General features: G+C 44.1%; 390 protein-coding genes, 7 pseudogenes and 3 riboswitches (1 of these 400 only partly in view). Of the genes and pseudogenes, 227 read left to right on the top strand and 170 right to left on the bottom strand.

Annotation, left to right across the window (positions count from 1 at the left end; all coding sequences use genetic code 11):
* Positions 1–299 precede the first annotated feature (299 nt).
* The 16 genes from IEW26_RS06095 (at position 300) to IEW26_RS30725 (ending at position 23,370) form a co-directional block, all read left to right on the top strand.
* A complete protein-coding gene (locus IEW26_RS06095; protein WP_188591710.1) occupies positions 300–1,301 on the top strand; it encodes a hypothetical protein in 1,002 nt (333 codons plus the stop codon).
* 19 nt (positions 1,302–1,320) lie between these two features.
* Complete coding sequence (locus IEW26_RS06100) at positions 1,321–1,848, top strand: SMI1/KNR4 family protein (protein ID WP_188591711.1); 528 nt, start codon at positions 1,321–1,323, stop codon at positions 1,846–1,848.
* Positions 1,849–2,318: 470 nt separating this feature from the next.
* Positions 2,319–3,491 carry an RCC1 domain-containing protein gene (locus tag IEW26_RS06105; RefSeq protein ID WP_188591712.1) on the top strand — a complete coding sequence of 391 codons (1,173 nt, stop codon included), beginning with the start codon at positions 2,319–2,321 and terminating at the stop codon, positions 3,489–3,491.
* A 591-nt stretch (positions 3,492–4,082) separates the two neighbouring features.
* Positions 4,083–4,523, top strand: a complete 441-nt coding sequence (locus tag IEW26_RS06110) for a hypothetical protein (RefSeq protein ID WP_188591713.1) — start codon at positions 4,083–4,085, stop codon at positions 4,521–4,523.
* Between the two features lie 231 nt (positions 4,524–4,754).
* The gene (locus IEW26_RS06115; protein ID WP_188591714.1) at positions 4,755–5,306 is read left to right on the top strand and encodes a hypothetical protein; all 552 of its coding nucleotides are present in this window, start codon (positions 4,755–4,757) and stop codon (positions 5,304–5,306) included.
* An 80-nt stretch (positions 5,307–5,386) separates the two neighbouring features.
* Positions 5,387–6,283 carry a DUF6744 family protein gene (locus IEW26_RS06120; protein ID WP_110896800.1) on the top strand — a complete coding sequence of 299 codons (897 nt, stop codon included), beginning with the start codon at positions 5,387–5,389 and terminating at the stop codon, positions 6,281–6,283.
* A gap of 93 nt (positions 6,284–6,376) precedes the next feature.
* Complete coding sequence (locus IEW26_RS06125) at positions 6,377–7,471, top strand: AAA family ATPase (RefSeq protein ID WP_188591715.1); 1,095 nt, start codon at positions 6,377–6,379, stop codon at positions 7,469–7,471.
* A 3-nt stretch (positions 7,472–7,474) separates the two neighbouring features.
* Entirely contained in the window at positions 7,475–8,842 is a 1,368-nt protein-coding gene (locus IEW26_RS06130) for a vWA domain-containing protein (protein ID WP_188591716.1), read from the top strand.
* 646 nt (positions 8,843–9,488) lie between these two features.
* Entirely contained in the window at positions 9,489–10,667 is a 1,179-nt protein-coding gene (locus tag IEW26_RS06135) for an IS110 family RNA-guided transposase (RefSeq protein WP_188591717.1), read from the top strand.
* Between the two features lie 367 nt (positions 10,668–11,034).
* Positions 11,035–11,376: a hypothetical protein gene (locus tag IEW26_RS06140; protein ID WP_188591718.1), complete on the top strand. Its 342-nt coding sequence runs from the start codon at positions 11,035–11,037 to the stop codon at positions 11,374–11,376.
* A gap of 1,045 nt (positions 11,377–12,421) precedes the next feature.
* A complete protein-coding gene (locus tag IEW26_RS06145; RefSeq protein WP_188591719.1) occupies positions 12,422–13,750 on the top strand; it encodes a hypothetical protein in 1,329 nt (442 codons plus the stop codon).
* A gap of 467 nt (positions 13,751–14,217) precedes the next feature.
* Positions 14,218–20,430, top strand: coding sequence for an RHS repeat-associated core domain-containing protein (locus tag IEW26_RS06150; protein ID WP_188591720.1), 6,213 nt, complete (start codon positions 14,218–14,220; stop codon positions 20,428–20,430).
* A gap of 12 nt (positions 20,431–20,442) precedes the next feature.
* Positions 20,443–20,970: a hypothetical protein gene (locus IEW26_RS06155; RefSeq protein ID WP_188591721.1), complete on the top strand. Its 528-nt coding sequence runs from the start codon at positions 20,443–20,445 to the stop codon at positions 20,968–20,970.
* A gap of 521 nt (positions 20,971–21,491) precedes the next feature.
* Complete coding sequence (locus IEW26_RS06160) at positions 21,492–22,931, top strand: XRE family transcriptional regulator (protein ID WP_229729700.1); 1,440 nt, start codon at positions 21,492–21,494, stop codon at positions 22,929–22,931.
* Positions 22,928–23,080 (top strand): hypothetical protein, encoded by a 153-nt coding sequence (locus tag IEW26_RS06165; protein WP_188591722.1) that lies wholly within the window; start codon positions 22,928–22,930, stop codon positions 23,078–23,080. The genes IEW26_RS06160 and IEW26_RS06165 overlap by 4 nt, the downstream gene beginning before the upstream one ends.
* A 131-nt stretch (positions 23,081–23,211) precedes the next feature.
* Positions 23,212–23,370, top strand: coding sequence for an aspartyl-phosphate phosphatase Spo0E family protein (locus tag IEW26_RS30725; RefSeq protein WP_188591723.1), 159 nt, complete (start codon positions 23,212–23,214; stop codon positions 23,368–23,370).
* 695 nt (positions 23,371–24,065) lie between these two features.
* Here the strand turns inward: IEW26_RS30725 and IEW26_RS06175 are convergent.
* Entirely contained in the window at positions 24,066–24,272 is a 207-nt protein-coding gene (locus tag IEW26_RS06175) for a hypothetical protein (protein WP_188591724.1), read from the bottom strand.
* Positions 24,273–24,389: 117 nt separating this feature from the next.
* On the opposite strand from IEW26_RS06175, the gene IEW26_RS06180 reads away from it, so the two are divergent.
* Entirely contained in the window at positions 24,390–25,046 is a 657-nt protein-coding gene (locus tag IEW26_RS06180) for a stalk domain-containing protein (RefSeq protein WP_188591725.1), read from the top strand.
* A 70-nt stretch (positions 25,047–25,116) separates the two neighbouring features.
* Here the strand turns inward: IEW26_RS06180 and IEW26_RS06185 are convergent, their stop codons facing one another.
* The gene (locus IEW26_RS06185) at positions 25,117–25,791 is read right to left on the bottom strand and encodes an SOS response-associated peptidase (RefSeq protein WP_188591726.1); all 675 of its coding nucleotides are present in this window, start codon (positions 25,789–25,791) and stop codon (positions 25,117–25,119) included.
* Positions 25,792–26,001: 210 nt separating this feature from the next.
* Here IEW26_RS06185 and IEW26_RS06190 point away from each other — a divergent pair, with 210 nt between their 5' ends.
* Positions 26,002–26,772: a bacterial surface protein gene (locus IEW26_RS06190; protein ID WP_229729701.1), complete on the top strand. Its 771-nt coding sequence runs from the start codon at positions 26,002–26,004 to the stop codon at positions 26,770–26,772.
* Between the two features lie 55 nt (positions 26,773–26,827).
* Here IEW26_RS06190 and IEW26_RS06195 read toward each other — a convergent pair whose 3' ends face one another.
* Together IEW26_RS06195 and IEW26_RS06200 are read right to left on the bottom strand one after the other, a co-directional pair.
* Positions 26,828–27,685: an ATP-dependent DNA ligase gene (locus IEW26_RS06195; protein ID WP_188591727.1), complete on the bottom strand. Its 858-nt coding sequence runs from the start codon at positions 27,683–27,685 to the stop codon at positions 26,828–26,830.
* Positions 27,686–27,764: 79 nt separating this feature from the next.
* On the bottom strand, positions 27,765–28,115 hold the full coding sequence (locus IEW26_RS06200; protein ID WP_188591728.1) for a hypothetical protein: 351 nt from the start codon (positions 28,113–28,115) through the stop codon (positions 27,765–27,767).
* Between the two features lie 703 nt (positions 28,116–28,818).
* Here IEW26_RS06200 and IEW26_RS06205 point away from each other — a divergent pair.
* Positions 28,819–29,070 carry a YolD-like family protein gene (locus IEW26_RS06205; protein WP_188591729.1) on the top strand — a complete coding sequence of 84 codons (252 nt, stop codon included), beginning with the start codon at positions 28,819–28,821 and terminating at the stop codon, positions 29,068–29,070.
* Between the two features lie 824 nt (positions 29,071–29,894).
* Here the strand turns inward: IEW26_RS06205 and IEW26_RS06210 are convergent.
* The gene (locus tag IEW26_RS06210; RefSeq protein ID WP_188591730.1) at positions 29,895–30,485 is read right to left on the bottom strand and encodes a LysE family translocator; all 591 of its coding nucleotides are present in this window, start codon (positions 30,483–30,485) and stop codon (positions 29,895–29,897) included.
* A 138-nt stretch (positions 30,486–30,623) separates the two neighbouring features.
* Here IEW26_RS06210 and IEW26_RS06215 point away from each other — a divergent pair, with 138 nt between their 5' ends.
* The 5 genes from IEW26_RS06215 to IEW26_RS06235 all read left to right on the top strand — a co-directional run bounded on the left by IEW26_RS06215 (position 30,624) and on the right by IEW26_RS06235 (position 36,048).
* Positions 30,624–31,547 carry a LysR family transcriptional regulator gene (locus IEW26_RS06215; RefSeq protein WP_188591731.1) on the top strand — a complete coding sequence of 308 codons (924 nt, stop codon included), beginning with the start codon at positions 30,624–30,626 and terminating at the stop codon, positions 31,545–31,547.
* Between the two features lie 377 nt (positions 31,548–31,924).
* Entirely contained in the window at positions 31,925–32,557 is a 633-nt protein-coding gene (locus tag IEW26_RS06220) for a copper amine oxidase N-terminal domain-containing protein (RefSeq protein WP_188591732.1), read from the top strand.
* A 673-nt stretch (positions 32,558–33,230) separates the two neighbouring features.
* Positions 33,231–33,842: a discoidin domain-containing protein gene (locus IEW26_RS06225; RefSeq protein ID WP_188591733.1), complete on the top strand. Its 612-nt coding sequence runs from the start codon at positions 33,231–33,233 to the stop codon at positions 33,840–33,842.
* 366 nt (positions 33,843–34,208) lie between these two features.
* The gene (locus IEW26_RS06230) at positions 34,209–34,553 is read left to right on the top strand and encodes a hypothetical protein (RefSeq protein WP_188591734.1); all 345 of its coding nucleotides are present in this window, start codon (positions 34,209–34,211) and stop codon (positions 34,551–34,553) included.
* 193 nt (positions 34,554–34,746) lie between these two features.
* Positions 34,747–36,048 carry an aldehyde dehydrogenase gene (locus IEW26_RS06235; RefSeq protein WP_188591735.1) on the top strand — a complete coding sequence of 434 codons (1,302 nt, stop codon included), beginning with the start codon at positions 34,747–34,749 and terminating at the stop codon, positions 36,046–36,048.
* A 147-nt stretch (positions 36,049–36,195) separates the two neighbouring features.
* Here IEW26_RS06235 and lexA read toward each other — a convergent pair whose 3' ends face one another.
* Positions 36,196–36,822, bottom strand: a complete 627-nt coding sequence (gene lexA, locus IEW26_RS06240; protein ID WP_090916776.1) for a transcriptional repressor LexA — start codon at positions 36,820–36,822, stop codon at positions 36,196–36,198.
* Between the two features lie 475 nt (positions 36,823–37,297).
* Between lexA and IEW26_RS06245 the strand changes: the two genes are divergently transcribed.
* The 7 genes from IEW26_RS06245 (at position 37,298) to IEW26_RS06275 (ending at position 43,594) form a co-directional block, all read left to right on the top strand.
* The gene (locus IEW26_RS06245) at positions 37,298–37,675 is read left to right on the top strand and encodes a LysM peptidoglycan-binding domain-containing protein (RefSeq protein ID WP_111271737.1); all 378 of its coding nucleotides are present in this window, start codon (positions 37,298–37,300) and stop codon (positions 37,673–37,675) included.
* A 96-nt stretch (positions 37,676–37,771) separates the two neighbouring features.
* Complete coding sequence (locus IEW26_RS06250; protein WP_110896779.1) at positions 37,772–37,981, top strand: DUF896 domain-containing protein; 210 nt, start codon at positions 37,772–37,774, stop codon at positions 37,979–37,981.
* 132 nt (positions 37,982–38,113) lie between these two features.
* Entirely contained in the window at positions 38,114–38,626 is a 513-nt protein-coding gene (locus tag IEW26_RS06255) for a vitamin K epoxide reductase family protein (RefSeq protein WP_145401804.1), read from the top strand.
* Between the two features lie 28 nt (positions 38,627–38,654).
* The gene (locus tag IEW26_RS06260; RefSeq protein WP_188591736.1) at positions 38,655–39,446 is read left to right on the top strand and encodes an HAD family hydrolase; all 792 of its coding nucleotides are present in this window, start codon (positions 38,655–38,657) and stop codon (positions 39,444–39,446) included.
* A 649-nt stretch (positions 39,447–40,095) separates the two neighbouring features.
* Positions 40,096–41,025, top strand: a complete 930-nt coding sequence (locus IEW26_RS06265; RefSeq protein ID WP_229729774.1) for an ABC transporter permease — start codon at positions 40,096–40,098, stop codon at positions 41,023–41,025.
* A 12-nt stretch (positions 41,026–41,037) separates the two neighbouring features.
* A complete protein-coding gene (locus IEW26_RS06270; RefSeq protein ID WP_111271733.1) occupies positions 41,038–41,910 on the top strand; it encodes a carbohydrate ABC transporter permease in 873 nt (290 codons plus the stop codon).
* Between the two features lie 40 nt (positions 41,911–41,950).
* Positions 41,951–43,594 (top strand): ABC transporter substrate-binding protein, encoded by a 1,644-nt coding sequence (locus IEW26_RS06275; RefSeq protein WP_373288435.1) that lies wholly within the window; start codon positions 41,951–41,953, stop codon positions 43,592–43,594.
* Positions 43,595–43,861: 267 nt separating this feature from the next.
* On the opposite strand, the gene IEW26_RS06280 is transcribed toward IEW26_RS06275, so the two are convergent.
* Entirely contained in the window at positions 43,862–44,362 is a 501-nt protein-coding gene (locus IEW26_RS06280) for a DUF4830 domain-containing protein (protein ID WP_229729703.1), read from the bottom strand.
* A 458-nt stretch (positions 44,363–44,820) separates the two neighbouring features.
* Between IEW26_RS06280 and IEW26_RS06285 the strand changes: the two genes are divergently transcribed.
* Entirely contained in the window at positions 44,821–45,495 is a 675-nt protein-coding gene (locus IEW26_RS06285) for a GntR family transcriptional regulator (RefSeq protein WP_145401806.1), read from the top strand.
* Positions 45,496–45,656: 161 nt separating this feature from the next.
* Here IEW26_RS06285 and mtnD read toward each other — a convergent pair whose 3' ends face one another.
* Entirely contained in the window at positions 45,657–46,202 is a 546-nt protein-coding gene (gene mtnD, locus IEW26_RS06290; RefSeq protein ID WP_188591738.1) for an acireductone dioxygenase, read from the bottom strand.
* A 178-nt stretch (positions 46,203–46,380) separates the two neighbouring features.
* On the opposite strand from mtnD, the gene metH reads away from it, so the two are divergent.
* From metH to IEW26_RS06420, 26 genes are all read left to right on the top strand, one after another.
* Positions 46,381–49,821: a methionine synthase gene (gene metH / locus IEW26_RS06295; RefSeq protein ID WP_188591739.1), complete on the top strand. Its 3,441-nt coding sequence runs from the start codon at positions 46,381–46,383 to the stop codon at positions 49,819–49,821.
* Positions 49,822–49,896: 75 nt separating this feature from the next.
* Positions 49,897–50,847: a ribonuclease Z gene (rnz, locus tag IEW26_RS06300; protein WP_188591740.1), complete on the top strand. Its 951-nt coding sequence runs from the start codon at positions 49,897–49,899 to the stop codon at positions 50,845–50,847.
* A gap of 394 nt (positions 50,848–51,241) precedes the next feature.
* Positions 51,242–52,051, top strand: a complete 810-nt coding sequence (gene nucF / locus IEW26_RS06305) for a 5' nucleotidase NucF (RefSeq protein ID WP_188591741.1) — start codon at positions 51,242–51,244, stop codon at positions 52,049–52,051.
* Positions 52,052–52,058: 7 nt separating this feature from the next.
* Positions 52,059–52,880 (top strand): Fpg/Nei family DNA glycosylase, encoded by an 822-nt coding sequence (locus IEW26_RS06310; RefSeq protein ID WP_188591742.1) that lies wholly within the window; start codon positions 52,059–52,061, stop codon positions 52,878–52,880.
* Entirely contained in the window at positions 52,774–53,718 is a 945-nt protein-coding gene (locus IEW26_RS06315; RefSeq protein ID WP_505845354.1) for a deoxyribonuclease IV, read from the top strand. Before IEW26_RS06310 ends, IEW26_RS06315 begins: the two co-directional genes overlap by 107 nt.
* Positions 53,719–53,737: 19 nt before the next feature.
* Positions 53,738–54,079 (top strand): cyclic-phosphate processing receiver domain-containing protein, encoded by a 342-nt coding sequence (locus IEW26_RS06320; protein ID WP_188591744.1) that lies wholly within the window; start codon positions 53,738–53,740, stop codon positions 54,077–54,079.
* Entirely contained in the window at positions 54,076–54,393 is a 318-nt protein-coding gene (locus IEW26_RS06325) for a thioredoxin family protein (protein WP_145401818.1), read from the top strand. Before IEW26_RS06320 ends, IEW26_RS06325 begins: the two co-directional genes overlap by 4 nt.
* Entirely contained in the window at positions 54,390–55,169 is a 780-nt protein-coding gene (locus IEW26_RS06330) for an ABC transporter ATP-binding protein (RefSeq protein ID WP_188591745.1), read from the top strand. Before IEW26_RS06325 ends, IEW26_RS06330 begins: the two co-directional genes overlap by 4 nt.
* A gap of 6 nt (positions 55,170–55,175) precedes the next feature.
* Positions 55,176–56,225 (top strand): 23S rRNA (cytidine(2498)-2'-O)-methyltransferase RlmM, encoded by a 1,050-nt coding sequence (locus IEW26_RS06335; RefSeq protein WP_188591746.1) that lies wholly within the window; start codon positions 55,176–55,178, stop codon positions 56,223–56,225.
* A 185-nt stretch (positions 56,226–56,410) separates the two neighbouring features.
* On the top strand, positions 56,411–57,895 hold the full coding sequence (locus IEW26_RS06340; protein ID WP_188591747.1) for a serine/threonine protein kinase: 1,485 nt from the start codon (positions 56,411–56,413) through the stop codon (positions 57,893–57,895).
* A gap of 26 nt (positions 57,896–57,921) precedes the next feature.
* A complete protein-coding gene (locus IEW26_RS06345; RefSeq protein WP_188591748.1) occupies positions 57,922–58,938 on the top strand; it encodes an SAF domain-containing protein in 1,017 nt (338 codons plus the stop codon).
* A 29-nt stretch (positions 58,939–58,967) separates the two neighbouring features.
* Positions 58,968–59,684, top strand: a complete 717-nt coding sequence (locus tag IEW26_RS06350; RefSeq protein WP_188591749.1) for a hypothetical protein — start codon at positions 58,968–58,970, stop codon at positions 59,682–59,684.
* Entirely contained in the window at positions 59,681–60,511 is an 831-nt protein-coding gene (locus IEW26_RS06355) for a CpaE/TadZ family protein (protein WP_188591750.1), read from the top strand. Before IEW26_RS06350 ends, IEW26_RS06355 begins: the two co-directional genes overlap by 4 nt.
* 7 nt (positions 60,512–60,518) lie before the next feature.
* Positions 60,519–62,339 carry a P-loop NTPase family protein gene (locus tag IEW26_RS06360; protein WP_188591751.1) on the top strand — a complete coding sequence of 607 codons (1,821 nt, stop codon included), beginning with the start codon at positions 60,519–60,521 and terminating at the stop codon, positions 62,337–62,339.
* A complete protein-coding gene (locus IEW26_RS06365) occupies positions 62,336–64,402 on the top strand; it encodes a hypothetical protein (protein ID WP_188591752.1) in 2,067 nt (688 codons plus the stop codon). The genes IEW26_RS06360 and IEW26_RS06365 overlap by 4 nt, the downstream gene beginning before the upstream one ends.
* 74 nt (positions 64,403–64,476) lie before the next feature.
* Positions 64,477–64,962, top strand: coding sequence for an ABC transporter permease (locus IEW26_RS06370; protein ID WP_111271715.1), 486 nt, complete (start codon positions 64,477–64,479; stop codon positions 64,960–64,962).
* A 16-nt stretch (positions 64,963–64,978) separates the two neighbouring features.
* Positions 64,979–65,380 carry a hypothetical protein gene (locus IEW26_RS06375; protein ID WP_188591753.1) on the top strand — a complete coding sequence of 134 codons (402 nt, stop codon included), beginning with the start codon at positions 64,979–64,981 and terminating at the stop codon, positions 65,378–65,380.
* The gene (locus tag IEW26_RS06380) at positions 65,373–65,927 is read left to right on the top strand and encodes a hypothetical protein (protein WP_188591754.1); all 555 of its coding nucleotides are present in this window, start codon (positions 65,373–65,375) and stop codon (positions 65,925–65,927) included. The genes IEW26_RS06375 and IEW26_RS06380 overlap by 8 nt, the downstream gene beginning before the upstream one ends.
* On the top strand, positions 65,914–66,936 hold the full coding sequence (locus IEW26_RS06385; RefSeq protein ID WP_188591755.1) for a hypothetical protein: 1,023 nt from the start codon (positions 65,914–65,916) through the stop codon (positions 66,934–66,936). Before IEW26_RS06380 ends, IEW26_RS06385 begins: the two co-directional genes overlap by 14 nt.
* A 52-nt stretch (positions 66,937–66,988) precedes the next feature.
* Positions 66,989–68,542 carry an ABC-F family ATP-binding cassette domain-containing protein gene (locus tag IEW26_RS06390; protein WP_188591756.1) on the top strand — a complete coding sequence of 518 codons (1,554 nt, stop codon included), beginning with the start codon at positions 66,989–66,991 and terminating at the stop codon, positions 68,540–68,542.
* A gap of 45 nt (positions 68,543–68,587) precedes the next feature.
* Positions 68,588–68,697: riboswitch (TPP riboswitch) on the top strand.
* A gap of 226 nt (positions 68,698–68,923) precedes the next feature.
* Positions 68,924–69,667, top strand: coding sequence for a thiamine phosphate synthase (locus IEW26_RS06395; protein ID WP_188591757.1), 744 nt, complete (start codon positions 68,924–68,926; stop codon positions 69,665–69,667).
* Between the two features lie 27 nt (positions 69,668–69,694).
* A complete protein-coding gene (thiO, locus tag IEW26_RS06400) occupies positions 69,695–70,972 on the top strand; it encodes a glycine oxidase ThiO (protein ID WP_188591758.1) in 1,278 nt (425 codons plus the stop codon).
* The gene (gene thiS, locus IEW26_RS06405) at positions 70,969–71,172 is read left to right on the top strand and encodes a sulfur carrier protein ThiS (RefSeq protein WP_111271708.1); all 204 of its coding nucleotides are present in this window, start codon (positions 70,969–70,971) and stop codon (positions 71,170–71,172) included. Before thiO ends, thiS begins: the two co-directional genes overlap by 4 nt.
* Positions 71,173–71,223: 51 nt before the next feature.
* Positions 71,224–71,991: a thiazole synthase gene (locus tag IEW26_RS06410; RefSeq protein ID WP_188591759.1), complete on the top strand. Its 768-nt coding sequence runs from the start codon at positions 71,224–71,226 to the stop codon at positions 71,989–71,991.
* Complete coding sequence (locus IEW26_RS06415; protein WP_188591760.1) at positions 71,988–73,037, top strand: ThiF family adenylyltransferase; 1,050 nt, start codon at positions 71,988–71,990, stop codon at positions 73,035–73,037. Before IEW26_RS06410 ends, IEW26_RS06415 begins: the two co-directional genes overlap by 4 nt.
* 145 nt (positions 73,038–73,182) lie before the next feature.
* On the top strand, positions 73,183–73,878 hold the full coding sequence (locus tag IEW26_RS06420; protein ID WP_188591761.1) for a winged helix-turn-helix transcriptional regulator: 696 nt from the start codon (positions 73,183–73,185) through the stop codon (positions 73,876–73,878).
* 218 nt (positions 73,879–74,096) lie between these two features.
* Here the strand turns inward: IEW26_RS06420 and IEW26_RS06425 are convergent, their stop codons facing one another.
* Together IEW26_RS06425 and IEW26_RS06430 are read right to left on the bottom strand one after the other, a co-directional pair.
* Positions 74,097–74,597 (bottom strand): C40 family peptidase, encoded by a 501-nt coding sequence (locus IEW26_RS06425; protein ID WP_145401853.1) that lies wholly within the window; start codon positions 74,595–74,597, stop codon positions 74,097–74,099.
* A gap of 303 nt (positions 74,598–74,900) precedes the next feature.
* The gene (locus IEW26_RS06430) at positions 74,901–75,542 is read right to left on the bottom strand and encodes a thiamine diphosphokinase (RefSeq protein ID WP_111271703.1); all 642 of its coding nucleotides are present in this window, start codon (positions 75,540–75,542) and stop codon (positions 74,901–74,903) included.
* A 189-nt stretch (positions 75,543–75,731) separates the two neighbouring features.
* Here IEW26_RS06430 and IEW26_RS06435 point away from each other — a divergent pair, with 189 nt between their 5' ends.
* Positions 75,732–76,427 carry a trimeric intracellular cation channel family protein gene (locus IEW26_RS06435; RefSeq protein WP_188591762.1) on the top strand — a complete coding sequence of 232 codons (696 nt, stop codon included), beginning with the start codon at positions 75,732–75,734 and terminating at the stop codon, positions 76,425–76,427.
* Between the two features lies 1 nt (position 76,428).
* On the top strand, positions 76,429–76,896 hold the full coding sequence (locus IEW26_RS06440; protein ID WP_188591763.1) for a low molecular weight protein-tyrosine-phosphatase: 468 nt from the start codon (positions 76,429–76,431) through the stop codon (positions 76,894–76,896).
* Positions 76,897–77,083: 187 nt separating this feature from the next.
* Here the strand turns inward: IEW26_RS06440 and IEW26_RS06445 are convergent, their stop codons facing one another.
* Positions 77,084–77,815, bottom strand: coding sequence for an alpha/beta hydrolase (locus IEW26_RS06445; RefSeq protein WP_111271700.1), 732 nt, complete (start codon positions 77,813–77,815; stop codon positions 77,084–77,086).
* Positions 77,816–78,069: 254 nt separating this feature from the next.
* Between IEW26_RS06445 and pdhA the strand changes: the two genes are divergently transcribed.
* The 9 genes from pdhA to IEW26_RS06490 all read left to right on the top strand — a co-directional run bounded on the left by pdhA (position 78,070) and on the right by IEW26_RS06490 (position 90,186).
* On the top strand, positions 78,070–79,137 hold the full coding sequence (gene pdhA, locus IEW26_RS06450) for a pyruvate dehydrogenase (acetyl-transferring) E1 component subunit alpha (protein ID WP_145401862.1): 1,068 nt from the start codon (positions 78,070–78,072) through the stop codon (positions 79,135–79,137).
* A gap of 105 nt (positions 79,138–79,242) precedes the next feature.
* On the top strand, positions 79,243–80,220 hold the full coding sequence (locus tag IEW26_RS06455; RefSeq protein ID WP_111271698.1) for an alpha-ketoacid dehydrogenase subunit beta: 978 nt from the start codon (positions 79,243–79,245) through the stop codon (positions 80,218–80,220).
* 176 nt (positions 80,221–80,396) lie between these two features.
* Positions 80,397–81,719 (top strand): dihydrolipoamide acetyltransferase family protein, encoded by a 1,323-nt coding sequence (locus IEW26_RS06460; RefSeq protein ID WP_145401864.1) that lies wholly within the window; start codon positions 80,397–80,399, stop codon positions 81,717–81,719.
* Positions 81,720–81,722: 3 nt separating this feature from the next.
* Positions 81,723–83,138, top strand: coding sequence for a dihydrolipoyl dehydrogenase (gene lpdA, locus IEW26_RS06465; protein ID WP_111271696.1), 1,416 nt, complete (start codon positions 81,723–81,725; stop codon positions 83,136–83,138).
* Between the two features lie 268 nt (positions 83,139–83,406).
* Positions 83,407–84,201: a thymidylate synthase gene (gene thyA, locus IEW26_RS06470; protein WP_145401866.1), complete on the top strand. Its 795-nt coding sequence runs from the start codon at positions 83,407–83,409 to the stop codon at positions 84,199–84,201.
* 148 nt (positions 84,202–84,349) lie between these two features.
* Complete coding sequence (locus IEW26_RS06475; protein ID WP_145401868.1) at positions 84,350–84,844, top strand: dihydrofolate reductase; 495 nt, start codon at positions 84,350–84,352, stop codon at positions 84,842–84,844.
* 606 nt (positions 84,845–85,450) lie between these two features.
* Positions 85,451–86,938: a glutamate synthase subunit beta gene (locus IEW26_RS06480; RefSeq protein ID WP_145401870.1), complete on the top strand. Its 1,488-nt coding sequence runs from the start codon at positions 85,451–85,453 to the stop codon at positions 86,936–86,938.
* A 320-nt stretch (positions 86,939–87,258) separates the two neighbouring features.
* Positions 87,259–87,750 (top strand): ferric iron uptake transcriptional regulator, encoded by a 492-nt coding sequence (gene fur, locus IEW26_RS06485; RefSeq protein WP_276311054.1) that lies wholly within the window; start codon positions 87,259–87,261, stop codon positions 87,748–87,750.
* Between the two features lie 126 nt (positions 87,751–87,876).
* Positions 87,877–90,186: a type IA DNA topoisomerase gene (locus IEW26_RS06490; RefSeq protein WP_188591764.1), complete on the top strand. Its 2,310-nt coding sequence runs from the start codon at positions 87,877–87,879 to the stop codon at positions 90,184–90,186.
* Between the two features lie 130 nt (positions 90,187–90,316).
* On the opposite strand, the gene IEW26_RS06495 is transcribed toward IEW26_RS06490, so the two are convergent.
* Together IEW26_RS06495 and IEW26_RS06500 are read right to left on the bottom strand one after the other, a co-directional pair.
* Positions 90,317–91,081 (bottom strand): HAD family hydrolase, encoded by a 765-nt coding sequence (locus IEW26_RS06495; protein ID WP_145401873.1) that lies wholly within the window; start codon positions 91,079–91,081, stop codon positions 90,317–90,319.
* Positions 91,082–91,125: 44 nt separating this feature from the next.
* Positions 91,126–92,046, bottom strand: a complete 921-nt coding sequence (locus IEW26_RS06500; protein WP_145401874.1) for an ArsR/SmtB family transcription factor — start codon at positions 92,044–92,046, stop codon at positions 91,126–91,128.
* Between the two features lie 212 nt (positions 92,047–92,258).
* Between IEW26_RS06500 and IEW26_RS06505 the strand changes: the two genes are divergently transcribed.
* The 5 genes from IEW26_RS06505 to IEW26_RS06525 all read left to right on the top strand — a co-directional run bounded on the left by IEW26_RS06505 (position 92,259) and on the right by IEW26_RS06525 (position 97,824).
* Positions 92,259–93,449, top strand: a complete 1,191-nt coding sequence (locus IEW26_RS06505; protein WP_188591765.1) for an MFS transporter — start codon at positions 92,259–92,261, stop codon at positions 93,447–93,449.
* A gap of 83 nt (positions 93,450–93,532) precedes the next feature.
* A complete protein-coding gene (locus IEW26_RS06510) occupies positions 93,533–94,258 on the top strand; it encodes a phosphonate ABC transporter ATP-binding protein (RefSeq protein ID WP_145401876.1) in 726 nt (241 codons plus the stop codon).
* Positions 94,259–94,311: 53 nt separating this feature from the next.
* Complete coding sequence (locus IEW26_RS06515) at positions 94,312–95,604, top strand: hypothetical protein (protein ID WP_188591766.1); 1,293 nt, start codon at positions 94,312–94,314, stop codon at positions 95,602–95,604.
* Entirely contained in the window at positions 95,597–96,295 is a 699-nt protein-coding gene (locus IEW26_RS06520; protein WP_090916668.1) for a response regulator transcription factor, read from the top strand. The genes IEW26_RS06515 and IEW26_RS06520 overlap by 8 nt, the downstream gene beginning before the upstream one ends.
* Positions 96,292–97,824 (top strand): sensor histidine kinase, encoded by a 1,533-nt coding sequence (locus tag IEW26_RS06525; RefSeq protein ID WP_229729704.1) that lies wholly within the window; start codon positions 96,292–96,294, stop codon positions 97,822–97,824. Before IEW26_RS06520 ends, IEW26_RS06525 begins: the two co-directional genes overlap by 4 nt.
* 137 nt (positions 97,825–97,961) lie before the next feature.
* Here IEW26_RS06525 and IEW26_RS06530 read toward each other — a convergent pair whose 3' ends face one another.
* Positions 97,962–99,188, bottom strand: a complete 1,227-nt coding sequence (locus tag IEW26_RS06530) for a glucose-1-phosphate adenylyltransferase (RefSeq protein ID WP_145401878.1) — start codon at positions 99,186–99,188, stop codon at positions 97,962–97,964.
* A gap of 196 nt (positions 99,189–99,384) precedes the next feature.
* Here IEW26_RS06530 and glgB point away from each other — a divergent pair, with 196 nt between their 5' ends.
* A complete protein-coding gene (glgB, locus tag IEW26_RS06535) occupies positions 99,385–101,424 on the top strand; it encodes a 1,4-alpha-glucan branching protein GlgB (protein WP_188591767.1) in 2,040 nt (679 codons plus the stop codon).
* Positions 101,421–102,851, top strand: a complete 1,431-nt coding sequence (glgA, locus tag IEW26_RS06540) for a glycogen synthase GlgA (protein ID WP_188591768.1) — start codon at positions 101,421–101,423, stop codon at positions 102,849–102,851. Before glgB ends, glgA begins: the two co-directional genes overlap by 4 nt.
* Positions 102,852–103,081: 230 nt before the next feature.
* Here glgA and IEW26_RS06545 read toward each other — a convergent pair whose 3' ends face one another.
* The gene (locus tag IEW26_RS06545; RefSeq protein WP_188591769.1) at positions 103,082–104,257 is read right to left on the bottom strand and encodes a M20 family metallopeptidase; all 1,176 of its coding nucleotides are present in this window, start codon (positions 104,255–104,257) and stop codon (positions 103,082–103,084) included.
* 200 nt (positions 104,258–104,457) lie between these two features.
* Between IEW26_RS06545 and IEW26_RS06550 the strand changes: the two genes are divergently transcribed.
* The 3 genes from IEW26_RS06550 (at position 104,458) to IEW26_RS06560 (ending at position 107,726) form a co-directional block, all read left to right on the top strand.
* Positions 104,458–105,921: an ABC transporter substrate-binding protein/permease gene (locus tag IEW26_RS06550; RefSeq protein WP_145401882.1), complete on the top strand. Its 1,464-nt coding sequence runs from the start codon at positions 104,458–104,460 to the stop codon at positions 105,919–105,921.
* Positions 105,908–106,630, top strand: a complete 723-nt coding sequence (locus tag IEW26_RS06555; protein ID WP_188591770.1) for an amino acid ABC transporter ATP-binding protein — start codon at positions 105,908–105,910, stop codon at positions 106,628–106,630. The genes IEW26_RS06550 and IEW26_RS06555 overlap by 14 nt, the downstream gene beginning before the upstream one ends.
* A 228-nt stretch (positions 106,631–106,858) precedes the next feature.
* A riboswitch (cyclic di-AMP (ydaO/yuaA leader) is annotated at positions 106,859–107,052 on the top strand.
* Between the two features lie 2 nt (positions 107,053–107,054).
* On the top strand, positions 107,055–107,726 hold the full coding sequence (locus IEW26_RS06560; protein ID WP_145401884.1) for a 3D domain-containing protein: 672 nt from the start codon (positions 107,055–107,057) through the stop codon (positions 107,724–107,726).
* 152 nt (positions 107,727–107,878) lie between these two features.
* Here IEW26_RS06560 and IEW26_RS06565 read toward each other — a convergent pair whose 3' ends face one another.
* On the bottom strand, positions 107,879–108,691 hold the full coding sequence (locus tag IEW26_RS06565) for a polysaccharide deacetylase family protein (protein WP_188591771.1): 813 nt from the start codon (positions 108,689–108,691) through the stop codon (positions 107,879–107,881).
* Between the two features lie 155 nt (positions 108,692–108,846).
* Here IEW26_RS06565 and lpdD point away from each other — a divergent pair, with 155 nt between their 5' ends.
* The 5 genes from lpdD to IEW26_RS06590 all read left to right on the top strand — a co-directional run bounded on the left by lpdD (position 108,847) and on the right by IEW26_RS06590 (position 111,834).
* On the top strand, positions 108,847–109,224 hold the full coding sequence (gene lpdD, locus IEW26_RS06570; protein WP_188591772.1) for a prenylated flavin chaperone LpdD: 378 nt from the start codon (positions 108,847–108,849) through the stop codon (positions 109,222–109,224).
* A gap of 149 nt (positions 109,225–109,373) precedes the next feature.
* Entirely contained in the window at positions 109,374–110,045 is a 672-nt protein-coding gene (locus tag IEW26_RS06575) for a PspA/IM30 family protein (RefSeq protein WP_111271969.1), read from the top strand.
* A 96-nt stretch (positions 110,046–110,141) separates the two neighbouring features.
* Entirely contained in the window at positions 110,142–110,543 is a 402-nt protein-coding gene (locus IEW26_RS06580) for a DUF350 domain-containing protein (protein ID WP_145401887.1), read from the top strand.
* 23 nt (positions 110,544–110,566) lie between these two features.
* Positions 110,567–111,073, top strand: coding sequence for a DUF4178 domain-containing protein (locus IEW26_RS06585; RefSeq protein ID WP_188591773.1), 507 nt, complete (start codon positions 110,567–110,569; stop codon positions 111,071–111,073).
* A gap of 11 nt (positions 111,074–111,084) precedes the next feature.
* Positions 111,085–111,834, top strand: coding sequence for a DUF4247 domain-containing protein (locus IEW26_RS06590; protein WP_145401889.1), 750 nt, complete (start codon positions 111,085–111,087; stop codon positions 111,832–111,834).
* A 114-nt stretch (positions 111,835–111,948) separates the two neighbouring features.
* Here the strand turns inward: IEW26_RS06590 and hlpB are convergent, their stop codons facing one another.
* Positions 111,949–112,239 (bottom strand): HNH nuclease-like protein HlpB, encoded by a 291-nt coding sequence (hlpB, locus tag IEW26_RS06595; RefSeq protein ID WP_145403646.1) that lies wholly within the window; start codon positions 112,237–112,239, stop codon positions 111,949–111,951.
* Between the two features lie 183 nt (positions 112,240–112,422).
* Here hlpB and IEW26_RS06600 point away from each other — a divergent pair, with 183 nt between their 5' ends.
* Both IEW26_RS06600 and mobB read left to right on the top strand, forming a co-directional pair.
* Complete coding sequence (locus IEW26_RS06600) at positions 112,423–113,691, top strand: molybdopterin molybdotransferase MoeA (RefSeq protein WP_188592365.1); 1,269 nt, start codon at positions 112,423–112,425, stop codon at positions 113,689–113,691.
* 6 nt (positions 113,692–113,697) lie between these two features.
* A complete protein-coding gene (gene mobB, locus IEW26_RS06605) occupies positions 113,698–114,312 on the top strand; it encodes a molybdopterin-guanine dinucleotide biosynthesis protein B (protein WP_188591774.1) in 615 nt (204 codons plus the stop codon).
* 513 nt (positions 114,313–114,825) lie between these two features.
* Here the strand turns inward: mobB and xerS are convergent.
* Positions 114,826–115,917: a tyrosine recombinase XerS gene (xerS, locus tag IEW26_RS06610; protein WP_268237023.1), complete on the bottom strand. Its 1,092-nt coding sequence runs from the start codon at positions 115,915–115,917 to the stop codon at positions 114,826–114,828.
* Between the two features lie 291 nt (positions 115,918–116,208).
* Here xerS and IEW26_RS06615 point away from each other — a divergent pair, with 291 nt between their 5' ends.
* From IEW26_RS06615 to IEW26_RS06625, 3 genes are all read left to right on the top strand, one after another.
* Positions 116,209–116,697, top strand: a complete 489-nt coding sequence (locus tag IEW26_RS06615; RefSeq protein WP_188591776.1) for a GNAT family N-acetyltransferase — start codon at positions 116,209–116,211, stop codon at positions 116,695–116,697.
* A 59-nt stretch (positions 116,698–116,756) separates the two neighbouring features.
* Complete coding sequence (locus tag IEW26_RS06620; RefSeq protein WP_188591777.1) at positions 116,757–117,530, top strand: SDR family NAD(P)-dependent oxidoreductase; 774 nt, start codon at positions 116,757–116,759, stop codon at positions 117,528–117,530.
* 205 nt (positions 117,531–117,735) lie between these two features.
* On the top strand, positions 117,736–118,020 hold the full coding sequence (locus IEW26_RS06625; protein ID WP_188591778.1) for a hypothetical protein: 285 nt from the start codon (positions 117,736–117,738) through the stop codon (positions 118,018–118,020).
* Positions 118,021–118,226: 206 nt separating this feature from the next.
* Here IEW26_RS06625 and IEW26_RS06630 read toward each other — a convergent pair whose 3' ends face one another.
* On the bottom strand, positions 118,227–119,447 hold the full coding sequence (locus IEW26_RS06630) for a DUF418 domain-containing protein (protein WP_188591779.1): 1,221 nt from the start codon (positions 119,445–119,447) through the stop codon (positions 118,227–118,229).
* Between the two features lie 279 nt (positions 119,448–119,726).
* Here IEW26_RS06630 and yrkP point away from each other — a divergent pair, with 279 nt between their 5' ends.
* The 4 genes from yrkP to IEW26_RS06650 are packed head-to-tail and all read left to right on the top strand — an operon-like array spanning position 119,727 to position 122,489.
* Positions 119,727–120,422, top strand: coding sequence for a two-component response regulator YrkP (gene yrkP / locus IEW26_RS06635; RefSeq protein ID WP_188591780.1), 696 nt, complete (start codon positions 119,727–119,729; stop codon positions 120,420–120,422).
* On the top strand, positions 120,409–121,737 hold the full coding sequence (locus IEW26_RS06640) for a histidine kinase dimerization/phospho-acceptor domain-containing protein (RefSeq protein WP_188591781.1): 1,329 nt from the start codon (positions 120,409–120,411) through the stop codon (positions 121,735–121,737). Before yrkP ends, IEW26_RS06640 begins: the two co-directional genes overlap by 14 nt.
* Positions 121,738–121,762: 25 nt before the next feature.
* Complete coding sequence (gene psiE / locus IEW26_RS06645; RefSeq protein WP_188591782.1) at positions 121,763–122,182, top strand: phosphate-starvation-inducible protein PsiE; 420 nt, start codon at positions 121,763–121,765, stop codon at positions 122,180–122,182.
* 28 nt (positions 122,183–122,210) lie between these two features.
* Positions 122,211–122,489: a barstar family protein gene (locus IEW26_RS06650; protein ID WP_188591783.1), complete on the top strand. Its 279-nt coding sequence runs from the start codon at positions 122,211–122,213 to the stop codon at positions 122,487–122,489.
* A gap of 385 nt (positions 122,490–122,874) precedes the next feature.
* Here IEW26_RS06650 and IEW26_RS06655 read toward each other — a convergent pair whose 3' ends face one another.
* Both IEW26_RS06655 and IEW26_RS06660 read right to left on the bottom strand, forming a co-directional pair.
* Positions 122,875–123,516: a LysE family translocator gene (locus IEW26_RS06655; RefSeq protein WP_188592366.1), complete on the bottom strand. Its 642-nt coding sequence runs from the start codon at positions 123,514–123,516 to the stop codon at positions 122,875–122,877.
* Positions 123,517–123,688: 172 nt separating this feature from the next.
* Complete coding sequence (locus tag IEW26_RS06660) at positions 123,689–124,435, bottom strand: YqcI/YcgG family protein (RefSeq protein WP_188591784.1); 747 nt, start codon at positions 124,433–124,435, stop codon at positions 123,689–123,691.
* 408 nt (positions 124,436–124,843) lie between these two features.
* Here IEW26_RS06660 and IEW26_RS06665 point away from each other — a divergent pair, with 408 nt between their 5' ends.
* The gene (locus tag IEW26_RS06665) at positions 124,844–126,286 is read left to right on the top strand and encodes an amino acid permease (RefSeq protein ID WP_188591785.1); all 1,443 of its coding nucleotides are present in this window, start codon (positions 124,844–124,846) and stop codon (positions 126,284–126,286) included.
* Positions 126,287–126,402: 116 nt separating this feature from the next.
* On the opposite strand, the gene IEW26_RS06670 is transcribed toward IEW26_RS06665, so the two are convergent.
* On the bottom strand, positions 126,403–126,996 hold the full coding sequence (locus IEW26_RS06670; protein ID WP_188591786.1) for a TetR/AcrR family transcriptional regulator: 594 nt from the start codon (positions 126,994–126,996) through the stop codon (positions 126,403–126,405).
* A 198-nt stretch (positions 126,997–127,194) separates the two neighbouring features.
* On the opposite strand from IEW26_RS06670, the gene IEW26_RS06675 reads away from it, so the two are divergent.
* The 3 genes from IEW26_RS06675 to IEW26_RS06685 are packed head-to-tail and all read left to right on the top strand — an operon-like array spanning position 127,195 to position 129,225.
* Positions 127,195–127,854 carry an SDR family NAD(P)-dependent oxidoreductase gene (locus IEW26_RS06675; RefSeq protein WP_188591787.1) on the top strand — a complete coding sequence of 220 codons (660 nt, stop codon included), beginning with the start codon at positions 127,195–127,197 and terminating at the stop codon, positions 127,852–127,854.
* Between the two features lie 39 nt (positions 127,855–127,893).
* A complete protein-coding gene (locus IEW26_RS06680; protein WP_145401904.1) occupies positions 127,894–128,538 on the top strand; it encodes an NAD(P)H-binding protein in 645 nt (214 codons plus the stop codon).
* A 54-nt stretch (positions 128,539–128,592) separates the two neighbouring features.
* Positions 128,593–129,225 carry a DsbA family oxidoreductase gene (locus IEW26_RS06685; RefSeq protein ID WP_145401905.1) on the top strand — a complete coding sequence of 211 codons (633 nt, stop codon included), beginning with the start codon at positions 128,593–128,595 and terminating at the stop codon, positions 129,223–129,225.
* 135 nt (positions 129,226–129,360) lie between these two features.
* Here IEW26_RS06685 and IEW26_RS06690 read toward each other — a convergent pair whose 3' ends face one another.
* The 3 genes from IEW26_RS06690 to IEW26_RS06700 all read right to left on the bottom strand — a co-directional run bounded on the left by IEW26_RS06690 (position 129,361) and on the right by IEW26_RS06700 (position 132,989).
* Positions 129,361–130,869, bottom strand: a complete 1,509-nt coding sequence (locus IEW26_RS06690) for an amidase (protein WP_188591788.1) — start codon at positions 130,867–130,869, stop codon at positions 129,361–129,363.
* A 250-nt stretch (positions 130,870–131,119) separates the two neighbouring features.
* A complete protein-coding gene (locus IEW26_RS06695) occupies positions 131,120–132,100 on the bottom strand; it encodes a DMT family transporter (RefSeq protein ID WP_145401907.1) in 981 nt (326 codons plus the stop codon).
* Positions 132,101–132,244: 144 nt separating this feature from the next.
* Positions 132,245–132,402, bottom strand: a riboswitch (FMN riboswitch).
* 83 nt (positions 132,403–132,485) lie between these two features.
* Positions 132,486–132,989, bottom strand: a complete 504-nt coding sequence (locus IEW26_RS06700; RefSeq protein WP_188592367.1) for a DinB family protein — start codon at positions 132,987–132,989, stop codon at positions 132,486–132,488.
* A gap of 159 nt (positions 132,990–133,148) precedes the next feature.
* On the opposite strand from IEW26_RS06700, the gene IEW26_RS06705 reads away from it, so the two are divergent.
* The 9 genes from IEW26_RS06705 to IEW26_RS06745 all read left to right on the top strand — a co-directional run bounded on the left by IEW26_RS06705 (position 133,149) and on the right by IEW26_RS06745 (position 145,481).
* Positions 133,149–133,733: a CGNR zinc finger domain-containing protein gene (locus IEW26_RS06705; protein WP_145401909.1), complete on the top strand. Its 585-nt coding sequence runs from the start codon at positions 133,149–133,151 to the stop codon at positions 133,731–133,733.
* A gap of 213 nt (positions 133,734–133,946) precedes the next feature.
* Positions 133,947–135,320: an amidohydrolase family protein gene (locus tag IEW26_RS06710; RefSeq protein WP_111271949.1), complete on the top strand. Its 1,374-nt coding sequence runs from the start codon at positions 133,947–133,949 to the stop codon at positions 135,318–135,320.
* Between the two features lie 323 nt (positions 135,321–135,643).
* Positions 135,644–136,483 carry a BglG family transcription antiterminator LicT gene (gene licT / locus IEW26_RS06715; RefSeq protein ID WP_145401911.1) on the top strand — a complete coding sequence of 280 codons (840 nt, stop codon included), beginning with the start codon at positions 135,644–135,646 and terminating at the stop codon, positions 136,481–136,483.
* 146 nt (positions 136,484–136,629) lie between these two features.
* The gene (locus IEW26_RS06720) at positions 136,630–138,495 is read left to right on the top strand and encodes a beta-glucoside-specific PTS transporter subunit IIABC (protein ID WP_145401912.1); all 1,866 of its coding nucleotides are present in this window, start codon (positions 136,630–136,632) and stop codon (positions 138,493–138,495) included.
* Positions 138,496–138,519: 24 nt separating this feature from the next.
* Positions 138,520–139,974 carry a glycoside hydrolase family 1 protein gene (locus tag IEW26_RS06725; protein ID WP_188591789.1) on the top strand — a complete coding sequence of 485 codons (1,455 nt, stop codon included), beginning with the start codon at positions 138,520–138,522 and terminating at the stop codon, positions 139,972–139,974.
* A 520-nt stretch (positions 139,975–140,494) separates the two neighbouring features.
* Positions 140,495–141,904, top strand: coding sequence for a branched-chain amino acid transporter BcaP (bcaP, locus tag IEW26_RS06730; RefSeq protein WP_188591790.1), 1,410 nt, complete (start codon positions 140,495–140,497; stop codon positions 141,902–141,904).
* Positions 141,905–142,102: 198 nt separating this feature from the next.
* The gene (locus IEW26_RS06735) at positions 142,103–143,194 is read left to right on the top strand and encodes a hypothetical protein (RefSeq protein ID WP_188591791.1); all 1,092 of its coding nucleotides are present in this window, start codon (positions 142,103–142,105) and stop codon (positions 143,192–143,194) included.
* Between the two features lie 34 nt (positions 143,195–143,228).
* A complete protein-coding gene (locus IEW26_RS06740; RefSeq protein WP_188591792.1) occupies positions 143,229–144,155 on the top strand; it encodes a tyrosine-type recombinase/integrase in 927 nt (308 codons plus the stop codon).
* 66 nt (positions 144,156–144,221) lie between these two features.
* On the top strand, positions 144,222–145,481 hold the full coding sequence (locus IEW26_RS06745; RefSeq protein ID WP_188591793.1) for a chromate transporter: 1,260 nt from the start codon (positions 144,222–144,224) through the stop codon (positions 145,479–145,481).
* Between the two features lie 245 nt (positions 145,482–145,726).
* Here IEW26_RS06745 and IEW26_RS06750 read toward each other — a convergent pair whose 3' ends face one another.
* The gene (locus tag IEW26_RS06750; RefSeq protein ID WP_111273308.1) at positions 145,727–146,656 is read right to left on the bottom strand and encodes an L-lactate dehydrogenase; all 930 of its coding nucleotides are present in this window, start codon (positions 146,654–146,656) and stop codon (positions 145,727–145,729) included.
* 342 nt (positions 146,657–146,998) lie between these two features.
* On the opposite strand from IEW26_RS06750, the gene IEW26_RS06755 reads away from it, so the two are divergent.
* From IEW26_RS06755 to IEW26_RS06855, 23 genes and pseudogenes are all read left to right on the top strand, one after another.
* Positions 146,999–148,279, top strand: coding sequence for a WD40/YVTN/BNR-like repeat-containing protein (locus IEW26_RS06755; RefSeq protein WP_188591794.1), 1,281 nt, complete (start codon positions 146,999–147,001; stop codon positions 148,277–148,279).
* A 205-nt stretch (positions 148,280–148,484) separates the two neighbouring features.
* Positions 148,485–148,694: a hypothetical protein gene (locus IEW26_RS06760; RefSeq protein WP_188591795.1), complete on the top strand. Its 210-nt coding sequence runs from the start codon at positions 148,485–148,487 to the stop codon at positions 148,692–148,694.
* Between the two features lie 674 nt (positions 148,695–149,368).
* The gene (locus tag IEW26_RS06765) at positions 149,369–149,962 is read left to right on the top strand and encodes a histidine phosphatase family protein (RefSeq protein ID WP_188591796.1); all 594 of its coding nucleotides are present in this window, start codon (positions 149,369–149,371) and stop codon (positions 149,960–149,962) included.
* A gap of 33 nt (positions 149,963–149,995) precedes the next feature.
* Positions 149,996–150,781 carry a phosphotransferase family protein gene (locus IEW26_RS06770; protein ID WP_188591797.1) on the top strand — a complete coding sequence of 262 codons (786 nt, stop codon included), beginning with the start codon at positions 149,996–149,998 and terminating at the stop codon, positions 150,779–150,781.
* A 43-nt stretch (positions 150,782–150,824) separates the two neighbouring features.
* Positions 150,825–151,022: an HAD hydrolase family protein gene (locus tag IEW26_RS30270; protein WP_229729705.1), complete on the top strand. Its 198-nt coding sequence runs from the start codon at positions 150,825–150,827 to the stop codon at positions 151,020–151,022.
* Positions 151,019–151,237 carry an HAD hydrolase family protein gene (locus IEW26_RS30275; RefSeq protein ID WP_229729706.1) on the top strand — a complete coding sequence of 73 codons (219 nt, stop codon included), beginning with the start codon at positions 151,019–151,021 and terminating at the stop codon, positions 151,235–151,237. Before IEW26_RS30270 ends, IEW26_RS30275 begins: the two co-directional genes overlap by 4 nt.
* 12 nt (positions 151,238–151,249) lie before the next feature.
* The gene (locus IEW26_RS30280) at positions 151,250–151,429 is read left to right on the top strand and encodes a hypothetical protein (RefSeq protein WP_229729707.1); all 180 of its coding nucleotides are present in this window, start codon (positions 151,250–151,252) and stop codon (positions 151,427–151,429) included.
* A gap of 30 nt (positions 151,430–151,459) precedes the next feature.
* Entirely contained in the window at positions 151,460–151,783 is a 324-nt protein-coding gene (locus IEW26_RS30565; RefSeq protein WP_188592368.1) for a GNAT family N-acetyltransferase, read from the top strand.
* 26 nt (positions 151,784–151,809) lie between these two features.
* A complete protein-coding gene (locus IEW26_RS06785) occupies positions 151,810–152,922 on the top strand; it encodes a CHAP domain-containing protein (RefSeq protein WP_229729709.1) in 1,113 nt (370 codons plus the stop codon).
* A gap of 64 nt (positions 152,923–152,986) precedes the next feature.
* Positions 152,987–153,544, top strand: coding sequence for a GNAT family N-acetyltransferase (locus IEW26_RS06790; RefSeq protein WP_188591798.1), 558 nt, complete (start codon positions 152,987–152,989; stop codon positions 153,542–153,544).
* 18 nt (positions 153,545–153,562) lie between these two features.
* The gene (locus IEW26_RS06795) at positions 153,563–154,225 is read left to right on the top strand and encodes a hypothetical protein (protein WP_188591799.1); all 663 of its coding nucleotides are present in this window, start codon (positions 153,563–153,565) and stop codon (positions 154,223–154,225) included.
* 12 nt (positions 154,226–154,237) lie between these two features.
* Positions 154,238–154,480: a P-loop NTPase family protein gene (locus IEW26_RS06800; RefSeq protein WP_229729710.1), complete on the top strand. Its 243-nt coding sequence runs from the start codon at positions 154,238–154,240 to the stop codon at positions 154,478–154,480.
* Positions 154,481–154,514: 34 nt separating this feature from the next.
* Positions 154,515–155,069: a GNAT family N-acetyltransferase gene (locus IEW26_RS06805; protein WP_188591800.1), complete on the top strand. Its 555-nt coding sequence runs from the start codon at positions 154,515–154,517 to the stop codon at positions 155,067–155,069.
* Positions 155,066–155,677, top strand: a complete 612-nt coding sequence (locus IEW26_RS06810; RefSeq protein WP_188591801.1) for a cysteine peptidase family C39 domain-containing protein — start codon at positions 155,066–155,068, stop codon at positions 155,675–155,677. The genes IEW26_RS06805 and IEW26_RS06810 overlap by 4 nt, the downstream gene beginning before the upstream one ends.
* 143 nt (positions 155,678–155,820) lie before the next feature.
* Positions 155,821–156,219 (top strand): DUF2500 domain-containing protein, encoded by a 399-nt coding sequence (locus IEW26_RS06815; RefSeq protein ID WP_188591802.1) that lies wholly within the window; start codon positions 155,821–155,823, stop codon positions 156,217–156,219.
* Between the two features lie 124 nt (positions 156,220–156,343).
* Positions 156,344–157,093: an SDR family NAD(P)-dependent oxidoreductase gene (locus IEW26_RS06820; protein ID WP_188591803.1), complete on the top strand. Its 750-nt coding sequence runs from the start codon at positions 156,344–156,346 to the stop codon at positions 157,091–157,093.
* 206 nt (positions 157,094–157,299) lie between these two features.
* Complete coding sequence (locus tag IEW26_RS06825; RefSeq protein WP_188591804.1) at positions 157,300–159,000, top strand: hypothetical protein; 1,701 nt, start codon at positions 157,300–157,302, stop codon at positions 158,998–159,000.
* 179 nt (positions 159,001–159,179) lie between these two features.
* Positions 159,180–159,602 carry a cell wall hydrolase gene (locus tag IEW26_RS06830; RefSeq protein ID WP_145401967.1) on the top strand — a complete coding sequence of 141 codons (423 nt, stop codon included), beginning with the start codon at positions 159,180–159,182 and terminating at the stop codon, positions 159,600–159,602.
* A gap of 36 nt (positions 159,603–159,638) precedes the next feature.
* A complete protein-coding gene (gerQ, locus tag IEW26_RS06835) occupies positions 159,639–160,154 on the top strand; it encodes a spore coat protein GerQ (RefSeq protein WP_111273325.1) in 516 nt (171 codons plus the stop codon).
* Positions 160,155–160,436: 282 nt separating this feature from the next.
* The gene (locus IEW26_RS06840) at positions 160,437–161,963 is read left to right on the top strand and encodes a sigma-70 family RNA polymerase sigma factor (protein ID WP_188591805.1); all 1,527 of its coding nucleotides are present in this window, start codon (positions 160,437–160,439) and stop codon (positions 161,961–161,963) included.
* A gap of 328 nt (positions 161,964–162,291) precedes the next feature.
* Entirely contained in the window at positions 162,292–163,608 is a 1,317-nt protein-coding gene (locus IEW26_RS06845) for a hemolysin family protein (protein WP_111273327.1), read from the top strand.
* A 505-nt stretch (positions 163,609–164,113) separates the two neighbouring features.
* Positions 164,114–165,577: pseudogene (locus IEW26_RS06850) on the top strand (Msr family ABC-F type ribosomal protection protein).
* Between the two features lie 192 nt (positions 165,578–165,769).
* Positions 165,770–166,300, top strand: a complete 531-nt coding sequence (locus IEW26_RS06855; RefSeq protein WP_229729711.1) for a hypothetical protein — start codon at positions 165,770–165,772, stop codon at positions 166,298–166,300.
* A gap of 1 nt (position 166,301) precedes the next feature.
* Here the strand turns inward: IEW26_RS06855 and IEW26_RS06860 are convergent, their stop codons facing one another.
* The 4 genes from IEW26_RS06860 to IEW26_RS06875 form a co-directional block, all read right to left on the bottom strand.
* Positions 166,302–167,243, bottom strand: coding sequence for a DUF4367 domain-containing protein (locus IEW26_RS06860; RefSeq protein ID WP_188591807.1), 942 nt, complete (start codon positions 167,241–167,243; stop codon positions 166,302–166,304).
* Positions 167,218–167,808 carry an RNA polymerase sigma factor gene (locus IEW26_RS06865; RefSeq protein ID WP_145401972.1) on the bottom strand — a complete coding sequence of 197 codons (591 nt, stop codon included), beginning with the start codon at positions 167,806–167,808 and terminating at the stop codon, positions 167,218–167,220. Before IEW26_RS06865 ends, IEW26_RS06860 begins: the two co-directional genes overlap by 26 nt.
* 262 nt (positions 167,809–168,070) lie before the next feature.
* The gene (locus IEW26_RS06870) at positions 168,071–169,303 is read right to left on the bottom strand and encodes an aminopeptidase (RefSeq protein ID WP_188591808.1); all 1,233 of its coding nucleotides are present in this window, start codon (positions 169,301–169,303) and stop codon (positions 168,071–168,073) included.
* A gap of 86 nt (positions 169,304–169,389) precedes the next feature.
* On the bottom strand, positions 169,390–170,622 hold the full coding sequence (locus tag IEW26_RS06875) for an aminopeptidase (protein ID WP_188591809.1): 1,233 nt from the start codon (positions 170,620–170,622) through the stop codon (positions 169,390–169,392).
* Between the two features lie 268 nt (positions 170,623–170,890).
* Here IEW26_RS06875 and IEW26_RS06880 point away from each other — a divergent pair, with 268 nt between their 5' ends.
* The 23 genes from IEW26_RS06880 (at position 170,891) to IEW26_RS06990 (ending at position 201,617) form a co-directional block, all read left to right on the top strand.
* A complete protein-coding gene (locus IEW26_RS06880; RefSeq protein WP_188591810.1) occupies positions 170,891–171,157 on the top strand; it encodes a hypothetical protein in 267 nt (88 codons plus the stop codon).
* Between the two features lie 178 nt (positions 171,158–171,335).
* Positions 171,336–172,145: an MBL fold metallo-hydrolase gene (locus tag IEW26_RS06885; RefSeq protein ID WP_188591811.1), complete on the top strand. Its 810-nt coding sequence runs from the start codon at positions 171,336–171,338 to the stop codon at positions 172,143–172,145.
* A gap of 227 nt (positions 172,146–172,372) precedes the next feature.
* Positions 172,373–173,383 (top strand): aldose 1-epimerase, encoded by a 1,011-nt coding sequence (locus IEW26_RS06890; RefSeq protein ID WP_188591812.1) that lies wholly within the window; start codon positions 172,373–172,375, stop codon positions 173,381–173,383.
* A 177-nt stretch (positions 173,384–173,560) separates the two neighbouring features.
* Positions 173,561–174,949 (top strand): class II fumarate hydratase, encoded by a 1,389-nt coding sequence (gene fumC, locus IEW26_RS06895; RefSeq protein WP_111273343.1) that lies wholly within the window; start codon positions 173,561–173,563, stop codon positions 174,947–174,949.
* Between the two features lie 177 nt (positions 174,950–175,126).
* Complete coding sequence (locus IEW26_RS06900; protein WP_188591813.1) at positions 175,127–177,922, top strand: CHASE3 domain-containing protein; 2,796 nt, start codon at positions 175,127–175,129, stop codon at positions 177,920–177,922.
* A gap of 292 nt (positions 177,923–178,214) precedes the next feature.
* Positions 178,215–179,828 (top strand): PucR family transcriptional regulator, encoded by a 1,614-nt coding sequence (locus IEW26_RS06905; protein WP_188591814.1) that lies wholly within the window; start codon positions 178,215–178,217, stop codon positions 179,826–179,828.
* Between the two features lie 313 nt (positions 179,829–180,141).
* A complete protein-coding gene (gene uraD, locus IEW26_RS06910; protein ID WP_188591815.1) occupies positions 180,142–180,747 on the top strand; it encodes a 2-oxo-4-hydroxy-4-carboxy-5-ureidoimidazoline decarboxylase in 606 nt (201 codons plus the stop codon).
* Positions 180,747–181,124 (top strand): hydroxyisourate hydrolase, encoded by a 378-nt coding sequence (gene uraH, locus IEW26_RS06915; protein ID WP_188591816.1) that lies wholly within the window; start codon positions 180,747–180,749, stop codon positions 181,122–181,124. Before uraD ends, uraH begins: the two co-directional genes overlap by 1 nt.
* 122 nt (positions 181,125–181,246) lie before the next feature.
* Positions 181,247–182,563 carry a Zn-dependent hydrolase gene (locus tag IEW26_RS06920; RefSeq protein ID WP_188591817.1) on the top strand — a complete coding sequence of 439 codons (1,317 nt, stop codon included), beginning with the start codon at positions 181,247–181,249 and terminating at the stop codon, positions 182,561–182,563.
* A gap of 6 nt (positions 182,564–182,569) precedes the next feature.
* On the top strand, positions 182,570–183,817 hold the full coding sequence (locus IEW26_RS06925; RefSeq protein ID WP_188591818.1) for a pyridoxal-phosphate-dependent aminotransferase family protein: 1,248 nt from the start codon (positions 182,570–182,572) through the stop codon (positions 183,815–183,817).
* Positions 183,811–185,406: a gamma-glutamyltransferase gene (ggt, locus tag IEW26_RS06930; RefSeq protein ID WP_188591819.1), complete on the top strand. Its 1,596-nt coding sequence runs from the start codon at positions 183,811–183,813 to the stop codon at positions 185,404–185,406. The genes IEW26_RS06925 and ggt overlap by 7 nt, the downstream gene beginning before the upstream one ends.
* Before the next feature lie 103 nt (positions 185,407–185,509).
* On the top strand, positions 185,510–186,835 hold the full coding sequence (locus tag IEW26_RS06935) for a 5'-deoxyadenosine deaminase (RefSeq protein WP_188591820.1): 1,326 nt from the start codon (positions 185,510–185,512) through the stop codon (positions 186,833–186,835).
* Between the two features lie 91 nt (positions 186,836–186,926).
* Positions 186,927–188,063 carry an XdhC family protein gene (locus IEW26_RS06940; RefSeq protein WP_188591821.1) on the top strand — a complete coding sequence of 379 codons (1,137 nt, stop codon included), beginning with the start codon at positions 186,927–186,929 and terminating at the stop codon, positions 188,061–188,063.
* A complete protein-coding gene (locus tag IEW26_RS06945; protein ID WP_188591822.1) occupies positions 188,029–188,679 on the top strand; it encodes a nucleotidyltransferase family protein in 651 nt (216 codons plus the stop codon). The genes IEW26_RS06940 and IEW26_RS06945 overlap by 35 nt, the downstream gene beginning before the upstream one ends.
* 68 nt (positions 188,680–188,747) lie before the next feature.
* Complete coding sequence (locus IEW26_RS06950; protein ID WP_188591823.1) at positions 188,748–189,683, top strand: FAD binding domain-containing protein; 936 nt, start codon at positions 188,748–188,750, stop codon at positions 189,681–189,683.
* 55 nt (positions 189,684–189,738) lie between these two features.
* A complete protein-coding gene (gene pucD, locus IEW26_RS06955) occupies positions 189,739–192,057 on the top strand; it encodes a xanthine dehydrogenase subunit D (protein ID WP_188591824.1) in 2,319 nt (772 codons plus the stop codon).
* Entirely contained in the window at positions 192,054–192,596 is a 543-nt protein-coding gene (locus tag IEW26_RS06960; RefSeq protein ID WP_188591825.1) for a (2Fe-2S)-binding protein, read from the top strand. The genes pucD and IEW26_RS06960 overlap by 4 nt, the downstream gene beginning before the upstream one ends.
* 422 nt (positions 192,597–193,018) lie before the next feature.
* Complete coding sequence (locus tag IEW26_RS06965; protein ID WP_188592370.1) at positions 193,019–195,310, top strand: glycosyl hydrolase; 2,292 nt, start codon at positions 193,019–193,021, stop codon at positions 195,308–195,310.
* A gap of 709 nt (positions 195,311–196,019) precedes the next feature.
* Complete coding sequence (gene glpX, locus IEW26_RS06970; RefSeq protein WP_188591826.1) at positions 196,020–197,102, top strand: class II fructose-bisphosphatase; 1,083 nt, start codon at positions 196,020–196,022, stop codon at positions 197,100–197,102.
* A 228-nt stretch (positions 197,103–197,330) separates the two neighbouring features.
* On the top strand, positions 197,331–198,350 hold the full coding sequence (locus IEW26_RS06975) for a LacI family DNA-binding transcriptional regulator (protein WP_145401989.1): 1,020 nt from the start codon (positions 197,331–197,333) through the stop codon (positions 198,348–198,350).
* Between the two features lie 44 nt (positions 198,351–198,394).
* On the top strand, positions 198,395–199,567 hold the full coding sequence (locus IEW26_RS06980) for a Gfo/Idh/MocA family protein (RefSeq protein ID WP_188591827.1): 1,173 nt from the start codon (positions 198,395–198,397) through the stop codon (positions 199,565–199,567).
* 51 nt (positions 199,568–199,618) lie between these two features.
* Positions 199,619–200,344 carry a ThuA domain-containing protein gene (locus IEW26_RS06985; RefSeq protein WP_145403655.1) on the top strand — a complete coding sequence of 242 codons (726 nt, stop codon included), beginning with the start codon at positions 199,619–199,621 and terminating at the stop codon, positions 200,342–200,344.
* A 166-nt stretch (positions 200,345–200,510) separates the two neighbouring features.
* Complete coding sequence (locus tag IEW26_RS06990; protein WP_111271688.1) at positions 200,511–201,617, top strand: Gfo/Idh/MocA family protein; 1,107 nt, start codon at positions 200,511–200,513, stop codon at positions 201,615–201,617.
* Between the two features lie 240 nt (positions 201,618–201,857).
* On the opposite strand, the gene IEW26_RS06995 is transcribed toward IEW26_RS06990, so the two are convergent.
* Positions 201,858–202,676: an SPL family radical SAM protein gene (locus tag IEW26_RS06995; RefSeq protein ID WP_188591828.1), complete on the bottom strand. Its 819-nt coding sequence runs from the start codon at positions 202,674–202,676 to the stop codon at positions 201,858–201,860.
* Positions 202,673–203,260 (bottom strand): bifunctional transcriptional activator/DNA repair enzyme AdaA, encoded by a 588-nt coding sequence (locus IEW26_RS07000; RefSeq protein ID WP_188591829.1) that lies wholly within the window; start codon positions 203,258–203,260, stop codon positions 202,673–202,675. Before IEW26_RS07000 ends, IEW26_RS06995 begins: the two co-directional genes overlap by 4 nt.
* Before the next feature lie 334 nt (positions 203,261–203,594).
* Here IEW26_RS07000 and IEW26_RS07005 point away from each other — a divergent pair, with 334 nt between their 5' ends.
* Genes IEW26_RS07005 through IEW26_RS07015 form a run of 3 tightly spaced genes read left to right on the top strand, consistent with a single transcriptional unit; the run spans position 203,595 to position 206,257 of the window.
* The gene (locus IEW26_RS07005) at positions 203,595–204,575 is read left to right on the top strand and encodes a Gfo/Idh/MocA family protein (RefSeq protein ID WP_188591830.1); all 981 of its coding nucleotides are present in this window, start codon (positions 203,595–203,597) and stop codon (positions 204,573–204,575) included.
* 25 nt (positions 204,576–204,600) lie between these two features.
* On the top strand, positions 204,601–205,341 hold the full coding sequence (locus tag IEW26_RS07010; protein ID WP_188591831.1) for a class I SAM-dependent methyltransferase: 741 nt from the start codon (positions 204,601–204,603) through the stop codon (positions 205,339–205,341).
* A 22-nt stretch (positions 205,342–205,363) separates the two neighbouring features.
* Entirely contained in the window at positions 205,364–206,257 is an 894-nt protein-coding gene (locus tag IEW26_RS07015; protein ID WP_188591832.1) for an NAD-dependent epimerase/dehydratase family protein, read from the top strand.
* A 95-nt stretch (positions 206,258–206,352) separates the two neighbouring features.
* Here IEW26_RS07015 and IEW26_RS07020 read toward each other — a convergent pair whose 3' ends face one another.
* Positions 206,353–207,366, bottom strand: a complete 1,014-nt coding sequence (locus IEW26_RS07020) for a LacI family DNA-binding transcriptional regulator (protein WP_188591833.1) — start codon at positions 207,364–207,366, stop codon at positions 206,353–206,355.
* 395 nt (positions 207,367–207,761) lie between these two features.
* Here IEW26_RS07020 and IEW26_RS07025 point away from each other — a divergent pair, with 395 nt between their 5' ends.
* The 4 genes from IEW26_RS07025 (at position 207,762) to IEW26_RS07040 (ending at position 212,349) form a co-directional block, all read left to right on the top strand.
* Positions 207,762–209,552 (top strand): L-fucose isomerase, encoded by a 1,791-nt coding sequence (locus tag IEW26_RS07025; protein ID WP_373288453.1) that lies wholly within the window; start codon positions 207,762–207,764, stop codon positions 209,550–209,552.
* Between the two features lie 24 nt (positions 209,553–209,576).
* Positions 209,577–211,082 (top strand): rhamnulokinase, encoded by a 1,506-nt coding sequence (locus IEW26_RS07030; protein WP_188591835.1) that lies wholly within the window; start codon positions 209,577–209,579, stop codon positions 211,080–211,082.
* Positions 211,083–211,142: 60 nt separating this feature from the next.
* Positions 211,143–211,805 carry a class II aldolase/adducin family protein gene (locus IEW26_RS07035; RefSeq protein WP_188591836.1) on the top strand — a complete coding sequence of 221 codons (663 nt, stop codon included), beginning with the start codon at positions 211,143–211,145 and terminating at the stop codon, positions 211,803–211,805.
* A gap of 187 nt (positions 211,806–211,992) precedes the next feature.
* The gene (locus IEW26_RS07040; RefSeq protein ID WP_145402000.1) at positions 211,993–212,349 is read left to right on the top strand and encodes a hypothetical protein; all 357 of its coding nucleotides are present in this window, start codon (positions 211,993–211,995) and stop codon (positions 212,347–212,349) included.
* 246 nt (positions 212,350–212,595) lie between these two features.
* Here the strand turns inward: IEW26_RS07040 and IEW26_RS07045 are convergent, their stop codons facing one another.
* Positions 212,596–213,222 carry an FMN-dependent NADH-azoreductase gene (locus IEW26_RS07045; RefSeq protein WP_188591837.1) on the bottom strand — a complete coding sequence of 209 codons (627 nt, stop codon included), beginning with the start codon at positions 213,220–213,222 and terminating at the stop codon, positions 212,596–212,598.
* A 272-nt stretch (positions 213,223–213,494) separates the two neighbouring features.
* On the opposite strand from IEW26_RS07045, the gene deoR reads away from it, so the two are divergent.
* The 6 genes from deoR to IEW26_RS07075 all read left to right on the top strand — a co-directional run bounded on the left by deoR (position 213,495) and on the right by IEW26_RS07075 (position 220,325).
* A complete protein-coding gene (gene deoR / locus IEW26_RS07050; RefSeq protein WP_188591838.1) occupies positions 213,495–214,433 on the top strand; it encodes a DNA-binding transcriptional repressor DeoR in 939 nt (312 codons plus the stop codon).
* Between the two features lie 275 nt (positions 214,434–214,708).
* Positions 214,709–215,356 carry a deoxyribose-phosphate aldolase gene (deoC, locus tag IEW26_RS07055; protein WP_188592371.1) on the top strand — a complete coding sequence of 216 codons (648 nt, stop codon included), beginning with the start codon at positions 214,709–214,711 and terminating at the stop codon, positions 215,354–215,356.
* Positions 215,357–215,620: 264 nt separating this feature from the next.
* The gene (locus IEW26_RS07060) at positions 215,621–216,811 is read left to right on the top strand and encodes a NupC/NupG family nucleoside CNT transporter (protein WP_145402002.1); all 1,191 of its coding nucleotides are present in this window, start codon (positions 215,621–215,623) and stop codon (positions 216,809–216,811) included.
* A gap of 29 nt (positions 216,812–216,840) precedes the next feature.
* Positions 216,841–218,019 carry a phosphopentomutase gene (gene deoB / locus IEW26_RS07065; protein WP_188591839.1) on the top strand — a complete coding sequence of 393 codons (1,179 nt, stop codon included), beginning with the start codon at positions 216,841–216,843 and terminating at the stop codon, positions 218,017–218,019.
* A gap of 177 nt (positions 218,020–218,196) precedes the next feature.
* Positions 218,197–218,904, top strand: coding sequence for a purine-nucleoside phosphorylase (deoD, locus tag IEW26_RS07070; RefSeq protein ID WP_188591840.1), 708 nt, complete (start codon positions 218,197–218,199; stop codon positions 218,902–218,904).
* Positions 218,905–219,023: 119 nt separating this feature from the next.
* Positions 219,024–220,325, top strand: coding sequence for a pyrimidine-nucleoside phosphorylase (locus tag IEW26_RS07075; RefSeq protein ID WP_145402005.1), 1,302 nt, complete (start codon positions 219,024–219,026; stop codon positions 220,323–220,325).
* A gap of 1,314 nt (positions 220,326–221,639) precedes the next feature.
* Here the strand turns inward: IEW26_RS07075 and IEW26_RS07080 are convergent.
* Positions 221,640–222,617 (bottom strand): TIGR03943 family putative permease subunit, encoded by a 978-nt coding sequence (locus tag IEW26_RS07080; protein WP_188591841.1) that lies wholly within the window; start codon positions 222,615–222,617, stop codon positions 221,640–221,642.
* Between the two features lie 249 nt (positions 222,618–222,866).
* On the bottom strand, positions 222,867–223,937 hold the full coding sequence (locus IEW26_RS07085) for a permease (RefSeq protein ID WP_188591842.1): 1,071 nt from the start codon (positions 223,935–223,937) through the stop codon (positions 222,867–222,869).
* A 274-nt stretch (positions 223,938–224,211) separates the two neighbouring features.
* Here IEW26_RS07085 and IEW26_RS07090 point away from each other — a divergent pair, with 274 nt between their 5' ends.
* The 7 genes from IEW26_RS07090 (at position 224,212) to IEW26_RS07120 (ending at position 230,410) form a co-directional block, all read left to right on the top strand.
* Complete coding sequence (locus IEW26_RS07090; protein WP_188591843.1) at positions 224,212–225,426, top strand: GTP-binding protein; 1,215 nt, start codon at positions 224,212–224,214, stop codon at positions 225,424–225,426.
* Between the two features lie 685 nt (positions 225,427–226,111).
* The gene (rpmG, locus tag IEW26_RS07095) at positions 226,112–226,261 is read left to right on the top strand and encodes a 50S ribosomal protein L33 (protein ID WP_036613813.1); all 150 of its coding nucleotides are present in this window, start codon (positions 226,112–226,114) and stop codon (positions 226,259–226,261) included.
* Between the two features lie 91 nt (positions 226,262–226,352).
* Entirely contained in the window at positions 226,353–227,060 is a 708-nt protein-coding gene (locus tag IEW26_RS07100; protein ID WP_188591844.1) for a metal ABC transporter ATP-binding protein, read from the top strand.
* Positions 227,006–227,884: a metal ABC transporter permease gene (locus tag IEW26_RS07105; RefSeq protein ID WP_188591845.1), complete on the top strand. Its 879-nt coding sequence runs from the start codon at positions 227,006–227,008 to the stop codon at positions 227,882–227,884. Before IEW26_RS07100 ends, IEW26_RS07105 begins: the two co-directional genes overlap by 55 nt.
* Positions 227,885–227,906: 22 nt before the next feature.
* Positions 227,907–229,007 (top strand): metal ABC transporter substrate-binding protein, encoded by a 1,101-nt coding sequence (locus tag IEW26_RS07110; RefSeq protein ID WP_188591846.1) that lies wholly within the window; start codon positions 227,907–227,909, stop codon positions 229,005–229,007.
* Between the two features lie 166 nt (positions 229,008–229,173).
* A complete protein-coding gene (locus tag IEW26_RS07115; RefSeq protein WP_188592372.1) occupies positions 229,174–229,665 on the top strand; it encodes a hypothetical protein in 492 nt (163 codons plus the stop codon).
* A 43-nt stretch (positions 229,666–229,708) separates the two neighbouring features.
* Positions 229,709–230,410, top strand: coding sequence for a M50 family metallopeptidase (locus tag IEW26_RS07120; RefSeq protein WP_188591847.1), 702 nt, complete (start codon positions 229,709–229,711; stop codon positions 230,408–230,410).
* A 107-nt stretch (positions 230,411–230,517) separates the two neighbouring features.
* On the opposite strand, the gene IEW26_RS07125 is transcribed toward IEW26_RS07120, so the two are convergent.
* The 5 genes from IEW26_RS07125 to IEW26_RS07145 form a co-directional block, all read right to left on the bottom strand.
* The gene (locus tag IEW26_RS07125) at positions 230,518–230,889 is read right to left on the bottom strand and encodes a DUF4363 family protein (protein WP_188591848.1); all 372 of its coding nucleotides are present in this window, start codon (positions 230,887–230,889) and stop codon (positions 230,518–230,520) included.
* Positions 230,886–231,662, bottom strand: a complete 777-nt coding sequence (locus IEW26_RS07130) for a DUF421 domain-containing protein (protein ID WP_229729712.1) — start codon at positions 231,660–231,662, stop codon at positions 230,886–230,888. The genes IEW26_RS07125 and IEW26_RS07130 overlap by 4 nt, the downstream gene beginning before the upstream one ends.
* A 134-nt stretch (positions 231,663–231,796) precedes the next feature.
* On the bottom strand, positions 231,797–232,678 hold the full coding sequence (locus tag IEW26_RS07135; RefSeq protein ID WP_188591849.1) for an SDR family oxidoreductase: 882 nt from the start codon (positions 232,676–232,678) through the stop codon (positions 231,797–231,799).
* The gene (uxuA, locus tag IEW26_RS07140; RefSeq protein ID WP_188591850.1) at positions 232,675–233,742 is read right to left on the bottom strand and encodes a mannonate dehydratase; all 1,068 of its coding nucleotides are present in this window, start codon (positions 233,740–233,742) and stop codon (positions 232,675–232,677) included. The genes IEW26_RS07135 and uxuA overlap by 4 nt, the downstream gene beginning before the upstream one ends.
* A gap of 68 nt (positions 233,743–233,810) precedes the next feature.
* Positions 233,811–234,485, bottom strand: a complete 675-nt coding sequence (locus tag IEW26_RS07145) for a GntR family transcriptional regulator (protein ID WP_229729782.1) — start codon at positions 234,483–234,485, stop codon at positions 233,811–233,813.
* Between the two features lie 527 nt (positions 234,486–235,012).
* Here IEW26_RS07145 and IEW26_RS07150 point away from each other — a divergent pair.
* A complete protein-coding gene (locus IEW26_RS07150) occupies positions 235,013–235,315 on the top strand; it encodes an ArsR/SmtB family transcription factor (protein ID WP_111270827.1) in 303 nt (100 codons plus the stop codon).
* 156 nt (positions 235,316–235,471) lie between these two features.
* On the top strand, positions 235,472–236,869 hold the full coding sequence (locus tag IEW26_RS07155; RefSeq protein WP_188591851.1) for an aldehyde dehydrogenase: 1,398 nt from the start codon (positions 235,472–235,474) through the stop codon (positions 236,867–236,869).
* Positions 236,870–236,948: 79 nt separating this feature from the next.
* Here the strand turns inward: IEW26_RS07155 and IEW26_RS07160 are convergent, their stop codons facing one another.
* Positions 236,949–237,860, bottom strand: a complete 912-nt coding sequence (locus IEW26_RS07160; protein ID WP_188591852.1) for a helix-turn-helix domain-containing protein — start codon at positions 237,858–237,860, stop codon at positions 236,949–236,951.
* A 212-nt stretch (positions 237,861–238,072) separates the two neighbouring features.
* On the opposite strand from IEW26_RS07160, the gene IEW26_RS07165 reads away from it, so the two are divergent.
* The 9 genes from IEW26_RS07165 (at position 238,073) to IEW26_RS07205 (ending at position 248,813) form a co-directional block, all read left to right on the top strand.
* Complete coding sequence (locus IEW26_RS07165) at positions 238,073–240,256, top strand: glycoside hydrolase family 52 protein (RefSeq protein ID WP_188591853.1); 2,184 nt, start codon at positions 238,073–238,075, stop codon at positions 240,254–240,256.
* Complete coding sequence (locus IEW26_RS07170) at positions 240,253–242,412, top strand: alpha-glucuronidase family glycosyl hydrolase (RefSeq protein WP_188591854.1); 2,160 nt, start codon at positions 240,253–240,255, stop codon at positions 242,410–242,412. The genes IEW26_RS07165 and IEW26_RS07170 overlap by 4 nt, the downstream gene beginning before the upstream one ends.
* 70 nt (positions 242,413–242,482) lie before the next feature.
* The gene (gene gutB, locus IEW26_RS07175; protein WP_188591855.1) at positions 242,483–243,559 is read left to right on the top strand and encodes a sorbitol/xylitol/iditol dehydrogenase GutB; all 1,077 of its coding nucleotides are present in this window, start codon (positions 242,483–242,485) and stop codon (positions 243,557–243,559) included.
* Positions 243,560–243,765: 206 nt separating this feature from the next.
* The gene (locus tag IEW26_RS07180) at positions 243,766–244,032 is read left to right on the top strand and encodes an HPr family phosphocarrier protein (protein ID WP_229729714.1); all 267 of its coding nucleotides are present in this window, start codon (positions 243,766–243,768) and stop codon (positions 244,030–244,032) included.
* 143 nt (positions 244,033–244,175) lie between these two features.
* Positions 244,176–244,427: a type B 50S ribosomal protein L31 gene (locus IEW26_RS07185; RefSeq protein ID WP_111270833.1), complete on the top strand. Its 252-nt coding sequence runs from the start codon at positions 244,176–244,178 to the stop codon at positions 244,425–244,427.
* A gap of 163 nt (positions 244,428–244,590) precedes the next feature.
* Complete coding sequence (locus IEW26_RS07190; RefSeq protein WP_188591856.1) at positions 244,591–244,899, top strand: Dabb family protein; 309 nt, start codon at positions 244,591–244,593, stop codon at positions 244,897–244,899.
* A 189-nt stretch (positions 244,900–245,088) separates the two neighbouring features.
* The gene (locus IEW26_RS07195) at positions 245,089–245,850 is read left to right on the top strand and encodes an SDR family NAD(P)-dependent oxidoreductase (RefSeq protein WP_188591857.1); all 762 of its coding nucleotides are present in this window, start codon (positions 245,089–245,091) and stop codon (positions 245,848–245,850) included.
* A 289-nt stretch (positions 245,851–246,139) separates the two neighbouring features.
* Positions 246,140–247,867 (top strand): ubiquinone-dependent pyruvate dehydrogenase, encoded by a 1,728-nt coding sequence (gene poxB / locus IEW26_RS07200; RefSeq protein ID WP_188591858.1) that lies wholly within the window; start codon positions 246,140–246,142, stop codon positions 247,865–247,867.
* Positions 247,868–248,057: 190 nt separating this feature from the next.
* Positions 248,058–248,813, top strand: coding sequence for an SDR family NAD(P)-dependent oxidoreductase (locus IEW26_RS07205; protein ID WP_188591859.1), 756 nt, complete (start codon positions 248,058–248,060; stop codon positions 248,811–248,813).
* A 188-nt stretch (positions 248,814–249,001) separates the two neighbouring features.
* Here the strand turns inward: IEW26_RS07205 and IEW26_RS30295 are convergent, their stop codons facing one another.
* Positions 249,002–249,181 (bottom strand): ribosomal protein L7/L12, encoded by a 180-nt coding sequence (locus IEW26_RS30295; RefSeq protein WP_229729715.1) that lies wholly within the window; start codon positions 249,179–249,181, stop codon positions 249,002–249,004.
* A gap of 215 nt (positions 249,182–249,396) precedes the next feature.
* Positions 249,397–250,557, bottom strand: coding sequence for a cytochrome P450 family protein (locus IEW26_RS07215; RefSeq protein ID WP_229729783.1), 1,161 nt, complete (start codon positions 250,555–250,557; stop codon positions 249,397–249,399).
* A gap of 282 nt (positions 250,558–250,839) precedes the next feature.
* On the opposite strand from IEW26_RS07215, the gene IEW26_RS07220 reads away from it, so the two are divergent.
* The 11 genes from IEW26_RS07220 (at position 250,840) to IEW26_RS07270 (ending at position 268,607) form a co-directional block, all read left to right on the top strand.
* Positions 250,840–251,817: an aldo/keto reductase gene (locus IEW26_RS07220; RefSeq protein WP_188591862.1), complete on the top strand. Its 978-nt coding sequence runs from the start codon at positions 250,840–250,842 to the stop codon at positions 251,815–251,817.
* 295 nt (positions 251,818–252,112) lie between these two features.
* Positions 252,113–253,213 carry an ATP-binding protein gene (locus IEW26_RS07225; RefSeq protein ID WP_188591863.1) on the top strand — a complete coding sequence of 367 codons (1,101 nt, stop codon included), beginning with the start codon at positions 252,113–252,115 and terminating at the stop codon, positions 253,211–253,213.
* Positions 253,201–255,639, top strand: coding sequence for a DUF5682 family protein (locus tag IEW26_RS07230; protein ID WP_188591864.1), 2,439 nt, complete (start codon positions 253,201–253,203; stop codon positions 255,637–255,639). The genes IEW26_RS07225 and IEW26_RS07230 overlap by 13 nt, the downstream gene beginning before the upstream one ends.
* Positions 255,624–256,826, top strand: coding sequence for a VWA domain-containing protein (locus IEW26_RS07235; protein ID WP_188591865.1), 1,203 nt, complete (start codon positions 255,624–255,626; stop codon positions 256,824–256,826). Before IEW26_RS07230 ends, IEW26_RS07235 begins: the two co-directional genes overlap by 16 nt.
* 66 nt (positions 256,827–256,892) lie before the next feature.
* Complete coding sequence (locus tag IEW26_RS07240; protein WP_188591866.1) at positions 256,893–260,453, top strand: DUF4132 domain-containing protein; 3,561 nt, start codon at positions 256,893–256,895, stop codon at positions 260,451–260,453.
* A gap of 4 nt (positions 260,454–260,457) precedes the next feature.
* Entirely contained in the window at positions 260,458–262,329 is a 1,872-nt protein-coding gene (locus tag IEW26_RS07245; protein ID WP_373288436.1) for a hypothetical protein, read from the top strand.
* A complete protein-coding gene (locus IEW26_RS07250) occupies positions 262,316–262,594 on the top strand; it encodes a hypothetical protein (protein ID WP_188591868.1) in 279 nt (92 codons plus the stop codon). The genes IEW26_RS07245 and IEW26_RS07250 overlap by 14 nt, the downstream gene beginning before the upstream one ends.
* 278 nt (positions 262,595–262,872) lie before the next feature.
* A complete protein-coding gene (locus IEW26_RS07255) occupies positions 262,873–265,380 on the top strand; it encodes a WG repeat-containing protein (RefSeq protein ID WP_188591869.1) in 2,508 nt (835 codons plus the stop codon).
* A gap of 252 nt (positions 265,381–265,632) precedes the next feature.
* Positions 265,633–266,073, top strand: a complete 441-nt coding sequence (locus tag IEW26_RS07260; protein WP_145403664.1) for an RDD family protein — start codon at positions 265,633–265,635, stop codon at positions 266,071–266,073.
* Between the two features lie 610 nt (positions 266,074–266,683).
* Complete coding sequence (locus tag IEW26_RS07265; protein WP_373288454.1) at positions 266,684–268,099, top strand: PepSY-associated TM helix domain-containing protein; 1,416 nt, start codon at positions 266,684–266,686, stop codon at positions 268,097–268,099.
* A 19-nt stretch (positions 268,100–268,118) separates the two neighbouring features.
* Positions 268,119–268,607 carry a FixH family protein gene (locus tag IEW26_RS07270; protein WP_188591870.1) on the top strand — a complete coding sequence of 163 codons (489 nt, stop codon included), beginning with the start codon at positions 268,119–268,121 and terminating at the stop codon, positions 268,605–268,607.
* Positions 268,608–268,778: 171 nt separating this feature from the next.
* Here the strand turns inward: IEW26_RS07270 and IEW26_RS07275 are convergent, their stop codons facing one another.
* On the bottom strand, positions 268,779–271,310 hold the full coding sequence (locus tag IEW26_RS07275; RefSeq protein WP_188591871.1) for a heavy metal translocating P-type ATPase: 2,532 nt from the start codon (positions 271,308–271,310) through the stop codon (positions 268,779–268,781).
* A gap of 278 nt (positions 271,311–271,588) precedes the next feature.
* Here IEW26_RS07275 and IEW26_RS07280 point away from each other — a divergent pair, with 278 nt between their 5' ends.
* From IEW26_RS07280 to IEW26_RS07290, 3 genes are read left to right on the top strand one after another with little or no spacing between them, the layout of a single operon-like run.
* A complete protein-coding gene (locus IEW26_RS07280; RefSeq protein WP_188591872.1) occupies positions 271,589–272,281 on the top strand; it encodes a metal ABC transporter ATP-binding protein in 693 nt (230 codons plus the stop codon).
* Entirely contained in the window at positions 272,278–273,081 is an 804-nt protein-coding gene (locus IEW26_RS07285) for a metal ABC transporter permease (protein ID WP_188591873.1), read from the top strand. Before IEW26_RS07280 ends, IEW26_RS07285 begins: the two co-directional genes overlap by 4 nt.
* A gap of 25 nt (positions 273,082–273,106) precedes the next feature.
* On the top strand, positions 273,107–273,949 hold the full coding sequence (locus IEW26_RS07290) for a TroA family protein (protein WP_188591874.1): 843 nt from the start codon (positions 273,107–273,109) through the stop codon (positions 273,947–273,949).
* 94 nt (positions 273,950–274,043) lie between these two features.
* On the opposite strand, the gene IEW26_RS07295 is transcribed toward IEW26_RS07290, so the two are convergent.
* The 20 genes from IEW26_RS07295 to IEW26_RS07390 all read right to left on the bottom strand — a co-directional run bounded on the left by IEW26_RS07295 (position 274,044) and on the right by IEW26_RS07390 (position 293,664).
* Positions 274,044–274,850, bottom strand: a complete 807-nt coding sequence (locus tag IEW26_RS07295) for an ABC transporter ATP-binding protein (RefSeq protein ID WP_188591875.1) — start codon at positions 274,848–274,850, stop codon at positions 274,044–274,046.
* Positions 274,847–275,671: an ABC transporter ATP-binding protein gene (locus IEW26_RS07300; RefSeq protein ID WP_188591876.1), complete on the bottom strand. Its 825-nt coding sequence runs from the start codon at positions 275,669–275,671 to the stop codon at positions 274,847–274,849. The genes IEW26_RS07295 and IEW26_RS07300 overlap by 4 nt, the downstream gene beginning before the upstream one ends.
* 4 nt (positions 275,672–275,675) lie before the next feature.
* Entirely contained in the window at positions 275,676–276,539 is an 864-nt protein-coding gene (gene nikC / locus IEW26_RS07305) for a nickel transporter permease (RefSeq protein WP_373288437.1), read from the bottom strand.
* Positions 276,536–277,477 carry a nickel ABC transporter permease gene (gene nikB / locus IEW26_RS07310; protein WP_188591877.1) on the bottom strand — a complete coding sequence of 314 codons (942 nt, stop codon included), beginning with the start codon at positions 277,475–277,477 and terminating at the stop codon, positions 276,536–276,538. Before nikB (IEW26_RS07310) ends, nikC (IEW26_RS07305) begins: the two co-directional genes overlap by 4 nt.
* Positions 277,477–279,024, bottom strand: a complete 1,548-nt coding sequence (gene nikA, locus IEW26_RS07315; RefSeq protein WP_188591878.1) for a nickel ABC transporter substrate-binding protein — start codon at positions 279,022–279,024, stop codon at positions 277,477–277,479. The genes nikB (IEW26_RS07310) and nikA (IEW26_RS07315) overlap by 1 nt, the downstream gene beginning before the upstream one ends.
* 169 nt (positions 279,025–279,193) lie before the next feature.
* On the bottom strand, positions 279,194–279,886 hold the full coding sequence (locus IEW26_RS07320) for a class I SAM-dependent methyltransferase (protein ID WP_188591879.1): 693 nt from the start codon (positions 279,884–279,886) through the stop codon (positions 279,194–279,196).
* 40 nt (positions 279,887–279,926) lie between these two features.
* The gene (locus IEW26_RS07325; protein WP_229729717.1) at positions 279,927–280,775 is read right to left on the bottom strand and encodes a DMT family transporter; all 849 of its coding nucleotides are present in this window, start codon (positions 280,773–280,775) and stop codon (positions 279,927–279,929) included.
* 34 nt (positions 280,776–280,809) lie between these two features.
* Positions 280,810–281,601, bottom strand: a complete 792-nt coding sequence (locus IEW26_RS07330) for an ABC transporter ATP-binding protein (protein WP_188592377.1) — start codon at positions 281,599–281,601, stop codon at positions 280,810–280,812.
* Positions 281,601–282,452 carry an ABC transporter ATP-binding protein gene (locus IEW26_RS07335; RefSeq protein WP_188591880.1) on the bottom strand — a complete coding sequence of 284 codons (852 nt, stop codon included), beginning with the start codon at positions 282,450–282,452 and terminating at the stop codon, positions 281,601–281,603. Before IEW26_RS07335 ends, IEW26_RS07330 begins: the two co-directional genes overlap by 1 nt.
* Positions 282,453–282,482: 30 nt before the next feature.
* Positions 282,483–283,340, bottom strand: coding sequence for a nickel transporter permease (gene nikC / locus IEW26_RS07340; RefSeq protein WP_188591881.1), 858 nt, complete (start codon positions 283,338–283,340; stop codon positions 282,483–282,485).
* Positions 283,337–284,281 carry a nickel ABC transporter permease gene (gene nikB, locus IEW26_RS07345; RefSeq protein WP_188591882.1) on the bottom strand — a complete coding sequence of 315 codons (945 nt, stop codon included), beginning with the start codon at positions 284,279–284,281 and terminating at the stop codon, positions 283,337–283,339. The genes nikC (IEW26_RS07340) and nikB (IEW26_RS07345) overlap by 4 nt, the downstream gene beginning before the upstream one ends.
* A gap of 1 nt (position 284,282) precedes the next feature.
* A complete protein-coding gene (gene nikA / locus IEW26_RS07350; protein WP_188591883.1) occupies positions 284,283–285,884 on the bottom strand; it encodes a nickel ABC transporter substrate-binding protein in 1,602 nt (533 codons plus the stop codon).
* Entirely contained in the window at positions 285,881–287,221 is a 1,341-nt protein-coding gene (locus IEW26_RS07355) for an opine metallophore biosynthesis dehydrogenase (protein ID WP_188591884.1), read from the bottom strand. Before IEW26_RS07355 ends, nikA (IEW26_RS07350) begins: the two co-directional genes overlap by 4 nt.
* Before the next feature lie 14 nt (positions 287,222–287,235).
* On the bottom strand, positions 287,236–288,042 hold the full coding sequence (locus IEW26_RS07360; RefSeq protein ID WP_188591885.1) for a nicotianamine synthase family protein: 807 nt from the start codon (positions 288,040–288,042) through the stop codon (positions 287,236–287,238).
* A 441-nt stretch (positions 288,043–288,483) separates the two neighbouring features.
* Positions 288,484–289,266, bottom strand: a complete 783-nt coding sequence (locus IEW26_RS07365) for an ABC transporter ATP-binding protein (protein WP_188591886.1) — start codon at positions 289,264–289,266, stop codon at positions 288,484–288,486.
* Positions 289,263–290,270 (bottom strand): FecCD family ABC transporter permease, encoded by a 1,008-nt coding sequence (locus tag IEW26_RS07370; RefSeq protein WP_188591887.1) that lies wholly within the window; start codon positions 290,268–290,270, stop codon positions 289,263–289,265. Before IEW26_RS07370 ends, IEW26_RS07365 begins: the two co-directional genes overlap by 4 nt.
* A gap of 6 nt (positions 290,271–290,276) precedes the next feature.
* Positions 290,277–291,257: an ABC transporter substrate-binding protein gene (locus IEW26_RS07375; protein ID WP_229729719.1), complete on the bottom strand. Its 981-nt coding sequence runs from the start codon at positions 291,255–291,257 to the stop codon at positions 290,277–290,279.
* Between the two features lie 154 nt (positions 291,258–291,411).
* Entirely contained in the window at positions 291,412–292,065 is a 654-nt protein-coding gene (locus IEW26_RS07380; RefSeq protein ID WP_188591889.1) for a response regulator, read from the bottom strand.
* A 2-nt stretch (positions 292,066–292,067) separates the two neighbouring features.
* Positions 292,068–292,904: a sensor histidine kinase gene (locus IEW26_RS07385; RefSeq protein ID WP_188591890.1), complete on the bottom strand. Its 837-nt coding sequence runs from the start codon at positions 292,902–292,904 to the stop codon at positions 292,068–292,070.
* Positions 292,905–292,935: 31 nt separating this feature from the next.
* Entirely contained in the window at positions 292,936–293,664 is a 729-nt protein-coding gene (locus tag IEW26_RS07390) for a response regulator transcription factor (protein ID WP_188591891.1), read from the bottom strand.
* A gap of 353 nt (positions 293,665–294,017) precedes the next feature.
* Between IEW26_RS07390 and IEW26_RS07395 the strand changes: the two genes are divergently transcribed.
* Positions 294,018–294,656: a LysE family translocator gene (locus IEW26_RS07395; RefSeq protein ID WP_188592378.1), complete on the top strand. Its 639-nt coding sequence runs from the start codon at positions 294,018–294,020 to the stop codon at positions 294,654–294,656.
* Positions 294,657–294,905: 249 nt separating this feature from the next.
* On the opposite strand, the gene IEW26_RS07400 is transcribed toward IEW26_RS07395, so the two are convergent.
* The 12 genes from IEW26_RS07400 to IEW26_RS07455 all read right to left on the bottom strand — a co-directional run bounded on the left by IEW26_RS07400 (position 294,906) and on the right by IEW26_RS07455 (position 306,444).
* Positions 294,906–295,352, bottom strand: a complete 447-nt coding sequence (locus IEW26_RS07400) for a protein-tyrosine phosphatase family protein (RefSeq protein WP_188591892.1) — start codon at positions 295,350–295,352, stop codon at positions 294,906–294,908.
* 1 nt (position 295,353) lies between these two features.
* Entirely contained in the window at positions 295,354–295,779 is a 426-nt protein-coding gene (gene arsC / locus IEW26_RS07405) for an arsenate reductase (thioredoxin) (protein ID WP_024634603.1), read from the bottom strand.
* Positions 295,780–295,781: 2 nt separating this feature from the next.
* Positions 295,782–297,218 (bottom strand): arsenic transporter, encoded by a 1,437-nt coding sequence (locus IEW26_RS07410; RefSeq protein WP_188591893.1) that lies wholly within the window; start codon positions 297,216–297,218, stop codon positions 295,782–295,784.
* A complete protein-coding gene (locus tag IEW26_RS07415) occupies positions 297,215–297,544 on the bottom strand; it encodes an ArsR/SmtB family transcription factor (RefSeq protein ID WP_188591894.1) in 330 nt (109 codons plus the stop codon). Before IEW26_RS07415 ends, IEW26_RS07410 begins: the two co-directional genes overlap by 4 nt.
* Positions 297,545–298,142: 598 nt before the next feature.
* Positions 298,143–299,009: a hypothetical protein gene (locus IEW26_RS07420; protein ID WP_188591895.1), complete on the bottom strand. Its 867-nt coding sequence runs from the start codon at positions 299,007–299,009 to the stop codon at positions 298,143–298,145.
* Position 299,010: 1 nt separating this feature from the next.
* Complete coding sequence (locus IEW26_RS07425; RefSeq protein ID WP_188591896.1) at positions 299,011–300,477, bottom strand: class I adenylate-forming enzyme family protein; 1,467 nt, start codon at positions 300,475–300,477, stop codon at positions 299,011–299,013.
* Positions 300,470–300,718: an acyl carrier protein gene (locus tag IEW26_RS07430; RefSeq protein WP_188591897.1), complete on the bottom strand. Its 249-nt coding sequence runs from the start codon at positions 300,716–300,718 to the stop codon at positions 300,470–300,472. Before IEW26_RS07430 ends, IEW26_RS07425 begins: the two co-directional genes overlap by 8 nt.
* Positions 300,719–300,813: 95 nt before the next feature.
* Positions 300,814–302,175: a collagen-like repeat preface domain-containing protein gene (locus tag IEW26_RS30570; protein ID WP_188591898.1), complete on the bottom strand. Its 1,362-nt coding sequence runs from the start codon at positions 302,173–302,175 to the stop codon at positions 300,814–300,816.
* 590 nt (positions 302,176–302,765) lie between these two features.
* Positions 302,766–304,082 carry a sensor histidine kinase gene (locus IEW26_RS07440; RefSeq protein WP_188591899.1) on the bottom strand — a complete coding sequence of 439 codons (1,317 nt, stop codon included), beginning with the start codon at positions 304,080–304,082 and terminating at the stop codon, positions 302,766–302,768.
* Positions 304,083–304,125: 43 nt separating this feature from the next.
* Positions 304,126–304,869, bottom strand: coding sequence for a LytR/AlgR family response regulator transcription factor (locus IEW26_RS07445; RefSeq protein ID WP_188591900.1), 744 nt, complete (start codon positions 304,867–304,869; stop codon positions 304,126–304,128).
* Positions 304,870–305,115: 246 nt separating this feature from the next.
* Positions 305,116–306,021 carry a trigger factor gene (locus IEW26_RS07450; RefSeq protein ID WP_229729721.1) on the bottom strand — a complete coding sequence of 302 codons (906 nt, stop codon included), beginning with the start codon at positions 306,019–306,021 and terminating at the stop codon, positions 305,116–305,118.
* A gap of 108 nt (positions 306,022–306,129) precedes the next feature.
* A complete protein-coding gene (locus IEW26_RS07455) occupies positions 306,130–306,444 on the bottom strand; it encodes a thioredoxin family protein (RefSeq protein ID WP_188591902.1) in 315 nt (104 codons plus the stop codon).
* A 397-nt stretch (positions 306,445–306,841) separates the two neighbouring features.
* Here IEW26_RS07455 and IEW26_RS07460 point away from each other — a divergent pair, with 397 nt between their 5' ends.
* The 6 genes from IEW26_RS07460 to IEW26_RS07485 all read left to right on the top strand — a co-directional run bounded on the left by IEW26_RS07460 (position 306,842) and on the right by IEW26_RS07485 (position 311,598).
* The gene (locus tag IEW26_RS07460; protein WP_229729722.1) at positions 306,842–307,927 is read left to right on the top strand and encodes a HAMP domain-containing sensor histidine kinase; all 1,086 of its coding nucleotides are present in this window, start codon (positions 306,842–306,844) and stop codon (positions 307,925–307,927) included.
* 102 nt (positions 307,928–308,029) lie between these two features.
* Complete coding sequence (locus IEW26_RS07465; RefSeq protein WP_188591904.1) at positions 308,030–308,524, top strand: DedA family protein; 495 nt, start codon at positions 308,030–308,032, stop codon at positions 308,522–308,524.
* 87 nt (positions 308,525–308,611) lie between these two features.
* Complete coding sequence (locus IEW26_RS07470) at positions 308,612–309,190, top strand: class I SAM-dependent methyltransferase (protein ID WP_229729723.1); 579 nt, start codon at positions 308,612–308,614, stop codon at positions 309,188–309,190.
* A gap of 40 nt (positions 309,191–309,230) precedes the next feature.
* Positions 309,231–309,926, top strand: coding sequence for a response regulator transcription factor (locus tag IEW26_RS07475; RefSeq protein ID WP_188591906.1), 696 nt, complete (start codon positions 309,231–309,233; stop codon positions 309,924–309,926).
* A complete protein-coding gene (locus IEW26_RS07480) occupies positions 309,910–310,998 on the top strand; it encodes a sensor histidine kinase (protein ID WP_373288438.1) in 1,089 nt (362 codons plus the stop codon). The genes IEW26_RS07475 and IEW26_RS07480 overlap by 17 nt, the downstream gene beginning before the upstream one ends.
* A 42-nt stretch (positions 310,999–311,040) precedes the next feature.
* A complete protein-coding gene (locus IEW26_RS07485) occupies positions 311,041–311,598 on the top strand; it encodes a class I SAM-dependent methyltransferase (protein WP_188591907.1) in 558 nt (185 codons plus the stop codon).
* Between the two features lie 130 nt (positions 311,599–311,728).
* Here IEW26_RS07485 and IEW26_RS07490 read toward each other — a convergent pair whose 3' ends face one another.
* From IEW26_RS07490 to IEW26_RS07510, 5 genes are all read right to left on the bottom strand, one after another.
* Positions 311,729–312,907: a trans-sulfuration enzyme family protein gene (locus IEW26_RS07490; protein WP_268237026.1), complete on the bottom strand. Its 1,179-nt coding sequence runs from the start codon at positions 312,905–312,907 to the stop codon at positions 311,729–311,731.
* Positions 312,908–312,939: 32 nt separating this feature from the next.
* Positions 312,940–314,622 (bottom strand): ABC transporter ATP-binding protein, encoded by a 1,683-nt coding sequence (locus IEW26_RS07495; protein WP_229729724.1) that lies wholly within the window; start codon positions 314,620–314,622, stop codon positions 312,940–312,942.
* 61 nt (positions 314,623–314,683) lie between these two features.
* Entirely contained in the window at positions 314,684–316,453 is a 1,770-nt protein-coding gene (locus IEW26_RS07500) for an ABC transporter ATP-binding protein (protein ID WP_188591909.1), read from the bottom strand.
* 38 nt (positions 316,454–316,491) lie between these two features.
* Positions 316,492–317,835 carry a TldD/PmbA family protein gene (locus IEW26_RS07505; protein ID WP_188591910.1) on the bottom strand — a complete coding sequence of 448 codons (1,344 nt, stop codon included), beginning with the start codon at positions 317,833–317,835 and terminating at the stop codon, positions 316,492–316,494.
* Between the two features lie 14 nt (positions 317,836–317,849).
* Positions 317,850–319,229: a TldD/PmbA family protein gene (locus tag IEW26_RS07510; protein ID WP_188591911.1), complete on the bottom strand. Its 1,380-nt coding sequence runs from the start codon at positions 319,227–319,229 to the stop codon at positions 317,850–317,852.
* A gap of 477 nt (positions 319,230–319,706) precedes the next feature.
* Here IEW26_RS07510 and mprF point away from each other — a divergent pair, with 477 nt between their 5' ends.
* Both mprF and IEW26_RS07520 read left to right on the top strand, forming a co-directional pair.
* Positions 319,707–322,283: a bifunctional lysylphosphatidylglycerol flippase/synthetase MprF gene (gene mprF / locus IEW26_RS07515; RefSeq protein WP_229729725.1), complete on the top strand. Its 2,577-nt coding sequence runs from the start codon at positions 319,707–319,709 to the stop codon at positions 322,281–322,283.
* Positions 322,284–322,364: 81 nt separating this feature from the next.
* A complete protein-coding gene (locus IEW26_RS07520) occupies positions 322,365–323,003 on the top strand; it encodes a phosphatase PAP2 family protein (protein ID WP_188591913.1) in 639 nt (212 codons plus the stop codon).
* 247 nt (positions 323,004–323,250) lie between these two features.
* Here IEW26_RS07520 and IEW26_RS30730 read toward each other — a convergent pair whose 3' ends face one another.
* From IEW26_RS30730 to IEW26_RS07540, 4 genes are all read right to left on the bottom strand, one after another.
* A complete protein-coding gene (locus IEW26_RS30730) occupies positions 323,251–323,898 on the bottom strand; it encodes a phosphoadenosine phosphosulfate reductase domain-containing protein (RefSeq protein ID WP_188591914.1) in 648 nt (215 codons plus the stop codon).
* Between the two features lie 1,694 nt (positions 323,899–325,592).
* Positions 325,593–326,042, bottom strand: coding sequence for an Abi-alpha family protein (locus IEW26_RS07530; RefSeq protein ID WP_188591915.1), 450 nt, complete (start codon positions 326,040–326,042; stop codon positions 325,593–325,595).
* A gap of 12 nt (positions 326,043–326,054) precedes the next feature.
* Complete coding sequence (locus tag IEW26_RS07535) at positions 326,055–326,357, bottom strand: hypothetical protein (protein WP_188591916.1); 303 nt, start codon at positions 326,355–326,357, stop codon at positions 326,055–326,057.
* Positions 326,358–326,479: 122 nt separating this feature from the next.
* Positions 326,480–326,617: a hypothetical protein gene (locus tag IEW26_RS07540; RefSeq protein ID WP_229729726.1), complete on the bottom strand. Its 138-nt coding sequence runs from the start codon at positions 326,615–326,617 to the stop codon at positions 326,480–326,482.
* 605 nt (positions 326,618–327,222) lie between these two features.
* Between IEW26_RS07540 and IEW26_RS07545 the strand changes: the two genes are divergently transcribed.
* Positions 327,223–328,410 (top strand): IS256 family transposase, encoded by a 1,188-nt coding sequence (locus IEW26_RS07545; RefSeq protein ID WP_188591918.1) that lies wholly within the window; start codon positions 327,223–327,225, stop codon positions 328,408–328,410.
* A 212-nt stretch (positions 328,411–328,622) separates the two neighbouring features.
* Here the strand turns inward: IEW26_RS07545 and IEW26_RS07550 are convergent, their stop codons facing one another.
* Both IEW26_RS07550 and IEW26_RS07555 read right to left on the bottom strand, forming a co-directional pair.
* Positions 328,623–329,219 (bottom strand): YdeI/OmpD-associated family protein, encoded by a 597-nt coding sequence (locus tag IEW26_RS07550; protein ID WP_229729727.1) that lies wholly within the window; start codon positions 329,217–329,219, stop codon positions 328,623–328,625.
* Complete coding sequence (locus IEW26_RS07555) at positions 329,156–330,136, bottom strand: alpha/beta fold hydrolase (RefSeq protein ID WP_188591919.1); 981 nt, start codon at positions 330,134–330,136, stop codon at positions 329,156–329,158. Before IEW26_RS07555 ends, IEW26_RS07550 begins: the two co-directional genes overlap by 64 nt.
* A gap of 99 nt (positions 330,137–330,235) precedes the next feature.
* Between IEW26_RS07555 and IEW26_RS07560 the strand changes: the two genes are divergently transcribed.
* Positions 330,236–331,147 (top strand): helix-turn-helix transcriptional regulator, encoded by a 912-nt coding sequence (locus IEW26_RS07560; RefSeq protein WP_188591920.1) that lies wholly within the window; start codon positions 330,236–330,238, stop codon positions 331,145–331,147.
* 357 nt (positions 331,148–331,504) lie between these two features.
* Here the strand turns inward: IEW26_RS07560 and IEW26_RS07565 are convergent.
* The 14 genes and pseudogenes from IEW26_RS07565 to IEW26_RS07630 all read right to left on the bottom strand — a co-directional run.
* Positions 331,505–331,773, bottom strand: a pseudogene (locus tag IEW26_RS07565) (dihydroxy-acid dehydratase); the annotation flags it as partial.
* 196 nt (positions 331,774–331,969) lie between these two features.
* Positions 331,970–332,434 (bottom strand): GNAT family N-acetyltransferase, encoded by a 465-nt coding sequence (locus tag IEW26_RS07570; RefSeq protein WP_188591921.1) that lies wholly within the window; start codon positions 332,432–332,434, stop codon positions 331,970–331,972.
* A 255-nt stretch (positions 332,435–332,689) separates the two neighbouring features.
* Positions 332,690–333,961: a diaminobutyrate--2-oxoglutarate transaminase gene (ectB, locus tag IEW26_RS07575; RefSeq protein WP_188591922.1), complete on the bottom strand. Its 1,272-nt coding sequence runs from the start codon at positions 333,959–333,961 to the stop codon at positions 332,690–332,692.
* A gap of 45 nt (positions 333,962–334,006) precedes the next feature.
* Positions 334,007–335,758, bottom strand: coding sequence for an ABC transporter ATP-binding protein (locus tag IEW26_RS07580; protein WP_188591923.1), 1,752 nt, complete (start codon positions 335,756–335,758; stop codon positions 334,007–334,009).
* Positions 335,755–337,500: an ABC transporter ATP-binding protein gene (locus IEW26_RS07585; protein WP_188591924.1), complete on the bottom strand. Its 1,746-nt coding sequence runs from the start codon at positions 337,498–337,500 to the stop codon at positions 335,755–335,757. Before IEW26_RS07585 ends, IEW26_RS07580 begins: the two co-directional genes overlap by 4 nt.
* Before the next feature lie 32 nt (positions 337,501–337,532).
* The gene (locus tag IEW26_RS07590; protein WP_188591925.1) at positions 337,533–342,854 is read right to left on the bottom strand and encodes a non-ribosomal peptide synthetase; all 5,322 of its coding nucleotides are present in this window, start codon (positions 342,852–342,854) and stop codon (positions 337,533–337,535) included.
* A gap of 43 nt (positions 342,855–342,897) precedes the next feature.
* Positions 342,898–346,824, bottom strand: a complete 3,927-nt coding sequence (locus IEW26_RS07595; protein ID WP_188591926.1) for a condensation domain-containing protein — start codon at positions 346,822–346,824, stop codon at positions 342,898–342,900.
* Between the two features lie 32 nt (positions 346,825–346,856).
* The gene (locus IEW26_RS07600; RefSeq protein WP_188591927.1) at positions 346,857–350,027 is read right to left on the bottom strand and encodes a non-ribosomal peptide synthetase; all 3,171 of its coding nucleotides are present in this window, start codon (positions 350,025–350,027) and stop codon (positions 346,857–346,859) included.
* A 42-nt stretch (positions 350,028–350,069) separates the two neighbouring features.
* The gene (locus IEW26_RS07605) at positions 350,070–352,580 is read right to left on the bottom strand and encodes a condensation domain-containing protein (protein WP_188591928.1); all 2,511 of its coding nucleotides are present in this window, start codon (positions 352,578–352,580) and stop codon (positions 350,070–350,072) included.
* Positions 352,580–353,836 (bottom strand): MupA/Atu3671 family FMN-dependent luciferase-like monooxygenase, encoded by a 1,257-nt coding sequence (locus tag IEW26_RS07610; protein ID WP_229729728.1) that lies wholly within the window; start codon positions 353,834–353,836, stop codon positions 352,580–352,582. The genes IEW26_RS07605 and IEW26_RS07610 overlap by 1 nt, the downstream gene beginning before the upstream one ends.
* Before the next feature lie 17 nt (positions 353,837–353,853).
* Entirely contained in the window at positions 353,854–358,494 is a 4,641-nt protein-coding gene (locus IEW26_RS07615; RefSeq protein WP_188591929.1) for a type I polyketide synthase, read from the bottom strand.
* On the bottom strand, positions 358,487–371,353 hold the full coding sequence (locus IEW26_RS07620; RefSeq protein WP_188591930.1) for a non-ribosomal peptide synthetase: 12,867 nt from the start codon (positions 371,351–371,353) through the stop codon (positions 358,487–358,489). Before IEW26_RS07620 ends, IEW26_RS07615 begins: the two co-directional genes overlap by 8 nt.
* Before the next feature lie 28 nt (positions 371,354–371,381).
* Positions 371,382–373,970 (bottom strand): non-ribosomal peptide synthetase, encoded by a 2,589-nt coding sequence (locus tag IEW26_RS07625; protein ID WP_188591931.1) that lies wholly within the window; start codon positions 373,968–373,970, stop codon positions 371,382–371,384.
* A gap of 460 nt (positions 373,971–374,430) precedes the next feature.
* A complete protein-coding gene (locus IEW26_RS07630; protein WP_188592383.1) occupies positions 374,431–375,129 on the bottom strand; it encodes a thioesterase II family protein in 699 nt (232 codons plus the stop codon).
* Between the two features lie 917 nt (positions 375,130–376,046).
* Here IEW26_RS07630 and IEW26_RS07640 point away from each other — a divergent pair.
* Together IEW26_RS07640 and IEW26_RS30305 are read left to right on the top strand one after the other, a co-directional pair.
* Positions 376,047–376,487, top strand: coding sequence for a GNAT family N-acetyltransferase (locus tag IEW26_RS07640; protein ID WP_188591933.1), 441 nt, complete (start codon positions 376,047–376,049; stop codon positions 376,485–376,487).
* Positions 376,484–377,149 (top strand): YczE/YyaS/YitT family protein, encoded by a 666-nt coding sequence (locus IEW26_RS30305; RefSeq protein WP_373288439.1) that lies wholly within the window; start codon positions 376,484–376,486, stop codon positions 377,147–377,149. The genes IEW26_RS07640 and IEW26_RS30305 overlap by 4 nt, the downstream gene beginning before the upstream one ends.
* A 290-nt stretch (positions 377,150–377,439) precedes the next feature.
* Here the strand turns inward: IEW26_RS30305 and IEW26_RS07650 are convergent.
* From IEW26_RS07650 to IEW26_RS07665, 4 genes and pseudogenes are all read right to left on the bottom strand, one after another.
* Positions 377,440–378,178, bottom strand: a pseudogene (locus IEW26_RS07650) (family 43 glycosylhydrolase); the annotation flags it as partial.
* Positions 378,179–378,203: 25 nt separating this feature from the next.
* Positions 378,204–379,007, bottom strand: a complete 804-nt coding sequence (locus IEW26_RS07655; protein WP_111270949.1) for a carbohydrate ABC transporter permease — start codon at positions 379,005–379,007, stop codon at positions 378,204–378,206.
* Between the two features lie 46 nt (positions 379,008–379,053).
* The gene (locus tag IEW26_RS07660) at positions 379,054–379,950 is read right to left on the bottom strand and encodes a carbohydrate ABC transporter permease (RefSeq protein ID WP_188591935.1); all 897 of its coding nucleotides are present in this window, start codon (positions 379,948–379,950) and stop codon (positions 379,054–379,056) included.
* Between the two features lie 84 nt (positions 379,951–380,034).
* Positions 380,035–381,372 (bottom strand): ABC transporter substrate-binding protein, encoded by a 1,338-nt coding sequence (locus IEW26_RS07665; RefSeq protein ID WP_188591936.1) that lies wholly within the window; start codon positions 381,370–381,372, stop codon positions 380,035–380,037.
* A 607-nt stretch (positions 381,373–381,979) separates the two neighbouring features.
* On the opposite strand from IEW26_RS07665, the gene IEW26_RS07675 reads away from it, so the two are divergent.
* Positions 381,980–383,161: a multidrug effflux MFS transporter gene (locus IEW26_RS07675; protein ID WP_188591937.1), complete on the top strand. Its 1,182-nt coding sequence runs from the start codon at positions 381,980–381,982 to the stop codon at positions 383,159–383,161.
* 270 nt (positions 383,162–383,431) lie between these two features.
* Here the strand turns inward: IEW26_RS07675 and IEW26_RS07680 are convergent, their stop codons facing one another.
* From IEW26_RS07680 to IEW26_RS07695, 5 genes and pseudogenes are all read right to left on the bottom strand, one after another.
* Positions 383,432–384,265: a class I SAM-dependent methyltransferase gene (locus tag IEW26_RS07680; RefSeq protein ID WP_229729729.1), complete on the bottom strand. Its 834-nt coding sequence runs from the start codon at positions 384,263–384,265 to the stop codon at positions 383,432–383,434.
* A 77-nt stretch (positions 384,266–384,342) separates the two neighbouring features.
* A complete protein-coding gene (locus tag IEW26_RS07685) occupies positions 384,343–384,480 on the bottom strand; it encodes a paeninodin family lasso peptide (protein WP_111270869.1) in 138 nt (45 codons plus the stop codon).
* Between the two features lie 185 nt (positions 384,481–384,665).
* Positions 384,666–385,631: a quinone oxidoreductase family protein gene (locus IEW26_RS07690; RefSeq protein WP_188591939.1), complete on the bottom strand. Its 966-nt coding sequence runs from the start codon at positions 385,629–385,631 to the stop codon at positions 384,666–384,668.
* Positions 385,632–385,649: 18 nt separating this feature from the next.
* Positions 385,650–385,838: pseudogene (locus IEW26_RS30735) on the bottom strand (amino acid kinase family protein); the annotation flags it as partial.
* A 134-nt stretch (positions 385,839–385,972) separates the two neighbouring features.
* Positions 385,973–386,641, bottom strand: coding sequence for a Type 1 glutamine amidotransferase-like domain-containing protein (locus tag IEW26_RS07695; protein ID WP_188591940.1), 669 nt, complete (start codon positions 386,639–386,641; stop codon positions 385,973–385,975).
* Positions 386,642–387,123: 482 nt separating this feature from the next.
* Between IEW26_RS07695 and IEW26_RS07700 the strand changes: the two genes are divergently transcribed.
* Entirely contained in the window at positions 387,124–387,753 is a 630-nt protein-coding gene (locus IEW26_RS07700) for a hypothetical protein (RefSeq protein ID WP_188591941.1), read from the top strand.
* A 74-nt stretch (positions 387,754–387,827) separates the two neighbouring features.
* Positions 387,828–387,965 (top strand): small, acid-soluble spore protein, H family, encoded by a 138-nt coding sequence (locus tag IEW26_RS07705; RefSeq protein ID WP_188591942.1) that lies wholly within the window; start codon positions 387,828–387,830, stop codon positions 387,963–387,965.
* A gap of 124 nt (positions 387,966–388,089) precedes the next feature.
* Here IEW26_RS07705 and IEW26_RS07710 read toward each other — a convergent pair whose 3' ends face one another.
* The 23 genes from IEW26_RS07710 to IEW26_RS07820 all read right to left on the bottom strand — a co-directional run bounded on the left by IEW26_RS07710 (position 388,090) and on the right by IEW26_RS07820 (position 409,058).
* The gene (locus IEW26_RS07710; RefSeq protein WP_229729730.1) at positions 388,090–388,368 is read right to left on the bottom strand and encodes a barstar family protein; all 279 of its coding nucleotides are present in this window, start codon (positions 388,366–388,368) and stop codon (positions 388,090–388,092) included.
* Positions 388,369–388,567: 199 nt separating this feature from the next.
* Complete coding sequence (locus IEW26_RS07715) at positions 388,568–389,461, bottom strand: polysaccharide deacetylase family protein (RefSeq protein WP_229729731.1); 894 nt, start codon at positions 389,459–389,461, stop codon at positions 388,568–388,570.
* Positions 389,462–389,726: 265 nt separating this feature from the next.
* On the bottom strand, positions 389,727–390,656 hold the full coding sequence (locus IEW26_RS07720; RefSeq protein WP_188591944.1) for a DUF3298 and DUF4163 domain-containing protein: 930 nt from the start codon (positions 390,654–390,656) through the stop codon (positions 389,727–389,729).
* A gap of 108 nt (positions 390,657–390,764) precedes the next feature.
* Positions 390,765–391,649: an anti-sigma-V factor RsiV gene (gene rsiV, locus IEW26_RS07725; protein WP_188591945.1), complete on the bottom strand. Its 885-nt coding sequence runs from the start codon at positions 391,647–391,649 to the stop codon at positions 390,765–390,767.
* Positions 391,649–392,161 (bottom strand): RNA polymerase sigma factor SigV, encoded by a 513-nt coding sequence (gene sigV / locus IEW26_RS07730; protein ID WP_188591946.1) that lies wholly within the window; start codon positions 392,159–392,161, stop codon positions 391,649–391,651. The genes rsiV and sigV overlap by 1 nt, the downstream gene beginning before the upstream one ends.
* A gap of 432 nt (positions 392,162–392,593) precedes the next feature.
* On the bottom strand, positions 392,594–392,914 hold the full coding sequence (locus tag IEW26_RS07735; protein ID WP_188591947.1) for a putative quinol monooxygenase: 321 nt from the start codon (positions 392,912–392,914) through the stop codon (positions 392,594–392,596).
* A gap of 172 nt (positions 392,915–393,086) precedes the next feature.
* Complete coding sequence (locus IEW26_RS07740; protein ID WP_373288455.1) at positions 393,087–393,410, bottom strand: winged helix-turn-helix transcriptional regulator; 324 nt, start codon at positions 393,408–393,410, stop codon at positions 393,087–393,089.
* A gap of 332 nt (positions 393,411–393,742) precedes the next feature.
* Complete coding sequence (locus IEW26_RS07745) at positions 393,743–394,741, bottom strand: glycoside hydrolase family 43 protein (RefSeq protein ID WP_188591949.1); 999 nt, start codon at positions 394,739–394,741, stop codon at positions 393,743–393,745.
* Positions 394,742–395,197: 456 nt separating this feature from the next.
* Entirely contained in the window at positions 395,198–396,595 is a 1,398-nt protein-coding gene (gene sufB, locus IEW26_RS07750; RefSeq protein WP_188591950.1) for a Fe-S cluster assembly protein SufB, read from the bottom strand.
* Between the two features lie 39 nt (positions 396,596–396,634).
* Complete coding sequence (sufD, locus tag IEW26_RS07755) at positions 396,635–397,939, bottom strand: Fe-S cluster assembly protein SufD (protein WP_188591951.1); 1,305 nt, start codon at positions 397,937–397,939, stop codon at positions 396,635–396,637.
* A 24-nt stretch (positions 397,940–397,963) separates the two neighbouring features.
* The gene (gene sufC, locus IEW26_RS07760; RefSeq protein WP_188591952.1) at positions 397,964–398,746 is read right to left on the bottom strand and encodes a Fe-S cluster assembly ATPase SufC; all 783 of its coding nucleotides are present in this window, start codon (positions 398,744–398,746) and stop codon (positions 397,964–397,966) included.
* Positions 398,747–398,868: 122 nt separating this feature from the next.
* Positions 398,869–399,108, bottom strand: coding sequence for a NifU family protein (locus IEW26_RS07765; RefSeq protein WP_188591953.1), 240 nt, complete (start codon positions 399,106–399,108; stop codon positions 398,869–398,871).
* Positions 399,109–399,180: 72 nt separating this feature from the next.
* Entirely contained in the window at positions 399,181–399,666 is a 486-nt protein-coding gene (locus tag IEW26_RS07770; protein ID WP_188591954.1) for a nitroreductase family protein, read from the bottom strand.
* A gap of 17 nt (positions 399,667–399,683) precedes the next feature.
* Entirely contained in the window at positions 399,684–400,253 is a 570-nt protein-coding gene (locus IEW26_RS07775; protein ID WP_229729788.1) for a nitroreductase family protein, read from the bottom strand.
* 11 nt (positions 400,254–400,264) lie between these two features.
* Entirely contained in the window at positions 400,265–400,765 is a 501-nt protein-coding gene (locus tag IEW26_RS07780; RefSeq protein WP_188591956.1) for a MarR family transcriptional regulator, read from the bottom strand.
* A gap of 249 nt (positions 400,766–401,014) precedes the next feature.
* Entirely contained in the window at positions 401,015–402,706 is a 1,692-nt protein-coding gene (gene ilvD / locus IEW26_RS07785) for a dihydroxy-acid dehydratase (RefSeq protein ID WP_188591957.1), read from the bottom strand.
* A gap of 18 nt (positions 402,707–402,724) precedes the next feature.
* On the bottom strand, positions 402,725–403,390 hold the full coding sequence (locus tag IEW26_RS07790) for a GntR family transcriptional regulator (RefSeq protein WP_188591958.1): 666 nt from the start codon (positions 403,388–403,390) through the stop codon (positions 402,725–402,727).
* 180 nt (positions 403,391–403,570) lie between these two features.
* Positions 403,571–404,329 carry an SDR family NAD(P)-dependent oxidoreductase gene (locus IEW26_RS07795; RefSeq protein WP_188591959.1) on the bottom strand — a complete coding sequence of 253 codons (759 nt, stop codon included), beginning with the start codon at positions 404,327–404,329 and terminating at the stop codon, positions 403,571–403,573.
* Between the two features lie 260 nt (positions 404,330–404,589).
* Positions 404,590–405,162 (bottom strand): TetR/AcrR family transcriptional regulator, encoded by a 573-nt coding sequence (locus IEW26_RS07800; RefSeq protein ID WP_188591960.1) that lies wholly within the window; start codon positions 405,160–405,162, stop codon positions 404,590–404,592.
* A 286-nt stretch (positions 405,163–405,448) separates the two neighbouring features.
* A complete protein-coding gene (locus IEW26_RS07805) occupies positions 405,449–405,616 on the bottom strand; it encodes a hypothetical protein (RefSeq protein ID WP_188591961.1) in 168 nt (55 codons plus the stop codon).
* Positions 405,617–405,798: 182 nt separating this feature from the next.
* Positions 405,799–406,503, bottom strand: coding sequence for an SDR family NAD(P)-dependent oxidoreductase (locus tag IEW26_RS07810; protein ID WP_188592385.1), 705 nt, complete (start codon positions 406,501–406,503; stop codon positions 405,799–405,801).
* A 367-nt stretch (positions 406,504–406,870) separates the two neighbouring features.
* A complete protein-coding gene (locus IEW26_RS07815) occupies positions 406,871–407,830 on the bottom strand; it encodes an L-threonine 3-dehydrogenase (protein WP_188591962.1) in 960 nt (319 codons plus the stop codon).
* Positions 407,831–407,867: 37 nt separating this feature from the next.
* Entirely contained in the window at positions 407,868–409,058 is a 1,191-nt protein-coding gene (locus IEW26_RS07820; protein ID WP_188591963.1) for a glycine C-acetyltransferase, read from the bottom strand.
* A 442-nt stretch (positions 409,059–409,500) separates the two neighbouring features.
* On the opposite strand from IEW26_RS07820, the gene IEW26_RS07825 reads away from it, so the two are divergent.
* The 5 genes from IEW26_RS07825 (at position 409,501) to IEW26_RS07845 (ending at position 412,532) form a co-directional block, all read left to right on the top strand.
* The gene (locus IEW26_RS07825) at positions 409,501–410,337 is read left to right on the top strand and encodes an alpha/beta fold hydrolase (RefSeq protein ID WP_188591964.1); all 837 of its coding nucleotides are present in this window, start codon (positions 409,501–409,503) and stop codon (positions 410,335–410,337) included.
* Between the two features lie 50 nt (positions 410,338–410,387).
* A complete protein-coding gene (locus IEW26_RS07830) occupies positions 410,388–410,849 on the top strand; it encodes a nuclear transport factor 2 family protein (protein ID WP_188591965.1) in 462 nt (153 codons plus the stop codon).
* Positions 410,846–411,427 carry a TetR/AcrR family transcriptional regulator gene (locus IEW26_RS07835; RefSeq protein WP_188591966.1) on the top strand — a complete coding sequence of 194 codons (582 nt, stop codon included), beginning with the start codon at positions 410,846–410,848 and terminating at the stop codon, positions 411,425–411,427. Before IEW26_RS07830 ends, IEW26_RS07835 begins: the two co-directional genes overlap by 4 nt.
* A gap of 101 nt (positions 411,428–411,528) precedes the next feature.
* On the top strand, positions 411,529–412,017 hold the full coding sequence (locus tag IEW26_RS07840) for a DinB family protein (protein ID WP_188591967.1): 489 nt from the start codon (positions 411,529–411,531) through the stop codon (positions 412,015–412,017).
* Between the two features lie 140 nt (positions 412,018–412,157).
* Complete coding sequence (locus IEW26_RS07845; RefSeq protein WP_188591968.1) at positions 412,158–412,532, top strand: collagen-like protein; 375 nt, start codon at positions 412,158–412,160, stop codon at positions 412,530–412,532.
* A 78-nt stretch (positions 412,533–412,610) separates the two neighbouring features.
* Here IEW26_RS07845 and IEW26_RS07850 read toward each other — a convergent pair whose 3' ends face one another.
* The 7 genes from IEW26_RS07850 to IEW26_RS07875 form a co-directional block, all read right to left on the bottom strand.
* A complete protein-coding gene (locus IEW26_RS07850) occupies positions 412,611–412,961 on the bottom strand; it encodes a DUF1048 domain-containing protein (protein WP_188591969.1) in 351 nt (116 codons plus the stop codon).
* Between the two features lie 12 nt (positions 412,962–412,973).
* Complete coding sequence (locus IEW26_RS07855) at positions 412,974–413,321, bottom strand: DUF1048 domain-containing protein (protein WP_188591970.1); 348 nt, start codon at positions 413,319–413,321, stop codon at positions 412,974–412,976.
* Positions 413,318–413,626: a PadR family transcriptional regulator gene (locus IEW26_RS07860; protein ID WP_308423455.1), complete on the bottom strand. Its 309-nt coding sequence runs from the start codon at positions 413,624–413,626 to the stop codon at positions 413,318–413,320. The genes IEW26_RS07855 and IEW26_RS07860 overlap by 4 nt, the downstream gene beginning before the upstream one ends.
* Positions 413,627–414,132: 506 nt before the next feature.
* Positions 414,133–414,399 (bottom strand): hypothetical protein, encoded by a 267-nt coding sequence (locus IEW26_RS30310; protein WP_229729732.1) that lies wholly within the window; start codon positions 414,397–414,399, stop codon positions 414,133–414,135.
* 124 nt (positions 414,400–414,523) lie between these two features.
* A complete protein-coding gene (locus tag IEW26_RS07865; protein WP_188591971.1) occupies positions 414,524–415,588 on the bottom strand; it encodes a Gfo/Idh/MocA family protein in 1,065 nt (354 codons plus the stop codon).
* Between the two features lie 55 nt (positions 415,589–415,643).
* A complete protein-coding gene (locus IEW26_RS07870) occupies positions 415,644–416,492 on the bottom strand; it encodes a sugar phosphate isomerase/epimerase family protein (RefSeq protein ID WP_188591972.1) in 849 nt (282 codons plus the stop codon).
* Positions 416,493–416,526: 34 nt separating this feature from the next.
* Positions 416,527–417,171: a carbohydrate-binding family 9-like protein gene (locus tag IEW26_RS07875; protein WP_145402120.1), complete on the bottom strand. Its 645-nt coding sequence runs from the start codon at positions 417,169–417,171 to the stop codon at positions 416,527–416,529.
* 210 nt (positions 417,172–417,381) lie between these two features.
* Here IEW26_RS07875 and IEW26_RS07880 point away from each other — a divergent pair, with 210 nt between their 5' ends.
* Positions 417,382–418,287: a helix-turn-helix domain-containing protein gene (locus tag IEW26_RS07880; RefSeq protein ID WP_111270901.1), complete on the top strand. Its 906-nt coding sequence runs from the start codon at positions 417,382–417,384 to the stop codon at positions 418,285–418,287.
* 62 nt (positions 418,288–418,349) lie between these two features.
* Here the strand turns inward: IEW26_RS07880 and IEW26_RS07885 are convergent, their stop codons facing one another.
* The 7 genes from IEW26_RS07885 to IEW26_RS07915 all read right to left on the bottom strand — a co-directional run bounded on the left by IEW26_RS07885 (position 418,350) and on the right by IEW26_RS07915 (position 430,048).
* On the bottom strand, positions 418,350–422,174 hold the full coding sequence (locus IEW26_RS07885) for a polysaccharide lyase family 8 super-sandwich domain-containing protein (RefSeq protein ID WP_188591973.1): 3,825 nt from the start codon (positions 422,172–422,174) through the stop codon (positions 418,350–418,352).
* 117 nt (positions 422,175–422,291) lie between these two features.
* Complete coding sequence (locus IEW26_RS07890; protein ID WP_229729733.1) at positions 422,292–423,461, bottom strand: glycoside hydrolase family 88 protein; 1,170 nt, start codon at positions 423,459–423,461, stop codon at positions 422,292–422,294.
* A gap of 5 nt (positions 423,462–423,466) precedes the next feature.
* Positions 423,467–424,300 carry a carbohydrate ABC transporter permease gene (locus IEW26_RS07895; RefSeq protein ID WP_145402123.1) on the bottom strand — a complete coding sequence of 278 codons (834 nt, stop codon included), beginning with the start codon at positions 424,298–424,300 and terminating at the stop codon, positions 423,467–423,469.
* Positions 424,285–425,187 (bottom strand): carbohydrate ABC transporter permease, encoded by a 903-nt coding sequence (locus tag IEW26_RS07900; RefSeq protein ID WP_229729734.1) that lies wholly within the window; start codon positions 425,185–425,187, stop codon positions 424,285–424,287. The genes IEW26_RS07895 and IEW26_RS07900 overlap by 16 nt, the downstream gene beginning before the upstream one ends.
* A 71-nt stretch (positions 425,188–425,258) precedes the next feature.
* Complete coding sequence (locus IEW26_RS07905) at positions 425,259–426,542, bottom strand: ABC transporter substrate-binding protein (RefSeq protein ID WP_188591974.1); 1,284 nt, start codon at positions 426,540–426,542, stop codon at positions 425,259–425,261.
* A 231-nt stretch (positions 426,543–426,773) separates the two neighbouring features.
* The gene (locus IEW26_RS07910) at positions 426,774–428,252 is read right to left on the bottom strand and encodes a helix-turn-helix domain-containing protein (protein WP_188591975.1); all 1,479 of its coding nucleotides are present in this window, start codon (positions 428,250–428,252) and stop codon (positions 426,774–426,776) included.
* Between the two features lie 35 nt (positions 428,253–428,287).
* Positions 428,288–430,048 (bottom strand): histidine kinase, encoded by a 1,761-nt coding sequence (locus IEW26_RS07915; protein ID WP_188591976.1) that lies wholly within the window; start codon positions 430,046–430,048, stop codon positions 428,288–428,290.
* Positions 430,049–430,696: 648 nt separating this feature from the next.
* On the opposite strand from IEW26_RS07915, the gene IEW26_RS07920 reads away from it, so the two are divergent.
* Positions 430,697–431,131, top strand: coding sequence for an Rrf2 family transcriptional regulator (locus IEW26_RS07920; protein WP_188591977.1), 435 nt, complete (start codon positions 430,697–430,699; stop codon positions 431,129–431,131).
* 52 nt (positions 431,132–431,183) lie between these two features.
* Here IEW26_RS07920 and IEW26_RS07925 read toward each other — a convergent pair whose 3' ends face one another.
* The 5 genes from IEW26_RS07925 to IEW26_RS07945 all read right to left on the bottom strand — a co-directional run bounded on the left by IEW26_RS07925 (position 431,184) and on the right by IEW26_RS07945 (position 436,409).
* Complete coding sequence (locus IEW26_RS07925) at positions 431,184–431,546, bottom strand: VOC family protein (protein WP_111270911.1); 363 nt, start codon at positions 431,544–431,546, stop codon at positions 431,184–431,186.
* 374 nt (positions 431,547–431,920) lie between these two features.
* Positions 431,921–432,958, bottom strand: a complete 1,038-nt coding sequence (locus tag IEW26_RS07930; RefSeq protein ID WP_188591978.1) for an NAD(P)/FAD-dependent oxidoreductase — start codon at positions 432,956–432,958, stop codon at positions 431,921–431,923.
* 162 nt (positions 432,959–433,120) lie between these two features.
* Positions 433,121–434,710 carry an AraC family transcriptional regulator gene (locus tag IEW26_RS07935; RefSeq protein ID WP_188591979.1) on the bottom strand — a complete coding sequence of 530 codons (1,590 nt, stop codon included), beginning with the start codon at positions 434,708–434,710 and terminating at the stop codon, positions 433,121–433,123.
* A gap of 154 nt (positions 434,711–434,864) precedes the next feature.
* Positions 434,865–435,869, bottom strand: a complete 1,005-nt coding sequence (locus IEW26_RS07940; RefSeq protein WP_188591980.1) for an ABC transporter substrate-binding protein — start codon at positions 435,867–435,869, stop codon at positions 434,865–434,867.
* Between the two features lie 282 nt (positions 435,870–436,151).
* Entirely contained in the window at positions 436,152–436,409 is a 258-nt protein-coding gene (locus tag IEW26_RS07945; protein WP_188591981.1) for a hypothetical protein, read from the bottom strand.
* A 228-nt stretch (positions 436,410–436,637) separates the two neighbouring features.
* Here IEW26_RS07945 and IEW26_RS07950 point away from each other — a divergent pair, with 228 nt between their 5' ends.
* Entirely contained in the window at positions 436,638–438,173 is a 1,536-nt protein-coding gene (locus tag IEW26_RS07950; protein WP_188591982.1) for a glycine betaine uptake BCCT transporter, read from the top strand.
* Positions 438,174–438,297: 124 nt separating this feature from the next.
* On the opposite strand, the gene IEW26_RS07955 is transcribed toward IEW26_RS07950, so the two are convergent.
* Positions 438,298–439,152 carry an NAD-dependent epimerase/dehydratase family protein gene (locus tag IEW26_RS07955; RefSeq protein WP_188591983.1) on the bottom strand — a complete coding sequence of 285 codons (855 nt, stop codon included), beginning with the start codon at positions 439,150–439,152 and terminating at the stop codon, positions 438,298–438,300.
* Between the two features lie 56 nt (positions 439,153–439,208).
* Positions 439,209–440,486 (bottom strand): MFS transporter, encoded by a 1,278-nt coding sequence (locus IEW26_RS07960; protein WP_188591984.1) that lies wholly within the window; start codon positions 440,484–440,486, stop codon positions 439,209–439,211.
* 126 nt (positions 440,487–440,612) lie between these two features.
* Here IEW26_RS07960 and pdxR point away from each other — a divergent pair, with 126 nt between their 5' ends.
* The gene (gene pdxR / locus IEW26_RS07965; RefSeq protein WP_188591985.1) at positions 440,613–442,004 is read left to right on the top strand and encodes a MocR-like pyridoxine biosynthesis transcription factor PdxR; all 1,392 of its coding nucleotides are present in this window, start codon (positions 440,613–440,615) and stop codon (positions 442,002–442,004) included.
* Positions 442,005–442,102: 98 nt separating this feature from the next.
* On the opposite strand, the gene IEW26_RS07970 is transcribed toward pdxR, so the two are convergent.
* From IEW26_RS07970 to IEW26_RS08015, 10 genes and pseudogenes are all read right to left on the bottom strand, one after another.
* Positions 442,103–442,528, bottom strand: coding sequence for an NUDIX hydrolase (locus IEW26_RS07970; protein WP_188591986.1), 426 nt, complete (start codon positions 442,526–442,528; stop codon positions 442,103–442,105).
* A 13-nt stretch (positions 442,529–442,541) separates the two neighbouring features.
* A complete protein-coding gene (locus tag IEW26_RS07975; protein ID WP_188591987.1) occupies positions 442,542–443,375 on the bottom strand; it encodes an EamA family transporter in 834 nt (277 codons plus the stop codon).
* Between the two features lie 53 nt (positions 443,376–443,428).
* Complete coding sequence (locus IEW26_RS07980; RefSeq protein ID WP_188592387.1) at positions 443,429–444,397, bottom strand: hypothetical protein; 969 nt, start codon at positions 444,395–444,397, stop codon at positions 443,429–443,431.
* Positions 444,398–444,696: 299 nt separating this feature from the next.
* Positions 444,697–445,224, bottom strand: a complete 528-nt coding sequence (locus tag IEW26_RS07985; RefSeq protein ID WP_188592388.1) for a DinB family protein — start codon at positions 445,222–445,224, stop codon at positions 444,697–444,699.
* Positions 445,225–445,266: 42 nt separating this feature from the next.
* Positions 445,267–445,950, bottom strand: coding sequence for a TetR/AcrR family transcriptional regulator (locus IEW26_RS07990; RefSeq protein WP_188591988.1), 684 nt, complete (start codon positions 445,948–445,950; stop codon positions 445,267–445,269).
* Positions 445,951–446,004: 54 nt separating this feature from the next.
* Positions 446,005–447,177, bottom strand: coding sequence for an FAD-dependent oxidoreductase (locus IEW26_RS07995; RefSeq protein WP_188591989.1), 1,173 nt, complete (start codon positions 447,175–447,177; stop codon positions 446,005–446,007).
* A gap of 263 nt (positions 447,178–447,440) precedes the next feature.
* A pseudogene (locus IEW26_RS08000) lies at positions 447,441–447,742 on the bottom strand (chromosome condensation regulator); the annotation flags it as partial.
* A 262-nt stretch (positions 447,743–448,004) separates the two neighbouring features.
* Positions 448,005–448,436 (bottom strand): universal stress protein, encoded by a 432-nt coding sequence (locus IEW26_RS08005; protein WP_188591990.1) that lies wholly within the window; start codon positions 448,434–448,436, stop codon positions 448,005–448,007.
* Positions 448,437–448,441: 5 nt separating this feature from the next.
* Positions 448,442–449,668, bottom strand: a complete 1,227-nt coding sequence (locus tag IEW26_RS08010; protein ID WP_188591991.1) for a CynX/NimT family MFS transporter — start codon at positions 449,666–449,668, stop codon at positions 448,442–448,444.
* Positions 449,669–449,882: 214 nt separating this feature from the next.
* Entirely contained in the window at positions 449,883–450,443 is a 561-nt protein-coding gene (locus IEW26_RS08015) for a helix-turn-helix domain-containing protein (protein ID WP_188591992.1), read from the bottom strand.
* A 192-nt stretch (positions 450,444–450,635) separates the two neighbouring features.
* On the opposite strand from IEW26_RS08015, the pseudogene IEW26_RS08020 reads away from it, so the two are divergent.
* Positions 450,636–451,465, top strand: a pseudogene (locus IEW26_RS08020) (NAD(P)-dependent oxidoreductase).
* A gap of 67 nt (positions 451,466–451,532) precedes the next feature.
* The gene (locus IEW26_RS08025; RefSeq protein WP_188591993.1) at positions 451,533–452,585 is read left to right on the top strand and encodes a MerR family transcriptional regulator; all 1,053 of its coding nucleotides are present in this window, start codon (positions 451,533–451,535) and stop codon (positions 452,583–452,585) included.
* A 119-nt stretch (positions 452,586–452,704) separates the two neighbouring features.
* On the opposite strand, the gene IEW26_RS08030 is transcribed toward IEW26_RS08025, so the two are convergent.
* Positions 452,705–454,138: an alpha/beta hydrolase family protein gene (locus tag IEW26_RS08030; RefSeq protein WP_188591994.1), complete on the bottom strand. Its 1,434-nt coding sequence runs from the start codon at positions 454,136–454,138 to the stop codon at positions 452,705–452,707.
* A 302-nt stretch (positions 454,139–454,440) separates the two neighbouring features.
* Between IEW26_RS08030 and IEW26_RS08035 the strand changes: the two are divergent.
* Together IEW26_RS08035 and IEW26_RS08040 are read left to right on the top strand one after the other, a co-directional pair.
* Positions 454,441–454,755, top strand: a pseudogene (locus IEW26_RS08035) (MBL fold metallo-hydrolase); the annotation flags it as partial.
* Between the two features lie 245 nt (positions 454,756–455,000).
* Entirely contained in the window at positions 455,001–456,356 is a 1,356-nt protein-coding gene (locus IEW26_RS08040) for a DJ-1/PfpI family protein (RefSeq protein ID WP_188591995.1), read from the top strand.
* Between the two features lie 169 nt (positions 456,357–456,525).
* On the opposite strand, the gene IEW26_RS08045 is transcribed toward IEW26_RS08040, so the two are convergent.
* The 3 genes from IEW26_RS08045 to IEW26_RS08055 form a co-directional block, all read right to left on the bottom strand.
* Positions 456,526–458,817 (bottom strand): PAS domain S-box protein, encoded by a 2,292-nt coding sequence (locus IEW26_RS08045; RefSeq protein WP_188591996.1) that lies wholly within the window; start codon positions 458,815–458,817, stop codon positions 456,526–456,528.
* Positions 458,818–459,084: 267 nt separating this feature from the next.
* A complete protein-coding gene (locus IEW26_RS08050; RefSeq protein WP_188591997.1) occupies positions 459,085–459,552 on the bottom strand; it encodes a DUF8821 family protein in 468 nt (155 codons plus the stop codon).
* A gap of 23 nt (positions 459,553–459,575) precedes the next feature.
* Positions 459,576–460,055 (bottom strand): GyrI-like domain-containing protein, encoded by a 480-nt coding sequence (locus IEW26_RS08055; protein WP_188591998.1) that lies wholly within the window; start codon positions 460,053–460,055, stop codon positions 459,576–459,578.
* Positions 460,056–460,192: 137 nt separating this feature from the next.
* Between IEW26_RS08055 and IEW26_RS08060 the strand changes: the two genes are divergently transcribed.
* On the top strand, positions 460,193–461,161 hold the full coding sequence (locus tag IEW26_RS08060; RefSeq protein ID WP_188591999.1) for a helix-turn-helix transcriptional regulator: 969 nt from the start codon (positions 460,193–460,195) through the stop codon (positions 461,159–461,161).
* A 38-nt stretch (positions 461,162–461,199) separates the two neighbouring features.
* Here the strand turns inward: IEW26_RS08060 and IEW26_RS08065 are convergent, their stop codons facing one another.
* A protein-coding gene (locus IEW26_RS08065; RefSeq protein WP_188592000.1) for a GNAT family N-acetyltransferase crosses the window boundary here: on the bottom strand, positions 461,200–461,373 show its 3' end. The gene runs 648 nt beyond the window's last position; the window shows 174 of its 822 coding nt (coding positions 649–822); its start codon lies off the right edge, out of view; the stop codon is at positions 461,200–461,202.

Below are 461,373 nucleotides of genomic sequence, written 5' to 3' on the forward strand. Positions count from 1 at the left end.
TTGCATGCTCATGAATGACGAACATCGGAAAGCCGTATGAGGGAAAACCTCACGTACGGTTTGATGAGGAGGGGCTGGGTTTTGCCCAGCCTTTTACTCTAGAATTTTTTAAAGTGTTCGTTGTGTCAAGGTTCTTTCAGATAAATTTGTATGTAAAAATTGACTTATTTACTATTCCTGAGTATGTTGATAGAATCTAATTATAGTAAATAATTCCAATGTTTACAGAGAGGAGGGTGGATAGGTTTTTAAATAGGAGTTATTTATAAAAATCATCTAACAAGGAGGATTCGATCGAAATGAGGTTTAAACATTGGATACTATCTTTAGTTTATGTTTTAATACTTAGCCTTTCTCTACAAACAACACTTTGGGCTACCTCTCCTGAATCAAATGTGAGTGAAGATCAAGATCAAGTAGTACAAATTGGTAATGAGGATCTTTTTTCTGAATTTGATTCTAGTAAGATTTTTGAATTGTATAATGATGTTGAAATTCTTGATAAAGAAACGTTATATTATTCTATTGATATTGACAATGCTAGTTCTCAGCTTATTTATTCAACTAAAGAACCAGAAGTTTATGATATTAAGGATATTATTCCACAAATTAAAAATGAATACAGTATTCAAAATAACAAACTTACGTATCGGATGGATATGTTTTACTTGGTAGCTGATATAGCTATAGATAAACCTAAATTTGTGTCCGCAGGTGCAGTAACAAATGTAAGCGGTTCCGGTACAAAACCTAAAAATTATACTGTTTCACTTAAAAATACAATCAGTAATACGCGATCTGGTGTCTATAGTAATGATAAAGAAAAAAATGTTACAGTGAAATTGAAAGAAGAATTTGTATTGGAGAGCCCAATATCGATCACAAAATATTGGAAAGGTGTAACTGTAGCAAAGGCCAACTTTGATGGGAGTTTAGTGATAACAGCAGCATCAGCATCGAGTGATGTGATGCTTTTGAATAAAAAAGGCATAAAATACCCTAGTGACTACAAAGACAGACAATCTGGTATTGTTATGTGGGAGCCACCTGCTAATCTTACTGCTAATGCAAGAACCCCTGGTTCGAAATACAGAGAAAATTTTATTGAATACTATGAAAGAAATTGGGGGGCACCAACTTATTTTAAGTGGACTGATGTACAAATCCATCATATGCGTCCTGTAAAATATAATGGTCAGGATTCCGTGTCTAATTTAATTCCATTGTGGAAACCTGGATCAAGTGAAAAAAATGGTATAAAAAATCACACTGAATTAAATAATTGGTGGAGAAATTATTGATAATTTGGAGGGCAGAATTTTGGAAACTGATATCATACAGATTATACGACTTCTAAGAAAAAATGCTTCCTCAGAGAATCCGTTTCAAAGTCTAATTCCTGGGAGTGAAAGTCAACTTCTTGAGTGCGAATGGAATAAGGGAGCGGATTCGGAAGAGATAAGTAAACTATATGAGAAAAACGATTGGTTATTCCCTGAGGATTATAAGATATTTCTTCGAGAACATAATGGGGGAATATTATTTCAACATGCTCATTATGGTGGAGGGACAGAATTGTTAAGTCTTGAGAAGATTAATATTATTTCAGGTGAATATGATAACATTCCAAAACATTGTTATCCAATCGCATGGACCGATCATATAATTGGTGCAATTTGTATTGATTCAGTTAAATTAAAAAATGGTGAAGATTCGTATTTATTTTTTCTTGATGCAATGGAGAACATGGAGAATGCGGTGTGGATACCTCTTGATTTTACGGAATGGCTACATCGTTTAGTGCTATGTCAGGGTCAGGAGTTCTGGAACTGGAACTGGAAAATCTGATGATTCAGTTAGTTAAAGATAAAAAGGTCGCTCTTTAAAGAGTGATCTTTTTATCTGGAAGTTTTTTTTATTAGGAAATAGCTGAAGATTGGGACACGTACCCAGTTCATATAGCTTAATACGAAGACGAGGTTTCTGAGTTGTTTTACATCATGCCAGAAGAATATGTCAATGATAAGAAAAAATAAGATTGCTTTACTACAGAAGTAGTCAAAACATAAGAACAATTTAAGTATCAAAACGAAGTTTTGTTAAATAATAAATATTTTTAACAGGCATATAAAACAATAGTTATCTTCCTTTAAGTTTATTAATATCAAATAAATCAATTGTTTTAAAACTATATCTTAAAGTCAAGATGGAGAAACATAATTCTTATAACATTGTATAAAAGGTATTTAAATTACTAAATATTGGTTTTATTATATAAATGATGAATAAATTTAAAATTATAGAAAGGTGTGAGTGTCATGTTAAGAAAGAGATTTTTACTAAGTGTACTGTCACTAGTGACAATGGTTGGATTAAGTTCGGGAATAGCTAGCGCTGCCCCTAATTCAAGTTATGATAATCTTCTTACAGCAGCCAACTATAACACTTATCTTGTTATGAAAGATGGTTCTTCTTTTTATGCAGTTGGACAAGGTGGAAGACTAGGAGTGAGTGCTGGAAATTATTCAGCTATTCCTTTAAAGGTTGATATATCTGATATATCCATGATAGATGGTGGTATGGGGACACACTCAGTTTTAGTAAAAAATGATGGGACACTACGGTCTTGGGGATATATAGCATATGGAGAAGGGGGCACTGGTAAAAGGCAAGAGAATTTGAAAGTACCAACTAAAAGTTCTCTAATAGATAACGTTAAAGAGGCAAGAGCAGCAGATGGTTTTACTATAGTTTTGAAAAATGATGGAACTGTGTGGTCGTATGGGAGGAATTCATACGGGCAACTAGGAATCGGAACTAAAGGAGAACCGATTGGTGTACCTACTAAAATTCAGGGATTGAGTCGTATTGTAGCGATTGATTCAAATGAACGTACTAGCGCTGCATTAGATGAGGATAATGTTTTGTGGGTTTGGGGACAAGGAGCAACTGGTTCTCTAGGACAGAATAGTGATGAAGATCAACCCTCACCAGTACCATATCCAATTGAAGATGTAAAAAGCTTTTCGGTTGGGCCGGAAAGATTATATGTTATAACTCATAGTGGTGAAGTTTATGGTTCAGGAAGAAACACACAAGGTCAACTCGGAGATGGTACAAAAATTAAGAGAAGCTATCCCGTATCTATTGATATCACCAATGTTGAACAAATAAGTGTAGGTAGCAATGCTACTTTGGCTCTGAAAAAGGACGGATCAGTGTGGGCTTGGGGAGTAAATAACAGTGGACAAGTAGGTAACGGAACCACAAACTTCTCTTATAATACTCCAGTTCAAGTCTTAGATAATTCCTATTCTCCACTAACTGATGTTGTTGCCATCGTAGCAAGAAGCAATCATTCACATGCTTTGAAAACAGATGGTTCTTTATGGTCTTGGGGTAGCAATGATAATGGAAAACTAGGCATTGATAAAAAAATTCAAAAGCAAATAGTTGCAACTAAATCGGATTTCCCGAATGCTTTTGATTAATCTTCCATAGATCGATCTCTGTTTTTGAAAATATATAAATATCCCAAATATCTATTAAAGGAAAACAAGGGGGATAACCGCTAGCTTAATATCCTTTAAAATAGCGATTGAATTTTAATCAATGATTAGTTATCTAACTCCACATATGAAAATAGTTAAAAGTTCTAAATCGAATATTTTTCTAATAGGACTGTACTAATTCGTATACGAATGATACAATGGATGTGTAATTTATTCCTTAGTCCTAAACTCCCATTCGCTGGAGACAAGGGTAATGCCCTACGCTATGATTCTGCACTTCACAGAGTTGATAACAGCAGGGTAACTTGTATCGAAAGAACAAGTTTAGTACACTACCTCAACCTACACCTTCGTGCTGATGACAGTTATGAAGAGAGGAAAAATGTAGGACAAAAGGCAAAGGCCAATGAAGTTCCACAGCTCCCTTTTGCTGGAGACAAGGAATGAAGAGTACCGAAAGGCTCTTGGAAAAGCATTGTTACTGAGTTTTAAAAGCCGATTTTTGCATGGATTCGTCCGTGCGGAGATCGGCTTTTTTGCGTTTCATTAAAAATTGAGAGGATGGTTAAGATGTTAAATCTGTTCAGAGGTAAAAATGCGAAAAGTGCGATTCATACAGCTGTAGGTGGGTTCCTTCATGAAGAGAAAAAGTGTCATAAAAATGCCGTGGACTTCCTTCAGATGATGGCCGGAGTAACCGTTTATGTCGCTGAAGAAATATGGGGAACCACTGAGACAGAAATGAAAATAAGTGATACCGTCCGTTTCGATATGGAAACTCAAAGTTTCTTTTACAAAACGGACGGAAATGAGATTAACGTGCAGGCCCTTAAAGGACAACCTTTTTGGCAAAGCGTGCAGCAAATAATGGTCTTTGGGCAAGACTTGCTGGATGACATTAAAGAACGGGAAGAAGGCCGCAAGCAGTTGGTATCTAATATTGCTGACCTGACACAACAAATGAATGAGAGTTCAATCGTTATGTCGAGAGTGAAAATGTTTCGTGTATAGTTTGAACAATACAGAAAGCCGATTTCATGCATGTACTCTCATGCGAAGAAATCGGCTTTTCAATTTAATAAGGAGAGTGATATGAAGTGAGAAATAATTGGAGAGTTTGTCCAGAGCGGGTATTTTATTCAATTGAACGTGTTTTTGATAACTACATGTTAGGCAGGATGAGTCGTTTGGAATATTGCCAGCGTGTAGGATATCTGTTACAGACAAGGGAGGTAAGGTAGGATGAAAACAGTGAAATTTACATATGACCCGCTGGCACTTGTACGGATTGTCCTTCAGCGGCATGTTGAAGAGAATATTCAAGGGAAGTTTTATAAAGCAAAGCAATTTGCATGTTATGAATACTTGTCTAAACTGTCGGATGAATCTTTGGAAAACTTGCTCAGGGAGTACACTAAACGACACAATCTTGAGTTCATTACGTTGGAAAATTGGAAGCAAGATGGTGAACTCATCTTCGAAATTATTTTTGAACAAGAAAATTACAAGAAGTTGGAAATTGACTTTAAGAAAAGAGGATTTGGGGCTACCGGTCTTGGTGTACTTGATGTCGGGAATAACATTTTCTACGATTGTGGATTTGTCCAGCACTGGAGTACGATTCAACATATCGTGGAAAAGTCTTATCCGAGTTATGCTAAAGCATTAGAAAAAATGTACATTTACGAAAGACTTGAAGAGTTTGATGGGGTTACTCGTGAGGAGTTGGAGCACTTTATTACAACCAACTTTGAACTTTATGGTGGAAGTAAGCCAGCCAAAGACTATCTCTAAGCAAGCATATAATGTCGATCCGAACACTTGAGCAACTTTCAAGTGTTCTTCTTTATTCAAAAAACGAGGAGGTTATTTCATTGAACTCAATTTTAAAAGATGCTGTTGTGGTTCCGGCTGGTCAAGGAGATGCAATTGGATTCTTAACCTGGAACTCGTTATCTAATATGCTAATCACCCCTGACGACTTGAAACAGAAACTCATTGATTCAGGGCTGGGAGAAGGGTGGATGCCGAACGCAATCCGTCTACCAGATGCTTTTAGAAGAGCGACCAGTGAAAAGTTTAAACGGGAGATGTCGCCAGGTGTGTATGAAAACTACATGTTTAGAGAGGTAGCATCGACGAGCGCTTTCGTTCAGCGTAATTTGGTTTGCGAAACAGTCGATACCAAAGGGAGAAGGTTGAACTACATCCCGGATGTAGGATCGCTAGTACTGGATCGGAAAACGGAGAAGGTAGATGCCAGTTACGTCTCTTCCATGGCGCAGCAACTCGTTAGTAATGCTGCCCTACAATTTGATATCTTCCGAAACAACTATGGGTCTACGACATTGCGAACTGTGATTACGAATGCTTTAAAGAGTATGTCACCAACCCCAGTAAGACCATCTGGAGGTGTCTATTTTGTTCCGGCACAATTTGATGGGAACTTGGATGCACTGATCCGCTTTATTGTTTCTCTTGAAAAAGGGGAAGCAGAGAAGGTTCCTGTCATGAACACGTTGGATATGAAAAACATGGTGACTCGTAAATTGATGGATCATCTCCGTTCAACGCTGGCTGCTTGTGAGAACGGGGTTGAGAATCAGCTCAAGAAGAATGATCTAAAAGCTATTCTTGAAGATGCGAAAAATGTGGTGAGCAACTTTAAAGACTACGAAAGTATTGTTACAGGGAATTTGCAAGAAATGGAGGCTTATGTTGCGCTCATCCGTAAGAGAGTTGCGGAAGCTTTGGCAAATATGGCCGACTGATTTTCACATATTCTTGATGAAACGGAGCTGACCCTATTCCTATTTAGGTTCAGCTCTTTTTGATTTCTAAAATAAGATATGGAGGAATTAAATATGAAAATTAAAAAAATTCAAAATGCGTTGTCACAACAATATGCAGAACGTGAAGAAGTTATTGAAGGGCTTATGGTAGCCATGATTGCTCGTCAACATGCCTTGTTGATAGGACCTCCCGGAACAGGAAAGAGCGCAATGGTAAGTGATCTGACCAAACGAATTACAGGAGCGAATTATTTTCAATGGCTGCTGACACGCTTCAGTACACCAGAGGAGTTATTTGGACCTGTATCCTTAAAGGAATTGGAGCAGGGTGTGTACAAGCGGAACACGTCTGGCAAATTACCAATGGCACATACATCCTTTCTCGATGAGATTTTTAAGGCGAATAGTGCCATTTTGAATGCACTTTTGACACTCATAAATGAACGGATATTTTACAATGATGGCGCGCCAGCACAAGTTCCGCTCATGTCACTCATTGGGAGCTCGAATGAGTACCCGGAAGAAGGGGAAGGATTGGAGGCATTGTTTGACCGATTTCTACTAAGGTTTGAGGTGGACTACATCGGCGAAGATCAATCTTTTGTATCTATGTTGAAAGGATCTCCACCAGTTCCTGCGGATATGAATATTGAAGAACTATTTCAACTTCAATTTTTTAGTGACACCGTAGTGATTCCTGATGAGGTTTTTGATGCCTTGAGCAAAATGAGGAGAGAACTCATGGATGAAGGGATTCGGCCTTCAGATCGGCGTTTTAAGCAGACTCTCTCCGTGATTCGTGCGAAGGCCGTACTCGCGGGAAGAGATAAGGCTATCTTGGACGACCTCATGATTCTAAAGAATAGTTTGTGGGAAAAACCAGAACAGCGCGATAAGGTCATGAAAATCGTGAGGAACTACGCTCAGGATGCAGTGAAGACACGTATTCAAGAAATAGAAGGTGAAACAACAGATATCATGAAAAATTTGGATCAGTCCAGTAATTCTACGGACGTTGCTGTTGAAAGTACGAAGAAACTGAAATCGTTGGTCAATGAGCTGAAAAAACTTCAAAAAGATAATCCAAACAGGCAAGAAATTGAGAGTGCAATTGCAACTGTCCAAAGCTCTCTGAGTGGTATTGCGTCACAAGTGTTAGGAGTGTAGCCGATGACTGTACCTATGAAATCGGTTTTAAACACAGATGCCTATGACCGTAGACGATTTGGACAGTTAATGGAAATGTCAGACAAGTTGAAGAAGATCGGAAAAGAGGGGAAGAACATCTTCCCCTTTATCCAGCCTTTAATGAGTGATCTATGGGCGGGTTTGTTCAAAATGAAGCCAGAGTTGCTTAATGATGTTCCTGAAGAACTTGGAATGAACCGCCAACTCATGGAAAGAGTCATTACCGATCAAGGATATCTGGATTTTCGTGAATTTACTCGCCTGGATGATTTGGCGGCAGCCATTGGAACAACAAAATACAGTGAGACCGTTCTTAGATGGGTGAAAGAGCAGGCCAAGCAGGATCAAGACTTGGCAGAAACTTTGCAGAAGCTCATTCAAGGGGATCAGGAAGCTTCTCAGCAAGCTACAGATGCTTTGTCCGCAGCGCTTAATCAGAATGGTTCTCAATTATCTCAAATGCTCGCTCAGGCTGCTGATGAAGTGATAGAGACTAAAGAAAATGTGAAATCTATGTTAGGTGGAATACAGGCAGGAAGTGGCGATAGTGAGCTGAAGAAGGTTCCATTAAAAGAACAATTATTTCTAGCTGAAAAGTTGAGTCATAATAAAAAGTTGAAGGAAATCGCCAAATGGGCAGGACGAATGAAAGTTATTGCCAATCGCAAACAGCGTTCTAAACACAAGGATGCGATTGATCGGAATGGAATCCGGCAAGGCAGTGACGTTGAGCAACTGCTGCCGATGGAACTAGGCAGTTACGCCAGCCCCATTAGCAAAATGGATTTCTTACACCGATATGCGGAAGGCCAAACCCTTCAGTATGATACCAAGGGAAAAGAACATCTCGGCAAAGGGCCCATTATCCTGTGTCTCGATCAATCCGGGAGTATGAAGGGTCAGGATACGATTTCCAAGGGATTTGCTTTAGCTCTTATGAGCATTGCCCGGAAACAGAGAAGGGATTTTGCGTGGATTCCGTTTTCCTCACATGCTTCTGATGCCATCATTTATGAACGAGGGAGAATTGAAGTGCAGGATATGATTCGGCTTGCTACCGTTTTTCTTGACGGAGGTACGAATTTTGTACAACCCTTAAACAAAGCAAGCGAAGTCATTAAACAAAGTCGATTTAATCAAGCGGACATTATTTTTGTCACTGATGGGGAAGCCCATGTAAATAACGACTTTTTAAAAGCATGGAGTAGCTTGAAGGAACAAAAAGGATTTTCTGTCTTGTCCTTATTATTGGGGAAAGAGTCCATTCGTGGAGTAGAGGGATTTTCTGACCGAATTGTTCGAGCTTCGTCATTTGAGGATCAATCTATACAGCAGGCTTTTGATATATGACTAAAGAACAGGGCGTGTACAATGCGTCCTGTATTCTTAATATGAGGAGGGTACAAGCATGAAGAGATCAAGTATTCAGAGAACTACAAAGAGCCTTTTAAATATGCGTGACCGTATTCGATTTGATTTGCCATTCCAACGCAACAGCGTGTGGAAGAATGATCGACGCTCATACTTGGTGGATTCCGTCATTAGAGATCGCTATATCCCAAACATTCTTGTTTGGTAATGGAGAAGGGCATATCTGGGTTACTGATGCTAGGCAACGTTGGGAGTCTATATTCTTTTTTCTAGATAACGATTATAAGTTGAGTAACGGGACAGCGGAGTCGATTGCCAGTAAACGACATAACTGTTTAAGGACACGAATATGGCTCCATTGAAGTCGCTATTATAGCGGCTTTTCGTATTATTAGGTCAGCCAGAAATTTTCTGGTTGGCCTATTTTTATGGGTGTTTTAAGATGGTGGTAGCCGGGAGAACGAGGGCGGCTTAGGGACAAAGAACCCGTACAAAAAACTGTTCTCTCACTACCTTCCAACGACCATGTTTGAGCTGGTTGAGGCTATGACCTCGTATCACAAGCGAAGCTATGGGTTTGGAAACCAGGTGGGAATGCCGGTAAATTTGAATGAGGGAGGTTTTTATGCAACCCGTTGTTGGAATTGATGTGGCGAAAGGATGTAGTGTTATTCAGGCCTTCAAAAAGCGTAACGAACCATATGGAAAGATGGAGACCCTTCAGCATGGTGAAGAAGGTTTCGAGCGGTTAGGGGAAGTGCTCAGCATACTGAAAGAGACAAGTGGTGTGGAGCCTGTCGTTGTCTTCGAGGCAACCGGACATTACCATCGAGGTTTGGCAGGATATCTGAAACGTAGCGGATGGATTCACTACATCATCAATCCTTTGCAAGCGAAACGATCCAAAGGCACACAACTTCGAAAAGTGAAAACCGATGCAGCAGATGCTTGGCATTTGGCCGAGATGTATTACCGTGGGGATGTTAAAGCGCATCGCGAGTGGGAAGAGTCCTACAGTGAGCTTCAGCACTTGACCAGGCAGCATGAGTTTGTGACCGCTATGTATGTGCAGGCGAAGCTAAACAGCAGAGCATTGCTTGAGCAGGTGTTTCCTGATTTCATCGGAGTCTTTTGCAACTTGTATGCGACAACGTCCCTAAAAGTGCTGCAAAGATGCTTGGAGAATAATACCGAGAATGTGGAAGGTCTAATTCAGGAATGTGTGGGTAGATCTCATTCGAAGCGATGGATTGCAGAAAAAACCGAACGATTGAGGGAACTTATGGGAGGGTGGAACAGACAAAGTAGAAGCCGATCTCAAACCGTAGCACTGGCCAGCATGGTCGTGTTGCTGCTGGAGTTTGACAACCAGTTAAGCCATTTGGAAAAACAGATGGAAGCACTGGCGATGGAACTGCCCGAAGTAGGTTTGGTTAAAAGTATCCCAGGCATAGGAGGCAAACTGGACGCTGCCATCGTGGCGGAACTCTGGAATGCAAGTCAATTCCAGGATGCGAAGCAGCTCGTCGCTTATGCAGGACTGGATCCAGGGATTTACAGCTCAGGGAAGTTTACATCGACAAGCAGTCGGATTACGAAGCGAGGCTCCAAGAGGCTTCGACGAGCGTTATATCTGGCCGTACAGTGCGGAATTCGAAAAGCAGCCAACCGCAGGTTAAAAGAGTATTACGACAAGAAAAGAAAAGAGGGCAAGCCTTACAAGGTGGTCGTGATCGCTTGTGCCAACAAGCTTCTCCATCACGTATACGCCATCTTGAAAAAGGGCGAGCCCTATACACATTAATACCTATAATTATCCAAATAACCTCCGCGCCAATGGAGGTTATTTGGGGTACAGAGAAAATTATATCAGTTTCTTGTAGTCCAGCCAAGACAATAAGGCTTGACAAACATTAGCTGGTTTTTTGTTTTATCGGTACAAGTTCTTGTCCCAAGCCAAGGACAAGAAAGAGTTCGTCTTCTGATTTCTGATCGCAATTTGAATTCCTTACGTACACCTTCACAGTGAACGAGTTTAGTGACTGTACATTTGAAGAAGTGGAAGAGATGTTCTATCGTGTGAATCAGTCCGTTCCCTTGACATCTATAGAGAAAACTAGAGTGAAGGTAAGTCCTGCTGTTAGAGAAAGGTACATGAGCTTGCGCAGCACATGTTCTTCGAGAAGATCGCTTTTACCAAAGCAGACCGAAATCGGTATGTGGATGAACAACTCATCTGGCAGTTCATTGCTTCAGCCTCTAACCAGGACATAGATTTCAGTGGGTCAAGTTTAAACAAGTTCATTTCAAACTTGGAAGAGGTTCCAACCCCGGTGACGAAGTTGATCGAGCAGAAGGTAGAGTTTATGGATGGTGCTTTTCATAATTGGGATCAAGCCAAACGCAAGGTTTTGAAAAAGGTTCATGTTGGTAGTCTTTTTCAAGTAGTGGACTATGCGATTCAGCTTGACTGGTCTGAGGATGATTTTGGAACATGGACAGAATCGTTTTAGATTGAGCGATATTCCGTTGATACAGCTTGCCTGAAAGGTGCAACCAGTTCATAGAAAAAAGGATTGGTTTGATGACAGAGGATATGAAACAAATCCCCTTATAGATAGGATAGTCTGAAACATAATTTGAATAATAAGAAGGCATATATGAATACGTTACAATCTTTGTACAAAAAATCTGGTTTTAATATTGTTAGTGATAATCTCATCGGCAAAACTAGTGGTTTTATGTATACCCCAAAAAGGTTTTTTTTAAAAATAACATTAATTGTATTTGAAGAGAGAAGTCTTGTCTGTGTTACCCAGTGATTAATCTATGTATGAGAACAAAGTGAAAATCACCCGTTCTTATGAAAAATAGTATAGTTTCATTTAATATGTGTGTTTATATTGAATGATTTACATATTACAAATAAAGGTATAACACATAAAATTTCTGATTTTATACAAGTAAACTAGGGGTAATTCGACATAAAAAGACGAAATAAAACAAAAAAAACCTATTTCTAATTTGTACAGAATCGCTGATAATGAAATAGCTATTTATATTAATCAAAAGAAATAAGGCTGAGGGGAGTTGGAATATTTCTTGGTATGAAGATGAAATCGAGTTGTAAATTTGCATCTATATTAAATGGAAAGAGAAAGCTAAGATTCAACGCGATTGTTAAAATTTAATTTTATATTAAACGATCTAAAATAATAGGGGGTTAACGAATAACTGAAGATAAGGTTCATCTTTATAAGGTGAACAAAAGCAATTCAAGCTAAATTTTTGGTCAGGAAATAAACTTGTGGTAACGAAACTTTTTTCCACAAGAGAAGATCCCTTCTAATTGATCAATAGGTTAACGGTTAAACAGGTGCTAATTAGACCAACAAATCTTTAGTCGGAGAGATTGCCTGTGTCAACCTCGCTAGTCTAGTCACTTGTTCCTACCAAATAATTTTTAATCTTTATTAAATACAAAGCTAATACTAGTTAATGTTGCGAAGTGCATAACTGATATCGTAAATCCTAAGAACTATAGGGAGTTGAAGTCAAGTGAAAAAACGAAGAAAACTATTAACAAAGGTTTTAATGATTGTAATCTTTTTTTGCTTGTTTGAACCTTTTCTTGTAATACCTTCGATAAACAAAGTTAGTTATGCAACTGCTTCTCAATATGGTTCGATTGAGATTGAAGGCATGTATACGGTTGTGGAAAGTGATGGTGTGACTATTCGTATAGTTAGTGATCCGGGAAGTAAGGGTTATATTGATTACACGAGAAATTACCAACAGTATCATTACATGTTAACGGACAACTCAATGACAGGTACAAAGCCAATTCGATTAATATCAGTAGACAAAATTTCTAATAAACAATTTGTCATACACTATACACGAAAAGATGGGTCTCTCACGTCAAGAACAGTATCATTCGACTATGTGTACGGGTACAACAGTAAATTTGTTTCATATTTAAACAGTTATGGAGAGATAATTGACACAGATGGGACGATTTACAAATGTCAGCTAGTTGGATATGGTGATTTATCTTTATTTAAAAACGGAAAACTCATACAAAGCTTAAATATTCTTACGGACAAAGAATTGACTTGGTTTTCCCAGCTTGTACAAAAAGATTTTTATATTAAAGGTAATCAGTTTATGGTGGATATATATTATGAAGGTGAAAATGAATCACATTATAATAGGTCTGCATCTATTGGTACATACACAGCACCAGTATTTACGAATCCACTTGTTATTATTCTTTCACAAACTCCCGATACATCTACAAATGGAAAAGTAACAGTTAAAGTATCGACAAATGATAATAGTGGAACAGTTATCTCTACGAAATTTGCCGTGGGTAATCAGCCTGTTAGTTATTTTGAAAGTGCAGGTACTGTTGTAACTGGAAATTCATTTATGGTTGAAACAAACAATACTTACACTGTCTATGTTGAAGACAACATCGGCAACAAAAAAATTCAAACAATTAATATTAGCAATATTGACGTAACTCCCCCTGCCGATGCAACGTTTTCAGCACGCCCTGATAAACCAATGAGTAGTAATCTTCGCGTTATTATCACATATCCGAACGATGCTAGGATACGTGAGTACTCACTAGATTACGTGACATGGATGGAGTACAACTCTAACACTTCTATCGTTATACCCGCTAATGCTAATGTATTTGCTCGTTCCAAAGACGCAGCTGGCAACGTTTCTAATGTGACAAGTTATAAAGTGAATAAATTCGTACTAATGCATTATGATTCAGCTGGAAGAATAGATTATATTCAACTTCATCCTTCAGGAGAAAAATATAAATACATCTATGATCGCAATGGAAATCTTTTGAGCATCCAGCGACAGTAATCTAGAAAGACTGAATGTGTTTCGAGCCTTTGTGATGATTAAATTAGGTTTTAAGACACGTCTGTAAGAATATTTAACGGTATTTGAGATACATCATTACTAGGTTCAAACTGGACGCAAGACTAGAACCAGCCTTGATGTTTAACTGACTGAATCCGAAAATGGAATATACGTATTCAGTACGTTCAACTAATGGTGAAGGAAATTCGTCTGTATCAAGCAACTCTGTTAAGAGAGAAGCGATTAAGAACTACAAAATGTATAGTTATAATTCTGATGATCGTCTGATGAAAGTTATCTTTCTCTATGGCAAGAAGATTGAATAAACGTGTTCTAACAACGTGGATTCGATAAAAAACAATCATATATTCTTAAAAAGTATACCTACCCTAAGTATATAAATGCAGGTTACCACACACTATTTGAACGGGGAGAACAAGTTGAAGAAATCTATAAGGAAAAAATTCATGTCTGTCCTGCTTATCGTGTCCGTATTGTCAGGACTTTTTGGAAACTGGATACCGGCAACTACGTATGCAGAAGAGCAAGGGGAACAAATCGAAGAGAACGTTCCCACAGGACAAGATTCTTCTCAATCAGAAGTTCTTCCTCTGATTTCTGAGCAGTTTGACAGAACAGAGAGCTTTATCCAAGATTACTTGGATCAGGGTTACACGTTGAATGAAGTCATTAGTGCTTTATATAAGGCTAGAGACGAACAGATTGGATTCGACGAAGCCTTGCAAGGCGTACGCCCACAGGAAGTTAATGAATCCGCTACGGTCACGAGTGACGTCTATTCGGACCCTGTAGTAGCCGAGGAAGCGCCAATCACTGGTGTGGAAGCTGACCAATCCAGCATTATGCAACGGTATGAAACGTTCGCGGTGGAAGAGGAACTGACTGCCCCGCCAGATACCGACCTTGAGAAAGAAAACGAACCGAAAGAAGATGAAGACAAAAACGCTGAGGGTGAGGAAAAAGAACAGGTTGATCCAGATGATCAATCAGAAGGTGAAAAAGAGCCTGAAGAAACAGCAACACCGACAGAAACTACAACGGATGATGAAAATGCACCTCAAACGAATCAGGATATAGGTCAAGAACCGACAGCACCTTCAAGCGAAATCACTTCTAACCTTGAAAGAAAGCAGGCTGCTGAAGCCAAGGAAACACCCTCATCACAAGGAAGTGCAGAAAGTCCATCTCCTACGTCGATGGAATCGAAGTCAGAACCGAAGAATATCTCGGAAAAAGTATCCAAACCTGTGTCTGAAAAGGGACTGGTTAAGGAGAAAAACGATGCTTCAACTACGAATGAAAAGCAATCCGATTCATCATCACCATCGAAGCAAAAATCAAAATCAGAAGTAAAACCACTTGCAGGACAAACGAGTATCCCAGATCCAGGGAAACATATCGCTGAAAAAGCACCAGTCTATAGTAAAAAGTCGTTTAACGAGGCTCCTTATACCGTGGGTGAAAACGGAGAGACCATTTCGACTATGAGTGGTGGTCTGATGTTGGATCATGTTGATGCGTCTTTGCCTGGCCGTGCAGGAATGTCCTTTTCATTGGAAAGGCAATATAACTCGAATTCAGCTCAGTTTTATGATCCGGCTGTGGGAACGAATACATATGAGTATCCGGTCTACAATTATTTTCTCACGTATCAGGCAGTCAAGAAAAAAATAATTATCAAATATAATGTCAAATACAAACTCAATAAGTGGGTTCAGGAAGACTACAATGGCGACGGTCTGAAAGATAATGACACGATCATTGTGGAAACACCCACTGTACTGCAAGGTACTTTTACAACTGAAGCTGAGGCTCGAAATGCGGCAAGTACACAAATTACATTTTGGAATCCCTCAGAAAGCCGCATAGAACAACAAACTCGTAGTGGAAGCCTTAGTAGTCTACCTTCGAGTATAAGCTATAATCAGGGTGGATTTAGCGGTACTCTAAACAAATCAGGCAGTGTTCAGGTTATTTCTGGACAATATCAGCCTGCACGCACAATTACTGCCCCAACACAGACGTGCACGAACTCAATTCCAGGAAAATATGACTCCAAAGGTGTCTGGGCCCAGACAGGTTCAGGTAGCCCATGTCCAGATACCAAAACAGCGACTGTTGAGGGCAAGACGATTACGCTTACCCGTTCCTCGGTGACGGCTACGAAAGCTTGCCCATCACCAGATAAATCGGTAGCGAACTATGTATGTACCAAAACATGGGAAGCACGTTATAACGGGTCCGTATCCATTCCAGAATCAGACACCCGAGTATATTCTCAATCTTATGTCGGAAGTGTCGTTAAGCCTGGGCAGTATTCTCAACAGCGTTATGATTCTTGGGTTGCAGGTAAGGCTCCATATCAGTATCGTTATGCTTATTCTGTGCGAGAGCAGCCTTGGGTAGAGCAGGAAGTAACAGAAGGTCCGGCTGAAGCGATCACGCTATACACGGATGGTACACCCGATTGGTCAGCAGTTAACGATTTGAAAAATAACGTAAATAGTAATGCTGGAATAGGGATCTCTACTTCAATGGATAGTAGTTACAACTATTACTTGGCCTCAAGTCCATCTGCAGAGATACGAGCTTATCAAGTAGGTAGTAACTTTGATGTCACCTACTACAACAAAACGGTTCCTGCCGCTGCAGACAAACGTTCACCACTTGGTAAAGGCTGGTCTTGGAAACTACCTTTTACCGAAACGGAGAATGGCAAGTCGTATATGAACATGGCAGATGGTGGCCGATATGAAATTGCAGGGAATACGCTTAAAGGGTATGAATGGGAAGGCATTACCGTGAATCCAGATACCTCGGTAACGGTAAATGGGGAAAGCTCATCATTAGTCATAACTGCTGCAGATGGCTTAACCAAGCAATATTTTTCTGCGGATGGACGTTTACTCCAGATTTCCGATGGGAAGAAAAATGATGTTCAATTTTTCTATGAAAATAATTCGTTGTATAACAGCAAATTGTTAACCCAAGTGAAGGATGCTATAGGTAATACAATTCGTATCAGCTATAGTTCTTCAGCTGTAACGATCGTGCAAGGAAACCGCACAGTCACGTATAACAAACAGACGAAAAATGGCATAGAACTACTCGATTCGGTCATCGATCCGCTGGGACGAAAAACAACGTATTCTTACAAACTGGCTGATGCCAAGTTTAACCTGCCTGGATTCAGCCCGGAACGTGCGGCACTTAATCCGTACGCTTTGCTGACATCTGTACAACATAACACGGGTGCCAAAACGTTCTATGAATATGAGAATGGAACAGTTAAGCGTTACATTGGTGAAGATTCGTTCAATGATGCCTATCGTGTACTTTCTCGTAAAGATCAGATTACGTATGAAAATGGATCAACAGAGGATTTCAACCGTCAGACTTACAGCTACACTTCAGATATAGGAGCATCATTTTCACAGGATACAACTTTTGCTGTCTTGGTGAGTAATGGATTAACCAACACACAATATAAGTACCGTAAAGATTTTATTAACAATGATACACCAGCCCAGTTCTATCTGGATGGGAGTGTAGTTAGTGCAGAGGGTAAAACTCAAACAACAACGAATACCTATGGTAAAACCGTTAAAGGGCGTAGTTATGCTGCACCAACACCAACTGTCACCACGGTAACGGATAACCAAACCAAGGACGTCTTAACAACTACGGTACAGTTGGATGACTACGGTAATATTACTTCGGTAACGGATGAAACTGGACGCACCACCACCAGTACGTATGATGATACCAGACACTGGTTAACGAGTGTTACCGACATGGTGGATGTAACCAACAAGAAATATACGGCTCTTACACGGGATAACCTGGGTAACATTAAGCAAATTGTGAACCGTAAAGACAGTGCCAGTGGTGAACTGTTGACACAGGCAGATTACACCTATGATTCTTATGGTAACTTGTTAACTCAACGGATATCGGATGGCAAAGAGGAACGAAATGCGACACTCGAATATGATGGTCGTTATCAGAACGCATTTCCAACTCGTCTAAGTACGTTAGTGACTGATGTGGACGGTCAAACAACACCTGTAAGTACATCGGCGGAATATGATATGTCCACAGGTGATTTAATTTCATCCACGGACGCAGAGCAGCGCACTACTAAATATCGCTTGGATGCGATTGGTCGTACTGTCGAAGTAACTCAAACGGACGGAACGACGCTTCGTGCAGATTACGATGATATAAACAATACAATCAAAGTGACGGATGAGCTTGGTCAACAGCGAATAAACAAATGGAATTCACTTGGTCAGGCGATAGAGAATGGTTATTACTCAGGGAACAGCTATATCGTGTCTCAACGTACTGGATATGATCCATACAGCCGGGTGTCTTGGACAGACGACGCACTGGGCAACCGTACTCGTAATCTATATGATAACTGGAGTCGTATAGTAATGACTACTGGAGCAGATGGTACGTCCACAGCCATGAAATATGATGACGTGACTCGCACAGCGACAAGTACCGATGCGGAAGGCTATATCCAGATTGTAACCCACGACAAGTGGGGCAAAGGTATCAAAACAGAAGAGAAAACACAATTGGAACAGGTAGTACGTACACTGGAGAAAACTAAATATGATAACATCAGCGGCAATACGTTGGAGCAAACAGACGGCAACGGCAACATCACTGCTTTCAATTACGATGTGATGGGGCTACTTCGCCAAGTGACTAGCCCTAACGGCGAACAGACACAATACAGCTATGATTTGACAGGTAACTTGATCAAGACAATTGATCCAGCGGGTAACATCAAAGAAAATATTTATGATCAGCTTAATCGCCGGATTCAGACGAAGGACAAGTCAGGTAATAGCACGAAGAGCTACTATACACCTGGCGGCAATCTGACAAAATATGTGGATCGCAATGGTAATACTTTCACATATGAGTATGACTTACGAGGTAACTTGATCCGTAAAGCGAGTTCCGACGAAACGATTAGCTTTGCAGTTGATGCTGTGGGTAAACGTACGAGCATGACAGACCGTACAGGTACGACGGGCTACCAATACGATCAAGCAACGGAACAATTGACACGACTGACATATCCAGATGGACTTGCAATCGAGTTCACCTATGATTTAAACGGTAACCGAACTGCGATGAAAGGGCCATTCTCCAACACGGTTTACTACACGTATGATACGATGAATCGAATGGTATCTGTGGGTACGTTGAAGGATGTACCGGATTCACAGTACACGTATTATCTCAATGGATTGCTCAAATCGTCACAGGCTCAAAATGGTGTGAATGATAGTAAAACGTATATCGGTCTGGATTTGGTTGGTCTCGAGCAAGTGCGAGATCAAGCTACGCTTGGTTTGTACAATTATAGTTATGATAACAATAAAAATATAACGAAGCGTGTACAGCAGGGTGTACAGGATGACTTTACGTATGATCAGCTTAATCGCATAGTCACGGCTAGTGGAAATAATGAGCAGTACAACTATGATAAACAAGGTAACCGCTTGACGATGCAGTCGGACAAGGAAGTTAACGCGGTCAACACCAAGTATCAGTACGATACCCAAGATCGTTTGACTCAAGTCACCACAGATACAGCAACGGTCGGATATCAGTACAATGGTGACAATCTGCTGGTTGAGCGTACTGAAAATGGTTTAACCACGCGTTACTACTATGATGATGGAGCTCAGATCATTGCAGAAGCCGAAGTGCGAAACGGCACGCCGGAATTCAAAGCCAACTATATTCGCGGAACTAAACTGGAAGCAATTGTTTATGCCGATGCTAGTAAGGCGTATGTACAAACGAACGGACACGGAGATATTACCGAGTTGAGGGATACCAATGGTGCGTTGTTAAACAAATATCAGTATGATGTCTGGGGCAATCTGGAGTCGAAAGAAGAAAAGGTCCATAATCCGTTCTTGTACTCTGGTGAATTATGGGATGATACTACTCATTTGCAGTATTTACGGGCGCGATGGTATGATCCAAATACGGGAAGGTTTAATAATGAGGACACCTTTGAGGGTGAGCTATACGATCCACTGAGTTTGAACTTGTATGCGTATGTGAAGAACAATCCACTAATTTATGTTGATCCGAGTGGTCATAGAGAAGAAATGAGTCCAGGTGGCGGTGGAGGAGGGGTTTCTCCGGTAAGCCGAATAACTTATAGTACACCTAAAACTACAAGATCATCAAGTAATTTAAAACTCGTAAAGCCACCGTCTGTTGACTCGCTTAAAGCTGAAGTAAGATCAATACAAGCTTCCAAAGTAAGTCAAACAGTAAAATCCACTACGGCTAATTCTAAGATTGTATATCCCAGTAAGCCCCATACTAATAAAACACCTGGTCACTGGGAGGCAATGACCGACAAAGCTACAAAATTAGCTCAAAGTAAGGATGTAGTTAAGGTATATCTTAATAAAGGCATGGGGAATGAGATAAAGGGCATCAGCCCGAATAGAAGACCTGATATAATGTCGGTTAGAAGAGATGGTAAAATAGATCAATATGAGGTTCCTAGTAAAACTGATAGAGTCTCTGATTTAATAAAACGGATGCAGGATAATCAAAGACTTATGGGGAATAGAGCAGGGGACATCTATATTTTGCCACCAAAAAAATAACGGAGGTAGTACATGGAGGAAAGATTAACAACTTCGATAGTTCTATACGGACAAATCGAACCAAATGATATCAAACAGTGGAATGATTTTTATCTTTTTTCAAAAGAGATCATTACGAGTTTAAATTTTAAGCCTAATTATATCGGAATTTCGGGTGATTCATTCCAAGATAGTAAGCTTAGGACTTTGGTTCGTACTGAAAAAAAACTATTAAAATCTTTCGAAAAAGAAGAATATATTGAAGCTCTTGAAGTATATGCATTACCGCAAGATTTTACAATTGCGGCTTTTGATTATAATGTCTATATAGCGAGAAGTAAACAAGTCGAATTTGATCATATTTTGGCAACTTTTACATCAGAGGTTTTTAAGGATCTGGATCAAGAGAGATTAGTGAAGTTACTCAAAAGATTTATCGTTTTTAAATCAGGAGAGATTTTTCAGTTGAGCAATTTGGAGAGCCCACAGATATATGCTTCAAAAGCTAATGCACTCACTGCTTTTAAAACCCTTAATATTCTGAAAGAAATAACCAAATAACTATGGATATTTAATGATTGAATTTGTGAGAAAAATAAAAGCCTTAGAGTTTAAAGACTCTAAGGCTTTTATCCTTGAAAGATTAATTGCAAAGTAAAGATTAAACATAATTGTAATAAGTATTTCTTAACATTAAAAGTAATAAAGTTACATACAAATTTTGAGGTACAGGTGGGGCTGAGACTCAAGAAGAGGAACATATGTATATATCAAAAATGATCAGCCTCTAATTATAATTTTAATCGGGAGTTCTTTTCTCTAAAATGCAGACGTAATGAGGCAAATTAGAGACTGCTAATGGTTATAGTAGACTTCCAGAAAGATCAGATAAGTCGATTACTTAAATCATTCCACTATACTACAATTACTGATTCAACTAATTTTAGATGAACTTCCTAAAGGGCCGGGGTAGTTTGGTTCCTTTTTTTGTTGTTCGTATAAAAGTTAGCTTATAATTCTGCGAAATTCAATTGTTTGTGTATTTTTGCAGGAAAGCATTGACCAATGGTAGAATAATCCATATGATTACCTATATAGATAATAAAGACATAAAAAATGGATTTTTATCAGTGGAGGTGAAATCATCCTTGGAAGTGATAACTCAAAAATCAATTCGGGAAGAGTTGTTAAATTACATAGAAGAAAATCAAATGCTTGTTTATCATTTTGCTGAAATATCGGGTATAAATTCTGGAACTCTGAGTCGCTTTATAAATGGTTCTCAGCTCATTCCGATCAAAGCTCTTGATAGAATGACATACACAATGGGACTTGAAGAGGGCACTTTTTATGATTTATATGTAGATGAGCTGCTGATTGATCCATCAACAGATTGGAGAAGGTTACGGCCGTTTCTAATTAGATGCTCACAGTTAAATAAGCTAACCTGTATTGAAAAAATTGTTGATCTTATGTTGGAGAAGTCTTACTATATTTCTTCGCTATTTGATTTTGCTGAATCTTTGTATGATGAAGGCAATACAGCAGCATCACTTCTTATCTATAAAAAAGTCTCAGAAGGAGAACGTTACCAACACGCCGAAAGATTGGCTGTGTGCCAGTATAGAATCTTTAAATTATCACTTGGGGATGATCAGCAACACAATTATGAGCTTGCTCTTGTATTTGAGCCTTTTGTCAAAAGGCTCAGTGAATTTGAACAGTTAGATGCATTGAAAGATCTTGTTAACTTGTATGTTTCTTTGCAGAAGTGGGAAAAGGCAAAACAACTAAGCACTGAAATGGGAAGAATAGCTAGAATACAATACGATTTAAAACATCAAAGAACGGGCAATAAGGTGAAATTAATTGCTCCCAAAAAAATGCTTTTTGGATATATTTTGTACTCACATTTGATATTAGGTACAGTTGCCGAAGAAGCTCAGGATTTTAATCAAGCTTTTTATCATTTAGATAAATACGAAGATCACAGTTGGATCGTTGAAACTGATGCTGCTGCAGAACATACTAAAAAACAATTTTTATTTTGGGCCACCGCTAATAGAATGCTTTATAGAATAATGACAGGGGATATCGATCTTATTGATAAGTATGTAGATTCTCTGGCTAGCAATGATAACGAAATACTTCTAGGTCTATTTAAAATTGTTAGAGCAGCGTTGAAATATTCCTGTAATATTGATCATATTTTAGAACGTTATCATGAAATGATTCACAATCAGGTAATCTCCCAAAAAGGGGTAGGAACATACACCTCACAAGTAATTAACGACAGATTTGTAGTTTTCTTGGCTGATTTAGCTGAATATTATATTAGATCTCTACGCCCAAGTATTGGTATAATCTTTGTGTTAGATAGTTTGGCAATATCTGCTAAACTAAATAATGATGCTTATTTGGTCAGATGCTTCTGCTTATTTGAGAAATTGAGGCATTTAGCAACAGAGGATCAACTTGATAAGTATAAAGCAATTTTAAAGGAGGTAGAATTAGTTATATGAAGAAGATGAAGATCATTTCTATGGCTGTGACATTAGCGATTTTGGTAATTGCTCCACTTAATCATGTATCAGCAGATAACAATGAAGTTATTCCAAAAAAAGATATTTCCATTATAAAAACGAGCTCACATGGTGCTGGCGGTTGGTAAAACAGAATAATAATGTAATAATGTTCAAAACCTCCTGAGATGGAGGTTTTTTAATTGTCTTTTTTGTATAAATTCACCAGTCTTAAATTTGAATAGAAAGAGATAGGATTAGCTATAGAGGTGATTGGGCGATGTCAACTAATCCTACAATTAAAGAAAAAATAGAACAAGAGAGGGATGTCTTAAATAAGTTAGTTTGCATCTACGGTATTGAACATCCTCTGGTTATAAAACAATCTGAACTGTTAGATGAATTAATAAATCAACACAATAAGACTAAGTCTACTTAGTGAATTGGGATATAAAACAATGGGAAGGTTCATGAATCACTACTCATGTATATCTGGAAGTTTATCTTTTGAATATACTATTAGCTTGGGGCTAGTTACATAGAATTTAATCCCTTACAACTTTCATTGGCCCACAAATTGAGCATAAGATGCTTTGATTCATTAGAAGCATTTAATTAAGTTAAGATTTTTTTCACAGTAAAATACCACTCTCGTGACTAGTAAAGAAATTCAAATACTAAGCCTGGCATCATGGAGGACAGTAAATGAAGAATCACACAATTTATTTTCCGTGGGACATACAGAAGCGAAGTGCAGAGTGCTATGTAAGAGCAATCATAAAAGAGTTTGAACTACCTTTGCCTTTAAAGATTAATTTAATCTTGCCTTCAAAAGAGTACATTTTAGAGTTAGAGCATTAAGTCTGTAAAGCGGATAGAATGTTCTAAGTAGAATTATTAAGTGTTTATATTTTGATTGGAGTATTTGTTGCTAGAAAGTTGTTTGTAACACTACTGCGTTTTGGGCAAGCGGGATGAAGCAATTTATGAGAAAACTAAGTCGCTCCTCTTGCAGATCTGGAAGCTCCAATGACTACGTTGAAAATGGAGAAGAGTTTGGGATGAGGGGAAAAAGTTTAGATATAGATGAAAAATGAAAAAGGCGTTCGCAATAAGATACGCCTTGTGACATACTTAGTTTATTTTAAAAGAACCGTTTATAACGGTAGAGCAACTGACGATATCATGTAATGGAATCCATTCTGTGGCTTTTTGGTGCTTTATTTTAACTCTTTCTCTATCAGCTGACATTTCAATTTTACCTATGTACTTTGAATTATCCTCAAAAACCAAACAAACTGAGTATCCCTTTTTCTCTGCAATAAGCAAGTCTTTAATCATTTCAACCTCCATCTTAAGAACTATTTATCTACCTGATTATATTACTTATTTACTATATAGGGAAGTTTTGAGATAATGTTGTAGTATGAAACTAAAATAGTTCTGAGGAGGAAAAAAATGAGATTTAAAAAAGCGGGATTACTATTAATGGCATTCTTGATGGTTGGTGGAACAGGAGCATATGCAGCAACAAAAAGTAAAACAGTTCAAGCAACAGTGAGTAATTTGAAATACGTTTTGAATGGTAGCAATTGGACACCTCAATCAAAAACGCAACCAGTAGTAATTAATGGACAGACTTACATACCAGTTAGTCTAGCAAAAGAAGCAACAAATACTAACATCACTGTAGATTCGAAATCGGGAAAAATGAGTTTTGGCGAAAAGCTTACGAAAACACCATTGGATAAGGAAAAAATGATATATCATACTGGGAATTATGCTGCACTAACAAGGGATGCTAAATATACCGAAGGTAAGAACAAAGAAGTATCATTGATAAATAATTTAGGTTTTATTGAGTATTTTCCAGATGGTAAGTATCAAACAATGATTCTTGATCTTAAATTATTCGATGGTTCTGGGAAAATCATTTTAAAAGATTTAGAAACAGGTAATCAAGTTCAAACTCTCTTTTTGGAAGAGGGGAAAATCGAGCAAGTAGAAGTTAATGTTACAAATATAACTGGAAAAGGCATTAGATTAACAATGGAAGCTGAAAATTATAGTAAAGGTACTGCTCTTGTAGTTCTTCCTACATCACACTATAAATAAGTATTACTGAAGAATCCTGGACCTTTAGTCAGGATTCTTTTCATTTAGAGTAGGAGGATTTTTTTTCTATTCAACCCACTTCTTCGATCAATCCCTCATTATTGTTTCGTACATTGCCAACTTCCTTCGGCACTTCATATACTCGCATCTCAGATGCCTGATATGGCTGGAGCAGTCTAAGTAAAGATTGAACATTTTTATTATCTTTACCGAGCCATTCGGCTTCATCATCGGGATGCAGAATCACTGGCATCCGATTATGGATATCTTCCATCAATTCATTAGGCTCCGTCGTGATAATTGTGCAAGTGCTCAACTTGTTTCCGTCCTGATCGGTCCAAGTGTCATACAGACCAGCTAGAGAAAAGATGCTATCATCCTTCATGAGTATTCGCATCGGCCGCTTGTTGGAACCTTCTTTCTTCCACTCATAAAATCCGTTTGTCGGAATGATACATCGTTTGGAACTGATCAGGCGTTTGAAGGCTGGCTTCTCAGCCAGTGTCTCAGCCCGAGCATTGATCATCTTGTTTCCGATCTTATCTTCCTTTGCCCAAGATGGGACAAGACCCCATCTGAGAGCACCCAAATTATTATTTCCATCTTTGCCAGCTATGATTGTCGGAATGTATTGCATAGGTGCTGCGTTGTAATTTGGTCTGTACTCAAATCCATCAGCTATAGAAGCCATGTACCGCTCGATGATTGCTTCCAAAGGATCTGTAATTGTAAATCTTCCGCACATGATAATGCCTCCTTTGAGACTCTATACTTTGTAATTTTACTCAAATTTTTAAGAATAGAAACGGGTAATTTGTGGAGATACGCATCCAATATAAAATAAAAATGCAATAAATTAGATGATATTTATAGATCAGCAAGTTTATGTTTAGACATATGTTCAGTGATGTATTACTTTAATATTCATTAGAGTTACTACCGAGGAGGAATAATAGTGAAACTTAGTTTTCGAACGAAGATAGGTGTATTATTTGGAGTTCTTATGTTTGCGATGGTTACGTTTTTAAATTCAAGTACATACGCAGCTACATTAGGTCAGAATCTTTATGCTCCTGAAGAAGGATGGAAACGTTATGATGATTCGAATGAACTTATCAAGTATGAAGGAGAATGGCTTAAATATAGTAATGGCGAGAACCTTAGCAATGGGTACGCTCATGCCACAGAATCGTTAGATGCTTCAGTCTCATTTGCCTTTAAGGGGACTCAGGTCAGGATTTTGTCAGATAATTTCACAAACAAAAGTAAAAAGATTGCTATAACCATTGATGGAACAACGGAGTACTTTAGTGAGAACAGCATGACTTATGGCCAAACATTGGTATATGAGAAAAATGGGTTATCAAACAATATTCACAATGTAGTTATTAAGTTAGATCAGGCAGATGGTTATTTGAGTCTGGATGGAATCGACATTAATGAAGATGGATACCTAGTGGATGGCCAGCCAACTCCAAAACCAGAAGAGCCTCAAGGAAACCGTGCTATACTAGTAGTTACAATGACTACCGGGTTAGAGAAGGAATTTGATCTGAGTATGAAAGAAGTAATTGACTTCATCGACTGGTATGAAGCAAAACAAGCGGGAAGTGGAAGAGCGTCCTATGCTATTGATAAGCATGACAATAACAAAGGACCATTTAAGAGTCGTAAGGACTACATCCTGTTTGATCGTGTCCTAACGTTTGAAGTTAGCGAATATTAATCTGTAAAGAAAAAAAAGGCTGTCGCTTAATTGCGAAGCCTTTTTTTCTTTCTACTCACACAATAAACTGTTCAAACACAGGAGTGCGCAGCAGACCTGATTTCGTCCAGCTCCGCATTTTCACCCGTGCTTGGATACGGGGCTGAAGGTAAACATGATTCTTGTCCTCTCCAGTTACGAGCTGCTTGCAAACACTGCGGAATGCCTGCTTATGATTTTGATTCGGCCCGTGCTCAATAACTCCAACTGGTCGTAACTTCCCGGAGGCATCCAGAACAGCAACTAGCCAACCAAACTCACTCTTTTTGTATCCCGTAATGAACACATTTGTACACGACCAGTTAATAACCTTGATACAGTCTTTAGACCGCCTGCAGACATAATGGCTGTCCTTGCGTTTACCGACTACTCCTTCCATACCTCTTGCTTCTATCTGTTCGTATAAGGCTTCTCCTGCGCCTTCGACATAATGTAAAATACCGAAACTGCTGGAAGGCAATACGAGGCTGTGAAGGATAACTTTACGCTCTATAAGCGGCAGCTTGCGCAAGTCGCGATCTTTGTAATGGAGGATGTCGAAAATAGCAAACGTGGCAGGCATAGTTTTGACCAGCTGCTGGACCTTTGTATGCTGCCGTGTACTGAAACGGCTCATGACACCCTCAAAGTCGTTTATCCCCGTCTCTGGATTGGTACAAGCGACCTCCCAATCTAAGATGATGTCTGAGTCGAAAGGTAGCTGAAGTTCCGGGTACTGAGTTGTGCAATCGTTGTTGTGACGTGTATATAATCGGACGTTACCGTCCTGTTGCGAATATATCAATCGGTGACCGTCTACCTTTGGCTCAAATAGATAATTTGAATGGGAGAAGGGACCCGGTGCTGTTTCAAGTAACATTGGACTGCTAAACATAAAAACACCTCAATCTAATTATAGCGTTTTGCCATAATAGATTGAGGAGGTAAGTTATGGGTTAATTGGAATACATCAATCAGTTCAAAAATGTTCGTTCAAACCATCCAACTGATTCTGTTAAAAGTCCAACTCCTGTTGCGAAAAAAACTAAAGCAAGAAAAAAACACATAACTATGGAATCACCTGCTCCATGCAGCTCACCATAATTTTCTCCGCAATCAGGACAAATTAAAGCTGAGCTTGATATTGATCGTCCACACGTTCTACAAGATATGGTCTTACTTACTTTAACACCTCTTAATTTCCTATAGATATTGATAAACATCTGGATTGCAGCTATGATTGCCACCAAAAAAAATATTAATACAAGTATTCCTAAAACAAATACACCGACGTAGTTACTTATTTTATTCATTTGTTCACTCATACGAATCATTTTTCCCTTCAATTAATGTAACTCTAGCGCACGATCATATAGATAATTCTCCAAAAGATTCACTACCTAATTCCATCCTGAAATTATCCGATAATTTTATGTATTTCAGATCTTCTCCCTTCAACGCCCTCAGACCAATGCTCACATCCTTTCATATACTCTATAGCTCTTTAGTAGCTAGAATTATTGTTCTAATAATTATAACACTTAGGATATTATATATGTGCATAGACCATGTGATTGGGGATTTTTGTTGTTGATAAAAGAACTAGTGTTTGCATAAAATAAAACAGAGGAGATTTTGTGCTATCGGATTTTCAACGCAAGGTACTCCGTATCTTATACAACTATAAAAGGCCGCCGACGTTTCTCTACAGTACATGAGCTGACGGTAAAGACGGGGAAATATAAAGCTGATGTCATGGCTGCACTGGACGTTCTCGTGTCTGCCAATTACATACAATGGGATGATAGGTCAGACACTGCGACCATGGTAATTCTGGAAGGTTGGGAGCGAGAAGAAGAAAAAACAAAGTCAAAGCTTCCACATGCTACAATCAACAATTGCTAGTAACATTAATTACTGGACTCAATACTGAGTAGTAATGAATTATGGTGATTAGATTTCGGGTAACGGTATTTAAGAAAGATCTTGCTTAATCCTTCCAGGACATCGGAAGGAATACATAACGAAATGAAGGTACAAGAAAGACTGGGTAAGCCTCTGTTGGACGAACAGGAGGTACAACTGATTGAGGAAGTCATTTTTCAATCTTATCAGCAATGTTGTTCTGTTACGCTGACGGTGTTTAATCCTTTTGATGATGAAAAGATCACGGGTGTAATCACATCAATTGACAGGCCAAACAGGACAGTCAAACTTGTAAGAAGGGCAGAAGATTACAGTTGGATTAAGATTGAAGAGATAATTGCAGCTACTTTATAATTAGGTCGAGCCCAAGAATTATTCCAGGGCTCGGTTTCTTTCTTTTATTATATTCTTTTAAGGATTTTAATCTTGTAAATTCGTAATATTTGAGCCAAATAACTGTAGAGTAGAAATCCCCCAATTCATCCCCCAAACGTCCCCCAACTTATGAAAACTTATGATCAAATTTGAATTCGCTATTCTGTATTTATCCCTAGAAATGCCCGTTTTTATTGAGTTATGCGAACATATGAAATCAACGTACATAAATAGAACACAAGTCCACCAATGGAAACGCGATCAATATATCACGTTGTACTAATCGAAAAAAACCTTGTAACTACGGGGTTTTGAGGAAATGAGCCGGGGGACGTTTTGAGGGAATTGCACTTCTATTGAGGTTGCGTCCCCCAAACGTCCCCCGGTTTTTGATTTTCTGATCCAATTATACCTTCGCTTTAAAGTTTACGTATCATTGATATTTGTAACCATTAATATCGCTATTTTAGCGGCTTTTTCTATTTATCGGTACAAGTTTTGTCCCATGGGATACAATGAATGTTGAATGTGACTCTGGGTCAAGGGAGGAGAAACATATGAACTATCTTACTTTTTGCTGATATCTGGGACAAAAACCTGTACCTATTACTATATTTGACAGGAACATGTTCCTATTCTCAAATAGGTGTATACTTAATCGTTTTTGCCCGTTAATTCATTAAGCTAACGGGCAGAGTAGTGATATAGAAGTACAGAAATTGCATATTGCCAAATGAGTCAAGTTATGGGGAGACGAGACCTTCGAGAAATCGGAGTAAGAAAACAAGCGAATCTTCTGAATCCTAATAGTTCGAAAATAAAAGAAAAATTGCTACAATAATCAATGATCCGCCCATCACCAAATTAAAAACCTTAATGCCGTTCTTCACTTTCATAAGAAATTGTAATTTCGATCCTAAAAGGGCCCAGGAGGCAAGTGAAAGATAACAAATGAGAAAATAAATACACACAAACACAAGAAGCATCGAATAGGAAGTATTCGAACCAAAGGCAGAAACGCCGGAAAGACATGCAATCCAAGCTTTGGGATTAAGCCACTGCATAAGAAAACCGTGACGAAAACGTGGCAGTTGTTCCTCTTTTAACTCGATTTCTGAACGTGAGACCATAATTTTGTAGCCAATATAACTCATGTATCCTGTCCCTATATATCTTAGCAATTCATAGAATATAGGGACTTGCGCCACGAGATTGGATACCCCTAAACCAACAGCAGTTAACAAGAATGTAAACCCGACTGTTGAACCGGATACGAAGGGTAATGAGTGCTTAAAACCATAGTTGACTCCAGAAGAAAGAATTGTTATGTTCACAGGGCCTGGAGAGATCGACATGGATAATGAAAAAAAGCACATTGCAATGAAAAGAGACATGATTGCATACTCCTTATATAGTTTATCTGGGATTACTATAGTTCATCATGATTAAAACCGTCCAATTTCAAGTTCTGATCGGACCCATCGGGAAAACGGAATGATTCATGCAAATACATCTGAGGAGGTCTAGGATAGTTGGAACTGTATCAATTGAAAACCTTTATAGAAATTGCCCGAACTGGCAATTTGACCGAAGCGGCAGCGCATCTTAACACAAGTCAGCCGGCTGCAAGTGCACACATCAAAGCCTTGGAGAAAGAAGTTGGTTTTCCTCTCTTTTATCGAACTTCCAAAGGAATGACTATTACAGAAAAAGGTTCAAAGATATTGTTGGAAGCACAGAAAATACTCACCTCCCTAGATGATTTCTATCTTAAAGCGAGTGATTTGAAGGCTGAATCAGACACCATTCGGATCGGGTTAAATACAAACGGGCAGCTTCTTCGAATAGAGAAATTGATTAGTTTTATTTCGAAATGCCTGCCGCAGGTAGAATTGCATTTTATCGATACTAAAAGTGAAGATTTCACCCAGGATTTGACCAGCGCGAAAATAAGCGCAGGTTTTTATTATGGGAATGTTGTACATCCGTCCGTATACTCCATCAAACTCCATTCCTACAAGATGGTTGTGGTCTATCCCAACAGTTGGGATGCACCACCGAAGAAGAGGTTGTCCCTGGAGTATTTTGCAGAAAAGCCGTGGATTTGGACAACACAAGGTTGCCCCTTTTATAAACAATCCATCGATTACTTCCTGAAACAGGATATGGTTCCGCAAAAAATCATGTATGTCGATGACGAATCTCTGATAGGGAAGTTGGTTCAAGGAGAAATTGGTTGTTCATTGCTGGCGGAGCCAATAGCTATGCGGTTTGCTAATGAAAACATGTTGCAGATCTGGGAAGGTATCGATCTCAATATTGATCTACATTTTGGTTATCTAAAGGATAAAAAGAGCGATGCTGTGTTCCTTGAAATAGGCTCAATAGTGGATAGGATATGGAACGCGGATGGTATCTCGATAGTAAACAGTAGCTATGGAATACACAAGAAATAAAGAAAATACTTATCCTGCTTGTAGTATTGATGTTAGACCAATGTAACGAATAGAGATATTGAGTCGGTTCTTCTGAAGCAGGGCATTCAAGTGGATTTTTATTTTGCGCAACATCTCTAAAATAGCTTCTGATAGCTTATTTTTGTTTTCGTTGTTTTATTGTTGAACGAACTTATGGCGGTTCTGAGGCTTTAAACTTGCTGGGTATTAATCAAGTTATCAGCATTCATTAAAACTACTATCAGATAGTATGTTGATGAATCTTCATATCTAATTGAATGAAAAGTAACTATAGGAATTGTTAATCTTATATTAAATTTTCAGATCTTGTATGATACGATGCGCAGGAAAATAGTACCAGTTGGAGGGTGTAAATCGTGAATAAAAAGTTTCTGGTTAGTTCTCTAGTATCTGTTTTGCTTTTATCAAGTACATCAAGTGTGTTCGCTCATCCAGGCAGAACCGATGCAAGTGGCGGTCATACGTGTTGGACCAATTGCGCCAAATGGGGACTGGAATACGGGGAATATCACTATCATAATGGAGGGAAGTCGTCATCTAGTTCCAGTTCTACTAAGTCTTCTAAGAGTTCTTCGTCAAAAAGCTCTAAATCATCTACATCAAAATCCACAAAACCTAAAGATTCTAAACCAAAGTATACGCAATCTAATCTAAAGGTTCTTATCAATGTTAAAAAAGTCGATTTTACGAATAAATCTTTACAGTATGAGGGGAATAATCTAGTCCCTCTACGTGATATTACTGAAGCATTGAAAGCAACGTTTGCTTACTATCCTGAAAGTGGGACAATCAGCATAACAAAAGATAAACACAAAGTTACATTGACCTTGGGAAGCAAAAAGGTATTCTATAATGGTAGCAGCAGCACGCTAAGCGTAGCTCCAAAAGTCATAAATGGCATTACATACATTCCAGTACAGGCTATCAAAGGCCTAGTAGCAACTATGGAATTTGATTCAAACAATAACACATTAAATATTACAATTTAGACTACTTCGTGGAGAGCATTTGCTCTCCATTGACATTGAATCAAGATATTGAATGGAATTGAGCTCCTGGATTATAAAGTTGCCATACCCAACGGCACAAACTCTGCGATGAATGCTTTTGGAAATCAAAGATTCCCAATCAGTGGAACTCAATAAATAATACATAGGAGCTGGATTGCTATAGTTTCAGTTACGCAAAGAGTAAGCAAAGTTAAACAGCCTAGAGGAGGCTACATACGGCCCAGAGACTTTAAAGAGATAGTGTTGAGTGATGGGATTGAGCTTGACCCAGAAGAAAACCTTCATGCAAGTTTAGTGGGTATGGCTGTTGATTATTTGACCAGATACTTGCCCGGGTCTTCTGCAGAGGAAGCCTTCGAGATATCTTTGAGCGGTTCGTTTCTGGTAGGAGATATGGTGAAGGTAAGGTTGGCATTGCTACGAGCGATTCTATCACTGGGCCATATACGTGCAAAGGAAGCTCTAATATGCTTGGAAAATTATTACGTGATCAAACAGCCTGGGTAGATGATGATGGGACCGGGTACATGTTTGCGGATGATGATGTTAATGGTGCTAGAAACTTGAAGTTTTTTTAAATGAATTCTAGCTACACCGACCTGGATTCAGAAGTCGCATCGTTGGGACACATCGGGCGCCAGCTGTTCAGAAGGTGAATGGAGTCTATTATCTACTCAGCTCGGAACTGACAGGATGGTCAACTAATCGGAATAATTACCAAACGGCCACCTCGCTCGCAGGTCCTTGGTCAGATCGAGTAGATGTCGCCCCGCCTGAAACCAATACCTACAATACCCAGACACAGAATATTATCAGGGCAGGTAATACTTTTATTTATGTCGGTGGACGATGGGCTCAAGGTAATCTTGCTGATTCACGCTATATCATGCTTCCAATGACCGTAAATAGCTCTGCAAAAACCATGTACATTCCAAATTACTACGATAGTTGGAGCTTGAATTCTTCTGACTGGTCTTGGAGCGATACGTCAAATAATAAAGCTTTATTTAAAGCCGTAACGGCATCAAGTTCACTTGAGAATTACGGATGGGGTAAAGCCAAAGTGGTTGACGGAAGAAGAAATTCAATCAATGGATTCATGGGTTATTTCAGTCAACTTGGTCAAAGCTCCAATCATACAGAATGGATAGAAATCAATCTTGGAGATGTCAAGACATTTTCCAAAGTTGTTCTTTATCCTCGCAATGACAGCGGACATGAAGGGGACGAATTCCCAATTGATTTCAAGTATACTAAAGCTTAAATCAAGTTAGGACGGCGTTTTGTGCCGTCCTTTTTTGTAATAACGTGAAAATCAGATCAATAGGGGGAGGGGAACTGCAGACGTGTTTAGCGCAAGAAGGCCACGGTTCATTTATAAAAGTATTTTTTATTGAACTTGCAAAATAAAAGCAAACCTTCTACCGTGAAGCCTAGTTTATATCATAGGCATACCAACGAGTAAAGGGTGAACGCGATGAACAATACATTTTGGAGGAAAATCTGGATCATTAGTTTCATTGCAGTTTTAACGATGGTGCTAATCATTTGTCTATTTGTTAATTTTGGTGAAGCACTCAACAAATCATATCAAATTCTAGGATAGTTCAATCTAGAGAGGCGGGTACTTATGCGACAAAAATGGATGTTTTCTACTTTAACTGCTGTGTTATTCAGTTTTACTTTAATGGGTGTTACATTCGATAGCACTTCAAAAATGCAAGCTTTCAGAGATGATATGAGCAGGCCTTACACGGATTTAATGGAACCATTGCCTGCAAGCTTGGTATATGACAGTGAGCATCCTGATGAAATCCATGTCAAAGATTGCGGTGTTTTTGTGAAAAGTAAAAAGTCTGATATCGACTATAGCGGCGGGATGGTGGTCGTGCATGATGTGCAGCAGGTGATGAAAGAAACAACTCTCATTGTGGCTTACGAAGCACAGTACATAAAACAAAGAGAGTGGAAATAAAAAAGAGGTCGTACAAGCGAGAAGGACGGGTGGCAGGGCTGCTGGTCCTTTCTTTATGCATTCAACAGGTGGGTTTTCAGAAATTTACATCAATTATGTTTCAAATATATGTTGATAGTTTCATATATAAAGAGTATACTGATTTTAAATTTGAAGCAATATAATTTTAAATAATTGATTTGGAGATGTTCATATGAATCAAGCGAAACAACTGGTTGATACACAGCGCATGTTTTTTAATACAGGAAAAACGAAACAAGTGCAGTACCGTATTCAGGCTTTGAAAGACTTGAGACAAGGGATTGAAAAGTACCAGCAACGCATTCTGAATGCTCTTCGAGCTGATCTGAATAAATCTGAAGCTGAAGGTTTCGGTTCCGAGATTCGCATTGTATTGGGGGAGCTGGATCATGCGCTGGAGCATTTGCGTGACTGGGCTGCGCCGCGTACAGTACCAACGAGCTCGGTTATGACGGATGCAGTTAGCACGATATACCCTGAACCATACGGAGTTGCGCTGATCATTGCCCCTTGGAATTATCCGTTTCAACTGGCGTTTGGACCTTTAATTGGCGCTATTGCTGCAGGGAACTGTGCAGTGATCAAACCTTCTGAGCTTACACCTGCAACGTCTCGTTTAATCTATGATCTTATACAGGAGGTATACCCTGAGGAGTATATTGCTGTTATGGAGGGCGAGGTTGAGACTAGCACAGCGCTGCTGAATGAGAAATTTGATTATATTTTCTTTACGGGCAGTACAGGCGTAGGTCGCATTGTAATGAAAGCTGCAGCTGAGCACTTGACTCCGGTAACGTTAGAGCTCGGGGGTAAAAGTCCGGCGATTGTGCATCATGACGCGGATTTGCAAACGGCAGCACAACGTCTTGTACGTGGTAAATTTTTGAATGCAGGACAAACCTGTGTAGCACCGGATTATTTGTTAGTTCATGAGCAGGTGTATGATCAATTGATGGAACAGATCCAGGCGGAGGTACACGATAAGTTTGGTGATGACGTGATGCAAAATGCCGATTTTCCGCATATCGTCAACACTCGTAACTTTGATCGTTTAGCTGCTTTTCTTGCGAATGGGAAAACAGTTCTGGGAGGCCGATCGAGCCGCGACCAACTTATGATTGAACCGACTGTTCTCACTGACATCGATTGGGATTCACCCGTAATGCAGGAAGAGATTTTTGGTCCTGTTTTGCCTGTCTTCACGTATAGTGACCTTAATCCGATGCTTGATGAAATTGTGCGTCGTCCGAAACCGCTGGCGTTGTATCTCTTCACGGAGGATGAGGCTTTGCAGGAGAAGGTATTGAATCAGGTTTCCTTTGGCGGGGGATGTATTAATGAGACTTTGTCCCATATGACCTCGCATTATCTTCCTTTTGGCGGCGTTGGCGAGAGCGGCATGGGTTCATATCACGGGCAGCAAAGCTTTGAAGTATTCTCCCATCACAAAAGCGTTCTTAAACGCAATAAATAATTTTATCTTGTCAAAAAATAGATGAGTTTTCTTCATTATACATGCGCATGTTTGTAACTTATGAAAGTGAATAAAAGAGGTTGTCCTGTAGTCAGGGCAACCTCTTTCATATAACGTGAAATATACCTAATATAGAAACTGATTGTATTAATGAATATCACGGAAAAGACCAATAACCTTGCCCAAAATGCTGACATGCTTCAAACGAAGCGGCTCAAGTGTAGCATTCTCCGGCTGCAGGCGGATGTGATCCTTCTCCTTATAGAACGTTTTCACTGTTGCTTCATCATCTTCAGTCATAGCTACGACAATGTCACCATTGTCCGCAGTTTGCTGTTGACGAACAATGACATAATCTCCATTCACGATTCCTGCTTCAATCATACTGTCCCCGACAACGGAAAGCATAAACACCTTCTGTTCGCCAACATAGTGAGTTGGAAGCGGGAAGTAATCCTCGATATTCTCGGTTGCTGTAATCGGAACCCCGGCTGTAACCTTACCTACAACTGGAATTCGTGCAACGCTGTGGGCAAATTGATGAGAATGCTCCGACTCCTCCTGGCTCAAAAGCTCGATCGCTCTTGGCTTGGTAGGGTCGCGTCTGATCAGTCCCTTCTTCTCCAAACGATCCAAATGACCATGAACCGTGGAGCTGGAAGCCAGTCCAACAGCTTCGCCAATTTCCCGTACGGAAGGAGGATACCCCTTCAACCGGACTTCATTTCGTATAAACTCCAGAATTGCCTGCTGCCTGCTGGATATCTTCGACATACCGTATCAACCCCATTTTAGTAACGTTTGGGAAAATTATAACATAGAACCTCCGTTCGTACAAACATAAGTTCTAAACAAATCGCATGTTTTCAGTGTTTTTTTCGAAATTAAGACATGATCTGATTAGAACATATGCCATTCCTTGAGATTATGAATTCTGATAGCTGTCGATTGTTTTGCCAATGCTCGGTATAAAAAATTGCTTTGCAGATGCTGAATATAAAATTGTTCTGCCAGGACTCAGTATGAATCCGTTCTCTCAAACTTAAATATTGAGTTATGTTATCAAACTTCAATAATAAGTTGCTTTATTAAGACTTACTAGTAGGAGAAGTTTTCGTTGGTCTGATAAAGGTCGTTAAATTATCGAAAAAAGAGCGAACAATTGTTCTAAAAAGGTGTTGAACAAAACAAATGTTCGTGTTATATTGATTCCATGAGATAGGAACAAACGTTTGGAGGCGGGATACACATGAGATATTCTACTTATCAAAGCATTTATGAACCGGTAAATTCAGCAGCTGTGAAGTCTAACATAGGGCAATTGAGAACATTTATGGCACGTTTCAAGCTTTCCTCAGGATTAATCAAACTAGCTATAGCTTCATTAATCATATTTATAGGTTGCAGCACTGTACTGACCGTTTTTGCCGGCAACGAAAATGATTTACTTCCAGGGGGAAAGATCGCTGTATCTCAAGGGGAAACACTGTGGAGCATCTCTTTGGAGCATAAGCCAGCAACAATGGACACCAGGGTATATATAGAAGCAATAAAAAAGGTGAATCAGCTGGAATCAACTACAATTCAGACTGGACAAGTTCTGATATTACCTCAGTTTGCTAAATAGAAATTCGTATCAACAGGCATTGCCGCGTACCAACTTGACAAGCAGCCCTTATCATGTCAAAGTTAATGTGACTTTGTATTTTTGGAGGGGACAAGCTTGGATATAGATAGTCTGGTAGCACGTATTAATGAATTGGCTCGCAAGCAGAAATCCACTGGACTGTCAGAGGAAGAACTTGTGGAACGTGCCAAGCTAAGAGAGATTTATTTGGGTAACATTCGTAACAATTTCAGACAGCAGCTGGATTCAATTGAAATTGTAGATGACGATAAGGGCAAAGGCCACCAAGGCAAACTCAAACATTAATTCCAGAAACCTAAACATATCTTAATGATATTTAGGTTTCTTCATGTTATTTGAGGCTGCTTACTATAAAGGGGGAATATCGGTTTGCGTGTTGTTATGTAAGCCGATACAAGACACATAAGGGGGATTTACATGTCACGGCGTTCGTTCGAGAGAACGGTTCGGAAGAATTCGAAGCAATTGAATCAGCAGCGTAAAAAAAATGGTCAGCCAATTACGGGAAATCCAGGTGAAGATATTTTCAAGGGTAGAAGCCTGTTATTCCCTATTTTTCTGATTGGTCTTGCCTTTTTGTATCTGTTCATGAGCACTTTTTTGGTGAAGGCGCCTATGACAACGTGGGATTGGGTAACGATGCTGCTTTATGTATTCCTTGCAGTTATTTTTATGCTTCGTCGTCCTTACATTAAAATCAGCAGTAACCGGATCATTACAACGAAGGGCAATCGTGAACGCTCCATCGGGGTTGATGATATTATCAAATTCAGATTTGAACCGGGCACTGTAGTGATTGAACATAACAGCCGTGGCAAGAGATGGGTCTTCACCAAGCTGTTAAACCGTTACGATACGGATGCAATGACAGAGCGATTGTTGAAATTTGCTAAAGCACACCAGATCACCGTAGAAACCATTGATAAGTAATTCATGTATAAAGGGGCAGATGAGCAGCATGGCATTGAAAGCGATTATGTTCGACCTGGATGATACTTTATTGTGGGACGAACGCAGTGTTCGAGAGGCTTTTCATGAAACTTGTTTAGTTGCAGCGAACGAGACCGGAGTTGACGCCGAAGCGCTCGAAGAGGCTGTTCGTAATGAAGCACGTGAGCTTTATGAGTCCTACGAGACATTTCCTTTTACCAAAATGATTGGAATTAATCCTTTTGAAGGTCTATGGGCTAATTTCACCGCTGGAGAGCAGCCGGAATTCCGCCAGCTGGAACAATTGGCTCCAATCTACCGTAAGGAGTCCTGGCGCCGTGGCTTGTTAAAGCTTGGTGTAGATCAGGAAGATCTTGCAGAGCGATTGGCTTCGCAATTTGGGGCTGAACGTCGATCCAGACCGCATGTTTATGAAGAAACAATGGATACTCTGCGTCATCTGCATGGAAAATATAAATTACTGCTTCTGACGAATGGATGTCCTGCGTTACAGCAGGAGAAGCTGGATGGTGTTCCTGAGTTATCTCCGTTCTTTGATGAGATTATCATCTCGGGAAGCTTTGGAAGAGGCAAACCCGATCCGTCCATTTTCCAACACGCTTTAAGTAAATTAGGTGTGAAGCCAGAAGAAAGCATGATGGTTGGAGATAAATTAACTACGGATATCCGTGGTGCGTTGTCTTCAGGTATTCGTGCAGTATGGATTAATCGCGAAAACAAAATCAACAATGAAACCTATTCCCCAGATCACGAAATTAAGCACTTATCTGAATTAGAAGAACTGATTGCTAATTTTTAAAGCTGTGATTAAATCTTCTATCTTATTTCTTTAAATTAAACATTGGTTATGACATGAATGATGTTTATCTCGTTCATGCATTAACCAATGTTTTTTTATTATCATCCAATTTTATGAGTGTCTTTTGCTTACTGTTAGAAGTGATTTGTATGATTTATCGAGAAAAAATATTGAAATTTAAAAGGCTCTGTTTTAAAATACAACTAACATACTAGTATGACTAGTATTTCAGAAGAGATTCGTTGACAATGTCGTTTTAAATATCTATCTCATCTGAACAGTACAGTGGCAGACAATCTGTGAATGGAAAAACAGAGTGCAACATGAATAGCAACAATGATTGCTGCTTTTTTACTTCAATGCGTTGTAAGCGCTTTATAACAATTGTTCTTGTTGGACTCATTCAAACATCAGCATGTTTCGCTTGCTTCAGAAGCATATGCAGATATGTTTGAGTGTACATAAAAGTTAAAGTTGATACCGCTTACAATTTATTTTGAGTGGGGGTGAAATGTACAACAGGCCCGTCCTCTGCGTACAGAGGTAAGGCAGAATGACGTCACAAGGTGCAGCACAGAATCTCGTTAATCAAGTTATGGATCGGAGTGAATGACACATGGAGTCAGAGACATCCAAGGCGACGTTACCAATGATATCTTCACGTAAAGAAAGCAGGCTGCAAACAGCGCTCATATTGATTCGTAAAGATTGGCAATTGTACTCACTGTTAGTTCTTCCCATCATTTATCTGATTATTTTCAAATACGGTCCGATGCTGGGCAATATTATTGCCTTCAGACGATTTGTCCCGGGAGGCAGTATATTTGGAGAGACCTGGGTAGGTTTACGTTATTTCAAAATGTTCATTGAGGACCCGACCTTCTGGCGAGTCTTTAGTAACACCCTGATGCTGGGCGGGCTTGCATTGTTATTCACGTTCCCCATGCCTATTATTTTTGCACTGCTGCTCAACGAGGTGAAGAGCAAACGCTTCAAAAAGTTTGTGCAAACGGCCTCGTACCTGCCACACTTCCTGTCCATCGTGATCGTGGCCGGTATGATTCTGCAATTGACAGCCGTGAATGGTTCAATTAACGGACTGGTTGCTTTTTTTACAGGGGATAACATTCCGTTTATGCAGCGAGCAGAGTGGTTCAGAACCATCTATATCTCATCGGAAATCTGGCAGGGCATGGGTTGGGGAGCCATATTGTATCTGGCGGCGCTGACCACCATTGATGATTCGTTGTATGAAGCCGCACGGATTGACGGAGCGAATCGCTGGAAGCAAACCATTCATGTCACCATTCCAGGCATTTTGCCAACGATTGTAACGCTGCTTATCCTGAACATGGGTAACTTTCTGGCAGTAGGCTTTGAGAAAATTCTGCTCCTGTACAATCCGCTGATCTATGAAACTTCCGATGTAATCTCGACTTATTTGTACCGTGTGGGTCTTGAATCCAGTAACTTCAGTTACGCTACAGCCATTGGTTTGTTTGAATCAGTGATTGGGCTGACTCTGGTGTTCACTGTAAACGCCATCTCACGTAAATTGACCGAGCGAAGCTTGTGGTAGAGGAGGAGCATCATGCAGGAATCGAGATCATACAAGGTGTTTAAGGTGTTTAATGTTACATTTTTGCTGTTTATCGTTTTTATTACGCTGTACCCGTTCCTGAACGTTGTTGCGCAATCCTTCAGCAGTGAAGCGTATATCAATTCAGGCAAGGTTAGTCTATTCCCACGTGGGTTCAATGTGGATACGTATAAAACCATTTCCAAGGACAGCATGTTCTGGATGAACTATAAAAACACGGTCGTTTATACGGTGGTAGGTACATTAATCTCCATGTTTATGACAACGATCTTTGCATACGCACTGTCCAAGAAGAGACTGATGGGACGTAAATTTCTAACGATGTTTGCCGTATTTACGATGTTCTTCAGCGGCGGGCTTATTCCAAACTACGTGCTGATTAATTCCCTTGGCTTCAATAACACCATGTGGGCCTTGGTGGTCCCGGGTGCAATAAGCATATATAACATGCTGATTATGAAATCTTTTTTTGAAAACATGCCTGAAGAATTAGAGGAGGCTGCTGCAATTGACGGTTTGAGCACTTACGGCATCTTGCTGCGTATCATTTTGCCTCTCAGTAAGGCGGTTATGGCTACGATGGTGCTGTTTTACGCGGTTGCACACTGGAACTCCTGGTTTCCGGCCTTCTTGTATCTGGACAAAAAAGAGCTCTTTCCGGTTACGATCTACTTGCGCAACATGATTGCCGGAGCAACGAGCGGGGCCACTGCCGGTGCAACCTCTGCGGATAACTTGACCCAGATTGCTGCCAATATCAAATCGGTAACCATGGTTTTGACCATCCTGCCGATTTTGACGATTTATCCGTTTGTACAGCGATATTTTGTAACCGGTATCATGCTGGGTTCTGTTAAGCAGTAACAACAGTAGACCTGGTTCAAAACAAAATAGATTAAAGGGGATGAATGGTTTGAGCAGAAAGCCACGAAAAATGCTTGGCAAGATGATTTTGGCAATGACAATGTCTGCAGTACTCGCTGCGTGCAGCAGCGGTGCTGGAACAGGGCCGGATGTGTCGGAGGTGTCAACAAAAGCCGCGATGGAGAGTTATAACGTCGGTGATACGTTCAAAGCAACGGAGCCGTTTAATCTGTCTATTTTGTACAGTGATCACCCGATCTACCCATACAAAAAAGACTGGATGTTATTTAAAAAAATTACAGAAATGACGGGTGTCACGCTGGAACCAACAATTGTGCCGATGAGTGATTATCCGCAAAAAAGATCCCTTCTGATCAGCTCGGGTGATGCACCGCTTGTTATTCCGAAGACTTACCCGGGGGAAGAGGCTGCTTTTGTATCCTCAGGAGCGATTCTTCCGATTAGCGACTACATTGATTTAATGCCTAACTTCAAAGATAAGGTGGAAAAGTGGAATCTGGAGCCTGATCTTGAAAGCCTTCGCCAAGAGGATGGCAAGTATTACGTGCTGCCGGGATTGCATGAGGCCGTATGGCCGGATTATACCTTGATTGTAAGAACGGATTTGTTTAAAGACAACAATATTGCTATTCCTACAACCTGGGATGAGCTATATACGGCCGCGAAAAAGTTAAAAGAAATCTATCCCGATTCTATTCCGTTCTCGGACAGCTTCAAGTTTAAAAGTACGCTCGGCATTGCAGCTACCGGTTTTGGCACGAAGGCTGGCTGGGGTTATGGAAATGGCTTGACGTACAAAGCAGATCAGGACGAATTCGTATACACGGCTACGACACCAGAGTACAAGGAACTGCTCACGTTTTTTAATAAGATGGTTGCAGAAGGGCTGCTCGATAAAGAAAGCTTCACACAAGACGATGACCAAGCCATTCAGAAGTTTGTATCGGGCAAATCATTTATGATTAACGGTAATTCCCAGACGCTGGTGCTGCATCGGAATGATATGAACAAAACGCTTGGTGAAGGCAAATTTTCGATTGCTAAAATTACCGTTCCGGGAGGACCCAAAGGACAGTTAATGTCTGGTTCAAGACTTGAAAACGGTGTGATGATCTCGGGTAAAATTAAAGATAACGACAATTTCAAAGCCATATTACAATTCATTGATTGGTTGTACTACAGTGATGAAGGACAGGAATTCGCCAAGTGGGGTGTAGAGAACGAGACCTTCACCAAAGAAGGTGGAAAACGCAAATTAGCAGATGACATCAACTACAACGGATTGAATCCAAAGGGCACCAGAGACCTTCGTATTGACTTCGGCTTCTCCGGCGGTGTGTTTGCTTACGGAGGCACAACAGAGCTGCTGCAATCCATGTTTAGCGAAGAGGAGCTTGTTTTCCAGAAAAGTATGAAAGAAACCAAAGAAGTGATCCCGGCCGAACCACCTATTCCGTATTCCTCCGAGGACCGTGAGCGTGTAACACTTCTCAGCACGCCGCTGAAAGACTACACAGAACAGAACACATTGAAGTTTATATTGGGTGAGCGGAAATTGTCTGAGTACGATACTTTTATCAAAGAGCTGGAGAGCCAGGGGCTGTCGAATTACGTGAAGCTGGCCAATGATACCTACAAGACATATAAAGAAAACAATAAATAACACAACTTTCACAGCATAAGTTAATATTAAATCCTTGTTTTATCATATCCCTATCAGGCTGAAGAAACTCAGAATGCTTATGAGGAGCGCGCAAAGCTTCTTTCTCCCGGTAAATGTATTCTCATGAAACGTTTGAGAACTGGATACCCGTTGTCAAGTCTTGGGACTAGTTTTGGTTTTTCAGCTTGGTATAAGTCAAAAAAGCGGCAGCCTAGGACGAGTTGTCCGAAACTGGCGCTTTTTTCATACATGTCCCATTTAGTTCAATTAGCTACCATATTTCATTATCCATTTTTCAGACCATTCTTTATAGCTCATTTTATTTATTTCCTCTAACGTTTGTCCTTCAAGTGAATAAGGAGCTCCCATCAGAACCGCATTTCCTTGAGCTGGCATAGAGGCTCCTCCAATGACGTTCCCTTCACAAAGAATGACATTGACTGTAGTCTCCGTATTATATTTTTTTTCAAGAGGATGATTTCTCACTGTAAACTGATAAATGGTAATTTCTTTTCCAAAATATCTATCAGGCTCAACAGATTGAACCCCCCAGCTTTGCTGATAAGGTATGTTTTCGGTGCTCGCACTAAGTTTGCTCTTTTCTAAGATATATTTCTCAACTTGACCTTGCCTAGAAGTTATTTGATAACCATACTGTTTAAGATATTGTTCAGCGTTTTTTTCGTCATCTGAAGCCCCATTTCCACATGCAGAAAGGACCAAAAACAAAAGCCCTATAAGAACACTTATTTTTGTAATACGCATCATTTCATCTCCTCCTATAAAGGTTGACGGCTCGAATCAATGCAGAGTTGCACTCACCTATAAATGTATTAAAATATACTTTCTTCATTTTTGGATTTCCTTGTTTTTTAAAAAAAATTATTTTTACATCTATGTTTTAGCTTTGTCCACTGGATTTTGCCATGCTGTCTTCCGCCAAACGAGCCAATCGTTATTGCGAAATAGCTTCCTATCTCGTCAAGCGAAGCCATGGATACAAACGCTGGGTGGAGTCTTTTTCCCAAAGTTTGATGCGGTTGTACACTTAAGTCACCGAGAGGTTATTCCCCTTCTGCACATCAAGGGTTTGTTTGGAGCTGAGCTGCAAAAGTTAAAAAACTTGAAATATTTATGCCAAACTGCCGTTTCGCTAAAGATATTTTAAGTGGAACGGCAGTTTGTGCTAATATGAAGGAATATGGCTGAGAGAAAGAGGTCAATTCATGTCACTTAATCAGAAAATGAGAGGCTCGACAAGGGCTTATTCCTATAATTTGGTCAAAGAACGAATTCTGCATCTGGAGCTGAAACCCGGCACCAAAATTTCAGAAAAAGAAATTGCAGATGAGCTGCAGGTCAGCCGGACTCCGGTCCGAGAGGCTTTTATGAAGCTGGCAGAGGAAGAGCTGCTGGATATTATCCCGCAGAGCGGCACGATTGTGTCACACATTAACCTGGAGCATGTCGAAGAAGGCCGCTTTATGCGCGAGAAAATGGAGAAGGAGATTGTCACCCTGGCATGTGCTTCATTCCCGGAAGAATACGTATTCAGACTGGAAACGAACATTGCGATGCAGGAAGTGTGCGTAGGCAAAAACAATTTTTATCGACTGTTTGAGCTGGACGAGGAGTTTCATCAAATCTTGTTTCAGGGAACCGGGAAGCTGAGAACCTGGAAGATGCTGCAGCAGCTGAACATGCCGTTTAATCGGCTTCGTTTGCTGCGGCTTGCAGAGGATTCGAACCTTGAAGTCGTTATATCTCAGCATAAAGAGATTTTGCGGCTGGTGACGGAGCGTAAGACGGAGCAAGCTGTTCAGGTGATGGAAGCGCATTTGCGGCTTGTTGTGGTTGAACAGGAGATGCTAAAGGCAAAATATCCTCATTATTTTATCTAGCGAACACATGATCTGGAGAACCAAATCAACCCCCCGTTCCTAAGAGCAGGGGGTGATTCATACATACAACTTTTAAATTTATATTCTATAATAAGGTGCAAAAATTCCGTGATACGGTATAAAAAAGATGCAATCATACCGCTAAGAAAGCCGAGGTTAGCTTAGGCGTTCTTGATAAACGTTGGATCAGGATATGGATCGGCGATCCAGCCGTCTTTTTCGATAAACAGGCGCACGGCAATAATTTGTTTGTTCTCCATCAATGTGAAGAAATGCGGTGTGTTCTCGGGAACAGAAATGACGTCTCCAGGAGACAATTCTACATTAAAGTAACCTGTGTCATCTGTCGCCTTAATCACAAAGATGCCTTTACCTGCGACAATTGCACGAATCTCATCTTCTGCATGGGTGTGGATTTCTTCAAATTTAGCGAGTTTTTCTTCGATGTCCGGTGTTTGCTCTGAAAGGGTGATGACATCCCAGATTTGATACCCGCGGCGTGCGGCCAAATCCTTGATCTCGTAATCGTAGGTTTCCAATACCTGCTGCTTCTGATCATCCGTTAAGCCGAAGTTATTCTGTAACTCCGTGCTTAATTTGGTAGCGTCCCATTTTTCATATAATACATCATATTTGTTCAAGAAATTTCGAACGTTTTCGTCTCCAGTGATGCGTTCGTTCGTATTTCGGATAACAATTTCAGCCATGATCTTTCCCTCTTTTCCACTTGGATTAATTGATATTATATCGGATTGCTTGACTTTTGTCGATTCACAATTGGCCTGTATTCCTGTGAATTCGCCGCCATTCGGGAGCAAAACCGATCTTTCACAATAAGTAAGTTTCTGTTAAACTAAGATTTAACGTTTTGCGGGGGTGAAGATATTGGATAAGCTTAGTCTACACGATGCATTAAAACAACGAATATTAATCCTCGACGGCGCAATGGGGACGATGATTCAACAGGTGGATCTGACCAGCGAAGATTTTGGCGGTGAAGATCTGGATGGATGTAATGAAATGCTGGTGCTGACACGCCCGGATTTAATCCAACGAATACATGAGGATTATCTGGAAGCCGGTGCCGATTTAATCGAGACCAATACATTTGGTGCGACTTCTGTCGTGCTTGCTGAATACGATATTCAAGATCGTGCACGCGAAATTAATCTGGAAGCAGCCCGAATTGCAAAAGCAGCCGTGGATCGTTTTTCCACACCGGAGTCACCACGTTATGTCGTCGGCGCAATGGGGCCAACAACCAAAACGTTGTCCGTGACGGGAGGCGTAACGTTCCAGGAACTGGTTGACAGCTATTTCGAGCAGGCTCTTGCTTTAATAGAGGGAGGCGTTGATGCGCTACTGCTTGAAACTTCGCAGGATACCCTCAATGTCAAGGCAGGAAGCATTGGCATACAGCAGGCTTTTGATCAAAGTGGCATCAAGCTGCCTCTGATGATCTCAGGAACGATTGAACCGATGGGCACGACCCTGGCAGGTCAGAACATTGAATCCTTTTATATATCCCTAGAACACCTTAACCCGATTTCGGTGGGACTAAACTGTGCGACAGGTCCGGAATTCATGCGTGACCATATTCGTTCCCTGTCTGGCATGGCGTCTGTAGCTGTGAGTTGTTATCCCAACGCAGGACTTCCTGATGAAAACGGGAACTATCACGAATCTCCAGATTCGCTTGCACAGAAAATCGGGGCTTTTGCCGAACAAGGCTGGCTGAACATTGCAGGCGGCTGCTGTGGAACAACCCCGGCTCATATTCGGGCTATGCGTGACACGCTTGCAAAGTACCCCCCAAGAGAATTGAACGGAACACATCCGCCCGCATTGTCCGGGATCGACCCGGTATATGTCGAGCAGGATAATCGCCCATATATGGTTGGAGAGCGTACCAACGTACTGGGATCACGCAAATTCAAGCGGTTGATTGTCGAAGGCAAGTACGAGGAAGCTTCAGAGATCGCTCGGGCTCAAGTGAAAAATGGAGCACATATCGTTGACGTCTGCGTGCAGGACCCTGACCGTGAGGAAACGGAAGATATGATCAAATTCCTTGAGCTTGTTGTCAAAAAGGTCAAGGTGCCGCTCATGATTGACACTACAGATGCGTCCGTTATTGATACGGCTCTTCAATATTCGCAAGGGAAGGCGATCATTAACTCCATTAACCTTGAGGATGGGGAAGAAAAATTTGAGCTGGTCACTCCGCTGCTTCATAAATACGGCGGTGCAGTGGTTGTCGGAACCATTGATGAGCGCGGTCAGGCGATCAGCCGTGAGGACAAGCTGGAAGTGGCGAAGCGTTCATATGACCTGCTGGTGAACAAGTACGGCTTGAAGCCGGAGGATATTATTTTTGATACACTGGTATTCCCGGTGGGCACAGGCGACGAGCAATACATCGGTTCTGCCAAAGAAACGATTGAAGGCATTCGGATTATTAAGGAAGCCATGCCGGAGTGTCACACGATTCTCGGTATCAGCAACATCTCCTTTGGTTTGCCTGAAGCGGGCCGTGAGGTGTTAAACTCCGTATTCCTGTACGAATGTACCAAGGCCGGACTGGACTATGCCATCGTAAATACTGAAAAGCTGGAGCGTTATGCATCCATTCCGGAAGAAGAGCGCAGGCTCTCGGAAGAGCTTTTATATAACACAAACGATGATACACTTGCTGCCTTCGTAGCGGCATTCCGCAACAAAAAGGTTGAGAAAAAAGAGAAAATTTCCAACCTATCGCTGGAAGAACGGCTTGCATCCTATGTGGTGGAAGGCAGCAAAGAAGGGCTGCTGCCCGATCTGGAGCAGGCTCTCGCCAAATATTCCGCGCTCGAAGTTATCAATGGTCCATTGATGCGGGGCATGGAGGAAGTCGGCCGTCTGTTCAACAACAATGAGTTAATTGTAGCAGAGGTGCTTCAAAGTGCAGAAGTGATGAAGGCTTCGGTAGCGTATCTGGAGCAATTTATGGAGAAAAATGAAACTTCCGTAAAAGGAAAGATCATTCTGGCTACCGTTAAAGGGGACGTACACGACATCGGCAAAAACCTGGTGGAGATCATCTTGTCCAACAACGGTTACCGGATCATTAATTTGGGTATAAAAGTACCACCAGAGCGTATTATCGAGGCTTATCGAGAAGAGAAGGTTGATGCCATCGGCCTGTCAGGGCTGCTTGTTAAATCGGCTCAACAGATGATTCTCACTGCTCAGGATTTGCGTACAGCTGGCATTGATGTGCCGATTATGGTAGGGGGAGCAGCGTTAACACGCAAGTTCACCAAAAACCGCATTCGTCCTGAATACAACGGTATGGTTGTGTATGCGAAGGATGCAATGGATGGTCTCGATCTGGCGAATAAGCTGATGAATCCTGTTACGCGAGAAGCGATGCAGGCCGAGATGGATGCGGAAAAAGAAGCCGATGCTTCCAGTGCAGGTGAAGTTCAGGCACTGCCTGAGCTTACACGGGTGGAGCGATCAGCGATCTCCGCTGATCATCCGGTGCTTGTACCGCCTGATCTGGAGCGGCATACACTTCGCAATTATCCGCTGTCCCACATCCTGCCGTATGTGAATATGCAGATGCTGCTGGGACATCATCTGGGGCTGCGCGGCTCGGTTGAGCAGCTTCTGGCTTCCGGCGATCCCAAGGCTACCGATCTGAAAGCGGTTGTGGATGGCATCATGCAGGAAGCGGTTAGAGACGGAATTATTCAGGCGCATGCCATGTATCGTTTCTTCCCGGCCCAGTCGAGCGGCAATAGCGTCATTATTTATGATCCGCAAGATACAAGCAACATCCTGCATACCTTTACGTTCCCGCGTCAAAAGGTAGAGCCTTTCCTGTGCTTGTCCGATTTCCTGAAGCCAGTTGAATCTGGTGAAATGGATTATGTTGGTTTCCTTGTTGTCACTGCGGGACATGGCGTACGCGAGCTGTCTACGGCTTGGAAGGATCAAGGGGATTATCTCCGTTCACACGCTCTGCAATCGGTAGCGCTTGAAGTAGCGGAAGGTTTGGCAGAACGCGTGCATCATATGATGAGGGATATATGGGGTTTCCCGGACCCTGCCGACATGACCATGAAGCAGCGTCATGGTGCGCGTTATCAGGGTATTCGTGTGTCCTTTGGATATCCAGCCTGCCCGGATCTGGAGGATCAGGGACCGCTGTTCAAGCTGATGCAGCCTGAAGATATTGGAGTAGAATTAACGGAAGGTTTCATGATGGAACCGGAAGCATCGGTGTCTGCGATGGTGTTCAGCCATCCTCAGGCCAAATATTTTAACGTCGAAAAAGCATAAAATCGTTAGTCGTCAAGCAAGCCCTCCGCATGGTCGGAGGTTTTTTGCTGGCAACAGAAAGAGGTGCGATCCAGAATGGAACTATATTTCCTGGGAACGAATGCTGGTGTACCTACGCTGCAACGGAATGTAACGTCTATTGGGCTCCGTATGTTGGATGAACGCAGAGCTTTGTGGTTATTCGACTGCGGGGAGGGAACACAGCATCAGATTTTAAGCTCACCGCTTAAATTAAGCAAATTGGAAAAGATTTTTATCACTCATCTGCATGGTGACCACGTGTTTGGATTGCCAGGTTTGCTCTCCAGCAGAGCATATCAAGGCGGAACAACTCCACTCACGGTATATGGACCGCCAGGGACAGAGCGTATGATCAAAACGACGATGGAACTTAGTCAGTCGCATCTGAACTATGATCTGAACATTGTTGAGCATACGGGCGGCATTGTCTTTGAAGATGACAGCTTTGTTGTAGAGGCCGCCTTGCTTGAGCATCGGATTGACAGTTACGGGTATCGCGTGACAGAGAAGGATCGTCCTGGCAGTCTTGATCCAGCAAAGCTGGCAGCATATGGCCTGAAGCCGGGTCCCTTGTTTGGAAGATTAAAGCGGGGGGAACCGATCTTATTGGATAGTGGAGAGACCGTGCGTCCCGAGGATGTGCTGGGAGCACCCAAACGCGGAATGGTGATCACCATACTGGGCGATACCCGTCCTTGCGCTAATGTTCAACCCTTGGCACTGAATGCTGATGTCCTCGTTCATGAAGCGACGTTTATGCATGATCTTGCGGATACTGCTCACGAGTACTACCATAGTACATCCATAGAAGCGGCGGAAGCGGCCCGAGCGGCTAATGTGGGTCAGCTTATCATGACTCATTTCAGCTCGCGCTACAAAGATGAAGAGCAGCTTCAACCGCTTTTGGAAGAGGCTAAATCTATTTTCCCGAACACAAGGCTTGCTGATGAGCATCAGCTTATTCCTGTTGTTCATCGTGAGCAGGACTCTTCACCTTCAGACTGAGGGTCGGACTTACAAGCAAGACATGTTGCATCATGCTTGAGCTGAACCGTATGTGATGATGCGCGAAATGCACGATTTCAAGAACCGGCGAATGAGACGGGACTGAGGGAGAATTGTTCCCGAGGTCCCTTTTGCAATCTGCTCAAAAAGCGTGTAGGATGGGCAATATGAGCAGGGAAATGATCTGAATTATTTTCCGGGAAAGCGCAGGAAATGACAAGCTTGTACAGCAGGCGCGCGCGACAAAACGTCTGAGTTCGATTTGGTTCGACTCGTTACGTGTCTCTGTTAACAAGATTCATTCTGTACGCCTCAATACATAGGATATAGGTTAGTTTTCATGCATTTTTTAATGGCATGAACGGTTAATGGATTGAAGAAAGGAAGTGCTCGTATGATCAAAGCTTATCTGATCGATCTGGATGGTACACTGTATCATGGCAGACATCGAATTGATGGAGCTGATCAGCTTATTCGCACACTACAGGAGCAAGGTGTGCCTTATTTGTTTGTGACTAACAATTCCTCGCGTACACCTCAAGGTGTGGCGGATCATCTAAACGGCATGGGTATTACCGCTGATGCTTCACAGGTGTGTACCTCCGCGGTGGCCGCAGCTGAATACGTTGCAGCAGAAGCTCCGGGAGCGAAGGTGGCATGTATTGGGGAGATTGGCCTGATTCAGGCGATCAAAGATGCTGGTTTGATCCTGACAGAGGATAACCCGGATTATGTAATTCAGGGAATCGACCGTGATTTTTCCTACCAGAAACTAACGAAGGCTCTCCGCTGGATTAATGGCGGAGCTCGGTTTATTATGACGAATCCGGATTTACAGCTTCCGGCTGATGACGGTCTTACGCCCGGTGCGGGTACAATTGGAGCAGCGATCGAGGCGGCAACGGGTGTACAACCCGTCGTTATCGGCAAACCTTCAAGTATCATTATGAGATCAGCTATTCGCCGTCTGAACCTGAGGGCTGACGAAACAGCGGTTATTGGTGACAATATGCGTACAGATATCGCTGCAGGTGTAGCGGCCGGCTGTGAGACACTGCTAGTGCTGACAGGTGTGACAACACGTGATAATATGGATGGTCATATTCAGGCGGCCAAGGCACGTCCTGATCATGTTTTTGAAGATTTGCATACACTGATTGCATGGCTGACCGAACAGGCAGACCCAGCTTCCAAGAAGGAGTAGATAAAGAATGCCAGAGTTGCCGGAAATGGAAAACTACCGGACTTTACTGTCCGAGCATATACTTGATAAACTGATTACCGGTGTCGTTGTGAATCGGGAGAAAACGATTAATACATCAGCGGATGTGTTCGTAAGTGAACTGACGGGTAACCGTATTATTTTTGTCGAGCGCAGGGCAAAACATCTGATTTTTCACCTCGCAAATGGCAAACGTCTGGTGCTTCACCTGATGCTGGGCGGCATGCTGTTCTGGGGCACGGAGGACGAGCGTCCTGACCGCACCACCCAGGTAGAGCTTCAATTTGGAGATCATATTCTGTTTTTCATCGGCTTGCGTCTCGGATATCTGCATCTGATGACTTCGAAAGAAACGGAAGCAGCGATGGCTGATCTGGGCCCAGAGCCGCTGGACCGGCGAATGAATCTGGAACGCTTCGCCTCCCTCCTCAAAGGACGCCGGGGGACACTCAAAACAACGCTGGTGAATCAGCATATCATTGCGGGCATTGGTAACTGTTATTCCGATGAGATTGCTTTTGCAGCGAGCCTCAGACCAAGCTCCAAAACACAGAATATCGCGAGCTCGCCCGAGTTGACGGAGCGTCTGTATCATGCGATGCAGTCCGTGCTGCGTGAAGCCGCATCCGAGGGTGGTTATATGGAGATGCCTTTGATGCAGGGAGATACCAAAACCGGTAAGTTTGACGAGCAGTGTCGGGTGTATGATCGGGAAGGCGAGGCTTGTCCGCGCTGCGGGGGAATCATTGAGCGTGTTGAAATTACGGGCAAAAAAGCATTTTTCTGTCCGAACTGTCAGCATGAGGCCTAAAACCGGCATCGGGGCACATGTCAGCACCAGAGGGGGATTTGTACAAGCGGCCAAACGGGCATATGAGATGGGAGCAACGGCTTTTCAGTATTTTCCGAAAAACCCGCGCAGTCTCAGCTTGAAACGCTTTGATCCGAAGGACGCTGCTCAGTGCCGGGATTGGTGTGAAGCGCATGGACTTGCATCCATTGCCCATTCACCTTATCCTACGAATCCGGCGCTTGGCATGACCCGTGGAGAGGCGGGATTTCATGCTGTAGTTGATTCTATACGTAATGATCTTGAAATCTCGGATGCGTGCGGCTCGGTGGGTACGGTTGTTCATTTTGGACATCTTCAGGCCAGAGACCCGCTGGAGGGATACCACAATCTGATTCAATGTCTGGATACTGTACTCGAACAGTGGCAGGGTGAGGCCAAGATTTTATTGGAAAATCAAGCGGGCGATCATGGGCCTATGGGAACAACGATGGAAGAGATGATACAGATTCGCAAGCTAAGCCGGTACCCGGAACATATTGCTTTTTGTTTCGACACATGTCATGCTTTTGCTTCAGGGATGTGGACTGCCGGAGATGAGGCGGCTTTACTGGATAAGGGCAGGCAGCTTGGGTACTGGGATGCACTGGCCGCTGTTCATTTTAATGATTCCAAATACGCCTCCGGCTTGAACAAAGACAGGCATGCGAGGATTGGTCAGGGAGAGATCGGTTATTCTTCCATGCAAAGTCTGCTGCAATCGCCGGAGATTCATCAATCCGTTGTTGTACTGGAGACAGAAGCGGGAGAAGACGGAACGCATCGTGAGGATATAAAGATCATGCGTTCCTGGTTATAAGTTGGGGAGGTGCGAGACGATGCATGTTTTTCTGGATGATTATCGTTCTTGTCCAAAAGGGTTTGTTCTGGCAACCAATGCCGAGGAATGTCTTATGCTCCTGAGAGAAGGCGATGTAGACATTCTTTCGCTGGATTATGAGCTTGGGCCGGATTCGATGAACGGTGGTGAAGTGGCTGCAGCGATTGTAAGAGAAGGGCTGTATCCAAGTCAAATCTATATACATACTTCAAGTATGTATGGAAAGCGTCAGATGTACGAGATGCTGTACAGCAACAAACCTGATTCGGTGGTTATTCATAACGGGCCGATGACAGGTGAAGTAATGCTGCGTGTAGCTGCAGAGGCTGAGAAGTTATGAAGCCGATCACATCGAAATTGTTAATGCGCGGTGTATGGGAAGGCGTGCCTCAGGCTGTTTTTATCTATACTCCGCTGTGTGGAACGTGCGCGGCGGCTCGCCGCATGCTGGAGGTTACAGAGCATATGCTTCCTGACAACATTTTATATGAGATGAACATTCATGACATTCCTGAACTTGTACAGCAATTCCAGATTTCAAGTGTACCTGCGCTGATGCTGTTTGATGGTGAAATGGATGTACCCTCGATGGTGTATCGCATGAATTCGGTAGAGCATCTGCTGAATGAAATTCGGAAGGTGGTAGTGAGATGAGTGTTGTCGCTATGGAGAAAATTTCGCTGCGCCGTGAAGAGCATCAGATTCTGGATGACGTTCATTTACGAATCGAACCAGGTGAACACTGGGTGATTCTGGGTCGTAATGGTTCAGGCAAAACTACGCTGTTGGAGATGATGAACGGTTATCTTTTCCCAAGTCAAGGTCGTATTGAAGTGCTCGGCAATGTTTATGGACAATGCGACGTCAGGGAGGTTCGCAAAGAGATCGGTTATATCAGTCAAACGCTGATTGAAAAGCTGACCTTGCGTGATCCGGTGTGGGAAGTTGTCGCTACAGGGGCTTATGCCTTTTTACGCTTTTACCAGACGATTCCTGATGAAGTGAAGAACAAAGCCATGCAGCTGCTGCACGACATGGGCTTTACCAAGCTGGCGAATCAGCCGCTGGGCACGTTATCCCAGGGAGAACGCAAAAAAGTCATGCTGGCACGTTCATTGATGGCTGAGCCCAAGCTGCTTATTATGGACGAGCCCTGTGCCGGTCTTGATCTGTATGAACGCGAGAAGATGCTGATCGAGATTGATCGTCTGCGCCAGCGAAATATGACGGTAGTATACGTTACTCACCATGTGGAGGAGATCGTACCTCTTTTCACACATGTGGCTCTGGTTCGTGACGGACGGATTGCGGCTGAGGGGCCGAAGCATGAGGTATTAACAGAAGAAACAATTAAGCATACGTATGATATTCCGGTGGATATACAGTGGCATGAAGGCCGGCCGTGGATACGCGTACGTTCTGGAGGGTAACACAAGTTGAGTACACAATCGTCATGGGGAGAAGGCGACTTTTCCCGTTTCATATGCACGGCCAATCATGGCTTTGCACCTTATGCTCAGGAGGAGCTGCGCCGAACATTCGGAGCAGTGAAGAGCACAGTGCTGGTACCAGGTGAGATTTTGCTTGCTGGTCTGCCTGCTGCAGAGGAAGAGGTTTCGGTCAGGCTGCTGCAGGAGTCTCCAACGTTTTTACGTCATATTCAGCCTGTGCAATTTCAGGAAAATACAGAAGATGCTGCGCAGTCGCTGGATAAACTGGTCGCCTTCATCTTGAATCATAAGGAATTGTCTGGTGCTAAGGTCGTTCTGCAAACGCGTAAAACAGAAGCTTCGTTCTGGCGCGAAAATGCGGCTTCCTTGAAACAAGCGCTGACAGAGAAGCTGGATGAACTCGGATGTGAGTGGGTTATTCGGGACGCCGAGTATGTTGTCTCGGTTTTTGCTGCCGATGACATGTTATATGCCGGTGTATCCAGACCTGAACAAAATCTGTCGGACTGGAGCGGCGGGGCCGTTCGTTTCCAGAAGGAAGAAGGACAGATTTCACGAGCCAAGTTCAAGCTGCTTGAAGCAGAGCAAACGTTTGGCATTGATTTTACTTCTTTTCACAAAGCACTGGATATCGGGGCAGCGCCAGGAGGCTGGACATCGTTCCTGCTGGAGCGCGGACTTGAAGTGACGGCTGTTGATCCTGCCAAAATGGATGCATCTCTGCTGGCTTCGCCCAAATTGACGTTTTTGAAAAAAAATGCAGGCGATGTCCGCTTCCGCGAAGGAGAATTCGACTTGCTTGTATGTGATATGAGCTGGAGTCCCAAGCTGATGAGCAGGCTCGTATCGGATTTGTTATACAGCCTGCAATCGGGTGGAACCGCTATTGTAACCGTAAAATTGCTGCATAAGAAACCGCTCGCGCTGATCAAGGAAGTCATTGATACGTTTGAGCGTTCACGCATGCAGATTCAGCGTTCGAAGCAGCTGTTTCATAACCGTGAGGAGATCACGCTCTATATGATTAAATATTAAATCATATATGTTTTGAAATTTCTGCTTTACAACGAATGATTCTGTATACTATAATGATACCAATATTAACCATAACGTTAGAAATTTTGAGGGAAAGCATCCCGAAGTGAACTTAACCAGCATGCTGGTTGGTTCGTTTCGGTGAAGCTTTCCCTTTTTTGTGCTGTGTGGAAGGAGGTAAACCTATGAGACATCCGGTCAGGCTGGAACGCGGAAGCCTGCTTGGAGGAAGATATCGTATCCTGTCGGTGCTGGCATCAGGCGGGATGAGCCACGTGTATGAGGCAGAGGATATGAAGCTGCCAGGGAAAATCTGGGCTGTGAAAGAAAGTATCACGCAGATGCCTTACGAGGGAAGTGTAGAAAGGGAGGCGTCACTGCTCACATCGCTGCGTCATCCGAGACTTCCGCAAATTGTTGATTTTTTCGCACCTGATGAAGAGGGGTATACGTACCTGGTGATGGAGTACATCGAGGGTTTGACGCTTAGCGATTACATCAAGCAGTGCAGGGGCCAAATCCCGATCCAGCAGTTCGCTGAATTTCTGCTTCAGCTGCTGGATGTACTGAGTTATCTGCATAATCTGAACCCGCCTGTCATCTACAGGGATATGAAGCCGTCCAACATTATGATTACACCAGAGCATGAGGTGCGTTTAATTGATTTTGGCATCGCTCGCAGCTACAAAAGGCAGCACACAGAGGACACAATCAAGCTGGGGACCGCAGGGTTTGCAGCGCCTGAACAATATGGTTCAGGTCAAACGGATGCTCGCTCTGATTTGTATGGTCTTGGCGCTTTAATGTTATATCTGATGACGAGCGGAGCTTATACCGAATGGATTCAAGGGGTCGAAAGCTCGATACGAAGTGATGTGCCTCGCACCTATATTCCTGTAGCCAGGCGGCTGCTAAGGTATAACGCCGAGGAACGCTTCCAAACGGCCGATGAGGTGAGGAAGGAGCTTCTGCGAATACCGGGAGCGGCGGTTCCCGCCTCTGCTTCCGAATCACAGCTGATGTTTAGTGGAGGGACCAGAGTTATAGCATTAACGGGAACCTCTGCCGGAGCAGGAGTGACACACACCGCGATAGCCATTAGCCATTTTCTGGAGCGGCAGAACTATAAAGTTGCTGTAATTGAGATGTCTCCACGTTCCCAATCGTTTGCTCGCATTCAGCAAGTCGTGCAAGGTGGTAAAGCTGTGGCGACAGGAAGGAAGTTTGCCGTGGACGGTGTGCATTATTGGAAGCAATCTGGCCGAGCGGATATTTTATCCCTGCTGGGTGGCAGCTACCAGTTTATTGTGATGGATCTCGGGAGCGGTCAGGATCAGAATCGGCTGGAAGAGTTTCTGCGTGCGGATCTGCCCATCGTTGTCGGGTCGGGTGCAGAATGGAAACAGGACGAGATTACTGCTTTTGTCCGCACGCATCACCGCTATCCCCAAGATAAATGGATATATTGTCTTCCGCTTGCAGCAGCAGATGCTGTGGAGCGTGTACGCAGAGATCTGGATACGTCCAGTGTTTACGGACTGCCGCTGCAGCTGGACCCATTTGACAAGGACTCACATACGGATAAGGTGTTTTCACATATTCTGGGGCATCTAATGGCAAAGCAGTCCAGAAAACGTTCATTTTTTTCACGAAGAAGACCAGTTGAATAGAGGAGATAACGAAAGGAGAGCCTCTTTTGTCCAAATTAAGAAAACAAAGTCGTGAGCGGATTTACGCAGGGCTGATTGGAGCTGGAGTGGTGGGGATGTTCTTTGCGGGATACGTGATATATGAGGTCAGAACTGCCGAGCATGTCAGGTCAGTGATTGAAGACCGTTACGCGTCAGCATACGAGGAAAAGCAGGCTGAATTGTTGCAGCAGTGGAATTCAGGAGCTCAGGGCTGGGTGACAATCAGGGATATTGAAGCTGGTGAGCCTGTCATGCCCGATGATCTGAAGCTGATTGCGATACCTGATGCGCAGGCCCCTCGAAATCTGTGGTCCAGTACAAAGAAGCTGCGGGGTCAGGTAGCCAAGATTGAGCTGAAAAAAGGAACAGCGATTACGACCGAAATGGTCTATGAAGATACGCCGGCTCCATCCGATTTAAGAAACCGCGAGCTGCAGGTGGTGTTGCTGCCTTCTTCTTTGGCTAAAGGGGATATGATCGATATACGGATTCAGTTTCCAACCGGACAGGATTACATTCTGTTATCCAAGAAAAAAGTGGAGCGGCTAAATGCAGCAACTTTATGGGTTACGATGACGGAAGAAGAGATTTTGTCACTGTCCAGCGCAATCGTAGATGCTTACTTACATAAAGCTTCAATCTATGCTCTGACGTATGTTGAACCACAGTTCCAGACAGCGGCTATTCCCACATATCCAGCCAATTCCGAAGTGTTAAAGCTGCTGGAGAGTGATCCAAACATTGTGCGGCATGCCGAACAGGAGTTAACCAGACAGGTGCGCAGCTCGCTCGAAAGCTCGTTAGCTGCTTCCATGTCTGCACCATCCAAAGGCATAGAACAGGATGTCGCCCAATCGTCGGTTACATATAACAAAAGACCGTCCGCACAAGAGTCATCATCGGCGGGAACCTTTTGGAACGATGGTTCAGGAAGTACATCGGATCAAGCGGGGAATGCATCGAATGTTCTCGATTCCTCGACACTTGATGAGCAGCAGCAGTTGTTAACGGGAAATGAATAGATTTTGAGACAAGAAGGGAGTGCTTTTTCATGCATATATGGATGCTGGCAGGTTTATGTGAGAAGCATGATTTAATGTTATACCTGTGCAAAATACTTGCTTCAACGGGTAAGCGTGTTCTGCTGGTCGATGGTACGCTGCAGCAAAAATATGGACACAGTGTTGGAGATCATCGTCACCAGTCACTGCGAATTGTGGAATTTGAGGGCTTTGATATTGCATGTCAATTTGTGACTTCAACGGCAGTAGAGCAGCATTTGCAGGTAAACGGCGACAGTATGGAAGGGTATGATTATGTATTATACGACCTGGAGACGTTACACTTTGCTTCGCGAAATCTGTGGCTTGCGGCAGAGGTGCGTGTCTGGGTAAGTGATTATGAAAGGTACAACCTGGAGCGCGGCAAAGCATGGCTGGAGCAGCTGCTCGCTGAACAGTCTCTTCCTCCAGAACTGACCTTCCACCGCATGCTGATCAACGGCGTGGACTGCAAGCTTGAAGCGCATTATCTGTGGGCTTATCTGGAGGGAAGTCCCTTCACATGGACCGGGGAATCGCTGATCCTTCCGTGGGACGAGCTGAGTGCAGCCGTTAAGCTGGAAAACGAGCATCATCACCGGGTAGAACTGGGGCATTTATCGCGAAACTACAAAAAAACGTTATGTCGTGTTGTGCAGCAATTCACTGGCTGGGAGCGCATGCACAGTCGCCGTGCAATGAAAGCTGCGGGGAGGATGAGGGCATGAGCACAATCTCCTTCTGGAGCCCTTTTCCTGCAACGGGCTGCTCCTCAAGTACTCTAATCGGTGCTTATGCGTTGGCACTCCAATATAGAACGAGAGTGCTGCTGGTGAATACAGGCCTGGCAGGCGAGGGTATCGAAGCAAGTTTGTTTAAAGACGAGAAACTTTCATCCGAAGTGTTATTTTCTTTTGAAGAGAACGGCCTGGATGCTGTAGAGCGATTGTTTATCAGCGGTAATCTGAGCAAACACAATTTAAGAGACTACACCAAGCCGCTTCTGAAGGATCGATTGGATCTGCTCACCGGAAGTCAGAACAGGGCCGAGCGTTCCGCCGGATTCAAAGGGGAAATGCTCAAAAAACTGCTGCATACGGCTAATCAATGTTACGATCTGATTCTTCTGGATGCGCCTTATGACCATGTCGATACACCGCTAATGCTAAGGGAAGCAGACTGTGTTGTTGCTGTGCTGAATCAGAATATGAGGAACCTGGAAACCTTCTTTGGACAGATTATGCCAGATCAGCTGCGTGAAAAGAAAGTGCATGTGCTCATTAATAAATATGACTCTCAATCTCGTGCAACTCTCTCTAATATTAAGCGTGGCTTCAAATATAAGGGGAGTTTGTCTGCGATCCCGTACACGACAAGCTGCCTGGATGCTATGAATCGCAGAGATGCGGCCAGATATCTGCAGCTTGAGATTCAGGGAGACAGCAAACATGCCCGTAAAGGGAGTTTTGCCGCTGGTCTGGGTGAATTTGCCCGCCTGATGATGGATGGTGCGGAGATGCGTACTGTACTGAAGAGGCTGGAAAGGGGAGCCTGAATATCCAATGCTCGTGAATTCGATAGGCATAACGATGATTGTTATGGCCGGTTTGTATTTTATCTGGTTTAAGTATCGCGCCGTACTTCGGGAACAAAATGAAGCATTACCTGAGCGAGAAGCTCTTACCATTGAATCATTAATTCATCAGGTTAAACATTCATTGCATGAAATAAGCCACAGTCAGCTTGCGGATGCGGGTTTACATGAAGAGGAGTATCGCCGCAGAGTAAATCAGCGTGCCGAGATGAGAAAGGCATTGAAGGGGTGTGTATCGGGAAGCATCAGTGACAAAACGTATGTTAAAAACCTGATCGCAGATCTGCTTACAAGAACGATTGGTCTGAACAAGTCTAACGCGGATGAAGTAATGATGTTTGCAGAGCCAGAACGTTTGACCGTACAGGATCGTTTTGAAATTGTCTTTTATTTATATCGTCAGCAATTTGGTACGGATGCACTTTCCAGAATGATTGACACGTATGATCTGGGTAAACTCAGGCTGGAAGCCAATTCTGAAGATGGTGGCAGCTATTATATCTCCGAGCAGGATATCCAGTATGTCTTTGAATGTGAGTATCGCGAGCTGGAATTCAGAGAAAAGGTCGAAATTATTGTGCAGCGTATCTATCAGAGCTATAAAGGATTCTCGGTTGTAGATGAGATTCGTGACCAACGGATTGACGGGGTAAGCGGAGGGGTAAACGGGATTCCAGATGTGCTTCCACATATGAATCATTACACTCCTGCTTCCTGGAATGACCTGCTGGAGCATGCTTTCGAGGATCAGCAGTATGAAGAACCGCTCAGCGGCGTGCAAAGTGTCTGGATATTTTATAAAGGAAAGTCGATTCATTTGTCCTTTTTAAGCTTTGGCAGCACCCGGGAATTGAAGCGTGTATGTCAGAATATATACAAATACAACTACCCTGGTCAACTGTCGGAGGCTAGTGGTTATAAAGTCAATGAAATGAAAGACGGCTCGCGTGTTGTTGTGGTTCGTCCGCCATTTGCCGAATCCTGGGCGTTCTTTGTACGAAAATTTGATATTCCTAATGCATCACTTGAACAGCTGATTACAGGTAACAACGCACAGTTACCAATCCAACTCCTTCAATATTTGATGAAAGGCAGCCGGATTACAGCGGTGACGGGTGCACAAGGGTCTGGTAAAACGACATTACTGATGGCTATGGTCAAGCACATCTATGCTTCATACACCCTCAGGGTACAGGAAATGGCGTTTGAGCTGCAATTAAGACGGATTTACAGCCGCCGTAACATTCTCAGCTTTCGTGAAACAGAGCATATATCTGGACAGCAGGGGCTAGATTTACAGAAAAAAACAGATGGTACGGTGAACATTCTAGGTGAGGTAGCAAGTGATGAGGTGGCTGCATGGATGATCCAGATGTCTCAAGTGGCATCCCTGTTTACCCTGTTTACGCATCATGCCAAAACATTTCGTGATCTGGTATTTTCACTCCGCAATTCATTGCTGAAAACAGGCATGTTCCAGCATGAACATATTGCAGAGGAACAGGTCGTCAGTGTGATTAATTTCGATGTTCACATGAAAAAGGATGCAGAAGGACGCAGATATATTGAACGAATCACCGAATGTATTCCACATGCTGGCCCTTCAGGAATGGCTCAAGAGAGGGATGGATTTGCATCTCGTAATGTTGTGGAGTATCGGGACGGGACATATGTGGCAAATGCAGCGCTTTCCCTTTCAAGCATAACGGAGATGCGGGAGCAGATGACGCTGCAGGATGCGGAACATTTCGCTCGATTCATCGGGCAGCATTGGGGGGAAGACCAATGAGTGTTAAGTGGCTCTTGCTGCTGGTATTAGGTGTCTGTGCAGTTGGCCTGGTAATTACCCAGATGATCCTGTATGTACTGCGGAGAAAAGGGGCACTGCCGATACATGCTGCTGCCCTTGTCCTTCCCATTCGAGGCAAGAGATATAAAGGCTGGGGTTCCCTCCTGCTGCAGGCATATCGGCTTGGCATCAAGATGCCTGGGATATCGACATATATTTTACAGGTCAGAAAAAGAATCTCCTATCGCTATGCCAGGGATGAACCTACGCTCAGACGTCTAACGATGAGTATTGTGCTTATCATTATAGGCGGGTATGGAAGTGTTAGTATTGTGCTGTTCTTGCTGCAGCCGGGACTTGCTTTTGTTATCCTTTCCATTCTCTGCGCCGTTGTTTTGAATAGTCTTGTGCTGGATTTGTGCCTGAGCCGGATGGAGAAGAAGCTGCTTGTACAGATGCTTGATCTGTTTGCAGATGTGAGACATCGATATCATCAGCATGGAATGGTTGAGGAAGCATTATATGAGGCCGCCGAGGCGGGAACAGGGGAAGTTGCTGAGCAAGTAAGGCTGATCTATGAAGCACTGACCTCTCCCGATCCCAATGAAGCGCTGGAGCGTTATTACGAGATTGCGCCCAATCGTTTTCTGAAAGGGTTTGCCGGTATTTCTTATATGGTTATGGAGTTTGGTGACAAGCACAAGGAGCAGGGATCCATTTATCTTCAAGGATTAAGTCATCTGACTCAGGAGATTCATCTGGAGATTTTGAGACGTGATCGACTCGACTATATGCTGCAAGGATTAAATGTAATCGCGCTTGCCCCTGTACTGTTTACAGGTCCGATTGAGCGATGGGCCAGGCTCAGTTTCCCTACAATGGATGAGTTTTATCGGAGCAAGCTTGGTTTTATCACGAAAATCTCCATCTATGTGATCATCATTGTTGCCTACCTGCTTCTGCAGCGGCTTCAGCAGTATGATGAAACTCGCTACCGTTCCGGGCAAAAGCATTCCAGACTGGATCGCTTCTTGTATAAGCAGCTCTTTTTACGAAGACTGGCTATGCTGTTCACCCCCAAGCCAGGCACTGCTTCATATCATCAGACAATCCGGCTCATGAGAGAGAGCAGTACCGAGTTGAAATACGAATGGCTGGCGGTACGCAGACTTATGTTATTTGTCAGCTGTCTGGCTCTGACTATAGGGTTTATACTTCTGCTGCATCAGGTTCAGCGTAATCACATCCTGTATGATCCCATCAGGGATGACCGGATGTTCGGTGCGATGTCTGAAGCAGATCTGAAGGTGGCTGAAGACAAGACAAGGCTTGACCGTTCGGTTATGGAGCACGTGGGGATGCAACGCGTAGTTTCGTATGAGGATATTTCCGAAGCAATGCAGCAGCTTGCACCGCTTGCAATGAATCACGATGCACAGGCAGAAGCAGCTATACGCATTCTGGAAAAGATCGAATCGTATAACAAGCAGTACATGCGCTGGTGGGAAGTGGTTTTGGCCATAAGCATTGCTCTATGCGGTTATCATCTGCCGATCTGGCTTATGTTGTTCCAGCGTAAGATGCGAAGCATGGATATGCGGCATGAAATCTATCAGTTTCAAACGGTGATTTCGATTTTGCGTGAGATGGATCGCATGTCTGTAGAGGAAATGCTTGAATGGCTGAATCGATTTGCTGTTATTTTCAAAAGGCCACTGCAAAAGTGTCTGTTACATTTCGAGCATGGTCCCGAAGACGCGCTTGAGCAATTAAAAGAGGAGGTGGGGTTGCCTGAGTTTCAGCGTTTAATTGATAAGCTGCAGCTTGCACTGGGTAAAATCTCTATCCGTGAAGCATTCGATGATCTGGAGAGCATGATGTCCTTTTATTTTGAACAGCGTAAACAGGAGTACAGCAAAATGATTGATATTAAAGCAGGCTGGGGAAGAACAATCGGTTTTGCACCGATGTATGCCTTGATTTTTCTGTATCTGGTCATTCCGCTGGTCGGTATGAGCTTTGTGCAGATGAACATGTACTATGAACAAATTCAGAAGCTGTAGCATACAGATCTGATTCGCGAAGCAGCTGGAGACGGGATATTAACCAATATAAATTACAGGAGGGTATTTCATTTATGAATAATGCATCAAGTGCTCTGAAGGTAGCCGCAGGAATCTTTTTGACCATCGCTTTGATTACGATTGTGGTGTTATTGTTTATATCAGCGCAGGAGGCTACCAAAACAGCGCAAAATAATTTTGCGGATATTCAAACAGAGCTGTCCCAAGCCGCATTTACGGTATATGACGGGACAACCATCAGCGGATCACAGGTGACAAACGCTCTGCGTAAATACGCGGACAAAGACCAGTTCGGAATTCAAGTGATTACAGGGAAAAATAGAGGTGGACAATGGTATGGCAATCAGCTCAACATCTCTCAGGACATTAACAACGCGGACTATGGCTCTGTCCTTGCACCAGATGAGAAGGTAGGCAGCATCAATCAGACGATGAGTGAAAAAGACAATCAATATGTTAATCCGAGTGGTAAGTTCAAGGCGATTATCATCAAGGACCGATCCAACGTTGTGAGAGGGCTGATTTTCCAGCAGTCTTGACTGGAGCTGATATAACATGTCACGTAATACACAGCATCTGATGCTGTTCTGTACGGCGGTTGTGCTTTTTGTGGCAGCCTGCCTGTACGGGCAGCGGAACATCGCTATCTTAATGGGTGCCCTGAATGAAAGAGCAGCAAGCGTTACAGAAATGGATGGCAGAATCCATACGACGCTGCATTCAAGTCAGCTGAATCGTTACACTGGAGCTGAAGTGCTGCATACTGTGCGGCAAATGACAGGCACCAGGGTCCAGGTGGAGGTAGATGGTCATGAATATGTCATTGATCCGCTTGCTGATTCGCCAGCCACAATTCCGGTCGAACTGGAAGGCAGTTACCTGCCTGTGTATAACCGAAGCGACGCCGGAGAACTGTTAAAGCTTTCTTTTCGGAAGGAGGTAGAAAGCAATGATTAATGCAGCGTCCAAATTATTGGCCGTACTGCTGGCCGTGCTGCTGCTTTATATTTATCCTGCAGCCGAGACGGCTCAACGTCAGGATGACATAGCACGGATGACTGCGTCCCAGAGTGTCACTCGTTTCGTTGATGCTGTGCGGACCAAAGGGTATATTTCTCCTCGAATGCTGGCAGAGTTTGAAGAGCAGTTAGCGGAGACGTGCAACAATTATGAACTCTCCATGGAGCATTTGCATAAAAAATATGTACCGCGTTATACGGACCCGATGAATCAGAGCAGTTTTACGGGGACCTATGAGGTCGTTCATGACGGCTATTATTTATCCCAGATCCGGGAAAGTCTCTTTCCGGTGTCAGGCACATTGACAATGGATGATCCGGGGCGCAGATATAAGCTAAGCGTGGGGGATTTTTTCTCTGTAAGCCTTAAAAGCACCAATCGTACACCGTCCATGCTTATTCGAGAATGGCTGCAAGGCGGTACAGCACAGGCGGCCGCGGTTTTTACTGCACATGGAGGCATGGTGCTGAATGAAGATTACTGAGCTTGGCATCGTGTTTGTATTGATTTTCTTCCCGTGCTTTTACATGCTCACACTTCATACGGATGATGCACAAAAGGCGAACCTGCTTGCAACCCGTTACCAAAAAGCACTTCAAACCGCAGTGATGGATGCAGGTGCAGTCATGCATCAGAACGAGAAACCGCATGCGGAGGCGGCTTATGATTCTGCCAAGTTTGTCAGAGCGGATAAGGAGCTGGCATTGTCCACCTTTACACAAACGATGGCTCTAAATATGGGGATTCAGGATGATATGCGGGCTATTCAGCATATGTTTGATTACATTCCAGCCATCGTTGTACTGGATTATGACGGTTATTACATTTTTGCCAAAGAAAACGAGATGACCGGGGATATGCAGCAGTCCTTCAGACAGGTGTGGAGCCCCAAAAGGCCTTATACATATACAGATTCGGATGGGAACAGCATTAATTTTACACTTGATCGTTATGTGTATGCATATGATGCTGGCACAGGTAAATGGATCGAGGGCTTCCAGCAAGAACTGGCTGGTAGCAGCACGATCGGACTGCTTCAGGATTCAACTGTATTTGAACAGGTACGGCGTACTCGAATCGTGACTCGTGTTCAGGATGAGCTTGCAGAGGTCATTAATCGGCATAATGAGTTTGCAAGAAAAAATGGTGTGTCCTATGTATTCACGATGCCACTAATTTCGCAGGAGGATTGGTACAATTCGATCAATGACATCGGTTTTATCGCTTTTATGCAGGGAATTGCATCCGGGGATCAGAAAATAAACAATTTTGCGATCGGCGGGAGCAGACTGGTCAAAAGAACGGCAGTTGTTGGCGGGCTCGATCCCGCAACAGGTATTAAATATCATTATCCTGCCAACTGCAATCCTGGCTTTCGCGCTCAAGAGGTGTTTACGACTGCGAGGCAGGCAGCGGCTCAAGGTTATTTTGAATACAATTGCTCTGCTCAATTTTCATTACTTTCAGAAAAGACAGAACCTGTGCTAAAATAAAGGTTCAAAAATTAACTGAAGTCATGTAAATAGATAGGAGCAGCCTCATCTTATGAGTTTATTGTCTGTAGAGAATGTCAGTCACAATTTTGGGGACCGTACATTATTTAAAAATGTTTCTTTTCGTCTGCTTGCAGGAGAGCGCGTCGGCCTGGTCGGGGCCAATGGTGCAGGCAAATCAACCCTTATGAATATCCTCACGGGAAAACTGCTGAAAGACAGCGGTAAAGTGGAATGGACGCCTAAAGTCCGTTATGGATATCTGGATCAGCATACAAAGCTGACTCCTGGCAGAACGATTCGTGATGTACTGAAGGATGCTTTTCTGCCACTGCTTGAGCTGGAAAAAGAGCTGATGCAGATCACCGATCAGATGGCTGATGCAAATCCGCACAGACTGGAGCAGCTGCTGGAGGAAATGGGTGAAATTCAGGAGCAGCTGGAGCAGGGCGATTTTTATCTGATTGATGTCAAAGTGGAAGAAATGGCAAACGGTTTGGGGTTAAATGCGATTGGTCTTGATCGGGACGTTGCTGCCCTGAGCGGTGGACAGCGCACTAAGGTGTTGCTTGCAAAGCTGCTGCTGGAGAAGCCAACTGCCTTATTGCTGGATGAGCCGACAAACTATCTTGATGTAGAGCACATTGAATGGCTGACGCGTTATTTGAAAGACTATCCGCACGCCTTTCTGTTGATATCACATGATACAGAATTTATGAATGAAGTTGTGAATGTGATTTACCATTTGGAATTTGCCAAACTCACACGCTACGCTGCCAATTATGAGAAGTTTCTGGAGATGGCGGATATGCAGAAGGCGCAGCATATTGACGCCTATGAAAAGCAGCAGGAATATATTAAAAAGCAGGAGGACTTTATTCAGCGGAATAAAGCTCGTGCATCCACCTCGGGACGCGCAAAAAGCCGGGAAAAGCAGCTTGGCAAAATTGAGCGGATTGATCGTCCGGACGAAGCGGCAAAACCAACTTTTAAATTCAAGGATGCCCGTGCAAGCAGCAAAACCGTGTTTGAAGGTGTTGATTTTGAAATTGGTTATACGTATCCGCTCCTGCCAAAGATGACGATGACCATCGAACGCGGAGAGAAGATTGCTATTGTGGGCTGTAACGGTGTCGGCAAATCAACACTGCTCAAGACAATTCTGGGTAAAATCCCGCCCATTAGCGGTAAAACCTTTCTCGGAGATTATCTGGAGACGGCATACTTTGAGCAGGAAGTACGTGCTGCAAATATCACGCCGATTGACGATGTGTGGAATGAGTTTTCTCATTTGACTCAAAATGAAGTGCGTGGACATCTCGCCCGCTGCGGCCTCAAAAATGAACATATTACACGTCCTTTGAACATGCTGAGCGGTGGGGAGCAGGCTAAGGTTCGTTTGTGCAAGCTGCTGATGCGTGAAAGCAATTGGGTGCTGTTTGATGAGCCAACGAACCATCTGGATGTTACTGCGAAGGCCGAGCTTCAGCGTGCGTTGAAGGAATACAAAGGAACCGTTTTGCTTGTATCCCACGAACCGGATTTTTACGAAGGCTGGGTCACCAAAACGTGGAATGTGGAAGAATGGTCTGAAAAAGCACGATGACAAAAAAATCCGACTGTGGTAATATAGGCTACAACTTCAACTTCATATGAACACTAGGGGGGCCGCACGATGCGGCTGAGATGGAAGAATGCGATTCCGGACCCTTTGCACCTGATCTGGATCATACCAGCGTAGGGAAGTGGCGCGTTTCAGCATAATGACAGTAAGTGATCCTTTTATGAACGAACAGGAACCTTACTATACAGTGATGCAGGCATGAGTTACCGCCGAACGGTTATGACTTAACTGTTTAACAGGTATTAGCTGCACGCTCGTTATTTAACTGGACCTTTGTTTATACGCAGCCACTCCTACGGGAGTGGCTTTTTTGTGTTATGCCATTTCCGTACTTTATGCTGAACCGATGAGAGGAAGGACAACGTGAACAAAACAAGGCTTGCGAAAACAGAACTTGCGGCAGAAAGAAATGAAATGAACAAACAGCTGAACGATCCCTCTCCAAAGCAAATGGACAAATGCAGCCCGATGTGCTGCCAAGATGACTCCTCCTTTGAACTGCATGTTGTGTCTACCAATAGGGGTGAGCAAACCACTGTACTGAACGTTGTCAAGCAGATATGGCCTTGGGTGGATTACATTCATATCCGGGAAAAACAGCTCTCGCTGCTGCAGCATTTCATCTGGGCCAGCCACATGACAGAGTCAGGGGTTCCATCCTCACGTATTGTCATCAACGGGGCCAATCCGTTTGTGCCCAGCGAATTTTGCCGGGGTGCACACTGGAGTCAGCAGATGCTGACGAAGGCGGAGGTGAGCATGAATACTGTGAATAAGGGGGAACGGATGCGCTTGGGAGTATCGGTGCACTCCTTACATGAGGCGCGTGCGGCAGCGGATTACGGTGCGGATTACCTGTTTTTCGGTCATGTGTATACAAGCCGCAGCAAACCTGATCTAACGCCCAGGGGGGTGGACGCGCTGGCTGAAGTATGCTCAGGCGTTGATATTCCTGTGATTGCCATTGGTGGTATCCAGGCATCCACCATCCAGGCGGTGCGGTTAGCTGGAGCCCGTGGTGCTGCAGTGATCTCAAGTGTATTTCAGCATGAGCACCCGGCTCATGCGATTCGTCTTATAAAACAGGCTGCAGAAAGAGTAATATGAATGTTTCAAAATCAAGGAGATGAGCACATGCAAAAGCGTGGAAGCGTTCCACCTGATCAAGGTTCTAATGATCCATCCAGATTGGATGCATGCTATGCCTCGGATGAAACATATGAATCCGATACTTCATATGAAACTGCCAATATCCCGCGATCCACAGCATCCTGCAAGCTCCATGCAGAAACCATTATTGTTGGCGGAGGTGTTATAGGCTGTGCTATTGCCTATGAATTGACACGAAGAGGACATGAAGTGCTTCTGATCGAGCAAAACGAGATTGCCAGTGGAAGCTCCTGTGCAGCTGCGGGAATGCTGGCTGCGGATAGTGAGGATTTTACTCATCCTGTTATTGCTCAGGCTGCTCTTGAAAGCAGGGCGTTGCTGCACAGTCAAAAGGATCAATTGTCTGCTCTATCGGGCATGGAGCTCGGATTGAGGCAGAGCGGATTCATCACACCCTTCAGATCATACAGTGAACTAAGTCGTTATAAGGAAAATCGAAGGTCTTCTTCATTGACGGAACAGATTTGGTGGGATAGAAATACGGTGCAGCGAGAAGCCGGCTGGCTCAATCGGGATACGTATGGTGCTTATTACCGATCATTGGAGAGTGAAATTCTGCCCGTGTCATTGACAAGAGCTTATGTGAGGTCAGCACACAGGATGGGTGCCGCGATATGGGAAGGCGTCAAGGATATTCAATTAATAGGGAATCAACTTGGTGTACAAGGGATTGCTACCCCGAAGGGAAATATCACTTGTAAACACGTAATTATAGCCGCTGGCTTGAATGGTGAAACGCTGCTGCAGCAGGCTCGTATTGACCTGCCTACAACTCCGGTCAAAGGAGAGATAGCCGCGATTCAATTTCCGGCGGACCAAACAGCTTACAAGCCGGATCGCACGCTTTATGCGGAGGATGTCTACATCGTTCCAAAAGCGAATGGAGATGTGTGGATCGGAGCTACGAGCTGGCCCGGGAAAAAAGATCACAGCGTATCAGCCTATAGTGTGCAACGATTGCTTGGTGCCGCAAGCAGCTGGGTTCCGGGCATCAAAGAAGCTCATTTCTTGCGGGCATGGGCAGGTGTGAGACCTTCAACCCCGGATGGTCTTCCGTATATAGGAGAATGCGAAAACATGCCTGGTTTGTTTACTGCCTACGGGCATTACCGCAACGGAATATTGCTCAGTGCGGTAACCGGACGCTGGATTGCAGACATGCTGGAGGGCAAAAGAGCTGAAGAGATTGGGATTGAAGCCTTATCACCTAATCGATTGAACAGAAAGGAAGTTGTGCGTTGAACATTATCGTGAACGGACAGAAGATGGAAATTGATGATGATTTGAATCGGGTGGACAAATTGCTGCAATCCTTTAACCTGCAAGTGAAAACGGTTGTTGTAGAGCTAAATCGTAACATTTTGACAAAGGATCATCATGAAACAACAGCGCTGAGAGAAGGTGATCGAATCGAAATTGTTCATTTTGTCGGTGGGGGCTAACTAAGATAGATCGCAGCATAGTTAATCATTTTAATTTGGGAGAGTGATGATATGCTTCATATCGGAAAATATGAATTTAATTCAAGACTGCTGCTGGGAACAGGCAAGTTCACGGATATGCAAGTTCAGAGCCAGGCTGTAGAAGCCTCGGGTACAGAGATATTGACCTTTGCGGTACGCCGTTTGGATCTGGAGGAGGCGGGTAAGCAGCATTTTCTGGACACGCTGGATTTAAGTAAATATACACTCCTGCCAAATACGGCAGGTGCCTCAACTGCAGAAGAGGCGGTGCGGATTGCGGAGCTTGCACGGGCGTCAGGACTTTGTGATATGATAAAAGTTGAAGTCATCGGAGACGGAGTAACGCTGCTTCCCGATCCGCTTGAAACGTACAAGGCTTGCAGCATTTTGCTGGAAAAAGGCTTCACGGTGCTGCCTTACATTTCGGACGATGTTATTTTAGCCAAACGATTGCAGCTGCTGGGAGTTCATGCAGTGATGCCGGGGGCTTCTCCGATCGGTGCGGGCCGAGGCATCATTAATCCGTATAATTTGGAAATCGTTATTGAGCAGGCTGTTGTGCCCGTCATTGTTGATGCAGGTTTGCGCTCACCCAAAGATGCTGCTTATGCCATGGAGCTGGGAGCGGACGGTGTACTGCTGAACACGGCGGTATCCGGATCTCATGATCCGGTCAGTATGGCCAAAGCGATGCGGCTCGGGGTGGAGGCAGGAAGGCTCGCGTATACAGCAGGCATGATTCCGGTGAAGCGTTATGCGGCAGCAAGCAGTCCGGCGGAAGGAATGGTTCATACATGACAGAACAGTTATACCAAGCGGAGCAGGTCGATCGTTATTCCAGACAGGAGCGATACGCACCGCTCGGCCCAGAGGGTCAGGCCAGATTAAAGGAAAGCAAGGTATTAATTATTGGAGCAGGCGCACTTGGAACAGGTATTGCCGAAACGCTGGTTCGCTCTGGTGTTGGGCAGATTACCATTGTCGATCGGGACTATGTGGAATGGAGCAACCTGCAGCGGCAGCAGCTCTATGTTGAGCAGGATGCAATAGAGCGCATGCCCAAAGCCATGGCGGCCGTCAAACGTTTAACTGCGATTAACTCTACCGTTCACATTAAAGCCAAGGTGATGGATGTACGCGTAGACGAACTGGAAGAGCTCATCGCGGATGCCGATCTGATTATGGATGCAACCGATAATTTTGATACAAGGTTACTCATTAATGATATGGCTCAGAAGCATCAGATTCCATGGATTTACGGGGGCTGTGTCGGCAGCTACGGGATTACGTATACGTTTTTGCCCGGGGAGACACCTTGTTTGAACTGCCTGCTGGGCGAAGTGCCTCTTGGCGGAGATACCTGTGATACGTCGGGAATCATTCCTCAAGCGGTGCAGATGGTAACGGCGAATCAGACAGCGGAAGCGATGAAGCTGCTTAGTGGCAACACAGCGGCTCTTAGACGAAAGCTGTTGTCTTTTGACGTGTGGCGCAACGAGTACATATCCATTAATGTGGATGGAGCGAAAAAGCTGGACTGTGCTTCATGCGGCCCATCTGCCACGTATCCGTTTCTTTCGGCATCCAATCTGGAGAAAACGGATGTACTTTGCGGCAGAGACACGGTGCAGATTCGTCCTGCGCGGCCCATGCGGCTTGATCTTCAGCAGACAGCTGATCGTCTGACTCGGCTTGAAGAAGGAAAAGTGGAGAGTAATCCTTTTCTCGTGTCATTGACAACAGGTAAGCATAGATTGGTCATTTTTCAGGATGGTCGTGTTCTTGTTCACGGTATAAAAGACACGGCTGAGGCGCGTACTTTGGTACATCGCTATTTTGGCTAAATAAATAAACTCAATGTACACTCCAATGTGATGAAGGTTTAAAGTCTGTTCCCGGTGGTGGGAATGGACTTTTTCTTTTTAAGGCATCCTAACGGTACAATGCTTGCCGGAGAGCGGCGGAAAACAGACGGGCCGGGTGAGATGTATGAAAACAGCGATTATGTTAGCTGGTACGGGTGAGGTAGCCCGACGCATAGAGCATATTTTGCAAGAAGAAGGTTATGAAGTGAGGCGGCTTGACTGGTCTGAATTAGAAAAGCCGCGAGAACCAGATGCTGCTCGGGAACAGTTAATCATTCTTGTGGATCGGGATACAGCGGATTTACAGAGAAGCGTGCAGGAAAGAATGATTTTGAAAAAATGGATTCAAGGAAACGTGCCCCCCATTCTTGTCATAATTCCCGAAGCTTCTCCGCAGCAAGTGATTGACTGGCTTGATTTTGGAGCAAACGACGTCATGGAGGAACCCCTGCATCCGAAGGTGATGTTAGCCAAAATACGCAGCTTGCTTCGGCTTTTTGCCACTTCTTCGTATGATGGGGAGGAAATCATCGTTGTGCAGGACCTCAAAATCAATCTTCGTTCACGCAGAGTGAGCCGTGCGGGACAGTACTTGAATCTGACTCCCAAAGAGTATGAATTATTGGAATATTTGGCGACACATCTGAATGAAGCTTGCACGCGTAGTGATATTTTACGTGAGGTGTGGGGGTATGACTTTGCGATGGATACGAATGTCGTAGACGTGTATATTAAACATCTCCGGGGCAAGGTTGATAAAGGGAGAGATGCAAAGCTGATCCAGACGGTACGGGGGGTTGGATATATGCTATACGGATAATGAAATAAGTAGATAATGGATCTCTTTATTATAAGGAGAGCATCCACCATTATCCAGTTTGAACGGAACAGCATATCGGGTAAATATATAATACAGAAACACTTGACTAAATGGGGACAGAAGTAATCTATTCCGTTATTTATTCAGTTAGATAAAGAAAAGACCGGATCAATATGACCCGGTCACGTATCATTATTCGATTGTAAGGTAAGGGCGTACTACAGTACGCGACGAGCTGTAATGTACGTTTTTTTCCAATTACCAGAGTTCAAATCCGACAGTGTTACGCCTGGAGAGCCATACGTATGAAGAATCTGTCCGTTGCCGGCGTAAACACCTACATGGGTAATGTTGGAACCAGTAGAGCGGCTGCCGCTAGAGAAAAAGACCAGGTCGCCTACACGAAGATTCGCTTTTGAGACATACGTGCCTTCCTTGGATTGTTTTACGGACGTGCGCGGAAGGTCTACACCATACTTTTTAAAAATATATTTCATGAATGAAGAGCAGTCAAAGTACTTGGTTGTTGTAGTCGAAGCACCAAATTTATATGGAGTTCCCATAAAGTTTTTTCCATAGTTCACAATTTGTTGTCCTGTCGATACAGATGCTGTTGCGGCTTGCGCCACAGGTGCATTTGTCATTAGTACAGCTCCAAAACCTAGTGTAGCGCACAACCCGACGGTTACGGCCTTTTGGATCAAGAAGTTTGTTTTCATGTTGTTATTACCTCCAAAATTCGTTTTCGTTAAGTTGCTAGAGCGAGTATAACAGGTTTGTAACAACCTAGAAATTGGATACATAAGCAAAAAGGTTGATAGATCAGTAGTTTTACTATGATTATTAAAATACGATTAAAAATGTCAAAAAATTAATCATTGACGAATGAGAAAATAGAACAAAATTAAAAATCCCCTTGATTATCAAGGGGATTTCGTTGTTTATTTATATTTTTATTTTCAAAATCAGGTTACAAAAAAGTAATAATTAAAGGGCGGCTCAATAAGCATTCGGGCAAAAAATCAGTCTTTGCTTTGGATAATCAACAGAAGACCACTGTCAATTGTCACTGTGCCAGAATCACTTAACAGCTTGTTGCTGATCCCCAAAGACTGTCCCATGCGGATGGTTGCTTGATCCAGCGGGTACATAAATCCTTCCAGACATATGCCGGTAACCTCGTGCGTTAAAGGAAGAAGTGACACATATGTATATCCACGTTTCTCTACAACAGCACTTGAGGTCGTCAGCGTCATATAGTTATGCTCATCCTGAAGTGCACATGCAATATGATGCTGCATAGCCCGTACCATTATATGAACATTCGCAAGTGTATGATCCATTCGTGTGCCTGTGGCTCCAAAGATGAGAATATCGGTAGGCTCCTGATCAAGAGCTGTTTCAAAAGCCATTTCTGTATCGGTAAGATCCTTGTGCACAGGATCGCATGCGATAAACTCTACACTATTACGGCTGACGATCTCCCGTTCTGCTTCGGAGATAGAATCAAAGTCACCTACAGCGATATGTGGTTTAATTCCATGTTCGATTAGGTACAGGGCTCCGCGGTCAGCTGCGATGACGATGTCATCAGCCTTGATTTCCTGAAGGAACTCTCTAGCGAGCAAACCGCCTGTAAAAATCACGATACGTTTATAATCCATTCTATTTTCATCCTTCCTTATTATATAGAGGAAAACCATTTACATTTATAGTAGGTTGCAATACAACAAATGATACAACTGTACACAAAACCAGTATAATCGACAAAATGTGGTTGCACAATTTCTACACTCGCGGATACAATGGGGAGAGCGACATGGAGATGACTTGAAAAGTGAGGTTTGAACAGGTTGGACTTACACATTTTTGAAGTATTCAGCATTATCGGTACAATCGCGTTTGCAATGTCTGGTGCATTTGTGGCAATGGAAGAGGAGTATGATATTTTGGGTGTGCTGGTGCTCGGGCTGGTGACAGCATTCGGAGGAGGTATTATCCGCAATGTGCTTATTGGTGTGCCAGTAACGACGTTATGGAGTCAGGGTACGCTTATTATGCTTGCGTTGGTATCGGTAGCTGTTGCTTTTGTACTGCCTCTCAAATGGATAGGTCATTGGAAACGCACAGAAGCATTATTTGATGCGATTGGACTGGCTGCCTTTGCGATCCAGGGAGGATTATACGCAGCTAATATGGGCCATCCGATCAGTGCAGTCATTGTAGCCGCTGTGATGACGGGCATCGGGGGAGGAATCATTCGTGATCTTCTTGCCGGACGAAAACCACTTGTGCTGCGTGATGAAATCTATGCCGTTTGGGCGATGACAGCCGGGTTTGCAATCGGTATGGGCTGGTTTACTACGAACGTTGGTCTTCTGATTTGTTTCGTGACGGTAGTCTTTTTCCGGATGTGCTCGGTGCATTATAAATGGAAGCTGCCGCGCCGCTCATTGGCTGCAGGCGAGAGTACTGTCGTAAAGTCGGAGAACCTGATCAAGCAGCATACACCGTCCCCAATTCAAGGGACTCTAAGCAAGGGGGATTAACATGATTAACGTTGTATTTGTATGTCTTGGTAACATTTGCAGATCACCTATGGCGGAAGCGGTTATGCGTCACAAGGTCATTCAGAAGGGCTTTGCGGATCAGATTCGAGTGGATTCGGCGGGAACAGGCAACTGGCATATCGGAAAACCTCCGCATGAAGGTACGCGAAAATTGCTTGATTCGGTTCAAATTTCATATGCGAATATGACAGCGAGACAATTTGCGAGTGAAGATTTTACTCAATTTGACTACATTATATGTATGGATAACGCGAATGCGGATAATGTGCGAAGCTTGCCGGGAGGAGAAGAGGCAGAGATCCTTAAATTTATGGACTTGCTTCCGAATGAAACGCTGAGAGAAGTACCGGACCCTTATTACACAGGCAACTTTGAAGAAGTGTACGAGCTGGTGAATGCTGGCTGTGATGTGTTGTTAAACAGAATTGAGCAAGAGCATTCGTTATAGATATTAAACATTGGTGAAATGGCAAAGAAGCAGGAAGGAAACGAGAATGATTCAGAAGCTCCTGCTTCTTTTTCAGGGCATTAATGTAAGCGGTAACAATATGGTGGAGGATCAAATCAAGTTTTTAAAAAAAGAAAAGCGGCTGAGCAGCCGCCTGACAAATAAATGGGGTAGAATCTTGCTTGTATTATTCTTGCAAAAAGTAGAGCAAAGCATCCGGCAGTTCCTTTTGCCAGAAGCCCCATTGGTGATTCCCGTCCTTCTCCTGATAGGAGACGTGAGCCCCGCGTTTTTCCAGCAAATCACGAGTATTCCGGTTCAGCTGTACAAAATCATACGTTCCAGTGTCGGCTTCGAAGGCCGTTTCCTGTAAACCGACAATCATCCAGATCGACAGCCATGACAGATCCTCAGCCGCAGCATAGATTTCCTGAGAAGCGGAGTAGAATGCGCCAGACATGCTGATTACGCGGGTAAACAGTTCTGGATACAACAGTGCCAAATGGAGTGAAACACTGCCGCCAAGCGAATCGCCAGCAAGAACACGCTCCTGCGGAGAACGTCTTACAGGATATTTCTCTTCCACATAGGGAATAATCTCTTCTGCAAAGCACTTGGTGTAGGCTGTGAATCGACTGCCGAAAGGAGCGTACTCCTGAGTTCTTACGGGTACGTGCACTTGAACCCCTACTATTATGAAAGGTTCGGCACCTTCATCGAGAATGATGCGGTTGGCTGTTGTGGCGATTCGTCCAAAGTTAAAAAATTCCTCGCCATCCTGGCAGTACACCACAGGGTAGCTAAGCAGTTCGTTGTAGCCTGGAGGAAGATAGATGCGAAGGGTCCGTTTCTCACCGAGGTAACGGCTTTCAATCTCTTCCTTAACAATTGTCCGTTTCAAATAGCGGGAATCCGTCATAAAACGTCACCTTTCCGGGTTATTTTTGCATTCGACCGCGCAATACGGTAAGATTAACCTGGTGCGGGGATGGGTCAAACACGCAATCATGTATTATGCTGTTATACCAATATTAGACCCCTGTTATACATACAATCCAAAAGGAAACATAAAAATATTACGGATTTCTTTGACGTATGCAGTGAAACAGGTGTATAATAATAATATAACAGCGGAACTTGATATTCAAATTTTTTGTTGAGGTGAAGAAAAAAATGAGCAAGGTTCCTTATGAAGTATACACGGAGGATGTAGAAGCTCTGTCCGTGCTGTCTCCTGACGGCGAAATTGTTAACAAAGACATGATGCCTAAGCTTTCCGACGATCAATTAAAAGAAATTATGTATCGCATGGTATTTACCCGTACTTGGGATGACCGTGCAGTAAACCTTGGCCGTCAAGGACGTCTTGGTTTCTATGCTCCAGTATCTGGTCAAGAAGCTACAATGGTAGGTAGTGAGTTTGCCCTTGAAAAAGAAGATTTTATCGCTCCAGGCTATCGCGACATTCCGCAACTCGTGTGGCACGGACTTCCTCTTTATCAAGCGTTCCTGTACTCCCGTGGACACCAGCACGGTGGACAAATTCCAGACGGCGTTAACGTATTGATGCCGCAAATCATCATTGGTGCACAAATTCTGCACGCAATGGGTATTGCTATGGGTTACAAATTGAAAAAACAAAAACAAGTAGTTATCACATACACAGGTGATGGCGGTTCTTCCGAAGGTGACTTCTATGAAGGCCTGAACTACGCTGGTGTATATAAACTGCCTGTAATCTTCTTTGTACAAAACAACGGTTATGCCATCACAACTCCTTTTGCTAAACAAACAGCAGCTCTGTCCATCGCTCACAAAGCGGTAGCAGCAGGTATCAAAGGTGTTAAAGTTGACGGTATGGACATCTTTGCTGTTATCAAAGCGGTTCAGGAAGCTGCTGAACGCGGACGTAATGGCGAAGGCGCAACGTTGATCGAAGCTGTTACTTATCGTTTCCGTCCACACTCCCTCTCTGATGATGCTTCCAAGTATCGTACGAAAGAAGAAGAGGCTGAGTGGAGCGTAAAAGATCCAATTGCACGTTTTGCTAAATATCTGGAGAAAAAAGGTCTGTGGACTGAAGAAGATACAGCACGTGTAAAAGAAGAAGCAAAAGCAAAAGTGAACGAAGAGATCAAAAAAGCGGAAAAAACCGAGAAAATGACTATTTCAGGCCTGATCGACAGCATGTTCGAACAAACGCCTAAGCACTTGGAAGAGCAAAAAGCTGATTTCCAATAAGTTTTTTCCGATAAAGCATAAACATCCGGCACCAGCACTGGTGTCTCGGTATACATGTATGAATTCAAATGTGAACTGTCAATGTTTAAGGAGGAAATGAAGCAAATGGCACAATTGAACATGAAAGAAGCAATTCGTGATGCGCTTCGCGTAGAGCTGAAACGTGATCCTAACGTTCTGCTCTTCGGTGAAGACGTAGGTAATGTAGGCGGCGTTTTCCGTGTAACGGAAGGTTTGCAAAAAGAGTTTGGTGAAGAGCGTGTATTTGATACACCGCTGGCTGAATCCGCAATCGGCGGTCTGGCTGTAGGTTTGGGTATTCAAGGCTTCCGTCCGGTAGCTGAGATTCAATTCGTAGGTTTTATCTTCGAAGCCCTTGACCAAATGGTGGTTCAAGCAGCTCGTATGCGTTTCCGCTCTGGCGGCAAATACAATTCTCCAATCGTATTCCGTACACCATTCGGTGGCGGCGTTAAAGCGGCAGAATTGCACACAGACTCTCTGGAAGGTTTGCTCACGCAAACTCCGGGTATCAAAGTGGTAGTTCCTTCGAATCCGTATGATGCAAAAGGTCTGATGATCGCTTCTATCCGTGATAACGATCCGGTATTCTTCATGGAGCACTTGAACCTGTACCATGCATTCCGTGCAGAAGTGCCTGAAGAAGACTACGTTGTTGAGCTTGGTAAAGCAAACGTTGTTCGTGAAGGTTCTGACGTTACGATCATTACTTACGGTATGATGGTTCATACTTCTGTAAAAGCTGCTGAAGAGCTTGAAAAACAAGGCATCAAAGTTGAGGTTATCGACCTTCGTACGATCAGCCCGATCGATATCGATACGGTAGTTGCTTCTGTTAAGAAAACAAACCGTGCAATTGTTGTACAAGAAGCTCAAAAGAGCGCGGGTGTTGCTGCTGAAGTCATTGCACAAATCAATGAAAAAGCAATCCTGCATCTGGAAGCACCGGTTCTGCGTGTAGCTGGTCCGGATACGGTATATCCATTTGCACAAATCGAAGATACATGGCTGCCTAACCCTGCGCGTATCGTTGCAGCGGTTAACAAAGTCATGAACTTCTAATTCAATCATCTGACATGCCGCAAGGCGCAGTATGGTGATTCACATCGCAGCTCAGGCTGCACTGTAAACAGCCATTAGCCCCTTGATTGACAGTTATTTGCACTCGCAGTAACAGTTGGTTTTTGGAGCTAAGGGTTGTTTTCAGGATTGAGCAAATAATCAAGGAGGTTTTTCAGTTGGCTAAATTTGAATATAAATTCCCTGAACTGGGCGAAGGCCTTCACGAAGGCGAAATCATCAAGATGCACATCAAAGTCGGGGACAAAGTAACTGACGACGATATCATCATGGAAGTACAGAACGACAAAGCGGTTGTTGAAGTTCCTTGTCCGGTTAACGGCACAGTAACTGAAGTTTTCGCTAAAGACGGTCAAATTTGCCACGTTGGTGAAGTTGTAGCGGTAATCGATGCAGAAGGCGAACTGCCTGAGCAAGACGATGCTCCTGCTGGCGACCAAGGTGCACAAGAGAAAGACGCAGCACAAGGCGGAGCTGATACTAGCGGTTCTTCTGCAGCAGCTTCCAGCTCCAATGCAGCGCAAGAAGGTGGCAGTAACAGTGTTCCTGCAGTACCTGCAAAAGACGTTCTGGCTACGCCAAGCGTTCGCAAATTTGCTCGTGAGCAAGGTGTAGACATCGCTCAGGTTAACGGAACTGGCAACAACGGTAAAGTAACCAAAGAAGATGTGGAATCCTTCAAAAACGGTGGCGGTTCTTCCGCAGCGGCATCTTCCGAAGCTCCGGCTCAAGAAGAGAAAAAATCCGCAGCACCTGCAGCTGCAGCAGCTGATCAACGTCTTGAAGAAGAGCGCGTACCATTCAAAGGTATCCGTAAAGCAATCTCCAATGCGATGGTTAAATCGGCTTACACTGCACCGCACGTTACAATCATGGACGAAGTGGATGTAACTGAGCTGGTTGCTTTCCGTACGCGCATGAAACCAATTGCAGAGAAAAAAGGTACAAAAGTTACTTACTTGCCATTCATCGTTAAAGCATTGGTTGCGGCTTCCCGTCAATTCCCTGCTTTGAACGCAATGATCGATGAAGAAGCAAATGAAATTGTATACAAAAAATACTACAACATCGGTATCGCTACAGATACAGACAACGGCTTGATCGTTCCTGTAATCAAAGATGCTGATCGCAAATCCATCTGGATGATCGCTGATTCCATCCGTGATCTGGCAGCTCGTGGACGCGAAGGCAAGTTGGGTCCTAATGAAATGAAAGGCAGCACAATCTCCATCACTAACATCGGTTCTGCTGGCGGTATGTTCTTCACTCCAATCATCAACTTCCCAGAAGTTGCAATCTTGGGCACAGGACGTATTAGCGAAAAAGCCGTTGTGAAAAACGGAGAAATCGTTGCAGCACCTGTAATGGCTCTGTCCTTGAGCTTCGACCACCGTATTATCGATGGCGCAACAGCACAAAACTTTATGAATTACATTAAACAGCTGCTCGCTAACCCTGAGCTGCTTGTTATGGAGGTGTAAGATATGGTAGTAGGCGACGCTTCTCTCAATATCGACACATTAGTAATTGGTGCGGGACCTGGCGGCTATGTAGCTGCCATCCGCGCTGCACAACTGGGCCAAAGCGTATTGATCGTAGACAAATCCGAGCTGGGCGGCGTATGTTTGAACCGCGGATGTATCCCATCTAAAGCTCTGATCTCTGCTGCACACCAATACGAGTCTGCACTTCACGGCGATGCTTTCGGTATCTCCGCTGAGAACGTAAAAGTAGACTTCGCGAAAACGCAAGAATTCAAAAACGGCGTTGTTAAGAAAATGACTGGCGGCGTAGCTGGTTTGCTTAAAGGCAACAAAGTTGAAGTTTTTAACGGTGAATGCATGTTCATCAACGAAAACGAAGCGCGTGTATTCAACGATCACGAATCCCCGCGTTACAAATTCAAAAATGCAATTATCGCAACAGGTTCCCGTCCAATCGAACTGAAACCTTTCCCGTTTGGCGGACGCATCTTGTCTTCGACAGAAGCATTGAACCTGCCTGAAGTACCAAAAAGCCTGATCGTTATCGGCGGCGGCTACATCGGTGCTGAGCTTGGTCAAATGTACTCCAAATTCGGTGCGAAAGTAACCATCATCGAAGGTCTGGATACTGTACTGCCAGGTTTCGATAAAGACATGACTAGCCTTGTTGCTAAAAACATGAAGAAAACAGGCATCGAAATCGTAACGGGTGCAAAAGCGGAAAGCGCTGAGCAAACAGATAAAGATGTTACTGTTAAATATTCTGTAAATGGTGAGTCCAAAGAAGTAACTGCAGATTACCTGCTCGTTACTGTAGGACGTCGTCCTAACACAGACGGAGAACTGGGTCTTGATATGATCGGTGTTGACGTTGACGAGCGTGGTTTCGTTAAAGTTGACCACCAAGGTCGCACAAGCATTCCTCATATCTTCGCAATTGGTGATATCGTATCTGGTCTGGCTCTGGCACACAAAGCTTCTTACGAAGGTAAAGTGGCTGCTGAAGCAATCGCTGGCCAACCGTCTGTAGTAGACTACAAATGTATGCCAGCTGTTGTGTTCACAGATCCTGAGTGCTCCAGCGTAGGTTACACGGAAAAAGAAGCAAAAGAAAAAGGCTACAAAGTAAAAGCAGGCAAATTCCCTTATGCGGGTAACGGCCGTGCGGTATCTTTGAACCATGCTGAAGGCTTCGTGAAAATCGTTGCTGACGAAGAAAGCGGCCTTGTACTGGGTTGCCAAATCGTTGGTCTGGAAGCTTCCAACCTGATTGCTGAGCTTGGTCTTGCAATCGAGATGGGTGCAACTTTGGAAGATCTGGCGCTTACTATTCACGCTCACCCAACTTTGGGCGAAATCGTAATGGAAGCAGCGGAACTGGTAATGGGTCACCCGATCCACATCATCTCCCGTTAAGATCATCTAAAGCTCGGATTCGTCCGGCATCATATGTACATCCGAAAGAGACGAATAGCGCTGATGCGCTGTTCGTCTTTTTTTTGTTAAGTGTGTATCGTGGTATTACGGTTTTACAGTGTTCTGGTACAAGTTTGATGAGGTTATAAGTCTCTTGCCATAGTGTGAAGGATTTATGGTACACTATTAAAATGATCAGACCTGAAATGTCTGTAGCCCATTTGGTTATTAGTGAGCAACATATATAGAGATGCGAGGAGATACCAACATGAAAAACTATCTCGATTTATTACAAGATATACTGGATAACGGCGTGCATAAAGGGGATCGTACTGGAACAGGCACGCAATCCGTGTTTGGCAGACAGCTCCGTTATGACTTGTCCGAAGGATTCCCGCTGGTGACGACCAAGCGAATTCACCTGAAATCGGTCATCCATGAGCTGCTGTGGTTCTTGAGTGGTGATACAAATATCGCTTATCTGAAGGAAAACGGTGTGAAGATCTGGGATGATTGGGCCGATGAGAACGGTGATCTTGGCCCGGTGTATGGCTCACAGTGGCGTACATGGGAAGCGCCCAATGGGGAAAAAATAGATCAGATAGCAGCTGTGGTGGATTCCATTAAAAATAATCCGGATTCCCGCCGTCATCTGGTAAGCGCATGGAATGTGGCCGAGATCAACAATATGAAATTGCCGCCTTGTCATTTTGCGTTTCAATTTTACGTAGCTGAGGGTAAGTTATCCTGTATGCTGACGATGCGATCTGTCGATACATTCCTTGGACTTCCCTTTAACATTGCCAGTTATGCGCTTCTGACACATATGATTGCTCAGCAGTGTGACCTTGAGGTTGGTGAGTTTATCTGGTCCGGCGGAGATGTGCATATCTATTCCAATCATGTGGAGCAGGTGAAAACCCAGCTGGAGCGAGAGCCCTTTGCCCTGCCTAAGCTGATTATCAAGCGGAAGCCGGATTCCATTTTTGACTACAAGTTTGAAGATTTCGAATTTGAGAACTATCAGCACCACCCGGGCATCAAAGCACCAATAGCGGTATAACAGGCGGCATTTTCCCCTAAAGAAAAGGGAATCGAAAAAATCTGGGTATAACCGCTGCTCTCCAGATTGTTCTGTCATGGGAGTGGATGGTGTAAAATCTTTAGTTCAACCTTTACTTATTTTCATTCAACGGAAGGAGGCACGTTTGTTGAGTATTGAACTTGTATGGGCTATGGGAGAGAACGGTGTTATCGGGCTTAACAATTCGCTTCCCTGGCGATTGCCGAAAGATATGGCGTTCTTCAAACAGCAGACGATTAACAAAACAATTATTATGGGGCGGAATACATGGGAGTCCTTTGGCGGCAAGCCGCTTCCCCAGCGTCGTAATATTGTTGTGACCCGGGATTTGAATTACAAAGCAGATCAAGCGGAGATCGTACATACGATTGAAGAGGGGCTTGCTGCTGCACGGGGCGAGCAGCTCTGTGTTATCGGTGGTTCTCAGGTGTATCGGGAGTTCTTACCGTTTGCCGACCGTCTGGTCGTGACCAAAATTCACGCACAATTTGAGGGCGATACCTTCTTTCCTGAAGTAGATTGGTCGGAATGGGAATTGAAGGAGCAGATTGAAGGCGAGCAGGATGAGAAAAACGTCTATCCCTTCACGTTTGAATTTTACGAGCGTAAACAACAGGTGTGAAGCGTATCGTGTGATTCGAGTGAGAATACAATAGAACAAGAGGCATCGACTTGCGAATTTTTCGTGAACGGTGCCTTTTTATTTTTCATGGATAGTTAAAATTGAAGCAGTATTATGATATGACATTAATATGACACCTGAACTGGATGTTTTTGCATAATATACATTTGGCCGGATTGAGTTTTGGTTAAAAAGTGTAAAAACAGTGTGAGTCAACATTGTAAAGCTTTAAATCATGACTCTAATTCGGTATCAGAGTTATTTTTTCCAAAACTATTGATTTTAATGGTAATTTATCTTACATTTATATAACATTATTAAGAATTATCTCTGAAACTATCGGTTATTACGAAGGGCATCTTGCGTTTTAAAACCAAATTTCTGCTATTGACCATATGTTGATTTGAACGCTATCATGAATAAAATACAAATAATTATGCGGATAATCCATTTAATATTCATTGCCATAAATGCTACTATAATTGAAATATCTTTGAGTAGATTTTGTGATACAATAGACAAAAACTCAGGTAAACGAGTAATCCATTTCATATAGAGCCATGCGAATGAAGGGATTAAGACAAGAACGGATGGGGGAAACGTAAGATGTCTACACCTACTGGATTTATGGAATACAAACGGCAGCTCCCTGCCGATCGAGAGCCAGCGGAGCGCATCAAGGATTGGGAAGAGTTTCATAAACATATGGCTGAGGAAGAACTCAGAACACAAGGTGCACGATGTATGGATTGCGGGACCCCGTATTGTCATACAGGTATAGATATGATTGGCGGGACGTCGGGATGCCCGGTTCATAACCTGATTCCAGAGTGGAACAATCTCGTCTATCGTGGTTTGTGGAAAGAAGCGCTTGAACGCCTTCACAAAACGAACAACTTCCCGGAATTTACAGGTCGTATCTGTCCAGCTCCTTGTGAAGGATCTTGTACAGTGGGACTCATTGGTCAGCCTGTAACCATTAAAACGATTGAAGAAGCGATTATCGAAAAAGGATTCGAAGAGGGCTGGGTAGTTCCACAGCCGCCGGAGAAACGCACAGGCAAGCGTGTAGCTGTGGTTGGTTCAGGTCCAGCGGGACTCGCAACAGCAGCTCAATTGAACAAAGCCGGACATTCGGTAACCGTATATGAACGTTCGGACCGTGTCGGCGGATTGCTGATGTACGGAATTCCAACGATGAAACTGGATAAAAAAGTGGTTCAGCGTCGCGTAGATTTGCTGGAAGCGGAAGGCATTCAGTTTATTACGAATACCGAGATCGGAAAAGATATTCCCGCTCAACAGCTTGTTGATGAATATGATGCAGTAGTTCTGTGTGGCGGAGCAACCAAACCACGTGAATTTAACATCGAAGGTTCTACTCTGAAGGGCGTACATTACGCCATGGACTTCTTGAATGGCAGCATCAAGAGTTATCTGGACTCCAACCTGGAAGATGGCAATTATATTTCAGCGAAGGATAAAGATGTGATTGTAATCGGTGGCGGGGACACAGGTTCTGACTGTGTTGCAACCTCGCTTCGTCATGGCTGCCGTACCATTACGCAATTTGGTACACACACGCAAGCACCAATGGAGCGTGACCGTATCAACAACCCTTGGCCGCAATTCCCTAACGTGTATACGCTTGACTATGCACAAGAAGAAGCAAAAGCTTTGTTTGGTCAAGACCCGCGTGAGTTCTCGATCATGACTACAAAATTTGTGGGTGATGATGAAGGCAATCTCAAAGAGCTGCACACCATTCAAATCGAGCGTATTGTTGATGAGACAGGCCGCAAAATCTACCAGCCAATCCCGGGCACAGAGCGTGTATTCCCTGCTCAGATGGCCATGATTGCGATTGGTTTCGATGGACCGGAACAAACGCTGGTTGAGCAGCTTGGACTGGAAACAGATCGTCGTACAAACGTTAAAGCACGTTATGGCAAATACAACACCAATGTGGACAAAGTATTTGCAGCGGGTGATATGCGCCGTGGTCAAAGTCTGGTCGTATGGGCAATCAATGAAGGTCGTGAAGCAGCTCGTGAAGTTGATAAATATTTGATGGGTGCAACGGTGCTTGCTTAATACTGCTGCATAAATGAGCTGTTATTATTACTGTTTATTAAGAAGTCAAAGCAAATAGCATATTGCATAAAAGATCAGCCCTCGCAGATGCGGGGGCTGTTTGTTGTTCATTGTATTACACCGCAATCGTTGCCGTATTTGTTGTGAAAGTGTGATTGAAAGCATTGCTTTTTACAAGATAAAGACTTATTATTAGATTATAATTATTATAAATAAGATAATGTGTAGTGTGAAACATGACCATGATAAAAATGTGAGTATATCTAAGAACATACGTTTAAGTAAATTAAGGCGAGAATTATTAACGGAGGTGCACCCGCATGGCAGGTAATCGGGACAAGTCCATTACAGAGCAAATTCATCAAATTAAAAATCAATTGGTTGATAAAGGTTACAAGCTAACACAGCAGCGTGAAGTGACAGTACGTGTGCTGCTTGAACATGAGAAGGATCATTTCAGCGCTGAGGAAGTATTTTTGCTGGTCAAGGAGAAGTTCCCGGAGATCGGGCTTGCAACCGTCTATCGAACACTGGAGCTGCTGAATGACCTTCAGGTTGTTGAGAAAATTAATTTTGGGGATGGAGCGGCTCGTTTCGACCTTCGCAGCACAGACGGATCTCATCATCATCACCATCTGATCTGTACCGAATGTGGAAGTGTAGAGGAAATTATGGAAGATGGCCTGCTCAAACTGGAGCAGCAGGTGCTGCGCCAGTATGGATTTGCGGTCACAGATCATCGGCTTGATTTTCAGGGAGTCTGCAAAGAATGCAGAGAAAAGCATAAGCTGGACGAGCAAGCGGCTGGATAATTCATTTCCGGTAGGTGCTCTTGAATCCAAAATCTGATATAATAAGTTTCAGAAGCAAGGGGCTTCCGTCGGCGGAAGGCCCCTTTTTGCCGTCATACAGGGCGGTGAAGGAGGAGAGATGGACGGATGAAGACACTGGTTATCGCGGAGAAACCCGACATGGGTCGAACCATTGCCGCCGTCATAGAACCAAAAGCCAAAAATAATCGAACATATCTGGAAGGTGAGCATTATATCATCACCTGGGCAATTGGACATTTGCTCGGATTGGCTGAACCGGATGCCTATGATTCGAAGTACAAGCGCTGGAACATTGCGGACCTGCCGATCATCCCGGAGCAATTCAAAATTGTGCCCAATCCACGGACAAAGGACCAGCTTAAAACGATCGGAGAACTCGCAAAGCGTGCTTCGTCAATAGTAAATGCTTGCGATGCCGGGCGGGAAGGGCAGTATATTTTTGCCCTCATTCAGCAGCAGTTGAAGCTGCGCCAGCCTGTCAAACGTTTGTGGATATCGGACTTGACGGCCGAAAGCATTCGGCGTGGATTTGATGGGCTTAAAGATGCATCTGAATTTGAAAATCTGACACATGCAGCGCGTGCGCGAAGTGAAGCGGACTGGCTGATTGGCATGAATGCCTCCAGGGCGTTCACGACAAGGCATAATGCTCTCTTGTCTGTAGGTCGTGTGCAGACACCTGTGCTCGCGCTGATCTACGATCGGGAGATCGAGATTGAGGCTTTTCAATCACAGACGTTCTATGAAGTAGCAGCCTGGTTTCGACAGGAGGGTGTCGAGTATCGGGGGGTACGTCAAGGCGACAAGCTTACGGATGCGGAAGCCGCAGAGGCTATAGCGGTCAGTGTGAAGGGCAAGACAGGGCACATCGCGAAATATGAAGCCAAACAAACGAAGGAGTATCCGTATCGGCTGTATGACCTTACTCTTTTGCAGCGGGAGGCGAATGCGAAGTATGGTTACGGGGCCAAAAAAACATTGGATATCGCGCAGGCGTTATATGAAAAACATAAAGTCATTTCGTATCCGCGTACCAATTCCAACTATGTGACGGAGCAGAACATTGAAGGCATGCACAAAACGCTGCAGCTGCTCAAAAATGGAACCTACAGCGAGCTGGCATTGGGTGCAAAGCCTGAGCTGGTGCACAAGAACAATAAAGGGGTATGTAATCCGACCAAGGTGGAGGATCACCATGCGATTCTGCCAACGTTGAAACGGCCAGGAACGCTGTCCAAGGATGAACAGAACATTTACGATCTCATTGTGCGACGTTTTTTGTCTCATTTCTATCCCCCAGCGGAGTACAAGCAGCATACCGTGCTGACGGTAGTTGAAAAGCATGAGTTCAAAACGTCTGTCAAAGAGCTGTTGTCGCTTGGCTGGAAAGTCGTACTGGGTTCCAATGATTCGGAGCAAGGGGCTTCGGGCAAGAAAAAAAGCAAAAAAAACAGCAATGAAGAAGAGGAAGCCGAGGAGTGGACGGACAAAGCGTTTGCCGTGCAGCCTGACTTGCCTGTTCATTGTACAAAGAGTGAGTTTAAAGAGAAAGCTACCCAGCCGCCCAAAAGTTATACGGAGGGAACGCTGCTCAAGGCGATGGAGAGTGCAGGCAAACAGATCGAGAATGAAGAGCTGCGGGATGCGATGAAAGACAGCGGTCTGGGTACCCCGGCGACACGTGCCGCAACGATTGAGCGACTCAAAAATGTAGGTTATATCACGATGCAGGGGAAAAAGATGCAGTTGACTCTGAAAGGACGGACAGCCATCGAGCTGATTCGTCGTGCAGGTGTAGATTTGCTGACTTCCCCTGAGATGACCGGGCAGTGGGAACGCCGATTGCACCAGATTTCCAAAGGTGAGGCAGGACAGGACAAGTTCATGGAAAACGTCAAAAAATTTACGTTGTCCATTATTGAGAAGGTACGTGTTCAGACTCCGGCTGCGGCCAATGCTTTTGGTGAAGATACACGTGGAGGCAAGGGCAGGGGGAAAGGAACTTTGGCTCGCAAGTCATCGGCAGCAAACAACTCCACGAATCGTGCCGGTTCCAGGAAAGCTTCCGCAGTCAATACAAGCTCAAGTACACAAACAGCTGTGCGAACAAGCGCTTCACCACAATCAGGTGTGAGAGAGGTTCTTGCTTCATGCCCTTCTCCCGGCTGCAGCGGGCAAATCATTGAGGGCAAGAAGGGGTATGGCTGTTCCCGTTTCAAAGAAGGCTGTAAATTTGTCATTTGGAAAGAGTATGCGGGTAAAAAGATTACAAGTAGTATGTTAAAGTCGTTAGTAGAGAAGGGCAGCACGCAGGTGCTTTCGTTCAAACGCAAGGACGGCAGCACGGTGAAGGCACGTATCATCTTGAAGAATGCTGCAACAGGTGAGTTGTCAGGGGAGAAGCAGGAAACCTAAGAAATCCTGAAAATCTGAAAATCCTGTCTGTATACACAATGAAAAAAGAAACCCGTGTTTCCGGTGAAATGTCCTCAGGCAAAGGATGCATTCGCCAGGAAGCAGGGTTTCTTGTCATTTGCAGAACCCATTAACCATGGGTTCTTTGCTTCTGCTGCTGTTGTATATTTTCATGAATCACTTTAGGGACCTCTTCCAACGCAGTGATTGTATACATGGAGACTTCGGGATTTGGCTGCAGCTCAACGATATTATACTGCCATTCATTGGGCTGTTTAATGTAGATGCTGTGGATTCCGGCATTCACGGCAGGCATAATGTCTGTGCGAAGCGAGTTGCCGATCATCCAGGTTGCACGCCGGTCGAATGTGCCGCTCGCGAGAATACCCTCAAGTGCTTCGATATTTTTGTGCTGACGAATATAAATGCGGTCATCAAAATAAATCGAAAGTTTCATCTGATCAATTTTGCGCTGCTGAATTACCGTTTCCCCGCCAGTGTACAGATAGAGCGAATGTCCAGCGGACTTCAGGTCTTCTAACGTTTCAACCATATGGGGGTAAGGTTCAACTTCCTGTGTGTATACACTCATGCCCAGCTTGCTCAGGTATGTTTCTTCTTTGGTTGAAGTAGGCCGCGCATACCTTTGGGAAAAGTAACGATACGTATCAATCAGAGACTGCGGAAAATGGTGGCTTGCGAACCCGACCTTGTTTACTCCAGTCACGTCTATTTCAAGCTGTTTCTCCCGAATCTGCTGTGTGGTCAGGGGATGACCATCAAACCATTGCATCATGTTCTCGAAGAACTCTCCCAGAACCAGATTAAAATATTTATTACAATACACAAGAGTATCATCGAGATCAAACAAAATATGTTGTTTAATTAAAGCCATAGTTACTCACTCCTTACAGCCGGCAAACTTCACTTTCTCATCATTCAGATGCGAATATAGGATTCCAGAAACATATTTAATTCAGATACGCCGTCCGGCCGAATGCTGTATTTTTCTTTACGATTGCTTCCGAGCAGATGGGTACGCAGCAAACCTGCAATACGAAGGGCCATGACCTGATCCTTCACGGGGTCTTCATCTTTGCCAAGCTCTTCACACATCTCCGCAAGCGACTTCGGTTCGTCCGATACATATCTTAACAGGCGAAGTCTTTCGGGATCTGCCAATGCATGCGTGAATCGAAGCAAACATGTTGGCGGCTCGTCCTCGCTCTCCTCGGGCGTATCTACAGGATATTGTATAATCATCATGCCTTCATAGAAGCAGTACATGTTAATTGGACGGTTATGCACGGTCGGGAACAGAATAACTTCGTTAAGTCCGGGCATCGGTTCGACAATTACGCCTGCTGTGGCGTATTCAATTAATAATTCGGGCCCCATCTTTTCAAGCAAAATACGTTTTTCTTCAGCGTCTTCTTCAAGCCATACACGATGATCCTCGCTTATATTCTGGCAGTAATGCTGATCCCATAGTCGCAATAATGGGACATAGCTGTTCCGAATACGCGTGGATTCTTCTATTGTAAGCTCAGGCATTAAAGGAGATATGCGTGCAAACAATTCTTCTGCTGAAAGCTCAGAGAGCATATTCAGAAAGTCCTGATTCTCCGAGGTTGTATTCTGATAAGCTGCCCATGCAAACAGAACATCGAAATCGTCAAAGGGCCACGTTGCGGCTGGTGCAAGTGCAGCTCTCACATTGGAGCTTAGCTTGCCTTCAACGTCCTGAATCCATTCAGGACCAATGTCCAGATGCTGAATCCATTTCTTAGTAACATAGACCAGAAAGCTGTTAAGCATCTCATATATCGGTGAGACATCAATTTTAACGTGATAAGCCATAATGATGCAGAATCCTCCCGTCACATCTAGATATACACAGCGACTTATGTACTATTATGGCTTGTTTTGCAGGGCGTTGTCCACTATAATGTTCAAGTTCGGGGGTATATTGCGACACAATCGTTAAAGTATACACCTATATAATGACAGACTAAAGATCGTCAGCGATGGCGATTTTTCTTTGTTTGCGCTTGCAGGAGGAATAAATTACTGTGACATCCCTATTCAGATCTAAAATATCACCATCCACATCAAACTATTTGATCCTGATTACTGTGATTGTTGCAGCAGGAGTCAGCCAAGGACTGTTGCTGCCTGTGTTATCTATTTTCTTGGAAGAGCGGGGCGTTTCGCCCGGTGTGAATGGACTAAATGCTGCAGCGCTTTATGTAGGCTCCTTTGCCATGACACTGGCTGCCGAGCGTCTCCTCGGGGTATTGGGATTTAAAAAGCTGATTGTTGTCGGTTTGATTTTGGTCATGCTGCCTTTACTGTTGTTTCCTTACTTTTCCGGACTGAAAATATGGTTTGTGCTTCGCCTGATTGTTGGCATTGGAGATAGTGCCCTGCATTATGCTGCCCAGCTATGGGTGCTGCTTGTTACGGCGCCTGAGAAGCGGGGGAAGTACATATCGCTATACGGTATGTCCTATGGACTGGGATTCAGTATCGGCCCGCTAGGAATTAAACTGCTCACGTTCGGTGATGCTGTTCCGTTTCTGGTGCTGTTTGCAGGCATGGCCGCAGTGCTTGTTCTGGTTATGGTGAAGCTGCCAGATACCCGGCCGGAAAAGGTGGAGCATGGCCATTTGCCGGAACGGCGTTTTCGCCGCAGCTTCGCCTGGGCATGGTATGCCTTGCTGCCGGCACTATTATACGGTTATATGGAGGCTGGCATGAACAGCAATTTCCCTGTGTATGGGCTCCGAATCGGATATGATGCAAACGAGATTGCTTCCCTGCTTCCTTTTATAGGGTTCGGAGGATTGTTTCTTCAGCTTCCGCTTGGCTTGTTAAGTGACCGATACGGTCGAAAACAGGTTCTGATGACAGCCGGTATAGGAGGAGGCATTGCGTTTATGCTGGTCCCTCTTGCCGGCACGCATTTTTGGTTAACGCTGATACTCATGCTCATTGCGGGAGGTCTTGTCGGTTCCTTTTTCTCTCTCGGTCTGGCGTATGCCGCAGATATTTTGCCGAAAGCCTTGCTGCCTGCAGCTAATGTAGTGGCCTCATTTCATTTTACGATCGGAAGCATCGTCGGCCCCAATCTGGGAGGGCAACTGATTCATTGGGTGTCCCCTGGCAGCATGTTTACGATGCTGGGCTGCTTTTATTTCATTTTTGGTATCACGGGTGTATTATTTCGGCGTAAACGTGAAGCGGAATTTGTGTTAAAATAGAAGCGGGTGTTCGCATGGAAATTGATGTCCATTTCCGAGTACACTAGTAGCAGGGAAAAACATGGACAAGAGGAGACATCGCGATGATCAGAGTGGAGAACTTGAGTAAATCCGTTGGAGTGGATCGTATTCCAATCCTGCGTGATATTCGTTTTGATATGCAGCAAGGAGAGATGATTGCGGTGGTCGGCTCCAGCGGGAGCGGCAAAAGCATGCTGCTAAAATGTTTGGCGATGAAGGAAAAGTGGGATTCCGGCAGCTTCACGGTCGATGGCATCGATATTTTGAAAGAGGGCTGGTCCGGTAAACAGAAAATCAGAAGAGAATGGGCATACTTGGAGCAGAACCCGCAGTTGTATCCGAGAAAAACGGCGCTGAAAAACGTACTTATTGGACGTTTTGGTCAGACTCCATTATGGAGGATGGCAACAGGCATGGTGCGTTCAGACGACTACATGGGGGCGATGGATCATCTCGAAGGCCTTGGTCTCCTGGACAAGGCTCATCAGACTGCCGAGAAGATGAGCGGCGGCGAGAAACAGCGTGTTGCCATTGCACGTGCTCTTGCACACGGAGCTAAGGTTGTTCTGGCGGATGAACCGGTCATCGGGCTTGATCCCCACACCGCTGACGCCGTACTGGAGACTTTGCGCAAATTATGTGAAGAGGAACGAGCAACCATAATTACCGTGCTTCCGATTGAACTCGCAGAGAAGCATGCTTCACGAATCTGGGGCATTGCGGAAGGCCGGATTGTGTTTGATATACGCGGACGCAGATTGACACAGCAGGAAAAAAATCAGATTTAACCGATATAATGAAAAGAGTGATGAGATTGCTTAATTCGCGTTGGGGGCGCTGCATGGCAGCAGGTTCAATGGCTGTTCTGCTTGGAGCGGTGCTGAGCGGCTGTACGGTAATTAGCGACCCCAAGCTTCTGATGAAGCCGCCGATGATGTCTACGGACAAAGAGAAGCTGTATAATATTGTGCAAAAGGAAACTCCGCCCGAAAGCAAGCTGATTCGTCCTAAGGACATGAGCAACACGAGCATGATTCGTGTCGAGGACCTGAATGGCGACGGTATTCGTGAGGCGAGTGTTTTCTATGAGACGCCGAATGAAAATGTGCGTATCCATGGCATGATTTTGGAGGAGCAGGGAGGCTCCTGGGTCAAAAAACTGACGTTTGATGTACCAGGTAACGAACTGGAATCGTTTAAGGTAATGGATATTACGAATGACGGGAATCCGGACATTGTGGTGGGCGTCAGCCTGCAGGATCAGAAAGCCTTGACGGCTTATTCTTATAAGGGAGGCGTTCTGGAGCAGGTACTGGGTGGTGTGCCATACAATCAGGTGATTATTGATGATATGCAGGGCGATGCGCTTGATCTAAGCGGGGACGGCAAAAGTGATTTTGTCGTTGTTTCGTTGAATGCTAGCGGATTCGCCACGATTGCTTTGTACCAGTATCAGGATGACAGCTTTAAGGAAATAGACAAGGTTGTTACGGACTATACGGTCAAGGAAGTATACAATGCGCTTGGCGGCGAGATTGCTGACGGAAAAATGGGCATCGTGCTGGATGCAGACCTCGATGATCGCAGTTCCTTCACACAAATTATGTATGTTCAGGACAACAAACTCGTCAGTGCTTTTAAATCACCGGATCAAACGTACAGAGATGACAAAATTTTAAGCGGTGATGTGAACAATGATGGTATTATTGAGTTTGGATTAAAAGAAACACCCAAGGGCTGGGAGCATTACGTGTTTGATTCACGCATGTGGTTCTATACGTTCTACCAGTGGGATGGCAAAGAGGGCAAGAAGTTTGTGTCGTTCCAGTTCCGGGATGATGCAGATCTGTTCCATCTTAACCTGAAGCCGGAATGGTACGGCAAGATCACTATTGACACCAAATCGGAGAAGGAAAAATATATCCGGTTCAAAATGATCAAAACGGATGAAACCGTAGCCGAGGTCAAATATTTTACATTTTCACAGTGGGATCTTGAAAAGGGGAAGAGCTGGAAGGAAATTACGCGAACGAAAGATCGGGTAATTGCATCACGTGTTGCACAAGCGGAGGCGGGCAAGGATGCATTAAGTAAAACTTCTCAGCTGAATAGAAAGGAAGAACTTAATGAGTAAAGTACTTATTCTTGAGGATGAAGAATCCATCCGTAGTTTTATTGTCATTAACTTGAAAAGAAACGGATTTGAAGTGCTGGAAGCCGGGGATGGGCATGAAGCTCTGCGCATTTTACAATCCGTTCCGGATATTGATCTTGCACTGCTGGATGTTATGGTGCCGGGAATTGACGGGTTTGAAGTATGCAGACGCATTCGTGAAACGAACGAACGGCTTGGCATTATTTTTCTGACGGCAAAGGTTCAGGAGCAGGACAAAGTCTATGCTCTGTCCGTCGGGGCAGATGATCACGTAAGCAAACCGTTCAGTCCGACCGAGCTGATTGCACGTATTCAATCCTTGCTGCGCCGGGTCAACGTACATCGCGAAACCGCCGCCAAGGTAACGTTCCAATCCGGACCGTTCTCTCTGGATTTAATCTCCAAACAGTTTAAAAAGAATAATGAAGCGATCGAGCTGACGCCTACAGAGTTCTCTTTAATACAGTTCTTCCTTGAAAAAGAAAATACGCCGCTGAGCCGGGATCTGCTGCTGGATCACGTATGGGGCAAAGAGTACATGGGTGATCCTAAAATTGTGGATGTTAACATCCGTCGTCTGCGTCAAAAAATCGAGAACAATCCTTCCGAGCCTGAATACCTGCAAACTGTATGGGGTCACGGGTACAAATGGAAGGGCCGGGATCAATGATAAAAAAAGGTATTACGCGGCAGATTGTGCTGCATTATTTTATTGTAGTATTTCTCGCACTTGTACTGGTTGAATTTGTGTTTATGCTGGCCGTGCAGCGGTTTTATTACGAGAGTATCTACAATACGATTAGCACCCACATCACCAACAACAGAGACTTTCTTGAGCCGATTGCCAGAGCGAGCAACGGAGAGGACGGCAATAACAATCTTTCCAGATTGCTCGTTCGTCTTGCGTTAGACAACACCGAGCTGGAGATTCTGGATCTGAACGGGCGGGTGTTAGCAAGTTCGACAGCATTTGAATCAGATCGGGCAGTGCTGCAGACAAGTGATATTATGCAGGCGCTGAACGGCGATATGGGACGCTGGATCGGCAGGCAGCCGAATACGGGTGAATCGGTCATGGCTGTGGCTAACAAATTCGATCTGGGCGGGGAGAACACGTACATTGTACGTTATCTGACCTCTCTGGAATCGGTCAACTCGAAGCTGCTCGTCATGGGGCTGCTGGCTATTGCGGTCGGTGTTGGCGTACTTGCCATCGTGTTAATTATAAGTATAGGTATGGCTAACTCGATTGTACGTCCAATCAACAGCATTACAGCGGTATCCGCACAGATGGCGAAAGGCCGGCTGGATGTGCGAGTCAAGGGGAATTACAAACACGAGCTCGGGGAACTGGCTTCAACGCTGAATTTCATGGCCCATGAAATTGTGCGCAGTAACCAGATCAAGGATGACTTTATTTCCTCCATATCACATGAACTGCGAACGCCTCTGACCAGTATCAAAGGATGGAGTGAGACACTCGACTCGGGCGGGTATGACCCGGAAGAGACACGCATCGGTATGGGAATCATCGCCAAGGAAACCGAGCGGCTGATTGGGCTTGTGGAGGAAATGCTTGATTTCTCCAAGCTGCAGCAAAATCAGATGAAGCTGGTTAAAGGGACAGTGAATATCCGTGAGGTTGTACAGGAGACTATGCTGAATGTGTGGGCCAAAGCCGAACAAAAGCAGGTTCATCTGAAGCTGGAGACGGATGAGACGCGTGCCTACAATGTGTATGGCGACGGGAATCGTCTGAAGCAGGTCTTTCTGAATATCGTCGACAATGCGATCAAGTTCTCGCATGAGAATTCCTGGATCTTTCTGTCTGTCAAAGAGGAGAAAGGGCAGATTGTTGCAGCTGTTCAGGATACGGGAATCGGCATTAGCGAGGAGCATTTAATCAAGGTAAGAGATCGCTTTTTCCAGGTCAACCATCAAAATGGTGGAACCGGGCTCGGGCTTGCCATCACACAAGAACTTGTGGAGCTTCATGAGGGTACCATTACGATGCAAAGCGAGCTTGGATCAGGAACAACGGTTACAGTAACCTTGCCTATGCTTAACGAGGAGAATTCGCTGGCGGAACAAAGTGTGATAATGACAGAGCCTGAAGTGAAGCCTGAATCGGGCAATACTTTTGCTCAGTCGGAGCATCAGCATTCAGCTCAAGACTCGTCTGATCAAGAGAAGAAATGATCATTGTGGGTTAATCTCACTTACCAGGATGATATAGAGAAAAACGAAAGGCGAGCCGTCATGGCTCGCCTTTTATCATATCGCATGTTCTTATGTTGTTATTCATGTCTAAATCCTTAAAATGCCAAGTCCATACATTATGAGGATAATCCACCTGTGCGGAGACGACCGCTTTTTTCGTAAACCTCTTTCAGTATACGTACCGGCTGTGTGCGAACAGCTGGTTTAGGTGCTATGACCTCATTTGGTCCAACGACCACAATTTCATCGGCTGTACCTTTAACAATGGCACCGTCTTTGATGATGGCTCCTTCACCGATAATGGCACGTTCAATATGAACGCCGCGGCCTACGCGTGCATTTGGCATAATAACACTGTCAAGCACTTCGGAGCCTTTGCCAACTTCTGCACCACAGAAAATGACGGAGCGCTCTGCTCGGCCTTCAATGGCACAAGAGTCGTGAACCATAGAGGAGATATGCTCCACTTGTGGTTGTCTTGTTTTGATTGCACTCGGTTTAGAGCGCCATTCGCGGGTAAACATCGGCCAGTCTTCTCGCTGAAGGCTCCAGTTCTCCTCGTTGTACAGCAGATCCATATGTGCATCCCAAAGACTTTTCACCGTGCCAACATCTTTCCAATACCCATCAAAGTTGTAAACGTAAAGAGAGTTTGTTTCATTTAACATCTGCGGGATGACATCCTTGCCAAAATCATGACTTGAGTTTGGATTCGCAGCATCTTCAAGCAAATGTCGTTTCAAATATTGCCAATTAAACATGTAAATACCCATAGAAGCGAGGTTGCTTTTTGGTTCCGCAGGTTTCTCGGCAAATTCAGTTACGCGCAGATTTTCATCTGCGGCCATAATACCAAAACGATGTGCTTCTTTCCACGGCACTTCCATAACGGAAATCGTCGCAGCAGCGTTGTTCGCCTGGTGTGCCTCAAGCATCTCGCGATAGTTCATATGATATATGTGATCACCCGACAAAATCAGCACATTTTCGGGATTTTGCTGGTCAATATAGTCCATATTTTTGAATATGGCATCCGCAGTTCCCAAGTATTCGTCATTTCCTGTATGATAAGATGGAAGCAAGGAGATTCCAGTCTTTTTTGAATCACCATGTGACCATGGCTCTCCTTGACCAATATGTTCGTGCAGCGAATCCGCCTGGTACTGCGTCAGAACTCCTACAGTGTCGATGCCTGAGTTAACGCAGTTACTGAGAGGAAAATCGATGATACGGTAGTGCCCGCCAAACGGTACAGCGGGTTTTGCAATTCTCGAGGTTAAAGGAGCTAATCGCTTTCCTTCTCCTCCCGCCAACAGCATAGCGATGCAATCTTTATTAAACATGATCGTTTCCCTCCCAAAATATTTGTGCATTGTAGTACATTAGTAAACGAAAGCAGGACTTGTGAAACTATTGTTATTGTAAAAATTCTGAAAAACTACATCATTTTTTTAAATAACGCATTTTTCTTTTCAACTTGGCTAAAATGGGGTAATGGTTAGCGTTATATCTATTTTCTGGAGAAAAGAAGGTGATCTCTTGGCTATTCAACCGCTGACACATCCGGATATTTCGCCGGAGCATATTTATTTATTTCATGAAGGCAATCTTCATCACAGTTATCGAATGTTGGGCGCGCAGCCTGAGACTCGCGATCACCGTCAAGGGTTCCGCTTTACCGTGTGGGCACCAAACGCCGTAGAAGTTGGACTGGCTATGGACCGTAATGGGTGGAAGGGTGAAATGGAACCATTATATAAGATACCCGAATCAGGATTTTGGAGTCGTTTTTTTCCGGGAATTGAAGAAGGTACTTTATACAAATTTCGCATTTTAACGGAAGACGGCACCGAAATGCTCAAAGCCGACCCTTATGCATTTCAGGCCGAGGTTCGCCCTCAAACGGCATCCGTTACAAGCTCGATCCAAGGCTATAAATGGAATGACGGTGCTTGGAGACGCAAGCAACGCATGATCTACAATAAGCCTTTACATATTTATGAAATGCATCTGGGTACCTGGAAGCGGAAGGACGACGGAAGTTTATACAGCTATCGTGAGATGGCAGACTTGCTCGTTCCTTATTTATTGGAGATGAATTACACTCATGTCGAAATGATGCCGCTCAGTGAACATCCGTATGATCTGTCCTGGGGATACCAAAACACCGGGTTTTACGCGCCAACCAGCCGTTATGGGCATCCAAAAGATCTGATGTATCTGGTGGATACTTTACATCAGGCGGGTATTGGCGTATTGCTTGATTGGGTACCTGCTCATTTTGCCAAGGATGCACATGGTCTGCGTTTGTTCGACGGAACACCGCTGTATGAATACGCAGATCCGATGTTAGCCGAGAAGCCGGGATGGGGCACACTCAGCTTTGATTATTCCAAACCGGAGGTTCGTTCATTTCTCATCTCCAATGCATTGTATTGGCTGGAAATGTATCATTTTGACGGACTTCGGGTAGATGCGGTAACAAGCATGCTGAGACTTGATTTTGAAAAGCAGCCCGGTCAGTATCGTACCAATGACGAAGGGGGCCTGGAAAACAAAGAAGCGGTAGCCTTTTTACAGCAATTAAATACTACGGTTTTTGAATATTTTCCCTATGCCTTAATGATGGCTGAAGAATCCAGTGCATGGCCGATGGTTACGATGCCGGTGGACAAAGGCGGTCTGGGCTTCAACTATAAGTGGAACATGGGCTGGATGAACGATACGCTGGACTACATGGAATCTGACTTTCATGAACGTGCTTCCAAACACCATTTGCTGACATTCCCGGTTGTATACTCCTTTTCTGAAAATTATGTGCTTCCTCTGTCTCATGACGAGGTGGTGCATGGTAAAAAGTCACTTCTGAACAAAATGCCAGGAAGTTATGAGCAGAAATTCGCGGGTATGCGCGCGTTTCTCGGTTATTTCATGACATTCCCGGGCAAAAAGCTGTTATTCATGGGCGGAGAGTTCGGCCAGTTCATCGAATGGAAAGATGAGGATCAACTGGACTGGTTTTTGCTCGATTATGACAGTCACCGCAGCCTGCACAGGTATGCACGGGAGCTGTCTAATCTGTACATCCGTGAAAAAGCTTTTTGGGAGCTTGATCATTCCTTTGACGGTTATGAATGGATCACTCCGGATGATCAGGGCCAAAGTGTCATTTCATACGTACGCAAAGGAAAAAAACCTGCGGATACACTCCTGGTGCTCATTAATTTCCAGCCTGTCAAAAGGGAGCGTTACCGGATTGGCGTCATGCGTCCCGGTATGTATACCGAAGTTCTGAACAGTGATCATATCGATTACGGTGGTTCAGGGATAACTAATAATATGCAGTTGCCTACGCAAAAGATTCCTTTTCACGGGCATGGACACAGTCTGGAACTGGATTTGCCGCCGCTCAGCGTTGTCATTTTAAAGAAGATGACACGTCGGAAAACGGAGCCCGGCGCTGAAGGTAGCGCTTCCGTGAAATCGAAAAAAAATACAGAAAAAAAAGAGAAAAAGACCAAAGTGAAAGCTATTCCGGAGGACAGCACGCTTAAGCCAAAAAGGGGGACAAAAGCATGAACATTTTATTTGCCGCAGCGGAAGCACATCCGTTTATTAAAACAGGAGGACTTGCCGATGTCATCGGTGCTCTGCCTCAGGCCTTGAAAAAAAATGGAGCAGATGTACGAGTGATCCTTCCGAAGTACAAAGGTATTCCTGACGAATACAAACAGGCGATGAAGCCTGTGCTTGTAACGGATGTTCCGCTGGGTTGGCGCAGACCCTATTGCGGGATTGAAATGCTGGAGCATGATGGAATTCCGGTCTACTTTGTAGATAATGAGTATTATTTTGCAAGGGACGGGGTTTATGGATATATGGATGATGGGGAGAGGTTTGCATTTTTTAACCGGGCTGTGCTGGAGGTGCTGCCGCAGCTAGGTTTCAAGCCAGATGTTCTGCACACGCATGACTGGCATGCGGGCATGATCCCACTGCTTTTGAAGGCACATTATGCCCACGATTCGTTCTATAGTGAGATGCGAACGGTGTTCACTATACATAATTTGCTGTATCAAGGCGTGTTTCCGCACGAATTGTTTACCGAGATACTGGAACTGGATGACCGTTATTTCACGATGGATGGAGCTGAATATTATGGCAATGTGAATTTTCTGAAAACTGGAATTGTGTTCTCGGATCATGTGACAACCGTAAGCCCCACTTACGCAAGAGAGGTGCAGACCTCACATTACGGATACGGGCTGGACGGACTGCTCAGCTCATTGGGAGACCGTTTTAGTGGCATAGTGAACGGGATTGATACGAAAAGTTATAATCCGGCAACCGATAATAAAATTGCTGTTAAATATAGAACCAGTCTGTCCAAAAAGGTTGAAAATAAAATCGAGCTGCAAAAGGAGCTGGGACTTCCCGTTCGCCCGGATGCTCCTCTGATGGTGATGGTGACAAGACTTGTGGATTCAAAGGGTCTGGACCTCGTATGTCGTGTCCTGGATGAACTGCTTTATTATGATGATATTCAATTTGCGGTGCTGGGCACTGGAGATGAAGCATATGAGCATTGGTTCCGGGAAGCGGCCAACCGATATCCTCTCAAAATGTCTGCGCAAATTACGTTTAACGATGGTTTGTCTCGCCGCTTCTACGCAGGAAGTGATATTTTCCTGATGCCATCAAAGTTTGAGCCATGTGGAATCAGCCAGCTGCTGGCACTGCGTTATGGCAGTGTACCGCTGGTAAGGGAAACTGGAGGGCTTAATGATACAGTGCAGGCCTATAATGAGTTTACAGGGGAAGGGAACGGCTTTTCCTTTACGAATTTCAATGCCCACGATATGATGAACACCATTCGCCGTGCAGAGGATTTCTATCGTCAGCCAGATCACTGGAAAAAAATTGTTAAAAATGCGATGGGTGGAGAGTACAGCTGGGATGTATCAGCAGAGGAATACATGGAAATTTACCGTCGTATTCAGGTTTAGATCATTTCGTAGGGCTTGCCTTGTTTATACTGAAAGAGCTTTAGTATTGCCGCAGTGTTGAAACTGCGGTTTTTCCATTTCACAGCATGTTTGGAGTGAGCTAGAAGGCTGTTTGATGAAGTCGGAATGGTGAAAATCGAAAAGAGTTAGCTTGAAATGAGAACAGCTGTGAATTAAATAATTCTTGTCTGTTCATTTCAAACTAACTCTAATCTTAGTGAGGTGGCTGCTTACCGAACGGCCTGCTCGAATTCTGCGCGAATAGCTTGCAGCAGCTCGGGTTGGTTGATAACGTCAAACGCAGTTCCGGCAAGTGCTTTGGCGCCAAGAATCATGCCATCCAGGGCACGCTCTTGCAAGGCGAGATCACGGAATTCAATCGAGTGCAGCGTATGCACTTCGTCCACCACTTTGATGTAAGGGTGGATGGCTGGACAACGCAGCGATACGTTGCCGATATCCATCGAGCCATGATCGTTTCCGCTAATAATCTCTTCCTCCGGAATGCCAAGCTCGATCAGATTATGGCTGAACGCGTTAGAAAAGATTTCATTGGTTACCATCTCATCATAAGACGTTTCGTAATTGGATGTTACGAGCCTGCAGCCTGTCTGGAGAGCGGCTCCTTGTGCAATTTGAATGACACGTTCGGTTAACACGTTTAATTCCTTGCGGGTAGCAGCGCGAACGTAAAACTGAGCGGAGGCATAATCCGGGATGATGTTTGCCGCTTGTCCGCCGCTGTTAATAATGCCATGAATGCGAACGCTGCTTTTGACCTGCTGACGGTACGCGTTTATTCCGTTAAAGGTTTGAATAACAGCATCCAGTGCATTGATACCTTCATGCGGGCTGGCAGCAGCGTGGGAAGCTTTTCCGTGAAACTCGAATTGCACCGCATCAATCGCAAGAGAGCTGCCTGATTTTTCATACGCATAGAACGGATGGGCCATCAGGGCTACATCACATGTATCGAATAAACCGGCTTCCGCCATTGGAACCTTCGCTCCACGTGTTTCCTCTGCAGGTGTACCAAAAACTTTAATTGTTCCGCCCAATTCGTCAAGAACAGCTTTCAAGCCGACAGCTGCACCGAGGCTCATCATGCAGATCAGATGGTGACCACAGGCATGGCCGATCTCAGGCAAGGCGTCGTACTCACAGAGCAGCGCAATCGTAGGGCCGGGTTTGCTAGCAGTGTAAGTTCCGATGAAGGCAGTCTCCAGCCCAAGGACCGGAGCTTGAACTTCAAATCCATGATAGGAAAGTTCTTCCTTCAGACGGGCAGAGGCTAAATATTCTTCATTTCCAAGTTCAGGATGTGCTCCAATATATGATGAAATGTCTTTGAAACGGGAAGCATATTGATCAATCACGTTAAATATTCGGTTTTTATCTGGTGTCATAGTTAAACTCCTTTGGTAAATGAAAATGATTTTGTAATCATAACATATTTGCAATGTTATTCTCAGAAACACATCAAAATTCAATCTCGAAAATGCATTGCATAATCATGCATTGTACTTTATAATGACTCAGTCATCAACACATTGACTGACGAATCAGTACGTAAAAGTAATTATAGCATTGTAAGGGGAGAACAAGGTTGAAATTAATAAGTCGTTATACCGTAATGCTGTTAACGTTTCTTCTTTTTCTGACGGCGGCTGCACCTGCGGCGCTGGCGAGTGGAACTACAGACAGCTCAGGCGGCAAGAAGCTGGTGCTCGGGACGAGTGCCGATTTTGCACCCTATGAATTTCACAAAGTAATTAATGGTAAAGATGAAATCGTGGGCTTTGATATTGCGATTGCCAAAGAAATAGCCAAGGATCTGGGAGCAGAGCTTGTCATCGAGGATATGGGCTTTGACGGACTCCTGCCTGCGCTGCAGAGCGGTCGTGTGGATCTTGTTGTCTCAGGCATGACACCAACGGATGAGCGTAAGCAGAGCATCGATTTCTCGGAACCATATTATAAATCAAAGCAGGTTGTACTGGTTCGTAGTGCGGACAAAGACAAGTACCCGGATATGAAGGCATTGGAGAATGTCAAAATCGGTGTGCAAAAAGGTTCTATTCAAGAAACGATTGGACAAGGCATTCCTGGCGCAAAGCTGACTTCGTTGGATAAAATCTCTGATATCGTGCTGCAGCTGCAGACGAAACGTGTGGATGCAGCCATTGTAGAGGATACCGTAGCTGCCGGATACCTCGATGACATGATTGTGCTTGCACCGGCTGTTCCGGACGAGGAGCAGGCTGAGGCTGCTGTCGGGATTCGTAAAGGTAATACGGAATTGTTAACTGCTGTAAACAAAACGTTAGACCGACTGAAAAGCGAAGACAAGATCAACCAGATGGTTACGGAAGCAAGTCTGCTGATGGCTGATAAAGTTAACAAGTCGCAGAACATTTTCCAATTATTCTGGCAGTATAAGGGCTTATACGCAACAGGTATCGGCTATACACTGCTATTATCCGCTCTGGGTGTATTTTTCGGGGTAATCATCGGTTTGATTATCTGCCTGTTCCGTCTTCACAATATGGCAATTTTACGCTGGATCGGAACAACGTATGTTGAAGTGATACGGGGTACACCAATGCTGGTTCAACTCATGATCATCTACTATGGGGTGTCTTTAACTTTTGGAATCAACTTCACAGCGCTTCAAGCTGGTATAATGACGCTGTCCATCAACAGTGGTGCGTATCTTGCTGAAATTTTCCGTGCCGGTATTCAAGGTGTGGATCGTGGTCAGCTGGAAGCAGCTCGTTCACTCGGAATGGGCAGAGGCGCAGCGATGCGTTATATTATTTTGCCACAAGCCTTCAAGGCTGTGTTGCCGGCGATTGGTAACGAGTTTGTGACCATTATTAAAGAGTCCTCCATTATCTCCGTTATTGGTATGGTGGATATTATGTATCAGGCAAGTGTAGTTAAAAATCTTACATTCCAGGGTCTGAATCCGTTTATTATTGCGGCAGCAATTTACTTTGTTATGACATTTATTTTGTCCAAGTTGCTCGGACGATTGGAAAGGAAGTTGGGTGCAAGTGATAGACGTTAGACAATTACACAAATCTTATGGAAAAAATGATGTCCTGAAGGGAATTGACGTATCCATCGCCAAAGGTGAGGTTGTTGTGGTAATCGGTCCTTCCGGTTCAGGGAAAAGTACGTTTCTGCGCTGTCTGAACCTGCTGGAGCAGCCAACCTCAGGTCAGATTGAATTCGAGGGTGTGTCGATTACTGACCCCAAGCATAATATCAACGCAACTCGTGAGAAGATGGGCATGGTGTTCCAGCATTTTAATCTGTTCCCACATAAAACGGTGCTGCAAAACATCACAATAGCTCCAATTAAGGTGAAGAAGCAATCGACGGAGGAAGCCAACAAAATTGCCGAGGATCTTCTAAAGACGGTCGGTTTGGCTGACAAAAAAGAGGTATATCCCAATCAGCTGTCTGGTGGACAAAAGCAGCGGATTGCGATTGCAAGAGCACTGGCCATGCAGCCGCATGTAATGCTGTTTGATGAGCCTACATCAGCTCTGGACCCTGAGATGGTTGGAGAGGTGCTGGAAGTTATGAAGCGACTGGCCGAAGGTGGCATGACGATGGTGATTGTTACACATGAGATGGGCTTTGCGCGTGAGGTGGGTGACCGCATCCTGTTCATGGACGGCGGAATTATTGTTGAAGAAGGCACACCTGATGAGGTGTTTGGCGCTCCCAAGCATCCACGGACCCGTGATTTTCTTGCAAAAGTTCTCTGATTGATTTTATACTTTAATGGAATCAAAGCGTTATCGACCTGATGTGTCGGTAACGCTTTTTTTAATTTTTGATCAAGAAATGTAACGTTTCTGTTACCTGGTGACTAATGGAAAATACCGGGGAAGAGCTATTAATTAGTAAATTTCTTATGAAAAGCAGACTGGATATGGCTGTTGAATCGCAAAATGGTAACATTTACTACAGCCCATGGTTACAAAATTGTGATATATTGAATGCGGCCGAAATTTCCGGAGAGGAAATGCGGGGGATGTAACAATGCAGTTGTCCTGTCATATGGATAGCACACTGCTAGGGGTGAATTAGGAATACATAATGCATCAGCATGTTTAGTACAGCCTATAGGGTGGGTTCCTCCATCCGAATCCGACAGCTAACTTCGCAGGCATAATGAGGAGGAAGACCATGTTTAACCACAAACGCATATCAAAAGCAGCCATCGCACTAATGACATCCGTTTTATTGATTCAAGCTGTTCCCGCTCACGCAGAATCTGTACATGTCGCCAAAGAGGGAGATACGTTCTTTACGTTATCGAAGCAATATGGCGTTTCCACAGACAAATTAATGAATGCCAATAAAAACATTTCACCATATAACATCTATGGCGGTTTGAAAATTACGATTCCAGGGCAGGAAAATAAAGCAGCAGCGGCACCAGCACAGATGAAAGCTCAAGAAAATACGGTTAAAGCTGCCAGCCTGGATGTGAATGCCGAGAATAAAGTTGTACAGGCCTGGGGTAAAACCTTTGATTATAGCAAAACCATCAATGTGAAGGCCACAGCATACTCTGCTGATGCTTCTGAAAATGGAGGATGGGGTGCTGTCGATTATTTCGGCAATCCGCTGGAGCTTGGAACCATTGCGGTAGATCCAAAGGTCATTCCTTTTGGCACGAAAGTGCTGGTAACGGGTCATTCACATCCGGGGCTGCCAAAGCAAGCCTTCGTAGCTACGGCACTGGATGCAGGGAGCGCGATTAAAGGCAATCGGATTGATATTTTCATTCCGGGCAGCAAGCAGTTTGTAAATTCATTTGGTTTTCAGGATGTTGAGCTTTACGTTTTAAAGTAGTTGCTTGATTAATGGACTTGATTCTGGATGTATTAATGATTAAAGCTAATAAAATTGAATAACAAACAGATACAGGGTGTTCTTAGGTGTTATCATGATGTGTGGTCATGTTAATGCCAAGGAACACCCTATTTATTTGCAGTGAGCTATATTTACTGCTTTTCCTTTGATAGCTTCAGCATTTCATCCAAAGTAACGAGATCATATCCTTGATTCCGCAGTTCCTCAATCACTTCAGGTAAAGCTTCAACGGTTCCTTTGAGATTGGACCCTGTGCCGCCTCCGGCATGCTGCAGTACGATGGAGCCAGGTTTGACCGCAGCAAGAATGTTATGTTTCACTTTCTCTTTCGGAAGACCCTTCCAATCCAGAGAATCAACATTCCAGTTGACGATGCTGTAACGCTGCTTTCGAGCCCAGCGAAGCTGTTCCTCATTAATATCTCCATATGGGGGGCGAATCATTTTTGGCGTGTATCCGGTCAGACGCTGGATGATGTCTCCAGTACGTAAAATTTGCCTGCGAAAAGCGGTCATGGATAACTTGCTGAATTCAGGATGATTATAGCTGTGATTGCCTATAACATGCCCTTCCTTCACCATACGTTTTACCAGATCCGGATGTTTCTCGGCCCGGCTGCCTACCACAAAAAATGTTGCGCGCACCTTGTATTTTTTTAATACATCCAGCACCTGACCGGTAAATCGCGGATCGGGAACGTCATCGAAAGTAAGCGCAACCTGCTTGGTGGAAGGGCCGTTTGTTTTGAAGGTGTCCGCATATTTCTGCCGCAGTTGTCCCAAGGTCAGCTGCTCTTCTCCGGTATCCGAAGTGGATGCAGGGGTATGTGACTGTTTTTCAGTGCCTTCTGTTGACACATAAGCATGAGCAGGAGAAAGCGGCAAAGCTCCTAAACACATAACCGTGATAAACATAAGCATAAGCATGATGAGGCGTAAACGCATATGTAACGGCCTCCTTTTTCAGAAATGACGTTCTCTATGGTATGCCCTGTGACAGGGGCTTTTATGCGTGTGTGAGAAGTCTCATTGCACAGTAGACGTCTAGAAAGTCATAATTCCACCATATATCACATATAGAGAAGGACAGGTGGAGTGGGATGAATACATATGATTTGAAATCCATTCGAGTAGAGGTTGTTGAAGCCGGAATAGACAAAGTATTTCTGGTTACTGGCGGGCAAGCTCATATCGGAGCTGTATCGACCTTTTATTTGGAGCAGGAGCGCATTAGCGGTACGACGGTGCACATCCCGGGCCATAAGGAGCAGGAGCTATGTGAGCGGCTTGCCCGAAAGGCAGCACTTCAATTAAAGGTTACCGTTACGGTAATTATGGGCATTCATTTTGACAGCATCACACGCATGCAAATCGACGAAATCGTGCACACTGCAGAAAAGCTTATGGACGAACAACTGAGCAGGGCGCCGGAGCAAACGCAGCTGTCCAAGGAATTGCAGAAAGAGCAGCCGATCTAACAAAAGAATATAAATAGGATGTAGAAATTGCTTCTGGTAACCAGGCTTTCATCTTGTTTTAATTTTTTTGTGCTAAAATTGAAACGAGTTACAGAATGCTGCGTATGTATCTATATATACGATGAACTATCACTAGGAGGAATAACCTAATGTCCATTTTCAAAAGATTACGTGACCTGACGATGTCCAATATTAACGCGATTATCGACAAAGCTGAAGATCCAATCAAGATGACCGATCAATATATCCGAGACATGCAAGAAGATCTGGAGGATGCCGAGAAGGCAGTAGCCGCTCAGATTGCCATTGAGAAAAAGTTCAAGCAGCTGTATGAAGAGCAGGAAGCTCTCGTAAAAAAACGTGAAGAGCAGGCCCACACAGCAGCTCGTGCACAGAATATGGATCTGGCGCGCCGGGCATTGGAAGAGAAAAAAGCAGCTGAAGAAAAAATGGTGGAGTACAAAGCCAGCTACGATCAGAACAAAGCTTCTGCTGACAATCTTCGGGGCAAACTGGATGAGATGCGTAAACAGCTGACACAAATGAAAAACAAACGCGAAACGCTGGTTGCCCGTTACAATGCGGCGAAGGCTCAAACCGAGATCAACAAAGCGCTGAACGGATTCAGCTCTGACACAGCAAGTGCTGGCATGAAACGTATGGAAGAGAAAATGATGCAAATGGAAGCTCAGGCGGAAGCCAGCAACGAGATGTCTTCCAAAGGCAAATCACTGGATGAAGAGTTCGAAAAGCTGGGCAAGGATGCCGCAGTTGAAGACGAACTTGCTGCTCTGATGAAGCAGTACGAGAATAAAAACTAAACACCTTGGCAGTCAGCAGGGTTAATCAGCGGAGGAGAACAAAGTTTCTCCTTCGCTTTTAAATGCGAATCATGTTGATAAGTGGAGGCTGTGTAAATGGATTTGAACATTTTGGCGATGCTGGTCTGGACTGCTTCAGGTTCGGTTTTGCTATTTTTGCTGATGTACGTGGATTCACTCTTTACGAAGTATAAAGATTTTGCCGAGGTGAAAGCCGGCAACATGGCTGTAACCACGCGTATGGTTATGAAGCTGTTCGCACAAGGGTACGTGCTTGCAACATCGATCTCAACGGCTGGACATCTTGGGGAAGCACTTCTTGTTTCTGTGGTTTCCTTTGTTATTCTGTTGATTCTGGAAAGTATTGTTCATTTCGTCATTCGCAGATGGGCTGCTTTGGATCTGGATACAGGGATACAGCAGGGCAAAACGGGATATGGACTTTTCTCAGGCGCTTTACATATCGTGGGCGCACTGATTATTGCAGCTTGTCTATAAGATAAGGAACAGGAGTAATTGGCATGAGTGTATGGAAACGCATTAAAGGAATACTAGCTAAACCTGAACCGCCTAAGGCAGAGAAAACGATGCTTCAGCTCGAACCTGGCGATATCTGTGAAGTGTCCCTCATTACGTACGAAGTTGTAGGCAGGGTGCAGAATCGGGCACGTAATGCCGTCGTGCTTACATTGCAGGATGGCAGTTCATTCCGGTATTTGCATGTGGAAGAGCGGGAAATCACTCGTTATGCTCTGTACATTCCTATTGACGGCAGGCTTGATGCTCCAGATGAAGTGCCGACCATTCTTGAGCTGGATGATCATGTGTATCATCTGGAGGAGGAGTATGGGGGAATGGTTCAAACGGTGGGCAGAACACCTTATGGTCAGGCTGGCGAACAGCTGGTATGGCAGTATCAATCGGATGATAACAAACTTCTTCGTGTGGAATGGCAAGACAGAAGGTTTAACCTGTATGAGGGTGAGTCCATTCTTCCTGCGGATATCAAAGTGATTCGTTCGAACTAGGAGAGGTTCCAATGAAAAAACGCTTGGCACATGGATTAAAACTAATGCTGGTCCTCAGCCTTGTGATGTCTCTGCTGTCTGCGTGCGGGGCAGCCCCTTCGGTTCAGGAGAACTACCCGCTTGAATCGGTCAGCGGCAGCGGCCAGTCCACATCTTATGTGTACCGTGCTGCCGATCGCACCGTGCCAGAGGTTGCTCAGGAGCTTTCCGATCAGCGGAAGCCGGATCAAATCTCTGCCGAGAGCACGGAGCGAATGTTCCTGGTATATTCCGATCAATATTACCACCTGCAGCAGGACCCCAAGAAACCGGAAGATACACTGGTTGAGGTGGATTCCAAGGAATATGTTCGGCAGAACTACAGCTCTTCCTTTTTACAAGGGTATCTGACAGCAACGCTAATCGGTAATCTGTTTGATACTTTCGGGGGGCGCGGGTCTGGCAACTATCGGGGTTATACAGAACGTGATACGTATAAACCGAGCGCCGGATCATACCGGGCACCTACGAGCAATGATAAAAAACTGGCTCCGCCACTCACCGTTGAACGCAAAGGTTCAATTACAAGACGTGGAAGTGACAAGGATACAAGCGTTGGTTCTGGCGGCGGTTTGTTTGACCGAAAGAAAGATCAGAGCAGAGGCAGCATCGATCGTAACAAAAGCAGCGGCGGCTTGGGTGGTTTGTTTGATTCTCCGAAAAAATCCTATAAAAAGCCAAAAACCCGCGTTGGCGGCGGCCGGATTATGAGGCGAAGATGACGGTCTGAGACCAGGCGGCTGAAGATGAGAACCAGCATAAAGCTAAGAGCAAAATAAGGAACAGTAACATGGTGAGCTGACAAAGGTGTCAGCAGGCATCGTGTTACTGTTTTTTTATGTTTTGCGGACGTGATGAGACTTCCGTACACGAGGTATCGTGGAAGCGGGTTGTTTACGTATCCAGCGCAGGTAGGGAACGATACGCTCATCTGACCGCAGTGCCTCCAGTGTGGTCAGACCGAGTGTGATCAAATCACGATTGGTGTATAACGAGTGAATCTGCTTATGACAAGGGATGCATAGATTGGCTGTAGGCAGAAATGTACCGCCCATCTCCTTCGGAGTCAGATGATGCACCGTTGTTTCGACGGGCTCTCTACCGCATAACTCACAATGATTGCTCATATTCATGGGACCCACCTCCTGTTAACGAATGCTATTATGTGCAGTAAGATCGTTTTTCATTTTGGCGTGGGATACAGTGAGGTATCGACTTGTCATCTACCCGTATTCGGGATACACTTTCTTAAATGAGATCACCACTTCAGGAGGTACTTTACAGTGAAACCAAGTTCGCATTCCTATGAGATGAGCACCGCAAAATTCCAGCGTACAGCTGTACAAGTACATGAGGCACAGGCCAGAATTGCTTCCCATGTTGCAACAGGCCGGATCGAATATGTTTCCCTTGCAGATGCGCACGGGCGCACGTTGGCCAATAGCATTACAGCACCACATGCATATCCTTTTTTCCGCAGATCAGGTATGGATGGTTTTGCGATTCAAAGCACAGATACTCTCCAGGCTGGAAGTGAGCATCAAGTGTGGTTCCGTGTAATTGACGAGATTCCGTGCGGATACACTTCTGAACATATCATTACACCCGGAACAGCAGCCAGAATCATGACAGGGGCACAAGTGCCGGAAGGTGCGGACGCCGTAGTGATGATGGAGATGACCGAAAGCAAACAGGAGCAAGGTGAGCACTGGATTGCTTTGAAACGTCAGATTCAGGCGGGAGCGAATATTACCCCGATCGGGCTGGAGGTTCAGGAGGGGCAGCTGCTGCTTGAAGCGGGCACGGTAATCGGGGCAGGTGAACAGTCTGTGCTGGCGACATTTGGGCTAGCCGATGTACCTGTGTTTGAGCGCCCGAAGGTGGCAATTTTTGCAACAGGAACCGAACTACTTGAAGTGCATGAGCCGCTGCAGCCCGGCCGGATACGGAACAGTAACAGTTATATGCTGCGTTCTCTTGTGGTTGAAGCGGGTGGAGAGCCAGTGATGTACGGAGCGATTGCCGATGATGTGAACACAGCAAGAGCCAAGCTGGAGGAAGCGATCCGCGACAATGATTTGGTTGTTACAACAGGTGGTGTGTCTGTAGGCGATTACGATATTATGGGGGAGCTTGTGCTAGAAGAGCAGATGCAGATGCTTTTTAATAAAGTCACCATGAGACCCGGAAGCGTGACCACGGCTGCCGTTTATAAGAACAAGCTATTATTTGCATTATCAGGTAATCCGGGGGCCTGTTTTGTCGGTTTTAATCTGTTTGTTCGACCGACTCTGCGTGCGATGCAGGCGGATGCTCAACCTTATCTGGAGGAATGGACGGCAATTCTGCAGGATGGCTACGATAAAGTCAACAATTTCACACGTTTTGTACGCGGACGTACGATCATTCGTGATGGCAAAGTCTACGCTGTGCCGGCTGCTGCTCGTGTAGATGAATCCAGCGTCATGATCACGATTAAAGATAGCGATTGTCTGATTGTTGTTCCACCTGAGAAAAAAGGCATTGCCGCAGGAGAACAAGTGACCATCCTCAGGCTTCCCGCCGGGCAAGCGAGGTAGCTGGTGATGATGAAGGAAAAGGGAATGGACGCTGCCTCACCTCACATCATTCAGGTTGTCGGGTACAAAAATACAGGCAAAACCACAATGACTGCTTCACTCATCGCCGGGCTTGCCACCAAAGGGTTGCGGGTTGCTGCCATCAAGCATGATGGCCATGATCATTTTGAGATGGATCAGGAGGGCACGGACTCGTATCAGTTTGGTAAAGCAGGTGCGGTTGCCGTGGCTGTAATGTCTTCCCATAGAACGGCGGTTGTGAAACAACAACATACCAGACTGGAGGACATGCTGAAGGAATTTTGTCAGTATGATTGGGTTGTAATCGAAGGGTTCAAGGATGTTGCCTATCCCAAGCTGGTAATGGTGAGGCATGCGAATGACCTGGCATTGGTCAACCAGCTTCAATCTGTCGTTGGCATTGTATTTTGGTCACCGGACTTATTGGAGGAAGCCGAAAGCAGAGGGGATAAGAGCTTCTCAAGCTTCCTGTTCAATGACAAGCAGACAATTGTGGAAGCTGTGGTTCAGCTGAACAGGCCGGCGGGTAAAGAGCCGGGTACAATGCAAACTTTTAATATAGTCGATGATAAACATATAGATAAAGATGATGGAGCTTAGAGTAGTGATTTGGGGCCATAGGGAGTTTTTTGTCCTAACGATTCCCAGTAACGCTATTTAAGCGATATTACATGGTTTATACTTCTAACGATCTCAGCAAACTCTATTTCGAGAATTTAAGGTGAAAATGGGCGTTTTTGCTTTGTTTTCAGTGAAATAAGCTTTCTTGAGATCGTTACAATTCCTAGCAGCACTATTTTGCTTAAATAAGCTTATCTCGAATCGTTAGGAGCATAATACGCAAGTGGGAAGCTTCACACTTCATGCCGAACGGGTTTTGGCAAGGAACGGGTTATGAAAAGTAATATGAAGTTGGACGTGCCAGATCCTGTGAGTAGATAAGCAATGATTTAAATGGATTGATCGAATCAAGCTAAATCTATACGTAACTATTATTATGTAAACCATAAAATTGACTGGATTGCATCATACGAAAAATTTAGGTATCAGTGTAAACAGTAAACCGAAAGAGTAGAATGACATGTTTACGTCCAAGCTCGGAAGAATAACGCATTACGCGTTATCTTCCAGACGACGTTCAATCGCTTCAGACATCGTTTTATCGGTCAGATGAGCATATATCTCGGTTGTTTCGGTGGAAGCATGTCCAAGCTGCTCTTTTGTTTTATAGATATCATTTTGCAAATAATAGTCTGTTGCGAAGGAATGACGTAATTTATGCACCGTCAGGTAAGGCTTGCCAAAACACTTGGCATATTTCATAATCATGGCCTGAATCGCGCGTTTGGTCATGCGGCTGCCTTCCGATTCTCCATTGCGTAGTGCGATAAAAAGTGCTTTTTCCCGTTTAGGGGTGCGGTAACGTGTCTGACGCAGGCTCATGTAGGTTGCGAGCTCATCTTTGGCTTGCTCCCTGAAATAAACGGGCGTTTTGAACGTTTCATCATTGTTACCTTTGCGGTAAACATAAAGCAGCTTGTTGCCCAGGTCCAGATCGTCCACATTCAGGTTGACCACTTCGGATACCCGCAGACCCGAGTTCAATATGAGGCTGGCAATGCAAGCATCGCGCTCCTTGTTCAGCTCATGTGAGTATAAGGCCTGTTTGTTCTTCTGCATATCTACCGCATACCCTTCCAGGATATAACCGATGAATTCAAGCAACTCGTCTTCTTCGAGAATTTTGCCTTTGAGTTTAGCAGCGGTGTCCTTCGGTTTATGCGTGCGCTTGATTTCGATTTTGGCCATAATGTTCCGTTTAAGCAGCGGATAGAATTCTTCATCCTCCGCAATCTGGCTTAAATAATGAAATAAGGAGCGGAGAGAGGACAGTTTACGTGAAACGGTAATTCTCGAATTCGTTCCCTCGCGTCTGGTGGTGAGATATAACCGATAGGCCGTAACGGAATCCATACGCAGCACCTCAAGTTCGGTTAAGGTCACGCTTTGATTCGAGTCAGCCTGAGACAAACCTTCTGCACGTAACCAGGTGAAAAAAGTATCATAGTCTCTTAAATATTCCAGCAGCGTGGACGGCGACAGATCGGGTAATTTATAGTCAATGAATTGCTGAACAAACCAGGGCATAGAAGGCAGCTTTTCATCCAGTTTGCGTCGGTCAATCTCTTTTTGCACGTTGGTCAAGTTCGGCACCTCCATGTGTACATGTTTTTTATCAAAAAAAATGAAAAACGTACTCCTCTATCAAGACTATTCGCTAAGAGGAAAATCTAAACCAGTCAAATGAGGCAAGCTCTATTTAGTGTACCATAATTTACATGAATCATCTGGCTTGATTTGCTTCGAGGTCACGAATGATCACTCTTTTATGCTTTGCGAATCAGGCTCTACAGCGTTAATGTTGGCCCATGGTTGCCCTTCAACTAATAAAGCTTTACAGTTGTAAATATGCAGATACAAGAGGAGGCGGACCTAATGAATATACGGATCGAGCTGGTTCCCCGTGAACGTAGTCAGGTCATTCGGCATCTCATGCAGTTTTATTTGTATGATTTTACGAAATATCTGAATATTGATGTAGATCAGGATGGTATTTTTCCAGAGTATCCGGGTTTGGACGCTTTTTGGACAGAGAAGGATCGCAAATTTCCTTTTCTGATTACAGGTGACGGAACACCGGCAGGGTTCGCCCTCGTAGAGAAATTAGATCCGGGAAGCAAGGATAACGATTATTATTTGACCGAGTTTTTTGTTATGCAAAAGTACAGACGGAGCGGGGTAGGGACCAGTGCAGCGTACGAGTTATTCAGACGTTTTCCGGGGAGATGGAAAGTCACACAAGTACGAAACAATGTGATTGCGCAGGCGTTCTGGCGTAAAATTATTGGAGATTATACCGGGGGACGTTTCCGCGAAAAGTTTCATCCCGAGCTTGGTAATCCCAGCCAGTATTTTCTGACCTGATACATATGAACCTGCGATGAAACGGTTATCGGACTATAGATAAAAGGAGCTTATAAACAATGAATGTACCGGCATTTCAACTTGATGGACAAACAGCACTGGTGACGGGTGCAGGTAGAGGCATTGGTAAAGCAATTGCCATCGGACTGGCGGAATCGGGAAGCGATGTGGTGCTTGTATCCCGTACAATGAAGGAAATTGAAGAAACAGCGGCATTCATTGCGGAGAGAACAGGGCGTAAAGCTCTGGCGCTAAGCGCTGACGTGACAAGCAAAGAGCAGCTGGAGGTCACATTTCAGAAGGCTATTTCCGAGATGGGGCGTATTCATATTCTTGTGAACAATGCGGGGATGAATATTCGCACGCCTGCGCTGGACGTGACAGAGGAGCAGTGGGAAACCATTATGCAAACGAATCTCAAATCGGCTTTTTTTGCTTCGCAGCTAGCGGGTCAGCATATGAAGGCTTATGGAGATGGCAAAATCATCAACATTTCATCGGTAGGAGGACATACCGCGCTTCGAACAGGCGTAGTATACGGCTCCACGAAAGCGGCGCTCATTCATATGACGAAGGTACTGGCGATGGAGTGGGGGAAATACGGTATTCGTGTGAATTCAGTTGGCCCTTGGTATTTCAGAACGCCGCTGACCGAGAAGCTGCTAGATGATGCCCAGTATTTGCAGGAGATTGTCAGCCGAACACCACTTGGCCGTGTGGGTGAGCTTCCAGAAGTGGTGGGGCCCGTTGTTTTTCTTGCTTCAGATGCAGCGGGGTATATTACAGGACAAACCTTATTGGTGGATGGCGGGATGTCGATTTATGGTTTTTAGGGTAGAGGAGCCGGAAAGGGTAACCTTATCAATCTATACCCCAAAAAGATAAATAAAAAATTGTGCCGCGTTGCTTATAATAGGTTAATAACATATGACAACGATGAGATGAGAGAAGTCAGAAACGATGGTGAGTTCAACGTAACTTTATTACATGATGCATGAATTCTGCATAGTTCACTATTTGATATGGAGGACGATCACAATGGAGCTGCGTAATTATGGAAATACCGGCATGAAAGTCAGTACACTTGGTTTTGGCGGATCCGAGATCCGTGATGCATCGAGAGCCGATGTCGAGCTGTTGTTAAATAAGGGCCGCTTCCACAGGAACAATATGATGCAATCCGAGCGCGCTGGAAGCAGGTTGCAGCCAAGGATTGGACAGGCCGGATCTGAACGGCTGGAGTGGTGCGAAACAAAGCAAACCGTATATGAACAAGCGGAAAATCCCTTTGGCAATAAGGCTAAGGGGATTTTTTTGTGTTAAAACGCCAACTAACATGTTAAGTTTAAACGTCTAAAATATTACTTATTTTCAACATATGAAAAATTCACAATAATATAGCAAAAAATAATATCCGTCATAAGGAGGGCCTTTCCACCTTCTCCACCAAAAATCAAATCCAATTCAGCGAACTATAAAGAGTAAGCCCCCTGAACAGAAGAGGGGGCGTGTTCGCACACTGTAACGACTTATTTGTGAATGGATGGAATGACATGAGGTCTGGAGGCGGCGGGGCTTGTTTTCATACCTCCGTAAGTTAATCTGCGCCAGATCCATTCCATCGGGCCGCTCTTATAACGATTAAGCCAGAACGTGCTGAAGGCGACCAGCAGGGCGTATACTGCAAAGCTAATGAACAGTACATGAATCGGCTGAACCTTCTCAGCAAGCCCAAAGCCATAACCCAGAAAAAGAATCGTACCGATAATCGAATGAAGTAAATAACAAGTTAATGACATCCGTCCTACTTGGCCAAAAATCATGAGTCCACGGCGTAGAAAGGGAGCATACAGGAAGAGCATGGCAAGTGTGCTCATGTAAAACATACTTCCAGTCAATCCACTGATTTGACCTACTACAGAGGAAAGCTCCATCATAAGTGTATTGTCAAAAGGAACAAGTGTGCCGAGCAGTGTGCTGCTCAGCGTAATGAGATAAGCGATGAAGCTAATAAGAAAAATTCGCTTCCAGGTCTGTTTTTTTTGCTCCATGTTCTGAAACCATTTCATTTTGACAAAATACATGCCCAGCAGAAACATAATGAACATAGAATAGACGGTGAAAAAAGAACTTGAAGCCATAAACGACATGTCAGCCCAGCGAGCACCGATGGATTGGATATAGGAAAGTTCGCTGCTATGACTGTTCAGCGAGAAATCTGCAAAATTCAGATCAGTGGGAGCGCTGCTACTGAACGCCTTGAGGATTAAACCAAGCACGGGGGCCAGACATTGAACAACAATGAATGTGATGATCCAGCGCAGCAATGTTTGTGCTGAACGGTTGTAGAAAACAAGCAGCAGCAAACCTGCAATCGCATAATAGCTCAATATGTCACCGACCCATACAAAAGTAATGTGCAACAGACCAAAACCTAACAGAATCATCAATCTGCGGATGAAAAGTCTGTTTGGATACGCTACCCTCTGTGCTGCTCGATCCATAAAAATCATAAATCCAACCCCGAACAGGAAAGAAAACAGCGTAATAAACTTACCTTCAACAAACCAGGAGACCAGATTATGTACCGGATCATCCGACGAAATCTCGAACCCTTTTACAGAATCGACGATAAGAAAATAGTTAACAATAATGATACCCAGCATGGCAAAGCCACGTACGATATCCAGAAAATGAAGGCGTTCCTGCAGACCCATGGGCTGTCCATGGCCGTCTTTCAATAAAGTCATATCCATACTTCCTTTCTATATTATTATGATTGAAACGTGTTGTTCGGATCTGCCAGAGGCATAAGCAAGACCCTTACAATGGTAAATATAAGAAAAAAATCTTAACCATTTATGAAGGCTCCATATTTTTCCCGGAACTTGTGACGGATCAGTGTCAATTTCTCCGTTTCATAAACTGTTAAGATTTACGATGTAACCTGTAATGAATACCTGTCGTATTGACGAAATATAGTAGGGCACACAATCAATTGCATCATCAAGAGCATGAGGTGAGAAAGTATGAGCCATAGAGTATTAGTCGTAGAGGATGATCTGGATATCGGGGATCTGCTGCAAGAATCGCTTAGAAGAGCAGGGTATGAGGTGTTAAGAGCAACAGATGGGGAAACAGCTCTGCAATTCGTGGACAGTTCACTAGGACTGGTTATTCTGGATATCATGATGCCTGGTATGTCGGGCATTGATACTTGCAAGCAGATTCGAAGGACGTCCAATGTGCCTATATTATTCCTGACAGCCAGATCAAGCGTATTGGACAAAACGGAAGGGCTTTTAGCTGGTGGAGACGACTATATGAGCAAACCGTTCTCGGAAGAGGAGCTGCATGCCAGGGTCATTGCACAGTTAAGAAGATATACCGTATATCAGGAAAAAACGGATCATGAGGAGACTTTTCATGTTGCGGGCAAATTGCGAGTGAGTGATCAGTTTAATGAGGTGTGGAAGGAGAGCGAGCAGCTCAGGCTGTCTGATCTGGAATATCGCATACTCAAATTGTTGATGAGCAAACGAAGCAAAATATTTTCCGCACAAAATATATACGAAAGCGTGTGGGGCCAGCCTTATTTTTATTGCTCCAATAACACAGTGATGGTTCATATTCGCAAGCTGCGCGCAAAAATTGAGGATGATCCGGCACAACCGGTTTATATATTAACAGAATGGGGAAGAGGCTACCGCTTTGGCACATCGTAAATTTACATTGAATCAAAAACTGGCTTTACTGATTGTGGTGGCTGCCTTCGCAAGTGGTATCGTTTTTCTGACCCTGCAAAAGATCAGTAATGACTTAATCGACAGTTACATGAACTCTGATGAGTATTATCAAGAGACATCTGCACGATATATTAAGCGGTTCAGCCAGTATGTTTCATTGAATGAGCTGGCTTCGACGGATCGGAAAGCTTTTGGCGAGTGGGTGCGCAAGGAAAACTACATTATGCTTACGATCTTTAAAGACCAATTGCTGCAATATGACTCCAATTACACGACTGCAGATGAAGCAGCATACGGAAAAGAGAAGGTCAATCAATATGTGCAGAATCACTCACATCCGGTTAAATTCAGTGATGGTGAAGGGAGAGTTATCATTGATGGCTTTTACTCTTCTCGCTACTATGACCTGGCCTTTACAGCAGAATTGATCGGGGCTACCCTTATCTTTTTAACAGTTGTTTTACTTGGCATTCGCCGCAGAGTTCGTTATTTGAGGCAAATCAATCAGGAGATTCACATGCTGGAGGGCGGAGAACTGGACTACCGGATGACGGTCAAAGGCCATGATGAAATCGCGCTGATTGCCGAAAGCATCGAAGAATTGCGCAAAGCTTTTCTGGACAAGCTTTTGGCGATTGAGAAGCTGCAAGCAGAGAGCAGAAGCCTGGTTACAGAAATGTCGCATGATATGCGTACACCGCTGACTTCGTTGATCATGTATCTGGAATTCGCCAAGCAAGAGGACGTTCCGATCGTAACAGATCAAGGACGTTATATTGCGAGTGCATATGGAAAAGCTTTGCAGCTAAAGACGTTATCGGATAATCTCTTTGATTATTTCCTGCTGGATAAAGAACATGCGGCCGATCTGGAAAGTGTTGCGGTCAAGGAAGTGATCTATGATCTGATCTCGGATCAGATGTCGATTCTTCACCAGGAGCAATTTCGAGTCTCTATTACGGGGGAACTGCCAGATACGTTTATTGATGTAAATATGGAGGAACTGGGTCGTGTCTTCGATAATATCATGTCCAATCTGTTGAAATATGCGGATCGGCAGGAAACGGTTAATATCACCTTTGGTTCTGATCGGGAAAAATTCGAGATTCATATCAGTAATACAATTAAAGCAACAGACAGCACCACTGAAAGCACCCGTCTTGGTGAACGAAGCATAGCTAGGATGATGTCGCGGATGCAGGGGCAATTCTATAGCTCACAGGACAATACGATCTATAAGACCGTGCTTCGTTTCTGGAATACCCGGATTCAGCTTGCTGAAAAGACACCATGAAAAAATGAATATAGGAGCAAAAATGATGAAGATTCCTTTCCAATTCCAGAAAGTGCCACAGCTGTTACAAGGTTTATTAAATTTATGTCTTTTCTTTCTCGCCATTGCTTTGAGCGTACTTCTAATCAGTGAGACGTGGTACATTGTGACCTTCGTATATAAGTCCTTGTTTAACAGAGCGGACAGTTATTATGAAATGTTGTCCGAATTGCTTGTATTTTTCTTATACTTCGAGTTCATCGCGTTAATTATCAAATACTTCAAGTCCGGTTTTCATTTTCCGCTCCGTTACTTTTTTTACATTGGCATTACAGCCGTCATTCGATTAATCATCGTTGATTATGATGATGCACTCAAAACATTTTGGTGGTCTATCGCCATCCTGGTCATGATTGCTGCGCTCTTTATTGCCAATCGGCGAAAAACGGTAGGAGAACATGACTAGAATTGAATAACATCAGAGGACAAACGCTATGAACAAGATTACTATTCAGGGTTGCGACATAACCACACGTGAAGAGCTGTACAACGTTTTTCATCGACAGCTTGGTCTGGAGAAATTGTATTTCGAAAATTTGGATACATTACGAGATGGGTTAATGTGGCATATTCCGGTGCCAATAACAGTAGAATGGACACATTATACCGTCTGCAGATATGCTCTTGGTGCTTATGCCGATCAAGTATTAAATGTGTTCTATGAAGTGCAGGAACAGTTGGAGGAGCTGTTTACTTTTCGACTGAAATTTTAGCATTAGAGTATACTGGAAAATAAGAAATCAACGAAAAGGCAAAGTCGATTTTAAAAGACTTGCCTTTTTTAATTGTATGCAGTTTTTTATACTATTTCAATATATGAAAAATTCACAATAAAAGAGCAGTCATCTCCCTTGCTTCTTCACACCAAAAAGAAACTAAAGCTCTCCATATATTCAGACAACTCGTATAAAGGAAGTCTCACACTCAAAGGCCAGAGTCAACCTCATTTATCCACCGCTGAGCTTAGCTTCATACGGAAGTAACCAAAGTAAAAGGACTGCTTCTTTCAAGATGAAAGAGCAGCCCCTCTAAATAAACGATGTACAAACGATGTGAGATTGGCAAAGGTTGAGACATAGGTGAGCGAAATGAGATGTTTTAAATATACTGCCAGACGGCCATGACAAACTTGTACAAAAAGTAAAAGGAAAAACCGATCAACAGTACACCTGCCAGGCTGGATACGAGCTGAATCATTCGCGAGCTCATCATTTTGCGAGTAACGGACACAATGGAGAGCAGTCCCAGATCATGCAGTAAAATGCCGCATAATATGCCGATTGCCGCGATCATAAAGCTGAGCTGACCCGTGGATTGATAGGAATCCGATAGAACTGTACCGAAAACAGAGATCCAAAAAATGAGATTACCCGGGGAGACAGCGACAAATAAACCGTTACGATAGGTTCGCCAAAAAGATGCATTGATTTTGCCGGTCTTATCCGCTGCACCGTTCAGAGGAAGATCGGAATGACGGATGGAGTCATAGCCCAGATAGGCCAGAACTCCTGCACCTGCAAGCCATAGCGGAATTTGTATGTATGGAAGCGATAGCAGGGAAGCAAAGCCAAAGTACATAGCCAGGATTAAGGCGGCATCCACGGTCATACCACCCAGACCAACAGCCCATCCATGTGTAAATCCATTTCTTAATCCCTGCTTGGTCATCTCAACGGTGATTGCTCCGACAGGCATGGCAACAGCCAAACCAATAAGAATGAATTTGATATAGATTTCCATAGTCATACCCTTTCCAATGAGATGAGCTGACGAAAAGAAAGCTTGTCCAGTAGTTAGACGACAATGACGGTTTACGTTGTTTGTAAAAAATACAAGCTCTCCTCATGCCAGTGGCTGGTATACAGCTTATTCGAGGGAGAGCTTGTTTAGAATACCTCGCTTACGAAGGATATTATTCTTTTTCCTGCTGTTGCAGGGATCGCAGAAATGGGCATTTAGTGGGAGCTGTATCATCGTCGCGAAGGAAATACTGTTTATACTCCAGATTTCCCTCGGCTCCGTATTGCTTTAACTCAGGATGCGCGGGAATAGTATCGTACGCAGCGAGACGAGCACGGATTCTAGGCCCGATTGCGGCAGCTCGCTGTGGCTGCTCATTCCACAAATCAAGTACCCAGCGTGGGGTCATAGCCAGCATGAAATATGGAAAATGTCTGCTTTGTCTCGCAGTATGTGCTGGTGTGCCACAGTATACAAAGTAACGTTCATCATTGTAACAAAATTCCCACAGCGGATTTTCCGGGTCCTCTGGAATGTCTTCTGGCCAAGGTGTGTTATCCATGCTTCGAATCTCGCTTAGCAGACTCCAGAACGACTTTTCATAAGTAAGAACATCCTCGGTATGCTCCTCTTGCTCGAAAAAGATGACCAGTGATGAGTAATCTCCGAATGAACGCGAGGAAGCTCCGTATTCCTGCACCACACGAGACAGCTGCTCAGCCGGAGTTGTTTTGCCGGATCGGTTTATAAATCCATAGCGTAGATGGCCTAATGCGTATGCCTGTGTAGCAGGAATGCATGGAAAACGGGCTTCCCGATCACTCATCTTCTTGGAGAAGAGATGGTGAGCATCTTTTTTCCAGAGATCAAGAGCTTCTCCGTTATGTTCAATGTCAGCAGAAGAAAACAACAGTTGCATCAACAGTCCTCCTTTTACTTACAGGATATCGGCCCGGAAGGAAATTGGTGACTGTCCACTGCATAGGGAGCTCTTTTTCAATTGGAGCAGCAAATATAACAAAAAAAGAGCCCGATTTTCGGGCTCTTGCTTTGGCATAACCAGTACAGTATGCAGAGATTTATTGGCGATGCTGATTTGAAAGCTGCCGAAAGACTGGCCTTGACCTTGAATCGAAATGTTAGGTGTGTTGTACGGCTGGTCGATGTATGAACTGTGTTGTGAAGAAGTATTTAGGTTCCTCCTATGTGTTTGAATTTACCTGTATATTATGATGTTAGATTTTTAGAAAAATTCAGTGAGATGTTTTGGTCTAAGAAGGGTACGCTACCTTTTAATGATTAAATAACATCGGAAAGGATTGACGAAATGTCACAGGGCTCAACCAATTCCACAGCAGAAAAGAAACTGAAATGGTGGCAGCTCAGTTTGTTAGGTGTAGCGGGGACGATAGGAACCGGATATTTTCTGGGCTCAAGTCTGGCGATTTCAATTGGCGGCCCAGCTGTACTAATCGCGTATGCTCTGGCCGCTGTAGGTACATATATCGTTTTCGATGCTCTGGCACGAATGACCTCCAAGCAACCAGAGCAAGGCTCGTTCCGCTCTTATGCGAAGAAGGCATTTGGCGCTTGGGCAGGTTTTGCCAGTGGCTGGGTCTACTGGTTTTCCGAATTGCTTATTATGGGGAGTCAGTTAACGGCGTTATCTATATTTTCACGTTTCTGGTTCCCGTCAGTGCCTTTGTGGATTTTCGCTGCAGGCTTCGGGCTGGTTGGATTATGTATTGTTTTCTTTGGAAACAAGGGTTTCGATCGGGTGGAAAATGTACTGGCTATCATCAAAATTGCCGCGATTATTATGTTTTTAGTTCTTGCCATCGCTTTGCTCGCCGGCTGGATTGGTGGTACAAAGTATGCTCATAAAGTGCCTATGGACATGGCTTCTATTTTTCCTAAAGGCGGTCTGGGATTGTGGTCCGCATTTCTGTTTGCGTTTTATGCTTATGGTGGAATCGAAGTGCTAGGTATTATGTCATATCGACTAGAGAAGCCGGAAGATGCACCAAAGGCGGGCAAAGTCATGCTTACTGCGCTGTCTATTGTATATATCGTATCCATCGGACTCGCACTTACGATGGTTCCATTAAGCGCGTTTAATCCTAAGGAAAGTCCATTTGTGCTTGCACTAAGCAGTGATCATCTCGCCTTTGTACCACATGTGTTCAATGGGGTATTGATTGTTGCCGGATTTTCCACAATGACAGCATCGCTCTATGCGGTAACGTCCATGATGATTACACTTGCACAGGAGAGTGATGCTCCACAGATATTTTCACGGAAATGGAAGGACAAATATCCCCTTTTTGCACTTTCTTTGATTGGATGCGGTTTGATCGGAACGATTATAATGTCACTTCTTTTACCAGGAAAAGTATACGAATATATAACTACTGCTGCGGGGTTAATGCTGATGTATAACTGGCTGTTCATCCTGCTTTCTTCAGCTCGCTTATTGGAATCACGAACGTTGGACGTACTCAAACGGTGGACAGGTCTTGTATTAATCAGCTCGGCTGTAATAGGAACACTGTTTCACAGCCTGAGTCGGCCCGGTTTTTTTATCAGCTTGCTATTGGTTTGTCTGATTGGCATAAGTGATTTCATTGTGCAGAAAATGCGAAAGAAAAAGGGAATGCCAGAGGGTACCTGTCAACAAGACATGAATAACCCGGTAGAGGACAATGCTCATGCACAAGGCACTCGCTTTCATATCACAGGGCTTCGAAAGCAAAAAAGCAAGATAAAGTGAAGCTTCTATACGGGCAGATATTATAATGTCTACGCGGAGAACAGAACAGGAGCCCTCATTCGAGGGCTCCTGTTCTGTTCTATCTCCCCGGCTATCGTTCATAAGCATGGATCACTTTAACCGTCGTTTGAAATACCTGCGGCTTTTAAGTGTCCATGAGTTAGAATTTTTCCGAATTGAGAAGCGAGTTCATTTGGAGTATACGAAAAATCATTTTTAACCCACCATATTACAATGCCCATAAAAGTAGATGCGATATATTGGAGCAATAAGTCCTTTGAAATCTTCAGGGGCGTATTATGCAAGCCATCTTCCACTGTATTTTTTATAATTTCTTCCATCTTTGATTGAAAACCATATATTCTATTCTCATCCAGTAACAGTGCTTTGTAAAAGGGAATATTGTCCTTAATTTTCTCAAGTATGGTTTGCATTAATTGTTCAAGCATAGTGCCGCTTATAGGAGATTTGCTGCTTGAACAAAGAGTGAGTGTATTATTTAATTCTTCTAATAATTCGTCCATAGATACATTTAACAAATCGGGTTTGTTCTGATAATGAAGGTAAAATGTATTTCGGTTTATCATCGCTTTATCAGCTATATCTTGAATCGTAATCCCTTCATATCCCTTTTCATTAAGAAGTTCTATAAACGCCTTTTTTATCGAATGTTTGGAGCGAAGGATACGCAAATCGGTTTTTTTGTTCATTATGACTCCATTCCCTTAACTTTTTTTGTTAGATATACGACATTTGGACTCAAACTGTATTTTATCTCTCAAAATCAAAATTATTAAACATTGATGGCTGACCTTTTATTAATCATAATAAACAAAAGATAAATATACAACACGTTGACCATTATTTATCTGGTTGATAATTAACTCTAACTAAAGGAGAGATTTTAAATGAAAACGATAGCGATTGTTGGAGCAGGAGCAGGTTTAGGAATGTCCATTGCAAAAAAATTCGGACAAAATGGCTTTCGCGTAGCGCTTATTGCTCGAAATGTAGAAAAGTTGAACCAACTGGTTATTGAATTAGAACAATTGGGAATCGAAGCTGCCTCATTTCAAGCGGACATATTGAATAAAGAACAAATTGAGAAGGCATTTGCTGCTGTTAAAGAGAAGTACGGATTTATTGATGTTCTTGAGTACAGTCCAACGCCGAGCTTTGACTCTGTAGCGCCAACATTAGATGTAACTGAAGAAAATGCGTTATACCAATTTCAATATAATGTTTTAGGTGCTTTATCGAGTGTTAAACAAGTACTTCCGGATATGTTGGATAAGCAAAGCGGTGCTCTGTTATTTACAACTGGAGGTGCTTCAGTCCACCCGGTTCCAAGGATGGGTAACGTCGGAATTGCAATCTCAGGACTTCGTAATTATATCTTTAATTTGAACAGCGAATTAGCAGACAAAGGAGTTTATGCAGGTCACCTTTCGATCGGAATCTGGATGCAGCCGAATTCAGGAGTTCAGGATAAAATCGCTGATATTTGGTACGACATGTACACTAAAAGAGATAGAGTAGAAGAGTTTGTAACTGAAGATAAAGTTTAAGTTCAATAATTTATGTTAAAGGAGATATAAGAAAAAAATATGAATATCACTATTTTTGGTGCAAGTGGTGCAATTGGACAGCTTGTAACACAACTAGCTTTAGATCACGGAGATTTCGTTACGGCATACGTTAGAAACCCCCAAAAAATCAGCCTCAAACATCCAAATTTGAGTCTTGTACAAGGGGAACTTTCAAATAGCTCAACCATCGAGAAGGCCGTTGCCGAATCCGATGTCGTAATCAGCACATTGGGGCCAGGATCCGATATGTCACGAAAGCTTAAAGGCACACCGATTGCTGACGGACACGAACTGATCATTAAGGCTATGAAGAAACATAACAAAAAAAGGTTCATTACACTTGCGACGCCAGCTTTGCAATCCGATGACGATAAGAAAAATGTGTCCACGATACTTCCAGGTGTTTTAGCCAAAGTGCTCCTTCCAAACGGATATGCAGAAATGAAGAAAATGGAAGGAATGATTAAGAAATCGAATCTTGATTGGACAGTCGTTCGAATTATTAATCCCAATGTTAAATACACAGGGCAGTCTTATGGCTATTCCTTCGGAGATCAATCGGCTAAAATGTCTGTTTCCAGAGAAAATGTTGCTAAATTCATGTACTCTGCTGCTCGTGACAAAAAAATGATTAAAAAAATGCCTATTATTTATAACAAATAATAGAGGCAAAAATGCAACTTTCAACTATTAGTGGTTAGTGAAGGAGGATTCAAAATGAAAATTGAAATATGGTCGGACTATGTTTGCCCATTTTGTTATATTGGGAAACGACGATTAGAGTCTGCACTGGAGCAATTCGGCCATCAGGATGAGGTGGTTATCGAATATAGAAGCTTTGAACTTAATCCGCAAGCATCCATGTACTCAGGCAAAAATATGCATCAAACACTTTCTGAAAAACATGGTATGAGCATTGAGCAAGCGAAAAAAGCAAATGCTGAACTGGGACAACAAGCGGCTATAATGGGTCTCGTGTATAATTTTGACCAAATGAAGCCCACCAATACGTTTGATGCTCATCGTTTAACCCAATATGCCAAATCTGTGGGTAAAGATCAGGAATTAGCAGAGAAGCTGTTCTATTCTTATTACACGGATGCCAAGCTAATTAGCGACCATGATACTTTAGCAGATATTGCAGAATCCGTTGGAATGAATAGGGACGAGTCAATGGCCGTTCTCCATGATTCCTCCAAATATGCTGGCGAAGTGCGTTCAGATGAAGCCGCCGCAAAACAATTAGGGATTACAGGAGCACCTTTCTTTGTCATTGATAGAAAATACGCGGTATCTGGCGCACAACCAACAGAAGTATTTCTAAAAGCTCTTAACCAAGCATCGCAATAAGCAATAAAGAATACATCATAATTATTATGTAAACTAATATGCGTTTTCTGAGCCTAAGAGCCGCCGAGCGAGTTTCAAAAGGAGAGGCCAAAAAGCCAGCAGAATCTGCTGGCTTGATCGGGATTTGTCCAAGTTTTAAGTATTGCTTGAGCCAGGAAACATCGGATTTCCCTTCATTCCAATCCACAGTTCCGATGTCTCCAGCTGTCGGGCCAGATGTAATAACCAGTCTTCACGGCCTTTGGTCGCCATAACTTGAACGCCCATCGGCAGCCCTTCTGCAGTTAAATGCAGTGGAAGACTTATGGCGGGCTGCCCTGTTAAATTCGCGAGCTGCGTGAACGGGGTGTAAGTAAGACTTGGCTCGAACATATCATAGATCAGCTCTTGCTGTGCTGTTTTGTCGAGATCACTGACAGCCATTAATTGCTGAATGCGCTCTGCATGAGGTGTTAGTTCTCCAACCCGTGGAGCGGCAAATGCATTAACAGGGGAGATGTAAAAGTCATACCGTTCAAACAGCGTGGACATCTGCGCAGCAGCTACGTCCCATTCTGCCAGGCTATGTACGAATTCGGCAGCAGACACTTTTTTACCTGCTTCGGCCAGTACCCAGGATTCTATCTCCATATCCTCGGCAGTAAGTGTACGGCCTATGCTATGTTCCATAGACGAGATCATTGCCGCCATCTCGCCGCTGTTCATCATATAATAGTTCTCCATCAGCCGCACGCCGTTGACTGGACTGAGCTTCTCTTCGACATGATGACCCTGAGCTTCAAGAAAACGAACAAGCTTCATTACAGCTTCTTTGGCATCTTCGCTGATAGGGGTGCCTACAGGAGAGTCCACTGTATAGGCGATTCGCCAAGTCCGTTGATGCGGATAATTCATATCCGCCAGATAACTTCCCGGGAATAATGGGGCATGAAATGCAGCCTCCGGCTGAAGGATCTGCAGCGTATCCAGCAGGGCGGCACTGTCTCGCACGGAGCGGGATAATGCAAAATCAATGGAAGCGCCTTGCCACTGTCTCCCCACACCCGGTCCAACCGGGGTACGTCCGCGTGTAGGCTTTAGTCCGAACAAACCGCTGAACGAAGCCGGAATGCGAATTGAACCTCCGCCATCGCTTGCACCGGCAAGAGGTACGATGCCTGAAGCAACAGCGGCAGCGGCCCCGCCGCTTGAGCCGCCTGGTGAATGATTCACATTCCACGGATTGCGCGAGGGTCCGTGCAGCCGAGGCTCTGTTATATTTTTCAACCCGAATTCCGGAGTGTTGGTATGACCAATAACAATAAAGCCGGCCTGCTGCAAACGAGTTACAAAGTTGGAGCTCCGCTTGGCGCGATGCTCGCTGAACAGATGTGAACCAGAGGTGAGAATCTCACCTTCCAGCGCTTGAGAGATGTCTTTTAACAGCAAGGGTACACCGGCAAAGGGCTGTTCCCCCGGCCGAACTGCACCGGCTTCCTGCCGGGCACGGGTCTCATATGTACGAATGACCGCATTCAGCTGCGGGTTAACTTCCTCCAGACGTGCGAAGGCGGCTTCGAGCATTTCCACGGGAGATACCTGCCGGGAGCGGATCAATTCAGCCAGCCCGATAGCATCGTAAGCAGTATATGTGAATGAAGACATGGGTTATCGTTCCTCTCTAATCCTTGATCATGTATTATACCAAGGTACACGAAATCTTCGTGTGCCATATCTCATCGTACCACCCCAAAGGACAAAAGACAAAACAAGCTGTAACGATAGAAAAAGCACGGCTCCCCTTGAAGGCGAAGCCGTGCTTTCGTTGAATTGTATTCTTTGCGTTTAGCCCTATGCGGCAAGATCTGCTTGAGAGATGTAAATCCGATTTTCGGTATCTCTGTTGTTGTGCAGGTTACTCCGTACGTAATTTTGGTGCAGCATCAGCAATCGGCACTGAACGTTCACGCTGTTTGGAGATGGCAAACAGGGCAATCCAGATCAGGATAAAGCCGATTAATTGTTCCCATGTTACCAGTGTACGGAAAGCAATCCAGTTCACAAGCACACCAGCCATAGGGAAACTAAGTTCTGCAAGTGTTGCAACAGACGCTTTGGTTGATGACAAGCCTTTGTAATATAGAAGCAGACTAAGCAAACCGGGCAACAAAGCCTGACCGAGAATATTCAGAATAACAGCAGTTTGTGCACCAGCACCGGCTGGTAGTGTCCACGGTGCGCCTTCATTCCAGGTCATAAAGATCAGGAGTGGAAGTGCAACGACAAAACGAAGGGCGGTCACTGTTTCATATCGAGCTTGCCCCAGCATCAGACGACCCATGACGGTTGAACCGCCCCATAACGCTGCCGCACCCAGAGAGAGCAGGCTGCCTGCATGAATCCAGTTATCCCAATTGCCCAATGGCAAGGTAAATCCGAATGTGAGTAGGTATGTTCCTGCAAGCGCAATAATGAACAGGCCGCCGAAATGACGCGGCAATGTTTCTTTCAATAACACTTTGGCGAGTACAATCGCAAAGAGTGGCTGCATTTTTTGCAATAACAATACGGTGTTGGGATCGTTATGAGTCAGAGCCAAAGTAAACAATACCGTTGCGAGTGCCGAGCCACCCCAGGAGATAAAAATAACAGCGATCCAGTGACGTGCGCGCAGCTGCTTCAGATCATCGCGGAATTTCCATAGTACCGGAAGTGCAACCAGACTCACGATAATGTGTTCTACGAGCACAATCTGTGTAGAGGTCATCGTTTCAAGCAAAAGGATACGGAATAACGGGTCTACACCCCAGAGAGCCGCCCCCAGTACGACAAGCCAAAAGCCGGTGTTGCTTCGTTCCTTGCGATAAAACGTTGATGCAGTTGATGTGTTTTCCATATTCAGGACTCCTTCGTCAGAACACGGAATCTTCAGTTGGCAAAATCGACAAAATCCCCCGTCTTGGCGTACGCCAAATAAACGGGGGATCATTCAAAGACAAGACGTCAGGGAAAAAGACTCCCGAAACAGGCCTGTCATTGTGTTGATCTTCTCTCATCCGGACTGTACCGTCGGCCTTGGAGTCTCACCAAGTCAGTCGCTGGAAGTCATCACAAGCACAAACAGCGAGTCGCGGGCTGGTTCTATCAAATAAGAACATCACCGCCGGTTGGGAATTGCACCCTACCCCGAAGATCCTATTCAATTCATTAGTATATTGAACAAGTTGTAACCTTATGAAGTTCATCTTATTCCTGAAAGCGCTAGCAGTTCAAGTGTTTTTTTAGAAAACAATACTCCAGCAGCCCTGTTGTCTGCGTAACTGCACAATTTGCCCTGCATGATAAGCATCGTGCAGAACCCACCGGGCAAGGGTGTGAGCCCAGTTTTGTTCGGAATCCATATAAGCTTCTTCGAGTTTAGCTTCCTGCAAGGTAGCAAGGGTATCGCGCAACTGCTCAGCCAGTTTAGTAGTTTGCTCCATCAGCTTGCTCCAACCGGCTTCGTTCAATGGATCACCGGAAATACCAAATGTAGCTACGTTTGAATCGGCAGCAGACACAGATGGAGTTTTATCCTGAAGACGATCCAAGATCCGTTGGTTGTAATAATACATATGATTCACCAGCTGCCATATGCTTAATCCTCCTGAAGGGGGAACCCAAGCTGCTTGCTCTGCGGTAAGGCCCTCAAGTGCCTTCGACAATGTAACAATCCAGTTGCATTGATCCCAGGTATCTTCTTTTTGAATAAGCAGCACATCTAATGCCGTTGTCGCTGACTTCATCTTTGGTTTCATTCCTCTCGTATGGACTCATTTCACTCTTATGTCTTGCTGGATGTAACTAGCTAACGAAGACTGAAATGGTTACAATAAATATACCACAATTCGAAGATTTGTAACCATCTTTTATGATTTTAGATAGTTACACAGGCGGAGGTATACATGGACAGATTATGGACCGATTTTGTGAACAGCGATTATCATGACTGGCGTGGTGGGGACCGATCAGAAGACAGGCTGGGGAAAGCAAGCTGGCAGCAGGATTTTTTGAATCGTTGGCAATTAGAAGCAACGGTACCCGCCTCGAGTGCGGAGGAATCGACGATGAGAAGTTTTAGAGATGAGTTACAGTCCCTGGCTATTCGCATGTCTGCTGGAGATCTGTTAACGGATAAGGATCAAACCTGGTTAAATGACTGTATGCAGGCAGGCGGGGTAACCAGAAAACTGATCTTACAAGAAAAAGGACTGGATGTTGTACTGGTTCCGATGCATGCTCATTGGCAGCAGGTAATCGCAGAAGTGGCCGCTGATTTTGCCATGACATTATTAAAGGGAGAAGGACAGCGCATTCGAAGCTGTGACAATCCGGATTGCCGCTGGATCTTCTATGATGATACCCGGAGCAGAACACAGAAATATTGTGATGACAAAATGTGCGGTAATCTCATGAAGGTTAGACGGTTTCGGGCTAAACGTAAACAGGCAACGAGTAAGGAACCTGGTGAGAAAAAAAATGAAATTTAACCTTTTAGTTTAACCTTGTACGATCAGTAAACAGCAACAGAGTAAAAGTGAGCTATACCAGAATTGATAAATATTAACACTTGATATATAATGGTTATATACTAGCGAAAATATAGTCATAAGCAAAAAGAAATGAAGCAATGTGAATCAGATCATTTCACAAGCCACTATGTCAGATCATTTTACAAACCAGTATGATGGGAGAGATGTCTCATGGGGACAGGTTATCTTTTGAAAAACGGTTGTGTATTATCGATGGATGCTCGTATTGGTCAGTATAACAGGGCGGATGTGCTTATTCAGGATTCTGTCATTGCAGCAATTCAGCCTGATCTGGAGGTATCAGGGCCCGAGGTTGAGGTGATTGATGCGTCAGACATGATCATTATGCCTGGACTGGTGGATACACATCGCCATATGTGGGAATCGCTTGTCAAGACAGCTGGAACGAACTGGTCACTGCCCGTGTATTTGCAGAATCTGTACTACGGCGCAATGGGAAGCAAGCTTCGACCGCAGGACAGCTACATTGCCAATTTGCTCGGATCGTTGGAAGCGCTTAACGCCGGTGTCACTACAGTACTGGATTGGAGCATGCCCTATTCGCCTGAACATACAGATGAATTGATTCGGGGACTGCAGGATTCAGGCATTCGGGCCGTTTTTGCTCATGGTGTACCGGGGGAGACCGAATATTGGAATCGGGAGAGCAAGCTCTCGTATCCAGAGAATGTCAGAGCGGTGAAAGAGCGTCATTTTTCCTCCAAAGATCAGCTGCTCACCTATGGTCTCGCCATCCGCGGCCCGGAATTCAGTCACTGGGATACCACGGTGCAGGATATTCGGCTTGCGGAAGAGCTGGATGCAATTTGTTCCATGCATGTCGGGTTTGGCAGCTGGGGGTCGGCAGATCGTTCGATCAGCCGAATGTATGAGGCAGGACTGCTCAGTCCGCGCATCAATGTGGTTCATGGCAACACAATGGGCATGGATGAATTTAAAATGCTTGCAGACAGTGGGGCCTCCTTGTCGGTTACCCCTGAAGTCGAGATGATGATGGGACATGGATATCCGGCTACAGGCTATTTTATCGAACATGGCGGTACACCAACCCTTGGGGTCGATGTGGTAACTTCGACAGGTGGCGATATGTTCTCACAGATGAAGTTTGCGCTGCAAGCAGAACGTTCCAGAACCAATGAGTCACTGCTGGCGCAGGGAGAAATGCCAGGGGAATTAAGTCTGCAAGCAAGTCAGGTGCTGCGCTTTGCAACTACGGCGGGTGCTCAGGCGTTAGGGCTGGAGCAGAAAACTGGTTCACTAACACCGGGCAAGGAAGCGGATTTGATCATGATTCGTACGACGGACCTGAACCTGTTCCCTGTGCATGATCCGATTGGTGCTGTTGTGCAATTTGCGAATCCGTCCAATGTGGATACGGTCTTTGTTGCTGGAAAACCGGTGAAGCGGGGTGGCAAGCTGCTGCATGTGGATCTGGATGCCATTCGTAGCAAAGCGATGCAGAGTAAGGAATATTTGTTGACGCAGTATCGGATGTCCGATGCGGACCGGGTTGTTTTTTCATAAAAGAACTGACATAAAATTAAGCAAAAGGGCCGTTTTTACAAAGCGGCTCTTTCTCATCTTATCTTTCTTCTCTGATCAATTATTCGTACATTGTTTTCACCACTTAATTGGGGGTGGAGCAAGCTATGTTGACAAATAGAACGCTTTCCACTAAGATAGCGATATAAGTTAATAATGAATATAATCAGGATTGTTACTGATCAGCAGGCAAGACCGATTGATAATGCAAACATGCAGAGCTATATTTTTTCATGTGTGCATAATTAATGGTCTTTTTTTTGTTGCTAAATTCTGTTAACGTTTCATTTTAAAAGGAGATTCCGATGAAGATCACACGAATTATTAACAATAACGTCGTCTGTGCGGTTAATGATAGGCGCCAGGAGATGATGCTTTTAGGCAGTGGCATTGGCTTTCAGAAGAAAAAGGGAGACGATGTGGACACCGTTAAAATTGAAAAGGAATTTTTTCTGAAGTCCAAAAACGTATCAGGCAAATTATATGCCCTGCTGGCGCAAATCCCAATGGAATATATTCGTGTGTCGGACAGCATTATTCAATACGCCAAGCAGTCCTTAAACAAGGAACTCAATGAAAATATATACCTGACGCTAACCGATCATATTAATTTTGCCGTGGCACGTTATAAGCAGGGCATGAACTTCAATAATGCTTTGTTGTCTGAAATTAAAGCGTTTTACTCCAATGAATTCCGTGTAGCTATGAAAGCTCGGGATATGATTAACGAGGAATTTAATATCACATTGCCCGAAGATGAGGCCGGATTCATTGCACTTCATATTGTTAATGCAGAGCTGGGATCTGAAATGGAAGAAACGATGAAGATTACGCAGTTTATTCATAAAGTCTTGAATATTATTCGATATCAGTTTAATATTCATTTTAATGAAAGCTCGCTTCATTATTCCAGACTTGTTACTCATTTGAAATTTTTCGCCTATCGCTTGTTTAATAATACGGTTGTGAAAAGTGGAGATAGTGATTTTCTTCATATCATTAAAGAGAAGTATTCGCAAGAATATCAATGCAGTCTCCGCATTGCACAGCTGATTCGAGTAGACTATGGAAAAGAGTTAACCGAAGATGAGTTGGTATATTTAACAGTTCATATCAAAAGGGTTATTGATGAAGAGAAGGATTGATTCATCAGCCCACTATAATGACTATACTAGGATTGTTACTGGTGAGGCAGGCAAGACCTAGAGTTCCATCGTGTATAGAGCTTATCTATATTCGATAGAATTCTAGGTCTTTTTTTATACCAAAAATATTTAAGGGGGAGCAGTACATGAAACATGAAAGCACAGCCGCCGAGATTTTAAAACTGGTCGGTGGAGAAAAAAACGTAGACAGTGTAACGCATTGTGCTACGAGACTGCGATTTAATCTGAAGGACGAGAAAGTCGCGAATGATGAAGCGTTAAAAAATGTACAAGGTGTTGTGGGTGTTGCCAGCAGTGGTGGGCAGTATCAGGTCATTATCGGTAACGAGGTAAATAATGTGTATAAAGCATTGACACAGCTGGGGAACTTCGCAAAAGATAATGATGCTCCGTCTGTGAAAAAAGGGAAACTAACGACGCTTCTGGACACCATCTCCGGAATCTTTACACCCATTCTGCCAGCCATGATTGGTTGTGCGATGATCAAAGCCGTTCTTCTAATTTTAAAAACGTTTGATCTCGTTGATCTGGAAGGACAATTCAATACGATTATGACCTTTATCGGTGATGCGGCGTATTACTTCTTGCCGATGCTGCTTGCCTGGAGTGCGGCCGTTAAGCTGAAAGCTAATGTGGGCTTTGCATTAACCATTGCTGGTGTTCTGTTGCATCCCACCTTTGCAGCTTTGATGACTGCTGGTAAGCCCGTTTCGTTTTTAGGGCTGCCTGTCACTCCGGCGACGTACACTTCGTCGGTTATCCCGATTATTTTAGCGGTATGGATCTTGTCGTATGTGGAACGCTTTGCCGAGAAATATTCTCCATCGGTTATTAAATCCATTCTTAAACCATTAATCGTGATTCTTGTGATGGCTCCACTTACGCTGATTGTACTCGGACCGATCGGTGCAATTGCGGGTAACTACCTTGCGTCAGCTGTTTCATTTGTCAATACACATGCAGGATGGTTAGTGTCCGGTATTATCGGCGGCGCATTCCCATTCCTGATTATGACGGGTATGCATTATAGTTTGGGACCTGTTGTGCTCACGGCCTATGCACAGACAAAGACGGATAGCATTGTTGGTCCAGGTATGCTTGTACACAATATATCTCAAGGTGCAGCTGCTCTGGCAGTCGCTTTACGAACTAAAAATAAAGCTTTTAAACAGGTCGCCTATTCTACCAGTGTAACTGCACTGCTCGGAATTACCGAGCCCGCTTTGTTTGGTGTCAATTTACGTTTGAAAAAACCACTGATTGCTGTTGTCATTGGTGGGATTGTAGCGGGTATATATGTCGGATTGTTCGGTGTAGCTCGATCGGCTTTAGGTATTGCAGGTATAGCTACGCTGCCAGCATTTATCACGGATCATCCATGGAACCTGGTTCATGCGGCAATTGGTTGTGTGATTGCATTTGTAGTTACATTCATCATTACTCTGATCCTGGGATTTGAAGATGTACCTGAGGATGGAAAGAATCAAAATACACAAGAAAAGTCTTCTTCAACGAATCGTGTGACGGTTGCCGACGTTTCGGAACACGTTCTTACTGCACCGTTAACAGGGAAAGTTTTAGAGTTATCCACGATAAAAGATGAAGCTTTTGCATCGGGGGCGATGGGAAAAGGAGTTGCCATTAAACCCGAGGTTGGAAAACTCGTTGCTCCTGCTGATGGAGTTGTATCTGCTGTATTTCCTACCTCTCATGCAATTGGAATCAGCACGAATCATGGTGCGGAGCTTCTCGTTCACATTGGCATGAATACGGTGAAGCTGAAAGGGGAGCATTTCAAGGTTCATGTCCAGGAAGGGGATGCCGTGAAAGCTGGAGATTTACTCATTGAATTCGATACGGATGCGATCGCGTCGAAAGGCTTTGATCTGACTACACCGATTATTGTAACGAATTCGGATGATTTTCTAGATGTAATCAGTACGGACAAAGCTTCGATTACGATTGGTGAAAGACTGATCAAGATTATTTAAAGATTAATTAAGGAGGAATGGTTCATGAATAATATTAAGGGTTTCCCGGATTCATTTATGTGGGGCGGTGCAACAGCGGCGAATCAATATGAGGGTGCCTGGAACCTTGATGGTAAAAAGGCTAGTACAGCTGATATGATGACAGGCGGAACCCATACGGTTCCCCGTCGCATTACCGTAACGACTGAAGAGGGAGTTCATTATCCTTCTCATGAAGCGGTAGATGGTTACCATCATTACAAGGAAGATATTCGTTTGTTTGCAGAGATGGGTTTCAAAAGCTTTCGGATGTCTATCGCATGGTCCAGAATTTTCCCTAACGGAGACGATGCAACCCCGAATGAAGCGGGGCTTCAATTCTACGACAATGTATTTAATGAGTTGAAAAAGTACAATATTGAACCGATTGTTACCATCTCCCATTATGAAGCACCATTTGCTTTAACGGATAAATTCAACGCTTGGGCTTCCAGAGAGATGATCGATTGTTACGTTCGGTATTGCGAAGCTATTTTCAATCGTTACAAAGATGTAGTGAAATATTGGATTACATTTAACGAGATCAATAGCCTGATTGTTCCAGCAGGTGCCTATCTGGCAGGAGCACTTCTCGTTGATAAAAGAGGCGGCGTATTTAACAATACAGCAGTAGACAGCACCCAGTTAAGATTTCAAGCGCTGCACCATCAATTTGTGGCGAGTGCCAAAGCTGTCAAGCTTGCACATGAGATCAATCCGGACTTCAAGCTTGGCTGTATGATCAATTACAGTCATGGCTACGGAAGCACGTGCAGACCGGAGGATATGTTACAAGCGCTAAGAATGGATCAAATCAACAACATGATGAGCAGCGACGTACAAGTCAGAGGAGAATATCCTGACTTTGCCAAGAGGTATTTTGAAGAGAAAAATATTCTCATTCAAATGGCCGATGACGATGAGCAGATTTTAAAACAAGGTTGTGTTGATTTCTATAGCTTCAGCTACTACAAATCTCATGTGGTGGGTACCCGACCAGAGGGCGATGAGACCCAAGGCAACGTTTTTGGCGGATTCAAAAATCCGTATTTGAAGGCGACGGACTGGGGCTGGCAGATTGATCCGGTTGGACTCCGGTATATTTTGAACCACGTATACGATCGGTATCGCATTCCGATGATGGTCGTAGAGAATGGTCTTGGAGCGGTAGATGTCGTTGAAGAGGATGGCACCGTTAACGATACGTACCGAATTGAATTTTTGCGCGCTCATATCGAACAAATGAAAGAAGCGGTTCGTGATGGGGTTAATCTGATCGGTTATACGGCATGGGGCTGTATTGATATTGTAAGTGCATCTACTGGCGAGATGGCTAAGCGCTACGGATTCATTTACGTAGATAAGGATAACGAAGGAAAAGGGACGTTGAAGAGAAGTAAAAAGAACAGTTTCTATTGGTATAAAAAGGTGATCGAGTCCAATGGAGAAGATCTGGGTTAGGATTAAATAACAACCGATGGAATGAAGCCGCTAATTTTAGCGGTTTTTTTTATATTCAAGCATATGTAAATCAACCATTGCAGATAGTAAGCCGGATGGACGTGTGGCCTTTAGACGGATTTTGGCGCGAAGTGACAGCGGAAAAAGACGAAAAAGTCCTCCATTTCTATAAGTGCAGATAACAATGGGTAGATAAACGTTTATCCGTTCAAAAATCCCTAAAAAAACTGCGCATAATATAAATTATACGCAGTTTTTATTTAAAGCGATTTTCATTCTAAGGCGCAGGCAACAGATCATGATAAATTTCGTGGAAAAAGGCCAAAATAAGCTGTTATCCAAAATAATTTTAATCATTCAACGCGATAACGTGTAGAATTCGATAGGTTTTTATAGATGACCGATAAGATAGAACAAATGAGTTTTTCGTAGAACAGATGAGATGAAACCATACCATGCTCCATCGTATTATGCGATAACACATAACACATTCCAGATTCATCATGAAAGGAACATGCCTATGCGCACAAATGAAAAATTCAGCTTATTATTCCGTAAAAAACCGATTGCCAGTGAAGGCAACGAGGGCGGTGCATTGAAGAGGGCCCTTGGACCTCTGGATTTGACAACGCTTGGAGTTGGAGCCATCATTGGCACAGGAATCTTTGTGCTGACAGGTGTGGCGGCAGCCAAGTACGCCGGACCCGGGCTGGTGTTATCCTTCCTGCTGGCTGGTATCATCTGTGCGTTTGCCGCCTTGTGTTATTCTGAATTTGCTTCTACAATTCCGGCATCGGGTAGTGCATATACGTACAGCTATACTGCATTTGGTGAAGTGATTGCGTGGATTTTGGGGTGGGACCTGATTCTGGAGTATGGTTTTGCCAGTGCGGCGGTAGCAAGTGGCTGGTCGGGATATTTTCAAACGTTATTGTCCGGGTTCGGACTGGAGCTGCCTCATGCTTTAACTAGTGCATTTAATCCGGAGAAGGGCACATATTTTGACATTACTGCGGCTGTAATTACTCTGATTATTACGTTTCTGCTCACTCGTGGCGTAAAGGAAGCCGCACGTGCGAACGGGATTATGGTAGGCATTAAAATTATTGTGGTGCTGATCTTCATTGGTGTCGGTGTGTTTTACGTGCAGCCAGCGAACTGGCATCCTTTCCTGCCATTTGGCTTTTCGGGGGTGACGGCTGGTGCCGCTACCGTATTTTTTGCTTATATCGGCTTTGACGCAGTTTCTACAGCAGCGGAAGAGGTGAAACGCCCACAACGGGATCTGCCGATCGGTATTATTGCGTCGCTTGCTGTGTGCACGATCCTGTATATCGTGGTGTCTCTTATCCTCACGGGCATTGTGCCGTTTAGCATGTTAAATGTAAGTGATCCGGTAGCCTTTGCTTTTGAATTTGTGAACTTGAATGGTTTGTCCTGGATCGTATCTCTTGGAGCAATTACAGGCATTACGACGGTATTGCTCGTCATGATGTATGGTCAGACACGTTTGCTCTACTCGATGTCTCGTGATGGTCTGTTATCTCCCGTATTCTCTAAAGTTAGCGGCAAAAGCCAGACTCCGGCGGTCGGAAGCTGGCTGGCAGGTATGATCGTAGCCTTGTTTTCCGGGTTTATCTCTCTCGGACATTTGGCTGAGCTCACGAATATCGGAACGTTATTTGCTTTTGCTGTCGTGAGTCTGGGCATTATCGTGCTGCGCAGAAATAACCCAGATCTCAAACGCGGCTTCCGGGTTCCGTTCGTACCGTTCATTCCCATTCTGAGCGCGATCGGTTGTGTATATTTGATGACCCGCCTTGCAGCATTAACCTGGATTACGTTTTTTGGCTGGCTGATTATCGGATTAATGATTTATTTTGCCTATGGACGTCACCATAGTCATCTGAATCCGCTTAGAAGAAAGTAATTTCTCGATAGTCAGTTATAGCTACTACTGTAATAGGTACTATTGTAAGATGCAATCTGCCCAATCCCTGTTTACTTTCGCTGGACGAAGGTGAGCGGGGATTTTTGTGTTCTGGATTGGGAGGGGTTGCGGCTGAGCCAAATATGAAATATATTTGGTGGGTATGATCTGCCACCAGAAGAAGAGAGGGGTTACTTTATGAATATACCATTACATAATAATATAAATGAGCACTCATCCCATTTTGCATTTGCACTCTCGGATTCATCCGTTCTCACCGAGGCGAAGCTAATCATATCGCATGGGGATCAAGCAGATGAATTGCTACTGGATATCGATCCGCGGTCACATCTCGAAGATGGTCGCAAGGTATCTGTCATTGCACAGCTATTTCAAAATCCGCTGCAGCGTGAGGAGGCCAGTGTTCTCTATGGACCTGAGCTGTCCTATGTACAATATGCAATCTCTCTAACAGACACTAGCAGCATAAGCATTGCGTCTATTCAGGGCGTAGACTACCCGATTACACTTGATCTCGGACCTTATATACCAGGAGATTATGAGGTTCGTATTGCGCTACACCGAAAAACACCTCGAATCGCTGAAGGTCCATTAGAACCCGAGCAGCTGGCGATGGTGAAATACGCACAAGTGAATACACTACATATCATGCTGTTTCCAGCAGAAGTTTCACAATTGGCTTCTTCATCTGCCGCAGTATGGACACGAAATCATCATGTGTTTGATTCCTATGGCAGAAGGGGTTTTATTCTTGCTGATCTGGAACGACTCCCTGGACGAGTAGAGGAGATGTTCGGGCCAGGTAATCATAATTTATTGGAACATTTTACTGAAGGACGGCTCGATCCATTGCTGGAAGAAGGACTTATGGCTATTGTATGGGGGATTACGCCATGGTGTTATTCGCTATACTGTCCACCAAACGAGCAGGCAGCTCAAGTGCTTGCGTGGGACAAGTTAGGGGAAGAGCCTGCAAGACAAGGGATATATTACATCGATCCCGAAGTGCAGCGTTTAAGTATTATTCCAGCGAATGAACTGGCTTTCTGGGCAAACTGTATTCGCAAAGAGTGGCCTGTCGTGGAGCTTTCGGGAGAAGGAGAGACGCTTCATCTGGATCTGTATGTGCAGATTGCCGAATCGGTGAATGGGCTGCATGAAAATCCGATTCCAACCTTTGTACTCACACGTAGCGAGGGTAAACCGGACATGATCATGCTTATGGCGAATGTTGTGATTGTGGAAGAGATTGATTTTCCAATGGCTTAAAGGTGCAGGAAATATCGATGGAGGTGACAAGCAGATGATGAACGACGAGATTCAGGAGCAGTACGCTGACGAACTGGAGGCATTTCATATCTGGATGAAGGATGCCGGTTATACTGGCCATACGGTTAAATCATACACAGGTGATGTGATGGAATTCCTCATTTCCATTCAAGGCAAATCGCTGGAGCAAGTGAAAAAGCTGCATGTGCTTTCGTATCTCTCCCGCGCACGGGAGCGTGGCGTGAGTGATGCTACCCGGAATCGTAAACATGCGGCAGTCAACTGCTTTTACAAGTCCCTCATCGAACTGGAAGTATTCACGAATAATCCGGCAGCGGGCATCAAAAAGTCCAAAACCGAGAAAAATCGGGCTCCCGTTTTCCTGGATGAAGGCGGATTGACTCGTTTTCTGGCTTCTGTAGAGGGCAAGTACCGTACACGTAATTTGGCAGTTTTTTTGCTAATGGGTTATATGGGGCTGCGGGTTGGCGAGGTGCATGCGCTGAACTGCAAAGATTATAATCCGGAGCGGCGTACGCTCGATGTATTTGGTAAGGGACGAAAATGGCGTTCCATCCCTGTGCCAGAAACTGTAGCAGACGTATTAACCCAGTCTCTTCAGGAACGGCTGAAGCCGTGGCGCGGCGAGAAGGAGGAGGCTCTGTTTATATCGCAAAAAGGAAAACGTCTGTCCATCCGCAGCATTCAGCTGATCTCCACAGAAACCTTCGAACGCTTCCAGCAGGAAGCGCCGGCTCACGAGCGACAAAGCTACTCCAGCCATAAGCTACGTCACTCGTTTGCGACGATGATGCTTCGGCGCGGGGCTGATTTGCGAACGGTACAGGAGCTGCTGGGACATGCTTCGATCCAGACAACAACGGTCTACACCCATGTCACCAGCCGGGAAAAAGAAGAGGCGATGGCTCTGCTTGAAGTTCAGCTTCCGGCAGTGAAATGAAAAGAAAGAGCGTAAAGTCAGCGACACAACAGCAGCATATTTATCTGCCAGGAGAGATGAACGAGCATGAATGAAAGAAAGCAGGCTGCAACTGTTCGAGATCGCGATGAACTTTCAACTCAATCTGAACTTCAACCTCAAGCGCAGCATGTTCAGCCAAACGGACTGCTGGCTGTATGGGAAGTGCTGATGGTTGCAACAAAATTAGGACTGACTTCATTCGGAGGCCCTACAGCACACCTGGGTTATTTTCACAACGAATATGTACGCAAACGAAAATGGATAGACGAGCACAGCTATGCTGATCTGGTTGGACTGTGTCAATTTCTTCCCGGGCCGGCGAGCAGCCAGGTGGGCATTGGTATTGGTGTCATGCGAGCCGGGCTGTTGGGTGGATTGGCGGCCTGGGTTGGCTTCACTCTTCCATCGGTGCTTGTCTTAATCGCATTTGCCTTACTGTTAAAAGAGGTTGATGTGAGCCACGCTGGCTGGATCAGCGGACTGAAAATGGTAGCTGTAGTGATTGTAGCTCACGCAATTCTGGGCATGGCCCAGAAGCTTACGCCGGATAAAGAGCGAATTACACTGGCCGTGCTTATCGCTGCCGCGGCGTTAGTGTGGACGGTGCCCTACAGCCAGGTCATGCTGATTGCGCTCGCAGGTTTGGCTGGATGGAGCATGTACCGAAAATCACCTGTTATTCCCGCTGCAACGATGAAAATCCCTATACGCCGCAGCTTTGCCGTAAGCTGCTTGGCCATATTTGCAGGTTTGCTCGTTGTGTTACCCGTCCTTCGCCAGACCTTTAACGTAGAGTGGATCGCTCTGTTTGATTCCATGTATCGTGCAGGCTCGATGGTATTTGGCGGGGGACATGTCGTGCTTCCTCTGCTGGAGCAGGAACTCGTGCCTCACGGCTTCGTGAGCAAAGACGACTTCCTTGCGGGTTATGGTGCAACGCAAGCGGTACCGGGGCCGTTATTTACGTTTGCTGCCTACCTCGGAGCTGTTTCCATGGGTGGAGGAGGGGCGATCATCGCCACAATTGCGATATTTTTACCCGCATTTTTGCTGATTATTGGAGCATTGCCTTTCTGGAGTGCGCTGCGCAGCAACTCTCACATGCAGGGTTCGCTTGCCGGGGTTAATGCAGGTGTCGTAGGTATTCTGCTTGCTGCACTCTATCAGCCTCTATGGACAACCGCTGTGCTGTCATCCGTTGACTTTGCACTGGCATGTATTCTGTTTGTGCTGCTTACCTTCTGGAAGTGCCCGCCTTGGGTTATTGTTGTACTGGGAATCGTTGGAGGCATGATCGTGCATTGAAAAAAATAGTGAACTTTTTGAAATAGACCGACGTAGTTTCCGTCATTATTGTTATGTAAACCAATTGTCGAGACTATTCAAAGATCAATTTTTAAAGTTGCATTAGATAAAAGTAATATTATACGTCAGCCTTTTGTTAAATCATGCGATACCATTGCTGGATATTCAAAAAAAGATCATGCAAAACTCTACTGCGGAGTGTTTGCATGATCTTTTTTATTGAATTCGTAAGGATGAACGCAAACTTATTCCAGTCCGGCAATTTGTTCCTTCAATTTGTTTGCAGAAGCCTGGAAGGCTGTTTTCTCTGTCTCATTTAATGGCAGCGGTAAAATTTCACGTACACCATGACGATCTACGACACAAGGCACACCCAGATACACATCGGAAACACCGTTGTAATCTTCAAGCAGTGTGGATACGTTCAGAACGGAGCCTTCATTGCCCAGAATTGCAGCTACAATCCGGTCGAGAGCCAGAGCGATAGCATAAGAAGTGGCTCCTTTTGCATTAATAATCTCGTAGGCTGCGTTTTTGGTGCTGTTAAAAATCTCTTGCTGGGTTTCTTCGTCAAGTTCCAGGTCTGTTCCCGCAACATTGGCGAGACTCCAGACAGGTACTTCGGAATCGCCGTGTTCACCGATAATATGAGCATGAATGCTGCGTGGATCAATGCCTTTATTTTTACCAATAAGATAACGGAACCGTGCGCTGTCCAGCAGTGTACCAGAGCCGATCACGCGAGAGGCCGGCCAGCCGCTTTGTTTCCAGGATGTATAGGATAAGATATCGACAGGGTTGGTCGCAATCAGCAGAATTCCGTGAGAGTTGACCTCCGTGATCCGGTCGATGATATCTTTGAAAATGCTTGCATTTTTTTTCAGCAGGTCAATTCGGGTTTCACCTGGTTTCTGAGAAGCACCCGCGGTAATGATGATGATGTCGGCATCTTTGCAGTCTGAATAGTCGCCAGCCCATACCTTAACCCCTCCGGTAAACGGCAGGCCGTGGTTCATATCCAGCATTTCGCCGGTAGCTTTATCATGATTCACATCCACGAATACGAGCTCGGACGAGCGTTGTCTGAGCATCAGCGTGTATCCCGTTGTTGTTCCTACTGCACCCATACCGATAATAACGACACGGCTAGGTTTCAATGCTGCATTGGTTGTCATGTTCTTATCCTCTCCTTTTAGGGTATACTACCATCCATATTAAGGGATTCAGTCGGATAAAGCGAGTTTTGTCTATAACTTTTTTCACATCATTTGGCAGCTGGTAAAAACAAATTCGAAGATTCAGTGAAAACAACCGTGTTAGATGAAGATAAGCTAATCACTTCGAGTAGAAGACAAAAATCAGCGAGGTTATACACGAATCGGCAGGTGCTAAGTTGGTGTGAGCCTTTATGTTGAGGTTTGTGGTAGAATAGGAGCAGTGGATTCTGATGAATCGTAAATACAACGCCATCACAGAGGCATGCGCGCCTGTCTGGTGGATAGAGAGGTGGAACCCACTTGCATTGGCAATGGAAAAAAATAGCGCAGACAGCTTTGCTGTCTATAGGAATGATCATTATGCTGGCTGGCTGCACCAAAACGGAACAGCCGCCTGCAGCGGAACCCCCGGATCAGCAGGAAGACGGTGGCAACATCGGGCAGACCCTTACGGTTGTCCCCCCCACCAACAATAATGCTGAAGCGACGGAGATGTCCAAATATCAAATTCAGACTCGTCTGACCGATTTTCAGTTAATTAATGATAACGGCGGCTTGGCCTGGGGTGTTACGCGGAATGCACTCAGGCTGTATTACACTCAGGATCAGGGAAAAACATGGACAAACATATCACCGTCTGAGAATGTGCAATTTCCGGCGAATCCGAAGTACGGTGAAAGTATTTATTTTGTAGATCGGATGCATGGCTGGATTGTTCGAGAGGGTATGGGGGGCACAGATACGATTGTGCTTCGAACGAATAACGGTGGTGTAACCTGGAGTCTTTCTTCCTTGTCCAAGACGGATAAAGTAACAGCCATATCCTTTGTCTCTCCTGAGAAGGGCTGGGTGCTAACCACGGTAGATACCGGGATTGGCAAACAGGATAAAATGCTATACTTTACGCATAATGGAGGCACAACGTGGGAACGAATGACCTCAAGCGACGAGAAGGACAAAACGACCACCGGGGAAATCTCGAGACGCGGTTATACGACCGGTATGACGTTCTCCGATGCCAAGCATGGCTTCTTGAGCGCGATTGAGTTTGGCACACCGAAGCTGTATGTTACGTCAGATGGCGGAGAGCAGTGGAGGACTGTTTCCTCCTTCTTTGATCGAAGTAAATTCAGTGGCTGTGGCAACTTCAATCTTAGCGCACCCCAGTTCTTCGGTCGTGAAGCGAAGTCGGCCTGGATGGCGATGTCCTGTGCTCGCGGGGAAAGCACGACATTCAGTGGTTTCTTCACCGCCGATGGGGGAGCAAGCTGGAAGCTGTACTCTTTCAGCCTGGACAAGCAGACAGGTATTAATCGCAATCTTCCTCCTGTATTTCTAAGTCCAACCGAAGGCTGGGCGATGCAGAAGGGCATCATGTATTACACCGTGGACACGGGAAAAACATGGAAGGCATATCCCGAGAGCAGCGTGCTGAAGAAGATTTTCGAAGACTACCCTGAAATCGTGAAGCTGCAGATGGCCTCGCCCAAGCTGGGCTGGATTCTGGTAGAGAATACAGATGCGAAGCGTTCGCTGCTGCTGCAAACGGTAGATGGGGGAGAGCACTGGAAGGTGCTGTAGCCCTGTGATTGCAGGGCTGCTGGCCTATGGTAAAGTGGTTAAGCAAGCACATGAAACGAAGAATGAGAAGTGAAGGATGGGGAGAATCTCAAAAGAGATTTTCCCTTTATTTTTAATTTATTTTTTCACTACATTGTGAATTAAATCACAAATAAAAAGCGTAGATGATGTTATATTTAACTCAACAAAAGAAGGAGTGATAACAATGAGAACCAACGAACAAACTCAACACACACAGGCGGATGATTTAACAAGATACATGCTGCACTTATGCTACACATGCGACGATGCCAATCGCTGCACAACCGAAGAAGCGGTGAGAGCTTGCATGGCTGCACATGCAGAGACAGATCAGCCGGAGCCGGCAGAAGGTGTAGACGTTACCCGAGGCTATATGGATATGATGTACGCGTAATTAAGAAAATGGACACGAGATCAGAATTACGAACAGCTGGAGCCACCGCACATTGTTTTAGCTCAAGAATAAGCAGCTACAATCACAAAAAACCGCCTAACAAACTGCCGTCAGCCTTCGACCAACGGCAGTTTGTTTATTTGTGTTGTGTTCTTGTATGCGGAATGAATAAGGCAATGAAGGCAAAGTTATAATGGTTCGGAGCTTGGGACGGGTATTTATATGAGAATGAGATAAGGCGGGCAAGGTCGCAAACTGGTGGCAAGCTTGGAGTAATATTGGAGTAATCTCTGAAGTAATATTGGAGCTATCTTGGAGCAATCTCAGCCCCATAATGTGACGTTTCATGCTAGTTAGCGCTAACGATTCCCACAGAGCTTATTTAGCCATTTTAGTGCCATTCAGAAATGTAACGATTCCCAGAAACGCTATTTAGCCGAATTTCGGCTGAAGAAGGAGGAAAAGGGGCTGAAATTCACAAATAACGTCACTACGAATCGTTAGAGTTTCAATGCATCATTTTCAAGCGAAATAAGGCTTCTCAGAATTGTTAGCCAAACATTATTGCAGTGCCCTCTACCTATTCATTGACGAACACTCCGAACCTGTGATAGCTTCAATTTAATTGGAAGATGAAGGAATGCTTGAACGATATTAAGAAATGAGGAATACATATGGCGACATTAGGGCTTATCCGGCATGGTGTAACGGACTGGAATGGGCAATATCGCGCGCAAGGACACACAGATATCCCACTCAACGCAGAAGGACGGAGACAGGCAGAACTGTTGTCCGAGCGAATTCGTTCTGAGCGGTGGCATTATATTTATACAAGCGATTTGTCGAGAGCAATGGAAACGTCGGTGATTATTGGTGAAGTCAATGGAATCGAAATACGTGTGGATGAGCGGCTTAGAGAGATGGACTGCGGACAAATCGAGGGTACAACGGAGCAGGAACGAGTGAATCAATGGGGGTATGGCTGGTCGAAGCTGGATCTGGGCATTGAACCACATGAAGCTGTTGTAAAAAGGGGCAGAGAATGTTTTGCCGATCTGGCTGAACGACATTCGGATCAAAATATTTTGATTGTAAGTCATGGGGCGCTGCTCGGCCTCACATTAAAACGACTTCTCGCTCATATAGACATTCGCGAGAATCTGTCGAACACATCTCTAACGTTACTTCACAGCGGTGAGCCTCGGTGGGATTGCTCATTGTATAATTGTACCAAACATCTCACCGGTTCTCCTTCCAGCTTCATATAAGAAGGTTATTATAGAAGGAGGTTTCTTGTTACGATGCAGCTGACAGATATTCCATCCGAAATGCGGGAGCTTATCGGGAACGTCAAGCAGATTACTATACCGCGTCAGGGACATACATCTTCTGTGACCATTCTTCATACATCGAGTCATAGTTATGTTATCAAAAAAACAGAGCACGAATTGTATAACGAATGGCTGGCCGATGAGTATAAAGCATTGAAACATCTTGAAGAAACGGCATTGCCTGTTTCGACAGCGCATTCATTTTTTGCAGATCAGAACGCCAGATGGCTGTTAATGGATTATATGGAAGGTGTTACATTAAGGCGATTTCTGATCGATAATTCGGACCAAAAGCAAAGAGATAAAGCAATAGCCAGCTTTGGTCGCTGTCTGAAACAGCTGCATGAATGTTCATGTCCAATGGATTGGCAGCATAAGCATACAGAGCACACCTGGCTTGATACAATGATATCGAAAGCAGAGTATAATCTAGCGAATTTTGCAGTAGATGGAAATGCGGGATTACTCACATATTTGAAAGAGAATAGACCCGGTTGGGTCGAGCCGACTTTAATTCATGGTGATTTTACGACGGATAATGTGCTTGTACGTGACGGGCAGATTACAGGTGTGATTGACTGGGCCGGAGCGGCCTATGGTGATCCGCGGTATGATGTTGCTTTGGCTATTCGGCCTAAAGCAAGTGCATTTGAGGAAGAGCGGGACAAAGATGTGTTTTATGATGCCTATGGTAAACGCAGATTAACCGATGAAGAATATCGCTACTTTGAGCAAGGAATCTATAATTTTTTTTAGAATAATTTTTAGAAATGTACAGAAGTATGATAGGAGAACGCCTATGGAATTCCCAATGATTGTTGTTGATCTGGATGGAACACTTTTGAAGGCTAACAAAGAGGTGTCTGAACGAAGCATAAAGGCGATTCTGGATTGTGCCAGCTGCGGGAGCAGATTTATATTTGCAACTGCGCGTCCACCAAGGGCGGTGAAAGCTTTTTTACCAGAAGAGTTGCTCAGGCTGGGTTTAACAAATTGATTACAGATGATGGACAGCTAACGCAGATTTCATCCCTTCTTGCTTCCAAGGAACATGCTGTTTCGGTGATATGTGATGCTATGGGGGTTCTGTTACAACATGTGATGGTGTTTGGGGATGATGCCAATGATATAGGGCTTTTTGATCGGTGTGGCTGGCCTGTGGCTATGGGAAATGCAATTGATACTGTACCTGTAATATCGGTAAAGGAGTAGGAGGTGCAGGAGTTGAGATATTTCGTAAGATCAGCCGTTGCAGAAGACATTTCGAAACTTTGTGCTGTTCGCAATAATGAACAATTATTGAGGTCGTACTTGAAACTGCAGGATAATAACGAAGTTATACTAGCTATTGCAGAATCAGAGGATGAGGATCGTGTCATTTTGGGTTTTGGAGTGCTCAAATAGCAGGGCAAGCAGGTCCCAAAGTTAAGTGATCTGTATGTAAAGGAAAAGTATCGAGGTCAGGGTGCTGGTTCAGCGTTAATCCGTTACAGGGAAGCGTTAGCAATACAACTGGGGTTCAGCGAAATATTTGTGAGTGTTGACCCCGTCGAGAATCCCAAAATGATCAAGCTTGTCTCGGCGCACGGCTACCATGCGATCTCAGAGTCGTATACCAAGCAGGCCATATATTACAATGAAGATGGTACAAGTTACGAGAAAACATACATACGAATCGATTTGAAAAAGCAACTGCTTCTGACCGAAAGTCGTGATAGGCTAGAGCAAGGTATAGCGATTGTAGAAGAGCTGTTCTGAGATTGACCTCGACGGGAGGAAGGTTTATGAGACTGGACATGAATCAATTCATAGGGACCAAACATCCAAGGCTGAACGCAGTGTACCGTGCAGTTCGTGAAATGTCTAACGAAGGATTTTCAGGCCAGGATGAAATATGGCGGCAGCTGGTAGATGTCTCTGGTTTCGCTTCCTTGCTAGCCGCCCGGAGAGGAGGGGATCATGAGCTTGCTGCGGTCACAGGACTGCTTCACGGTTATTACCTGTATCGAACAGGAATAAAGCACTTTCCGGGGCCAAACAGCGCAGATGCCGCAAGACAACTGCTTCGAGGAGTACAGTTATGGAGTGATGATGAATTGTTCACTATACTGCAGGCTATTTTCTATCAGGGGGTTTACAGGCAGGCTCAGGGACCGTATGAAAAAATGTTGAATGATGCTGTTTTGATGCAAAACGTATTTTCTCCTGTAACAAATAGATCAGAACAGTACATAACCCACATTGAACAAGGAAGATTGGATCAAGTCTTACAAGAGCTTGGAATGACAAATGAGATAAAGATCGAGAATGTTGGAATGAGCACAGAAACGGGGACGGGGGCAGTACAACATCATCAAGAACGAAGACGCCTGGAACTTGCAGATTACGCAGAAAGGTTAGCGAAACAAGGAATCATAGGAATCTCAGAGGATGAACACTTCAGGAAAATCTGCCGATATTGGCCGGATTCTAATATCTACACCGTACTCAAAGCTAATTGGTGTGCAGCTTTTGTGTACCACTGCTGTATGCAGGTTTGTATTCAATTGCCCATTCGATATCCGAATCAGTCGTATCGTTTGGCTGGAGTGGGGGCATGGCTGGACTGGTCTAGATTACCTGAGACAGGATTTTTTCATGAAGATCGACAAGATGGCTTTGAGCCGGAGCGCGGTGACCTGGTCGTATATGAAAAGCTTCTGACCGATGATTCACATGATCATATTGGCATTGTTTTGTCTTGTGAAGGCGAAGTTCTGATTGTTGCAGAAGGAAACGTTGATAACCTGAACTACTCTGGCATTGTGACCAGATCGAGAGCGCATTGTATTCTCGGGTATATTCGCATCAGCGATGATTACCAATATGATTTTCAAGGAGAGTATCATCCGATCTAACATTTGAAAATATCATAACCGCACTGTAACCCATATTGAGGAGCCAGGGATAGGAGAGATGAGCATGTTTAAACACAATCTAGATGATACAGGTACTGCATATCTTTCTTTATTTGCATCAAGTGACGCAGCTGCGTTATATCAATTAATAGATCGAAACAGGGAGCACCTTGGAGCCTGGCTCAGAATTCCCGAAATGACTTTAACGAAAGAGGATTCAAGAGGTTTTATTGAACGAACACGCCTTCGCTATGCGCGAGAGGAGGGGTATTGGTTAGGAATCTGGCTGCGCGGCGAGTTAGCCGGTTCGATTGGATATTGTGACATTGATTATATGAACAGAAAGGCAGAGATTGGTTACTGGCTGGGCAAGGAATATGAGGGAAACGGGCTAATTACGGCAGCGGTCAATGTTTTTATTCAACATGCCTTTGAGGGGCTTTCCTTAAACAAAGTCGAGATAGGTGCTGCTGCAGATAATTGGAGGAGTCGGGCAATACCTGAGAAGCTGGGCTTTCAACAGGAGGGTGAGCTGAGAGATTATGAGTTTTTAAACGGGAGGTTCCATCATAGAGTAATGTATGGTTTACGGCGTGAGGAATGGACGGAATCCATAAAATAACGAAGGTTGGGGGCCCATATGATCGATTGGCTGTGTCGCATCTTTTTGCATTATGCTCCAGAAATCAAGTTTTCCACCGAGGAGATACAAGCGTATGAGCAATTAGCTTTAAATGTAACGGATGAAGGGTTGATTGAATATGACCTGCCTTATGCTAAATTTCGATATTTGACTTATGTTTCTTTAAAAGGACTTTATGTATTTCACGGGTCAAATCACACCGGTATACGTATCTTTGAACCGAGAAAACAGACTTTATACAACGGCCAATGGACCAAGGCTGTTTTTGCTGCTTCTGATCCACACTGGCCGATGTTCTATGCTATTTTCAACCGCAGCAGACTGAAGGGGAACTTTCGTAACGGATGTATTCGTGGACAGAAGCAAAACTATCATTTCTATTCCCTGAATCAATCTACGATATCAAATGATCCATGGACAGAAGGAATGGTTTATTTCCTGCCACGACAATCATTCACTGCACCAAAACCAAGGGGGATCTCTTTTGATGAATGGCTCTGCCATGAGCCTGTTGCTCCTATCGCCAAGCTAAAGGTTTGCCCAGAGGACTGTTATTATTTTAACAAAATTGCAGTACATAATGACGGAGAGTCTTTGATAAAAACCTGGCTCTTATATAAAGCAAGAACAAGAACAACACCAACAGAAGGAGAACACTAGGAGGAAATTCAGATGAGTAAACAGCCTTTATTTGTAATCACCGGAGCAAGTGGTACGGGAAAAACAACGGTGTCATCGCATGTTCGCAAGCTGTTGCCTGAATTTGACGTATTTGATATGGATATCATCGACAACGTGGATTGGCAGATCGCCAAAGAGAACTGGCTGCGTGTGGCGTACAGCATATCGCTGAGTGGAAGAGGGACCGTTCTGTGTGGAACGATGGTGCCTGAAAATATTGCTTCCCCGGCTTGATCCGATGAACTTTGATGATGAATGGAGGTTGTGAATGTTACCTTTTCAAGTTAATGATGCGATTCAGTTAAAGCTAATAAAACCTCAAGATCGTGATGAGCTGTACTCCTTATTTGATCTGAACAGAGTGTTTCTGAGAGAATGGCTGCTATGGGTGGATAAACGACAATCTCCTGACGATCTGGATGCTGTAATTGAAGTATGGACACGTAATTACGAGGAGAACAATGGTTTCGATGCAGGCGTGTGGTTCAATCAGGAATTGGTTGGCATGATAGGTCTGCATTACATAGATTGGAGAAACAAAGCAACGAGCATCGGATATTTCCTGTCGGAATCCTCTCAAGGCAGGGGCATCGTCACAACAGCCATCGAAAAATTGATTACATATTTGTTTAATGACCTGAAGTTGAACAGAGTTATTATTCAATGTGCAGAGAACAATATCAGAAGCAGAGCGATTCCTGAGAAGCTCGGATTCGTCAACGAAGGCACTTCCAGACAGGCTCAGTGGCTGTATGATCATTATGAGAACATTGTGACGTACAGTTTATTGTCGAGTGAATGGCAGGAGTGTGTGTCTAAATGATATCCAATATTGTGCCATGGCTGGTCATCATCTGGTTCATTTTTCGATATTACAGTCTTCCGAAGAAAGACCGCATGTACAGTACAATCGTGCCAGCATCCTATTTGATTTCTTCACCGAACAGAACGGAGATACAAAAGAACGTTGAATGCGCTGCTTTTTCCAGTGCGTTTGTGCTGAGACATTTCGGCATGGAGTCGGAAGGGGATCAGCTGTATCCGACGTATCCTCGCAAGTTACTGGATGGGACCGTGTATCCGAAAGCGATTACTGTTTTTTTCAAAAGGTTAGGGTATTCGTGTACATATTTGCACGGTAATATCAACACGTTAAGACAGCACATCAGCCGCGGCGTTCCGGTCATTCTGTTTATACGAGTGCATGCGGACCGGCGTTCTCTGCACTTTGTGCCTGTTGTCGGATACGATGAAACACATTTCTATCTGGCAGAGTCACTTGATTTCAAGCGTAACTGCGAGGAGCCGCTGTATAACCGCAAGATTAGCGTCAGTGAACTGGAATCGCTGTGGAAACCATGGCTGCCTTTCAGCCGCCGCTCTTATATCGTGATTGAACCAAAGCTGAATTCCTTGGATAAATCGGCATAATCATTCCATAGTAGAGCCAAAGCTCCATACTTACCCTGCAAATATTTCATCAGGTTAACAAGTTCTGTGTTCGTCCGCATATACATTATTGAAGACGGGTCAAGACTCCGGCTGTCCGAAGTGTATGAACGGAGGGGAGAGACATGGGCATTGAATCATCCTGGATGTTTGATTTGTTTGGAACCGTCTTTCCGGTGGCATTTGTCCTGATTCTGGCGATTGTGCTGTTATCGATGGGCAAAGAAGTATGGAGGTGGGGACGCAACAATGCGGAACCGCTGCTGACCGTACACTCCCGCATTACCAGCAGACGGGTGAAGATGAGCCAGTCGCCGTCCGATGCTGCCAGCACGACTCCAGCGCGAACGCTGTACTATGTCACGTTTGAAGTGGAGAGCGGAGATCGTCTGGAATTCAAAGTGAACGGTGAAGAGTACGGCATGTGCGCAGAAGGAGATGAAGGGCGGCTGTCCTTCAAAGGAACCCGGTATATCGGATTTGAGCGGACGAATCGCCTGTATACCGAACGTTTGCGAGGTTAAACATGAAGCAGCTTACGCCCGAGTGGCGTGAGCTTTTTTTGGCGAACTGCAGGACAAGCGTTTCTTAATGCAGAAGCATGTTTGTATATTAGTATATAGAGAATGCAATAGAGGAGGATTTATGATGTCATTTACAGATCAGGTTGTTGTTGTCACGGGAGCTGCGCAGGGGATCGGGAGAAGTGTGGCAGAAGCCTACGCGCTTGCCGGGGCCAAAGTGGTACTGGCGGATGTTCAGGAAGCGGAGGGGGCAGCCGCAGCGGCTTCCATTCGCCATGAGGGCGGTGAAGCGATCTTTGTGCATTGCGATGTTCGCAAGGAGCAGGATATTCAGCAGCTGTTTGAGACCGCAATGAAGGAATTCAAGCAGATTGATGTACTCGTGAACAACGCGGGTGTCTCCAGATGGAAGTCTCCCTATGAGCTCACGGTGGATGAATGGGACGATGTGCTTAATATCAATGTCAGGAGCTGCTTTCTGGCAAGTCGGGAGGCGGCCCGGTATATGAAAAAAAATAAACATGGTGGGGCTATCGTCAATATGGCCTCTACTCGTGCAATGATGTCGGAGCCGGATAGCGAAGCATATGCCGCATCTAAAGGGGCAATTACTGCATTAACCCATGCGATGGCAGTCTCACTCGGGAAAGATCAAATTCGGGTCAATTGTATCAGTCCCGGCTGGATCGAGACCGGTGATGTGTCCAAGCTTACAGATGCGGACCATGCACAGCATCCATCTGGCCGGGTGGGCGTGCCTTCGGATATATCAAGGGCTTGTTTGTATTTGTCCGATCCGGCTAATACCTTTGTCACTGGGACTAATCTCGTAATTGACGGGGGCATGACTCGAAAAATGATATATGAGGACTAGAACCGGGACTCTCCCCCGTAATGGTCTACTCCAGGTTCCTCCGAAATGAAATAAGCCCAAGTTAAGCACTTGGGCTTATTTGTTTTTGATAAGTCGGTTGCTATAATGAATGTGATTTTACAACAGAACAGGAATGGAGGGAGTGTATGTTCGGGAAAACATCCCGGAAAGTATTTTGGCTGTTATTACTGATCGGAGGAATGATAATGATCGGGATCAAGGCACCTGCAGAGGCGGATGATGTAGATATACGGGCTGCCTGGGTATGGCAGGCACAGTCTGTGAAGAATGCAGGAGATGAACTTCTAGCCAATGCGGCTAAACATAAGATTAATCGGTTATATGTGAATGTGGACATGAATATATCGAAAGAGGTATATCAAACGTTTATCGCCAAAGCGGGTCGTGAAGGCATTGCTATTGAGGCACTTGGCGGTGATCCCTCCTGGGGTGTGGAGGGACGTGAGGGTCCTATGCTTCGCCTGGCTTCATGGGTTCATGACTATAATCAGGCCGTGGAGCCGGGAGAACGCTTTGATGCGCTGCATCTGGATGTGAAGCCCTACGTGCTGCCAGCCTGGAAGGAAGACGCAAAACCTCTGGTGCAATCCTGGATCAGCAACATGAAGCGGGTGCTGGAGCAAGCGAAGCAGGATGGTGGAATTGCTGTGCATGTCGATCTGCCTTTCTGGCTGGATTCCTACACGGTGAAGGGCAGTCGAACTGCTGAAGATGCAGATAACGAAGCACTGTCACACTGGTTTATTCAGAATGTAGATCAAGTCACTTTACTCGCTTACCGTGATAATGCACAAGGGAGCAACGGAATTATTCGTCTGATTGAGCAGGAGATGGAATGGGCGGACGCCAGCGGCACTCTTGTTACGGTAGGTGTAAATACCAAACCGATGCCTGGTGAAGAGTTTACGAGCTTTGCGGGTAAAGGCTCATCCCAACTCGAAGGGGCTTTGCAGGAGGTCGCTACGGCCTTCCGTGAGCATCAATCCTACGCCGGCTCAGCTGTTCATGATCTGACCTATTGGGGAGAACTGGAACCGGAGGAGCAGCCATTACCCGAGAAGCCTATAAATCCGCCTGTGAGTGCGCCCGAGATTCGCGGCACCTACATCTGGGAAGCCTCACAAGTCACGGATGATGGCGGAGATCATATTCTGGCGTTTGCCAAGCAGCAGAGGATCAATTGGTTATATGTGCGGCTTGATCTGGATCAGCCATACTCCAGTTATCGCAGTTTTGTGAAAAGAGCGAAAGCACAGGGCATAGAAGTTCATGCTATGGGGGGCCACCCGATCTGGGGCAAAAAGGAAAATCGTCCACGGATCAAACGGTTGATTGATTATGTGAAAAACTACAATGCAGAAGTCGAACCGGACGAGCGGTTCGTAGGTATACATCTGGATATCGAGCCGTACACGCTGCCTGAATGGGCGGAGAATCGGGATACATTGCTGACCGAATGGGCGTCGAACATTGCTTATTTCCAGGAAGAAACGAAGAAGGACAGCAGCCTGGAAACCAGTGCGGATCTCGCGGTATGGCTGGATACCTTCCCGCTCCCGGGTAACGATGTAACGGTGACCGAATTTATGATTGATACACTTGATCATGTATCTCTGATGGCTTTCCGCAACACGGCAGAAGGATCGAACGGGATCGCTGCGGTTGTAAGCCAGGAGATGGAGATTGCTGATCGTCTGGGGAAATCACTGCTCGTTTCCGTTGAAATGAAGCAGAATCATGAGGGTGAGCATATCTCGTTTTACGATCACGGGGCCAAGGAAATGGAAAATCAGCTGGACAAGCTGCCGGAGCTCCTGTCTGGATATAAGGCGTACAAAGGCAATCTGGTACATGCCTATGATTATTGGGTTGATGCAAAGCCTTAACAAGCACTGAAGCGGTTAATAAGCGCTTTAGATCAAGAAAGGAAAATGCCCTGGAACTTCACACTTGAGTGAGGTTCCGGGTTTTTTTATGGAAAAAAGCTGGAATTGTGTCACCGAATGGGCTCCTGCACAATACGATGTACGGTGATGAACAGCTGCTATAAGGGAGGGAACAGGTGATGGCAGTAATTAAGGCCAACACGGAAGACGTCAGGCTGCTAGCCAGATTGATGAGAGCTGAAGCCGAGGGAGACGGTGATCAAGGCATGCTGCTGGTCGGCAATGTTGGCGTGAACCGTGTACTGGCAGATTGTCTGGATTTTGGCGACATCCGCGATATTAATCGCATGGTCTTTCAGAATCCGGGTGGCTTTGAGTCTACGCAGAAGGGATACTTCTACCAGCGGGCGAGACAATCCGAGATTCGGCTTGCGCAACGCGTCATTAACGGGGAACGTTTCTGGCCGGCGAGTAATTCGTTATGGTTTTTCAGACCGGTTGGGGATTGCCCGGACACATGGTATAACCAAGCCAATACAGGACGTTTCAAAGCACATTGTTTCTTTAGTCCAACCGGAGAAGATTGTCCGAGCGTTTATTAATCCGTTACATTTTCATCATTCGAGGAGGAATCACTAATGATTAATCAGCCTTATCAACCCACTCAAACGATGGGTCAGCAAGCGAATGCTGTGCTCGGTGCACAAGCGAATTCCCAGGTTCAAGGCACTTCCTACAAGGTTGGCAACAACATGCCGTCAATGTCGCCTACACCAGGCATGGTATCCCCTAGCTCTACAAGTATGCCGCCGCTTGTGTCCAGCGGAAGCCCAATGACGCCTACAGGTACAGTTGTACCTACAACAGCTCCGCAGTTCGAGCAGTCATACATCGAGAACATCTTGCGTTTGAATCTCGGTAAATTCGGCACATTCTACATGACATACGAAGGCAACAAAGAATGGAATGCCCGCATTTTCCAAGGAATTATTGAAGCCGCTGGACGTGACCACATCATTATCAGTGATCCGAAAACCGGCAGAAGAATTATGCTGCTGATGGTTAACTTTGACTATGCTACTTTTGATGAGCCGCTGCTATATCAATATCCTGGTGTTATTGGCAACTACCCGCAGGCACCAAGCAGATTTTAATCGATTGAAATGTAATTAAACGTTATCTGATATAATGGGCCTGACGGCCAACACATACGGTAAGCCGGGCCGTTCTGAGTGCAGTGCAATCTGCATCAGGACGGCTTTTTCCATATTTATCGGATGCAAACCAGCATGTAATCCAGACAATATAAATAAAAGTAACCTGAACGAGAATGAATGGCACTTACATATGAAACACAGGCAAGAGGCGAGAGAAGCATAACAGGCCAGGCCGTAGTCAGGCAGCTGCGGAATTAGAGATGAAGGGAGTCTACGGTGTTGAAGCTATGGATTGATGGAGCATTGAAGGGAGAGGCGGAAGCCTGTGAGCAGCTGGTTGCACAATACCGCGGAATGGCGTTTGCCGTTGCATATCAGCTGCTGCAGGATATGCATGGAGCAGAAGATGTGGTACAGGAGGCATTTACCGAGGCGTTTGCCAATCTGTTCAAATTGGAAAAGCCTGAAGCTTTCCCAGGCTGGTTCAAAGTCATCGTAGAAAGGCAGTGTTACCGCTGGATGAGACGCAAGAGACACTCGGTTGTTCCCATGCAGGAATTAGACGATGTATGTTTAATGCAGGACCAGAAGCATGATCCAGAGACCTGGGCGCTGCAGAAGGAGCTGCAGCGGACGCTGCGCAGCTCCATAACCAAGCTGCCATCCACAATGCAGATTGTGGTAGACCTGTTTTATTTTCAAGGATATACGCTTCAAGAAATTTCGGAGTTCCTGGGAGTGAGCATATCCGCGTTGAAGAAAAGGCTGTTCGATGCGCGAGCAAAGTTGAAACGTTCCATACCCGTACGAAATCTGGCGATTACATTTAATGAGCTTTATGAAGGGGGAGAAGGCATGCTGCATATTATGAATGGAGATCACGCTGCCAACCGGCTGCGAGAAAGCGGCATTCAGGGAGATATTGTTGTATGGCGCGAACTGTACACGTATGGCCCCATATCCACTGATATGGCCGATCGAAAAGCGCGGCAGCATCGCGCAGTTGCACTGGAAGACGAGCTAGGCATACCACAGAGAGAGTATTTACAGATTGATAAGCTGGAACACAAGCTGCTTTCACTCAAGCCGGAACAAGAGATTGTATTGTGGTTTGAGCATGATTTGTACGATCAGACGATGCTGTCGTATTTGCTGCACTTTTTGAGTCATCAAAAATTTATGGAATTCAAAATCAACCTGTTATGTATTGATTCGTTCCCGCAGATCGAGCATTTCCGAGGTCTGGGACAGCTTACACCTGCTCAAATGCAGACGCTCTCCGGTACATGGCATGTCATTCAGGAGGAAGAGATGAAGGCGGGCCGAGCGTTCTGGGAAGCGTATTCGTCTTCTGACATTCGTGATCACGAGCAATACATGCAGCAGGGTTCACAGGATCTTCCTTTTGCCAGCGCTGCGTTCAAGGCGCACCTGTCCCGCTTGCCATCCGAAACCAATGGTCTGGGCATCATTGAGAAGACCACACTTGAAACGATAATGACAGGCATTCAGCGTCCCACTGCTTTATTTCGTGAAATGGGAGACAAGCTGCCTGTTCTCGGTATGGGTGATCTGGAATATTGGGCACATCTGAAGAGGATGTCGGAGGGACCTTATGCGCTCATTCGAATGACTGGTGCGGCACGTTTTCCAAAATATAATCAGCATGAACCGGCTTTTCATGATGCTGTGCTGTCTGTAACGGAGCTTGGCATTCAGGTATTGCATGGTGAAGTGGACTGGCGCACTTTGCGAGAGGATGAGTATTGGGTTGGTGGCATACATGTTGAAAAAGGAATATTCTAAAGCTTGAACGGAGCAGCAGGGGAAAACGGGGGTAGAAATTCCGTTCTCCTGTTTTTTGTTTAGCAAATGATAAAAAAACAGCGTAATCGCTGCTTTTGTAAACGAAATGTGCCGATTTGGCCTTTTAAGTGTCATAGGACACGGATTGACTGTGTAGTGTAGAATTATATAATAAAAGAAGCATATCCATGTTATTTGGGCACAAACGGCAGGAGGTGGAAGCATTGGGAAGTTGAAATTGCATATGAGCGGCAGAATGGCTAATATCCTACATTTTCGAAGGAGGTGGACCTATTTGCCGAAGAATAACGGCGAATAGGAAGAACATTTGAGTGACCCCTTACCGAGTATATTAAATTTGGTTTTAATTGGTTTACTGGTATTAATGAACGGTTTCTTTGTTTCGGCAGAATTTGCGATGGTGAAAGTGCGGGGCAGCCGGATTGAAGCATTGGTGGAAGCTGGCAACAAAAATGCGGTCTATGCTTCCAATATTGTACGTAATCTGGATGCTTATCTGTCTGCATGTCAGCTCGGCATTACTTTAGCTTCACTTGGACTCGGGTGGCTGGGAGAGCCAGCAATCGCACACCTGTTAGAGCCTTTATTTACGGCATTTGGACTGGGTCCGGTATATGTGCATGGCATTTCCATTGCGATCGCCTTTGTTATTATTACGATTCTGCATATTGTATTGGGTGAGCTTGCTCCCAAAACGATGGCAATTCGCAAGTCGGAGACGATTACACTGTGGTCCGCAGCACTGCTAACGTTCTTTTACAAACTAATGTTTCCCTTCATCTGGGCATTGAACGGCATGGCGAACGGATTGCTCAGACTGTTTCGGATGGCACCTGCTTCCGAACTGGATGATGCACATAGTGAAGATGAAATACGTATTCTTATGAAAGAAAGCAATAAGAGCGGTTTAATTGATAATACTGAATTAGCACTTGTTGATAATATATTTGATTTTACGGATACAACCGCACGTGAAATCATGATTCCGCGAACGGAAATGATCTGTCTCAATGCCAATCAGTCCATGTTGGAAAATATGGAGATTGCAAGTGAAAGCATGCGTACCCGTTATCCGGTGTATAACGGCGACAAGGATCATATTATCGGCTTTATTCATATTAAAGATCTGATGCGCTCGCAGCTCACCGATACGATCTCCGTGATTCGTCCAATTTTGGCTGTGCCAGATACAACATTAATCAGTGATCTGCTCAAGCGTATGCAGCGCAGCAAGACACAGATTGCAGTGCTGATCGACGAGTACGGAGGAACCTCCGGCATGGTTACACTTGAAGATATCATGGAAGAGATTGTTGGTGAAATTCAGGACGAATTTGACCAGGAGCGTCCAGCGATTGAGCAAGTGAATGAGATGGAATATTCCATTGATGGGTTAATGCTCATTGAAGAAGTCAGTGAACGGTTCGGCATCGAGATGGACCGGGCTGACTACGATACCATTGGCGGCTGGTTATACTCCAGAGTGGATGCTATTCCACCTGAGATTGGTCAATCGGTTGAATATGACGGGTATCTGTTTGTAATCCAGGAGACAGAGCAGAAGCGGATTTCACGTGTGAATGTGGTGAAGATGGAAATGCTGGTTGAAGAGGAGGGGGCGTAATGCCCTCTATTCATAAAGAAGGATCTATGGCAAAAAAGCCGCTAACGTTTAGCGGCTTTTTTGCTGCACCTCGATAAGTTCTCGTTCCGGGTTGACGCCCCGGAGAATCTCATGGTATTATTCAACTCAATAAAAGAGGAGGAGGGCTCATTTCTATGACTCATTCCATGCGTCTTCGATAAGCAGTCAAAAAAGCTGATTTTTCCACAATCGTGGGCTTTTTTTGATCTGCTTATTTTACGTATGGAGAGACATAGATCGCGATATGGGTAAGCTTATTTAGCTGTATTTATATTGACGTGTCCTTCTATACGTGAGTAATGCAGATTCAAGCCTGATGTGGGCCTGGATCTGCATTTTTTGTTTGTCGCCAACAAGTAAAATCCGGAAAGGAGCTAAGATTTATGAGGTATTTGCACTGGTATTTCTTTATATAATCCCCCTTCTTTAATCGCAGGTGATCCTGCGAGCATGAAAACTGCGATTTTAGAGGGAGGTAAATTAAATGAATGCATTGATTAAAGCAAATGAGATATTTGTGGAATATTCGGGCCGTGACATATTAGATATAGAACATCTGGAGCTTTATGAATATGACCGGATCGGCCTGGTTGGAGCCAATGGAGCGGGCAAGAGCACATTGTTAAAAGTACTGCTGGGTGATATGCCTGAATCCTGCGGGAGTATTGTAAGGAATGGCAGTTTTGCCTATATTCCGCAGCTGTAGCAGGGCGGGACTCAGGAAGAAGTGGATTATGCGTTAGCAGGCAAGCTTGGCGTAGACAAGGGCAGTGGAGAGCAGATGAGTGGCGGAGAGGAAACACGACTGAAAATTGCTCAGGCTTTGTCGAGGTCAGTACATGGCATTTTCGCAGATGAACCGACCAGTCATCTTGATTCAGAGGGGATCCATTTTCTGATCCGTCAGCTCTCTTTTTATACAGGGGCGCTGCTGGTCATCAGTCATGATCGGTATTTCCTGGATCAGGTAGTCGATAAAATCTGGGAGCTGAAGGATGGAAAAATTACCGAGTATTGGGGCGGATACTCTGATTATATGGCCCAGAAAAATGAAATTCAGAAAAAGCAGGAAGCTCAGTATCAGCAATATATGACTGAACGAGAGCGGTTGGAAAAAGCAATTGCGGATAAAAAGAATCAGGCTCGGAAAATGGATCAGAAAGAGAAAGGTGCTTCAAGGAAAAACAACTCCGATCAAGGCGGGCGGCTTGCCCATCAGAAGTCGATTGGGAGTAAACAGAAAAAGCTTCATCAAGCGGCCAGAAATATGGAACAGCGCATCGAAGCGCTGGGAACTATGCAAGCACCAGAGGCAATTCGCACGATTCACTTTCGGCAGAGTGATGCATTAGAGCTGCACAATCCGTTTCCGATCATCGGAAAAGAGATAAACAAAACATACGATGATAAAGTCATATTGGAGAACGCTTCTTTCCAATTCCGGCTCGGCGGGAAGATTGCCCTGACAGGCCCAAACGGTGCCGGGAAAACAACCCTTTTCAACATGATTTTGAACCGAGAAGACGGCATTACACTATCGCCCAAAGCGGAGATTGGTTATTTTGCACAACATGCATATACGTTTAATCACCATCATGCAGTTATGGAATTCATGCAGGAAAACTGCGACTATCAGGTGCCTGAAATTCGAGCTGTACTGGCATCTCTGGGATTTTCCCAGCATGATGTGCGCAAGTCTTTGGCGGCATTAAGTGGTGGAGAGATCATGAAATTGCAGCTGGCAAAAATACTGCTGGGGCGATACAATATTTTGCTTATGGATGAACCGGGTAATTTTCTTGATCTGCCAGCAATGGAAGCACTGGAGCATTTGATGAAAAGCTACGAGGGTACGATTATTTTCATCTCGCATGATGCCTGGTTAGTCGAAAATGTTGCTGATCAGGTATATGCTATAGAGCATAAAAAAATCATTCAAATCAGGTAACGTAGAATAGCTTACTTGGTTCTTCATACGGGTTGGAAACATTTAGGTTTCAGGGAACAATGTATTCCGAAAATATTAACAGGACGTGCCGATGTAGGATCGGTGCGTCCTGTTTTTTTTTTGAAACCAGTTCTTTGGTTAGTTCGTTTAATAGATTACATCAAAATTAAAAAAGCATGCAGAGGAGGAAAAATGATGACAACTGACCGTGTACGGAGTAAAGAAAGGAACCGATCACCTATTCTGAAAATAGCCATTGTGCTCGCATTATTAACCCCGGCCGTTCTGGTCTTGCCCGAAGTCCATTCGGCTACAGCGAGTCCCGTGAATAACGCGATGTCCGGTGCAAAAACGGCTCCGCCGCCGCTCGATTCTCGGGATCATTCCATTCAATCCAGAGCAGCCAACCCCGTACATATCTATCAAGCAGAGAGTACCTTAACCCGTGGAGAGGGGCTGCAGGCTATCATAAAAACAACAACAATGACATACAAGAACATGAAGACTCTTTCCGCCCAATATCGCTTAGAGCGCTGGACAGGAACAGCGTGGGTAACCTACAAAGCAAGCTCCTCCTCTCAGACCCAAACGAGTGTACTATATGCAGGTTCAGATTGGGATGTCCTTGCCGGCTATTATTATCGCGTGGTTAGTACCCATACGGCTTATGATGGAAAGGTGACAGATCAGGTTACACGTACTTCAAACAGTATTTTATTTTAATTTAATTCACTTTGGTGGGAGAGCTTTGCTCCAGAAAATCATTCGCAATCGCAATCATCTCTTCCCGGGTTATCGTTCCAAACAGACTCATACTGAGTGATCCTGTCATCCACTGAATGGAATTGTAGGGTTCTCCGACATATACTAGTGCTTCACTACCATCGATGAGCTTCACAATTTCACTTTCACGCAGCGACGTTTTCTCAATAGACTGCCCGGGCATTACATATTCATAATCGAACATCATCAGTTCTTCGTCTTCCGTTTTGCCTGTGACGGTATAGCGGATTCTCATCCGGTCAGATTCGTAGTAATCGTCTTCATTCACCGGATTCTCTGTATCCAGCATTAGCATATATTTTATTTTGTCAAAGCGGGCAGGAAGGACGTTGGGTACGATAAATTCTCCCATAAATCCGCCCCGAGCAACCTGTTCTGTCACCACAACAGGGCGAAACACATGTTTATCCAGCTCAAAGGCAGGGAACTGTCCTTCTTCCTCATGAATCGCGCTTAATTCCCTGTCGGGCGGTGGAGGTGTTTTGGCAGTAGAGGGGTCTGGAGCAAGCTGTACAGACTGATCTTCAACAATGATGGATTTCATGCCATTGCTCCAATTTTTAATAGATTGCACAATGGGGGATACGGCTTGTGTCCCGGAGGGCAGACTGAAGATAACAGCTCCAACCATCACGGAGGCAGCAACAATAGTTGACAATTTCAAGGTACGCATTCTCCGTTTCCGAGCGCCCAGTCTTTCGATCTCCTGCTGTACCTTTTGCCAGGATTGGTGCATGGATTCGTTACGCGAGACAGAAGGGGCGGAGACAGCCTGCTGGAAAGCTTCATCAAAAGCCTGCTCAAAAGCCGCATCAAAATATTCGTCCTCCAGGCCTGAATCCCATTGTTCTTCAAGCTTATTTTGCCTGCCTCTGTTCAACATTTCCACCCCATTCCTTATGTAATTTCTTCTTGATACTACCTCTGGCCCGGAATAAACGCTGCTTTACAATGTCTTCCGTAGTATTCAGCAATTCTGCAATCTCCCGATAAGAGAAACCTTCCTTCCAGCGAAGCTCCACCAGCACGCGGTATTCCGGCTTTAATTGTGAGAGATACATCTCGATGGATTCCTGCATCATCTGTGTCTCAACCATGCTTTCAACCGAAGCAGCGGTTTGATTCATCGTTTCTATATCTATAAAAACACTATCCGTGTCCAGTTGGTTACGGTTATTTTTATTTTTTCTTAAATAATTAATTGCGGTATTCCGGGTAACGACCTTGAGCCAGGCTTTAAGTTTGACCTCGTCCTCAAAGAGAGGTTTGTTTTTAATAATCTTGATAAAAGCTTCCTGAATAATATCCTCTGCTGCTGCTCGTTCCTTGATGATATATACGATCAGTCCATATACCATATTATAATATTCATAATACACTTCTTCCTGAAGTACAGGTCCTAATTGATGAAAATCTGAAGCAAGCAAAAGCTGGAGCCGATTGGCCATGATGTTCTCCTTTCTGGTCAACAGTCCACAAACATTGGTATCATTACATTTTACAACAGATTATGGAAACGTTACAATGTCCGTTAGACCTGATTCATGTCCTGAAAATAAGGAATTCTGGCCCTGTCTGAGGTTTGCTGAAAAATAAAAAACAGACGTTCCTGCAAACCACCTACTTGAGGTTAAAGATCCTCTAGTCAATAAGTGGCTGCAAAATCGTCTGTTGGAGTGTGGCTGCCAAGCGGCTTGCTCACATCTGGAATCAGAAAGCCCAATTTCCATTCAGGAAGATGGCCTCACGCTCACCATTCGCTGTGATGCCGTAGATGTCTGTCTCGGGAGAGCCCATCATGAAATCAACATGTGTAATGCTGGCGTTCATGCCGCGGGCTGCAAGCTGCTCGGGAGACATCGTTTTGCCTCCTTCGATATTGGAAGCGTAAGAGCTGCCGATCGCCAGATGACAGGATGCGTTCTCATCATACAGCGTGGTGTAGTACAGAATGCCGCTTTCGGAGATGGGGGAGTGGAATGGCACCAGAGCAACCTCGCCCAGATAATGGGAGCCTTCATCCATGGAGATCAGACGCTCCAGCGTTTCCAGACCTTCCTCTGCATGAAAATCAACAATCCGTCCCTTCTCGAACGTAAGCGTAAAGCGATCAATGATGCTGCCGCCATAACTCAGCGGTTTGGTGCTGGTCACTTTGCCATTTACACCGAATTTCGCCGGAGCCGTGTATACTTCCTCGGTTGGAATATTGGCTACAAACGGAGTACCCTTCTCGTTTACACTTCCTGCCTGAGCCCAAATATGACCTTCAGGAAGCTCCACCGTCAGATCGGTTCCTGGAGAGAGGTAATGCAGTGCTTTATATTTTTTGTTATTGAGCGCGACAGCCCGGGATTCCAGGTGCTCGATATGCTGGTCCCACGCAGCAATGGGATCTTCAACGTCAGCGCGCACAGCCGCAAATATCGCGTCCCACAGCTTGTTCATTTGCTCCTCTGCAGGCAGATCCGGGAACACTTTGGCGGCCCAGTCCGGTGAAGGGCAAGCGATGCCGGTCCAGCTCATTTTATCTGCCTGCAGGTACTGCCGATATGTACTCATCGCCTTACCAAAGGCACGCTGATGCGCCGATATTCTGGCAGGATCAATCCCCTTCAACAGGTCCGGGCTGGAGGATAGAATGGTCAGAAAAACGGCGTTGTTGGCCGCAAGCTCATCCATCTCGGCAGCGTGCCATTTGGGTGGTTCATTGAAGGATTCCTCAGGAGCGAGCTCGAACCTAAGGCGGTTAACGGTTTCGTCGGAATACTTCACAATGACTTGCTTTGCTCCGGCTTCATACCCTTTGCGCACGAGCAGCTGCACGAGCGGGGCCGCGTCAATCATGGCATTGATAACAAATACCTGGCCTGGCTGCACGTTTGCTCCAACTTTGACCGCCAGTTCGGCATAATTCTCCAGCTTCTGTTCAAAAGTTAACATGAAAATCCCTCCATCATTTTCAAGGTAGATTATCTGGACATAGGAAAAGAGAGGAGATGCCTCCTCTCTCTATAGACTAAGGCTGATTAGAAGGCCCAGTTTCCATTCACGAAGATAGGCTCTTCCGCACCTTCAGCGGTTACACCGTTGATGTTCATCTCGCCAGAACCAATCATGAAATCGACATGTGTCAGACTGGAGTTCATACCACGTTCAAGCAGCTCTTCCTTGGACATCGTTTTACCGCCCTCCAGACAGAAAGCATAGGCGTTACCAATGGCCAGGTGATTGGATGCATTTTCATCAAACAAGGTATTGTAGAACAAAATGTTGGTGTCCGAAATCGGGGATTTATGCGGAACCAGAGCAACCTCGCCAAGGTAGTGTGCGCCTTCATCCATTTCGACCAAGTTTTTCAGTGCGTCCAGACCTTGCTCAGCCGTATAATCGACAATACGTCCTTCCTTGAAGGTAAGGGAGAAGCCATCAATCAGGTTGCCACCGTAGCTCAGCGGCTTGGTGCTGCGAACCGTACCGTTTACACCCGTTTTCAGCGGAGCCGTAAAGACTTCCTCTGTCGGCATGTTAGCAATGAACACATGACCTTGCTCGTTCACACTGCCGCCAGATACCCAGATATGGCCTTCCGGAAGCTCAATGGTCAGGTCTGTACCCGGAGCGGTGTAGTGAAGCTTTTTGTATTTTTTGCTGTTCAGCAGATCGGCGCGGGAATCGAGGTTGTGCAGATGAGTTTTCCATTCAGCGACAGCATCCTGTTCACCAATGCGTACGGTTTTGAAAATAACGTCCCACAGGCGATCCACTTGCTGCGCTTCGGGCAGATCCGGGAATACTTTAGCAGCCCATTCAGGGGATGGAACAGCCACAATGGACCAGCTGAACTTGTCAGCCATCTGATAAGCGCGATATTTCTCCAGCGCTTTGCCGCGCACTTTCTGACTGGTCACGATGCGCTCTTGAGCAACACCGTTGAGCAGGTCAGGATTTTCAGCAATGACGTGCAGAATGGCTGCACCTTCTTCAACGAGCTCTGTCATTTCACCCGCAAACCATTTCGGCTCAATAGAGAATGCTTCATCCGGAGCCAGATCATAATGAAGACGTGTAACGGTCTCATCGCTCCAGTTGACTTTGACGAGCTTGGCACCCGTGTTATATGCGGCTTTGACAATGAGTCGTACAAAATGTGCTGCTGTAATCGGCGCGTTCACCACAAGGGTCTGTCCAGGGTGAACATTGACCCCGACCTTGACAGCCAGTTCAGCATATTGCTGCAATTTCGATTCAAAATTGTTCATGCTATTTTTTCCTCCAATGTGATATGAATATCGTAGCTGGCGGGCTTTTCAAAGTCCTCATTACCATAGTGTAAGGAGTCATTAAGGTCCTTCATTGAATAATGTATACGTTGCTACGATATATATTGTACAATTAACCAATAATAATTACCAAACAGCTTTGCCAGAAAGTTGGAGAAAAGTTGTAAATTCAAAGATTTCCCCGAATGCTTTACATGAGTGAGGCAGGGAATCGCTTCAAACGAGAGAGTAAAAGGAGAGTATGAGAGTGAGTATTGAAATTATTCGTGCTGCAATGCGCCGTGAGGACGAAAAAAGCTTTGTAGGGAATACTGTGTTCAAAACAGAAGGTGACAAGTCCGTATACGAAATTACGTTTATGAGCAAGAACGGCAAGGATTGGGACTACAGCCTGCACTTTACGGAGCAATCCGGTGATGAGGACGAGCTGCTGAAAATGGACGAGCTGCTTGAAAATGACGATGATCTGTTCAATCAATTGCTGGATGCAGCTCTGGATGCATACCCGGCTTAATAGGCCGGGCATGTTCTTGTTCTATTGTCCGATCTGCATGACTATACTAGACGGTGTACGCCTTAACAGGGCATGCGCCGTCTATTTTATTCTGATTGCGAATAGATGTGCCGGAACAGGGAAATCTACGAGATGAACATAAGACAGAGACAATTCGCCTGATGGGAGGTAACCGTGAATGGCATTTGACAATCTGATGACATCTGGAATGACCGGATTTGAGGAAGTGGCTTCTGATATTCTGAGTTTACGTACCCTTTTTGTGAATGTCGTGTTCATTGGAGAACCGGGAAGCAGGAGTTGGGTGCTTGTAGACACAGGCATGCCCAATTACACGGAACACATTGTTCATGTGGCATCCGAACGTTTCCAGCGCCCGCCATCGGCTATTATTTTAACGCATGGTCACTTTGATCATGTGGGGACTGTGGTTGAGCTGGAGCAGTTCTGGGGAGTTCCTGTATATGCGCACCCCTTGGAAATTCCGTATCTGACAGGTTTGAAAGATTACCCCCCGGCAGATCCCTCCGTTGGAGGAGGATTGATGGCGAGGTTATCTTTCACGTATCCGAACGAAGCGATTAATCTGGATGATCGAGTGTTAAGTTTGCCTTCGGATCACTCTGTACCTGGCCTGAGTGGCTGGCGCTGGGTGCATACGCCTGGTCATACCCCCGGGCATGTGTCTTTATTCCGCGAATCGGATCGCATGCTGATTGCTGGCGATGCCATCGTTACAGTGAAGCAGGAATCTCTCTGGAGTGTTCTGCTTCAGGACAAACAGCTGCACGGCCCGCCTGCTTATTTTACGACCGATTGGAATGCGGCGCATCAATCTGTTCACCATATCAGGCAGCTGGAGCCGAGTGTGGCCGTAACCGGACATGGGCATAAGTTAAGCGGGGAGATGCTGTATACATCGCTCCGTCAGCTGGATGACAATTTTGAAGAGGATACGGTGCCGAAGCATGGCAAGTATGTGGATTAATATGTCATTGCTCGGCTTAGGCGGTAGAGCGGGCAGCAGGCCAAGACAGCGCGGAATGAGCAGCTGTCTTTTTTGTTTTGCAAGCGGTTGAGATGAATTGATATCCATTTTGTCCATTGTTCAGGAATGTTTAATTTGTTCTCGATCTCAGATTGTTATTTTAGGTGCAGTCATGATATAGTCGAGCCGTATCATATAACCTTAGTATGCAGGAGGTACATATAACGATGACACAACAGAATACAGCATTTGAAGAACAATTCGGAGGCATTCCGGCGGTGTGGCTGCGATTTGGTGCATTTGAAGCGGCGGTCATTCCTAGTATTGGGGCCAACCTGGTTGCGTTCCGGGATACAGAAAAGGGATATCGCTATCTGCGCGAGCCGAATCAGGACGATATGAAGGAGTTTTTGGCGGCTCCTGCCGTGTACGGTATTCCGATTCTATCCCCGCCAAACCGTTATGAGGATGGTCGCTTCCCGTGGAATGGCAAAGTCTATCAGCTGCCGATTAATGAACCTGCTACCGGCAACCATCTGCACGGATTTTTGCATGATGTGGAGTGGAAGCTGGAGGGATATGGCTCCAATGATCAGGAGAGTTATGTCACGCTAAGCCAAAGCATCGGGGAAGGACATACATTTTACAAATATTTGCCGTTCACCTTCACTGTAACGCTTCGTTATTCCTTGAGCAGTCAGGGTCTGCAGCAGCAGTTGATTGTGAACAATACGGGTACCGAGTACATGCCGAATCTGTTTGCATTTCATACTGCGATTAAAGTGCCTTTTGCCCCGGACAGTCAGTCTTCGGATTATACGGCCAAAGTGACGATCGGTCAGCGTCGTGAATTAAATGAACGCTCTCTGCCGACAGGACAATTTCAACCGCTTACACCAGAAGAAGAGCAGCTGAAGGCGAACGGAGTAAGTCCGTTTTTTGCAGCAATGGACAATCACTACACAGCGGAGCCGCAAAATGGCCGTAACTACATGGAGCTAACAGATCACCGCACGGGGGACAAGCTGGTTTACGATGTGGGCACATCCTATAAACACTGGATGATCTGGAACAATAACGCTTGTCATGAGTTTTTCTGCCCTGAGCCGCAGATGAATCTGGTTAATGCACCAAACGTAGAAGGTGTTTCTGCGGAAGAGATCGGTCTTGTTGGCCTGCAGCCGGGGCAACTGTTCGAGCAGACAAGCCGTTTGTATCCGATAGCTGCTCGGAAATAGTTTTCATTGTTCTTCAATCGTTTCACAGGCTAAGCGGGCTGAAGGTTCAATTCGTTTTGCGCTACGCTTACAATTTTGTCGAAAAGGTGAAAACCTGCTCGTAAATCATGTATAATATGACGAGATACACAAGCTTTGTAGAGACCCAGACCAACTTTTTTGGAGGAGGACAAGCAAGTGGAATACCGCATTGAGAGAGATACGTTAGGCGAAATGAAAGTACCAGCCGACAGGCTGTGGGGCGCTCAAACGCAGCGCAGTAAGGAGAATTTTCCGATCGGGCGCGAGCATATGCCAATGGAAGTCGTGCGCGCTCTTGCTATTTTGAAAAAAAGTGCTGCGGCCAGCAACCATAAATTAGGCAAGTTATCAGCGGCAAAGGCAGACGCTATTGCTTATGCGGCAGACGAGATTATTGCAGGGCGCATCGACGATCATTTCCCGCTCGTTGTATGGCAGACGGGCAGTGGAACACAGTCTAACATGAATGTGAATGAAGTCATTGCAAACCTCGGTAATCAGCTGCTGGAACAGAAGGGAAGCGACGAGCGTCTTCACCCGAATGATGATGTAAACATGTCGCAGAGCTCTAACGATACGTTCCCGACAGCGCTCCACGTAGCGGGTGTTCTGGCTGTGGAGGATCAGCTTCTCCCGGCGATTGCAGTATTGAAAGCGACCTTTGCAGAAAAAGTGGAAGCGTTTAAGGATATCATCAAAATTGGACGTACACACCTTCAGGATGCGACACCGATTACGCTGGGTCAAGAGATCAGCGGCTGGGAAGCGATGCTGGGCAAAAGTGAGCGCATGATTCGTGAAAGCGTTCAATATATGAAGGAACTTGCGATTGGCGGAACTGCTGTCGGAACCGGAATTAATGCACATCCCGAATTCGGTGATCTCACAGCCAAAGAGATTGGCAAACATACAGGTAAAGATTTTGTATCCGCGCCCAACAAATTCCATGCACTGACAAGCCATGATGAAGTGGTGTACGCTCATGGTGCAGTCAAAGCACTTGCAGCCGATATGATGAAGATTGCCAACGACGTACGCTGGCTCGCAAGTGGACCGCGCAGTGGTCTTGGCGAGATTCGTATTCCAGAGAATGAGCCAGGCAGCTCCATTATGCCGGGGAAAGTGAATCCTACACAGAGCGAAGCGATTACAATGGTAGTGACGCAGGTAATGGGTAACGATGCAGCAATCGGATTTGCGGCAAGCCAGGGTAATTTTGAACTGAACGTGTTCAAGCCAGTTATCATTTATAATTTCCTGCAATCTGTACAGCTGCTTGCTGATTCGATCGTTGCGTTTAATGACAAATGCGCGGTAGGTATTGAGCCAAACCTGGATCAGATCAAGCATAACCTGGATAACTCACTCATGCTCGTTACGGCTCTGAATCCGTACATCGGTTACGAGAATGCAGCCAAAATCGCCAAGCTGGCGCATAAGGAAGGGTTATCTCTGAAGGCAGCTGCGTTACAAACGGGACTGCTTACAGAAGAGCAATTTGATCAATATGTAGACCCAGCCAAAATGATTGCACCAAAAGCCTGATTTTTTCATAAGAATCCACCAACATATCATTCCAAAGTACGACCTGCGAAAGTAGGTCGTTTTTCTTATGCCATCGTAATATTTATGCTTGTCAGATGGTATCCACGCATATAAAATACTTATGCAACTGAATTCATGTACTGATACAGCACTCGTCTAAATTTGGAGGGTTACGCGTTGTTTAAAACGAGAAGATTTACGATACGCTCCAAAATTGTATTGGGCTATCTTGTAGTTGTGCTTTTATTTGGTGTGGTACTTCTGGTACTTTCGGCCCAAATTAATGTGCTGCAAAAGGAAAATGATTTTATTAGTCACCATGATCTGGATGTACATAATCTGACAAATGCGATTGAAAAAAATGTGCTCGATATGGAAACCGGGCAGCGCGGATTTATGCTAACCGGGAATGAAACCTATCTCGATCCGTATACCCAGGGGCTGTCTGAATGGGACTCCAATTATAATCAGCTCATTGCACTTATCAGCGATAATCCGGCACAGCAGCAAAGTCTGCAAAATATTAAATCTCATATTAATCGCTGGATCGAGGTTGCCGGTGAACCATCGGTACAGCTCAAAAAAGAAGGAGATCAGGACAAGGTCATCGCTTTTTTCGGCTCCGATCCGGGTAAAATTGAAATCGATCTGCTTCGCTCCCAGCTTGCGGCCTTTCGCAATACCGAGACTATGCTGACGGAAGCAAGGGTGACCGATCTGGCGAACCGCAGCTCCACTTTGCTGACGGTCATGTACACGCTGTGGGGCCTGATTGCAGCAATGTCTATTGCCGCAGCTTTCATCGTCTCCGGTAACATTGTGAAAACGCTGCTGGAAGTGAAACAGACCATCAGTGATATTTCCAAAGGCGGAAATCTGAAGCAGCGTATACGTGTGCGGACAAGGGATGAGGTTGCTGATCTCGGTTATGAAACCAATAAACTGCTGGATGAAGTACAGGAGCAGAACCGTGTAAAGGATCAGATTACAGGCATTGCTACGCTTTTGCAAAATCCAACGACACTCGAAGGGTTATCGCGCTTGTTTCTGAGTGAGCTTGCCGCATTGCTGGAGGTCCCGTATGGTGTGTTGTATTACTGGAAAGGAAATCGTTTATTGCGTGTAGCTGCTTATGCAGGAGATGGTGAAAAGGAACGTTCACTTGGACAAATATCGCTTGCACCGGGTCAAGGCTTGGTAGGGCAATGTGCTGTGGAGAAGCGTGTACTGCGAATGAACGATCTGCCCCAAAATTACATTCGGATTTCTTCTGGCCTTGGCTTTGCATCGGCAAGTTCGCTAACGGTTGTGCCTGTGTTGTTTGAGGGCAAGACGATTGCTGTTCTTGAGCTTGCTTCAATGAAACCATTACAGGAGCGGGCGATGAAATTAATCGATGAATTAACAGTTATATTCGGTGTCTCCCTGCATTCTACGGCTACACGAATGGAGCTGCAGCACCTTTACGATGAATCTCAGGTTCTGAATGAAGAGTTACAGGCGCAATCCGAGAAGCTGCAGCTTCAAACGGAGGAAATGCAATCCCAGACCGAAGAACTGCAAATGCAGACGGAAGAGCTGTATATGTTAAATGAACGTTTGGAGGCTCAGAAGGGTGCTGCCGAGAGTTCAGCCAAAGAACTTGCGAATGTTGCGGATCAGTTGCGTACAAGCTCGGGCTACAAATCTGAATTTCTCGCAAACATGTCACATGAGCTTCGTACACCGCTGAACAGTATGCTGATTTTGTCTGAAATTTTGGCCGAGAACAAACATCAGCACTTGAGTAATGAAGAACAAAATTATGCTTCCGTCATTCACAGATCAGGCAAAGACCTGCTGCATCTCATCAATGATATTCTGGATCTCTCCAAGGTGGAGGCAGGCCAGATGGAGGTGGAGTTTAATAAAGTATATCTGGATACCTTGCCCGAAGTAATGAACCAGTATTTCCTGAAGACCGCCGAGCAGAAAAATCTGGATTTCCGCATTCAGCTGCAAAGTCCGCTCCCGGAATCCATCAAAACGGATGAGATGCGGCTGCATCAAATCCTTCGGAATCTGCTCTCTAATGCGTTCAAATTCACAAGTGAGGGTGAGGTGGCACTGACCATCTCTCAAATGACTCTGGATCATGCCGATCGGGCTGGTCAAGCGACAGAAGTCATCGCTTTTAGTGTGAGTGATACTGGCATTGGAATAGAGGATAGCAAGCTGCTCCAGGTGTTTGAAGCCTTTAAACAGGCCGACGGGGCAACAGCGCGTAAATATGGGGGCACGGGGCTAGGGTTGTCTATTTCGCAATCGCTCGCATCACTGCTGGGTGGTTCCATCTCGGCAGTAAGCCGTCCGGGACAGGGTAGTGTGTTTACACTGTTCCTCCCGTTGTACAGAGAGGGCTCGGATATACCCCATGAGCCTAATGCCAGATTGTTTGTGAGCGAAGCGGCAGGTAGTACAAGTGCTGCATCAGAAGATCAGACCTTGTCTTCACTGGCTTCCGCCTCTTCGACGACATCATTGTTCCAGACACCGGAGGAAAGCCCTGAAATTTGGCTCACACCGCTTGAGGAAGCGATGATAAGCGGGCGTAAAATTCTTGTCGTGGATGATGACATCCGCAACGTTTATGCGCTTGCCAATGCGCTGGAGCATTACGGTATGCATGTGATCTCCGCGCAGAATGGTACCGAATGTCTGGAGCTACTGGAGTATGGTGGACTGAAGCCTGATGTTATTTTGATGGACATTATGATGCCGGAGATGGATGGATATGAAACAACTCGCCAGATTCGGGAGCGGCTGGGCTTGACCGAGATTCCGATTATTGTGCTCACGGCCAAAGCGATGAAGGAAGATAGGGAAAAAAGCATCGCTGCTGGAGCGACGGACTATCTGAGCAAACCGCTCAATGTCAAAGATGTATTGTCCCGAATGAAATTATGGATGACTCACGAAAAAATGGAGATCTAGAGTAATCGGATGTATTTATCCATCTATTCTGTGGAGCGGCTTATTTCAAAAATGAGCATGCTTCAATCGATTTATTGAACCTATGCCATGGATCGCATGATAAATGCGGTTTGTAGGCCATAGGTTTTATTTTTTTCATGTCAGCTTCTTTTCGAAAAATGATGTTATAATACTTAACAACAAATTCAGTTTCGTTGTCTGATGCATATAATGAATGAATATGATAATGAAAAAGAGTCGATTTTTATTTAGATATTTACACTATATGTGAATTATATGGGAGGTGTTGTTCATGCAGCTGACCGTTAAAGAGGCTTTACAGGTATACCCGCTGTCTGAGGCCAAACTGGTGGCGGGCGGAGAAGGGACTTCGCGCATGATGAAATCCGTGAACGTCATGGACGCTCCTGATATTGCGGACTGGATCAAGTCGGGAGAGATGCTGTTCACAACCGCTTTTATTATGAAGGATAGCGAGACGGATGCACTGCATCTGATGCGGCGCCTGAATGATCGTGGGTGTGCGGGACTGGGCATTAAACTCGGGCGTTTCTGGCAGTCCATTCCCGACGGAATTATAGAAGAGGCGGATCGGCTTCGCCTGCCACTGCTGGAGCTTCCGTTCCAGTTCACTTTCTCTGATCAGATGAATGCTTTATTTAAGGTGGAGCATGAACGGAGTCACCGGTTGCTGCATGAAGTGGTACAGAAACAGAAAAAGCTCATGCAGTTTGCACTGCAGCAGCAGCACCACCGCAACGTGTTTGCGGAAATGTCGAGCATCCTGAATTATCCGATTGCAGTCATCGGCTCGCGCGGGCATGTGCTCTATGGCAATGAGGGAATGGGGGAGCAAGCGGTCACACAGGGCTGGCCCTGGAAATCGGTTATGCATCGCGTGAAATGGAATCAGGGCAGCTGTCACCGGGTACCGATCAGGCAAAGTGATGAGGAGTTTGGTTTTCTGCTGGTATATACGGACTCGGCCTTGTCTTTGCGAGCGGAGGAGGAGCTGTTTCAGCAGGCGGCAGATGTGCTTGCCTTTTACATGGATATGACCTATCGGGAGCATATAAATCCGACGGTTCAGGACGAGATGCGTACGCTGCTTACACAATATGTGGATCAGAAACTGACCATTCAGGAACTGATGACTTTGAGTGAAAATAAAGGCATGCATTTGTTCCAGGGCACGTATCAATGTGTGCTGACCACGCTGGAGCCGAACGTTTTTGCTGAGGGTAAACTGCTCAAGCAGATTCACCGGGAGCTGCAGTACAATCCGCTGATGCAATTTACGGCCTCCCACCATTTTCAGATGAATGAAGGCATTCTATCCATCTATACCTGTCCAACAGGACGGGATTATGGGGATGAGTTATCTGCTTTTCTCCTGAACCGATTCGGGGATGTGCTCACTGCACAGGAGGCAAAAGGAGCGCCGGGGCCCCGTTTCTGGATCAGTAAAATGAAACATGAACCCGTGTCGCTGCGTGAAGCGTATCATGAATGTCTGGATACACGTCAGCTTGCTCACCGGTTTGGAATGAAGGATCGCGCGCTGCAATTTGAAATGCTGGAGTTTGCATATGTATTTCAGCATGTACCTGAGCAGATTATGGAGAACTACTGCAATAAGGTGCTGGAGCCTTTACTAGCCAAAGACGGTGATCCCAATCAGGTGCTTATGAACACGCTGGAATCCTTTATCGAGAACGATGGACTGATTAATGAGGCAGCCAAACAGCTGTTTGTGCACCGCAACACCGTTACCTACCGTATGGAAAAGATCGGCAGCCTGCTGCAAATGGATTTCAAAAAAACGAATGATCTGCTCAAACTGAAGCTGGTGTTCACCTTCCGTAAATTCGTACGTGATAAAGCAACGGCCAGACCCCGCATCTGACAAATGAAGGCTTCAGAAATGATGGATTAAAAAATAATGATGTGAGATAGAAAACTGGATTAAAGTTTTCCGCCCATCAGGCCGTGTGAAGTATAACAACGTATCAACCACAGAATAAACCGCACCTTGTTATTTGAGGTGCGGTTTATTGACGTTGAAAGAGGAAAAGCACATGCTAACCCGTGCATGAATAACAATCCACATGTTTTATGTTATGTTATATAACAAATTTGCGTAAATAATGTTGCCGCGGAACGAGATGGCGCTTAATATAAGGAAAAATCATCGCTATAAAAAGACCGGGGGGGTTAACATGCACAATCTTCTTCATCTCGTTAACAGCTGGTCTGAATCACAATTTGTACAGACCTTTGGTTCTTTATTTGAAGATTCAGCCTGGATTGCAGAGCGCTCCGCTCCGCTGCGACCCTTCGATTCCTTCGAAGAGATGATGCAGACCATGATACAGCAAGTTCTAGGCTCGGAGTATGAAGAACAGCTGGAGCTGCTTCGCAAGCACCCCGACTTGGGGGCAAGGATCAGCATGAGCAGCAGTTCGGTACGGGAGCAGGCCGGTGCGGGTCTTGATTCGCTTACGCCGGAGCAATTTAAGGAAATGCAGCAGTTAAACAGCACATACACAAGCCGATATGGCTTTCCATTTATAGTTGCAGTGAAGGGGCATACAACCGAATCGATTCTTGATTTGATGAGACAGCGACAAGGGCGAGCCTCGCAGCAGGAGTTTGAGACGGCATTGAAGGAAGTGTTCAAGATAGCCGGGATACGTCTGCAGCAATGGCTCGAAGAACATGGGCAGGAAACTGAATCCGGGCAAAGTTCTTCTAAGTCGTTTTCTTCAATGAACGTATCGTATACAAACCGTGCCGAGAAGATCCCGGAAGAAGGTGATATCTGATGGAGCAGCATAACGGTCGCATTACGACTCATGTGCTGGATACGTCCAGAGGTGTGCCTGCTGCGGGGATCAGAATTGAATTGTATTTTATAGAACGCACAGGAGCAGAAGCAAGCAGCATCAAGTTGACAGAAATGCTGACCAATGCAGATGGACGACTGGATCAGCCTATGCTTGCGGATGGAAAACTTCAAACGGGTGAATATGAGCTGCTTTTTCACGTGCATCCGTACTTCGTACACAGTAACAAAAATGATCCGCCAAGCTGCTTGTGGACTGCGGTGCCGATCCGTTTTGCTGTATCCGATGCCACAAGTCACTACCATATCCCCCTCTTGATTGCTCCGGGAGGATACAGCACATATCGAGGAAGCTGATGAGGCTGATCAAGAACAAAATAAAGAACAACAAAATAAGAAATCACAGAATAACAGGAAATCTGAAATGAAGCAATAACAACTATGAGAAGGTATGTGTAAAGGGACGGAGGTAAGACGCTATGAATGAGTCCGGGCGATATGCCTCTTTCAATACAAACGATTTCCTCGCAAAAGTCATAAGCCTCCCGGATGTAGAGAAGGTAGAACTGCAAGCCATGTTAGATTGGCTGGCTGGTTATGGAGCGGACGAACAGGGCGGTGTAACGAGGTTGTTATATGACAGGGCGTGGTGTGATGCACAGCAGGCTCTCGCTGTTAAAATGCAGGAAAAGGGGCTTACGGCCGAGTTCGACCAGTCCGGCAATCTGTTTGGCACACTGCAGGCCGATCCTGACTCTTCCGCTGCGAGTGCACACGATCTGCCCATCGTTACTGGCTCACATATTGATTCCGTAGTACACGGTGGCAAATATGACGGGGCCTACGGCGTTGTGGCCGGAATACTGGCTCTGGAATATTTGAAGCAGCAGTTCGGAGCCCCTCGGCGTACGCTCCAGGTTGTTTCGCTTTGCGAGGAGGAGGGCAGCAGATTCCCCTTTGCCTATTGGGGCTCGCGCAGTATAACGGGCGCAGCTCATCTGCAGGATGTGCGTGAGCTTCAGGATGCTGGCGGGGTGAGGTTTGAAGACGCGATGACTCAGGCGGGTTTTGGACCTGGTAGCCATTATCGGGCAGCCGAGCGCAAGATTGGAGCGTTTATCGAGCTTCATATCGAGCAAGGACAGGTGCTGGAACGTCTGGGGCATTCCATCGGTATCGTATCAGCTATTGTAGGCCAGAAGAGGTTCAGTGTGACGGTTAGTGGAGAAGCCAACCATGCAGGCACAACACCGATGATCTGGCGGAGGGATGCACTTGCCGGGGCTGCCGACATGATCAGTGCAGTCAGACGAATTGCGCTGCAGGCAGGGCAGCCGCTTGTGGCAACGGTAGGACAGATTATCCCCGATCCGGGTGTAGGCAATGTAGTGGCAGGGCGAGCCGTGTTTTCGCTCGACATTCGGCATATCCAGCAGGAGAGCATAGAGCAATGCTGGAAGCAGATGCTGGAGGCTTTTACCACGATTGCAGAGGAGCATCAGCTTGAGCTGGATTGGGAAGAGCATCTGTCAGTTGCTCCTATAGCTATGAATGCCGGGATTATTCAGGACATTCAGGAAATCTGTATCCAGGAGCAGTTGTCCAGTCACACGATGGCAAGCGGTGCCGGTCATGATTCGCAGATTTTCCAGCCTGCATGTCCGACGGCGATGGTGTTTGTACCGAGCTCCAGCGGAATCAGTCATAATCCGCTTGAATTCACAACAGAGGAAGATTTGATGCGGGGCTTTCGGGTACTGGTCAGACTGCTCTACAAATACGGTTACGGGAGCTGAATGAACATGGCTGTCTATAAAGAGTTATCGCCGTCCTTGCGGACCATTATGACCCCGGGACCTGTTGAAGTTGACCCACGTGTATTACGAGCGATGTCCTTCCCTGTTCTCGGGCAGTTTGATCCCGAATTCACTTCACTTATGAATAACACGATGGCTATGCTTCGTGAGTTATATATGACGAGCAACGTATGGAGTTACCCGGTGGACGGTACGTCCCGCTCCGGCATTGAAGCCGTGCTGGTTAGTCTGATTCAGCCGGGAGACAAGGTGCTTGTGCCAGTCTACGGCAGATTCGGCCATTTGCTCGTGGAAATCTCAGAGCGATGTGGCGCTGAGGTTGTTTTTGTTGACACAGAGTGGGGGAAGGTCTTCGATCCGGAAGAAATCATCAAGGCCATTCATCTGCACAAGCCAAAGCTCGTTGCTGTGGTGCACGGTGAAACCTCAACGGGTCAGATGCAGTCTCTGGCTGACGTTGGCAAGGTGTGCCGGGAACTGGACATCCTGCTGGTGGTAGATGCCGTTGCAACCATTGGCGGTACGCCTGTAGAGACAGATGCATGGTATCTCGACGCCGTGATTGGTGGAACACAGAAATGTTTGTCCGTGCCGTCCGGCATGGCGCCGATCACCTACAACAATCGTGTAGAGCAGCAGCTGATGAGCCGCAAAACGATCGAACGTGGACTTCGGGACGCAGATGGTGCTCGAGCTGGAGAGCGAACGATTGCAAGCAATTATCTGGATCTGAGTCAACTGCAGGATTATTGGGGGCCAGCAAGGCTGAACCATCATACGGAAGCTACATCCATGCTTTATGGTCTATATGAAGGGCTGCGCATTGTGCTTCGGGAAGGACTGGAGGCGCGTTATCAGAGACATCGAATCAATGAACAGGCACTAATGGCAGGCATTGAGGGAATGGGACTGTCATTGTATGGTGATCTGTCCAGCAAGCTGCCGATGGTGACCTGTATTCACATTCCTCAAGGCATCGACGGGGAAAGCGTCAGAAATATGCTGCTGTATGATTTTGGTATCGAAATTGCAAGTTCATTCGGTCCGTTAAAAGGGAAAATCTGGCGCATTGGCACGATGGGGTTCAGCTGTCAGCGTAAAAATGTGCTTCATGTGCTGGGTGCTCTGGAAGCGGTGCTGCGGCGCCACGGTTGTAGTGTATCCTCGGGCGAAGCGGTGCAGGCGGCTCTGGACGTCTATGCAGGGAAAGGGAAGGAGGGAGTATTATGCTGAATCAGATGCCAATGGCAACAAGCTCCATGGTGACGACACCACATTATCTGGCAAGTGCTGTTGGAAGCTCTATACTGCAGCAGGGTGGCAATGCCTATGATGCTGCGGTAGCGGTAAGTGCAGCACTTGGTGTGGTCTATCCACATATGACCGGAATAGGCGGCGATGCATTTTTTCTGATTCATGATGGAGCGAGTGGCGAGATTACGGCGTACAACGGAAGCGGTCGCTCGGCGTCCTGCCTTCATGCAGATACATTCAAAAAGATGGGCATGAACGACATTCCTCGGCGCGGGGTACTTAGTGCGATTACCGTACCGGGGATGGTGGATGCATGGTGGGCGGTCTGGTCCCGTTACGGCAGACTGGCGTGGGAGCAGCTGCTTGAACCGGCCGTTCAGTATGCAGACCAAGGCTGCCCGGTATCGCGCGATCTGTCGTTATGGCTGGAGCAGGATGCGGAGCTGATTATGGGACATACGCCGCTGCGAACCGTATTTGCCCCGGAGGGTACTCTTTTGCAGGAAGGAGACCTGCTCATTCAGAAACAACTGGCAGCCTCCTTGCGACAGCTTCAATCGGGTGGACGGGAGGCGTTCTACACGGGGGAGCTGTGCAAACAGATAACTATGGCGATTCAGGAGGATGGAGGTATGCTCACGGCAGCGGATTTTGCGGCACATCAGGGCGAGTGGGTAAAGCCAATCAGCACGAATTATCGTGGTTATGAGGTTCATCAATTGCCGCCCAACACACAGGGCTTCTCCATGCTGATGATGTTAAATATGCTGGAGCATGTAGATATGGCTGCCTTAGCACGTACGTCCCCTGAGTTTTACCATCTGATGGCGGAAGTGGTGAAAAAGGCCTTTCGAGACCGGGATCGGTATCTGACAGATCCTGATTTCAGGGAGATTCCTCTGGAGCGTCTGTTATGCAAAAGCTATGCAGATGAATTATGGAGCGAAATCCAGTCTCATCCGACAACGGCTCAACCGTTTTTGTCCCAAGCCATGGGTCAGGATACGGCGTATGCAGCGGTGGTGGATGCCGAAGGCAATGCGGTTTCCTTTATTCAAAGCCTGTATTTTGATTTTGGCGCAGCTTATGTACCGGGAAATACAGGAGTTTTGATGCAGAACCGAGGTTCGTTTTTTTCACTGGACTCGAGGGAAGCCAACGTGCTGGAGCCAGGTAAACGTACTTTTCATACGCTTATGCCCGCTTTGGTCACACGTGACGGAAAGCCTTATATGCTCTTTGGCACGCAAGGCGGGGAAGGGCAGCCGCAGACGCAGTTATCTGTTCTCACAGGTGTAGTGGACTATGGCATGAGTATACAGGAGGCGATCAATCTGCCGCGCTGGCTGTATGGACGTACCTGGGGAGAACAAAGTGATACGCTGCGTGTAGAGAATCGATATCACGACGACGTGTGTGCTGCTCTCGCCAGCTGGGGACATAAAGTGGAAGCTAGAGCGCCGTGGGATGGAGTCATGGGGCACGCACAGGGCATCGTTATTCGAGAGGACGGTATGATCAGCGGTGCGGCTGACCCCAGGGGAGACGGCATGGCTATTGGTTTGTAGGTTTGTAGCTTTGTAGTCATTAGATGAAGGCGGGTCTTCCGACATCCCGTAGAGAGTGGACATAACCAAGTAGAGAAGACAGAACCGGATGGGGGAGATTGGCATGGGCACGATTTTGCTCAAGGGCGCACAGCTGGTCACGATGAATGCAGAGGAAGACGTATTTACGGGAGATCTGCTGATAGAAGATAACAAAATCAAAGAAATTGCAGTGGACATTGAAGAAAGTCAGGCGGATCAGGTGATAGATGCGAGGGGCAAGGTGCTGTTGCCCGGCTTTATCCAAACACATATTCATCTGTGTCAGACACTGTTTCGCGGACGTGCAGATGATATGGAGCTGATGGATTGGCTGCGCAAGCGTATCTGGCCGTTGGAAGCCGCACATGATGAGGAGTCTGTGTATTACTCGGCAATGCTTGGACTTGGTGAATTGATCTCCAGCGGCACGACAACGATTCTGGACATGGAAACGGTGCATCATACGGAATCTGCTTTTCAGGCCATGGCACAGAGCGGTATTCGGGTCATCTCCGGCAAGGTAATGATGGATCATGGAGATGAGGTGCCTGTACCTCTGCGTGAAAATACAGCGGAGTCGCTGCAGCAAAGCGTGGATCTGCTGGAGAAGTGGAACGGATTCGGCGGCGGACGCATTCAATATGCGTTCTGTCCGCGGTTTGTCGTTTCCTGCACGGAGGAATTGCTGGTGGAAGTGCGCGACCTTTCCAATAAATATCACGTCAAGGTCCACACCCATGCTTCAGAGAACAGGGGCGAGATTGAACTCGTTGAACATGAACGCGGCATGCGCAACATCGTTTATCTCGATCACATCGGGCTGGCTACACCCCGATTGGTGCTTGCGCATTGTGTGTGGCTGAGTGAGGAAGAGAAGGAAATTATCCGCAAGCGCGGAGTCAAGGTCACTCACTGTCCAGGCTCAAACATGAAGCTTTCTTCCGGGATTGCAGAGATTCCCGATCTGCTGAATCGGCAGATTGCCGTAGGTATTGGTGCAGACGGGGCTCCATGCAACAACAATCTGGATATGTTTCAGGAGATGCGAATGACGGCGCTGATTCAGAAGGTGCCGCATGGACCAACGGTGATGGATGCCAGAACGGTACTGCGCATGGCAACGATGGGTGGCGCAGAGGTACTGGGCATGTCCAAGGAGATCGGCAGTCTTGAAGCAGGCAAAAAGGCGGATATGATTCTGCTGGATCTCGATGATTTTCACACGTACCCTTCCTATGAAACAGATATATATTCCCGTGTCGTTTATTCGGCAACCCGAAGCTGTGTGGACACAGTCATTATTGATGGCAGCGTTGTGCTGAGCAACCGCAAAATACAAACGATCGACCGCAGTATTGTGCTAAGGGAGTCGGATAAAAGCATTGCACGTCTGATGAAGCGGATGTAACGACCGCACAAGACCTGTTTGAGATTAGTCTGTTTGATGTTGATTTGTTGGCTCGATCTTAAAAAGATGGCATGGAAAGGCGGCGGCTCAGATGGAGATGCATGATCTATGTGCAATTGCGATGCGGGAAGCACGAAGCGTGCTCGCCACAGCCATCAAGGTTGAGGGTCATGCTTACCGCAAGCAGGGAGTTTCGATGCTGCTGACCGAGGACGGCTGCATATATGGCAGTATCAGTCCGGGCTGTCTGGAAAGTGATCTTCAGGAGCGGGTAAGTGGTGTACTGGAGACGGGACAGCTGGAGCTGGTTGCCTACGATATGCGGCCAGAGGATGATCTCTCCTGGGGAGAAACAATTGGCTGCGGTGGCCTCGTCATTGTACTGCTGGAGCCGATCCGTGGAGAACTGCGAACGATGATGCAGCAGATGCAGTTATGTTTGGATACCGGCGCATCGGTTTCATTGATCAGGTCTTTCGATGAAGAATGGCGGGGAGTTACGTATGCATGCGCCAAGCTGGATTCCGGCCGAAGACCGCTCGTTCCGATGAAAAAGGATAAAAAGGATCGAAACGATAGAAAGGATAGAAAGGATAGAAAGGATGGAAAGGAACTCTCAAGTAAGCCTCTGATGACTCTACATTACCCAAAGGCTGTAATTGATGAGTGGAACCTTCCTCGAAAGTTAACATCGGTGTATGTACCTAAGCCGCGTTTGATCATCATAGGAGCGGGAAATGACGTTATGCCTGTTGTTAAGCTCTCCCTATTGGCCGGGTTCCGGGTGCTTGTAACAGATTGGCGGGAGTCTTTATGTACAGCTGAACGATTTCCTGAAGCAGAGCTGATATCAGGTTTTCCTCAGGAGGTCTGTGGTCAATTGAACATTCATGAGCAGGATTATATTCTTCTGATGAGTCACCAATTTCCACGGGAGCGTGAATGGCTGGCCCTTCTCGCGAATCGTTCTTATACCTATCTTGGCATTATGGGTTCACGTACCCGAACAGTGCGTTTGCTGGATGGCATGCCGCCTCTGAAGCATCTGCATAGCCCGGTTGGCTTGTCGATCGGAGCTGATGGGCCGGAAGAGATTGCGATAAGTATTGCTGCTGAGCTGATTGCGTGTCGACGTAAAATGCAGAAAGATGCCGGGATTGCCACGGCAATGATTGAAAAAGGGAGCGATGCTTATGCAAACGACAGGTATCGTTCTGGCAGCTGGTAACAGCAGCAGACTCGGACGGAATAAACTCTCGGTGACGATGCCGGATGGAATCGCGCTTGCGGCCTGGACACTGAAGGCCGCCCTGAGCTCAACTTTGGACCAGATTATCTGTGTTGTTAAACCTGGAGATCACCTCGAATGGCTGCCGGAAGAATGCCTGCGAACAGCCACGGGCAGGTATACTACTGCACCCGGACTGCGTATTGCAGTCTGCAATGATCATGCTGGCGGTATGGCTAATTCAATACGCTGCGGTATCTGGACAGCTATGGAGTACAGGCCGGAGGGGGTGCTGATGCTAATGGCGGATCAACCCCTAATTACGGCACGGCATATTAATGGTGTTCTGGACGCACTGGCTTCCCATCCAGATGCTGATTATGCGGCCGCGGCTGAAGATGCGGATGCGAAGCCGCCGGTTGCTTTTCGTTCCCACATGTTCGGCCCGCTGTTATCTCTCCAGGGTGACGAGGGTGCTCGCAAAATACTTCGCAAATCCATATACAGAGGCGTGAAGGTCCCCTTATCGCGGGAAAGCTTCTGGGATGCAGATACGGAGCCGCAGTTGCAGAAAATCCTGACTTATGCAGAAGGACAGCTGTGGAGAGAGGCTTGATGATGGATTTTGGCCATTGTTAACGTCGATTGCATATAAACAACCCATATAGAAAGGAGGGGGAAGCCATGGCAGCACCAGCATACGGATCAGGAGCGCAGCCTTTTGTATGGCAGCCGCATAGTTTGCAGGAACTGCAATCCATCAGAGAACAGCTTCAAGGGGCATGGTGTTATACCGCTGGAGCCACGTTGCTGCGTACCCAATGGGAGGCAGAATTGAAAGCTCTGTCTCAGCATCTGGTTAGCCTGAGCTGCATTCCCGAGATGAGCGGAATCACTGTACAAGGGGATTACATTGTAATTGGGGCTATGACCCGATTAAAAGCATGTGCAGCATCCCCCTTGGTACAGCAGCTTTCGATTCTGCACGAAGCGGTTCTGTCTATTGCCGCTCCTTCTGTACGAAACCTGGCAACCATTGGAGGGAATATCGCATCAGGGATCGGGGATACACTGCCTGCATTGCTCGTATATGACGCCGAGCTGCAATGGATGACATGCCATGGCATGGAGATTCAGCCTGTCACCGCATGGCTTCTTGACGGCGGTATTCGCGGACGAAGCGAAGAAGATGTACTAGTATCGGTTCATATTCCAAAGCATCAAGATCGAGAAGGCGGCTCGTTTCCTTCTCAAGCACACAGCAGCCCTGTGCCAGCTCGAAAGCGTGAGGTCGCCTTTTACCGCAAACTGGGGCGCAGGGAGGTATTCACGGCCTCGCTTGTGACGGTCGCTTTATTCGGAGAGATTAATCTGGAAAATGGACGCTGGGAACGAATTGCAATAGCGGCTGGCGGCGGCTCTGGCCTGGCGATGAGACTGACAGAATCGGAGCAGCTGCTTCGAACCGGATCAGCGGAGGCGGCCCAGGCCCCCATGCTTGCTGCTCAGGTCATGGCTGAATTTACAACCTACACCGATGCTTTTGCAACAGAAGACTACAGGAAGCAGGCGGCAGGCAATATGCTTGGAGCTGAGCTGTGGCAGGCATTCCAACCATAGGATTTTTCAATGGAATACCCTAATAACTATCGAGCAATGAAGGGAGAGATAGAGCATGCTGCTTAACCGAGAACAGAGTGGAAAACGTTGGCACCTGCGGCCGGATGGCCCTCCGAAGGTTACGGGGCAGCTGCAGTATCTGACCGATATGAGCTCACCTGATATGATTTATGGCAAAGTGCTGCGGAGTGCTTATCCGCATGCAAGGCTGCTGTCCATCGATACATCGGAAGCCGAAGCAATGGAAGGTGTGCACGCCGTCTTAACAGCCAAGGATGTGCCCGGGCTTAACCGTTTTGGCATCGCCACACCGGATCAGCCGGTGTTCTGTGAGGATCTCGTTCGGTATGTCGGTGATGCCATTGCCGCTGTTGCTGCCGATTCTCCCGAACGGGCCATGCTGGCTCTGGCTGCCATTCGGGTGCAATATGAAGAGCTTGAGCCGCTGGACAGCACGGATGCAGCACTTGCTCCCGGTGCGCCTGAGCTGCATCCGCACGGCCCGGGCAACGTTCTGCACCGAACGGAGGTTAAACGGGGGGATGCCGAGCAAGCTTTTGCCTCTTGTGCTTATGTTGTAACAGAGACCTATTATACGCCAAGACAGATGCATGCATATATGGAGACAGAGGGTGGTCTTTTTGTACCAGATGAAGCGGGGCGTTTGAATGTCTATGCGGCTACGCAGCATGGATATAAAGACCGCATGCAGCTGGCCCGGATTATCGGCTGTCCCGAGGAGCATATTCGGGTCATATCTTCCCCTATTGGAGGTTCATTTGGAGGTAAGGATGAACTGAATGTGCAGCCTTACGGGGCGCTGCTTGCTTTGAAATGCGGTCGTCCAGTCAAGATGCATAACTCCCGTAAGGAATCGGTAAGGGCCGGCTTGAAACGCCATCCGATGAAGATCGAGATGCAGACGGGCATAAGCCGGGAAGGCATTTTGCAGGCGCACCGTGTTCGGATTACAGCGGATACGGGAGCCTATGCTACCCTTGGAGCCCCTGTGCTGAATTTCTGTACCGAACACTGCATGGGGCCATATGTGATTCCGCACGTTGATGTAGAGGGAGTATCTGTTTATACCAATAACGGGTTATCAGGCGAATTTCGCGGTTTTGGCGGCAATCAGGCGATCTTTGCAATGGAAGGACAGATGGATCGGCTGGCACAGATGATAAATATGGACCCATGGGAATTTCGCAGACGTAATTTGCGGCAAAAGCATGATCCGGGGCCATTGAATCAGCAGATTCTGCCTACGGATGGACTTTCTCAAGTGTGGGAGGCGCTGGATCGCTCCGATCTATGGCAAAAGCATCTTCATCCCGAAGGGGAAACGTCACGTCCACCCTGGATAAAACGTGGGGTCGGGGCAGCCATCGCAATGCATGGTGCAGGGCTGGGGTATGGTATTCCAGATCCGGCGGGGGGACGTCTTTCCTTGAACGCAGAGGGTAAGATCGAAGTAGCGTTCAGCTATGAAGAATTCGGGCAGGGTCTCGTTGCTACGCTGGAGATCATGCTCTGTGACCTGTTTCAGTGCCACACCTCTGATCTGAGCATCGTCATTGGAGATACGGATCGTGTACCTCATAGCGGCTCCAGTACGGCTTCCCGTTCGACAACAATGGCCTGGATGGCTCTGCAACGGCTGCAGCATGGTTTCCGTTCGAAGGTGCTCGCTGTGGCCTCCGAGATTTCAGGTATTCCTGCCGATAATCTGATGACTGGACCCGGGGGGATATGGACGAAAGGGCAGGATTCATCATCTTTGTCTTCTTCCCGCTTGGTGGCTGCTTATGCGGAGCTTGTACAGCGTCGTGGTGAAGCGAAGGATTGGATATTTGATACGACCTTTCAATATCCGACCACACCCGATCATGTTGTAGGCGGTCACTACCTCTATACGTATGCCGCAGTAGCCGCGGAGGTGGAGGTCAATATGCTGACGGGAGAAACCAGACTTCTGGATACACGCCATATCGTGGCTGCGGGCCCGGTCATTAACCCGATGGGGTACGTAGGACAGATTGAAGGCGGAAGTGTGATGGCTCTTGGATTTACGCTGACCGAGGATGCTGTTATGCAGAACGGTCGCTATGTGACGTGCAATCTGGACACGTATTTAATTCCAACCATCAAGGACATTCACACAAATCTGGAAGTAGAAGCCATTGAGGATTTGCCTGAAGGTGATGCATTCGGACCGAGGGGTATTGGCGAGATTGGTTCTGTAGCGCTGGCTCCTGCGATTACTGGAGCGATCCATCAGGCTACAGGGGTGTGGGTTAGCCGCCTTCCTGTGCCGAGGGAAGAGTTGACCCGAGCCTTTAATGTTTTTTTGCCGGAAGGAGTGAGGCCATCATGAAAAACCTGCCACTTGAACAGGAATGGAGCGCCGTAGTGAATGGACATCCCAGACAGCTGTCTGTAGCTCCCGGAACCCGGCTTGTCGATATGTTGCGAAATGAATTACAGCTGACAGGCACGAAAGTGTCCTGTGAGGTTGGACGTTGCGGTGCATGTATGATTCTGCTGAATGGTGAGCCTGTGAATGCCTGTCTTGTCATGGCTTATCAGTGTGATGGCGGTGAAATTACAACGATCGAAGGGCTGGGCGGCGAGCAGGAGGGAGAGCTGCATCCCATTCAGCAAGCCTTTGTAGAAGAGGGAGGATTCCAGTGTGGTTACTGCACACCTGGCATGATTATCTCAACAAAAGCGCTGCTGGATGAGTGCCCGAGCCCTACTCAGGAGCAGATCGAAAACGGATTATGCGGCAACCTTTGCCGCTGCACCGGCTATGGTGGAATTATAAGAGCGGTGAACAAAGCAAGCGAGCGATATGGTGGAAAAGAGAAAAGCGGCACAACGGCAACAGAAACGGCAATAGAGTCTGCTAATTAATCAAAAAATCAGAAACAACGCAGTCCAGGCCGTCTCTATCTGCTTGTTGATTATGCAAATGTAAAATAACTACATTTTTCACCCTAGTAAATATATTATGGTAATATTATGAATAATAGAGAATATTCTGCGAATGGAGTGATAAAGCAAGCTCAAAACGCAGAAATTCTTTATTATTTTTTTGCGTTGGAGGCATAGGATGAGAAAAAGCGGACGATCATTGGTTAGAATAAATCGTTTTCGAAATCGGAATAACCATATATTTACAACTTTTCTCACTCGTGGTATGTTTACTTTGAAAGCGTCATCATGATCAGGTTTATGCACATTTCGCTCTCACATTTCAAAGGGAAAGGGAGATGGAAATGAAGATCGGAATGAATACGGGATGGAGGAAAAGGCTTCAGAGAACAGCTGTAGTAATGCTGACAGGTGCTATGCTGCTGAGTACTCTCTTGCTAGGTTTGCTTGCATTAGGAGTACCTGATACAGCTCATGCGGATGCACCGCTGTTGACCATTGAAGGCGAGGATGCAGAGTTAAGCCCCGAACTACAAGTGGTTACTGAGATTTATGGACAGCCCAAGCCCGGATATTCAGGAAGCGGGTTCGTCTGGATGCAGGGCTCGGGAACGATTACTTTAAACGTGACTGTGCCGGAAACAGGCATGTACAGCATCTCCACACGTTATATGCAGGAGCTTAGCATGGATGGTCGGCTGCAATATTTGGCGGTAAACGGAATGACCAAAGGCTCCTATATGCTTCCTTACACGACGACATGGTCGGATTATGATTTTGGTTTTCACAAATTGAACAAGGGTAACAACTCGATTCAGCTGAAGGCTGGCTGGGGCTACGCTTATTTTGATATGTTCACGGTGGATTATGCCGATCTTGATCCGCTGAATGTGCAGCCTGTACTGACCGACCCTCAGGCTACGCCGGAAACGCAAATATTAATGAACTACTTGACGGAGGTATACGGACACAACATTATTTCGGGACAACAGGAGATCTATGGAGGAGGGAATGACGGAAATGCTGAGCTGGAGTTCGAATGGATACATGATCTGACGGGCAAATATCCCGCAATTCGTGGATTCGACTTCCTGAATTATAATCCGCTCTACGGCTGGGAGGACGGAACCACCAATCGGATGATTGACTGGGTTAACAACCGTGGTGGTATTGCAACGGCATCCTGGCATATTACTGTACCACGCAACTTTAATACGTATCAGCTGGGCGATTTCGTAGATTGGAAGGAGGCGACCTATAAACCGACCGAAACGAATTTTGATACAGCCAAAGCGGTTATTCCCGGTACAAAGGAATATCAATATGTCATGATGACGATTGCCGATCTGGCGGAGCAGCTGCAGATTTTACAGGATAACGATGTGCCGGTCATCTTCCGTCCGTATCATGAAGCAGAAGGGAACGGAGGCTTGAACGGAGAAGGCGCATGGTTCTGGTGGGCTTCTGCTGGAGCGGATGTTTATAAAAAGTTATGGGATATGCTCTACACGGAGCTGACTGAAACCTACGATCTGCACAATCTGATCTGGACGTACAACAGCTACGTATACAGCACTTCGCCAGCATGGTACCCGGGAGATGATCAGGTGGATCTGGTCGGTTATGACAAATACAATACGATCTACAATCGGTATGACGGTTTATCCGGTGTACCGAATGAGGATGCGATATCTTCCATTTTCTATCAGCTGGTGAAGCTGACTAATGGCAAGAAGATGGTGGCCATGACAGAAAATGATACGGTTCCAAGTGTGAAGAATCTTACGGAGGAAAAAGCGGGCTGGCTCTATTTCTGTCCGTGGTACGGCGAACATCTGATGAGCGATGCGTTCAATTATCCGGCTACACTGAAGACGCTCTATCAGAGCGACTATGTGATTACCCTGGATGAGCTGCCAGATCTGAAGGTGAATCAGCCGAATCCGAGTGCATCTATCTCACCCGAGAGTGCAAGCTTTGATAAAGCAGCAGGGGCTGGTCAGGATATTACGATTACACTTACGTTGAACGGACATCAGCTCACGAACATTTCAAAGGGCGGTGTGCATCTTGTATCCGGCCAGGATTATACAGCATCGGGATCAACGGTAGTTTTTAACTCGTCTTACCTGTCCACTTTGCCTGTGGGCCAGTCAAGTCTGACTTTTCATTTTGATGGTGGGAAAGCTGCTGTTCTCAAATTGAATGTAACGGATAGTTCGGTGGTTGAACCAACGGACCCACAATTAACGATTCAGGCGTATAATGGCAATACAAGTGCCTCTACCAATGGTATTGCTCCCAAATTCAAGCTGATTAATTCCGGGGATACAGACATTCAGCTTAGCGATGTGAAGGTACGGTACTACTATACGATTGATGGTGAGGAAGCACAGACCTTATGGACGGATTGGTCGAGTATTGGAAGTGCCAATGTCACCAGTACATTTGTGAAGATGACACCACCGGCTGCCGGAGCTGACTTTTATGTGGAGCTGGGCTTCACCAGCAGTGCCGGAGTGTTGAAGCCTGGCGGGAGTGCAGAGATTCAGGCACGTTTCTCCAAAAATAACTGGTCCAATTACAATCAGGCAGATGACTATTCCTTTATGGCTTCAGGGAGTCAGTATACGGACCATAATAAGGTTACCGGATATGTAAACGATCAGTTAGTGTGGGGCATTGAACCTTAATGAACATGAAATAGATAGAAGACCAAGTCAGTGAAGCAGCTGATTTGGTCTTTTTTTAGCTGGATGAGATCGATGGATGAGATGTATTATAAAATTTGTAGAAAATTATGGTTTGATCATTCAAAAAAAATATAACGTAATTAATATTATGTAAACTCATATTTTTCGATATCCAATATAGACTGTATCTATGACATTAGCAAAGGCTAAAGTCCTGATTAATACTTTAAAATATATCTCTTTGCAGTCACTTGAATACCGCTGGATTACTCTCATAAGTGACTCGATACTTCCATTTTATTAGCACATATTGAAGCAGATGAGAATTCCCGAAAATCGTTTTCGATTTTGTCAAAATACGGGCAGACCAAGCTCTGATTATGAATGCAAAATGTGATGCTGCTTAGGTTAGAGGAAGTTCGTGCTTCACTGAAGAGAGAAGTGTTGCCATCCGAACAAAAGGCACAAAAATAGCCAGAAAAATTGGAAAAAATATTAATGTTTGAAGGGGGGGGAAAGGAACAAAATCAAGCTGCAATGAAATGTCTTGAACCCGAAAAAAAGTTAAATTAATAAATGTTAAAATAAGTAAAGTGAAGTGAAAAATACTGTCGCTGCGCTGATTATAGATTGATTTCATATGGATTTGCGATAGATTTCGGCTGCCCTTCACGTTATGCTGTGAAAAACCAGAAGGGAAGTGGCAGGCATGGAACGCGAACTGGCGTTGGAAATTGTACGAGTAACAGAATTGGCAGCATTAGCTTCAGCCCCGTGGATGGGAAGAGGCGACAAGAACAGTGCGGATGAGGCAGCTACTTTGGCCATGCGGGCCATGTTCGATTCCGTGTCTATTCGCGGAACCGTTGTCATTGGGGAAGGCGAGATGGATGAAGCTCCGATGCTGTACATCGGTGAGGAAGTAGGCAATGCGGAAGGGCCGGAGGTTGACGTGGCCGTTGATCCTCTGGAGGGCACAGAGATTGTAGCCAAAGGTCTGAATAACGCGTTGTCAGTCATTGCTGTGGCGGGAAAAGGCAATCTGCTGCATGCTCCGGATATGTATATGGAGAAGCTGGCTGTTGGCCCTGCACTTGTGGGCAAGGTCAGCATTGAAGACCCGGTTGAGGTGACGCTGGAAAAGGCTGCTGCCGCCCTGAACAAAAATATATCCGATCTGACAGTCATGATACTTGACCGTGTACGGCATGAGAGCACGATCAAGACACTGCGCAAAGTGGGTGTTCGGATCAAGTTTCTTAGTGATGGCGACGTTGCGGGAGCAATGGCTCCTGCTTTCCCCGAAGCGGGCATCGATCTGTATGTCGGATCAGGCGGAGCACCTGAAGGGGTGCTCGCAGCAGCAGCTTTATCCTGCCTGGGAGGCGAGATTCAAGGTCGTTTGATGCCTGCCAATGCAGATGAGTTCCAGCGCTGCCTGCAGATGGGGATCGACAATCCATACAAGGTGTTAACGATGGAGGACATGATCGGTACAGAGGATGTTATTTTTGCCGCTACGGGTGTAACACCGGGTGAGATCCTTGGTGGAGTGCGCTATCTTGCAGATGACCGGGCAGAGACGGATTCCATCGTTATGCGTGCCAAAACCAAAACCATTCGTTTTATTCGGTCCCAGCACTTTTTACCTAACAAGGAGGTCCTGCATAAAGTTCGCAAGCTTCAAGCTTCGGCCGAACCGTCGGATCGTGTGCGCAAGCTTAGCAAGGATAAGGAGCAGGCCGAATTTAATCAGTCCGCCAAGGAACCTAGCGCTGCAGCAAAGGCATAAAACTTTATCTTCATCTGTACAATAAAGTTTCATTTATAATAGAAGTCATTATGAACTGGGTCATAGACAAATCAAGAATGAGGAAAAAGGTTAATCCTGAATTCCTCATTCTTTTTTTGTTGTTTTTGCATTGACAACGGTTACATGCCATGAGAAAATGTACGCGCGTACATAAATTAAAATACTGCTGATTATAACTGCGCAATTCATCTGAAGGGGGTGAAGGACATGGCTTCTCGCAGAGAAGTGGCTGAGCTTGCAGGGGTATCCGAGGCAACGGTATCCAGGGTTCTCAACGGCGTTGGACCGATCAGGGAGGAGACTCGCCGCAGGGTGCTTGAAGCTTCCGAGCGTTTAGGTTATGTGCCCAGTGCACTTGCCCGCAGCTTTGCCAGAAGCAAAAGCGGTAATCTGGGTGTTGTGCTGCCCTATGTTCCTAAGGCACATCTGTTTTCGGCCTATTTTTTCTCGGAAATGTTAAGCGGCATTGGAAGCAAAGCGCGAGACAACGGTCTTGATCTGCTGGTCATGTTTCGAACACCGGGTGAGGTTATGAATTATACCGATCTGTTCCGAAGACAGAAGATTGATGCTTGTATCATTCTGGGTGCAAGGCATGATCATGATGAGCTGGCTGCGATCCAGCAGCTGGACCGGGAAGGACATCCGTTCTGCGTGATGAACCAGCATTTTGCAGGGGAGTCATTCTCAGAAGTGGATGCTGATCATATCGAGGGCAGCCGTCTTGCTGTACGTCATCTCACCGATCAGGGTTATCGCAGCATAGCTTTTCTGAACGGACCAGACAGCTACTCGAACAGTCAGGAACGGATGGAAGGTGTACGACTGGGTCTGCAGCAGGCTGGCATGGAGCTTGATCCGAGTCTGCTGCTTGAAGGCAATTACAGCAGACGGAGCGGGATCGAGGCAGCAGCAATCATTGCTGAACGCTTGCATGAGATTGATGCAGTCTTTGCAGCGAATGACCGGATGGCGATCGGAGTGATGCATGGCTTGCGTGAACGGGGGGTACGGGTCGAGGATTTCCCCGCCTTCGTTGGTTATGATGATTCCGATGCAGCCGAGATGGCCGTTCCGGCACTAAGCAGTGTACGAGTTCCCTTTTTCGAGATGGGCGAGATTGCAGTCTCCAAATTGATGCATCCTGCTGGAGCATTGCAGTCTCCAAGGACACTTCTGCCAACTGAATTGATTGTTCGAGCCTCATCCAGTCGAAACGTGATGTAGATATGAGATTGATTTTATATATTTTATCTGAGGAGGAAATGTTCATGTCAAAACGTCTTCGTGTAGGAATGGTTGGATACAAGTTTATGGGGAAGGCCCATAGCAATGCATATCGCAGTTTACCGATGTTTTTCCCCTCTGCTCCACTGCAGCCCGAAATGTCTGTCATCTGCGGGCGCAATGAGCAGGGCGTGCAGGCGGCGGCAAGTCAGTTTGGATGGTCCGAGAGTGTTACGGATTGGCGTGAACTGGTGAGACGGGATGATATTGACCTGATTGATATCAATGCTCCAAGTGATGCTCATAAAGAGATTGCGCTTGAGGCTGCTTGTCAAGGCAAGCATCTGTTCTGTGAGAAGCCGCTTGCGCTCTCGCTGGCTGACTCCCGTGAGATGCTGAAGGCCGCCGAAGAAGCGGGCATCACTCATATGGTCGGCTTCAACTATCGTTTCTCTCCAGCCGTGCAGCTGGCAAAGGATCTGATCGAGAGCGGACGTTTGGGCAAAATCTATCATTTCCGTGCGTTTTTCCTTCAGGACTGGATTCTGGACCCGAACTTCCCGCTCGTATGGCGTCTGCAAAAAGAAGTCGCTGGCTCTGGCTCACATGGTGATCTTGGAGCACATTTGATCGATCTGGCCCGTTTCCTCGTTGGCGAGTTCCAGGAGGTCATCGGCATGAGTGAAACGTTCATCAAAGAACGTCCGCTTGCGTCCGAGATGACAGGTCTAAGCGCAAAAGGCAGTTCAAGTGCAGATGCACCGAAAGGTGAAGTAACGGTGGATGATGCTACGCTATTCCTCGCAAGATTCGCGGGCGGAGCACTCGGCAGCTTCGAAGCGACACGATTTGCGGCGGGTCATCGCAGCACGAATTCTTTTGAGATTAACGGCAGCCTGGGCAGTGTGCGTTTTGATTTTGAACGGATGAACGAGCTGGAAGTGTATTTCACAACGGATGATGAGGATGTGCAGGGCTTCCGCCGCGTACTGGCTACCGATCCTGCGCATAAATATGCCGAAGCCTGGTGGCCTGCCGGTCACACAATCGGTTTTGAGCACACCTTTACACATGAGATGCTGGAGCTTGTTACGGCAATTTCCGAGGGTCGTCAGCCGTCGCCAAGCTTCCATGATGGAGTTGCGTGTCAAGCTGTACTGGAAGCGGTAGAACGCTCGGTCGCTGAGCGTCGCTGGGTTCCGCTTGAAGAGATGTAATAATGAACGACGCAAATCAAATTGAATGAAACGAAAGCGAGTGATCAAGCGATGAAGAAAGCATTGATTGTATGGGGCGGCTGGGATGGACATGAGCCGGAGCAGGTAGCAGCCATTTTTGAACGTATCCTGAAGGAAGAGCAGTTTGAGGTTGAGGTTTCCAACACGCTGGAGTCCTATGCGGATGCAGAGAAGCTTCGCGGTCTGGATCTCATTGTACCTCTATGGACGATGGGACAGATTGAGCAAGAGCTCGTCAATAACGTTTCAGCGGCTGTACAGAGCGGTGTAGGTCTTGCCGGGCTGCATGGCGGCATGTGTGATGCGTTTCGTACGAACGTAGACTGGCAGTTTATGACAGGTGGACAGTGGGTAGCTCATCCAGGGAATGACGGTGTGGAGTACATGGTCAATATCAAACGCGGCTCCAGCCCGCTCTTTGATCATATCGAGGATTTCCAGGTGAAAAGCGAGCAGTATTACCTGCATGTTGATCCCGCTGTGGAGGTACTGGCAACCACTCGCTTCCCGATCGTATCAGGGCCTCACGCAGCAAACGGACCAGTTGATATGCCTGTAGCCTGGACGAAGCGCTGGGGCGCAGGGCGTGTATTCTACAACTCGCTCGGACATCATGCGGATATCGTAGATATGAAGCCGGTAACCGAGATGATGCGCAGTGGTTTCCTCTGGACAGCAGCTGGCAAAGAGCTGGCGAAAAGCAGATCAACAGGTGCAGCTGAGGCTTACACAGGCATGGCTGACAATCAAACCTGAGGCTGACATTTTACCTGTAATCAGACCTTGGCAGGTTTGACGTTTGGAATATTTCTATCTCATATCTAGTTGAGTGTGTACGATGAACTAAAATCTGCCGACTTGAAAGATATTTATGCAGGATTTTACTACCCTATATTTGATCCACGGCGAAGGGAGCAAGAGTATGAAAACAATGAAAGTTGGTATTATCGGCTGTGGTAAAATCAGCGGCATCTACATGGAGAATTGTCACCGTTTCGAGGTGCTTGAGCTTGTGGCTGTAGCCGATCTGGACCGGAAGCGCGCAGAGGAGCAGGCCGCAGCCTACAACGTGCCCAATGTATATACTGTAGACGAAATGTTCGCTGACCCCGAGATTGAGCTGATTATCAACCTGACAATCCCTGCTGTCCATGCAGAGGTATGCATCCGTGCATTGGAATCGGGCAAGCACGTTTATGTTGAAAAGCCGCTTGCAGTGACTCGTGAGGAAGGGCAGGCAGTGCTGGAGACAGCTAAACGTAAAGGTCTTCTGGTGGGCTGTGCCCCTGAAACGTTCTTTGGTTCAGGTATTCAGACGGCACTTCAGCTCGTAGAGGATGGAATTATCGGCAAGCCGGTAGCGGCAACAGCCTTTATGATGAGCCGGGGACATGAATTCTGGCATCCGGATCCTGAATTTTATTACGCCAGTGGTGGCGGGCCTATGTTTGATATGGGGCCTTATTATCTGACTGCACTTGTGCAGCTGCTGGGACCGATCAAATCTATTGCCGGAATGACCGGGAAAGCGATGAATGAACGTATGATTACCAGTGAGAAAAAAAGGGGCCAGATCATACCCGTCGACATCCCGACGCATGTCACCGGTCTGCTGCAATTTGAGCAAGGAGCGATCGGTACGCTCATTACAAGCTTTGATGTGTTTGGTGGAAGTGCACTGCCTCCGATTGAGATTTACGGCACACATGGCACACTACAGGTGCCTGATCCGAACACCTTTGGCGGCCCGGTACGATACCGTTTGATGGGCGAGCACGAATGGACAGAAGCTCCGCTGCTCCCGGGATATCAGCAAAATACACGCGGCATCGGCGTCGCAGATATGGCTTATGCGGTGCAGAGTGGACGTGCACACCGGGCCAGCGGTGAGCTGGCCTATCATGTGCTCGAAGCGATGTGGGCGTTCCATGATTCTTCAGATGAGCAGACCTTCTACGCGATGAAGAGCACATGCGAGCGTCCAGCGGCTCTGCCTGTTAATCTTCCACTGTATACATTGGACAAATAATTTAAACGTATTAAGACTTGTGACGAATTGTTTGTATTAATGTAAGGCACCGTAAGGAATGTGAAGTAAAGTACAGGGAAGCTTTAAGTGAAGTGAAGTATAAAGTATATAGCCTGTTTTACCAACGAAGAAACAGCCTCTTTCCTGATGAACGGAAGGAGGCTGTTTTTTTGCTATTTCTGGTATGATCAAGAGTGGAAAGAGCTCTATGTTGATCTGTATGCAGAGTGCGCATCAATCTCATGGCTCAAATCCCGCCTGGCTAATATAAATTTCATGCTCGGCAAACTGCGTCCTCATCTGTTCTGCAACGCGTTTATACGCCCCGGGCTGAACCCATTGCTCCAGTCCAATCTCCTGGTAAAGCTGCTCCATTCCCAGTCTCCGCGTGCGCTTGCCTTCACTGCCATCTCCCATAAAATAATCATCAATGCAGACACGGTCAACGAGCGGTCTTAACGTAACAGCAAACTGATCACTGCTTGGCAGAACAGGTGCAATGGCCACCTGCGCTTGAATGCCGGCATCCCGCAATTGCTTGAGTGCATGCAATCGACCTGCAAGGGGCGGTGCGGCGGGTGTAAAGTGCTTGCGAATGTAATCTTGATCCGTCTCCACTGTCATGCTCACGCGCACCCGATCACCAAGCTGCTGGAGGAGATCGATATCACGGGTGACAAGTGGACTTCGAGTCTGTACCAGCACGAAATCGGGCGGGTGCAGCAGCATCGTTTCGAGCAAGGAACGGGTAATCCGTTCGCGAGCTTCGACGGGTTGATACGGGTCGGTGCTGGACGACATGAAAATGGTCACTTTACCTTTCTTACGGGCACGCTGCAGTTCCTTGGCGAGAATGCCGGCGGCTTCTTTTTTCACATCCACCCAGCTTCCCCAGTCTTCCTTGCGAAATAAGGAGACAGGCATCTGTCTGACGTAGCAGTAAGAGCATGCAAAGGAACAGCCAGTGTACGGATTCAAGGTGTGGGTGTAGCCGGACAGGAAGCCGCTGCCTTTGTTTAATAAAGTTTTGGGGAATTTATAGTTCAATTGAACGGTCATAAGCTGCTGCCTTGCTTTTCCCTGTAATGTGCAGGGGTGTAACCGATATGCTTGCGAAAAACGGAAACGAAATAAGCCGCGTTGGATATGCCTACCTGGCGTCCGATCTCGCTTACCGTTAAATGGGTTTGTTTCAGCAGTTCCTGAGCCTTGGTTACTCGTTTGGCTTGTATATATTGAACCGGGGTTTGTCCTGTAATGCGTTTGAACACCCGATGCAGGTGATATGGACTCCCGTGACTAACGGCAGCCAGCACATCCAGCGTTAACGCTTCGGTATAATGCTTGTCAATATAATCGGTAACTCCATAGATCCATTCCTGGTCTGGCACTCGTGCTCCAGTTGGCTTGCAGCGCTTGCACGGTCTGAACTGATGAGCCAAAGCTTGCTCTGCATAGGGAAAGATGAGCACGTTGTCGTATTTGGGCGGTCTCGACTTGCACGAGGGACGGCAGAAAATACCGGTCGTTTGCACCGCGTAAAAAAACGTACCATCGTACGTAGAATCGTTCTTGATTATTGCATTCCAATACTCCTCAGGAATGGTTTGTTTCAGGGAATGAAGCTGCTCTGTATGTTTCATGGAATCACCTCAGCTATAATTATACCCCTGACGATCAGAAAATCACGAGATTTCGAATCAAATCGCAAGATTTCAATATTAACCATATCTTTCTGGATTATCACAATGAACATATCTTTCTGAATTATTAAAGTTATCTCTTTTTCAAAATCATAATTAGCTCTTTTTTAAAATCACATTAATTTCTTTTTCATTAACGCAACGAGCTCTTTCTTCATTCCAATGGTATTATACGTTACAATAGAGAGACAGGTTGTGTAATAAGAATTACTCCAATGTTTTAACACATTTAATATCTAACAAATATCAGTCATAAGGAAAGAGGTAGATCGGTATGGTTCGATTCGGGGTCGTAGGTACGAATATGATTACGGAAAAGCTGCTAGAGTCAGCAGTACAGGTTCAAGGTTTCCAGCTTACAGCGGTATACTCGAGAACAGAGGAGAAAGCGAACGCGTTTGCGGATCGGTATGATGCAGCCCATCGCTTCACGGCTCTGGAGGAAATGGCGGCGAGCGATACGCTGGATGCAGTATATATTGCCACGCCAAATACACTGCATGCACAGCAGGCCGAATTGTTCCTGAGAAATGGCAAGCATGTATTGTGTGAGAAGCCGCTGGCGGCTAATCGTACTGAAGTGAGTCGTATGATTGAGACAGCACGGAAGCATGACGTTCTTTTGATGGAGGCCATGAAGTCAACGCTTGTTCCGGTGTTTAAAAGTGTGCAGCAGCATTTGCATAAAATCGGCCCTGTTCGCAAATACATAGCGGGTTATTCGCAATATTCCTCGCGTTATGACAAGTACAAGGAGGGCATCGTGCTTAACGCCTTCAAGCCTGAGCTGGCAAATGGAGCTTTGATGGACCTGGGCGTATATTGTTTATACCCGCTCATTACGTTGTTTGGTGCGCCAAAGCAGGTTCAATCACAAGCCACCATGCTGGAATCCGGTGTTGACGGGCAGGGCAGCGTGCTGCTGAATTATGACGGAATGGAAGCGGTGGTAACATACTCCAAAATCGCTAATTCGCATGCACCAAGCGAGATCATCGGAGAAAGAGGCAGTATCCTGATTGACAAGATCGGTGCGCCTGAACACGCTGAGATTCGTTATAATGACGGGACGGTCGAGCCATTGACCGTAGAGCAGCAAAATCCTGTGATGTATTATGAGATGGAGGAGTTTGTTAATCTGGTACAGCAAGGAAAGAAAGAATCTGCCATGAACACCTATGAACGATCTTACCAAACGATGCAGGTAATGGATCAAATCAGGCAGCAGATTGGTCTTGTTTTCCCTAACGATTAATGGACAGTGAGAGGATGACAGAGAGATGAGTAGAGATGAGCAGAGAAGTATGAACGATCAGCAGAGCAGAGAAGAGAGCAGCCTCGAACTGGCACAGATTGTGTTTATCGGAAGAACGTACGAAGAGTATATGAGCATGTTTCAATTGACAGAGCAGGAGCTTTCAGGCAAGCACATTCTCGATTGTCCCGGGGGTGCATGTTCCTTTAGCAGTCAGGCTCGGAAGCGCGGCGCACGTCCTGTGGCAGCCGATATCGTGTATCAGTTCGACACGAATGAGCTGAACGCCAAAGGGCTGCAGGACATTGAACATACGATGAAGCAGATGCAGGCTGCGCAGGGGGCATATGTCTGGGATCGGTTCGGTTCGATTCAGGGCTTGAAGGAAGAGCGGCTGCGTGCTATTACAGATTGTGTTGCGGACATGAGACAATATCCGGGCGGGTATACAGCAGCTGTATTGCCTGAACTTCCGTTTGCTGATGAACAGTTTGATTTAACCTTATCTGCGCATTTCCTGTTTACCTACGCGGATCGGCTGGATGTTGATTTTCATATGCAGACACTGCTGGAAATGCTGCGTGTAACCCGACATGAGGTGCGTGTTTTTCCGACCGTAGACTTGTCAGGCAAGCGTTATGAATATATGGATGAATTGAAGTCACTTTTGGAAAAAAGAGGATATATAGTATCCGAAGCCAAGACGTCATACGAATTCCAGCGGAATGCACATACCATGCTTCGTATTCAGAAGATGTCACACTAGATTAGCATTGGAGGGAAACCGGATGAAAAAGGTGCTTGTCCTTGGTGGTACGCGTTTTTTTGGCAAAAGATTGGTGGATCATCTGTTATGGGAAGGGAAATCGGAGATCACGGTCGCGACACGCGGCCAGACTGAAGTGGATTTTGGCGAGGAAGTGAAGCGAATTCGCATGGACCGGGAAGACCCCCAATCTGTCGCAGAGGCCGCGCAGTCTGATCAATGGGATGTTGTTTATGATAATATCTGTTATTCCCCGAATGAAGCGAAGGCTGCTTGTGAAGCATTTGCCGGACGTACGCAGCGATATGTGCTGACATCTACGCTGTCTGTATACGGGGAACCCAGACCAGGATTTGTGGAAACGGATTTTGATCCGTATACGTACCCGCTGCAGTATGGCGGCAAGGAGGATTTCAGTTATGGTGAGGGCAAACGGCTTGCAGAGGCTGTGTTCTTCCAAACGGCATCCTTCCCGGTAGCGGCGATGCGAATTCCAATTGTACTTGGAATAGACGATTACACAAGAAGACTTCATTTTCATATTAAACATGTGCAAAAAGGCAAACCGATCGGCATGCCAAATCCCGAAGCCGAGATTGGCTTCATTCATTCCACGGAAGCAGCTCGCTTTCTGGCCTGGCTTGGTCAGGTGTCGCTGACAGGTCCAGTGAATGCAGCATCCAAGGGCTCCATTACTCTCACAGCTATGATGCATCTTATCGAAACCGTGACGGGGATGCAGTCGCAGATTTTGAAGCAGACGGTGGACGAGGACATGTCACCCTTTGGAGTAGAGCAGTCCTGGACAATGGATACTTCAAAAGCGGAGCAGGCGGGGTATACGTTTGAAGCGCTCATGAACTGGTTCCCGGGTCTTGTGCGAGAGGTTGCGCTGGCTCTACAATCCGAGAAATAAAGTACGGAAGCAAGATGCAGGATGAACCAGAGAATTGCTCTCAGGGACATCCTGTTTTTCTTATGTATGCAGCGGGAAGATGGTTGCGGTAAACATCAGTCAGGGGCGGGAGTCGCAGCAGAAGCGCGTATTCGCATCTCCGAAGGTAAAATGATCGTCTGAGGGTCTGGAGGTAATTTTCCTTCGATACGATCAATCAGCATCTGCATCCCTTGATAACCGAATTCGTAGGCAGGCTGTGCAATGACCGTTAAGAAGGGATCAAAGGCCGACGCCAGATCAAGATCATCAAAGCATACGACGGAAATATCCTCCGGCACTCGAAGTCCGCGCTTGCGCAGCAAACGAATAACTCCAATCGCGAGCATGTTATTGGCTGCAAAGACAGCTGTAGGCTGCTGCGGGCGGGAAACCAGACGTTCCAACCCCTCATCATCACTGAAATCCCGATAGCTGGTACGAAGCACGAGCGAAGGATCGGGAGCAATTCCGGCTTCACGAAGCCCCTCTACATATCCCTCTTCACGTAATCTGGCTGTGGACACCTCGGATGAACCGTTCACCAGCGCGATGTGCTGATGTCCCAGCTTAATTAGATAACGCATAAGCTCCAGAGCGCCTTGACGGCTGTCTCCGGCAATGACATCGGAATGAATACTAGGTACTGTCCGATCCAGAAAAACAAATGGAATGTTTCGCGCCTGCAGCTGCTGCAAATGGGTAATAGAGCGATCACCTGCTGGAGCAAAGAGCACACCATCTACCCGTGTCGATAGAATAGCTTCCACATACTCCTTCTCTTTGTGATAGTCCTCGTCACTGTTGCCGAATAAAACACGGTATCCACGCAGATGTGCCGCATCTTCCGCTCCGCGTGCGAGCGTGGTATAGAAAGGGTTGGTAATGTCCGTAATAAGTAAAGAAAGCATCTGTGTTCGCTGAAGCACAAGACTCCGCGCATTGGAGTTAGGGATATACCCAAGCTCATCGATCACCTGCTGCACTCGCTCCCGCGTAGCTGTACTAATACGCCCGGTGCGATTAATCACTTTGGAGACGGTCATCGCGGAGACGTTGGCTTTTTTGGCAATATCATAAATAGTAATCACATGAAATCTGACCTTTCCGCAGTGTAGTCTTTTCATTTTATAGGATAATGTGGATTGACAGCAAGATATGCGCATGCTATGTTAGGGTTACCGATAACCCTAAACGGAATAAATGAATTAGACAGAAGAACCGCTCTCGTTCGTTTTCATGTATGTTCCCTTGTCCGACTAAGGTACAGCGAATGACATTAAATGATGAAGTCATGAGAGTGGTTTATTTTTTAACATAATGTAAACGCATTCAAAAAACGGAAGGTTATCGGCAGCCGCATTTTTCCGGTATGAAACAAGCAATTTTCCTCAAATCCGACCTCGACCTCGTATTCAGTCAGAATATTCTCAAATCCATATGCATTTATTGAAATGCACTAAAAGGAGGACGTTCTCGCATGACCATGACTCAACAGGATTACCGTTACAAACAGGATTTTCCTAAAATTGGTATTCGTCCCACGATAGATGGCAGACGCAAAGGGGTGCGCGAGTCACTGGAAGAACAAACGATGCGCATGGCTACGTCGGTAGCTGAGCTGATCTCAACAGAGCTTCGTTATCCAGATGGTTCTCCAGTACAATGTATCGTTGCCGAGAGCTGTATCGGAGGCGTTGCGGAAGCAGCGCAAGCAGCAGCCTTGTTCAGTCGTTCCAATGTAGGTGTAACGATTACGGTAACGCCATGCTGGTGTTATGGTACAGAAACGATGGATATGTCACCTTCAGTTCCTACGGCGATCTGGGGTTTTAACGGTACGGAGCGTCCAGGAGCTGTATATTTGGCGGCAGTGCTCTCTGCACACGCTCAGAAAGGTATTCCTGCGTTCGGCATCTATGGTGAAGAGGTGCAGGATGGGGGCGATTCTACGATTCCAGACGATGTGCGTGAGAAGCTGCTTCGTTTCAGTCGTGCAGGTCTTGCGGCGGCCATGATGAAGGGGCAAGCATATCTATCTATAGGCTCGGTGTCGATGGGGATTGCAGGCTCCATCGTGAATGATTCTTTTTTCCAGGAATATCTGGGCATGCGGAATGAATACGTGGATATGAGCGAATTGACGCGTCGGATGGAAGAGGGAATCTATGATCCTGAGGAATACAAGCTTGCACTCGCCTGGGTAAAGGAAAATTGCAGTGAGGGCCCGGATAACAACCCGGAGCATCTTCAAAGTGAACGGAAGCGCAAAGATGCCGAGTGGGAAACGGTGGTTAAAATGACTCAGATTGTACGTGATCTGATGGCAGGTAATCCTAAGCTCGCTGCTCTCGGGTTTGAAGAGGAAGCCATGGGACATCATGCGATTGTATCCGGGTTTCAGGGGCAGCGGCAGTGGACGGATCATGCACCCAATGGGGATTTTCTGGAGTCCATGCTGAACTCCTCCTTTGACTGGAACGGTAAACGTGCGCCATATCTGGTAGCTACGGAGAATGACAGTCTGAACGGTGTCTCTATGCTGTTTGGTTCTTTACTGACACATACCGCGCAGATCTTCGCCGATGTACGTACGTATTGGAGCCCTGAATCCGTGAAACGTGTGACAGGACATCAGCTGGAGGGGCAGGCCGCGGCAGGTATTTTGCATCTGATTAACTCAGGCTCTGCTGCGCTCGACGGTACGGGAGAGCAAACACGGGATGGCAAGCCTGTGCTCAAGCCTTTTTGGGAAATTACGGACGAGGAAGTGCAGAATTGTCTGAAAGCGACTTCATGGAGACCTGCTTCCGTTGAGTATTTTCGGGGCGGGGGCTATTCGGCGGACTTTCTCACCAAAGGCGGAATGCCGGTAACGATGACCCGCTTGAATCTGGTGAAAGGGTTAGGCCCAGTGCTGCAGCTGGCTCAAGGCTACACAGTGGACTTGCCTGAGCATGTGCATGACACATTGGATCAGCGGACTGATCCCACATGGCCATCCACCTGGTTTGCTCCGATACTGACGGGCTCAGGAGCCTTTACTTCAGTATACGAGGTGATGAACCAATGGGGGGCGAACCACGGTTCGATCTCGTATGGACACATCGGTGCGGACCTGATTACTCTCGCCTCCATATTACGTATTCCGGTCAATATGCACAATGTGCCTGAAGAAGACATTTTCCGTCCGCGTGCTTGGGGCATGTTTGGCACAAGTGAGCCGGAAAGTGCGGATTATCGCGCTTGTCATGTATTTGGCCCGCTGTATCGTTAAGACGCTGACCGAAGGGAGCATTCTATGGGAAATCAGGCTAACGCTGCGTATGTGCTTGCTGCCGATTTCGGCGCCGGAAGCGGACGGGTGGTTCGGGGAGCACTGGAGGGACGCAAGCTGACACTGCAAGAAGTTCATCGCTTTCCTAATGATCCTGTACAGCTTCGAACGGAATTATATTGGGACTTCCCGCTTTTATTTCATGAGCTGAAGCAGGGCATGATGAAAGGCACTGCCGGTTTATCCTCTGCCATACATTCTATTGCAGTTGATACGTGGGGCGTAGATTACGGACTGATCGATGGCAACGGCAGATTACTTGCTAATCCGCGTCATTACCGGGATGCACGCCATGGGGAATGGATGAAAGATGTGCTTTCTGTAGTGAGTGAGCAGGAGCTATATTCCATGTCCGGGGTACTGCCTCAACAGATTAATACGTTATTCCAGCTCTTTGGTGATTTTCGAGAACGGACAGCGGATGTCGATGCTGGCACGCGTTTGTTATTCATGCCGGACTTGTTCCACTACTATCTATCAGGTGAACAGGCTTGTGAGTATACGATTGCAAGCACAAGCGGTTTGCTTCATACCGGGGAAGCAAGATGGAATGAAGCATTGATGAGCCGTCTGGGTCTGCCGCATAGCTTGTTCCCGAAGCTTGTTCAGCCAGGCACCGTGCTTGGTGCATTAAACAGCGATCTGCTTCAAGAGCTGCGTAGTGGTCCGATGCACGTTGTTTCCGCAGGATCACATGATACAGCTTCAGCACTTGCAGCCATCCCTGCAACTGCATCTGAATATGCTTTTATCAGCTGCGGCACATGGTCTCTGATGGGCATTGAACGGGATGGCCCGGTGTTGAGTGATCTGAGCCGTAAGCTTGGATTTACTAATGAGGGAACGGTAAGCGGCAAGGTGAGGACGCTCAAAAACCGTTCAGGTCTCTGGCTGCTGCAGGAATGTAAACGCCAGTGGCAGCGGGAAAATCGGGTCTATTCCCATGAAGAGCTTATTCAGCTTGCTTCCCTGGCGCGTCCGCATCAATCATTTGTACCGCCTGGAGACGAGGTGTTCATGAGTCCTGGTGATATGCCGCAGCGAATTCGCCAGCACTGCCAAAGTACCAGCCAGAAGGTGCCTGATAGTGTCGGAGCGATCGTGCGCTGTATATTGGAAAGTCTCGCACTGGAGTTCAGGCAGACACTGGATGAACTTGAGCAGATTACAGGCAATAAACCTCCGGTTATTCACATGGTTGGAGGTGGGGTGAAGAATCGCTTGTTATGCCAGTTTACAGCGAATGCGGCTGGAGTCCCGGTAATCGCTGGGCCCGTTGAAGCATCTGCAGCAGGTAACTGCCTGATGCAGTATGTTGCACTTGGTGAACTAGACAGCTTGTCAGATGCACATGAAATTGCAGGGTGTTCTTTTGAACCTGACATCTACACGCCTGAGCAGCAGGATGGCTGGCAGGAGGCGTATGGGACGTATCAGCAATTAAATGGGTTGAAACAGGAGCAACCTTAATGCCATGAAACTGTAAGACAGAAGGAGTAAAAGAAACAGATAAAGGAGTGGTAGAGAAGCATGTCAGAACAACAGGTGCGAGAGGAATTGACCAAATACGCCCGTAAGGCGGTAGCTCAAGGACTGGTTGTTGGTCCAGGTGGGAACATTAGCGCGCGCTCAGATGGCACCATGCTCTTGTCACCGAGCGGCTTCGCGCTGGAGGAGCTGGAGCCGGATGAATGGATTGCCATTGATATAGAGACAGGAGAGACACGTGCAGGGGCCACACGTCCCTCTTCTGAAGTGCTGATGCATCTGTTCAGCTATCGTGTGAATCCCGATATTCAGGCCATTGTGCACACGCATCCCGCATATACGATTGCATTAAGTCTTGTCTATGACAGCCTGCCGCATTTGTTCCCTGACCAGTCAGCACTGGTTGGAGATATCGGATTTGTACCTTACGTATTGCCCACAACCAAGCTTCTGGCGGATGCCGTAGCTGCCAAAGTAACGGAGCACACAGCCCTTATCCTTGTCAATCACGGTCTGGTGACGACAGGCAAAAATCTGCGAGAAGCATATTACCGCACACAAGTGGTTGAAGAAAGTGCCAAGGTATATATGATTGCAAAGGCTGCGGGAGAACCCAAGGTTCTGACTGCCGAGCGATACAAAGAGATTCAGTCTCTTGAAAGTGAAGCCTACCGCGTGCAATTATTACAGCAGCTCAAGTCCTGATCAGTTCATTTCACCGTTCATATTGAGACATACTGAATGCGTACAAGCGATTGCAGTAGGAAATCCGGTTCGTCAGAATGTGACATGATCAAGTCAGGTTTTAACCTTTTTCTCGACAACTATTGCATAACCTGAAATACCGAGTATAATACTGGGTAAATAGAACGAAAAGGGGATGCAATAAACGATGAAAACATATGCTGAATTGAACTCACTTCTTGTTGACGATTATCTGGATCTCCTGAATATTGCAAAGCAGTTAGGTGATGAGGAGTGGAAGGACTCCATCCTGCAAGCCTTGAAGGAAGAAGTCGATTCCAACCATCACGTAGATTCCACCGAGGTGCGTCAGGATCTCTGGAATCAATTCGAGGATATTAATGAGCAGATGCACGATTTGTTGATGCAGCTGAAACATACAGATTCTCCTGAGGACAAGGAACAGATCATTGAACTGATCTGGGGGCTGAAAATAGATCGGCATGCGATCACTCGCAAGCTCGAAACGATGAGCCGTGCCAGCGCAGGAACGCCAAAACGATAACGTTTGTCTAAGCTAAACAACCCGCACCCGCCTTGAGTTTATACTCGAGGAAGTGGTGCGGGTTTTATTTGTTTTTTCAGCGGATTCGGACGTGTCTTGAGACCTACTGAAGTGCATCTTTTACCGCCTTTTCGCCCCCTGCTGCGTCACTTTCCCTTGACATGCCCCGGCACGCCTGCGGAAAACTTCCTGGCTTGGAACGAAAATTCAGCAAAATCTGCCGCCTTCAGAGTTTTCAGACAAGCCCTAAAACTGCTTGGCAAAACGCTGTGCTTCTTCGATTCCTTTTTGCTTGATTTCCTCTGCACGATCCTTGTACTGGTTATGACCTTCCACAAAAATGCCATCCAGCTTCGGCACGCCCAGAAATGACATGATAATGCTTAGATAACGATGCCCGGATTCCATCTCGGCTGCAGGACCCTCCGAGTAAACGCCACCTCGTGCCTGGATGTGCAGTGCCTTTTTGTCTGTGAGCAAACCGATGGGGCCCTGCTCTGTATAACGAAACGTTTTGCCTGCTACACAGATGGAATCAATGTAGGCTTTCAATACAGGCGGGAATGAGAAATTCCACAGCGGCGTAACAAATACGTATTTATCTGCACTCGCAAACTGGTCCGAAAGCTCGTTCAGACGCTGAACTTTGGCCTGCTCCTCAGAGGTCAGGTCTCCGCCAGCCTGAAGCTTGCCCCACCCGCTGAATACATCCGCATCAATATGTGGAATGTTGGAACGGTACAGATCGAGATGAATGATTTCGTCAGATGCATGGCTTTGCTTGTAAGCCTCAATGAAAGCTTTCCCGGCAGCCATACTGAAAGAGGTTTGATGATCATGCGGATGGGCAGTAATGTACAAGAGAGTTGACATCCATATTTCCTCGCTTTCCGAATATATGTTCATTGACTGGAGTAGTATGCTATGGGTAGCTTTATTTTATTCACTATGGTTAGGGATTACCCGCAGCATGAGAGTATTTTGGCAAAATATAGTGATGGGATACTTAATATATGTATAATATATAGGACGAGTATTTTGGTGGAGCAAGCCCAGTAAAACAAATGAAATCAGGCTAGATCCGAGATGTTCCACGTTTTCAATTTTCAACGATAATAAGATGAGTGAGATGAGTGCACATGGGAATGGACCTGGAGAAACAGCGTTTAAGCATTGAAGCGGCGAAATTGTATTACCAGTCCGATTACAGTCAGCAGGATATAGCCACAAGACTCGGGGTGTCACGCCCGACCGTATCCAGACTGCTTCAATATGCCAAGGACCGGGGATATGTACGCATCGAGATTATGGACCCGCTTGAGGATATTGATATTATTGCGGGAGAGCTCAAGGCCAAATATCATCTGGAGACAGCACTTGTTTGTTTCGCGCCACTCAAGAGCGATGAGGAGATTCAGAAGCATATCAGCAAGAGAGCAGCGGACTATTTGCAGGACACTGTGCAGGATGCGGACATTATCGGTGTGACTTGGGGAACAACGATGCATGCCGTGGCACGACAGCTCCGTCCCAAACAGGTCAAGGGTGTTGAAGTGGTACAGCTCAAGGGGGGCGTAAGCCACTCCCATGTGAATACATATGCGGCGGAGATTGTGCATCTGTTTGCAGAAGCTTTTCACACGGTGCCAAGGTATTTGCCGCTTCCTGTTATCTTCGACAACCTTGAAGTGAAGAAAATGGTTGAGGCCGATCGGCACATTGGACGAATTGTAGAGCTGGGAAGACAGGCGAACATTGCCATCTTTACGGTGGGAACGGTGAAGGAGGATGCACTTCTGTTCAAGCTTGGATATTTCAATGAGCAAGAGCAGCAGCTCCTGATGAAGTCGGGTGCCGGGGACATCTGTTCACGTTTTTTTGATGCGGAGGGGCATTTGATCAGCGAGGAGATTAACAGCAGAACGGTTGGAATTGATCTCGCGGAGTTACGGAATAAGGAGAAATCTATTCTTGTCGCTGGTGGTATGCGCAAAATAGAAGCGATCCATGCCGCCCTGAAGGGGCAGTACGCCAACATTCTTGTTACAGATCAGTACACAGCCCAGGCTTTGCTTCGTTTATAGAGGGTTTTAAGATTGGTCTATAGTTCCTAAACTGAATAACGAGATGACAACATCTGCCATGCACTAGGGCGGATGTTTTATTATGTAAAGCGGAAAATAAAACAAAATAGTATTGCTTCTGGTGTAACAAAATGTTCACGCTTCTATCCAAAAATTACATATGAACAAAAGTTCAAATTGATTTTTACATATGTTCATGGTAGTGTAGGGATATAAGTTCACAGTTCACTTCAGATAAGGGAGAGATTGAATTGACTACATCACAATTGGCTAAAATGATCGACCACACGCTGCTTCGTGCGGATGCAACCCGTAACGAGATTACCAAGCTGACAGAAGAAGCGAAGCAGTACCAGTTTGCTTCCGTTTGTGTTAACCCGGGCTGGGTGTCCTACGCAGCAGAGCAGCTTCAAGGCACAGGCGTTGATATTTGCACCGTTATCGGATTCCCGCTGGGAGCGTCCACAACCGAAACTAAAGCGTTCGAGACCAAAGATGCCATTACCAAAGGTGCAACGGAAGTCGATATGGTGATCAACATCAGCGCATTGAAAGACGGAAACGATGATTACGTGGAGCAGGATATTCGTGCTGTTGTTGACGCTGCAGCAGGTACGCTTGTGAAAGTGATTATTGAGACATGCCTGTTGACAGACGATGAGAAAGTACGTGCTTGTCAAGCGGCTGTCAGAGCCGGAGCAGATTTTGTCAAAACATCGACAGGCTTCTCCACAGGTGGAGCAACACCGGAAGATATCGCTCTGATGCGTCGCACGGTTGGACCCGACGTGGGCGTAAAAGCATCGGGCGGCGTACGCAGCCTTGAAGATATGCAGAAAATGATTGAAGCTGGCGCTTCCCGAATCGGGGCAAGCTCTGGTGTGAAGATCATGCAGGGCGGCGAGTCTTCTTCGTCTTACTAAAACTTGATTGTTTCCTGGACCTTGTCGTTATAAAGACAGGGTTCAGGAAGCTTGTAATGCTGAGTTTATGTAATGTGCAGGTGACCTCGATCACAATCAAAGAGGTTCATGAAATGAAAATTGATTTATCGGCGAATGTTGTAAGCGCTTTAATACATTTTCTGAAAAAATGAAATAGTGATATCCGATTTTCATACTTGAGGTTCAGTACCCTTTGAGCAGTTTATACAACACTTGCTTAACGATCTTCAAAGGAGAGATAACATGAAATATCTTATAGCCATACTTGGATTACTCGTGGTGTTTGGACTGGCTTATATCGCGAGCAACGGCAAGAAACAGATTCGATACCGGCCGCTTGCGGTTATGGTTGTGTTACAAATCATTTTAGCTTACGCTTTGCTGAACACCGAAGTGGGGACATGGCTCATTGGCGGGTTTTCCACGGTATTCAAGAACCTGCTGGAATATGCAAACGAAGGGATTACCTTTGTCTTCGGCGGTTTAGTAAACGTTGGAGCAGAAGGCGGGAGTGGGCCGTTTTTCCTGACTGTGCTCATGCCTATTGTGGTCATCTCTGCCTTGATTGGTATATTGCAGTATATCCGAATCCTGCCTTTTGTTATAAAATATATTGGTCTGGTATTAAGCAAAGTCAACGGAATGGGCAAACTGGAATCATATAACGCGGTTGCTTCGGCCATTTTGGGGCAATCTGAAGTGTTCATATCCGTGAAAAAACAAATCGGGTTACTGCCGAAACATCGGCTTTATACCCTCTGTGCCTCAGCCATGTCCACGGTATCGATGTCCATTGTCGGTGCCTATATGTCGATGATTGATCCGAAATATGTGGTGACGGCGCTTGTGCTCAACCTTTTTGGCGGTTTTATCATTGCTTCTATTGTGAACCCGTACCGGGTAACCGAGGAAGAAGATATATTGGAAGTGCAGGAAGAAGAGAAACAATCGTTTTTTGAAATGCTGGGTGAATATATTCTGGATGGCTTCAAGGTAGCGATTGTCGTTGCAGCGATGCTGATCGGATTTGTCGCTCTGATTGCCTTGATTAACGGAATATTCAGCGCTGTGATCGGCATTTCGTTCCAGGAACTGCTAGGGTATGTATTTGCACCTTTTGCCTTTGTTATGGGTGTCCCTTGGAAAGAAGCGATTCAGGCAGGAAGCATTATGGCTACCAAAATGGTGTCCAACGAATTCGTTGCCATGCTTGATCTGAGTAAACAGACAGCATTGTCAGCCAGAACAACAGGGATCGTATCCGTCTTCCTAGTATCCTTCGCCAACTTCTCCTCCATCGGTATTATTGCCGGGGCGGTGAAGGGACTCCATGAGAAACAGGGCAATGTGGTGGCCCGCTTCGGACTGAAGCTGCTTTATGGTGCATCGCTTGTCAGCGTGCTGTCTGCGATCATCACTGGACTGTTTTTGTAAGCCGGATTATTGGAAGGAGTGCTTAGATTATGTCAACATTCAAAAGAGTACATCTGATCGTCATGGATTCTGTAGGAATCGGTGAAGCGCCGGATGCGGCCGAGTTCGATGATTTTGACGTCGATACGTTTGGTCACATTGCACGTGAACGCGGAGGTCTGAACATGCCTAACATGGCAAGTCTTGGACTGTCTAACATTAAAGAAATTCAAGGTATTCCGGTGGCGGATAAACCTAAAGCGTATTACACCAAAATGCAGGAGGCTTCCCGTGGCAAAGATACGATGACAGGCCATTGGGAGATTATGGGTTTATACATTGATACACCTTTCCGTGTATTTGAGAATGGCTTCCCGGATGAGCTGATTCAGCGTATTGAAGAGAAGACAGGCCGCAAGGTCATTGGCAACAAACCAGCCAGCGGCACGGAAATTCTGGATGAGCTGGGTGCGGAGCATGTCGAAACAGGCGCTCTGATTGTTTATACTTCAGCTGACTCCGTACTGCAAATTGCAGCTCATGAGGACGTTGTTCCTTTGAAAGAACTATATGAAATCTGTGAGTTTTGCCGTGAAATCACACTTGAAGATCCGTACATGCTCGGCCGTATTATTGCACGTCCTTTCGTTGGAGAAGCCGGGAACTGGAAGCGCACGGCGAACCGTCATGACTATGCACTCAAGCCGTTTGGGCGCACAGTTATGAATGAGCTGAAGGATGGCGGCTTTGACGTTATTGCTTTAGGTAAAATTTCAGATATTTATGATGGCGAGGGTGTGACCAAAGCAGTTCGCACTGTCTCGAATATGGATGGCATGGACAAGCTTTCTGAAACGATGGACGAAGAGTTCACGGGTCTGAGCTTCCTGAATCTCGTTGATTTTGATGCGCTCTACGGCCACCGCCGTGACCCGCAAGGGTATGCGCAGGCACTTGAAGATTATGACGCACGTCTGCCCGAGATTTTTGCAAAAATGACCAACGATGATCTGCTGCTCATTACGGCCGACCATGGTAACGACCCAACCTACCGCGGCACAGATCATACACGTGAATATGTTCCGTTGCTTGCTTACTCCCCGCGTTTCAGCGAGGGTAAACAGCTGGAGCTACGCAGCACCTTTGCAGACCTTGGTGCAACCGTGGCAGATAACTTTGGTGTAAAGCTGCCTGAATACGGCAAAAGCTTCCTGAATGATCTGAAATAACAATGAATGTCTGAACTGAATCGTAAGTAACTGAAAAAGTTTGGACTGTTCAAACTGATGCGGGGCGTTCAACATGGGTGCTGGACTGCGGGAGTGACGTAAGAGGAAGTCTCTCCCGAGTCAGGCCGCCTATCGCAATTAACCATAGATGATTCTATATATATTGGAGGAAATGACATGAGTACACATATTGGAGCAAAATCGGGAGATATCGCAGAAACGATCCTTTTGCCAGGAGACCCTTTGCGCGCAAAATACATCGCAGATACGTATCTTGAGGATGTCGTTTGTTACAACGAAGTTCGCGGAATGCTTGGCTTCACAGGTACATATCAAGGTCACCGGATTTCGGTGCAAGGTTCGGGTATGGGGATTCCGTCCTTTGCGATCTATGCCAATGAATTGATCAGCGAGTATGGTGTGAAAAACCTGATTCGTGTCGGCACTTGCGGCGGTATGCAGGAGCATGTACGTGTACGCGACGTCGTACTTGCACAAGCAGCCTGCACGGATTCCAGCATGAACAAACATGTTTTCGGTGGATATGATTTCTCGCCAATCGCAACGTTCTCGCTGCTGAAGGAAGCTTACGACCGTGCAACAGCTAAAGGCATGAACATTCATGTCGGCAACGTGTTCAGCTCCGATTCCTTCTATCGGGATGACCGTTCCGTAACAGAAAAATTGATGAAGCACGGTGTGCTTGGTGTGGAGATGGAAACAACAGCGCTGTACACCATTGCTGCCAAATTCGGCGTGAACGCTTTGACCATCCTGACAGTAAGTGATCACCTGCTGACAGGTGAAGAAACTTCTGCAGAAGAGCGCCAAAAAACGTTCAACGACATGATGGTTGTGGCGTTGGAGACTGCAACTACACTGTAATGCTGTAACGATTCGGGCCGGTTGGGAGACAACAGCGCTTGTAAGAGCGATCCGGGTCCGGAACGGCTCCCGCTCAATGCGTGTTCTGTACAATCAATTTTACACAAGGAGAGATCATCATGAGAATGGTAGACATTATTGCCAAAAAACGTGACGGCAAAGAACTGACAACAGAAGAGATCGACTTTGTTGTTCAAGGATATACGCAAGGAGAGATTCCGGATTATCAAGTCAGCGCTTGGGCGATGGCTGTATTTTTCAAAGACATGACAGATAAAGAACGTGCAGATTTGACCATGTCTATGGTTAACTCGGGCGAAACAATTGACCTCTCTGCCATTGAAGGCATCAAGGTAGATAAGCACTCCACCGGAGGCGTGGGTGATACAACTACACTGGTGCTTGCACCACTCGTCGCTGCACTGGATGTACCTGTGGCAAAGATGTCCGGGCGTGGCCTTGGTCACACTGGGGGTACAACGGACAAGCTGGAATCCGTAGCTGGCTTCCATGTGGAGCTTGAAAAGGAAGAGTTTATCCGTCTCGTCAACGAGCATAAAGTAGCGGTAATCGGCCAAAGCGGCAACCTTACACCAGCGGACAAAAAGCTGTATGCACTGCGTGATGTAACGGCAACGGTTAACTCCATCCCACTGATCGCAAGCTCCATTATGAGCAAAAAAATTGCGGCAGGTGCAGATGCCATTGTGCTCGACGTAAAAACAGGTGCTGGTGCGTTCATGAAAACAACAGAAGACGCAAAAGAGCTGGCACATGCGATGGTAAGCATTGGTAACAATGTCGGCCGTAAAACGATGGCGGTTATCTCGGACATGTCCCAGCCGCTCGGTCTTGCGATCGGTAACGCGCTTGAAGTGAAGGAAGCGATCCTTACTTTGCAAGGCAAAGGTCCTAAGGATCTGGAAGAGCTGTGTCTGGCACTTGGACGTCAGATGGTGTTCCTTGCGGGCAAAGCGGATTCATTGGAGCAGGCTGAAGAAAAGCTGAAAGAAGTCATCCACAACGGAAAAGCGCTGGAGAAATTCAAGCACTTCCTGGCAAACCAGGGCGGCGATGCTTCGGTCGTGGATCATCCAGACCGCCTGCCACAAGCCAAATATTTAATCGAGGTTCCAGCAGATCGTGACGGTTATGTTGCAGGCATCGTTGCGGATGAGATTGGAACTGCGGCAATGCTGCTTGGTGCGGGTCGGGCAACCAAGGAATCCGAGATTGACCTGGCTGTTGGTTTGATGCTGAATAAAAAAGTAGGCGATGCAGTGAAAGCTGGCGAGTCTTTGGTCACTATTCATGCCAACCGTGAAGATGTAGAGGCCGTTATCGCAAAAATTAAAGAGAACATTACCATTGCTGACCATGCGGATGCACCGGTATTGGTACATGACATCGTAACCGAGTAAGAGGAAAGCCGGGTAATTTAAAATAAAAGGCATTGCATTGCCTCAACCCCAGTTGTGGGGATACAGGTAATATATCGAGACTAAAAAGACGGAGCAGCTTGATTCTGCCCGTCTTTTTTTTGTTTTTTAAGTGGCGTTAGGAAGTTTAAGCGAGCAAGCGACTCAAACGCAACACAACCAACTCAAATAATTCAGACAACTCAAACAATCAATCCAATCAAACGTAAGCAAACAATTCAGCCCAGCAAACCCAACCAACGTAAGCAACCAATCCAACTCCAGCAATTCAACCAACCGAAGCGATGAATCTCTACCTCCAGCAATCCAATGAGCGCAAGCAACTATCCGACCCAAGCAACTCAATCAACGCGAACAACCAATTTAACCCAAGTAATTCTATCAACACAAAGAACGTAAACAGTGTGACTTCTAGCTGGTGGTGTGCAAAATGATTGGGATGAACCCGCTGGAGGCAACTTGTTACTCCTAACGATTCCCAGAAACGCTATTTGGGTGTTTTCATGCGTTTTTATTTTGTAACGATTTCAGGAAACCTTATTTCCCTAGAATGGGGTGAAAAGGGGCATTTTTGTTGTGTTTTAAGTGAAATAAGGTTCCTCTGATTCGTTAAAATTTCCAGAAGCACATTTTCACGCAAATAAGCTCTTCTCGATTCGTTAAAATGAATGAAGTGTGTGAAGGGAAATCGCTGAGGAGAGTTACTTATTTTCAGTCCAGCAAAGGTTGAGCAGAGAGTTCAGTAGTCGATAAGCTTGAACAGGGGCGTGAGTGAATGCATCATTTTTTTAGTAACTTCGAACAACTTATAATTGCGGCCTTACTTCACATTCAGGTCATACGCAAATGAACCTTTATCACATCATAAACCCACTTTCGCCCGCTCGTTGTGACATCAGCTCATTCTAACTTTATTTCTGTATACTCGTTGTGCGTATCAGTCTCATCGTAGGCCAACTTCTGTTTACTAGTTACGAGCATCAGTCTCATCCCTAGGGCTAACCCTGTTTACTCGTTGCGAGCATAAGTCTCATCTCTAACATACTTCCATTTACTTGTTGTACGCATCAGTCCTATCCTAACCTACTTCTGTTCTCTCGTTGCAAGATCAGTCTCATTCTAACCCACTTTCCGTATACTTGTTACGCGCATCAGTTTTATCCTAACCTACTGCTGTTTACTCGTTATGGGCATCAGCTTCATCCTAACCTATTTCCGTTTACTAGTCGCGAGTATCAGCTTCATCCTAAACCAGCTCCCGCACACTCATGAGTCAATATGAGTCTCATTAGGATCTCATTTCTGCTCGCTCAGAATTTTATCGTATGTTTTCACGGAATCTGCACTGGTGTAGATGTATGGACTGGCTGGCTGATCGATTGGTGTGACGCTTTTTGCTCGAATCTCCATCGTATCCTTTCCATCCACTTGGGCGGAACCAATCGTACCGCGAACTTGAACCCAGATGTCTTTGTTCAGCTTGCTCGCTTCCGGCACATGAACCATCACACCGAACGGGGCCGCATCTGCCGGGCAGCACATGACGAGGAAACGCCCCAGCGCGAAATGAGAATCATGCTCCATGCTGTCATCCCGATAGACGAAGCCGGTAAGCATAATCTCTTTGCCTGTGAATTGACGCTGGAACATATCAATTGCGCCAAGTGTTTCTGAAAATATTTGCGGGTATACCTGAATGACAGGCTGTGCATATAACCTTTTTGCCAGCTCTGCGAACTCATCGCTGTATTCATCGGGAGGTACAAACTGTACACTCGCAGTGGCAACTGGCAGACCTGCTGACGCTTGCGGAACAGGCACCTTCACGTCCTGCACGTTCAAGCGAGGCGAGGCAGCAGGCAGCGGCTCTTTACGCCGAATCTCAGGTGCTGCATATGTCAGAGACATGCCTTTCTGACTGGCCATTGAACTGCCCAAAGCCTGATCTGGGAGCAGAAAACCGAGCAGTATCGGGAGTGTAATCAAACCATACACCAGCGAACTGCGCATAATCCCGGAAGGTGGAGGGTGCTCACACCCGCATTGCATTTCATTTCTGCCAAAGAGAGCATGCCAGGCCATAATGACCGCAATAAAAATGAACGGAATGACACAAGCGAGCAGCAGCTTTTGCAGAGTTGGAGCCAGATAATAATGCAGGGCGTTGCTTGAATGGAGGTGTATGATATACCCAGCCAGACTGCCAATCCAGCCCGCACGTATGAGAGCATGCCACTGAATCACATTTGTTTTTGAGAAAAAGCTCCTGTTCATCGCATGATTTCCGTAGCCCACAAATTTCACCCTCTCTCTATCAGCATTTTTTTAATCGGTGTAATCATAATTTGAAGATAAATATTTAATAGCATTAATCATTAACTCCATTAAATATTTTTAATATTGCAACTATTCTATATTCTATATTCTATATTCTATATTCCATTTTCAATTTTCAACGTTTCGTATTTCTTATCGCTGTTCCTGATTCTTTATAACATCATCTTAATCCCCGTTTCATCCCAATCACCCAAAGAAATTCACCAGCCACGACCCGGCAAAGACCAGTATAACAATCGCTACACTTAATCCAATGACAAAGCGGGTGCGGAAGGTAGAGAGCAGCATCAGTGTGCTTTTGAAATCCAGCATAGGCCCGAGCACAAGGAAGGAGATCAGCGGGCCCAAAGCAAACGTATGGGAGAAAGCCGAAGCCACGAAAGCATCTGAGGTTGAGCACAGGGACAGCACATAAGCAAACCCCATCATAAATACATACGACGCAACCGGGCCGTTCCCCAGCGCAATCAGATCACTGCGACTCACAAACGTCTGAATACACGCTGTAATCAGCGCACCAATCACCAAATATTTGCTCATATCGACGAACTCGTCGCCTGCATGAAGAAAAAAGCTGCGCCAGTCCTTTGGATGTGTATGATGATGATCATGGAAGCCTCCGTCTCCGTGCGAATGAGCATGAGAATGAGAGTGTGAGGGAGGAACGGCCATTTTGAAGCCAGGATGTGTCTTCACTTCGGTTGTCACACCTTTGGGTAAGCGAAGCGGACTGCGTTTAACAAACATATAGACAAGCCCTCCGACGGAAGCAGCTACAGCAAAAGCCAGCCCCATTCTAGCAATCGTAATTTCTGGATGATTGGGAAATGCGAGCAGGGTGGCCGTAAACACAATCGGATTGACCACAGGCCCGCTGAGGATAAACGTAACCGCAATATACGCAGGCATACCTTTACGCATAAGTCGGCGCACAACAGGAATCATACCGCATTCGCAGATTGGAAAAATAATACCGAGCAGCCCGGCAACTAATACGCCGCCAACGGGATGTTTAGGTGTAAGTCTGCGCACCATTTCTTCCGATACAAACCACTGCATAAGAGAGGACAAGAAAACACCCATCAGCAAAAAGGGGGCCGCCTCGAGAAAAATACTCACAAACACCGTTTTTATATTTTGCAAAGCTTCGCTATTCCAGACCCTACTCAGATCAGGAGCAAATGTAATGATGACCGGGACCACAAATGCACATGGAACCAGGAAGGTTAGAAGCTTCAAGCTGGCTGCCATTCTCATGAAAAGACCTCCGTCACTAGAACTTTGCTAGAATATATGCTTGTACGTGCTGTAACATACATCGATCTGACCTGTAAATCAACAATTTTACGATTAAACCAGTTTTCGTTCGTCACGCATCGGTTGACAAGCAAAAGCGGAGTGAGGTATAGTTTCTTGTGTATTAATAGTAATAATTACGATTAAAAGCTTATCAGATTTGTTTTTGAAACAGAAGCAGTACCCGAAAAACATCATGAATTACACGTACCTTTAAAGAGTGGAGGGAGCCAATATGTCATCGTCAGTGTCAGATCAACAGCAAGTTCAGAACCGAATTCCCGTTACCGTGCTTAGCGGCTATCTCGGAGCAGGCAAAACCACATTGTTAAACCATGTGCTTCATAATCGGGAGGGCATGCGTGTCGCCGTCATCGTAAACGATCTCAGTGAAGTCAATATTGATGCAGGATTGATTCGTGACGGAGGCGGGTTATCGCGAATTGATGAGAAGCTCGTAGAGATGTCCAACGGCTGCATCTGCTGCACGCTTCGAGAGGATTTGCTGAAAGAGGTCGAGCGACTTGCGCTCGATGGTTCGTTTGACTACATCCTGATTGAATCAACAGGGATTGGTGAGCCCGTCCCGGTAGCACAGACATTTACTTATATAGATGAGGAGCTTGGCATTGATCTAACCCAATTCACCCGTCTGGATACGATGGTGACAGTGGTGGATGCCGCTCAGTTCTGGCGTGACTTTTATTCGAAAGAGACATTAAAGGATCGGGGACAGGAGGCCGGGGAAGACGATGTGCGTGGCATTGTGCATTTGCTGACGGATCAGGTGGAGTTCTGTGACGTTCTGGTGCTGAACAAGTGTGATCTGGTGTCCGAGGAGGAGCTGGCCAAGCTGGAAAAAGCACTGCACGCGATGCAGCCTGAGGCCAAGCTGGTTCGTACAACGCATGGACAGATTGATCCGAGAGAGATTCTGAATACAGGACGCTTTGATTTTGAAAAAGCAAGCCAGTCCGCGGGCTGGATCCGCGAATTAATGAAGGAAGAACATACGCCTGAAACCGAGGAATACGGTATTCACTCGTTTGTATATCTTCGCAAACGTCCGTTTCACCCGGAGCGCTTGCTGCGCTGGATAGCCAAATGGCCGGACAGCATTGTACGCTCCAAAGGATTGATGTGGATGGCTACACGCAACCATATGGCGATATCGTTCAGCCACGCAGGAACCTCCAAACAGCTTGCACCAGCAGGAATATGGGTCGGCGCAATGAGCGAGGAAGAGCGGCATCTGCACTTTGGCTGCACCCTGCCTGCTATTCCAGATTGGGATGATGAGTGGGGCGACCGGGTGACAAAACTTGTGTTTATCGGCATTGACATGGATCGCGTGGCTATAGAGCGGACACTGGATGAAACGCTGCTTACCGATGAAGAGATGCAGATGAACTGGCGTGAGCTGAAAGACCCTTTTCCACAGTGGAGCTGATACGTTAATAAAGTGCATTCAGATAATGATAAATTCATTGCAGGTAAAGTTAAGGCGGGAGAAGGCCAGTCAGGAATATAAGTGAATTCAGTAATTTACGACATGTTAGACGCATGGAATGTTAATATGGAGCGCTATCATGTATTTGAGCAGGGGGAGTATGTGCGCTTTTTGCAGCTGGTAAAATCCTAACGATCTCAGGAAGCCTTATTTCCCGCTTTTTGAGCTTTTGTGAAATCTAACGAATCCAGGAGACGTTATTTCGCGCAATGAAGCCAATTTTGTGCCACAGAGGACTGTTTCTGTCGAGATAGCGTTTCTGGGAATCGTTAGAGTTGAAACTCGCTAAAAATGCGCCTAATAAGGCTTCTCCTGATCGTTAGCGCCGAAGCAGGCAGGGCTGTCCCCAGCCATTCAGGACTTATGGGCCAGCCGCTTTAAATCTGCTGCTGCGCAAAAAAGATTAGCTAAACAGCGGATTTGCGAGATAGAAATCGCCATTCCATTTTTTGTGGACTAAAGCTGAAAGAGAGATTTACTGCAGATGAACCTGTCCATCTTTCAGAAGAATATGATGTGTGCACACAACAATTTTGCTAGGTGATTGCAAGGTTGACAAAAGAAAAGGCATAAGCTACTATCATTAAATAGTAATTATTACGAATTAAAAAGAGGAGGCAGCACCATGAGAGTCATTGTAACATTAGCCTGCACAGAGTGCGGAGATCGCAACTATACAACAACGAAGAACAAACGTAACCATCCGGAGCGACTGGAAATGAAGAAGTATTCTCCACGTTTGAAGAAAATGACGATTCATCGGGAAACACGCTAAAATCGGGCAACACGATAATACCGAAGCATAAGCTAAAAAATTTTGAGTTCTCTAAATCGTAAAATTTACGAAAATGAAAAGAGGGTACACCATGATTTTATCTTCCATGCGTGATGTTGTATTTGGATATGGCAAAGAGCCGGTCATTGATCAACTATCGCTGGATATTCATGTAGGCGAATTCGTTGGCATCACAGGCCCGAATGGTTCTGCGAAAACAACGATGCTGAAATTGCTGCTGGGGCTGTTAAAGCCCTGGAGCGGTTCGGTACATATAAACACACAGCAGCATCAAGGGGGCAAACTGGAAATAGGATATGTGCCGCAGCAGGTGGCCTCGTTTAACAGCGGTTTTCCCAGCACGGTCATCGAGCTGGTTCGTTCCGGCTGTTACCACAAGCTGGGACTTTTTCGCAGGTTCACTGCGGACAAGGAAGCGATTGTTGAACGCAGCCTGCGTGAAGTGGGCATGTGGGAATATCGCAACACGCGGGTTGGCGAGCTGTCGGGCGGACAGAAGCAGCGTATCTGTATTGCACGGGCATTGGCTGCACAGCCTCATGTGCTTGTGCTGGATGAACCTACAACAGGCATGGATCGGCGCAGCAGAGAAGGCTTCTATGATCTGATGCGTCATTATGCAGATGTGCACGGGCTGACCATTATTATGGTTACACATGGTCTGGAGGAGATCGGCAATCGGCTGGACCGGACGATCACGCTGGAGCGACAGGAAAGCGAGGAATGGCAGTGTTTGAGTACGAATTCATGCAACGTGCTTTCTGGGCTGGAGGGTTAATCGGATTGATTGCACCCATTCTGGGTGTATATCTGATGCTCAGACGGCAGGTACTGATGGCGGATACCCTTTCTCACGTTTCGCTTGCCGGGGTTGCGCTTGGTTCTGTCATGAACCTGAATCCGGTGCTGTGCGGCTTTGCGGTAGCCATGATCGGTGCTTTGCTGGTTGAACAGCTGCGGCGAAGCTATCGTACCTACAGCGAGGTGCCCGTGGCCATAATTATGACGTCGGGTCTGGCCTTAGCTGTCGTATTAATGAGTTTGAAGACAAATCTCTCCAAAACGTTCAGTTCATATCTGTTCGGTTCAATCGTAGCCGTAAGTAACACACAGCTGTGGATGATGGCGGCTGTATGCTTGATTGGATTAATCTTTTTTATTTGTCTGCGCAGACCGCTCTACAATCTGACTTTTGATGAAGAAACCGCCTCGATCGGGGGAGTTCGGGTCAAAGGATTGTCGTTTGCTTTTGCCATACTTACGGGAATGACCGTAGCCTCGGCCATGCCGATTGTCGGCGTACTGCTGGTCTCTGCACTGATTGTATTGCCGGCAGCGTTAGCCTTGAGAATATCACGCAGTTTTGCAACAGCAATCGTCATTGCTGTCATTACGGGGCTGGCAGGTATTTTTAGCGGACTGACCGCTTCTTACCAATGGAACACACCCCCAGGTGGAACGATTGCACTTATCCTGTTATTTTTCCTGTTGACCGGGATATCGGCTCAGAAGCTGATTTCATTATATAACCGTAAACGTCACCGCGCGGCACAGCAAAATCAGACAGCAACACTATATATACATTCCAAAGGAAACACATAATATGAAATGGGGAACTTATGATATGAAATTTGCTAAAAATTCCGCGCTTGCACTAGTTTTCAGCATGGCACTCGTTGTAACGGGCTGCGGGCAGAAGGCCCCGGCTGCTGAGTCGGATGCATCCACATCCACATCCACAGCCGCATCCACTCCGGCGGAGACGGAGCAAAAATTGAATGTGCAGGTCAGCTTCTATCCAATGTATGAATTCACGAAAAATGTTGCGGGCGATCTGGCAGATGTGCATACGCTTGTACCCGCTGGAATGGAGCCGCATGACTGGGAACCGACTCCTCAGGATATGGCCAGCATCGAAAAGGCAGATGTGCTCGTTTACAACGGAGCAGGCATGGAATCCTGGATTGATCAGGTCAAGGACAGTCTGAGCAGCAGCAAGCTGATCCAAGTCGAGGCGAGTCAAGGCATTAGCATTCGTGAGGGTAGGGAAGAGGAAGAGCATGACCACGACCATGCGAACGGAGCTGCAACAGACCACGACCATTCGGACGAGCATGATCACGCGGATGATGCTGCGAAGGACGGTAACGACCATGCAGAAGCCAGCAGTGAAGAACATGACCATGAACATGATCATGGCGTACTTGATCCTCATGTATGGTTATCTCCGGCACTGGCCATAAAAGAGGTTCGCAATATTGAAGCGGGACTGGCGAAAGCGGCACCTCGGCATGCAGAGCAGTTCAAACAGAATGCTGATGCATATGTTGCCAAGCTCGAAGCACTGGATCAGGATTTCAAGGCGGCTGTGAAGGACAGCAAACGTAAGGACTTCATCACACAGCACGCGGCTTTTGCTTATTTGGCACAGGAGTACGGTCTTCAGCAGGTACCGATTGCCGGGTTGTCTCCTGAACAGGAGCCATCCGCGGCACAGATGGCGTCAGTGATTGATTTTGCCAAAGAACACAAGGTCAAAACAATCTTCTTCGAAACCTTAGTATCCTCCAAAGTGTCCGATACAATTGCACAGGAGGTTGGGGCCAAAACGGCTGTATTAAATCCGATTGAAGGTCTGACTGAGGACGAAGTCAAAGCAGGCAAGGACTACATCAGCGTCATGAGAGAGAACCTGGAGGCGCTGAAGCTGGCGCTGAACGAATAAGCAGGCATCCCGATTCAGTTTGATGCACAGCACCGAAAAAGGTACAATATAACAACATGCTAAGGAATGAATGAGATCGATTCCTTTGCCTTTTGCGAAGCAGAGAGCACAGCGATGTGCTCTCTTTCGCTTGAGACGACCGGATGAAGCAGAAGAGGAGGATACGATGGACCCGCATGAACAATATGAAGAGCAGGAAGTGCTGTTAAGTGAGCAGCCCGCCCATCTGTGGAGGAGACGAAAGCAGGAATTGATGCACTGGACCGAGCGGGATAAACAGGTCATTATTCCCAAACAGACAGCGATCTGGAACGGGATTGAGGTTGATACAGAGTTAGTCTCTACGCTAAGCTTGTTGCATGAAGCAGGTGTGCAGACGGAGTTTTCATGTGCAGGCGTCAGTCCGCTGGATGAACCTGTCGATCACTCCCTGTATGCTTATGTAACGCTGATTCATAACCCGGCATCCGAGCGGTTCGTAAAGTATGCGCTGCAGCGAATGAAAAACCGATTATTGGTGACATATGAGCCCGGGCGCGGCCGATATGATCTTTCCTCTTTTTTCATTGGGCATAATCGCAGCTTCTGCTGGTGGATGGAACGATGTGCACTGGACTTCAAAAGACGAAACGAAGCAGGGGAAGAGCACGTAGTATAATGGGATAGGCTCGCTTACATGAAGGCAAGGAGGTCTGAACAGAGTGAACAAGTGGCTCAAAACGATTCTTTTTCTGATGGCCTCTGTATTTCTTACCCGGATGATCCCGTTCTCATCCTTATTTCGTAATCTGGATACGATGATTCATGAATTCGCGCATGCGCTAATGACACTGGTGTTGTCCGGCAAGGTGCTGCGGATTGAATTGTATGCGGACCACAGTGGTGTAACGTATTCATCCATGCTGACACCAGGGAGATCGATATTGGTTTCGCTGGCGGGTTACATTGGGGCATCGCTGTTTGCATGGTTATTGTTCTATCTGTATCGCAAAGGTCGGCACATATGGGGACTGGGATTAATGACGGCTGTGGCTCTTGTCTCATTGCTGTTGTATGTCCGAGGAGAATTCGGCATGCTGTGGTTGACCGGGTTTATTGCTCTGAATGTAGTTATCATGATCTTCGGGGCTAAGATTTCCAAGTATTATTATTTGCTGCTCGCCTTCATTACGCTGGAGGAGTCGGTGGTCAGTGCGATGTATATCGGCTGGGCGTCCTTGACACGTCCGTCTCAGGCGGGAGATGCAGCAAATCTGGCACAGCAGACATTTCTGCCTGCGTTGTTCTGGGGTACGCTGTTTGCTTTGTTTGCTCTATGGTGTGCAAGGGGAGCGCTCACACTTTTCTTCCGCAAAGAAGGCACGGCAAATGCGCCTAGGTCTCGCAGGTTCGACCGAGCATAATCGACCGGGTATCACGGGAACAGGCAGCCATGCCTGAACCAAAAGCACTTCCTTTTCACAGAGAGAGGGAGTGTTTTTTCGCTTTTTCATTTCTTGATCAGTAACAGTTAATCCCCGAGGTTATCCCACAATGCATAAAAATAATAAATTTCCTCCATAATCGCTTGGTCATCCTTCGCCGCAATACCACCCTGCATTCGTGCGAGTGCACCCAGAATATCATAGATGGTCTCGCGTTCCACACTGAACTGGATACGATTGACGATGCGATCCCAGGCTTGCATGGCATAGTCGACCTGTGCTTTGGCTTTGGTCCACTGCTTGTCCTGAACGTGCTTCTCCAGCAGCTGTATAGATTCGAATAACCGATCCTGCGTACCAAAAGGTTTTTTCAGCCAAGTCCCGCTAACCATAATAGCGATAAACAGTAACAGCATGACGATGGGGATTGCATAGAGCAGCCATGATTGTTTTTTCATTTTCTGCCCTCCTTGTTGTCCTCTTCAGGTTCTGACTTTTCAGGTAGCTGATCCTTGTACAGATCAATATACAGCTTGTCATTGGGTAAAATGGCGGCAAAGGCAATGTCCCGAATGGTCAGATTTTGTTTTTTCAATTGCTCGGTTAACCATTGACTGCTTTTGTTTCGCTTCGCCAGATTTGGCTTGATCAGAACGCCATCAACGATCAGCTCAGTCATGAGCTTTTGGGGTGGTGAATGCATGTGCATGTCACTTGCAGTGACGGGCTGCAACTCCGGTTTCAGTGCAATGGAGAGGGTGCCGTCCGGCTCGAGAATGCCATAATTGACAGTGGTCAGGTCAAATACATCCTTTTGCCGCAGCATCATGGTAAGTTCGTCGAACTTTACGCGCATTTTACTCAGATTCTGCTCCAGAATTTTGCCGTTCTGAATGACGAGTGTGGGATCAGAGTCCATGAAGTTGGAGAAGGTACGACTTTTGAGTGTAATGTATTGAAAGAGGATGGTAATTAGCGTAAATATGGTCAGGGCCACAAAATGAATCCATGCCTTGGACGACAAATCGGTCGCAAACGTACCTGCAATGGAACCGATCGTAATGCCGTTGATATAGTCAAAATAGGTCAGGTTGCCCATCTGCTGTTTTCCCAGTACCCTCGTATAGATAATTAAGGTGAGAAAAGCGATAATAGCTCGCACGGCAACAACCGTCGTTTCCTCCATCATGTGCAGTTCACCGTCCTTTACATCCACAATCCTTGCCCACAAGCAGGCAACTTATTCCTTCTGCTTCAGACTGCAAACATGAAAAGACCGAAGCCCATGATGAAATCACGAGCTTCGGTTCGAGTTACAGATATATAGATAATCAGTTCAAGAGGTAAAGTATGTGAAAAAAGAGTTTATACGCCTGAATAAGCCATGAAGCCACCGTCTACAGGTACAACAATGCCCGTCACAAAGCCGGATTGCTGCTCATCTGCGAGCCACATTAATGTTCCCAGCAAATCCTCCGGTTTGCCGAAGCGGCGCATCGGTGTATGTGCGATGATTTTGCTGGAGCGCTCGGTTGGCGAACCGTCAGGCTGCAGGAGCAGATTACGATTCTGCTCGGTCAGGAAGAAACCGGGGGCAATAGCGTTGACCCGAATGCCGGACTCCGCCAGATGCACGGCAAGCCACTGCGTGAAATTGTTAATGGCTGCTTTGGCAGCGCTGTACGCCGGAACTTTGGTCATAGGCGAAGGGGCGCTCATTGACGATATATTGATAACTGTAGCCGGCACATCACGTTCAATCATCTGCTTGGCAAAAATCTGAGTAGGGATAAGGGAGCCGACAAAGTTTAAATCCATCACCTGACGAAAACCATCAACACTAACATCAAAGAAGGTGGTTACATCCGGGTTGCCCAGATCCTCGGGTTTAAAAATTTCATTCGTCGTATTGGCGCTTGCATGATTGCCACCTGCACCGTTAATCAAAATGTCACAAGGGCCGAGCTGCTCGCGAATGATATCTGCCGCCGCCTGCACACTGTCAGCCTGTGTTACATCACATGCAACGGCAATGGCACGACCACCTGCCTGCTCAATAGAAGCAGCCACTTCCTGACCCTTCGATACGGTGCGGTTCAGAATGGCGATCTGTGCACCATGTCTGGCAAGCTCTTCAGCCATGGCACGGCATAAGACACCGGCACCACCGGTAATAACAGCCGTTTTGCCCTTCAGCCGTGGTGTTTGTTCAGAATGTGAGATGGAGCTGTGCTCGTTTCTACTCATGCGTTTGACCTCCTTTGCAGTGAATCCCAGACACCCCAGAGATACATAATACCGAGTGCACGGTCATACAGCCCGTAGCCCGGTCGGCATTGTTCTCCCCACAGATGTCGTCCATGGTCTGGTCTGGCATATCCTTCAAAGCCAATATCGTGGTAGGCCTCCACAACGCCTGCAATATCTACACTGCCGTCCTGACTGCGGTGAGACGTTTCAATAAAGTCACCATTGTCATAGACCTTCACATTACGAATGTGGGCAAACGGGATACGATCTTTGAACTCATGAATCATCGCAATGATATCATTGTCAGGATTGGCTCCGAGAGAACCGCTGCACAAGGTTACACTGTTAGCAGGGCTGTCATACAGCTTCAGGTATCTGCGAACATTATCCTGATTAATGATGATTTTAGGAAGACCAAAGATTGGCCATGGCGGATCATCCGGGTGGATTGCCATTCGAATGCCAAGGCGTTCGGCAGTCGGGATGATCTCCTGCAGGAAATAACGGGCGTTCTCCCACATATCTTCTTCGGTTACATCCTTGTAGGCTTCAAACAAACTGGTCAGATACTGAAGACGTTCCGGCTCCCAGCCTGGCATGGTCAGCGCGGAGTTTTCAGTGATTTTGCGAACAAGCTCCAGCGGTTCGATGTTATGCAATCTGCTGCTTTCATAGAAAAGGGCAGTTGAACCGTCTTTCATCTCTTTGTGCATATCGGTACGAAGCCAATCAAAGATCGGCATGAAGTTGTAACAGATGACTTTGACACCTACCTGGGCAAGTTTCTCCATCGTTTTAATGTAATTTGCAATATATTTGTCCCGGGAAGGCAATCCAAGCTTGATATCCTCATGAATGTTAATGCTCTCTACAACATCCAGATGCAGCCCGGCTTTGTCGGCAGCTGCCTTGACCGCGAGAATTTTGTCCATCGGCCACTCATCCCCGGCGGGAACATCATGCAGCGCCCATACGATACCTTCAACGCCAGGAATTTGCCGGATGTGATCCAGTGAAACTGTGTCATTGCCTTCGCCAAACCAGCGAAAAACCATCTTCATTCCATTCACCTCATCATGATTAGTGGAAGCTGCTTTTAACTTTGTGATACGGGGGCAGTAAATGTAGCTTATTGAAAATAGGAAGCATATGTATCCCGAAGCATACTCAGGTCTGTCACGGTCAGGTGCAGATGCTCCTGTGCCAGACGTTCTGCCTGATCTGCATCCTGCTGCTGGATCGCTTGAACCATGGATCTGTGCTGCTCGATCAGGTGATCCCAGTGATGATCCGAGGACAGACGGAGCATACGGCTTCGATTCAAATGCACACTCATCTGCTCAATCACGGTCCAGGTTTTACTTTTGTTACAGCCTGCAAAAAGAGTGCTATGGAACTCCTCGTCCAGTTGAAACATACGCCGATCATCCGGTTCCTTCAGGCATTGCTGCTGGAGTGTAAGATTTTGTTCAAGAGCTGACATCTGCTCGGCCGGAAAATGTGCACATGCCAGACGAATGACTGCTCGTTCAAGATGCTCTCGCATGAACCTGGCTTCTTCAACCAGATCAACATGAATGAGGGAGACATACGTCCCGCGCTGCGGATACACTTCAAGCAAACCTTCCTGGGCCAGCCTTACAAAGCTTTCGCGGACAGGCGTTCGGCTAACCTGGAAGCCCAGCGAGATTTCCTTCTCCGATATGGCTGTGCCCGGTGGCAGTTCGAGACTCAAAATCTGTTGTTTCAGCGTGTCATAAACAAGATCTCGCGTCGAGTAGGCCTGTTTGTTCAGCGCAGACAGATGACTTGTTATGGGCGGCAAGGCGGCTTTGGTTGACAACTTCGGGATTTGATCCACAACTTCAACTCCTTCATTGCCATACTACCATACAAGTATGGTGAAATGGAAGCGTTTTATTTTGATTCTAACGCAAGGGAAAATTGAAGGATATGAGCGCATGGATTGTACGAGGACAAGTGCATGGTTGCGATTAGTTCCGGTTTGTAATATTATTTAACTATTATGTTTAAATGTTTAAACCAAACGACATAAATATAAACGTTAAATATAAATCAGAAATATATAAGTTGATCTATTTATTTACACGTGAACGAAGAGGACAGAAAAAACCTGAAAAAGCGAAGCGGTCGCCTAAAAGCTTTCTGCAAGAAAGCTACTTCGGAAGCATATGCTGTTCACCGGATTTTCCCTTTGGAAAAGGGAATCGAAAAAATCTGGGGATAACAGCTACTCTCAGGTTGTTCTGTCATCGGAGTGGATTGTGTAAAATCTTTAGCTCAACTTATATAGACAGATGAGGTGTACCGATGAGCCAGAAGGCCATATCTATTTTCCAAACCTGTATTCCGTTGTTCCAGGTGTTAAGCGACAATCATCGCCAGTCCATCTTGCTGATGCTTAGCGAACAAGGCAGGATGACGGTGAATGAAATCACGGAACAATCAAGTCTTTCCCGTCCAGCCATATCCCATCATCTGAAGCTGCTGCTCGAGAAGGGTCTGATCTCGGTGGAACAGAAGGGCACACAGCGTTATTATTCGGCTTCCCTGCATGCTTCTGTTGATCTGCTGAAACAGCTTGTTGCTGCATTGGAAGAGGAATGTTTGTAATTCGAACCATGTAAAACGGTCGGTCATAGGCTCACCAAAAGCAAGAAGCTATGTTTACCAACGACAACATGCCTCGGCATGTATAGTATACGTTCGTAGGTTTAAACCTTTAACAACTACCTTAGATCACTAAAATAAATGAGGAGTGAAGCAGTTATGACAACGTTGCAGGAGTTAAGCAGTGAAGATGTTCAATTGATTTTGACAAGACAACAGTCGTTTTTTCGTTCAGGAGCCACACGTTCGGCTGAAGTGAGAATACAGCGGCTAACCCGCCTGAAGCAGGCTATACAGAAGTACGAAACCAGACTGACAAAGGCGTTATACCAAGACCTGGGAAAGAGTGAATTCGAGTCATACACGACGGAGATTGGTTTTATGCTGGATAGCATCACACACACGATTCGCAAGATATCAAAGTGGATGAAACCCACCAAAGTCAAAACTCAAGTGGCACTTCTCGGTTCCAAAAGCTTTATCATTCCTGAGCCATATGGTGCGGTTCTGATCATTGGACCATTCAATTATCCATTCCAGCTTCTCATCGAACCACTGGTTGGTGCAATTGCTGCGGGCAATACGGCGGTGCTTAAAGCGTCGGAGCATACCCCGGCCGTATCCGCTGTTGTAAGGGACTTGATTGGTGAGGTGTTCGAGCCAGAGTATGTGCAGGTCGTCGAAGGGGCCAAGGATACGACAACAGCGCTGATTCATGCGCCATTTGATTATATTTTTTTCACAGGCAGTGTACCGGTCGGGAAAATTGTGATGCAGGCTGCGGCCCAAAACCTCGTGCCTGTCACGTTGGAGCTTGGTGGCAAAAGCCCTGTCATCGTAGATGAACAGGCTGATATTCAAGTGGCGGCTGAACGCATTATCTGGGGCAAGCTGCTCAATACAGGGCAAACCTGTATCGCACCCGATTATTTGCTAGTACATGAGCGTGTAAAACAGCCCTTGATTGAAGCATTGAAAGGAGCGATTGCTGCTTTCTTCGGAACAGATATTCAAAATAATAAGGATTACGGGCGCATTGTTAACCATTCACACTTTAAACGACTTACAACACTTATTGAACGAGATCGCGAGAAGGTGATCTATGGCGGGGCTTCGGATGAGGAGCATCGTTTTATCGAGCCGACTTTGATTGATGCTTTATGGGATGCAGCCACGATGGAGGACGAGATTTTTGGGCCTGTTTTGCCAATAATCAGTTATAGTCACCTTGATGAAGCGATTGCTCAGATTGTGAAACGTCCCAAGCCGCTTGCGTTGTATCTGTTTACATCCAATAAGGATGTTCAGGATAAAGTATTAACCGAGGTTTCCTTTGGCGGTGGCTGTATTAACGATACGATTACACATGTTGCCAATCCGCGTCTGCCGTTTGGAGGAGTCGGACATTCAGGCATAGGCTCATATCATGGGCGGTACAGCTTTGAGACTTTTTCTCATATGAAGAGTATTCTGAAAAAAAGCACCAGGATTAACCCGCCTGTGCTGTACCCGCCGTATGATAACAAGCTGAAGCTGATCAAGCGTTTGCTGAAATAACAGCTAACCATTGTCACAGACATGAAGTGCTGTTATGCGATCATAAATGAATATAACTTCAAACAGCCTGCCGCTGGACTTATTCCAGAGCAGGCTGTTCCTGTCTGTACCGGGTGGGCGACAAGCCAGACCATCGTTTGAATTGACGACTGAAATGGGCAATGTCTTTATAACCGAGCATTAGTGCAATATTTTGCACAGAGAGCTGGGGGTTGCCTAACAGCACTTTAGCCTCATGCAGCACCATCTGGGATAATACCGCTCGAGGAGACTGTCCAAACACCTGCTTGAATACCCGATTGCAATGTGAAGGACTGATCCCCAGTTCAGCCGCAATATCGTCAATGCCATAGTGACTGTCGGATTCGTGTCCTTGCTTGAATTGCTGACTCATCAGACCTTGGAGCCGAGTACGGATCATGTGCGCCAGTTCAATTCGTTCGTATCCATCCGTAAACGTCTGTGCCGCTTCCTGAGACACGGTCTCCCACAAATGCCCGAACAGCTCGAATACCGCCGACTGCAGCTGCATACGCTGCACCATTGCGCTGGCAGACTGGTCATGAGCTGAGGACATGAGCTTGTGCAAGACAGGCTCGATCTGCCGGGTTACCGGGCTGTCTGCGCTGAACAAGACCTGTTTGATTCGAGCCAGAAGGGAGAGGAAGAGCTGATCATCAATGTCGAAATGCATGCAGAAGTAAGTAAAGCCCAGCCCGTTCCGACTCTGACTGGAGTGCACGCTTCCCGGCGGGATCAGGAGCAGCTCGCCTGCATGTTGTACATATAACGTGCTGTTGATGGTCATGTACTGGACACCCTCTGTTACGTAGTTCAGCTCATACTGAGGGTGCTCATGCGCCGGATAGTCCCAATCTTTCCCGACACTCCGCAGGTGGATTGCGAACAGATTGACGGTTGTTTGCACATCCGGGTAAAAAACTTCCTGCACATTTTCTCCAAGGTCGGGCGGTAAATAAGTGGAAGACATCTGAATTTCTCCTTATGTATGTTTCTTTTTATACCTGTATTTATTAAGATAGCCATAAAGCCGAATGGGTGTAACCGCTTTATATTTTAACATACATCAGCTTGATTTGGGTAAATATCCGATTGATTTGATCATGGTATGCGTGGGCAGTGCGTGATAGGATGGGGCTAATGAAAACGTATGCATATCTATTCCGAGAGGGGTTACGGAGAATGAGTACAGCCAGATCTATTTTTTACAATGCGCATCACGCACCAATCGGGGCATTTGCCAGTTTCACGCTAGGTTATAAGGGGGCCAAAGGCGGATTGGGTCTTGAACTCGGCAAGCCGGCAGACCAGAATGTATATATTGGATTACAGGCTCGTGATGGAGAGCATTATCAGGCACTGCCTTTCTACGAGGCAAGCGAGGACGAGAGCAGCCGTTATGATGTGGAGAAGCTCGAGCACGGAAATCAGGCAACAGATAGCTCAGGGGCGCACCCGCTGATCGCTGCGTTTCAGGATGAAGATATCACACGTGAGTTCACTTCAGGCACAGATACGTGGAATGCGGGTGATCTGCAGTTCCGTATTTATTCACCTGTACGTGCTGTGCCAGACCCGGCAAGCGGCGATCGTGAAGCTCTGATGGATGCGCTTGTGCCAGCGGTATTGGTAGAGCTGACCATCGACAACAGTCAAGGCACAAAGACGCGTAAAGGCTACTTTGGTTATCAAGGCAGTGATCCATATTCCGCGATGCGTTTGATTGGCGGACCTGAGGGCGGATCATTAACAGGGGTTGGACAAGGCCGCCTGACCGCAATATTATCCAAAAATGAAGGCCTGTGGCCGGCGCGCGGATTCACACTGGAGAAGATTCTGGAGGAGAAGCACCGGGATAATCTGGCTTTTGGTCTAGGGTCTACATCTGTACTGTTGATGGAAGTGCCGGCAGGTGAGAAGCGTACGTTCCAGTTCGCGGTATGTTTCTATCGCGGCGGAATTGTCACGACCGGCATGGACACAACGTATTGGTATACTCGTTATTTCTCAGACATTCTGGAGGCGGGTGAATATGCGCTGAACCGCTTTGATGCGTTGACTGCATCCTGCGCCGAGGTGGATCAGCGCCTTGGAACGGCAGCGCTTAGTGAGGATCAATCCTTCATGCTGGCTCATTCCATTCACAGTTATTATGCCAGCACACAATTGCTGGAGGCCGATGGCGAGCCGCTATGGATTGTCAATGAAGGGGAATACCGCATGATGAATACGCTGGATCTGACCGCAGACCAGCTGTATTTCGAGCTTGCTCTCAATCCTTGGACAGTGCGCAACGAGCTGGAATGGTTTGTGAAACGATACAGTTATACGGATGAGGTGCGTTTCCCGGGAGAAGAGAAACTGTATCCAGGCGGGATTACGTTTACGCATGACATCGGTATTGCCAATGTATTCTCTCGTCCGGGCCACTCGGCATACGAGCTGGTCGGCATTGATGATTGCTTCTCACAGATGAGCCATGAAGAGCTGGTGAACTGGCTTTGCTGCGCAACAGTCTATATTGAGCAAACGAAAGATCGGGATTTTGTACAGAAGATGCTGCCAGTGATTCAGGAGTGCTTCGAAAGCATGCTTAACCGCGATCATCCTGAAGAAGCAGAGCGTAATGGCTTGATGGGTCTCGATAGCAGCCGTACGCAGGGTGGAGCAGAGATTACAACATACGACAGCCTGGATGTATCACTCGGACAATCTCGCAACAACATTTATCTTGCCGGCAAGTGCTGGGCCGTATATGTTGCCCTGGAGAAGCTGTTTGCGGCGGAGAAGCTGACGGAACTGTCTCATCAGGCAGGCAAGCAGGCAGATCGCTGTGCAGCAAGCGTGGCGGCTCAGTTGACCGATGGTGGTTATATCCCGGCTGTCATTGCAGAAAACAATGATTCCCGTATTATTCCGGCCATTGAAGGTCTGGTATTCCCGTACTTTACAGGCTGTGAAGCAGCGCTGGATATTAACGGCCGATTCGGATCCTATATGAAGGCACTCCACACACATCTGCAGACGGTACTTGTTCCGGGAACATGTTTGTTTGAAGATGGAGGATGGAAGCTGTCTTCCACAAGCAACAACTCCTGGCTGAGCAAAATCTATCTGTCCCAATTTATTGCTCGTGAGATACTTGGCGTGGAATGGGATGAGTCCGGGAAAGCCGCAGACGCTGCTCATGTGAAGTGGCTGCTTCATCCGGAAGAGTCCTACTGGTGCTGGAGTGATCAGATTTTGTCCGGTGTTGCGGTGGGCAGCAAATACTATCCACGCGGCGTAACTTCCATACTGTGGCTGCTTGAAGGAAAAGGCAATCGTCTGGCAGAGATTTATGCAAGCAAGGAGGCTGTACTATGAGTCAAACTACTATTCAATCCGGTCTGTCCGGTCCACAATATGATGCCTGGCTAGGTTATCACGCTGCACTTCCAGGAGCGAACGATACTGCACGAAAGGCAGCTCCTCTCTGGAGCAAGCGGGTTGAAGTGCAGGAGCAGCATGAAGTGATGGATACAGCACTTACTGAGCTCTCCCAAGGGCTCGGTAAGTTATATGGGGTCCAGCCCGAAATGATTAAATCTCAAACGCAGGGCTCACAGCAGAACGAACGTGGACCAGCTATCCGGTTGGGTACTTGGGCCGGGAGTGATTTCGCAGCGAACGTGCTTACCGATGCTGAGCGTGCCGCTGTACATGGTGAAGGGTTCATTATTCGGGAAGATGAGTCGCAACGTGAACTGGTGATTGGTTCAGAAACACCGCAAGGTATTTTGTATGCAGTCTTTCATTTGCTTCGCGAATTGACATTGAAGCAGGAAGGCGCCGAAGCTGGTGCAGCCGCTGTCGCTGTCGCGACGGAAAGTCAGCCTGAGCGGATTGTCATAAACGAGCAGCCTGTGAATTCGTTGCGAATGATCAATCAGTGGGATAACGTGGACGGCAGTATTGAGCGGGGATATGCCGGACGTTCTATTTTTTACGAGAACGGAGAATTTACACAAGATATAGGCCGCATAAGAGACTATGCACGGCTGCTTGCTTCCACCGGTATTAATGCTGTAGCGATCAATAACGTCAATGTTCACAGGAAAGAGAGCTTGTTCCTTACCGAACGGTATCTGGGTGATGTTGCAAAGGTCGCCGCTGCGTTCAGAGCATATGGCATTCGTTTATTTCTCAGTGCCAACTATGCGAGTCCGATTGAAGTAGGCGGGCTGCAAACCGCTGATCCGCTCGATGAGCAGGTGAGGGAATGGTGGAGCATCCAGACCGCGAAGGTATATGCTGCAATTCCTGATTTCGGTGGTTACCTGATCAAGGCCGACTCTGAAAATAGACCGGGGCCGTTCACTTATAATCGTGATCATGCTGACGGTGCCAACATGCTGGCTGAAGCTCTTCGTCCGTTTGGCGGGCTGGTGATCTGGCGCTGCTTTGTATACAACTGCAAGCAGGACTGGCGGGATCGATCTACAGACCGGGCACGTGCCGCTTATGATCATTTCAAGCCGTTAGACGGTCGGTTTGCGGATAACGTTATTTTGCAGATCAAAAATGGACCGATGGATTTCCAGGTAAGGGAGGCCGTCTCACCTCTATTCGGAGCAATGGAAGACACAAACCAGATCATTGAGTTCCAGATCACGCAGGAATACACAGGGCAGCAGCGACATCTCGCGTTTCTTGTGCCTCAGTGGAAGGAAGTACTGGATTTCGACACGTATGCCAAGGGCAAGGGCTCCGAGATCAAACGCATTGCTGACGGCTCGCTTTATCAGCGTCCATATAGCGGGTTTGCCGCGGTATCCAATATTGGTGCTGATGCATGCTGGACCGGGCATCCGCTGGCTCAAGCCAATCTTTACGGCTATGGCAGACTGGGGTGGAATCCCGACCTGTCAGCAGAGCAGATTGCAGATGAATGGGTGCGTTTAACGTTCGGGCATGATGAGCAGGTTGTTGAGCGGATTACGGGCATGCTGTTATCCTCACTGGATATCTATGAAAATTATACGGCCCCTCTCGGGGTAGGCTGGATGGTGAATCCGGATCATCACTACGGGCCAAATGTGGACGGGTATGAGTATTCCAAGTGGGGAACGTATCACTTTGCCGATCGTTATGGAATTGGGGTTGATCGGACGGTGAAAAGTGGTACAGGATACACGTCACAATATCATCCCGAAAATGCGGCCAGATATGAATCATTGGAGACTTGTCCGGATGAGCTGATTCTCTTTTTCCATCATGTGCCATATACGCATGTGCTGCACTCCGGTAAAACGGTTATACAGCATATCTACGACACTCATTTCGAAGGGGTAGAGCAGGCAGAAGCGCTGGCAGAAACCTGGAGAGAACTGGAGGGCAAGGTGGACCCGGTCATTTACAGCAAGGTGGCTGAACTTCAGGCGGAACAGGCAGAGCACGCGAAGGAATGGCGGGATATGATCAACACCTACTTCTACCGCAAGAGCGGTATTCAGGACGAGCATGCAAGAAAGATTTATTAATGATTAACAGTATGCAGCGTTTTCGTTGAACCAAAAGACAGCACTGACATGCACAAGGAGGAGAATGCGTATGACTCGACATGAACCCTATGAGCTACCCGTAACAATGAAAGCTGCAGTTATGACAAAGCCTGGACATATCATCATTGAGGAACAGCCTGTGCCCACGCCCTCTGCGAACGAAGTGCTGGTGAAGGTCATGGCTGTAGGTGTCTGTGGATCAGATGTCCATTATTTTGAGCATGGCCGCATTGGCAGGTTTATTGTAGAGAAGCCGATTATTCTGGGTCATGAGTGTGCAGGCATGATTGTGGCAGTTGGAGAGCACGTCTCAAGGCTGAAACCGGGGGATCGGGTTGCCATTGAGCCCGGAGTAACCTGCGGTCGATGTCATGCATGTAAAGAGGGACGTTACAATCTGTGCCCGGACGTTCAGTTTCTGGCTACCCCTCCGGTAGACGGTGCATTTGTAGAGTACATGGTGATACGAGAGGATATGGTATTCCCGATCCCGGATCAGCTGACGTATGAGGAAGCGGCAATGAATGAACCTTTCTCCGTCGGTATTCACGCCGCACGTCGAAGTAAACTGGCTCCAGGTACAACACTTGCCATTATGGGCATGGGTCCTGTCGGGCTGATGGCTGTAGCGGCTGCCAAATCCTTCGGGGTTCAGACGATTATCGTAACGGATCTGGAAGAGGTGCGCCTTGAGGCTGCACGCAGGATGGGAGCTACACACACGATAAATGTGCGTCATGAGGATGCTCTTACCGTAATTAAGGAAATCACGGGAGGCATCGGGGTGGATACCGCCTGGGAGACGGCAGGCAATCCGAAGGCTTTACAGTCTGCTCTCTACTCGCTGCGAAGAGGTGGGAAGCTTGCCATTGTTGGTTTGCCCTCGCAGGATGAGATTGCAATCAATGTACCGTTTATAGCGGACAATGAAGTGGATATTTACGGCATATTCCGTTATGCCAATACGTATCCGGCGGGCATTGCTTTTTTAAGCTCGGGACAGCATGATGTCATGTCGTTAATTACGGATCGTTATCCGCTGGAAGAGACACAGCAGGCTATGGAGCGGGCGCTGTATAACAAGAGCGGAAGTCTGAAAGTTATGGTTTACCCGAATGGGATGTGAAAAGTAGGAAGGAGTCCTGTGCATAGAGATGTGCAGGGCTTTTGTTATCGGTTAGGCTCATTTTTTTGTTTTTTCTGCCTGAAAAGCATGGACAACCTGCCAGCACATGGTATAATTCATGATGATTTTAATATATAAATGAAAACACATGAACGATAGCATACACCCTGAAGGTGTTCAGAACTTAGCGAAAGGAACTGAAGGTTGTGAGAACACATGAATTTATGATTCACGCGGATTTCCATCGGGATGAGCTGTTGTCGGTATCTTCACAAGCGTCACGTTTTTCCTCAGAGATATTATTGTCGTATACGGAGGCAGATCACGAGCATCGTGTAGATGTGAAGAGTCTGCTTGGTATGGCACTGCTTCCACTTCGAAATGGCAGCATGGTCCGCCTGCAGACACGGGGAAGAGATGAATTGGAGGCGCTCGAGTACATGCTACATGTACTGGAGAAAGGCTCGGCGTAACGTTGAATCAGATGGATCAACGCATGGATTATAAATTTTTTGTCTTTTCTGCAAATCTTGCTGGTACTTCGTGCGAAAAAAGAGTATAATAAGATTTAGTTTGATTCTAGGGAGTACCCATATTAAAGGAGTGTAAATAGATTATGCCAAAAGTTGACATCCATCCTAAAACACAGCTCGTAGTTTTCTACGACGCAAGTGCTGACTACAAATTCCTTGCTTCTTCGACTAAATTCTCGAATGAAACAATGGAATGGGAAGACGGTAACACATACCCTGTGATCCGTGTAGACACCAGCTCCGCATCCCACCCGTTCTTCACTGGTAAACAAAGAAACGTGGATATCGGCGGACGTGTTGACAAGTTCAACCGTAAATACAACCTCAAAAACTAGTTTACCCATAGATAACAAAGGAAACTCCGGAAGATTATTTCCGGGGTTTTTTTGTGTCTTCAGCAATCGTTCGAACAAGTAGAGTTCAACCAATTATTGCGCTTTCAATCCTTTCAGTTGTAAACTAGAGCATAGGTTTAAACATATGAAGGAGGAAACAGAGATGAGCAGAATAACACATATGGTGACATTTACACTTTATGCAGGCAAGGATACGGCGGAAGCTGAAACTTTTTTGAAGGAAAGTAAGGAAGCGCTTGCGGCTATCCCGGGTGTTGAGGACTTTCAGGTGTTACGCCAGGTGAGTGCCAAGAATGAGTTTGATTACAGCTTTTCGATGGTTTTTGCAGATCAGGCAGCATATGACGCTTATAATGATCATCCGGTGCATCGTCAGTATGTTGCAGAGCGCTGGGAGAAGGAAGTTAGCCGCTTTCAGGAAATCGACCTGATTCAGCACAATGGTGCCTAAGAGCAGGGCGGCGAGGATGCGAAAAGCCATTGTATTTTTATATTCATCATGATTTGATTGAATTGAAAAGCTGATTTGTTCGGTTAAATTTACTTAACAAAATGTACTTAACATGCAGACAATCGAAACCGTTTTCTACGCATAAGTTTGAATGCATAAATCACATTGCAGAAGGAGGTTATTTCAGAGATGCAGCTGAACCTGACGGGGAAAACGGCATTAGTTACCGGAGCAACCGGGCAATTGGGCAGAGTTATAGCACGTACTCTTGCTGCTTGCGGCGCAAATGTGGCTCTGCACTACATAAGCAACGAAGCCAAGGCTATGGAATTACAGCGCGAAATTGAAGCAATGGGCCGTCAGGCCGTGATAGTGCAAGGTGACATCACCAAACAGGATACCTCTTTTCGGATACGGGATGAAATTGAAAGCAGGCTGAGCGGCGTTGATATCGTTGTTGCCAATGCGGTCATTCAGTATGAATGGACAAGTGTACTGGAGCAGGCGCCTGAGGATTATGTGAGCCAGTTCGAATCCTGCGTGATGCAAAGTGTGTATCTTTCCAAAGCGTTTATCCCACACATGCAGCGTATGAGAGCGGGTCGTTTCATCGGTATTAATACTGAATGTGCAATGCAAAATTTTGCGCACCAATCTGCCTATACGGCTGGCAAGCGCGGCATGGACGGGGTATATCGGGTGTTAGCCAAGGAAGTTGGCGAATATCAGATTACGGTGAATCAGGTGGCTCCAGGCTGGACGATCAGTGAACGTGATCGGATCAGTGAGTCTGGACATGATGAAGCTTACACTCGAACCGTGCCGCTGAAACGCAGGGGAGAAGATCAGGAAATTGCCAATGTAGTTGCCTTTCTGGCGTCTGACCTGGCTTCTTTTATTACCGGGGCGTATATTCCTGTAAGCGGTGGCAATGTAATGCCAGCCATATAAATTGGACTCGCTTTGTTTGTGAAGAATTTCCGTTTGCCCTTTGGGCAGGCGGATTTTTTTATTTTTCAGAACTGATAAGAATGATTATTATGTATGTTGGTGGTCTGTGTAAATTGGACTGTGCAAATCTACTACGAATATCTCTAGTCCAATTGATACATCGGTCTTTTTATATTTGAATTGACATATGAAGTTGATTCGCTCTTCAAAAATCCGGGGTATAAGAATAGGTATATTCACGGGATGGAAACCTATTCTAAACAACGGATTAAAGGAGTGACCACACACGATGAAAAAAACGATAGCTGATGTTCTTGTTGAAGCTTTATTAAACGCTGGTATTCACCGAATATACGGCATTGTTGGAGACTCGCTGAATGCGGTTCTCGATTCTATACGCAGGTCGGGCAAAATTGAATGGATTCATGTCCGGCATGAGGAAGTTGCTGCTTTTGCTGCCGGTGCGGATGCCCAGGTCAGTGGAAGCATTGCCGTATGTGCGGGCAGCAGCGGGCCGGGTAATATGCATTTGATTAACGGACTGTATGATTGCCACCGCAACCGTGTGCCGGTACTGGCTATTGCGGCTCATATTCCGAGTGACGAGATTGGCAGCGAGTATTTTCAGGCTACCCATCCAGAGTATCTTTTTCAGGAGTGCAGTCATTATTGTGAAGTCATTACAACCGCCAAGCAGATGCCACGATCGGTTACGATGGCGCTGCAGACTGCGGTTGCGCGTTCGGGTGTATCTGTTATCGTGCTGCCGGGAGATGTTGCGGGACTGACCGCTGCCGATCTGCCTGTTCCCGAGCATGTATATCATACGCCGCATCCTGTCGTACATCCATCAGAGCCGGAGCTCGCCAAGCTGGCAGAATATTTGAATGAGGATAAAAAAATTACACTTCTATGCGGAGCGGGCTGTGCTGGTGCACGTGAACCGCTGCTGGAGCTCTGTGAGCGCTTGAAAGCGCCTATGGTCATAGCACTCCGAGGCAAGGAATATCTGGAGTATGATAATCCGTATTCGGTCGGACTAACCGGACTGATTGGATACTCCTCAGGATATCATGCGATGATGGACTGTGATGTGCTGCTTATGCTGGGAACTGATTTTCCATATCGGCAATTCTATCCCGAGGACGCAATTGTGCTTCAGGTAGATATTCAAACCTCTCATCTCGGCCGTCGTACCAAACTGGATTATGGTGTGTGCGGGGATGTCAAGGCAACGCTCGAAGCGCTGCTCCCACATCTGACGGCCGAACATAGCGATAAACATCTGCGTAAAAGTGTGAAGCATTATACCAAGGTCCGTGAGGAACTGGACGAGCTGGCTGTGGGTAAACCAGGCAAAAAACCGATTCATCCGCAGTATTTGACCAAAGTTATCAGTGATGCCGCTGCAGAGAATGCGATATTCACCTGTGATGTAGGTACTCCAACCGTATGGGCTGCACGTTATGTGGAGATGAGTCAGAACCGCAGATTGCTCGGCTCGTTCAATCATGGCACGATGGCAAACGCACTTCCACAAGCGATCGGTGCTCAGGTTGCTAATCCCGGAAGACAGGTCATTTCGTTGTCAGGAGACGGGGGATTAGCGATGTTAATGGGCGATCTGCTCACGCTGAAGCAGCATAACCTTCCAGTGAAGGTAGTGGTGTTTAACAATAGCGCACTCAGCTTTGTAGAGCTTGAGATGAAAGCCGCCGGTTTCCTGGAATCCGGTACGGAGCTTGTGAATCCAAACTTCGCAATGGTTGCACAGGCCATGGGCATGGAAGGAATACGCGTAGAAGATCCGGGGGAACTGGAAGGAGCTATCGAACGTGCGCTGCAGCATGATGGTCCGGTTCTGATTGACGCTGTTGTTAATCGTCAGGAGCTGTCCTTGCCGCCAAAAATCAATCTTAAACAGGCCGAAGGCTTCACATTGTGGATGATGAAGGCTGTTCTCAATGGGCGCGGGGATGAATTGATCGAGCTTGCCAAAACGAATCTGCTTCGATGAGGCAGTTGTCATGTGCATTAGGTTCGGGAGCAAGTTCAGAGCTTAAGTTTGTTTTTGAACATATTTTTGATTAGAATAGGTACAGTCAGGAGGAAGAATCTTCCTTCCTGATTCTTACATAGTTGATCCAAGTGATCCGGGGAATGTACAAGCACAGTTAGAAATGACACATTATTTGGAGGAGATCATCATGAGTCACACAGGAAAAGTAGCAATCATTACAGGAGCAGGTAGCGGGTTAGGTCAGGCAGCAGCGCTGAAATTGGCTGAACAGGGTGCTTCCATCGTTGTTGTTGATCTGGTTGATAAGACAGGACTTGAAACGGTGAAGCAGATTGAACAGCTGGGAAGTAAAGCGATTTTTGTTCAGGCTGATGTGAGTAAAGCCGCTGAAGTAGAAAATTATGTGAAAAAGACGATCGAAGCGTTCGGTCGAATTGATATGTTCTTCAATAATGCCGGCATTGCTGGCCCCGGCATCAAATTAATTGAACATACGATTGAGCAATTTGACCAAATTATTGATATCAATTTGAGAAGTGTATTTTATGGATTAAAATATGTCATTACAGAAATGCTCAAAACGGGGGGCGGCTCAATCGTAAACACGGCTTCTACAGCGGGCATAGTAGGTGTTCCGGCAGTGGCTCCGTACGCTGCGACCAAACACGGTGTCGTTGGCTTGACACGTACAGCGGCAATTGAATATGGCAAGGAAAACATCCGCGTTAATGCCATTGCGCCAGGTACCATTGAAACTCCGATGGTCGTTCAATTCGGTAAAGATAATCCGGAGGTTTTCCAGGCTACAGTAGATAGCATTCCATCTGGACGTCTGGGCAAGCCGGAAGAGATCGCTAATCTGGTATCCTTCCTGCTTGGAGACGATGCACCATACATTAACGGCGCTGTATATGCAATTGATGGTGCTGTTACTGCTCAATAAAAAGGAACCGTGCGGATCAACCGCACAGTTCCTTTTTTCGTTGAATAGGAGACATGACTTCTGTAATAGAGCATACCTACTGAGTTACGATGCTAGGTTGGATATCGAAACCCCTCTTTATCACGACATTTCCTCCAGTTGACGATCTTCGTCAATTTCTAGAGGTTGCCGTTACTTGACTTCTTCCCCTACCTGTCCAGTGCTTCTACGTAATCCTTTGCTTCTTTCAAAGAAAGGTTTCGGGCTTCGCGCAGTCGCTTGATCGCTTGAATTTTGTTGCCTCGACGCAGCATGTCCAAAAGCTCCCGATCCAGATCACGATCCTGGGAACCGTGGTCACTAGTATTCATTGTATGGATTGTACTCATTGAATTCAACGAATCTCCATCAACAGGATGAGAAAAGGGAGAAGCGTTATGGACTGAAGAAGAGCTGTTCATAGTAAAAGTATTTCCCACGCCGGGTGTGCTGTTCTGAAGGCGTTCCACTTCGGATTTCAAGTCATCGACTTGACGCTGCAAACTACTCATTTTAGACCACAGAATGGGAATAATTAGCAGGAAAACAACCATCAAGAAGCCGCTCATATCAGTTGTACCGGGATTTCTTTGACACCACGAACGACCATGCCCGGTCTCCATTCCAGTGTATCGACATCCGCTTGAAGCCTCATGTTTGGAAAACGATGTAACAACGTGCTTACAGCAATTTCTCCTTCAAGACGTGCCAGCGGTGCACCGAGACAGAGATGAATGCCTTTGCCAAAAGCGAGATGAGAACTTTTCTCCCGAGTAATATCGAAAACATCCGGGTCCTTGAACTGTTCCTCATCCCGATTCGCTGAATCCAGCGCAACAATCACCAGATCACCTTTAGCAATGTGTTGCCCCCGAAATTCGATATCCTCTGAAGCCCACCGCGATGTGCTGAACTCAACAGGTCCGTTGTATCGAAGCATTTCTTCAATGGCCTGATGGATAAGCTCGGGCCGCTTTATTAACAGATCACGCTGTTCTGGGTGCTCCAGCAGCGCCAGTATACCGTTGCCAATTAGATTGACAGTGGTTTCATGTCCAGCAATAATGAGAAGCGACACGACGCCGAGCAGTTCTTTTTCGCTTAACTGGTCTCCCGATTCTTCAGCAATCACGAGCTGGCTGATCAGATCCTGTCCAGGGTCTTTGCGCACTTTGGCGAACCAGGCCGTGAGATACTCGGTAAATTCCTGAACGTGTTGCTGCAGCAGCACTGTATTCTTCATCGTGGAGGCTTCAATAAAGGTGTTGGACCACATGCGGAACTTGTCCCGATCCTCCAATGGCACTCCAAGTATCTCACTTATAACAATTATGGGCAGCGGGAAGGCATAGTCATCAATCAGATTCATCGTTTCTTGTGAAGGCAGATTGTCCAGGAGATCACTAGCGATGTCCTGAATATGGCTTCTCATGCCTGCGACAAGTTGAGGTGTGAAAGCCTTCTGCACAAGTCCTCGCAAGCGACGATGATCGGGCGGATCAGAAAACAGCATCGTGCTGGAGAAAATGCTTTGGCGATCTGCTCCGTAACGTTTGACCATATCTTTGCTAAACCGTGAATCCTTTAACACCTGAACGGCGTCCTCATATCGGGAAATGATCCAGCCAAATTCGCCATGGGGAAACATGACTTTGAAGACAGGCTCATCTTTTCTTAATTTTTCATAGACCGGATAAGGGTTATTCGTGAATGAAGCTGTGAACAAATGGGAGTTTGTGTTCTCATGGTTCTGATTGGACGCATGCTTCTCATCGTTTTGATGAATCTCATTGGTTTCATTCGGATTCAAATGCACAATCTCCTCTCCTGTGATGTTAGAGCCTTTTGCTCTGTATGTATTCCATACGTAAAGCATCGAAACCTTGTTTCATAATGATAAATATCCAAAAAGATGCAGGAATATCGTACATAGCTCCAGAAAAGAACAATTTAAGTGAGGAATGCGCTTGCACGTGTAGCAAATTTGGAAAAAGAGGAGAATACGCGTATGACATACAGACAGCTGCCTTTGCATTATCATCAGATTCCCGCAAGTCCCATTGTTCTGGGGTGTATGCGTTTTGGAGGAGCATGGGATGGACAGCCCATTACGAATGATCTGGTGGTTGAAGGCCGCCAGGCGGTAGAAACAGCATTGGAAATAGGAATTCATCATTTTGATCTTGCGGACATCTACACACGAGGCAAGGCGGAGCGTGTGTTTGGACGTGTTCTGTCCGAGATTGGGGGGTTACGGGAACAGATTATTATTCAATCGAAATGTGGCATCCGACTGGCCGGGGAGGATGAAGGTCCTCAGCGCTACGATACGTCAGAAGCACATATTCTGAAAAGTGTTGACGGCATTCTTTCCCGGCTTGGCATCGACTATCTGGATATTCTGCTGCTGCACCGTCCTGATCCGCTTGCCCATCCGCAGGAGATTGGAGAAGCGCTGGCTAAGCTTCATCAGGCAGGCAAAGTGAGACATTTTGGCGTGTCCAACATGGGCTCCGAGCAGATTCGCCTTCTTCAGATGTACAGTCGTGTTCCCTTTATTGTGAACCAGCTGGAGATGAGCCTTGATAAAATCGGCTTTGTCGAAGCGGGTGTAACCGTGAACCGTGAACCTTCCAAACAGAATGTATTCCCTTACGGTACGATGGAATTCTGCCAGGCGGAGCACATTCAGCTGCAGGCCTGGGGCCCTTTGGCGCAAGGAAGATTCACAGGCAGAGTGGTTGAGGGACAGCGGCCGGAGATTAAAGCAACATCAGAGCTTGTGGCACAAATGGCTGCGAAAAGAGATGTCACGCCTGAAGCGATTGTGCTGGCCTGGCTGATGAAACATCCTGCTGGCATTCAGCCGGTGATTGGCTCTATTCGCCCGGAGCGCATTCTGGCTTACCGCGACGCGACCCAAATTGAACTCACACGTGATGAGTGGTACGAGCTGTATTCGTCTTCCTGCGGACGCAGAATGTAGTGAAAGAGCACAGGTTCTCAGGAATCTGTGCTCTTTGATTTTTATTTTTCAAATGGTGATTAAAGCCTGTATAGAGTTGTTTATTGACTGGTAGTGCCCTTCCTTTGTAGTCTGGAGTATTCATATTTGTGCTCAAGCGTGTTCATGAGTAAGACCTGAGACTTACAGGGGAGTGCAGATAAGAAGGACGTTTCAACCATTTTTGCCTGTTTTCAGCGTCATGGGCTGAAAGCTGTGATAATATGAGGAAAATAGGAACATACGATCTGTTTACATGAGAGGAGACATCTTGAAGATGGAGATGCTTAAACCGCCTGCCGAGACATTGTACGAGGCCGAGTTACGGGCGTTACAACAGGAGGATCAGGGTCATCGTCCCCCAAACTGGTTATTATCCCCGGCCTATGTACGGGATTTTATTATTGGACGGGATCAGCCAGCTATGCTGGATGGGGAGAAGGTTGCGATCACACGTAAATTCTATGGTAATGATGTTCTGATAGAACGTGCGGTTGTTACACTTGCGGGTAATCGCGGGTTGATGCTGGTGGGTGAGCCGGGTACAGCCAAAACGATGTTAAGTGAGCTCCTCACGGCTGCAATCTCCGGCACAAGTTTGAATACGATACAAGGCACGGCTGGAACGACCGAGGATATGATCAAATACTCATGGAACTACGCCATGCTGCTTGATAAGGGGCCATCTGAAGCTGCGCTCGTGCCTTCTCCTCTGTATAACGGAATGAAAAAGGGGATACTTACCCGCTTTGAGGAAATTACACGTTGTCCGGCAGAAGCACAGGACAGCCTGATCAGCATTCTTAGCGATAAGGTCATGAGCATTCCGGAACTGGATGGGGGAGTGCTTTTTGCTAAACCGGGATTTAATGTCATTGCTACCGCCAATATTCGGGACAAAGGCGTTAACGAGATGAGCGGCGCGCTCAAGCGGCGTTTTAACTTTGAAACGATCAAGCCGATCCAGAATGTGAAAATGGAAGCGAAGATCATTGAATCTCAGGCGAGAAATCTGTTATTACATAGTGGAATTGATACCGAAATTCAGACCGATGTGGTGGAGCTGCTGGCAACAACGTTTATGGAGCTGCGCACAGGCATGTCGCGTGAAGGCTACAAGCTGGATACACCGCAAGCGTCGATGAGCACTGCAGAAGCGGTATCTGTATATGTGCAGAGTGCGATGACATCGTATTATTACGAGGGTAAATCGATTGCGCTGGATCGTTTGGTTCAGAATATGCTGGGTACGATTGCCAAGGAAAATGACAAGGATCTGAGCATTCTGAAAAATTATTTCTCCAAAATTGTGAAGGCTCGCTCCGCAGAAGAGGAAATCTGGAAAAATTATTATGAGGAAAGAAAATGGATCGGTTAGGCACGGTACCGCCTGCTGACACGGCCGTTTTATCGGATGCTGCGGCTTTAAAGCAGCTGCATTCTTTGTTGGAGTCAGATGTATACAACCTGAACAATCGAACGCTCTATTTTCCAATACGGCATCACAGTCCAGCCTGTGCACATCATCTGCTGCGAGTGATTGAAGACTACAAGCCAGAAATGATTTTGATTGAGGGACCCGAAAGAGGCAACTCGCTTATTTCCGTGCTGACGGATGAGGCGACCGTACCTCCAGTCAGTCTCTATTACACCTATGAAGATGAGCATGGCCGGGAAGCTTGTTATTATCCGATGCTTCGATATTCACCCGAATATGTTGCATTGAAGGAAGCGAAACGACGGGATATACGAGCATCCTTCATGGATCTGGATTATCGACATGTCTCAAGGCGTACAGACAGCCCTGCTAATCCGGCGCAGACGGAACAGCAGGACGTTTCGTTCCAGGATGAAACGCTGCTGGCCAGCTCGGATTTTATTAACCGACTATGCGAGAAAACAAACTGCCGCAGCTTTGATGAGTTGTGGGAAAAGGTGTTTGAGATCGGCGGGCTGGAGAAGTCAACCTGTGCATTCGTGCAGGATGTATTCACCTACTGTACATTATCCCGAATGTGTTATACCCCGGAACGATTAATTGCGAGCGGTGACCTGTTAAGGGAAGCTCATATGAGAAAACGAATCAGGGAAGCCGGGGAGAAACATGAGCGGCTGCTTGTGATCACAGGTGGTTTTCATACCTACGGTTTACTACATGAGAACGTCTATGAGGCGGAACAGGAGGTGCATTTGCAAGAAGCTGCATCAGAGATGCAGCAGCAGATGTATCCGATGGTATATACGTTTGCCGAGGCGGATCGTCTGAACGGTTATGCCAGTGGCATGCCTTACGTGTTTTTCTATGATCAAATATGGGGCGAGCTGCTGCGCACTCCAGGTTCAGCTTACCGTTTAACAACACTGAATGTGTTATCCAGGCTGACGCGCAAGCTTCGGGACCATCAGGAGCACGTATCTACGAGCGATGCGATTGAAGCTTACAGCATGATCCAGGGGCTGGCACAGCTTCGTGGCAAGCAGGAAGGCGGAGTCTACGAGCTGATGGATGCGGCGCTTACTTCTTTTGTCAAAGGGGAGTTAACGCTTGCTACCGACAAGCCGCTGCAGGAACTGCAGCTTCTGCTAACCGGTGATGGCATTGGAAGTGTAGCGCCTAATGCTTTTCATATTCCGATTGTAGAGGATTTCAAAACCCGCTGCACGGAGTTTAAACTCCAGATCCGAACGACTGGTCAGCACAAAAAGGTGCTTGATCTGTATGCCAAGCCGGAGCATCGCTTGCTTAGCCAGCTATTTCAATGTATTGCCTATCTGGTACCTGAGTTTGCGAAACGACAGGCCGGCCCTGACTGGATCGCACAGCGTGATATGAATCTCGTTCGCGAAACCTGGGAGTATATGTATTCTTCGCGGATTGAAGCCAGGCTTATTGAAAATTCCCTATATGGCGGTACACTTGCTGCTGCGGCTACTCGCAAAATGGAAGAGCAAATGCAGGACATTCCGAATCATCACAGCGGCGAGCTTGCGCAGCTGATGCTTCATGCACTGCTGATGGGACTTCAGGAGACAGCGCTGCAGCTGTATGCGAAGGTGCGGGCAGCGCTGCGAACAGATGGACATTTCTTGTCTTTATGCAGCAGTCTGACCATTCTGAACCGTGTTCATCAGCACCGCAGGTTGCTGGGTTTATCGGATGATCCCCATCTTCCAGAACTGGTGTCGGAAGCGTATAACAATGCGGTGGACAAGCTGCTTCAGCTGTCCCGAACTAATGCAGATGAGCATGATGGGATTATTCAGGGACTGAAGCTGCTTGCGATGCTGGCAGAATCATCAGAGGAGCAGTTTCAGGATATAACGTTTCGCAATCAGCTGAACGAGCTTTTACGTGATCCGAAGCTGCCAGCTCAGCTGGAAGGGGTATGTATCGCTATTGCATCAGGACTGGGTGATCGATCAAGGGACGAGATTGTGGAGCGTGCCCGGGGATATATTCACGGGACTCCTGAACAGATGCGTCAGACAGCTTTATTTCTACAGGGGGTCTTCACGGTGGCGCGGGATGCGTTCTTATATGAAGATCAGCTGCTGTCCGAGCTGAACGGGTTGATCGAACAGTTATCCTACGATGATTTTATTGCGATGATTCCTGAATTGCGGTTAGCCTTTACTTATTTTACACCGATGGAAACGGGTCTGATTGCGGAACGTGTGGCCAAGCTGCATCAGGTGGAGCCGGATGAGATGTCTACCCCAGCGCTGGATGAGCAGCTTCTGATGCAGTTCAGAACGCAGGATGAGGCACTTCGAAAGGAGTTTGCTGCATGGAAATTAATATAAACGGCTCTCGCCACGAACAGGAAGAAACGTTGACAGAGCTGCCTTTAACCGCTGAACGCAGTGCTGTTGAAACATTGAACCGGTGGCGCTTGATTCTGGGGGAATCTGCAGAAGAAGGGCTGTGTGAAGCCGATTCATATGCATCTGACGAATTTCAGTATACCGAGCTGGATGAAATTCTGGGATACCTGTACAACCGTGAATATGGGGAAGAGCAAGGCTATCGCAGAGAAGGCGGGCGCGGTTCGTCAGAGCTTACCGTTCCTCATTGGTTACATAAGGTCAGGGAGCTTTTTCCCAAATCCACGGTTGAAATTCTGGAAAAGCAGGCACTGGATCGCTACGGGCTGACGGAACTGCTGACAGATCGAAAGCTGCTGGAGTCGCTTGAGCCCAATATGAATCTTCTCAAAAACATCATGCAGTTTAAAGGCCGAATGAAAAATGATGTGCTGCGAAGTGCCAAGGATATTGTGCGGGTGGTCGTTGATGATCTGCGCAGGAAACTCGAATCTCACGTCAGGGCAAGCATTATGGGCAAACGCAGTCGATATGCAGCAAGCTCGGTGCGCTCCCTGCGCAATTTGAATTTTAAACGTACGATTACACGCAATCTAAAAAATTATGATAAAGACAAACGAAGATTTGTGATTGATCGTCTTTATTTTGATGGCAATATACAGCAGCATAACAAGTGGAACATCATTATCGGTGTTGATGAGAGCGGCAGTATGATGGATTCGGTGATTTACAGCTCCGTTATGGCAAGTATTTTTTATCGTTTGAATGCCTTGCGGACAAAATTGTTTATTTTTGACACCAAGGTGGTTGATCTGAGTGATCGGCTGGAGGACCCTGTGGATGTGCTGATGAATGTGCAGCTCGGGGGAGGAACTCATATTGCCAAAGCGCTGCGTTACGGAGAGACACTGATCGAGAATCCGGGCAAAACAATCTATATTCTGGTCAGTGATCTTGAGGAAGGATACCCAATCAATCAGATGTATCAGGCGTGTAAGGATATTATTGATGCAGGCTGCAAGCTGCTGGTGCTTACAGCGCTCGATTTTAATGGAAATTCGGTGTATAACGAACATGCCGCGCAAACGCTCGCCAACATGGGCGCACATGTCGCTGCGATTACCCCGAATGAACTCGCAGAATGGATTGGAGATATCATTACCTGAAATTCAACTAAATGATCTAACTTCAATTGAATTACTTTAACATCTCATTTTAAGGAGGAAATGATTATGCTTACCGCTGACCGTGCAGTTGAGAGTTTGGTAGAGAAGTTCGCTTCCGTCTGTTCAGACGATTATTCGCTGAAGACGGATCGCAGCTCCGAGATTATTGATTATGTTATGGGGGCGACCGACAAGTTTCCGGATATGATGGGGAAAACGAGTCATTATGTGTATCGAACCGTAGATGCTTTAACTAAACTTGGCAAGAAGGAAGAAGGAGATCTCTTTTTCCGTGCTGGCGCAGTGGCGATGCATCTCGAATCGAATTATTTTCGAAGAAGCCCTTGGGGTGTAAGTGCATTTGATGCTTGTCTGGGTGATGACTCGGAGGCCTACGGATTAAATGGGAAAAGCAAGCACCCGGATCGTATGGCAGCCTTATCATCCCGTTTGAAAAAAATGAAGCAATTCGCGGGTGAGCAGGAGATTCTCACTGAGCTCAAGCGACGTGTGAAACGCGCACAATGGCTGTTTGACTCCAAAAAAGCAGATAGTGAAGGCAATTTCGGAGATGTGCTTGATGCTATGATGCTCATTCATTTGTGTTTGCAATTGCAGGATGAGTTTACGAACACCGACGAGATCAAAGAAAGCAGGGATAGACTGCCCCGGCTGTTCCAGCATCTCCTGGAAAATGATACCGTAAAGCTTCGTGAAGAGCTCTACAGCCTGATCGAACCATTGATTGCAGGCAGTGTCCAAGGCAAGCAAAACAGCTCCACTCAGCTGCTGGAAGAGGAATTTCTTCAGCAGAACCGTAGCGAGCTGATTGCCAAGTATTATCCTGAAATTACTTTTTCGCCTAAACATCATATTTCCCATGCTGTGTTCCATCAAACGATGGTGTTAGTAAGCAGTGCGTTATTATATCTGACGAATATTCATGGGGGGAAACAGCGTTTTCTTGAAAATGTAAGTGGTGCAGGTGCAGTTCTGCATGAAATAATCCAGCATCTGCATGAGCTGTACCCTATAGAGGTTCGTCAGTATCTGCTCAGCATGAATCCTCGTTCAAGAAATGCAAATGACTTGCTGGACAGGCTGGTGCCTTTGGATGAACCCTATCAATTGATTGAAACTCTGCGGCTGGAGCTGAACTCGTACAGAGTATCCTGGAATACGCTAAAAGCGGCCATCGCCAGTCAGCCTGAGCAGTCCAAACGGGCCTATGAAATTGTCAAAGCTCCATTTTTGAAGTTATGTTTACAGAAGATGATGTCAGATCAGGATATTGCCTTGCCTCAGTCGGATGTTACTATCGAAGAAGCTGTATTCCAAGTGCTGCGCCAGCCGCTGGAAGGCGGCAGACAAGGGCTTGCTATTGCCAGATATCTAAGCGGAGAATATTCCCTTGAGGAATACTGGGCAGACAAAGACAGCCGTGGCTTGTTCAATCACGTGAACCGGGATCGGAAACGAGTTAACCTTCTGATCAGCATCAGCTTCTTGCCAATCGATTCAGAGCCGATGCACCGTTTTTCTATTTTGCTGACACACCCGGACTGGACGCTTGATATCGTATCGGATATGTATCACTCCTATGCGTTTAGCGGTGAGCAGATCCTGAATACGTACGGGAATGATCCTAAGGTCAAACGGGAGCAGCTGCTAACCAGTTTGATCTCTCTGAATGGTATGACGGATTATACGTATCTGTCGATGCCGCAGGATGAGTATCGCCGTATTTTACAGCAAAACATGGAACATGCACTGAAGCAGTACAAAAAACTGCCAACGGATACACGCATTTTGACACTGGAGGTTGCGTTTGAGCAGCGCGATACACTGTCTAAGAAACAATTGGTGGCAGCCGTTCAGGCAGGTTTGCAGGATGCATCCAAGCGAGCGAACAGCATCGCCCTTGCTGAGTTTAACCGCATTCCAGATCAAGAGCTGTATATGATGATTTACCGTGCAGAGAAAAAGGCTGCGATCAAAGAAATGGCGCTGACAGCGATCCGCAGTCTGGATAACAGCAAGCAGCTGTATATGGAGCTCCTGGAGAACGAGAAATCAGCGGAGTGGAAAAATCTGATTCAAATTCTGCTCGATACCGCTGAGCTGAGTCCGGAGTATGCACACGCCGCTCTTGCTGAGCTGGCCGATGCCAAAAAAATGTCCCGCATCAGCTGGCTGCCCCTGAAGGAACTGCCTACCCTGATTCGCGAAGCAGACGGCCAGCCGCTGGATGATCGGATCAAGCAGTATGTATTAGTGCAATCCATTGATCACGGTTCTGGGCCCAACGAACGATTGAATGAGCTGAGAGAATATGTGAGCGAAACGTCGCTTATTCGTTTTTCTAAAGAGCTGCTGCAGTTATGGATTCAGGAAGAAGCACCTGCCAAGGAAAAATGGATCATGTATCTGTCCGCTTTATTCGGAGATATTGAGATCGTTCATATTCTGACGCCGCAGATTAAGGAGTGGACGGAGAACAGTCGAGGTGCAATTGCCGCGGAGGCGGTGAAGGTGCTCGCTTTCCTGAATGAACCTGCTGCACTGATGGCCATCGACAAGATCAAACGAAGTGTGAAGAACCGTCAGGTGAAGGGCGCAGCTGAAGAGGCGCTGCATCTTGCTGCCGAGAACCTTGGACTAACGGCTGAGCAGCTGGAGGATCGACTGGTAACTTCCCTTGGATTTGATGAGAAGGGCACGCTGCAGCTTAGTTACGGAGAGCGTTCTTTCCAAGTAAAAGTGAATGCAGACCTGCAGGTGGTTGTTTTAAATGAGGATACAGGGAAAGCGGTAAAAAGCTTGCCTGCTCCAGCCCAAAAGGATGATCCTGAGCTTGCGGCTCAATCCAAAGCACGTTTCACTCAGCTGAAGAAGGATCTCAAAACGATGGTGACGATCCAGACGCTGCGTCTGGAAGAATCGTTATCCAAACAACGTCTCTGGACAGCAGAGGAATGGACGGCTCTGTTTGTAGACAACGTCATTATGCAAAAGTTCGCAGTTGGACTCATCTGGGGCATCTATGAGCAAGATGAGCTGCTTCATACGTTCCGGTATATGGAGGATGGAACCTTTAACACAGTAGATGAGGATGAAACAGAGCTGCCATCAGGGGCTCAGGTAGGGCTCGTGCATCCGCTTGAACTGGATCAGGAAACGCTGGAGGGCTGGACTACACAGCTTGAGGATTATGAGGTGAAGCAGCCGTTCGAGCAGCTGAAGCGTGCCATCCATCTGGTTGAAGCTGAGGATCAGGCCAAAACAGAGTATGACCGTCTTCCACAAGAAGAGTTCTCACCAACGGCTCTTCCGAAAGCGCTGGAGAAATATGGCTGGATCAAGGGGCCTGCCCAGGATGGCGGCTGGTTCAATGCATTTTACAAGGAATACGGTGATCTGGTTGCCGAGCTTCAATTCAGCGGTACAAGCATTACCTATTATGAAGGAATGGAAGATGTTACGCTGGAATCCTTGCACTTCTTCAAGCCACACGGTACGAGACAGCACTATTATTATGCAGATCATAAATCGATTGCTTTGGGCAAAATTCCTGGCCGTGTGTTTAGTGAGACCATCTATGATATTTTGAGAGCAACGGGGCGCTGAGCACGTGAGTATGAATAAATTCCAAGAGAAATTCAGGCATTTCTCGAAGCTATGCACCGAGGATTATCTCATTCGTTATGCGAACAAGGGATTATATAAGAGGGCACTGAAGGAACTGGATCAAGGTATACATGTGAATTATACCTGGGGTGAGGCATCGGTTAAGTGTGAGCTAAGTGAGGGTACCGAATGTACCCTCTATGCCTCGCTCGATCAATGGCAGTGCTCTTGTCCGTCCGAGCATATTTGCAAACATGTGCTGATTGCCATTCTGTATGACCAGCGTCAGCAAGCGGCAGAAGGGGAGGAATCCGCTGCAGCATCAGCAATATCTCATGTAACTTCTGAAGAGTCTTCCTTGAAACCAGCGGAAACGCAGTTATCTTCTTCTGGCTTGCCGAATGAATATGCCAAGCCTGCTGATTCCGTGGCACAGGAGCTGCCTGTGATTATGGAGCAGGACCATTCTGACTACAAGCTGCAACTAGAGCCAGCAGATACACCTTCCCGTTTTCGCTGGATGCTTGAGACCGATCTTGCAACGATGATTAAATCGTACACTGCATCCATGATTGAGGAAGTCGTTTTTCGGCTGCGTTATCCTGAAGAAATTCGCATCAAGGAGGATACGCTGCTCACTGTGCAGTTGAAAACTCAGGACATTGAAGTGTCTTTTACAGATGAGCCTAATCTGACAAAAGCTTTATGCAAGGTGAAGCAGACGCCCGGAAAGATGGCGAAGCTTGAAGCGTTGCTGCGCTACCGGATGATTCATGGAATCCATGATATGGAGGTTCTGAGTGTTCGTGCATATGAAGCGAAGTTCTCGCTTCAAACCGTTCAGGAATGCCGCGAGGTTCTGGCAGGTATGCTGAAGACTGGGCTTGCCCGGCTGCCTCAATCTTATCTGGCGCAGCTGGAGACGCTTGCCATTGCCGCACACAGCGGTAATCTTCCGGATATTGAGCGCAGCTTGCGCGGCATTCAGGGTGAGCTTCAGCTTTTTTTCAAGCGGCATGTGCGCTTCTCCATGCAGACGATGCTGGAACGAATAAGCAAGCTTTATCTTGCGTTAGAAGTACTTATGCAAGGCGATATATCTGTGAAGCAGCAGAGTCAGCTTGTAGGCAGCTTTCGCAGCAAGTATTTTACCGTGCCTTCTCTTCATCTCTATGGCCTGGGAGCAGATTCTTGGGAGACCCGATCCGGCTTTCGCGGGATTACGTATTATTTCTATGGTCTGGATGATGGAGAGATGTATACGTATAGCGATGTGCGTGCGGTCTATTATGAGGATCAGCAATTCTCGTTTGCGGAGCATTATGCTGCATTTACCCCATGGCTGCCAAGCCTGACGTTTAGTCAATTTACTGGAGAAGAAGTGCTGTTCCAGTCGGTTAAAGTGAATGAAGAACGTCGTATATCTTCTGGCGATGGGGCCAAATTGACCCTGTTGCCGCGAACACATGTGACCGAGGTAAATTTTGGGTCGTATCTGATGGATATACCATCTGCACTCCAGCATCAACCGGACTCGATATCCTTGTTCACGGAGCCGAAAGAACGATTGGCCCTCATTGAGGTTACTCGCATTGTAGAGCATACATTTAACAAACAGACACAGGATTTGATTCTTACGGTAGAAAATACAGACGGGCAGTGCCTGCCACTCACTCTTCCGTATTCCTCGGATTGGCAGTCCATGATTCATCGGCTGGAATCAGGGTTCGGTTCTCAGAAGCTGGAGCACTTCTATGCGTTTGTACGATTGGAAACGAAGCGCATCAGTCCGATCAGCTTCCTGAAAGGTCAGACGCTGCTTAGTTTGAAGCTGGATTCCAGCAATGGAAGGATGGGACGTTTTGCACGAAGATAATGAATTGATGCAGCACTTATCCAGCTGGTCCGAGGAATTACTGCTTCGGGGGTTATCTCAATTTACTATTCGGGATATTGAACTGCTTGAACAGTGTGCTGCTGCCGCGCAGCGACTACAGATGCAGTTTCTGCACGAATTGATAACAAGTGTTATCGAAGCCGGGCGCCGGGTAGCATTGGGTGAAGGTGAAGAGGAGCGATTGCTAGATCAGTATTGTCGCCTGTCTCAATATGTTCAGCTTAATGCGAACGTACAAGCTTGATTTTGAAAAGGTTATCTCCGGACTGGTTATGGATTAGTTTAACTTCTGGTGGGAGGATGGGAACAGATTTGGAGCATTAACCCTAATTATAAATAATCACGATTAAAATTGCAGTTGGCTCAGCTAGGCCGCTGCAATTTTTTTGTGTTATGTGAGCTATATTTTAATGGATGGGAAGAAAGTGAGTCTTTGGAGAGAAGGTGAAAGCATTTTCGTGTCATATCCCGAGTTATGCTGCATACCATTAGGCGAATGCGGTCATAAGGGAGGAAGCGGAGATGTCGATGAGTGAACCGCTATTACTGCAAATTGTGAATCAGCATATTCCGGCCGGGGCAACGGTCATCACGATTGATAAACCGGTTCAACATCCAGCTGTGTATGCGGCCGATCTTACAGGTGACGGGTTGCCGGAGATAGCTGTAGTATATCAGCTTCATAGTGAGCTGTATCTGTTAATTCTGAAATTTGTTCAAGGTCAGTGGATCAAAATGGCTCTTACCAGAGGTTTAGGTTATGGGGTTACGCTGCTGACGGCAGCCCCGGTCACATCAACGGCAAGGAATAATCTTATTGTGGGCTGGCAGATTGGCGCAATATGGTCAAAGCTCGCTGTGTATGAATGGACTGAATCCGGGTTGACCGATATCGTGCCTGATGATCTATATTACAGCTATGCAGAGATTGTGGATATGCCCGGCATGCAGGGCCGAGATGGAAAGGTTGAAATCGCGTTATGGGTTCATGATACTGGTGAAGCCTATCGGGTGGACATTATTCGGTGGCAGCAGGGGCAGTGGGTTGCAGCGACGGATGTATATCCTACGTATTTTCCCAAAGTCGTGCATTATTACAAGCAGCTTACAGCACAATATCCGGACTATGTGTTCTACTGGTATTATCTTGCGGATGCCCAGTTTCATGCCGGGTTATATCCAGCCGCGCTGGCTTCCGTCCAGAAAGCATTAAGCCTACCGGAAGCGTATCCTTCCAGAGAAGAACTGCTCAAACTGGAGAAAAAAATTAAACAGACCATGACCACCAGTGACCGTACTCAAGCGGCAGCCTGGTTATATCCGATATCTGTTCGCACGACAAACGGGATACGCTGGGGTTATATGGATGCACAAGGACATATTCGCCTTGAACCTGTTCTGCAGCAGGCTCAGGCGTTCCAGCCAAATGGCTTGGCCGTTGTGGAGAAGGACAATCGTGCAGGGGTCATTAATTTACAGGGACAGTATGTGGTTCAGCCCTTATATGATTCTATTAATTCTTTTTCCGAAGAGCGGGCTATAGCTATAGATTCTCAAGGTTTTAAAATGATTAATGAACACGGGGCGGTCCTGACCCCAAGGGCCTATCCGTTTATTGCAGATGTGCAGGACGGACGTGCGGTATTTTACGATACGGGCACGGATCAGACAACACCAGGCTCCATTCTTTACGGATATTTGGATGCCTCGGGCAAAGAAGTGATTCGGGCACAATATATGTCTGCGAATGATTTCCAGCATGGTAAAGCGGTTGTACAGATCAAAGAAAAGGAATATGCGCTTATTGATCGCAATGGAAATAGGATATCAACCTATCCCTATGCCTATGTAGGACCGCTTGGGGATGGCTTGCTTGCTTTTCAGAAGGAGCTTTCAGGCAAATACGGATACATTGATGAACGGGGGAATGTCCGAATTCAGCCGAAGTTCTCTTCTGCACTTCCTTTTAGTGGCGGGCAAGCGATTGTAAATACGTCAGAAGATTATCGCTCGAATTATGGGGTCATTAATAAGCAAGGATCATTTGTGATTCAACCGGCTTACAATGACATTCGTGAGCTGGGAGAGCAGAGGTACGCACTTGGGAAAGCTATTGATCCGGAGCAGCCTTATATTGGCTCATTGTATGCGATTGCTGATGTGAATGGCAGGAGATTAACGGAGTTCATCTATCGAAATGTAGAAAATTACAAACATGGTCTTGCTTCGGCATCGAATGGAACTCAGACGTATTTGCTGGATTTGAGCGGCAGACCTGCTCCTGGGTATCCTCATATTGAGGGAGCGGGATCACTTGAAGTCGTGGCACCCGATCTGATTAAAGTATTTGTGGATCAGCGTTTATCCTATGTGAACCGGGCAGGGCAGATTATTTGGTATCAAAACACCATCGTACCGCTTGAGCCGCCTTATCGAGTGCGTGAGGAGAAATACAAGCCTAACCGGGACTACCTTGTCTATTATCCGCAGGTCGAAGGCTTAACAAGTCAGGCGCAGCAGGATGTACTGAATGGTAAGCTGAAGGAGCTTTCCCAGGTCAAACCGATTCCTGCCGATCAGCAACTGGATTATACGTATACGGGGGATTTCGATATTACGTTTTACCAGCAGCAGCTGCTTCAACTGCAATTAACCGGTTACAACTATCCAGCTGGAGCCGCACACGGCATGCCAACGATGATCTATGCCATTATTAATCTGTCGGATGGGCAGCTGTATGAGTTAAAGGATTTGTTTAAAGCAGGCAGCGACTATGTGAAGGTGTTAAGCCAGATTGTCGGGGAGCAGATCAAAAATGATCCGCAGTATTCTTATGTTTTCCCGGATACGTATACAGGCATCAGTGCCAATCAGCCGTTTTTTGTTACAGCAGACGCGCTGCATCTGTACTTCAACCCATATGATATTGCACCGTATGCTGCAGGATTCCCGACGTTTACAATTCCGTTCAGCCAGATCATGAATATAATCAATACCGAAGGATCGTTCTGGAAAGCTTTTCATATGTGAATGGGGGATGGGGGAGTAATCTGTTCCAAAACGCGCAAAGCAGAGGCCATATGTCCAATATGGCTTCTTTTTATATAATATGGCGAATAAATAAGAAAACTAGGAGAGGAGCTAACATATGCAATGTAGTTAACGTGAAAACAGACAAATTCCCCTTAAAGTTTGTTCTGAAATTCACAAACTTCAAGAGAGTGAATATATAAAGAATTAAATATAAATCATATGTTTGGAATAATTTTCATGTATAATAAAATGTTGTACCAGGTATGTAAAAATCGTTTGGAGGAAATCATTTTGTACAAAGCAGGTTTTTGGATTAGATTAGGAGCAGGCATTTTGGATAGTTTGATTATTTCGATTCCTGTGGCCATCATCGTGTATATGCTCACAGGTCACTATGACACAGACGATCTGAACGCCAGAATATTAAGTGCGTTATATTCAATTATTTTACCAGTTTACTGGTATGGTCGAACGATCGGCAAACGCATATGCGGAATTCGAATTCAAACGTATGATACACATGAACCGCCTAAAATAACGACAATGTTAATGCGAGTTTTGGTTGCTGGAATTGTGTACGTACTAACTTTAGGTGTTGGAGTTATTGTCAGTGCATTTATGGTCGGATTACGAGAGGATCGCCGTGCAATTCATGATTTTATTGCGGGAACAGAAGTTGTTTGGGATTAAGGTGAGGAAAAGTAAAAGTTGAAAAAAGGATTAAATCTGAGTGAGCCTTTTTTCAACTTACACACTGTTTCACAAAACTCGTATTTTGTACATATGTATCGCCAGGTTTACTAATAGCATTATAACGTCCATGACTCGAATAACCCGATTGCGGTGCCCACATTTCGGCATTCGTGAATATCGAAGCTGAATCACTTTTTCTATTTCTTCCCCTAAACAGTATGTTTCTGATTCCCTGCTCATCGAATCTATACAAAATAGATCCCTCTCCTGATTCTTTATGACGACGAATCGCCTCAAACAGTTTTTCACCAATTAGATGTTTTGTACCCAGTAATTACTTCCATTATAACGGATTTTACAAATTATTCATTTTCTCTGTTAATCATTCGCTATGCTTAACCGTTTTTCTACATCGCTAACATGATGACCTATTGAAAAATTATAATTAGCAAATTTTCATTCTAAAAATATTATTCCAAATATTGAACAAACAATGAACAAAAAACCTCTTATTTACTATGAGATAGCTCTATTGAGCCATCTTCTAATTGAGAAGGCTCACGTATACTTAAAAAGTATTTTATCTATTAAAGAATGGAGTTAGATGATGAGGACGATGCCCGCAGAACATTCAAGCTCTTCTACACCCGAAATGAAAAGAAAAACATCATCCGTAGTACGCCAGTCCGTCTATCAATCCGCATGGAGGTGGCATTTTTACGCCGGTATTATTTTTGCGCCCTTTTTAATTATTTTGGCTTTTAGCGGCGCCGTCTATTTATTCAAGCCTCAGATTGAAGGACTACTGTACAAGGATATGTTGACGGTCCGTGAAGTCGGGACAACTCCGATGGCACCAGAGAGTATTGTGGGAAAGATAGTCAAGGGTTATCCCGGAACGGTGGTATCCTCGATCACATTGGAAAACAACAGAGAGTCTACTTATAAGCTTTCCGTCACTAGTGATGGAATTTCCAAGACGATGTATGTTGACCCTTATACGGGGCATGCGCGCGGCGCGATGGATAGCAGCAAGACCTTCTCGGCCTTTTTCAAAAAAATGCATAGTGAGCTTGTGATTGGTGGGACGTTCGCTAACCGACTTGTCGAACTTGCCGCATGCTGGGCGATTATTTTAATTTTAACGGGACTATTCCTGTGGTGGCCAAGAAATAAAGCATCCATTTGGGGAACGATTTTACCACGCCTTAGTAAACCGGGAAGCCGTCTCTTTTGGCGTGATTTACATGCTGTCCCTGCCTTCTGGCTATCTCTGCTGATTCTGATAATTATTTTAAGTGGCCTTCCTTGGTCAGGGATCCTCGGCGGTCAGATTGATAAATTAGCCAATTCGACCAATACGAATACGCCTCCCTTCGCCTACAGCTTTGGAGAAAAACCGGAATCCGTTACAGTAGCAAAAGATATTGCCGAGGATCTGCCTTGGGCAGCCGAGAATGTTCCCGTACCCGTTTCAATGTCTGGAAAGTACGTTCCGCTTGGACTCAACGACATTGCCCTTATCGCAGATGATCAGCGAGTTATCAAGCCCTATACCATTACCTATCCTGCCGGAGCAACGGGTGTGTTCACCGTATCTACTTCCCATTCCAAGCCAGGTCACAGCGCCACACTTCATATTGACCAATACAGCGGTGCGGTACTGACCGATGTTCGCTTTGCGGATTATGGAATTATGGCCAAACTTATCTCGTATGGTATCGCCTTTCATGAAGGAAGACTATTCGGTCTGGTGAACCAGCTACTGGGTCTGATTGCTTGCCTCGGCTTAATGCTCATATCCATTAGCTCTTATGTCATGTGGCGAAAGCGAAAGCCCGCGGGTAAGCTTGGAGCACCGACTAAACCCAAAAATCCAAAAGTAACGATAGGTGTGCTGATAATCATGCTGGTTTGCGGCGCCATCATGCCGCTAGTAGGCTTGTCCATTTTAATCGTGCTTGTTCTTGATCTATTCATTCTCTGCAGAATCAAGTCGCTCAGGCACTGGTTCTCGATTTAATAGCTAAAGGAGTCTAAATATGAATATAAAAATAAATCGAATGTACAAATGGATGTCTCCTGTACTGCTTGTTGTGTTGCTGTGCGGATGTACTGCCAAGGTTGCAGAAACCGATGAGAACGGCCTTCCCCCACATATAAGCGTGGATCTTCAATTACCTGAAGAATTTAAAATAGGTAGCTCTAACATTTTTTCAGTACAAGTGTCCAAACGTAATGTACCGATGGAACATGCGGAGACAGCTGAATTTGTGATATGGCCAGAGAACGATGAGGATTCTGCCGTAACGATTAAGGCCGATGAGCTTTCTCCCGGTTCGTATGAAGCCTCTTATGTTATTGAGAAAGAAGGACTATATGTGGTGCAATCACGAATCCAATTCGCGGATGCTCAGGTTATGCCAACCAAACGTTTTGCTATTGGAGATCAGGCCATAGAGCGTCTTGTACAGCTTGAGAACGATCAACACACGGATGCGCCTGCTCCAGCAGCCGGACATCACCATTAAACAAACAATCCCTCTACAAACACTACTTCCCTCTCGTTACGACGTAAAATGATAACTTATACTCATACAGCTAACCTGGTCCATGAAAAAAAGAAGTCGCTATGTTAGCGACTTCTTGACCTTTTCAAACTTAGCTCGTCCCACTAGTGCTGTTCATCTCAAGGAGGAATGCTAAAGCTTCATCCTTTGCAGACGCAGAGAATTCAATACAACCGATACTGAGCTGAAGGCCATTGCGGCGCCAGCGAGCCAAGGCGCCAAGAAACCCAGGGCTGCAATCGGAATACCGATGACATTGTACGCAAGAGCCCAGAACAGGTTTTGCTTGATATTGCGCATCGTTCTTTGGCTAAGCTCGATGGCATCCGCTATACTGTTCAGATCCCCGCGCATCAGCGTGACATCCGCAGCTTCCACGGCAATATGTGTTCCAGTCCCAACAGCCATTCCGATATCGGCTACAGCCAGAGCAGGAGCATCATTAATTCCATCTCCCACCATAGCTACTTTTTGTCCATATTCCTGAAGTTTTTGTATTTCTGCCGCTTTGCGTTCGGGGAGAACTTCAGCCAGTACGTTCTCGATACCCGCTTGTCTAGCCACCGATCGCGCTGTGCGCTCATTGTCTCCTGTCATCATAACGATTTGGATACCCATGACTTGTAGCCTGCGGATGGCTTGTTTTGACGTGTCTTTGATTGTATCTGCAACAGCAATCATGCCAGCCCACTGTCCATCTACGGCTACGAGCATCGTGGTCTTTCCCTGTTTTTCCAGCTCAGACATTTGAGTGAGCGCTTCTGGCGGAACGGCCACATGTTGATCTGAGAGAAGACGTCGTGTACCAATGAGAACGTCCTGGCTCTGTACAGTAGCTTGCACTCCGTAGCCTGGCATGTTCTTAAAGTGCTCAGACTTCGAAAAAACCTTCATTCCTGATGCTTTAATCCCTTCGACAATCGCTTCAGCCAGTGGATGTTCAGAGCTTTGCTCCACCGCACCTACCTGGTTCAGAAGTGCTGTTCTTGTCCAGTTCGCAGCAGTTTTAACATCTGTCAGAACCGGCTTACCGTTTGTCACCGTTCCTGTTTTGTCCAGTACGACCGTTTGAATGTGCTGTGCAGATTCCAAATATTCTCCGCCTTTGAACAGAATGCCGTACTCGGCTGCACGCCCTGAACCCGCCATAATAGAGGTTGGAGTGGCTAGCCCGAGAGCGCAAGGACAGGCGATGACCAATACCGCAATCGCCTTCTCCAGAGCACCACCGAAGTCATTAGGACTGATCAACAGGTACCAGAACAAGAACGTGATGGCTGCAAGGCTGACTACAATGGGGACAAAAATACCTGAAATTACATCGGCAATCCGCTGTATGGGAGCCTTGAAGCCTTGTGCCTGTTCCACAATCTTAATAATTTGCGATAGTGCGCTGTCTGCGCCCACACGTGTTGCTCTCAAACGCAGAATACCGTTTTTATTCATTGTAGCTCCTGTGACGGAGTCACCCGGTTTCTTGTCCACGGGAAGGCTTTCACCACTCAACATGGATTCATCAACGGATGAGAATCCTTCTTCCACTACACCGTCTACGGGTATCTTTTCGCCAGGCTTCACGATAACAAGATCGTTCATCAAGACGTATTCAGGCACGAGACTGATTTCCTGATCATCCCGAATCACTCTTGCACTACGCGGAGCCATTTCTATTAGGCTTTTGATTGACTGAGTGGAACGTCCCTTGGCTAAAGCCTCCAACCATTTGCCGAGCAGAATAAGAGTAATTAGTACCGCACTGGTTTCAAAATAAAAATCACCCGGAGCTTGTGACGCAGCATTCGCAGTATCCGTTACAACTGAACTACCTCCATGATTGTGACCGGATAATCCACCTGTGCTAGTTAATGAAGTTAAATAGAGACTGTAGAAATAAGCCATACTTGTTCCCAGAGCAACCAGTACATCCATGTTGGCGCTTCGGTTTTTCAATGACTTATACGCACCGATGTAAAACTGGCGACCCAGGAAGAATTGCACAGGAGTCGCGAGTACCCATTGAAACAATGGATTCATAAATACATCAGGCACCCAGATCCAGGAAGTGAATGAAAAGTGCCCTGCCATCGCCCATAATAACGGGAGAGAAAGAATAGCCGACAGAATCCAGTTCCATTTTTTTCGTTGTATTTCCTGTTCTCGTAGGGAGACGGTCTCTTCTTCGGTTTCTTTTAATTGGGCAGTGAAACCCAATTGTCTGATCTTATGGATGAGATCAGAGCCCTTCAATGTTCCCGAAACGTATTCGACATGACCCGTTTCCAGGGCCAGATTCACATTGGCACGTGACACACCAGGCAGCTTGGACAGACCTTTCTCAATTCGCGCTGAACAGGCCGCGCATGTCATGCCTGTAATATTCAAGTCGACAGATTCGGTGACGGTTTGGAAGCCCAGCGCTTCCACTTTGTTCTGAAAATCATCTATACCGATATGGGCAGGATCATAGGATATCGTCGCCTTCTCCATAGTGAGATTGACGTTAGCCTGTTGTACGCCCTCCATACGAGATAATCCCTTTTCAATACGAGCAGAACAGGCTGCACAAGTCATCCCTTTAATGTGAAGGGTTGTTTGCCACAGTGCAGGATGAGCATCTGTATTAGTTGAAGGCTGTGTTAATTTTGGGGTAGAAAGCTTGTCCATATTTCCGGTCTCCTTTTTTGAATATGTTTGCTCCATCCGTTCGTCTAGAACCATCATACTTGAATAATAGGAAACACAGGATGACTCATAAGAGCTATCTCCAGGCAGTTACAGTTTACAAATGAAAATAATATATGAACTTTTTCACCAAACTACAGCAGTTTGGTTCCGAATTCATGTCTTCGTAACAATATCCGTCCTAATATAGCTAGAACGAGCCATGTTCGCTTTCTCCTCCAATGTGCATACTGGATAGGAAAGAAGGTGAACGATGAATCATGCCTCCAGCTCTGGAAATTCAGCATGCTACGACCGGTTATAGCACCTCCCCCGTTCTTCACAAGCTAGACTTTCAAGGCGATCACGGGGAGATGATTGCGATTACAGGTGCGAATGGCGCAGGAAAAACAACGCTGTTTAAAGTCATCCTCGGTCTGATTCCTCTGAGGGAAGGCTCCATTAGCATTGGCGGACGACGGATGGAACACAAAAAAGACTTTAAATGGGCTCAGAAAAAAATCGGATTCGTGCCTCAGGGCGTACAGAAAGGAAATCTGCCCATCACGGTTTTTGAGTATGTGATGCTTGGCAACTGGGGAAAGTCATTTGCTTATTGGAAGCGTCCTTCTATAGCAGATAAACAAAAAACGACTGAATGGCTTGAGCATGTCGGATTAACGGAACTTGCCAATCACGATTGCAAGGATTTATCTGGAGGACAACTGCAACGGATGAATATAGCTCATGCATTAATACGTGAGCCTGACATCTTGCTTTTGGACGAGCCAAGCACTCATTTGGATACGTTCTCAAGAGATTTGCTGTATAGACTTATAGATGAATACAGACAGCGGGCACCTCAGTTGCTCACGCTTATGATCACTCATCAACTGGAAGAAACGGAACATTTGCATGACCGCATTTGTCTTATGAAGGATGGCATGTTAACGGATGTTGGTGGTACTACATGACGTTAATCGACTACATACATATTCCATTGTTCCAGCGGGCATTGATCGCCTGTATGATCGGGGGTAGCTGTTTGTCCCTCGTGGGTATTGTCGTGGTTCAGTTCCAGTTGACAGTTGTGCGATTTGCTCTGATGCATCTGGCTCTTCTCGGAGGCGCATTCGGATTGCTCATCGGCATGAAGCCTATGCCCGGAGCCATGCTGGCTATTCTTGCCGGCTCGTCGTTATTCGGTCCGTTATCTGCCAAGGTCAAGCTCGAACCCGCCATAACTGGAGCCTTTCTCATGACAGGTTCGCTTGCTGCAGCTTTAATGCTGTTCCATATGGGGGGAATCCCTGCGATGGATGTATTTGGTCTGTTTGCAGGCAGTATTCTGACGCTCACTTCTTTAGATATGTGGTTGCTGGGTGGAATCAGCTTAATTATTGTGTTTTTGTTCATAGTTTGTTACAGGGAGATTCAACTTTTGCTTCATCATGCAGACCATTCGGAATGGCTAGGTATTCCCGCTACCAAAATTCGCAATGTGCTGCTGTTTCTGACTGGAATCTCGATTGGAATCGCGATGAAGCTTGTGGGAGCTTTACTGATTGACGCACTATTGCTTCTACCTGCCATGGCAGCTACTAGAGTAAGCAGAACGTATAAACAATTACTCTTGTTGTCATCTCTTTTTGGCACAATGACTGCTGTTGGAGGTTATATCGCTTCGCTTGTATTCGACCTGCCAACAGGTGCTTCCATAACCATGATTGGCGTCATCATCTCAAGCCTTTGTTATATGTTTACACGAAAATAATGATATCTGTGGAGGTTTAATTCTAATGAAACATTCCAGAAACATACTAAAAAAATTCTCCCCTCTGTTGGTGCTTGTCATGGGAATCATTCTTTTCACCGGATGTACAGGAAATGCATCCAGTACGGTAACTGAAAATGCTCAGGACACAGAATTGAAGCAAGCTGAAACGGTCACTCCAAAGATTGTCGCATCCACAAGCTGGACAGCGTTACTGGCTAAAACAGCTGGTGCGGACAGCATCTCGACCCTTGCTCCCGTGGACATGAAACATCCCAATGAGTATGATTTTAAACCTACCGATATTGAAAAAGTAAATGATGCGTCAACGGTTATTTACTCTGAATATGAACCGTTTATGAAACAAATTTTGGAGGCAGCCGAAGTATCCGACGAAGCTCGGCTTATCGTGGTAACAGAGAATACACCGGACATGCTTCGCAAACAGATCACCTCCATTGCAAAGAAATTGGGAACAACGGATACTGCACAGCAGGCATTGAAGGAAATTGACAGCACATTTGAAGCAGTGACTGCTGCAACGGCCAAGCTGGACACTGAATCCAAACGAGTGGTTGCTCAGGCTTACATGGTACCTGTAGCCAAAGCTCTCGGATACGAGGTCATTGGCGAATTCGGTCCGACTGAAGTGACGCCGACACAAGCAGCAGAGCTTGCCGCTTTGAAGCCTGCGCTGATTATCGATAATTTCCACTTACCTCAAGGAGCGGAAATTGCCAATATCGCAGATCGTCCGGTTGTCGAACTTCGTAACTATCCCGAAACTGCCGAACAAACACTGGTAGAGCTTATTCAGGAAAATGCCAAAAAGCTGGGACTCCATCTGGAAAATTTAAATAGAGATTAAACATAAAATCCGACCCTTTACAGAAAAGCTGGGTCGGATTTTTGTTATACAGTTATGTTTCTATTTTATTGAATTGCCTCTCTATCTCACATTCTCACGACTGATATCTGTGTACTAAACTTTGCGTGTAGGCATGCCTTTGGGATGAAAACAGCTCTCCTCTAGCAAAATTGTCGATGATTCGCCCCTGCTGTATAACCATTATTGTATCAGATACATGTTGAATTGTTCCTAGATCATGAGAAATGAACAAACAGGAAAAACCGATGCTCTTTTGCAAATTCGACAGCATGTCAACAATATGTGCCTGAGTAATCATATCCAGACTGGAAGTGGGCTCGTCCATCACAATCAGTGAGGGCTTACTGCTAATAGCTCTGGCAATAGCTACTCGCTGCTTCTGTCCGCCACTCAGTTGATGCGGATAACGATCCGTTATTTGAACGGGCAATTCAACCATCTCCAGCAAACGCCTCGCACATCTTTGTCTGTCGTGGCTGCAATCAGCCAGAATTGCAGGTGTTTTATTCAGGAGACTATCCAGAGGTTCCATGAGAGAATCTATAATTCGGAGCTGAGGGTTGAGGCTGGCTGCCGGATTTTGAAATACTGCCTGAATCTGTCCCTCTAAGGCCTGGTACTTAGCAACCTTTCCAGGACCTGCGAGTTCTTTTCCTTGAAAGCGGATTTGTCCAGCATCAATCTTTTCCATAAGTAAAATACAACGTGCCAGTGTGCTCTTACCGCTCCCGCTCTCTCCAATCAATCCGACGCATTCCCCTTCATGGAGATGGAAGGTAACACCGTCTAATGCTTTCGTTCGGATCTTGTGTTTCGTATGCCCTGCATAGCTTTTAATTACATTTTGAATTGCAAGTACGACCTCTCTATCTTCACTCATGACGAATCCCCCACTTTCACATGCTCTATTGAATGTTCGGGCTCAGTGCAGGTTAGTAAAGATTCGGCTGCCAGAAGCTTTCGAGTGTAGGCATGGGTAGAATGTGACAATACAGCTTGTGTTTCTCCTGATTCCAATATGTTTCCTTTACACATTATGGCGATCTGATCGGAGTAACCTCTCGCCAGCTTCAGGTCATGAGTAATAAATAAAATGGTACAGCCAGTATTGCTTCTCAGCCGAATTAACAACTCGAGGATGTCTGTTGCCGTAATCCCGTCAAGCGCAGATGTAGGCTCATCCGCAATAAGCAATTTGGGCTCAAGCATCATAGCTGTTGCAATAGATACCCGTTGTAGTTGTCCACCGCTTAGTTGGAACGGGTAGCTTTTAATCACGCGCTGTGCGGGTAAGCCGACATCCTCTAGAGCCTGAATGATGCGGTGTTGTCTTTTCTTACGGCCCCACGAGTAATGTTCCTGAAGCGTCTCATTCAACTGTTTCCCAATGGTAATAAACGGGCTGAATACGCTGGAATAGTCTTGGAAAATGTACCCGATCTCCTTACCGCGAAGCCGATTGATTTCTTTCTCGGACAATGTCTGAAGCGGCATACCGTTCAGCAGGATTTCCCCTGCTGAATGACGTACTTCATGGGGTAACAGCTGGCCAATCGACAGACCTGTCAATGTTTTTCCACTTCCACTCTCCCCTATGATGGTTAACCACTCACCAACATTGAGCGATAGACTGATATCATGTATGAGCGTCTGCTCACGAACGGCAAGTCGGAGTCCCTTGATTTCCAGTAATGTTGACATGCGCTCACTCCTTGCTGCGTTTGATATCAAGAATATCACGAATACGATCGCCTAGCATGTTGGACCAAAGCACCACGAGCATGATGGCAAGTCCAGGGGCAATCATGAGATAAGGTGAACTGTGAAAATAAAGCCTGCCCTCATTCAGCATCGCTCCCCATTCAGGTTCAGGCGGCTGTACGCCAAGACCTATATAGGAGAGCGATGCAATCATAAGAATAATCTTACCAATATCCAGTGAAGCGATCACAATCACATGAGACAATGCATGCGGCAGCAAGTGTTTCCACCAAATTTGATAGGAACGCAACCCGCTCAGGCGGGCAATAGTAACATACTCCTGTCCTTTCTCTGCAACGACGCTATTGCGAACAATGCGAGAATAGGTAATCCATTTGACCGAGATGATCGCAATCATCAGATTAAAAATACCTGGCCCCATTAGCCCACTGAGTACAATGGCAATGATGAAGTCTGGAAACGCCAGAAAAGCATCAGTTACTCGCTTATACACGCGATCCAGCCACCCTCCTGCATAGCCAGCTAATAAACCTGCAGGTATGCCAATGCTTAGCGCACCGAGCAGAACAAGCAGGCTTGTACCTACTGTATTACGACCTCCTAGCATCAGACGAGATAACAGATCGCGTCCAAGATCATCCGTTCCCAGGAGATGCTGCATGCTTGGTGGCAAGAGGCGTATTCCGAGCTGAACCACATAAGGGTCATATGGAGTCATATACGGTGCGCAAACTAAGGCCAGTACCACTATGATGAGCATGATGATATGAGTATTATTAAATCTGTTTACTTTGAGTCGGTTTGCTTTAGCTTGGCGCTGGCCACTCTTCATCCCTGGAAACCTCATGAGCGCTCCCCCTTCAATCGGATTTCGGGATTGAGCTGATCATGAACAAAGTCTACCAGCATGTGCATAAAGGTAACGATAATACCCATAAGCACCATGTACCCTTGGATGACTGGATAATCGCGGCTTTGAATGGCATCTACGATGTACTTGCCCAGGCCGGGATATGCAAACAGCACTTCAACCACGACCGTTCCTCCAAGCAAGCTTCCAATACTAATGCCAAACATCGTAACAACCGGGGTTAACGCATGCCGAAACGCATGGCGCCATAACACACGTCTTCCCCCAATACCTCGCGATCGTGCCCCACGGACAAAATCCTGTCCCAGACTTGCGAGCAAACTCGAACGAATGAGTCTCACATATACTGCTGACATGGTCAATCCCAGTGTCAATGAAGGCAGCACCAAATGTGCTAAGCTGCCTGTGCCCATGGAGGGAAGCAGGTGTGCTCTCACTGAGAAACCTTCTATTAAAAGAAGCCCCAGCCAGAAGCTAGGGACAGAGGTGCCGAGTACAGCCAAAAGACGGCTGATTCGGTCTATCATACGATTAGGATATAAGGCAGACAGCGTACCGAGCGGCACGGCAATCAGCAGTAAAACGAGTAGTGAGGTGCAGGTCAGCAGTAATGTTGCAGGCAACTTGTTCAGCAGTTCCTCCGTTACGGGACGTTTGGTCATATACGAAGTGCCCAGATCAAGATGCACAAGACGCGACAGCCACTGCCCAAACTGTACAAGCACAGGCTGGTTGAGCCCGAGCGCTTCCCGTTGCTGCTCCAGTTGTGAAGAGGTCACGGCTACATCATCAGAACGAAGCATCTCTCTGACTGCATCGCCGGGAGCTAGTTTCATTAAGACAAAGCTGATCAAGGATAACAATAAAACAAAGAGAACAAATTCTATGCTCCGTTTCAAAAGCGTATGTCTCATTATTCAACATCCAATTGATTGGTCAGCATGTAATATTCACTTTTACTGGTCACCCAATGTTTCACCCGGTCCTTATAAGCAACGAGGATATTCGGATGCACAAGGTAGGAATAATAGGTTTCCTGATCGATATAGCTCAGTATGTTCTGAATGAGCGCTGTTCGTTTATCCGTATCCACCATTTGATCAAGCTCATCAATCCATTTGGTTAACTGAGGGTCATCGATTTTGCCAAAATTAAGCGAGCCATCGGGTTTGAAGGAAACGTTCAGGAAATAGGAGGCATCTCCGCGCGGTGCAATAAGCGGACTGTATGTGCCTAGGTCCCAATCATCCTTGGTCAGCAGATAGTCTTCATATTGATCCAAAAATTCTATCGAAATGTTGATGCCAATCTCCTTCGCCTGAGCCTGTAACACCTGTGCAAAAAGTGGAAACTCTGCTCGTGAAGTGTAGGTGACTAGCTTTAAGCTTAACGGTTTGCCATCTTTGCTTACTTTGCCTTGAGTCACCTGATAACCGGCTTTTTGAAACCATTCCAGAGCGGCTTCTGTGCCTGTCTTTCTGTTTTCATATTTCGGGTTGAAGGAGAAGTTTGGCATAAACGGACCAGCAGCTACAGTGGCTTGTCCACCCATAATAACATCCTTCAATTCTTCACGATTGGCAAGTGCGTCAAAAGCTTTTCTAACGTATTTGTTCTGGAACTCAGGCTGATGTGTATTGAAAATAAGCTCATGTGTTTTCAAGCTCAGTACCGATTCAATATGCAGGCTTGTATCAGCCTTCATTGTTTCCATGCTTTCAACAGGTGGACGATAGACGATATCCGCATCTCCAGACATCAATGCAGACAGGCGAGCACTCGCATCTTCGTTGAAATTGAAGGAGGCACGACTAAGCTTGGCTGCTCCTCCCCAATAATTATTATACCGTTCGACCTTGAGCGAGCTACCCGCTGTAAACGATGTAACCTTGAATGGCCCTGTACCCACGGGCTTATGATCCGGGTCAGCTGCATTCACGTCCATAATCGACGTATTCGGGTGAACCAGTTCGGATGGAAATTGAGGAAACGGCTGCTTGGTGGTAATGCTCAACGTTTGACCAGATGCACGCATTTCTTGAATCTTCAACACCTGCTCGACACCCGGATTCACCTGAATTGCCCTTTCCAGGGATTTCCGCACTGCTTCTGCATCAAGTGCTCGGCCATCCTGAAACGTGACGTCGGGTTTGATCTCAAACGTCCAGTGCTGTCCGTCCGTTGTATCCCACTTGTCAGCCAGCCATGGTTGGATCTTCAGATCCTCTCCAAGCTTGACCAATGTTTCCGTAACCCCAGCTCTTAAAGGGGTGTAATCTTGATGGGGATCTATCGTTTGACTTGCAAAGTTAAATAAAAAACTAACTTCTTTCTCTTTTGTTTCGTTTGTTGCCGCAGTTGGTGTTGCTCCCTCTTTGGATGCACTGGAGCATGCCGAAATGACAAGCAGTGTACATAACACCAGAAGCATCATTAATTTTCTTTTTGTCTGCAAAGCCATCTAACCTCCATTAATCATTCATACATTAATCATTTGTACCATCTCAAAATGAGAACGTACGCAAAAACAGTACGTGTTCTATCGTACTTGATGACATGCATATGTGTAATAGCTCCAACGAGCTATTCATCACTAAAATTTGTGACAAAAAAAATCAAACTATTTAAAGTTATTCTGATCTTGGAGCTGAAAATTGAAATAAATAGGATTGTTCATAGGCAAATTGAAGCTGATCGGCCACACTGTTATACCATTTTTTCCCGTGACTCAGATCTACGAAGTCTGTGGCCTTCATACGACGCAGGCTAACTTGAAATCCAGCTTTCATGAAGGCTTCGGTTATCGTATCCAGCGAGTGATCCTGCATCGGAACGGCTGCATTGCTGTCGATCCGTTTCCGAATGGCAGGCAGACTGGTGTTATTACTATAGTCGGCAAAAGTTGCATAATAAATGCCGCCAGGTTTGAGACAGGTCCTGATCTGCAATGCATGTTCCTCCAGGTTCGGAAGCAGATACAGCACAGCCAAACTAAAAGCGCGATCAAACCGATTCACAAACCGCTCGGGTTGCCCTGTCGCATGGAATTCAAGCGGATAGTCGCCTTTGCGATCGTTGGCAATCTCAATGGAACGTCGAGCCAGATCAGTCCCCACTCCTTCTTTGAATGGTCGAAGTTCATACAAAAGCTTGAGAAATCCTCCCTGGTTACATCCAAAATCGAGAACACTGCATTGCTCCAGATTCTCCTCAGGAATAAAGCCTAGCACTCTCTTCCAGTGAGGAATATGATCTTCCTCCATGCCCTGATCCCCTTCTTCGGGATGCTTCCACCATACATCATATAATGTCTGTTCATTCAAGAGCATAACCTCCTTCATTTGTAGTACGTACCTTAAAGCTCTATCGCATTTTGTCAGAGCCTCTTCGACTGGATAGGGCAATACATCCCGCAACAATCATCAAACCACCAAATAAGGTCAGCACATCCGGAATTTCCTTCCAGAATATAAAGCCAAACATTCCGTTCAATACCAGACCGAAATAGCTGACGACCTGAACCACGATGGCACTTTCATGTGTGAATGCGCGGGTCAGGAATACTTGTCCAAGCAGTGAAACCACACCAATGGCTAGAAGGTACACCGATTGCATCAGGTCTGGAATAATAAATTGCTGCGACATAAAGGGCAATGCCACCAGCGCTGAGGTAGCGACAAAATAAAACACTATTTCATAGGCTGGATGAGTCTTACTCAAGTAGCGAATGGAGATCCCGGCTGCTGCCGAAAAGACAGCGCTTAATATCCCGACCAGAGCATAGGCAGAATAACTGGCATACTCATGGGGCTTGATCAGAAATATTGCACCCAGGAAAATCAAGGGCAGTATCGCTATAGTTCTGCGGGAAAGTCGCTCTTTCAGGAAAATAACCGAGAGCACAATGACAAAGACGGGTGACATCTGTGCAAGTATGCTCGCATCAGTTAAAGGAATCTTGGACAAGGTGAAAAAATAGGCAAGCATATACAATCCGCCGAGCAGACCTCTTAATGCCAGCATGGGAACTCCTGTTCGGGAAAAAGAAATCTGTCCATAATGCATCAATACGAGGATCAGAATAGTTCCTATCAGTCCGCGAAAGAAAGCAATCTCTGCCGGTGGAATCGTCGCACTGACCTCTTTCACAAGAACATTCATCACACTGAATACCAATGAGGAGAACAACGCTAACCATACACCGTTTTTCATGAGAACCTCTTTCATCATAACTTGTGTAAAAAAACTATTGCTCCAGGTCATATACCGCTGAAAGCAGGCATTTTGTATAATCATGTCTCTCTGGCTCGCTGATTTGCTCGCTTGCAAACTCATCAACGATTGCCCCATCCTTCATGACAAGGATTCGATTGCTCATCTGATGAACGGCTGCAATATCATGGGAGATGAATAAGAATGACATCTCCAGCTCGGTTTGCAATTGTTTTAACAGCTTGAGAATATTCGCTTGCACGGTAACATCCAGGCTGGAAGTGGGCTCATCAACGATAAGCAGCTCTGGCTTGAGGCTGATGCCTCTTGCAATGGCTACCCGCTGGCGTTGTCCACCGCTCAGTTCATGAGGGTAACGATCCAGATGTTCCAGTCCCAGTCCCACCATCTCCAGCAGCCTTACCGATGTTGCACGTCTGTTCTCCCTGACATCTACCAGAAAAGGAGGTTTAACCTCTGGAAAATTGTCCAAAGACTCCAGTACAGAACGCCAGACAGGCAACCGATCATTCAGGGAGGCATTACTATCCTGAAATACAACCTGAATGTGTTGCCTCATCTTTCGGAGCGTATTCTTTTTCGCCTTTACAAGTGAGGCTCCCAGCATTCGTATATCTCCATGATCAGGTTTTTCCAAGGCCAGCAGCAGTCGAGCCAGCGAACTTTTGCCACTGCCGCTCTCGCCAACTAGCCCCAGACACTCCCCTTTTTGGATGGTGAACGAAACCTGATGAACTGCTCGGACCGCATCCCTACCTCGTCCATAGGTTCTAACCAGGTTTTTAACCAGCAATAAAGGCTCCATCATCTGTTACCCCCAAATTGTGTTTCTTGAGGACTCATATGCTGCTTGCGAGAGATAGTCGGACAAGCCTTTAGCAGTGCTTGCGTATAGGGATGGTGGGGGGCATGCTTAATCTGTTCCCGGCTTCCTGTTTCCACAATATGGCCACGTTGCATGACCGCGATTCGGTTCGAACGCTTAACAACCTGCCTCAAATCATGAGAAATCAACAAAATTGCGCAACCGACTTCATGCTGAAGCTCCTCCATCAAGTCCATGATGGCTTGTCCAGTGATGACATCAAGCGCGGTGATCGGTTCATCTGCAACCAGCAGAGCCGGCTTCAGCATCAAAGCGGCTGCGAGGACAATTCGCTGCAATTGTCCTCCGCTCAACTGAAAAGGATAGCTCCGAAAGGAGCGTTGCGCAGGAAGGTTTACACGGTGTAGCCAGTCTAACGCCATTTCTTTCGCTTCCGCTCGCGTAGCCCGGGTATGTGTACGAATGACTTCGATCAACTGATGGCCAACCTTCATGAACGGAGTGAAGCTGCCACGATAATCCTGAAACACACAACCAATTTCTTTACCTCGCAGCGATTTCACGTACCCTGCGCGTGACTCTAACAAGTTTATCCCTTGGAAAATAATCTGCCCATGGGTAATGGTGAGTGGTTTGGTCAGAAGACCGGCGACCGCACTGGCTGTAACACTTTTTCCACTTCCACTTTCTCCGACAAGCGCCAGTGTTTCTCCGATACGAATATCAAACGAAATATCTTCCGTAATTCTGTGGCTGTGTCCCTGATGGACGGCACTGATCGTCAAATGATTTACATTCAGGATGGGTTGCCCTTCCGTTAATCTCCTCAATGCTTCTCCCTCCCTTCACCTGAAACCATTTTAACGATTACGTATGTCCAAATGATCCCGAATAGCGTCACTGATCAGATTAGAGCTGAATACAACCATCAGAATGCATAACCCAGGGTAAATCATCAGTTGTGGAGCCGACTGGAAGTACGAGCGTCCCTCATTCAGCATTGCCCCCCACTCTGGAGCAGGAGCCTGCACACCCAGACCGAGAAATGAAAGCATCGATATCAGCAGAATGAAACGACCTACATCGAGTGCAGCCATGACCGCGAGCGGCGACGCAACCTGTCTTACCAAATGACGATAAAGAATGATCCACATCCCGCTGCCAGCCACAACAGCAGCTTTGACATAATCTTTTTCCTTTTCGAGCAGCACAATACTCCTTACCAATCTTGCATAGGTAATCCATTTCACACACGCCACAGCCAGCATGACATGAAGCAGACCTGGACCAAGAAAGCCGGCAACAGCAACAGCCAATAGAAATTCAGGAATTGCACCAATGCCATCGACGGTTCTCATAAGGAACGTATCCAGCTTACCACCCCAAAATCCGGATACCATGCCGATGGGAACACCTATAAGGATGACTGTAGTCAACACCAGAAAGGATGTGCTCATCGTTGTTCGGGTCCCATCTATAATGCGGGACAAAATGCATCTGCCCAGATGGTCAGTACCTAGCGGAAATTCGGCACTGGGTGGAAGTAAACGATCGGACATACCAACCAGCAGAGGATCGTTAGGTAATATCCAGGGTCCAATGAGAGCGATCAGGAGGAAAAACAGAATAATGCCCGCACCGAGCCGCAGCAGCAGACTCGATCGAAGACGTTGGACTCTGTGAAACTCCACAGGGTTCTCAAGAGATGTCCATTTCACATGTTTCTCCCCCTTCCCGAGCGAATTCGGGGATCGAGCAGACTATAACTAAGGTCCACTAACACATTGGCCGTCACAATAAATATGCCTGTGAGAAGAACATATCCCTGAATAACCGGATAGTTACGTTGAGTGATCGCCTCCATAACCATGCTTCCCAGACCCGGCCAGGCAAAAAGGGTTTCAGTCACAACTGAACCGGCCAGCAGAGCACCCAGACTCATCCCGAAAATCGTAATGACTGGCAGAAGAGCGGCACGAAGCGCATGTCTAGCGATGACCCTCCACTCCGCTAAGCCTCTTGCACGCGCGGCACGTACATATTCCTGAGATAGCGCATCCAGCAATCCCGACCGTAGCAGACGAATGTACTCAGGGGCCATGACAAACCCCAGTGTAATGGATGGAAGCACGAGATGCCTGACGTTGCCACTGCCCATCGTAGGCAGCCAGTTTAGCTTGAAGGCAAAGGCGTAGATCAACAATAAGCCTAACCAGAAGCTGGGGATGGAGGCTCCGATCAGTGTGAATAGTCGACTGAGATGATCCGGCCATTTCCCTTTATATTTTGCAGCCAATATGCCAAGCGGCACGGATATCAGCAATATTACAATGATCGCACCCGAAGTCAGGTATACTGTGGCAGGAAGCCGATCCATCATCAGATCCCACACGGCTCGATGGTTAACAAATGACGTTCCGAGATCTAGCTGAATCACGCCCCGAAGCCAGAGACCATACTGCTGTACGAGTGGCAAATTCAGCCCAAGCTGTTCCCGTACCTGCTCCTGATCCGATAGGGAAACGGCCCCCTCACTGGCCTTTAATATCGTGAGCACGGGATCACCCGGAGCCATCTTCATAAGCAGGAATGTCGCCAGACTTAGCACGAAAAGTACAAAAATCAGATGAATAATGCGTGAAAAGAACTGACGAAACATGTTACTTCACATCCAGTGCACGAGTTACAATGTAAAACTCCTCTGCTCCAGGCTTCCAGCCGGTTACCCGCTGATTGATCCCTACCAGAATGCTGGGATTGATGATATAGGAATGAGGCAAAGCTTTGTTAATCACTTTAACCGCCTGCTGTGTAAGCTTGTTGCGCTTCTCCGTATCACCTGTCTCATTTAGTTCCTTCAGAATAGGCTGCAATCCATCAACTTCAATATTGGCAGGGTTATAAGAACCTCCTGGAACATATGCGGAATTCAGAAATGAACCTCCGTCTCCTCTTGGCGATGTTAAATAACTCGATGTAGATATATCCCAATCGCTATGATCTGCAATATAAACTTCCGGATATTCCACAGAAACAATCTCAATCGTAATACCCGCTTGGGCTGCTTCAGACTGAACCACCTGCGGGATCAGTGGCAATTCGGGATTTACTCCTGTAAAGGCGATAAGCTTCAATGCCAGCAGCTTGCCATCCTTTTGTAATTTTCCATCTGAGCCTTTTGTGTACCCTGCACTTTCCAATAGCTGAAGTGCACCTTCTACGTCTGTTTTCTGATACCCTTCTTTGTTGCCAAAAGGAAGAGTAGCATTAAATGGCCCATTGGCTGGTGATGCATGACCAAGCATAATATCCTGCACAATTGCATCCCGGTCAATCAGTTTGTCAAAGGCCTCTCGGACACGGTGGTCACTGACGCTTGAGCTTGCAGGATTATAGGTGAAATAATGTGTTCTCAAGCTCGTAACAGAGCTAACGTTTAGCTCGTTGTCAGCTTCGATGGAGGCCAGCATCTCTGGAGACAAATGAAATACAATGTCCGCTTGCTTGGACTGAAAAGCGAGTGTTCTGACATTGGCATCAGCATTAAATTTGAATGTAACCTCGTTTAACTTGGCCTCACCATCCCAGTAATTGTCGTTACGCACCAGATGAATTTCGCTGCCTGGTGTGAAGTTTGTAACCTTGAACGGACCGGTTCCTACCGGGGCAATGTTGAAGGCTTCTTTGCCCATTTGATCCTCGGCCGCTACACTAATAATGCTAGTGGTTGGATGCACCAGTTCTGTAGGGAATGCCGGGTAAGGCTCGGTAGTCTTAATTCGAAGCTGTTGTCCGTCCGCCTCCATTGAAGCGATTTTAAGAGCGGCGGCAAGTGCTTTACTGTCGGCAATGCCACGCTCAAATGATGCTTTTACCGCTTGAGCATCCAGTGGTGTTCCATCCTGAAATTGTATGCCTTCCCGAATCGAGAAGACCCATGTGTAATCATCCTTCGCTTCCCAGTCACTTGCGAGCCACGGAGAAACCTGCATATTTTCATTCAGTCGCAATAATGTTTCCGTTACACCAGCACGTAGCGCAATCCACGTATTGTGCGGATCCAACGTATCATTGGGAAGACTATGTATGATCGTAATATTCTTGGATGTCGATACAGTTGGACTCTTTTCCTTGTCAGATGAACCAGAAGCATTATTTCCCGCGTTGTTCTGATTACATCCGGACAGAAATATGACCGTGCATAACATCAAGATAAGTCCCAAGAAGACTTTACTGTGCTGTGATCGAATCCATAAACTCATGATTTGAAAACATCCTCTCTACCCTTTAAATTTTGTGTTTGCATTTCCGGGATAATGGTCTGTGCTTCCTCCAATGTGCGGTCATGGACAAGCTCAGAAGGGAATCTTCCTGCTCCTTGTTGCTCCATGAACGTTCCTAATTGATGTTCAAAGTTCAGCAATAGTGTGCTGGCTTGGGGCATTGGAATTTGTAATGTTTGTCCAACATGGTACAACAGCTTTAATTTCCTGTAATCTTCATAAGGAACACGTGGAATAACCCATTTCCCATGCTGATCCAGGCTTACCTGCTGGTAAGGTACGGCTGCGAATGGACGATATTGACCCTGTTTGTCAGGGGTGGAGAATGGATCAATGAGAAGTGAAGCGTACCTGACATACAGCAAATACTCCTGATGAAGTTCATCAAGCTGAACGAATTCCTCGATATCTGATCTGGAGAGTGATTGCTCCTGGACAGGATAGTTGTCATCATTCATAAATTTCAGCAGATTCATCGGCTCTGCTCCAAACTTCATAAGCACGCTGGAAATTTCCTTCCACAGGCGCACCATACTGCGGATTGTGCCCGATGTAACAGGGCCTTCCGGGTATAGCTTATACATATATTTGGTGGAGCGAGTAAGGCTGAAAATTTCATTTAACGAAAATGAATCCATAAAAAACGGTGGATGCACATAGGTCGTAATGCTTCTGCTTTCGGCTTCGATGGGGGAAGACATGCATTCAGCTTCAATGCCCAAACTATTCAAAAATTGTTGAAGGTGGAGCAGCGTACGACTGCTTGTGCGACTGGAACCGATGTAAATCTTCTTCTTCAAGCCTTTGACCATTGATTTCAGGAAAGTAGGCATAGCTGGATCAAATTTTGTAGCTGCATAGTATGTGGAGAAGCTGATCACCTCTATGCGCTCACGCGCAACGCCAAGGCTTTCCTGTACAAGCATGTTCGAACCGATTCCCGGCGAGATTAGAATGATACGTTTAACCCGAAGCTTGTAATCCAGCTTTAATTCACGGATGACATCAACGTAGCTGTGACAGGGAACGCACATAACAATCGTTTGCCAATCGTCTTCTATCGTGTCGAATCCTGCATAAAACCTGTCCAGACGGGCAGTTGCCGAAAAATGTTTGGCGCGTTCAACCAGAACCTCTGTGGATACGTAGAATTCGTGCTCATCAAGCTCTGTTTGAAGTCGCTGTGTGTGTGTTCCCTTCCGGTTCGCTATACCCATCTGATCAGACCAGCCTTTGGACAGATCCACGGCAACATGAATCCCCGCCGGGCCTGCGCCAACAATCAAGACGGTGCCCAGAGCCGATTTTTCTTGCATCTTGTCCCACCTCCTTACCTTCTCTGTATGACACTGTGCTTCGGTTCAATAATCATCGTTTCATAGAAACCTTTCCCTGCGGAGATCGAAGTTTTTCTCCAATCGTCTGACAACTCCTCTTCAACCGGGTAATTGAAAAGGGATTTTAATCCATTGCCATAGCGCATCAAGATTCGTGTGTCGAGTTGAATTCTTCCTTTGAGATCATTCAGGATATCCAGTTTGTTACGAACTAGAGAGGCAATGATGATATGTGTAGCCTTACTCACAAAAGACAACTCAGCGATCGGTCTTCCAGAGAAAACAATTCTGTCGGCAAGCCCCCAGGTGTCGGCTACTTTCCTCCCCTTTTCAACAGCCTCCGGATCGATGTCGAGACATACAACTTCTGCACCCGTTTCATGAGCGATGGTCAATGCGGAGAGAGGAAATGCACCTGAGCCAATAAAAAGAACTTTAGAGTGCGGATCAAGCTGGAAATCCCGAAGCTCGCTTCGGACGGATTGTGAGAGTATTTCGATATACTCACTCACATTCAAACGATTCTCAATCGCTAGAGCAGATTGATACTTTTCCATTTCACACAACGCTTGTACAGATGTTTCGCGAAGTTGGGTGCCATATAACTGGATTTCCTCCTGACTTCCCCACGCAAGCCACTGTCTGTCGTTTTCCTCCAACGTCATAAATTGACAAAGTGAATCCAGCTTCAGTTGTAAAAGATCAAAACATTCTTCATGTTCCTTGGCATAGGCATTTAATTGCTTAATCTCGTATTCTAATGATCTCAAGGAAAGTAAGAAGGCATATTTACTTTTCAATGTATTTCCTCCGTTCTGGATTAGAAACCTCATTAATCCTTATTCATTGGAGTATAAACAGAGCTGTAAATAAAGCGCTAACATTATGCTGTTCATAGTGTACATAAAAAGATATTTTTTCCATATAGCTCAATTTAGCTATAGTGATAGTCGTTTTGTGTCTAATTTGTGAGATCAAGGAAGATCATAATATATTTCTGACGGACCGAGCCTTTCTAATATGCTGCTTTGTGTCAATACACCCACTCCAATAGAGCGACATTTATTAACCTACGCACATTAAAAAGTCCGCAACCGCTAATTGTGGTTACAGACTTTCAGTAGTACATATTCCTATGTTTCAATTAATTTAGATAAAAAAACATCTATTTCATGCACTTTACTGACAGTGGTACTTTTACGCCGGGATTTGTAACAAACATGGGAGGCGGATAAACAAATTTATTCTTTAAAAAGCTGAAAGTTGTAGACGGAAATGGGTTCAGTTTCAATATTTTTTATCTCAGCATCCACGTAAAAAACATCACGTAACATTTCTTTTGTAATTACTTCTCGAGGCGTTCCAAAGTTATATACTGCTCCAGATTGAAGCACAATGATGTGATCTGAAATCATGGCTGCTTGATTAATATCATGTAGGACCCAAATAATGGTAAGACCTTGTTCGCTATTTAACCGTTTAATCAGTTCAATGATTTCGAGTTGATGATGGATGTCTAGATAAGAAGTAGGCTCGTCTAATAACAAAACAGCAGGCTGTTGGGCAATAGCCATCGCGATCCACGCCCGCTGGCGTTCCCCTCCCGACAAACGATCTAGTGTTCTTTCCGCTAAATCCATTAAATGAGTAAGTGAGATGGCTTGATCAACAATGGCATGGTCTTCTTGATTCAATCGTTCGAATTTACTTTTATGAGGGAAACGACCATATTCGATAAGTTGCCTAACTGTTACCTCAGGATTACTCTCATGGACTTGCATTAAAAAGGCTAACTCTCTTGCAAAAGCTTTTCTGCCCCATGTATTGATATCCCTATTTTTAAATAGAATCTCTCTGGCTGTAGTCCGAATTTGCTTTCCCAGCGCTTTTAATAGTGTACTTTTACCACAGCCATTGGGACCAAGAATACTATGAATCTTTCCTGCTTCAAACGTAAGGTTTAGAGCTGAAATGACTTCATTTTCATGATATCCAATATGAGTATTCTTCGTCTCCAGTGTCATAATGTTCTCTTCTTTCGTAACAAATATAAGAAAAATGGAGCACCTATAACACCCATAATAATGCCCACAGGCAGCTCAATTGGTGCGAAGGCAATACGGCCAATGGTGTCAGATAAACACAGAACGGTCACTCCCAGGAGTGCTGAAGCAGGAAGTAATATCCGATAATCATTCCCCACAAGCATCCTGGCAGCATGAGGTACGATTAATCCCACAAAACCAAGCATGCCCACGATACTTATTGCACTTGCAGCAAGCAAGGCGCTTACAGCAATAAACCATAAACGGTACCCCTCTGTGTTTAATCCCAGTGATTTCGATTCTGAATCCCCGAGCAACAGTACGTTCATTCGTTGAGCACTTAATAGTGCCAAAAGTAATCCAATAATGCTGTATGGGATAATCGTCTCGACATGTCCCCAGCTTTTAGCAGACAGACTTCCTACCATAAAGGAAACCGCACCTTGTATACGATCACTATAAAAAGTATACAGTGCGGAGACCCCAGAATTTAAAAAAGCAGATGTTGCTACCCCAGCAAGAATTATTCTCATTGGAGAAACGCCTCTATCCCAAGCAAGTAAATAGATTAACAAAGCTGAAGCCAGCGCTCCAACAAACGCAACTGGTACTAACAAATGTGAGAATGCCGGGAAAACCAGCAACATGGTGGTTCCAAATAACCCCGCACCAGAGGAAACACCTATGATGTGGGGATCAGCCATAGGATTGCGCATAACTCCTTGTAATAATGTGCCTGAAAGTGCTAGATTTATACCCACAAATACGGCTACAAGTGTACGTGGCAATCTGATATTCCAGATAATTGTGTAATAATCAGAACTTGTATTTCCGAATAAAATACTTAGAATAGACCGTACATCCACGGAGACAGCTCCAAAGCCTAAACTAATGATGATACTAATTATGGCGGAGCTCATAAAAAGTCCAATAATAAAGAGCTTCCAGTTCAGTTTGTTTTTAAAGCCGCTATTCTTAATCATATTCGTTTAATTAGGTTGACTTGCAGTGATCAAGTCTGCCATATATTTATAGGATTCGGCAACATCAACACCAGGAGCAATTGCAAATTTATGTTTGGGAAGAAAGAACATTCTGTCATTTGAGACAGCTGAAAGTGATTTCCATGCTGGATTGGATTTGAAATTTTTCTCAATCATTTCTTCTGCTTCCTCATTCGTTGTATGAGAAAGAATAAAGAGATAATCAGGATTAATCATTACCATCTCTTCCATGCTAAACGGAATATATCCAGCAAATGCTTCTCCAACTATGGATACTGTAGCATTACGAAGTTTTAACTGATCTGCAATATCTACAGCTATGGTTGAACTTTGCTCAACATATGCAGTGTCTCCCATGACAGTTAGTATGGCATAAGTCGGCATTTCTTTCTGGTCTGGAATCTGCGCGATCGTTTGATTGATATCTGAGTTCATTTTATCTACAAGCTCTTTGGCTTTTTGTTCATTACCCGTAATTTTCCCCATTAAAATCGTATTCTGTTTTATGTCTTCGATAGATTGGGTATTCAAATTTGCTAAAGGAATGTTAGCTTCTTTGAACATTCCTCTCAATTTCCCATGGTCAAAGCGCTGACCAATCACCAATTCAGGCTTCAATTCGAATACCTTTTCCATATTAACCTCGTGCATCAATCCTACCTTCGGAACGTCTTTCGCTTCTGCAGGTGGATCAATGTTAAAGGGAGTCGGTACTCCCACTGCTTTTCCTCCAACTTGATAAAAGGAATGCAGTACCTGCTCATTCAAGATAACGATCCTTTGAGGTTTTTCCTGAAATGTAACGATTTCCCCATCAAAGTCTTTAAAAGTTAGATAAGGTTTAGCTGAATCATTTGCCGCAACATTTTCTATGTTCCCTTGTTGTTGTGAAGTACTTTGGCAACCACATACAATTAGAATTGTGACCAAAATACTGATTATGAATTTGAATCGGTGCTTCATCATTGTTATCCCCTTTGATCGTTTTCTTAAATTTTCACTCAACAAACCTAAGTCTATGGTAAATCATGTGAATAAATATATGCCTCAACTGAGCTATTTTTTAGCTTAGTGAGAAGAAAAACTAACAATGAATGAAATAACAGGATAAAGCTCACACCTATTGTCTGTTCGTATTCCAAACAAGTCCTTGCTCAAGAGCATAACGCGTTAATTGCACCCGATTTTGTAACTGTAGCTTCTGCAAAATATTTTTCAAGTGGTTCTTCACGGTGTATTCGGATATGTCATATTTCCCTGCAATTTCTTTGTTTGTCCATCCTTCAGCCACCCCATATAATATATCCAGTTCTCGGGTCGTCAGCTTAACTTCGGTTTTCTTCTTTTCTGTTACATTGACTTCCTTCAGAATCTGATAGGCAACATCTCTGGACATGGGAGCTTCCTCGTTAATGATAGAATGCAGATATTCAAGCCATGTCGTTGGTTCCAAATTTTTGAGCAGATATCCTTGTGCTCCTCTTTTGAGAGCTTCAAGTAGATGAATCATATCATCCGAAACCGTAATCATGACTATTTTCACATAGGGAAAACCGAGTTTGATTCTCCGCGTTGCTTCGAGTCCGTCCATAATGGGCATTTGAATATCCATTAAAATGAGATCGGGAAGCCACTTTTCCATGAAGTCAATCGCTGCTTGTCCGTTGTTCACCTCACCAATAATTTCAAAATGATTGTCCAGGCTCAAAATTTCACGAATGGCCTCCCTTGCATGGGCGTGATCATCCACAACCAGTACTCTTGTTGGAGTCATTGTCATATCAATCCCCCTTTTTGAATCTCGACGATGGTTCTTCCATCCTTACGATACATGTTCATGATCCAACCCATCTCATTACAGCGCTCCTTCATAATTCGTAAACCGAACTTGTTTTTCTTGGCAAATGGATCTCCCTCAAACCCTTGACCGTTATCCGACACAGTAATTTTCCAGCTATGACTCATCCCTACTGCAGTGATTGAGCCTTCAGTAGCTGACGCATATTTGTCCATATTAATAAGTGCCTCACGTATACAAGCAGATAATTCTATTTTTTCTTTATCATCTTGATGATGCTCCTCTAGATCCCAGTGAATATGGATTGGTGTACGGATGTCTTTAGACATCGCATGAACTTGCTTCAGAAGTGATGGTGAGGTCCGGTGTACAGGATTTTCGTCACGATCCAGTCGAAGATTGGTGATCGCTTGTCTGACATAACGATTTACCTCATGAATCGTTTTACGAATGGACAGAACGTTTTGTTCTTGTTGATTCCCGTTACTTCCTATTTCAAGCTTATCTGCCTTAACAGATAGCAAAAACAGAGATTGAGCTATTCCGTCATGAAGTTCTCGTGCCAGCTCTTCACGTGCTTCAAGTGCAGCTTTGGCAGAGCGTGCACGTTCCAATTCTTTCTGAATGTTTTCAAGGATACGGAATAGCTTGGTTAACAATGTAATCGTAACAAGATACACCAACACCGGTGTTAACCAATTGCCCAAATCCATCGAGATATAGGGTAATAAAAATTGATGTCTGACATATTCCCAAATAGCCACCGTAATGGTTGGAATGAAAAGAATCATCCATTTAATTTGTTTATAGGACATAATGCTCCTCCTGTATTTGAATAGAGAACTATTAATGGGGCAAACGAAGAATATATCCGAACCCCCATAGGGTTTGAATGAGGTCTTCACGATTCGATACATACTCCGATAATTTGTCCCGTAATCTTTTGACATGGGTATCTACTGTTCGGTAATCCAGTTCTTCGTTTTTCTCCAGCTTCCAGACGATTCTTAACAAATCCTGTCTGGAGAAGGCGATCTCCGGATGAGTTGCCAGATGGTATAACAAATCAAATTCTTTTGGTGTCATATGAATTTCTTCATCTTTGACCAGAACTTTTCTAGAAGTGGGATTAATTAAAATGGATGAAATCATTACCTCACTGGCGGAATGATCGGGTATAACATGCCCGTAAAAACCGGTAAAACGTGCCATCATCGACTTGATCCGAAGCACAACTTCCCTGGGGCTGAAGGGTTTCATCACAAAGTCATCTGCTCCAGCCTTAAACGCCTCAATTCGGTCACTTTCTTCAGATTTTGCTGTCAGAAACATCACAGGAATGCTTGTGCTCAATCGCAGATAATTGCATATTTCAATACCCATAATGTCAGGAAGCATCCAATCAAGAATGATTAATGCATAAGAACCTTTATGAAGTTTGCTCAAAGCTTGCACACCAAGGGAGGCCTCTTCGATAATAAATTGTTCTTTTTCCAGATACATTTTAAGCAGCCTCCGGACCCTTTCATCATCATCCACGATCAATATTCTGTTTTTTTGCAGGGTCCCATTCATATGTCATACCTCCATCTAATCAAACTAAATAGCGTTCATTTACGTCCTGCTCCAGAGTAAAATGAGTTTATCGTAACCAGCATACCGTTAAATGATAAAAAAAAGCATGACTCTATAGAGCCATGCGTTCAAAAGATTATTATTCAATTGCAAACAATGTATGAACGATATGTAATATGGATTTTAGAATTTACCGAACATACTTATCTGAGAGAATAACAAAGTCCCTCCCAGTATTGTAGACCTGAACTAAGAATATCCATTCTAGAATTTAATATTGATATATGATTAATTTTAATGTAGATTTGACATTACATTTTTAAATGAATAATTTAGAAGCGAAAGGGATAGTCATGGAAATTTATCTTAAATACTTTTTAATTGGCCTTGCTATTGCAATGCCGGTTGGAGCAATTACAGTAGAAATGACGAAGCAAGGATTAAAAAATGGATTTGTTCATGGATGGGCTGTGGGTCTGGGCGGCATGACCATAGACTTGATGCTTATACTCGCATTGTACTTCGGTTTTGCGTCCGTCCTTGCGTTACCTTATATCCAAATCCCATTATGGATTGTAGGTGCCGGGTTTCTTGCCTACTTGGGCTATGATTCAATTAAAAATGCGGATAAAGATATTACGCCATCAAACGAGAGGGCTCAAAAATCATTTTTTAGTACATACCGAAATGGATTGTTCGTTGCAGTCTCACCTGGTAACTTGGTGTTTTGGATCTCTGTATTTGGTGCTGTTTTGTCACAATCGTATATTTCTTCCAATACAGGCAGCTTTGTTGTAGCAGCAAGCGGTGTGATGAGCGGAATATTACTTCATGATTTAGGCCTTTTATCCATTGTTTCAGTAACCAGAAAAGTGATGAGTCGTCGAATGATCCAATGGGTATCTGTTATCGCTGGTATGATGTTACTCGGTTTCTCACTATATTTTCTCTATGAATTTGTTGTGAGCATTATTCAATTATTTGAAAAATAAGCTTTCCTTAAGAAAAAGGGATTCGCCACTCTGCGAGTCCTTTTTTCTTAAAAAGCTCATTTATATAAAAAACTGAGAAAAATGATTCAAAGGTCAAGACGAAGATTAAATATATGCTTAATCGGCAATCGGACCATGTTCTTGTCCCCCGATAATTTTCATCCCCTGAAAAAGAAAAAAAGAAAATGACAGTCCAGAACGTGAAAATAAGGTGCTGAACTGTCAGGTTTGTTGAACTATCGTTTCCAGTTATAAACGATTAAATATTTTATTTAATAGTTCCTTTTGAATCGGTTTAATATTAATGATACTTCTAATGCCTTTTGCCTTCAGTTCAGCATCCTCTACTGTATTGGCTACCCCTAGCTCTAACAGAGTGCCAGCTGCAACAGTTCCCGTTCTACCCTTGCCTCCACCACAATGAAAGGCAACCTTCTTGTCGGCATTATATGCTCCAACAACCTCATGAATGGCTTGTTTAAAAAGCTCGGCTTCATGTTCTTTCGTATCGTCATCAAGCGGAATCTTCACCCAGTTCACATGATCTGTTGGATACGCACACTCTGTTGCTTCTTCTCGAAGATCCACCACGACTTCAATGCCTTCGTTCAGAACCATAGCCTCTACGTCGACAGCTCCGCCCATAAAAATTTGTTCAGCAATAAGTGCATGGTATTTCTTTTCGGCGTGATCCATTTTACTTACCTTCTTTCAAGAACTGCTCGATTCGAGCTTTAATGGAATCGCGGACCTCAGCGAATGTAGCTGTGATTTCTTCCTCTGTACCTGTCGCCTTGGCTGGATCATCGAAGCCCCAGTGCCATCTTTCAGCTTTGTCATTACGTACAACGGGACAATTATCGTTGGCATGACCACAAAGTGTGATGATGTAGTCTGCTTGTTTTAAAATCTCAGGATCAATTACATCTGATGTATGATTCGAAATATCGATTCCAGCTTCTTTCATCGTTTGAACAGCACGAGGATTTAAGCCATGCGCCTCTAATCCTGCACTTCTCACCTCATATTTGTCACTACCAAGTGCTTTTAAAAATCCATCGGCGATTTGGCTTCTGCAAGAGTTTCCTGTACATAAAAAGTAAACAAGTGGTTTGTTGTTCATGATTATTGATCTCCTTTATCTTTGGCTTGGCTTACTTGTACTTTCGCTTCGCCCATTTTTGAGTTAATTAACGTTTTTATAATCATAGCGATAACAACCAATGCTACTGTGATTACGGCAATCATTAACCAAACGTTTATGTTTGTTGAATGAATCAAGTGTAACCACAAATACAGTCCTGTTAACGTGATAAAGAGCGTTGGGATGGTGAGTACAATTCCAATTTTGAAATAACTTCCCCACGTGATTTTTACATCTTTGCGGGACAGTACATGTAGCCACAAAAGTGTGGCGAGCGATCCAATCGGTGTGATTTTTGGACCCAAGTCACTGCCGATAATATTGGCATAAATCTGCGATTCCCGAATGACACCTTGCGTGCTGGTTCCATCAATAGCAAGCGCATCAATCATCACTGTGGGCATATTGTTCATAACCGAAGACAATACTGCAGCTATAAAGCCCATACCAAGTGTGGAGATGTAGAGCCCCTGGTCAGCAATAGCTTGAATGACCTTACCAAGTTCATCCGTCAATCCTACATTTCGGAGTCCATAAACGACGACGTACATACCAATGGAGAAAATCACGACTGCCCATGGGGCCCCTTTAATGAGCTTCCAGGTTTGAATAGCGTGACTCTGCCTTGCAGCTAAGATAAACAAGATGGCTATAACCCCAGCGATAACAGAAACCGGAACTTGAATGAACTCGCTCAACAAGTACGCCACCAGTAGCACGGCTAAAATCACCCAAGATATGTTGAACAGTTTCTTGTCCTTGATCGCTTCAGCTGGCTTTTTGAGCTGACTGACTTCGTAGTTCCTTGGAATACTCTTTCTAAAGAACAAGAACAGGACCAGAAGACTTGCCAGTATTGAAAAGAAATTTGGAATAATCATACGACTTGCATATTCCACAAAGCCAATACCAAAGTAATCCGCAGAAACGATATTGACGAGGTTACTCACGACAAGTGGAAGTGAAGTTGTATCTGCAATGAAGCCGCTAGCGATGATAAAAGGTAAAATCATCTTTGGATCAAATTTGAGTGCTCGGACCATAGCAAGCACAATGGGCGTTAAAATCAGTGCGGCACCGTCATTTGCAAAGAACGCTGCAACACCAGCGCCAAGCAGCACAACATAAACGAACATCAGCTTACCATTACCTCGTGCGAGCCTTGCCATGTGTAGTGCAGCCCATTCAAAGAATCCAATTTCATCTAAAATCAGTGAAATTAAAATAATAGCTACAAAAGCAAGCGTGGCGTTCCATACGATTTCTGTAACCGTACCTACATCAGATAGACTGACGACACCAAAAAGAAGCGCAAGGACAGCTCCAGCTGACGCGGACCATCCAATATTAAGTCCCTTAGGTTGCCAAATCACAAAAGTCAGTGTAATCAAAAAGATTAATATCGCGATAATGGTCATGCTTCCTCCTGAGGACCACAGCAGTTATTCAATCCTGCTATTTTATCTTTCATGGATGGCAGATACGGATACACACACTGAACATATGCTTCTGCATCTGGATTAAGAGAGTAGTACACCCACTGCCCTTTTTTCTTTTCATTAAGGAGACCGGCTGCCTTTAGTTTTCGAAGATGCTGACTGGCGTTTGGTTGTGACATGCCAATAATGTCTGTGATATCACATACACAAAGTTCCTGTTCCTGAAGTAGCGCAATGATGGTCAAACGTGTTTTATCAGCTAATAACTTATACGCCTCAGCCATCTCCTGAATTGTTTGTTCCATATGTACACCCCCTGTGATTAGTCTTGTCAGCTTCATTTAATTAAATAAGCATATAATAATTCACTTATATAATCAATGATGAATATAAGTAGGTTTAGTGCACCAAAAAAGTCTGCAATAAAGATACATTTTAGTTTCCTCCTCATAATTAGTTGCTTATGTAAATCGTTGATCGTCAGGTAAGGGCGTTTTTTGGACCAAACCCAACGTTACTAGACTTTGAACCTGGCCGCTAAATGTCGTGTATCAATGGTTCACAAATTACTTGAATATGAGCATCAAACTAACCTGCCCGTCAGCTTAATGACACCGATAAAGAATCTATCATCATATGTGCCGTTTTCTTTACCTTTCCAATAATAAACGAGTTCTGTGCCTTTGGTCGGAAGAACCTATTTCATTTAAGCGAAGCCTTATTTCATAAATGTTTTTATCTAGCCAAGTGATCTCCATCATTATCTATTTAGGTAATCAATTAATCTGCAATGATACAATGATCTTGTCCCCCCGACATCTAACAATTGCAGACAACCATAAAAAAACCTTTTCTCAAAAGACATGAGAAAAGGGCCAATATAATATATGTTCTAGGTTGTTGTCATGAAGATGATAAAGGATGGTCATTCAGGATCTGCTGCGCCAAATGTAGCTCATCGTCAATAAGCTGCTCATACATTGTGCAGACCTGTTCAATTACAGTCTCGTAATCCGGGGCTAGCGACAGTTTATACAAACCATTTCTAAGACTAATCCAGCGAGAGTAATATTCTGGTTGATAAAACAGGTCATACCTGTCATGCTTGCCTATCCTTTGCAAATAATGAGCATATAAATATCTGTTGTTAAGCATAGCCTCGACATACTTGCCCAGAAGCTCTGCATCTTTTTGTTTCTGCCCCTTGCATTCGCGGATTTGAGTTGTGATTGTTTGCTCTTGAAGAACGCGGATCACCTCATGGATCTCCTGGTACATATTGCTGTTCAGATTGGAGGCTTCGCCTACAGACAAACGCCTAATGTCAAACGCATGTGCAACCAGTTCCTCGTAGCTGATGTTCAATGTGGCTGTATTATAGGTCGGGTCCATATACCTCAATGCGCTGCCTTGGTCTTTAGCAGCCAGAAAATAATGTGTGCCATGGAGCTTCTTATAAAAGGGATTGTCCGAAATATAAAAAGCATCCATCCCAACGATCATCCATTCTCCCACAGAGAAGGTGGACAGATGCCGTGCCGTTTCCTCGGCGGAGTTACAATGCAACTGCTCAATCTGCATACCGAGCTTATTCAAATCAGTCATCATACGTTCCGTGAGATACAAGCCGTTAACCGGAAAATATTTGAATTCTGTCTCCGACCATAGGGATGCCATAGCCTTATCGTACGCCACACCCAGTAGCCTGGCCCCATTCACCACACACCCCAAATAACAATTCAGTCCTTGAAAATAAAGCAAGCGCTCCATTTTATTTCTTCCTTTCGTTTTTACCAGAAGCCACCTTCTTGATATGATCTACAAATTGTATTCTATGGGGTGACTTGTAGTTCGCCAAATGAGAAGTTAAATAACGTTGAATGTCCTCCACCTGTACCTGAAAATGTGCTGGTATGATATCCGCGCAGATTATTTCATCTCCCAAATCCTCACTTTGACCATAAACAACACAATCCTTCACCAGGAGACTGTTTAATAGGCATGACTCAATCTCTTCAGGAAATACATTGTGTCCGCGAACGATAATAATATTTTTTTTACGTCCGCAAATATAAAGAAAACCATCCTCATCCAGGTATCCCATATCTCCCGTATACAAATATCCGTTTCGGATGATCTCGGAGGTTGCCTCCGGATTGTTATAATAACCAAGCATGACGTTCGGGCCTGAGACCACAATTTCACCTTCTGTATACGGTGCTTTCGTAATGCTCCCTGCGATATCTATAGCAATTTCCCCGCCAGTAATGGCTGTCCCTACAGAACCCGTTTTCTCGATTGCTGCGCTTGTATTCTTGGAGATTAACGGAGAAGCTTCTGTCATACCGTAGCCTTGAGCGAATGTTATCGTTGGAAAGGCCTTGCGAAGCACAAGAATCGTTTCTTGTGACACTTTGCTTCCCCCGAACCCAACTTTCTTCAAGGAACTGATGTCATACGGGATGCTGCGTTGAGCGGTTTGCTCCATCATCAGCAGCAATACTGTGCCACCTTCATAATGGGTTACTTGATACTCCTGCACTACCCGATAGAACATATTTAATGTGAAAGGCTCTGGCGTAATAATGATTGGAAAGCCATGAACCAGGCAAAGAGAGATCACCATCAGTCCATAGATACTGGTAAAAGGAGTAGCCACGATAAATCTTGCCTGATCACAACGCTTCAACTGCAGCTTATCCATGAAACCTGTCAGGGAAGCGATAATATTGTTTTCCGAAAGTGTAACAATTTTGGAGTCTCCTGTTGATCCGGAGGTACTAGAGAGAATCATCGGGTAATCCTTGCCTACCTCCACGGTGATGAGTTCAGTCTTGTTGTGTTTGTCCATTACACACTGATCTGCATAAACGATATGCACATCCTGCAGTAACTCGGCATTCGCGGTGTTTGTGTGTTGAAGTACAGTTCCAAGAGCAGTGCAAGTAACTATGACGTGGGTAGACGTTCGTTGTAGAAGATGAGTAATTTCAAACGAGGTTAATGTGGCATGCACAGGAACTACAGTTTTGCCACACATAAGAGCGGCGCATAGGGCTGCGATGTAATCGCTACTATTTGGAAGAAAGACCGCTACATGTTCAGCATCAAACATCAGCAATTCTCTTTGGATGGCTGCAGTCTTCTGTACCAACATGTCGTAGTCAACAGGCATATCATTTTCAATAATGGCCAAAGAAGTCCTTTTTGGAGGATTACATAACATGGCTCTAATCATGATCGTGACTGCACTCCTTCACTTTGAAATGGATCAGTTCAAGCAGGCGATCTACCTGTACACATTGCTCGATTTCCATAATGTCGAAGGTAATTGTGTATCTTCGCTCCAATTGAAGTAAGAATGCAACAAAACCTAAGGAATCCAGCCCCAGATCCATAAAAAAGTGACTATCTGGCACCACTGGAACTGGAATTCGTTTTGCCTTATTAATTGCTTCTAACACTTCGTCGTTCAGCATGCCACGTTACCGTCCTGTCTGAAGGATATAGTACGGTCTACGTTTGATTATAAGCCGGTATAAAACATAGACCGCAATTATACCTGAATTCATCATTAGTCCATATAAATGCCACCAAACACTGCAAACCGGCTGAATTGTGGTGTCGTTACCCCTACACCTTGCCAGCCAATAACAATACCAACTAATGTGCCTGCGGGAATGCTAATATTCAAACCCGTTAATTCTCCTTGTCTGATTGAATACTTTGGAATCGCCATGCCATCACCAATGTAAGGTTCAGTATACGTAAAAGTTCCCGGCAAAATGGTATAGATAATTTCATTAACTGCACTGCTCGGTGTAGCCGTCGCGAGACATGCAAATGGTGTCATTGTGGCACCGGCACTTATCGTATCGCTATATTTGCTGCCAATTGTGACATAAATACTCCGAACCGTTCCGTCATACGGCATGATAAATGATGTTCCATAATTGTTTTCAATATTTGTGTCATTAAATGTAATCGTTCCATTCGCCCAATCGCCCGGTGCAAGTAAAATATTATAGTTGGTGTTAGGGCCAAACCCAGAGAATATAACCGTTTCCGGGTTTCCTTGATCATCAGTAGTTATTGCGGTAGCTGCATCGTTTGTGCTGGCAAACGGAATAATCCCTGCTACTGTAGCCTGTGCACCAGTCGCTCCGGTTGCACCTGCCACTCCTGCACCCGTGGCACCAGTTGCTCCGGTTGCACCTGCTACCCCTGCACCTGTAGCACCAGTCGCTCCTGTAGGTCCAGTTGCTCCTGTGGAGCTAGAAAAGATTAGCGTATAATTTACAGACGCTCCCGGCACACCGGCAGGGTTGTTTGCATTAGCTACATATACATTGTTGTTGTACGTTACCATTTGTCCCTGGGCATATGCAGAAGCATTGCTCGGATCAAATTGCACAATATTGGTTAATAACTGTGCTGACTTACCTGGAGGACCTTGAGGACCTACTGGTCCTTGTGGTCCAACTAATCCAGATGTTACTTGATTCATTGCGGTGCTCAAAGAGATGGAGATGCATCGGATCTGAATAACCAAATCATCCTTTAGCTGCTTCTTAATATTGAATAACAGAGTTACTTCCAGTAAATAATCTAGGAGAATTTGTAGATTCACAGCAAGCATGAACAATGAAACCGGGATAACCTCCGATGAAGCAATAGTAAGCTCTAATGCAGATTGAAGCTCTGCCTTCACATTAGGCTTGAATGAGGATTGATTCACCAGCAACAGCATACTGCGCAGTTCCTTCTGTAAACTGGCAATATTCTCTGGCGTCGGATTAGCAAATCCTGCCGGGATGCTGACCGCCAATGCGCTCAAAATCACTTCATACTGCTCCAGTTCCCTCGCTGAAATTGATATGAATGGCGAAGCAAACCTGAAGCGAAACCCTCTTGAGAATTCAAAATCATCCGACATAAGCTGTATCAACCGCCTTCCGTTTAGATGCTAAATTCTATGAAGACAATCCTGGGTAATATAACTTTAATCGAAAGGTAATTATTGCGGGGGAAACTGATGCAGTGATTTATAAATACATTCACTTCAACAATAGCTAACGATTGCAAAAAAAATTTAAGCCACCGGTACCTGAAGAATAAAGCTTTGCGGTCGCTTCGTAAAAATGCTTTTTGATTGTCTGCTTGACGGGGCTATGAAAAGCCCTCCTGCTCTTCTGTCTATCTTTACATTTTCCCACCAGAACACCGGATCGCATGTTATGGGATGGAGGAATAAATGTGATTTACCATTATAAACGGTTCTTTCTAAAGAAACTAAGTAAGTATGTCACAAGGCGTATCTTTGTGCGAAAGACCTTTCAATTATATCTAAACTTCCCCCTTATCCCAAACTATTTTACCTGTTCAACGTAGTCACTGGAGCTTCTAGATCTGCTTGAAAAGCGACTTGTTTTTTTGGAAATTAGATACCACAATAGTGCTACACTGTTTGAACCAATTTAACTAAATATCCAAAATTGGTGCGTCCAACGCACAAACATTAAATCATTAAAATCGAAATGGAACCTTTACAATGAAATGAATCAGATCTTCTTCAAGTTCAAAATGTATTGTACCTTTATATTTATTAACAATTCGCTGTACTGTTGAAAGCCCTATCCCCTCGTGCGCCTCCTTGGTAGTAAATCCTGAATTAAAGATTCCTTTTAATTCTTCTATATCTCTGTCTAATTTATTTGAAACTTTAATGACATTGTTATTGTTGCGTTTTAATATCATGATGCCGATCCATCGCGAGTCATCATCATAATGGTCCACTTCATCTATAGCGTTCTGCAGTAAATTCCCAATTATTTTATTCGTTTCGTAAACGGAGCAGGGCATCTGTTCTAAATTATAATGGATCATAATATCCAATTTAATGTTTTTCATAACGGCGATTTCATTAAACGTGCTGAGCAACGCACTGACTGCGGGTTCACTTAGCGGTAGAACATCATTAACAACACTTACGTCATGGACCATCGTTAAAATATAATCCTTACATTCCTTATATTTATTGTTTTCTAACATCCCATAAACTGCTTGCAAATGAAAATTGAAGTCATGACGCTGAGAACGAATAATTTGCATGAAACCTAACAAATCACTTTGATATTGTTGGCTTGTCTCAGACTCAATCCGTTCCGATGTAAATGAGAAAATTCTACTCATGAATAGAAGGAAAATTAAAAATAGAATGAACGCAATCAATATAAGGCAAATTTGAAGCGATGGCGGAAACAAAATTAATCTTTCATTGAGGATAACTAACCACGCAATAAAAAGTAGCAGGACAACCATCATTATGATCGGATAGTAGCCAAATTTCGATTTATATTTTGTTGGGGGCAAGGGGCTCCATTCCATGTATTTAGATGAAAAGAATAGTCTTTTTAGAGTAACACTTATGGATACACTCAAATAGAGTAATGCTACGATTAGACGGATATACGGTTTATGGTGAATGGTGATCAATCCACTATAATGAACAATAATTTGATCAAGACCACTTATGAACATCAGTAACACACTCGCAAGCAGGAAACCATTTATGGTAACTGGATAAGAGAGCACCGCTGTTTTTTTAAAAGATACTACACTTGCCGTAAATATAGCTAAAATACCTAAGCATATAATAAACTCATCAATGTAATGGTGATAGAATTTTAGGATGGAACAAAACACGCTCACAATCAAAGCTACGTAGCTCAATTTAATTATGATTTTCTTTGCATATGTTCTTCTAATCCATACAAATCCAAAAAGAAGTGAGGCATAGACTGCTGCAAAATCAGCGAAGAAGTTTACTACAAAAATAGACACGTCCAACGCACTCCCCTCCACTCAGCAAGGTCTTTGGTTTCATCTAATGAAATTTAATTCCTTTTTTCGTCAGATACCTTTTCAATTCAATATGCTTATCTCTACTTAAGGGTAAGCCATCTTTGGCATTCTTTAGTCTGAGATTATACGATCTTTTGAAATCATCTATATAAATCCCTTCTATTTTGTCTAAAGGAATTAGAAACGACTGGTGGGAACGAAAGAAATTAAATTCACTAAAAATGGATTCTAATTTTTGTAGAGAATCACTTGAATGAATGACCTTTCCATCTTCAAAATGAATGAGAACTTTACGTCCTACTTTTTCTATAAACGTGATGTTATCCACAGTTATGATTTCCATCCCTCCATCTACATGGATGCCAATTTTTGATATAGCCTTTACCTTCTCGTTGCCTTTTATATTCCTGACCCTCGATAGCGCTTTTTCAAGTCGTATGACATGAACAGGCTTCACGAGGAAATCGATTGGACTAAAATCATATCCACTTAATGCAAATTCTACATTTCCGGTTAAGAAAATTAACAGCATTCCGGGGTATAAGGATTGGATGTGTTCAGCAAGTACAAAACCATGGGTATCCCCCATTTTGATATCAAGAAATACCAGATCCACATTGTGATTCTGTAAACACCTTATGGCTTCCAATGCATTTGTAGCTTCACCGACAACACTAACATCATTGAAAATCTCGAGAGATGCTCTTAGCGTATCCAAACATACTTGCTCATCATCTATTATGAGTACCTTTATATTTGTCTCCAACCAAATTCCCCCTAACATGCTGTAATTCATTAAAGTTCATCCATATGATATCCTATGCTAAATACCCAGCTCACCCGTAATCACGAATGACTTTCCTAACACATAAAGGAACTTATCGGCACTAACTGCAAGTAAAGCGAAAAGAATTTATGTTTGACCATAAATCCCTTTCGCTTATAGGTGAATCATAATGAACAAACACTTTAAGCACAACTAGCGCTTCCCAATCAAATTATAAGTTCTTCCTTATAGTAACTCTTTACAAAATTCATGGATTCGAACTTGAACCAATCCTCTGCACATCGCTAACATATAGTAATCATAAGGATTCTTTTCTTTCGCTTCCTCCAGAGTCTGGGCATGAACTCTCGAATCTTCTTTTACTTGTTTCTCATATTCCTCTTTTATTATTGAAATGAGAGGCTTGTCTTTGTCATAGTCGAACGCGATAAGCACATATTTTATTGTGGTATATAAGTCTTCTCTTATCTTCGTTTTTAACTCTTCTTCCGATTTTCTGAAATATCTCTCGGCCATCTCTTCTAATGTCATTTCCTCCTTGTTTGCAAGGTTCCTATACGCCTTCAAGGTCAAATCGTACAAATAGGATATGTCCTGTTCTGCAATATTAAATTTACTATTGTTCAGTACATAATCAATGGCATCTCGAGTAACCGCCATAAGTCTTTTCTCCCTTAAGTCTTCTTCCAATAGTGATTTCTTATACTCTTCAACAGTATTTACACCGTCTATGTTAAGGGATGAAATAATGTTATCAGTGAGTTCTGCCAAGCTTCTCCTTTTCACCGACTTTACTTCAACCACAACATCTTCTTGTTCTTTCCATTTCAAAGATCTTGTTTCTCCCTTTTCCATCCCGATCAACTGCTTCTCAACCTCAACATCAAAAAGGCCAAGCCCGATCGTTAACGTCAGATTATTTCTGTTTAACTCGTCTCGATCCCCTTTAATGTCCAACACAACGGAATCACCGTCTTCAATGATATCCACTTCCGTAGTCACTACATTCCTTTTAGCAATTTTATCTAACCGCTCATTCAATTCACTTTCAGTTAAAGGAACCCCGCGCATATCATCTGTAATATTAAATTGTCTATAATCGACTAATTCAATCAATGTAGAAGCCAACATCGAATCATTCCTTTACCTGTTTATAGTTGTTGTCTTTCCGTTCTGGCAAATTGTTATAAAAAAAGCCAAGGAGAAGTGAAATAGCCCATTCTCTTTAGCCAGTCTCTCTTAGTACATAATATTGCTAATGATTTCTTTAATTTGCGGCAAAGTCATACTTCCCACTTGGTCTTGAACCAATTTCCCGTCTTTATAGAAATGAACCATAGGCACCCCGCGAATATTGTGCTTCTCAGCCATGTCATGTTCCACGGTTGTATTTACCTTAATAATATCAAGGAAAGGCATTTCAAAAATAAGCTCATCTAAAACATCAGACAAGTATTCACAAGGTCCGCACTTTTCTCCGTAAAAATCAACAATAGTGAACCCCTCATTGATGATTTCTTCATACGTTGCAGCATTGTAATTCGTAATGGCCATACTTATTTTCCTCCCCTATTAAAAAATAGTTCTTCATGTCCATAATGCTAACATCATAATCACACCACGTCTATACACCTCGTTTATTCAGGTAGAAAACGTGCTTATTCTGTTCATTCAGAGGATGGATGAGTAAGAAAATATAACATATCATCCGAAAAAATCTAAAATTGAGCTCCTCCTCTATTGAAAATATGCTACATGCTCACTCGAAACAATAAATCATAGTGTGTCCTAAGTTTTCATTCATCGTACCAGAAAAGAGAGTAAAGAGGAGAGCTTAGAACGCAATCTTTAGAATTTCTTTAGATTTCTCACCAGAAGTTCTTTATAGGTTCTCTTTATGATGATGAATGAAGTCAGGTAAGTAAAAGCGCCGGTCATTGGAGTGATTGATTTGATTCATTTTTCATCATCATTATTTCGCAACAGTAATATTCGCACGAATATTTTGATTAGTGCGGCTATCAGTTTCTTGATTGGATTTTTCTCTACGTTCGTTTTCACATTCTCATTAGCCCTATTTGCATATCTGAGCGAAACCTTTGTCATTTATAAACACTTGCCTTATTTCATCCCGATTCTTTTTTTGATTGCTTTTATTCTGTCGTTCCTAGTTTTAACGCGTCATATTGTAAAAGATTTAATCGTGATTAATCACTCTGTACAAACCATCGCCAAAGGTGATCTCGGATACAGAATTCCAGATATGCACATAAGTGAATTCAAAAATCTTTCATCGAATCTCAACACCATACTGAATCATATTCACAACGAAACAAAGAAGCATAACCAGCTGGAGGACAGTCGCATTGATTTAATAAAAAAGGCAAGTGAAGAATTATATCTTCCATTGACTCACTTGATCAGCAATGTTGAGCGTTTAACGATCCATTCAGCCAAGGATTCACAACAATACTCAACCCTTCTACAGATCATTTATGACGACGCACTCCAGTTGAAAGAAATCATGGATGATTTGCTTGAATTGTCCCGACTTACTTTCACAGAAGACCGTTTCAACTTTGCAGATACAGACCTTTCCTTTTTTCTTGATGAGGTCATCTTCGGCTTGATTCCGCTAGCTGAGAAAAAAGGAGTCAAATTAAAAAAAGAATTGATCTTATTTCCGATCCATTCTCAGATTGATAAAAGCAAGATATCTGCAGCCATAACACACCTTCTTAAAATAACGATGAGTTATTCAAACAATAATGGGGTTGTTCGTTTCACAATGAACGTGTTGAAGAACAATATCATGATTGGTATTGAGCATCAAACGGAATCCATTGTCAGTCCTGCACATCAAAAAACATTATATAATGCTGTGCAAAAATCCCATCAAATTCAGTCTCAAAGAGCGCTCGCACTATCCATAGCTCGAACAATCATCGAAAAGCACGGAGGCTCTTTATCGTTAAGCCATATTAACAATAGCGTTTTTATAACGTTACCCTTGGATAGACAAGGCTCTACGCAATGAAGCAAATACAAACCTTTAGATTTTCTTTAGAAAGATGCTCATAAAATCCTTAGTTTTCATGAGTAATATGTAGACATCATCACGAGAGAGGAAGGGAAACGAATGGTCATCCATACAATTTTAGAATTTCTGCATCATTATGGTTATTTGTTTTTCTTCTTTGCCTTTTCGTTAGGTCCATTTGGGGTTCCCATTCCAAACGAAATCACTATTCTTACCGCGGCGATCTTAAGTCATAGCGGAGTAATAAATTCGTGGCTGACATATTTTTGTATCTTAATGGGATTGTTAACCGCAACGACACTTTTTTATTTGGCAGGTAAATTTTTTGGTCCGAGTTTAAAGAGAAAATTCCACACCAATAAACATTATAAAAAAGCGGAGAACATTTTAGACCGTAAAGGGAATAATGCTATCTGTGTTGGCATGTTTATTCCCGTCGTCCGATATTTTTTACCTTTATTGATCGGGCTAAGCGGTGTAAAGTACAGAAAATTTGCTGTGGTTTCATACTCCGTTGCAATCTTCTGGACAATGCTATTGTTTACAATCGGTACTTTTTTCGGCGAACGCCTGCTTTCTGTTCTTCCTTTTTAAGACAAGCTTCCTGCTTTACAAACCTGAGCCTATGGCTCATTAACTCAACAAGATTTAAATTCTTAACTTAAGATGGGGGTCATCAAGGTGAAAGTCAAAGAAAATATGTTTTTTTTACGCAGCTTTATGCAAAACCCAAAACACATAGGAAGTGTCATTCCTAGTTCCAGGTTCCTAGCTAAAAAAATGGTCAAACAAGCGCCCTGGCGTGAGGTGAAGGCTATTGCTGAACTCGGATCGGGAACCGGAGCAATTACAAGGCATATTAGCAATCATGTTACGGATTCAATGAGAGTGCTATTGTTTGAAATGAATGATACGATGAGAACAAGTCTGGAACAGGAATTCCCTCAGTATTCAAGTTATAAAAATGCAGCAAATCTGGTAGAATGCATGAAGCAACAACAGATCGAACAATTAGATTGTATATTCAGCGGTCTTCCCTTTTTCAACTTCGAATCTGAATTAAGAAAAACATTGGTGGATCAAATTGTACAGGCTTTGAAACCTGGAGGATTATTCATTGCTTTCCAATACTCGTTACAGATGAAGAAGATACTTTCTGAGCATTTTATTATTGAGACGATTCCTTTTGTTCCACTAAACATTCCTCCAGCTTTTGTATACGTATGTCGAAAAAAGGAAACGCTATTGAATCATTCATGATTTTGAAATTCTATTTTAGTGCACAAAAGGAGCCATCCCAATGAATACCGTTCTTGTTGTAGACGATGATCCTGAGATCAGAGATATCATCCACGTATATTTACGTAATGAAGGATACACAATCATCGAGGCTGCTAATGGAGAAGAAGCCTTGCATGCGTTCGAGCACCAAGCCTCCATCCAACTTGTGATCCTCGACGTCATGATGCCAAAGATGGACGGCATTCAGGCCTGCTTCAAAATCAGAGAGATCTCCGACGTCCCTATTATTATGTTATCAGCCAAAGAAGAAGACATTGATAAAATTACAGGGTTAACTACGGGTGCTGATGATTACATGACCAAACCCTTTAATCCGTTAGAACTTTTGGCCAGGGTAAGAGCCCAGCTCCGGCGCCAGACGTTACTGAACAAAAAAGAAGAAGTCAAAGACCTTATCATCATTAGAGATCTGATCATCGACAAGAGTAAACATTCCGTTAAGAAAAACGACAAAGAAATCGCATTAACCCCTTTGGAATTTTCTGTTTTAGAGTTGCTTTCCAGTCGACCTGGACAAGTTTTTAGCCCGGAGCACATTTATGAAACGGTTTGGAACGAGCCATATGGTTATTCAGATAATACCGTTATGGTTCATGTTCGGAATTTAAGAGAAAAAATCGAGGAAACACCTAGAAGCCCTCAGTACATTAAAACGGTTTGGGGAGTTGGGTATAAAATTGAAGCGACTATTTAAGAAACCCCAAAAAAGAATTCAAGTTAACCTCTTGCTTCGCGTTGTATTGAGCGCCATGCTTGCGGCTGGTATAAATAATCTTCTCATTTTTTTCATAACCAATATGAATGGGTGGGAGAATGAATGGATTCGAACTCTCTTCCCTTATTTCATTACACCCTTTTTTGTTCTGATATTCATCTTGACATTTTTACTGTCCACGAGACGTATTGTGAAAGATTTAATGTCCTTGGAACGTGGACTTCAGACCATAGCGGAGGGAAACCTAAGTTATCGTGTATCCATGAATCGCCAAGATGAACTCGGGCGAGTTGCTCATAATATTAATCAAATGACCGAACGTTTACAAAAGCAGATGCTGAAAGAGCGTGAGATCGAAAATTCCAAAATGGAAATGATTACGGGTATTTCACATGATCTCAGAACCCCTCTTACAAGCATCATCGGCTATATTGAGCTTTTGAGAACCAATACGTTTCAAAATCAGGAAGAATACGATCGATTTGTGAATAACACCTATAATAAAGCTATTCATCTGAAAAAATTACTCGATGACCTGTTTGAATATACGAAGTTAAATTCAGTGGATGCCACATTGGATTACAAACAAGTTGATTTATATCAACTCGTAGATCAATTATTATTTGATTTTGAGCCTATCGCTCAAGAGAACCATATACAACTCCAGAAAGATATCGGTGATTCTCCGATTATCATGAGTATAGACAGCAACAAGTTAGCCAGAGCTATCGATAACCTGCTAATGAATGCCTTGAAGTATTCGTTTAAACCCGGAATAATCTATGTTCGGATCAAAAAGGAGTTTCCAACGATTACATTAGAAATCGAGAATAACGGAACACCTCTCACGAGCGAACAAGAAAACAAACTTTTCGATCGCTTTTACAAAGTTGACCATTCCAGAAGTAGTGAGGGCATTCAGACCGGTTCTGGCTTGGGCCTTTCCATTTCCAAAAATATTGTGGAATTACACCACGGTACCATAGCATTAGATCATGTAGACACTCGGTTTACGTTTAAAATCACTTTGCCTATACACAAACCTGATTAAGATGCACTCACACCATCATGATGTTTTACGGAGGAGAAAGACTTGAAGTTCTACAATTACTTGCTTTTATTGCTTGGATTTTTGAGGAATCCGAAACGGGTTGGAAGTGTTATACCGAGTTCAAAATGGTTAGCGCAAAAGGTGGTTCACTCGGTGCCATGGAACGAGGTGAGTTCCATAGCCGAGCTTGGTTCAGGTACAGGGGCAATAACTCGATTAGTGCAACATCACATTGCTGATCCTACAAAAGTTTTTTTATTCGAACGGGATCCTGGTATGAGAAAACGCTTGAAATCGACGTACCCTCACTTCCAAGTCAGTTCAAACGCCTCATATTTATATAAAAAAATCACTCAGGAAGATCTCCAAAGCGTAGACTGTGTCATCTGTGGTTTGCCCTTTTTCAATTTTTCTAATGAGATGAGACAGCGAATATTGGACCAGATTCAGTTAGCCCTGAAACCCGGAGGCACACTTATTGTTTATCAGTTTTCTCTTCAAATGAAACGCACATTAAACCACTATTTTATCATCGAAGACGTCGCCTTTGTACCTTCCAATTTTCCTCCTGCATTTGTATACGTATGTCGCAAAAAATGATATCAATGAAATTCACTACCCGATATCAAACAAGGTTTGGAACCATCATTGATGATTTAAGGGAAATCAATTAAATGAGCAAAATGACAAACGACATGTTCTTTGCTCGTTTGCCACCTTGCTCATTTTTTCATAACCGTGAGAGAGCTTGTTGAATATCAAACAGTATATCTTCTGTTTCTTCAAGGCCAACTGATAATCGAATCAGCCCATCCGTAATGTTGCACATCATTCTTTCTTCCTTCGGTACGGAAGCATGAGTCATCGTGGCTGGATGCTGCACAAGTGTTTCAGGATCACCTAAACTAAAAGAGATCATGGCCATCTGAAGAGAGTTAATAAATGTTCTCGCCTCATCAAAACCACCTTCCAATTCAAATGACACCATTCCCCCCATATCTTCCATCTGCTTCTTTGCTAATTCATGCTGAGGATGCGAGCTTAAACCTGGATAGTAAACCTTTTTGACACTTGTATGATTATCCATAAATTCGGCGACTGTTCTGGCACTCTGACAATGCTGTTTCATCCGGATTCCTAAAGTCTTCAATCCCCTTTCTATGAGAAATGCATCCCAGGCATTCAAGACTTGTCCCAGATCACCGACTATTCTTCGATTCATCATATCCATCGATTTTTCATCGCCAACAATAAAACCGGCTATCACGTCACCGTGACCATTCAGGTACTTTGTTGCACTGTGTATAACAATATCCGCCCCCAACTCTAGGGGCCTCTGCAAGAACGGAGTCATAAAGGTATTATCGATAATCACTTTCAAGCCATAGGAGTGCGCTAAATCGGACAGCTTTTTTATATCAAGTATCGTAAGGCAAGGATTGGAAGGTGTCTCGAGATAAAGTACCTTCGTATTTGTCTTGATCGCTGCTTCAACAACATCCAAATCCGTACAATCTACAAAGTCCGTCGAAATACCATAACACGACGCAAAATGGGTTAGAAACTTGTAACTCCCCCCGTATACATCTTTGGTACAGATGATATGGTCACCTTGTTGAAGGAAAGCTAACAAAGAACTTGAAATTGCCGCCATTCCGCTGCTTACTCCCAGAGCTGCTTCGCCTTTTTCCATACAAGCTATTTTGCTTTGTAAAGTCTGTGTGGTTGGATTACCGTACCTCCCATAGAAGTTACCTGAGACCTTACCAGATACCGTGTCCATGGCACTCTCAAGGTCAGAGAAAGAATATCCGACAGCCGGTATTACCTGACTAACAATTGGACCCATCTTTTTATGCGTGGCAGTCTCTCCATGAATGAAAAAGGTCGAACTATTTTCCCGAATCACATCTCAGAACTCCTTTATAATTAGCATCTTTTTTAAGAGATAAATTGCAGATCACAGTATTTCCGATAAAGAGCGTCCTCACAATACAGTTGCTGATGTTGTCCTGTCGCCTTCACTTTTCCTTGCTCTACAACAATGATTTTATCTGCACTGGCTATGGTTTTAATATGATGCGCTACTACGATGGTTGTGCGACCCTGCATAAGATTATTTAACGCCTTCTGAACCTCTTGTTCACTTTGGGGATCCAGACTGCATGTCGCTTCATCCAGAATTAAATAATCAGGATTCTTAATGATCGTTCGTGCAATGGCAATGCGCTGTCTCTGACCACCCGATAGCTTGGAACCTAATTCACCAATTTCCGTATGCAACCCTTCAGGTAGTTTCTTAATAAATTCATATATGTTAGCTTGCTGGGCGGCAAGAATGACTTCCTCTTCTGTCGCATTGCGCTCCAGACCATACACAATGTTATCCCATATCGTACCGGATAATAAAGCACTGTTTTGAGGAACGTATCCAAACGCCTGCCTCCACTCATTCAAATGAATATCCTCAATGGGTACATTGCCAAATGTAATCTTACCTGCATTAGGCTCATAGTACCGTTCGAGCATTTTCAAAATCGTGGTTTTGCCCGATCCACTGGGACCGACGATTGCAGTTACTTTCCCTTTAGGGATTACAAAATCCAGCTCTGAAAGTATATTTTCTCTACCGTAATTGAAAGAAACGCCTTCAAACCGGATGTCATCATCTGGAATAGCAAATGATTTCTTACGCTCAACCAACTCACTATCTGACTCTACAATTTCACTGATTTTTCGCGTCGCGCCCTGCGCTCGTTTGATTTCCTGATAACAAAGGATATATTGATTCACATAAGCAGGGATAATCTGAGAGTACATAAACAGCGTAATTAACTGCCCCATCTCAAGCTCGTTCCGGTTGATTAGCACTCCACCGTACACGAGTATGATTGCAAGGCAAACGCCTTGCGTTGAAAGAATAAATGGTAACGTAAACAGATTAACTTTAGCTAAATACATTTCGGATTTATACTGACTTTCTGCCGTCTGATCTCCATTGTTGATTTCAAACTTTTCGGCGCTGGCCGATTTAATGAAACGCAAATTCCCTAACCGCTCAGTCACATAATTTGTAAATTCGGAATATCGGGATTGTATTTTGTTCTGTGCACGGAACATAAATCTTCCCGGAAATATGGCTACAATCAAGACCCACGGTATCAGGAGGAACAGGGCCACAAACATCTCTGGACTCATGGAGTATATTGTTACAAAAGTTAAGATCAGTGCATAGGTCACATAAAAAAGAGAGAAGAACTGACTTAGTCCCTGGCTGACTGTGGAGGCATCGCTGGTTACACGACTTGTTAACGATGATGGATTCAAGCGGTCCAAAAACCGCATAGGCATTCGTATTATTTTTTTCCAGATGGATTTTTCTAAATTACGATCCGTGTTCAGATTAACCCACTCGGTAAAAAAATCGACAGCTGCACTGAATAACGTCACAGCTATGGTGAAGACAATGAATCGAGTGACAAGCTGGTTATCGAAAATATTACCTTGCATGATCTCTCCAGCTAACTGTGGTATTTTTACTGTAGCTGTGGATAATATCACACCGCCGATCACCTGGACGACATACCATTTCCATGGCAGTTTTGATCGGAGAAGCAGCTTCATGAACGTTCCCCAACGTTGTTCTTGATTAGAATCACGACTCATTTCTCCACCCCCACCAGCTTTAAAAGCTCTTTTGAATATCAATCATTTGTTTATAGATAGGACTTCTCTCAAGTAAGCTTGTATGATGGCCAACATCTCTGACGTGCTCATCACCTAACAGGATAATCTGATCTGCTGCTTCAATCGTAGATAGACGATGGGCAATAATAATCGTTGTTCGGCCTGAAGACAGTTTTTTCAATGCTTGATTCACCATCGATTCTGTCTCCGCGTCCAAATTTGAAGTGGCTTCATCAAGCAATAGCAGACCGGGGTTTTTAAGAATCACACGAGCAATTGCAATTCGCTGCCTTTGCCCACCTGATAGATTGTTTCCCCCTTCGCCCACATCGGTGTCTAATCCAAGCTCAAAGGAGGAAATAAAATCCCATGCGAAAGCCTCTTTAGCAGCATCAATGATCTCTTCATCACTCACACTACGATCAAGGCCATACGTAATATTCTCACGAATGGTACCGGAGAACAGTCTCGTCTCCTGAGAAACACAACCAATGGAATTTCTCCATTCTTGCAGATTGTATTGATCGATAGAAAGGTCACCTAACCTGATTACGCCCTCATCTGCTTTGTAAAATCGTTCAATCAGATTAAAAATTGTCGATTTCCCCGCTCCACTCGGCCCTATAATGGCGGTTGTTTTGCCCGAAGGGATGTTAAACGTTACGTTACGTAATACGGTATGGTCAGCATAACTAAATGTAACCTGATCAAATGACAGCTCATCGTTCGGTTTCATCTTTTGCGATACACTCTCATATGGTTCCAACGGTTCAGATGTGATTTCGCTTAATCGCCTCACTGCGCCCTGGCATGTTTTCAAATTTGCCCATGAATTCATTACCGTAGCTACAGAACTGGTGAGGGATCGGGCGTACAGATAAAATGCAATCCAAACGGGCAGTGTTATGATATTCTTGGAAACAAGATAAATCCCTAGTACAATGACAATAATCGTCTGAAGGACATTAATCATCTCGTTTAATAAGCGGATTAACTTGGTTATAAAAGTAAACATGAGTTTAGCTAAATATAGCTTATCAATATACTCCTTCCCTCTCTCTTCCTCTACATTTTCTTTCGTAAAAGTTTTAATTAAGGGAATGTTTACTAGCAACTCTGAGAGTAACTCCGTCAACTTCGCAAGACTTCGTTGCACCCGATTCGTCCATTTGTAACTAAGCCGCCCATTCACAATCCCAACTACGATAACAAGTGGAATAATGAACGCTTCAACCGCAGCAAGACGCCAGTTATAACTAAATAGAATCACAAATGTACCAATGAGCAGGTATAGGGAAGAAAGGATTCCTCCTAGATCTACGGCAAAAAAGCTGCTTAACCGGGTTGTGTCCTCCGTCGTGCGACTGATCAATTCCCTTGGTTTGTTCCGGTCAAAATAGGGGATGGGAAGTCGTATAAGTCTACGCCAAATAAACTTGCGAAAGCGCAAAGAAATCTTAGAACTGGTTAATGCCCCCACGAACTGCGATACACTGGCAACTACACCCATCCCGAATATCAAGGCTATATTAATAAGAATCGTACGCTGGCTTATATCACCGGCCAATATTTTTTGGACATATTGAGGAAAAAGGAGTGCTATCGTACTTTGAGACATAGTGACAATAACACATAAAATAATCCAAAAATATGGAAGCTTCACTGAAGCTATAAGACGAAGGAATGGCCTCCACACTCCGGCATGTCGCTTTTCATCGTGCAAGCTACTCAACGTCGTAATGGGCTTAGTATGTGTTTGACTTTCCACGAAAACTCCCCCTTGAACATCCAAAACTGCATAATTGATTACTGACCAGATATAGCCAGACGATTCACCTTAATGCTTGGTGCTGTGATATTTCCGCGAATTATCAGATCGTTTGCCAGCTCGTCGACGTGATTCATAAGGTCAAAAATATTACCAGATACAGTGATTTGATTTACCGGTTTAGTCAATTTTCCATTTTCAATGAGGAAACCTCCAGCGTATAAGGAGAAGTCACCCGATACACTATTGATTCCGGCGTGTGTACCTTGTAATTCGATAATGAAAATACCTTCTTCCGTACTTTGAACAAGTTCATCAACACTTCTTCTTCCAGGCTTGAGATACACATTGTGAGGACCCACTGCGATTGTAGAGCGATAACTATGTTTAGAAGCATTCCCGGTTGATTGGGCACCAACTTTTTTGGCTGTTTTCCGATTGTGTAAAAAGCTTAGGAGTGTTCCAGATTTGATCAAAATCGTTTTTCGAGTAGGAAAACCTTCTGCATCAAACGTGGTTGCACCAGGGGCACCTACCATTAATGGATCTTCAAAAAGGTCAATGTTCGATCCAGCTATTTTTTCATTCAGTTTATGTTGTAGCTTGGATAGTCCCTTCTCCACATTTTCGCCTGACAGATTTGATACGAGAGAGCCTAGCAATGTTGTAGCCGTATCATAGCGGAAGATGATTGGATAACTTCCTGAAGGTAAGGATACAGCTCCTAATTTGGAAACCGCTTCAGCTACGGCTGTTTTTGCAATATGGTTCACATCCAATCTAGCAAAATCCGTCAATGTAAAATCAAAATAAAAGCCGGTTGCTGCCTGTTCATCTTCACTTGCCATAACATAGACGACTGCGCTCGCAGACGAACTTTTCGAATGACAATTCAGACCTTTGGTATTCATAATAGATACTTCATACACTGCTTTAGATACATTACACTCAAGCACTTGTTTAACCCTAGCGTCTGCTTGATGAGCTGTTTTTTCCATTTGAAGAGCCGATTCAATCATCGTTTCTACGGAGAGGTTGGCCAAACTTTCTGAGTAAGCATTAACGCTCCCATACTGTTCAATAGATTCGAATAATTCCTCTTCATCTTGCACTTCAATAACTTGAGCATTCTCCAAAGCTTCCTTCAAAATGTAATCTATAGATTCTTCGCTGATATTTTCAGAGTAAGAATACCCAAGTTTGTCCATATACATTCCTCTAAATGAAAGACCAAGTACTTCAGCGATTTTATAGTCCACAACCACTGTATTTTGCACACTTACCGTAGTTGATTTGTTGGAGGAATAGAACACTTCCATCTCACTAAAGCCATATTGCTTTCCCTTTTCAAACAGCCGCTTTTGAAATTCATAGATATCCATCGTATATTTTCCTCCTATCTTCCACCAACGGTGAGTTCCGATACTCTGATCATGGGTTGCCCTACAGTTACAGGAATATTCCCACTCTTGGCCCCGCACATTCCGCATCCAAAATCAAGATTGTTTCCAACTCTGTCAATTTTCTTTAATGTGTCCATACCATCACCAATAAGCGCTGCACCTTTTATCGGTTCTGCAAGTTTCCCTTCTCTGATCATGTATCCTTCACTTACACTAAAGTTGTATTCACCGGTTGCTGTATTGACTGATCCACCACCCATGTACTTGGCAAAAACTCCGAATTCCGTATCGGAAATGATCTCCTCCGGTTTTGAATCCCCGGCCGCAATGAATGTGTTCGTCATTCTGGACGTCGGACTATAACGATAGGATTCTCTTCTTGCCGATCCCGTAGGAGCCATCCCCATTTTGCGGCTACCTATTTTATCGATCATGTATCCCTTTAGAATTCCCTTTTCAATAAGCACATTTCTTTGGCTAGGCATGCCTTCGTCATCTACATTCTCCGATCCCCATTGATTCAAAATCGTACCATCATCATAAGCGGTCACAAGCGGAGAGGCGATATACTCTCCCAGTTTCCCAGAGAATACCGATGCATTATCTGCAACACATGTCGCCTCCAACCCATGACCACAGGCCTCGTGAAAGAGAACCCCACCAAAAGCATTGTCAATAATGACCGGAAATTTACCAGACGGAGCAAAGTCTGCATTTAGGATCGTTTTAGCACTTCTAGCGACTTCTTTTGCATAAAACTCAATGTCGAGATTTTGGATATGTTCAAGGCCTCCCAAAAAACCGGGATTTAAATACCCTGTTTCCATGTTAGAGTCCGAAGATGCCACAGCTAAAAAATTCATCATATTTCTGCTTCTCGTATCTTCCACTAAAATGCCATCCGTATTAGCGATCAATACATGCTGGATTGAATCACTGTAAGTCATATTGGTCTGAGTGATCACGGGATCATACTCTTTTGCCGCGAAATGCGCTCTTCTAAGCCATTCGACTTTCTCTTTTTTTTCAACACTATAATTAGGAACTTCTATATTATGAACATTGATCTTTTCATTTTTTAACAAGTTGAGAACCATTTCCTTTCGATTCCCCCGAATACCTTGGGCTGCAGAACGAGCGACCTTAATTAGATTCTCTTCTGTAAAATCATTGGTGTATGCATACACACAAAAACTTCCTTTAAGGATACGAACCCCAATACCAAAATCACGGCCCGCTACAGCTCTTTCAAGCACCCCGCCCACCATGTTCAATGTGGAACTGGTCTTGTCTTCAACAAACACTTCGGCAAAATCTCCACCCGTTTCAAGCGCCGCATTAAGCATCCTCTCAATCAATACTTGGGATAACATTGGACCATCTCCTGTCTTCTTCCTCTTAGAGTAATGGGATTATTCTTATCGTGGACTGATATATTCACTAACACACTTGAATATTGTTAATACTCTATTACGTTAAAGGGTGTCATACAATACGATCTGCCAATTCTGGTAGTTTTCTTGCTTATCCGGTCATTTTTAGTTCATAATCCGAACGTATAATACACTACGACTTAATGTTATATTTCCTCACACAAAATATATGTTGTCGCTTTCAGAATATATTATCCTTATTCGCAGCTTGTTTGAATGAGATCGATATAATCTTTAGATTTTCTTTAGAAATTTACTCATGATTTCCTTATTTTTTCTCATTATGATCGTTGTACACAACAAATCGTTCTTCTTACTTCAGTATTTTAAAGGTGGCCTGAATAACTAATCATGTATGACTTGCTTCGAAACCATAAAACTACACATTTTATCATTCATTGTTTTCGATCCAAAGCGATGAAAATTTTTATTCCCCTCGTCATTTTAATCATCATCTATAGGTTTGGAAGGAACGAGATTCAAAATATAGATCTGCCCATCGTCATGTCTCAACTCAAAATGATGTCTATTTCCGACTTGACTCTCCTATGCTTTGCTTCATTTATTGCAGTAGCTGTTATGAGTTCATATGATTATTTAATTCAAAAACAATTTAAGTTGGACATCCATTGGATGACGACTTTTCGCTATGCATGGATTGCCAACACATTTAACAATATGATCGGATTTGCTGGTCTAACTGCTGCGGGTCTACGAACGTATCTTTATAAAAACAGCGGTGTATCTATCAACAAAATAGGGCCAGCCGTGATTTTTCTATCTCCCGTCATTTTTGTTGGCTTAGCGTTCTTTGGTTGGTTTGTTCTTACTGGTTTATTTCCTGCAGAAGCTATTTTTAACGAACATGCATGGCTCCGGTTTGGAGTAATCGCCGTTTCACTTTATTTCCCCCTCTTTTTGTTGATGCAGCGGTCTTCCATTTTTGCAAAGTGGTTTAACAAGGGAGAGCGTAAGCTGGAGTGGAAGGTAGTCATGTTTTCTTTATGTACATCAATCGTAGAATGGGCCTGCGCCGGGATACTATTTGGGCTCATCACCTCGTTGCATTCCGTACATCTACCCTTTTCATCTGTATTCGGTGTCTATATCGTAGCTGCCATAGCGGGGACAATTAGTATGGCTCCGGGAGGGATAGGTGCTTTTGATGTAATTGCGGTTCTGGGTCTTCAATCTTTAGGCGTTGAATCTACAAATGCTGTCGCCATCATCCTCATGTTCCGTATGTTTTACTTTATACTGCCCTGGCTTTTGGGTATCTTATTGGCAGCGTTTGAAGTAATTCTACACAATGCGAAGATCAAAAGCTTTGCCTCAATGGGTATAACAACAGTTCGCAACAAATGGGAAGAATTTTGGGGTTGGCCTACGCGGTTTAATGGATTAAGCGGTGTTGGGGCGTGGTTACTTGAAAAACTGGTCTTGGTCAGTGGAATCATCTTACTGATATCTGCCGCTCGTCCGGGTTTAAGTTACCGTTTACACTTTATGGAGCACTTCTTGTCTTTACCGATCATGCACGTTTCTGCACTTCTTTCTGTGATAGTGGCTATCCTACTCATTATTGTATCTCGAGGTATTCTTAAACGCACACAAAGAGCTTACCAATGGACCGTAGTGCTACTGTTAGCTGGAGCTGTCTTCACCTTTCTAAAAGGATTCGATTATGAGGAAGCCCTTTTTCTACTATTTGTGACCATACTTCTATGGATATCTCGTTCGCGGTTTAACCGCCAGAGCGCTAGAATATCTAGAATCAGCTTCTGGACCTGGAGTTCTCTTATGATTTTTTTAACTGTAGTCTTTTGCATGATTAGAGCCCAAAAGTCAACTATTCATCCTGTCTTATTGAATAAGTTACCCGATTCTTTACAGCAATGGTTGTTAAACCCTCATGAATACACCATTACAATTTTTGTTGAGAGTATCGGCATTCTCATTTTACTAGCTTCCCTCTTTGCTCTACGTCCATATCGTCCTGCACATGTGCAATCTGGTGAGAGCAGTCTGGAGAAGTTAAATGAATTTATGACCAGAGAAAAAGGAAATTCCTTGACTCACCTTCTTTATTTAGGAGATAAACAATTTTACTGGGCACAGGATCATCAGGTGTTGATCCCCTATTCTCGTATACGCCATAAACTAATCGTGCTCGGCGACCCATTAGGAAACAAAAATCTTATCAGTCAAGCGATTCAGGAATTTCAACAGTATGCCAAGTGTTTCTCATTGTCCGTCGTATTTTATCAGGTTACACCTGAATACTTACCGATTTATCATGAGAATGGATATAAATTTCTCAAACTCGGAGAAGAAGCTCTGGTTCCTCTGGAAACGTTCTCGCTGAGTGGCAAAAAAAATCAAAACTTCCGGACAGCCCTTAACAAATCCAAACGCGAGGGACAAACCTTTGAATTGCATACTCCCCCATATCATCCTGATTTGTTATCCGAGTTACGTCTGATTTCCGATGAATGGTTAGGGGGCCGCACAGAAAAAACTTATTCCTTAGGTTGGTTCGATGAGACGTATTTACAGCGATTCCCACTAGCTCTACTACGGGGTGCCGAAGGCGAAATTTTGGCTTTCGCTACACTAGCCCCGGATGATAACCACAACAGAGTGATTTCGATTGATCTAATGAGACATTTAAACGAAACACCGAACGGTACGATGGATGTCTTATTTGTAAGTCTGATGGAGTGGGCAAAAGAACAAGGATACGCCTATTTCAATCTGGGAATGTCTCCATTATCCCGAGTTGGTGAAAATCCAAATGCCCATCGTGAAGAGAAATTAGCCCGCCTTGTATTTCGATACGGTGGTTACTGGTATGGTTTTGAGGGCCTAAGACGTTACAAAGAAAAGTTCTCTCCTGAATGGCAAGCTAGATATCTGGCCTACCCCTCAGGAATTGCACTCCCTATACTTACAGCGGAGTTAATCAAATTGATTTCTCGGCAACCTAAGATGTAAGTTTGAGGCTCTTTACGCGTTGTTTTAAACAGATACATCAACTCTTCGAACAAGCAAAATCTAAAATAAAGGATGGACTTCATGACTAATTTAAAACCTTCCTATAGATCAGAATGGTTGTCACTACTATGGCTTTTAGCAGTCCCAATTTTAAATATTTTTTATGGAGTCTTAAACCGTGCAGGAGATCGAGTGTTTAGTCTTCAGATGAACTTGGACGTTCTAATTCCCTTTATTCCCGGCTTTATCGTCCCTTATTTAATTTGGTATCCTTTCATTACTGGAGTATTGATCGCCCTTGCATTTCGGAACAGAATGGTCTACTTTCAAACGTTAATTGCCTTATGCAGCGGACTAATCATTTCATATATTTTCTTTGCTTTATTTCAAACTTCCATTCAACGCCCGGACATGCAAAACGAGACGGGATTTATCCCTCGATTAGTTCAATTCGTTTATTCAACGGATCAACCTTATAATTGTTTTCCAAGTATTCACGTATTAACAAGCTACCTTATGTTAAGAGGTGGGCATGTCTTTAACCCTACTATACGTTTATTCATAGCAATCATTTCAATACTCATTATTGTTTCAACGGTATTTGTCAAACAGCATGTCGTTGCAGATATATTAGGTGGTATTTTAGTCGGGGAGTTATGTTTCCGGTTAGCAAAGATGGTTGTCATACGAAAAAAAGCAATTCTTCTTAACCCAGAATAATGTTAAATCACGCTCAAAATGTTTAAGCTGTTTACTTAATGATGTTTAGATAACAATCTAATCGGAAATGACACAATGTTCTTGTCTTTTTCGGCAAAGGAACCAAGTTCTTGTCCTACGCTTTGGACAATAACTTGGTTCCTTAAAACAAAAAAAACGCTATAATAGCGACTTTGAATGGAACAATGTTCTTGTCCTTGGACAGTTGTACGGAGTACGCATCCAGAAAATCAGCTCCCAGATCTCTTCAATCGTTAAATTCAAGAACTGGACGGTGGGGATATCTTAAAATTACGTCATCCCTGGAATCGTGCGATAACTCCGCTCTATTCGTTGATTCATACCAACGTTCACCACATAGCATCACGGGTGCAGGATATTTCACATCCAGGAGCTCCCCATTTCGAAACTTTGCTTTTGGTGGATTCTTAGCACGTCCTTGTAAACGAACCTTGTCATACCCTTGTTGGTCTAGGTAATCCCGCTGAGGGATCATCTTGCAATTATTTGTACAGTGTCGCCGTTTCATCATCGGCCAGAACGGTATTCGGTGTCTCAGCATCTTATGTATCCCCTCTGATTCTAGTGTTGTAATATGGATCCCTATCCAGGATTCAAAAATGGGTTGAAAAGCGTATGTCTCCGGCCACTCATCTTTGGTATCAGCGAACAATGCCATGATTTTGTCTTTGGGATACTTCATAGTAGCCAGGATCATCAAGCCTTGACTGTCTTTCCCGTTACTGTAGGATGCACATACTTTCTGACCTGGTTCTAGTTCTGGTAATCGATCCAAGCTCGGTAGTGCTTTATTGGCAAGCTCGGAAGAATTCTCTCCAGTGAACGCTGCGTTTCGGATCTTCAGCTTCCATTCTTCACAGGTTAGATTAGGCATGTGATTGGTCGGCGTGCAGCCGACCGGAGCCGAAAACTGAAAATGACTCTCTCCTACCGGTCCTTTTCAGCTCATAACAAGTTCATTGTTCTCATTAATTTCAAACATGGCCATTTGTTTCATACGTACTGTTCCCTCCTGGATGTCTTGATAGGGTCCGCTTTTCCACAAAGCGGGAAGGCGGCGCTCAAGCTGCTGAAGGACTACCGTCTAAAAAATTTATTCAAGTACCACTGCCCACTTGGTTTGTTGTAATCAAATTTGAATACTTCCGGATAATTCTGAACAACATAGAAGTTGATACCATCAGGTGTGACCTCTTTATAAGTCCGAACCATACTCCCGTTCGTCGAAATGGCCACTGTGGCAAATGTAAGTATGGTTTTTGATCCGGAATCATCAATGTTTGAAATGTACCGTTGATATGAAAGACATTCTTCCGGATCTCCTTCCCAATTGTGAGCCCTCTTTTCTGAAGCCGCTTATCTAATAGCTCTCGACTACTAAATGCCGAATATCCGTATTTATCCGCTAACACTTTTAATAGAATGTCTTCTTTGTTTCTAACGATTAGAGTGAGTCTTGATCCTTCTGACTTGCGTTTAGCATTGGTCCAGATTGTTCTGATTGGCTTGGGTAAGTTCATAATTCGTTGATAGTCAGATGCATCGACTGGGTCCAAGCCAGCACTCGGATATAGGACATCGTCTAAAAACTTCAGAGATATGGTTGCACTCTCCGCAATCATCTCCTCATACGCTGCTTGAGACGGAATATGATTCGGAAGCGGATGACATAAATCAGCGTAGAACTCACAAAAGCTACGAACATGAGCGAGAAGACTCCTGCAAACTGATCATTCTTGCAAAGAGAGTAGCAATCTGTGTAACTTTCTCTATTGGTAAACAAGGTTGTGAAGTCAACCTTGTCATAGCCTTCAACTGGAGCAATGAGACCCATATTGGTTAGAACAGTACCCGCCTCCTCCCAGCTGAAGACAGTGTGTTTAATCCGAATCAGCTCGCTCGGACCTTGAGCTCTTTGGATAAGGATTCGGTTAACTCTTACCTCTGTGGTATAGCGAAACTTGAGCGCATCTGCACGATGAACATCCAGGATGTGCTCAGGATTTTGGTATACCGAAACTTTCTGATTCCCTCAAGAGATTTTGCTTGTGCTTTAGTCATAACTGCAGGTTTTATGGTCATTTGAATTTCCTACTTGGTGTATTTGACTTCCGCATGGCCTGGGGCTTGCCTTTTGACGCGGAGCTTGGTAACAGGGGGATAGCCGGGCGGTCAAGGGTCTCAGAATAAAAGTTTTTTCGACCAAGTCCTTCTTGAAAGAAAAAAAGTTGTTCCCCTTGATCGAACGGATGAGCGACTTGGCTTCCGGGAGGGGGAGTGCGTAGCAGGAGGCTCGGCCTGCCGGAAGACTAGTCGCTTTCCCCCTGTTAACATGCGGAAGGAAAAAGGCGAGAAAAGCCGACACACATCAAAAAGAATCGGCAAGTATGCCGGTTCTTCTCCATGCTTTTGGTGGATCCATCCCTACTTTTATTATTTGAAGAAGGTTACTACATAGGGGTTAGGCTCCGTGCCGGGTGGAGTAACCCTGCTAGCATGAGCTCCTTTAAGACAAAAAACACTCCTAAAGATCCAGGAGTATGATGTAAAACGAAAATTGGCTGAACACTATTTATTTTGAACTGCTTCTATGAACGATTCACTAAAAGATGATAAACAGACCCAATCATAATTATTTTGTATAGGCATATAACTCTCTAAATCAAAGTGATGGTAATCATTTGTTTGTAGTGCTTTAACCATATCTTTAATTATTTCTTCAGCACTCAATATTCCCTGATTTTCAAGAATGTAATTTACTAAACCCAACCTAAAAAATTTACGATACAGCATATCATGTAATTGTTTTTTCGTTACAGAAGTATTTTGTTCTAATTCAGTCAAAAATTCTTCAGAATTTTTATCAAAATAAGGTGAATAGGGCTTGACCCACGAATGTATAAAAAGTAACACTTTCGCGTCAGTAGGAGTCAGTTGCTTCAAAACATCTATAAAGGATGCTGTGTTTTCATGATTTTTTTCTGAAATAACCGTATCGGTTAATAGATTTGACCACATATTCTGAAGAGATTATTCTTCCTCAAGTGAACCATATTCAAGTAAAGGAACGATATTTTTTAAGGCAACTTTCTTAGGATCAATGTTATGTAAGCGACAATATTCTTGCGTATTATTTAACATAATGATTTGCCTTTTAAACCGATATGATCGTACTTGATCATGGAGAATTCCCCCTGCTTCCAAAGCAACAGGATTTATAACTTGACCCATAAAAGAAACAGCTTTATTCACTAAGTCTGCTGGTAAACCAATGGTATCTGTTATCTGTCCAAGGATACCCTTACCCTTATTCTTGTTATCGTTATCATCCATCTTTATCGCCCCTCTATATAATAAGTAAACTCTTTTATCAATATATCACATGCTTCAAACAGGTGTTATAGTGTTAAAAAAGGACATGTCTTTATGCTGACATGTCCTTCAAATAAATAACTTCATCCTTTTTCGCTGATGAACCCAGACGGAGGCCCTTCAGTAATTTCTAAAACATAATTTATGGCTTCTGCCTGTGCCATTTCTAAGTAGATTTCACCATCTGGATTCTCTATTATGTAATCTGCGTAATCTTGCATAGCCAGATCATCTTCTTCCAACGAAATTAAAGTGGTCAGATCTCAAAAATCATTATTGAAACCGTAATTTATACGCACCCTCTTCTGTGAAATAATACCATTAAATGAATAATATTCCAATATGTATGGATATGAATTGTTAGGCAGTTTGATTATAACCTGCCCTATCCCGCAATTCGAGATCTCTGCATCCTTAGTTACTCCACGGCCTCCTAGAGCTTCAGATATACCTGTTCATATTACACAACGAGATAGCATATTAAATAATTCTACTCATGCTCAGCTGCAACATTATGCTGTTCAGGTGGCTAATGGACAGAAACCAGATGATCCAATAGGTGTACCCCATTTAAGCGCTGTACCGACACAAAGCCTATTAGATTGTGAAGGCAATTGGATTAATATACTTGTTGGGAATTGTGCTGCTTTGTTTACTCATATCTTTAGATTGAATAAGGTATATAAGTTTGGTAAGAGGATATTCTCTACCTTCATTAAACGGTGACGTACAATAGTTTGTGTACCATGATTTGGAGTCTATCCAAAACATAAAAAAGTAGGGTATCCTCGGGATTGCTGAATCACCAAAGAAGGAGCCCTACTTCATGACTACTATACCCGAAAATAAGTTTAACAATCTACTTGAAAATACTGTTACCCAACTGCTTCAAGAAAAACTGGAGCTGATCATGCGAGAAGAAATCAAAAATTTCTTGAAAACAGAACAGCCACAGACGCGCAATAGTCGAAACGGACATTACTCCAGAAGCTTTCAAACGCAACATGGTACCATTCCGGCATTACGGGTTCCTCGGGATCGTAAAGGCTTGTTTCAAACCCGTTTATTTGAACCCTATCAGCGGCGTGAAGGATGGCTGGAGGAAGCCATTATTCACATGTATAAAGGCGGTATGAGCACACGCGAGGTCGCGAAGTTTATTGAGTCCATGTTCGGCACACATTACTCTCCAACCACCATTAGCAACATCACCCAAACCGTCATGGAGGATATTGAAACGTGGCAAAATCGGCCTCTGGAGAAGCGATATTCCGTCATTTACCTCGATGGACTCTATGTCAAACTCAAGCGTAACTCGGTGAGCAGTGAGGCCGTCTATGTCGTAATGGGCATAGACGAAAAGGGCATTCGCCAAATTCTCGGCTTCTACGTTGGAGGGCACGAAAGCTCAAACGGTTGGCGCGAAGTGCTCAAAGACCTGCACAAACGCGGAGCAACCGATGTGCTTCTGGGGGCATTCGACGGCTTGCCCGGTCTGGAAGAGGCCTTTCGTGAAATCTATCCGAAAGCCGATGTCCAGCACTGCATCGTTCACAAGGTTCGTGCGACGTTTCCGAAAATTCGGGTAACGGATAAAACGGAATTTCTGGATGATCTCAAGCAGGTGTACACCGCGGTGGACGGGGACGTTGCACGCGCCATCTTTGACGGATTTAAGGACAAATGGCGTAAGCTATATCCAAAGGAAGTGAAGTCCTGGGAAGTGCAACTGCCTACGCTGCTCACGTTCTACAACTACCCTGTGCTCACTCGGCCAGCCATCTACACAACCAATCCAATCGAACGAATGAACAAAAAACTCCGGAAACGTCTCAAACCGATGAACAGCTTGACTCACATTGGAGCGGCTGAAAAAATCATTTATCTGCAAGCAACAGATTACAACGAGAAATGGTGTGGCAGAGCCATTCGCGGGTTTGTTGATCCCGATACCAAAGCCGCATTCGAATCGATGTACCAAGAACGTTACGGGAGCAGTCCACGTGAGGAGTAAGAGGCTTTTCCTCCTCTTATTTAGCTCTGCCCGCAGCACCAACAACAATCTATATTCCATTCAACATTCCGATGGATAATCTTACTACACAAAATACTTGACGCTACCAAACGTGTTCTGACTTTTGATGAGAATTAAACCCTAAATGATTGAGAAATACAGTAGCTCTTCTCTCCTAAAGATCAGGGAAACAATAGATATTCTTTTGTTATTTATATTTCCTTATTCTGTAATATTTTTTTGCAATGTTGAAATTTTAGTCCTTCTTCAGATGAAGCGATCAATATTCCAAGCCTTCTTAATCGTGTTTCTTCTTTCTTGGCGCTCATTACCCACCAGATAGAATCTCTTTTATAGGATGGTGGTAAATTAGTGAAGAATAGCCAGGCTGTTTGATTTGCCTTGATTTGTTCTTCATATTCTTTGGCAAGTTCCATGTTTCTTTGTTCAGAGGAATAGCCTTGTGCATCGGTTCTGTTGTTAAAGACGTGCATTCCTTCTGGTCTCATCTTTCCAAGCTGTATTAGTGCTTTTACCTTCTTTACGTTTACAGCACTCCATACACTATTTACTTTGCGCGGAGTAAAGCGAATCTTACTTTGTTTATCAATGGTTTTTCGTATACCGTCAATCCACCCAAAACAAAGAGCAACATCTACTGATGCAGACCAAGTAAGGCTTGCACGCCCTGTACTTATCCCAAAATAGCCCACCCAAATTTCACTAGCTTCAGCATGATGTTCTTCTAACCAATCGTTAAACTCTTCTTGGTTGTTGAAAAAAAATACATCTCCCATTGTTCCAGCCATTTTAAAATCGCTTGGTTTGTTTCTTCCGGCTTTTCTTCCTGGATCCAATGACCGCAATCCAGATTGACCACTTCCACATTGGGCACGAACTTTGTCAGGTTTTCAGACTTCGCAACCACATCCCGGTCGCCGTAGATCATGAGGGTCGGCTGCTGGATGATTGGGTTCACTTTCGCCAATAAGCGCCAGTTGCGGTCAAGGTTCCTGTACCAATTTATGCTGCCCGTGAACCCTGATGTTTCAAAAGCGGAGACGTAAACGGCCAGCTCGCTTTCGCTCAATACGGGCTCACCGAGCGTTGTTTCTGTTCTGGCGAGATTGATCAACGCCATACCTGGCTCTGGTGCTCTGAGAGGCTCGTTCTTCCGGTACAGGTTGCGAAGGAACCCGTATGTATTGTCTTCGAATACGGCGTCCGCGACGCCTGGCTGTCGATTGAAGTGGACGAAATAGAAATCGCCGCCAAATATTTCTTCCATGAACTCGATCCAGGGTTTTTCTCCGCGCTCTTGGTAAGGCAAGCTCAGATTTATCACTTTATTGACGCGGTTTGGATGCAACAAGGTCAGTCCCCAAACGACGAATGCACCCCAGTCATGACCGACAAAGGTAGCGTCCTCGTATCCATAGTGATCGAGAAGCGCGATGAGATCACCCGACAAGTGTTCAATGTCATAGTCTGTTACTTCTGTCGGACGGGATGAGTTGCCGTAACCCCGCTGGTTGGGGACGATGACATGGTAGCCCGCTGCGGCAAGTGCGTCCATCTGATGGCGCCAAGAAAAGGCATGCTCTGGCCAGCCGTGGCAGAGTACAATAGGTTTTCCTGCGTTTTCTCGGCCTGCTTCAAACACTTCGAGTTCCACTCCATTGACTGAAATAAGGGTGGGCTTGGGAAAATCGGGTGGATTAATCATTAAATCAAAACCTCCTTCTTGTGATATATGTAGTATAATGGATAAACGGTGACATCTTATTGTCACCGTTCTGAATTCATGTAGAAAAAGAGGGCAATTATGGACAAAGTGGAGAGACTCATTTCGATTATCATGATATTGCTGAGGAAAGAGATTGTTTCTACAACGGAATTCTCACAACTATTCCATGTTTCCAAAAGAACGATCCTTCGCGATATGGAAACATTGAGCTTATGTAACATCCCGATCTACTCTGTCATTGGCGTCAAAGGCGGCTACGGCATAATGGACGAATACAAGGTCGATAAACGCCTTCTAAGCAGCTCCGATTTACAGAATATATTGGCTGCGCTCGGCGGATTGGAACAACTCCTCCTTACTGAAGAAGTGGAAAGAACGATAAAAAAAATAGAGGCAATGGTTAGTCCATTGTCTCTGAATCGTTCCATTCAGCTGTCATTTTATGATTGGGAAGGTCGGTCCGAGATTCTTGAAACCTTAAAGACATGTCAAGAATCCATTTCAAAAAAGAGGTTGGTTTCGTTTGATTATACAGATAAGGACGGGGCTGTAACGAATAGAATGGTCGAGCCCTACGAGCTGCATTTTAGCGAATCGAGTTGGTACTTGAAAGGATTCTGTTTACATCGACAGGGATATCGAACTTTCAAGTTATCTCGGATCGATCATATTACTATGGATGAACGCGCGTTTCATCCTAGAGACGATTGGTCAGAGCAAGTACACGAAGCAAATTATCTACCTGAATTCGTCACGATTAAGGCATGGATATCGTCTAGCATAAAAGATCAAATTATCGAAAGGTATGGTCGAAGAAGTATTGAAGACCATAGTTCTGGATTTTTATTAGCAACCATTTATGTCCCACAAAATCGTATGGGATTTCAACTTTTAGCAAGCTTCGGCACTCATCTAAAAGTTGTAGAGCCCAAAACCTATGTTGAAGACTTTCGAAATTATTTATGTCAAATGATGGAGAACTATTCCTGATATATTTAGCATTAAAGCTTCAACTCAACTTTTCACCCTATTTATGGTACGGTTCCCCCTAATTAATCCTCACTATCCTACCCGTTAGTTGACAAAAGCAGCTGATCGCATTGATCAGCTGTTTAATGCATTTAAGGGCAAAATTCCGATTAGATATACATCTAATCGGAAATAGAACATGTTCTTGTCCAATACGGTAATCGGTACAAGTTCTTGTCCCTCGACAGTAATTGGGGGGGGGGGAAATTTAATCTTTACAAAACATAATCTTCATCATTTTCATGCGACATTCTTGAGCGTTTTTTTTGTTTCGCGTGCTTCATGCACACCACTGGCGAGTACGCCGGAACTTACTTACAGTGGAGGTTGTACCCACTCTTGCGTTCGAGCAGCCAACTCTTCTTCTGGCACTTGAACCATTATTTCCTGAATATCGCTCTGTCAATGGTGATAATGTCTCCATTTTTCAGCAAAGAGATCGGTCCACCTACTTGTGTCTCAGGTGATACATGTCCGACTACAAATCCATGCGAGCCACCCGAGAGCCTACCATCTGTTATGAGAGCAACTTTCCCACCGAGACCTTTTCCTACAATTAGTGCTGTAACGGAAAGCATCTCAGGCATTCAATTTCTGGAAACAAACTAGCTTTAGTAATTGAAAACCCTTGTAATTGCTCCAAGATTCCTTTTTTATTGTCCACAATATTGACTACGGTTTTACTCAAACTGTTCTTATACCTCAAACCATTTATTGCAGAGGAACTGTCCTCTACCAAGCCGCATATAACGAAGGCTCCGGACATTGAAATTTTCGCTAATATTAATGGGTTGTTTTATCATATTTAAATAAAACTAGCTTGTCATTAACTTGTATTTCTTTCACTTTCTTGTACCCTAGTTTTTCATATAAATGATGATTGCGGAAACTTAAACTTGGAGTATAAAGAGTCCAGAGACTCACATCTGTAAATAAAGACTCAATATGTTGCATTGCATAAGTACCAATTCCTTTGTTTTGAATTTCTTGGTCAATAAAAATCTTATTTATGTGTATACGTTCCTTATTTCTGCGAATGTCGATCGCTCCTATAATCTGATTACAGTTTTTTTCAATAGTCAAATGGTGAAAATTCATAATATTATATTCTAGTAACTCAATAGATTCACAAGCAGGATTTGTATCGAAATCTTCATATTTCAATAAATCATCTTTGAATGCAGCCTTTTGTATGCGAAGTAATGTTGGAGCATCCTCTACAACCGACTCTCTGAAATATATATCCATTTATAATCTCCTAATTTGATGTATATTATAATTGCGGTTTAAACATACTAATGATTAGAACTAAACTATAGTAAAAATATATTGAGTAACACATAGTGAGAATGGCACGACAGGGACGAGTCAACAACAGTATTTATCTAGTTTCCAGAAAATAACTTAATATAAAAGTTTACATTGAATTTTTTATTTATACTACTTTTATTATAAGAACGATAAGTATGATATCAGCTAAATACTAAATGAAACAATCCGCTTTTAAACTTCACATCTAAGATTATCAATACATATTTTAATACTTTCTCTAAGGATGCTTAATCCTGCTTGTAAACCTTCCTCATCAATAATTAATGGTGGAATTAATTTGATAACTTCTCCTTTCGAACCTGAAGTTTCAATTAACAATCCGCGTTCAAAAGCAGCGGCACTGACCCGTAAAGCAAATCCGCTTATATCAAATGCCAAACCTTGAATCATTCCCCTACCCCGTACAGTCATGGGAACCTCAGTGAACTCAGTTGTAATTGCTTTTAAAACTCCGTGAATGATCTTTGCTTTATCTTGAATCTCTCTACTAAAATCTTCATTGACCCAATAAGATAGCGCTTCAGTAGCAGTAATAAAGGCCAAATTATTCCCTCTAAATGTCCCATTATGCTCCCCAGGAGACCATATATCAATTTCTGGTTTAATAAGATTTAACGCCATAGGTAAGCCATAACCACTTATAGATTTTGATAGGCATACAATATCGGGCCTGATTCCTGCTGATTCGAAACTAAAGAACGACCCAGTTCGTCCACACCCTACTTGTATTTCATCAACAATAAGTAGTATCTCATATTTCCGGCAAAGCTTTTCAATCCCCTGTAACCATTCAATGCTAGCCGAATTTAGCCCACCTTCTCCTTGTATCGTTTCAAGAATAACAGCTGCAGGAATTTCAATACCACTCCCCGAGTCTTCTAGATATTTTTCTAAATAAGAGAGCGTATCTAATGCCTCACCAAAATAATTATCATAAGGCATATGAACAGTATAGTGTAAAGGTACTCCTCCTCTCCGCTTAGCAAAATTTCCATTTAATGCTAAGGATCCCAAGCTCATACCATGGAAAGCATTTGTAAATGAGATAATATTTTCGCGACCTGTTACCTTGCGAACTAACTTTAGTGCTCCTTCCACAGCATTTGTCCCAGTAGGCCCGGTAAACATAATGCGATATTCCATATCGCGGGGTTTAAGAATCACATCATTAAAACGTACCATAAACTTATCCTTCGCAACTGTCGCCATATCTAAACTATGAGTTATATTGTCGTTCATGATATATTCCATTAACTTCTTTTTAAATAATGGATTGTTATGTCCGTAATTCAAAGCTCCTGCACCAGCAAAGAAATCGATAAATTCTTTTCCGTTAGTATCAAAAATTTTATAACCCTTTGCTTTTTCAAATACAGTAGGAAAACTTCGTACATAGCTACGAACTTCAGATTCCAAGTTATAAACATTTTGTAGTAACGACATATTTTAATCTCCTTTTTAGATCGGCTAGAATGTCACAAATGAATCCTATTGTATGCTGTCCCAGATAACTTTCATTTCCTTGGAAGTTTCTAACAAATGATCTAGATCCCCTTTAGCCTCGACTTCTCCATCTTTCATCACTATGATCTGATCTGCACGTCGCAGAACTGCTGGACGATTTGAAATAACTAGGTAAGTAGCATTTTGACTATTAAAGATTCGTTCCCACATGGTATGTTCTGTGTTCACATCGAGTGCACTTGATAGATCGTCGAACACTAACAATTCAGCTTCTCGTACAAACATGCGTGCAGCTGCAGTACGCTGTAACTGCCCCCCAGATAACTTTGTTCCTCTCGCTCCTATTATCGTGTCTAACCCTTGCTCCATCTGTAAAATATCTTTTTCCATCACAGATAATCGGATCGCCTGCTCAAGGTTAACCTTGTCTTCCGGAAGCCCCATCAAGATATTCTCACGTATCGTCTCACTAGATAACCTAGGAATTTGAGGAGTGTACGAACTTCTTGGGGATGTAAAGAAATCTCCTTGATCATCTACAAGTTGATCGTTCCAGTAAACCTTACCTTTCTGTTTGGGTAATAAACCTAGCAGTGTCTTAACAAGTGTGCTCTTTCCAGATCCGACCTTACCAGTGATTACGGTCAACGTCCCTCTTTGAATTTCAAAATCAATATCTCGAACTCCTATTGTTGATTGAGGGTATATATACGTTAAACCTTCAACCTTCAATGAATTTAAATAATGTTCCTCTGACTTTCTTACATAAGGAACCTCAGGTAATTGACCATCTAAATAGACTGGTCCGTGCTCAATCAACTTATCCATTTCACCACCTTGTATTTCTAAAGTACGATCTATAGATACTCCAGCTTGTTTAAACCTTGCAATCAATCGTCCAAGGAAGTGTGTTACTTCTCCTAACCAACCCAAATAGAAAATAAATAAAACTAAATCGCCAGTTGAAAAACTTCCATCATGAATTGATGCTGCTCCAAAAAAAAGTATTAAACCTGTTCCGAAACGAATTGAGTTCTCAAAAATAGTATTCAGCAAATCACTAAACAGCTTATCTTTAACAGATAACACTTGTCTTTTTTTATTAAGTTGCTGAAGATACATCACTAATCTGTTTTCAGAACCAGAAGTTTTTACTGTTTCTACTCCATCAAATGTGTCAGAAATAAACCCTGTAACGAGTCCCGTAGCTTGACGACTTTCTCTCCTATACTTTTCTACATAGGTCTTAGCAATATTACTTACAATCATCAAAAGAGCCAACGGAACAAAAATGATTAAGGTTAATTTATAATTAATTTGAAACATAATAAGTAAAGCTACAATTGCAAAGATTGGTCGATAAATCAGATCGGCTGTCCAACCAACAAACCCCGCAATTTCGTCAATATCATCTCGGAATCTGCTGATTGAATCACCTACCGATGTAGCTGGCTCTTTGGTAACTGAACGTTTAAGAATATGTTGAAGCACATTTTTGCGCAATAAACTTGCCACTACAAAAATAAAGGTGAAATCAACGTAGAAACCAGCCACAAGCGTGATAGCACGTGCAAGTAATGTCGAAACTAAAATAATAATTAAAAAAATAATTCCGTTAGAAGCGACTGAACCTCCACCTAAAGCGTCAAAGATTTCTTTTAAGGCAATTCCTGTGATTAATGGGAGCCCATGTACAAATGCCCACAGTAGAAATGTTGCCAAATAGAGTCGTGGACGGAAACGAATTAAGTGACCCACCAATCTCCATATCTTCACGCTATAACCTCCTTCAAACCAGCTCTTTTCAGTTGAGCAAAACGAGAGTGTTGATCTTGCTCGAGATTTTCAGGCTTACCATATTCAACAATATTTCCGTCTTCAAGAATCATGATCTCATCCACCTTTTGAACAGTTTGCAGGCGATGAGCAATAATGATAGCTGTCCGTCCCTTAAACAATTTTTTCATAGCTTTATCCACAAGCTTTTCAGTACCAGGATCGAGGCGTGAAGACGCTTCGTCCAGTATGACTAAACCTGGGTTTTTCAAAAAAACACGAGCAAAAGCTAGTAACTGAACCTGGCCAGCGGACAAACCATTTTGAGTTGGTGAAATTTCCGTATACAATCCTTCAGGCAAGCCTTTAAACCAATCCCCTAATCCAATTTCCTCTAGAGTTTTTACAATATTTTCATCAGAAGCACTTGAATCAAACATTGTTATATTGTCTCTCACAGTAGCACTGAAAAGGCGCACATCTTGAGTCACGATACTAACATGTTCTCGAAGATCTGCAAGCGGAATATGTCGAATGTCATGTCCTCCGATATATAGGTTTCCGCTTCCTGCTTCCTGTAAACGCAATAACAATCTTGTAATTGTAGTTTTTCCACTACCCGTCCGCCCCAATAAACCTAAGGTTTTTCCGGCTTCCAGTGTAAATGACAGATTATTAAGAATTGAGGAATTTTTATCGTAACTAAATGTCACATTATTAAATTCTACGGCTAATGCTTCTTCAGAAAGAGTAGCCTTATTTTCTTCTTCAATGTTAGTCTTCATAGACATTAATTCTTGGATACGTTGAATACTAGCACTTGCCTTTTGGAAATCCTCCATTTGTAAAGTTATATTCTCAAGTGGCGCGCGTAAGATATCCATGTAATAAAACATCAGAAATAAGGTTCCCATTGAAATAAGCTCATTAGTCATTAGATAAGAACCAAGTATAAATACTAAAGCATACCCTACTGCAAATACCAAAATTGTAGCAGGCCACAACGCACGAGCGCGTACATAAGCCTTTCGCTCTTTTATTAGTAGGTTACTCATATTCTCATGCAACTTACGCATCACATAAGAAGTAGCTTGATTAGTTCTAATCTCTTCTACAGCTGTCAAACGTTCTCCCAAGAATCCAAAAAACTTTGCACTTGCTTGACGCGCGATTACCCAGAAAGGCGTAGCGTACTCACGGATTCGATTTAGAGTAAATAGTGCCAATACGGTGAAAACCGCAAAACACAGACCAACCCAGATATTTTCAATTATTAAAATGAATACGACTCCAAAAATCAGTAATATATTGCCTAACACTTGAATTACAAACCGTGAGAAAAAGTTAGCTAAGTTGGTGACATCTCCATCAATCCTCTCAATCATTTCTCCAGAGGAGTGTTGTTGATGAAATGAAGTATCTAATTTTAAACAATGCAAAGTTAATACCTGGCGTAATGCATTTGTGGCTGTCCAAGCAACACTTTCTCCAATGTACGTCTCAAAAATTTGGATAATTTGATTAACAATAGTCAGACCAATATAAAGGAGAGCTGCTACTTTTAAAATCTCCAAACCACCAGAAGTGCCTGCAGCATCAATATAATGACGCAAAATTTGCGGACTGATCAACTGTAAGCTAATCCCACTAAGTAATAAAATGAGCAGGAAAATTACCTTTGCACGCTGTGGAGAAATATACTGTGTGTACAACTCTTTATACTGATCAAAGGATACCTTCATAAATTTTAGCGCCTCCTTTTTGTTTTCTTAGCTTAAACAGATGCAATAATCTGTTTAATAAAGTTTTGATATAACTCAGATGCTTTTTCTATAGTTGATTTCTCATGAAGATTTGTACTAAATTGCCAGTTCAGTATAATCTCATTATCAAACAGCCAACTTCGAGCATCAATTTCATAACATCTTTTCGAGCTCGGGCTACGAACTGAGCCGCGTGATTCAGAGGCGATGTTCCATAATGTAAAATCCTTTCCTCCTGTGCCACCTGTGCTCTCAATCATTGGGCCATCATAATCAAATGAAACTTTTGGTTTTGGTACTTCAGACAAGACTCTATTAATGTCTTCATTCTTAGAAAGTGACCTAATAACGGCATAATTAAAGCCATGTTGGCGACTAATCTCAAGACATTCTTTTGTTGCATACAATATTTTGTCAATAGATTCCGTGCTCTGAAATTCAAACTTTGTTGGAAAGGATGTAGTAAACCATCCAACCGTTCGTGTCAAATCTACATCAGCAAATATATCTCCGCGCCCATGTATTCCCTGATCAATGAGAACATTATGCTCATCTTTCCATTTTGTTAGAGTTAGAGCCATAGCTGTAAGCAATATATCACCTATATGCATCTGATATTTAACTCGAACCTTTTGGAATAAGTTTGAGGTGTCCTCCACATCAAGCTTGAAGTAAAACTCATCCAAAGATTCCTCATTATTAATTCCATTGGGATAGTCTATGGGCAAATAAGTGCTTGCAGCTTTTTGTTCTTCCACCCAATCTAACAATTTAATATTGTTTTCTAGTGATTGAGCATATTTAATTAGTTTCGCTGTCCATTCTCGATAAGTAGTTGTCGTGACTGGCAAGCGTGGAACTAAATCCTTCTTTAAATCCAAATAAGCAGTCTGTATATCTTCCATCAAAAAAGACCAAGACATGTGATCAATTACTAAGTGATGCACAACAATGAATACACGTTGACCATTAATTCCTAGATCAAAAAGCACTACTTTTATTAAGGGTCTATCAACTAGATTAAAGTTGGAGTGAAATTTATTTACCGATTCTTCCAACATCTTGTTCTGTTGATCATGCGCAACACTTGAAAAATCCACATATTCAAAGATTTGAAAATCTTCATGTTGTTTATAGAATTGTATCCAGCCAGATTCTACATTAGCATAACGCATGCAAAAAATATCATGATGCAGTGTAACATGATAAACTGCCTCTTTAAGTAACTGTACTTCTAAAGAACGAATAGGCTTTAACAAAATGGCCGTATTCCAGTAATGACTATCTTCAAAGTTTTGGTCAAAGAACCACTTTTGCATATGTGAGAGTGGGTAACTTTTTAGGTTCGTATCACCTGTAGAAATTAGTGATTTTTGTTCGAATTCTTGTACTCTCATCTTCTCTTTAGGTGAACAAAGATGAATGATAGATCGAAGAATTTCATTAAAACTTTGCGCAAGAGATTCAATCGTTGAGCGATGATGAAGATTGTCACTATATTCCCAGTTAAAACGTAAACTACCTTCAATTACAGCCCCATTTATATCTAGAATGTAGTTTCTATCACCTCGAATACTCCTCAAAGATCCTGTAGATTCAAAAGCAGCTTCAAACAAGGATCCGACTGATGCTCCCTGATTAAACTGTCCAAGATAATTGAAACTTACTTCTGGCTTAGCTAAGTCTGCTAGTTGTTCTCTAACTTGATGTTCTGAATGTAAATAGCGAAGAAGTCCATAATGGAGACCACGTTGAGATATGTGCTTTAGTTGATTATGGATATTAGAGATTCTTGAAGAAAGAGATTCTGGACCTAAATTCAAGAGAAGAGGAAATTCTGCTGTAAACCAACCAACGGTTCTGCTTACATCCAAATCAATAAAAATATCTTCCCTTCCATGACCCTCCATATTGATTAGCAATGAGGACTGTCCAAAACATGTACTAAACGCACTTATTAACGCAGTCAGTAAAATATCATTTATGTGTACTTTGTAAATACTTGGGACTTCCTGCAACAAAGATTTTGTTTCCAGTTCTGTCAATCCATCTGAGACTATTCGAGCTGAGTCTACTTTGTTTTCTTTCCTTGGCATATCAACAGGCAAAGAAGGAATATTTTCTCTATTCAAACTCATCCAGTTTGAGAGATCTTCTAGTACTGTAGTAGAATTCGAATAATCTTTTAACCTTTCAGCCCACATTTTGTAAGAAGTATTCTTGTTGGAGCACTTCGGGGTCTCCCCACGACGTAAGGCCTGGTAGATTGTTTGCAGGTCATCTAAAAGTATTCTCCATGAAACACCATCAACAACCAAGTGATGAATTATGATTAACAACCGTTGATGTTCATTTGCACCCATCTCAAACAAAACAACACGTATGAGTGGACCTCTCCAAATATCTAGGCTTGTTTGAAAGCTCTCCGCATATTTCTTAATCATAGAATCTTGAGCGTCTCTATCTAGATTTTTTAAATCCACTTCTTCAAAAGGTAACGAAGTAATATTCTCTTGAAATACTTGTCGAATACCGTCCTTGTTTTTTTCAAAACGACTGCGCAATGTATCATGAAGCTCAAGTAATTGTTTAATAGACTGTTGTAAAACATCTACCTTGATACGTTCACGCAATTTCAAAAATGTTGCCTGGTTCCAATGATTGGCATCTATAAACTCCTGTTCAAAAAACCATTCTTGAACAGGAGTTAACGGAGCCGCTCCCTTTATAAGGCCTTGTTCAGCTTGAATTGGTTTTGCATCAGTAATAACACTTGACAGTTCCTCAATCGTCTGATGCTCCAACAGATTCGTCGGACGGAAAAATAGTCCTACTTGCTTGCTCTTATATGCCATTTGAATACTTAATATTGAATCTCCACCTAGCTCAAAAAAGTTGCTTCTGATGCCCACTTTATCCAATTTCAGCACCTCAGCCCAAATATCTGCCAATGCTTGTTCTACATAATTTCTTGGGGCAACATAATTATGCCCATCTTCTGTGTTGCTAAATTTCGGTTTAGGCAATGCCTTGTAATCCAATTTCCCGTTTGCTGTAAGTGGTAAGGACTCCATCCACACAAAAATGTTTGGCACCATATACTCCGGAAGTCGTTTCTTTAAAAACGCCTTTATTTTTGCTTCTTCTGATAGACCTCCTTTTTTGCACACTACATACGAGACAATTTGCGTATTTGCCCCTACATCATTTCGAACCATGACTGCTACATCAATAATATCTGGATACTGCCTCAATACGGCTTCAATTTCACCAAGCTCAATACGATAGCCTCGAACCTTTACTTGGTAATCGGTACGACCAACATATTCCAAATTCCCATCGCTTAAATACCTTCCTAAATCACCTGTTTTGTACAGCCTCGCTTTTGAATCGTCTACAAAAGGATTGCCTAAAAATGCCGCGTTTGTCTTTCCGAGATCATTTAAATATCCCCTTCCGACTCCTACTCCTCCAACATATATCTCTCCTGTCACACCAATAGGAACAGGTCTTAAATGACTATCAAGAATATAAATCTGCAAATTAGGTATCGCTTTTCCAATAGGAATATTGACTACGTTCTCTGGAGGACTTTCATAAATAGGATATAGCGTGACATCATCAGAACACTCAGATGGACCATATGCATTCATAAGTGGAATATGTGAATAATGATCAAACCATTTTCGAGCGATATCAGGAGGAAAAGCCTCACCGGTTACACTCAACCATTTAAGTTTTAACAGATCCATTTTCGAAAAATGTCCACTTTCCAATCCATTAAGAAATGCTCTTAGAAATGAAGGAACAATCTGCATTACCTGAACGCCATTTGATTCGATCTCTTGAAATAATTTTTCAGGATCCTTTGTCACCTCATTATTTAAAATATGTACTTTTGCTCCGACTAATAATGGTGATAAAAATTGCCAAACTGAAATATCGAAGCATTGGGATGCCGTTTGCGCGACAACATCTTGATTTTTTATTTCAAAATCTCTGATCATCAGTTCAAGATGGTTCATCATTCCCGCCTGTTCAATCATCACTCCTTTAGGTTCACCAGTAGACCCTGATGTAAAAAGAACATAAGAAAGATGATCTGGTCCTGTGATGATATTTGTATTTCGCTCATCCTGATTTTCCACAAGTAATTCGTCTACAATTAAAAATTTTGAAAGAATATTTCCAGCAGCATTCTCAAGAATTTTCTTCATTTTTGCGGTTTTATCTGAGGTGACCAAAACAATAGAGCTTTCACTTTTTTTTATAATATTTGACAATCGTTCCTCAGGGTGTGCAGGATCTAAGGGGAGATAAGCTCCCCCTGCTTTGAAAATCCCAATAACTGCCGCAAGAAACCAACCACTACGTTCAGCTAACAGTGGAACTACTGAACCATATTCTAAGTTTTTATGAATCAATGCTCTGGCAATACAGTTGGCTTTTGAATTCAATTCAGAATATGTCCACTTTTGTTCCTCAAAGCATACTGCGACCTGGTGAGGCGTTTTTAAAACTTGATCTTCAAATAATTTATGGAAACTCTCATCAACTGAAAAATCAGCTTTATTTTGATTCCAATCTACTAAAACTTGTTGAAGTTCGTCTTCAGATAAGAGATTAACATCAGAAATCGTAATTTGGTTATTGTTTACCAAGTCACTCAAGGCATTCATGAAGTGCTGTGAAAACCTATTAATCGTCTCAGAACGAAACAAGCTGGTATTGTACATCAACTCTCCTACGAGGGTATCTCCATGATCAGTGAATGTAAGAGTGATATCGTTTTTATAATCAGGAATTTCACCGTGAATCTTGGAATATGCTAGGATGATATTAAATATAGAAGAGTTTCTCTGGTTCTTATCGATATTTAAGTCGCTTAAAACATTTTCAAATGGATAAGATTGATGTTTATAAGCGTCTAGTAAAGTTGTTCGAATCTGCTTCAGTAGATCACTGAGTATAGTTTGTTCTTCCATTCTATCGACAATCGTAACTAAATTTGGTGCTATATGATGTGAGTTTATTTCCATTTTTCGGGCAGGACTCCCTACACTGATGCAAGAGTGTTCTGCATATTTAAATAAGCATATTTTTACTGCAGTCATTAAAAAGACATAAGTTAGAAATGGGGACTCCTTAGATAACTCTCTTACCTTTGCGTATAACTCATGTCCTATAGTAATCTTCTGGACTGAACGCTTCTCCACATAATGAGTAGGACGAAGGTGATCAAGTATAAAATTTGCACCTGAAACCTCTCCAGAAAGCTTCTCAAGCCAATAATCACGTTCTTTTTTCAGCTGTTTATCAAAAAGTAAGGCCATGAGAGTAGAACTCCTTTCGAACTTTTAATTTTTCTCATCATAATTAAAAATCAAAATCAATTAATTCATCGTTGGCAATTTGCTCTTTTATAAATGTAGGAACCTTTTGACGCTCAATTTCGATGTCTAATAACTGTGTTTCAGGATAATCTACAATAGATTCAATTAGTTTGAAAAATCTTTCCATGAGCAATTCTATAGTAGACTGCTTAAAGAGTACTGAACTATATTCTAGAATACCTATAATCTCATTATCACCTTCTGCTAAGGTCATACATAGATCAAACTTAGCCTTTTCTGTAACTGAAGAAATAAATTCCATATCCATCCCTACAGGTTTTTCTTCTCTTGATAATGACTTATGGTTGTGATAATCAAACATCACTTGCACTAATGGCGAATAGCTAGATGTGCGAGGAATTTTTAGAGTATCAAGAAGCTTAGAGAACGGTAGCTGCTGGTGAGAGAATGCTTCTAAGGTTGTTTTGCGTACTCTCTGCAAGAAGCTACGGAAAGTTGGATTCCCCGATAAATCCGAGCGCAATGCCAAGGTGTTTATAAACAATCCGATCAATCCTTCTATTTCAAGCTGGCGACCTGCTACGGGAGAACCTACAACGATATCCTCTTGGCCTGAATATCGATATAATAATGTTTTCCAAGCTGCTAAGAGTATCATAAATAAGGTCGCACCCTCATTATGACTTAATTTCTTGAGTTTCTCTGTCAATTCCACTCCCAGCTGAAAGGAGTAACTAGCTCCTTGAAAATTCTGTATAGTGGGACGATCATAATCAAGCGGAAGCTTCAACAACAGTGGTGCTTCATGATGTTTGTTTCTCCAGTAATCTAATAATTTTTCTAATTGTTTGCCTTGCAAGTAATTTTGCTGCCAATTTGCGTAATCATAGTATTGAATAGGTAGTGATTCCAACACAGGATATTTGTCTTCAACGAAGGCATTATAGAAAGAAACAAGCTCACTTATTAATATTTGGATTGACCACCCATCCGATACAATATGATGCATTGTCACTAACAAAACATACTCATTATTATCTAAGATAAGCAGATTCGATCGTAGTATCGGGCCTTTAACAAGATCGAAAGGTCGTTTTGATTCTTCATCAATCCATTTAGAGATTTCTGTTTTATGTTCTTTTAAAGAATAATGCTTTAAATCAGTAACATTAAGAATACTGTCTTTTGCTTTTTCAATTTTCACAAAAGGCTTCCCATCTACTACTGGAAATGTACTTCTTAATACTTCATGACGCTTAACTACTTCAACCAAGCTTTTATTTAATGCTTCCTGATTAAGCACTCCTCTGAATTGTATTGCGAGTGGAACATTATATAGGGAGCTTTCTCCTTCTTCTAGCTGGTCCAAAAACCATAGGCTTTGTTGTGCAAAAGAAAGTGGCATTTGTTCATTATTATTTATAGGAAAAATTTCCAATGTATTACTTTTAATCTCCGACTCGTTTACTTCATCCGATTTTGCACACTCCAGCGAATCAATATATGTTGATAATTCTTTGATGGTAGGGTATTCGTATACGTCCTCGAAATTGATTTCCACATTAAAAACTCTATCAATTCTTCCAATTAAACGTAAACCATTTAAGGAACTTCCCCCTAGATCGAAAAAGTCATCTTCTACATCAATCTCATCTAGCTTCAAAACCTCTGCCCATATTTGTGCTAATGTTTCCTCGGTGCTGGTAACATTCAGACCGGTAACACGACATGTAACGCTTTTATTGTCAGGTGCTTTTTCCTGACTATCATGTCTTTTGAATGTATTTGGAGCTTCTACCCAACATGAAATCTTTTCAAACGAATAAGTTGGAACCTCCACACGCTGATTTTTGATTGATTTATAATAACTGTCCCAGTTGATTTTTAAGCCTTTCATATACATCGCTGAAAGAGTTTCCATTAGCGAAAATGATTTATCTGGAACAAATGATGAAAAAATACATAAGTTATTTATTTGATTAGTAAAACTTTCTATTTTTTCTGACAGAACTCCGTGCGCTCCCATTTCTAAATACAATAGATGTCCGGTTTCACTCAATTTAGATACTATTACACGTAATTTATTTACATCCAATGGCTCCAATGTTAAATCTATAGCTTCTTTTATTCCTTCTGATAGAGATATTTTTTTTGAAATAATTTTGGCGACAATGTTCCCAACGCCATATCCAATTATTTTTTTTGATGAAATTCCAAAGGAACGCCAAAGCTGGTATAAGGAAAACTGAAATATTAGTTTTGAAACATTTTGATTATCCGCTTGTTTTCCTGCTAATTCAAAACATTCAGTATATGTCTTATTAAAAACAGGATATTGATTAACCAGATATTCAATTTGATTCCTTTTAATGTCTATGTCATGTGAGAACAAAAAGACAATATTTAGTTCCTTAGACATAGCAATCTCTTGACCGTTATCAAAATCGCGTTCCAAAACCTGAATAAGTTCTTCTTTATTCGCCGCAGTTACTGCATAACGATACAAATGATCATCACGTCCATGATTGAGAACATACGTAATATTTTCGAATCCTGGAGTATCCTTCTTCAAGTACTCTATCAAGCTGGCGCTATATCTCTTCAGACTATTAGACGATTTTGCAGAGAGTGTTACCAAACAATTTTGTTCTGTTGCAGAAACATCATTTGTATTCTGAATTGGTCCTTCTTCCAGGACTATATGCACATTAGTTCCACTTAGGCCAAATGCACTTACTCCAGCTCGCCTTACGCCCTCCTCAACATTCCAATCTTTTAATTTGGTATTCACATATATAGCTGTATCTTCAAAATTAATATGTGGATTAGGAGTATTAAAATGAAGTGATGGAAACAGTTTTTTATATTTTAAAGAAAGTATTACTTTAATAAAACTTGCTATCCCCGCTGCACCAGCCAGATGACCAATATTCGTTTTAAGAGAACTAATTGCACAAAATTTACGTTTGTTTGAATAGCTATTAAATGCATCTGTTAATCCTTTAATTTCAATCGGATCACCAATATGTGTACCAGTTCCGTGACATTCTATATAGGAGATTGATTCAGGATTAATTCCAGCCCTTCCCCATGCTTTGGTGATCACTTCAGTTTGTGCAACGGAACTTGGAGCTGTAATTCCAGTGGAACGTCCTCCATCTTGGTTAACTGCTCCACCTTTAATTACTGCATGAATGATATCCCCATCCTTCAGCGCTTGTTCAAGTGGCTTAAGGATAGCGATACCTCCTCCCTCTCCTCCCACAATTCCATTTGCAGCAGCATCAAACGTTTTACATTTTCCGTCTGGAGATTCTACTCCTAAAATTTCATCTCCCGGTTCTTTGAGGGAAAAATCGAAATTCAAATTAATTCCACCAACAATAGCTATGTCCGCTTCATCTGCCAAAATTTTATTACAACCTTCATGAATGGCTAATAAAGAAGAGGAGCATGCTGTATCTATGACCATAGCAGGGCCATGCAAGTCAAAAAAATTAGAAATTCTTCCTGAGATAACGGAGTGTAAATTTCCGGGTACTGCTGTAGGGTCAAATTCTGAAATTAATTGATAATAAGAAGGTTTAGGTGCCCCCGGAGCACCTATAATGACTGCGGTTCTACTACCTTTAAATTCTCGCAAACTATATCCTGCATTTTCAATTGCACAAGATACTAATTGCAGTAGTATACGTTGATGTGGGTCCATATTCAGCGCTTCATTACGTGATAAGTTAAAGAATGGATAATCAAATTCATCAATCCGGTCAAGATATCCACCAATTTGATAATCTTTATACTGATCTATTGACGTAATTTTTTTTCGATCCACAGATAGCTCTTTGACACTATCAATTCCATTACTCAAATTATAATAAATTTCATCCAAGTTATTGGCACCAGGAAAAAGCCCGCTAAGCCCAATTACGGCGATATCGCTAGTAGACATTCTACTCCTCCTATCCAAAAGTGTTTTAGCAATTACAACTCGAAATTTTCAATTATATCTTCTGTTTTCTTTTGTCCCTCTCTTTTTTCAATAAATGCACTGAGGGATGCAATAGTATTATGATCAAATAAATCTACCAACGTTATATACTCATAATCTTCTTGTATTGATGATAATAAATTGATACTTTTCAAAGAGTTTCCGCCAATCTCAAAGAATTTGGCATGTATACTAATTTCATCGATTCCTAATAGTTTTTTCCATATATTGGCCAGCCAGTCTTGGGTATATGTTTCCGGATAAACAATAGGAATTTTTGATTCTACATCTTGACTAACAGGATCTGGAAGAGATTGTCGATCGATCTTTCCGTTGACTGTTAACGGAAATTGTTTTAAAAAGACAAAAAAAGAAGGAATAAAATAATCTGGTAAAGTAGCTTTTATAAACTCACTCAGCTCATCTTTAGATGGCTCTTGATCCGAAGAAGCTACTAAATAAGCAATAAGTTGTTTTTCTTCATCTTCAGCAAAAGGTAAAATGAATGCCTCTTTAATGGATGCGTGTTTTTCCAATACGTATCTCAACTCTTCTATCTCAACACGATATCCTCGAATTTTAACTTGATCATCAGTACGTTCTAAAAATTCCAGATTTCCTTCAGGTAGATAGCGTACAATATCCCCGGTTCGATATAAAACTTCCTTACCATTTAAAGGGTTTAAGACAAAATGTTTAGCAGTAAGCTCCGGGTTGTCCAAATAACCTCTGGATAAACTATCTCCTCCAATATATAATTCTCCCGAGACACCGAATGGAGTGAGCTGTTGATAAGGATTCATAATGTATACATGCGTATTTGCAATAGGCTTTCCAATTGGCACAGTTGACGATGCAAAATTACCAGCATCAACGTTCACTTTGTAAGTTGTGACACCAATTGTAGTTTCCGTTGGCCCGTAATGATTAATGATTTCACATTTAGAATCTAGTTTTTGTACTCTGCCAACCAGATCCCATGAGAGCGATTCTCCACCAAGTATTAGCAAACGTTTTGGAAAAATGTGGACTGCTTGAGATGAAGAGAGCAATGTAGATAAATGAGACGGTACGATTTTCAAACAATCGATTGAATGAGTGATAAAGTACTCTGCGAGTTTTTTTGCATCTAGTAACCTTTCCTGCCCTATAATATGCAAACTACCACCCGTACATAAAGACATATAAATCACAGTATTTCCTAAATCAGCCGCAAGTGTAGAAACTGTTGCATAACTAGCGGAGTCCCCCAGGCTGAATCGATCATGCATGCCATTTAGATAGTTTATAATCTGTCGATGTTCTACAACTACTCCTTTAGGTTTTCCTGTTGAACCTGAGGTATATATTACATAGGCAGAACTATCATTTTTCACAAAGCGATCCAAGTTGCTCTTACTTTCACTCTGAATTCTATTTGATTCACGATCCAAACAGATCATTGGTGTTTTTATTGACTTTATTGTAGGAAGCAAATGTTCTTGCGTCAGTAGCAGCGACACTTTTGAATCTTCCAATATAAATTGCTTCCGTTCAACTGGGAAACCAGTATCAATCGGTACATAAGTTCCACCAACCTTCAGTACGCCGAGAAGGGCAACAATCATATGTACGGAACGTTCCATACAGATTCCGACTTTATTTTCTAACTCTACTCCTTCTCTTAATAAAGCATGAGCGAGTTTATTAGCCTGTTCATTAAGTTCACGATAGGTCAATTGCTGATCTTCAAAAATTAATGCCACATGATCAGGTGTACGATTTGCTTGCTCTTCAAACAGAATATGAAAGGATTCAGCAGAAAAACGGCGTGACTCAACTGAGCCGATTTCTCTCTCTTCTAGAAGTTTTCTTTTCATCCCTACACTCAATATGTCTAAAGCAGCGATTGAAATCTTAGATTGATCTATACAACTTTGAACAAGTTTAATATAAGATTGGAGCAACTCCTTTACATATTCTTTTCCCCAATGTGGATTCGTGTAGTATAAATCGAATTTTAAAGATTCATCCTCTAACTTAGAGCAAACCATTTTAATATCAAAGAAGTCTGCCGTAACTATTAAAGTTTCAATTTCAAAATCAAGTCCTTCTACTGAAGGCATTTCCATAAATGGAACGTACTCAAATCCGCTGGAAAAGTAAGGATGATGTGCTTGATAATTCCTAAAAGAGAAGTATTCCTGCCATTGATATGCCTTATATTGTGATTCACCAATTCCTTGTAGAACTTCATCCAAACGGGTATTGGCTATTATTTTGTATCCAACAGGTGCTGGATTAGCAAGCAATCCGACTGTCTCTTCCATTTCCTCATACTTTCTACCATCAAATACGTAACCAGTTACAATTTCACTTTGCCCGGTCAGATACCACATGAATAAATGCCAGCTAGAAAAACACAGATCCTCTAACGTAAGCCCCCAATTTTCTGCTATGTCTCCAAGTTCAATACATTGGTCACGCAAAAGAGTAGTGCTTACTATATTGGGCATATTGATGGGAATATTCTTGGACGCTTCAGACCAAGGTAATTTTAATTTCATTGTATTTTCCCAGTTCTGATTTTCCCAAAAAGCGATACCTTCTTCTGCCTCTTCTTCATATATATCGTTTTTCCATTCTGAAAATTGGATGTATTGGAGCGGTTCTTCAACTTCTTCAAAATCTGTAGATGTTCCGTACGCTTCTCCAATTTCTTTGACGATATTTTGAAGACTAAGCGTATCAGCACATAATGCTGAAATAGTGATTAATAATTTAGTTTGTTCCTCTGTAAGAAAGATTACATTCAATCTAATTAAAGGACCATTTTCCAGATCAAACGGTGTCATTCGTTCCTTCAAATATAACGCCTCTAGCGTTTTTGTATTTTCAGCCTGATTTTCTTTTTTTAGATCTAACTGCATCCATTTTGGTGAAAGTTCTTCATGTATAATTTGTAAAGGTATTTCCATTCCTTGCAACTGTTTGAAAGTAGTGCGTAGTGCTTCATGTTTTTGAATGAGTTTTTGAACTGCAAATTGTAACTTAGTGAAGTTTAAAGTACCTTTAAGTGTTACTGAACATTGAGAACAAATTGATGAGTTATTTTCCCCAAACGTCCATAAGCGTTCTTGCTGAGGAGACACTCGAAAACCCTGAATACTATTCAAACCATCCATACTTGCCCACCTCATTTAATTTATTTTGAATCAATTCCCATTTTATTTTTGTACGTTTTGGTAAGGCTCTGCCATTGCCACAACTACTTTTCGCTGGCCAACAAATGGATTTCTCCCATGAGCAATCAACATATTGTCTAACATGAGCACATCACCTTCCTGCCAGGGGAAAACAATAATTGCTTTTCGATACGCTTCTCGAATAGCATCTAATACTTCAATTTCAATTGGACTACCATCGCCATAATAAGTGTTACGAGGTAAGTCCTCCTCTTTCATCACAGCTAAAAGAGAACTACGCGTCTCCTCAGGCAAACTAGATACGTGGAATAAGTGCGCTTGATTAAACCAAAGAGTTTCCCCTGTTACAGGATGATTCTCTACTGCTTGACATACTTGTCTTGTTCTCAAACGGCCATTTTCTAGCCATTCAAACTCAATTTTAGCACTATGACAATAACGTTCCACTTCAGCAGGATCTTCCGTCTGAAATGCATTTTGCCAAGTGAGATCCAATCCTACACCAAAGTTGCGAACGTACATCACTTTTTTTTCGATAAACTTCTCTCGAATTTTTTTGTCAAGAAGTTCAAATACCTTTCGGTTATCTGCAAGTGGTGTTTCCCCTTGTTCTTGTGCAGCTTTCACACAATAAAACCAGATCTTCATTGGCCAGTTGGAGCTATATGATAATTCACTATGCATAGGTATAAACTGATCTGCTGGATATTCAGTCGAAGTGTAAACCTGCCCACTAACCTCTGAACGTGGTGTTGACCGTTCATTGTAGTTGAGAAGATTTGGAGCGATTACTTTTGTGAATTGTTCAAATTCTTCCGTAGATCCGGTTTGAAAACCTCGGAAAAGAATCCCCCCATATTCAATTAACTTTCTATTCATTGCTTCCTCATTACCAACTATCCATTTTGCAAGATTGATATTTTGAGCATTTGGTTTAACAACGAGTGGCATTTTTGTTTCTGGATCAATAAAACTGCTGGAAACTAAAGTATCGTTTGATATGGTCATTGCTTTAGGCTTATCTTTAATAAATTTTTTCTTAAATTCCTCATTTTTGTTTTTTTTCATCAATCTGCCCTTCCTCTCATGTTCAGAAATTATTGATAAAGCACCAATCTTTTGATCCGGATTTTCAACGATGCTTTGAAGTAAATTCATAAAGTGATTCTTCATAAGTTGAATCGTTTCATCTAGAAATAGTTCTGAACTATACTCAATTCTCCCTCCAGAGCCATAAGGTGATTCGGTCACATCTAACATCAAATCAAATTTAGCTGTGCCGGTATCTGTTTGGAGGAATTGCACATCAAGCTCTGGCAGTTGCAAGTACATGCCAGGAACATTCTGATAAATAAACTTAACCTGGCATAATGGAGAATAGCTAGTACTACGCTCCAGTTTCAGTGCATCCACAATCATTTCAAAAGGGATCTCTGAATTTTTGTATGCATCCAGGGCTGTTAAGCGAACCTGTCTGATAAGTTCACGAAAACTGGGGTCACCTGAAAGATTTGTCCGTATCGCCAAAGTGTTAACAAAGAAACCTATTAGATTTTGTGTTTCCAGATTGCGTCCGGCTGTTGGCGAACCCAGTACAATATCTTCTTGACCCGTATAACGGTAAAGTAATGTTACCCAAGCAGTTAGCAGAGTCATATATATAGTTGCATCTTCCTGACGACTTAAATCATTCAAATCGTCCATAAGCTTTTCAGGCAATATAAAATAAAGTTGTTTCCCTTGAAAAGTCTGTACTTCAGGACGCGGACGATCAGTAGGCAGTTGTAAAAATGTTGGAGCACCTTTTAGTTGCTGCTTCCAATACAATAGTTGTGATTGAATAGACTTACTATCTAACATCTCGTGCTGCCACGTTGTATAGTCACCGTACTGAATGGAGAGCTCTTCTAATTCGTCTTTTTGTTGGAGATTTTCTGTATAAAAAAAACGCAATTCTTGAAGAAAAATCATTAAAGACCATGCATCGAATACAATGTGATGAACAACAACTGACAGTACATGCTCATGATTGCCCAATTTTATCAATTTCGTATGAATTAAAGGACCATTACTCAGATCAAAAGGAACCTCTCCATGTTCCTTAAGTATCTTCTGCAATTCATTTTCAAGAATATCTGGTGACAAATGCGATAAATCTTTTTCAGAAAGTGGAATATGAAAAGTTGGACTGATCTCTTGAATAAGGTCACCATTTTTATTTTTTAAAATTGTACGTAAGGCTTCATGACGCAGCATAATTTTATTTATACTGCTCTCCATTGCGCTAACATTCAGGTTCCCTTTTAAGCGCATCGCAAGCGAAATATTATAAACCGCACTACCTGGATCCAATTGGTCGGCAATCCATAATGCCCGTTGTGCATACGACATTGGTATGTAACGTCCCAGCGGTCTTTTTTGGATTCTAGACGGTACACGTTCCGTGTCTTTCCTCTTCTCTTCCAGTTTTTTCTCTAACAATGCTCGCTGTTTAGGACTAAGTAATGATAGCCGTTTTTCCCAATCGCTCATTATTGTTCATCCCCGCTTAGGTCTATAGAAGAATATTTTTTTCTGAGAACCGTTAATTTTTCCAAACTTTCCATGACGGAATCAAGATCAAGACCAAAGTCAATAAGACATCCAATTTCATTTACACCCATTGCTCCAAGCTTCTCAATCACTTTCTCACACTTATCAGGAGTGCCTAGCAAGGAACTTCCTTTGTAATATCGCTCAAAAGAAAAGGCAAGTAAGTCTTCTTTGGAACTGTGAATTATGTTCTCCAGTTCATTTTCAAAGCTATTTCCTGCTGATGTTTTAGTCACATTGTTCTGTTGAGCGAGAAACTTGCTGAGATACTCATACATCGGCGATCTAACTTTTTCTTTTACATTTTCATCGTCATCACCAAGGAAGGTGTGCAACATGACCGTTACAACCCCATCATCCGGGCGAAAGCCATGTCGCTGTAAAGAATCTCGATACAATCGAATATTATGAGCCAGTTCATTAAAATTTTGTGAGATTAGTGCAGCAAGGACATTAGTACCCATTTCTCCTGCTTTAATCCAGGTTTCAGAACTTCCAGAACTAGTTATCCAAACAGGCAAATCTTTGTTCATCGGCTTTGGTGACAAGTTTATAGTTACTTCTTCATCTTTAAAGCCTTTAAAGATGATCTCTTCACCAGCCCATAATTTCCTCAGCGTCTGAATTCCTTGAAAAGTTATCTCTCGACGATGATCATAATTTTCTGGGTTGAATACAAAGTCTCTTGGATTCCATCCTGTACCAAATGAAAGTCCTACTCTACCTTTTGATAAATTATCAACAACTGACCATTCTTCCGCAATACGAATTGGATGATGTAATGGCATAACTACACTGCCTGATCGGATTTGAATATTTTCACTAACAACAGCAAGTGCTGATGCAATGACAGATGGATTAGGATATAACCCACCGAAATCGCGAAAGTGCCTTTCTGGGACTGAAACAAATGAAAACCCATTTTGATCTGCAAATTTAGTCGTTTCTAGCAGTAATTCATATATATCCTCTTCTTTTGCTTGTCCGGTACTAGAAAAAAAGAATAATCCAAATTTCATCTTAATATGATCGATACCATCCGTTGCAATTTCCTTTGCTTCATTGTTATGCCCATCAGGCTTATTAACTGTTTCGTTTAAGGAAACATGCAATAAACCTTTCTTTTTAAGCTTTAGCTCCAGTAATTCGCGTTTTTTCGGAGAAAGATTAGAAAGACGCTCAGTCCAATCACTCATAAAATCCTCCTTTTAAATTATTGAGATGAGAATCCTGACTCAAGCTCTTTCTCAATATCTTCATCTTCTAAAGATTCAATTTCTATTAATAAGCTTTCCAGTTCATCATCATCTAAACTTTCTAATTCAAACTTGGAAATCCAATCAGCGATTTCTGCAATACTCGGGATTTCAAACAATTGATTAAGCGATAATTCTACTTTGAATACCTCTCTTAGACGTACAAGTAATTGAATAGCTAACAAAGAATGCCCGCCCAAATCAAAGAAATTATCATAAATACCGATTTCATTCATTCCAAACAATTCTCTCCAAATAAATGCAATATCTTCTTCCACTTTATTCCTAGGAAGCATCTGATCATTAGATATTTGAGCTTTATTTGTTTTTGTTGCTGCGACTGTACCTAATTGTTCGAATGTACTTTCTACTCTCCATTGCTCATGCTGTTTTATCATGAGATTTAAGTTCTCAGTCGTTACAGCCATTTGTGGCTGTTGTGCATATAATGTGCGGAATAAAGCATCAATTCCTTCTTCAAAGGACATTCCAAAAGTTTGACGATTTTCTTTTAGTTCGTCATGAAGCTTAATCGCAGTAGGCATTTCCTCATCTTGCCAATCATCAAACTGCCACTGCCCCCAGTTTATCGAAATGACTTTTCTGTTTTTATTTGAATATTGATAATGTGCGAATGCATCCAAAAAACTATTTGCTGCTGTATAGTCAACCTGACCAAGTCCACCATAAATTGCGGATAAAGAAGAAAAAAGGATCATAAAGTCAATATCCTTTTCTCTTGTTAGCTCATCTAAAATAAAAGCACCTTTTATTTTTGGAGAAAATACACTCATTGCCTTTTCAAGATTCTTCAGTTGAATAAGACCTGTTCCTGGAACACCAGCAAGATGAAGAATACCGTTAATATTTCCGAAATTTTGCTCCGCAACAGCTATCACTGAGCGCATTTGATTAACATCTGTTACATCTGCTTGAAACGTCAATACATCAGACCCTAATTCTTCAAGCTTTTGTACTTTTTTAATGCGTTGACTAATACGATCTTCGTCACCATGAATACCAATGTATTGCTCCCATTCTTGTTTATCTGGTAAGCCAGTGCGTCCAATTAGTATAAGCTTTGCTTGAAAAGTCCGAGCCAGTTTTTCTGCGATTGCGAGCCCTATTCCTCCAAGACCTCCGGTCAAAAGATAGACTCCATTTTTACGCCAATATTTCTCCTCAAAACCAGTCTTCTCAAGCGGAGTTGACTCAAAAGATTTTTTCCATCGGTAGTTGCCTCGAAATGCTACAACTTTATCATCGTTTGATGATTGAATTTCTGAAACAAGTTGTGCTATTAAACGTTGTTGTCGACTGTTTTCTTCTGGCAATATAGAGAAATCGATATGCTTGCAATCAATATTCGAATACTCTTGAGGTATAACGTGAACAGGTCCTGTAACAGTAGATGCTTCAGGATACAATACATCGTCGCCTAAAACACTTTGTACATTATTAGTAACAACCATTAGGCGAATTACATCTGTTGTTGAAGTTCCAAATGCCTGGGCCAAATACAACAAGCTATTAAAGGTGAGTTCTTGTGCCTTTTCAAAATCTGAAAAACACTTTGAAGTTTCAGGTAAAACTTTTATTCCCCACATATGCAGGATCGTCATTGAAGATGCATCAAAAGATTGAATCATCAATTGATAATCATTAGGGTTTTTAGGATTAATACTATATTGATTTCCGTCATGTTTAAAAGATTCCCCAGCTTTTACTGTTATGACATTTTTGAATTGAGTTTGTAATTGCTCTATTGCTTTGGCATGTAGTCCATACTCATCTGAAAAAACAAGCAACATCTCATCTTTTGTATCTCTGACCTTAGCATGAATAGATGATTGCTTCCATACAGGCGTATAAAACCATTTTGAACGATCTAATTCTTTACTTACTAATTTTTGTTCATTTTGGTTCGCGATGGCTACTTGGTTTGGTGTCACCCAGTATCGTTGGCGTTGAAATGAATAACTTGGCATAGGAATTCGATAGCGTTTCTCATTTGGATATAATGCATTCCAATTGATAGCTACTCCATTAAGCCAAAGCTTTCCAACTGCATTCATTAAGAATTCCATGTCATTTGCCTTTTTTTCCTTGGCTTGACGCATCGATATAATAATATTATGTTTATCCATCTTACTCATATTCGCTAACACACTTAGTGTACGTCCAGGCCCTACCTCTAAAAGAACAGGCTTATCTTCTAATAAAGTTTCAATTCCTTCAGAAAAACGTACGGTTTGTCTTAAGTGCTGTGCCCAATATTCTGGATTGGTAGCTTGATCTGATTGAATCCAGTTTCCTGTTACGTTGGACACATATGGTATATTAGGTTCATTCTTTTTTATTTCTCTTACTAAACTTTTAAAAGAATCTAGAATAGGATCCATCATTTTAGAATGGAAAGCATGACTTGTTCGTAATACAGTAGCACTAACATTCTGCTCTTCCAATATTAATTGAAGACTCTGAATCGACTCGGTCTCTCCTGAAACGACACAAAGTTCTGGACCATTAATAGCAGCAATGGATAAATTGTTTTTCAATAGCGGAATCACGTCTTCTTCTGCCAGGGAAACCGCCAGCATAGAACCTTGTGATAGACTCTGAATTAATTTTCCTCTTTCTGTAATTAATCTCAATGCATCTTCTAATGAAAATACTCCAGAGAGACAGGCAGCTACATACTCGCCTACACTATGTCCAATCATAGCGTGTGGCTTAACCCCCCAAGCCATCCACAGCTTAGCAAGTGAGTATTCAATTACAAATAAAGCTGGTTGTGTGAATTGTGTCTGTTTTAGCTTTTCAGCAGACTCCAATACATCTGCATCATGAGGGAAAATTATTGATCGAATATCGAAACCTATATATTTCGTTAATATTTGGGCGCACCGATCAACTTCATTACGAAATATAGACTCGTTTTGATATAATTCAAGCCCCATATCTACATATTGAGCCCCTTGACCAGGAAACATAAACACAACAGGTTGTTCCGTCTTTGAAATCTCCTGCGTGAAAACACGTTTAGAATCTCTATTTTCCAAAGCTTGTATGGCTTCTTCACGACCACGACAAACAACTATTCTTCTTTTCTCAAATGCATGACGACCAATTTGTAATGTATACGCAGCGTCGGCTAAATTAATGTTTTTCTCTTGAATCAAATGATTAAGTAAACGATCGGTTCCTTCTTCAAGGGCAGCATCCGTTTTAGCAGACAAGGGCAGCAACTTCCATTTACCTGAATCAAAAGAAGGCTCTACAAGAGGTGCTTCTTCTAATATTACGTGTACGTTCGTCCCGCCAACTCCAAAAGAACTCACACCAGCTCGGCGAGGTTCCTCGCCCTTTGGCCACTCTGCCAGATTTGTATTTACATAAAACGGACTACTGCCAAAATCTATATTGGTATTTGGTTTATTAAAATGAAGACTAGGAGCTAATTGTTTATGTTTTAGAGATTCGACGGTTTTAATTAAACCTGCTATACCAGCAGCAGCATCCAAATGTCCAATATTTGTCTTTACACTACCTATTGGGCAGAACTGTTTTCTGTTAGTTTCAGCTTGAAAAGCTTGAGTCAATGCAGCTATCTCAATAGGATCTCCTAACGCTGTTCCTGTGCCATGCGTTTCAATATAACCAATCGTTTCAGCTGATACATCAGCTACTGCCAATGCTTCCTTAATGACTTCTGCTTGTCCATCTATACTAGGTGCGGTATAGCCAATTTTCATATCCCCATCATTATTAATTGCCGAACCTTTGATAATGGCTTGGATAGAATCACCATCCTTTATGGCATCTTCTAAGCGTTTCAAAACGACAATGCCCATACCACTACCAAATACTGTTCCCCCTGAGTTGTCATCAAAAGCACGGCAGTGCCCATCAGGGGAGGAAATCCCCCCCTCTTGATAGAGATATCCCTGCCCCTGCATAACTTTTACAGTTACTCCTCCTGCCAAAGCCATGTCACATTCGCTATTTAATAAGCTTTGACATGCCATATGCACTGATGTCAAGGAGGTAGAACAAGCTGTTTGAACATTTACACTTGGACCCTTAAGATTTAATTTATATGATACTCTTGTTGTCAAAAAATCTTTATCGTTTCCAATCATCGTTTGAAACTCGCCTACAGTTTTAATGAGGTCAGGATTAGAGAGTAAGTTGATTATCATATAGGTATTCAAAGCTGCACCGCCAAAAACACCTACTAATCCATTGTATGTTTCCGGATCATACCCAGCATTTTCAAGTGCTTCCCAAGCGCCCTCCAAAAATATACGTTGCTGTGGATCCATCATTTCAGCTTCGCGTGGGGTGTATTTGAAAAAATCCGAATCAAAATACTCTATATTGTCCAACATAGAGTTGGCATTTACATAGTTGGGATCCTTGATCGTATCCTCAGACACACCAGATTCCATTAATTTTTCAGGCGTATGGAATGTAACAGACTCAACGCCATTACGTATGTTATCCCAAAAAGTTTGGATGTTTTCAGCTCCTGGAAAACGTCCTGTACTACCTATGATGGCGATTGCGGATTCATAAGATTGCTCAAAATCACTCATTTTGGTCCCCTCGCTTCCTTTTAGTTTGAACACGTTGTTGTCTAAGTTGTCTTTGTTTCCTTTGCTCTTCCTTACGATTATTTACTCGCGCCATTTTGTCTTCCCTGCCATTCGGCTCACTTTTCCCATGCAGAGTAGCATTAACTAAATCTTCTATAGTTGGATATCTAAACATGTGTAAAACAGGAACAACTTGACCAATTTCTTCGCTTAACTTGCTGCAAACCTTTACTACTAGGAGAGAGTGCCCTCCTAAATCAAAGAAATTGTCCTTTACTCCAACCTTTTCTATGCCCAATACCTCTTCCCATATGCTAGAAATAGTTCGTTCTAGTTCTGTTAGCGGAGCTGCATACATGGCTGTAGATATAGGTGAATTCTGAGGTGCAGGTAACGATTTTCGGTCTACTTTTCCTGTTCCAGTTAGAGGAATCTTTTCTAACTTTATGAAGGTGAAAGGAACCATATATTCAGGTAAAAGTTTTTTAAGATACTGTCTGAAATCTGTATTATTATCTTGCTCACTCGTTACCATATAAGCTACCAGATTTTTTTCGCCCACCACTTCTTCGCGAACTACAACCGCACATTCTTGAACCTCTGGATGTTGTGCAAGCAATGCTTCGATTTCACCAAGTTCCACCCTATAACCACGAATTTTCACCTGGTCATCGATACGTCCTAAAAATTCGATTTGGCCGTCTTGATGATAGCGTGCTAAATCTCCACTATTGTAGATTCGAGTGTTAAGTCCCTCATCAAATGGATTAACTATAAATTTCTCATCAGTTAAATCGGGACGATTAAGATATCCTCTGGCCAAGCAATCTCCTGCAAGATACATCACGCCTGGAACACCAACTGGAACTGGGTTTAATTGATTATCCAGGATATATACTTTTGTATTGTCGATAGGACGTCCAATATATGGCAATAAAGGCCAGTCATTGGGATCATCTTCCAGAACCATAGCAGTAATAACATGAGTTTCAGATGGTCCATACTGATTATGCAGTGTACAGTTGTTCAAGCTCTCAAACATTTTCTTTATACTAGGTGTGACTTTTAACTGTTCACCTGCAGTAATGACCTCTTTTAAATGTGTCGGTACAGGTGCAGCTTTATTGACCAAAGCCTCTGCAAGCTGTTGAAGAGCAATAAATGGAAGATAAATTCTCTCAATCTTCTCACTATCAATATAGTTTAATAGCATTACTGAATCCCTTCTCACTTCTTCTGAAACGAGTATAAGTTCTCCACCAACACACAAAGTCGAAAAAATTTCCTGATACGATACATCAAAGCTCAGTGATGTGAACTGTAAAGTTTTTATTGGACCCAATAATGCAGAGTTTTTGGTCTGCCATGTAATCAAATTAGCAAGCGTCAGATGAGGAACAGCTACTCCTTTCGGTATCCCTGTTGAACCAGAAGTGTATATTAAATATGCTAAGTCTTCCATAGTTACTTTATTTGATAAATTGTCGCTGTTCTCATTAGCAATATTCTTCCACTCAGAGTCTAAGCAAATCATTTTCGCAGAAGTTAGCGCTGGAACCTTATCCATTAATGTTTGGTTTATTAAGACCATTTTGACTTTAGCATCATTTATGATAAAGGCCAGGCGTTCTTCTGGAAAATTCGGTTCCAAAGAGACGACAGCTCCGCCTGCTTTAAAGATAGCAAGTACAGCTATTATTCCTTCAATAGATCGTTCCAAACAAATACCTACGGGGGAGTCTACTTCTACTCCGAATTTTCGTAAATAGTTTGCCAGCTGGTTCGCCCGCTGGTTTAGTTCACGATAAGTCAGATATTTTCCGTCTAAAGAAAGAGCTTGAGCATCTGGTGTCTTTCTCGCTTGTTCTTCAATCATATGATGAACGCTTTTCTCTGCCTTGCTGTTTGAGATGCTATCATTCCATTCTCCCAACAGCTGAAGCTTTTCTTGCTCACCTAGCATTGGAACTTCTCTAATCGCTTGATTAGGATTTCCGCCTAATTGTTCGAGTATGATTTTCAAATGACTAAGCATACGTTGAATTGTTGATTGATCAAATAAATCTGTATTGTACTCCATAGCTATTGTCATTCCTTGCTCTGCTTTTTGAACAAATAGCGTTAGATCAAATTTTGATGTCTTATTATCAACACTCATCAACTCGAAATTCAAACCATCAATAGTAAAATTATGCGACGAAAAATCTTGGTAAGCTAACATTACTTGGAATAATGGAGACCGGCTAAGATCACGGTTAGGCTGCATCTCTTCTACCAATTTTTCAAAAGGAAGATCCTGATTTTCGTAAGCTTCTAATGCAGTAATCCGTACCTGTCTCAATAATTCTGCAAAACTCATACTCCCCTCGACTTGTGATCGCAATACTAAAGTATTGGTAAACAATCCGATCATGTCTTCTACCTCAGCCATTGGACGATTGGCAATAGGTGATCCGACTAAGATATCTTCCTGATAAGTATAACGATAAAGCATCACTTTAAATGCAGCCAACATTGTCATGTATAAGGTAGCATCTTCTTGAGCACTCACTTTTTGTAATGCCTTCAGTAAGGATGAAGATAGATTTATTGACTCATGGGCTCCGTAAAAAGTTTGCACAGGAGGACGTGGTCGATCCGTCAACAGTTCTAAGGACGGTGGTATATTTAGTAGCTTTTGTTTCCAATAGCTAAGCTGTTTATCCATAACTTTATTTTGTATCCACTTTCTTTGCCAGTTCGCAAAATCAGCATACTGTACCGTCAAATCTGGCAGATAAAAATCATGTTTATTATTTGCTCTGGCTTCATAATGTACAGCTAAATCTTTCGCAAACACATCCAATGACCACACATCAAAAATGATATGGTGAACGGTAAGAAGTAAAACATGTTGGTCTGGTTTAGAGCGTATGATCGTTACTCTCAGTAATGGTCCAGTACTCAAATCAAAAGACTTTTTAGAATCCTGTTCAATAAATGAATGTATCTGAATTTCTTGCTCAATATCAGAAAAAGATTCAAAATCAAGTAGATTTATATTCAAATCCATTTCAGAATGAACATGTTGCAATGCTTCCCCATCTACTTTTGCAAAAGTGGTTCTCAAAATTTCATGACGACTGATAATATCATGAAAAGCCTTTTCCAAAGCTGGGATATTAAGTTTTCCTCTCAAATAAAATGCAATCGGAACATTATAAAATGCACTATTGGATTCTAATTCATTGAGGAACCATAAACGTTGCTGTGCAAACGATAATTGTAGCGTTTCCTGATCAGACCTCAACAAAGATTCTGGAAGTTGCAATATCGGATCATCCACATCGATTTCTGCTATCTCCGTTGATAAACTTGCTATCGACGGATTCTCGAACAAGCTCCTCAATGGAATCTCTATTTTGAGTTCTTTCCGTATACGCGAAATGAGTTGTGTAGCCAATAATGAGTGTCCACCAATTTCAAAGAAATTATCATGAATACTCACCTGGTCTATTCTCAAGATGTCACACCACATATCAGCTAATTGTTTTTCCATCATTGTACGAGGTGCTTCAGATTTATTTTGTGGTGATAGTTCCAATCCATGTTGCCCATCGAGAGCACGTCGATCTATCTTCCCATTTGGTGTTAAAGGGAATTTATCCATCATTATTATTGCCGAAGGAATCATATAATCTGGTAAACTTCTCTTTAAAAGATTCCGTAAAGATTGATAATCAAGCTCTGATCCTTCTTCTGCTTTAATATAAGCGACCAACCGTTTATCATTTAAAACATCCTCGCGGACAACAACAACAGCTTCCTTAATACCGGTGTGAGCGAGTAACACATTTTCTATCTCTCCTAGCTCAATTCGAAATCCTCTAACTTTCACTTGATTGTCGATCCTTGATATAAACTCCAGCTCACCATTCTCTCGATAGCGAACAAGGTCACCCGTTCTATACATCCTTGCACTTGACCTATTACTAAATGGATCTTCCAGAAATTTTTCTTGCGTTAATTCTGGGCGGTTAAGATATCCAACAGCGAGACCCTCTCCACCGATGTAAAGCTCTCCGGGAACCCCCACGGGTACAAGCTGAAATTGATGATCTAGGACATATAAACTTGTGTTAGCAATTGGGCGACCTATTGATACCCAATTCCGCCCTGACTCAACCTTGGAAATCGCAGAATAAATAGTTGTTTCTGTTGGCCCATAGAAATTCCAAACACCTGCACTTCTATTTAGAAGCTGATTTGCCAAGCTTAGCGGTAGTGCCTCTCCTCCGGTTAGAACTTTTAATTGTCGATTACCACTCCAACCTGCCTGTATTAGCATTTGCCATGTAGCGGGGGTAGCTTGCATCACTGTTGCTTCGCTTGTTATTAGTAGCTCCGCTAGCCTTTCTCCATCTGTGACTTCATCGCGGCTGGCGATCACGACACATGCACCTTGCATCAACGGCAAGTACAACTCCATTCCAGCGATATCAAAGGAAATGGTTGTAACAGCTAAAAATCTATCCGTGTTCTGCAGCTGCAGGTGCTCATTTGTTGCCAATAAATAATTCGTCAAAGCTTCGCTACGAATTTGGACTCCTTTAGGTTTTCCGGTAGAACCTGAAGTATAGATGGTATAAACTAACGAATCTTGAGGCCGATAACACTTCAAGTTAGAGTCATCCTGATAACAAATTTGTGACCAATCACGATCAACATATACGATCTGTGCCTTATGTTCTGAAATTCTCTTTTCCAAACCTGTTGTTGTAAGTATTACATTAGTTTTGGAATCCTGTAGCATAAAGGAAATTCTCTCTGTTGGAAAAGATGGATCGAGTGGCACATACGCTCCTCCAGCTTTGAATATGGCAAGTAGAGAAACCAGCATTTCCAAAGAGCGTTCCATATATACTCCAACCAGCACTCCTGGTTTTACGCCAATTGATTGCAAATGACGTGCAAGCTGGTTGGCACGACTGTTTAAAATTTTGTAAGACAACGAATCTTTGTCAAATACAGCAGCTATCGCTTCAGGAGTTTGCTCAACTTGTTCTTCAAAAAACAGATGCATACCCTTATCTAGCGTGTAATCCTTTGAAGTAAGATTCCAGTCTACGAGCAACTTTTGCTGTTCTTTGAATGGTAGTACTGGGAGACGACCAATACTAAGTTCGGGTTGGTCGATAATCCCTTCTAACAAAGCATTGAAAGAATCTGCCATCCGAGCAACGGTATTTTTTTCAAACATATCCGTATTAAATTCAAACACAGCAGTTAGCCTATTATTTTCCTCTGCGATAAATAGAGTTAGATCATACTTAGACGAATTAGTATCAATCTCTATTTCTTCTATATTAAGTCCAATAATTTCCATCTTTTTGTTGGATATATTCTGAATAATAAACATAACCTGGAATAATGGTGAGTGACTTAAGTCTCTTTCTACTCTTAATTCCTCTACTATCTTCTCAAAAGGAACATCCTGATTAGCATAGGCTTCTAATGCTACCTTACGTACCTGTTTTAACAATTCAAGATATGACATCTCTCTCTTAATTTGCGTTCGCAAAACCAACGTATTTACGAAGAGACCAATTAAATTTTCCAAGTCTTGATGATTTCGGTTTGTAACAGGAGATCCTACTGAGACATCTTCTTGATCACTATAACGAAAAAGTAAAACCTTAAAGGCTGCTAACAAGGTCATATATAAGGTAGTGCCTTCTCTTACGCTTAATTCTTTTAGCAAACCTGCTACTCTTTCTGGAATTTCAAATCGAAAGATATCGCCAGCATAAGTTTGTACAGATGGACGCTGACGATCTGTTGGCAATTGCAACAACAGAGGTTGATCTTGAAGTTGCTGTTTCCAGTAGTTAATTTGCTTTGTTATTTCTTCGTTTTTTATCCATTCTTTTTGCCAAGCAGCATAATCCGCATACTGAATTGGTAATTTTGGAAGTTCTACAATTTCATTTTGTAAATGGGCCCGGTATAAAGTAGATATTTCTCGCAGAAGAATATCTTGTGACCAACCATCCGAAATAATGTGGTGTAAATTTAACAATAAAATATGCTCATCAGGTTGAAGTCGAATAATACTTGCTCGAAAGAGCGGGCCTTGACTTAAATCGAACTCATTCATTACTTCTGCACGGATTAAACGTTTTAATTCTGTTTCTTGATCCTCTAACGTTTCATCAGCATGGTCAATGAATGAAATTTTTATTTCTTTACGAGGGGCGATCACTTGCTCTATTTGATCTCCATCCCCTCTGAAAGTAGTACGTAAACTCTCATGTCGACTGATGATAGTGTTTAATACCTTTTCTAGAATAGAACGTTCTAGTTCACCAGAGAGCCTTAAAGCAAGCGGTATATTATAAACGTACTTATTCTTCGATTCCATTTCATTGAGAAACCATAGCCTATTTTGAGAAGAGGACATTGGTAGTTTTTGTTCTCGTGAAATGGCTTGAATAGAAATTTCATTTGCCGTTTTCTTACTCATATCGATTTGTGAAGCAAATTCAAAGATAGTCGGATAATTAAAAATTGATTGAACAGGCACCTCGGCTCCTACCGCATTTCGTAAACGCGAAAGCACTTGTATTGCTAGTAAAGAGTGACCTCCCAGTTCAAAGAAATTATCATGTATACCTACACGTTCAAGCCCAAGTACTTGGCTCCATATACCTGCTAGAATTTCTTCCATAGGGTTTTGTGGTGATGTGAATTCACTATTTCCAACAACATCCTCTGACTTAGGATTGGGCAATGCAGCGCGATCAATTTTTCCATTTGGAGACAATGGGATTTCGTTCAAATTTATTAATGTACTAGGCACCATATATTCCGGCAAAATCTTTCTTAGGAATTGACGTATTTCGCCTGAGTTAAATGATTCACCTTGCTTCAAGACGATATAGGCTACCAATCGCTGATCATGCTTATGGTCTTCTTTAACAAGTACTACACACTCTCTAATTAAAGGGTGAGACTCTAATACCGATTGAATTTCACCTAGTTCAATACGTATCCCTCGTAACTTTATCTGATCATCTATACGTCCTAAATACTCTAAATCTCCATTCGGCAACCAACGCACTAAATCTCCAGTACGATACATACGCTCAGTTGGATTCCATGGTGCATAGACAAATTTTTCTTCAGTCAAAGCTTGCTTATTAATATACCCCTCTGTTAATCCTAAACCTGAAATACACAATTCTCCTGGAACCCCTAAAGGCTGCATTTGTAATTTCCCATTAACTACATATGCAGTAGTATTTGGCAAAGGTCTTCCGATAGGAATACTTGATTTCGGAAGTTCTTCCTTAACTGAATAATTAGTGGCGTAAATAGTAATTTCAGTTGGTCCGTAAAGATTGACAAGTTCAACCCCTTGTAACACCTCAAAAAACATTTTCGCGCTCTCTTTTTGCAGTGCTTCACCTGCTGAAAATACATATCTCAACGCAGGCAACTTCTCTTGAGTCTTATCCTTTAATCTCTCTAGAAACGAGTGCAACATAGAAGGTACAAAATTAACATGAGTAACTTTATAATCTTTAATGGCCTCAAATAAACGTAAAGGATCTTTCTCATCTTGTGGTTTTAAAATTGCAAGTTTACCGCCCCCAGATATCCAACCAAAGATCTCACTAACGGATACATCAAAAGTAAAAGGGGTTTTTAGAAGATAAACATCGTTTGATCCAAATGGATACAGTTGCCCCAGTACGTTTAAAATATGCAACACATTTCTTTGTGTAACCATTACACCTTTTGGTTTACCTGTTGAACCAGAGGTATATATTACATAGGCATAATTACTCAATCTATTCATCGGAGCAGGATTATTAGCGTTGCCTTGATAAATTCTTTCATCCTCCAGGTCAATAGTATCTCCTGAAAACAAGAAATCATCTTGCCAATTTTTTTGGGTCAAAAGCAACTGTACTTCACTGTCATTCAGCATATATTGAATGCGCTCTTTCGGTAAATTCGGTTCGATAGGCAAGTATGCTCCGCCAGCTTTTAGTATTGCCAAGATGCCGACAATCATTTCTAATGAGCGTTCTACCATTATTCCAACAAGTTGATTATCTCTAACGCCAAACTTGTGTAGATGATTAGCCAATTGATTAGCACGTTCATTTAATTCATGATACGTAAGTTGTCTATTACCATAAACGACCGCTAATGTGTCTGGGCTGTGTTCAACTCGACTTTCAAAAAGATCCGCAAGTGATTCATAAGTTACCTTTGCTTCTTCTCTAATATTCCAATCCACAAGAAATTTTTGTTTCTCAATCTCAGTTAAAATTGGAAGTTCACCAATCATACAATTTGGATTACTAACTATTCCATTAAGAATGGTAAGGTAATGTTGCGTCATCCGGGAGATGGTTTCATCATCAAAAAGATCAATATTATAATCAAAAGATGCTTCAATTTTGTTTTCATTCTCTGTAATAGCTAAAGATAGTTCGTATTTAGCAACATCCGCTTCTAAGTCTACTGGCTCTAACACTAGTCCTGATAGAGCTAGTGCAGGTGCTGAGGAATTAAGCATTGAAAACATTACCTGGAAAAGTGGTGAAGTAGATGTATCCCTATTAGGTTGGATCTCTTCTACTAACTTTTCAAAAGGTACATTTTGATTGGAAAAGGCATCTAATGATACTTCGCGTACATGTTGAAGGAACTCTCCAAAGCTTTGCTCACTGGATATATTTGTTCTGAACACAAGAGTGTTCACAAAAAATCCTATCATCTTTTCAACACCCTCATAATTCCTTCCAGAAATAGGGGAGCCGATCAATATATCATTTTGCCCAGTGTAACGATGTAGCAGAACCTTGAAGGCAGCAAGCAACGTCATATTTAAAGAAGTACCAGTGTGTTGACTTAATTGTTTTAACTCCTTATAAAGTTCGTCCGATAGTTGGAAGCGTTTATTTTTCCCACGAAAGGTTTGATTTTTAGATCGTGGCCGATCAGTCGGTAATTGAAGGACTGGAAGTTCCCCCCCTAGCTGCGTCTTCCAATATGCCATCTCTTCGTGAAGCTTGCTTCCATGCATAAGTTCACGTTGCCAAACAGAAAAATCTACATATTGATATGGCAAATCATTCAAAGGTGCAGTCCTTCCATGTAATATAGAATCATATAACACAGCTAGTTCTTGCAAGAGAATCTCATTAGACCATGCATCCGAAACTATATGATGTAGATTTAACAGTAATATATATTTTTCCGTTTCTAGTTTTATTAGTGACACGCGGAATAGCGGACCTTCACTAAGCTCGAATTTATGACGAGCCTCTTTTCTCAAAATAGTGTGTGCGATTGTATCTCGCTCATCCGTCAAATTATCTGATAAATCAATTATATTTATATTTAATTCCGTTTTGGAGTTAATTAACTGAACAGGTGTTCCATCAATATCTTTAAAGATTGTTCGTAAACTTTCATGCCGGTCGACAATTCGAGATAAAGATTGTTGTAAAACTTCAACATTAAGATTCCCTTGGACATTGTACACTAATGGTATACTGTATAAATGGTTTATATCAGACAACTGATCCACAAACCACAAGCGTTGTTGAGCAAATGAGAGCGGTAGATTATTATGACGTTCAATAGTCCTAATCCCCTCTAAATCCCAGTTGCTTTTTTTCGATATTTGATCAATTTGGCCTTCTACAAATGTAGCTAATTCTGTAATTGTTGGATAATTAAAGATATGTCGTACATCTATTTGAATGTCAAATTCTTTTCGCAAACGTGAAATTACACGCGTTGCGACCAATGAATGCCCTCCTAGCTCAAAGAAATTATCATACATTCCGATTCGGTTAATACCAAGAACCGTTTGCCAAACCTCAACTATTTTTTTCTCAACATCAGTGTGAGGCAAGATATCGTCTTCGCTCTCTTCAACATTAATTTCTAGAGCTGATAAGGCTTTGTAATCAACTTTACCGTTCAAAGTTAACGGTAGGCTCTCATTAGTAAGTACAATGAGCGGAATCATATATTCTGGAACATTTTCTTTTAAGTAAGAAAGCAAATGTTTAATAGAAGCCTCTCTTTTTTCTGCCGTAACCACATATCCAATTAGACGTTTATCACCAGATGTATTTTCTTGAACTGTTACAACAGCATCTTCTACATCAGGATAGTTTTTGAGTACTGCTTCAATTTCACCAAGTTCAATCCGAAATCCCCTAATTTTCACTTGTTTGTCTGTCCGACCTAAAAACTCTATATTTCCATCAGCTAAATAGCGAACAAGATCGCCTGTCTTATATATACGACTTGTCGAAGCATCATTAAATGGATTAGGTATAAACCTTTCTTCTGTCAAATCTTTACGTCCAAGATACTCTAATGCAAGGCCGTCTCCACCAATATACAATTCGCCAGGTACACCAATTGGAACTGGTTGGTACCAATCGTCTAAAATATATACTTCTGTATTTGAAATCGGTTTACCTATGGGTACAGTCTTACTGATTTGATCAACTCTATCCATCGGGTAAAAGCAGGCAATGGTAGTACTTTCGGTTGGACCATATGCATTTATAAGGCGACAATCATTTAAGTTCTCTAATACTTTACGGGCATGAGATGTAGATAACACATCACCACCTGTAAACAGTTGACCAACACCCTTTAAATCATCTAAATGGTAATCTACCATTTGATGGAACAAACCTGTTGTAAGCAGTAAAGTAGTGATTTGATAATGCTGTATACTCTGCCCCAATTCTTCAAGTGAAGTTAGAGCATATGGATAAATAACCAGTTTAGCTCCGTTTAGCAGACTACCCCATATTTCAAAAGTAGCAGCATCAAAGGAGATGGTAGCAAATTGAAGTAAAGTCTCTTTATTTGAAAGACTTACATAGTTTGAATTTTTAACTAATCGTAAAACACCACGGTGAGGTATTACTACCCCCTTAGGTTTACCTGTAGATCCAGAAGTGTAATTCACATATGCAGGAGAATCACTATTCAACTCATGAACTGGATTCGATTCACTACATTCTGACACCTTATCCCACTCAGTATCTATTTTCAGCGTAAACCCATCGTTGTAGAAGGGCAGTTTGTGAACCATATCGTCTTCTGTAATTAAAAAGGTTACTTTTGCATCATCAAAAATATAACGTAGTCTCTCCTCTGGATAAGATGCATCCAATGGCACATACACTCCGCCTGCTTTAATAATACCGAGCATACTTGTAATCATTTCGATGGAACGTTTAACACATAGACCTACCAAACATTCTGGTTGAACTCCATTTTCTTTTAAATAGTGAGCTATTTGATTAGCACGCTTATTTAATTCATTATAAGTTAGCGTTTTATCTTGATACCTCAGTGCTATAGCATCAGGATTCAGAGCTACCTGTTGCTCAAATTCATCTTGAATACATTTATTTCGAGGGAACTCAGTGGCAGTATCATTCCATTCCAACAGTATTTGGTTCGTTTCATTCTCTGATAACATACAAAGTCGACTAATTTCCTGATCTGGATATTGAGCAACACTTTTTAATAAGTTTAAAAAATGATTTGCCATACGCGAAATGGTCTCATTCATAAATAAATCAGTATTGTATTCGAAAGTAGCTAGTAGTCCATTTTGATCATTAGCAATCGATAAAATCAAATCGAATTTTGCTGTTGAAAATTCCAAATTACGAGGAGTCAACATTACTCCTTCTAGCTCTAGTGGCTTGATTGTTGAGTTTTGATAATCAAGCATAACTTGGAAAAGAGGAGAATATCCCGAGTTGCGCTGCGGCTGAACTTCCTCCACAACCTTATCAAAAGGAATATCCTGGTTATCAAAAGCTTCGTATGCTACTCTCCGAGATTCTACCATAACATCCCTAAAAGTTGATTTTTCCGTTACATTCAAACGCAATACGAGAGTATTTACAAAAAAACCTATTAAATCTTCAGTTTCCTTTTGATTTCTTCCAGCAATAGGTGTCCCAATTAAAATGTCTTTTTGAAAGGTATAGCGATATAAAAGAACATTATAGGCAGCTAGAAAAAGAGTAAACATGGTAGCATTTTCTGTTTCACTTAAATGCTCAAGTTTATTAATTAATTCTTGTGGAATGGTAATACTCTCTTGACTACCACGAAACGTCTGATTTACAGGACGAGGATAATCAGTATGTAATTGCAATACCGGGAGATCTCCCCCTAGTTTCTTCTTCCAAAATTCCAACTGTTCCTGCGCCTCTTCTCCCTCTAACCAATCATTATGCCATTCAGAAAAATCAGCATATTGTAAGGTTAACTCAGAAAGATCTAATGTCTCCCCTTTAGAATAAGCAGCATAAAAAGCTGAAATTTCATCATGGAGAACTTTCATTGACCAACCATCAGATATGATATGGTGCATGTTCCAAAAAAGCACATTGTGGTTAGAATTCACTCTAAATATCATCGCTCTAAATAATGGCCCTTTTGTTAAATCAAAAGCTTTAGAGACCTCTTCCTTTAGCAATGAATCCAACTCTTGCTCTTGTACCTCTATAATAGACATTTTCATCTCTACGGTAGGATGAATAATTTGTACTAGTTCATCTTCATTTTGTGCAAAAGTGGTCCTGAGAATTTCGTGACGCTCTATAACATGTTGAATACTTCTTTCCAAAGCTCCTAAATTAATAGGCCCCTTTATATCCAAAGCAGAAGGAAGGTTGTAGACTGTGCTCGGATTAAGTTCTTCAATGAACCAGAGTCTTTTTTGACTTGAGGACATCGGAAAAACAAAAACATCGTTAGTCTTTCCATTTAACTGAATACTGCCAAGAGAATTATTATTTGGGTTCATCTTTACAACTCCTTTTCATGCACTCAACTTATTCATTGGATAAATCAGTTAACTTTTTACTGTTTAACGTTCGTGATTTAGGCATAATAGCATTTCTTTTCTTCTTACCTACTGATGACTGATTTACAGTTTTACTACTTACTTTTGCTGCTACTTCTACAATTGTAGGCTCACTTAAAAACTCATTAAGGGTTAATTTCACTTCGAACTCCCCATTAATACGTGAAATAACAAGAGTAGCAAGTAATGAATCTCCGCCTAATTCAAGAAAATGGTCATTTATCCCTATGTTATGATTATCAATCACATCCACCCATATGTCTTTTATACGCTCCTCTAATAGACTTCTAGGAGCCACATAATTACCGGAATTCAAACTTTCCATTTGGTGGTTAGGTAATTTTTTGCGATCTATCTTTCCATTAGTTGTTAGAGGTAGAGAATCCATTTGAAGAAAAACAGTTGGCCACATGTACGAGGGAAGGAAATCTTTCAGATATTCTCTCCACTCAGCAGTCTGTTTTTCATCAGAACTCTTTTTTTCTACAATTAGATAAGCTGCTAAGAAGATTCCTCCTTTCTCATTAACACGATCAATTACCACTGCCTGCCGCACGTTTGGAGCTCTTTCTAAAACTTTTTCAATTTCTCCAAGTTCAATACGGTGTCCCCTAATTTTAACTTGGCTGTCTGTCCTTTCTATATATTTTATCTCTCCGTTTGCGAGCAATAATGCAATATCTCCAGTTCTATAAATCCTTTTTCCTGGCTTAAATGGATGTTCTATAAATCGTTCTTGATTTAATTTATCTCGGTTATGATAACCCCGGGCTAACCCTGCCCCAGCAATACACAGTTCACCTTTTACACCAATAGGTTGTAATTGCATATACTGGTCCATAATGTAGCATTCATAATTACATAGTTGGTTACCAATGGTTATATCATTAGAATTCTCCAATTCTTTTATAGTAGCGTATACAGTAGTTTCTGTAGGTCCGTATATATTAAGAATCTTAGCATTAGTGACATCACGTACTTCTTCAAATAGTCGCGGAGGGAATGGCTCGCCTCCCATACAGATTAGTTTTAAAGATTTTAAGCAATCTGTATGAAGATTATCATTTAGTAACATTTGAAGACGTGCAGGAGTTCCAGGTAAAATCTCTATTTTATTATTCTTTATCAGTTCATTGAGCGCCATTGGGTCATGTTGTTCAATCTCATTTGCAATGACTACTTTAGCTCCATATGCTAATGCTATAAGCGATTCAATTACAAAAATATCAAAGGCTATACTAGCTAAAGCTACAATTGAACGGTTTTTATCAAAGCATAAATGTTCTTTTACTGCATAATATAAATTCCTTATAGAATGGTGTTCAACCATGACTCCCTTTGGTTCCCCTGTAGAGCCGGAAGTATAAATAATATAGGCAAGTTCATTATCATTAATAACAAGGTTTAGCTCAGCTGTACTCTCTGTTTCAATATTTTTCATTTCAACCTGAAGGTCTATTATTTTTGCATCTGAAGTATGAAGCTGCTGTCTCAAAGTCGTTTCACAAAGAACAAATTTTAAGCCAGAGTCACTCATCATAGATGCTAACCTCTCAGATGGATAGGCAGGATCAAGAGGTACATAGGCGCCCCCAATTTTGAGAACAGCCAGCTGAGAAATGATAATTTCTGCAGAACGACTTAGGCAAATCCCTATGATATCTCCCTCACTAGCACCTTTCTTTTGTAAGTAATAGGCTAATTGATTCACTTTACAATTAACTTCCTGATAGGTAATATGTTTCTCTCCTACAACTATCGCTATTGCTTCAGGATTTAAGTTTACTTGTTTGGTAAATAAATCGTGAATCTGTCCTTCTTTAGGTAACTCACAAGAATTTTCACATATTTGATTTAGCAAAAGATGATGTTCTTCCTCTGTTAGAAGAGATGTTCTGTTGAACAGACTCTCCGATTCATTTAACATACAATGCAATAAAGTTTCAAAGTGCCCTATCATTCGCGTTACATCGTTTTGAGAAGCTCGGCTTTTATCATAAACCATATGAAGTATAGTTTCTGATTGATTTCTTAACACGTAAATGCCTAAGCAGGTACCACTATGTTCTTGAAAATTTACTATTTGACGCACCACTTTCTCAGAACTTTCATCAGAAAAGTTTGTCATATTAGTAAATCCGTACAGAACCTGAAATAATGGACTTCCCTTCCTGCATTCTGCTTGCAATGTTTTATAAGAATGGCTTTGTTGAGTATTGTTCAGTTCTTTTTCAACTTTCTTATACAACTCAGTGAAAGTAAGTTTTTCATAACCAGTCATATTCATTTCGAATAGAAAAAATTTATCAACCTCTTCAGTAGTAGAACTATTTGAATTAATTTTTGGAGAACCAATTAAAAATTCTACCTGATCAGTATACCTATGTAAAAGGATGCTCAATACAGTAAGTATTGCTGATTCACTATCATAAGTCGATTTATCTAAACCTTGTTCGATATGACCTGATAATTTCTTTTTATAAACAGCGTACCCGGAATCAATGCCTTTTGTAAAAGGAAGACTTAATACGGGTTGATTGTTTATAAGATTTTTCATACTATTCACATCTCGCAGAGAAATCACTTTATATCACCATTACCCTTTCAAGTTCTTTATGATTTTACAAATAAAGTAATCATGCTTTTATTTTTGGTATTAGATTATCGTACACCTGTTGCCTTTTATTTCCTTTTAATAGTTGAATGTCTAAATTAGTACTAATTTAACATATAAAAATTAAAAATAATGTCGAATTTTGAATTTGATGTTATTTTATTTTTATAATACCTTTTTTAGGATTTAATTTCTTGGTTCACATTGTTCTTATTGTTCCAATATTGTTTCCTATTGAAATCAAATACTTTATGAATGTATGGGTTTATTTGTGTTATCCAATTACTCTTTAAAACTTCCTTACCAAAGCCTTATAGATTTACATCATATATAAATTGAGGTTCAATCGCACCTTACTTTAACTACAGTTATTTAGTTGTTTTAACCACACAATTAACTCTATTTAGTAAAGATAAGGAAATATTGCTCCTTTAATTAAGTCACATATCTTAGAGTAGTTTGTATTCACAAAAAAATGGTCTCCGGAGATTTCATAAGAATCGATTGTTCCTTCTGTATATTCTCTCCATGCTAAAATACTTTCAGCCTTCATCCCTTCGTCACTACCATAAAAGATATTCAAATTTTGTTTTATTTTTTTTTCTGTACTAGTCTCGCTATATTCGCTGATTATTTTGAAATCTGATCTTAAAACTGGTAGAAAAAGAGCCATTAATTCATTATTTTCGAAAATCTCAGGAGGTGTACCGTTAAGTTTTTTTACTTCATCTATGAATAATGAATCTGGAAGGAGGTGTATATCTTGAGAAATATGATTGAAACGAGGTGCTGCTAAACCAGAAATAAATACATGTTTTGGAGATAACGTTTGTGACTGTTTAATTAGCTCGTAAGTAATTAATGCTCCCATACTATGTCCATATATTGCATAGTTCGAACTGGAGATTTTCTTATTGATCTGTAATTGAACGTCAAGTACGGCTTCGTTTAACGAATTGTATAAACCTTCACTGAATCTTCCTGCACGCCCTGACAATTCAATAGGGACAACGTCTATCTGTGGAGATAATATTCTTTTCCATTTATTATAAATAGTAGAGGAACCACCGGCATAAGGTATACAAAATAATTGGATACTAATTCACCCTTTCTTATTTATTTATTCCATTTTTTTCTTAGAAATATATCATAAATTTATTCACTCTACAATATTTTACAAAAAAACTTAATAATAAAAAATCAAATGATGGTTTTCGAATTGCATTATAGCTGCACTGCGAGGGATGTGTTGTTAATGTGTACACTAAAGAAAATTTCGATTTTAAAATACCTATCCATCCGTATTTACCTCATATCAAGTTTTTTCGTTCGTAAGAAATGTAAAAACTATCCTACATTACACTGCTTGTTGTGGTTTTAACTACATCGCATTATATTTAGATATTCATCTAATCGGAAATCGGACTATGTTCTTGTCCATTCCGGCAATCGGTACAAGTTCTTGTCCTTGGCTCGGGACAAGAACTTGTACCGATAAAATAAAAAAGCCGCTATAATAGCGACTTTGATGGGAATATGTTCTTGTCCCTCGACATCATCCCACTGATGACTGACTGAAAGCAGTTTTTCCATCCCGATACGGGTATTGGAAAACACACAGTCCTTTCCCGTTCGATCCCCCTGTAGTCGATGGCGCGAGCCACATGGATTTCTTTCGCAATATCCTCATGGGTTCCACGCCCTTGAACGTATACCCAAATCATCAATCTCCCATTGTCCATCCACTATCTCTGTCTCAATTGCAAGCCAGATGAAAAATAAAAATCCCCCCTTCGTTTCCAACGGGAGGATTTCGAGTTTAGGCTCCTGCATAAAAGAGCTTATCAGGGATTTATTATATGTTACATATCCTTCTTTGATTGTTCATGGATCAATCGTAGTCCTTTAGCTCCTCATTTTGTTGTATTTACAACAAAAAAATTATGATTTATAATCATTCTAAAAGTATGTTTAATTTGTTTTTAATTACAAAATGAATTTCTGAAAGGATTAAAAGAAATGAAATCAAAAAAAATAGACTCCATTGAGGGGCTCAACATCGCTTTTCAAATAAGAGAAGAAGTGTTTGTGAAAGAACAAAATGTACCACTTGAAGATGAGTTTGATGATTATGATAATTTAGATGGACAGTGTGAGCACATCCTGGTCTATTTTAATGAACTACCCGCCGGAACAGGCAGAATTATTATTCGAGATGGCGTAGGTAAATTAGATCGAATATGTATCTTAAAACCTTATCGCCAATATGGTCTCGGTAAATTAATCGTTACATCACTGGAAGAGATTGCAGAAAATAAAGGAATATCCAAAGTTAAATTACACGGACAGGCACATGCAGAGGGATTTTATCACAAGCTAGGATACCAGACTACCTCCGATGTATTTATGGAAGATGGAATACCGCATTATCTAATGGTGAAAGATTTATTATCGAAATGATGCCGTTATCACGCGTAAATCAATATTTAATTTATGCAATAGGTATCTTGATTCTAACTCTTGGCATTACGTTGACCATACAATCAGAGCTTGGAAGCTCTCCATTCGATGCTCTTCTGGTCGGATTGTCCCTAAACGTAGGTTTAACTGTTGGTAGCTGGGAGATTATCATTGCTTTAGTTATGATATTTTTCAATTCGTTGCTACAAAAACAGAAACCTGAATATTTGGGATTAGTAACTGCCCTTATAACAGGCTTTTGTATTGACTTCTGGCTGTTATTGTTACGGACTTGGGTGGCCCCTGACCTATTGTTTTTCAAATTTTTGTGTTTCGGCTGCGGTTTGATTGTTGCAGGAATAGGAACCGCCTTGTATCTACAGACCAATTTTGCACCGATTCCGATCGATCGATTAACACTCTCACTCAAAAAAATAACTCGAACGAATATATTTTTTGCAAGAACTCTGATTAACATTGTATTCCTGTTCATGGCATTCATTTTTAATGGACCCATAGGTATAGGAACTGCACTGTCTGTCTGCTTCAGTGGGGCAATTTTAAATGTCTTTATGCCATGTATTGGTAAAATGATAGAAAAATTGAGATCATCAGAACCAGGAAGTAATGAGGTGAATGGAAACCATTCCGCTCGGCAATGACACATTGTTCTTGTCCTTGGACATTTATCAACGTGTGACTGAATTTCGCCCTCTTCTTTCCATAGTTCATTTAGCTCATTTATGTATAAAGTATTTAATAACAGCAATAGCTTAAGCATTCCGTGAATAACATTTTTATAATTTACGTGATCTCTTTCCTCTTTAAGCAAGGTTAGTCCCACTTAACTCTTCGACTTGTTTGTTAAGCTATCCTGCCCTTAGGATATGGTTCGGCGTATTATCTTTAGAGCGAAATCGAAGGCACACAGTAGGGTGCCTTCGATTGTTTGCGACTTCCGCCATGAGGTGGCATCGAGCAAATCAGCATCCGCGTCGGCTTCAAGTAGACCCATGCAATAATTGTAATCGGTGGCGCTAGCCGAGTAAGAGAGGAATACCCGATTACCCTTGCGAAGAAATGCCGCGCCTTCGTTCACTTTATAACCAATGATCTTCCAGTCATATTCCGGCAGCGAAATCATCGTTTGCGGCCCAGTCAGCGTCCATGGATTGCTCATTGTAGATATATACAGATTAGAGTTACCTGCAATATTCGGATCCTTTTGTGCCCATACGTAATAACGGCTGCCGTTATGCTCAAAGGTAGTGGCATCGAGGGCGAAGCTTTCCCATTCGGTACGAACCTGCCATCTTTCCATCCAGCTGCCTTGGAGCGGATTGACATTTTCATTCTCTAGCAGGTACATCCGATGGTCGAACAAGCCTTCATTCGTATCCGTCGTGTGTGCGGCAGCAAAATATACGTACCATTTGTCATCAATAAAATGAAGTTCGGGTGCCCAAATATTGGCACTAAGGATACCAGTATCGCGCCTTTCTCCAGATTACTACAGGAGTAGATGTAACAAGCTTTTCAAGGTTCTGAGCTCTACGGATTTCAATCGGATCATACTCCGGAACGGATGCTACGAAGTAATAATAACCGTCCAAATGTCGGCAAATAAAAGGATCTGCTCTCTGTTCAATTAATGGTTGAATGTCGTGTGATGCTCGTTGTTGGATTTCCATCTTATTACCTGTTTCATAATATATACTACCCTTTAACAGCACCTGCAGTCATACCGTCTATGAAATATTTCTGAAAAGCAATGAATAGTATGAAAATTGGAACGATGGAGAAAAAGGAGCCCACGATCAATAGGTCATAGTTATTGCCATAAGGAGTTAACAACGTTTTCAAACCGATTGGAAGTGTATATTTACTCTGATCTCCGAGCACCATGAATGGCCACAATAGATTATTCCAGCTATTCATACCATTCAAAATGGCCATTGCTGCAAAGGATGGCTTCATAATCGGCATAATTAGTCTGAAATAAATCGCATACTCGTTTGCTCCATCAACCCGCCCAGATTGAATAATCTCTTTGGGTATGCTTCGTAGATATTGCCTGAAGAAAAATATGGTCGCGGCATTGGCTATACCGGGCAGAATGATTGCCGAATAGCTATTCACCATTCCCAAATCATTAATTAGACTGTACAAAGGAACCAGCAGTATTTCGAAAGGCACCATCATAATGAGCAAAACACATATAAAGAGGAAGTTCTTACCTTTAAAATGATAAGCTGCAAAACCATATGCAACAAATGCGCTTACAAAAAGTGTTAAAACCACTTGAACGATTGTTAAAATCATACTATTCCAAAACCATACAAAATAATCATGTTCTCCAGTAAATAGATAGATGAAATTATCAAAACTCATGATTTCAAAATCCAAACTTAGGTTAAGACCATATCTAATTAATGATTCACCTGGTTTAAAGGAAGATAGGGCCACTGCGTAGAATGGGATCATGATTATAACGAATAGTATAACGAAGAAACAAATCATTACTATTCTAGAGATGAAATCACTCCTCGTCTGACTTTTGCCCACTCTAATCCTCCTCCTTTTTGAACATTCCACTAAATTTCAACTGCGTTAAATTGATAACCATAGCAATGACCAACAGAATGATACCAACTGCAGCTGCGTAACCCAGCTTATTCTGCTCAATCCCTTGTCTATACAGGTATCCAACAATGGTTAAACCAATATTTTGAGGTGATTTGTTACCGTTAAACATCATCAGGCTCTCGGTAAACATGGCTAACCCTGCATAAACACTAATTGTGGTAACATATACCGTGGTCGGCTTCAATAATGGCATTGTGATCATTCTGAACTTCTGCCAAGCAGATGCCCCGTCAATGGAAGCGGCCTCATAATATTCATTGTCAATGCTTTTCAAACCGGATAGATAGTAAAGCATGTTAACGCCCGTCCATCTCCAACATGCGAGGATTAACAGTGCTGCCATACTCCAATTTCCGTCTTTCAAAAATTTAATAGGCTCTATACCCAATAGACCCAGGAAGCTGTTCATTAATGAACCATCCATTTCGCCGAATGTAAGGCGGAAAATAGTACCCGCAACTGCGACAGATGTTAATGCAGGGAGAAAGAACGAAGATTTAAAAAACTCTCTTCCCATCATTAACTTACTGTTGATCATAACGGCAAATAACATGGGAAAGGGAATTAACAGCACTAAGGTTCCTAACATGTACACAACGCTATTTTTAATAGATATCAAAAACACTTTATCAGTAAGCAATTTCGAATAGTTCGCTTCACCAATCCATTTAGGATCCTGTCCCAGCATCCGATCTTGAAAACTCATTACGAATGAATTTATAAGCGGATACAACCAGAAGATCGAAAATATGAGTATAAATGGCAATACAAAAACATAAGGCGCAACTTTTTGAGAGTATACAAATTTCTTTATCATATTCTCAATCTCCCTTGACTATGGTTAAACCTGCCGACAACTATACCTGCCAACAGGTTTAATCGAATCATTTACTTATTATATTTATTTCAATTCTTGTTCAATGGCTGCTTGTGCTTCATCCAACGCTTCCTTCACGTCTTGGCCATCTTCAAAGATCGCATTCAAAGTAACCGTATTGAATATATTGCCGATCGTCGGTGACGCTTTAACGGATTTAATCGCTTGAATTTCGTCCTTGACTTCATTCAAAGTATCAAATGCGTTTGTTTTAAAGTATTGGACGTATTCATTTTCAGGGTTTTTCGTAACTGCATCATCTTTCCATACTTCCATGTTGATTGGGTCAAATCCAAGTGTATTCCAGATTTCAGTAGTAGCTTCTTTCGAAAGCTTAGCAAAGGCTACAAATTCTTTTGCCAGCTGAACGTCAGTACCATTCTTAGTAACAACTGTGCCAGTACCGCCTAAGCCAACGGAGCGAGGGTTACCTTCTTCGAATACAGGCAATGGAGCTATTGCATACTTCCCTTTAAGGTCTTTCATTTCGTTTACAAAGCGGGACATGTACCACTCAGGCATTAATGCACTTGCGTAGTTGCCTTTGTTATATTCGCCTTTTGCTTCTTCTGTGTCAGGTTGTCCGCCAGGGATCGTATGAATAACATTGTTCTTCTGCAGATCGACTAACATTTCAAGCGCTTTAATCATTTCAGGCGAATTCACTTTTGGATTACCATTTTCATCTGTGAAATCAGCATTTTGCTGAGCTAGCAGCAGCGATGCTTGGAACGAAGCTGACGTATCAGCAGTACCTAAGTACTTGCCAGTCCTTTCGTAAACCTGGATACCTGCTTGTTTGTAATCTTCCCACGTTTTGATGGTCTTGTAGTCAACACCTGCTTGTTCGAGAATTTCAGTGTTGTAGAAAGCAAGCGTAGCACCTACGTGATAATCAAAGCCATAAACCTGATCTGCTTTGGAGTAAATCTCGACACGTGAAGGAACAACAGTGTCTTTGTATGGTGCAAATACATCATTCAAAGATTCCAGGGGAACGTTGTCACCTTCCAAAAATTTAGGGAATTTACCAAGCTCGATATCCGCGATATCAGGAGCACCTTTTCCGCTTGTAACTGCCAATAAGAGCTTGTTGTGCATATCATCGTAAGGCATAACCGTTACATTCAACTTAATCTGTTTGTCTGGGTTCTGTTGGTTCCATAACCCCAGCATTTTATCCAAATGCTTGCCGTGCAGATCTACGAATGTCCAAAATGACAATTCTGTTGCATTCTCACCGGCATTAGCCCCTAATTGCTTTGTTTCCGTTTTTGAACCAGAAGGATTACCACATGCAGTAAAGACAAGTGACATAATAAGGAGTGTAACGATGGAGATTAAAGCACTGCGTTTTTTCATTTGTTCGTCATCCTCTCTTTTTTGTTATGCATTTGAAAAGTCAGCTGACTAGTTAGTTCTATTCATTTAAGCGGTTACAATCCATCTTGGGACCACCATCCTTAACATAATAATTCTAACCATTCAAAGAAAAGACCCCTTCGCAACAATTTCTTAGATTCCATGCTGTAAGCGCTATACATGCCGTACTAATATATATATGAAATAAGCTTTATATAACCAATTGATTATAAAATCATAAAGTTTGCCGGATATATGTTCTCCCGGCTACCATCATCGTAAAACCCCCATAAAAATAGGCCAACCAAAAAATTCTGGCTGACCTAATAATATGAAAGCCGCGAATAGCGACTTGAACCATGTTTCTTGCCCAATCCGTAATTTCTTGCCCTGCTGCCAGCGCTTGTTGATTTTCCATATCAAGCATGTTAACCTATGTCAAGTATTAATAATGATTGCAAACCCTCCTACTCTTATAATAATGAAAGGTAATTCAGCAAATGATGATTTATAGTCGTCTCGCCATCATGATGCCTCCCTTTCCCTAGCTAGGCTCATATTCTTGTTATCATAACAGAGTATAAGCTTGTAGGAGGGCTAACATATAATGAAGAAATATGCAGTACCATCATTGCTTTTAATGATTGTTCTTATCGCTTTTCCTCAAATCAGCGAGACCATCTACACTCCATCGCTGCCAGATATCGCAGCAGCACTAGGTGTAACCAATAGTTCAGTACAATTCACGTTAAGCATTTATTTTATAGGATTTGCCTTCGGCGTCTTCTGCTGGGGCTGGCTGTCCGACTTGATTGGTCGTAGACCTGCAATGCTGGGCGGTCTCACCGTATATGGGATTGGAAGCTTGATGTGCTTTTATTCGGCATCGATTCAGTTGCTTCTCATCGGCCGTTTCGTACAAGCTTTTGGTGCCGCAACTGGTTCGATTATCACCCAAACCATGCTTCGAGAAAGTGTACCTGGAGATAGAAGACATGTGATGTTTGCCCAAATCTCTGCTGTCATTGCTTTTACGCCGGCAGTTGGACCACTGATTGGTGGTTGGATTGATCAGGCCCTTGGCTTCAGATGGGTATTCTTGGCGTTAGTACTGATGAGTGTATTGTTGTTCATATATGCTTTTCTTAGACTGCCAGAGACAACGAACGTTTCTTTGAGATCCAGGGTGGCCATACTTCCGGTTGTACAAAAGATGCTAGCTATGCCGCGTGTACTGGTGTTTGGGGTATTGATCGGTGGTATTAACGGTGTTTTATTCAGTTATTATGCCGAAGCACCCTTCATCTTCATTGAACACTTTGAGTTATCGCCTGGCGTTTATGGTTTTCTTGGCATTATTGTGGCCTTGGCAGCGGTGGTCGGTTCAATGATCTCCACAAGATTATTGGCCGTTTACACACCGGAAAAAATCATTCATTTGGGTTGTCTGGTCATGACCAGCGGAGCTCTGCTCCTGACCCTTGGAAGCAGCTTGTCTATGCTGCCCAATCTTTTACAGATCATCTGCATGTTAACTGCCATGTTTATTCTGTTGATTGGCGCAGGTATCGCTTTGCCCAATTGTCTAAGTCTTGCTCTTGTTCATTTTCAAGATGTAATTGGCACAGCAGGTGCCATATTCAGCTTGGGCTACTACTTGCTGGTAAGCCTTACGACATGGGGAATGGGTGCTCTGCATAACGGTTCATTGCTGGTAATGCCCTTATATTTTCTGGTCGTTAGCTACGGAATGTTATTGCTTGGAAAAAGATTTATATCTGAGGAATAATATATAAGGATAATTCATTAGTATTATAAATATTACGAAGAAATGTCCCGGGGCACATTTCAAAAAAATAGAAGCAGTCCAGTACTTTTATCGTATCTGGGCTGCTTTTATTTTTAAATCTTTAACTCCATCATAAACCTTAAAAGGCACCTCTGTAGAGAGGTACCTTTAGCTATATTATCCGCAAGACATGTTTCTGGCTGAGCAACGGATAAAACATTGAATAAGTCTTCAGATTTCAAACACCCTAAATAAATTTAGTTGTCAATGTTATACAGCCTCTCTTTTTCGGAGTACCACTACGATATCTGTCTGAGGTACAAATAAATTGTAATTTGTTACATGCACTTGTCTCGTTTCGGTCACGGATTCAATCTTTAATTCAGGAGGAATACAGCGCTCGATGTGAGTAATTAATGTTTCTTTGGTAAATCTCCAAATTACACCATCAATCGAAGAGTTCGCCATATAACCACCGTCCGTTACAGAACCTGCAAGAGACTTGAGAATAACCGGGTCCGCAATAATGATAGAACCACCGTCACGTAACAATCTGCAGCTCTCAATGAAGGCTTTTTTGTGATGACGAATGTGATGAAAGCTTCGTGCAAACAAAATCATATCGCAGCAATGTTGAGGTAAAGAAGTCGGCTTATCAATGAAGGCATGGATATACGAATCAAACCTTCCCCACTTCTTTCCAAGTTTCAGCGCATTTAAATTCGGATCCATATTGAGAAAACGAATATCCTTCTGCTTGCGAAGATACTTGTTCAATAAACCTGTACCACAGCCCACCTGAAGAACATCGCCCCTTAAAGGGGGTAAAACTTTGTAGACATTATGAGGAATAGGAAAGTTTTGAACGTACATGGCTAATTCGTAGAGAACCGGATAACGCTCTTGCAATCGAACCAACTTACTGGTGTAGAAAGGCTTACGCTTTTTGTGACGTTTAAAGTCCCATTTGTTCAAATAGTAGACGGGGGTTAACAGCAAGAACAGAATAATAAAAACTCCTTGCACGCCATAAATTCCAATTTTGCTGAAGCGATCATTGAATTTATGAGACATCGTTTGTTTAGAAGTATTGAAAATGATCACTCCTCTCTCACATCGAAAAAGCCGCCCACAGGCGACCTTTTGAGCAAGAATACGATTTTCAATTTGAAGTATGGTTATCAGGATGTTGGATCATATAGGTCTGCATCATGTTCTTCGAGCCAATCAATTTGCCTGTATCCATAGCCAGCCATCGTTTGCTGCACATCCAGCACCTCTAATTCCGGTGCCTGCCAAGGCGCTTTTTTCGTTTCCATCGGTCCTCCCCTCCTTTCTACAAAAACTGGAATCAAGATGCGCGCAGCCTTACATTATTTGCGCGATATTTTTTAAGATACTATATGTATCTTTAAGAGGATTATAAGATACAATACGTATCTTAGTAAACAAATATTTCATCCCTTTCTATGGGTTAAGTATTCCCATGTAGCGCATACGATTTTTATGGTCTTAGTAAGATTTTCCCCGTGCTTTTCCGGCTTTCCAGAAATTGATGCGCTTTTCTTCCATCTCGTAGTGCAAATACCGTAGGCTCGGATACCGTTATTTTCCCCTCTTCGATCCAGCGGAACAACTCGGCTGAACGGGTTGCCCGTTCCTCGCGGGAAGTAAGGAAATTCCAAAGATCGCCACCAGTCAAAGTTTTTGACGTATCCATCAACATCCTTGGATCAACTGGAGCAGGGTCTCCCCCTGCCATTCCATAAAATACAACCGTCCCCCCAATGCGAGTGACTGCAAAACTATCCTCGAGCGTGGAGCCTACGGAGTCATAGACAACATCCACACCTTTTCCGTTTGTCTCCTCCATGACTTTTCTTTTCCAATCTTCCGAGTACAAAAAAACCTGATTTCCTCCAGAGTTCTTAACTGCCAATGCCTTCTCCATGGAGGAGGTTAAACCAATGACCTTCCCACCGAAGAGCTTTGCCATTTGCACAAGCAACTGTCCAACGCCCCCTGCTGCGGCATGAACTAGAATTACATCATTCTCCTTAACCGCATAACTATCTTTTGTTAAATAGTGGGCAGTCAATCCTTGCAATAAAACAGAAGCCGCCTTGTCAAATGAAACGGTCTCTGGAATAGGAATTGCCTTTTCTATAGGAACAGCTACTTTTTCTGCGTTAGCATGGGGGACATCTGCAAATGCAACAGGGTCGCCAACGCTGATTCCCTGGACATTAGCTCCCGTTTTTTCAACGACTCCTGCCCCTTCATAACCTAAAATAAACGGGGAGTTCCCAGTAAGATGATAGTTCCCTTTCCTTCTATAAATATCTGCAAAATTCAATCCGATGGCTTTCATCCTTACTAATATTTCGTCAGGCCCGATAACTGGATCCGAAATTTCAAGATATTCTAGTACTTCCGGTCCTCCGAATTTATTAAATACAAGTGCTTTCAAATGAGTGGCCTCCTCTTATATATTTTTCAAATGAAGCGAGCGAAATTTCCTCGCATCCTTATCCAATTTAGGGTCTGCGTTAAGAACACCATCAACACCTTGCTTTGCAACTAGTAAAGCGTCACAATGAACCTCGATGACTCTTTGTACTGAAGGATAGTCTGTTGTAACCTAAGGTTGACTGTTTCCCCTGCTACTGCTTACCACTACGAGAACCATTTTGTACATTGACAATGATTACACCAGATGAGAGCAGGAGAAAAGCAGCCTATCACGTAGATCAGCTGCTTTTCTTATTAATATTGGATTATTGTATCCCGATTCCTCACTGGTGAGGAATCTTAGAGCGTAAAATGCCTCCAATTCCCTTCGGAAACCACTTCTACTGCTCCATCGATCACCTTAATGGCGGTCTGATCATCGATTGCATATGCCGGTCCTTGAATCTCTGCGACCCAGCTCTCAGCTGCACCCATAGTGTTATCTGGCAGCATGACGTGATCAAGATGCGGAAAAATTGCAAAATCAACCAGTCCCAACGTTTCATCGCCACCGGTAGGTGAAGTCCACCCCACAAAGTATTTCCCGATCTTAGGTGCCATCACCATACTGCCGGCGCTCATTCCCACATAAACGGCCTTCAGTGAAGGCAAAAGTTCTGCCAGTCCGGATTGTCGCATCCAATGGTATAGGAAGAGAGCGTCGCCACCCGATACCAGCAAGACGTCTGTTTCCCGAACCAGGGGCTCCCAGTGGTCTCTACTGATACTTGGCAGTGCGGTGAGCTCCAGCACGCCTACAGACTTCCAACCCAGGTTGACCATGGGATTCTCGGATTTCCCGCTGATAAACTCCCAGGTTTTGACGCCAGGGCCAACCCAGGGGTGTCCGTACATCGCCGTGGGAATGCAAAGGGCATTGGAGTCAGCAATCGGCTTATCCAACATGCCAACTAACGCATTCTGTATACTTTGATTATTAACGCCTGCAGATGTCAGTAATAATTTCATACCCTCACTCCTAGTCAATTGACCTTTATAAATCCCCTTATTATCTAATGTTCGATAAAATGGTTATCCTGTCCTGCCTGTTACGCCATTGAAGAAGAAGCTTCCCCACTTAACAAAGCAAACCCCGCCACCAAACTGGTCTCTTGATCATAATCGATACTGTAGTCTGTTAAAAGAGACTAGCTTCTACACTTAGATATTAATCTTATCAGAAGTGGGAACATGTTCTTGTCCAATCCGACAATCAGTACAAGTTATTGTCCCTCGACATGTGCTATGTCTAATTCCCTACCACTTTCATTGTTATTCTATTAAGCCTAATTTTCTGTTAAATTAATTAGTAATGGAGAGAACATATCACTTTTAAAAAACGTTTGCATTTCTAATCATGGTACATTTCAACTTTTTAGTGTTATATGTGGCATATCATATATTTTATCTCCAAGCATATCAAAATTCTAGTCAGTCGTCTGAGGTGAAAAATGAACAGAACATTAGATCAATTGCGATACATCGAAAAATATGAAAGCTGGGAAGGGGCATTGGAGGTTAAAGCTTCGGTAGATTTGTTTAATACGGAGATATATTCGCTTACTACGTTTATCGATACTAATCATGCACTAACCACGGAAGATCTAAATACAATTCATTTTGTTAAAAAGCATTTTCACGAGATATATACGATCTTCTTAGAAAGTTTGTTGGAATGGCAATTATACGGGATAGTTTATGAGATATATGATGAACAAAATCACTCGTTTGAAACGATTTATCCTAAAGAAATAGAGGATCTTCATTCATATGTAGGTCTTCCTATACTTCAGATTCTACATGACCATGCCAAAGATGGGCATTCATACTATTCCCTTAATTTTAACAAACACTGCAAAATTTCTATTGAACATGGCTTTACAGCCCTATTCCATAAAAAAGAACTCATCGATCTCTCCGCTTCTGATATTGATTCTGTAATTAGCGGACTTCAATATATTGAACCCGATTGTTTACAGTGGGAAAAAGGTTTTTGGAGGTTAAAACCAAAACTTGAGAATAGTCACTACGATGAGCCTGAATTGATTAGAAACAGGTGGATCAGAGGCCTTTTTGATTAACGAGCAATATTAATCATTAAAATAAATTCTAAATTTAATTACTTTCTCTGCTTTTTAAAGCCTCTAAAAGTGTAATGAGAAATGTAATTTATCAGGATGCGCCGATCTTTATCCAGCATGTTAATGAGGATGAAACTGCTCGAATCTATCCGATAGGTAACTCGGAGCAGGAAATGACGGTACCTTTGTCCAGTTTAACTGAGCATCCCTAGTTTGTAACCTCGCTTCATTGCAGTCCTGTTCAAAGTGGTAATCAATCAAACGCACAAAAAAGCCGCTATATTAGCGACTTTGTATGGAAATGTTTTGTCCCTAGATAAAAGAACAAAGAACACATCATAGTTTTAAAATAAAGGTGAACAGTTCTTCTAACTCTTCATCGATTTCATAAAATAAATTCATTAATTCATCAGCATAATTGCCAAGAGCTCTTCTGCTCATTTGAAAATCAAGCCATTGAAGTGTAAGGGGCATAGAAACATGGCTGGTCAATCCGTCCCACAATGCTTCTAGGTTCTCAAAATAGATTTTGTCTAATGCCAGATTCTCTTGAAGAAAACGATGCAGCTCGTTTATATTACCAATTTTTTTTCCGTCTATAGTTATGTGATACACAAAAATACGCTCCCTTTGAACGTTACACGATCCTAAAAAATTCATCATACCTTGTTATAATTTCTTCAATTGAAAGATTATAACCTGTTACTTTTCGCATGAACAATTCTAACGGACCCTTGCAACTAGTTAGAATTGACTAAGCTTAATAAGCTGCTCACGGGTATTCCCTCTTTACTGTTAGTTTATCTAAGTTGAATCACAAGCGAGGATCGTGGCTAAAATTAACGACCACATGCTCATTCGGATTGTAAACCTCAAACTCATAGCCTTTTGCTTTCAGCAGCTTTAAAATCTGTGGTAGAGCCTCTACAGTCTGTTTCCGTTCATGCATCAGAATAACTTCTATATCTCGGTGTACGCCTCTTTGTATCCGGGATATAATTTTATTGGGCTGGCCGGGAAGGTCCCAGTCAAGTGAGTCCGTAGTCCAGTCCCACATTTTAAACCCTGCTGCCGCGATATCCCCTCTAAAGGCCTCACCAATCTGCGGGCTACTTCCATAAGGCGCTCGTATCAAATGTGGCGTATATCCAATCAATGCCTCGACCTTTTTTTGTACTTCTTTAAACTCATTCAAAAATTTGTCAGAGCCTCCGCTCTTATATAACTTTTTATAACTATGTGTCATACTATGCAGCCCGGGATAATTGCCTTCGTTCACCAAACGCTTCACCGCTTCCGGGTAGTAATCCAGATTCTCTCCAACCATAAAAAAAGTAGCTTTAGCATCATACTGGTTCATAATGTCCAGCAACTGCCCCGTGTATTTGCTAGGGCCGTCATCAAAGGTAATATATGCGACTTTCCTCACTTGGCCTAAAAATCTCGTTGGTTGTTCTTTTACGTTTGGCGATTCCTGAATGAGCCCTAATTGAGCAGGCTGTTGAATAACAGAAATGGGTGGAGGTGCTACCATCGTCTTTATCCAATGTGCCATACCGCTGAATGAGTATGTAATCCCCATAACAAGGAGAATCAAACCCATAAGCACCAAACTAAACTTTCCATAACGAATTTCCCTACTTCGTTTGCGACTTCCACCGCGAATTGCACTTCCGTACACTTTTGTTGATTCATGATGTAATTTCAAAGCCTTTCCACTTCCTATCATCTCATTTAATTAGAAAATCCTTTGAGTCCGTGCGGGTAACCTTCAATTGCACTTGCCTTACGGAAGCAAGACGGGCGAGTTGTTCGAAAAGTTTGATTTGCAATAAGAAATTTCAGCTATTGTGATTGGGTGGGCTAATTAAGCCGAGAAACAAGAATAAAGGCCACAGGCGCAAATGATTGCGGGCGGCCTTTTGCTATAATCGAACATGAGGGCGTGCAGAAAATGAGAAAAGTGTGCTTTTTTAATTTTCTGCGTGGGAGATCGTAATCTGACCTTGCTTGTCTTGGATGGACTTCAAATTCAGCTGGCGCAGTACGCTGGCTAAAGGCACCATTTGCTTGCCGTTTTTGCCGATGTAATGCTGGCTGGAAGGAATGATCGATTGTACTGCTCCGTGTACGTCTTTATGGTCCGGGAGCTTCACGGCAAATTCCGGCGTGCCGGTTGATCCCGGAGCGATGCTGTATTTTTGGAACACGATATATGCATGCCCGCCCTTCACGTAAAAGCTTTGCTCGGGATGTACGCCCTGAAACCCGTTCTCTCCTTTATAATAGAGCTCTTGGTCTGCAGCGATTTCGGATTTAATATGCTTATCCAGAATAGACGTGTACTTACTGCCGAACAGGTCTTCAAGCGTGATGCGCTTCGCCTCGGCTTCATTTGTGAAGTTGTACGTGTCTACAAGTGTCTCAGGATTGTTCATGCCTGTTCCCTCCGTGGTGATTTTAAGGGACACCAGGCCGTTATCCGAGCCGTTAGATGTCAGCTCATATTGGATCAACAGCTGGTAGGGATGCATGGTGTAGCCATTCTTTTTGGCCAAGGCGGCTGCTTCGACGGCAGCCTTTTCCCATTTTGCAAGATCCTTGGAGGCATGGGATTCAATGATATCGTTCAGCTGATCCTGATATTTGGTATCTGCGAGTCCTTGGAATACGGGAATGGTGATATCTGCCTTCAGCCATTTCTCAGATGAATGAAGTTTCTTGCTTGTAACCATCTTAGTGGTAAGAGCGGGATCCATAATCTGTCCGCTGCCGGAAGCTGACTGGACCTGTGCATGGACCTGTGCGGCAGAGAGCCCGGAAGCGGATACCATCAAAATGCTTGCCATGCCGGCGACAGCCAAGGTTTTGGTCCATTTTGTTGTATATTGCATCGTTTTCATTGTAATTTCCTCCTAATGATTAATAAATATTTAGTCGTATGTGGTTGATCTACCAAGTGCGCCCCCGCACAGTGCATCAAGGAGCGATTGTACGGAGCTAAACGGCTCTTATTGGATATACTCGTTGCTGACGAGCAAGTCCTGGATCGCCTCCGTCGGAATCGTAAACTCGACAACGCCCATGGAGCCAGGCGCTACGTCATATTCATTGAAGCTGATGACCAGCTTGCCGTCCTGATTAATGTAGAAATTCTGGTCCTTCGCGATGCTGCGGAACAGTTGCTCCTTCGGCATCTCCGGCTTGATCCCCGGCTGCTCAACCCAGTAAACCTTGCTCGGGTCGTCCTTCATCTGCTGACGCATTTGCTCTTTAATATTGTCGCTGATCACTTGGATATAGCGCTCATTGCTGAAGAGGCTCGGTAGTGTGATGACGATTTGGTTGACTTTATCGATCGTATCGTATTTGCGGGATTCGGCAGAGGATCCGGCTGATTCGACGACATAACGAGAAAGGGTCAACAGCCGATCCGTATCGGTGACGACTTCATAGCCGCTTTCCAGCCCGAGATGCCATTCCCCACCTTTTTCCAGCTGGGCTACTTCATCCTTGAAGCCCTCGTACAGCTTCTTGTTTTCCTCCAAATATTTGGTATTTAGGGAGTGTTCCAGTTCAGGATTGCCAGTGCCGGCAATGCCGGGCGTTTTAAGATTTACATCAGTGTTTTCGTTCTGTTCGGTATATTCCCGGATGGTGATCACCTTGACAATCTGCCCGAGCACCGGCACTTCAGACAGTGCCTTGGCGAAGGCAGGGCTGGTATTTACGCCGACAGACAGTAGGATACAAGCAGCAGCAGCGCTTACGAGCCAGGGCATGGCCTTTATTTTTGTTCGCCGGGAGGCGATCGTTCTGTTCACCATCTCATTTAATTCATCGGGAATAGGAATGGACTCATACTCCCGCCTCATCCTATTCAGCTTGTCACTCATTATCGTTTCTCCTCCTCTTGATCTTCCTCGCTCATGTTCACTCGAAGCTTCTGCAGTCCTTGATAGAGCCTTGTTTTCACGGTATTGAGATTCTCGTTAAGCACTTCAGCTATTTCTTCGATCTTCATATCTTCAAAAAAGCGGAGAATAATCAAGATCCGGTATTTGTCAGGCAGCTCATTCAGTGATCTTGCCAGATCCAGATCAGTATAATGGTCTTGGCTGCTTGGAAGCACAACCTCCAGTTTTTCTTCGTCCATGAGCTGGACTTTTTTCTGTTTTCGTATGAAATCCAGTGACGTTGTCACGATGATGCGAAAAAACCAGCTTTTTAATGAACCCGTATTCTTCAGGTTTTCGATGGACATGAACGCTTTGTGGATGACATCCTGTACGATGTCGAGAGCATCCTCTTTGTTGCGGACATAGCTGTAAGCTAGTCGATACGCCCTTTCCTGGTTTTCGGTGATGCATTGGATGAGAAGCTTTTCCAGCTTCCGGCCGACTTTCATTTAATGAGACACTCCTTTGGGCCCGCGCGGGTAACCATCAATTGCAATTGCCTTACGGAAGCAAGACGGGCGAGTTGTTCAAAAAGTTTGATTTGTAATAAAAAAATTCTGTCGTTGTGATCTAGCTACGATTTGGCGGGTCAATCAAGCCACGAAAAATTAAAAGACCCCAGCTTCACCGGGGTCTATTCACTGTCATATTTTCGGATATGTAAAGCAGAATTATGCCCGCCAAACTCAAACGAACTTTTGTAGCCAAAAAACATTAACCCGTTGGGACTAAATCACCTAAGTACCAATAAGATATCCATCTAATCAGTAATGGGAATAAGTTCTTGTTCTTAGCTTGGGACAAGAACTTTACTGAAAAATAATAAAAAGCAGCTGATCATATTAATCAGCCGCCTTTGTGTATTATTGCGCTATCGTTAGTTAAGTTAGTAATGTCAGTCTACTACCCCATTCACCGACTGGTTCAAGCCAGCTTACGATTCGATCATCAATAAGTTTAGTAAGAGAATCTTCATACTCAGCACGATAAGGTTTGTTTAGCTCGTGTTGAATCCAGCTTTCTTTTGTACCCCGCCAGATCTCATAGATGACAAGATCATCGGAGACAATAGCACTGACAAAGGAAGGTTCACTTTTGAAGTTGCTAATCATTGAAAATAGGCTTTCGCGGAATGAATCTTTCTTACCAGGCTTTATTTTAAAACGAATATTAAGAATTATTTGATTGTTGTTTGTTGACATCACTAAACACTCCTTTTATTAATTTTCTTCCTGGTCACAAGTTTATTATGTACTATGTATTAATATTGAACCAGTACGTACTTTTAGGTTATATAGTAACTTAAAAGTAATAATTGTGATGAAGTACAGAAAAAAAATAAAATTATTTTATTCTATATTTAATCTCCGATATTTATCCTTGTTTAATTGTCTTCTCTGCATAATCCTGCCCCCAATCACAAAGAGCTCGCAAAGTAGGTTCAAGTGACATACCTATTTCTGTTATTGCATATTCCACTTTTGGTGGTACCTGATTATACATTTTTCTTTTAATCAAATTATTACTCTCCAACTCCCTCAACGACTGTACTAACATTTTCTGTGAAATTGATGGTATGAGCCTTTTCAATTCACCGGTCCGTTTAGGTCCTTTTATTAAGTAATACAGAATAAGCGGTCTCCACTTTCCGCCAATGACATCTAACGTAATTTCCAGATCACAGTAAACCGTTTTCAATTGAGAAACACCATCTCTCATTTAATTTCCATTATTATAGTACAATTCTGGTGGACAAGCATGGTTATTCTCGTTTTGCAAGAGACTCCTTATAAATTTTGCTGCGTAATGAAGTTTTAACTACATATATTGAATTTATTGATAATAAATAAACCCTCCAATAACATCGAATGAATTCGAATCCTTAATTTGTAAGACCGTTATTCGTTATGTTGATCTGATTTATGTTTGAGTGGCGTATCTGATTCTCCTATCAAAAAAGCAGCCCCGTCAGGAGCTGCCTCATGTTATGCCTTATCTTGTAATCTTATCTGTTTCCCTAACCCGTCAGCTTAATCGGCATCCGGATAAGGATTGATCTTCTGAATTGTTCCATCTTCGTTGTATTTCAGCTCGGAATATTTAACGCAGCGCTTGTGGTTGACGCCTTCCGACAGGGAGCTGTCATGATAGAACAGATACCACTTGTCTTCAACTTGCACAATGGAGTGGTGTGTTGTCCAGCCGATAACTGGAGAGAGAATCTCTCCCTTGAATGTGAATGGTCCCATCGGGTTCTTGCCGATCGCATATACGAGCTTATGTGTGGTTCCTGTAGAGTAGGACAGGTAATAATAGCCGTTATATTTATGCACCCATGGGCCTTCAAAATATCTCCGGTCCTCATCCCCGGCCAGAATCGGATTCCCGTCTTCATCGACAATCGATATCTCGACAGGCTTGCCTTGGAAGGACAGCATGTCGTCGCTAAGCAGCGCAACTTGTGGACCAAGCGCCGGCTGGTCAGGAGCCGGTCCTTCTGCATCTGGCATGAAGCTGCCGGTCTGCCATTTCTCCAGCTGGCCGCCCCAGAGTCCGCCGAAATAGATGTATGACTGATTGTCGTCATCCACCAGTACTGCCGGATCGATACTGAAGCTGCCTTCCATATAATTGGGCTGCGGCGTGAACGGGCCTGCCGGAGACTCTGATGTTGCCACACCCAGACGGAAGATATCGTCATGGTCCCGTGCCGGGAAGAAGAGGTAATAGGTATTGTTCTTATAAGCTGCATCCGGTGCCCAGAGCTGCTTGGAGGCCCATGGAATATCTCTCAGATGCAGCGCTTCACCGTGATCGACCACCGGGGAATCGAAGCTGTCCATCGAGAGAACATGATAGTCTTCCATTTTATACTGGTCACCGTTATCGTTGCTCGGCTCGTCATGATCGAGGTCATGGGACGGATAAATGTAGATCTTTCCCTCGTAGACATGGGCGGACGGGTCAGCAGTGAAGATGTGGGTTACGAGTGGCTGGTGAGGCTTAGGTATTTGTTGTTGTTGTTTCATAAGGCATCTCCTTTGGTATTAAAATAAGTGAATCCTTCATGAATAGCGCTCAAATATCCGGCGATTACGGTAATTCATTGAATGCATCTCCTTCTGCAATCAAAGCAAGCGCTTACAATATATGTTGTAATTCTACACTCCCCGCTAGTTTTTTCCAATACACATACTAAAGGTCTTCCCCGAAAAAATGTACAATTCCCACCTATCGGATTACTGGAAAAATACACAAATTGCTCGCGTTTGGATTATTCGAATACTGTAAGCAGGATATAGTAATTGTAAATTCAGCAATCGGAAAAAGAACTTGTACCGAAACAATAAAAAAAGCCGCTGAAATAGCGACTTTAATGGGAACATGTTCTTGTCTCTCGACAGTGCAACTTGTTGGGCGTAAGCTGCGTAATATACCGGGCTCATGCCTTTTAATTTTGACTTGATTCGTTTGTGATGGCTTTTTTAACCGATACTGCCTTCCATCTCGAATTTGATCAATCTGTTCATCTCTACTGCGTATTCCATCGGTAATTCTTTTGTGAACGGCTCAATGAAGCCCATGATAATCATTTGAGTTGCTTCGGCCTCGGTCAATCCACGGCTCATCAAATAAAAGAGTTGATCCTCGGATACTTTAGATACCGTTGCTTCGTGCTCTAGTACAATGTTATCGTTCATGATTTCGTTATATGGAATCGTATCGGAGGTGGACTCATTGTCGAGAATCAGTGTGTCACATTTGATGTTGGATTTCGCGCCCTCTGCCTGGCGTCCGAAGGAAGCCAAGCCACGGTACGTTACTTTACCACCATGCTTACTGATCGATTTGGATACGATTGTCGATGTTGTATCTGGAGCAAGGTGAATCATTTTCGCGCCTGCATCCTGATGCTGGTTTTTACCTGCAACAGCGATGGACAGAACGGAACCCTTCGCTCCACGGCCTTTCAGTACAACCGCCGGATATTTCATCGTCAGTTTGGAACCGATGTTGCCATCGACCCATTCCATCGTTGCATTCTCTTCTGCAACCGCACGTTTGGTTACAAGGTTGTAGATGTTTGGTGCCCAGTTTTGGATCGTTGTGTAACGAACGCGGGCATTTTTCTTACAGATGATCTCAACCACTGCACTATGCAGGGAGTTCGTGCTGTAGATCGGAGCTGTACAGCCCTCTACATAGTGAACAAAGCTGTCTTCATCTGCAATGATCAGTGTACGCTCGAATTGACCCATGTTTTCAGAGTTAATCCGGAAGTATGCTTGCAGAGGCACTTCACATTTTACGCCTTTTGGAACGTAGATGAAGCTGCCACCGGACCATACTGCACTGTTCAAAGCAGCAAATTTATTGTCTGCTGGTGGAATGATGGTTGCAAAGTATTCACGCAGAATTTCCGGGTGCTCTCTAAGCGCCGTATCGGTATCCATGAAAATGACGCCTTGGTCTTCCAGTTCCTTTTGCATATTGTGATATACAACTTCGGATTCATACTGAGCGGATACCCCTGCCAGGAATTTTTGCTCTGCTTCAGGAATACCCAGCTTGTCGAATGTTTCCTTGATTTCGGAAGGTACCTCTTCCCATGTTTTCCCTTGCTTCTCCGAAGGACGAACATAGTATTGAATATCGTTAAAATCCAGCTCATCAAGATTGCCGCCCCAATTAGGCATTGCCATCTTTTCGAATTGTTTCAGAGATTTCAAACGGAACTCCAGCATCCATTCCGGTTCATTCTTGATCCGGGAAATTTCGGTTACGACTTCTGCTGTCAGACCTTTCCCGGTTTGAAAGATGGACTTGTGCTCGTCGCGAAAACCATATTTGTACTCTTCCATTTCTGGTGCTTTTTTAGCCATCTTGTTCTACCTCCTAAGTCCCCTTGTGAATGGATCCGTTCATTGACCCAGCTTCCGTTCGATCAAGTATTGTAATTGGGTGCGCAATGCCTCCAAAGGAATATCCGACACCACCGGAGCCAGGAAACCGATGATAATCAGACGTTCCGCATCTGTACGGTTAATTCCGCGGGACATCAAGTAATGAACCTGCTCTGGATTGACTTGCCCTACCGAAGCTGCATGACCTGCCGTTACGTCATCCTCATCAATCAGAAGGATCGGGTTAGCGTCCCCCCGTGCTTTCGGGCTCAACATCAACACTTTCTCTGTTTGTTGTCCGTCTGCTTTGGTTGCGCCTTTTTCGATCTTCGTAATCCCGTTAATAATCGCCGATGCTTCTTCACGCATAACTGCGCGAGTGATCATTTGAGATGGTGTATTTTTACCGAAGTGACGTGCTTCAGTGGTATAATTATTTTTTTGCGAACCGGAACCGATCGCGATTACTTTGGAATCGGATTTGGAACCGTTACCTTTGAGCACGCTCATCGTGTTGCTCGCTGTATCCCCATCATTCATTTCGCCAACGATCCATTCGATTGTTGCATCGTTCTCCAGAACAGCGCGGCGGAACGATACGTCCGTCACTAGAGTATCCATTTGGTGGACTGTCGCGTAACGCACTTTTGCCCCAGCTTTCGCAATGACTTCAACCACGCCACTATGGAATACAGGTGCAGAAAGTTCGCTCGAAACATAGTTATCCACGTAAGTAACCGAGCTGTTTGTGTCAGCAATAACAAGCACGTGTGGCGCAAATGTGGCAGACGCATCATCTGTCAATAGAACGGCTTGCAGCGGCACTTCGATTTCCACGTTTTCAGGAACATAAAGGAATACTCCTCCATTCCAAAGCGCTGCATGAAGAGCAGCAATCGAATGCTCATCGGCTTTGACAGCCGTATTCAGGTACGGTTTAACCAAGTTTTCGTGTTCACGAGCCGCAGTAGCGAGGTCTGTGAAAATAACCCCTTTGGCAGCAAGCTCTTCCGATAGTTTTGCGTATACGTTGCCGGAATTGCGTTGAATGACCAAACCGCCTTCGTTTTGATCTTGTACCAGTTTTTTGATGCTCTCAGGAGCATCATCCAGGGAAGCCAAGGCTTTGCTAGTCTTATATGTTCCATATTCGCTGACATTCCAGCGTTCGATTTTTTGCTTTTCCAGTTTGGGAAGCGCCAGCTCGCTCGCAAGCTTCAAGGCCTCGAGCCGCTGCACAGTCAACCAGCCGGGTTCATTATTGCTTTCCGACAAGGCGCGAAGCGCTTCAGATTCAACCGGAAGAATTGTTTGTGTAGTCATTTATTATCCTCCTCCGTTTTGTCTTTACGCTTCTTGACCTACAGTTTCGTCTGTAATTCCCAGTTCTTCTTTAACCCAATCGTAACCTTCTGCTTCGAGACGCTGGGCCAGTTCAGGACCACCGGATTTCACGATGCGGCCTTGCATCATAACATGAACGTAGTCAGGTGTGATGTAGTTCAGCAAACGTTGGTAGTGTGTGATGATCAAGAAGCCGCGATCTTCGCTCTTCATTGCGTTAACGCCGTTAGCAACGATTTTCAAAGCATCAATATCGAGACCAGAGTCAATTTCGTCCAGTACAACGATTTTTGGATCAAGCAACATCATTTGCAGAATCTCGTTACGTTTTTTCTCACCGCCGGAGAAACCTTCGTTCAGGTAACGATGTGCAAATTCAGGATTCATGTCGAGCTCTTTCATTTTGCCTTCCATTTGACGAATGAACTTGATCAGGGAGATCTCGTTGCCTTCGCCGCGGCGTGCGTTGATCGCGCTACGCAGGAAGTCGGAGTTGGTTACGCCCGCGATTTCACTTGGATACTGCATAGCCAAGAACAGACCAGCACGTGCACGCTCATCCACTGCCATCTCCAACAGGTCTTCACCGTCTAATGTTACCGTTCCGCCGGTTACTTCATATTTGGGATGTCCCATCAATGCGGAAGCCAATGTAGATTTACCTGTTCCATTTGGCCCCATGATTGCGTGGATTTCTCCACCCTTCATTTGCAGGTTGATTCCTTTCAGAATTTCTTTGCCTTCAATTGTTGCCCTAAAATCATTTATCTTTAGTGATGTTGTCATGTGCAACTCATTCCCTTCCAACATATTTGTTGTCTATTAATCGTATCCTTAGAAGTAGTCAATACTTCAGAATTTAGGACGTGTCTTGAAACCTGCTGAAGTACATATTTTTCAGACACGCCCTAGAAAACTTGTACAACCTCATGAATCTCATCAATTTCTTCCATTATTGCACGTTCTATACCAGCTTTTAAGGTGATGGTTGAACTTGGACAACCATTACAAGCACCTAGAAATTTAAGCTTAGCAATGCCGTCCTCAACATCTATTAATTCTGCGTCGCCACCATCACGTTGTAAAAAAGGGCGAAGTTTATATAGAACCTCCGATACTTCGTTAAACAATGTTGCTTTATCTTTCATTTCATCTACTCCTCTCTGTCATCCGTAGTTCTACCTCATCAGCTATATCCTGATCAAATTAGCGACTTCGCCCTAGAGAAGTTCAAAATGAAGCTCAGTCTCCGGTAGCTCAGTATTCTCTTTCGGCTGACTTGCACTGTATCCCAATTCAAGAACCGCAGCAATGCGCTCGTTACTCAGTACACCAAACATTTCAGTACGGCTCGGGTCGTACATCCAGTCATGCAAGGTACAGCGTACACCTAGACTCTGCTCATGAGCCAGCAAACGGAAATTTTGAATTAGGCAGCAGACAGCTGCAAAGTCCTCTTCCCTCTTATGTTGATCCGCCTCTTGCTTCACCAAGACCAGAAGATACGCGGGAGCCTGCTCCTGCAATCCCTGCATGATGTCCCCATACTGGCTATCAGCAAATATAAATCGCCACGGCTCTCGCAGTTCATCATTTGGCGCCCATACGGCATGATTAAGCAATTCAAGGACTAGGCCCTGCGATACCGCTCGATCCAAAAACTCACCCGGACCGTCTATGTATCCGTCCAGATCTGAGAGTTTCATTTTTACATCCTCCTCTCCTATATAGACTGCCCTCGCAAGACGGTCCATTTCTGCTCGGCTGGCGTTCTTTTCCGACTTCTTGGCGCTTTATCGTAATATCCTATATGAAGAACACCAACAAATCTTTCATCCTCACGCATACCAATTCCTTTGAAAAACCCTTCATGCAGCATCATGGCCTCTGTATCCCATAGCATTCCTAACCCATGTTCCCAGCCTATCAATTGGAAGCTCTGCATCATTCCGCACGCAGCCGCATAATTGCGGTCATTGGTCAGACGATCCGGTCCTAGATTCGACATAACAATGAGATGCGCAGGAATATCCGTAAATCTCTTTTTGAAAATATCCAGAAGTTTCCCGGGAATCAGTTTGCCGAGCCTGCTCTGTGACATCTGTTCCAGCATGTAGTCCACCAACCGTTTGCGTGCTTCTGGAGTTCCTGCATATACCACACGCCACGAGCCAGCCTCAGCAAATGGTTGGAGCCGATTAGCCTTGCGCAGTAATTCAACAACTAACTCCTGGTCCACCGGCGTAGAGTTATATTTACGAATACTCCTGCGCGCCCTGATCAATTCCGCCACACTCAAAAGCTTCACTCTCCTTCGTTCGATCTGGATTCAATATTTATACTGCTGTCTTGAAGAAATTGATGGATTACTTTTAGCTCTGTCTCTGAATATTTGTCGAGAGTACGATAGAAGCGTTCAGTCTCTTGTACATGCAGACGTTCATGCAGTTCAAAGATCTTTTTGCCTTGCGGTGACAACCGGAAGTAACTCTCCTTCTTGTTGTCATTCATTTTTGTGCGTTTGACGAATCCTTCCTCCAGCAGTTTGTTGCCAATTTTGGTGATGCTTGCTTTGGACAAATTCATCGCCTCGGCAATACCCGTGTTATTAATAGGCTCATGTTTGCCTATGCAATCAATCATATGAACCGCGGTCAAATGCTGAGGAATTTTCTCGATGCTTTCTCGCTGGGCAACACTTAGAAAATGCTCGATTTCTGTATCCTTGTGGTTCTCATATACATGTAAAAAACGGATAAATTGATCATAAAGCAACTGTTTTGTTTGATCTTTTGAAGTCGTCATCCATTGATCGCTCCTTATTTACATGTAAACAAAAATTTCTTTTTTAATAATATAGTGTTTGAATATAATTGATTATATTTTGTTTACTTGTGAACAATATAACATGGATGATAATGATTATCAACTAAAATCTCTGACATGACAACATCACGCTACAATCGTCAACGGAAACCTGCCTATTTCCATTCTCGTCAACAAAAAAAACCGCTAATCTTTTCTGATTAGCGGGTTTTAAAAATTCAATCTTGTCTATTCCATCAAATCGGTTACTGCACCTTTTGAAGCAGACGAAACTAATTTGGCATATTTGCCGAGTACACCGGATTTTACTTTCAGTGGGGGTTGTACCCACGCTTGTGCTCGAGCGGCTAACTCTTCTTCTGAAACCTCAACCTTAATTTCCTGAATGTCACTGTTAATGGTAATAATATCTCCATTTTGGAGCAAAGAGATCGGCCCGCCTACTTGTGCTTCAGGTGATACATGGCCGACTACAAATCCATGCGAACCGCCAGAGAATCGACCATCTGTTATGAGAGCAACTTTCCCGCCGAGACCCTTTCCTACAATGAGTGCTGTAACGGAAAGCATCTCAGGCATACCTGGTCCACCCTTCGGACCACAATAGCGTATGACCAATACGTCCCCTTCCTGAATTTCATCGTTCATGATCGCTTCTGTCGCTTCATCTTCGCTATCGTACACCTTTGTCGGTCCGGAAAACTGTTGTATCTTCATGCCTGACATTTTGGCAACAGCGCCTTCGGGAGCGAGGTTTCCTCGAAGCACAACCAGAGGTCCATCTGGTTTAAGCGGATTATCGAGTGGTCGTATAATCTCTTGATCATTCTGAAGTGGAGCAGCTTCTGCTAAATTTTCCGCCAATGTTTTACCAGTTACCGTGAGGCAATCCCCATGAAGTAATCCTTCAGCAAGCAATAGCTTCATTACCCCTGAAACACCGCCAATATCATTCAAATCCTGCATCACATATTGGCCACTTGGCTTCAGATCGGCCAGATGCGGAACACGCAAGCGAATGCGCTCAAAATCATCCAAGGTTAAATCGACTTCTACGGAGTGCGCAATAGCTAGCAGATGGAGAAATGCGTTGGTTGATCCCCCCAGAGCCATAACAACGGTGATAGCATTCTCAAATGCTTTCTTCGTCATAATGTCTCTTGGATAGATTTCCTGTTCAAGCAGTGAGATGACCTGCTTACCTGCTGCTTCGCATTCCAATGCTTTATCCGCTGAGATCGCTGATGTCGAAGAAGAACCAGGCAAACACATCCCCATTGCTTCTGCAGCAGCGGCCATCGTATTAGCGGTATACATGCCCCCGCAAGCCCCTGGACCCGGGCAAACACTACATTCGACCTTATGCAGCTGTTCATCTGTTATTTTTCCATCTTGATATTGACCAACGGCTTCAAAAGCGGAAACGATATCCACTTTTTTACCATCAAGATTACCTGGCTGAATGGTTCCTCCATAGACATAAACGGAAGGAATGTTCATGCGTCCAATAGCCATCAGACATGCAGGCGTATTCTTGTCACAACCACCGATCGCAACAACGCCGTCAAAACGCTCGGCTCCGGTCACAATTTCAATCGAATCAGCAATAGCTTCCCGACTTGGCAGTGAGAACAACATCCCGCCGTGCCCCATCGAGATTCCATCCGAAACGGTAATCGTATTAAAAATCAGTGGAGCACCGCCGTTATCGCGTGCGCCTTGCTTAGCTTGTACCGCTAAATCATTAATGTGCATATTACACGGTGTTACTTCACTCCACGTACTCGCTATCCCGATCATTGGCTTTTTAAAATCCTCATCCTGAAAACCAACTGCACGCAGCATCGCTCTGTTGGGTACCCGGTTAGCACCTTCACTGATTACCTTGCTTCGAATACGAAGATCTTTTTTATTTCCCATGTCCTTTTATCCCTCACTTCAAAGTATTTCGTTCAGTTCCTGCATCGGCCTGATAAAATTTTGTTTCATTAGTGCGTGAGCATCCTCACTATTTTTGCCTTCAAAAGCTTTAATAATCAAATCATGCTCTTCGACTGAAGCTAGCGTAGCCGTAATAGGTTGTTTTAAAAACACATATTTAAATCGCCTAATGTGAATCTGGAGAGAGGTATTAAATGTAGCCACATAAGGATTATCTGAGAGTTCGACAATATAATTATGAAAAAGCTCATCCACCTCCATGGCCTGATACACTTGACCATTCTTAATGGAACTTGCAAATTCCAAATTAATAGATTTTAGTTTCTCGATCTGTTCTGGAATAATCATTTTGGCGGTGATTTCAGCAGCCAAGGCCTGAAGAGCAGCCATGGTTGAATACATCTTGAAAATATCATTTTTCTCAATACTCGTTACTTTTGTTTCTTTTCCTGGATGCATAGATACGAGACCTTGAACTTCGAGTAACTGAAGTGCCTCTCGAATCGGTGTCCGGCTGACCCCAAGCGATTCAGCCATCTCCGCATCAATAAGCTTTTCACCTGGTTGCAGTGTTCCATCGATAATCCATCGCTGAATCTGAGAAAACGCTCTTTCTTTTGCGGACATACGGACGGGTAAGGAAAAATCTTTAGGAATTGGCATGGTTTTTCATCCTCATTACAATTATTTCTTATATGCAATATATCGCATACACGATCGACAAGCAATTATTATTTCATTTTTCTAATCGCTCAATTAAATTTATCCAGAATAACTAGCCGTTTTCTTAACCGATAAAAGTAAAAAAAGCCGCTAAAATAGCGGCTGCAATGAGTATGAGAATTAATTTAATTCTGTGATAACCGGATATATTGCGCCTCTTAAGTGGAACTCATAGTTCTGATCTACAATTCCTACGACTACGTCTTCATGTTCATAGAGATCCACCATGAATCCAGCCATTTCTTTAGCCGTGTGATACTTACTCATATTTGCTTTGTAATCAAATCCTTCAGCATCTATTGATTTTTGTACAAATTCTGTTTCTGTAATGGCTGGCGCCAAAATCTTCGCTTTAAGTTTTGCACCCTTCAGTTCCAGTTCTTTCGCAAGACCTTCTGTAAAGGCACTAACATAGTATTTCGATGCAGAATAAGCTACGCTGCCCACTGCAATGGCATATCCGAGTGCGGAAGAGACGTTAATCAATTGAGTGCCTTCAGCATCTGCATAATCTCGAACATACAATGTGGATAGGATGGTCAAAGATTCGATATTAACACGTAGCATGGTTTCTACTTTGTCCAAATTCTGTTCAGCTATGACGGAGCTTTCTCCAAGCCCAGCATTATTGATCCATGTTTCAATTTCATATGGTTTCAAATTGTTATACAGCGTATGAGCTTCAGAGGATACGGACAGGTCACTTTGTTGCACAATAACATGTACTTTAGCATCCATGCCTTGGATTTTAGCTTTGAGCTCTTCCAGCTTTTCCAATCTTCTGGCTACTAAAATCAAATTTTTCCCCCGTGCTGCAAATGCTAATGCGGTTTCATATCCAATGCCTGAACTTGCTCCTGTTATTACGGTGTATTTCATGAAATATCTCTCCCTCTTATCGTACAGAATTAGTGTAGATAATCATCCTTTATTAGAACGATCATTCTAATGAAGTCAAAAAAATAACTTCTTAATCGGAGTATAACATTTTGAGAACGATCGGTAAAGAATTATATTTCTTTCGTAAACTTAGATTTTCTTTGGACTTGAGCAGGCGGGCATTCAATATTGATTCATAGTGGGGTGAATATGACCTGCGAAAGAATTAGCCCACCCATTATTATATATTTAATAGTAAATCAATCTAGAATTGAAAGTGACATGTCTATAATACTCGTTAATTTCTGATGATCTGACGTCGTTTTAACGAGTGTGCGCAGTCCTAGCCAAGTGTTCATTAGAAAGTGAGCAGTAGCTACCGGGCTCAAGTCTCTCTTAATTTCACCTGTTTGTTGTCCTGCTTCTATAAGTGTTGTCAAAAATTCCTCTGTTCGAATGTAACTCGCATTTACTAAAGAAGAAATTTCAGGATCTAAAGCACCCAGTTCCACACCTGAATTTACCATGAAACAACCTATGGGTTCGCCTTCTTTTCTGATCGTAGATTCAAACATCTCGCGTAGCACCAGTTTAATCGATTTTTGATTTTGAGTCAGGAAATTTATTTTGCTGGTCTGTTTCGCTTCATATCGCTCTAGAGCCTTCACATACAAGGCATGCTTGTCCCCAAACGTATCATAAATGCTTCTTCGATGAATGCCCATATAATTTACTAAGTCTTGCATGGAAGTTTTCTCGTATCCTTGGGTCCAAAAAAGGTGCATTGCTTTATCTAATACTTCATTTATTTCAAATTCTTTGGATCTTGCCATCGTTATCACCTCGAATAATCATTATACATTTAATTGATAATTCAGCAAATGGGGTTATACAGTTCCGGACAGCAGGTTTTTGGCTTGATGGAGGATCTGATAATAAATATGTTCTTGCGTGGAGTATCCCATTTCATTCGCGAGTTCTTTCACACTGGGTATACCGTTATCTCCCAATTGATGCAAGGTAAAGCTTTCTTTCAATAATTGCTCGAATCTGTCCACTACATCATGATGAGTCGTTTTCCGGGTAATAAATTATCTTCCATAGAATCGCTTTGCATAGTTAAGCAGTACCTTCCGAACCGCTATCCCCCGGATCGTAGTCAACCGTTAATAGCTGTTCCGGCGCCATGAAGATCATGCTTCCTTCACTAAAATCGTAGTAGCGGCGGCCATACTTGATTTCACAATTCTCACCGTTCTTTAATGAGATGGTGTAAAATCGATTCATAAACTGTTTGTTCTGCTGTACCTTCCTCGGATTAAATTTATTGAGTTCTATACATGTTATCAAGGGATGTTTGGGTTTGTCATAACCCAAAAAACTCATGTAAGGAAGAGATTGAATCAATCCTGATTATTTCGTTCATCGTATCACCCTTTTGTTTTTACCAAGTTAGAATTTTACTCCCGTCATTTCCTCTGAACGTTTCCATAATTCTCTGGCAATGGTTTCATCATAGGATAGTTTGTTCGATGAGTGCGCAACGGATATCCTCTCATATTCATCAATTTTGATGGTCCATAAAACTCTACGGCTTTGGCGTTTTCATCAAAAGCAGCTCGAAGTGTAGGTAAAACCCCCATTTCCACACGTTGCGCAAAAAACTTATTCATTCCGCTCATGAGAGTCGAATTTCTCTGTAAGTCCGTAGCTGCCCAGCCCGGATGTGCAGCCGTGATTCTGGGGTGATCACCTTCTTTATTTAGCCTTCTTGCAAGCTCATACGTAAAGTAAAGACATGCTAATTTACTGTCACCATAAGCTTTTTGATTATCATATTTTCTCCCTTCCCAGTTCAAATCTTCAAGATCGAGATTTCCCATCGTATGAGCTAAACTAGATAGTACGACAACCCTTGATGCTTCTGTCTTTTTCAACAACGGCATGAGTAAGCCAGTTAACGCAAAGTGGCCTAAATGATTGGTTCCGAACTGGTTCTCAAACCCGTCAACCTTTTTGGAATAAGGGCCAAACATAATTCCTGCATTATTAATCAGTTTATCCAAACGATTATAGTTTTCCACCATTACATTTGCAAAAGCTCGAATAGAACTCAGATTAGATAAGTCTAATTTCCTAACGTCAATATTCGCATGTTTGAATTCCTTTTGTATCCACGGCTTATGGCTGCTTCAACCCATCCAGATTAAGGGCATGAACGCTTTCTGGTGGAGAATCCTCGCCATTCCTTGCAAATGTTCTGCAATTAATCCAATCACCTGTACCCCACTCAAATTATCTACACAAAAATCGATTGTATCCGCTCCTGCGTTAATGTTAAGTATAAACTACATCCGTTAGCCTTCTGTATTTCACATTACTTACATGGTAGAATCGATTATCTGATAAGCCACAGTCTACGGAAATGTCTGGGCTGGAGGATGAATAAAGAAGCTGCAACAAAAGGTCGGTTACCACCAACCTCTTGATGCAGCTTCTTTTGTATTTCTGATCGCTTTGCACAGTGATTTCAACACAACTTTAAGCTTTGCGAAGCATTTGTCTCGCGCTTAGCTGTGACAGCATATCCTTCGTCATGGCCTTCAAGTCGTAGCGAGTATGAAATCCCCATTCAGTTTTTGCTGCCGTCGCGTCAATGGAATGCGGCCAGCTATCGGCAATCGCCTGTCTCTTCGGATCAACATCATAATCGAGGATAAAACCGGGAATCTCTTCCCGAATCGCTGCAGCAATTGCCTCTGGATCTACACTCATTGCGGTGACATTAAATGAGTTTCGGTGTATCAACCGTGATGAATCCGCTTCCATTAAATCAATGATAGCGTCTAGGGCATCCGGCATATACATCATGTCCATTTTTGAGTCTTTGGCCATATAAGATGTATACCGGCCAGCCGTCACGGCTGCGTGATAAATTTCCACCGCGTAATCCGTCGTTCCTCCACCGGGTGGCGTCATATAAGATATTAAACCCGGGAATCGCAGCCCTCTAGTATCCACGCCGTATTTGTGAAAATAATAGTCACAAAGCAGTTCGCCGGACACCTTGTTCACGCCGTACATCGTATTGGGCCTCTGGATCGTATCCTGCGGGGTATTGTCTTTTGGAGTCGAAGGGCCAAAAGCTCCAATGGAGCTTGGAGTGAAAAATTGGCAGCCGAGCTCCCTGGAAATTTCAAGTGCATTCATCAATCCGCCCATATTCAAGTTCCAGGCAAGCAGCGGTTTCTCCTCTGCGGTAGCCGATAGCAGCGCAGCCAAATGAATGACGGTATCCACTTCGTATCGCTTGGCGATTTCGAACATCGCTTTAGCATTCGTCACGTCCAGCAGCTCGAATGGCCCTGATCGGGTAATTTCGTGAGATGATGACCTGAGATCCGTAGCAACGACGTGATCCGCACCATAAATTTCACGTAATTTAACAACTAACTCAGAACCGATTTGGCCCAGTGCTCCGGTCACCAAAATCTTGTTCATAAGACATTCCTCCCGAAATAGACTCCCGCGAATGCAGCTAAATTAGCTTCATTTCCATGCCAACTTTCTCATAAACGGAGATCACCTGACCCAGCATCTCCTTGGTATGGGCAGCTGTCGGCATGTTGCGTATTCTTCCGGTTCCTTTCGGGACCGTCGGAAACAGGATTGCCTTGGCATAAACGCCTTCTTCATAGAGACGTTTACTGAACTGTTGGGTGGTTACTTCATCGCCAATAATACAAGGGGTTATCGGGGTTTCACTTTGGCCTACATCATATCCAAGCCGGCTCAAGCCATTTTTCAAATGATTGCCGTTCTCCCACAGCTTCTCAATCAGCTCTTTGTCATTCATCAAAATGTCGACAGAAGCGCTACAAGAAGCAATTGCAGCTGGAGGTAGCGATGTCGAGAACAGAAACGGACGGCTTCTTAGTTTCAACCATTCGATCAGCTGTTTTTTACCCGCCACATAACCGCCGACAACACCGATCGCCTTGGAAAGAGTACCAATTTGAAAGTCAATACGGTCGGACAATCCAAAATGCTTCACGGTTCCCGCACCTGCTCCGAGAACGCCCGAACCGTGGGCATCATCCACATAAGTAATCAGATCGAATTCTTCAGCTATTTTCACGATTTCGGGGAGTTTTGCTATATCACCATCCATGGAGAAAACCCCATCGGTGATGACCATAATTTTATGGTACTGACCGGATTCCTTGGCCTCTTTCGCCTGCTGTCTTAAATCATTCATATCCGAATGTTTAAAGCGAATCACCTTGGCCCTCGACAGGCGGCAGCCATCAATAATGGAAGCATGGTTCAGCTCATCTGATAAAATAGCATCATGCTGGTCCATTACCGCGGATATAGCAGCCATATTGCAGTTAAATCCCGATTGATACACGATAACGGCTTCCGTTTTTTTGAAACGGGCAAGTTTTTCTTCAAGCTCAACATGAAGATCCATCGTACCATTAATTGTCCTCACAGCCCCTACGCCTGCCCCGTATGTCTGCGCCGCCTTAACTGAAGCATCAATCAGGCGGTGATCTGTTGCCAGTCCCAAATAGTTATTAGAAGACAAATTGATCAGGGACTTTCCGTTGATACGAATAACAGGACCATTTGCACCCTGCAGCGTATCAATGACGTTATATAGACCTTTAGTTTTTAGATCTTCAATATTCGAATTTAAAAATTGGTCCAGTGCTTGGCTCGACATTTCATTCCCTCCTCGATATACGTTTGTCCTCGTACAGTAGACGTGTAATTATCCCGGGAAAGCCTTGTTGTAAAAGGGTTATTGCTGATTTTAATGTAGCATCTTTTTTATTTATTGTACACATGTGGCGGACAAAAAAACAAAAATATCCGCTAATATACATAGCGATTGCTTCCCCCATTCCCGGGAGCAATCACTAAATACATAGTTCAACTGAATAGTCAGCCACTAGAACTTCACGTTTGTCAGTTAGAGCTATCCGATATGTTGAGAGATTAACCAAGTACTAGACTAATATATGACTTGCATTTATAAACCGATCGGTTTATACTGAAACAAACGGTTTGGAAAGTGAGGCGATTCATGAACAAGTTCCCACTCATATTTCTGAGCCAAATAGCTTTTGTATAAACAAAATACAACAACTGATGGAGGTATTTCCATGGCTAAAGTAAACGTAGGCGCTGAGAATGACCAACCAATTGAACTGTATTATGAAGATCATGGTGCTGGAAAACCAATTATTCTGATTCATGGCTGGCCTTTGAGTGGACGATCCTGGGAAAAGCAAGTTCCTGCTTTAATTGAAGCGGGCTACCGAGTTATCACATATGACCGTCGTGGATTCGGTCAGTCTTCTCAACCTTGGGATGGTTATGACTATGACTCCTTTGCTTCTGATTTGCATAAGTTGATTTTGCACCTTGATCTGCATGATGCCACATTAGTCGGATTCTCCATGGGTGGCGGCGAAGTTGCACGTTATGTCGGAACCTATGGAACAGAACGCGTTTCTAGAGCCGTATTCGCGGGAGCGGTTCCTCCCTATCTCTATATCACTGAAGACAATCCTCAAGGAGGATTGGAAGATGCAACGATTGCAGAATTTCAAAACGGGGTAAAAGCGGATCGGCTAGCATTTCTGGATGGTTTTACAAGCAACTTTTTCGCTGCTGGAGACCGTAAAGACCTTGTGAGCGAACCATTCCGTATCTATAACCGTGATATTGCAGCTCTGGCTTCACCCAAAGGCACATTGGATTGTATTGCTGCCTTTGCCCTTACGGATTTTCGTCAGGATCTGGAGAAGTTCAACATTCCCACACTGGTTATCCATGGAGATTCAGATGCCATCGTGCCTTTGAAGGTGAGTGGACAACGTACTCATGAATCCATCCCTGGCAGCCGTCTGGTTGTTGTCGAAGGTGGACCACACGGATTTAATGCGACCCATTCTGATCAATTTAATGCAGCATTGATCGAATTTTTGCAGGGTTAAATTTGATTCGACTTATGATTTTTTAACAAAAAGAAAGCGAGGAAAAACTAATGAATAATTTAACTCCCCCATTCACTCGTGAGACAGCAATCCAAAAAACTCGTATGGCAGAAGACAGTTGGAATAGCCGGGACCCTCACCGCGTCTCACTTGTGTATACTGAGGATTGTTATTGGAGAAATCGGAGCGAATTTATAACAGGCCGCCAAGAAATTGTCTCTTTACTAACTAGAAAATGGGCCAAAGAGCTCGACTACCGCCTGATCAAGGAACTTTGGTCATTTACAGATAACCGTATTGCAGTTAGATTCGCATATGAATGGCATGATGATAGTGGTAATTGGTTCAGATCGTATGGAAACGAGAATTGGGAATTCGCTGACGACGGCTTGATGCAGCGTAGATTTGCTTCGATTAATGACATGCCGATTAAGGAAGAGGAACGGAAATTTCATTGGCCTCTCGGCACGCGCCCCGCTGAACATCCAAGTCTAAGTGAGTTAAACTTATGACTCGTACTGTTTTTGAAAAGTCTGATGTCATCCCTCTCGTTGCTGAAGTATTTCGTGAATTAGGTTATGAGGGCGCTTCGTTGAGTAAAATTACAGCCCGTACCCGTCTATCTAAAGGAAGCTTGTATTATTTCTTTCCTGGTGGAAAAGATGAGATGGCTGCAGAAATTCTTGCACATATTGATCAATGGTTTATCAAAAACATTTTTGAACCGCTTGAAAAGAATGAACCCCTGGCAGCCATTGATCATATGTGGCAAGAGGTCGATACTTATTTTCAATCTGGTCGGCGTATATGCCTTATTGGTGCATTCGCTTTGGACGAAACAAGAGATCGATTCGCTGCTGTAATCCGGCAATATTTTATAAGATGGATTGAAGCCTTAAGCGCGGCACTAGTTCAAACAGGTATCTCTAAAGAGACTGCTGACAAAATTTCAGAGGAAACAATCGCCAGTATTCAAGGGGGGTTAACACTGAGTAGAGCACTTAATGATGAATCCTTTTTTGAACGTACGTTGGCAAATCTGTCACAACGAGTCTCAGCTTATGTTTCTCAAAGCAACTCTGGTCACTGACACAAAATTGTTTTTTAGTAAAAATGGGGAATTTCTTTACCCGAAAAACAAGTGATTTTTTCTTGACGATTTCATTAGTGGCTTTATGGGAGGTCAATATCATGAGCAATTTTGTCGCAGATCAATTGGGATTTGTTCGCCGTCAGGCAGTTGATTATGTGAGGAATATAAATGACCCTGCCTCGGAAATAATTCCAACAGGTTTGAAAAACAATATAAAATGGAATCTAGGCCACATGTATGTTATACATGAGAAGTTCGCTTTCCAACTTACTGGGGAAGAAACCAAATATCCTGCTAATTTTAATAAGCTGTTTGATCCAGGAACTAAACCGTCTGACTGGACTACAGTGTCTCCAACGTTGTCTCAAATCATCGACTTGTTAAATGAACAAATTGAAAGGGTTGAATCAGTACTTTCAAGCAAATTGAAAGAAGAAATCAATCCTCATTACAAGTCTTCTACAGGACTTAACTTTACAAATGTAGAACAATTACTCGGTTTTCTGATTTACCATGAAGCAATGCACTTTGCAACAATTAAAAATATCAAGAGCATTATTGACAGTCAGATAATGTCTCTTCACTAAAACGAACAAACCGACCTTAAATCCTGCTAAAATTGGAATAAGGTCAGTTTGTTTTATCTATCCCAAATGGGCTTACACCCACTCCCCTGCTCAATTGCCTACATACAATAAACTAGACTAATGAACAGGAGTGATGTTATATGACATTTTTACCTCCTTTTGGACCAGGCGGAGGGTTTGGCGGACCTAGTAGTCCCGGGGGGCCCGGTGGAATGCCTGGTCCGCCACCGTTCCCCGGGGGTGGAGGCGGCGGGCCTCAAGGCGTGCAAGCACCTACTGGGCCGCCCCCTTCATTCATTCCACAGCAGCCCGCTTCAGTATTTGCGGTAGATCCAAGAGCCATATCCGGCTGTCTGTTTCGCTACACATATATTTGGCCGAATCGTGGTCCCGGCTTCTGGATGTACCCGGTATTTGTCGGCAGAAATTCAGTGGCTGGCTTCCGCTGGAATGGCTTCTTCTGGATGTATAGCGGCATTGATCTGCAGCAAATCAGCTCGTTTAGCTGTTTCTAGAATGAATCACCCAGTATGCGGATCAATCCTGCATACTGGGTGATTAACATTTATTTTATAAGGATAAATATCTGTTAATTACTTTGTTTTATCCGTAACCTTTTTCATGGCCTTTCTAACTTCTTGGTCAACAGATTCTTGATAAATGTCCGCATAAGTTTTGGAATCTTTAATTAGATCATCACAAAAAGCCGCTACATCACTGCCAGTAACTTCGAGCACGCTTTTCCCCAAGACCGCGCCCTCTTCAAAAAGATCGACAATTCCCGAGAGCAAACCCGTCCCGTTCGTTAACTCAACAGGGCCGACTTTAAAGAGATATTTTTGAATCTCTTTATAAACAATCTGATAATCTTGCGGGAGTCCTTTGACACGCGCCATATGCGCTCGCCACTCTTTTTTTCCTTCAATAATATTTCGGATTTTCAAAGTACTCTCCTCCTATTTGCCTAATTTTTTAACAACATTATTATTGAGCTGCTCGCGCCACTTGTCCCGATAAGATTTTGCCCCTTTCTCGCCAGCCAGTGCAGAACAGAAGCCTTTGATATCGTCACCTAAAACCTCCTGGATACGCTGCCCCTCCGCTGCGCTTTCTTCCAACAGACCAAGCACACCGTCCAAAATTGGCATCAGGTTGCGTCCGGAAAAATTGGAGTGTGGCCAAAGATGGCCATTAATTTCTTTCCATGACGCTTGATAATCCGCCGGCAATTTTTGGACTCGCTCTTCAAAAGCTTTGAATTCGTTTTTCATGTCGTTTCCGGTAATTTTATCCCAAAAATTCATTGTTTTTTCTCCTTTAACTCGTTCATTTTAGAAGATACGAATTCCCATTTTGCCCAAAACTTCCGCAGTTCCTCATGCCCTGCTTCATTGATCGCGAAAAACTTTCGCGGCGGTCCCATTTCGGAAGGTTTCTTGGTGGTTTCCACCAGCTTGTTTTTTTCAAGCCGGATCAGGATAGTGTACACCGTTCCCTCCACAACATCTGTAAAGCCGAGTGCGTTCAGCCGCCGTGTAATTTCATAACCGTAGGTTTCTTTGCGGCTAATAATTTCAAGTACACAGCCCTCAAGCACCCCTTTAAGCATTTCCGTTAGGTTTTCCAGCAAAATCACCCTTTACTATTCTGTATGACTGGTATGCAGTAATACTTAGTACCACTACAAAGTAACACGTAGTAGATGTTTAGTCAATAGCATTCTGTCGCGGATAGCACTTTTTCCTCTAAACTAACGGTTGGCTTAATGAAACAAAAACAATTTTCTCCTCCATTGATACTATTATTTTACTTCTGCTCCAAAAAAACATCACAAAAAAAGGACGGTTGGCCGTCCTTTTGCTTATATCTGCTTTATGCTTTTTGTGAGGAAGTTGCTTTGCTTCGATTAACTTGGATTAATGTACCAATAACACGGATTGTAATCATTGCTGCTGTCATAAATATAAATAATGGCCCGATTATATTCAAGTTGAAATGGTGTTCCATTGCAAAGCGGTACGCTTTTTCCCCGTTATTAGTAATTAGCTCAATAAGAATAATGCGTAAAATAAATACCAGAGACAAAATCCCTATACTTGCCAAAACGCTGAAAACTTAGATTTTCTGGGTATTTATGTCGAAATCGACACGACTCAAAGATATCAGAATTGTGCCAAATACGGCACCAATCAGGATTGAGGCTGCTAACAGCCATAAATTGTTTCCGTCGGTTGGTATATCCTTTAAGTAGGTAAAGCCAAAGTAAGAAAGGAATACAAAGGGTAACAATATACGAATCATGTTGAATCGTTTACGGCCAAAGGAGCTATACACTAGCACAGCAAAAATAGCGATTGTTGATATCCATAAGTCAGTTGTCATGGTTCCTCCCTGAAGGTATCTAAGATTTGTTATAATCATACCTTTTGTAAGGAGGTCGTTCGTCCACCCATGGATTGATATCCGGTCTCTGGTATCCATCTATAGATGGATAGTTTCGTTTTCGCTAATTCCTAAATTCATGTGATTTATCTCGCGCTGTCAGGCTGCCGGCCTTTTCCCCGATCGTTATAAGCGCACCTCGTTCATCCGCTGAGCGTATCTCTGCTTCAATAATTTCAAGACTTCCTATTGCACTCTCCGGTGTGCATACCGTAACGGGTGCCCCTGCTGCAACCGAGCGGATAAAGTACCGGATTTGCTGATAATACCCGGAGTCTGGAGAAAGATCGGCAACAAAGCCTGGTGCATCATTTGGATTCACTTTTAGTTCTCCATTTTCAAATACAAGGTTTGCCTTCTCAAAACTAACGCGGAATGTCATTGAGAAACCGAAATCTCCCTCCAGCGTCCAATCTGCTTGTGCATTCAGCACCTTTCCGTCAGGATACAGATAATGGGTTGATACAATGTCATAACCACTTTCAGAAATCACATTACGTGCGAGTGTAGACACTTGGTCGGGTTTTCCGAATAACCAATGGATGATATCCGTATCATGGATATGCATATCTAATATACAACCACCGCTTTTATTACCATCCAGGAACCATTCTTGAGGCGAACCTGAACCACGGAAGAAATAACCTGCCTTCACCGCTCCATACCGATCCTCTTCAACCACTGACTTGAGATATTCATAGGCTGGCCAAAAGCGTAAACATTGACCGATCATCAGTGTTTTTCCCGTCTGTTTGGCGACATGGGCCATCTTCCATGCATCTGATGAATGGCGCGCCACTGGCTTCTCACAAAGCACATGGATGCCTTTTTCCAACATCGCACATGTGAGTTCTGCGTGCAGCGGTGTAGGCAATGTAATATCGATGATATCCAGTTCTTCTTGCGCCACCATTTCGGCGATGTCGTCGTATAGCCGATAAGGTGTAAGGTCATAAATTTCTTGCTCTGTTGCCATATTTCCGGATGCTTTTCCATGCTTTAGTTCGTTTATTTTCATATCACAGATGGCAACCAGTTCGATAGCTTCCCCTTCCGAGGCAAGACGTATATAGTTATCAAAATGCATGCGCCCCATAAAACCAAAACCAACCAAGCCCACTTTCAACATGTGTTTCCCTCCTAATGCAAAAATTATATTTCACTAAATTCGTTGTTATATGAATTTAATCAATGAATCTCTCCAGGATAGCATCCATTGCTCTGGACGTGTTGTATACGATCTGCTCTGAATGATGGGTGTATGGAGGAATCATCTCTGCTGTAACGTAGTTGTCGTAACCAATCATACGCAATGCTTCCATAACTGCGGGATAATTCACATCTCCAGCGAGTAGATCCACAAAGCCATGCAGTCCACCCGCTTGTCGGCGATAATCCTTAAAATGAACCTTTTTGATCCGGTGCCCCAGAATACGAACCCATTGTTCCGGATAGCCGCTCTGCACCGCGTTGCCTACGTCGAAATAGGAGCCAACATACTTGGATTGGAAGGAATCGATGAACGTACGAAGTTCAAGCGGCGAGACCAGAAACTTGTTCCACACATTTTCAATTCCAATCGATACTTCAGCACTTTCAGCATATGGCAGCAGGTATGCGATAGCTTCCTGAGCTCGCTCATAGGCCACCTCGTAATCAGTCACTTCACTGTCAGGGATAAAATCAACTCCTACCGCACCGGGAATAACCAAGATCGTATCCACGCCAAATGCCGAGGCAAGTTCCAACTGTTTTTTACAAACATCCAGTGCTTTGGTGCGAGTCTCCGTATTCGCACTCGTCATGGGAAAATCCCAGTATAGTCCGGTAGCCAGACCCGCAATCTCTATACCGGCCTCTTCAAGACGTCCTTGAATGTCCCGAATTTCCTGGTCTGTGGCAGACAGGCTTAGCTCCCCTTCTCCATTAAGCGATAGTTCAATCCCCTCGAATCCCGCCTTCTTGGCTGTCCAAATACAGTCTGCGATGGATGAGTTCCCTGGAAACGACCATATGTTTATTCCTTTTTTCATCTTAATTGCCTCCTCGTCGTTATGAATAGCAATGCTAAGCGAATCGCAATAGACCAAACTTGGACGGCACATGAAAGTTAATGGCTCCGGTTGGTTGCCAAGCCTGATATTCCCGCTTTCCCTGTTCATTCTCATCAATGCGATACATATTAACTCTCCAGCATAATCCTGAAGTCAAAGGTGAGTTGAAATTGTCGGATGGGATATGGATACAGTACACTCGGTTACCATGGTTGTCGGCTTCCACCTCGGTTTGAAGTCCCTCCAAGTGCCAGGTTACATCTACCTTCAGCTTCGATCCCTGTCCGTCATCATTTTGGATAAGAGCATCGAAAATCACGTTGTTCGGACTGATCTCTATCTCCATATAACTTCGTCCATCCCCTTTTTCGTCGATAAAGATTTCAACGACGTCTTCTTCGTACAGAGGTTGATCTCTTTCGGTGAAATTGGATACGAAGTAGGGGTCCTGACATGTAAAACGGATATGAAGGTAGTCTTTACTCCAGCCCAAACGTACTTCAGTTGATTGCAGGGGTGGCAGTCCCGACACTGTATCGACCAAATTTAGCGGCACACAATTTTCCCAATCCGATGGAGTAGGCAACTTTCCCTGCGTCGTAAATTTGAGTTCATTACAGAGGTAGGTACTGCTTCGTTCCGCAGGATGAAAATCCATTCCGTTTCATCTCCTTAATTGGACTTAGTCTGTCCATTAATTTGACTTAATCCGTGATGTTGTTACTATGGAATGAAGATGTAATAATATCTGTATTATATATAAATTTTTCTTTAATTGATTTAGAGGATCAAGTGATTATTTGTACAATTCCGTTCAGTTTTAATCATCTGATTCTGGCATTGAATTACATAGAAAGGAGTGAAGTCGGTGTCATCTTCGCAAAGGAAATATCCAGTACAAAGAATTGCAAATTACAAGGAATGGTCTCCCAATGTCCACTATGCACAATTCCAAACTCTACCTCCAGGCAGACTCCCCAGACGGCGACTGTATGATTTCGAACTTCTCTACGTCTGTCAGGGTGAAGCAGCGACCTACATGGACGATAAACGCTACACTCTAAAAGTCGGAGAACTCATTATGCTGCCCTCCGGGGTATATCATCAGAATGAAGTCGTATCTCGTCCAGAGGCGCGTTTCATTGGTATTCACTTTGACTTTTTCAACGAGTTAACCATTCAAACCGAGGCTGATATGGTTGTAAACGAAGAGACTATTCAGCTGCATAAATTCGCTACAGAAGCTTGCGCAGAAGGGATGACTCCGTTATCCGCGACCCCCGTCTATTCCCCATCCTCTGCTGCAGTTCAACTCATGGAACAGCTGGTCCATGAATTTACGATGCGCCCGCCAGGTTATGAGCTCATATGCAAAGCCTTGATGCTGCAGTTGCTCACCCATCTGCTGCGCTCACCTTATCTAAATTCATCTCGCCATGTTTCCGTTCATGGGGATAAGCTGCGTGAACTTATGAAACAGATCGAGGATGCTCCTTCAGAGCCCTGGACCAATACAGGGATAGCCAAACAAATGAATCTTAGCATAGACCACACGGCAAAGCTGTTCAAACAAATGGTTGGCATGCCTCCAAACGAATACATTCAATCCATACGCCTAAGAGAAGCCCGCAAATTGTTGAGGGAAACAGACTGTTCCATCGAGCTTGTAGGCATACAAAGCGGTTACCCTGACATCCATTATTTCAGTCGCACATTCCGTAAACATGAAGGGATATCCCCTCGAGAGTACCGAAAATTATCACGAATGCTATAAAAAGAGTTTCTCAGCCAGTCTTGAGCCTTCTTTTTCACAAGACAATTGGCTTCGTCATGGTTTCATTGGGTTTGCAGTTTAATCAGCAATGTCCGTCCGAGGGTATCTTTCATATTAATTTTTAGCTTCACCGTGGGTGATAGTTGAAGGACCTCGATCCGATCGTCTTTACCCAGTATGCCCGCTGCCTCTGCGTCCAGTTCCAGTTCAATATAACCCTGATTCTCCAGCGTAGGATCAGACACTGACAGCTCAATCGTATCGGCCCCCGGATTTTTTCTAATCATGACAGAAGCTTTTTTATTCGAAGTAACGCCATCTATCGTAGTCAGAGTATCCGTCCAGAAATTATAACCTGCAACGTTAAGCGTATTCTCTCGGACCGCCTGAACCGTCTTAGAATTGGCGAGGATGGTGACATCCGGCGAATCGGCGTATTCTTTTGTTTCCTGCTTGCTTGCATTTGGCAAAATCATATATTCATACTGACTGTCAGCAGGATTATTCCCATGATCAATCCACATGGTCAGGAAATAATTCTGCAGCAGTTCGGTAGGTGCTGTTGCAGAAGGAGGATTGCTGAGATTAATGTCGGACCATCTTCCCTCTTGAATTTGTCTGGTCAATTTGATCGGTGAATGATTCGGGAAGATATAACCAATGTTTGAACCTGTCACATTACCCTCCAGATAAGCCCATGCTGGATTCTCTATTTCTTCATATGCTGTCGTTCCATTCAGAGCTTCACCATCCACGAAGAAACGGTTGGAATTGTCCTCCTTCAGCTTCCGCTGCTCAATGACCGTTTCTACAGGAAGGTTATCTGTGCTTGTAATGCCAGCACCCAGCGCAACAATTTCATTGTCAAAAGTGAACCAGGATTTCCGCGCCTGCATCTGTGTACCGTTCTGAATCAGTTCCATGCCTGTAACGCCGAAAGTATCCAACGTTGTGCCTCCCGCCCAGGAGTTAAGTGGGACGGTCTCTCCATCCCCATATTGATAATTGCTGGAATTCCTTGTCCGCGAGACAACCGTTGTGCCTGGAAGCCGGTTCCAGTTCATCGTTGCCCAGAAGCTGCCTGTATACTGGGAAAGATCCTGATTGTAGAGATACGTCATCCCGTCACCAGTGTACCAGCCTTTAGGATTCTCTCCGTTGGTAAGCTCATAGGTAGCAATACGCTTTGAACTTTTACTGACCCCGAATAGGAAATCTTCGCCTCGATGTACACTGCGAGCCATGCCACTCAACTCATAGTGTGCCTGAAAATCGGTGGCGGGAACAATCGCGGGATCCTCCACCCAATCCTTGATCGTATCTGCCAAATCCAGTGGAAACTGATAGTAGGATATCCCCCGGCTTAGCTGATACTCTACATGATATTTCACCAAGCTCTTTAATTGAAGCGATAGCTCGGCAGGAGATGTCACTGCAATTCGGGCGATACCTGCCAGAATGTTTCTGCCGGAGTAATAGGCATCTGCTGCCGGCCTGACGATTGCGCGACCTCTTGTCATATCAATAGCCTGCCCTTTGTATAAAATAGGAGCAAATCCTTCGTTGATCCACCGATAGACATTATTCATTTCGGGAACAATCGGCTCCCAGGTGCTTCCGTTCAGCAGAAACATCAGGTTCCCTATCCCCTGGATCAGAACCTCCCCATAACTTCCCGTGTAGGCTATCGTGCTGTGCTGCACATACGAGCCGTCTTCATAGAAGCCATCGCCTGCTGCTGTGTACTGAAATAGCTCACTCATCCCGTTTCTGGCTTGAATTAGCCGGTCGTAGTTATGTTCGACAAGTCCCATACGGACTTGAATCAGCATGATATCGGAGCGGTTGGCACCTGTCTGTGTAAAAGAAGCGGATGTGATGTCCCCGATATAATGATCGATGCTTGCCGTATTCCTCAGAATTTGTTCCGGTGTCAATTCGTCATACATCAGGATCAGAATATCGGCCAGACGATTGGGAACGCCGATATCCCAGTTCCACCAATTGCCGAATTCGGTGCCCATCTCCGTATACAAATTATCCAGCATCCAGTCCATGGCTTGAAGCAGATCGTCCTTTAGCCCGGAATTATGGTAGAGAGAGGTTCCTTTTGTCTGATAGGCTAATGCCATTGTCTTCAATCGGGTATAGTGGTTGTTGATAAAAGTAGAATCACTGGCAGAAGCGGGCAGGTCATTCCAGAGCGTTGTACCTCCCGATGAAAGTTGCATGTTCTCCCAGTATTGTTGAGCTGCAGACGCATTCGTCTCAATAATGGTTTGCACTGCCGTGTCATTTACATCCAGAGAATCTTTACCGATCAGAGTTTCCTTCCAACGCTGCCTGAGTTCATCATATTCTTCTGGATTTTCCGGCTGGGGAGCAACCACCTCAAGTGTAACTGAATCCCCAACTCCGTTAACTGTGTTTGCGGACACCGTAGCCGTACCGACGCCAAGTGCCTGTATTTTTCCATCTGCAGTCACACTTACAATTTCCGGGTGATCGGATACCCAGCTTAGCTGTGATTCCGTTGCATTCGCCGGCTCAACATTTGCGATGAGTTGCAGGCTGTCGTATTTGGAAATTTGTGAGGGTGGAGAGGTAATGGCAACAGAGGCGACAGGAATATAGGGAGTAACAACAACGGTAACCTCTGCAGTGATCGTCGGATCGGCTTGTGATACTGCTGTAATCACCGTAGAGCCGACCGATATTCCGGTAATTTCACCAACGGCATTTACGATGGCAACCGCAGGACTGTTGGAACTCCAGCTCAGTCCCTGATTCGTTGTATTCTCGGGATTAAATACTGGCTGCAAAGTTTGCTTGCTTGTTACCGCCAGACTAATTTCATCCGGCAGTATGATGCCGAGCGGCGGCACCGGTTTGGTCACTGCCACTGGAACCGCAAGTGAATAATTGCCCTCATAAGTGCTTACATTCACTGTAGTGCTACCTTCTTTGAGCGCATGGACCGTACCATTAATCACTGTGGCCACATCAGGGTCATCCGTACTCCAAAGTAAACGCTGGTCGGAAGCATTTTGCGGCAAGGCCGTAACCACTATGTTGGTGCTGGCGCTCTCCGGCAGCTCGAGCTGTGCCACTGAAGTACTGATTCCCGTAACTGAAACGTATTCCGCGAGTTTCAGGTCATCGACCATCCACTCTGCCTGCATCCCACTTTGAAAATACTGATTGAGGTAGATATGTCTAATATTCATCCAGACGGAGGGCAGCGAGGATTCCCCTAAATACTGATCATTCAGGAAATAAGTTATGGAGCGGGCAGAATTGTCTATGAACATTTTTATTTTGTACCATGAATTCTTCTCGTAATGTGTTAGGAACTGATTGCTGGCATCCCTTATTTCTCCCGCAGTATTGAAGGTAAGGGCTGAAATATTGGTAGTACTTGTAGCGGGGTAAGGCGCATTCAGGCTTCTGAACTGAATCTCCCGGCGATGCGTAGTACTGTTCATATAAACCGATGCTTCAAAAACAAGCTTTCCGGCGATGCCGGTATTGCCAGCTTCCGTTCCGCCCAGATTATTTCTTCCGGTACTCACGTTTTTGGTATTGGAAACGATTTTGAGACTGTAATCCTCACGCTGGGGAGCATTTTCTATAGTCACATAATCTGTTTCTGCCAAAGAATTATAGATGCCCCAACTTCCGCCGACCGAGCCACTGTATGTGGAGCCGTTATAGAGCTTTGTATTCTTGGCATTTCCGCTTTCATCATAGTTAACATTTACGTATATGCTTCCAGCGGCGAACGCCGATGGCGAGGCTGTAGCGGGAATCATAAGCGACAGAACCAGCAGCATGATGATAAAACGGAAGAAGAACGATTTAATGAATGGCTGATTATACACTTGCATACCAACCCCTCCAAAATTTTGTTTTGCATCAAAAGCCTATAAATGCAGCAAACGAAATTCCAGCCGTTTCAAAAAAATCAAGATGAATACTCAGGCAAATTCCAGGCGGCTGGCGACTTAAACACCTGCATGAGAGCTGCTGCTCCGCTCATACCAATACCCAGGAATCTGCTTTTCCAGGCGAAGTAGCGCTTCAAGATAGAAATAATCCCCCCAGATCATATATCCATCCAGCCCATAGTTGCCCCTGACATGGTATGACCCATGATCGATAAGCCCTTCCTTTTCCTGCGCCATACTCATTGAGGACTCGGCTAGTGCCGTCATAGTCAGCAAGACCGCATCTTCTAATCGCTGCCTCTGCGGATCGTCAGGTGTTAGATGCTCCAGTAGTTCCAGCATGCCACAAGCAGCAACGGCGGAAGCGGAGCTGTCCCGACTGGTAGAGCCGGACACGGGAACATCAAAGTCCCAATACACGATGCCGTCAGTCGGTATTCGTTCTATGAAATAAGCAGCAAGGCGTTTCGAGGTTTCCAGAAAATTGATGTTTCCCGTTTGGCGATAAGATAGAGCAAATCCATAGATGCCCCAAGCCTGTCCGCGTGTCCAGGTAGAACCGTCACTGTAGCCTTGATGTGTTCCTCCTCTAAGCGAATTTCCGCTGCGGTCAAAATAAAAGGTGTGATAGGACGAGTCGTCTCCCCGCACAAGAAATTTCCTTGACAACTCCGCCTGTCGGACGGCAACCTCCGCATAACGGGGGTTGCCAGTTGCATTCGATGCCCAGTACAGCAGCGGGAGGTTCATTAAACAGTCGATGATGATTCGCCCCCCATTCTCCGAATCATCTTCCGGTCCCCAGGCTTGAATGAGCCCAGATGTCTCTCGCCAACGTCCCAGTAGATGATCAGCAGCTTGCAGGGCAAGCCGCTTGTGCCGCTCATCCTCTTCAACGATCCAGCCAGCAAGTGCGGATAATCCATATAGGAAGCCAATGTCATGATGTTCTAGAGCATGTTGGGCCTGAAGCCGGCGATGAAAGCTGTCAATCTGGCTATTAGCCTGCAAACGCAGATATTCGTCACCGCTGTACTCGTAACATAGCCAAACTATCCCGGTCCAGAAGCCTTCGATCCAGTCCTCGTTATCGCCCCATTCATAACACTTGTCATTGGAAATATGGGGGAACTTCTGATTGTATCGGGACAAATTGTGTTTCGTTTTGAGGACTGCATATTCAATGGCTTCACGCCATTTTACGTTTGTACTTAGAGTTTTCTTCACAGTTTTCATCCTTTCACAGAACCGGCAGTAATGCCTGAAATAAAGTATCGTTGGAAGAACAGGAATACAGTGACTACTGGAATAAGTGACAGTACGGTACCCGCCATAATTAATTGGGTCTGCGATGTGAACTCTCCGTTTAGACTGGCCAAGCCGAGCGGAAGTGTCTTAAGGCTGTCGCTGGTAAGATAAATAAGTGGAGCCTGAAAATCATTCCACACCCAGGAAAAAGCGAAAATTCCAAGCGTTGCTAACGCTGGCTTGGCCAGCGGCATGATGATTCTCGCAAAGATGCCAAATTCGTTGCAGCCGTCGATTCGCGCCGCCTCAGAGAGTTCCTTTGAGATTCCCGACAAGAACTGGCGCATTAGGAACACGCCATAGGGACTAAAGATTTCCAGCAGGATTAGTGCCCAATGGCTGTCAACAAGGCCTAGCTTCTTAATGACGAAATACTGCGGAATCATAATGACTTGATAAGGGATCATAAAGGCTGCGAAATACATGATGAACAATCGGTTCTTTCCGGGGAAATCCAATCTGGCAAAAGCGTAACCAGCCAGAGAACAGGTAATCAGCTGCCCCAAAGTAACAAGGATAGAGACCTTCAGAGAGTTGAAATAGTATAATGGAAATGGAATACTGGTCCATACCTCGACGTAATTCTCGAAGTGAAATACCTGCGGAATCCACTGTATCGGATACTGGAACACTTCCTCCTGCAACTTGAAGGAGGTGGACAGCATCCACAGAAAGGGTACGATCATGACCAGAGATATTAAGATCATGAACAGATGCGCCAGAGATTTAGGCACTGCTCGACCTAGTAGTTGACCCATCGTTTCTCCCCCTTAAATTGTACATAAGTAATCGCCAGAACGATCAGGAACAGCACGATGGCCTCAGCCGAGGCGTAACCAAATGCGGAATTGCGGAACGATTGAACGAAAATATCATAGACGAGCAGCTTCGTAGAGCGGCCCGGACCACCACCAGTCATGACATACACAAGATCAAATGACTTGAACAGATTAATAATGCAGGTAATGATGACAAAGAACGTCACTGGAGATAGCATAGGCAGGGTGATATTACGGAAGCGCTGCAGGATATTGGCGCCGTCAATGTTGGCCGCCTCATACAGCTCTTTGGAAATTCCCTGTAAGCCGGCTAGGAACAGCAGCATATAGTAGCCGGCCATCTTCCAGGCCGAAACAAGTATGATGCTGAGCAAAGCCCAGTTCGAGCTGACCAGCCATCCGGGGGGGTGCTCCATAAATTTGCTGAGGAACATGTTCAGCGGTCCGAGCGTTGGATTGAAAATGGCCTGCCATACCACCGCTACTGCGATAAACGATGCAATATGGGGGAAGAAGAATGCCGCTCTGTAGAGCGACATCCCTTTCATTTTCCGGTTAACAAGCAAGGCCAATGATAGAGATGCAATGATAACGAGCAGGCAGGAGCCAAAGGTGTAGAGCAGCGTATTCTGTAAAGCAATTCGAAAGTTCTCGTCCCGCACAAGCCGGAAATAATTATCCAGACCGTTCCATTTCACCGGATTATACCCGTCCCATTCTGTGAAGCCAAGCCCGAACGCCATCACACTCGGAATAGCGATAAATAACAAGAACCCTAGCAGATTCGGGAGCAAAAAGAGATAGGCTGTTCTCGCTTGCGGATGCATCATCCGTTGCCACAATGACGGTTTTTTTCTTTTTTCCAACAGCCTGGTTTCCTGTGTCCCTAGCGTGCTTTTATTCAAAGAAGACATTTCATCACTTCCTACCTCTTGATCTATTGAATCTCTTGCTCTCTTCTCTTCTTGATGTTCTCGATTGCTTCTTCAGGTGTCAGCTCGCCCAGCAATGCTAATTCTCCTTCTTCTGTCGCGATCGTATTCATCTGGGTAATCCCCTTACGTAATTCTCGTTCCGGAACAGATGTAATATTGAAGATGGCATCCATGTTCACCGCGTCATTGGTAAAGGTTGCTTTGTACTGATCCTTGACACGATCTGCTGAGGAAGCCGGTGTCTGATATTTGGCCACGATCTGCTGTCCTTCTTCACTGGAAATGAAGCTGATCCACTTCTTGGCTTCTTCGGGATGCTTGGACTCCGAGTTCACGGCATGAACAACGACTGCAGTCATTGTTGTGCCCTTCTGCACTCCCGGCGGATGAGGAACATACGTCATGCCCCAGTTAAAGTTGAGCTTATTGTCCTTCTGATCCTGTTCCAGCATGCCCGGGAACCAGGTTCCAGTAACAACCATGGCATATTTCCCAGTGAGGAAAGCCGTTCTGTAATGTGCATTGGTTGCTTTATTCTCGGCTACGGAAGGCTGCGCACCGCTTTCTGACAGCTCCTTGCGCAGCTTGAGTCCTTCCACATAAGGGGTCAAGTTGTCACTGTAGAGCGAGCTTCCCAGTTGTTGTCCATAGGAGTACCAGGTCTGCGGCCAGTCCGGCATAAAGGAACCGTAAATTTTATCTGTCCCGCTTCCGCTTGTCATCTTCTTGGCTAGTTCAACATATTGCTCCCAAGTCAGGTCATCGCCGGGATATGCAACTCCCGCTTGATCAAAAAGATCTCTATTGTAGTAGAGCGCCCAGCCGTCCGAACGGAATGGCAAGCCGTACAGTCTATCGTTAATTTTCAGATCTTTAAAGAAGGATTGAACACCCGAAAGCTCTGTGTTGTCAGCAGCTGCAAGATCATCGAGTGGCAGCGTTCGCCCCGACGAGGCCAGCTTGTAATATTCATCCAGACTCTTAAAAGCAAAAGCATCAACCTCGCCACCGCCTGTCAGCGTTACGGTTAGACGTTCGCTGTAGGTGTTTGCATCACTTTTGGTAAAATCAATGGTGATGCCCGGGTTCTTCGCTTCGAACGCTTGAGCCAGCTCATCATACATCCGCTCTGAGGCGCTGTCGTTCCATAGCATAAACTTGATGGCTACTGCTTGCTTCGAAGCTGAGGAATTCACTGTCGTATTATCAATCGTGCTTGATCCGCATCCGGCCAGTAGCAATGCACTGGTCATAATTCCAATCAAAGGTTTTAACCAATTTTTCATGTAGTCCCCTCCAAGTTCGAATGTGTGAGTATTTCTTACTTGATGTAACTATAATAGAGTTCCAGGCGTTTGTCTTTGCACAAATCTCAGTACAATTGTTGAGTTATTCATATTTTTGATAGCGCTTTCTGTTAATTTTATGTTAGTAAATATGTCTTATATATAACATAATGGAAGAAAAAAAAGGGGAGGCCCCCTTGGTTAGTCGATTATTCAGTTTTGTGTTCTGTTTTACAGATCCCCGCGGTATTCTGAGGGCGTTTTTCCTGTCATTTTTTTGAATACCCGTGAGAAATGACTGAGATTATGCAGACCTACCTGCTCTGCAATCTCCTGTATGCTTCCTTCCTTGCGCCTGAGCAGCTCTTTTGCCTTTTCCACCCGAAAGCCAGCTACGAAGGACATAGGCGTCTCTCCAGTCTGTTCCTTAAACAGCGTGGAGAAATAATTTGGATTCAAATGAACAGCACCGGCCAAGCGGCCAAGCGTTATCTTCTCTGGATAATGTTGCTGCACATAGCGGATCGCCGATTCTACATCTATGGTCACAGAACGTTCATTGTCCTGCATAACGGTCCTTAAGGCAGCTGACATACGCTCCATGAATTGTCTGGCGGTTGTACAGGAATGGGCAAGGCTGATGGTTTCCCCCCAAGCTGCAATATGCTCCTGATGAAAATATCTGCCGGGAATATTCCGGGTGAGCAGCATCGTTAGCGCCTGAACCAGCCGCTTCGGATGAACGCTACGCCGCTCGGCGTCCTGCATCAACTGATCTAAACAATCCATGATGGCATTCGCATTGGCGCCCGCCAGCAAAGCAATCAAATTTTCCTCCTGTTGAGCCTGAAGTACCGGGACGGACATTTGATATATACGCTTGTGCTCATACTCGACCATATGGTTCCAGCCCGTATAGAATAAGTCTGCCTGCAATTCCTCAGCTTCACGGTAAGCCTTCTCCCACTCGTTCGGTCCGGCAACTCTGGAACTGATCAGTATGCCCGTATCTTCATAGCGCTCTAGTAGCAGGTGCGGCGCTTCAATCTCGTCCTCGAGAATAAGATGCAGTCGCTGCTCGGTGTCAACAAATAATCGCCTCTCCGCAATGACGGCCGGATAGGGAAACTCCTCCAGCCAAGCGTGAATATCCGTCTGCCCCCATATTTCCCGGTCCATCAGCATAATAATCCATCTCCAGCCCGCGCACGCCCGTGCACTTAACCTGAACTGTTTCAGCCAGGCGGATGGAGACTGAAGCTCAAGTATCCGGACTTCAGGCTGTGACGCTGCCAGTAAACTGGTCCCCCCGCTTTGCTCGGAAAGCTTCTTGTGAAAGGTATCATATAGCCGCTCCAGGCAGTGTTCAACCTCTCCAGATGATAGATTAAGTTTGTCCAAATACTCGAACACACCGTAGCGTATGCCTTGCCTAGCGAGTCCAAAGTCGGTATGACTGCTAAGTATACAAATCAGCACTGTCGGTGATATCTCGCGGATACAGCCAATCAGTTCCAGCCCGTCCATTCCCGGCATGCGAATATCCGTAATCACAACATCCGGCTGCAGCTGGATAAACATTTCGAGTGCGTCCTTTCCATTACTCGCCTGGCCCGCAATCTCAAAGCCGTATTGCTCCCAGGGCACTGTTCTTAGCAGCGCCTCTCTAATTAGCCACTCATCTTCTACCAGCATCGTTCGAATGGACATGTTGTCGCCTCCTTATGAACACAGCTTTTTCTAGATTATTGTTGCTTCGGCAGCGATATCTCCACCTGAGCGCCAGACCCTGGGGAGCTTTCGAATTGCAAGCTTCCTGCTCCACCGAAATACAAGGCAATGCGTTGCTGAATATTGGACAACCCAATACCGGAATATGTTTGCATCTGCTCTATATCCTCCGCCTCTACGACCGCTTCGAGTGGACGATTGGATGTTCCGGCCCCGTTGTCGGATACGGTGATGGTGAAGGTGTCGGATATATCATAGGCCTGTATCCAGATATGAATCGCCGCCTCGCCGTACATACCGTGATAGATACTGTTCTCCACCAGCGGCTGCAAAGTAAAGCGGGGAATGTACTGCCCGAGCAGTGCGTCTGGTACATCAATCAGGACATGAATGCGATCCGGGTATCGAATCCGCATAATTGTCAGGTAATGCTGCAGCGCATCCAGATCATCTTTAACAGTTACGAGCGGGTTCTCCGGATATATTTTTGATGATAGAAAGTATCCCAGAGCATGGACGACCTCACGAATTTTCTCCATCTGTCCATGTAGCGCCAGCCCACTGATCACCGCCAGCGTATTCTTAATCATATGGGGCTGAATTTGCGATTGCAGTGTTTGCAACTCTAGCTCTAGCTTCTGTCGCTGCTCCATCTCCATACGCTCATGCAATTCCTTCAAATCGGAGGTCATGCTCAGGAATGAACGCTGGAGCATATCAAGCTCAGGATCGGTGCGAATCAGCGGAACATGCGTCCATTCCCCTGACCCGATCCTTCTCATGACACGGACCATCTGCTTAATCGGCCGCAGAATTCGGCCGGTGAACAAGTGTCCAAGCAGGATGGACAGTAATGCGCAGAGTCCGATGACCACCAACAGAATGTTACGGATTTGTCCAAGCTCGGACAGGAAATTCTGATAGGGAATCTCCTTGACGACGACCCAATCATTCAGAAGCTTGGCGGATATATAGAGAGAATTGTCCAGGCTCTTACCCTGATTCAGTACGGTAGTGACTTTACCGTAATCCGCTGCGACCGCTTCTTGGAGGATTGCAACAGGCGCGGTTGCTTTTGAGGGAGAATATACCTGCGACCCATCCGTTTTCGCGATGATAAACTGGTTATTTGAAGCAAGATCGTCTACCAAGGCCGCCACAGAACCCGAAATCATTATCTTCCCCCACTCTGTGCCGGTCTCTATATCCGTATATCCGGCCTCATAAGTGAGCATAGGCTCCGTCGCGCTTGATGGATCGAACGCCAGATGCGGAGTTACCCACACGAACCGTTCGCTGCTTCCGGCTTGCAACACTTTTTTGAACTCCGCCTTGCTGTCGAGATAATCGGCTAGCCTGCTGCCGTCCGCCCCCCAGCTTGTGAACACTTTACGGTTATAGCCGTAAATTAGAATGGAGGGCGTTTTTTCGAATTTGGAAAATACCAGTTTGCTCATCAATTGATTGAACATATCCCATTCCTTGATGTACCGCTTTAGATCGTCTGGTGAAGATTCTGGATCAAGCATCTGGCGGACGCTTTCCTCCTGCCCGAACGATCCAGCAAGCATCTGGTACATGGACAGCTCACTGTTTAGAGAGGCAACTGTCTGTTCGAGTAAACGAGATTGGATTTCCATAGCCTGGTGAATGATTGTACGTTTGGAGGCATTATAACCAGCCCAGCCGATAACAATCATGGGAAGCACACCAAAGAGCAGCAAGATCAAGATGAATTTGGATCGCAGGGTCCATCTGGTGATTTTTGTGCTCACAACCTTCCACCCCCTGTAAGACCGAGAAGTTTTTCCGCTAAGCCGTGATGATTGAGTAAATAAATTTAAGTATGTGTTATATGTGAGTGGACTTCAAGGTAAAAAGAAGGAAATGGTTCAGCAATGAATGAACAGAAGAACAATCGAAGACATACGAGATCGTAATATAACAACTTTACTGAATACAACCTCGAGTATATATCACTAATCGAATCGGAGGTTGTTAATGATGATTAATGCGGGTTTGCTAAAGTCGAACGCCTCTATGCTGCTATTCGTTATCTCAGAACGATTCAATTGGAGCATGGAGTAAGTACCTATCCTTTTGAATAAATAAGGAGGGCTTTAGATCATGGAACAGAAGATGCGATCGTAAAAGGTATTGAATTAGCACATCAATCAAATTGTGGGCGGTTATAGCTATGACGGAAGTGGGTTTGCACCTTCCCCACAACTTGTAGAAGCAGAATGATTCGATGGACTCCCGGCTCGACTCCTCCAAATCCCGGAACTCGCAGCCATAGCCGACTGTGTTATAGATAGATTTGAATTGGAAGTGATTTTTTATCCTTCCGTTAACCTGATACAGCAGTTGATTGACCTGTTCTTTAAATGAAACTATACTATTGAGCAAAGAAGGTGAGTAGATTGAAACAAATAAGTAGTCGCTTTTCGATGGCCGTCCATATTCTTTCCATGATCTCACTGGACCCTCTATATAGTACAGGCGATCGAATTGCCCGTAGCGTAAATAGTAACCCTGTAGTCATTAGAAGAATTATGGCCCAGCTCAAAAAAGCAGGTTATATTGATACAAAACCAGGAGTTGCCGGGGCTTCTCTTTTGATACCTCCTGAAAGATTAACCCTACTGGATATTTTCCAAGCAGTCGAATCTGTGGATGGAAATGAGCTTTTCAAAATTCACAAGGATACTGATCCAAATTGTTCAGTAGGAATGAACATTGAATCTGTTCTATTACCCCAACTCTCTAATGCACAGAAGGCTATGGAGCATGAACTAGCTTCTGTTACTCTAGCTCAGATTGTAGAACAACTACGCATGAAGACAAATGTAAAATAAGCTACTCCTCTACTGGAGTAGCTTATTTTACATTTTTGGATTTTGCACCAATTCAGACAGAAGCTTGCGCAGGCTCAACATATTCAATAAAACTGCCATCAGGATGTTGAACAAAAACGCTTGGACCAATAGGACCATGCTGATCTCTTACGATAAGGGTATTTTGCTTTTTTAATTCTGCCTTCAATTCGTTCATAGAATCAACATACACCACTGCACGGAGTGATTTAGCAGGCTCCAAGGCCTCTGGACTTCCAGATACAATGACGTAAGGATATACTGTGGCTAAAGATAAGCCAGCCTCGGGAATATTCCATGTGCGATCCATAGATCGGTTAGCAAGAGATTCATAATATGCAACAGTTAATTCCAGTTGATCGGTAAAAACAGGTATAAAATGATTTATGATTTTCATATTAACCTCCAATTTTTATTTTTAAATATAACTATAATTGTTATAACTAATTTAGTTATATATAGATGTTTTGTCCTTGTCAAGCTTTCATTGTCAATGAAGTAACTGAACTTACACTGAAAGAACAAATATTCATCTATTTGGTAATGAAGAATAAGTTTTTGTCCTGGGCGCGGAACTTATACCGACAAAATAAACAAAGCCGCTAAAATAGCGGCTTTGTTTAGTCTTACGTACATATTAAGGGTGTTAGTCTATCTAGCTCAAACACGAGTGTATGTGGGCCGATTGTTATTACATTTGTTTCTGTCTGCTCATCCATGGCCAGTTGCGATTATACCCATTTTCTATTCGTATACTGGTTGCGGACCCTGCTATTCATCGGATACGCCAAGCGCTTTGTTACGCTCTTTAAACCTTTCGTTATGTGACGATACATAAGCCATTCTCGGTGCATCGGGATCTATATATCGTTTGGCGCTGTTAAGCGCTAAGGCAGCATCCGTGAACGCCCCTGCAATCAGGTTCAGCTTGCTGTCGTAATTAACAAAGTCGCCAGCCCCGAAAATACCTGGCAAGTTCGTCTCAAGTTTCGGGCTGACGAATATGTTCCAGTCGTCCATATCCAGCCCCCAATCCTTGATTCCTGTAAAATCGGATTTCAGCCCGTGGTTGATGATAACCTCGTCAACTTCTAGCTCGTGCGAGTTCCCAGATTCGATGTGGGCAATCGTCACCCGTTCAATCGCCTTTCCATTGCCGCTGTATAATTGTGTAATTTCATATGGCGTAAGCACATCGGCAGAGGACTGCTTCATTCGAATAACATTTTTTTCGTGTCCGCCAAAGTGATCCCGCCTGTGTACAACCGTCACCTGAGCAGCGATGGAAGCCAGCTCGTTTGCCCAATCGACAGCCGAGTTTCCCCCACCCGAAATAAGTACTCGTTTCCCTCTAAAAGGCTCCAGTTCCTGTACCGTATAGTGCAGATTGGACACCTCGTAGCGCTCAGCCCCTTCCAGTTCCAGCTTCGCCATTCGCAGAATGCCGCGCCCAATCGCCAGAATGACTGTGCGTGTCCAGTGTTTCTCCCCTGTTACCGCCTCCAGAATGTAGGTTGAATCCGCTTGTTTCTCCAATCGGATAATGTGCTGGCCGAATACAATGGTAGGGTCGAACGTCTTCGCCTGCTCCGATAATTGTGCGATTAACTTCTCGCATAGGATGGGGGTAACTCCTCCAACGTCCCAGATCATTTTCTCGGGATAAATAAGCATCCGCCCTCCCAGCTCTTCTTTCGCTTCTATTAACTTCGTCTTTAAATCGCGCATTCCACTATAAAAAGCAGTATACATTCCCGCAGGACCACCGCCGATAATGGTCACATCGTATAATTCAAGCTGCTCAGTCAATTGAAGTCCTCCTCCTGCCGGCTTATGTAAATATCCGCGCTTATGATAATAGTTATCATTATCATTGTAACTTCGACAACGTAACAATAACAATGAACAAAATCGACGTTTGCTTTATACAAAACGGAGGAGCAGACTAACTGGTCGTAAGGAAAACAAAAATCAAGCTAACGATCGCAGGATATCATCAATTTTTTTGCCGTTAGAAATAACTCCGTTATTCATCCAGGTTAGAAAATCAACCTCGTAAACGCGGTTGTTTCTTACAGCGGGAAGATCGCGCCACTCTGGCTGCTCCAGCAGTGCCCTTTCCTTCCCTTCTGCTTGGCTATGCCACTTATCGAAAGTAATGAACAGATGGTCCGCGTTTAACGCACTCAATTCCTCTACAGAGAGATTGAACATACCCGGCTTATTCAATTCTGAGGTTATCCCTACTGCGGCATGCGAGCGCAGGCCAGCATCGCCATAGAGAACCGTTGAAACAAAGCCTTGTGCTTCTTCCGTATATTGAATGATTTGGTCCGCCGAGATACGCAAAAAAGCGACCGTTTCATCTTTCATAAGTTTATTCAGCGTGTGGCTCGCGTTCCGAGCTTTGAAAGCATAATTTGCAATAGCATTTTCGGCCAACTCCATCCGGCCGAAATAATCGGCGACGGTACGCAGCAGTGTACGCCAATTCGTGGTCGGCTCACGCAGGATGCACGTGTTGGATATGCGTCGGCACTGAGAATATTGCTGCTTCTCGTAACGATCGACAAGCAAAATCAGATCCGGCTTATAACAGGAAAGCTCGTCAAAGTTGCCGCTGTTCTCGTCGAACGTCGGAATATGGTTTAAACCTAGATAGTCTTGTTTTCCCCATTTCTCATGTCGATATTGAGCGATCGGCTGCATATCCAGCGCAACGAGAAAATCCTCCAAATACGGCGCTACTACTCTAAGCTCTCCTTTGCGGCTTCGGCGGTATTGTCCGGGCGAGATGCCAACCGTCTGCTTGAAACGACGACTGAAATAATATTCATTGTTGAATCCTGCATTGAGCGCAATATCGAGCAGCCTGTCATCGGCGCTTGCCAACCACTTCTTGGCCTGACTAATCCGTACTTCATTCAAGTACTGAAGCGGTACTTGACCCGTAATTTCCTTGAACAGACGGGTATACTTCCAGCGATCAATGCCTGCGAGGGAGGCAAGATCCTCCACGGTCAGTAGCTCGCGGTAATATTCATGAATGTGCCGTATACTAAGCTCTACCCTGTGATGCTCGATATCCATTCCCTTATCTTCGGTTGCGGATGCATTTTGATGAAATAGAAAGAGCAGCAGCTCCTGGAATTTAACAAATCGTTGGAACAGCTCGAGCTCGTCTGTCGCTCCGTCAAGTCCATATAACTCATCAAGCAGCTCCATCGCCTTCGCGAAGGGTGCGCAGGAAAGCTCGTGCTTATCCGGCAGCAAACTTGAAACTTCACCATCGCCGATCGTTGTAAAGCAAATTCGGTAATAGCTGCAGTTTATAACCTGCTGTTCAATAGAGAAAGGTCTGCCAGGTCTCTGTAAATAGCATTTTCCTTGACCCGTTCCATTCATAATAAAGAAGAGATCGAAATCTTCCTTATCGTCTCCGTCTACGCCGTCCGAGTCACCTGTTTCTCCTTGCTCGCCCACAACAAAGAAGCGGATCGATCGTAGCACATATTGAACTGAAGGAGCCGTCCCAGCTTGTTTGCCCTCTTCAATATCCATTTTTACTATCCAACGCCTTTCAATTGATATTCATTCTCAATACATAGTGTAAATTAAAAAGAGCCGCCCTTCAACCTTCGTTGAAGAGTGACTCATTATTGCTCTATGATGGTGCAGATCCTTCTCCAATAAACGTAATCTCTCTGATTACCTGTTATGAAGCTAGCAATCGAAGCAAATCATCCATCTTCAACCCGTTGGCCGTAATGGCTCCCGTCTGCCAGTATGATCTTTCAACGGGATATACATGGCCGTTCTTAAATGCGGGAACGGTCTTCCATAACGAATTAGCCTTCATTTCTTCAAGTGCTTTTGCGTTACTCTCTTCCTCCCACGTTCCGTTGGACGGCAGCAAAATAATATGGTCCGCGTCAAGTTCAGGAATGACCTCGTTCGACAAGACGATATTGCCCTCCGTCATCGCTTCGGCGAACGCTGGTGCCTTCAGCCCAAGCTCCTTATACAAGATTTCTCCGACAAAGGTGTTATGGATACCGAAAATATTAATCGATTTGTCTGCGACGTTCATCCGCAGAACAACGATCTTCTCATCGCCGATTGCCGAGTTCAACCTTGCTTTCACATCGGCAATACGAGTATCATAATCGGCAATAACCTGCTCCGCTTTATCGCTGAGACCAAGCAGATCTGCGATTAAGGTCAAAGTTTTACGTGAATCCGCAAGTACATCGTCCGGCAAACGAAACGTCGGAGCAACTTTGGAATAAAGCTCGTATTGTTCTGCATCGACCTCTCCCGCACCGATGATTAAGTCTGGCTCGGATACAAGCAAAGCTTCGATATTTCCGGTTACGTCGAACAACGGCACGTCCAGCTTCAAATAATCCTGCTTGCCCCACATCGGGTTATAATATTGCACAATAGGCGTTACCCCAAGTGCAACCAAATAATCTTCACGATAAAGAGCTGAGATTCTCTTCGGATTGGTCGGAATCTCTACCTCTCCAAAGCCATCGGTTACAATGCGTGTTTCGGTCTGAGGTAGCGCTTCGCTGGTCGCAGCCGTTGCCTGTCCAGTCTGATCGGCAGGCACTGTAGACGCAGCTTGGTCGCTTGTCGATCCGCAACCTGTCACCGTAATCATTGCTGCCGTTATAAGCGATATGCACCTGATTTTTATCAATTCTGATCTTGCCATGTCTGCCTTCACTCCCGTAAGTTCTATGTATTGTAGCAAAACAATTCGTTAATTTATAATGATAATCATTATCATTTTGCTTGAGTAGATTTTACCCCATTCTGGATGGCATGCTCAATATACATTCTATAAGATCGGCTTTATACAAACTCGTCATTTTCCTATTTCAGATAAAATACCTTGTCCTTTTCTGTCCCTGCCTCCGAAAAAAATGTACTGTTAGCATAAAACAAGCCGCTAAAATAGCGACTTCAATCTGAGTAAGCGACAGTGCACCGACGATTACATCGGTGCACTGAGTATCGCTATTGTCCCAGCCGTGTATGGAATGATTCCATGATCGAGAAGACCTCCGATGCTGTTGCCATCCCACTCGATCAGATCAGGAGCACTACCACTTTGCAGACGCTGCTCAAGTATCTCTCTGGGCAGAGGTTCGATCTCAATAAACACTCCTCTATGCTTTTCCTCAAAATTTTTCTTTGCCATCTCAAGTACCTTCTGTTTTTTATCATCGCTCACGGTGACTGTTAATCTCATCTGCATATGCTCCTTTCGTTTAACTGACATAATCATACAACAACTGGTATGACACAATGTGTCATGGTAAGAAAATGCCGTCCCGATGGAGCAAAACAACCCGAAGGTGTTTCAATATACATCGGTTTGTTTTATTTTATCAACAGCTGGCTTTCCGCATGATGACAAGCTGGACTAGCACATACTAAGGAACAGTTGGCTGAAGCATACATAACGGAGGTTCTTTTTATGGTATTTATAATCACAATAATTATCGTTGTACTGTTTTCACTCTGGGGAGCGCTAGCTCCTGATCAGCTAGCGAGTGCAGCTAACGCTGCCTACAACTTCTCTATCCAGAACTTTGGCTGGTTTTATTTGCTGGCGACACTGTTCTTCCTGATCTTCGCTTTTTATCTGGCATTTAGCCGATTTGGCGGTATCAGGCTGGGGGATGATGATGATGAACCGGAATATTCGACGATTTCCTGGCTATCCATGCTGTTTAGCGCCGGTATGGGGATTGGACTGGTTTTCTGGGGAGTTGCTGAACCGCTATCCCACTATTTATCTGCACCGGAGGGAGCGGAACCCGGAACAACGCAAGCCGCAAGACTTTCTATGCGCTATTCCTTCTTCCACTGGGGGCTGCATCCTTGGGCTATCTATACCGTTATTGGCCTAGCCCTGGCTTACTTCCAGTTCCGGAAAGGCTATAAAGGACTGATCAGCTCCACGTTTATTCCTCTAATCGGTGAGCGTCTAGCTGCAGGCTGGCTTGGCAAACTTATTGACATTCTGGCGGTTATCTCCACGATCTTCGGTGTTGCGACCTCGCTTGGATTGGGGGCACTTCAGATCGGAGGGGGCCTGAATTATTTATTTGGTATCCCTAACTCAATTACAATCCAGTTTGTTATTATCTGCGTTGTAACGGTACTGTACTTAATCTCCGCAACCTCTGGCCTGGATAGAGGTATCAAGATTCTGAGTAACACCAACCTGGTGATCGCTGTGCTGTTGATGCTGTTTGTATTGGTGACGGGTCCGACTACGTTTATATTTGACACATTCACGACAACCTTGGGCAGTTACATGCAAAATATTATTAATATGAGTTTGAGACTGACGCCGTTCTCAAGAGAAACCTGGATTGGAGTATGGACTTTATTTTACTGGGCATGGTGGATCGCGTGGGCTCCATTTGTCGGCACCTTTATTGCAAGGGTATCCAAAGGAAGAACGGTAAAGGAGTTTGTAATTTATGTCATGCTTATTCCAAGTCTTTTTGGGTTTATCTGGTTCTCGGTGTTTGGCGGAACAGGACTTCACCTGGAATTGTTCGATGCAGTCCATCTGGCGGAGGCCGTCAAGGAAGATACGACAACGGCTTTATTCCTCATGCTGGAGCAGCTGCCATTGGGAACGATCGTAGCATTCATCGCCACACTTCTCATTATGACCTTCTTTATTACGTCGGCTGATTCGGCTACTTTTGTGCTGGGTATGCTGACTTCAGATGGGAAGCTTGATCCGAGTACTAAAGTGAAATTAACCTGGGGAATCATGCAATCTTCCATTGCAGTCGTCCTACTAATTAGCGGGGGATTGAGTGCCCTGCAGACCGCGTCCATTGTGGCGGCACTGCCGTTCGCTGTGGTTCTTATCGGTATGTGTGTATCCTTGCTCAAGGCTTTACAGGCTGAAGACAGAGAACGTCGTCAGAAGGAGAAACGACAGCGTCAAAAGTTGAGGAAACTGCTTGAGGAACAAGAAAACGCGTAGTAAGCTTTCACTTAAAAATGCAACAACGCAAAAAAGTCGCTATAACAGCGACTTTTTTGCGACTTTTTTTGTAATATGTTTATTCGGATTAGGCTTCAGGCCAGCGCTACTAACGACGATATTTCTATTGTAATGACTTGGAAAAACCCGATCTCCAAGTAGGATATTGAAGAATCCATCCTTGTTCGTTTTTGGCTTTATGATTCGAAGCCCCTCTCTCCCACGGAGCTGCTCCCGATTGAATGTCTGGTGCTGGTGCACCCAAGGCTTGAGCGTATACAGGAAGCCATTCTATGCCTTTGGCCGGTTCATCATCCACAATGTTATACGTACCCGTTGGCCAATCCAGCGCCAGCAGAGCAGCATTCGCAGCATCTTCGACATGAACAAAAGACGATACCCCATCCGTTGCCTTCATTTCTTGGTTCATGACTTTTTTTGCTGTATTCCCATTTTTATCATACCAGGTTGCAGGTCCGTATAAGGTACCATACCGTAAAATGACATACGCAGGAATTTCTTTTACAGCTTCCTCCAGGGCAACAACACCGTTAATCGTTGTATTTCTAGGCATAGGAGCAAACTTATCCAATGCTGTTTCTTCTACCGCAGGAGTTGGACCAGGTTCATATGCCCATGAGATGCTCTGCGCGATGATTTTTTGAACCTTCGTCTGTTTTGCCGCATCTACCAGATTTCGGGTTCCTTCGATGCGTATGCGCGCATTTTCTGCCGAGCTGCCTTGACTTAATGAGGTTAATTGATGAATTACAACATCAGGTTTAACTTCTGTTAGAATATTCACCATTTGCACCCGATCGAACACATCTGCAACAATGGCCTTGGCTCCTGTTTGTTCAATAGCCCCTCTTTGCTCTTCTTTCCGCGTCATGCCAAAGACATCGTGACCAGCCTGTACGAGTTGCGGCAGCAGCAATCTTCCGATAACACCACTTGCACCAGCTACGAAAATTTTCATAAAATAGACCTCCAGATTCTTTTTTTGCATTCTATTATTTGGACAATTCTTATACTTTATTTGGATAAGCTCAATGAATCCTCTTTAGACATCTTTGTTAGAGAAAGGATTCCCATGGCTATAGAAATGAATACCATTGCCAATATTCCTGCATTAAAATGACCCATACGATCATGAAGATACCCAGTTAAAAATGGCCCGGACGCTCCAATCAAAAAGCCTATGCTCTGCGTCATAGCCGCCCATGAGGCCGCCTCTTCAGGCGAAGTAGTCAGTTCAACCGGAAGCAAATTGAGCAGTGCAAACAGCATCCCCGATCCCAAACCACAAATGAACACAGCAAGCCATAGATAAGTGGAAAAGAAAATAAGCAACAGACCAGCAGCTTGCATCATGGAGGATACGAAGAGCCAGTTTCGTCTTGAAGCATGCCTTTTAAGAAGCTGCTGCAATACGGTACCACTCGGAATTTGTATCAATGCGAACAAAGTAACCATAAGCCCGGCGTGAAGCTTGGATGCACCTGCTCCAATAAGGATTAAGGGAAGCCAACCTAAAAGCGAATAAAATACAAGGCATAACATTCCGAATTGCATAGCCAGAATCCATGCTTTGCCCTTTTGCCAAGGTAGTTCTAACGATTTTCTGTATAAAACGGTTGAGTTCAGTTTAGAGCTGGAAGGCTGTCGCTTCAGTACATTAAACCATAGGGGCAAAGCGAGAATGACAGGTATCACCCAGAACGATAATGACATTTGCCACGAATGAAGCCCCCAATTCAAGGGTGAAGTAAGGCTGGAACCAAGTGCCGCACCCAATGCCAGAGCCATAGAATAGATTGCAATCATGGAGGGTGCTCTGTCAGCCATATGCTTTTTAATAAAGCCCGATAACAAAGGTCCCATCATAGCAATACCTATACCGGATAACAATGTAGTGAAGAATAACAATGAAGCCGAATGGATAAACAGGCGTAAAAGTGTACTGCCTCCGATCAGCATCAGGGAGAAGGTGATGACCTGTTCAATCCCCAATTTTTCACTCAATTTTACAGAGAACGGAGCAAGTATTCCCATACATAACACAGGAATAGAAACGAGCAGGCTCGATACAGCCCCGCTTAGGCCGAGATCCTGTTGAATGCTTCCCAAGACAGGTGCAATAGATGAAACAATGGGTCTCAGATTGAGTGATGCCATAAACAGTGCGGTAACGAATAGCCAACGATTCAATTCGTACTCTTTGTCATTTGGTATGATTGGTATGGGAGATATACTCGCAGTAACTGCGCTCATCGTTGGTGCTCTAAGCCGATTAGTTCTGCGTTTTCTCATACAATTCGCTTCTTTCTGTAGGAATGGGATTTGGCATGACTTATAATATCATGATATATTGGTCATCATTAGTTCCATTTTTGAAGCATTTTTACCATACCACTTTATAATAAAAGGAGATCTTTCATGCAATCCGGACGGAATGAAACGAAAACCAGACAGGTATACTCGTGGATCAGAGACCGAATAATGCAAGGTAGTTACAGGGCAGGAACCTCCCTTCCCTCCACCCGGGAGCTTGCTAAAGAACTTGGGGTCTCACGCGCCCTTATTGTGGAGGTATATGAGCAGTTAACAGCTGAAGGATTTTTGGAAGGTAAGCAAGGCTCGGGAACCTTCGTAAGAGATATAGGCGCAAGCAAACCAATGCATGTACAATCTGAAGAGCTTGTTGACAGGCATGAGAATGTCTCCCCAGCCTGCGAGAATCATGTATCCTGTATTGATTTTCGTCCCAGCTTTCCTGCGCTCGAGCATGTCCCCCTTCAGAAGTGGAAAAGAGTTGCACTGGATGTGTATCATGATCTTCCTCCTTCTATGCTTGGATACCCGGAGGATATGGCTGGCGATATTGAACTCCGACAAGCCATTTGTGAGCATCTTCTCCATATCAAAGGCCTTCACTGTCAGCCATCGCAAATTATTATTACGGCTGGCGCAACCCAGGCTTTTTCGATACTCGGCAAGCTTTTATTAACGCCTGGTGAAACGATTGCCATGGAAGACCCGACGGCAACATTTATTCATAATCTTTTCGCTGAAACGAACGCCCGAATTATGCCTGTGCCCGTCGATGCCGATGGTTTATGTGTAGAGCTGCTGCCAACCGATGTAAGGCCCAAATGCATCTTTGTAACACCTTCTCATCAATTTCCGTTTGGGAGTATTCTGTCGATCAGCAGGCGCCTCCAATTACTTGACTATGCTCGAAGCACAGGTGCCTACATTATAGAGGATGATTATGACAGCGAGTTCCGTTATGGGGGAATGCCTGTTCATGCCCTGCGAGAGCTGGATGCTGAGCGGGTAATCTACGTAGGAACGTTTAGTAAAAACATGTTCCCTGCACTAAGGCTCGGTTATATTGTAGCCCCGCAAGAGCTGGTGGAATCGATCGTGCAGCTCAAACGTACGACCGATATGCAGTGTCCTGCTTTATCGCAAATCACATTGTCCCGATTTATGAAGGAAGGGCATCTGAAACGTCATATTTTGCGAATGAAACGAATTTATCATAAGCGAAGAACTCACCTGATTCATGCATTGAAGGATACGTTCGGAGAGAAGGTTCAAATATCGGGTGATGCTGCGGGTTTGCATCTGATCGCAACTTGGCCAGGACGAAACGCCGATCTTTTGACTGCACTGGAGCTTGAGGAGCATCGGATCAAAATCTACCCGGCCGAGCGATACACGATTCGCAAGGATCAGTACAATGACAGCCTTATCATGGGGTTTGGCAATGTGAACGAGGCTCAGATTTCCGAAGGAATTCAAGCTCTTGCCCAATTTATATAAATACAGTAAGCCGTTTATTGAGCTCAGACGATCTGAAATTGCAAGCAAAAAGGAAGGGCCTCTGCCCTTCCATATCTATAATTCATTTCATTGAAGAATCAGATGATCCCTTCATCGTAATAGGATACCTGCACATTTTTTCGGACGATTTCTTGCAGGCTTTCCTCATAAAATGGCATCAGTGCATCCGCTTCTTCAAGACGAATCCAGGCTATTTGTCTAATCTCATCAGGTCTTGAAATGGCTTCAACTCCACTCGATATACATGCTCTGAAGGTTACGCATATGCCATGTTCCGAACAATCCTTCTTCATATACTCATTAATAGCTACGACTCCCCGGAGCTGTACATGTAAACCTGTTTCTTCACACACTTCACGAATGGCAGCGGCTTCTAACGTTTCATTAGCTTCAACTTTGCCACCCGGAAGAGTCCACGTCTCTGAGCCTGTATTTTGAACCATTAATAGATGTGAATCATTCGCATCGGTAATCAATGAATAGACCGTGTATACTCTGTTCATCCTATAATCCTTTCTAGATGCTTACGATAATGACCCCGAGAAGAATAATGGCAATGCCCGCCCATTGGCTCTTCGTCAGCTTTTCTTTCAAAATCCAGCCAGCCATAAGTATGGTAACGACACTATATAATGAAGTAAGGGCCGTGGTGCTTGTGGTATAATCAACGGTTTGTCCCATATTAAAAGAGAGTAAAGCTCCTGTATCCAGCAGCGCAGCTACAATGAGAATCAAACTGGTAGACAGGTTTATGCGTGGGAGTTGAATTCTTTTTACCCGTAGAAGTATAAACGCACAAAAAAACTGTATGATCCGTGTGACGAGTACAGGAAGAATTACACCCAGATGAGGAGTAATGTATCCGATCGCCCAAAAATAAAAACCGATGCAGATTGAGGCGATAATGGCCTCGGGTATGCCCGATAATGTCATTTGTTGTCCGATGCTTTTGCTTGATCTTGTAACTGTCAATACACCAATAACCAGCAGCAGAACACCTATAATGGTATTGATGGGCAACCGCTCACCGCCAATAAAAGCGAGAATCGCAGTCACCACTGCAAATCCCGAGCTGATCGGAGAAACGATGGATAGGGTCCCCTTTTCAAAAGCTCGATATAACATTAACGTACCTGCAAAGTTGACTACAGAGATGCCGGCTATTCCGATCCAAACCATAGCGTTTTGGTCAATATGAGGTGATTGTGTAAGTACATAGCCTCCCAGCAAAAGTGAAGCAATGAGCTGAATCCCGAGCAAGGCAGGTAACGTTTGCACCTTTCTGGTGGCCTGGGTAACCATAAAGTCCGATAGACCAAAACAAAGTGCTGCAATCAGGCCAAATATCATACGTTTATCCTCCAAATTTCGCTTTCTGCCAATGCACCCGAGTTAATTATGATTTATGATGGTGACACCGAATTCTGGTCGAAACCCTCATTTTGTTCCGGCCTATGTTTACGGTTCGAAGCCTTCTTTTCCCCATATTTGTATAACAATATAAAGCTGAACATAAATAAACTTGCAACAAGTGTGACAAGAGGTAAACTCCACACTTTTTCTACGGGAAATACAAAGGTCAGTAGCGGTATAGCGTACAAGGCAGGAATTCGGGCATGAAAAAGGCGTGATATCACGACGATTAAAATCATATCGATGAACGCAGCCAGTACCTGCGAATCCACCTGCATAAAAATAAGAGCGCCAACAGCAGCAGATATCGTTAGGGTTAAGCCTTGCTTAAACGCCATTTTTACTGTGTAGATCGGCTTTTGGAGCGATTCGTAAACGACGACGAAAATAGGTGGAATCACTGCCATGTGTTCATAACCCAGCAGCCAGCAAATACTGAGCCAGCATAGTGAGATAGCCAGGAAAATCACCATATATTTGTATTGAATCATCGACTTTGCTGCGAGATTTTTATGAAGCTGAAACACGACTACTCCGGCCATTAAGGTCAATGTGAATGCAAAGACAATCGATACAAATGACCAATCCTGTGTATGAATGGCGAGTGGTAATAGACCTGTAGCAATGGCGGGAGCGAGGTTAGAGCGTATTAATCTCAGAAATAACATCATTATAAATAGGGTAAGCATTACCTTTATCGGATATATGATTTGGAACTGATTCATGGTCAGACCAATCGCAGCTGTCATGGTCGGTGCAATGAAAATGACGGAAGGACGTCTGATCCACCCTGGTTCTCTGTATACCCACATGGCTATAGCCATCGCTGCAACCTCTGGCAAAATGATCTCTGCATGTTGTAACCATACGGATAAACTAACCATTAATAGAATAAATGATATCGCAAGAACGTAAGGCAGCTTGCCTATTTTGTTCGTTGCGGGATTTGCTGCATTCATACGCTCCCCCTTCATTCCAACTTCAAACGATTGCTGCTGTTGGATCATCATAGCTATGATTAATGTGCAGTAGTACAGCATGCTGTTAGATTTATGCTAACATGAACATTTTTAATGTTTTAAGTACCACTCTATGCATTTTTTTGCATACCAATTTTTGAATTAAAGCAAAAGAAGACTCAAGATAGGTGAAGACCTGAGATATGGTATGAGCATTCTCCTTATATCTACTGGGGAAAGGGATGGTGTGATAAAGAAAAAAAGTCGCTAAGTTAGCGACTTTAATCTTACAGAAGAAATCAACTCCTGTTCAAAATGCCTAAATATGCACTCCAGGGTCCAACATCAGTCCTGTATCTCTCAGCCATGACCCTGATAATTTGCGTAATATGTGTAAAATCATGAACGACCCACGCAGAGAGCAGCTCCCTCAACTTCACGCTGCCGAATTCCGGATGCAAGCCGGTCTTCTCCAGATCAGGATTAGAATTAATGATATCCTTGAGTGTAGAAATATTGTTCAATCTGATGCTACTGAACTCCTGTAGTGCTTCTTCAACGCTTCGTTCAGATATCTGCTTCAAATGGGAGAAACGGTCAAAGGCGGGAAACAGCTGAGGTTCACCCTCCAACACGATGGATTCCACCCGCGGAATCCAGTTATGCTTCTCCGCTTCAATGAAATGTTCAATCACTTCTTGTGCATTCCAGGTTCCTTCACCTTCATTGCATTGAAGCCATGCTTCTGACAAACCAGATAAGAAACGCTCCAGAGTTTGCGGCGTGCGCTCCAGAATTTCAATAGCTTCATTTACATGAAAATTAATGTTAATGCCCCCCTCTGTTCGACATCTGCCATTTTTAGATTTTTAACTGCGGCCTCTCTGCTGCATCTGCAGAATTCCTTGAAATATCACTTCAATTCCCCAGAAGAATCTTTCCTTGGAGTCAATATCCCCCGAGAAAATTTCTTTTTTCAGACTATTCATGAGAGGAAAACGAACCGGATCTGCTTCATTATAGTAATTCTGGGTGCGTTCCATTTGCTCGCTTGATCTGGCAGCCTTCTCCAAAGCAACAGAAGAAACATACAGAAGCAAAAGATCTGTTCCCCAAGCAGCTGAGGTGGAGGAAATTCCACCCTTTTGCAGTAGCGCAAGCAAATATTCATTCAGGCGAAAAGCATTATCACCGATAGGGATCGTTCGAAGAGATAGCTCTGCCAACCCGGGTTGTTCAATAAGTAACATTGCATAGCCATATAGCGTTTGGGACAATTGCTCCTTCCAGTTATCGTCCGTTATCTCAGGCAGGTGCAGCTCTCCAAGACCAAGGTCAAGCACATACGAGCTTAATTCCTGCAAATTTTTAACATAAACATACAGTGAAGATGGGCCTGTGTCCAGCTGCTTGGCGATCTTCCTCATGCTCATGCCAGAGGTTCCTTCCTCCTTTAACAAATCATAGGCGGTCTTTACAATCAGTTCATGACTCAAAGCTTCTTTCGCTGGTCGATTACGTCGACTCACAATTTCACGTTTAGGTTTCATCATACTTTTCTTATAACATGCCAGAAGCCAATAGTAAATACATAGCGTAAGATCACATTATGTCTGCTGCTCATACTTGTTGTGATAAGACTGCATTAAATTAGCCAGGTTCGGTGCGGCATGATCCGAGAAGCAAAGGATGAGATTTTGATTGGATTCGTCTGCTTTTTCTGAGGAATACTTGAACATTTTCTCCTCATATTCTTCAATGGCTTCCGCAGTATTCTTGTTTCTTACAAGGGCAAGAGCAAGCTCCAATGCATCCAGCATAGCAAGGTTCACACCTTCTCCGGCAAAAGGTGACATGACGTGAGCCGCATCTCCGATCAACGTGACACCAGAGTTTCGTTCCCATCTGAAGCCGACTGGCAGCATGTAAATCCTTCTTGGTAAAATAACATCCTCCGCATACCGAATATAATTCTGCAGCGATTCATTCCAATCGTGGAAAAGCTCAAGTAATTTCGCTTTCATTTCCTGCGGTTTATCGTTCCGAATAGTGTCTAACCAGTCCTGTTCGACCTTGAAACTCGCATATACTTTGATGCGTCCGTCGCCATTCAATTGCCCTAATATCCCTTTATGATCATCTAATGCAAACATCTTCCCACGTGAATTGAACGCTGCCAGATCCGGGTGATCGTCTGCAGTAACGTTAAGCTCCAGCATAGTCAGACCTGAATATTCTACATCGATATCCGTAAGCAGCGGGCGAACACGTGAAAACGCGCCATCAGCACCAATGACAAGGTCGGCTACCTCTACATTTCCATTCTCAAAATGAAGCTCGGTCTTGCCTGCGCCTAAAGACACAATCTTCTCAAGTTTATAGCCATATCGTATTTTAGACTGATCTAATTTGTTTAAAAGCAAATCACAAAGTGTACCACGGTCAATCTCAGGGCGATGGTGTCCTTCCGACATATCTTCATCGGCCACTTCATCAATATAAATTTCCCCTGTTTTGTCCATTAATCTGAAATCTTCGCCCTCATACCGTGCGGCTTGCTGAAAAGCTTCATATAATCCAGCTTCTTTCAACGCAAGCTGCCCGGAATCTTCATGAATATCCAGAGATCCTCCTCGTTCATGACTTTTGTCCTCCTGCTCACGCTCGTAGATAACCGCGGGAATACCATGTTTCTGTAAAATAAGGGCAAGCGTCAAACCTCCGGGTCCACCTCCAATTATTGCGATACGACGTTGTTCATTTGAATTAACTGTGTCCATTTGTACACATCTCCTTAGTATATTCGCATTTGTGTCTAGCTAAAGTGCAAGATTCGAGCAATCTGCTTCATCTCCGATCAAGGGAATCAGGACAGCAGCTGTGCGCTTATGATGTATTATATTTATAACATCACGAACACTGTTCGTCAAGAACAATGTTCGTGATGGGCGGGACCTCAAAAGAATACAATAAAAAAGCCGCTTCAATAGCGACTTCACTGGGAATATGATCTTGTCCTCCCTCTGATAAGGGCTTATTGTTGGATGCTGCTCCACCTGCTGATATCACACTGTACATAATCATTATCGCCTACAGCAACCATTGTACCGTCTGACTTAAGACCAACGGTATGATAGCTGCCTGCTGTAACTGCTACAATATCAGCCATCCGCTTACATTGCATTCACCTTCATTATTTCGACCTACAGTGACTACCGTGCCATCCGATCTAAGCCCAACAGTATGAAGATACCCTGCCGAAACAGCCAAAATATCGTTCCAGTCGTTTACGCTGCATTGGTTATACTTATTGTTACCCACAGCTGTTACTGTACCGTCCAATTGCCTTTTCCCCATTCAGATAACTAAATCAGGTTGATCATCGCCAATATCTAATAAAATGGTATGAATAAAATTCCAATAGATTGAATAATATGAGTAATTTTTATATGTTGCAAATTTTTAAATGTTAATCTCATCTGTAATTTTCTTCATAGAAACAGCGGCATCGCAGGATACGAATATCCTAGAATGCCGCTGCATAATTCATGCGATGAATGCTCCTCCGTCAGTATATCAATGCATCATCTCAGTAGTTCCTAAAGAGTTAATGTACAATGAGGACCGGACAGTTTGATAATTGTGAAACCTTATGGCTGACACTTCCAAGCATCATTCCTTTTACGCCCATTAGTCCACGACTTCCGATAATAACAAGTTGCTGCCCGGTTTCCCTTGCATAATTCAATATTTCATACGCAGGATCTCCCTTAAGATGAATAGTTTCCGGATTTATTCCCGCAGACTTTAATTTGGATTTGGCTTGGTGCAGTAGATCCAAACTCGCTTTTTCCATTTCGTTCAGCAGGTCTTCCAAAAAAGGCTCAGGTACATATGTCATTCCGTTCGACACATAATCCTGACTTACATTAACCAAGCTAATCTGAGATTGTTTATTTTGAGCTATTTCAACGGTTGCATCCAGGAGTTTATTTGTTATTTCAGCTTTATCAATGGCCACCATAACTTTGTCAAACATCGTTATCATCCTTTCCGCGGCATCTCGTAATGATTTCGACTACCTACAATACGATGACTTGCTGCTCCGATACCAACTATAAAGAGCAGGACTGAAGCTCCTAGCAAAATGAAAAGTGGCAGGTTCCAGCTATTTGTTGCATCATGCAGATATCCAATAAGGGCTGGACCCATTGCGGCAAGAAGATACCCGATTGATTGCGCCATGCCAGATAGTTCCGCTGCTTGATGCGCATTTTCAGTGCGCAACCCGAAAAACATCATGGACAAGCTAAAGGCGAAGCCACCACCAATTCCGAGCATGATGATCCATAACAGAATGACGTTGGAGTTGCCGTATAGAAGTCCGAGTGTTCCCGTTAAAAGCAAAATGGTAGTGATGAACACTAACAAACGTTGGTTAGACATGCGCCCGGCAATAACAGGAACAATAAACGTAAATGGAAGCATCGCTAACTGCATGATGGATAGGAACCATCCTGATTGGTTGGGGTCAATTCCCTGCTGCTTCAAAATTTCAGGCAACCAGGCGATCAAAACATAGAATATCATGGACTGTATACCCATAAACAGGGTTACTTGCCACGCAAGCGGGGATTTCCAGACATTCACATCGTAGCTGGCCATTCTTTGACTTGTCGTGGCTGTTTGCTTTGTTTGTTTTCTTAATTGGGGCAGCCAACAGAGGATCGAAACAAAGCTTAAAATCCCCCATATTCCCAATGCTCCCTGCCATTTTAGACCAGCGTTCACTGCCAGGGGTACACTAATTCCCGATGCGATTGCTCCGCATAAATTCATTGAAATGGAGTAAACACCTGTCATAGAGCCAATCTTATCCGGGAAATCTCTTTTGATTATACTCGGCAGTAATACATTACATATGGCAATCGCGAATCCAAGAACTGCTGTCCCGATAAACAGATAAATTGCGCCAGATAAGGAACGTATGACAATACCCGCAGTCAGAAAAATCAGGGCCATCATAATGATACGCTCAACCCCATATCTTCGTCCTAATTTTGGTACTAGAGATGATAATAAAGCAAAGGCAAGCAAGGGTACCGTTGTGATCAAACCTGCTAATGTATTTGAAATGTGAACGTCATCCCTTATGAGACTCACTAAAGGACCGACCGAGGTCAAGGGAGTACGTAAATTAGCCGCAATAACGATAATGCCGAGAATGATCAGCGCCATAGAGGACGGTATGTTTTTTTGTTTATTCGGCATTCTTCACTTCTCCTTCCTGAATTGTTACGTATGATTTGCTTCATTTTGATAAAAATTTGCTATAACATTCGCGCGAATAACAAAAGTATATTATAATATATTTATTTAAACAATAAGTATTTTAAAATATACTAAATTTTATGTATAAAAAAATACAACTCTGAATTTCCGTCATGGAAATCGGAGTTGTATTTAACAAGTGCATTTTTGAATTTTAGAAACCATATTTTAAGGAGATATGAAGAACGGTTTGGCTATTGGTATGATTGGTATAAGAGTGAGGAGAATCTGCACGAAAACTGATCGTATCATATTGCTTCAGTGTGTAAACCTCTCCATCGACCTGTATCTCAATGGAACCAGTCATCACTGTCGCAGTTTCAGTTGTATTTACGTGATGCCCTTCAGGGAGATACGAGCTATTTGGCTGTAAATATGCCCGACACATTTCAATATCATTGCTTTTAAAGATCGGTTCAATAATCCAATTTTTTTCATCATTAGAAAACCGTAATCCTTCGCCAGCTCGATACACATGAACAGGCTGCTCTGATTGGAACAAAGCCAATAGCGGTAAAGAAATGCCTTTTGAAATTTTCCATATCATTCCCAAAGTTGGATTTGTCTCGCCACGTTCAATATTTCCCAGCGTAAGTTTGCTTACGCCCGTTAATTCGGATAAATCGTCCAAGGTTATGTTTTTTTCTTTTCTGTACTTTTTCAATGCTCCGCCGATTTGTAATACAATTTGTTTCGATTCATTGATTTCATCCATTGGATATTCACCTCAACAATAAACTGTTATAACTAGTATATGGTTTATCTAGATATTATGAAAGGTGGTTTAGCAATGAAGATTCTAGTTGTTGGGCATTTTAGCGAGACCTCAAAATCAAATATTGTAAGGTATTTTCCGCAAGAATGGAACGTTGTCATTGTCCCGCCTGGAGAAGAAATGCTGCATCATATGGAAGATTGCCATGTGCTCATACCTGAACATATTAAGGTTGATCACAGCCTGCTTTCTATCGCAAAAACATTAAAATTGGTACAGACAGGTGCAGGATTTGATAATGTAGATGTCCCTGCCTGTACAGAGCTGGGGATTTGGGTGGCCAATGCTGCAGGAGTGAATGCGCAAGGCGTGGCCGAGCACGTAATGGCGCTGATATTGTCTTATTATAAAAACATACCGTTTCTTGATACCTTCATGAAAAACAAGATGGATGAAAATCATTTGGAATATATGGGTAGTGAATTAGAAGGCAAAACAATCGGGATTATCAGTTTGGGCGCTATCGGAAAAAAAGTAGCTGCGTTTTGTAAGGCTTTTGACATGAATGTTCTGGCTTATGCCAGAAATGCGAATGTACAATCGGACGGTTTTGTGACAATGACAGACTTCGATACTCTTGTAAGCACATCGGACATCATCAGTGTACATATACCGTTGAATCAGCAAACCAGACAGCTGATCAACAAAGCGGTATTCAAGAAAATGAAGGATACAACTCTGTTTATCAATACCTCCCCGGCGGGATTGTGAACGAAAGAGACTTGATTGATGCATTAAAAAATGGGGATATTTCAGGCGCATGCCTGGATGTGTTTGAATCTGAACCGCTTCCTATGGACAGTGAGCTCCGGAATATGGGGAATGTAATACTTACGCCTCATACAGCAGGAATGCCTGATGGTCGGAAATTTCATAAAAAAAGATATGATTTTTTTATGAAAAATATTAAACAGGTAGAAAATGGTGAAGAGCCTGAAAGCAAGCTCAATCAGTTATTATAGTTTGCTGTGATCAAAGCTCGAAAAGTTGTCGTATTGAGTCTCCCCTAACAGGAGATGATATACTACAATGACAGAGGTGAACGTTATGCAGCATAAACAAAATGAGCTATCTAAATTGCAAACTTTAAAACAAGAATCAGCAGACACCGTTTTATTCTCCATTGGAGAGACCGCGCAAATGATAGATTCTACAGTAAAAACGGTTCGTTATTATGATGAAATACAATTAGTCAAAGCACCCTTTGTAAATAACCGCGGGTACCGCTTTTACACAACAGAGGCCATATGGCGTCTACAGCTTGTTAAAACACTTCGTGAGCTAAGATTCGGAATTGATGATATCAAGAGACTGCTTTCCGGGGAAATATCGATGGAGACCTCCCTGGATTGGCAAATAGAAACGTTACAAACGGAGGTTCAAGCACTGAATGGCATGATTGCGATATTAAATAATGCCAGAAGTATAGTTAATGATTACAGTAAGGATTCCAAGACGAACCCCTCCCCTTTTCTTTCGCACATTCATGAATTAGTTCATATCCAGAAGCAAAATCAACAAAACAGACAGCAATTTGTTTTAACCAAAATAGAAGAAATCGGTTTTATGTCAGATATTCCGGCAGAATGGCAAGATGCTTTTTTCCATTACTTCAATAAGTACATTCTTCATCCGGAAGACCTGTCTGCCAAGCAGCTCATGGCATGGAAGGAGCTAAAAGAGCTGATTAGCTCCCCTGAATTTATTGCTGATCTCCAAAGTGTGGAGTTTCTGTTTGTTAACATCGCTCAGCATCCAATTTACGAGACCAAGGAATGGCTCCGGCTCATGCAGAGTATTCAGAAACGATTAAGTACTGCCTTGAGAAACAACTATGAACCTCATAGCAGCTATGTTCAAGCCGTCGTTGACGATGCAATACAGCTATATTCCGATTCTAATGCGGCATCTAACAGTCAGGAGATTCTTCAAATGATAGAAGACCATATAGACAAGCTCGAAACCCAAAATTTCAAAAGATCTGTTAGGCTTTGCTCCATACTTAGTCCGGAATTTGAACAATTGTCCCAAAGAGACAACTTATTATTTCAGGGCTTGAGATGGAAGCTTCAACAGATTTAACCTGTAAGATACCATAGAAAAGCCAGTCACCGTCAACTGAAAACCATTGGTCAGAACAACATCTGACAACTCGGTTGCAGTTTAGAATGACTGGCTTTTTACTTCCCCAGTTTTTCAGCTTATTTCTCGCCTTTTTCTAACTTAAACAGCGTATGCTCGCCTATATTTTGATCAAGCAGCTTCAATGGCTCCTGCTTCAAAAAGTGATTAAAGAAATCCAGCGTGTATGCATTGATAATCGAATACGATTCCTTCAAGCTTATACCTCCCATCCATTCAAATAATGGTGAGGTCAGATACAGATCGGAGAAGCCCATATGCGACATATTACGCAGTGTTAGCCAGTAATTTCCGCCATCTGTAATATGATCATATCGTTTGAACAAATCTGTCAAAGAGGCAGTGAGTGCAGGGTCTTGAATATATTGCTCAAAATATCTGGATTGATCCGCACTCATCATAAGAAACGGTTTATTAAAGCCCCCCTCAGGCACTCGCAGCTTTCCATAAAGCACACCATCCATATTCAAAGCTGCCTTGATTCGAGGATCGGACATTAACATTTGTGTACTTGTTGCCCCGCCAAAGGAATGTCCAAACATTCCGATTCGCTGCAAATCCATTCGGCCTGTAAAACGATGATCTGGATCATGCGCAGCCAGTTTTTCCACCTGACCTAAAACAAATTTGGTGTCCTCTACCCATATTTTATTTGTTTGATCCATCATCTCGACCGTTTCATCCTGTCCTGGAGTAAAGTAAGTAACCGTACCGTCGGAAAATTGGGAAACCGTACTATTATAGGTATGGTCAATACCTACAACAATGTAGCCGTGACTAGCGATTTCCTCAATTTGGAATGTATTTTGATTTTTATGACCATTCAAGCCATGTGAAAAAATCAAGACGGGGTAAGCTGCTTCCTGATCTGAGATGTCCACATTTTCAAGTGAATGCGTTTTTACATAGCGTATACTGTTAAATAACGGCTTTGGCATATCTAAAAGTCTGTGATAGCCTTCTGCCAATAATGCCCCGTCTTGTACGTACGGGCTTATTTCTCCCTTTGAATCTTTCTCAGCAGGGTACCAAATTTGTATCTTAAGTTTACGCTTATCACCATCTTTTGGAGTAAACGTTTCCTCTCTTGTTGCGTCTGTCCACTCATAAGATGTGGTTCCTACCTTATAAACTCCTGTTGGCTCCGAAAAAGTAAAAACCGGCAGTAATATTGGTAGCGCTACAGCTACAAAAGCATAAATGACAGCTGCCATCATTCCAATAACCCTTTTCATTACGCTTGATTTAGAGCTTTTTGGCAGTGTAGACCATGGGAGTCTAGCTAGCACAAGCATATAAAGAGGTACAACAGCCAGAGCGTAAGCAGGAATGAGCTGCCAACGCATGCCTTCCAGTATTCCTTGCAGAAGAATGACAATAACCGATATGCCAAGGCTAATAATTAAGCCTCGCTCCTTTTTCTCTTTTCCAACTAAAATCCATCCCAAAACCGCAATGTTCCATAGGATGACAATACCCTCCAGATTTCTCATATACCCAGCTCCTTTGTCATGTTGCGACTACCTTCTTAAGAGCAAGTATATGGTCTCCAGTAAAGGGAGACTCAACCCCTGTTTTGAGCGATTATTCAGGCTAACCCTGAAAAGGGCATTTTATCCAGCCTGATGTTGAAAGTTCATCCACTGATGTTGTCGGCTTCACGTGAACCCTCAGTAGAAGCAGAGTCATACTGAACCCGTGCCTCTACAACTTGAGCGAAATGCTCTCTTCCCCACTGTCTTAACTCTTTCATCGGCTGAAGCAGAGTTTCACCTAATGTTGTTAGAGAATACTTGAAGACAATCTGGAATTGGTAGATGGTATCAAAATCTTGAATTTCGGAAGCGGTCATGCATGGGGAATGTTAGGTCTCCAGATTGATATGCCAGAAACCGGCGGAATCATTTTAGCTTCCGATGCCATCTATTCTGCGGAAAGCTTTGGTCCTCCAGTCAAGCCACCCGGAATAATTTATGATCTGATCGGTTACCGAAACACCGTGGAGAAAATTCGTACTCTGGCCGCTCGCACGAATTCCCAAGTGTGGTTCGGGCATGATGCCGATCAATTCAGCAGCTTGAGAAAATCTACTGAAGGATATTATGAATAACTCAGGCGTTAAACAACACCTATTTTTCAAACTGTTAAAGTCACCGTATTGAAAAACTTTTACCACGTCAAACGGGGAGTATAGCTCTAACGGGTCTTGTAGAAAAAACAGAACAGACTTAGGTCCAGTAACCCTTCCACCTGCAGCCTAGTGCTGCAATCCGTCCTTGGGCAGGTGTGCATTTGATCCTCAATTGGTATATTTTTTGAGGTAAAATATTATTTAGTTGGAAGGGGAACGGGGAAGTGAAAGTTTTGCTGCGCATTTTTATGTATGTTTTTTTAGTTATCATTATCGTGGGAGGAGCAGGTGTGTTCGGTTTCATTCATACATCCAGTGCTGGAATGTCTTTATATAATCAAAGCAATCCTCCTGCACTGGATCAGGTAAAGGTACCTGCATATGATGCTAACAAGCCAACGGTAGCTGTTTTACTTTCTAATGAAGTAACGGAAGTTTTTGATTTTCTAGTCCCGTATGAGATGTTTGCTCTTACAGGAAAGTACAATGTATTCAGTGTTGCACCGGATTCGGCAATCAAATCGTTAACCGGAGGATTGGATGTCATTCCCCATTATTCTTTTGCTGATATGGACCAAATGCTTGGCAAAAGTCCAGATATTATCGTTATCCCTTATATGCCGATCCTGGATGAGAAAAAATATGCTCCCGTCCGTGAATGGATTCGCAAGCATTCGAGTGAACAAACGATTCTATTGTCCATATGTAATGGCGCAGAGAATCTGGCCGATACCGGATTGCTGAACGGTAAAAGTGCTGCGACACACTGGGGAGACATTCAACGTTTGATCAAAAGCTACCCGGAAATTCAGTGGGTAAAAGATCAGCGTTATGTGCCCCAAGGTAACATCGTCTCTTCGGCTGGTCTTACGTCCGGAATGGATGCGACCCTTTATGTCATTTCGCAGCAGTTAGGTGAGGCAGCCGCGAAGCAGGTAGCGAATGAACTCCATTATCCTTCCTACCATTACGTCATTGATCCGAAAATGGAACCTTTCACGGCAGGATTGAGTGATATTACGTACATTTTGAATCAATCCTATCAATGGAACAAGACCAAAGCAGGCGTATTGCTATATCCAGGTGCAGATGAATTAGATCTGTCCTCTGCCTTTGATACCTATGGAGCATCTGGAACAACGACGACTTTAACGATATCACGTGAAAATCAACCGATTGTAACCAAGCATGGCTTGAATTTGGTAGCGCGTTATCAGATGAACGACGCTCCTTCTCTCTCCAAGATGATTGTGGTTGGCGCTCAAGCCGAGACTGCAGCTGCTGAGGATATTGGGCAATGGAAACAATTGAACAACAATACCGAATTGTTATTGTTGCACAAAAATATGCAGGGAAGATTTGCAATGGATCCTGCGTTTGAAGATTTATCTAAACAAGAAGACGTCATGACTGCTCAATTTGCTGCCAAACGTCTCGAATATCGTGCGACAGACCATCTGAATCTGGAAGGAGCCCCCTTCTCTAAGGAATCGTTTGGAATACCCGTTATACTTGTTGTGCTTTCACTGTTAGCAGGTTATTTCCTGGATCGGCGATTATTTATAAAAAAACGAACGTAGCTTAAGGAGTTCGCATCAGACTGTGTTCTTGTGCATTACAGCAATCGGTACAAGTTTTTGTCCTGGACTCGGGACATGAACTTGTACCGATTGGATTAATAAGCGCCCTAAATCTGACCCACCGTCATTACGGCACGCCCGGTTTCCGTAAGTAGTGTACTAATTTCATCTATTCCATCTGCTTCTTGTTGTAATACGTCTCTATCACTTGATAAATAGATTCACTTTTGATGGGTTTACTAATGTAATCATCCATTCCTGCCTTCAAGCATCGATCCCTATCCCCTCTTAGAGCATGTGCAGTCACTGCAACAATATAAGGACAGTCTTCAGAAGATAGATTCTCTTTGATTGCTCGAGTCGCTTCAAATCCATCCAATCTTGGCATGTGCACATCCATAAACACAATATCGTATTCATTCCGCTTGACAGCCTCTAAAGCTTCTTTTCCGTCCACGACATGATCTACGAAGTGTCCCTTTTTTTCAACCATCTTACTAAGGACAAGCTGATTCATTTCATTATCCTCAGCAATCAGAATATGGAGAGGGGTCCCCCTGTTCTTTCTTTGAGAGAACTCTAGGTGTTGACCAACGTCCTCATTGTTAATTTTAAAGCAGGCAGTGAATATAAACGTTGTTCCAGGTGCATCTGAATCCTCAATCCATATATCTCCATGCATGAGTTCTATCAATTTTTTGCTGATCGCCAGTCCCAATCCCGTGCCTTGCGTTTTGCGTGTCAAAAAGTTGTGCAATTGGGAGAATGGCTCAAATAATTGCTGCCTTTTCTCTACCGGAATCCCCACTCCCGTATCTTTGACTTTAAAATGAAGATACACGTTTTCCTCACATTTCTCTTTAACCCGTACTTCAATTTCTACGCTGCCTTCCATAGTAAACTTCACAGCATTACCGATGATATTAGTAAGTACTTGTTTTAACCGAGGGGCATCACCGTACATTGGAATTGGAAGCGCCTCATCCAGACAAATATGAATATCTAACTTCTTTTCACGGATCAAAGGTTTTACAATTTGCACCGTTTCTGTCACGATTTCTTGTAGATCAAAAGGATCCACTGCTAAATCGGTTTTCCCCGATTCGATCTTAGAAAAATCAAGGATATCATTGATAATAGTAAGCAAGGAATCTCCACTTTTTTGGATGATCTGAATATATTCCTTTTGCTCCTGGCTTAGTCCCGGGGTATCTAGAAGAAGATCTGTCATTCCGATCACACCATTCATAGGTGTTCGTATTTCATGGCTCATCATCGCCAAAAAATCGCTTTTTGCCTGGTTCATTTTTTCAGCAGTTTCTTTGGCAACGAGAAGCTTTTTCTGTTCCGTAATGTCCTTGGCTATTAAATAGTAACCGACATTGACATTATTAATAATAATCGGAGCAAGTGTTGCCAATACCTCTGTTTCATGACTGTCCCTGTGCAAAACAGTGTTCATTTTATTCTCAGCCAAATCATAGTGGCTCCTTAGAATGAGGCCTAGATTACTGGCTCCAATAAATCTTCCTATACTTTTCCCAACCATTTCGTTTACTGTACAACCTGTCATCTTTACGGCTGCAGGATTAGCATTAATAATGTTTCCACTCATATCAAATGAAATAATAGCGTCATGATTATATTTTTTGAGTGAGGTGTAACGTTCAATGGTTTCTTGGAGCCTGAATTCCACCTGTTTTTGTTCGGTAATATCCTGAAGTACACCTTTTAACTCTATTGGCTGTTGATGTTCGTCATAAATGATTAGCCCACGTAATTGAATATATTTTGCTCTACCTTCGGACCGACCGTATTGAAATTCAAAAACAAAAGGATCTCTCTGCTCTGCGTCTCTTATTTTTTCTCGCAAAGTTGCTGCGTCTGCAGTACTCATTACCTTATAAATATCTTTTGCACAATAATATTTTTTTGTGCGGTCAAGTTCAAAGATTTCCAGTACCTGTTCAGAAATGGTGATCTGATCATGGACTACATCCCATTGCCAGCTTCCAATCTTCGCCAAGCGCTCGGCATTTGCGATAATACCTTCACTGTGCGAAAGTTTCCGTTCAGATCGGATACGATCCGTAATATCTACAATAAAGCAAACGAAGTAATCGGGTTCAGACGTGACTTCGCCACTGATTGGAGTTAAATGAAATGAACACCATAATTCTTCCCCATTCTTTTTAGTGCAGCGTCTCTCATATATATTCTCTTTTACTTTGTTATCAAAAAGTCCAGCTTCTTCAACAGTATCCTTCGAGGAATCCTCCGGATGTGTTAAATCCTGGAAGCGGAGTTTCGTCAGTTCTTCACAAGTGAAACCAGTCATACGGCAAAAAGCAGGATTCACTTTCAGCCAATTTCCTGCCGGAGCTATAAGAGCAACTCCAATCGGTGTTTGGTTGTATATTTGCTCGAAGAATTCATGATGATTAACCTGCTGAACCTGCATTGAAAGCTCTCCTCTACACTTCATTTTATGATATAGAATCATTTTCCCAAAAACATTATTCTTTGTAAATCGACTTAACACGAGATAACACGTTTTTTAAATGAGGAAACTTCAGCTTGCATCTCACAAATCAGATGCTGATTAGAAAGAAAACCCTGCAGCCTGTTGAGCACAGACTGCAGGGTTTTCTTTCGTGCGAGATAAGGGATATTGATTTACACATTGCATGAAATGTTTAAACCTGTGTTTTCAGCTTCGAACCATGTTTCAATACTCTCCCTTGATCACAAAGAACGTACCTCGAATGGTTCCAGCCAGTTTGGACTTTTGCCTAGCAAATTTAAACTTCTTTTCTTCCAGCTCTTTAGGCACGTCCATTCTCTCTGAAAGCTTAAAACCAACGGCACGCTTTTTGGGGTCATCCACCGTATACAAGACATTGACTGCTAGACCATCCTCATAAAAAACAAAGGCCCACCTGATATTTTCCACTTGAAAGCGGGATGTCTCCAATGGTCTGGCCGCAAACTCAATACCACGTTCCTCTTTCAAAATTCGACTTACATACTCCAGCGTCTCTTGGCTCTCGCTGGCGGGCACGACCGTAAATTCATGCTTATATTTGTTCATAAAATAACGAGCTTCATTCGCTCGCAGGCCAGCAAGCTCTTCTGCAACGGGTGAAGATTCCAGACCAACGGTGGACACATTTTTAAAATCTACACTAGCGGACATGCTCGTTCCTCCTCTAATTTCATTTATTTCTTCACAACCGGAATCCACATTTCCCCGAACACAAGACCGTCTCTATGCTCCATCTCAACAGTTGTATTGGGACCGCCAACATAAGCGAAATCGTCAGCAGCTGGCAAGACTTGACCAAAAGCAATTCCGGTCAGCTTGTTACTCAACTCATCAGCCGTCTTCCCTTCCCCTTTAACGACGAGATATTGCCCCTTGGGGAATTGAATTACTCTGTGTTCTTCTTGTAATGATGCTTCTGTCATAACACCTGCATAATACATCATCTTATGATTCACTGCCTCGCTCACGGCAAAGATATAGTCGTTTGTTGCGATAGATTTTAATTTGTCCAGTCTTCCATCCTGTGTCACAGTCTGCCAAAAAGCCATCTTCTCTTGGCTTATACCCACGTAGTCCGTGTAATCGCTCTTCAGCTCCGTACCGATCCCTAACACAATAAAGCCGTCTTTTTCCTCAAGGGTGTATGCTGACATTATTCAAGCTCCTTTTACGAAATGGATTTTTCAAGGGATGCACATTGTCATGTTTCTTTAAAGATTTGTTTTTCCGCTTGATACGTTTATAATAGCCATAAATCATGTCAAAATATGATACTGTTTAGAGGGCCCTTATGAAAAAAGTGGAACGAATTAACATTATAATGCGGTATATCAATAACCGTGCTCATTTTACCATTTCGGAGATCATGCGAGAATTTGACATCTCTCGATCAACGGCTATTCGAGATATTCGGGAAATTGAAGCCATGGGCATGCCTCTTGTGGCCGAAGTAGGAAGAGACGGGGGATATTTTGTCATGAACAACTCTGTCCTCCCGACTGTCCGCTTTACGGATAATGAGATTAAAGCGCTGATTATTGCATTCATGGCTACCAAAAATCAACAACTCCCTTACCTCAAAAGTCGTCATTCTTTAGCAGAAAAATTATTAGGTCTCATCTCGGAAAGTCAGCAGGATGATCTCGTCTTGTTAAATCAGGTTCTCTTGTTTGAGGGGACCAACCCCCACAATCCTGATCTGCTTGATTTGTCTGATTTGCCCCATCCTATGTTGGAACAACTGATTCAAATTATTCTTGCAGACCGGTATTTATTGCTTTCCACGGAGGAAGCCGATGAAGTAAAGTCATATCCCATCTATTTGTTACATCTTTATCGAGAAAAAAACGCATGGCAAATTGAAGCTTTTGATCTCGAACAGCACAAGAGGCGCATTATTCCAGTCGATCTTCTCACAGATGTCAAACCCTATCCGGGGAAAAAAAGAATCCATGCAAAGAAGATTGCAGAACAACTAAACAAACGGGAAGAAGCCGTCAACCTTGTCTTGGAACTCGGGCCAACGGCGATTGCGCAGTTTAAAAAATACCATCCCTTAAAAATTTCAATGGCATACACCAACCCTTTTCAGACTACGGCAATTTTAAAGACTTTCATCAATGTTCAGCATCCGGATGAGTTAGCCGAAATCACAAATTGGTTACTTTTCCTGGGTCGGGATATCCGGATCAGGGAAATGCCCAAAGAAGTTATGGAAAGTATTCATGCAACGATGTTTTCCTTATTCGGGGAATCTTGAAGCTATTGATCCATGGCACTTCGGCAGCGCCTTTCAGATTATTTAAGTGGTACCCAAACGGATCGTGTCCACGCGATTTGCATGCCGACTCGTTCCATATTGTTTTGACTGGAGCTGCCAAAACTTGCTTGAGCAACGACCAGCTCACAGTTCGCTTTGTATGCTTCGTACATTCGCCACATTAACAGGGCAGTTTGTAAACCTTTTCGTCT

Origin of the sequence: Paenibacillus silvae, from assembly GCF_014639235.1 — a bacterium.
GTDB lineage: Bacteria > Bacillota > Bacilli > Paenibacillales > Paenibacillaceae > Paenibacillus > Paenibacillus silvae.

Excerpts from the sequence above, each read along its gene's own strand:
- IEW26_RS06095 (WP_188591710.1), top strand. The coding sequence starts at position 300 with ATGAGGTTTAAACATTGGATACTATCTTTAGTTTATGTTTTAATACTT.
- IEW26_RS06105 (WP_188591712.1), top strand. The coding sequence starts at position 2,319 with ATGTTAAGAAAGAGATTTTTACTAAGTGTACTGTCACTAGTGACAATG.
- IEW26_RS06110 (WP_188591713.1), top strand. The coding sequence starts at position 4,083 with ATGTTAAATCTGTTCAGAGGTAAAAATGCGAAAAGTGCGATTCATACA.
- IEW26_RS06115 (WP_188591714.1), top strand. The coding sequence starts at position 4,755 with ATGAAAACAGTGAAATTTACATATGACCCGCTGGCACTTGTACGGATT.
- IEW26_RS06125 (WP_188591715.1), top strand. The coding sequence starts at position 6,377 with ATGAAAATTAAAAAAATTCAAAATGCGTTGTCACAACAATATGCAGAA.
- IEW26_RS06130 (WP_188591716.1), top strand. The coding sequence starts at position 7,475 with ATGACTGTACCTATGAAATCGGTTTTAAACACAGATGCCTATGACCGT.
- IEW26_RS06135 (WP_188591717.1), top strand. The coding sequence starts at position 9,489 with ATGCAACCCGTTGTTGGAATTGATGTGGCGAAAGGATGTAGTGTTATT.
- IEW26_RS06140 (WP_188591718.1), top strand. The coding sequence starts at position 11,035 with ATGTTCTTCGAGAAGATCGCTTTTACCAAAGCAGACCGAAATCGGTAT.
- IEW26_RS06150 (WP_188591720.1), top strand. The coding sequence starts at position 14,218 with ATGTCTGTCCTGCTTATCGTGTCCGTATTGTCAGGACTTTTTGGAAAC.
- IEW26_RS06155 (WP_188591721.1), top strand. The coding sequence starts at position 20,443 with ATGGAGGAAAGATTAACAACTTCGATAGTTCTATACGGACAAATCGAA.
- IEW26_RS06160 (WP_229729700.1), top strand. The coding sequence starts at position 21,492 with ATGATTACCTATATAGATAATAAAGACATAAAAAATGGATTTTTATCA.
- IEW26_RS06165 (WP_188591722.1), top strand. The coding sequence starts at position 22,928 with ATGAAGAAGATGAAGATCATTTCTATGGCTGTGACATTAGCGATTTTG.
- IEW26_RS30725 (WP_188591723.1), top strand. The coding sequence starts at position 23,212 with ATGTCAACTAATCCTACAATTAAAGAAAAAATAGAACAAGAGAGGGAT.
- IEW26_RS06175 (WP_188591724.1), bottom strand. The coding sequence starts at position 24,272 with ATGATTAAAGACTTGCTTATTGCAGAGAAAAAGGGATACTCAGTTTGT.
- IEW26_RS06180 (WP_188591725.1), top strand. The coding sequence starts at position 24,390 with ATGAGATTTAAAAAAGCGGGATTACTATTAATGGCATTCTTGATGGTT.
- IEW26_RS06185 (WP_188591726.1), bottom strand. The coding sequence starts at position 25,791 with ATGTGCGGAAGATTTACAATTACAGATCCTTTGGAAGCAATCATCGAG.
- IEW26_RS06195 (WP_188591727.1), bottom strand. The coding sequence starts at position 27,685 with ATGTTTAGCAGTCCAATGTTACTTGAAACAGCACCGGGTCCCTTCTCC.
- IEW26_RS06200 (WP_188591728.1), bottom strand. The coding sequence starts at position 28,115 with ATGAGTGAACAAATGAATAAAATAAGTAACTACGTCGGTGTATTTGTT.
- IEW26_RS06205 (WP_188591729.1), top strand. The coding sequence starts at position 28,819 with ATGAAGGTACAAGAAAGACTGGGTAAGCCTCTGTTGGACGAACAGGAG.
- IEW26_RS06210 (WP_188591730.1), bottom strand. The coding sequence starts at position 30,485 with ATGTCTCTTTTCATTGCAATGTGCTTTTTTTCATTATCCATGTCGATC.
- IEW26_RS06230 (WP_188591734.1), top strand. The coding sequence starts at position 34,209 with ATGCGACAAAAATGGATGTTTTCTACTTTAACTGCTGTGTTATTCAGT.
- IEW26_RS06235 (WP_188591735.1), top strand. The coding sequence starts at position 34,747 with ATGAATCAAGCGAAACAACTGGTTGATACACAGCGCATGTTTTTTAAT.
- lexA (WP_090916776.1), bottom strand. The coding sequence starts at position 36,822 with ATGTCGAAGATATCCAGCAGGCAGCAGGCAATTCTGGAGTTTATACGA.
- IEW26_RS06245 (WP_111271737.1), top strand. The coding sequence starts at position 37,298 with ATGAGATATTCTACTTATCAAAGCATTTATGAACCGGTAAATTCAGCA.
- IEW26_RS06255 (WP_145401804.1), top strand. The coding sequence starts at position 38,114 with ATGTCACGGCGTTCGTTCGAGAGAACGGTTCGGAAGAATTCGAAGCAA.
- IEW26_RS06260 (WP_188591736.1), top strand. The coding sequence starts at position 38,655 with ATGGCATTGAAAGCGATTATGTTCGACCTGGATGATACTTTATTGTGG.
- IEW26_RS06265 (WP_229729774.1), top strand. The coding sequence starts at position 40,096 with ATGATATCTTCACGTAAAGAAAGCAGGCTGCAAACAGCGCTCATATTG.
- IEW26_RS06270 (WP_111271733.1), top strand. The coding sequence starts at position 41,038 with ATGCAGGAATCGAGATCATACAAGGTGTTTAAGGTGTTTAATGTTACA.
- IEW26_RS06275 (WP_373288435.1), top strand. The coding sequence starts at position 41,951 with ATGAATGGTTTGAGCAGAAAGCCACGAAAAATGCTTGGCAAGATGATT.
- IEW26_RS06280 (WP_229729703.1), bottom strand. The coding sequence starts at position 44,362 with ATGATGCGTATTACAAAAATAAGTGTTCTTATAGGGCTTTTGTTTTTG.
- IEW26_RS06285 (WP_145401806.1), top strand. The coding sequence starts at position 44,821 with ATGTCACTTAATCAGAAAATGAGAGGCTCGACAAGGGCTTATTCCTAT.
- mtnD (WP_188591738.1), bottom strand. The coding sequence starts at position 46,202 with ATGGCTGAAATTGTTATCCGAAATACGAACGAACGCATCACTGGAGAC.
- rnz (WP_188591740.1), top strand. The coding sequence starts at position 49,897 with ATGGAACTATATTTCCTGGGAACGAATGCTGGTGTACCTACGCTGCAA.
- nucF (WP_188591741.1), top strand. The coding sequence starts at position 51,242 with ATGATCAAAGCTTATCTGATCGATCTGGATGGTACACTGTATCATGGC.
- IEW26_RS06310 (WP_188591742.1), top strand. The coding sequence starts at position 52,059 with ATGCCAGAGTTGCCGGAAATGGAAAACTACCGGACTTTACTGTCCGAG.
- IEW26_RS06315 (WP_505845354.1), top strand. The coding sequence starts at position 52,774 with ATGATCGGGAAGGCGAGGCTTGTCCGCGCTGCGGGGGAATCATTGAGC.
- IEW26_RS06320 (WP_188591744.1), top strand. The coding sequence starts at position 53,738 with ATGCATGTTTTTCTGGATGATTATCGTTCTTGTCCAAAAGGGTTTGTT.
- IEW26_RS06325 (WP_145401818.1), top strand. The coding sequence starts at position 54,076 with ATGAAGCCGATCACATCGAAATTGTTAATGCGCGGTGTATGGGAAGGC.
- IEW26_RS06330 (WP_188591745.1), top strand. The coding sequence starts at position 54,390 with ATGAGTGTTGTCGCTATGGAGAAAATTTCGCTGCGCCGTGAAGAGCAT.
- IEW26_RS06340 (WP_188591747.1), top strand. The coding sequence starts at position 56,411 with ATGAGACATCCGGTCAGGCTGGAACGCGGAAGCCTGCTTGGAGGAAGA.
- IEW26_RS06350 (WP_188591749.1), top strand. The coding sequence starts at position 58,968 with ATGCATATATGGATGCTGGCAGGTTTATGTGAGAAGCATGATTTAATG.
- IEW26_RS06355 (WP_188591750.1), top strand. The coding sequence starts at position 59,681 with ATGAGCACAATCTCCTTCTGGAGCCCTTTTCCTGCAACGGGCTGCTCC.
- IEW26_RS06360 (WP_188591751.1), top strand. The coding sequence starts at position 60,519 with ATGCTCGTGAATTCGATAGGCATAACGATGATTGTTATGGCCGGTTTG.
- IEW26_RS06365 (WP_188591752.1), top strand. The coding sequence starts at position 62,336 with ATGAGTGTTAAGTGGCTCTTGCTGCTGGTATTAGGTGTCTGTGCAGTT.
- IEW26_RS06370 (WP_111271715.1), top strand. The coding sequence starts at position 64,477 with ATGAATAATGCATCAAGTGCTCTGAAGGTAGCCGCAGGAATCTTTTTG.
- IEW26_RS06375 (WP_188591753.1), top strand. The coding sequence starts at position 64,979 with ATGTCACGTAATACACAGCATCTGATGCTGTTCTGTACGGCGGTTGTG.
- IEW26_RS06380 (WP_188591754.1), top strand. The coding sequence starts at position 65,373 with ATGATTAATGCAGCGTCCAAATTATTGGCCGTACTGCTGGCCGTGCTG.
- IEW26_RS06385 (WP_188591755.1), top strand. The coding sequence starts at position 65,914 with ATGAAGATTACTGAGCTTGGCATCGTGTTTGTATTGATTTTCTTCCCG.
- IEW26_RS06390 (WP_188591756.1), top strand. The coding sequence starts at position 66,989 with ATGAGTTTATTGTCTGTAGAGAATGTCAGTCACAATTTTGGGGACCGT.
- thiO (WP_188591758.1), top strand. The coding sequence starts at position 69,695 with ATGCAAAAGCGTGGAAGCGTTCCACCTGATCAAGGTTCTAATGATCCA.
- IEW26_RS06410 (WP_188591759.1), top strand. The coding sequence starts at position 71,224 with ATGCTTCATATCGGAAAATATGAATTTAATTCAAGACTGCTGCTGGGA.
- IEW26_RS06415 (WP_188591760.1), top strand. The coding sequence starts at position 71,988 with ATGACAGAACAGTTATACCAAGCGGAGCAGGTCGATCGTTATTCCAGA.
- IEW26_RS06420 (WP_188591761.1), top strand. The coding sequence starts at position 73,183 with ATGAAAACAGCGATTATGTTAGCTGGTACGGGTGAGGTAGCCCGACGC.
- IEW26_RS06425 (WP_145401853.1), bottom strand. The coding sequence starts at position 74,597 with ATGAAAACAAACTTCTTGATCCAAAAGGCCGTAACCGTCGGGTTGTGC.
- IEW26_RS06430 (WP_111271703.1), bottom strand. The coding sequence starts at position 75,542 with ATGGATTATAAACGTATCGTGATTTTTACAGGCGGTTTGCTCGCTAGA.
- IEW26_RS06440 (WP_188591763.1), top strand. The coding sequence starts at position 76,429 with ATGATTAACGTTGTATTTGTATGTCTTGGTAACATTTGCAGATCACCT.
- IEW26_RS06445 (WP_111271700.1), bottom strand. The coding sequence starts at position 77,815 with ATGACGGATTCCCGCTATTTGAAACGGACAATTGTTAAGGAAGAGATT.
- pdhA (WP_145401862.1), top strand. The coding sequence starts at position 78,070 with ATGAGCAAGGTTCCTTATGAAGTATACACGGAGGATGTAGAAGCTCTG.
- IEW26_RS06455 (WP_111271698.1), top strand. The coding sequence starts at position 79,243 with ATGGCACAATTGAACATGAAAGAAGCAATTCGTGATGCGCTTCGCGTA.
- lpdA (WP_111271696.1), top strand. The coding sequence starts at position 81,723 with ATGGTAGTAGGCGACGCTTCTCTCAATATCGACACATTAGTAATTGGT.
- thyA (WP_145401866.1), top strand. The coding sequence starts at position 83,407 with ATGAAAAACTATCTCGATTTATTACAAGATATACTGGATAACGGCGTG.
- IEW26_RS06480 (WP_145401870.1), top strand. The coding sequence starts at position 85,451 with ATGTCTACACCTACTGGATTTATGGAATACAAACGGCAGCTCCCTGCC.
- fur (WP_276311054.1), top strand. The coding sequence starts at position 87,259 with ATGGCAGGTAATCGGGACAAGTCCATTACAGAGCAAATTCATCAAATT.
- IEW26_RS06490 (WP_188591764.1), top strand. The coding sequence starts at position 87,877 with ATGAAGACACTGGTTATCGCGGAGAAACCCGACATGGGTCGAACCATT.
- IEW26_RS06495 (WP_145401873.1), bottom strand. The coding sequence starts at position 91,081 with ATGGCTTTAATTAAACAACATATTTTGTTTGATCTCGATGATACTCTT.
- IEW26_RS06500 (WP_145401874.1), bottom strand. The coding sequence starts at position 92,046 with ATGGCTTATCACGTTAAAATTGATGTCTCACCGATATATGAGATGCTT.
- IEW26_RS06510 (WP_145401876.1), top strand. The coding sequence starts at position 93,533 with ATGATCAGAGTGGAGAACTTGAGTAAATCCGTTGGAGTGGATCGTATT.
- IEW26_RS06515 (WP_188591766.1), top strand. The coding sequence starts at position 94,312 with ATGGCAGCAGGTTCAATGGCTGTTCTGCTTGGAGCGGTGCTGAGCGGC.
- IEW26_RS06520 (WP_090916668.1), top strand. The coding sequence starts at position 95,597 with ATGAGTAAAGTACTTATTCTTGAGGATGAAGAATCCATCCGTAGTTTT.
- IEW26_RS06525 (WP_229729704.1), top strand. The coding sequence starts at position 96,292 with ATGATAAAAAAAGGTATTACGCGGCAGATTGTGCTGCATTATTTTATT.
- IEW26_RS06530 (WP_145401878.1), bottom strand. The coding sequence starts at position 99,188 with ATGTTTAATAAAGATTGCATCGCTATGCTGTTGGCGGGAGGAGAAGGA.
- glgA (WP_188591768.1), top strand. The coding sequence starts at position 101,421 with ATGAACATTTTATTTGCCGCAGCGGAAGCACATCCGTTTATTAAAACA.
- IEW26_RS06545 (WP_188591769.1), bottom strand. The coding sequence starts at position 104,257 with ATGACACCAGATAAAAACCGAATATTTAACGTGATTGATCAATATGCT.
- IEW26_RS06560 (WP_145401884.1), top strand. The coding sequence starts at position 107,055 with ATGTTTAACCACAAACGCATATCAAAAGCAGCCATCGCACTAATGACA.
- IEW26_RS06565 (WP_188591771.1), bottom strand. The coding sequence starts at position 108,691 with ATGCGTTTACGCCTCATCATGCTTATGCTTATGTTTATCACGGTTATG.
- lpdD (WP_188591772.1), top strand. The coding sequence starts at position 108,847 with ATGAATACATATGATTTGAAATCCATTCGAGTAGAGGTTGTTGAAGCC.
- IEW26_RS06575 (WP_111271969.1), top strand. The coding sequence starts at position 109,374 with ATGTCCATTTTCAAAAGATTACGTGACCTGACGATGTCCAATATTAAC.
- IEW26_RS06580 (WP_145401887.1), top strand. The coding sequence starts at position 110,142 with ATGGATTTGAACATTTTGGCGATGCTGGTCTGGACTGCTTCAGGTTCG.
- IEW26_RS06585 (WP_188591773.1), top strand. The coding sequence starts at position 110,567 with ATGAGTGTATGGAAACGCATTAAAGGAATACTAGCTAAACCTGAACCG.
- IEW26_RS06590 (WP_145401889.1), top strand. The coding sequence starts at position 111,085 with ATGAAAAAACGCTTGGCACATGGATTAAAACTAATGCTGGTCCTCAGC.
- hlpB (WP_145403646.1), bottom strand. The coding sequence starts at position 112,239 with ATGAGCAATCATTGTGAGTTATGCGGTAGAGAGCCCGTCGAAACAACG.
- IEW26_RS06600 (WP_188592365.1), top strand. The coding sequence starts at position 112,423 with ATGAGCACCGCAAAATTCCAGCGTACAGCTGTACAAGTACATGAGGCA.
- mobB (WP_188591774.1), top strand. The coding sequence starts at position 113,698 with ATGATGAAGGAAAAGGGAATGGACGCTGCCTCACCTCACATCATTCAG.
- IEW26_RS06615 (WP_188591776.1), top strand. The coding sequence starts at position 116,209 with ATGAATATACGGATCGAGCTGGTTCCCCGTGAACGTAGTCAGGTCATT.
- IEW26_RS06620 (WP_188591777.1), top strand. The coding sequence starts at position 116,757 with ATGAATGTACCGGCATTTCAACTTGATGGACAAACAGCACTGGTGACG.
- IEW26_RS06625 (WP_188591778.1), top strand. The coding sequence starts at position 117,736 with ATGGAGCTGCGTAATTATGGAAATACCGGCATGAAAGTCAGTACACTT.
- IEW26_RS06630 (WP_188591779.1), bottom strand. The coding sequence starts at position 119,447 with ATGACTTTATTGAAAGACGGCCATGGACAGCCCATGGGTCTGCAGGAA.
- yrkP (WP_188591780.1), top strand. The coding sequence starts at position 119,727 with ATGAGCCATAGAGTATTAGTCGTAGAGGATGATCTGGATATCGGGGAT.
- psiE (WP_188591782.1), top strand. The coding sequence starts at position 121,763 with ATGAAGATTCCTTTCCAATTCCAGAAAGTGCCACAGCTGTTACAAGGT.
- IEW26_RS06650 (WP_188591783.1), top strand. The coding sequence starts at position 122,211 with ATGAACAAGATTACTATTCAGGGTTGCGACATAACCACACGTGAAGAG.
- IEW26_RS06655 (WP_188592366.1), bottom strand. The coding sequence starts at position 123,516 with ATGGAAATCTATATCAAATTCATTCTTATTGGTTTGGCTGTTGCCATG.
- IEW26_RS06660 (WP_188591784.1), bottom strand. The coding sequence starts at position 124,435 with ATGCAACTGTTGTTTTCTTCTGCTGACATTGAACATAACGGAGAAGCT.
- IEW26_RS06665 (WP_188591785.1), top strand. The coding sequence starts at position 124,844 with ATGTCACAGGGCTCAACCAATTCCACAGCAGAAAAGAAACTGAAATGG.
- IEW26_RS06670 (WP_188591786.1), bottom strand. The coding sequence starts at position 126,996 with ATGAACAAAAAAACCGATTTGCGTATCCTTCGCTCCAAACATTCGATA.
- IEW26_RS06675 (WP_188591787.1), top strand. The coding sequence starts at position 127,195 with ATGAAAACGATAGCGATTGTTGGAGCAGGAGCAGGTTTAGGAATGTCC.
- IEW26_RS06680 (WP_145401904.1), top strand. The coding sequence starts at position 127,894 with ATGAATATCACTATTTTTGGTGCAAGTGGTGCAATTGGACAGCTTGTA.
- IEW26_RS06685 (WP_145401905.1), top strand. The coding sequence starts at position 128,593 with ATGAAAATTGAAATATGGTCGGACTATGTTTGCCCATTTTGTTATATT.
- IEW26_RS06690 (WP_188591788.1), bottom strand. The coding sequence starts at position 130,869 with ATGTCTTCATTCACATATACTGCTTACGATGCTATCGGGCTGGCTGAA.
- IEW26_RS06695 (WP_145401907.1), bottom strand. The coding sequence starts at position 132,100 with ATGGAAAACACATCAACTGCATCAACGTTTTATCGCAAGGAACGAAGC.
- IEW26_RS06700 (WP_188592367.1), bottom strand. The coding sequence starts at position 132,989 with ATGAAGTCAGCGACAACGGCATTAGATGTGCTGCTTATTCAAAAAGAA.
- IEW26_RS06705 (WP_145401909.1), top strand. The coding sequence starts at position 133,149 with ATGGACAGATTATGGACCGATTTTGTGAACAGCGATTATCATGACTGG.
- IEW26_RS06710 (WP_111271949.1), top strand. The coding sequence starts at position 133,947 with ATGGGGACAGGTTATCTTTTGAAAAACGGTTGTGTATTATCGATGGAT.
- licT (WP_145401911.1), top strand. The coding sequence starts at position 135,644 with ATGAAGATCACACGAATTATTAACAATAACGTCGTCTGTGCGGTTAAT.
- IEW26_RS06720 (WP_145401912.1), top strand. The coding sequence starts at position 136,630 with ATGAAACATGAAAGCACAGCCGCCGAGATTTTAAAACTGGTCGGTGGA.
- IEW26_RS06725 (WP_188591789.1), top strand. The coding sequence starts at position 138,520 with ATGAATAATATTAAGGGTTTCCCGGATTCATTTATGTGGGGCGGTGCA.
- bcaP (WP_188591790.1), top strand. The coding sequence starts at position 140,495 with ATGCGCACAAATGAAAAATTCAGCTTATTATTCCGTAAAAAACCGATT.
- IEW26_RS06735 (WP_188591791.1), top strand. The coding sequence starts at position 142,103 with ATGAATATACCATTACATAATAATATAAATGAGCACTCATCCCATTTT.
- IEW26_RS06740 (WP_188591792.1), top strand. The coding sequence starts at position 143,229 with ATGATGAACGACGAGATTCAGGAGCAGTACGCTGACGAACTGGAGGCA.
- IEW26_RS06745 (WP_188591793.1), top strand. The coding sequence starts at position 144,222 with ATGAATGAAAGAAAGCAGGCTGCAACTGTTCGAGATCGCGATGAACTT.
- IEW26_RS06750 (WP_111273308.1), bottom strand. The coding sequence starts at position 146,656 with ATGACAACCAATGCAGCATTGAAACCTAGCCGTGTCGTTATTATCGGT.
- IEW26_RS06760 (WP_188591795.1), top strand. The coding sequence starts at position 148,485 with ATGAGAACCAACGAACAAACTCAACACACACAGGCGGATGATTTAACA.
- IEW26_RS06765 (WP_188591796.1), top strand. The coding sequence starts at position 149,369 with ATGGCGACATTAGGGCTTATCCGGCATGGTGTAACGGACTGGAATGGG.
- IEW26_RS06770 (WP_188591797.1), top strand. The coding sequence starts at position 149,996 with ATGCAGCTGACAGATATTCCATCCGAAATGCGGGAGCTTATCGGGAAC.
- IEW26_RS30270 (WP_229729705.1), top strand. The coding sequence starts at position 150,825 with ATGGAATTCCCAATGATTGTTGTTGATCTGGATGGAACACTTTTGAAG.
- IEW26_RS06785 (WP_229729709.1), top strand. The coding sequence starts at position 151,810 with ATGAGACTGGACATGAATCAATTCATAGGGACCAAACATCCAAGGCTG.
- IEW26_RS06790 (WP_188591798.1), top strand. The coding sequence starts at position 152,987 with ATGTTTAAACACAATCTAGATGATACAGGTACTGCATATCTTTCTTTA.
- IEW26_RS06795 (WP_188591799.1), top strand. The coding sequence starts at position 153,563 with ATGATCGATTGGCTGTGTCGCATCTTTTTGCATTATGCTCCAGAAATC.
- IEW26_RS06800 (WP_229729710.1), top strand. The coding sequence starts at position 154,238 with ATGAGTAAACAGCCTTTATTTGTAATCACCGGAGCAAGTGGTACGGGA.
- IEW26_RS06805 (WP_188591800.1), top strand. The coding sequence starts at position 154,515 with ATGTTACCTTTTCAAGTTAATGATGCGATTCAGTTAAAGCTAATAAAA.
- IEW26_RS06810 (WP_188591801.1), top strand. The coding sequence starts at position 155,066 with ATGATATCCAATATTGTGCCATGGCTGGTCATCATCTGGTTCATTTTT.
- IEW26_RS06815 (WP_188591802.1), top strand. The coding sequence starts at position 155,821 with ATGGGCATTGAATCATCCTGGATGTTTGATTTGTTTGGAACCGTCTTT.
- IEW26_RS06820 (WP_188591803.1), top strand. The coding sequence starts at position 156,344 with ATGTCATTTACAGATCAGGTTGTTGTTGTCACGGGAGCTGCGCAGGGG.
- IEW26_RS06825 (WP_188591804.1), top strand. The coding sequence starts at position 157,300 with ATGATCGGGATCAAGGCACCTGCAGAGGCGGATGATGTAGATATACGG.
- IEW26_RS06830 (WP_145401967.1), top strand. The coding sequence starts at position 159,180 with ATGGCAGTAATTAAGGCCAACACGGAAGACGTCAGGCTGCTAGCCAGA.
- gerQ (WP_111273325.1), top strand. The coding sequence starts at position 159,639 with ATGATTAATCAGCCTTATCAACCCACTCAAACGATGGGTCAGCAAGCG.
- IEW26_RS06855 (WP_229729711.1), top strand. The coding sequence starts at position 165,770 with ATGATGACAACTGACCGTGTACGGAGTAAAGAAAGGAACCGATCACCT.
- IEW26_RS06860 (WP_188591807.1), bottom strand. The coding sequence starts at position 167,243 with ATGTTGAACAGAGGCAGGCAAAATAAGCTTGAAGAACAATGGGATTCA.
- IEW26_RS06865 (WP_145401972.1), bottom strand. The coding sequence starts at position 167,808 with ATGGCCAATCGGCTCCAGCTTTTGCTTGCTTCAGATTTTCATCAATTA.
- IEW26_RS06870 (WP_188591808.1), bottom strand. The coding sequence starts at position 169,303 with ATGTTAACTTTTGAACAGAAGCTGGAGAATTATGCCGAACTGGCGGTC.
- IEW26_RS06875 (WP_188591809.1), bottom strand. The coding sequence starts at position 170,622 with ATGAACAATTTTGAATCGAAATTGCAGCAATATGCTGAACTGGCTGTC.
- IEW26_RS06885 (WP_188591811.1), top strand. The coding sequence starts at position 171,336 with ATGGCATTTGACAATCTGATGACATCTGGAATGACCGGATTTGAGGAA.
- IEW26_RS06890 (WP_188591812.1), top strand. The coding sequence starts at position 172,373 with ATGACACAACAGAATACAGCATTTGAAGAACAATTCGGAGGCATTCCG.
- IEW26_RS06905 (WP_188591814.1), top strand. The coding sequence starts at position 178,215 with ATGCAGCTGACCGTTAAAGAGGCTTTACAGGTATACCCGCTGTCTGAG.
- uraD (WP_188591815.1), top strand. The coding sequence starts at position 180,142 with ATGCACAATCTTCTTCATCTCGTTAACAGCTGGTCTGAATCACAATTT.
- uraH (WP_188591816.1), top strand. The coding sequence starts at position 180,747 with ATGGAGCAGCATAACGGTCGCATTACGACTCATGTGCTGGATACGTCC.
- IEW26_RS06920 (WP_188591817.1), top strand. The coding sequence starts at position 181,247 with ATGAATGAGTCCGGGCGATATGCCTCTTTCAATACAAACGATTTCCTC.
- IEW26_RS06925 (WP_188591818.1), top strand. The coding sequence starts at position 182,570 with ATGGCTGTCTATAAAGAGTTATCGCCGTCCTTGCGGACCATTATGACC.
- ggt (WP_188591819.1), top strand. The coding sequence starts at position 183,811 with ATGCTGAATCAGATGCCAATGGCAACAAGCTCCATGGTGACGACACCA.
- IEW26_RS06935 (WP_188591820.1), top strand. The coding sequence starts at position 185,510 with ATGGGCACGATTTTGCTCAAGGGCGCACAGCTGGTCACGATGAATGCA.
- IEW26_RS06940 (WP_188591821.1), top strand. The coding sequence starts at position 186,927 with ATGGAGATGCATGATCTATGTGCAATTGCGATGCGGGAAGCACGAAGC.
- IEW26_RS06945 (WP_188591822.1), top strand. The coding sequence starts at position 188,029 with ATGCAAACGACAGGTATCGTTCTGGCAGCTGGTAACAGCAGCAGACTC.
- IEW26_RS06950 (WP_188591823.1), top strand. The coding sequence starts at position 188,748 with ATGGCAGCACCAGCATACGGATCAGGAGCGCAGCCTTTTGTATGGCAG.
- pucD (WP_188591824.1), top strand. The coding sequence starts at position 189,739 with ATGCTGCTTAACCGAGAACAGAGTGGAAAACGTTGGCACCTGCGGCCG.
- IEW26_RS06960 (WP_188591825.1), top strand. The coding sequence starts at position 192,054 with ATGAAAAACCTGCCACTTGAACAGGAATGGAGCGCCGTAGTGAATGGA.
- IEW26_RS06965 (WP_188592370.1), top strand. The coding sequence starts at position 193,019 with ATGCTGACAGGTGCTATGCTGCTGAGTACTCTCTTGCTAGGTTTGCTT.
- glpX (WP_188591826.1), top strand. The coding sequence starts at position 196,020 with ATGGAACGCGAACTGGCGTTGGAAATTGTACGAGTAACAGAATTGGCA.
- IEW26_RS06975 (WP_145401989.1), top strand. The coding sequence starts at position 197,331 with ATGGCTTCTCGCAGAGAAGTGGCTGAGCTTGCAGGGGTATCCGAGGCA.
- IEW26_RS06980 (WP_188591827.1), top strand. The coding sequence starts at position 198,395 with ATGTCAAAACGTCTTCGTGTAGGAATGGTTGGATACAAGTTTATGGGG.
- IEW26_RS06985 (WP_145403655.1), top strand. The coding sequence starts at position 199,619 with ATGAAGAAAGCATTGATTGTATGGGGCGGCTGGGATGGACATGAGCCG.
- IEW26_RS06990 (WP_111271688.1), top strand. The coding sequence starts at position 200,511 with ATGAAAACAATGAAAGTTGGTATTATCGGCTGTGGTAAAATCAGCGGC.
- IEW26_RS06995 (WP_188591828.1), bottom strand. The coding sequence starts at position 202,676 with ATGACCGTTCAATTGAACTATAAATTCCCCAAAACTTTATTAAACAAA.
- IEW26_RS07000 (WP_188591829.1), bottom strand. The coding sequence starts at position 203,260 with ATGAAACATACAGAGCAGCTTCATTCCCTGAAACAAACCATTCCTGAG.
- IEW26_RS07005 (WP_188591830.1), top strand. The coding sequence starts at position 203,595 with ATGGTTCGATTCGGGGTCGTAGGTACGAATATGATTACGGAAAAGCTG.
- IEW26_RS07010 (WP_188591831.1), top strand. The coding sequence starts at position 204,601 with ATGAGTAGAGATGAGCAGAGAAGTATGAACGATCAGCAGAGCAGAGAA.
- IEW26_RS07015 (WP_188591832.1), top strand. The coding sequence starts at position 205,364 with ATGAAAAAGGTGCTTGTCCTTGGTGGTACGCGTTTTTTTGGCAAAAGA.
- IEW26_RS07025 (WP_373288453.1), top strand. The coding sequence starts at position 207,762 with ATGACTCAACAGGATTACCGTTACAAACAGGATTTTCCTAAAATTGGT.
- IEW26_RS07030 (WP_188591835.1), top strand. The coding sequence starts at position 209,577 with ATGGGAAATCAGGCTAACGCTGCGTATGTGCTTGCTGCCGATTTCGGC.
- IEW26_RS07035 (WP_188591836.1), top strand. The coding sequence starts at position 211,143 with ATGTCAGAACAACAGGTGCGAGAGGAATTGACCAAATACGCCCGTAAG.
- IEW26_RS07040 (WP_145402000.1), top strand. The coding sequence starts at position 211,993 with ATGAAAACATATGCTGAATTGAACTCACTTCTTGTTGACGATTATCTG.
- IEW26_RS07045 (WP_188591837.1), bottom strand. The coding sequence starts at position 213,222 with ATGTCAACTCTCTTGTACATTACTGCCCATCCGCATGATCATCAAACC.
- deoR (WP_188591838.1), top strand. The coding sequence starts at position 213,495 with ATGGACCTGGAGAAACAGCGTTTAAGCATTGAAGCGGCGAAATTGTAT.
- deoC (WP_188592371.1), top strand. The coding sequence starts at position 214,709 with ATGATCGACCACACGCTGCTTCGTGCGGATGCAACCCGTAACGAGATT.
- IEW26_RS07060 (WP_145402002.1), top strand. The coding sequence starts at position 215,621 with ATGAAATATCTTATAGCCATACTTGGATTACTCGTGGTGTTTGGACTG.
- deoB (WP_188591839.1), top strand. The coding sequence starts at position 216,841 with ATGTCAACATTCAAAAGAGTACATCTGATCGTCATGGATTCTGTAGGA.
- deoD (WP_188591840.1), top strand. The coding sequence starts at position 218,197 with ATGAGTACACATATTGGAGCAAAATCGGGAGATATCGCAGAAACGATC.
- IEW26_RS07075 (WP_145402005.1), top strand. The coding sequence starts at position 219,024 with ATGAGAATGGTAGACATTATTGCCAAAAAACGTGACGGCAAAGAACTG.
- IEW26_RS07080 (WP_188591841.1), bottom strand. The coding sequence starts at position 222,617 with ATGAACAGGAGCTTTTTCTCAAAAACAAATGTGATTCAGTGGCATGCT.
- IEW26_RS07085 (WP_188591842.1), bottom strand. The coding sequence starts at position 223,937 with ATGAGAATGGCAGCCAGCTTGAAGCTTCTAACCTTCCTGGTTCCATGT.
- IEW26_RS07090 (WP_188591843.1), top strand. The coding sequence starts at position 224,212 with ATGTCATCGTCAGTGTCAGATCAACAGCAAGTTCAGAACCGAATTCCC.
- rpmG (WP_036613813.1), top strand. The coding sequence starts at position 226,112 with ATGAGAGTCATTGTAACATTAGCCTGCACAGAGTGCGGAGATCGCAAC.
- IEW26_RS07100 (WP_188591844.1), top strand. The coding sequence starts at position 226,353 with ATGATTTTATCTTCCATGCGTGATGTTGTATTTGGATATGGCAAAGAG.
- IEW26_RS07105 (WP_188591845.1), top strand. The coding sequence starts at position 227,006 with ATGGCAGTGTTTGAGTACGAATTCATGCAACGTGCTTTCTGGGCTGGA.
- IEW26_RS07110 (WP_188591846.1), top strand. The coding sequence starts at position 227,907 with ATGAAATTTGCTAAAAATTCCGCGCTTGCACTAGTTTTCAGCATGGCA.
- IEW26_RS07115 (WP_188592372.1), top strand. The coding sequence starts at position 229,174 with ATGGACCCGCATGAACAATATGAAGAGCAGGAAGTGCTGTTAAGTGAG.
- IEW26_RS07125 (WP_188591848.1), bottom strand. The coding sequence starts at position 230,889 with ATGAAAAAACAATCATGGCTGCTCTATGCAATCCCCATCGTCATGCTG.
- IEW26_RS07135 (WP_188591849.1), bottom strand. The coding sequence starts at position 232,678 with ATGAGTAGAAACGAGCACAGCTCCATCTCACATTCTGAACAAACACCA.
- uxuA (WP_188591850.1), bottom strand. The coding sequence starts at position 233,742 with ATGAAGATGGTTTTTCGCTGGTTTGGCGAAGGCAATGACACAGTTTCA.
- IEW26_RS07150 (WP_111270827.1), top strand. The coding sequence starts at position 235,013 with ATGAGCCAGAAGGCCATATCTATTTTCCAAACCTGTATTCCGTTGTTC.
- IEW26_RS07155 (WP_188591851.1), top strand. The coding sequence starts at position 235,472 with ATGACAACGTTGCAGGAGTTAAGCAGTGAAGATGTTCAATTGATTTTG.
- IEW26_RS07160 (WP_188591852.1), bottom strand. The coding sequence starts at position 237,860 with ATGTCTTCCACTTATTTACCGCCCGACCTTGGAGAAAATGTGCAGGAA.
- IEW26_RS07165 (WP_188591853.1), top strand. The coding sequence starts at position 238,073 with ATGAGTACAGCCAGATCTATTTTTTACAATGCGCATCACGCACCAATC.
- IEW26_RS07170 (WP_188591854.1), top strand. The coding sequence starts at position 240,253 with ATGAGTCAAACTACTATTCAATCCGGTCTGTCCGGTCCACAATATGAT.
- gutB (WP_188591855.1), top strand. The coding sequence starts at position 242,483 with ATGACTCGACATGAACCCTATGAGCTACCCGTAACAATGAAAGCTGCA.
- IEW26_RS07185 (WP_111270833.1), top strand. The coding sequence starts at position 244,176 with ATGCCAAAAGTTGACATCCATCCTAAAACACAGCTCGTAGTTTTCTAC.
- IEW26_RS07190 (WP_188591856.1), top strand. The coding sequence starts at position 244,591 with ATGAGCAGAATAACACATATGGTGACATTTACACTTTATGCAGGCAAG.
- IEW26_RS07195 (WP_188591857.1), top strand. The coding sequence starts at position 245,089 with ATGCAGCTGAACCTGACGGGGAAAACGGCATTAGTTACCGGAGCAACC.
- poxB (WP_188591858.1), top strand. The coding sequence starts at position 246,140 with ATGAAAAAAACGATAGCTGATGTTCTTGTTGAAGCTTTATTAAACGCT.
- IEW26_RS07205 (WP_188591859.1), top strand. The coding sequence starts at position 248,058 with ATGAGTCACACAGGAAAAGTAGCAATCATTACAGGAGCAGGTAGCGGG.
- IEW26_RS30295 (WP_229729715.1), bottom strand. The coding sequence starts at position 249,181 with ATGAGTACAATCCATACAATGAATACTAGTGACCACGGTTCCCAGGAT.
- IEW26_RS07220 (WP_188591862.1), top strand. The coding sequence starts at position 250,840 with ATGACATACAGACAGCTGCCTTTGCATTATCATCAGATTCCCGCAAGT.
- IEW26_RS07225 (WP_188591863.1), top strand. The coding sequence starts at position 252,113 with ATGGAGATGCTTAAACCGCCTGCCGAGACATTGTACGAGGCCGAGTTA.
- IEW26_RS07230 (WP_188591864.1), top strand. The coding sequence starts at position 253,201 with ATGGATCGGTTAGGCACGGTACCGCCTGCTGACACGGCCGTTTTATCG.
- IEW26_RS07235 (WP_188591865.1), top strand. The coding sequence starts at position 255,624 with ATGGAAATTAATATAAACGGCTCTCGCCACGAACAGGAAGAAACGTTG.
- IEW26_RS07240 (WP_188591866.1), top strand. The coding sequence starts at position 256,893 with ATGCTTACCGCTGACCGTGCAGTTGAGAGTTTGGTAGAGAAGTTCGCT.
- IEW26_RS07255 (WP_188591869.1), top strand. The coding sequence starts at position 262,873 with ATGTCGATGAGTGAACCGCTATTACTGCAAATTGTGAATCAGCATATT.
- IEW26_RS07260 (WP_145403664.1), top strand. The coding sequence starts at position 265,633 with ATGTTGTACCAGGTATGTAAAAATCGTTTGGAGGAAATCATTTTGTAC.
- IEW26_RS07265 (WP_373288454.1), top strand. The coding sequence starts at position 266,684 with ATGAGGACGATGCCCGCAGAACATTCAAGCTCTTCTACACCCGAAATG.
- IEW26_RS07270 (WP_188591870.1), top strand. The coding sequence starts at position 268,119 with ATGAATATAAAAATAAATCGAATGTACAAATGGATGTCTCCTGTACTG.
- IEW26_RS07275 (WP_188591871.1), bottom strand. The coding sequence starts at position 271,310 with ATGGACAAGCTTTCTACCCCAAAATTAACACAGCCTTCAACTAATACA.
- IEW26_RS07280 (WP_188591872.1), top strand. The coding sequence starts at position 271,589 with ATGCCTCCAGCTCTGGAAATTCAGCATGCTACGACCGGTTATAGCACC.
- IEW26_RS07285 (WP_188591873.1), top strand. The coding sequence starts at position 272,278 with ATGACGTTAATCGACTACATACATATTCCATTGTTCCAGCGGGCATTG.
- IEW26_RS07290 (WP_188591874.1), top strand. The coding sequence starts at position 273,107 with ATGAAACATTCCAGAAACATACTAAAAAAATTCTCCCCTCTGTTGGTG.
- IEW26_RS07295 (WP_188591875.1), bottom strand. The coding sequence starts at position 274,850 with ATGAGTGAAGATAGAGAGGTCGTACTTGCAATTCAAAATGTAATTAAA.
- IEW26_RS07300 (WP_188591876.1), bottom strand. The coding sequence starts at position 275,671 with ATGTCAACATTACTGGAAATCAAGGGACTCCGACTTGCCGTTCGTGAG.
- nikC (WP_373288437.1), bottom strand. The coding sequence starts at position 276,539 with ATGAGGTTTCCAGGGATGAAGAGTGGCCAGCGCCAAGCTAAAGCAAAC.
- nikB (WP_188591877.1), bottom strand. The coding sequence starts at position 277,477 with ATGAGACATACGCTTTTGAAACGGAGCATAGAATTTGTTCTCTTTGTT.
- nikA (WP_188591878.1), bottom strand. The coding sequence starts at position 279,024 with ATGGCTTTGCAGACAAAAAGAAAATTAATGATGCTTCTGGTGTTATGT.
- IEW26_RS07325 (WP_229729717.1), bottom strand. The coding sequence starts at position 280,775 with ATGAAAAACGGTGTATGGTTAGCGTTGTTCTCCTCATTGGTATTCAGT.
- IEW26_RS07330 (WP_188592377.1), bottom strand. The coding sequence starts at position 281,601 with ATGGAGCCTTTATTGCTGGTTAAAAACCTGGTTAGAACCTATGGACGA.
- nikB (WP_188591882.1), bottom strand. The coding sequence starts at position 284,281 with ATGTTTCGTCAGTTCTTTTCACGCATTATTCATCTGATTTTTGTACTT.
- nikA (WP_188591883.1), bottom strand. The coding sequence starts at position 285,884 with ATGAGTTTATGGATTCGATCACAGCACAGTAAAGTCTTCTTGGGACTT.
- IEW26_RS07355 (WP_188591884.1), bottom strand. The coding sequence starts at position 287,221 with ATGCAAGAAAAATCGGCTCTGGGCACCGTCTTGATTGTTGGCGCAGGC.
- IEW26_RS07365 (WP_188591886.1), bottom strand. The coding sequence starts at position 289,266 with ATGACACTGGAGACGAAGAATACTCATATTGGATATCATGAAAATGAA.
- IEW26_RS07370 (WP_188591887.1), bottom strand. The coding sequence starts at position 290,270 with ATGATTAAGAATAGCGGCTTTAAAAACAAACTGAACTGGAAGCTCTTT.
- IEW26_RS07375 (WP_229729719.1), bottom strand. The coding sequence starts at position 291,257 with ATGATGAAGCACCGATTCAAATTCATAATCAGTATTTTGGTCACAATT.
- IEW26_RS07380 (WP_188591889.1), bottom strand. The coding sequence starts at position 292,065 with ATGACTCCAACAAGAGTACTGGTTGTGGATGATCACGCCCATGCAAGG.
- IEW26_RS07385 (WP_188591890.1), bottom strand. The coding sequence starts at position 292,904 with ATGTCCTATAAACAAATTAAATGGATGATTCTTTTCATTCCAACCATT.
- IEW26_RS07390 (WP_188591891.1), bottom strand. The coding sequence starts at position 293,664 with ATGAATGGGACCCTGCAAAAAAACAGAATATTGATCGTGGATGATGAT.
- IEW26_RS07395 (WP_188592378.1), top strand. The coding sequence starts at position 294,018 with ATGGAAATTTATCTTAAATACTTTTTAATTGGCCTTGCTATTGCAATG.
- IEW26_RS07400 (WP_188591892.1), bottom strand. The coding sequence starts at position 295,352 with ATGGATCACGCCGAAAAGAAATACCATGCACTTATTGCTGAACAAATT.
- arsC (WP_024634603.1), bottom strand. The coding sequence starts at position 295,779 with ATGAACAACAAACCACTTGTTTACTTTTTATGTACAGGAAACTCTTGC.
- IEW26_RS07410 (WP_188591893.1), bottom strand. The coding sequence starts at position 297,218 with ATGACCATTATCGCGATATTAATCTTTTTGATTACACTGACTTTTGTG.
- IEW26_RS07415 (WP_188591894.1), bottom strand. The coding sequence starts at position 297,544 with ATGGAACAAACAATTCAGGAGATGGCTGAGGCGTATAAGTTATTAGCT.
- IEW26_RS07420 (WP_188591895.1), bottom strand. The coding sequence starts at position 299,009 with ATGGAGCGCTTGCTTTATTTTCAAGGACTGAATTGTTATTTGGGGTGT.
- IEW26_RS07425 (WP_188591896.1), bottom strand. The coding sequence starts at position 300,477 with ATGATTAGAGCCATGTTATGTAATCCTCCAAAAAGGACTTCTTTGGCC.
- IEW26_RS07430 (WP_188591897.1), bottom strand. The coding sequence starts at position 300,718 with ATGCTGAACGACGAAGTGTTAGAAGCAATTAATAAGGCAAAACGAATT.
- IEW26_RS30570 (WP_188591898.1), bottom strand. The coding sequence starts at position 302,175 with ATGTCGGATGATTTTGAATTCTCAAGAGGGTTTCGCTTCAGGTTTGCT.
- IEW26_RS07450 (WP_229729721.1), bottom strand. The coding sequence starts at position 306,021 with ATGTTGGCTTCTACATTGATTGAATTAGTCGATTATAGACAATTTAAT.
- IEW26_RS07455 (WP_188591902.1), bottom strand. The coding sequence starts at position 306,444 with ATGGCCATTACGAATTACAATGCTGCAACGTATGAAGAAATCATCAAT.
- IEW26_RS07465 (WP_188591904.1), top strand. The coding sequence starts at position 308,030 with ATGGTCATCCATACAATTTTAGAATTTCTGCATCATTATGGTTATTTG.
- IEW26_RS07475 (WP_188591906.1), top strand. The coding sequence starts at position 309,231 with ATGAATACCGTTCTTGTTGTAGACGATGATCCTGAGATCAGAGATATC.
- IEW26_RS07495 (WP_229729724.1), bottom strand. The coding sequence starts at position 314,622 with ATGAAGCTGCTTCTCCGATCAAAACTGCCATGGAAATGGTATGTCGTC.
- IEW26_RS07505 (WP_188591910.1), bottom strand. The coding sequence starts at position 317,835 with ATGGATATCTATGAATTTCAAAAGCGGCTGTTTGAAAAGGGAAAGCAA.
- IEW26_RS07510 (WP_188591911.1), bottom strand. The coding sequence starts at position 319,229 with ATGTTATCCCAAGTATTGATTGAGAGGATGCTTAATGCGGCGCTTGAA.
- mprF (WP_229729725.1), top strand. The coding sequence starts at position 319,707 with ATGAAAATTTTTATTCCCCTCGTCATTTTAATCATCATCTATAGGTTT.
- IEW26_RS07520 (WP_188591913.1), top strand. The coding sequence starts at position 322,365 with ATGACTAATTTAAAACCTTCCTATAGATCAGAATGGTTGTCACTACTA.
- IEW26_RS30730 (WP_188591914.1), bottom strand. The coding sequence starts at position 323,898 with ATGCCTAATCTAACCTGTGAAGAATGGAAGCTGAAGATCCGAAACGCA.
- IEW26_RS07530 (WP_188591915.1), bottom strand. The coding sequence starts at position 326,042 with ATGTGGTCAAATCTATTAACCGATACGGTTATTTCAGAAAAAAATCAT.
- IEW26_RS07535 (WP_188591916.1), bottom strand. The coding sequence starts at position 326,357 with ATGGATGATAACGATAACAAGAATAAGGGTAAGGGTATCCTTGGACAG.
- IEW26_RS07540 (WP_229729726.1), bottom strand. The coding sequence starts at position 326,617 with ATGCAAGATTACGCAGATTACATAATAGAGAATCCAGATGGTGAAATC.
- IEW26_RS07545 (WP_188591918.1), top strand. The coding sequence starts at position 327,223 with ATGACTACTATACCCGAAAATAAGTTTAACAATCTACTTGAAAATACT.
- IEW26_RS07550 (WP_229729727.1), bottom strand. The coding sequence starts at position 329,219 with ATGGCTGGAACAATGGGAGATGTATTTTTTTTCAACAACCAAGAAGAG.
- IEW26_RS07555 (WP_188591919.1), bottom strand. The coding sequence starts at position 330,136 with ATGATTAATCCACCCGATTTTCCCAAGCCCACCCTTATTTCAGTCAAT.
- IEW26_RS07560 (WP_188591920.1), top strand. The coding sequence starts at position 330,236 with ATGGACAAAGTGGAGAGACTCATTTCGATTATCATGATATTGCTGAGG.
- IEW26_RS07570 (WP_188591921.1), bottom strand. The coding sequence starts at position 332,434 with ATGGATATATATTTCAGAGAGTCGGTTGTAGAGGATGCTCCAACATTA.
- ectB (WP_188591922.1), bottom strand. The coding sequence starts at position 333,961 with ATGTCGTTACTACAAAATGTTTATAACTTGGAATCTGAAGTTCGTAGC.
- IEW26_RS07585 (WP_188591924.1), bottom strand. The coding sequence starts at position 337,500 with ATGAAGGTATCCTTTGATCAGTATAAAGAGTTGTACACACAGTATATT.
- IEW26_RS07590 (WP_188591925.1), bottom strand. The coding sequence starts at position 342,854 with ATGGCCTTACTTTTTGATAAACAGCTGAAAAAAGAACGTGATTATTGG.
- IEW26_RS07595 (WP_188591926.1), bottom strand. The coding sequence starts at position 346,824 with ATGTCTACTAGCGATATCGCCGTAATTGGGCTTAGCGGGCTTTTTCCT.
- IEW26_RS07600 (WP_188591927.1), bottom strand. The coding sequence starts at position 350,027 with ATGGATGGTTTGAATAGTATTCAGGGTTTTCGAGTGTCTCCTCAGCAA.
- IEW26_RS07605 (WP_188591928.1), bottom strand. The coding sequence starts at position 352,580 with ATGAGCGATTGGGAAAAACGGCTATCATTACTTAGTCCTAAACAGCGA.
- IEW26_RS07610 (WP_229729728.1), bottom strand. The coding sequence starts at position 353,836 with ATGAGTGATTGGACTGAGCGTCTTTCTAATCTTTCTCCGAAAAAACGC.
- IEW26_RS07615 (WP_188591929.1), bottom strand. The coding sequence starts at position 358,494 with ATGAGTGATTTTGAGCAATCTTATGAATCCGCAATCGCCATCATAGGT.
- IEW26_RS07620 (WP_188591930.1), bottom strand. The coding sequence starts at position 371,353 with ATGAACCCAAATAATAATTCTCTTGGCAGTATTCAGTTAAATGGAAAG.
- IEW26_RS07625 (WP_188591931.1), bottom strand. The coding sequence starts at position 373,970 with ATGAAAAATCTTATAAACAATCAACCCGTATTAAGTCTTCCTTTTACA.
- IEW26_RS07640 (WP_188591933.1), top strand. The coding sequence starts at position 376,047 with ATGAAATCAAAAAAAATAGACTCCATTGAGGGGCTCAACATCGCTTTT.
- IEW26_RS30305 (WP_373288439.1), top strand. The coding sequence starts at position 376,484 with ATGATGCCGTTATCACGCGTAAATCAATATTTAATTTATGCAATAGGT.
- IEW26_RS07655 (WP_111270949.1), bottom strand. The coding sequence starts at position 379,007 with ATGATTTGTTTCTTCGTTATACTATTCGTTATAATCATGATCCCATTC.
- IEW26_RS07660 (WP_188591935.1), bottom strand. The coding sequence starts at position 379,950 with ATGATAAAGAAATTTGTATACTCTCAAAAAGTTGCGCCTTATGTTTTT.
- IEW26_RS07665 (WP_188591936.1), bottom strand. The coding sequence starts at position 381,372 with ATGAAAAAACGCAGTGCTTTAATCTCCATCGTTACACTCCTTATTATG.
- IEW26_RS07675 (WP_188591937.1), top strand. The coding sequence starts at position 381,980 with ATGAAGAAATATGCAGTACCATCATTGCTTTTAATGATTGTTCTTATC.
- IEW26_RS07685 (WP_111270869.1), bottom strand. The coding sequence starts at position 384,480 with ATGGAAACGAAAAAAGCGCCTTGGCAGGCACCGGAATTAGAGGTGCTG.
- IEW26_RS07695 (WP_188591940.1), bottom strand. The coding sequence starts at position 386,641 with ATGAAATTATTACTGACATCTGCAGGCGTTAATAATCAAAGTATACAG.
- IEW26_RS07700 (WP_188591941.1), top strand. The coding sequence starts at position 387,124 with ATGAACAGAACATTAGATCAATTGCGATACATCGAAAAATATGAAAGC.
- IEW26_RS07705 (WP_188591942.1), top strand. The coding sequence starts at position 387,828 with ATGAGAAATGTAATTTATCAGGATGCGCCGATCTTTATCCAGCATGTT.
- IEW26_RS07720 (WP_188591944.1), bottom strand. The coding sequence starts at position 390,656 with ATGAAAACGATGCAATATACAACAAAATGGACCAAAACCTTGGCTGTC.
- rsiV (WP_188591945.1), bottom strand. The coding sequence starts at position 391,649 with ATGAGTGACAAGCTGAATAGGATGAGGCGGGAGTATGAGTCCATTCCT.
- sigV (WP_188591946.1), bottom strand. The coding sequence starts at position 392,161 with ATGAAAGTCGGCCGGAAGCTGGAAAAGCTTCTCATCCAATGCATCACC.
- IEW26_RS07735 (WP_188591947.1), bottom strand. The coding sequence starts at position 392,914 with ATGTCAACAAACAACAATCAAATAATTCTTAATATTCGTTTTAAAATA.
- IEW26_RS07745 (WP_188591949.1), bottom strand. The coding sequence starts at position 394,741 with ATGAAACAACAACAACAAATACCTAAGCCTCACCAGCCACTCGTAACC.
- sufB (WP_188591950.1), bottom strand. The coding sequence starts at position 396,595 with ATGGCTAAAAAAGCACCAGAAATGGAAGAGTACAAATATGGTTTTCGC.
- sufD (WP_188591951.1), bottom strand. The coding sequence starts at position 397,939 with ATGACTACACAAACAATTCTTCCGGTTGAATCTGAAGCGCTTCGCGCC.
- sufC (WP_188591952.1), bottom strand. The coding sequence starts at position 398,746 with ATGACAACATCACTAAAGATAAATGATTTTAGGGCAACAATTGAAGGC.
- IEW26_RS07765 (WP_188591953.1), bottom strand. The coding sequence starts at position 399,108 with ATGAAAGATAAAGCAACATTGTTTAACGAAGTATCGGAGGTTCTATAT.
- IEW26_RS07770 (WP_188591954.1), bottom strand. The coding sequence starts at position 399,666 with ATGAAACTCTCAGATCTGGACGGATACATAGACGGTCCGGGTGAGTTT.
- IEW26_RS07780 (WP_188591956.1), bottom strand. The coding sequence starts at position 400,765 with ATGACGACTTCAAAAGATCAAACAAAACAGTTGCTTTATGATCAATTT.
- ilvD (WP_188591957.1), bottom strand. The coding sequence starts at position 402,706 with ATGGGAAATAAAAAAGATCTTCGTATTCGAAGCAAGGTAATCAGTGAA.
- IEW26_RS07790 (WP_188591958.1), bottom strand. The coding sequence starts at position 403,390 with ATGCCAATTCCTAAAGATTTTTCCTTACCCGTCCGTATGTCCGCAAAA.
- IEW26_RS07795 (WP_188591959.1), bottom strand. The coding sequence starts at position 404,329 with ATGAAATACACCGTAATAACAGGAGCAAGTTCAGGCATTGGATATGAA.
- IEW26_RS07800 (WP_188591960.1), bottom strand. The coding sequence starts at position 405,162 with ATGGCAAGATCCAAAGAATTTGAAATAAATGAAGTATTAGATAAAGCA.
- IEW26_RS07805 (WP_188591961.1), bottom strand. The coding sequence starts at position 405,616 with ATGAATCGATTTTACACCATCTCATTAAAGAACGGTGAGAATTGTGAA.
- IEW26_RS07815 (WP_188591962.1), bottom strand. The coding sequence starts at position 407,830 with ATGAACAAGATTTTGGTGACCGGAGCACTGGGCCAAATCGGTTCTGAG.
- IEW26_RS07820 (WP_188591963.1), bottom strand. The coding sequence starts at position 409,058 with ATGTCGAGCCAAGCACTGGACCAATTTTTAAATTCGAATATTGAAGAT.
- IEW26_RS07825 (WP_188591964.1), top strand. The coding sequence starts at position 409,501 with ATGGCTAAAGTAAACGTAGGCGCTGAGAATGACCAACCAATTGAACTG.
- IEW26_RS07830 (WP_188591965.1), top strand. The coding sequence starts at position 410,388 with ATGAATAATTTAACTCCCCCATTCACTCGTGAGACAGCAATCCAAAAA.
- IEW26_RS07835 (WP_188591966.1), top strand. The coding sequence starts at position 410,846 with ATGACTCGTACTGTTTTTGAAAAGTCTGATGTCATCCCTCTCGTTGCT.
- IEW26_RS07840 (WP_188591967.1), top strand. The coding sequence starts at position 411,529 with ATGAGCAATTTTGTCGCAGATCAATTGGGATTTGTTCGCCGTCAGGCA.
- IEW26_RS07845 (WP_188591968.1), top strand. The coding sequence starts at position 412,158 with ATGACATTTTTACCTCCTTTTGGACCAGGCGGAGGGTTTGGCGGACCT.
- IEW26_RS07855 (WP_188591970.1), bottom strand. The coding sequence starts at position 413,321 with ATGAATTTTTGGGATAAAATTACCGGAAACGACATGAAAAACGAATTC.
- IEW26_RS07860 (WP_308423455.1), bottom strand. The coding sequence starts at position 413,626 with ATGCTTAAAGGGGTGCTTGAGGGCTGTGTACTTGAAATTATTAGCCGC.
- IEW26_RS30310 (WP_229729732.1), bottom strand. The coding sequence starts at position 414,399 with ATGACAACTGACTTATGGATATCAACAATCGCTATTTTTGCTGTGCTA.
- IEW26_RS07865 (WP_188591971.1), bottom strand. The coding sequence starts at position 415,588 with ATGTTGAAAGTGGGCTTGGTTGGTTTTGGTTTTATGGGGCGCATGCAT.
- IEW26_RS07870 (WP_188591972.1), bottom strand. The coding sequence starts at position 416,492 with ATGAAAAAAGGAATAAACATATGGTCGTTTCCAGGGAACTCATCCATC.
- IEW26_RS07875 (WP_145402120.1), bottom strand. The coding sequence starts at position 417,171 with ATGGATTTTCATCCTGCGGAACGAAGCAGTACCTACCTCTGTAATGAA.
- IEW26_RS07885 (WP_188591973.1), bottom strand. The coding sequence starts at position 422,174 with ATGCAAGTGTATAATCAGCCATTCATTAAATCGTTCTTCTTCCGTTTT.
- IEW26_RS07895 (WP_145402123.1), bottom strand. The coding sequence starts at position 424,300 with ATGGGTCAACTACTAGGTCGAGCAGTGCCTAAATCTCTGGCGCATCTG.
- IEW26_RS07905 (WP_188591974.1), bottom strand. The coding sequence starts at position 426,542 with ATGAAAAATTGGTTAAAACCTTTGATTGGAATTATGACCAGTGCATTG.
- IEW26_RS07910 (WP_188591975.1), bottom strand. The coding sequence starts at position 428,252 with ATGTCCATTCGAACGATGCTGGTAGAAGATGAGTGGCTAATTAGAGAG.
- IEW26_RS07925 (WP_111270911.1), bottom strand. The coding sequence starts at position 431,546 with ATGAAAATCATAAATCATTTTATACCTGTTTTTACCGATCAACTGGAA.
- IEW26_RS07935 (WP_188591979.1), bottom strand. The coding sequence starts at position 434,710 with ATGGATATTGAAGAGGGCAAACAAGCTGGGACGGCTCCTTCAGTTCAA.
- IEW26_RS07940 (WP_188591980.1), bottom strand. The coding sequence starts at position 435,869 with ATGGCAAGATCAGAATTGATAAAAATCAGGTGCATATCGCTTATAACG.
- IEW26_RS07945 (WP_188591981.1), bottom strand. The coding sequence starts at position 436,409 with ATGAGATTAACAGTCACCGTGAGCGATGATAAAAAACAGAAGGTACTT.
- IEW26_RS07950 (WP_188591982.1), top strand. The coding sequence starts at position 436,638 with ATGGTATTTATAATCACAATAATTATCGTTGTACTGTTTTCACTCTGG.
- IEW26_RS07955 (WP_188591983.1), bottom strand. The coding sequence starts at position 439,152 with ATGAAAATTTTCGTAGCTGGTGCAAGTGGTGTTATCGGAAGATTGCTG.
- IEW26_RS07960 (WP_188591984.1), bottom strand. The coding sequence starts at position 440,486 with ATGAGAAAACGCAGAACTAATCGGCTTAGAGCACCAACGATGAGCGCA.
- pdxR (WP_188591985.1), top strand. The coding sequence starts at position 440,613 with ATGCAATCCGGACGGAATGAAACGAAAACCAGACAGGTATACTCGTGG.
- IEW26_RS07970 (WP_188591986.1), bottom strand. The coding sequence starts at position 442,528 with ATGAACAGAGTATACACGGTCTATTCATTGATTACCGATGCGAATGAT.
- IEW26_RS07975 (WP_188591987.1), bottom strand. The coding sequence starts at position 443,375 with ATGATATTTGGCCTGATTGCAGCACTTTGTTTTGGTCTATCGGACTTT.
- IEW26_RS07980 (WP_188592387.1), bottom strand. The coding sequence starts at position 444,397 with ATGAATGCAGCAAATCCCGCAACGAACAAAATAGGCAAGCTGCCTTAC.
- IEW26_RS07990 (WP_188591988.1), bottom strand. The coding sequence starts at position 445,950 with ATGATGAAACCTAAACGTGAAATTGTGAGTCGACGTAATCGACCAGCG.
- IEW26_RS07995 (WP_188591989.1), bottom strand. The coding sequence starts at position 447,177 with ATGGACACAGTTAATTCAAATGAACAACGTCGTATCGCAATAATTGGA.
- IEW26_RS08005 (WP_188591990.1), bottom strand. The coding sequence starts at position 448,436 with ATGTTTGACAAAGTTATGGTGGCCATTGATAAAGCTGAAATAACAAAT.
- IEW26_RS08010 (WP_188591991.1), bottom strand. The coding sequence starts at position 449,668 with ATGCCGAATAAACAAAAAAACATACCGTCCTCTATGGCGCTGATCATT.
- IEW26_RS08015 (WP_188591992.1), bottom strand. The coding sequence starts at position 450,443 with ATGGATGAAATCAATGAATCGAAACAAATTGTATTACAAATCGGCGGA.
- IEW26_RS08025 (WP_188591993.1), top strand. The coding sequence starts at position 451,533 with ATGACAGAGGTGAACGTTATGCAGCATAAACAAAATGAGCTATCTAAA.
- IEW26_RS08030 (WP_188591994.1), bottom strand. The coding sequence starts at position 454,138 with ATGAGAAATCTGGAGGGTATTGTCATCCTATGGAACATTGCGGTTTTG.
- IEW26_RS08045 (WP_188591996.1), bottom strand. The coding sequence starts at position 458,817 with ATGCAGGTTCAGCAGGTTAATCATCATGAATTCTTCGAGCAAATATAC.
- IEW26_RS08050 (WP_188591997.1), bottom strand. The coding sequence starts at position 459,552 with ATGTCCGCTAGTGTAGATTTTAAAAATGTGTCCACCGTTGGTCTGGAA.
- IEW26_RS08055 (WP_188591998.1), bottom strand. The coding sequence starts at position 460,055 with ATGTCAGCATACACCCTTGAGGAAAAAGACGGCTTTATTGTGTTAGGG.
- IEW26_RS08060 (WP_188591999.1), top strand. The coding sequence starts at position 460,193 with ATGAAAAAAGTGGAACGAATTAACATTATAATGCGGTATATCAATAAC.